Here is a 461,373-nt window from a genome sequence, read left to right on the forward strand (position 1 = left end):
ACCACAGCAGCATGAGAATGACCAGGGCCCGCAGCAGATTCACCGCGGTGGTCTCATGGGCGGCGAGATCGGTGACCATGGTGAAGGCGAAGACGATCACCAGGTCGAAGAACAATTCGAGTTGAGTGACCGAGCCGTCCTCGGCCACGGTGGTCATTCGGGATCGTTGCGCACCGGGCATGGCGGACATATTGCAGGGTCCGGGGCTCGAAAGACAGTGTCAGCGACGCGTGTTCGCGCTCGGCATGATCACAACCGCTGCGACGTCGGCATCAAGGTCACGTGACACGAAGCTCGGTGCCGGCGGTCCGAAGCCCGGAGTCAGGCGGTCCCGAAGCCCGGTTCGAAGCTGCCGCCGTAGTGCAGGGGCGGCGTGTAGGGCGCGGGCTCGTAGCCGGCCTGCTCGGCGTAGGGCTGTTCGTCGGCTTCGGCGAGTCCCTCGATGCCGGTGACCGTTTCGACGAAGGCGATGAAGTTCTCGATGGTGGCCTCGCCCTCGCGGCGCGCGCTGCGCTTGAGCAGCATGCCCGGCGCGGGAATCGGCAGGTAGACCTCGGTGTGGTACCAGATCTCGGTATAGCCGTCCTCGGTCACGGCGAGGTCGAACCAGCCCTGGCCGCCGGCCCCGGCACTGCTCTCGGACACCTTCCAGGCGACCCGGTCCTCGGTGCAGGTGTACTCCACGACCTGCCGGTCGGGCCGTCCCATCAGATTCGCCGAGACGTACACCTTCTTCGGGCGGCCCAGGGTGTCACGGGTGGCGACGCGGACGTCCTGATGTGCGGGGGACCAGTCGGGGAGTTGCTCGACCATGAGCAACGCCTCCATCACTTGATCGGGATCGATATCGATGATGAAGCGGTGATCAGTCTTAGTGCGCATACCTACCCTCCAGCTTGGGCACCGATTGTGACCAGCGTCGCTCGCGGAGTCAACTGTGTCGCATACCGATCGGTCCTGTCCGCTCGGCCGTATTTGCGAATTTCACTGGCGGGCAACGTAATCGGAACGTACTCGTGAGTAAGTTCCGCTTCACCATTTAGTGACGGCTGTCACATGCTGATTCGCTCCTCGGGAATCGCGCGTTCGACCGCCATGCGGCGCTCTGCTCCGCGGTGAAAATGCCGGGCAGTGTGAGCCGTTCGGCGATCGGGCGATCGAGCGCGAGATAGCGGCTTCCGGTCGCGGTTCCAGCTGTGCGAGATAGCCGGTGCGGAAGCTGGTGATGCGCTCGGCCGTGTCACTCATCGGTTCGGCGATGATCTCGCGGGTGCGCTCAGGCGTTTTCCCGCAGGATTGCGGTGACGTGCAGCGACGTCTCGTGCAGCCGGTTGAAGATATCGAGCAGCAGGTGCAGTTGCTCCTCGGTGTAGTCGGCCGTGATCTTGCCGAATTCGCGCGCCAAAACCTCGTAGTGCGGGGCGATTTCGTCGATGCGGTCCTGGATCGCGGTGATGATCACCCGCCGCCGGTCCTGCTCATCGTGTTCCCGGCGCACGTAGCCGGCTTTCAATAGCCGGTCGATCATCCGGGTGATCGCGCCCGTGGTGAGCCCGGTGCGCTGTGCGAGTTCGCCCGCGGTGGCCGCGCCGCCCATTCGCAGCAGATTGAGGCAGCGCAGATCGGTCACGTGCAGGCCGAGGCGATCGGCCATGGCTCCGTGCAGCATGACCGCATCGGTGGCGCTGCGCTGGGCGGCGAGGGTGAGGTCGGCCGCCAACTCCTGGTTTTTCGTCATCGCTTGACAGCATAGTCTTACCCGAGCATTATCTTACTCAATCAACTACTGATTGATTCAGGGGATATGCCATGACTACCACGCAGCGCACCGACGAATCCGCCATCCGGGACCTGTTCGACAGCACCATCAGCGCCTGGGCGGCCGGTGACGCGCAGGCGTACGCCGCCGCCTTCGCGCCCGATGCCGACTATGTGACCTGGTTCGGTCAGCACCTGAAGGGCCGCGAAGCCATCGAGGCCTCGCATGCGCCACTGTTTGCCAAATACATGAAGGGGACGCGCACCGACGGCGAGATCACGTCGCTGCGCTTCGTCACCCCGGAGGTGGCCGTGGTGCACGGCAGGGGCGCGGTCGTGAAGGGCAGGCGCCGCCGCAATCGCTTCAATACCAAGGTCAACGTCTACGTCGTGGTGCGGACCGACGGCGAATGGTCGTTCGCCGCCTTCCACAACACGAAATACAGCTGGTTGTTCAATACCCTTATCGCCGGGCACGATTCGGCCCCGGCGCAGGCCGGGGCGGCTTAGCTGGCGGGCTGCTGGACGCCGCAGCCGGGAGGTGGCCGGAAATCTCGTGGCCCGGGTCGGTAATGTTGTGGGTCGATAGCAGCATTGTCGATCTTGGAGGATTTCCGTAGTGGCTCTCGTCGTACAGAAGTACGGAGGATCCTCGGTCGCCACCGCCGAGCGCATCCGTCGCGTCGCCGAGCGCATTGTCGAGACCAAGAAGCAGGGCCACGACGTGGTCGTGGTCTGCTCGGCCATGGGTGACACCACCGATGAGCTGATGGATCTGGCACAGCAGGTTTCCCCCGCGCCGCCCGCGCGTGAAATGGACATGCTGCTCACCTCGGGTGAGCGCATCTCCAATTCGCTGGTGGCCATGGCCATTCACTCGCTCGGCGCGGAGGCCCGCTCGTTCACCGGTTCGCAGGCCGGCGTGATCACGACCGGCAGGCACGGAAACGCGAAGATCATCGATGTGGCTCCGGGGAGAGTGCAGAATGCGCTCGCCGAGGGCACCATCGTGCTGGTCGCGGGTTTCCAGGGTGTCAGTCAGGACAGTAAGGACGTCACCACGCTGGGCAGGGGCGGCTCCGATACCACCGCCGTCGCACTGGCCGCGGCCCTGAACGCCGATGTCTGCGAGATCTACACCGATGTGGACGGCGTCTTCAGCGCCGATCCGCGCATCGTCGCGGACGCGCAGAAGCTCGACACCATCTGCTACGAGGAAATGCTCGAGCTGGCCGCCTGTGGCGCCAAAGTTCTGATGCTGCGCTGCGTCGAGTACGCGCGCCGCTACAACGTGCCGGTCCATGTGCGCTCGTCGTACACGGACAAAGAGGGCACCATGATTTCCGGATCGATGGAGGACATCCCGTTGGAGCAGGCAATTCTCACGGGCGTCGCGCACGACCGCAGCGAAGCCAAGGTGACCGTCGTCGGCATTCCGGACGAGCCGGGCTACGCCGCCAAGGTCTTCCGAGCCGTTGCCGATGCCGAGATCAATATCGACATGGTGCTGCAGAACGTCTCGAAGGTGGAGACGGGCAAGACCGACATCACCTTCACCCTGCCCAAGCTGGACGGTCCGCGCGCCGTGGAGCTGCTCAGCAAGCAGCAGGGCGATATCGGTTTCTCCCGGGTGGTCTACGACGATCACGTCGGCAAGGTGTCGCTGGTCGGCGCGGGCATGAAGTCGCACCCGGGCGTCACGGCCACCTTCTGTGAGGCCCTGGCCGAGGCGCGCATCAATATCGATCTCATCTCCACCTCGGAGATCCGAATCTCGGTGCTGGTCAAGGACAATGACCTGGACGAGGCCGTGCAGGTGCTGCACCGGGCCTTCGATCTGGGCGGGTCCGAGGTGGCAGTCGTACACGGCGGAACGGGGCGCTAGATCATGGGTGTGCGTGTAGGTGTTGTCGGCGCGACCGGGCAGGTCGGCGCCGTCATGCGAAAGCTGCTGGAAGAGCGCAACTTCCCGGCCGACGAGGTGCGATTCTTCGCGTCCGCGCGTTCGGCCGGTAAGAAGCTGCCGTTCCGCGGCGGCGAGATCGTGGTCGAGGACACCGAGACCGCCGATCCGACCGGGCTGGATATCGCGCTGTTCTCGGCCGGCGCCACCATGTCCCGGGTGCAGGCGCCGCGCTTCGCCGCCGCCGGAGTCACCGTCATCGACAATTCGTCGGCCTGGCGCAAGGACCCCGAGGTGCCGCTGGTGGTCTCCGAGGTGAACCCGGAGGCGACCCGCAACCTGATCAAGGGCATTATCGCCAACCCGAACTGCACCACCATGGCCGCCATGCCGGTGCTCAAGGTGCTGCACGACGAGGCCGGTCTGCGCCGCCTCATCGTCTCCAGCTACCAGGCCGTCTCCGGCAGCGGCCTGGCCGGTGTCGAGGAGCTGGTCTCCCAGCTGCGCGCGGTGATCGGCGATGCCGAGAAGCTGGTGCACGACGGTTCCGCCGTCGAGTTCCCGGCTCCGGTCAAATACGTTGCCCCCATTGCCTTCGACGTGATCCCGCTCGCGGGCGCGCTGGTCGACGACGGCTCCGAGGAGACCGACGAGGATCAGAAGCTGCGCAATGAGTCGCGCAAGATTCTGGGTCTGCCCGATCTGCTGGTGAGCGGCACCTGCGTGCGCGTTCCGGTGCTTACCGGCCACTCGCTCTCCATCAATGCCGAATTCGATCGGCCGATTTCGGTGGAGACCGCCAAGAAGCTGCTGTCGCATGCTCCCGGCGTACAGCTGGTGGATGTCCCGACCCCCCTCGCGGCCGCCGGTATCGACGATTCCCTCGTCGGCCGGATCCGCCAGGATCCGGGCGTTCCGGACGGCCGGGGTCTGGCGCTGTTCATCTCGGGCGACAACCTCCGCAAGGGCGCCGCCCTCAATACGATTCAGATCGCCGAGGTTCTGCTCGCCGATCGCTGAGTAGCCCCACAGCACATCGGGCCGTTCGATCCACTCGGATCGGGCGGCCCGATTTTTTCTGTCATTTTCAGTCTTCCCAGAGTTCGGCACAGGGGAGTGGCCGAAGTTCGCATACTGCGGAACCATCGATCGTGACCGTTGCGCTATCGACAGTCACTTCAATGCCATGCGGGCGCAGATGTGCCGCGAGCCGCTCGGCAATTGCGCTCCCGGCGCGATAGTCGAGCACCATGCCGCCCGGAAAGCGCAGGCGCACATGAACTTCGCGCGTTTCGGGTGCGACGGTCATGGGGCACCTTCTGTCGTCGGATTTGGTGCGACGTCTCACTGATCAACGTTAAACACAGAAAAATTGCGGTGCAATAAGAAAAATACATGTTCCATACTGTGCGCCGTAAGCTCGCCCGGTCTGGAATCCTTGTCCGCAGATCGCATCGGGAAGGAGAAGGGCATGGTAGGCATCGGCGAAACAAGCGGGCGGTGACGACCGGGAAAGCCGATCAGGCAGAAGGAGTTTGACCCGGTGGCCGAAAGTACCCTAGGGGCACGGGTAGCGGAGTTGCGCCGGCGGCGGGGACTATCGCAGAAAGAACTGGGCGCCGCCATCAGGCGTTCGGAAAGTTGGGTGTCACAGGTCGAACGGGATGTACTACCGGTCGAAAGACTATCGGTACTCCAGCGACTTGCGGACGTCCTCGGCGTCGCAGTGCGAGACCTGAGACCCGAGGCGGCCGAACCCATGGCCGCCGACCGCGGTGACGGACATCGTGCCGGATCCGCCGTTTTCGACAAACTGCGATTATTGCTCACCGGGCATCCCGCCTTGGAGCAACTACTCGGTGACGAGGCCGATCGCGAGTCGGCCGATGAGTTACCGGCACTACAGGAACGAGTGGATCTGGCCTGGCAGCTGGCGCACGAGTCACGGCTCGTGGAGGTCGGCAGCAGTCTGCTGGAATTGATTCCGGATCTCGAACACGCGGCGCGGAGCACCTCCGTGAAGCGGCCGGAGGTGCTGACACTGCTGTCACGCGCCTATCAGGTGGCCGCCACCGCATTTACCCGGCAGGAGGAGGTCGACGCGGCCTGGGTCGCGGCGGACAGAGCGCTGACGGCGGCCGAGGAATCCGGTGACGCGCTCAGCGTGGTGGCCGGAACCTACCGCATGGCACAGGCTTTCCTGCGCCTGCAACGGCTTGAACAGGCGCAGCAGGCGGCTCGCGTGTCGGTGACGGCACTCGCGCCACAGGTCCTCGACGACGACCTGGTGCGTCCGGAAGTGTTGTCGCTCTACGGTTCTCTCCAGCTCATGCTGGCGGTGATCGCGGCGACGGACGGTAATCGGACGGCGGCTCGCACCGGTCTGGCCGCGGCGCGCAGAGCCGCGGAGCGACTGGGCGAGGGCCGCAATGATTTCGACACCGAATTCGGTCCGACCAGTGTGGCCGTGCATGCGGTCGCGGTGGCGGTCGAATTGGGTGATGCCGGTGAGGCTCTCGATACCGCGGGCACCGTGGACGCCTCGGTGCTCTCACCGGAAAGACAGGCTCGCTTCCTGGTCGACGTGGCCCGCGCGCACGCGCAGCGCCGCCAGGCATCGGAAGCGCTGCAGGCACTGCTCAACGCCGAGCGACTGGCTCCGGAGCTGGTGCATCACGATCATCGGTCCCGGGAGGTGGTGCGGGATCTACTGCAGTTCGCCGGCCGTCGACCGGCCGATGAACTGCGCGAGCTCGCGGCCCGCGCAGCCGTGACGCCGTGAGCCGGTGTGCTGTTCGACCGAGTGACAACGCCGTCACTCCCTGACGGGCACCGTGGGTTCGGGGACCCACGGCTGCCGGTGCGCGGGAGTGCGTAATCAGCGGATACCCGGAGTCCGGGGATCCGAGCCGAGGCATGCCAGCAGCAGACAGCCCGGCGGCTCATCGCTGAACGGCGGCGCCAGCGGAGTATTCAAGCAGGACAGCACACTACAGCCCGGATAGGCGTCCGGACCGAGGCCGAAGACCGCCAGTGCGATATCGGTGTCGAAGTACTTGGAGGGGTCCAGCCGCAGCGGCGATTCCACGTACGGACCCGGATCCGGTATCGGAGTGTCCTGGAACGCGGCGAAGAGGCGGCGGAAGAATTCGTGCGAGACCTCGCCCGCATACTGCAGGATTCCGGTGAGACCCTGCGTGGTGTGGGTGCCGAAGACGCCGGTCCACACCACCATGAGATCCAGGCTGGGTATGACGAACACGTGCTGCAGACCGAGGCCGGACATGGAATAGGTGTCGGCGGGCAGGAATTCGGGATTCTCCGCACAGCCGGGCCCGAGCCAGAACAGGTACCCGTAGCACTGGTTGGTCGCCGAGGAGGTGGTGGCCTTCTGCAGGTACTCGCGGGAAACGACCTGTCTGCCCTGCCATTCGCCGTGCTCGGCGGTCAGCATGCCGAGTCTGGCGAGATCGACCGGCGGAATCATGAGATGCGCGTAACCGTAGGTGTGGCCGGAGCGGTCCTTGGCCCAGTAGTAGTCGCCGCGCTGAATGCCGAGGGGATCGAAGAGTTCCCGCTGGGCGAACTCCTGCAGGGGTTCGCCGACGGCCAGTTCGATCACGTAGGAGAGCACGTCCACATTGCGCTGGCTGTACTGGAATTCGGTGCCCGGCGGATTGTCGAACGGGACGCCCATCGCCTGCACGGCGCTGAACGGATCGATGGGGACGACCCCGGTGATCCCCTCGGTGACCAGGCCGATGCGCAGCCCCGAGGTTTCGGTGAGCAGATCCTGCACCGTGATCGACCGGTGCTGCGGATCGCCGATTCCGGCGGGGAGATAGCGGTCGATCGGTGCGTCGATATCGAGTTTGCCCTGATCCCAGGCAATTCCGGCGAGTAGCGACACCACACTCTTGGTGACGCTCCAGACATTCCACGGGACGCGATCGGTGTCGTTGTTCGTCGGGCCCGCGCCGATCAGGCAATTGTGCCGGAAAATCTGCACATTCAACCGATTTCGGTCGGCGGCGAACTGCAGTGCGTCCGCCACCCGCGCGCTGTCGAGGCCCGTCTGTTCCGGGGCCGCGCGTTCGAATTCCCGCCCGGCCGGTTCATTGCAACGCAATTGGTCCGGCGTCGCGTGTGCGACACCGGAACTGAAAACCACGCTGCCTATCGCCAATGCCACCGCTACCGCGCTGGCCAACCCCCTGCGCTTGCGAAACATATATTTCAGGCTAGCTCCACAGTCCGGCTACCTGCGTGGAATTCGCGTTCACCGCGTGGCGAATTACCGCGTGCCATAGGCGAACACGCCGGAATGGTTATCGTGGCGCGAATTGGAATTCCCTATGAACAGCGCTGTGTCTCTTGAACAGCAAAACGCCGCCAGGCGGGGGGATGCCTGGCGGCGGTCGCTCGCGGCGCTGCCGCGAAGTGACGTCGACACCCAACAAGCGCCTCTCGGCGGGTGGTCGCTCGAAGCGACGGAGGGTGAGGCCCGGGGCTGTTAACGATGCCGACAGTGGTGATCAACCGACCAGGTTGTGGTTCTATTCCAGCGCAACCACTGTGACGTGCGTAACCTTGGCGGTTTCGGGGCCGCTCATCGGGAAATGAGCGGTGCGCGGTGTCGGCGTGACCGTTTAGCATTCGGCACAAGAGTCCGTACTTTGTCTGGGGGAGCATTGACCGACGATCCGGTGATCACCGAACTCCTGACCGTGCTCACACAGCATCCGGAGTTGCTCCCCCTCCGCACGCGAGTGATCGAACTGCTCGCCGACCGCGGCCGCTACGCCGAGGCCCTGACGCACTGCGCCACCGCGCTCGGGCAGGACCCGGGCAATGCGGCGACCATGGCGCTACTGCAGCGTTGTACCGCGGCGCTGGCCGCCGGAGCGGCAGCGGCGCCGCAGCTCACGCCACCGGCGGAACCGCCCGCCGCGCCGGTCGAACCCGCCGATGCGCCGAAGTCCGCGCGCGGCAACGGTTTCGACTGGGATGCGGCGGAACGCGAGGTCGGCGACATTATCAAACCGGCGTTCGTGGATGACGACAGTGAACCGCTCGTGGTCACCGAGGGCGATGTCGGCATGTTCGAGAAGCCGAAGGTGGCGCTGTCCGATGTGGGCGGGATGGAGGCCGTCAAGAAGCAGCTGGACCTGTCGCTGCTGGGCCCGCTGCGCAATCCGGAGCTGGCGCGCGCGTTCGGCACCAGCGCCCGCGGCGGCCTGCTGCTGTACGGGCCGCCCGGCTGCGGCAAGACCTTCATCGCCGCCGCGGTGGCGGGTGAGCTGGGCGCGAACTTCTATCCGATCGAGATCGCCGAGATCCTCGATATCCATTTGGGTGCGAGTGAACGCAATCTGCACCAGATCTTCGAGGTGGCGCGCCGCAATGCGCCGTGTGTGCTGTTCATCGACGAGATCGACGCGCTCGGCTACAAGCGCAGCCAGATGTCCGGTTCGGCGGGCCTGCGCACCGTGGTGAATCAGCTGCTCACCGAAATGGATTCGGCCACCGGCAATAACGAGGGCGTCTACATCCTCGGCGCCACCAACCATCCGTGGGATATCGATGTGGCGCTGCGCCGCCCCGGCCGCTTCGATCGCATGGTGCTGGTGACCCTGCCCGATCCGGAGGCCCGCGTTTCGATCCTGCGCCATCATCTCAAGGACCGCCCCATCGAGGGCATCGATCTCAAGGCCATCGCCAAACGCACCGAATCCTTCTCGGGCGCGGACCTCGCGCACGTCTGCACCTCCGCCACCCAGCTCGCCATGGCGGACTCGCTGCGCACCGGGACCGTGCGCCCGGTCCGCATGGCCGATATCGATCAGGCGCTCACCCAGATCCGCCCCAGCACCGGCGCCTGGTTCGAATCCGCCCGCAATGTCGTGGAATTCGCCAATAACGACGGTACCTACGATGAACTCGCCGCCTACATGAAGCGCATGAAGGTGCGGTGAGCGCGGAGCTCGACCGGGCCCGAATCCTCATCGACCTCAACCGTTTCGAGGCCGCCCGGGAGGAACTGGCCCGCGCGCTCGCCGCGACTCCGGACGATGCCGATGCGCTGACACTGCTGGCGGTGGCGAGTCTCGGTCTGCGCGATCGTCGCGAGGCGGTCGCGCAGAGTACGGCGGCCCTGCGCGCCGATCCGGAATCCCAGTGGGCCCTGCGGGTATTGGCCCTGTCGAGTTTCGGACTGGCGGAGTCGCTGCGCGCCACGGACCGCGTGCAATGGCGCACCCTGCGCGAACAAGCGCGCGATGCGGCCCGGCAGGCCACGCAGCTGGGTCCGCACGAACCGCAGAACCATCGGGTGCTGGCCATCGTGCTGGAATCCGGGGATCGTGATGCGGCCGTGCGTGCCCTGACCCGCGCCATCGAACTCGCACCGGAGAATGCGGCCCTGCATGTGTTGCACGCGGGCATACTGCGACGCACTCCCGGCGACACCACGAAGCAATCGGAGGCGGCCGCGCGGGAGGCGCTCCGTATCGACCCGGAGAATATCGACGCCCTGGAAGAGTTGGCGCTCAACGATATGATCTCCGGCCGGGTCCGCCCCGCCCGGCGCAATCTGCTCCGCGTCGCCGAATTGGACCCGTCTCGGGGCGACAGCGTTCGTGCCCGGCTGGCCACACTCCGCAGCGGTGTGGTGTTCAGAATCGCGGCAAAGCTGCTCCGCCGCTCCCGGACTTGGCCGGATCGCCCGGTCCGTCCGCCCCGCCCGCTCCCGCGACGCCGCACCCTCTTCGCGGTCACGGTCGGCGGCTACTTCACCATCCGCCTACTGCTGTATGCCGCAGGCTGTTCCCCCGACTCCGCCCCGGAAGCCCCCGTCCCACCCCCGACGTTCATGCCCACATTCGACCCGTGGCCGACGCTCGACAGCCCCCGGTTCACACTGCCGCCCGAGCTGGCTCCGCCGTCGGCGCATTCCTGAATTCAGGTGTACCGACGCACTATTCGTATCGTGAGATTTTTGGGGGATGGACGCCGATAGGTCGCGATGACCATTGTGGTACACGGCTGGACGATCGAGGTTGTGCTCGTGGAAAGGTTTTCGGGGGATGGACGGCAGAATTGCGAAAGCTCGCGTTTTGATGGAGTTGGGGCGGTTCGCGGGGGCGCGGGAACTGCTGGGGGAGGTGCTGGCCGGGGATCCGGAAAACGCTGTGGCACTTGCGGATATGGCCGAGGTGGCGTTCCGGCTGCGGGAGTACGCGCGGGCCCTGGAGTTCAGTGCGGCGGCGCTGCGGCGGACTCCGGAGGACACCTTCGTCTGGCGGGTGCGGGCGCTGGCGGAGCTGGCCTTGGCGCGGGACGCGAGCTCGGGGCCGGTGGTGGTGCGCGAGCATCGGGCCGCCGCAGTGGCGGCGGCGCGGCGGGCAGTGGAGATCGACCCCGAAAATGCCGATAATCTGCGCATTCTCGCTGCGACGCTGCGTGATGAGGATCCGGTGGCGGCCCTGCAGAAGCTGGTCGCGGCACTCGAGGTCGATCCCGACAATGTGGGGGTGTACCTGCTGCGGGGGCTGATTCTGCGGCGAAATCTGCGCGGGCCCGATTCTCTGCGGCTGGCCGAGGAGGCCTTTCGCGCGGTGCTGCGACTGGATCCGGAGAATGCGGAGGCACTGTACGAGCTGGCGCTCATCGATCTGGAACGCGGCAATCGCACTGCGGGAGAAGAACAATTGCGCCGGGTGGCGCGATTGGATCCGGAGTACGGCGACGCCGTTCGCGAGAATCTGGAATGGCTTGCCAGGGAGGATGAGCGCCTCGCGGACGCCGCCCGCACGGCCGCCGAAACCACCCGTCCGGCCGGGCCCCGCAGCTACGGTTCGCCGTCCGCGGTGGTGGCGCGGTCACCCGGTACACCGCGCCGGGCGCGCAGGTACGGCTGGGCGCTCGCGGCCCTGGTATTCCTCGTCGTCCGGCTTGCCGCGGCCGGTGTCTCCCATGATTCGGGGAGCCGGTACACCACCCCGGCCCGGCTCCCGTCGAATTATCTGCAATCCCAGATGCGCATGCCGTCCTTTCCGGCCATCCCGGATCCGCGTGAGGCGCCCTTCCGGAACTGGCCGTCGAACTGGCCCCGGCAGAGCTTCCAGGTGCCGCCGATATCGCAGCCGAAACCGAGTTCCTGACGATTGCCGTATGTTCGCTATGGGGAGTGTAGAAGAACGGAACGTAGTACCCATGGCAGAAAAACCGCTCGACATGGAGATATTCGAATCCGCGATCGCGCTGGCGGTCCGCGCGCCCTCGGTGCACAACACGCAGCCGTGGCGATGGCGTCTCGCCGGCGGCGGCATCGACCTGCATGCCGACCGGACTCGCCAGCTGAATGTGTCCGATCCCACCCAGCGTGAATTGCTTCTGAGTTGCGGCGCAGCGCTGCATCATCTGCGAGTGGCCTTGGCCGTGCACGGTATGACCGCCGATGTCACCCATCTGCCCGACCCGGCAGATCCGGATCACCTCGCGCACATCGCGGTCACCCCGCAGCAGCCCACCGGTGCCGATATCGATCTCGCCGCCGCGGTCCTGCACCGTCAGTCGGATCGGCGGCGCTACGGTTCCCGTCCGGTCCACAGCCGTCACCTGCGTCAGGTCGCCGTCGGCGCCGCGGGCTTCGGCGCGGTGGCCCGCGAGGTGCCGCCCACACTGCGCGCGACCCTGGCCCGCACCACCCGCGTCGCCGCCGATCGGCATGCCGCAGACCTCGACTACCTCGGCGAGCTGTCCGCCTGGAGTGGCCGGACCGGTGCGAATGACGGTGTCCCCGCGCGCAATTCCGCGTACATTCCGCCCTCGGACGAGATTCGGCAGCGGAAATTCGTGCAGCCCATGCTCACCGATCCGGCCCCGGCTCCGGATGCCTCGGAGTGGCTGGTCCTGTGCACCCCCGCCGACGACCGCCGCGCCCAATTGCGCGCCGGTGAGGCGGCCAGCGCGCTGCTGCTGACCGCGACGGAACTCGGCCTGTCCACCTGCCTGCAGACCGAGCCGATCGAAATGCCGGATCTGCGTGCCGCCATCCGCGCCGAGGTCCTGTTCGACTGCGCGTATCCGCAGACCCTGGTGCGTCTGGGCTGGCCCTCGTCCACCGCCGCTCCGCTCCCGCTGGCGCCGCGCCGCGAGCCCGCCGACGTGATCGACGGCTACGCCGCGGCCCGCTGACGAACCCCGACACCCGCGCTCGTCCCTTTTCTTGACTTATTCCAGAAACGGGGGCAGGGTGAAGGCATGCACTCCGGTTATGACGCTCGGGAGCGGCTGCGGGCAGTGGGCCTGCGGGTCACCGCTCCACGGGTCGCGGTACTGGATGCGGTGGCCCTGGCCCCGCATTCCGATACCGACGGGGTGGCTGCGAAGGTGCGGGAGACGCTCGGATCGGTCTCCACCCAGGCCGTGTACGACGTATTGAAGGCCTGTGTGGGCGCCGGACTGCTGCGCCGGATCGAGCCCGCGGGCTCACCGGCGCTGTACGAGGCGCGCACCGGGGACAACCACCACCATCTGGTGTGCAGGAAGTGCGGGACAGTCGTCGATATCGACTGTGTCGCCGGCGCGGCGCCCTGTCTGGAACCCGATCAAGCCCACGGTTTCACCATTGATGAAGCCGAGGTCGTGTTCTGGGGGCTGTGCCCCGAATGTGGCCCACAGTCGTCCTAACACCTCGAGGAGGCTTTCGAATGACCAAGCCGACCACCACCAATACCGGTACCCCGGTCGTGAGCGACAACGAATCGCTCACCGCCGGCACCCAGGGCCCGATCCTGCTGCACGACCACTATCTGATCGAGAAGCTGGCCCAGTTCAACCGGGAACGCGTCCCGGAGCGCATCGTGCATGCCAAGGGCGCGGGCGCCTTCGGCGAACTGGTGGTCACCAATGACGTCAGCCGCTTCACCAAGGCCAAGCTGTTCCAGCCGGGCGCGCGCACCGAATCGCTGGTGCGGTTCTCCACCGTCGCCGGTGAGCAGGGCAGCCCCGACACCTGGCGTGATCCGCGCGGATTCGCGATGAAGTTCTACACCGAGGACGGCAATTACGACCTCGTCGGCAATAACACCCCGGTCTTCTTCATCAAGGATCCGATCAAGTTCCCGGACTTCATCCGGTCCCAGAAACGCCTGCCGGGCAACGGACTTCGCGATCACAATATGCAGTGGGACTTCTGGACCCTGCGCCCGGAGACGGCGCACCAGGTGGCCTGGCTGATGGGTGATCGCGGTGTGCCCAAGTCCTACCGGCATATGAACGGGTACGGCTCGCACACCTATCAGTGGATCAACGCCGCGGGCGAACGCTTCTGGGTGAAGTACCACTTCAAGACCGATCAGGGTGTCGAGAGCCTGACCCAGGCCGAGGCCGATACCCGCGCGGGCACCGATCCCGATTTCCACCGCCAGGATCTGTGGGAGTCCATCGAGCGCGGCGACTTCCCGAGCTGGACGGTGAACGTGCAGGTCATGCCGGTCGCGGACGCCGAGGGCTACCGCTTCAACCCGTTCGATCTGACGAAGGTGTGGTCGCATAAGGACTACCCGCTGATCGAGGTCGGCAAGTGGACGCTCAACCGCAATCCGGGCAATTACTTCGTCGAGATCGAGCAGGCCGCCTTCGAACCGTCGAATGTGGTTCCGGGCATCGGTTTCTCGCCCGACAAGATGCTGCTGGGCCGCGTCTTCGCCTACGCCGACGCGCACCGCTACCGCATCGGCACCAACTACGCGCAGCTGCCGCCGAACCGGGCCAAGGCCGCGGAGGTGAACTCCTACTCCAAGGAGGGCGCCATGCGGTACGAGTACAACGGCGCGGATGTGCCTGTGTACGCACCGAATTCGTACGGCGGCCCGCACGCCGATCCGTCGCTGGCGCCCGACGGCGGCCTGTGGGATTTCGAACCCACCATGGTGCACGCCGGATACATCGAGCACGCCGAGGACGGCGATTTCACGCAGCCGGGCACGCTGGTGCGCGAGGTGCTCAACGATGATCAGCGAGATCGACTGGTGGGCAATGTGGTCGGGCATGTGCTCGGCGGGGTGCAGGAGCCGGTGCTGAGCCGCGTCTTCGAGTACTGGAAGAACATCGATTCCGAGATCGGCAAGCGCATCGAAGAGGGCGTGCGCGCCGGACTCAACGGCAAGTGAGCCGTAGCTAGTCGAAAGTCACGGGCCCGCATGGTGATTCGTCGCCATGCGGGCTTTCCTCTGCGCTAGGCGCCCTTGATGATCGAGTCGGTGAGGCGATCGGCGGTACTGCGGTCGAGCGGGGCGTGACCGAGTACGAAGCGGTACCAGAAGACGCCGTAGAACTGATCAACCATGAGATCGAGGTCGGCCCCTACCGGGAGTTCACCGCGCTGCTGGCCGCGAATGAGGATGTCGTGCACTGCTTTTCGCCGCTGGGCGGTGAACAGGCGCATGAGCTCGGCCAGGTGCGGATCACGCGCGGCCTCGCGGGCCACGGTGCGCAGTGCGGGCCCGGCCGGTTTCCGCTGTGCGCCGGTGAACGTGGCTTCGACGACCGTGCGCAGGTCCTCCCGCATCGATCCGGTATCGGGCGCCGGAACATCGATCGTGGCCCGCTCGAGGAGTGAGTCGAGCAACAGTGCGCCCTTGGACGGCCACCACCGGTAGACGGTCTGCTTCCCGACCCCCGCGGCCTTGGCGATGGCGTCGATGGTGATGGGTGCGCCGTCCGATTCGGCGAGCAGTCGCAGGGCGGCGTCCAGGATGGCCTGGTGCGTGGCCTCATTGCGCCGCCTGCCCGTATGCGGCCGCTCCGGATTGGGCTGTGCCCCGGTTGATTTCACGCTCCACCTCCTGTGATCCAACTCACCACGTTGTCGAGACTAAAAGTCTCGATAGTGCTGTTATCAAGACTGTAGGTCTCGTAAGGATAGAACGGGACAACAGCGAGAGAGGCGTCAGACATGACCACCAATGATTCAGCCACCGTGCAGCGCGTCGTCGTCATGGGCGGCAGCTCCGGTATCGGCGAGGCCACCGCGACCGCTTTCGCCGCCGACCAGGCCGAGGTCGTGATCACCGGCCGCACCCAGGACAAGATCGATGCGGCCCTGGCTCGCATCGGCGGCAAGAGCACCGGCTTCCGGATGGACGCCACCGATCAGGCCGATATCGAGGCCTTCTTCGCGCAGTCCGGCCCGATCGACCACCTGGTCATCGCGGTCAGCGGGGCAGCCGGCAGCGGTCCGTTCGCGGAACTGAACCTCGACGATCTGGCGGCGGGCTTCGACCAGAAGTTCTGGGCCCAGGTCCGCATCCTCAAAGCCGCACTGCCGCACCTGAACTCGACCGGCTCGGTCACCCTGATCACCGCCGGTTCGTCCCGCGCCGCCTTCCCCGGCACGGTCGGCCTGGCCGCGATCAACGGCGCGCTCGACGCCATGGTCCCGCCGCTGGCCGTGGAGCTCGCCCCGGTGCGCGTGAATGCCGTCTCGCCCGGCGTCATCGACACCCCGTGGTGGGATCGCGTCCCCGCGGCCCAGCGCCAGGCCCTCTTCGACGGTATGGTCGCCACCACCCCGGTCGGCCGCGTCGGCCGCCCCGAGGACATCGCCCGCGCCGTCCACATGCTCGCCACCAACGGCTTCATCACCGGCGTAGTCCTGGACGCCAACGGCGGCACCAACCTCCCCACCGGCCGCTGATCGCACACTCCGCCGGCTGCTGACCTGGTCGACTCCCGATCACCGACCAGGTCACCGAGCTGATCAACGACCAGGTCGCACAAGTAGTTTGGTGACATGCTCGACCCCCAGGCGCCGAACCCGGACACGCCATCAGATCCGCCCCGTCATTCCGGCGTGCTTGCGGCCGGAATCCACGAAACCCTGTTGAGGCTCCGCCTGCGTGGATCCCGGCCGCAAGCACGCCGGGATGACGAGGGACGGTCTCGGGATGGCGGGGGGAATGGTTCCGGCACGTTCGGCGATCACAGCGCCATAGCGGATTCCGCTGTAGCGATGGAGGTTACCGTGCCGCGGCGGGCTACGTGGTTCGAGTGTTTCGGGGATCTGGTGTTCGTGGCCGCTATCGGGCAGGTGACGCATCGGGTCGGGGCGCATCCGGACGGGGGGTCGGTGGCCGCGGCGGCGGGGTTGTTCGTGCCGCTGTGGTGGGCGTGGGTTTTGTATGCGGTGCATGCGAATCGGGCCGATCGTGATTCGAATCCGCATCGGCTGCTGACCACCGCCGGATTGGCCGGGGTGGTGGGTATGGCGGTGTTCGCGGGCGGGGTCGGGCAGGGCTCGGATGCCGATGCGGGGTTCGTGCTCGCGTATCTGGTGGCGCGGGCGGGGGTGGCGGCGCTGTACGGGTGGGATTCGCGCCGGGACGCGGCGCTGCGGCCGGTATTCCGTTCCTTCACACTGGGTTCGGCGGCGAGCGCCGTACTGTGGCTCGGCGGATTGGTTTTCGAGTCCGGGGCGCTGCGCTACGGCATCTGGGCGGTCGCCATGGGTTTCGAATTGGCGCTGCCGCTGCTGGCCGGCCGCCGGCTGGCCCGGGTCTCGCAGGAGACCGAACATCTGCAGGAACGCTTCGGGCTCTTCACGATTATCGTGCTCGGCGAATCGGTGCTCGGGTTCACCAATGGCCTGGCGGCGGCCCGCACCGCGAGCTGGGCCGGGGTGACGGCGGTGGCCGCCTTCGCGCTCACCGCCGGGCTGTGGTGGTCGTACTTCAATGGCGGCAAGATGCGGCCGAACGCACACGCCCAGCTGGCCCGGACCGGAAAGCTGCTGCACATCTATGTTTTCGGGCATCTGCCGCTGCTGCTCGGCCTGGCCCTGACCGGTGCGTCGATGGGTATCGCGGTATCCGGCGGCGGTTCCCATCTGAACCGCACCGCCGCCGCCTGCATTGTCGGCGGGGTGGCGGTCTATCTGCTCTCGGTGGCGATGATTCGCTCCGCCTTCACCGGTGTCGGGGAGGGTGTGGTGGTGATCCGGGTGGTCACCGCGGCACTCGCCCTGGCCTCGCTCCCGTTCGCGACCCACGTTCCGGTGGCGGCATTGCTGAGCTCGCTGGCGATACTCCTGGCCCTCTCGGTCATCGTCGAAGCGCCGTTCCATCGCCGCCGAATGGCCTCTGCCGCAGAGTGATTCAGCGCTTCCGTCGCAGCTCCGGATCGAGTCCGTCGAGGATGCAGCCCATCTGGATATCGAACTGCTTTCGCTGCAGTGCATTCATATCCAGATCCGGATCGGCGGTGATCTCTCCGAAGCTGGTGTAGCGCCTGTGCAGGGTGGGGTACGGCCGGGCGGCGACCTCGGCGGCCGGCCAGAGTTTGCGGTACCACTCCACCTCGGTGAGTCCGCTGCGCCGGAAGGTGTTCCGGCTCGCGGCCTCGCTGAGGGCGATGCCGATGACGAACGAGAAGATCACCGTCACCGCGGTATCGGCTTCGACCGGCTCGAATCCGGAGCCTTCGAGCAGGCTGAGGAAGGATTCGTTGAGCCGCAACATATTCGGCGCCAGGTACAGCAGGCCGATCTCCCCGAGCACGGCTGCCAGCCAGGGGTGGCGCAGCATCATGTCGTGCAGCTCGTGGGTGAAGGCCAGGATCGGCGGCCGCCAGCCGTCCGGCCCGGCCACCGGCAGCGTGAGCTCGCCGAAGACGGCATCGGTGACGAGCTCCATGAGCTCGTCCTTATTGGCCACATGCGTATAGAGCGAGGTCGCCCCGGCGCCGAGGCGCGCGCCGAGTTTGCGGAAGCTCAGCGCCTCGATGCCCTCGGAGTCGAGTAGGGCGAGCGCCTCGGACACGATCTGCTCCCGGCTGAGGGCCGGCTGCTCCCGGCGGCGCCGCTGCGGTTCGCGCGTCCACACCGACTGGATCTGCTGTTCTGCGTCGCTCATGACGTCTTCTCCTTTGTCAGCGGCCAGCATAACGCCTGATAGAACGCTGTTCGAAACTCGGCACGCTGTTCGGTATTGCGAACAGTGTACGTAAACCGTACAGTGTTCGATAACGCCGAACACTGTACGGAGAGAACGTTCCGAAGGGGATCGAAATGACTGCCAACACACCGTCCGCCGTAGCGGATTCGCCGGCGGCCCAGCGCAATCCGAAGCGCTGGCTCATCCTGATCGTGCTGTGCCTGAGCTCGCTGGTGCTGGTGATCGACAATATGGTCCTGAATGTGGCGATCCCGGAGATCTCCACCGATCTCGGCGCCACCGGCCAGGACATCCAGTGGGTGATCGACTCCTACATCCTGGTCTTCGCCGGCTTGCTGCTCACCTCGGGCAGCCTCTCGGATCGGTTCGGCCGCAGGCTGGTGATGGTCCTCGGCCTGATCCTCTTCGGCGCGGCCTCACTGCTCGCCGCGTACGCCGCCACCCCGGAAATGCTGATCACCGGCCGCGTGATCATGGGTGTCGGCGGCGCGCTCATCATGCCGAGCACGCTGTCGATTCTGATCACGGTCTTCGATGAGCAGGAGCGTCCCAAGGCGATTGCCTCGTGGAGTGCGGTCGCCATGATCGGCATGGTCGGCGGCCCGGTCATGGGCGGCGTACTGCTCAACCACTTCTGGTGGGGTTCGGTCTTCCTGCTCAATGTCCCGATCGCCGCGGTGGCCATCGTGGCCGCGCTGCTGCTCATGCCGGAGTCGAAGGGCCCGTGGACCACGCCGGATCTGCCGGGTATGGCGCTGTCGATCGTCGGCACCACCGCGCTGGTGTGGACCATTATCGAATTCCCGGGCCGGGGCCTCGCCGCGGTCTGGCCGTCGCTGCTGGTCGCGGTCATCGGCTTCACCGCCTTCGTGATTCGTGAGCTGAAGGCCGAGCATCCGATGGTTCCGCTGCACCTGTTCCGCAATCGCGTCTTCACCGGTTCCAGCTTCTCCCTGGTGCTGGTCACCTTCGCCAATGCCGGTCTGCTGCTGGTGCTCACCCAGTACCTGCAGTTCGTGCTGGACTACTCGCCGATCAAGACCGCGGTCGCCTTCACCCCGATGGCGCTGACCGCGCTGGTATTCAACATGATCGGCGCCGGTCTGGTGGGCAAGCTGGGCGTCCGCAGCGTCACCATCGGCGGCCTGCTGGTACTGGCGGCCGGAACCGGAGTGCTCTGCACGCTGACCGCGGACTCCGGATTCTGGCTGCCCGCAACGGCTATGGCCCTGGTGGGTGCGGGCGCGGGTCTGGCCATGCCGGCCGCGATCGGTGCGCTCATGGGTGCGGTGCCGCCGGAGCAGGCCGGTGTCGGCTCCGCGCTGAACGACACCATCCAGCAGACCGGCGGCGCCCTGGGCGTGGCGATCCTGGGTGCGGTGCTGGCGAGCACCTACACCGATTCGATGCCGGATTCGGCGCCCGCGGCGGCCCGCGGGAATATCGCTCCCGCCGTCATGAGCGGCGACGGCGCGCTGATCGGTGCGGCGCGGGAGGCGTTCACCACCGCCATGTCGCATACCTTCGCCGCCGGTGCGGCGGCCGTACTGACCGCCTGCGCGGTCGCCTTCTTCCTGATGCGCGGCGCGAAAGCGGCTGGTGTGGAAGAGGTTTCGGCCGAGGCCCCGGCGGTCGGCGAAATGGCCGATGCCCGCTGAGTGTGCACCACGGGAAACACTCCGCCCCCGGCGCCAGTAACCGGGGACGGAGGGCAGCCGCTGCTCTCCGCGAGATCGCAGGTCTCGTGGATCAGGGCAGCAACTGCTCGATTCGGGTGGTGCAGAAGCCGGTGATATTCATTTCCGGCGGTAATTGGATCCGATTCGCCATGCGCAGCAGGGGAACCGACAGCAGCACGGCCGCCAGGATCTCGTTGAACACCAGATTGCGGACCGGCATTCCGGTGCGCTTCTCGTAGTACGCGAGGGTTTCCTCGCGGGTCGGCGTGCCGGGTAGCGGCGCATGACCCTCGAATTCGCTACTGGCCCAGTCCAGGAACAGCAGCCAGCCCAGATCGGCCTCGTGATCGCCGAGATACGCGATCTCCCAATCGAGTACACCACTGACCTGGAAATCATTGTCGTACAGAATGTTCGACATGCGGGCATCGCCCCAGCAGAGCGTGGTGTGCTCCGGCACGTAGCTATTGTCCCGAAGGTAGGCGAGCGCCCGCTCGTACGTCTCGGGCAACGCCCCCTCGGTGGCCCAGCGCAGCGCCGCATCCAGATAGTTGACGATCTGCTCGACCGGCCCGCTGCCGTGCTTCGGCATTGCCAGGAAGTCGAGATCCAGTGCGCGCCAATCCAGCCGGTGGATATCGGCGATGGTGTCGACACACCCCCACCACATGCGTTCCCGCTGCTCGGGCGTGGCCTCGAAGTAATTGCCCGCCGAATGGTACGACGGGTAATCGCTGGGCGCCTGCCCCGAGAGCCGGTTCATCACGAAGTACGGGCTGCCCACGGTGTTGCCCTCCCGGTCCAGCCACAGCGGTGTGGCGACCGGAATATCGGTGCCGGCCAGCCGCTTCATGACCAGTACCTGCCGCAGCAGGTCGTAGTCGGGGAACAGCGACATCTCCGGCGGTCGCCGGAAAACCAGTGGCAGTGCGCCGTTCTCGTCCTCGACCTCGAAAAGGAAGGTCTCGGTGGCGAATCCGCGATCGGTGCGGTGGAAATCGCGAACGCGGGCCGTACCGGACACCGGGAAGTTCTGGTGCACTGCGGGTTCCAGTGCCGCTGCCAGCCGCTCTGCAGGCAGTCGCTCGGTGCTCAAGTTCAGTACCCCTTGTATCCGTAGCGCTCGTTGCGGCCCATGAAGACCATTTCGACCAGCCCGTAGCCGACCTTGCCCTCGGTTTCGATCTTGCAGAAGGTCTCGCTGAGCATGCTGGCCTGCTTCAGGTCGGCGGTGTCGGTGAGGTCGGCGACAAAGCTGTCGCTCCAGTCCTCGCCCTTCCACAGGCCCGAGGCGTAACCGCGGTAGAAGTCGTATCCGGCGATGCCGGGCCAGAAGTCGCCGACCGGGGTGATGGTGAACTCCCGGGTCTTGCCGAGGGCGTCGACGATGGTGAACGCGCCGCCGCTGACAATCCGGAAATCGTCGCGGAAGGTCAGATCGTGCCCGGCGTCGCGGACCGGCTGCGGCTCGGTATCGGAGCCGAGGGGTGTGAGCACAGTGCCTTCGAAGTGCCACCGGGCGCCCTCGGGGGTCTCGCGCTGCGCGAAATGCACCAGCTCGTCCTCGAATTGGAAGATGCCCATGTAGTAGAGGACACCGTCCGGGATCTCGTTCGGCTGCAGTGTTCCGGCGCCCTCGTTGATCGCGCCGCCGCCACCACCGTGCCGGGTACCCCAGGAGTGATCGCGGCCGAACCACCAGTCCGCGGGATCGATCTCGATGCGCTCGCCGTCGTACTCCAGCCAGCCGGAGACGCGGCCGTTCTGGTAGTACCGCCGGGCATCCTCGCGGACGCGGCCGCGGGTGCGGAAGAAGGCGGGCTCCTGCTCATAAGCCGGGAACTGCGCATCGAATTCGAGTTGCAGCTTGATGCCGTGCTCATTGTCGGCGAGGGTCGCGCGCACCTTCCGCAGCGGCTCGATGATCTCGTAGGTGAACGGCCCGACCTGCCAGGAGCCGATCCCGTCGTAGCGGGCGTCGATCTGCCGGGACATGCGGATCGTGTGCGCCTTGTCGCCGATGGTGATCATGGCGTAGGCGTCGATCAGGTTCCGGTTGGGGTAGCGCGCCATCCCGGTCATGACGCTCACCCGGCGGGTCTTGTCGAAGCCGTACATGACCACGCGCTCGGTCCAGCGCAGATCGCTCTGCTGGACGTGGTCGAAGGTGGTGGGCAGCTGGTGGCAGAGCAGTTCGTCCTGGGGCGTGAGCATCGGCGGGTGCCTCTCGGTGCATGTGGCCGCGGCCACACAATTAGAATACGAGGTGCAGCGTATTTGAAACCCGTTCTGGATGTAACCTCATCCGCAGATTTTCTTTTCGACCCGACGGGAGAGTTCCGGTGAGCGCACCCCCAGGCACGCGTCTCGGTCCGGGACGCCCACGTGACCCGCAGCTGGACGCGCAGGTGCTCGGCGCGACGCTGGAATTGCTGGTCGGGGAGGGTTATCAGGCCACCACCATCGCGGCGGTGGCACGGCGGGCCGGTGTGGTCACCACCTCGATCTATCGGCGCTGGCCGAGTAAGCGGGCGCTGGTCGAGGACGCCATCTTCGGTCTGGAGGCGTTCGAGCACCCGGTTCCGAGCGGTGATCTGCGCGCGGACCTGCTGGCGTGGACCCGCCTGTTCCTGGCCGCGTCAGCGCATCCGGCCGCGCGTTCGGCCATTCCGGGTCTGCTCTCGGAGTATCACGACGATCACGACAGCTACCGACGCCTGCTGGATCGCGGCGAGCTGCCCACCCGGGAGGTGCTGCGGGAGCTGTTGGCCGGTGCGGTGGCCGACGGCCAGGCCGCTCCCGACTGCGACGGCGACGCCGTCTTCGAACTATTGCGCGGCGCGACGCTGTTCCGGGCGCTCACGCACGGCACCGATGGCGCGGAGGATTTCTGCCGCCAGATCGCCGACGCCCTGCTCGCGGTGGCGGCGACGCCCTCGGCGCGCTCCTGAGCGCGGCCCGGTCAGTGAATGAGGCCGAACCAGTAGATCAGGCAGGCCAATACGAGGACGACCACTGTTTCCATCGTCTGATCCAATCTCCTTGGCGCACTTACTACCTATCATGCCAGTAGCCCGTACACGAAGAACCCGCCGGACCCGACACCCCTCGTGGACGGGTCCGGCGGGATCTTCCTTGTCCTGTCGCCCCCTTCGCGGCAGGACAGCCTTTTCTATGTGAACCAGCTGGTTGGATTGCTGGAGCACGATCCGGCACCCCTCGTGGCCGGATCGTGCCCCGGCGTTTCCCGCCGGTTGTGGTCTGTGTGCCGGAACTGCTCCGGCGTTGGGACAAACGATGCTCGGCCGCGCTTGGCACGGCCTTAAGAAGATCTTGCAGAATGAAAAGCGCTGGTAGAGGCGCTTTTTCGCTACTCCGGTTCGACCAGGATCAGCACCAGGTGGCGCAGCCCGCTGAACCAGGTGAGCGGGCGATCCGGATCGAGCACGGCGATCACCTCCGGAATGGCCGAGGCGACCTGCTCGGCTCGGACCACGCAGATATGGCAGTCCGGAAGCAGCGTCGGCGCCCGGCGGCCCTGGCCCGATCCGCCGTCCAGCACCACGGTGGCCGAATCCGCCACGGCGGCAGCACAACTGGTGACCACGGCATCGATTCGATCCAGCTCGAGCGCGGACAGCTCGGGTTCGTCGGAGACCAGGCGATTGCCGGGCGCCGCCGCCCACTCGGCGAGCCAGGATGCGGGCACGCCGAGTGGGGCGACGACGCTGTGCGCACCGTGCCGATTCAGCGCCCCCGCGACGGTCTCCGGCAGTTCGGCCGCTGTCACCCGATGTATCTCCGCGCCATGGTGTTTCGAGCGTTCGAGGAACAGCGACAGCACGGCGGCCCGATCGTGCGGCTCGATGCCCGGCGCGTGCCGCAGATACTCGCGCGGGACGACCGCCGCGTGCCGGTCGGTCAGCACGGCGGCCCGGACCAGTTCGTCGGCGAGCGCGCGGGTGCGGACATTGTCGACCAGGACGAGATGGAACTCGCGCGGCCCGTCGCCGTCGGTGATTCCGGTCCAGGTGGAGATGCAGCGGGGCATGCGTTCGCCGCCGCCGCCCGGTAGTGCCAGGACTACCTCGAGGTCGCGCCAGGTCGGCACGATCCTGTCGATGCCGATGACCGAGATGAGGGTTCGCGGCAGTGTCAGGCACATACGGCCCGCGCTCTCGGATTCCACGATGATCACCGTGCCGCTCTCGGACACAACAAAATTCGCGCCGGTGACGGCAACCTCGGCACGCAGGAATCTCTCGCGCAGCACCGGATCGGTGACATCGTGAGCAGCGAGATCGATTCCGCACGTGGTGATTCCGGCGGCCGCGAGGGTATCGCCGAGTCCGATCTCCGTGGTGAGCGCGGAATCGGCCCGGATGATCTCGGACGCGCCGGCGCCCCGAACGAGGTCCAGCACGATCCGATTGGCCGCGGCGGCGTCGGATGCCCGGTGTACCACCCCGCCCGCCGCCCGCACCATCGATTCCAATTGCAGCAGATAGGAATCCAGGTGGCGCAGGACCTGATGGTCGATCGCGGCCGCACTGTCGTGCAGCTGTTCGCGGTCGGGTCGTTCGGCGGCGAGGGGGTGGCGTTTCCTGCGGTTGGTGCGGCTGGCGGAGAGTGCAGTGCGCATGCGGCTCCTTCGGAGACGTCAGGTGCGGATCTCGCGGCCCACCTTCAGGGTGTAGGCCAGTGCCGCGGCAGCGGTGAGAGCGAGCAGCAGGTATCCGATCGTGTAGTTGCCCCGGGAGGAGTAGACCAATCCCATGATCAGCGGCGGGAAATAGCCGCCGAGTCCGCCGGCCGCGCCGACCAGGCCGGTCACCGTGCCGACCTTGGCCGGATCGACGAGTTTGGCGATGAGTGCGAAGACGCCACCGGTGCCGAGGCCCAGGAAGAAGGCCATCAGCACCATGCTCACACCGGCCGGAAACTCCTGTGGCGGATCGAAACTCAGCACCACCGCCATGACGGCCGCGCCGCCGAACGAGGTGGTCAGCACATTGACCGGGCCGACCCTGTCGGAGAGGATGCCGCCGAGCGGCCGCGCGAGCACGCCCGCGATGGAGAACCCGGCGGTGCGCAATCCCGCATCGGACTGCGCGAATTCGTACACATTGCGCAGCACGGTCGGCAGATACGTGGAGAAGGCCACGAATCCGCCGAACGCCACCGCGTAGAGCAGCGCGCCCTGCCAGGTGGCCTTGAGCTTCAGTGCATCCCTGATCCGCGGCAGCGCGGGTTCGGTCGCCGGGGTCCACTTCGGTGAGTTGCGGCTGAACATCAGCATGATCACGCCCATGATCGCCAGCGCGACCGCCATGAGCACATGGGTCTGTGCGCGGCCGAGATGATCGACCAGGCGCGGGGTGAGCAGCGCCGACAGTGCGGTGCCGCCCATGCCCGCGCCGAACACGCCGGTGGCGAAGCCGCGCCGGGACGGTTCGTACCAGGCGTTCACGAAGGGCACGCCGACCGCGAACGAGGTGCCCGCGATGCCCAGGAAGAAGCCCCAGAAGATCAGCGCGCCATAGGAATTCGACCAGCCGACGAACAGGGTGGGGATGATCGAGACGAAGCAGATGACGGCGAACATGAGCCGCCCGCCGAACTTGTCGGCGAGCACACCCGCCGGAATTCGGCCGAGCGACCCGACCAGTACGGGGGTGGCCACCAGCATGGAGGTCTGACCGGGCGAGAGGCTCAAATCGTCTGTGTAGCTGCTTGATAGCGGGCCAATGAGGTTCCAGGCCCAGAAAGTCAGCGCGAAAGCCAGTGTAGCGAGCGTCAGATTTCTCGCATTCATACCGTTTGTCTAGCAGAAACGCCGCTTGAAGTGACTAAATTAGGCCAATTCGGCGCGCCTGGTTGGCGCTGGGCGGGGGGCCCGCACTATGGCTGCTGTCAAGTTGCGGAATGCTCAGGAGGCGCATGTGAAATTGTGGCGATCTCGCTGGTGGCGGGCGGCATTGCTGCCCGCTTTAGTGGGTGCGACCGCGGTGTCGGGGCCGGTGGCCCAGGCCGATGCCAATTCCGATTACCCACTGATCATCGATGTCAGTACGCCGGCGGACGGGCAGTGCGCCGGCACGAAGGGAGCCGAACACGCCGGGCTGCACGGCACCACGGCCGTATACATCCCGCCGGGCGTGCCCGCCCACTCCGATGTGGAGTGGCGGATTCTGGGCGGCGGGCAGCCGATTCGCAGCGGCATCGCACCGGTCAACAGCGATGTGGTGACGGTGGGATTCGATATCCCGCAGGACGAGCTACCCGCGGACGGCCGGCTCCGCGTGGATGCCCGCTCCCGGATCGCCGGTGGTGCGGTCGGCGGCTACGGCAAGCCGTGGAATCTGCGCGTGAGCCGGGATTGCCGTCCACTGCACGTGGTTTCGGTCGGTGATTCGGTGACCTGGGGACAGGGCCTGGATCTGGATCGCAAATTCGGTGACCTCACCACCGAGACGCTCGGCACGCAGACCGGCCGCGTCACCCGACTACATGACTATTCGGTGTCCGGGGCGGCGCTGGACGCGCCGAGTCTGCACTCCGACAATGCGCACTGTCCGGCCGCGAATGCCGGCGGCGGTGAGCTACCCGATGTGTTCTGCCAATTGGAGGAAGCGGGCGGCGAGGCCCGGGATCGCGGCTATCAGGTGGACCTGGTCCTGCTGGACGGCTGCATCAACGATCTGGATCCGATCTTCGGTATTCCCGTCGGTCTTACGCCGGGCAGCCAGGATCTGACGGCCGCCGTGCGCCGCGAATGCGGGGGCGCGGGAGCCGAACCGGTCAACCCGGCCGCGAATGTGCCGTACTTCAGCAGCAGCAAGCTGGGGTACGGCGGCCGGGGCATGCAGGACGCCATCGAGAAGGCCCACGCGCTGCCCGGCAGTCCGAAAGTGCTGGTGTCCAACTACTTCTACGGTGATGCCGCGCCGGGCACCCCGCAGGGTGTGCAGCAGCGCTGGTCGGAATTCGTGCGGACATCGGCGGAGGCGTTCCGCACGGCCGCGGATCGCGCCAATACCGCCGCCGGTGAGACCTTCGCGGTGGCCGCCGACGGCCTCTTCGGCCAGGACGGCGGGGCGGTCGGCAATGATCCCAAGCTGTGGATGAATCCGCTGGGCGACGAGGAGATCTCGCTGCGGCTGCTGGCCTGTCCGCCGCACAGTGATCAGGCGCCGCAGTGCGGGAAGGCGGTGGCCGGGCACGCCGATGTCGAAGGCGCGCGGCAGTACGCGAAAACCTTCCTGCTGAATCCGAGAGTCCGCGAATGGTTCGGCGGCGGTGGACCTCTGGGTGACGGCTTCACCGTCTCCCGCACCGCCGGTCCGTCCGGGTCCACGGTGGATTTCGACGCCACCCCGGCGGGCGGTGCGATTCGCCAGTACGAGTGGTACTTCGGCGACGGCGTACACCTGACCACGAACGGTCCGACCGCCTCGCATGCCTACGCCGATACCGGGCCGAACCTGCCGCGCCTGGTGGTCACGGATATGACCGGTCACCGCAGCATGTACGAGCTGAACGAACCGATCGTCATCGGCTGAGGTGAGTTCTGATCGACCGAGGTGAGGACAGCACTGCGCCCCGGGACCGAGGGGCCGGGTCCCGGGGCGCAGTGTGCTCAGCGCTCTACGCGCCGATGAACTCGACGGCCTTCTCGCCGATCATGTAACTCGGGGCATTGGTATTGCCGCCGGTGATGCTGGGCATGATCGAGGCGTCGGCCACGCGCAGGCCCTCGATGCCGTGCACCTTGAGCGTCGGGTCGACGACCGCGCGCTCGTCCACGCCCATGCGGCAGGTGCCGACCGGGTGGTAGATGGAGTGCACACGATTGGGGAGCTCCGCGCGCAGCGCGTTCTCGTCCTGCAGCGCGGGTCCGGGGGCGAGCTCCTCGGTCCAGTCGTCCGCAATGCTCTTGTGCGCCATGATTTCCCGGATCATCCGAATGCCCTCGATGAGGAATTCGGTGTCCCGCGGGTCGCTCAGGTAGCCCGGGTCGATGAGCGGGGAGGCGAACGGGTCGTTCGAAGCCAGCTTCATCTCGCCGCGGCTCTTCGGGTAGATGAGGCTCGGGAAGATGGTGAAGCCGGGACGGCGATCGACCAGGTGCAGCTTGTCCTCGTCCTGGTTGGGGATCGGGTAGCTCCACGGCAGGGTGTGGATCTGCAGGTCCGGGTAGTCGCCCTCGGCGAACTTGGTCTTGACGAAGCCGCACGCCTCGAACACGGTGCGTCCCATCCAGGAGCTGCCCGGGCGGAGCATCTCCTGCATGATGCCGCTGGCGAAGTGGGTCGGAATGCCGCGGTGGATGGCCTTTTTCGAGATGAAGGTCATCGGCACGAAGAGATGATCGTGCAGGTTCTGCCCGACCGGCAGATCGGCCACCACGTCGATGCCGTGTTCGCGCAGGTGCGCGGCCGGGCCGATGCCCGAGAGCATGAGCAGCTGCGGCGAGCCGATGACGCCACCGGAGACGATGACCTCCTTGGCGGCGCGCACGATGCGGCGGGTGCCGTTCTTCTCGGCGATCTCGACGCCGGTGGCGCGGCCGTTCTCGATGACGACCCGCGTCGCGTGCACGTGGGTGAGCACGGTCAGGTTCGAGTTCGGCATATCGGTGATGTAGCCGCGCGAAGAGCTGTAGCGCAGACCGTCTTTGACGCTCTGCTGGAAGATCGAGATGCCTTCCTGCGATTCGCCGTTGTAGTCCTCGATGATCGGCGCGCCGGTGACCTCGGCGGCGGCGACCATGAACTGCTGGGCGATCGGCGTCAGGTTCTGCTGCCGGGTGACCTCGATGGGTCCGCCGGTGCCGCGCAGCTCGGTCGCGCCGTCCTGCCAGTTCTCCAGGCGCTTGTAGGCGGGGACGACGTCCTCGTAGCTCCAGCCGGTATTGCCCTCGGCGGCCCAGGAGTCGTAGTTGGCCTTGTTGCCGCGCACGTAGAGCATGCCGTTGACGGAGCTGGATCCGCCGAGCACCTTGCCGCGCGTCATGGGGATCAGGCGGTCGTTGGCGTGCTTCTGCGGGGTGGAGAACTGCTTCCACGTCACGCGCTTCTTCAGCTGCGGGACGGTGTGCACCATGCTGATCGCGCCGGGCATGGTGACCAAGCGGGTGTTGTCCTTGCGGCCGGCCTCCAACAGGATCACGCTGGCGCCGCGCTCGGCGAGACGTCCTGCCACGATGGCGCCCGCACTACCAGCGCCGACGACTACGTAGTCGGCTGCCGTTGCGGCGTCCGCGGAGCGCGGAGAAGCGGTCATGTTCGTTACCTCATCCTCGAGTGTGCCTGGGGTCACTGTAGAACAGGTTCTAGTCTGCCCGCACGGTGGACATGATGTCCAGTCACAAGATCGACTTCAAGGGGTGGAGGGTCTCGAGTGCGTTGCGAGCGGCCATGTTCTAGAAATGCCCAGCGGTAACTGTATGGGCGGCGGGCGTTCGGGGCGTGATCACGCCATCGAAACCGGGGTTACCGTGCCGGGCGACGTGGTTCAATCGTCGTGAAACACGTTCCAGTTTCGAGATCATAGCGGCTAGCTGCCGTAGGAGGAACAGTGTCTGTTCCGTCGTTACCGGCCGGATTCGATTTCACCGATCCGGCGCTGTGGGCCGATCGCAGTCCCGTCGAGGAGTTCGCCGCACTGCGGCGCACGGCGCCCGTCTGGTGGAATGCGCAGACCCCCGAACAGGCCGCACCGTTCGATGACGGCGGCTTCTGGGCAATTACCCGGCACGAGGACGTCAAGGAGATATCCCGCAGACCGGAGATCTGGTCGTCGCACGAAAAGGGCGCGATCATCCGAATGCCTGCCGATTCGCTACCGGAACAGCTGGAGCTGTCACGAAATGCGTTGCTGATCAATATGGATCCGCCGAAACACACCAAGATTCGGCGGATCATCTCGCAGGGATTCACGCCGCGCGCGGTGGAAGCCCTGCGCAAGACGCTCACCACGCGCGCGGAAGCGATTGTCGCCGAGGCGAAGGCCGCCGGCGGTGGCGACTTTGTGCAGCAGGTGGCTTCCGAACTTCCGCTGCAGGCCATCGCAGAGTTGCTCGGAGTGCCGCAGGACGATCGGCACAAGCTCTTCACCTGGTCCAATCAGCTGCTCAGCTATGACGATCCGGAGTTCGCGGGCGCGAATATGACCGCCAATGCCGAACTGCTCGGATACGCCTACAACCTGGCCGAACAGCGGCGCGCCTGCCCGGCCGCGGATATCGTGACGCAGCTGGTGACCGCCGATGTCGACGGTGAGGCGCTGGGCAGCGATGAATTCGGATTCTTCGTCATCCTGCTGTCGGTGGCGGGCAATGAGACCACCCGCAATGCCATCACGCACGGCATGAAGGCCTTTGTGGACAATCCGCAGCAGTGGCAGCTGTATCGGGAGCGGCGGCCGAGGACCGCACCGGACGAAATCGTGCGCTGGGCGACACCGGTGACGTCCTTCCAGCGAACCGCGCTGTGCGACACCGAAATCGGCGGGCAGAAGATTCGCGAAGGCGATCGGGTGGGGTTGTTCTACAGCTCGGCCAACTTCGATGACGAGGTATTCACCGATCCGTTCGCGTTCGACGTATTGCGCGATCCCAATCCGCATGTCGGGTTCGGCGGTACCGGTACGCACTTCTGTGTCGGCGCGAATCTGGCGCGACTGGAGATCGACCTCATGTTCAATGCGATCGCCGATGCCATGCCCGATCTCGCCGAGGTCGCGCCGCCGGAGCGATTGCGGGCGGGCTGGATCAACGGCATCAAGCACTGGCAGGTCCGGTACGCCTGAACCGGACGTCCGGTATTCGTGCACCCGGGCGTGACGTGGGTGAACGGTGGCGTCCACGAACTCGTTCTATATTCGTGGACGTGACCTCACTTCGCGAAATCCCGCTGCAGACGCTCACCGACAAGCCCACCACGCTGGCCGAACTGGCCGGGGACAAAGTGGTGCTGCTGGTCAATGTCGCCTCCAAATGCGGCCTCACCCCGCAGTACACCGGCCTGGTGGAACTGCAGCAGACTTATGGCGCGCGCGGCTTCAGCGTGGTCGGCGCACCGTGCAACCAGTTCATGGGCCAGGAGCCCGGCACCTCCGAGGAGATCGCCGAATTCTGCTCCACCACGTACGGGGTCGACTTCCCGCTGCTGGAGAAGCTCGAGGTGAACGGCGAGGGCGCGCACCCGCTGTACCGGGAGCTGACCCAGGTGGCCGACGCCGAAGGCGCCGCCGGCGACGTCCAGTGGAACTTCGAGAAGTTCCTCATCGGCCGCGACGGCACGGTGCTCGCCCGCATCCGCCCCCGCACCGAGCCCACCGACGAGTCGGTAACCAGCGCAATCGAAGCCGCGCTCTAGGCATTGCGGGGTGGATCCCGGCCAAAAGCGCGCCGGGATGACGAGACGAAGTGCGCCGGGATGACGAGCCCCGCCATCGCGGACGGCACCCCCGTCATCCCGGCATGTTTTTGGCCGGGATCCACACCTACCGGCTACATGCGCCGTCGCCGGTAGCGGACCGCGCAGGGCTGCTGGAGTTGGACGACCATTTTCGAATGGTCGTTGCGGTACGTGTCCGACGGCTGGGCGAGTTCGAATTCCCAGTCGCGCAAGAGGATCGAGAAGATCGCCTTCAGTTGCATGAGGGCGAAGGCTGCTCCCACACAGCGGTGGCGGCCGGCGCCGAAGGGGATCCAGGTCCAGCGGTTGGCCAGATCGGCCTGGTTCGGGTCCAGGTAGCGGCCGGGATCGAATCGGGCGGGGTCGGGGAAGTCCTCCGGAATGCGGTTGGAGACAGCGGGTGTCGCGGCCACCAGGTCGCCGGGGGCGATGGTGCGGCCGCAGACTTCGAATTCGTCGCGGGCCACGCGCATCAGCACGATGAGCGGCGGGTGCAGGCGGAGTACCTCTTTGAGGACTGCCTCCAGCTGCGGAATCTGGCGTAGCGCATGGAAACTCACGTCCGCGCCGTCGGCGTAGAGCTCGTCGAGTTCGGTGACGACGCGCCGCATCACCTCCGGATTGCGGAGCAGTTCGATGATCGTCCAGGCCGCGGTGCCCGAGGTGGTGTGGTGCCCGGCGAACATCATGGAGATGAAGACGCCGGTGATCTCGCTGGGGGAGAAACGGGGATTGCCCTGCTCGTCCTGGATCGAGACCAGCACATCGAGCATGTCCCGATCGTCTTTGCCGGTAGGGGGATTCGCGAGCCGTCCGGCCATGATGTGCCGCACCAGCTTCACCAGTTGCCAGCGGGCTTCGTCACGGCGGCGGAAGCTTTCGATGGGTGCGTCCGGGTCGACGTAGCAGTAGGCGTCTGTGCCGCGCTCCAGCTCGTGATAGAGGTGCGCGAAGCGGCTGTCGAGCTCCTCGCGGAATTTGACGCCGATGAGGCAGGCCGAGGAGGTGTAGATGGTCAGCTCGGCGAAGAATTCCAGTAGATCGATTTCGCCTGCCGCGCCCCATGATTCGAGCATGCGGTGCACTTCGCGGGCGATCGTGGCGGCGTGACCGCGCATCTGATCACCGCGCAGCGCCTGATTGTGCAGCATCTCCTTACGGCGCTCCGGCGGGGCGTCGAAGACCACGCCCGCACCGAAGATGGGCTTCATGAACGGGTAGGCGGCGGCCTGATCCAGATCCTCATCGCTCGCGCGGAAGAAGAATTCGTTGGCTTGCGCACCGGTCAGCAGGATGACATCGCGCGAAGCCAGCCGGAAGGCGCCGATATCACCGCATTCGGCGCGGACCCGCGTCATGAGGGCGATGGGGTCGGTGCGGAATTCCTCGAGATGGCCGTGCTCGTGTGCGCCGCCCGATACCTGCCGTGGTCTGGTCGGCGTCATCGGAAACCTCCCGCAGTGCAGCAGACAGCTGTCTGGACGGTACTACGGGAGTGTGTGCCCGGCGGTGGGAATTCGCAGATTCCGGAAAGGCTCAGTCGCGCAGCGCGAGCAGCGCGGATTTCTCCAGACGATCGGCGATCTCGGCATACGAGGCGTATCCCATTCCGGCCCGCACCAGTGCGCCCGCGTACAGCAGCTCGAGCGTTTCCACGAGATCCAGATCCGCCTCCGCGCCGAGGGCGTCGATGAGCCGCTGGCGAATCTCGCTGCCGATGCGCAACCGCAGGTGCGCCACATCCGGATCGGTGCCCAGCAACGCGCTCGTCACCGCGCCCGCGAGCGCCGGTTCGTCGGCCACGAGCATGGCGGTCTGCCGCAGTACCGCGAGCACCCGCTCATTGCTGTCGAGGCCCTCGTTGTCGGGTGCGGGCGTGGCGGCCAGCCGCCGCCAGAACAGCTCCGCGACCAAATGCTCCTTCGAGGAGAAATAGGTGTAGGCGGTGGCGGTGCCGACCCCGGCGGAGGCGGCGACCATGCGCACCGTGAGGCCTGCGAAACCCTCCCTGGACAGCACTTCCATCGCCGCCGTGGTGAGCCGATCGACGGTATCGGCCTGCTTCTCGGTGAGCCGGCGGCGGGTGGCCTCCATGCTCACCGTGGGGCGTTCGGAAAGGGAATCAGACACGTGTCCGGATGCTACTATGGGCCCGGTCTCCGGGCAACTCGCCGATGTGCAATGTGCATCAATGCGTGCGCCCCAGAAAGGTTTTCGTATGACGCAGGCCGAGATTTCCGCCGACACCCGCGCTTTGTTCGACCTTGCCGAGCAAACCACCGGATTCATGCCGCCGGAAGAGGGTCGTGCACTATACGAAGCCGCGCTCGCGTACGCGGGCGACGGCACCATTCTGGAGATCGGCACGTACTGCGGCAAGTCCGCCATCTATCTCGGCGCGGCCGCGCGGGAAACCGGAGCGACGGTCTTCACCGTCGATCACCACGGCGGCTCGGAGGAACACCAGCCGGGGTGGGAGTACCACGACACCAGCCTGGTCGACCCCGAGACCGGAGTCTTCGACACGGTAACCACGTTCCGCCGCAGCATAGTTCGCGCGGGCCTGGCCGAAACCGTGATCGCGATCATCGGCTCTTCCGCTGCCGCAGCCCGCATCTGGCGCACACCCCTGCGACTGCTGTTCATCGACGGCGGCCACACCGAGGAAGCCGCACAACGGGACTACGACAACTGGGCCCACTGGGTCGCAGGCGGCGGCCTCCTGGCCATCCACGACGTCTTCCCCGACCCAGCAGACGGCGGCCGAGCCCCGTACAACATCTACCGCCGAGCAATGGACAGCGGAAAATTCCGCGAGCTTTCTGTCACAGGGTCGCTGCGGATTCTGCAACGCAATGCCGCATGCAACTGAACAAGGCAAAAGAGACAAGATAAAGACGCCTGGACAAGAAGAGCAAGACATAAGAACGAGAACAAATGATAAAACCCGAATATTCTGAATAGCCTTATATCACAACGGAATTCGCCTTTCCGGGTCTGTTTTCCAGCGGTAGAATAGAGGCATGGAATCAAGGGAAGAAACCGCAATCACGACCGGTGCAGCCGCACTGGTCGCGGCGGTCGATACCCTCACCACCCTGTCGTTGATTCCGTTGCCCGACACCGACATCGTCGAGTTGATGCAGCAGATCGAAACCAGCACCCGCCGGTTGGCGTCAGTGCAACGAGACCTGATCGTACAAGCCTGTGCCCGGTCGTTGCCCACCAAGAACGGTTCCGGGAGCCCGGCCCTGTATTTGCAAGCGGTGCTGCACATCTCGCACGGGGATGCGATCAACCGGTGGCGCACCGCCGAAGACCTCGCCGTCTGGCACCGCGTCGGTGACGAACCCGACCCGGCCCCGATACTGCCGTGCTCGGCCCAGGCTCTCGATGACGGGGCGATCTCCCTCGATCATGTGCGGGTGATCCGGCAGGTCATGAACCGGCTGCCCAGCAAGGTCCCCGCCGAAGCCCGCGCGTATGCCGAGCAGGAGTTGGCCCGGCAGGCGCGCGCGTTGGATCCGACGCATCTGCCTCGGATCGGGGAGCGGATCCTGGGTTACCTCGACCCGGACGGCACACTCACCGACGATGACGACCGGCAGCGCTTGCGGTCGGCGAGTGCGAGTCCGCAACGCTACGACCTGATGTCCACCCTCACCGTCGAACTCACCCCTGATGCGCGTGGGGCCTTCGATGCGGTGATGGCGAAGCTCGCGCGTCCGGGGATGTGCAACCCTGCGGACAAGGAAAGCCCGTGGGCCGAGGATGAGGACAACCCGATCCCCCGGGACGTACTCGAAGCCTGCGCCGCCCGCGACGAGCGCACCAAGGTCCAACGCCAGCACGATGCGTTGCTGGCGGTGCTGCACCCGGACTTCAACCCCGCCAAGCTCGGCTCCCACCGCGGGCTGCCCGTCTCGACGATCCTCACCATGAGCATCGAAGACGTGGAACGCGTCGCCGGAGTGGCCACCACCGCGACCGGCGGCACGGTGCCGGTTCCCGAGGCGTTGAAGTTGGCCGCCCGCCGGTCCAAGACGTTCGTGCTTGTGAAGAACAAGGACGGCATGCCCCTGCACCTGGGCGAAGCCCGGTTGGCGAACCCGGCGCAGCGGTTGGCGTTGATCGCCACCGAACGCGGCTGCACCCGCCCCGGTTGCTCGGCCCCCGCGAGCATGGCCGCCGTGCATCACGTGACCGAGTTCTGCAAAGGCGGACGCACCGATATCGAAAACCTCACCCTCGCCTGCGATCACTGCCATGCCCTGGTCAAGGGCGGTCCGCGCGGGTGGAAGACGATCAAACTCGGTGCGGATTCGGACTTCCCGGGCCGTACGGCGTGGATCGCGCCTGCGCATGTGGACCCGACGGGTACTCCGCAGGTCAATCATCTGCATCACCCGGGTGAGTTGATGTCGGAGGCTCCGCCGTCGCTGCGGCCTGGTCGGGTGTGTCGTGCCTGGGGGTTGTCCCCGGTGCGGTACCGGTTGCTGCGTCGGGTCGCCACACCGCCACCGCGACAATAGGTTTCCCGCCCTCGTGTCACCGACAGGATCATCCTGTCGGTGCTAGAGGTCGTTGCCGGACAAGGTTTTTCGGGGTTTTGGTTTTCGATCCCTTGTTTCCGGGCGTCTTTGTTCTTTGAATCTTTGGTCTTTTCATCTTGTGTCTGTGAAACCGGACCACAGCCGGTCGACCCCGCCGGTACCGCAGGTACTTCCGTGCTGCGGGAGGTAAATCGGGTACCCCACCCGACGTCACCAGCACGGCCATCTCGGGCCCTGCCCGCACCCAGGGACTCAACACCGCCTCTCGCCGCACGCAACCCAGGTGCACCGGCCTCATCTCGGCCTCGAATCCCCCGAAGCGGGCACCACACAACCCTTCTCTCCGACCGCACAGCAGGTGTACGCACGGCACAGACCCGATAACCGTTGTGCCGCTGAGAGACCCGCTGTTCGATCCCCGGTGGCCGACGGTTTCTATGCCGAAACGGTCGGTGCACCTGGGTTTCTTGCCTCCAGGGCAGGGTTGGTCAGCACGGGGGTGCGGGCAAAGCCCGAGATGGCCGTGCTGGGCACGTGGGGAGACGTACCCGATTTACCTCCCGCAGTTGGGAGAACTACCTGCGGTACCAGCTCGGTCGACCGGCTGTGGTCCGGTTTCAGAGACAAAGACGGAAGAGCGAGGGTCTGAAAGGCGAGAGTGGAGAACGCAATACGTGAAAGGGGAAGGGGCGAAGAGTGAGGGTGGGGGAAAGGGAGGTCCGGGGGTTAGTGGGGGCTGGGTTCGGGGCAGGTGCAGGTGGTGGTGGGGAGTTGGGGGAGGAGGTTGCGGAAGATGTTGTGGGCGGGGGTGGTTCGGGAGACGGCGTCGGCGGCTAGGAGGGTGGCGGCGGCGGTCCAGGTGGTGCGTTCTTCGGGCCAGCGTTTGCCGTCGGTGAAGACTAGGCCGGTCCAGTAGGAGCCGTCGGACTCGCGGAGGTGCTGCATGTCGGTGAAGAGGCGGAGGGCTCGGGGGGTGTCGCCTATGGCATCCAGGGTCAGGACCAGTTCGCAGGTTTCGGCGCCGGTTACCCAGGGGTGGTCGGAGACGCAGCGGATGCCCAGGTCGGGGACTACGAAAGTGGGCCAGTGGGTGTTGATTCGGGCTTGGGCGGCTCGGCCTCGGATCGCACCGGAGAGGACGGGGTAGTACCAGTCCATGGAGTAGCGGGCCTTGTCGAGGAAGGCTTCGGGGTGGTCGCGGAGGGCATGGCCCAGGCGGAGGGCGGCTACCTCCCACTCGGGTTGGGGGTCGCCCAGCTGGTCGGCCAGGGCGAGGGCGCAGCGGAGGCTGTGGAAGATGCTGGAGCAACCGGTGAGGAGGGCTTCGCCCGAGGAGCCTTCGGGGCCTGCGGACCAATGGATTTCGCCGAATCGGCCCTGCTGGAGCGAGAGGACGAAGTTGACGGCGTCCCGCACCACCGGCCACATTTCGCGGGCGAAGACGGAATCGCCGGTGCTGGTGGAGTAGTGCAGCACGCCGGTGGCGATGTAGGCGCAGAAGTTGGTGTCGCTGTGCTCGTTCTCGATGACGCCATTGCGGAACTGGCTGGGCCAGGAACCATCGGCGCGCTGGGTTTTCGCGCTCCACAGGTAGGCGGCGCGGGCTTCGTCCAGCAGTCCGGCCGCCGTCAAAGCCATGGCGTTTTCGATATGGTCCCAGGGGTCGGTGTGCCCGCCGGTGAACCAGGGCAGAGCGCCATCGGATTCCTGTGTGGCAGCGATGGATTCGGCGCTCTGCAGGAACTGGCGGGCGGTCAGGACACCGGGGACGCGGGGTAGGTCAGCGCCGGGCACTGCGAACCGCCGGCTTCGCGAAGTACAGGGCGACGCTCTTGCCGATGAACGGATCGAGCAGTCGTTCGGTGACGCGGGTCAGCTGCGGCGCGGACATCATGTCCCACACCAGCATTCGATGGTAGGTGCTGACCAGCGGGTTCTTCTCGTCCTTGACGCCGACCGCACATTTCAGCCACCAGTACGGGGAGTGCAGCGCATGTGCGTGGGCCCTGTGGATAAATCGCATACCCTGCGCTGCGACCTTCTCGCGGAGTTCGTCGGCGCGGTAGATGCGGACGTGTCCGCCCTCGTTGGCGTGGTATTCGTCCGACAGTGCCCAGCAGATCCGTTCCGGCAGCCACCGCGGCACCGTGATCGCCAGCGCCCCACCGGGTTTGACCACCCGCACCAACTCGGCGATGGCCGCCTCGTCCTGCGGCACGTGCTCGAGGATCTCGGAGGCGATCACCACATCGAATTCCCCGTCGCCGTAGGGCAGATCCAGTGCATCGCCGCGCACCGTCTCGGCCTTGGCGTACCCGGGCGCCTCGCCGACCTCGGCCATGGCCTTGAACATGACGTCCACATCGGCCAGGTCGGAACCGTTCTGGTCGAACGCCACAATGTCCGCACCGCGCCGATACGCCTCGAACGAATGCCGGCCGGCCCCGCACCCCACATCGATGACGCGGGTGCCGGGGCCGATGCCCAGGCGGTCGAAGTCGACGGTCAGCATTGGTGCGCCTCCTGGCGGATCGGGGTGATGGCCGGACGGGAGCCGTGCCGGGTTATAGCTTGTTCGTAGACGGAGACCGTCTGGGCGGCAACGGCTTCCCAGCTGAAGACCTCCAGGGCGCGTCGCCGTCCCGCCGCGCTCAGGTGGCGCAGGCGTTCGGGGGAGTCGAGCAGTTCGCCGAGCACCCGGGTCAGCTCCGCCACATTGCCGGGTTCGACCAGCTCCGCACAGCCGCCGACCACCTCCGGCAGCGCTCCGGCACGGCTGGCGACGAGGGGCGTGCCGCTGGCCATGGCCTCCACGGCGGGCAGGGAGAAGCCTTCGTACAGCGAGGGGATGCAGGCGATCTCGGCGGAGCTGAGCAACTGGGCCAGCTCCTCGTCGCCGAGTCCGCTGACGGCGGTGACGATATCGGCGATGCCGAGTTCGGCGATGAGCTTCTCGGTGGGGCCCTCCGGCTCCAGTTTGGCGACCAGCCGCACGTCCAGGACATGTGTATTGCGCAGCCGGGCAACGGCATTCAGCAGGTGGGCGATGCCCTTCAACGGCTTGTCCGCACTGGCCACGGCGACAATGCGCCCCGGCACCCGCGGCGAAGCGCGCGGCCGGAACAGTTCGGTGTCCACACCCAGCGGCACCGTGCGCAGCCGCTCCGGCAGCACTCCGAAGTCCGCGGCGATATCGTTCGCCGAGGACGATGACACGGTGATCAGCTCCGGAATCTGCCGGGCGACGCGCTGCTGCATGCCGAGAAACCCATACCACCTGCGCAGGAAGGGTTTTCGCCGCCACGTCGCGGCCGCCAGATCCACTTCCCGGTCCCGGGTGATCGGATGGTGGATCGTCGCCACCAGCGGGAGGTGCCGCGCGATATCCAGCAGCCCGTAGCCGAGGCACTGATTGTCGTGCACCACATCGAATTCCGCCGCTCGCGCCCGCAGGATTCTGGCGGCGCGCAGGCTGAAGGTGCGCGGTTCCGGGAATCCGGCAGTCCACATGGTGGCGACCTCGAGCAGATCGATGCCGTCGCGGATCTCACCGGGCCGTGGGGTGCGGAACGGGTCCTCGTCCCGGTACAGATCCAGGCTCGGTACCTCGGTGAGCCGCACCCGGGGGTCGAGGTGTTCGGGATAGGGCTGCCCGGAGAACACCTCGACCTCGTGCCCCAGTTCCGCCAGGCCCGCGCTGAGATAGCGGACGTAGACCCCTTGTCCTCCACAGTGGGTTTTGCTGCGGTAGGACAGCAGGGCAATACGCACGTCACGGCCTTTCGTAGGGCGCAGTGAAATTTACTGGGGGAGTGTGAATTTCAGAAGTCGTGCAGACCGCCCGGCACATCGGCCGGGCGGTTCGGGAATCAGCGGACGAGGCCGAGCGGCTCGAGTTTGCCCGCCAGCCGCTCCAAGTAGGCGAGGACTTCGGCCTCCGGCTTGTCCGGCATGCCGTAGAGCACGTCGGTGACACCGGCCTCGGCCCAGGCGGCCAGCTTCTCCGCATCGGGCTTGAAGTCCAGTGCGACCACGCGCGGTGCGCCCTCGCGGCCGGCTTCCTCCCAGTGCTTCATGAGCAGTGCGGTGGAGGCGAAGACATCCGATTCGGTGGGCGTGGTGATCCACCCGTCGGCCGATGCGGCGATCCACTTGAAGGTCTTGTCGGTGCCGCCCGCCCCGATGAGCAGCGGCACATGCGCCTGCACCGGCTTCGGCCATGCCCAGCTGGGGCCGAAGGAGACGAAGTCACCGGAGTAGCTGGCCTCCTCCTGCGTCCACAGCGCCCGCATGGCCTCGATGTACTCGCGCAGGACGGTGCGCCGCTTGTTGCCGGGCACCCCGTGATCGGTGAGTTCGTCGGTGTTCCAGCCGAATCCGGCGCCGAGCGTGACACGCCCGCCGGACAGATGATCGAGCGTGGCGATCGTCTTCGCGAGGGTGATCGGATCACTCTCGGTGGGCAACGCCACCGCCGTGGACAATTCGATGCGCGAGGTCACCGCGGCGATGGTCCCGAGTGTCACCCAGGGATCGAGCGTGCGGGTGTAGCGGTCGTCGGGCAGTTCGGCGGTGCCGGTGCCCGGATGGAACGCCTCCCGCTTGATCGGGATGTGGGTGTGCTCGGGCACGAAGAACGAGGCGAAGCCCTGCTCCTCGGCGGCCTTGGCGGCGACCGCGGGGGTGATGCCGCGGTCACTGGTGAATTGAACGATGCCGAATCGCATATGCGTCATCCCCTCTCAGTTGGACTTGGCGGCGGCGATGCCCGCGCGCCTGCCGTAGAAACTTCCGTCACCCAGCGAGCAACCGCTGGCATAACCGCCCGCGCAGATGCCTGAGGTGACGCGACCCGCCGCGAACAGTCCGGGGATCGGCTCGCCGGACACGTGCAGCACCCGCGAATCCAGATCGGTGCGCAGGCCGCCGAGGGTGAATCCACCGGTGTAGCCGCGCAGGTCGTACGCGCCCAGCGGAGTGCCGATGGGCTTCACCCACTCCGGCTTCTTGTGCAGGAACGGGTCTTCGCCGTTCTCGGCATGCTTGTTGTAGAGGTCGATGGTCGATTTCAGGGCGTCGGCCGGGAGCCCCATTTCGCTCTCGAGCTCGGCGACGGTCTCCGCGACCCAGGTCGGCGCGATGCGCAGGAAGGACATGGAGGACTTGGTTTCGAACGCCTCCTCCAGGGCCTGCTCGTCGATGACGAGATACGCCTGGTTGTCCTGATCCAGCAGCACCGCCTGGCCCAGTCGGCCGGGGTAGGTGTCCTCGGTGACGAACCGCTGACCGCGGCCGTTCACCAGAATGCCGCGCACCACCACCTGCGGGTCCGCGACCAGAGCGACCTCGGTGGCATCCATATGCGCCAGATCCGCGCCCAGCGCCTGGGCGACCCGGATGCCGATGCCGTCGTGCTCCTCGACGGTCGCGGCGGGCCGCCCGGCGATCTTGGGCGCGAACCGCTCGACCATTTCGTGCTGGTACGCGAAGCTGCCGGTGGCCAGCACCACGCCGCGCTCGGCCCGTACGAACAGCTCCTTGCCGTACCGCTTGGCCGCCACCCCGACCACCCGGCCGGTGTCGTCGACGACGAGCCGCTGCAGCCGCACATCGAATTCCCGTCGGACGCCGAGCTTTTCGGCGGTATGGGCGAGCGGCTCCATCAGCATGTAGCCGCCGCCCTTCTCACCCAGCTTCTTGTCCTTGGTCCAGGCGAGGTGGCCGCGCGGCGCGGGGTCGGCGATGGTGTTGAACGGTGCGGCGTTCTCGCCGCCGGAGAACATCAGGCCCTGGTCGCCCGGCGGCTCGTAGCCGGGCTCGCCCCAGAACTCCTCCTTGAACGGAACACCCTGCGAGACAAGCCAATCGAAGTGTTCGACGCTGCCCTGGCAGTAATCGTGGATCTTGTTCTTGTCCACGCCCGGCCCGAGCGCGGCGGTCAGGAACTTCTCCATGTTCTCGGCGGTGTCCTCGAACCCGAGCGCCCGCTGCAGTGCCGTACCGCCACCGAGATAGATGAAACCGCCGGACAGGGCGGCCGCGCCGCCCCAGCCGCCGGTGCGTTCGAGCACGAGCACATCGGCGCCCGCGCCGGCCGCCTCGATGGCGGCGCACACCCCGGCAATGCCGTATCCGACGACGACCACATCGGCCTCGAAGTCCCAGGAGGTGACCTCGCTGGACCGGAGCGGTCGTACGGTGGCGGTTTCAGCCATGTCTTGTTCGATTCCTAACGGGGAGAGGGGGATTACTTCTTCTTGTGCTGCTTGACGGCCTTGCCGACGACGCCGTCCAGGGTGGTGCCCGCGGGCCAGCCCACGTAGTGGCACAGGAACAGCGCGATCTCCCGCAGTTGCTCCTCGTCCAGTTCCTCATTGCGCAGGGCCGCGCCGACCTGGATCTCGGCAATATCGAACAGGCCCTGTGCGGTGACCGCGCCGAGCAGCAGCAGTCGCCGGTCGCGAATGGAAAGCCCTGGGCGCGACCAGATATCGGCGAAGAGATGATCGGCGGTGACCGCGAAGTGCTCGCCGGGGCCGTCCTGGAATTCCCAGCCGTACACCTCGCTCATCTTCTTCAGTCCGCGTTCTCTGCGCTCGTCGGTCATGAGTGTCCTGCCTTCACTGTCGAGTCGGTTGCGGACCGCGGAAATCGGGACCTCAACGGCTGTTCCCATGCTGTCCGGACACGTGTACGGACTATAAGTTCGCGGCTCGGAAACGCGCAAGAACATGTTTCAGTTTGGGAGACTGTTTCTCAGGTTCGATTCGTCGATCCGTTGCCAGCAGCCCGCCGCGCTAGTACCGTGCAGACACGTGTCCAGTCAGTTGTACTGCTGACCGGACGGCGTCCGCCGGAGCCGGCGAACGTGTTATGGAATACGAGGTGCAGAGACGATGACCGCAGCCTCCCTCGAGCCGCTGCTGTTCGACCCCTACGACTACGGCATCCATGAGGATCCGTACCCCGTCTACCAGCGGCTGCGCACCGAAGCGCCGGTGTATCACAATCCGGGGCTGGACTTCTGGACGCTGTCCAGGCATGCCGATGTGGGCGCCGGATTCCGCGACAATGTGCGGCTCTCCAGCGCCAACGGGGTATCGCTGGACCCGGCCGCCTGGGGGCCGCACGCGCACCACACCATGTCCTTCCTGGCCATGGACGATCCGCGGCATCTGCGCCTGCGCAAACTCGTCTACCAGGGGTTCACCCCTCGCCGAGTGACCGAGATGAGTGATCGCATTCGCGAGATCACGCTGCAGCATCTCGAACCCGCGCTGGCGGCAGGGAGTTTCGACTGGATCGACGATGTCGCGGGCAAGCTGCCCATGGACGTCATCTCCGAACTGCTCGGTGTGCCCGATGCCGACCGTGCCGAATTGCGCAGGCTCGCCGATCTGCTGCTGCATCGCGAGGAGGGGGTGCTCGATGTGCCCGTCCCCGCCATGGAGGCGGCACTGAGCCTGTTCGGCTATTACACCGAGATGGTCGCCGCCCGCCGCAAACGGCCCGCGGACGATCTGACCTCCGCACTCCTGGACGCCGAAGCCGACGGCGATCGGCTCACCGATCAGGAGATCATCGGCTTCATGTTCCTCATGGTGGTCGCGGGGAACGAGACCACCACAAAACTGCTGGGCAATGCCCTGTACTGGGCCGGTGTGAACCCCGAGCAGTACGCCAAGGCGGCCGAGCATCCCGATCTGGTCGGCGACTGGGTGGAGGAGACGCTGCGCTACGACGCGTCCAGCCAGATCCTGGCGCGCACCGCGGCCGAGGATCTGGAGTACTACGGGCAGACCATTCCGCAGGGCTCGAAGGTGCTGCTGCTCATCGGATCCGCCAATCGCGATACCGCCGCCTTCCACGATCCGGACCGCTACGACATCGAACGGGCCGACAAGGGCGGGCTGATCAGCTTCGGCCGCGGTGTGCACTTCTGTCTGGGCGCGCATCTGGCGCGGCTGGAAGCCGGAATCGTGCTGCGGGAGTTCACCGATCGGGTGCGCTCGTACGGATTGGAGCCCGGCAGCGAGCGCGTGCACTCGGTGAATGTGCGCGGCTTCGCGAAACTGCCGGTGACAGTGGAGGTTCGGTAATGCCGCGTTTTGCACCACATCCCGCCCGCAGGCCGGTTCTCATTGCCGGCGCTTCCTCGGGCATCGGGGCCGCCACCGCGATGGCGCTGGCCGAACTGGGATATCCGGTGGCGCTGGGCGCCCGGCGCGTGGAGATCTGCGAGACCCTGGCCGAGAAGATTCGCGCCGACGGGGGCGAGGCCTTCGCGTATCGGCTCGACGTCTCCGATACCGCGTCCGTCGACGAATTCGTGGTGGCCGCCGAAAACGCGCTCGGGCCGATCGAAATCGCGGTCTACGGTGCGGGCGATCTGGAATTCGGGCAGGGCTGGGACGTGGATCCCGAACTGTTCGACTCGCAGGTGCAGGTGCATCTGGTGGGTGCGCAGCGCCTCGCACACCGGGTCGTGCCCGGCATGATCGCCAGGCAGCGTGGGGATTTCGTCGTCATCGGCTCGGACTGCGCCGATCGGCCGCGACCGGGAATGGGCGCGTACAACGCCGCCAAGATGGGTGTCGAGGCCCTCGCCCGGCAGATGCGCATGGAATTGGAGGGCACCGGTGTGCGCTCGTCCATCGTGCGCCCGGGGCAGACCCAGACGGGCATGGGGATGACGGCCACACCCGAGGTGGTCGGGCCGCTGCTCGAGGACTGGGTGAAGTGGGGATTCGCCCGGCACTCCTACTTCCTGCGGGCCTCCGATATCGCCGCCGCGATCGTCGCGGTCGTCTCGACGCCGCGCGGCGCGCACCTGGTGCTCGTCGAGGTGCAACCGGAAGCGCCATTGAAAGACCCCACACCGAAAAAGGATTCGGAAGGAGCGTAGATGCGCCTCGTGGTCGATCTCGACCTCTGCCAAGGGCATGCCGTCTGCCAGGACGAAGCCCCCGCACTCTTCCAGGTACCCAAACACGGGCAGGTCGACATACTGCGCACCGATCCCGGTGACGACCTGGACGCGGCCCGCGCCGCCGTCCGCTACTGCCCGACCCAGGCGCTCTCGCTCCGCGAAGACGATCCCACAGACTGAAGGAACGACCATGGCTTGGTCCCGCGACGAACTCGACGACACTATCGCCAAATGGGTACAGGAGAACCAGCGCTGCGAAGCGCTCGGGGACTGGAAACCCTTGGCGGACTTCTACACCGAAGACGCCACCTACGGCTGGAACTACGGGCCCACCCAGGAATTCATGGCCGTCGGGCGCGATGAGATCCGTGATATCGCACTCGGACAGGAGATGTTCGGCCTCGAGGGCTGGACCTACCCGTACCAGGAATTCGTGGTGGACGAGCGCAGCGGCAGCGTCATCGGATTCTGGAAACAGATCAATGAGAAGAACCGGGCGGACGGGCGGCCGTACAGTCCGGAGGGCATCGGCGGCAGCTGGTTCCGCTACGCCGGCAACGGCCAGTGGTCCTGGCAGCGCGACTTCTTCGACTTCGGCAATGTGACAGCGCTTTTCGTGGAGATGATCCAGAACGGCGTGCTCTCGAACGGCATGCAGAAGCGGATCGAAAGGTCCGTCTCGGGGGAGCCGCTCGCCGGGTGGTATCCGGTCGGAGAGGGTCCGGCGCCACTGTGGTGAACAGCAGATACAGTTCGCTGTCCCGCAGCGAGCTCGCCGTCCTGGCGCCGGAGCTGCTGCTGTGCGGGCACCTCATCGACCGATCCGGAATGGCCCATGCCATAGGCGCTTTCGGGCGCGAAGGCATGACCGAGGTGGCCATCGAGGAGTGGCGGCTGGCCAGCCCGGTGTACACCCGGCGCATGCAGCGGGCGCTGGGCATCACCGGCGACGGCGTGGATGTCATCTTCAAGGGCTTCCAGCTCGATATCGGCGCGCCACCGCAGTTCATGGACTTCCGGTACCGGGTCCAGGACCATGACCACGGGGAATTCCATCTCGACCACTGCGGTGCGCTCGCGGATGTGGAACCCATGGGCGAGGCCTACGTGGTCGGCATGTGCCACGATATCGAGGATCCGACCTTCGATGCGACGGCGCTGGCCACCAATCCGTACGCACAGGTGCGGCCGGTGCATAGGCCGCCGCGGCATCCGGCGGACCGGAAACCGGTGTGCGCGTGGACGGTAACCATCGATAAGTCTCATGAACCGTTCGTGCCGTCCGCGGATGCGCTGGTGCTGAACGAATCTGCCGCGGCGCGTGTGGAGCTGGAGGGTATCGATACGGAAGATGCTGGGCGGGCGGACTATTCGGGACCACTCCTGAACGACATCCGTTTCGACGACTTCTCCCGTTCGGCGCTCATTCGGATCGCGGACGAGGTGTGCCTGCAACACCATCTGCTCACCCTCGGGTTTCGCCGTGCCCTCGCGGCGCGCACCGATGCGGCACGGGCTCTCGATATCGCGCGCAAGCAGTTCACCGGTATCGCCGGGCTGACCTCCGAGCGGCTGCGCAATGCGCTGCGGCTCGGCGACGATCCGGCCGCACTGGCCAAGGTGCTGCGCCTGCACCCCGCCCTGAATCCGGCGGCCTATGTGGCGGCCGAGATCGGCAGCGAAACCTACGGCGGGGAACGGGTGGTCGAGCTGCGACTCGATCGTGACTGCGGCGCGTTCGCCGACGGCGCGTGGCCGGAGCTGCTCGACGCCGATCATCTGGAACCGCTGAACGCGCTGGTACGCGGGGTGAATCCGCGATTCCACGCGGCGGTGAGGTCTGCCGACAGCCGAGCGCTGACCGTCGAGATCGGCCTTGCCGCAACACCTTTCCCGGAAGCCTCCGAGGTCGCCATCACCCGTTTCAGCACCGGCGCGGCCTTCGACTTCACCGACCGGGGCGCGTCGCTTCCGCTCATCGTCCTGTAGCCAGCTGTCCCCAGAAAGCGAACGCCATGGTGTGCAATTTCGCCGACCTGTACGAACACTCCGCCGACGCGGTGCCCGACCGGATAGCCGTCATCGAGGGCGACCGCCGGCGCACCTTCCGGGAACTCGATGAGCGCGCCAATCGACTGGCGCACCATCTGGCCGCCGCCGGGGCCGGGCCGGGAACCCATATCGGCTTCCATATGCACAACAGCATCGAGACTCTCGAAACACTGCTGGGCTGCTTCAAGATTCGTGCCGTGCCCATCAATATCAACTACCGGTACCAGGCCGAGGAGCTGCGCTACGTCTACGACAATGCCGACCTGGAAATGGTTGTGCACCACCGCTGTTACGCGCCGCTGATCGAGGAGGTGCGGCCACAGCTGCCCAAACTGCGGCACAGCCTGGTGGTGGAGGACGATCAGGGTGGTGCGGGCTTGCCGACCGAGTCCGTGCCCTACGAGTCGGCACTCGAAAACGGCTCTCCGGAACGCGATTTCGACACACGTAGCCCCGATGACCTGTTCATCATGTACACCGGCGGCACCACCGGCCTGCCCAAGGGCGTCATGTGGCGGCAGGAGGATATGTGGCGGGTCCTCGGCGGTGGCATCGATTTCTACAGCGGTGAACCCGTGGCCGATGAGTATCAGCAGTCCCGGCTCGGTGCGGAGAATCCGCCCATGCGCTGGTTCGTGCTGCCGCCGCTCATCCACGCCGCGGCCATGATGCCGACCTTCACCGCGCTGTGGTCCGGCAATACGGTGCTGTTCGAACCGCGGTTCGACCCGGCGCGCATCTGGCAGGTGGTGGCGCGGGAGCAGCCGAATATCCTGGTCATCACCGGTGATGCGATCGCCCGGCCGCTGGTGGACGCCTACCGGGCCGCACCGGTCGACGCCTCCTCGCTCTTCTCCATCGGCTCCGGGGCCGCGCAGCTGACGCAGCAGGTGAAGAACGAACTGCTGGAGCTGTTTCCGAGCACGCTGGTCAGCGAATCCATCGGATCCTCCGAAACCGGTTTCGGCGGTATCGGTTTCGCGCAGAAGGACGATGATCCGGGCCGCGGGCCGCGGGTCAATACCGGTCGCGGCGCGGTCGTCGTGGACGAGACCGGCCATCCGATCGCACCGGGCGGCGAGGGCTGGCTGGCCAAGACCGGCAATGTGCCGATCGGCTACTACAGGGATCAGGCCAAGACCGACAAGCTGTTCCACACCGTGGACGGCCGGCGCATGGTGGTCACCGACGATCGCGCCCGCGTCGAGGAGGACGGGTCCATCACCCTCATCGGCCGCGGGAACATGGTGATCAATACCGGCGGTGAGAAGGTCTTCCCCGAGGAGGTCGAATCCGTTGTCAAGGCGCACGAATCGGTGTACGACGCCGTGGTGATCGGTATCGCGCACGAGCGCTGGGGTCAGCAGGTGGGCGCGATCGTCTCGGGCGCCGATGCCGAGGGCATCGACTTCGCGGCGCTGGAGCGGCATGTGCGCGCGCATCTGGCCGCCTACAAGCTGCCGCGCCGCATCTGGGTCGTCGATACGGTGTCCCGCACCCCGAGCGGCAAACCCGACTATCGCTGGGCCAAGGGCCACGCGGCGGCCCGCGAGGCCGATCACGAGGTGCAATAACCGGTTATGGAATCGAATGCCACATCGGACACCGATCAGCGGGATACCTTGGCCGAATCCATGGCGAACATCACAAGAACCTGTTCTAATTTGGACATGGTGGAGGCGCATACGGTACTCGGTGAGCAAGTCCGCATGCCGGTCGAGATCCGCCATGCCGATGCCAGCTCCGCGCTGTTCCTGGTAAATGCCGGCGCGGCGCGCGCACTGCTCGCCCCGGCCGGTCTGGAACCGATCACCGTGCTCGGGCGGGCGGTCCTGTCCCTCGCCTTCGTGCGATACATCGACGGCGATCTGGGGCCGTACCACGAATTCGCCTTCTCGCTCATGGCGAAACAGCCGGGACACAAGGGCAGCACCGGGGCCTACATCCACTGGCTGCCGGTCAATCAGAGCTTCACCTGTGAAGCCGGGCAGTCGATTTGGGGTTTTCCCAAGTTGATGGCGGATATCGATATCAGCCTCGTGCGCGGCGGGCATCGCTGTGAGGTGCGGGTGGACGGACATTTGGTCATCGCGCTGCGGGTCGCCGACGGGCTGCCCATGCCCGGTGGTGCGGGCGGCGCGTCCATCGACGCGTACACCTTCCGCAACGGCATTCTGCGGCGCACACCCTGGCTCATGAATCCGAGCCGGGTGCGCGGGCGGCCCGGTGGTGTCCGCGTCGAACTCGGTGATCACCCCGTCTCCGATCAGCTGCGCGCCCTCGGTCTGCCCAGGGGCGCGCTGTTCGCCAGCCGGATCGGCGCGCTGGCAATGACTTTCGACGATGCCGCGACGGTATTGCAGACCAGGGGGAACCGATGACACAGACCGCACTCGTCACCGGCGCCGCGAGCGGTATGGGCAAGATCGTCGCGCAGCGGCTCGCCGCCGCGGGGTGGAAGGTCGCGGCCGTCGACCTCAATCCCGGCGGGCTGGCCGAGACCGCACAGCGATCACCGAATATGTCCGTCTACACCTGCGATGTCTCCGATCCGGAACAGGTGCGCGCGGTGGTGGACAAGGTGCGCGGTGAACTCGGCACCATCGACCGGCTGGTGCACGCCGCCGGCATGTGCCATGTGCACGCCTCCGCGCTCAATCATGATGTGGCGCAGATCAAGAAGATGATCGACGTCAATTACATCGGCACCGTCAATCTGTGCCAGGCCGTCATCCCGGCCATGAAGCAGGCGGGGACCGGCACCGTCGTACTGTTCGCGTCGGTGGCGGGCTGGCTGCCCTCACCCGGGATGGCCGGTTACTCGGCCTCCAAATTCGCGGTCATCGGATTCATCGACAGCCTCGCCTATGAACTGCAGGGCAGCGGTGTGCGGCTGCTCGGGCTGTGCCCGCCCATGGTGGAAACCGCCTTCCTGGACAAGGTTCGGGAGGAGAACGCCTCGGTGCTCGGCGGTGAGGGCGGAATGAGTCCCGAGGGCGTCATCGACGCACTCGAGAAGGCGCTGGCCAAACCCAAGAATCCGCTGTTCGTCTTCCCCGGGCAGGCCTACCCGACCTACCTCATGCGGCGCTTCCTGCCCGGCGTCATGCGCCGGATAGTCGGCCGCATGGTCAAGCCGACGGATTAAACCGTCGTGCGGATACCGGCTCGTGCTCCGACCGGTATCCGTCCCGGCGCTGGGCAATCGGGGCTCTGCGATTGCCCAGCGCCGACCCCTCCTCCTGCAACTACCTAGCGAATAATCGCTGGCCCGAACTCGTCCCCGCGAGGCACGATAGCTCTTCTGCACTGCTCGAACATCCAATTCGAGAGGGGACGGATGAGCTCGCGCGCGCCCGCGATCAGACTGGTATTGCACTATTACGGCCGGGAAATGGCCCGGCGAAAGCTATTGACCGCCATCGGCATGCTGGGGCCCGCACTGGGCGCCACCTGCCAGAACTATGTCGCACCACTGCTCGTCGCGGTGCTCATCGGACGCGTCGCCGCGACCGGTGACTCCGGTCTCGGCACGGTGGGACCGTACGTACTCGGCTTCGCCGCCGCGATCCTGGTGGCGGAAGTGTTGTGGCGCATAGGAATACACTGCCTCAACCGGCTCGACGCCTACGGCATCGAAAGCCTGTACATCATTGCCATGGACGAATTGCTGGCCAAGGACACGGCGTTCTTCCACAATAATTTCGCCGGATCGCTCACCAAGCGGGCACTGAGTTTCGCCACCCGCTTCGAGCAGTTCGTCGACACCTTCGCCTTCGAGATCTTCGCCGCCGTGGTGCCGCTCGGCTTCGCCTCGGTGGTGCTGTGGCGCTACGACCCGCTGCTGGTCGTGGTGCTCCTCGGCCTGCTGCTGCTGACCGGGCTGGTCATCGCGCCGCTGATCGCGCGGCGGCAGGCGCGGGTGGACGAGCGCGAGGCCGCCATCGCGCTGGTCTCCGGGCATGTGGCCGACAGCCTGGCCAATATGCAGGTCGTGCGCGCCTTCGCGGCCGAACGGCAGGAGGCGGCCGAGCATCGGCGGCGGGTCGCCGAACAGCGGCGGAAGTCGTTGCGCTCCTGGGATTATGCGAATCTGCGGATCGACACCGTGGTGACACCGCTGGTGGTGATCGCCAATGTGGCCGGACTGCTGATCGTGCTCGGGCTGCGCGGCGGGCACGCCTCGGTCTCGGCCATCATGGTGGCCTTCACGTACTACTGGAACGCGACGGCGATCATGTTCCGGTTCAACCAGATCTACCGGCGGCTGGAGAGCACGCTCACCGAATCGGCGCAGTTCACCGAACTGCTGCTGAAACCACCCACGGTGCTGGATCCACAGGAACCGGAAGCCTTGCAGCCCAAGGGTTCCGATGTACGGTTCGATCGGGTGCACTTCACGCACGCGGGCGCCGCACCGCTGTTCACGGGATTGGATCTGCAGGTCCCGAGCGGGCACAAGCTGGGCCTGGTCGGCCGCTCCGGCGGCGGCAAGACCACGATCACCCAGTTGCTGCTGCGCCTGATGGATATCAACGACGGCAGCATTCGCATCGGCGGGCAGGATATTTCACGATTGCGGCAGGCCGATCTGCGCAGTCAGCTCGCATACGTGCCGCAGGATCCGGCCATGTTCCACCGCAGTCTGCGGGAGAACATCCTGTTCGCGCGGCCCGGCGCCACCGATGCGGATATCCGCCGCGCCGCGGACGCCGCGCATGTCACCGAATTCGCCGAGAACCTGCCGCAGGGCATGGAGACGCTACTCGGTGAACGCGGCGTGAAACTGTCGGGCGGGCAGCGGCAGCGGGTCGCGATGGCGCGGGCCATTCTGCGCGACGCACCGATCCTGCTGCTCGACGAGGCCACCAGCGCCCTCGACTCCGAGAGCGAAAAGCTTGTGCAGCAAGCGCTCTGGGAATTGATGGAAGGGCGTACGGCGCTGGTGGTCGCGCACCGATTGAGCACCGTCGCCGGTATGGATCGGCTGGTGGTGCTCGATCGCGGGCGAATCATCGAGGAGGGCACCCACGAGCAACTGCTGCACGCGGAAGGGATGTACGCGCAGCTGTGGCGTCATCAATCGGGTGGTTTCCTCGACGAGGAGATCCTCGCCCGCTGACGACGGTCCGGCGGGTGCAGGGCCGCACCGGACCATCGCAGTGTTGGGGTTACCTGCCCTGGAAGTTGGGCTTACGCTTCTCGGCGAAGGCGCGTGGGCCCTCCTTGGCATCGTCACTGCGGAAGACCGGCAAGCCGACCTTGGCATCGATCTGGAAGGCGTCCAACTCGTGCATACCCTCGGTGTCGCGAATGACCTTGAGGATCGCCTGCACGGCCAGCGGGCCGTTGTTGTTGATCAGCTCGGCGATCTCCAGGGCCTTGTCCAGCGCGGTGCCGTCCGGGACCACATGGCCGATCAGGCCGAAGTTCAGCGCCTCGGTGGCGGTGATGTGGCGGCCGGTCAGCAGCAGCTCCGCGGCGATCGTGTACGGGATCTGGCGGGGCAGGCGCACGGCCGAGCCGCCCATCGGGAACAGGCTCCACTTCGCCTCGGAGATACCGAATTTGGCGCTCTCACCGGCAATGCGGATATCGGTGCCCTGCAGGATCTCGGTGCCGCCGGCAATGGCCGGGCCCTCGACCGCGGCGATCAGCGGCTTGCTGAGGCGGTAGCCCTTGAGCAGACCCGGCATGCGGGTCGGATCGAAGGCGCTGCCCTCGGACATGCCGTCGCTGGGGTTGCGCTTGTTCATGGCCTTGAGGTCCGCGCCCGCGCAGAACGAGCCGCCCGCGCCGGTGAGGATGCAGGAGCGGATCTCCGGATCGCTGTCCACGCGCTCCCACGCCTCGGTCATGATGGCCAGCATTTCGCCGGTCAGCGCATTCCGGGACTTCGGGCGGTTCATGGTGACGATGAGCGTCGCGCCTCGCTTCTCCACGAGAGCATGAGGCTCGGTATTGCTACTTGTTTCAGCAGTGGCTGTCGTCATCGCCGACCTTTCTTTCCGCAGATTCCGGGACGAAACTACCCCGCGCCGTTGTCATGAACAATAACGTGTTCTAGTTTGAGACATGGTGACCGCCGTCACGGGGCGGCAAGTTATGGAGAGAACGCCATGAGCACAACGAGTACGCAGAGCGGCTCCGCTCCTTCGACCAGCGCTAGCGCAAAGCTGCCGCCGCGCGTCACGGAATCCTTGGTCAACCGGCTGACCGCCATGGTGACCGCGGGCAAGGCGGGCGAAGCTCGCCAGCCGTACGAAATGATCGAGGTCTACACCGGCGATGTGGTCGGCCTGCTGCCGCAGTCCTCGCCCGAGGACGTCAAGACCGCTGTCGACATCGCCCGCGCCGCGCAGGTCGAGTGGGCCCGCCGCCCGCTCAAGCAGCGGCTCGAGGTCTTCGAACGCGCGCACGAGCTCATCCTCTCCGAGATCGAGACCATTGCGGACCTGATTCAGATCGGGTGCGGCAAGGCGCGGCGCATGGCCATCGAAGAGGCCTGCGACACCCCCATGGTCATCGCGCATTACCTCAAGACCGCCGAGAAGACGCTGCGGTCCAAGAAGCGCAGCGGGCCCATGCCGATCATCACCACTTCCACCGAGGAGCACCGGCCCAAGGGCGTGGTCGCGGTCATCGCGCCGTGGAACTTCCCCTTCGCCATCTCGATGTCCGACTCCATGCCGGCGCTCATGGCGGGCAACGGCCTGGTTCTCAAGCCGGACAACAAGACCGCGCTGTGCACGCTGTTCGGCATCGAACTGCTGCACAAGGCCGGACTGCCGCGCGGGCTGGTGCAGGTCATCTGCGGCGGTGGCCCCGATGTCGGCCCGACTCTCATCGACAATGTCGACTTCGTCATGTTCACCGGGTCCACCAATACCGGGCGCACCATCGGTGAGCAGGCCGGGCGCAATCTCATCGGCTGCTCGCTCGAGCTCGGCGGCAAGAACCCGATGATCGTGCTCGACGACGTCAATCTCGACGAATGCATCCCCAGCGCCACCTTCGCCGTCTTCGGCAATACCGGCCAGGCCTGTATGCACATCGAGCGAATCTATGTGCAGGAGAAGGTGTACGACGAGTTCGTGCGCCGATTCGTCGCCGCCGCAGAAGAATTGGGCGCCAAGATGGGCGCCACCTACGACTTCGATCCCGAAATGGGTTCGCTCGTCTCCGTCGAGCACATGCAGCGCGTCGCCGCACACGTCGACGAAGCCCGCGACAAGGGTGCCAACGTGCTGACCGGCGGCAAGCCGCGCCCGGATATCGGCCCGGCGTTCTTCGAGCCGACCGTGCTCACCGGCGTCACCAAGGATATGGCGCACGCCACCATGGAGACCTTCGGACCCGTTGTCGCCGTGTACAAGTTCGGCACCGACGACGAGGCCATCCGCCTCGCCAACGACACCGCCTACGGTCTCAATGCCAGCGTCTGGGCCGGGGACTTCGACCGCGCCGGGCGCATTGCCGCCAAGATCGAATCCGGTGCGATCAATATCAACGACGGCTTCGTCACCACCTACGCCGCCAAGGGCACGCCCTCCGGTGGCGTCAAGAGCTCCGGCGTCGGCACCCGGCACGGTGCGGCCGGGATCCTCAAGTACACCGACACCATCAATGTCGGTGTGCAGAAGAAGCAGATTCTCGCCGCTCGTTCGGGCATGCCCTACGAGAAGCAGCTCAAGAGCACGCTCATGACGCTGCGGCTCATGAAGCGCCTGCACCTGGGCTGAAATCGCCTGTAGCGCACAAGAACCCGGCCTGTACGCAGGCCGGGGTCTTTGCGTGTCAGCAGCATTGTGCATGCAGGGATGTTGATATATCAGCGGCGCAGTCTTCGTAGGGCAGCTTCACTCGCCCTGTGCGAAAGCTGTTGCGGGCGTGCTGATCAGGGGCGCTGGGCGGTCAGGGTCAGACGGCCGTAGCCGATGATGTGGCTGTTCATGCTGAAGGACGCCACGGTGGGGGAGGAGGACGCGGGCAGGCCCAGGCTCGGGGTGTCCAGGGCCAGTACGGTGATCTGGTAGTTGTGGGCCTTGTCGCCGCTGGGCGGGCACGGGCCCAGGTAGCCGGTCGCACCCGCGTCATTGGTTCCGGCGACCGCCGGGGCGCCCTCGGTGAAATCGGTTGCGGTGGCGGGGATGTCCCACTCCATCCAGTGCCAGAAACCGGCGCCGCTCGGGGCATCGGGATCGAACATGGTCACCGCGAAGCTCTTCGCCGTCGCCGGAGCTCCGGACCAGTGCAGCTTCGGTGCGTGATTGGCCGCGGTGCAGCCGAATGCGGCGGCGAAGCCTTCGGCCGGGAACGTCCCGCCGGACGGGCCGTCCGGGCTGGTCACGGTGAACTGGGCCGCGGTCGCGGGCACCCCCGAGCGGACCTGGACGTAATCGGCGGGGTGCGCCGGTGCGGCGGCGGTCGTCGCGGGGGTGGACTGCGTGTCGTTCCCGCAGGCCGCGGCCAGCAGCAGACCGGCCGTGGCACCGGTGATGGACAGGGTGCGTGCGGTGCGGTTCATGGCGTCCCTCCTCGAACTGTGTTTCAAGAACTGAGACAATAATCTTGAAATATGGGAATCCGGGGAAGGCTGCGCGCATCCTGGTATCCGGCGTGCCACCCGATCGGCAAGGATAGACATCGTGGACAAAGCGGACTCCGGAGTCGAACTCGGCTCCTTCCTGCGTGCGATGCGCGAACGCCTCACCCCCGAAGCGGCCGGGCTGCCCGGTTCCGGAAAGCGCCGCACGCCCGGGCTGCGCCGCCAGGAGGTCGCGGAGCTCGCCGCGGTGAGCATCGACTGGTACATCCGCCTCGAACAGGGCCGGGTCGGCACCCCCGGCGCCGCGGTTCTGGATGCGATCGCGCTCGCGCTGCAGCTCTCCGACTCCGAGCGCGCCCATCTGCACCTGATCGCCCGAGGCGCACAACCACCCTCACGCAGCGCACCCGCACCGCTGAGCCCCACCATGCAGGCCATCCTCGACGGCATGCCGCTGCTGCCCGCCTACGCCATGGACTTCCGCTACGACGTGCTGGCCCGGAATGCCGCCGCCGCAGCACTATTCGGTGAGGACTTCGGCCCCGGCCTCAATACCGCCCGCCTCATCTTCCTCGACCCCGCCACCCTGGCCGGCCAACTCGACTGGCCCCAGGTGGCCCGGGAAACCGTCGGCAATCTGCGCCGCACCCTCGCCCGCCACCCCGACGACACCCGCCTGCGCACCCTCATCGACGAACTCCGCACCGCCAGCCCCGAATTCGCCGCCTGGTGGAACGACCACGACATCCACGACCGCCAGCACGGCCGCAAACGCATCAGCCACCCCCAGCACGGCGTCCTCACCGTGCACTACGACACCTTCATCTCCCCCGACGGCTCCGACCACTGCCTCTTCGTCCTCACCCCCGCCGACCCCACCACCGAAACCGCCCTAGCCACCCTCATCACAGCCCGCGCCCAGCGCCTCGGCACCCGCAGCCTCCGCCCCACCGCAACCTGACCCGACCAGCAGAAAGGCCCCCGGCCAATGGCCGGGGGCCTTTCATGTGTCTCAACCAACACGTCGGGGTGACAGGATTTGAACCTGCGACCTCTTCGTCCCGAACGAAGCGCGCTACCAAGCTGCGCCACACCCCGTGAGGCGAACCTGGAGTAGCTTAACTTATCGGTGCGGGGGATGCTAAATCTGCTGGTCAGGTGGTCTAAATCGGGCGGAAAAACGGGGGGTGGGCGGGTGGTGGGGGGTTACATCGGGCGGATGCTGGCGAGGATTTTTTTCGCGAAGGTTGCGTCTACGGAGTTGGCTACTCCGGTGTCGGCGGCGATGGTGAAGACGAAGGCGCCGTCGTTGCCGCCGGGGAAGGCGAAGGTGTAGACGGAGTAGGTCGAGGCGCAGCCGGCGGAGGGGGCGGGGGCGGAACCCTTTGTCTCCATGTAGATGCCCTGCAGTTGGCCGTCGGTGCTGGTGAACGATTCGGCGGGGCCGGGGGTCGCGCCGGTGGAGGTGGACCAGCCGATGCGGCCCATGCGGGCGCCGATGTCGGCGGCCGCCTTGGCCGGGTCGGTTTCCGTCGACTGACTCAGAAATACGTTGGTGCGCACATAGTTCGGGCAGTATTCGAGGCCGTCCTGGGCCAGGCCCGCGATGGGGACCGAATCGTTGCCGCTCGAGAAGGTGGTCTGGCCGCTGGTGTCGACCTTCCAGGTTGTCGGAATGTCGTATGCCGCACCGTTATCCGGGATCGCCACGACCTGATAGCCGGGAATGACCGGAGCGGGGGTGGTGCCGCTGCCGGCGGTGGTCTTCGGTGCGGACGACGGTTTGCTGCCCGACGGGGCGGCGGAATTGCTCGGGGTGAGCGCACTGATCAGTGACGGCGTCGTGGCCGACTTCGCCGACGGCTCGCTCGAATTGTGGTTCACCAGAACAACTGTGATGACGGCGCCGACGATCACCACGATCAGCAGGCCGATGCCGGCGATCAGCCAGCCTTTGCGTCCGCCGCCACCGGGTGGGGGAGGCCCGTACCCGGGCTGCGGTCCGTACGGCGGTGGCGGCGACGTCTGATACGGCGTCGGCCCCGACTGATACGGCGACTGCTGATAGGGCTGACTCTGGTACGGCTGATTCTGTTGGGGCTGACCCGGATAGGGCTGTGCCTGACCCGGATAAGGCTGCCCCTGCCCCGGATAGGGCTGTGCCTGATACGGATCGGGCCCGGGCTGCGGGTTGTACGGCCCACCCGTATAGGGCGTCGTGGGCTGCGGATTCGACTGCCACGGCGAATCCGGTTCGGGCGCACCCTGCCACCAGTTCGGATCCGGACCCCGCGTTGTCGGATCCTCGTTCGGTTCGTTACCACTGGTCACGGTTGTCCCCTGACTGACGACTACATACCGCGATGTATATCGCGGCAAGCGCCTAACGCGCGACAGCCTCCGACGCGGTACGCCCGCGACCCGACTTCGTGACCGGCTTCTTCGGCGGCGCACCGACGAGTGTCACCAGCGTCGCCTCCGGGCGGCAGCAGAACCGGTACGGCGCCCACGGCGAGGTGCCCAGGCCGGCCGAAACATGAAGCTGCGTATGCGAACCCCACTGCGACGGACCCTTGACCCGCGACCGGTCGATACCGCAATTGGTCACCAGCGCACCGAAACCCGGCACACACAGCTGACCACCGTGCGTATGACCGGCCATGACCAGGTCGTAGCCGTCCGCGGCGAAACGATCCAGCACCCGCGGCTCCGGCGAGTGCGTCAGCCCGATGCTCAAGTCCGCCAACGGATTCGGCGCACCGGCGACGGTGTCGTAGCGATCGCGCTTCAGATGCGGATCATCCACGCCCGCGGTAGAGATCTTCACACCGGAGACCTCGATATCGCGGCGCACATGCGTCAGATCCAGCCAGCCGCGCTCGGTGAACGCCGCCCGCATGTCCTGCCACGGCAGCGGGTCACCGAAAACGCGTTTGTGATCCTTCTTGAAGTACTTCAGCGGATTCTTCGGCACCGGCGCGAAATAGTCGTTCGAGCCGAAGACGAAGATGCCCGGACGCGCCAGCAGCCCGCCCAGCGCCTGCACCACCGCGGGCACCGACTTCAGATGCGAGAGATTGTCGCCGGTATTGACCACCAGGTCGGGTTCCAGCCGATCCAGCTCCCGCAGCCAGGCCTGTTTCAACTGCTGGCCGGGCATCATGTGCAGGTCGGAGATGTGCAATACCCGTAGCGACGGCTTGCCCGGCTCCAGCACCGGTAGCGTCGCCTCACGCAGCGTGAAGGCATTGCGCTCGATCAGCGTGGCGTATCCGACTCCGGCGACCGCGGCCCCTGCGGCTCCCAGTGCGGTACGGCGAAGGGTGGCGGTCGAGATAACGGGCATTTGCCCAGAATAGGCGACCCACGGAAAATGCGTACAGGCTCGCAGGTGATGAACGGTAGCGTGGCGGCCATGTCGGAACTCAAATCGAAGCTGCGTGCCGATCTCACCACGGCCATGAAGGCCAAGGACACGCTGCGCCTCAACACCGTGCGCAGTCTGCTCGCCGCCGTTCAGACCGCCGAGGTCGCGGGCACGGCGGCGAAGGAACTCACCGACGCCGAAGTGATCGCCGTGCTGTCGAAGGAATCGAAGAAGCGCAACGAATCCGCGGTCATCTACGAGCAGAACGGCCGCGGCGAACTGGCCGCCACCGAACGCGCCGAAGAGGCCATCATCGACGAATACCTGCCGACGCCGCTCACCGACGCCGAGGTCGCCGACATTGCCGACACCGCCATCGCCGATGTGGCCGAACAGCTGGGCGAGCGGCCGCACATGAAGCAGATGGGCCAGGTCATGAAGATCGCCACCGCCCTCGCCGCGGGCCGCGCCGACGGCTCCCGCGTCTCGGCCGCCGTGAAAGCGCGCCTCTGACGCCAGGCCTCGCCCGGCGACTGAACAACACGAGGCCCCTCGCCGTACAGGCGAGGGGCCTCGCGCTTCCACTGAGCAGGCAAGCGTGAGTCGGCGCGGCGGGCTGGCATAGGCCCTATCTGACGACGGCCCCGCACCGAATAGGTGTGGGGCCGTGGTCAGTTGGTGCGGTCGATCGGGATTCGGCTAGCGCGGAATCGGGATCGGGATGGGGATCGGTGGGAGGCGGGGCAATCCGGGTATCTGGGGGAGACCCGGGATGGTCGGCGCCGCGGGGTCGGTGGGCGGCGGCGCGGGCCGCTGACTGCCGTCGCTCACGGAGATGGTGATCACCGAGCCCGGAATCGCCGAACCGTCCGGCGAACAACTCAGCACCGAGCCCTTGTTCGGACCGGGCGCCGAGGACACCGACACCTGGAAGCCCGCCGCGATCAGCGTCGAGGTGGCCTCGGCCTGCTGCTGGCCGATGACATCCGGGATCTGCGAATTATTGGATCCGCGCACGTACTTGTCGTCGATCGGCGGCAGACCCAGCGGGGGGAACTTGCCGAGCACGTTCTTCATCCCGCTCAGCCAGGTACGCGCCGGTTCATTACCGCCGTACAGGTTTCCGCTCCCGCAATTGCGCAGCGGGTACGAGCAGATCTCGCCCGGCGTCGGGCTGTCACCGTAGATGTAGGTCGCACCGGCGAACGAGCCGCTGAAGGCCAGGAAGGCCGACGAGCGGTGCGTCTCTGTCGTTCCGGTCTTGGACGACAGCGGCAGGTTCCAGCCGATCGATCCGGCGGACCCGGCCGCGGTACCGCCGCCGATCACGTCATGGCTCATGGCATTGGCGAGCGTATTCGCCAATCCGGGATCCACCACCTGCTCACAGGCCTGCTGCGTGAGCGGAACCTGCTTGCCACTGCGATCCACCACCTCCTTGATCGGAGTGGGCGGGCACCAGCGGCCGCTGGACGACAGCGTCGCCGCGACATTCGACAGCTCCAGCGCGTTCACGGCGACCGGGCCGAGCGTGAACGAACCGAGGTTCTGCTCCTTGACCATGTCGGCCAGGCTCTGATTGCCGTGCCCGGAGGTGCCCGGCTGCGCATAGGACCGCATGCCCAGGCGCACAGCCATATCCACCGTCGGCGTGACGCCCACCGCCTGAATCAGCTTGACGAAGGCGGTGTTCGGCGAGGTGGCCAGGGCTTCGGTCACCGACATCGGCGACTTGTAGTTACCGGCGTTCTTGACGCAGTAGGTTTCGGCCGGGCAGCCGGGCGTGCCGCTGTTACCCATGCCCTTCGCCTGGAAATTCGCGGGCACATCCAACTGCGCGCTGATACCCAGGCCCTTCTCCATGGCCGCGGCCGTGGTGAAGAGCTTGAAAATCGAGCCCGCACCGTCACCGACCAGTGAATACGGCTGCGGCTGAACGGTTTGGTGCGCGTTTCCGTCCAGCCCGTACGTGCGGCTCGAGGCCATGGCGAGCACCGGATGCGAATCCTGGCCCGGGGCCACGATATTCGTGACCGAGGCGATGTCGTCCAGATTCGGATCGGCATTCTGCGAGGCCGCGGCCTTCACCGCGTTCTGCACATCCGGATCGAGGGTGGTCCGAATCAGGTAGCCGCCCTTGTCGATCTGGTCGCGGCTGATGCCGGCATTGGCCAGATACTGCAGCGCGTAATCGCAGAAGAACCCGCGATCATTGGCCGCGATGCAGCCGCGCGGCAGGCCCTTCGGCTCGGGCAGCACGCCCAGCGGCTGGGTCTTGGCCGCGCGGAATTCGTCGGCGCGGCTCGGGATGTTCCCGATCAGCGTGTCCAGCACGGTGTTCCGGCGCTCCAGCACACCCGTCGGGTTGGTGTACGGGTTCAGCTTGGAGCTGGACTGCACCATGCCCGCCAGCATGGCGGACTGCACGATGGTCAGATCCTTGGCGTCCACACCGAAGTAGGTCTGGGCGGCGTCCTGGATGCCGTAGGAGGAGTTGCCGAACGGCACCAGGTTCAGATAGCGGGTGAGGATCTCGTCCTTGGTGAGCTGCTTGTCCAGCGTCAGCGCCATCCGGATCTCCCGGATCTTGCGGGCGGGAGTGGTCTCGGTGGCGGCGCGGCGTTCGGCGTCGGTCTTGGCCACCACCAGCAGCAGGTAGTTCTTCACATACTGCTGGTCGATGGTGGAGCCGCCCTGCTGCACCTCACCGCCGGAGGTATTGGTCAGGAAGGCACGGAAGGTGCCCTGCCAGTCCACACCTCCGTGTTCGGCGAAACGTTTGTCCTCGACAGAGACCAGCGACAACTTCATATCGTTGGAGATCTTGTCGCTCGGGACTTCGAAGCGCCGCTGCTCGTACAGCCATGCGAACGGCGTACCGCTGGCATCGACCATGGTCGAGACCGCGGGCACCGCGCCCTCGACCAGTTCGGCGGAGACATTGTCGACGGCGTCGGCGGCTCGGTTCGAGATATAGCCGAAGCCGCCGGCGAGTGGGAACAGCAGCCCAGCGAGAAGGACAGCGGCCAGGATGCAGCTGCCGGCCAGTCTCGCGAGCGTTCGTGTGATCGGCACGAGCCCTAGCCTAATTGCCCTTTGCGGCGGCCGGTGCCCGCCCGGCTCTGGTGTCCCTCAGTCGCAATAGTGCCGACTGCCCGGTTTTTGGTGACGAATGCATGGACGGACGTACCAGAAAATCTCGGCACGGTCTTGCGCTTGGCGCACTTGATTACCTAGATTGAGAACCCAGTGTGATAGAGCTAACACTCAAAGTGGAATGTGGTGCAGAACGCAGTGGGGTTGGGTAGCTGCGCTTTGTACACGCGATTCTGGAGCGCCGTGACCCGGTGTTCGGACTGCAAAGGGGCATACCAAATGCACATGACTACCCCGATTGCTCGATTGGACGTGGAGCAGGCCGAAGCGAGAATCGCCTGGGTTTCCCAGGCCCGATGCAAGGAAGTAGATCCCGATCAGCTGTTCGTGCGTGGCGCAGCGCAGCGCAAAGCGGCAACCATCTGCCGGCACTGCCCGGTACTGATGGAGTGCGGGGCCGATGCCCTGGACAACCGTGTCGAGTTCGGTGTGTGGGGCGGCATGACCGAGCGGCAGCGCCGTGCGCTGCTCAAGCAGCATCCCGAGGTGACATCCTGGGCCGACTTCTTCCAGGTCCAGCGGACGCAGAAAGTAGCTATGTAATCCTGATCCCCCATAAGCAGAACGGACCGAGCCCGCAACTGCGGGCTCGATCCGTGTCCGGGGTAATAACGGGCAGAACAGGCAAATCCTCCGGCGCTGATCAGGGGGGTTGCGCGATCACGACGTTCGGCTCAGGCCGAACGCTTATCGCCCGCCTCGGCGAGCTCATTGCCCACGGCCCGCAGCGCCTCCACATCCGCGACCTCGAACGGCAGTGCCGTCACGGCCGCGATCGGCACACTCGGATGCGCGCCGGTGAACCGCTGCAGCAGGTGCTGCTCCCGCTTGGCGGTGGTCGCCCGCTGTGCGTGGATACGCAGGACCGCCGCGGCCAAAGCCGCCGGTGTCTCGGATGCGCCATTCACCGCGGCCTCCGCAGCCAGCCGATCCGCGGCCACCTGGGCCTGCTCGGCCGAGAGCGAGGTCAGCAGCACCGGATGCGTGCGGTTCAGCACCAGACCGGCCAGCGGCATCTTGTCCGTCGAGAGCCGGTCCACGAAGAAGGACGCCTCGCGCAGCGCATCCGGCTCGGCCGCCGCCACCACGATGAAGTGCGTCCCCGGCCGCGAGAGCATGGCGTAGGTGCGGTCCGCGCGATCCTGGAAACCGCCGAACATCGATTCCAGCGACTGCAGGAACACCGACGCGTCCTTGAGCAGCTGACCGCCCACAATGGTCGACACGCCGCGCAGCGCCAGACTCATCGCGCCGGCCACCAGTTTGCCGACCCCGCGGCCCGGGGCCATGATCACGCGGATCATCTTCCCGTTCAGAAAATTGCCGAGACGCTTCGGCGCGTCGAGGAAGTCGAGGGCGTTCCGCGAGGGCGGAGTGTCGACCACGATGAGGTCCCACTCGCGCTTGCTCGCCAGCTGGCCCAGCTTCTCCATGGCCATGTACTCCGACGTGCCGCCGAAGGAGGACGCGACGGTCTGATAGATCGGATTGGCGAAGATCTGTTCCGCCTTCTCCGGGCTGGTGTGCTCGAGCACCATATCGTCGAAGGTGCGGCGCATATTCAGCATCATGGCGAACAGCTCACCCTTGACGCCGTCGCCCAATTCGACCTTCTGCGGGGTGTTTCCGAGGTCGCTGACGCCCAGCGACTGCGCCAGCCGGCGCGCCGGATCGATGGTCAGCACCACGACCTTGCGGCCCGCCTCGGCGGCCCGCAGTGCGATGGCCGCGGCGGTGGTGGTCTTGCCGACGCCGCCGGAACCGCAGCACACCACGATGCGTGCGGACGGGTCGGCGATGAGCTTGGAAATGTTCAGGGGGACGGTGGTGGCCGGAACGATCATGGTCAGCGAACTCCCTGTGCGGTCAAGTGTTCGGCCAGCTCGTAGAGCCCGCCCAGGTCCATGCCGTCTGCCAGGGACGGCAGGTACAGCCGCGAGATATCGACCTTCGCGAGATCGGCGGCGTTCTCGTCCTGGGCGTGCAGGCGGGCGGAATGCTCCACGGTTTCGGCGATCAGGCCCTGGAAGTCGGCCTCCGACAGGGTGATTCCGGCCTCGGCCAGTCCGGCGCGCAGGGCGTCGGTGTCGAGGTCGCCCGCGGCGGCCCGCTCGCGCAGGGGCTTGGGCAGGAAGCCCTCGCTGGCGCGGTTCACGATGACGGTGCCGACATTCAGGTCATTGGCCTTGAGCTCGGCGAGCGCGTCGGCGGTCTCCTGGACCGGCAGCGCCTCCAGCAGTGTGACCAGGTGGATCATGGTCTGCGGCGAGTGCAGCAGCTTCGAGACGCTCTCGGCCTGCGAGGCGATCGGGCCGCCGCCGGCGATTTCGGCCATGGCCTGGGTGACGTCCAGGAAGCTGGCGATGCGGCCGGTCGGCGGGGCGTCGATGACGATCTCGTCGTAGGCCGGTTTGCCGGTGCTCTTGTCGACCCGCACCGCACACTCTTTGATCTTGCCGGTGAGGATGACGTCCCGCAGGCCCGGCGCGATGGTGGTGACGAATTCGATGGCGCCGACCCGGCGCATGGCCCGGCCCGCGAAGCCCAGGTTGTAGAACATATCGAGGTACTCGAGGAAGGCGTGCTCCACATCCAGGGCCAGCGCCAGCACCTCGCCGCCACCGTCGGCGGCGGCGATGCGAGTCTCGGTGGGCGGCAACGGCGGCAGATCGAAGAGCTGGGCGATGGACTGCCTGCCCTCGACCTCGACCAGTAGTACGCGGCGGCCCCCCGCCGCGAGTGCCAGCGCCAATGCGGCCGCGACCGTGGATTTCCCGGTGCCGCCCTTTCCGGATACGTAATGCAGACGGGCTTTGTCTGCCCGCTCCGGCCAACCTGCTTCGACCCCCGGCTCAACCGAAACGGGCACTGCTATCGGTACTCCCACGCTCGCGAGCCTATAACCCGTTCCTGGTTCATGCCCAGAAGAGACACCAACTGTCTGATACACCACTCTGAAATCTTTGCTTTCCCGATATCGGGTGCGCCAGAGCAGGGTCCGGAGTATGGGACGTCGTGGTCCGGGGCTAATCTCACGACATGAGTGATCTGACCGCCTGGGAGTACGCGACCGTGCCGCTGCTGACGCACGCCACCAAGGCAATCCTCGACCAGTGGGGTTCCGATGGCTGGGAACTCGTCTCCGTGCTGCCCGGCCCGACCGGTGAACAGCACGTCGCCTACCTGAAGCGACCGAAGAACTGATGACCGCCGCCACCGCCTGGGCGGAGAACCTCGAAAAGCTCGGGCTCACCGTGCCTGCCGTGGCCGCACCCGTGGCCGCGTACATCCCGGCCGTGCGCACCGGCAATCTCGTCTACACCTCCGGTCAGCTGCCCTTCGTGAACGGGCAGCTGACGGTCACCGGCAAGGTCGGCGCGGAGGTCTCCACCGCGCAGGCCGCCGAGGCCGCGCGACTGTGCGCGCTCAATGCGCTTGCCGCCGTGCATGATCTGGTCGGGCTCGACAATGTGGTGCGGATCGTGAAGGTCGTCGGATTCGTCGCCTCCGCACCGGGTTACAGCGATCAGCCGCTGGTCATCAACGGCGCATCGGAGTTCCTCGGCGAGGTCTTCGGCGATGCGGGCGTGCACGCGCGCTCCGCCGTCGGCGTCTCGGAACTGCCCAAGAACACCCCCGTCGAGGTCGAACTCATCGCGGAAGTTCGCTGACGCCTGCCACTCTCGTGGCCGGCCGGGCCGAGGGAGTGTGGTGCGTTCAACCCTGGACCTGCCACGCTCCCTGAGTTAGGACAGAACGATGACCCTCACTCATCCCGCGTACGAACAACTGCGGCAAGTGACTCCGTCCGCCGCCGTTCTGCTGGCCGACAATCCCAGCGGAATGACGTTGCAGGGCACCAACACCTGGCTGCTGCGGGCGCCGCACAGTGCGGACTACATCGTGGTGGATCCCGGTCCCAAGGATCGCAAGCACACCGAGGCGATCGTGCGCGAGACCGGCGGCAATATCGCGCTCACCCTCATCACGCACCATCACCACGATCACACCGGCGGCATCGGCCGTCTGGTCAAGGCGACCGGAACGCCGGTGCGTGCCGCGGATCCCGAATTCCTGCACGGCTCGGAAGCTGTTCTGACGGACGGTGAGGTCATCGAGGCCGCAGGGCTGCGGATCACCGTGCTGGCAACGCCCGGGCACACCCAGGATTCGGTGAGCTTCCTGCTCGACGGCCCCGATGACGGTGATGCCGCACTGCTCACCGGCGACACCGTGCTCGGCACCGGCACCACGGTGCTCGAATCCCGCGACGGTGCACTGGCCGACTACCTCGAATCCCTCAAGCGGCTCGCCGAAGCGGCCCCCGCGCGAGTTCTACTGCCCGCGCACGGACCCGATCACCCCGACGCGCTCCCTGTCATCGACTTCTACATCAAGCACCGCGACGAGCGCCTGAACCAGGTTCGCGCCGCTCTCGCGGAGCTGGGCCCGAATGCGAAGGCCCTGCAGATCGTCGCCAAGGTCTACGCCGACGTCGACAAGCGCCTCTGGCCGGCCGCCCACAGCTCGGTGAACGCCCAGCTGGCGTATCTGCGCGCCGAGAAGTAGCCCGAACACACACGTAGGGACCGGGTCGTCACTTGCCGTGACGACCCGGTCCCTACGAGTCTCTGTTCCCTGTGACCCCTACCGCGCGCGGCGGGCCAGGCGCTCCGAGTCGGAGATGAGGACGCTCTTGCCCTCGAGTCGCAGCCAGCCGCGGTGCGCGAAGTCGGCCAGGGCCTTGTTCACGGTTTCGCGGGAAGCTCCGACCAGCTGGGCGATCTCCTCCTGGGTCAGGTCGTGGGTCACGCGCAGCGCGCCCGCTTCCTGGGTCCCGAAACGCTGAGCCAGCTGCAGCAGCGCCTTGGCAACACGACCGGGCACATCGGTGAAGATGAGATCGGCCAGGTTGTTGTTGGTGCGGCGCAGACGGCGGGCAAGCACCCGCAGCAACTGCTCGGCGATCTCAGGGCGCTGATCGATCCACGCCTTGAGCGCGTCCCGATCCATGGTGACCGCGCGAACCTCGGTGACGGTGGTGGCCGTCGAGGTACGCGGACCCGGGTCGAAGATCGACAGCTCGCCGAACATGTCCGACGGGCCCATGATCGTCAGCAGATTCTCGCGACCATCAGGGGAACGTCGGCCGATCTTCACCTTGCCGGAGGTAATGATGTAGAGCCGGTCTCCCGGTTCACCCTCGTTGAAGATGACATGACCGCGCGGAAAGTCCACGGGCTGAAGTTGTTTGGCGAGAGCCGCCACCGCGGTGGGCTCGACGCCTTGGAAGATGCCTGCTCTGGCGAGGGCCTCGTCCACGAATGTGCTCCTTATGGGAAATGGCTCTGTTCTGGACCGAAGCATTCGGCCGACAGTGCAGTCTACTTTGCAATACGTCCGGGTAGTGATAGACACCACGCGGCACGCTCATTCTCCGACACGCGGAGTCCGATTACGCGACACGCACGGACGGTCTCGCGACACGCTAGCTGCATTTTCGCGACACGCCAGTATCGGCAACCCACAGGAGATCGAAATCCGTGCTGATCGGTGCGATTTTCCGCACCCGTGTCGAACACGGCGAACGGTAGAGCGAAGCGGCTCAGCTGGCCTGTGCGACGTCCATACCCTTGGCGGCCGTCCGGGCGCGCCGCGGGCGGGCGGCCGCAGCGGGCAAGCCCAGCTTGGTGAGGTCACTGACCTCGGCATTCGTCGCTCGATCCAAGTACTGCTGAACCTCAGGGTCCGGTTCGAGCAGCTTGCGCAGCCTGTTCTCGACCCGTTCCATCACCAGTGCGAACAGCATCAGCGCTATCGGAAACAGCACCACAGCGAGTCCTTGCATAGGGAGGAGTAAACACGGCGAAGGTCTCAGATGGAACACGGCGTCCGCTCAGCCCGGTTGTCGCGGCAGGCTGGTTCCGTAAGGTGGACGGGTGCGTGTCTCCACATCCAGCGCGGCCGCCAATGGGGCCGAATCGGGCAGTACTGCCGTGCCCACCAGCGAGAAGGCAGCGCCGAGTGCAGGCGACAAAGCACCGAAAACCGGCAAAGCGGCACCCGTTTCGGGCGTGGCGGGCCCGGCTCGCGGCGCTGCTGTACCCGCCGGCGGGAAAGCGAAATCACGTTCCAAGGAGACGCATACCGGTCTGGTGCGGCGCGCCCGGCGGATGAATCGCACGCTCGCGGAGGCCTTCCCGGACGCGCACTGCGAACTCGACTTCACCACGCCCCTCGAATTGGCCGTGGCCACAATCCTTTCCGCGCAGTGCACGGACGTGCGGGTCAACCTGACCACGCCGGCGCTGTTCGCCAAGTACCGCAGCGCCCGCGATTACGCCGAGGCCAATCGGGCCGAGCTGGAGGAGTACATCCGGCCCACCGGCTTCTATCGCAACAAGACCAGTTCGCTCATCGGCCTGGGGCAGGGCCTGGTCGAGCGTTACGACGGGGAACTGCCGAACACCCTGAAGCAGCTGGTGGAGCTGCCGGGTATCGGCCGCAAGACCGCCAATGTCATTCTCGGCAATGCCTTCGGTGTGCCCGGAATCACTGTCGACACCCATTTCGGCCGGCTCGTCCGCCGCTGGGGGTGGACCGACGAAGAGGATCCGGTGAAGGTCGAGCACATTGTCGGCGACCTCATCGAGCGCAAAGAGTGGACCATGCTCTCGCACCGGGTGATCTTTCACGGCCGCCGCGTCTGCCATGCCCGCAAACCGGCGTGCGGCGCCTGCATCCTGGCCAAGGACTGCCCGTCCTACGGCACCGGCCCGACCGACCCGGCCACGGCCGCGGCGCTGATCAAGGGCCCCGAGACCGAGCACCTGCTCGAGCTGGTCGGCCTGTGAGACCTGCGCCTGCCAGCGAGCACAGCGTTCCCCAGGGCACGGCCCCGGCTGCGGATGTGCACCGTGGGCACGGCTGGAATGTCCTCGAACGACACGGCGAAGACGGTCTCGACCGGGACGGGTTCGCCGGGCATCGCCGGGACGGGTTCGAGCAGCGTCGGAACAGCCTTGGACTGCAGGGTTCACGTGCGGTCGGTCGGGGTGCTCGCGGCCGGCGGCGAGGCGCCCTGGCCGCGGTGATCGCTGTATTCGCGCTGGCGGCGGCGTCTTGCTCGAGCGCCGGCGACACGTCGACCGGTGGTGCGCCGGTTCCGGCGGGCAATCCCGTCTCCGCGGCGGATCGTGCGCAGGCCGCCCTCGCGGACTGCCCGAATCCGAGCGGAGCGCCGGTGGCCGACGGCCCGCTGCGCGGCCTCACCCTGAACTGTCTGGCCGACGGCCGCCCGGTCGATCTGACCGCCGCGCTGGCCGGGAAACCGGCGCTGCTCAATCTGTGGGCCTACTGGTGTGGGCCATGTGCGGAGGAACTGCCGCTGCTGCAGCAGTTCTCGGATCGGGCCGCCGGTGCGGTCACGGTGCTCACCGTGCACAGCGATCCGGGCACGGCCAAGGGCCTTTCCCGCCTGACCGGCCTGGGTATTCATCTGCCCGGCGTGGAGGATCCGGATACCAAGGTGCGCAATGCGGTCGGTGCGCCCGCGGTGCTGCCTATCTCCGTGCTGCTGCGCCCCGACGGGACCGTCGCCAAGCTGATCGTCCGCCCTTTCAAGAGCGTCGACGATATCTCCGCCACCGTCGCCGCCGAGCTGGGCGTGAAAGCGTGAGGCCCGCAATGCCAGTCGCCTCGCCCGGCTCTATTGCCGCGCCTCGGCGAGTTGCGCGCGCAAGCGACGCCTCGGTGTCGTCGCGAGATGTGGTGCGTGACCTCCTCCGCAGCGGCGCCGGCCGGGGAGCGGTGGCGTGACTCACCCGGTATCGATCGGTGCGTTGCCGGTGCGCCCCGGCCGCGCGGCCGTTACGATCTGCGTCGGTCCAGGGCTGCGCCGGAATTTCGTGTGCTGCTGCATGATTGCCGGTATTGCTATCGCAGGTTCGGGAGTGTGGGCATGAGACTCGAGGTGCCTGCGGGCTCGGTACCGGAGTGGTTGCGCGGTGTCGCGGAACACGACCCGGAGGATCCCACCGGGACGAATCCGGTGCTGAGCCGAACCACCATGCGCCGCTTCGTCTCCGCCGCGGTGCGTTCGCGCGAGGCCTCGGTGCTGGTGCTGTTCAGCGGGTCGGTGCCGTCCGATCCGCAGGCGCGCGGCGGTCTGCCCGCGGATGCGGATGTGCTGCTCACGCAGCGTGCCGCGACTCTGCGGCAGCACAGCGGCCAGGTGGCCTTCCCCGGTGGCGGGGTGGAGCCGCAGGACACCGGGCCGATCAGTACCGCGCTGCGGGAGGCCCAGGAGGAAACCGGGCTGGACCCGCAGAGCGTGGAGCCGATCCGGGTGCTCCCCAAGATTTTCGTACCGCCCTCGCGGTTCGATGTGACGCCGATCGTCGCCTACTGGCGCACGCCCGGCGAGGTGGGTGTGGTGAGTGAGACCGAGGCATCGCGCGTGGTGCGGGTGCCGATCGCGGATCTCATCGATCCCGCCAACCGGTTCGTGGTGCGGCATCCGCTCGGGTACATGGGTCCGGCCTTCGCGGTGGACGGGATGCTGGTGTGGGGATTCACCGCGGGCGTGCTGGCCGGACTACTAGCGGTGTCCGGCTGGGAACATGAATGGGACCATCACGATGTGCGTGATCTGCAGGCCTCCTTGGCCGCGGTAGGGATGACGTTATGAGCTCCTCGGCCTGGCTCGACCTCGGAATCGTGATTCTGGCGCTGCTCGCGGCCACCTCCGGGTGGCGGCAGGGTGCGGTCGCCTCCGCGCTGGCCTTCCTAGGCGTGGTGCTGGGCGCGGTCGCGGGCATTCTGATCGCACCGCACATCCTCATTCATCTGAGTGAGGGTCGTTCGCGGGTGATCGTCGGCGTGCTGCTGATCGTGGTGCTGGTGATCATCGGCGAGGTGGCGGGCATGGTGCTCGGTCGCGCCGCGCGCGGCGGTATGCGTGATCCGTTCACCCGAAGCCTGGACAGCGTGGTGGGTGCGGGCCTGCAGATGGCGGCCGTGCTGGCCACCGCGTGGCTGCTGGCGCTGCCGCTCGCGAACTCGTCGCAGCCGGGAATCGCGGCCGCCGTCAAGAACTCTCAGGTGCTGGTCAATGTGGACCGGGTCGCGCCGGACTGGCTGCGCCGGGTGCCGAACGAGTTCTCCAATCTGCTGAACACCTCCGGGCTGCCGGATGTGATCGGCCCGTTCGGCCGGGTGCCGATCGCCGCGGTGGAGCCGCCCGATCCGAGCGTGCTGCAGCTGCCGGTCGCGCAATCGCTGCAGGGCAGTGTGCTGCGGGTTCGCGGTATCGCGCCGAGTTGCCAACGGCAGCTGGAGGGTTCGGGCTTCGTGGTCGCGCCCGAGCGCATCATGACGAATGCGCACGTGGTCGCCGGCACCGCCAGCGTCAGCGTGGATACCGCGCGCGGTCCGCTCACCGCCACCGTGGTGCTGTTCGATCCGTCCAAGGATGTGGCGATCCTCGCGGTGCCGGGTCTGACCGCACCGGTGATCCCGCTGGCTCCGAAGGCCGCCAATTCCGGTGAGAGCGCCATCGTGCTCGGCTATCCGGGAGGCGGCCGCTACACCGCCAGCGCCGCCCGCGTGCGCGAGACCCTGGATCTGAAGGGCCCGAACATCTACCGCGACAACAATGTGCAGCGCGAGGTGTACACGGTGCGCGGCAAGGTGCAGCCGGGCAACTCCGGCGGTCCACTGGTGGATACCGACGGCAATATCCTCGGCGTGGTCTTCGGTGCCGCCGTGACCGACGACGACACCGGCTATGTGCTGACCCTCGACGAGGTGCGTCCGGAAGTGGAACAGGCGGCAGGGGTTTCGGCCCCGGTCGGGACCAGCAGCTGCGTCCTGAGCTGACGATGGTGTGAACGACTGTGCCCCCGTGACGAGGTCATGGGGGCACAGTCGTGAAAAGGGGCGTCAGCTCAGAAGTTTGGCGAGCTCGGCGGTGACCGCCTCCGGATTCTCCTGGTGCGCATAGTGACCCGCGTCCGGGATGGCCACCACGCGCCGCTCGGGGGAGAGCTCCTGCCCGCGCCGGATGGTGCTCGCCAGGATGTACCGGTCGCGGTCGCCGTACAGCGACAGCACGGGGATGCGCACCGGCTCCCGCATGGTCTGCATGAAACGCGCGCCGTCGGGCCGCCACTGGCTGCGGAAGGCCCAGCGCTGGTACTCCAGAGCACAGTGCGCCACACCCGGAATCCGGATGGCCAGGCGCATGCGCTGGGCGGTATCCGCGAATTCGGGAGTGGCCGACCAGTGTTCACCGGCCCGCTGCCGCAGCAGGCGCTCCACCTCGGCGCCGTCGTCGGCGATGAGCAGGTTCTCCGGTATGCGGGGCAGCTGATACCGCAGGAAGTCCGGCAGCCACTGCTTGCGCTGCTTGCGATCCCGCAGGATGGAACTCTTGAGCGCCGCCGGATGCGGTGAGCTGACCAGTCCGATGGAGGTCACCAGGCGGGGGTGCAGGACCGCGGTGGCCCAGCACACCAGACCGCCTTCGGCATGGCCGACCAGGGTGGCCTCGGTATGCCCGAGAGCGCGGATCAGGCCGGCGATATCCCCGGCGAGCGTCCAGCCGTCGTAGCCGCGCGGCGGTTTATCGCTGTCGCCGTAACCGCGCAGGTCCACGGCGACGGCCCGGTAGCCGCGAGCGGCCAGCCCGGTCAGTTGGTGCCGCCACGACCACCAGAAGTCGCCGAAGCCGTGCAGCAGCACCACCAGCGGCGTATCCGGGTCGCCGTAGGACGCCGACCCGCTCACGGCCGGATCGGCCTCTACGACATGGAAGCGAATGCCGTTGGCATGCACATCCCGATGGGTCCACGGTCCGTCGTAGCGGACGGTGGACGGGTCCGGGGGCGAATTCGACGACACGCCGGGAGCGTAATCGACCGACTAGGCGCGGTGCCTGCCGAGTTCGGTCGTGGCGTCGACCGAATTCTCGGAAGCGGCCCCGAAGCCACTGGGCAGCAGGGTCTTCGCCTCCTTCAGCGATTCGATGGTCTTCTCCGGCGCGCGCAGCTTGCGCACCTTGAGATAGCCGAAGAGGGCGAGCAGACCCGTCGTCACCAGCATCAGCAGGAAGACGATGAGGAAGGCCAGCCAGCGGTAGACCCACACGTCCAGCAGCTCGGCCAGGAAGAAGAAAAAGAAGAACGAGCTGAACAGCAGTACGGTCAGCGCCCCGATGAAGAAGACGCTGCCCTGCAGGCCCTTCTTGACCTCACCGGTCACCTCGGCCTTGGCGAGTGCTACCTCGGCCCGCACCAGTGTCGACATCTGTTCGGTCGCATCGCGGACCAGACTGCCGATGCTCGCCGATTCGTGAGTATCGACATCGGACAGCGGAATCGAGGTGATGGTGCGGGTGCGGTTCCCGTCCCGCCCGTTACCGCCCTGTGTGAAGCTCAATTGCTCGACCCTTCTCCATGTCCCGGAACTGCCCGGCGAAGTCACTCTTGTCCTAGCAGTTCCCGCTCGTCACGGCGCGCCTGATGGGCGCGGCCACGACGCAACAGTAGCGCCGAACCCAGCAGGGAAGCCGCCAATGACGTCAGCAACACCGCTGCTTTCGCCAGTTCGACCTCCGAGCCGTCGCCGACGTCCGTGAGTGCGAGTTCTGCCACCAAGAGGCTAACGGTGAACCCGATCGCACCCAGTACCGACAGGGCGAACATGTCCCGATAACCGAGATCGTCGGGTCGCTGGGCGATGCCGAGACGTACCGCGAGCCAAGAGAACCCGAAGATGCCGACCGTTTTACCCACCAGCAGACCGGCGATGATGGCCAGCGACACGCGGTCGGTGAACAGCTGCGAGAACACCTTCGTATCCAGCGGCACCCCCGAGGCGAAGAGCGCGAACAGCGGTACGCAGACGATGGCGGAGATGGGCTGGAAGAAGTGCTCGAGCTTGGCCGCGGGGACGCAGTGCTCGTCCTCGCCCGCATCGGGGCGGACCCGGGTGAGCAGGCCGAGGGCCACGCCGGCCAGGGTCGGATGGATGCCCGCCTCGTGCAGCGAGTACCAGGCCAGCAGGGCCAGCGGGATGTAGAGGAACGGGGTGCCGATCCGCTTCCACTGGCCCAGCGCCCAGACCGCGCAGCACAGGATGGCGAGCAGCAGCCACAGCATTTTCAGCGTGGTGGTGAACAGGACGGCGATCAGAATGATGGCGATCAGATCGTCCACCACCGCCAGGCTCAGCAGGAATACGCGGGCGCCGGCGGGGATGCGGGAGCCGGTGAGCGCGAGCACGGCCAGCGCGAAGGCGATATCGGTGGCGACGGGCACCGCCCAGCCGCGGTCCATACCGTCCACGCCCCAGCCGATGCCGACCGCGATCAGGGCGGGCACGACCACACCGCCGACCGCCGCGAGAATGGGCAGCGTCGCGCGTTTCGGGTCGGCGAGTTCGCCGACCACGAGTTCGCGTTTGAGTTCGAGACCGGCGACGAAGAAGAAGACGGCGAGCAGGCCATCCTTGGTCCAGTCCGCCAGCGTGAGATTCAGGTGCAAGGCGGGGATGTCGAGATGAGCGTCGATCATCGTCGTATAGCTTGCGCTCCACGGCGAGTTGACCCACAGCACCGCGGTGGCCGCAGCAATGAGAAGCAGTGCGCCACCGAAGGTTTCGGTCCGTAGATAGCGGGCGAGTTCGGAACGCATCTGGGTGTGCCTTTCGGGCAGTACGGTCGACTGAACCAGCGGCGTGCGACTCCACCGGACGTGATCGACGCAAACCGCATGCCGACCAGACTTCCCGGCGCACCTTACGCAATCCTAACGGGTAGAAGCTCGCAGATCCGACAGGGCTGCCGGGTCCGGCGCACCCTGAGCAGTGATAACAGGCTCAGGCGTGAGCGTGCGTCCGCGAATGTCGCGCCCAGCCGAACGCGAATTTCACACCTGCGCAAGGGGGTATGCGCCGGGCGCGCAACGCTCTGGCACCTGCCATACGCGCGGCGCGGCGAATACCCCGGGACAGGGCAGTGGGCAAGGGAGTGCCGGCTATGCGAGCCAGGTCGGCGCACGCCTGCGGGGGTGTTGGGCAATGCGGTAGGAGTTCCCGCGGGACATGCTCGGTCGTCGTGCGGACTCGGTACGAGCTGCCGGCGGTGCGGCAGGGGCCGGAGTGCGGGCGTGCAGCGCGGTCAGGGGCTGGAGGAATGCGTCGGCCCCCGCGATGGCTGGTCGCGGGGGCCGAATGCGTTGTACGAGTGCGCTTTACGAGTGCGCTTTACGTACTGCCTGTTGCGGGTTATGCCTTGCCGGCGCGGATGGCCTCGAAGACGTTGGGATCCACCAGGGTTGAGGTGTCGCCCAGTTCGCGGCCCTCGGCCACATCGCGCAGCAGGCGGCGCATGATCTTGCCCGAGCGGGTTTTCGGCAGTTCCGGGACCACGTGGATCTCGCGGGGGCGGGCGATGGGCGAGATCTCGCGGGAGACCTCGGCCTTGAGTTCGGCCACCAGATCCGCGCCGGTGTCCTTGGCCTCGGCGGTCAGGATGACGAAGGCGACGATGCCCTGGCCGGTGGTCTCGTCCGAGGCGCCGACAACGGCGGCCTCGGCGACGCCGGAGTGGCCCACCAGCGCCGATTCCACCTCGGCGGTGGAGATGCGGTGGCCGGAGACGTTCATGACGTCATCGACGCGGCCCAGGACCCACAGGTCGCCGTCCTTGTCGAGCTTGGCGCCGTCGCCGGCGAAGTACCAGCCCTGGTCGCCGTAGCGCGCCCAGTAGGTCTCCTTGTACCGCTCGTTATCGCCCCAGATGCCGCGCAGCATGGACGGCCACGGCTCGTCGAGGACCAGATAGCCATTGGCCTCGGTTTCGCCGAGCACGACCGGCTTGCCCTCCTCGTCGACCACCTTCGAGGAGATGCCCGGCAGCGGAGTCATGGCGGCACCCGGTTTGGCGGCGGTGACGCCGGGCAGCGGGGAGATCATGATGGAACCGGTCTCGGTCTGCCACCAGGTGTCCACGATGGGAGTCTTGTTGGCGCCCACCACTTCCCGGTACCAGCGCCAGGCCTCCGGGTTGATCGGCTCACCGACGGAGCCGAGCAGTCGCAGGCTCGACAGATCGTGCGATTCGGGGATCTCGCGACCCCACTTCATGAACGTGCGCACCAGTGTGGGTGCGGTGTAATAGATTGTGACGCCGTACTTTTCGATGATCTGCCAGTGCCGGTGCTCATCGGGGAAGTTCGGGGTGCCCTCGTAGACGACCTGGGTGGCGCGGTTCGAGAGCGGCCCGTACACGATGTACGAGTGCCCGGTCACCCAGCCGATATCGGCTGTGCACCAGTACACGTCGTTGCCCGGCTTGTGGTCGAACACGTAGTTGTGGGTGTACGAGGTCTGCGTCAGATAGCCGCCGGTGGTGTGCAGGATGCCCTTGGGCTTCCCGGTGGTGCCGGAGGTGTAGAGGATGAACAGCGGGTGCTCGGCATCGAAGGCCTGCGCCTCGTGCTCGGGAGAGGTGTTCGCGACGGTCTCGTGCCACCACAGATCGCGGCCCTCGACCATCGGGGTGTCGATCCCGGTGCGGTTCACGACCAGCACGTGCTCGACGCTCGAATCGCCTTCTGCGAGAGCCTCGTCCACGGCGTTCTTGAGCGGTGCGGGCTTACCGCGCCGCCACTGCCCGTCGGTGGTGATGATCAGCCGGGCCGCGGCGTCGTCGGCGCGCTGGCGCAGTGCGGTGGGGGAGAAGCCGGCGAAGACCACCGAATGGGTCAGGCCCAGGCGGGCACAGGCCAGCATGGAGACGATGGCCTCGGGGACCATCGGCATGTAGATGGCGACGCGGTCACCGGCCACCAGGCCCAGCGAGGTCAGGTAGTTGGCGGCGCGGGACACCTCGGCCAGCAGATCGGCGTAGGTGAGGTCGCGGGAATCGCCGGGCTCGCCCTCCCAGTGGATGGCGACCTGGTCGCCGTGCCCGTCGAGCACGTGCCGGTCCACGCAGTTGTAGGCGACGTTCAGCTTGCCGTCGACGAACCAGCGGGCGAAGGGCGCGTCGTCCCAGTCCAGGACGCGGGTCCACGGCTGTTCCCAGTGCAGTCGCTGCGCCTGCTCGGCCCAGAAGCCCTCGCGGTCCGCCGCGGCCCGATCGTAGAGAGAGGCATCGGCGTTCGCGGAGGCGGCGAAGTCAGCGCTCGGTGGATACGCATCCGGATGGTCGGCGGTGGTTTCGGTCATCTCTCTCTTCTTCTCTCGCGCGTACAGGTCACGGGGTGACCGCGGCCACGTTCGACCCTAACCGACTGTGACCTGCGCGGGGCCCGGCAGCCACGATCGGTCCCACTCGGCGGATACCGCGATTTCCGTCCTGACGGCGCGCTCTCCCTGCGGAAAGCGGCGCCGGCGGCTAGGGTCTGCACCTAACTTTGCAGGGTTCTCATGACCGAATCATGATCGCGGGATTCGTGGATCGAACGGGGTGCGGGTGGACCTGAAGAACGCGGCGGCCCACCGGGCGACCGCCATTCTGATAGCGGTGTTCGCGCTGCTCGCCGCCCTGCTGTCCGGTTGCACGGTCACCCCGGTGTACGGCGACATGATCGCGGTCAACGGATCCGAACCGCAGAATCCGCTGATCCCGTCCAATACCAATGAGAACGGCGGCGGCCGGATCGTGGACCGGCTGTTCGCGGGGCTGCGCTATATCGATGCCGGCGGCACCCTGCACGACGAGGTGGCGCAGTCCATCGACACCACCGATCAGCAGCACTACCGGATCAGGCTGAAGCCCGGCTGGACCTTCAGCGACGGAACACCGGTCACCGCACACTCTTTCGTGGACGCCTGGAACTTCGGCGCCCTGGTCACCAATGCCCAGCTGCAGAGTTACACCTACGGTCCCATCGTCGGATTCGACGATGTGCAGGCGGATCCGCCACGCGCACAGACCATGTCGGGGCTGAAGGTGATCGACGATCTGACCTTCACCGTCGATCTGATCGCGCCGACCATCGACTTCCGCACCCGGCTCGCCTATGCGCCGTTCTATCCGCTGCCCGCATCCGCCTTCCGCGATATCAAGGCGTTCGGGCAGCATCCGATCGGGAACGGGCCCTACCGGTTCGCCGACGGTGATGCCTGGCAGCACGATGTGCAGTTGAGCGTGGTGCCGAACGAGAGCTACAAGGGTGGCCGGCCGCCCCGCAACAAGGGCCTGACCTTCGTGTTCTACTCCAACTTCGATGCCGCCTACTCGGATCTGCTGGCCGACAATCTGGATGTGCTCGACACCGTGCCCGACAGCGCGATCTCGGTGTACAAGAAGGATCTCGGCGAGCGCGCCATCCAAGCGCCGTCCGCGCAGAACCAGTGGGTCGGCATGCAGGCCAACCTGGCGCACTTCGGCGGCGAGGAGGGCAGGCTGCGCCGCCAGGCCATTTCCATGGCCATCGACCGCGGTCAGATCGGGCAGAAGATCTTCCACGGCACCCGGGTTCCGGCTCGCGATTTCACCTCGCAGGTGCTGCCCGGATTCGATGGGAACCTGCCGGGTGCGCAAGAGCTGCAATACAATCCGGACGAGGCCCGGCGAATCTGGGCGCAGGCCAACAGCATCGCGCCCTGGAGCGGGCAGTTCGAGATCGCCTACAACTCCGACGGCGGCCACCAGGCCTGGATCGACGCGCTGGCCAACAGCATTCGCAATACCCTCGGCATCGACGCCGTCGGCGCGGCCTACCCGACCTTCAAGGTATTGCGCGATCAGGTGGTGCACCGCACCATCGGCAAGGCGTTCCGATACGGCTGGCAGGGCGACTATCCGACCATGCTCCAGTTCCTGGAGCCGTCCTTCCTGTCCACCTCCGCATCCAATGACACCGACTACCACAACCCGCAGTTCGACGCCCTGATCGCGGCGGCCGAGGCGGCGCCCGACGAGCAGGCGTCCTGGAAACTGGTGGGGCAGGCGCAGCAGCTGCTGCTGCATGATCTGCCCGTCATTCCGATCTTCGACTACATCAATGCCTCCGGATACTCCAAGCGCGTCACCCATGTCGTCCCGACCTGGAACGGGCTACCCGACTTCGAGAACATCGAACTGAAATGAGCGGCGCGACAGGGACTTTCGCGTGCTGCGGTAGGGAGGTAAGCGCATGGCCTGGTACATAGCGCGGCGACTGCTGCAGATGATCCCGGTGTTCTTCGGGGCCACGCTGCTCATCTACTTCCTGATCTGGAAGGTCACCGGCGGATCCGTCGCCGCGCTGGCCGGACAGCGCACGCTCACGCCCGCGCTGGAGGCGCAGCTGAAGGCGCAGTACGGGCTCGACCATTCGTTCTGGTGGCAGTACCTGCACTATCTGAAGGGCATCTTCACCCTCGACTTCGGCACGTCCTATTCCGGCCGCCCGGTGCGAGAGGTACTGGCGCACGCCTTCCCGATCACCTTCCGGCTGGCGATCCTGGCGGTGTTGTTCGAGGCCGTCTTCGGCATCGGGTTCGGCGTCGTCGCCGGACTGCGCAAGGGCGGCTGGTTCGACTCCACCATGCTGGTGGTCAGCCTCATCGTCATCGCGGTCCCGATCTTCGTGATCGGCTTCCTCGCCCAATTCCTGTTCGGCGTGACCTGGCATATCGCGCCGGTCACCGTCGGCTCCGATGTGAGCTTCTCGCGGCTGATCATGCCGGCGCTGGTACTGGGTTCGCTGTCCTTCGCGTATGTGCTGCGGCTGACCCGGAACTCGGTGGCCGAGAACAAGGCCGCCGATTTCGTGCGCACCGCCACCGCCAAGGGACTGCCGCGCCGGCGGGTGGTGGTCGTGCACATTCTGCGGAACTCGCTCATCCCGGTGGTGACCTTCCTGGGCGCCGATCTCGGGGCGCTCATGGGCGGCGCGATCGTGACCGAGGGCATCTTCAATATCCCCGGTGTCGGCGGCACCCTCTACCAGGCGGTGGTGCGCGGTGAGGCGCCCACGGTGGTGTCGTTCGTGACCGCGCTCATCGTGATCTTCCTGCTCTCCAATCTGATCGTGGACCTGCTCTACGCCGTCCTCGACCCCCGGATCCGCTATGCCTGAGGAGCGTGAGATGTCCGAAACACCTGCGCCGCAGGCTGATCCGCGACCCGGACAGCAGCGCTGGGTCGCACCGCCCGACGAGGTCGAAGTCGTCGTCACCGACAAGGTGGAGGTCGCCGGAGCGCCCGCCGGATTCTGGGGCTCGGCCTGGCGGGAACTGCGGCGCAAACCGCTGTTCCTGGTGGCCGTGGCCCTGATCGTGCTGGTGCTGCTGGTCGCGGCATTCCCCGGACTGTTCACCGGGCAGGACCCGCGCCACTGCGTGGTCGGCTTCAGCCTCGCGCCGCCCGATCGCGATCACTGGTTCGGCTACGACCTGCAGGGCTGCGATATCTACGCGCGCACCATCTACGGCGCTCGCGCCTCGGTCCTCACCGGCATCGGCGCCACCGTCCTGTTCCTCGGCATCGGCGGAACCGTCGGCGCGCTCGCGGGATTCTATGGGGGAGTGCTGGATTCGGTGATCTCGCGGCTCGCCGAGATCGTGTACGCGCTGCCGCTCATGCTGGCCGCCATCGTCATCATGCAGCTGGCCAAGCATCGGACCATCTGGGTCGTCATCGCGATTCTGGCCGCGTTCACCTGGCCGCAGGTGGCGCGCATCGCCCGCGGCTCGGTGCTGTCGGCAAAGAACAGCGACTACGTGCAGGCGGCAACGGCCTTGGGCGTCACCCGATTCCGGATTCTGCTGCGGCATGTGATCCCCAATGCGCTGGGGCCGGTCATCGTGGTGACCACCATCTCGCTGGGCGTCTTCATCGTCACCGAGGCCACCCTGTCGTTCCTGGGTGTCGGACTGCCGCCGACCGAAGTGTCCTGGGGTGCGGACATCGCCGCCGGACAGCGGCAGCTGCGCGCCGGGTCGCTCATCCTCTTCTACCCGGCGACCGCACTGGCCCTGACCGTTCTGGGCTTCATCATGCTCGGCGACACCCTGCGCGATGCGCTCGACCCGAAGGAACGGCGATGAGTGAGCCGCTGCTCGAAATCCGGGATCTGCACATCGCTTTCGGCTCCGGCGAGCGTCGTGTCGACGCGGTGCGCGGGGTCGATCTGACCGTGTATCCGGGCCAGACCGTGGCGATCGTGGGGGAGTCCGGCTCCGGGAAATCCACCACCGCGCACGCCATCATCGGACTGCTGCCCGGTGCGGGGCGGGTCGAATCGGGCAGCATTCGCTTCGACGGCAAGGATCTGACCCGGGCCTCCGAACGCGAGCTGGTCGCGGTGCGCGGCAACGGCATCGGATTCGTACCGCAGGATCCGATGTCCAATCTGGATCCGGTGTGGAAGGTGGGCTTCCAGATCAGGGAGACGCTGGCAGCCAATGGCATCGCCCGGGGCAGCGCCGCCCGGCAGCGCGCCGTGGAACTGCTTGCCGAGGCCGGGATTCCGGATGCCGAGCGGCGGATCAACCAGTACCCGCACGAGTATTCGGGCGGTATGCGGCAGCGGGCGCTCATTGCCATCGGGTTGTCGGCGCGGCCGAAACTGCTCATCGCCGATGAACCGACCTCCGCGCTCGATGTGACCGTGCAGCGGCAGATCCTCGACCATATCGACGGGCTCACCCGCGAATTGGGGACCGCGGTACTGCTCATCACCCACGATCTGGGGCTGGCCGCCGAACGCGCCGAACATCTTGTCGTCATGTATCGCGGGAAGGTCGTGGAATCCGGTCCGGCACTGGAGATCCTGCGCGATCCGCAGCACGAGTACACGCGCAGGCTGGTGGATGCCGCGCCCTCCCTTGCCTCGCAACGACTCTCGGCGGTGCAGTACCGGGCCCGGATTCGCGAACTCGCCGTGGATGTGGCCGATGCCGAGGCGGAAGGTGAACTGCCCGACGACATCCTGGTCTCGGACGGGCTCACCAAACGTTTCCGAATCCGCGGCTCGGTGCCCTGGAAGCACACCGAACTTGTTGCCGCCGACAATGTTTCGTTCCGGCTGCGGCGCGGGACCACCACCGCGCTGGTCGGCGAATCCGGTTCCGGCAAGACCACCGTCGCTCACATGGTGCTGGGCCTGACCGCGCCGACCGGCGGTTCCGTCACCTTCGACGGTGACGACGTCGTGCACCTCGTCAAGCGCACCCCGCTGGCTTTCCGGCGGCGGGTGCAGCCGATCTTCCAGAACCCCTACGGTTCCCTCGATCCCACCTATTCCATTCACCGCACCATTGCCGAACCCCTGCGCACCCATCACATCGGCAGCCGCGAGGAACGCGACCGCCGCGTCAGCGAACTGCTCGACCTGGTGGCCCTCCCGTCGAGTGTGGCGAGCCGCTATCCGGGCGAACTCTCCGGCGGCCAGCGTCAGCGCGTGGCCATCGCGCGCGCACTCGCCCTGGAACCGGAACTCGTGGTCTGCGACGAAGCCGTCTCCGCCCTCGACGTCCTGGTCCAAGCCCAGATCCTGGAGCTGCTCAACCAGCTCCAAGGTGAGCTCGGCCTCTCCTACCTCTTCATCACCCACGATCTCGCCGTGGTCCGCCAGATCGCCGACAATGTCGTGGTCATGCAGCAGGGCAAGGTCGTCGAAGCCGCCACCACCGGCGAGGTTTTCGACAACCCCCGTTCCGATTACACCCAGCGCCTGCTGGACGCCATCCCGGGCCGCGACCTGCTGGTCGGCTGATCCGGCTCACGGCCGCGAACTGTGGTTTCGCCGCCGGACCAGCTCGTCTGCCTATGCGCGGGGCTCACCGCGCACTGGATTCGGCCGCAAGTAGCCTGGGCAGTCGTGACCGATCCGCTACAGCCACTCGTCGAACTGCCCGGTGTGCGCGACGCCGCCGACAAGGCCCGGGACGCGCTCGCCGGAGTGCATCGCCACCAGGCGAATCGGCGCGGCTGGCCGACCACCGCCGCCGAGGCCGCGGTCCGGGCGGCGCGCTCGTCGGCGGCCATCGAGGGCGGCAGCATCGAGTTGCCCGCGGACGGCAATGTGGAGGACCCGATCCTCGCCGGCGCGCTGCGGGTCGGGCAGGCGTTGGACGGCGACGCGCTGCGGACCTTCGTCGGGGTGTGGGAGCGGGCGCCGCTGCAAGCGCTGGCCCGGCTTCACCTGCTCGCGGCTGCCGATATGGTCGAGGACGAGCAGCAGCTGGGCCGCCCGCGCAATATCCCGGGTGTGGCCGAACGACTCGACCTGCTCGCGCAGACGGTGCTCACCAGCAAGGCCCCGGCCCCCGTCATCGCGGCCATCGTGCACGGCGAACTGCTGTCCCTGCGGCCCTTCGGCACCGGTGACGGGATCGTCGCGCGGGCGGCCTCGCGACTGGTCGCGGCGTCCAGTGGGCTGGACCCGCACAGCCTCGGCGTGCCCGAAGTCTTCTGGTTGCGCAGGCGACAGGCCTATCTGGATGCGGCCGCCGGATTCGGTATGGGCACCGCGGACGGCGTCGGCGGATGGGTGATCTTCACCTGCGGCGCACTCGAAGACGGTGCGCGCGAAGCCCGTTCGATCGCGGACGCGGCGAGCGGATAGCCCCCACACGTCAATGCGGGCGGCGTAGCCGCTGTTGCGACTTCACCGCCCGCATAGCACGGATCGCCTGGTTACCAAGCGTGCTTCTCGGGTTGTGTTCCGGCCTCGGCGAGCTCTCCGGGTTCCGGTGCGGATCATCCCCGCAGATTTGCGAGGCCATTACCGACCGGACCGCAGATAACGCAGGCCCACAACACTCATGCCCTGTCGCGGCGTGCTCCGCGTGGGTGCCGGGTGTCCGTGCTGGGAAGGGTGGGACGGGAGACCGAATCTTCTCTTCCGATTCCGATCTTGGCCTTCCCTACTTCCGTGCGTCCATTGTTACCCTGTGACGGCCCTCACATCAAGTGCTGAGAAAACTTTCCAATACCCGGCGTGTCCGGCCGTTTTGTGCTGTGGCGTGTCTGGATGCGACCTCATCTGCGCCGGCGGAGCAGCCGGTAGCTCACCGCGCCCGCGGCCACCGCGCTGAGGGCGACCACGGCGCTGGCCGCCACGGTGGTCGTCGACGGTTGCGGAATGCGCGCCCACAGCGAGACCGGGTTGGAGAAGGTGAGGATCGGCCAGCCGCGGGCGACCGCCTCCTTGCGCAGACCGCGATCCGGATTGGCCGCGGTGGGATGCCCGACCACGCTCAGCATCGGCAGATCGGTCACCGAGTCCGAGTAGGCATAACACCGCGACAGGTCGTATCCGTATGTGGCGGCGAGCTTTTCGATGGCCTCGACCTTGCCCTCGCCGTAGCAGTAGAACTCGACTTCGCCTGTGTACTTGTTGTTTTCGACCACCATGCGCGTCGCGGCATAGTGGTCGGCGCCCAGCGCGACCGCGATGGGCGCGACCACCTCCGCGCCGGAGGCCGACACGATGACCACATCGTGGCCCCGAATGCGGTGGTCGGCAATGAGATCCGCCGCCTCCGCATAGATGAGCGGGTCCACGATGTCGTGCAGGGTCTCGGCGACGATCGAGCGCACCTGATCCACATCCCAGCCCGCGCACATGCGGGTCAGGTTCTCCCGCATGCGCTCCATCTGATCGTGGTCGGCGCCGGAGAGCAGGAACAGGAAATGCGCGTAGCTGCTCTCCAATACTGCTCGTCGGCTGAGCAGGCCCTGGTCCAGAAACGGCTTGCTGAACACGAAGGCACTCGACCTCGCGATCACCGTCTTGTCGAGATCGAAGAAGGCGGCGACTCGTCCGCGCTCGGCTGTCACAGCGACCAGCTTATGTTTCGGAGGCGGCGGGCGGGTGGCGCGGTGCGCTCGGTGCGGGATTTTGCGGCGTTTGCCGGAGTTAGCCAGTCGGAAGCGGGGCCGTGGCGGCGGGAAAAAGACTCGCTCGGCGGACTTGCAAACGTTCTAGGCCTTGGGTGTAGTATTGGCGGTGCTTGGACTTAGTCCAGGCAGCGTTCAGCCCGACCCCCCGGGGCTGAACCCGACGACCCCAGCCTCCTCCCCCCCCGGCTGGGGTCGTCCTCTATTTACGGACTGTTGTGTCCCACTGGATCACCCGGCTTTTTATCCACAGGCCGCGTGTTATCCACAATCGCTATTGAGGCTCTTTCGGCGCACCCGCGTTTGGGCGACGCTGACCTGCATGAACTCTCATGCCGATGCTTCATTACGAGCCCTCGCCCTGGTCTCGGATCACAGACTGCGAGACGAGGTCCGGCGCATTGCGGCGGCCGCCGACCGTCCGCTGGACGAACGCACTCCGCCGCTGGGCCGGCATGCGTGGACCGCTGCCTCGGTGATCGTGCTCGACTCCGCCGCCGCACGTAGCTGCGCATCCGCCGAGTGCCCCCGTCGCACCGGAATTCTGCTGGTAACCGACGGGGAGCCGGGTTTGCTCGATTGGCGGGCAGCCGCCGAAATCGGTGCCGAACAGGTGCTTCCACTGCCGGCCGAGGCGGATGCCCTGATCGCCGCCTTCGCCGCCCACGACCAGCGCGGCAGCGGCGACGGGGCGGTGGTCGCCATAGCCGGCGCAGTCGGCGGCGCGGGCGCCTCCACCCTGGCAACCGCCGTGGCCCTCGCCGCCGCCGAACGCTTCCGCGATCACACGCTGCTGGTGGATGCCGCTCCGCACGGCGGCGGTCTCGACCTGCTCCTCGGGCTGGAGAAGACCACCGGCCTGCGCTGGCCCGATCTCGTCATCGAGGACGGCCGCGTCTCCGCCGCCGCCCTGCACGATGCCCTCCCCGCCGCCGCGGGTGTGGCCGTTCTCTCCTGTGGAAGAGGTCCCACCGCAACGGAACTCAGCCCGATCGCGCTGCACGCCGTGGTCGAGGCGGGCCGCGCCGCCGGCGATCTGGTGGTCTGCGATCTGTCCACAGAACGCGGACCGCACACCGACCGGCTCCTCGACACCGCCGACCTGATAGTTCTCATCACCCCCGCCCGCCTGCGCGCCACCGCCGCGGCCGAATCGGTGGCAGCCCACCTCATCAGCCGAAATCCCCATGTGCGCTTGATTATCCGCGGCCCCTCCCCAGGCGGTCTCCGCGCCCGAGAAATCTCCGAAACCCTGGCCCTTCCCGTCCTGTCCGCAGTCCCATCCCACCCCGCCCTTTCCCAATCCCTCGAACGCGGCCCCCTCATCCTCCCGCGCCGGGGCCCCCTCCGTACGGCGGCCGAATCCGTCCTCACGGCCCTGGTCTCGAACACTCACCGCGCCAGCGCCCCACCAACTCCCCGTAATCGCCTGCCGTCCAGACGAATCAACACCCCCGCCCTCACCGGGACGTACCGATGACCCGGACCCGCCGCCCCGAGATCGAAGGCCTCGGCGGCGAACCGCGCCTGCGCGGAACGCCTGCCTCAGCAGCCCAGTACTCAGCAGACCACCTCTCCCGTTGCTCTCGACCGCCCACGGCACCGCCCACCAATCTGCTCGTGCGGCAAGCACGTGAATGTGCCGTGGATGCGGTCGCAGGTCGTGCTGTGTTCGGGCGGGCTCCGCAGCCGGAGAAGTGTGTGAATACGCGACGGGCACATCGGTTGCCGGTCGGCCCACGTGCGGGTAAGCCCCGGGTAGATCGCTGGCTGTTCGGGCCATCTGCGGGCGGGCAGCAGGTGTGGCGGTCGCTGGTTGGGGAGCCTGCCGGTAGGTCTCGGGTGCGGCGCTTACCGGTTGGCAGGGGCGCGCGGGTGGCGCGGGCGCGGCGGATGCCTATCAGTGGGTATTCGGGGGTGTCGCGATGAGTGCGCTGGTGACGGCGGATCTGCTGGATCGGGTGCGGGAGCGATTGGCGGAGGGGGCGGTCGAGCCGGATCCGGCGCGGGTGGCCGCGGCTATTCGGGCCGAAGCCGGTGGGGTGCTGGGGGATACGGATCTGCTGCGGGCGCTTCGACTGCTGCAGACGGAGATGACCGGGGCGGGGGTGCTGGAGCCGCTGCTGCACGATCCGGAGGTGGCCGATGTGCTGGTCACCGCGCCGGATGCGGTGTGGGTGGATCGGGGGCACGGGCTGCGGCGGGCGCCGGTGCGATTCCCGGACGAGGCGGCGGTGCGGCGTTTGGCGCAGCGGCTGGCTCTGTCGGCCGGGCGCCGGCTCGACGATGCGCAACCGTGGGTGGACGGCCGCCTCACCGGAACGGAAGCGGCCCTGGGTAATTCGTTCGGGGTCCGATTGCATGCGGTGCTGTCGCCCATCGCACACGGCGGCACCTGCCTCTCGCTGCGGGTACTGCGCCCGGCCTCGCAGGGGCTGGACGCGCTGGCCGCGGCGGGCGCGGTCACCGCCGAGGCGAAAGCCCTGCTGGAGCGCATAATTCGCGCCCGCCTCGCCTTCCTGGTGGTCGGCGGCACCGGCGCGGGCAAGACCACCCTGCTCTCCGGCCTGCTCGCCAAGGTCGATGCCGCCGAGCGCATTGTCTGCGTCGAGGACGCCGCGGAACTGGCCCCGCCCCATCCGCACGTGGTGCGCCTGGTCGCCCGCCCCGCCAATATCGAAGGCGCGGGCGAGGTGACGGTCCGGGACCTGGTCCGCCAGGCCCTCCGCATGCGGCCCGACCGAATAGTCGTGGGCGAGGTGCGCGGCGCCGAAGTCGCAGACCTGCTGACCGCATTGAACACCGGCCACGACGGCGGTGCGGGCACGGTGCACGCGAACTCACCCCGCGAGGTCCCCGCCCGCCTCGAAGCCCTTGCCGCCCTGGGCGGTATGAGCCGCGACGCCCTGCACAGCCAGCTCGCCGCCGCCATCCAGGTGGTCCTGCACGTCCACCGCCGCCCCGACGGCTCCCGCACCCTCCGCGAAATAGGCCTGGTCACCTCCACCGCCGGCCGAGTCCACATCACCCCCGCCTGGTCCGCCGACCCCCGCCCCACCCCCGCGGCCGCCGACCTGACCGACCTCCTCGACGAAAGAACCACCCCATGACCAAGACATCCGCCGCCACCTCGCTCACCAACTTCCTCGGCGAGGGGCAACACAATGCCGTCATGCCTGCCGTCGCCTCGATCGCCGGTCTCCTCCGTGAACGCGCCTAGCGCCGTGACGTCAGCCGCCGCTTCGCTCGTCGGTTCCCCGATGAAGTCGCCCCGATTGCCGCGCCGTCCGCCGTCGCCTCGCTCGTCCCTCTTCTCAACGAACCGGAAGTTTCGCGACTACTGCGTCCGTCGCAGCCTCCCTCCCCGCTGCCATCACGAAAGGAGATCTCATGGTCGCCGCGTCCGACGTTGCCACGGCAGCGGCGAAAGCAGTTGGGCGACCGCCGCATTCCGTCACTGATGATCGCCGCGTCTGTCGCGGCCCGTGCTCACTCTTCGACGAAAGGACACCTTGATGACTGCCGCATTTCCAGCTGACTCCGGTTCGGCGGAGGTGGCTCGGTCTCCGCTCGCTGCCGCGGGGGAGGCGCGAGCTGATGACGGTCTTCCGCCGCTGCCGGTTCGGCCCGGTGGCGGAAGGCTCGATGATTCACTGCCGCTGCATGTTTTCACTCCCTGTCAACGGAGTCGGTCGAGCGCCTCGCCCAGCGGGCTGGTCTGTATCTGTCCGATCGCCGACTCCTGCGGGCGGTCTCTCGGCGAGGGGAGTGGTCGATGACCGCGTCGTCGGGGCCGGAGCCTCGGCCTGCCGCGCCGGAGGTGAGAAGGCCGGGCTGCTGCGCTGAGGATCAGTGTTCCGGGCGGGATCAGCGGTGCGGCAAGTTGTTTCAGTGGCGTCACAGTCAGCCGCCAGGGCTACGTCGTGGGTGGCGCGGTGGTTGTGTCTCGCGGCGGGAGGGTCCGCCGCGAGAGGCCGAGAGCGGTGACCGATGACTTCGATTGCCGGGCACTGGGGTTCGATACTCGGCTGTCTCGCGCTCGCACTGGTGGTGGTTCCGGATCCGGCGGGCCGTCGCAGGTTCGCCCGACTGTTTAGGTGCGCGAGGAAGATTCGACAGCCGGGGGTGGGCCGGGCAGTTCGGCTGGCCGTGGTGGCGGGGCTGCCTGCGGCGCTCGTGGTCGGCGTCGGTCCGCTGTTTGCCGCGATCTTGACGGTGGGGACGCTGGGACTGCGCCGGCGGCGGGCGGGGCGGGAACGTGTGAGAGGGGAGGAGAGTGCGCAGCTGCTGGAGGGGCTGGAGACGGTGATCGGCGAGCTGCGAATCGGTGCGCATCCGAGCGCGGCCGCGGAAGTCGCCGCGTACGAGACCGTCGGTCCGGTGGCGCACGCGTTTGCGGTGAGCGCCGCGCGCAGTCGTCTGGGTGGATCGGGGGCCGATGCGTTTCGTCGCTCGGAGACCGCGATCCCGCAGGAACTGGCCCGCATCGGCGAAGCCTGGCAGGTGGCCGATCGGCACGGGCTGGCGCTCGCGGAGCTGCTCACGGCAACTCGGCTGGACCTAATGGGCCGCAAGCGCTTCCGTGACCGCACCCGCGCGGCACTGGCGGGCGCCCGCGCGACCGCCGCGGTGCTCGCCCTGCTGCCCCTGCTCGGTATCGCACTCGGTCAACTGATGGGGGCTGCTCCGGTGCACGTGCTCTTCCTGTCTCCGGCCGGCGCCTATCTCCTTCCGCTCGGAGCCGCCCTGACCTGCGCCGGTCTGCTCTGGACCGACGCCATCACCGCAAAGGTGCTGCGATGAACGACCTTTCATGGTCGCTACTGCTCGTCGCGTTCGCGCTGGTGCTGCTGCCGGGTCGTATTGCCGCCGCACGGCGGTTGCGCGGTCTGCGAGTGCGGGAGCGAGACCGTGAGGTGCATGCCGAGTCTGTTCGGGCAGCGCCTGATCCGCTGGGTGCGGCGGGAACCCTGGACCTGTTCGCGGCCTGCCTGCGCGCTGGCCTGCCTGCGGCGGCAGCGGCTGCCGCCGTGGCGCCGGGCGCGCCGGAACCCCTCACCTCGGTGCTGCGGCGAGCAGCGGATCTGCTTGCACTGGGCGCGGATCCGGTCACCGCGTGGGAGCAGGCCACCGCCGGGTGCGGTGACGACGGGGTGACGGCACTCGCCCGCATGGCCCGCCGATCGGCACGTTCGGGAGCCGGGTTGGCCTCGGCGGTAACCGAATTGGCCGAACAGCGCAGGGCAGCGGTCGAGGATGTGGCCGCGGCGCGGGCGGAACGGGCCGGCGTTCTGATCGGCGGACCCCTCGGCCTGTGTTTTCTGCCCGCCTTCGTCTGCCTGGGGATCGTGCCGGTGGTGATCGGCCTGGCAGGCCGTGTCCTGGGCGGAGGCCTGCTGTGAACGGCGACTGTGCCGATGCGGATCGGCCGCATCGGCGTGAGGAGAGGAGAGATCGTGCGATCTTCGGTGCGAAGCCTGAGCTGGGGCCTGCGAGAGCGACTGCTCCTCGTCGCGGCCGGCGAGGAGGGGATGAGTACGGCCGAGTACGCCATCGGGACCATCGCGGCCGCGGCGTTCGGCGCCGTGCTGTACGCGGTGGTGACCGGCGACAGCGTCGTCAATGCCCTCACCAAGATCATCGACAGGGCCTTGAAGACCTCGACCGGTTGAGCGCCGGCTCGGCCACCACACCGGCCCGGTCGCCCGTTCGCGGCGGCGACCGGGGCATGGCGACCGTCGAGGCCGCCATCGCACTGGCAGCCGTGGTCGCAGTGCTGGTCCTCTGCATAGGCGCTCTGCTCGCGGTATCGGCACAGGTGCGCTGTGTTGATGCCGCGCGCGAGGCGGCCCGCCTCACGGCCCGTGGCGACGGCGCCGGGGCGATATCCGCCGCCCGGCGCATGGCGCCCCCGCGTGCGGTGATCGCCGTCCGCACAGACGGCGAGCTGGTGGTGGCCTCGGTGAGCGTGCGGTCCCCGCTGCTACCCCTGACCCTGCGCGCGGAGGCGGTATCGGCGCGGGAACCCGGTGAGCCTCGATGAAACGCGGTGGCCGTTCCGGCGGGCCACGCGCCCGGGGTTCGGGCGACGAGTCAGGGGGAGTGACGGTGGTCGCATGTGTGGCGTTGCTCGCTTTGCTGACCCTCACGGTGCTGGTGGCACAGGTCGGGGTGGCGGTGGCGGGCCGTCACCGCGCGCAGTCCGCGGCAGACCTCGCCGCACTGGCCGCGGCCGCCGGGCTGGACCGTGGCACGGCGGCGGGGTGCGCGCGAGCGGAGGAGATCGCGCGCCGAATGGGAGTGCGGATTGTGGGGTGCACGGTGGCCGAGTGGGATGTGACGATCACGGTCGAAGCGCGAATGACACTCGGTCCACTGGGTACGCGATCGGTGCGCGCTATGGCTCGGGCCGGACCTATCGGAGAGGACGTGTAGTACTCGCGGCAGTAGTAGTAGCCGCAATAGCAAGGACTACTTGCCCAATGCAACTATCTCGTACTGAGCGGTTGGTTAGAGAATGGATGGCGCGCACCACACTGCGTGTCGATCAATGTCGATATTGGATGAAAGTGGTAGGCGAATAGTTTCTCCGCCCATGACTTTCCTATTCGTTCCAAAACGTGGAATCGACTAAATGCACTGGTAAATGCATGATCGACATTATCGAACGGGGCAACCGCGCAGTTAACCGGATCACATCCCTCTTTATTCGGCTATCAGGTGCGCTGTGCATGACTCGTTACGAGTCTTGCGCCACGCCGCCTCGTGCCCCTCACGGCCTGGTACCGGCAGGTCGGCGGGATGGCGTTCCGGCCTCGCTCCGGCGACGCCCCGATCACGGTTCGGTGTGGTCCCCGTCACCATCGCCGAGGGCTGACAGCACTGCGGTCAGCAGTCGCGCCGCGCCCGCCTTGTCCAGCGGATTGTTGCCGTTTCCGCACTTCGGAGACTGTACGCAGGACGGGCAGCCGCTCCCGCAGCCACAGGATTCGATGGCCGCCAGCGTCGCCGTCAGCCACTGGCGCAGCTGTGCGAACCCGCGTTCGGCGAAGCCCGCGCCCCCGGGATGCCCGTCGTAGACGAATACCGTGGGCAGCCCGGTATCGGGATGTTCCGCGGTCGATACCCCGCCGATATCCCAGCGATCGCAGGTCGCGACCAGCGGCAGCATGCCGATGGCGGCATGTTCGGCCGCGTGCAGCGCCCCCGCGGCCTGCCTGGGGTCGATTCCGGCGCGCGACAACAGGTCCGGCGTGACGGTATAGAGGACAGCCTGGGTCGGCAGGATCTGCGCGGGCAGCTCCAGCGGCACCATGTCCAGGACTTCGCCGCTGGGCAGCCGTCGCAGGTATCCGATCACCTGCCGGGTCACCAGCACCTGGGCCAAAGCAATGGTGACCTGGCCATATGTCTCGTATTCGGTCATCTCCTCGACCTCTACGGTCGTCACTGCCCGGGCGCTGGTGGTCCAGCCCGGAGTCTCGGCGTGTACCAGCGCGACGCCTTCCTCCAGGTCCAGCTCATCGACCACAAAGCTCTCGCCCTGATGCAGGTGCACGGCCCCTTCGTGCAGGGTGGCCGGCGCCCGCCCGGCATCCGTGGTGCCGAGCATGCGCCCGCTCTCCCCGTCGACCACCGCGATCGCGCTGCCGATGCCGCCGCGCACGTCCACCGCATCGTGCGGATGGGCGTCGGCGGTGACGAACCAGCGCGCGCTCCCATCCCTTCCGACCCCGGCCCGCCGCCGGATCAAACCCTGTCGGGCCAGGTCGGAGAGCAATTCCCAGGCCCGGTACTCGAGTACCTCGGCATCGGTGAGCGGCTGTTCCATGGCCGCGCAGAGCAGGTGCGGGCCGAGTACATAGGGATTGTGCGGATCGGTGATGGTGGCCTCGACGGGCCGCCCGAGCAGGGCCTCCGGATGATGGACCAGGTAGGTGTCCAGCGGGTCGTCACGGGCGATGAGCAGCACCAATGACCCCTGCGTGCGACGTCCGGCCCGCCCGGCCTGCTGCCAGAACGAGGCGACGGTCCCCGGATAACCCGCCACCACCACGGCATCGAGCCCGGCGATGTCCACGCCCAGCTCGAGGGCATTGGTGGTGGCCACACCCAGCAGTGACCCCTCCGACAGCGCTGCTTCGAGCGCCCGCCGATCCTCCGCCAGATAACCGGCCCGGTAGGCCGCTACCCGTTCGGGCAGCGTGACATCGACGTCCGCTAGCAGCCGCCGGGTATCCATGGCAATGGCTTCAGCCCCACGCCGGGACCGCACGAAGGTGAGCGTGCGCGCCCCCTCGGTCACCAGGTCGGCCATGATCTTGGCGGCCTCCGCCCCGGCGGATCTCCGCACGGCCGCACCGTTTTCCCCGGTCACGCCCCCGCCGATGAGCGGCGGCTCCCACAGCGCCACCGTCCGAGACCCCTGCGGCGACCCGTCCTCGGTGACCGCGACGCAGGGTGCGCCGATGAGCCGGGAGGCTGTCGCCGCCGGTTCGGCCGTGGTGGCCGAGCACAGGACGAACACCGGATCGGCCCCGTATCGCGCCGCCAGCCGCCGCAGCCGCCGCAGTACCAGCGCCACGTGCGACCCGAAAACGCCCCGGTAGGTGTGGCATTCGTCGACCACCACGTACTTCAGCTGCCGCAGCAGCCGGGCCCAGCGCTGATGCGATCGCAGCATTCCGACGTGCAGCATGTCCGGATTGGTGAAGACCCAGCGGGAATTAGCCCGCACCCACTGCCTTATTTCGGTGGGCGTATCGCCGTCATAGGGCGCGGGATGAATGCCGCGCAGCGGATCTTGGCTGGTCAGCTCGGTGGCCATCCGCAGTTGATCTGCCCCCAGAGCTTTGGTGGGCGCGAGATAGAGGGCCGTGGCCCGGGGATCCTGCTGCAGCGCGGTAAGTACGGGCAGCTGGTAGGCGAGCGATTTCCCCGAAGCGGTGCCCGTCGAAACGACGACATGACGTCCCCCAGCGGCCAGGTCGGCGGCCTGCGTCTGATGAATCCAGGGTGCTTCCACCCCCACAGCACGCACCGCGGCTATTACTTCGGAAGACGCCCATTCGGGCCAATTCGTGACCTGAGCCGCACGTGGCGGCAGCTCTGCGACGTGGGTGAGTCGGGTGTCGCCCGCTCCCGCCCCGGTAAGGACACGATTCAGCAACGATTGGCCATAGCTGGTGTCGCGGGGGCTTCCCAGAACGCTCGCGGGGTCCGCCGGAATCATGGTCAGGCCGCCTTGCTGGGCGAGTGGGGTGCGAAACGTGTGTATGTCTGGTCCTCTACCTGCCATTTCACTACAGAGTAGCGTCCTGTGTCGCAGGGGGTTTGCCGGATGCTCGCTCTGTTATCCGGAAGCAAACCTACTTCGAGTACGGATTTGGGCATTATGCCCCTCACCTGCGCATTCGCAAGATCAACTTTTTTGCAAATTGTGGGTAACTCAGCTGTTGAATTGCTCGCGGACATGGTTCACTGGTTCCTGGTCGCAAGCTTCTGTGTTCGAGGGAACGGATCTAAAGTCCAAACCATCAAGCAGGATCGATGTTGCGAACGGTGTACTGATGGCTTTCCTGCAGGGGGAACAGAGTACAGCGGTCTCAACGGACCCGGTGGACGAACCTACTTGTCTACCGTTCCGGTATGGAAAGAGAAGGAACAGAATGGCACAGGGAACTGTGAAGTGGTTCAACGCGGAGAAGGGGTTCGGCTTCATCGCGCCCGAGGACGGGTCCGCTGACGTCTTCGTCCACTACTCCGAGATCCAGGGTTCGGGCTTCCGCACCCTCGAAGAGAACCAGAAGGTCGAGTTCGAGGTCGGCCAGGGCACCAAGGGCCCGCAGGCCACCGGTGTTCGCGCGCTCGCCTGAGCGAGCTCACGCATCTAGGTATCCGTCCCCCATCGCCACACGGCGGTGGGGGACGAGCCATATCCGGACCCACTACACTCGATCACAACCCGGGGCCATATCGTCGCTGCGACCGAGGCCGAGCCTCTGAACACGGTATAAACGTTGCTGGCAGCGATAATCAGTAATCGCAGCCACTTTGCCCCAGCCGCGTATCGCGCGCCGTGACATGACAACGACGCAGCGCGGATCGACAGGAAAGGTGTGTTCGCCGGTGGCAACACGAGACCGCGGTGCAGCGCCGAACTCCAAGGCAGCGCCCGACCAGGGTCGGCCCCTGCGTCGTCTCGTCATCGTCGAGTCGCCGACAAAGGCCCGGAAAATTGCGCCCTACCTGGGCCGCGGCTATGTAGTCGAGGCATCGGTCGGGCATATTCGGGATCTGCCGCGCGGTGCGGCGGATGTGCCTGCCAAATACAAGGGTGAGCAGTGGGCCCGGCTCGGCGTCGACGTCGACCATGACTTCGAGGCCATCTATGTGGTCAGCCCGGATAAGAAGGCCAAGGTCGCAGAGCTGAAAAGCCTGCTCGCCGATGCCGACGAGCTCTACCTCGCCACTGACCCCGACCGCGAGGGCGAAGCCATCGCGTGGCATCTGCTGGAAACGCTGAAGCCCAAAGTCCCGGTCAGACGCATGGTGTTCCACGAGATCACCGAGCCGGCCATCCTCGCCGCCGCCGCCGACACGCGCGACCTCGATAAGGATTTGGTCGACGCTCAGGAGACGCGCCGCATCCTGGATCGGCTCTACGGTTACGAAGTTTCGCCGGTGCTGTGGAAGAAGGTCATGCCGCGTTTGTCGGCGGGCCGGGTGCAGTCCGTGGCGACGCGCGTCATTGTGCAGCGGGAGCGGGAGCGCATGGCGTTCCGTTCCGCCGAGTACTGGGATATCGCGGCCAAGCTGGATGCGGGCGATCAGGGCGAGGGTAATCCGCGGGTCTTCGGCGCGCGTCTTGTCACCGTCTCGGGTTCTCGCGTGGCGACCGGTCGTGATTTCGGCGCCGATGGGCAGCTGAAGTCGTCGGGTGTCACCGTCCTGGACGCCGGTTACGCGCAGCGGCTGGCGGAATCGCTGCAGGGCGAGGCGCTGACGGTCAGCTCGGTCGAGTCCAAGCCGTATACCCGCAAGCCGTACGCGCCGTTCATGACCTCGACATTGCAGCAGGAGGCCGCGCGTAAGTTGCGCTTCACCTCCGAGCGCACCATGCGGGTCGCGCAGCGGCTGTATGAAAACGGCTACATCACCTACATGCGTACCGACTCGACCACGCTGTCGGAGTCGGCCATCCAGTCGGCGCGGGCCCAGGCCACGCAGCTGTACGGCGCGGAGTACGTGAGCCCGACGCCGCGGCAGTACACCCGCAAGGTGAAGAACGCGCAGGAGGCACACGAGGCGATTCGTCCCTCCGGTGATGTGTTCATCACCCCGGGGCAGTTGCACGCGCGGGTCGACAATGACGAATTCCGGCTCTACGAGCTGATCTGGCAGCGCACGGTGGCCTCGCAGATGGTCGATGCGCGCGGCACCACGCTGACCGTTCGCATTACCGGTGTCGCGAATACCGGTGAGGAGTGCGTGTTTTCGTCCTCCGGTCGCACGCTCACCTTCGCGGGCTTCCTGAAGGCGTACGTGGAGAGTGTCGACGAGGAGGCGGGCGGTCAGTCCGATGACGCCGAATCCCGGCTGCCGGCGCTGACCGAGGGCCAGGCGGTGACGGCCATCGAGCTGGCGCCGGACGGGCACACCACCAATCCGCCGCCGCGTTTCACGGAAGCGTCGCTGATCAAGACGTTGGAAGAGCTCGGTATCGGGCGTCCTTCCACCTATGCGTCGATCATCAAGACGATTCTCGATCGCGGGTATGTGTACAAGCGCGGTAGTGCGCTGGTGCCGTCGTGGGTGGCGTTCGCGGTGATCGGTCTGCTGGAGTCGCACTTCGGCCGGCTGGTGGACTTCGACTTCACCGCGGCCATGGAGGACGATCTCGACGCCATCGCCGGCGGTCGCGCCCAGCGCGGAAACTGGTTGTCCAGCTTCTACTTCGGCGGTGACGACGGCGCCGACGGTTCGGTGGCGCGCTCCGGCGGCCTGAAGAAGATGGTGAGCGAGCGGCTCGACGGTATCGATGCCCGCGAGGTCAACTCGATCAAGCTTTTCGCCGACGAAGAGGGCCGCGATGTGGTCGTCCGGGTCGGTAAGTTCGGGCCGTATCTGGAGCGCATGGTCATCAATCCTGATGACCCGGAAGGCGATTCGATCTCGCAGCGCGCCAATCTGCCCGATGATCTGCCGCCGGATGAGCTGACGCTCGATGTCGCGGAGAAGCTGTTCTCGACCCCGCAGGAGGGTCGCTCGCTCGGCATCGATCTGGTCAGTGGGCACGAAATCGTCGCCAAGGAAGGACGTTTCGGCCCGTATGTGACCGAGGTGCTGCCGGAACCTGCCGCGGAGCCCGAGGCCAAGAAGGGCGCGAAGAAGGCGGTCGCGCCGAAGCCGCGCACCGGATCGCTGTTCAAATCCATGGATTTGGAAAGCATTACGCTCGATGACGCGCTGAAGTTGTTGTCGCTGCCGCGTGTGGTGGGTGTCGATCCGGCCTCCAATGAGGAGATCACCGCGCAGAACGGCCGCTATGGGCCGTACCTGAAGAAGGGCACCGATTCGCGGTCGCTGACCGGTGAGGATCAGATCTTCACGGTCACGCTGGAGGAGGCGCTCAAGATCTACGCCGAGCCCAAGCGGCGCGGCGGGCAGTCGGCCAGTGCGCCGCCGCTGCGTGAGCTGGGTGTGGATCCGGTTTCGGAGAAGCCGATGGTGATCAAGGACGGTCGTTTCGGGCCGTACGTCACCGATGGTGAGACCAATGCCAGCCTGCGCAAGGACGATGCGGTGGAGTCCATCACCGATGCGCGTGCCTCGGAGCTGCTGGCAGATCGGCGGGCGCGCGGGCCGGTGAAGAAGGTCGCGAAGAAGACCGCTGCCAAGAAGGCGCCCGCGAAGAAGGCCGCGGCCAAGAAGACCGCGGCGAAGGCTACGGCGTCGAAGACCACGGTGGTGAAGAAGGCGGCGGCGAAGAAGGCCGCGGCCAAGACCGCGGACGGGGTCACGACCAAGAAGGCCGCGGCGAAAAAAGCTTCCGCTTCCAAGTAGTCCGCGGGCCAATAGTTCTGACCGGAAATCACCCGCTTCGTGCGGGTGATTTCCGCTGTCAAGGGTTCTCGTCAACCAGCCCGATTGTCGGTGCCCTGCCGTAGCGTGTGTCCCGAATACGCACCAGCGGAGGGACATTCGATGACCGTCGACCACGAGCGTGAACAGCTGATCAGTATCCTGGCGAGTCAGCGGGATATCTTCCGGATCACCCTGCGCGGGATCGAAGAGGACGACGCGCGGGAGCGGAGTACGGTCAGCGAGCTCACGCTCGGCGGTCTGCTACATCACGTGATCAATGTCGAGCGGCACTGGACCACGGTCCTCGTCGAGCGTGATCCGAACTCCGAATTCGATGTCTCCGGAATGGATTCCGAGTACAAGATGGGTTCGGACGAGACGGTCGAGGGGCTGTTCGCCGAGTGGGATGTGCTCGCCGAGCAGACCGCGAAGCTGATTCGTGAGCTGCCCGACCTCGAGGATTCGATCCCCACCCCGACCGCCCCCTGGGCGCCCGAGCGGGAGTGGCTGACCGCGCGCTACATCATCCTGCACATCCTGCGCGAGATCGCCCACCACTCCGGCCACGCCGACATCATTCGCGAATCCTTCGACGGCGCGAGCACCACCCACCAGCGCGCGGTCTGACAGGGGACCGGCTGGGGCGCTATGTCGGTGGTCGACAGTAGTCTGTAGCGCGTGGCAGGAGTCTTCGATCGACTGGTGGGACAGGATACGGTCGAGTCCGCGCTGACGGATGCGGCGGTGGCCGCGCGGGGTGGTGCGCTGGTCTCGTCATCGGCCATGACGCATTCGTGGTTGTTCACCGGGCCGCCGGGGTCGGGGCGTTCGGTGGCGGCCCTGTGTTTCGCGGCCGCGCTGCAGTGCACCGATGAGGGGAGTCCGGGGTGCGGGCGGTGTCATGCGTGCACGACCACCATGGCCGGAACCCATGGTGATGTGCGCCGCGTGGTGCCGGAGGGGTTGAGCATCGGCACCAAGGAGATGCGCGAGATCGTGCAGGTGGCGTCGCGTCGTCCCAGCACCGGCCGCTGGCAGGTGGTGGTGGTCGAAGATGCCGACCGTTTGACCGAAGCGGCCGGAAACGTGCTGCTCAAGGTGGTGGAAGAGCCGCCGGCCCGTACCGTCTTCCTGCTGTGCGCGCCTTCGGTCGATCCGGAGGATATTTCGATCACGCTGCGTTCCCGGTGCAGGCATGTGCATTTGGCGACGCCGTCGGTGGATTCGATCGCGAAGGTGCTGCGCGAGCGGGACGGGCTCGCCACCGATACCGCGGCCTGGGCGGCCTCGGTCAGTGGTGGTCATGTCGGCCGGGCGCGCCGATTGGCCACCGATGATCAGGCCCGAGCCCAGCGCAAACGGGCCCTGGCCCTGGTCGCCGCGACCACACGTCCGGGCATGGCGTACTCCGCCGCCGAAGAATTGGTGAAGTCCGCCGATGACGAGGCCAAGCAGATGAGCGCGGTCCGCGACGACAAGGAGCGCGACGCGCTGGCGATGGCGCTCGGCGCGGGCGGTACCGGTAAGGGTGCGGCGGGCGCGACCCGAGGTTCTGCCGGTGCGCTCAAGGACTTGGAGAAGCGGCAGAAGTCGCGCGCCACCCGGACCGGTCGTGACGCGCTGGACCGCGCGCTCATCGATGTGGCCGGACTGTATCGGGATGCGCTGGCCGTCGGTTTCGGCGCCGCGACCGTGAACTCGTCGGCGCCTGCCTCGAAAAACGGTGTCACGCTCACACATCCCGATATGGCCGACCAGATTCGAGAATTGGCGACCGATGTCCGCCCCGAGGGCCTGCTGCGCTCGATCCAGGCGATACTCGACTGCCGCGAGGCCCTGGAGACGAATGTGAAGCCCCGCTTCGCCGTCGCCGCCATGGTCGCCGGCCTGATCGCGGCCCGCTCCGCGTGACCGTCACCACCGATTTTCGCGATCCGGCACCGAGACGATAGACTCGCACCGCCGGAAGGCACGCCGCCTTAGCTCAGTCGGTAGAGCGCTTCACTCGTAATGAAAAGGTCGCGAGTTCGATTCTCGCAGGCGGCTCCAGGAAAGGCCCTCGATGCAGCAGCATCGGGGGCCTTTTGCTATGCGGTGAGGTCGAGGCTGGCGGGGATGGCGGTGAATCGAGGTCACCGAGTCCGGCCGGGCGGTGGTCGCCCAGGTCCGCGGCGACACCGGCGCCATTGTCGAGCGGGTATGCGGCACGGTCTCGGACGAGGAGCGTGCCGTCGCGGCTCGGGTGCTGATCACCATCACCGCCGGGCCGGCCGGCGAATTGGCCCATGTGTGAGGGGAATTCATCGCGCACCCGGCCGACTTGTGTTCGCGGTGACTCGAAATCTGTTCGTGGCAGCCGGGGTTTGCGAGTCTGACGGAGCCGCGCTCCGGCGGATGGCCCGGAGCCGGTGGCGTCCGGGCATCGAATAACGGTGTGGGAGGTCAAGCAGAACGATCATCCCGAAAACCTTCGACTACGCCGGGAGCTGTGGACCGCCCTCGGCGAGACAGGCAGGGCCGCCGCATGACCACCGTCTCCTCGCACGCCGCGGGTGTGTTCGACTCCCTCGCCGATGCCATCGGCAATACGCCGCTGGTCCGGCTCAACCGCGTCACCGACGAAATCACCGCGACCGTCTATGTGAAGCTCGAGTACTTGAATCCCGGTGGGAGCGTGAAGGACCGCGCTGCGCGCGCCATGCTGCTGGCCGCCGAGGAATCCGGCGAGCTGAGTGCGGGCGGGACCGTGGTGGAGGCCAGTTCGGGCAATACCGGGTTGGGTCTGGCCGCGCTGGCCGCCGCGCGCGGATATCGGACCATCGTGGTGGTGCCGGACCGGGTGAGCCGGGAGAAGGTCGCGCTTTTGCGCGCGCACGGCGCCGAGGTGCATCTGACGCCCGGCCTGCGGCCCGTCGATCATCCGGAGCATTTGCGCAGTGTCGCCCTGCGGCTGACCGCGGATATTCCGGGTGCGTGGTTCGCGGGGCAGTACGACAATCCCGCCAATCCCGCTGCCCACCGCGCCACCACGGGCCCGGAGATCTGGGCGCAAACAGGCGGGCGGATAACGCATTTCGTGGCGGGTATCGGCACCGGCGGCACCATCACCGGCAGCGGTGAGCACCTGAAGGAGGCCTCCGGCGGTGCGGTGCGGGTGATCGGTGCCGATCCGGAGAGCTCGGTGTACGGCGGTGGCGACGGTCGCATCTGGTACGTCGAGGCGGTCGGGCACTTCCTGCATCCGGAGACGGAGACCGATCTGTGGCCGGACTCCTACCATCCGGACGTGGTGGATCGGATCGAGCGGATTCCCGATGTGGAGGCGATTCGGGTACTGCACCGGCTGGCCAAGGAGGAGGGGCTGCTGCTGGGCGGTTCTTCCGGTACGGCGATCGCGGCGGCGCTGCGCGTGGCGCGCGAGCTCGGGCCGGAGGACGTGGTGGTGGTCATCGCACCGGATTCCGGTCGTGCGTATCTGTCCAAGTACTACAGCGATGAGTGGTTGGGGGCCTTGGGATTTCCGCTGACCTCGGCTGTCGAGGGGCGGACGGTCGGTGATCTCGCCGCGCTGGCCGACCCGGCCGATCCTGTGGTGGTGTCTTCCGGCGCGACCGTCGCCGAGGCGTGGCGGCTGCTCGGTTCGGGCTCGGCCCTGCCGGTGGTCCTGCAGCGCAAGGCCTCCGGATCGGCGGTGGTGGCCGAGGTGCTCGGTTCCGTCACCGCTGCGAACCTCGCTGATGCCCGCCGCGACGATCCGGTGAGTGCGCATCTGGCCGCGCCGTTGCCCACGATCGGTACCACCGAAGCGCTGGACGGCGCCGTCGCACGGCTCGCCGAGCACAGTGGGCCGGTGCTGGTGGTGCGGGAGGGCCGGGTCATTGCGCTCGTCGATGCGGCGCAGATCAAGGCCCAATACGAAGAGAACTGAGACACCGTCACCGCGCCCGATCGGGCGCGGTGACGGCATGCTCGTTACGAGACCAGGCCGCGGCCGGTGGTCAGGGGGAGATCGGTGGCGGTGAGCAGTCCGGGGCGCGCCTGGACTACGGCGGGGACGGCGCTGACCAGCCGGGCGGCGGTGCCGACGACGCCCGCCTCGGCGTGGTCGCCATTGCTGTAGAGCTGCAGGTCGAGCAGGTAGTCGGGTTCACCCTTGATTTCGACTCGGTAGCAACCCTTTCCGGCGGGCTGCGGCCATTCGGGGGCGAGATCGGGGTGCAGGCGGGTGACGTGTTCGAGGGTGAGGATTTCGCGGTCCCCGCGCACGCCGTGCACCTGGAAGCGCAGGGCGGCGGCGGTGCCGACGGCAATGGTGCGCTTGCCGACGAGGAGCTCTTGGGTGGCGGGAAGTCGCTCGAAATGCTGTGTGACGGAGTCGAGTTCGATATCGAGGGCGTCGGCGAGCTGGCGGATGACACTGCCCCAGGCGAGGGTGAGAATGCCCGGTTGCAACAGCATGGGCAGTTCGTCCAGCGCGCTGCCGAAGCCCATGATGTCGAAGACGACCTTGGGGTTGTCGTAGGTGGAGTAGTCCATGATCTCCGAGCAGATGACCTTGTCGATGCGCTCGGAGCCACTCGAAAGCAGCAGTGGCAGCCAGTCATTGGCCCAGCCGGGGTCGATGCCGTTCACCCACAGGGAGGCATTGCCCTCGATCGCGGCTTCGATGATCGGGTTGATGGCCTCGTCCGGCAGTGTGCCGTAGGGGAATTGGAGAAAGACGGGACTGCTGGAGACCACATTGATGCCGGCGCGGAGGAAGGTTTTCAGGTCCTCCACCGCTTCCAGGAGCCGGTCGTCGGCCATGGCGGTGTGGATGATGCAGTCCGGCTTCAGGTCGATGAGGGCCTGGGCGTCATTGGTTGCGAGAACACCGGTTTCGCGGTCGAGGCCCGCGAGTTCGCCGGCATCCCTACCGGCCTTGGCGTCGCTCGACACCCAGACGCCGACGAGTTCGAGCTCCGGCCGGGCGATGATGGAACGCAGGGCGCGGTGGCCGACATTGCCTGTGCTCCACTGGACTACGCGATATTTCACAGCTGGCTCCGGTTCACAGGTCGGGGAGGCCGAGTTCGAGGTTGGGCGCTTCGATGCCGCCGTCGACCTCGAGGATCTTGCCGGTGATGTAACCGCCGGCCGGCGAGCAGAGGAAGACGATGGCGGCGGCGATCTCCCACGGTTCGCCGAGACGGCGCAGCGGGGTGGCGCCCTCCATCCGGGCCTTGATTTCCGGTTGCTGCGCAACAACTTCCAGTGCGGAGGTGAGGACCGAGCCGACCGCGATGGCATTGACCCGGATGCGCGGGGACAGATCGGTGGCGGCCATGCGGGTCCAGTGCGCGAGCGCCGCCTTGGCGGTGCCGTAGGCGAGGAAGCCGCGACCGGGGGCCCGGCCCATCATCGAGGAGATGCTGACGACGGAGCCGCCGCCGGTCTTCAGCATGTGCGGGACCGCGGCCTGGGTGAGCGCGTGCGCGGTGGACACATTGAAGCGGAAGGCGTCCTCGAGGAAGTCGGGGGAGGTGGTGGTGAAGGTATTGGGCATGGTGCCGCCGACATTGTTGACGACGATATCGATGCGCCCGAGTTCGGCCGCGGCGGTTTCGGCGAAGGCGGTGACGGTGGACAGGTCCGACAGGTCGCAGGGGACCGTGACGGCGCGGCGGCCCAGGGCGCGAATCTTGCCGGCGACCTCGTCGAGTTGTTCGGGGGTGCGGGCGGCGAGCGCGACATCGGCGCCCGCTTCGGCCAGGGCCAGGGCGGTGGCGGCGCCGATGCCGCGGCCGGCGCCGGTGACGACGGCGACGCGGCCGTCCAGTCGGAAGGTATCCAGGATCATCACTCAGAGCTTTAAGAAATGATGCTTAACTGTCAAGGACGAGTTCTTTACGGGCTGGTGGGCGGCTACTCTGCACCTGTGACGACGCGTGTTTTTGGACCGAGGGAGGGATTCGCGTGGCGGTGACCGAGGCGCGGGAGCGGATCATCCTGGCGGCCGAGCGCCTGATCGCCGAGCGCGGGCAGGCGGTGCCGCTGCGTGATATCGCGGCCGCCGCCGGGCAGCGGAACAATTCGGCCATCCAGTATCACTTCGGATCGCGCGACGGGCTGATCGAAGCCGTGGTCGAACTGCGGATGGCGACCCTCGAGGTGCGGCGGCTGGAATTGCTCGCCGAGCAGGTGGGTTCGGGCGCGGGAGTGCACGCGCTGCTGGAGGCGCTGGTGGTGCCCATGTTCGAACTCAGCGAACGGCACGGCAGCAATCACTACGCGCGATTCCTCGAACAGATTCACACCCATCCGGCCGTCACCGACGCCTCCAACCTGGACAGCGAACAGCGCACCTCGGTCCGGGTGATCATGCAGCGCCTCGACGACGAGATGACCGAACTGCCGCCCCGGCTGCGCGTGCACCGGTTACGCGCGCTGCCCACCATGCTTTTCGCGCTCCTGGCCGATCATGAGCGCGCCGTGGAAGCGGGTCGCGTCGCCGCTGGTGCGGTCAGTGCCTGGGCGGAAACCATCGACATGCTGGTGGGCGCGCTCACCGCTCCAGCCAGCGAGCGTGCGCCGATCCGGTGAAATCGGCTCCGGCATAACAGCATCGGCCCGGCTCTGTCCGAGCCGGGCCGATCGCTGAATTCTCTAGCCCGCTGCTGATAGCGGCCTACTGCTGATAACCGGACGGTGGGTAATTCTGCTGTGGCGGCTGCTGAAAACCCTGCTGCGGCTGGCCGTATTCGTACGGCTCCTGATACCCGCCGGGCTGACCGGGGTACCCCTGCTGCGCGGGCGGCATCGACGGCAACTGGGTGTGCGCCGCCGGTGCCGCGTAATTCGGCTGTGGCGCATAGCCGCCCGGCTGTCCCGAGAATCCCTGCTGGACAGGCTGGGCGGCGTAGCCCGGCTGCGCGGTCGGACCGGGCTGACTCGGAAAGTCCGTTCGAGCGGGCTGACTTCCGTACCCCTGCCGGCCATTCCAAGCGGAATAGCCCTGGAACTCCGTCTGCGCGGGCTGTGCGGACATGCTTGGCCGGCCGGTGAAGTTGGGTTGTGCCGACTGACCGGCGAAGTTCGGCTGGCCGGGACCGCCCGAGAAGTCCTGCGGGGCAGGCGCTACGGCGTAGGCCTGCTGGGCGGAATTGGCTTGCCGGCCGGAGAAGGCGGGTGGGGCGGGCGGAGCTGAGAAGTTGTGGGGGGTAAGTGGGGCGGAGTAGGGCTGCTGGGCGGATAGGCCGGACAGGCTGGATTGTGCGGGCTGGGGCGAGAAATCTTGTGGGGCAGGCTGGGCGGGGTAGCCCTGGGGTGGGAGGTTCGGGTCGAACTGGGTCGGCTCCGGGGTGGCGGGTGGGGTGTCCTTCTTCTTGAAGACGAAGTAGACGCCTACCGAGATGAGGAGTAGGACCAGAACGCCGAGGAGGCCGAACATGTGGCCGATGACGCGGCCGCCGACCTTGGCGAGAATGATGATGGCGAGTGCGCCGGCGGCGGCGGAGGCGCGGGCGATTGTGCTGCTGCCTGGTTGATTCTGGCTCATGAGATGGAATTCCCCCGATCGAAAACTGTTGCGGGGGCAGCATACCCACGGTTCTGGACGAGTGTCCGTGTCCGTTCGGCCAGCTCACCATTTAAATAGGTCATATCGGACAAAGCTGTCCGGCGGTGCGTCGGGGGTGCGAAGTCGGCTGCGATCTGGCAGGTTGCGGTGGCCGCGACTACCGTTGTTCGCGTGCACACCATGCCCCCGACCGAGGTCGAACCCGCCCCCCGCCCCAGATGGCTGGGTATGGGTTTGCCGCTGCTCGCCGGGGGTGCGGTCGCGGGAGGGCTGGCGCTGCTGCATTTCCGGGACCCTCATGTGCAGGGGGCGTACGGGTTCTGCCCGTTCAAGGAGTTGACGGGGTACTGGTGCCCCGGATGCGGCGGGTTGCGTGGGCTGCACAATCTCACCGAAGGGCATGTGGTCGATGCCCTGCACAGCAATCTGCTGATTCTGCCGCTGCTGCTGGGTTTCCTCGGCTGGATGGTTACCGCGCTGGTGTACGGCTGGCAGGGGAAACCGATGCCACGGGTGCCGAAGGTGCTACCGAAGCCTGCGCTCTGGGCGCTGCTGGCGTTGGCTCTCCTATATACGGTGTTCCGCAATACGCCCTGGGGAACGTGGCTGGCCCCGGTGTAATCCGTTCGTCCCGAACTACCGGTGACCAGCCTGCCGGGCGGGCCCGGCGTGCCTGTCCGCGTAATTCCCGCCGAATCAGGGCATGCTCTCGATATGAGTGATTCTCTGAAAGACCGTGTGCGAGCGAAGCTGATCCGCCAGCTCGCGGAGGACGGGCCGGACCAGGAACACGATGACGGGCGCCAGCTTTCGGTCCAGGACGACCTGGATCTGCTGAACGCCGTCACCGACGACGACCCGTTCGTAGAGGAACTCGCCGAGCGCTACCTGGTGCCGTAACCCGCTCCCGGGAGCGCGCCGATCAGATGGCGCAGGGTGCTCCGCCCTCGGCGCTGCTGCCGAAGGGGCGGGTTTCGGGGGTGGGGTTCCAGTGGCCTTCGGTTTTGGCGTAGTTCCAGGCGGAGCCGTTCTCGACGAGGGTCGAGAGGGCGTCGATCAGGCGGTCTACGGCGGCGGCGGTGCTGCCGAGGCCGATGCTGGCGCGCAGGGCCGCGTCGACGCCGAGTCGGGCGAGCAGGGGGTGGGCGCAGAAGCGGCCGTCGCGGACGCCGATGCCGTGTTCGGCGGAGAGGTACGCGGCCACCTGGCCGGGTTCGAAACCGTCGACGGTGAAGGCGACAATGCCGACGGCATCGGTGCTGTCCCGCCAGATGCGCAGGAAGTTCACGCCCGGAACGGTTTTCAGGCCGTAGCGCAGGCGGTGCGTGAGGTACTGCTCGTGCTCGCGGACGGTGGTCTCGTCGAGTTCGGCGAGCGCGTCACACGCGGCGGCCAGCGCGGCCACGCCGAGCACATTGGGAGAGCCGGCCTCGTGCCGCTGCGGGGCGGGGGCCCATTCGACGCCGTCGGCGGTTACCGAGCGGACCGCGCCGCCGCCCGCGAGGTACGGCTCGGCGGCATCGAGCCAGTCCCGCCGGCCGACCAGTACGCCCGCGCCGAACGGCGCGTACGCCTTGTGCCCGGAGAAGGCCAGGTAGTCGATGCCGCTGGTCTGCAGATCGATGCGGCGGTGCGGTGCGAGCTGGGCGGCGTCCACCAGGATCCGGGTGCCGCACTGGTGCGCGATCCAGGCCAGCCGCTCCAGCGGCAGCAGTTCGCCGGTGACATTCGAGGCGCCCGTAATCGCAAGCAGCGCAGCGGGTTTGGAGCACAGTTCGGCTACCACGCGCTGAATGGTCTCCTCGATGGTGTCCGCGACCGGCACCACCCGGCGACCGCCTCGGATCCACGGCAGGAAGTTGGCGTGGTGTTCCACATCGAGCACCACGGTGTCGCCGGGTACGCAGGCGGCGAGCAGATTCAGTGAATCGGTGGTGTTGCGGGTGAAGACCACGACCTGGTCATCGCCGGCATTCAGGAAGCGGGCGACCGAGCCGCGGGCGGCCTCGTAGCAGTCGGTGGAGACGCGGGAGGCGTAGCCGGCGCCGCGGTGCACGCTGGCGTAGAACGGCAGCAGTTGCTGCACCCGGTCGGTGACCTGCGTCAATGCCGGTGCGCTGGCGGCATAGTCGAAGTTGGCGTAGGTGGTGGTCCCACCCTGCACGAGAGGTACCCGCAGATCACAACCGGAGACGGTGGCGAGAGCGGCACAGGACTGGTCGGCAAATGCAGTCATCACGAAATCCCATTCGGGCAAGGGACGCGCGATCAGAAAAAGAATGATCGAGAGTCCGCGCTTGCCGCGCCCGGTCGGGCGGCGGCCCGGTCGTCACCTGGAGCACCCCACCGCGGAGGAGGGTTGCCGACCAGCTAGCCAGGGCTTGACGCTGGTACTCATGACCTGATTTGGAAGGCTGGCAGATGGTCCGGGGTCTTGTCAACCCCTTCGGAAAAATCATCCGAAAGTTGGAGTGGGTGGGCCGCAAAGTTCGAATCGCGCGATCGTTGCTGACGCGTATGGTCAAGGGGAAGTTAGGGTAGCCAAAGGTGGGCGCCCCCGGTTCGAAACGAGGAGCTCGACCATGTTGGATACCGCGCCGTTCTCGACGCTCATTCGTTCCGCGACCGAACAGCAGCACACCGAGGCCGAACACTCCACCTTCATGAGCGATCTGCTGCAGGGCAGGCTCGGCGTCGAGGCCTTCTACCGCTACACCTCGCAGCTGTGGTTCGTCTACGACGCCCTCGAAAAGCATTCCGCCGCACTGGCTTCCGACCCGGTCGCTGGACCGTTCGTCAAGCCGGAGCTGAATCGCCTGGCGGCCCTCGAAATCGATCTCGCCCACCTCGGCGGCGCGAACTGGCGCGAGGAACTGGCAGCCCTGCCGTCCACCGCCGCCTACGCCGCCCGCATCGACGAGTGCGCGCGCACCTGGCCGGCCGGTTACGTGGTGCACCACTACACCCGCTACCTGGGCGATCTTTCGGGCGGACAGGTCATTCGCGGTACCGCCGAGAAGCTGTGGGACCTGCCCAAGAAGGGTGACGGCGTCCGCTTCTACGTCTTCGACGACATCTCCAACCCGGCCGCGTTCAAGCGCGAATACCGGGAGAACCTGGACGGGCTGCCGATCGCCGGTCCGGATGTCGAGCGGGTGCTCGACGAAGCTCGTCTCGCGTTCTCGATGAACACCGCTGTGTTCCGCGAACTGGGCGCGGAATTCAGCGCGCGGAACTGAATCTCTGCTGCTCGGGGGAGCCGCCGGCCATTCCCTCCGGATAAGGTCGGCGGCTTTCTATTTGTCCCCCCGCTGTACCGCGGCGCCGGCCCGGCCTTGCGCCGCAGCACCGGGTGCGCTGCCATAGAGGTGTGAGTTTCCCTCTGCTGCTGAGTTTTATCGGGCTGTGCGTACTGCTGGCCCTCACTCCCGGCCCGGATACCTTTCTGGTGCTGCGCTTCACGATGGCCGGGCGCCGCCCCGGTATCGCCGCGGCGGTCGGATCGTCGTTCGGCGGGCTGGTCTGGGCGGTGGTGGTCGCGGCGGGTGTCGCGGCGCTGCTGGAACAGTCGGCGACGGCGTATCGCAGCTTGAAAGTGATCGGCGGAATCTACCTGCTGTACCTGGGTGTTCGCGCCCTGCTCGAACACCGGCGCGGTCAGGCGGCGAGCGCCCCGGAACTCACCGCGGACGGTGCTCCGGCGCAGCGGGTGTCCGTTCGCTCGGCATTCGCTGCCGGATTGCTGTCCTGCATTTTCAACCCGAAGGTCGGGCTTTTCTATCTCGCGGTACTGCCGCAGTTCCTGTCGCAGGTGACCTTCGCGAATACGCTCGGCCTCGGCGCCATCGAATGCACCATCGCCGCAATCGAAATGGTGCTGCTGGCGGTCGCCGCCTCGCGCGCGGTGGCGCTGCTGCGCAAGCCCAAGGTGCGGGATCGGCTGGAACAGGCGAGCGCGGCCATCCTGGCGGCGCTGGGCCTCGGCACGGTGGCCTCGGCGGCCTGAGCGCGCGGTCGCCTGAGCGCGCGGTGGCTCGGGCGCAAGAGCGCCGGCTCAGTCGGCGATCTCGGCGCGGTGGTAGACGCCGTTGTAATAGACCAGCGGCCCGACGGCGGGTGCGTCCTCGGTGTTGTCGTGCACGCGCGTGACCAATCCGACCACCAGGGTGTGATCGCCGATCGGGATGAGCTGATGCACGGTGGCCCGCACCCAGATCGGAGTGCCGTGCAGTACCGGTTCGCCGCTCGGCAGGGTGGTCCACAGCGACCGGTCGGTGAAGCGCTCTTCGGCGCTGCGGCTGAATCGCTGGGCCAGATGCTTCTGATGTTCGCCGAGGAAGTGCACGACCACCGAATCGGCGTTCGACAGGGCGGTGAGGCTGGAGGAGGTCGCGGCGATATTGAAGGAGATGAGCGGCGGCTCCGCCGAGAGGGAGGCGAAGGAGGTGGCGGTGAAACCGACCGGACCGGCCTCGGAGTGCAGGGTGACGATGGTGACGCCGGCGGGATAGTGCCGCATTGCGGCCCGGTACTGCTGGGCGGTGATGCCGCTCAGGTCGTCGGGCGCTTGGAAGTCGGCGCCGTGCGTGAATAGCTCGGTGCCGGGCGGCGGAGAATCGGTCACATTCCGAACCTACGTCGTCCGGGGGCTGGATATTCCGGGGAGTGTGAAATATCGCGCGGGGGTGGAGTCTTGTGCGGAGTGGGGTGCGAGAAGTTGCGCGGATTTGGGGTCCCCCGAAACGACGGTAGGGGGTGGGGTGGGGATCAGTCCACGTCTATGGCGAGACCTGCGGTGATTCGTACTAATTCTCCAAAAGTCGTGCGGAACATCGTATTCGGATGTCCGCCCGCCGCCCACAGCTCCGAATGCCGGGCCAGTGCGGTGTCGATGAAGGTGGGCAGATTGATCGGATGCCCGACCGGGGCGACGCCGCCGACCGGCTGCCCGGTCACCTGCCGCACCATGGCGGCGGGTGCGCGGGTGAGGGTGCCTTCCAGGCGCTGACCGGTGTGATCGAGGTCGACCTGGTGTGCGCCGGAGACCAGCAGTAGCACCGGATCGTCGTCGAGCAGGAAGACCAGGGATTTGGTGATGGCCCCGATCTCCACGCCGAGGGCGTGGGCGGCATCCGCGGCGGTGTGGGTGGGTTGCGGCTGGGTGAGAATCACCCCGTGATGGCCGCGGGCGATGAGCGTGTCGGAGACTTTGGAAGCGACCGGCGGCAGGGACCTGCGCATGGCACCAGAGTAGAGCGATTGCGGTGGATGTGCGGGGTATCAGTATTCGGGGTAGCCCTCTTCGGGGCCGAGCATCCGTGTGAGGCGGATCCGGGTGATCCGCACGAGCTCGGTGACGGTGCGCTCCGAAATGGTTTCGTGCGCACACGAATCGAAGGCGCTGTCGAGTTCGGCGGGGGAGAGCGCGTGCAGTTCCCCGTCGGCGGCGGTGAGCAGGGCGTCGTGGCCGGGGTAGGGGCGGCCGTCCGCGATCTTGGCTGCCCAGGTGATGCTGCAGCAGCATTCGTACAGGGCGTGCACGGCGCGGTGCCGGGAAAATGTATTGAACCGGTCGAGGCCGATTCCGTGATGCATCAACATCGAATCTCCACACTCGGGAGTGCAGTTGGTGGACCGTTCAATCGTCCCGTTCGGGACCGCCGGTAAACCAGTGCGGCGCAGCAGATTTAGCACAGGGTTTACACCGCCCGCCCGGACCGCCCGAACCCCCGATACGCTGGACCGATGACCGATTGGAAGGCTTTCGAGGTCGAAAGCAAAGACCACATCGCGACCGTGACGCTGACCGGTCCCGGCAAGGGCAATGCCATGGGCCCGGACTTCTGGCGCGAGCTGCCGCTCATCTTCGGCGAGCTCGATGCCGATCCGGAGGTGCGGGCCATTGTTCTCACCGGCGCGGGCAAGCACTTCTCCTACGGGCTGGATCTGCCCGCCATGGCTCCGACGTTCGGCGCGCTGCTGGCCGATCGGGCGCTGGCGGGGCCGCGGACCGGGTTCCTGCGGGAGGTGCGCGTCATGCAGGCCGCGGTCACCGCGGTCGCCGATTCGCACAAGCCGGTCATCGCGGCGGTCGCGGGCTGGTGCATCGGCGGCGGACTGGATCTGATCGCGGCCGCGGATATCCGGTTGGCCAGCGCGGACGCGAAGTTCAGTCTGCGGGAGGCGAAGGTGGCGATCGTCGCCGATATCGGGTCGCTGCACCGGCTGCCGGGGATCATCGGCGAGGGGCACCTGCGTGAACTCGCGTATACGGGCAAGGACATCGACGCCGCGCGCGCCGAGAAGATCGGCCTGATCAACGACGTCTACGCCGATCGGGAGGCGACGCTGGACGCGGCCTACGCGCTGGCGCGGGAGATCGCCGCGAACCCGCCGCTGGTGGTGCAGGGCATCAAGGATGTGCTCGATCAGCCCAAGGTGGGCAAGGTGGCCGACGGGCTGCGCTACGTCTCGGCCTGGAATGCCGCATTCCTGCCCTCGGAGGATCTGACCGAGGCCATTCAGGCGGTCTTCGAGAAGCGCGAGCCGCGCTTCCAGGGGAAATGACAACTCTCGTAACCTCTCAGGGGCTTTGCCCCTGAAACCCCGTCCGAGGTCCGGCGCTGCTCTCCAGGTCCGGCAAACACGTTGCTAACGCTGGTCACCGAGACCGCTTGCGCCGCAAGCGGTCTCGAGTGGTCTCCGAGCCCTGACGCTGGGCCGGAAAAGGACTGCCAACCTCCGGTTCGACGCCTATCGTGGTGCGAGGGATCGGGAGGTTGAGCATGGCGACATCCGAGGTGACCGAATCGACCGGGGAGGGTGGGTTCACCCATCGGCAGATTCTGGTGATTCTGAGCGGGCTGCTGCTCGGCATATTGCTGGCCGCGCTCGACCAGACCATTGTCTCCACGGCGATCCGCACCATCGCCGATGATCTGAACGGGTATTCGCTGCAGGCCTGGGCGACCACCGCGTACCTGATCACGGCCACCCTGGCCACGCCGCTGTACGGCAAACTCTCGGATATGTACGGGCGCAAGCCCTTCTATCTCGCCGCCATCAGCATCTTCCTGATCGGCTCGCTGCTGAGCGCGTTCTCGCAGTCGATGTACGAACTGGCCGCGTTCCGGGCGCTGCAGGGGCTTGGCGCGGGCGGGCTGATGTCGCTGGCGCTCACCATCGTCGGCGATATCGTGAGTCCGCGCGAAAGGGCCAAGTACCAGGGCTATTTCCTGGCGGTGTTCGGCACCTCCAGCGTGGTCGGGCCGGTGCTCGGCGGGCTGTTCGCCGGACAGGACAGCATTCTCGGCATTGCGGGCTGGCGCTGGGTATTCCTGGTGAATGTGCCGATCGGGCTGTTCACCCTGGTGGTGGTGACCCGCGCACTGCATCTGCCGGTGCGGGAGCGGTCACTGGACCGGGTGGACTACTGGGGCGCGGCGGTGCTGGCCATCGCGCTCACGCCACTGCTCATCGTGGCCCAGCAGGGGCGCGAATGGGGTTGGGGCAGTGTGCGATCGGTGCTCTGCTACGCGGTGGGGGCGGTCGGCGTGATCGTCTTCATCTGGGTGGAGCGAATGCTCGGGGACGCCGCGCTGATTCCGCTGCGTATTTTCCGGAACCGCACCTTCGCGCTCGGCGTGGTGATCTCGTTCGTGGTGGGCGCGGGCATGTTCGGCGGAATTCTGCTGCTGCCGCAGTATTTACAGGCGGTGCGCGGAGCCAGTCCGATGATCGGCGGCCTGCAGATGATGCCCATGGTGCTGGGCATGATGATCGGCTCGGTGGTCTCCGGGCAGCTGATCTCGCGGACCGGCCGCTACCGGGCGTACACGCTGATCGGCGCGGGCATGATCACCCTCGGCCTGTTCCTGCTGCACTATCTGCGCGCCGATACCGCGTACTGGATCGTGGCGCTGTTCATGCTGTGCGTGGGATTCGGGCTGGGCAATCTCATGCAGCCGCTCATCATCGCGCTGCAGAATGCCTTGCAGCCCAAGGATATGGGCGTCTCGACGGCCGCGGCCACCTTCTTCCGGCAGATCGGCGGCACACTGGGCGCGGCGGTATTCCTGTCCGTGCTGTTCACCAGGCTGGCGCCGAATATCCGCACCGAACTCGTTGCGGCGGGCCATGATCAGAAGTTCCAGCAGGCGCTGCTCACCGGCAGAACCGACGGCAATCCGGCGGATATGGCGCTATCGCAGGGTTTACTGAATCACGACACCTCGGCCGCGCAGCACGTGCTGGCCGACAGTTCGGTGATTCAGCGGTTGAATCCGGTGCTGGCCGAGCCTTTCCAGGTCGGCTTCGCGGAATCGCTGTCCACGGTGTTCCTGACCACCTCGGCGGTGGCACTGGTGGCGCTGGTGCTGGTCGCGTTCTGGAAAGAGGTGCCGCTGCGCACCACCGTGGGCGATGCCCCGGCCGAACCGGCTGCCGGCATCGGCTGATCATCCGAAAACAGCAGTGGGTGGCGCGTTTCCGCGCCACCCACTTCGTCTAACAGGCGAAATCAGTGCTCGCCCTGGTCCTTCAGCCGCTGGACCGCCTCGACGTACAGGCTCTCGGCCTTGTCGCGGCCTTCCCAGCCTTCGACCTTGACCCACTTGCCGGGCTCGAGGTCCTTGTAGCGCTCGAAGAAGTGCGCGATCTCCTTGCGCTGGAACTCCGGGATGTCCTCGACGTCCTGGATGTGGTCCCAGCGCTTGTCGCCGGCGGGCACCGCCACGACCTTCTCGTCGCCGCCGGCCTCGTCGCTCATGATCAGCACGCCGACCGGGCGGGACTCCACGAGAACACCCGGGAACACGGGCTCGGGGAGCAGCACCATGCAGTCCAGCGGATCACCGTCGGAGCCGAGGGTGTTCTCGATGTAGCCGTAGTCGGCCGGGTACATCATCGGGGTGTAGAGGTAGCGGTCCAGACGAATCCGACCGGTCTTGTGGTCTACCTCGTACTTATTGCGCTGACCCCGGGGGATCTCGATGAGGACGTCGAACTCCACGTCATCTCCTTCTTCGGTGCGTGTATGGCTGCCGACTCGCCAGCTCGTTCGGGGGAACGACTGCGCAACGAGGATAGTGTGGTGCCCGGGTACGTGGGTCCGGCAGGGACGCTCGGGCCTATCCCCATCACAGGTATCAGGGAGACAGCGGCAGGTGGCTCGGAACAAGCAGAACATCGGTGGGCTGGAAGCCAAGCGGCGTCGCAGAACCTGGATCGTAGTGGCATCCGCCCTGGTCGTTGTGGTGGGTGTGGCTGCCGGGGTGATCGTGACGCTGAAACCGTGGACGGAGGAATTCCGGCACGGAGGTTTGACGATCGCCGCGCCGCCCTCGCCGGTCAAGCCCTTGCCGCAGGTCGCTCCGGCGCCCGCGACCGCACCGGCCCCGAGCGCGAAAGGCCTGGCAGCGGCCCTCGCGCCGGTGATCGGCACCCCGGATCTGGGCATCTTCGCCGGATCGGTGTCCGATGCCGACAGCGGGAATGTGCTGTGGACCGCCGATCCGGACAAGCCGATGATTCCGGCCTCCACCGCCAAGGTGCTCACCACCGCAGCGGCCCTGCTCGCGCTGCCGCCCGATCACCGGGTGACCACGCAGGTCGTCGCGGGGACGGCGCCCGGTGAGATCGTGCTCGTCGGCGGCGGCGACCCCACGCTGACCGCGCAGCCGGACGGCAAGGGCTACTACACGAACGGCGCGCGACTGTCGGATCTGGTGACGCAGCTGAAGAATTCCGGTCATCGGGCCGACAGCATCGCGGTCGACACCTCGGTCTTCACCGGATCCCCGATGGCGCAGGGCTGGGATCCGGCCGATATCGCGGGCGGTTCCATCGCGCCCATCGATTCGGTCATGATCGACGGCGGCCGGCAGAGCGCGCTGAAGGATTACTCCCCGCGCAGTGCCACACCGGGTTTGGACGCGGGACGGCAGCTGGCCACCGAACTGGGCATCGATCCCGGCAAGGTGCATCTGGGCACGGCGCCCGCGGGCGCCGCGAAACTCGCCTCCGTGCAGTCCGCGCCGCTGCGGGATCGGTTGCGCGACATGATGGTTGACTCCGACGATGTGCTCGCCGAGGCGATCGGCCGCGAAATCGCCCTGGCCACCGGCTCGGAGGCCTCGTTCAACGGGGCGGTGAACGCCATGGCCACGACCCTGCGCGCGGCCGGATTCGATACCACCGGCCTCACCCTGCACGATGCCAGCGGGCTCTCGGTGGACGACACCATTCCGCCGCGGCTGCTGGACCGCATCGTCACCGTCGCCGCGCTGCCGAACAATGGTGGCGGACAAGCGAATTCATCCGGTGTCAGTGCCGCGGGCGCGGCCGACGATCCGCTGGCGACCCTGCTCGACTATCTGCCCGTCGCCGGCGCCACCGGCACGCTGTCGGACCGCTACACGGGCCAGGACCGGGTGGGCGCGGGCTGGGTCCGGGCCAAGACCGGAACTCTGGACGTGGCAAGCGCGTTGGTGGGGTATGTGCTGGACCACGATGGGCGCGTACTCACCTTCGCGTTGATGTCGAATCAGCGGCTGCCCGAACAGAGCCGCCCGGCATTGGACGCCATCGCGACCACACTGCGCAATTGTGGCTGCTCCTGACGGGTGGATGACTATGACCGGACCCGAACTCCCTGCCGCCCGGCCGGGCGCTGATGATCGTGGAGAGGCGCTGGTGAGCACCGGAATTCGCGAACTGCCCCGCCCCGCCAAATCCGGGCTGGCCGGTTCCGTCGATTGGAGCCTGGCCGCCCGCACCGGCACCCTGCTGGTGCCGTCGGGGCCGAAGACCTCCCGGTATTCCGCCGAACAGGCGGTGGTCGAGCTGGCCGAATCCTCCCGGCGGGCCGAGGGCCCGGTGCGCGAGGTGAGCCGGTTGCTCGACAGCTCCGCGATACCCGAGGCTCGCATCGTTGACCGCCCGGGCTGGATCGCCGCGGCCGCCGAATCCATGGCGCAGCTCACCGGAACCGGCGTCGAATCCGGTGAGAAGGGCAGATTCGCCGGGAAACCGGCGGGTGTGCAGGCCGGGGCCATGCTGGCCTTCCTGTCCACCGCCATTCTCGGCCAGTACGACCCGTTCAGCGGGCCCGACGGCACCCTGCTGCTGGTCGCGCCGAACATCATGGCCGTGGAACGCGCACTCGGGGTGCCGCCCAGCGACTTCCGGCTCTGGGTATGCCTGCACGAGGTCACCCACCGGGTGCAGTTCTCCTCCGCGCCCTGGCTGGCCGACTACATGCAGCGCAATGTCGAACTGCTCGGCGAGGCCGGGGACGAGCCCATGGCCGATGTGCTCGGCCGCCTGGCCGAGGCCGTGCGGGATCGCCGCCGCGGGATCGAGGATCCGGCCGGCGGCATGGTCGGACTGCTGCGCGCCACCCAGGCCGAACCGCAGCGCGAGGCCCTGGACCGGCTGCTCATGCTCGGCACCCTGCTGGAGGGTCACGCCGACCACATCATGGATGCGGTCGGCCCGGCCGTGGTCCCGTCGGTCACCCGCATTCGCTCGGCCTTCGACCAGCGCCGCAAGCGGCCCGGCAATCCGCTGCAGCGACTACTGCGCGCGCTGCTGGGCATGGATGCCAAAGTGGCGCAATACGTTCGGGGCAAGGCCTTCGTCGACGAGGTGGTGGACACCGTCGGCATGGAACGCTTCAACACCATCTGGACCGACGCCGAAACCCTCCCGCGCACCGACGAGATCGGCGAACCGCAGCGCTGGGTCACCCGCGTCCTGGGCTGAGCCACCCGGGGGGACTCCGGCCGTGCCGGTGCCGAGTGGGCTGAACAGGCTATGTGCCGGGTCGATGAGCGGTGCGGGCGTGCGACGATCGGGGCGTGAACTCTCGTCCTCGGCTGCCTGAGACGCGTGCGGCGCTGGAAATGCGTCATGCCGTGCGGGATTGGCTGAGCCGGTATGCCCCGGTGGGGGTGGCGGCGATCGGACTGTCGGGCGGGGCGGACTCGCTGGCATTGACCGCTGCCGCCGTGGCGGAGGCCGAGGCCGTGGATGCCCTTGTCGTGGATCACCGATTGCAGGACGGGTCGGGCGCTGTGGCGGCGGAGGCTGCCGCCACAGCGCTGCGTCTGGGCTGCCGCACGGCACGGGTGCTTGCCGTCGAGGTCGGGAGTGCCGGTGGCATCGAGGCGGCGGCCCGGCGGGCGCGCTATGCGGCGCTGGACGAGGCTCGGGACGGGCTGCCCGTACTGCTCGGGCACACCCTCGACGATCAGGCCGAAACCGTGCTGCTCGGATTGGCGCGCGGGTCCGGCGGCCGCTCGATCCAGGGCATGACGGAGTTCGCCGAACCGTGGGGCCGGCCGCTGCTGGGCGTGCGGCGCGAGGTGACCCGGCAGTTGTGCGCGGAGCTCGGGCTGACGCCCTGGGAGGACCCGCACAACAGCGCGCCGGAGTTCACCCGGGTCCGGCTGCGCACCGAGGTGCTGCCGCTGCTGGAGGAGGTGCTCGGCGGGGGAGTGGCGGCCGCACTCGCGCGCACCGCGGCCCAGCTGCGGGAGGACGGCGCAGCTCTGGATGCGATCGCCGAGAATTTGCTGGAGGCGGCCCGTGATGGCAGTGGGCTGATGCTCGAGACGCTCGCCACTGCCGAGCCCGCGCTGCGGCGGCGCGTCATTCGCGCCTGGCTGCTCGGCGGCGGCGCAAAATCATTGACCGACAGCAATTTACGAGCGGTGGAGGCGCTGGTCACCGACTGGCATGGGCAGGGCGGGGTCGCGGTGTCCGGTTCGGTCACCGGGACCAGGTTGGTTGCCGCGCGTGAACATGGCAGGCTCATACTGGGCTCGGACCACGGCGAATCTGATCGGGGTCGACATCATCACTGAAGGGAAACCAGCGGACGTGTACGGGGATGACATCGCGTCAGTGCTGATCAGCGAAGACCAGATCGCGGAAAAGATCGACGAGCTGGCCGCCTTGGTCGCCAAGCGTTATCCCGCCGATTCCCCCGAGGGTGATCTGCTGCTGGTGGGTGTGCTCAAGGGCGCCATCTTCTTCATGACCGATCTGGCCAAGAAGCTGACCGTGCCCACCCAGATGGAGTTCATGGCGGTCTCGTCCTACGGGTCCTCCACCTCGTCCTCGGGCGTGGTGCGGATCATGAAGGATCTGGACAAGGACATCGCCGGGCGCAATGTGCTGATCGTCGAGGACATCATCGACTCCGGTCTGACGCTGTCCTGGCTGCTGCGCAATCTCTCCAGCCGCAATCCGGCCTCGCTCGAGGTCGTGACGCTGCTGCGCAAGCCGGACGCACTGCGCACCCAGGTGGACGTGATGGCGGTCGGTTTCGATATCCCGAACGAGTTCGTTGTCGGATACGGCCTCGACTATGCCGAGCGGTACCGCGATCTGCCCTATATCGGCACCCTGGACCCGAAGGTCTACGGCGGCTAGAAACTCTCCGCGGCGGCCGCTTCCGGCGCCTGGAATCGATCTTCGCGGCCGAGCCGCCTGCCCATCGGGCGGGCGGCTTTTGCCTTGATGTGAGGAAACTCACTCCGTCTCGGAGGTTAGCGCGCGGACGGTAGCCAGGTGCTGTTGCTGGGTGTCGGCGGTGGAGTCGCGCCGGTCGGCGGGGGTGTGTAGCGTGCTTTGTGTTACTGCTGGTCACATGTCCGTATGGATTCCGGGGTCGCTCACAAGGCGCAATGGCCAGGAGTTCGCGGTGCCGGTTACCGGAATGTTTCGGGCTGGACCTATGCTGTCTGTAACAAACCTGACGGCTGTTTTCCGCTTCTCATTCAAACTTTTGGGTCGGATACCGCTGGTAATTCAAGACCGATTCTGATAGCAAGGGGCTATGGACCCGCATTTGCGCGACCTGCGGTATTTCGTCGCCGTCGCTGAGGAACTGCATTTCACCAACGCCGCCCAGCGGTTGCACATCGCACAGCCGACGCTGTCCCGGCAGATTCGGCAGCTGGAGCGTCAGCTCGACGTGGTCCTGTTCGACCGCAATCAGCGCAGTGTGGCACTGACTGTCGCAGGCAAAGAACTGCTCGAGGGCGCCCGGCGCATCCTCGAGCTCTGGGAGGTCACCAACGTGGCCCTGCAGGAGGCCGGTGAGGTGCTGCGCGTAGGCATCCAGTCCTCCATCGGGCGCGGGCTGATCACGGATCTGGAGAGCGCCAGCGGGCATCGGCTCGCCCTGCACTCCGCGTCCTGGACCGACCCGTCCAGTGGCCTGGCGGGCCGCCAGGCGGATCTGGCGCTCATGTGGCTGCCGGTACCCGATACCGGCCGCTACCGCTGGCAGGTGTTGCGTACCGAGCCACGGTGGGTGCTGCTGCCGGAGAACCACGCACTGGCCAACCAGGAGACCATCGAATTCGCGGATCTCGCCGACGAAGCCTTCGTCGCGATGCCCGCCGAAGCCGGTGCGGCCCGCGACTTCTGGCTCGGCGCCGACGCCCGCGGCGGTCGCCAGGCCAAGATCGGCGCGGAAGCGGCCACCGCCGAGGAGCGCCTCGAGGCGGTCTCCCTCGGACTCGGTGTCTGCCTGCTCGCCGAGAACAATGTGCCGATGTACCGCTGGCCCGGCCTGACCGCACGACCCGTCTCCGGACTGGCGCCGTGCGAACTCGCCGTCGCCTGGCGTGCCGACGATGATCGCCCGACCATCCTCGAGTTCGCGGCCCGCGTACTCGAAGGCGGTTTCGCCGATCGGGAGCCGGTCGCCGCACAGTAGCGACCGAGCCCGAGCGGGCGGCGGCAATGAGTCGGAGGCAATGCCGCCACCGTGAGGGCAACAGCGACAGAGGCAGTCCCGCCTGAGCCGGCGGGACTGCCTCTGTCGTCTGCGGATGCTTATGCGCCGGCGGCCGCCTGCGCGGGCGCGGTGCGCTGCCACGGTTGTGCGGCTTCCAGCTGAGCTGCCAGCTCGAGCAGCGTGCCCTCGCTTCCGGGCGGGCCCGCCAGCTGCGCCGCCAAGGGCGTGCCGGTGCGCGGGTGCACACCCATCGGCACCGAGATGGCGGGCCAGCCGACCAGATTCCACAGCGGTGTGAACGGTGAGAACCGCACGCTGGCAGCAACATTGGCCAGCCACGGCCGGGAATGCCAGCGGCGGGCCCGGGGCGGCGGCCCCGCGAGCGTGGGGGTGATGACCAGGTCGTAGCGCTCGAAGTAATCGAGCAGGCGGGCCTCCACCCGATCCACCTGGGCCGGGCGCAGGAAGCCGGATTTCAGCACCAGCCTGCCCAGCGCCACATGGGTGCGGGTGCGGCGCTGCAGCAGCGCCGGATGCGGGACGACGTCGGCCTCACGCGCGGCATTGGCCAGCCAGCGCAGCGCGAGCGCGAAAGTCGCACCCTGATAGGGGAGTTCGGCCACACCGATGGTGTGCCCGGCGAGCGACGCGGCGGAGGCGGCGCGATCGGCGGCGGCGATCCAGGCGCGATCCACCCGGGACAGCGCGATCGGCGGCGCGGTCGCCAGGCCGATGCGCAGCGTCTTGGGCGAACCCAGTTCGGCGAGCGCGGGACGGTCCGCGAGCACCGACAACATCAGCGCGGCATCCGCGACAGTGGTTGCCAGCACCCCGTTTTCGGTCATGCCGCCCCATGAATCCACGCCGACGTCGGCGGGCACCAGACCGCGGCCGGGCTTCATGCCGACCACACCGCAGCAGGCGGCGGGAATGCGCACCGAACCCAGGCCGTCGTTGCCGTGCGCGACCGCGAGCATGCCGGAGCCGACCGCGGCGCCGGAACCGCCCGACGAACCGCCCGCGCTGAAGCGGGGATTCCAGGGACTGCGGGTAATGCGATCCGGGGTATCGGTCACACCCCAGAGACCGAATTCGGGAACCGTGGTGAGGCCGACGACGACCGCGCCGGCCGACCGTAGTCGGCGCACGATCACATGGTCGGCGGCGGCGGGCGCGTCCGTGCCCGCCCGCGAACCGGCCCGGGTCACCTCGCCCTCCACATCGATATTGTTCTTCACCGCGACCGGCACCCCGGCCAGCGGCAGCACATCCAGATCCGGGCGCTCGGCCAGCGCGCGCGCCTCGGCGCGGGCGGCATCGTCGCGAACCACGCTGAAGGCGTGCAGTTTCCGGTCCTGCGCGTGAATACGGCCCAGGGCCTGTTCGATCATCTGTTCGGCGGTCACCGAACCGTTCTGCACGGCGGCGGCGATGCCGATCGCGGTCGTGGTGTCCAGCGGCGGGAGGGAGTCCAGCGCGGTATCGGCCGCATCCGACTCTGCGGGGTCCGGCGCGCCCGAATCCGGGAGGGCCGGTGCGACCGAGTCATCGGGGGCTGCGTAGACCGAATCCGCGGGGACCGCTGCGGCGAGAGCCGGGGAATCGAGGACTTCGGGGGCCGGGGCGAGGGGGTCGGCGGGGAGGGGGGAGGTCGAGCCGGTGTCGTTCTTATCGGTCTTATCGTTCGCATTCACTGCTGCCTCGCTCACCGCGGTGAGCCCCGCTAGCGCGGTGCCCTCGTCGTACATGCTGGTGTTCCCCCGTCGCCTCGAGTTCGAAATCGGGTGATCCGCTGTTCAGCCGCAAGTTATCATTCCGGCAATTGCTCGGGGATGATGATGTCGGGTGTGGCGGATTATTATCCGTACTCGAGCCAGAGGGATGCGGACATGGCTTCAGGTTCCGAGCAGCGCTCCGGCCGTCACTCGGCCGGAACGGAATTCAGTGTGATCGCGGCCTTCACCGCGGCCTGGGGCGCGGGCGCCGCGCCGCCGGAGATCGCCGATTTCCTGCCCGATGCCAGCGCCCTGCGCCGCGCCGCGCTGCTGGACCTGATCCGGGTGGATATGCGCCACCGCTGGCTGCGCCGGCCGGGCGCGACGCCCGATCGGCAGCCCAAACGGCTCACCGAATACTGTGCGGCCTTCCCCGAACTCACACCGGCGGATCTGCCCGCCGGGCTGGTGTACGAGGAATTCGTCATTCGCCGCCACAGCGGCGCCCGCGTGGACCCGCGCGACTGCCTGCGCGAATATCCGGATCAGGCGTCCGAACTGCGGGAACTGCTCAATGCCGATGACGAGGACCAGAGCACGCGGCGTGCGGCCCTGGAGGAATCCACCCGGGCCGGCCTCGGCGATTCCGCGTCGGAGGAGGAGACGGCGGCGGGCGGGGACGAGTCCACCCGTGCGGGGGCGCCGTCCGAGGAATTCACCCGGGCCGCGCAGGTGCTCGACGAGCTCACCCGCGCCGCCGGGGACGATTTCGGCGAATCCACCTTCATCGGCCGTCCACTCGATGAATCCAGCCGGGGCACAGGGGAATTCGGTGAATCGACACGCGCCGGGAATCCGCTCGACGGGGACAGCACACGGGTTCCGGAACCCGGCGAACTCACCCAGCACACCGATGCCGCGCAGCCGACCCTGCAACCGGAGGACGACACCCGCGCCACCGGCGGCGGTCTCAGCGCACCCGAAACCGGGGAACTGCTCGACCGTATCGAAATCGGCCAGAGCATAGACGATTTCGATCTGCTCACGCAGTTGGGCAGCGGCGCCTTCGCGCGGGTGTTCCTGGCGCGGCAGCGGTCGCTGCAGCGGCTGGTGGCGGTGAAGGTGTCGGCCGATCACGGGACCGAACCGCAGACGCTCGCGCAGCTCGATCACGACTACATCGTGCGGGTGTTCGATCAGCGGATCATCTCCGGTATCCGCACCGAATCCGGGCGGCGGCTGCGGCTGCTGTACATGCAGTTCCTGCCCGGCGGCACCCTGCTCGGGGTGCTGCGCTGGGTGCGCGCCACCCCGAACGCCGAACGCAGCGGGCAATTGCTGCTCGACGCCGTCGACGCCGCCATGGAGGAGAAGGGCGAGATCCGGCCCACCGACTCCAGTGTGCGCGCCGAGCTCGCCGGGCTGGATTGGCCGGAAACCGTTGCCTGGCTGGGCCGTAGGCTCGCCGAAGCGCTCGACTACGCCGACGGGCACGGGGTGCTGCACCGCGATGTGAAGCCCGCCAATGTGCTGCTCTCCGCCGAGGCCGTGCCGAAACTGGCCGATTTCAATATCAGCTTCAGCCGCAATCTCGACGATGCCAGCCCGGTGGCCTACTTCGGCGGATCGCTGTCCTATATGTCGCCGGAACAGCTGGAGGCCTGTCACCCGGGGCGCGCTCGCGCCGCCGCCGACCTGGACACCCGCGCCGACATCTTCTCGCTCGGCGTGGTGCTGTGGGAATTGCTCACCGGCGCAAAACCATTCGACGATTCCACCGCCGGACCCGGCGACCACGGCGACCGCACCACCCTGGAGGCCATGCTGGACCGCAGGCGCGGCGGGGTCGATGCGGCAGCGCTGGAACGGGTGCCCGGCGACTGCTCGGCCGCACTGCGGCGGGTGCTGCTCACCTGCCTCGCGGCCGATCGCGAGGACCGCTGGAGCAGTGGCGCGCTGCTCGCCGCCCAGCTGGAGATGTGCCTGGACGAACGCGCCCGCAATCTGGTCGACCCGCCGCCGCACAGTTGGCGGATGCGGTTGCGGCCGTGGCTGATTCCACTGGTGACCATTGCCGTCGCGATCCCGAACCTGATCGCCACCGTGTACAACATCATGCACAACAACACGCTGATCATCGACCGCCTCCCGGCCGATGCCCAGCACACGTTCACGCTCGTCACCGCGACGGTGAACGCGCTGTTCTATCCGGTCGGCATCGCACTGATCATCTACCTGTGCCGGTACGTGATCTCGGTGCCGCGCGGTCTGCGCAAGGGCCGGGTCTACGATCCGGAGACGCTGCGGCGGGCCCGCGCCGATGTCCTGCTGTGCGGGGAACGCATTTCGTTCGTGGTGTTCTCGGCGTGGGTGCTGGCGGGCATCACCTTTCCGGTCGCCCTGCGCCTGGCCACCGGTGAGATACCGACCCGCGGCATGGTGCACTTCGTGGTGTCGATCGTGGTGTGCGGCGCCATGGCCGTCGCGTATCCGTTCTTCCTGGTGACCTTCTATCTGGTGCGCTGCATCTATCCGATATTCCTGCGGCACGGCGATATCAGCGCCGAGGATGCGGTCTGGCTGCGCCGGCTGGGCCGCCGCTGCACCACGTATCTGGCGGTGGCGGCCTCGGTGCCGCTGCTCGCCGTGGCGGGCGTGACCTTCCTGCCGCCCACCGACATTCCGCTCGTGATCGTCGCGGTGCGGGTGCTCAGTGTCGGCGGGATCGTGGCATTCGTGGGCGTATATGTGCTGTTCCGGGCCCTCGAGGCCGATCTGCAGGCGCTGGAGCGCGTGGTGGCGCCGGGGCATCGGGTGCATCATGCCGGGGAACCGACGGGTACCGGATCGTGAACGAGTCTCCGGGACTGGCGGTCTCGCGTTTCGCCGCCGACTGGGAGTCCACGCTGCGCGGTGACCGCGAGGCGCCGCCGCGACTGGAAGGGTATGTGCCCGAAGGCCGGGCGCTGCGGCTGGACGTCCTCACCACGCTGGTGCGCATCGATATGCGGCAGCGGTGGCGGCGGGCCGGGCTGGAAAAGCGAATCGCGGACTACCACAGCGAATTTCCCGAACTCGGCGACAGCCCGGAGTTCGCCGATCTGGTGTGCGAGGAGTACCAGGTCCGCAGCCGCTACCGGCCCCTGGACATCGACGCCTTCACCGCCGAATACCCGGAGGTCGCAGGTGAGATCCGCCGCCGCTTCGCCGACGGCGACAGTTCGGCCCCGACCCCGGCCCCCACCCTCCCGGAGGGCATCGAAATCGGCCGCAGCCTGGACGATTTCGACCTGCTCACCGATCTGGGCGGCGCCGAGAACAGTCGCATGTTCCTGGCCCGCCAGCGCTCCATGCAGCGCCTGGTCGCCGTCCGCGTCGAACCCGGCGGCGACAGCGACGCCCCCACCGTCGCCCAACTCGACCACCACTACATTGTCCGCGTCTTCGATCAGCGTCTCATCGCCGACGGCAGCACCGGAAAACCCTTGCGCCTGTTGTACATGCAGTACCTCCCCGGCGGCACCGCCGAAGGCGTCTTCACCCTCCTGCGCGCCCAGCGTGCAGCAGCGCACTCCGGTCCAGCGGCGTCTGCGGCTGCGAAGACGCCTGGAGCTGCGGAAGACGCGGGCGCCGATTCGGAGTCCGAAACCCCCGGGGAGGATCGTGTCGAAGCTGCCCAGGCCGCCGGCGGGCGCGGGATCGGCGTGGACGCCGGAGACGGTGCGGGCGAGGCAGATTCGGCGGACGCTCCCATTCGTGCCGACGCGGGTGTCGGTGCGGCGGCGCGGGGGACGGCGTTCGGTGGTGGGCTGCTGCTGCGGGCGGTGGATGCGGCCATGGAGGAGCGGGGGGAGATTCGGCCGGCGGATTCCCGGGTGCGGCGGGATATTTCGGCGCTGAGCTGGCCGGAGACGGTGGCGTGGGTGGGGCGGCGGTTGGCGGAGGCGCTCGATCATGCCGAGCGGCACGGGGTGCTGCATCACGATATTCGGCCCGGCAATGTGCTTTTCACGGCGGAAGGCGTGCCGAAGCTGGCGGATTTCGCGCTCGGGGCGCTGTATTGGAATACCGGGCTGCCCGGGGCCGCGGGCGTGACGGCCGACGATCCGGCCGGGCTGCGCTGGCGGTCGCCGGAGGCGCTCGCGGCCCGGCTCGATCCCACCGCGGCGCTGCCCGATACGCGCAGCGATATCTATTCGCTCGCCGTGCTGCTGTGGGAAATGCTCACCGGCACAGCACCCTTCGATGATCCGGCGCCGGACGGGGCGCCGGGGCACGAGGTGGTGACCGGCATGCTGGCGCGACGGCAGGCGGGCGTCCCGGAGTCCGCGCTCGGCGCACTGCCCGCGGACACCCCGGCCGCGCTCCGGCGCGTACTGCTGGAATGCCTGCACCCCGAACCCGAGCACCGCTGGCAGAACGGCGCGGACCTGGCCGGACAGCTGGATCTGTGCCTGGACTCCCGCGCCCGCGACCTGGTGGACCCGCCGCCGCAGAGCCTGCGCGTGCGGGCCCGGCGCTGGCCGGTGCTCATCGCGGCCGTCTGCGTCGGGCTGCCGAACGCGCTGGCGAGCATGTACAACATCCGGCTCAATCAGAGTCTCATCGTGGACCGGATGCCGGTCGCGGATCAGCACCGCTTCGAGACGGTCGCGCTGGTGAACAATGCCATCGCCTTCCCGCTCGCCGCGCTGCTGCTGTTCTGGCTGGCCCGCCGGCCGCTCACCGTGTCCTACCGGCTGGCGCACGGCCGCCGGTACAGCGCCGCCGAACTGGCGCGGGCCCGCTCCGACACCCTGCTGATCGGGGAGCGAGCGGTGTGGGTGCCGTTCGCGGCCTGGATGATCGCCGGGGTGGTGTGGCCGCTGGCGCTGTCGGCCGCGGGGGCGCATCTGCCGCGGCACACCTTCGCGCATTTCCTCGCGGCCCAACTGGTCTGTGCGGCTATCGCTTTGGCGTATCCGTATTTTCTGATCACGGTGTATTCGGTGCGCTCGCTGTATCCGCAGCTGCTGGCGCGCGGTGCGGTGGGCGCGGCCGACCGGCGGCAACTCACGGCGCTGGCCCGGCGCAGCAGCGTGTATCTGGCCGCGGCGGCCTCGGTGCCCCTGCTCGGCGTGGCCACCGCGACCTTCGTCTCACCGGTGGATCTGGAACTGGTGATCGTGCCCGTGCGGTGGTTGAGCGTGGGCGGCATCCTGGCCTTCGTGCTCTCCTACCGGCTGTTCCGGGTACTCGAAGAGGACCTGCGGGCACTGGTGCGCGCCATACCCCGGGGCGCCCCGTGATTACGTAAGGTTGGCCCCCGTGAACCGCGGCAGTGTCGAAACTTCCCTGGCGGAACTCGCGGCGCGTATCCGGCGGCGGGCGGACGGTTTTCCCGGCCGGTTCGTCCTCGGGATCGCCGGGCCGCCCGGTGCGGGCAAATCCACTCTCGCCCGCGGCATTCGGGATGAACTCAATCTGGCGGCGGGCGAGGCGATCGCCGAAGTCGCGCCCATGGACGGCTTCCACCTCACCAATGCGCAATTGGTCGCGCTCGGGGATATGGGACGCAAGGGTGAACCCGACACCTTCGACGCCGGGGCGTACGTCGACCTGCTGCGGACACTGCGCGGCACGCCCCTCGGCAGGCCGGTGCCCTGGCCCACCTACAGCCGTGAAACCCACGAACCCGTCCCCGGCGGCGTCGTTTTCGACCGGCAGACCATCGCCATCACCGAGGGCAACTATCTGCTGCTCGACGACGACATCAGCCCCGGCTGGTCCGCCGTCCGGCCGCTGCTCGACGAGACCTGGTACCTGGACGTCCCGCGCCCGGTCATCGAACAGCGACTGCTGCGCAGGCATATTCGCGGCGGCCGCACCCCGGAAGCGGCGAAAACAAAAGTCGCGCAGAGTGATCTGGTCAATGCGCGGCTCGTGGAGGGCACCCGGCTGCGCGCCGATCTGGTGCTGCGCAAAGCCGGGCGGGCCTACCGCATCGTCTAGCGGCGCATCCAGGCGCGCGTGCCCGCCGAAGCGCAGGACCGGGCGGCCACCTCCGCCGCATGCCGCAGTGCGAGCGGGAAAGGCTCACCCGCGGTGTGGAAGTGGCAGAACGCGCCGTGCAGGATATCGCCCGCGCCGAGCGTATCCACCGCCTCGGTCGCCGGGACCGCGATCGTGCCGCGTTCGCCCGGCATCGAGTACGTGATCGGTTGTGCGCCATGGGTGATCGCGACCTGCGGTACGCCGGCGCCGTGCAGGTGGTCGAATACCGCATCATCCGAATCCGCCGGCACCCCGGGCGGTGTGAAGGCGGCTGAACAGATGGCGATATCGACCAGCGGTAGTAGATCGCTGTGCACCTCGCGCCAGCGTCCGGCATCCAGCACCACCGGTACGCCTGCCCGGCGCGCCGCCGCCGCGAGCCGCAGTGCGGGCTCGGCATAGTGCCCGTCCACCAGCACCACCGCCGCACTGTGCAGGTGTTCGGCGGCGGTGCTGTCGAACGGAGCGTGCACCCGGGAACCGTCCAGCGACACGATGGTGCGGGTGGCCGCGGCAGTGGCGACAATGATCGAGGACACCGGCGGCTGCTGATCACCATCGGGGGTGAGATCGGTGATCCCCACCCCGTGCAATGCCAGATCACCGCGAATCAGTTCCGCCAGTGGATGTTTGCCGAGCGCGGTCACCAGCGTCGGCACCCGGCCGGACAGGAACGCGTACGCCACCGCCGCATTGGCGGCCGGCCCGCCCGCGCCGAGGAACAGTTCATCGGCCTGCGTCTTGCTGTCCTCGGCCGGATACCGCTGTACGGCATAGGCGAGATCGAGCGTCGACAGTCCGGCGAACACCGCTCCGTTGTTGTTCATTCGCCGACGATACGGGGCTACCGTTAAGGAAACGGGGAGATAAGGCAGACAATGGAATTGACCAAGGGCGCGAACGCGCCGATCGATACCGACGAGGTCGTCGTCGAGGTCACCGCGTCGGCGCCGGTGGATGTGGCGGCGCTGCTGCTCACCGCCGCGGGAAAAGTCCGCTCCGACAACGATTTCATCTTCTACAACCAGCCGAACGGGCCGGGCGTGACCGCACAACCGCCCAATACCATCCGGATCGCCACCGGTCAGGTGCCCGCCGAAATCGACAAGGTGGTGGTCACCGCCAGTCTGGACGGTTCCGGGCCCGCCAACTGGGGCACCGCCGGGCGGCTGAGCGTCGCCCTCATCGACCCGCGGCGGCACACCACCCTGGCCACCTTCGCCCCCGCCGATCTGACCACCGAAACCGCCTTGATCGCGGTGGAACTGTATCGGCGGCAAGGTGTCTGGAAGGTGCGCGCGGTCGGTCAGGGATATGCCGATGGACTCGCGGGCATTGCCACCGATTTCGGGATCACCGTCGACGACGAGCCGCAACCCCTCCCGCAGGCCGCGCCCGCGCCGCCGATGGTTCCGCAGCCGATGCCGCCGACCGCCTCGCCGCCGTATCGACCGGCCGCGCCGTATCAGCAGCCGCCCTATCAGCCGCCGGCGTCGTACGGGCAGTCCCAGACTTATCCACAGTCGATGTCCCCACCACCGGTGTCCTACCCACAACCGCCAAGTTATCCACAGCCTGCGGGTTATCCACAGCCGATATCCCCACCTGCGGCGGCTTACTCACAGCCGCCGAGTTATCCACAGCCACCGTCGTATCAGCCGCCGCCACCGCCCGGTGCGCCGCCCGCCCCCGCACCGCCACCCAGGTTCGGCGAGTCGACGGTGAATCTGGACAAGGGCCGGGTCTCGCTGAGCAAGGGCGAGACCGTCTCGCTCACCAAAAAGGGCGCGCCGTCGCTCACGCGGGTGCGCATGGCGCTCGGATGGGATCCGGCACGGCGCGGCAAATCCATCGATCTGGATGCCTCCGTGGTCGCCTACAACAAACGCGCCAAGGATCTCGGCAAGGTCTGGTTCGTGAAACTCACGGGATTCAAAGGGGCCATTCGGCATTCGGGCGATAATCTCACCGGCGCCGGAAAGGGCGACGACGAGGTGATCTCGGTGGACCTGTCGGCGCTGCCGCCCGATGTGTATGCGCTGGTATTCACCGTGAACTCGTACTCGGGCCAGAAATTCGACGAGATCAAGAGTGCGTTCTGCCGACTGGTGGACGACAATTCCGGCGCCGAACTGGTGCGTTTCGAATTATCGCGCGGCGAGGCGCGCACCGGCCTGTTCATGTGCATGCTCACCCGCAGCGCACAGGGCTGGAATATGACCGCCCTCGGCGAATACGGCGACGGCGCGACGGTCAGCAAAATGGTCGATCCGGGCAAGCGATTCGTGCTGGCCACCGTGCACTGATCCGGCACGCGAAATACGCGGGCCGCGAACGGATTTCCCCGTTCGCGGCCCGATCGTCGTGCGCGAGTCTCAGTTACCGGTCCCGCGCACCCGCGCTTCGTACGCCTTGCGGGCGTCGGAATCGACATCGTCGAGGAATGCGTTCTGCGCACCCAGCGCCCGCCCGATGGCATCGCCGACCGACTGCGGCAGCAGCCCGACCACCTGGGCGATGATCCCGGCCACCGCGGTCACCCGCGCCTTGGCCTTCGGTTCCACGATCAACTTGGCGATCGCGTCCGCGATCTCCTCCGGCTCGGCCGGGCGCAGCAGCTTGGGAGCCGTGACACCCGATCCCAGTTCGGTCTTCGTAAGCGTCGGCAGCACCGAGGAGAACTGCAATCCGGTGCCCCGGTACTCCTCCCGCGCCGTATCGGTGAAGCCCAGCACCGCGTGCTTGCTCGCGTTGTAGGTGGCCAGACCCGGAATATGGGTCTCACCCGCCAGCGACGCGATATTGATGACATGCCCGCGCCCGCGCGGCAGCATGCGCGCCAGCGCCAGCTTGGAACCGAGAATCACGCCGTACACATTGATATCGAGAATGCGCCGGGTGATCTGATCGGATTCGTCCACCACCCGCCCGGTCGGCATGATCCCCGCATTGTTGATGAGCACATCGATCGGCCCGAGCTGCTTCTCGACCTCGTCGAGGAACGCCTCGAAGGACTGCTGATCGGTGACATCGAGGCGGCCGTACACCTCGAAACCCTGTGCCGCACCGGACTCTTTGACACTGACCTCGTCGATATCGCCGATGGCGATCTTCGCGCCCAGCGCCTGCAGCGCCTTACCGGTGGCCAGGCCGATGCCGCGCGCACCGCCGGTGATCACCACGACCTTGCCGGTGATCGAACTGAAGTCGGTCACTACTTGGTCCCCTTCACGGTGTCGAACACTGCCTGCACGCTCAACCGGCGCAGCCCGCGCGCACCCGCGGCCCGCATGGCCGCCAGCGAGAACGCCAGCTTGGTCGGCGAATACGGGAACCACAGCAGCTCTTTGGTCTGCGTGGGCAGGATCGGCTTGGTGATGGCCTGCTGCCGGCAGTACTTGCGCACGCCGTTCGCACCACCCCAGCGCGCACCCACACCCGACAGCCCCCAGCCGCCCATGGGCAGCGCGAAGCTGAACATATTGGAGAACACATCGTTGATATTCACCGCGCCCGCATTCAGCTGGCGCGCAATGCGTTCCGCGCGATCCTTGTCGCCGCTCCACACCGAGGCGGAGAGACCGAAGATCGAATCATTGGCCAGCCGAACGGCTTCCGCCTCATCGGCGACCTTCATGACCGGAATCGTCGGGCCGAAGGTCTCCTCGGTCATACAGGTCATGGAGTGATCCACATCGGCCAGCACGGTCGGCTCGAACAGCGTGCCGACACCGGTGCGCTTACCGCCGGTGAGCAGCCGCGCGCCCTGCTTCACAGCCTCCTCGACATGCCGCTGCACGATATTCGCCTGCGCCTCGTTGGCCAGCGCGCCCATGTCGTACTTGGGTTCCCGGCCGTCGACGCCCTGGCGGACCTCCTTCACGGCGGCGGTCAGCTTCTTCAGGAATTCGTCGTAGACCGGGGCCTCGACGTACACCCGCTCCACCGAAATGCAGACCTGACCGGCATTGAACAGACCGCCGAAGGCGATGCCGTGCGCGGCCCGATCCAGATCCGCATCCGCGAGCACAATGGCCGGATCCTTACCGCCCAGCTCCAGGCTGTACGGAATCATGCGCTCGGTGCAGGCCGCGGCGATCTTGCGGCCGGTCGGCGTGGAGCCGGTGAACTGCACGTAATCGACGGTGGCGACCACGGCCGCACCCGTCTCGCCCGCACCGGTGACCACCTCCAGCACCGGCGGCGCACCGATCTCACGCCAGGCCCGGGCCAGCTCCATCGCCGACAGCGGTGTCACCTCGGAGGGTTTCAGAATGACGGCGGCGCCCGCGGCGAGCGCCGGGATCACATCGATGACCGGCATGGCCAGCGGGAAGTTCCACGGCGTGATGACACCGACGACCGGATACGGCCGGAACACCCGGGTCAGCGACTTCACCCGGGCGAGCGGGCTGTGCGGTGAAGGATGTTCGTCCGCAAGGAATTTCGCGGCCCGGCGGGCGTAATAGCCGGTGAGGTCGATGGAGAACGCCGGGTCGATGAGAGCGTCGATGCGCGCCTTGCCGGTCTCCGACTGCAGCACATCCGCCAGATGATCGGTGTTGTCGACGAACCAGTCCTGCAATTTCAGCAGCCACTCCTTGCGGCCGTCGGCCCCGATGGCCTCCCACTCGGGCTGATGCAGGCGCAATTGCGCGACCTTCGCGGCGACCGTCTCGGCCGAATCGATCGGCACCGTGCCCGCCAGCTCACCGGTCGCGGGATTGCGGACCTCGAACTCGGTCGGCGCGGCAGGCTGCGGGGCGGCCGCGGCGGCCGGTTTCGGTGCGGTTTTGGTTGCCGCGGGCTTCCGCGCCGCGGTCTTGCGGACGGTGCCCGTCTCGGCGGGTTCGGTATTGGTCACGATGTGCTCTCCCACGTGCGCTGCATTGCGAACCGGATCGGCTCTGTGAACTGTGCGACAACTCACTGAACTATGATCGTGACACAATTTCGGCAGCACATTCTTGGCCTCGGGGGTCAAGGATTCCGTGCGGTTTTGTACTTTGGAACCAAATTCTGGAGGTCCACCGTGGTTATGGCCGAGACCAGCCCGGTCGTGCGGCAGTGGATCGCCGACTTCGTCGCGGAAACCCTGCGCACCGAGACCCTGGAACAGGTCATCACCGACCTCGACAATGCCATCATCGTCCGCATTCCGGAACTGCGTGACCGGGATATGCGCCGCGATCTCGCCGCCAGCACCCGCGCCCACGCCTTCGAAGTACTCAGCGGGCTCACCCAGGATCGGTTCGACTACCCGGTCCCGGAGCAGGCGCACGCGTTCGCCCGGACCATCGCCCGCCGCGGTCACGATGTGCGCTTCCTGCTGCGGGTCTACCACGTCGGCCAGGAGGCCCTGCTCGAGTACATGACCGAGGTGGTCGGCCAGGGGCAACTGCCCGGCGGTATCGAAAGAGAGGTGCTGCTAAGGCTTTTCGACCGTTCCACCCGCTGGATCAGCACCTCGGTGGAGACCCTCACCGACACCTACATGCAGGAGCGGGAGAGCGGACTGCGCGCCGCCCTCAACCAGCGTGCGGAAATCGTGCGCGCCCTGCTGGACGGCGGCGACCTCGATATCGAACTCGCGTCGGCCCGGCTCGGATACCGGCTCGCGCAACGGCATCTCGCACTGGTGCTGTGGACCGAGGAGCGCCCCGGCCTGGCCCCGCCCGACGGCGTCGAGGATGCGGCCGGACTGCTGGATCGAGTGGCGACCCGGTGCGCGCTCGCGGTGGGCAACGGCAGCGTCCTGGCCGTCCCCTCCGGCGCCTCCGCGCTCTGGGCCTGGATCGGCCTCGACGACGACCTCCCGGACCCCGTGCTGGCCGACTGGCCGGTGGACGCGCCCGTCCGAGTGGCGGTCGGCATGCCCGCGGCGAACGTGACCGGATTCCGCGGCAGCCACCGCGAGGCGGTCGCCGCCCGGCAGGTCGCCGAACGCGCCCGGCCCGCCCTGCCGCGAGTCCTGCACTATCCGGAGATCGAAGTGGCCTATCTGGCCGGAACCGACGAGCTCGCCATGCGGGCGCTCATCGAACGGGAACTGGGCGCGCTCGCGGCGCCCGACGCGCACTCCGCACGCCTGCGCGAAACCCTGCACGCCTATTTGCGGGCGCGGCGCAGTCCGGATGCTGCCGCGAAACTACTGGGCGTGCACAAGAACACCGTGCGGTACCGAATTCAGCGCATAGAAGAACTACTCGGGCGCCCCCTCGAACAACGCGGCCCGCGCCTGGAAATCGCGCTCGACTGCGTCGCCGTCTACGGCGTCTAGCGGGCTAACTCGCATCCTCGTCGAGGGCGGCGCCCCGGGCGGCGATCCGGCGCAGCGGCGGCTCTGACTGCGGTGGCAGCTGGCGATCGGGCAACTCCGCCAGCAGCTGGGTGGTGGCTGCCGCAATGGCCTCCACCGCCTTGTCGACCGCTGGTTTCGTCGCCGTGGTCAAACCCGAGACGCCACTGACCTTGCGCACGAATTCCTGCGCCGCCGCGTAGATTTCCTGCTCCGTAGCGGCTGGCTCCAGCCCACGCAGGATGGTGATATTTCTACACATGGCCCAGAGAGTAGTCCCGATTCCATTGCATGACAGGGCAAGAATTCAGCGCAGCCAAAGATCGCACCCCGCCCCCCTCCGAGCGCAGCGAAGGCCGAAGCACCCGAACAACATCCACCCCAAGGTCGTGGCCCGCCCGGTTCTGGACTGACCGGAGCAATGCCGCGCAGCGGCGAGCGCAGGGAGGGAAGAACCGGGTAACAGGGCCACGACCCGCCGAAGCGAAGCGTAGGCAATTAGACACAGCACCCGCCGGAGCGAAGCGGAGGCAAATATGGCTGCGCTGAGACACAATCGAGGTATGCCCGCCCGCGACGTGCCCACGCTGACGACCTTCCCCTACCCGGAGCTCGACCAGCGCGAGGACGACCACTGGTCGGGCGCGCAGGTTTCCGACGACGAATTGCGCGCTCTGGCGCTGGGCGGTTTCTACTCCGCCCGCTGGGACGCCTTCCACGACGCCCTGCTGCTCGGCCCCGAACGCGAACATCCCCTCGGCGATCGCCGCGAACTCGCCATCGACACCCTCACCGGCGCCTGGGGCATCACCGACGGCACCGAGGCCATGGCATCCATGGAGCAACTGCTGGAGGGCATGCACTCGCCGCTCTACTCGCTGGTGCATCCGCTCGTCATGGCCGGGATCAACTCCCCTGAACGCGACCGCTTCGGCGAGCGCGCCGACCGGCATCGCGCCTTCCTGCGTCAGGTCGGCTCGTTCCGCGGGATGGAGAATCCCGAAGCCCTGGTCCGCGATTACGACATCTGGTCCCAGGCCATCAAACTCGGCCTCACCGAACATCTGGTCCGCCCGCTGCCCACCGATATCCAAGCCTGGGATCTCGCCCGCGTGGTCGCGGTGAGCCGCATGGCCTATACGGCCGGCTATCTGGAAGCGAACGTCGCCTGGGACTACCTCATGCGCGCCCTGCCGCTCGCACAGCGCAAATACCGCAACTGGCGGCAATTCGGTGATGCCTACCTGGCCGGCTGGACCTACTGGCAGGCCTGCGAGGACCTCGCCGAACTCAAATCCGGCGGCGTCGACCGCCGCATGGAACTCCTGCGCCTCTGGATGCGACCGACCAGCCCCTGGCGCCGCATCGAACTGCAGGCGGAGGAAGTGCCGGAGCCCGAGGACTAGACCGTATCGGGGCCGACCACCGAAGACCCCCCGGGGGCCGAATCCCATTGTCCCCTCAGGGGTTTGGGGCTTGGCCCCCAAACTGTTCTTCGGGGGTCTCGGGGCGAAGCCCCTGAGTTTCTCGCGCCTGAAAGCGCGTACTCAATCCGGAAGGGATCGGAGAATTCCGCGGCCGTAGCGCTGGAATTGCGCATCGTCGACCATGGCGAGGGAATGCCGTTCCACCAGCAGTTCCCACTCCGAATACAGCTTCTGCACACCGGGATCGGCGGGACCGGCCGCCCCGTCCGCGGATTCGCGCTGGATCGCGAAATTCAGCGCACCGGTGACACGTTCGATATCGGCATGATCCGCGGCGGTGAAATGCCAGGTCAGATTGCCGTCATTGACCTCGACGCCGAATTCGCCCGGTATCGCCACCGTGGTGGACGCCTCGTCCGCGGTGCGTGCCCACAGCAGGGCCGCGATGGGTAGCTCGTGCGCGAAACGCTTACTCGCGCCGAGCGAGACGAAAATCATCCGGGTGGTGGTGATGGCAAGCAGCCCGGCGCCTTTCGCCGCGGGCGGCTGCGCGCTGACGATCGCCGATTCCAGCACGAACTCGTCGGGCGTGACGTAGCGGTGCAGGGCGGCGATGGCCGTTTTGGCATCCCGCTTGGGCGTCATGCGCCGCACCGCGCGGTCCACATCGGCGCGGGTGGGGCCGCCGCGACCCCAGGAGGGTGTGGGCGGAGTCAGATCGGGAGCGGCCACATCCAGGCGCTGCGTGCCCAGGATCTGATTGTTGATCCGCTGCACGATGACGGTGGCGGCGGGCACATCGTGCTCGGCGATGAGAACGGGAAGCGGCGTCCGGTCGGCCGGGACGCCGGTGAGAACCGGGGTGGGATAGCGGAGATAGATCTCGATCACGACCGCATCATCCGCGCGGCGATTCAACCGCACCTTGAGAAGCTCGGCGACCGGGACGTCGAGTACTCGCTCGCCGTCCGTTCCGGGGCGCAGCACCGTCAGACGCCCGTTGCCGTGCCGCACAATCGCTGTGGGTGTCCGTAGCTCGACTATGTCCATACCCCCTGCGCTCTGTTGTGTCGTCGCTCACGATTGGACGACCATGCCATCATTGTGACCACTCGGTCCGACACCAGGGGGTGATCGATCCGACGTGTTGCCGCAGTTGGTCGGGGAACCACCTGCGTTCTTTAGCCGTTTACCTGTTGAACTGCACTAGCTGGCGAACTGCGCGATGTATCGACTAGACCGTACGCGGTAACGTGGCATGTCCGCATCCGTTCGTCGGAACGGGCGCGCCACGAACGCATCGCAGGCAAACCGGATACACCCCCCGGAAAGGACTGGCCGTCGGCCGACGCTCTATGAACCGCAAGACTGTGTTCCGCAACCTGGCCATAGTCGCGGGCTTCCTGCTCGTGATCTACCTGGTCAGCTACTTCAGCAACGACACGCGCGGCTGGAAGAGCGTCGACACGTCGGTGGCGCTCTCTCAGCTTCAAGACAAGTCCAACGTCGACTCGGTTCAGATCGACGATAAAGAGCAGCAGCTGCGCATCACGCTGAAGAACGGCAATGATGCCACCGGCGGTGACAAGAAGATCATCGCGAAGTATCCCGGCGGCGGTGAGATCTCTCAACAGGTCTTCCAAGCCGCACAGAATTCGGGTGCGAAGGTCAACACTTCCGTCAAACAGGATTCCTGGCTGAGCCAGATTCTCCTGTTCATGCTGCCCATGGTGATTTTGCTGGGCTTGTTCATCTTCGTGATGTCCCGCATGCAGGGCGGTGGCCGCGGCGGCATGATGGGCTTCGGTAAATCGAAGGCCAAACAGCTGTCGAAAGATATGCCCAAGACCACCTTCGGTGATGTCGCGGGCGCCGACGAGGCCGTCGAAGAGCTCTACGAAATCAAGGACTTCCTGCAGCAGCCGGCCCGCTACCAGGCCCTCGGCGCGAAAATCCCGAAGGGTGTGCTGCTCTACGGCCCGCCCGGCACCGGTAAGACCCTGTTGGCCCGTGCGGTCGCGGGTGAGGCCGGTGTCCCGTTCTTCACCATCTCCGGTTCGGACTTCGTCGAGATGTTCGTCGGTGTCGGCGCCTCCCGGGTGCGCGACCTGTTCGAGCAGGCCAAGCAGAATGCCCCCTGCATTATTTTCGTCGACGAGATCGACGCGGTCGGCCGCCAGCGCGGCGCCGGCCTCGGCGGTGGCCACGACGAACGTGAGCAGACGCTGAATCAGCTGCTGGTCGAGATGGACGGCTTCGGTGAGCGCACCGGTGTCATCATCATCGCCGCGACCAACCGGCCCGACATCCTGGATCCGGCGCTGCTGCGTCCGGGCCGCTTCGATCGTCAGATCCCGGTCAGCAATCCGGATCTCGCAGGTCGCCGCGCGATCCTGCGGGTGCATTCGGCCGGTAAGCCGGTCGCGCCCGATGCCGATCTGGACGGTCTGGCCAAGCGCACGGTCGGCATGTCCGGCGCTGATCTGGCGAACGTGCTCAACGAGGCCGCGCTGTTGACGGCCCGCGAGCACGGGACCGTCATCACCGGCGCGTCGCTCGAGGAGTCGGTGGATCGCGTGATCGGCGGCCCGCGCCGCAAATCCCGCATCATCAGCGAGCACGAGAAGAAGATCACCGCGTACCACGAGGCCGGGCACACCCTGGCCGCCTGGGCGATGCCCGATATCGAGCCGGTCTACAAGGTCACCATCCTGGCCCGCGGTCGCACCGGCGGCCACGCCATGACGGTGCCCGAGGACGACAAGGGCCTGATGACGCGCTCGGAGATGATCGCCCGCCTGGTCATGGCCATGGGTGGTCGCGCGGCCGAGGAACTGGTGTTCCACGAGCCGACCACCGGTGCGTCCTCGGATATCGACCAGGCCACCAAGATCGCGAAGGCGATGGTCACCGAGTACGGCATGAGTGCCCGCCTCGGTGCGGTGCGCTACGGCGAGGAGCAGGGCGACCCGTTCCTGGGCCGGTCCATGGGCACCAACTCGAACTATTCGCACGAGGTGGCCCGCGAGATCGACGAGGAGGTGCGCAACCTCATCGAGGCCGCGCACACCGAGGCGTGGGCGGTGCTCAACGATTACCGCGATGAGCTCGACGCCCTCGCCACCGCACTGCTCGAGCGCGAGACCCTGCACCGCAAGGATCTCGAGGTTGTGCTCGCCACCATCGAAAAGCGGCCGCGCATCACCGCTTTCAACGATTTCGGTGGACGCACCCCCTCGGACCGCCCGCCGGTGAAGACTCCGCGCGAGCTGGCCACCGAACGCGGCGAGCCGTGGCCGGAGGAGCCGGTGCGCCCGGTCGTTCCGGTCGGGCAGCCCGCCAACGGTTATCCGGCGGATCCGAGCTATCCGGCCGCGCAACCGCAGTACGGCGGTTATCCGGCCGCGCCCGCACCGGTGGGCTATCCGCTGCCGCAGCAACCGCGGCACGGTGGCACGCACGGTTCGCGTCCGGATTACGGCGCTCCGGCCGGTTGGTCGGCGCCGGGCTGGCCTCCGCAGGAGGACGACCCGCAGGCGCAGCAGGGTGGCGGCGCACAGCAGCCGCGGCAGGCCTACGGCGGCTGGGCTCCGGCCGGCGGGCAGCGGTATCAGCCCGGGCAGCCGGGGTACTCGCAGCCGGGCTACGGCCAGCCGGAGTACCCGTCCGGGCAGCAGCCTGCTGCCGAGGACGAGAACAGCGAATGGGACGGACCGAACGGGCGTCGCTGATCGCGGCCCCGATACGATCCGAAGGTTCGGGTCAGGCCCGTTTGCGGGCGGAATGTAATCCGCCCGCAAACGGGTTGTACAGCCGCGAACACGCCGCGCTCGCAGGTGCGGCAATTCAATACAGGAGGTGTCGATTGTCGGCCAACAGCCGTGTCGTCTCCGGCCCGATCGCACTCGATACCGGCCGGCCGTTCGATCAGGCGCGGGCAGAGGCTGCCGTTCGCGAACTGCTGATCGCGGTGGGCGAGAATCCGGATCGGCCCGGATTGGCGGAGACCCCCGCGCGCGTCGCGCGGGCCTACAGCGAGATGTTCGCCGGTCTCTACACCGAACCGGACTCGGTGCTCAACACCACGTTCGACGAGGGGCATCAGGAACTGGTGCTGGTGCGCGACATCCCCATGTTCTCCACCTGTGAGCATCATCTGGTGGCCTTCCACGGGGTGGCGCACGTCGGCTACATCCCGGGTGCGCACGGCCGGGTGACCGGACTGTCCAAGCTGGCCCGCCTGGTGGATCTCTACGCCAAGCGCCCGCAGGTGCAGGAGCGGCTCACCAGTCAGGTCGCCGATGCCATCATGCGCAAGCTGGATCCGCGCGGCGCGATCGTCGTGATCGAGGCCGAGCATCTGTGCATGGCGATGCGCGGTATCCGTAAGCCCGGCGCCAGTACCACCACCTCGGCGGTGCGCGGGCTGCTGCAGACCAATGCGTCCTCGCGCTCCGAGGCCCTGGACCTCATTCTGCGGAAGTGAGCGCTCCTACCATGACCGAAAGCGGTTCGCGGGGGGCACAACTGGTGGTTCCCCGTGGCGGCCGCTCCTGCGTCGTGATGGGTGTCGTGAACGTCACCGCGGATTCGTTCTCCGACGGCGGCCGCTACCTGGATGTGGGTGCGGCCGTCGCGCACGGCCGGCGGCTCTACGACATGGGCGCCGACATCATCGATGTCGGCGGTGAATCCACCCGGCCCGGCGCCACCCGCGTGGATCCGGACACCGAGGCGGAGCGGGTGACCCCGGTGATTCGCGAGCTGGTGTCGCTCGGGGTGCCGACCAGCGTGGACACCATGCGCGCCCGGGTGGCCGAGGCCGCCGTCGCGGCCGGGGCGTCCGTGGTGAACGACGTCTCCGGTGGTCGCGCCGATGCCGATATGGCGAAAGTTGTTGCCGCGGCCGGTGTTCCGTGGATTCTCATGCACTGGCGGGCCGGGGCGAACTATCACCACACCGGCGCTGCCGACCATTACGAGAATGTGGTCACCGAGGTGCTCGCGGAATTGCGCGCGCAGGTCGATCTGGCCGTCGCGGCCGGGGTCGATCCGGGCAAGCTGGTGCTGGATCCGGGCCTGGGTTTCGCCAAGAACGCCGGCCACAATTGGGAATTGCTCGGTGCGCTACCGCAATTCGTGGCGACCGGCCTGCCGATCCTGATCGGCGCCTCACGCAAACGCTTCCTGGGATCGCTGCTGGCCGACGCCGATACGCCGCGTCCGCCCGACGGCCGGGAGGTCGCCACCGCCACTATTTCCGCCCTGACCGCCGAGCACGGCGGCTGGGGTGTGCGGGTGCACGATGTGCGCGCCTCGCTCGATGCGATCGCGGTCAACGATGCCTGGCGCAATGCTGCCCGACGGGCGGCGGCGCGCAATCCGGTGGACAGATGGACATGGACGAATCCCCGGTCCGCGTCCGGCGGGCCGGGAAGTGCACAGGGAGAACAACTGTGAGCACCGATCGGATCGAACTGCGCGGACTGCGCGTCTTCGGCCACCACGGCGTCTTCGACTTCGAGAAGCGGGACGGCCAGGAGTTCCTGGTGGACGTGACGCTCTGGACGGATTTCTCGGCCGCCGTGAAATCCGATGACGTCGCCGACACCGTGCACTACGGCGAACTGGCCGATCAGGTGGTGCGAATCGTCTCGGGCGAACCGCGGGATCTGATCGAGACGGTGGTGTCCGAGATCGCCGACGAGGTGATGAACGACCCGCGAATTCAGGCTGTGGAAGTGGTGCTGCACAAGCCTTCCGCACCGATTCCGCATACCTTCGAGGATGTCCGGGTGGTCACGTCCCGTCGCCGGACGGGGCTCGAGCAAAGCGTGGAGGAGTAGCGGTGAGCCGGGTAGTCCTGTCGATCGGATCGAACCTCGGTGATCGGCTCGCGCATCTGCGCAGCGTGATCGAGGCGCTGCGGCCGCGCCTGCTGGCGGTGTCCTCGGTGTACTCGACGCCGCCGTGGGGCGGTGTGCCGCAGCAGGACTACCTGAATGCCGTACTGATCGCCGAGGATCCGAATCTGGAGCCCAGTGATTGGCTGCGGGTGGGCCAGGAGCTGGAGCAGGCCGCCGAGCGGGTGCGTGAGGTTCGCTGGGGCGCACGCACTCTCGATGTGGATATCGTCTGGGCCGCGCAGCACCGCCGCGACGGTGAGGTGCCCTGCCGCAGTGCCGACCCGACCCTGACGCTGCCGCACCCGCAGGCGCAGCATCGCGCCTTCGTCCTGGTGCCGTGGCTGGAGGTGGAGCCCGAGGCCGCGCTGGAGGTGACCGCCGGTGTCCCGCAGCTGCTGCGCGAGCTGCTCGCCGCACTGGATGCCGCCGAGGTCGACGGGGTGCGCCGCACCGAGCACACGCTGGGCTGGCCCGCGTGAAGCCGACTCGCATCCTGGATCTGTGTGCGAATGTGGCGCTGGCGGCCGTGGTCGCCTGGATCGCGACCAATGTGGCGTATTCGAGCTTTCCGCCCATCTCGGTGTTCTCGGGGGCGTCGCTGCTGCCGGTGGCCGTGCTGGAGGTGGTGCTGGCGTTCGTGATTCGGTCCCGGGTGGAGAACCGGGGGATCGGGCCGGGATCGGGGCAGTTGCATCCGATCACGGCGGCACGGGCGGTGGCCCTGGCGAAGGCCTCGGGGCAGGTGGGGTCGCTGGTGGGCGGTATCTGGCTGGGTTTCCTGATCTGGCTGCTGCCGCAGCGCCCGGAAATACGGGCGGCGGCCTCGGACACGCCCGGTGCGGTCGTCGGCCTGATCGCGGGTCTGGTGCTGGTCGCGGCGGCGCTGTGGCTGGAATATTGCTGTCGGGCGCCGATCGATCCGCCCGATGAGGCAGCTACCTCATAGTTAACATATTGCCGAGGATGATCGGCAAGGTTGAAGCCGTACCGACCAGTTCAAGCTATGTTGGTGGACATGGTTTCACCCTCCCGGAGCAGCTCTTCCCGTCGACGACGGGAGGACGCGGGAAAATTCTTCACCGGCGTTCTGCTTCTTCTCGGTCTGGTTGCCAGTGTTTTCCTGGTCTTCAGCGACAACGTCCACATGATCCGTGTGGGCCTGGTTGCGGCGCTCTGGGCGGCCGCCATCGGGGCCCTCGCCGCGACCCGTTATCGCAGGGAGTCGGCTACGGACAAGGCGAAAGTGGGTGACCTCCAGAAGGTCTACCAACTCCAGCTGGAACGTGAGGTTGCTGCGCGCCGCGAATACGAACTCGGCGTCGAAACCCGGGTCCGCCGAGAAGTGGGCGCGGACTCGGAGGAGATGGCCGCGCTGCGCGTCGAATTGACCGTGCTGCGCGAGAGCCTGCAGCGACTCTTCGACGGCGACCTGCCCTACGAGCGGCCCGCCCTGCGTGCGGATGCCGTCCGGGTCCAGGAATTGCCCAGTGCGGACAATAAGATTCCCGGTCCGTCGGCGAACGGTAACTGGGAGAACACCCGCGACTGGGATCCGTGGTCGACGCCCGCCGATCCGGTGGAGCAGGACCCGCGCAGCCGCATCACCCCGGTCTTCGACGCCGATCATCCCGAGCCCCCGGCCTTCGCCAGTCCCTTCGACGATCCGGTGACGGCGGAGACCTCGATCGTCACTCCGGAGGCCCTGGAGCGCATGCGCATCCCGCATCACCCGGCCGACCGCACCCGCGATTACGAACCACCGCACGACTTCGAGCACCTGCGGCCCTTCGAGGACGATCTCTCCGGCTCCGCCGCGAAAGCCGAAGCCGAGCAGGATGATTCGCGGGAGGACACCGATGCCGTCCGCACGGCCGCCGATGCGCTGCGCGCCGGTTCCGGCGTCAACGGGCAGCGTCCGGACCCTGCGAGCGCGGCCACGGACAAGCGCACCGAACCGCTCACCACCCTCGGTCAGGAACAGCCGGCGCAGGTCGCGTGGTTCGAGACCGATCTCGGCGCCGCGGCCAATGCCCCGGTGCCGCCGACGGGACCGCCCGCGAATGCCGCCGCGCAGCCGGCCGCCGACGCGCAGGCCGCGCCCGCCGAGCCCGCGCCCGCGCGATTGGCGCAGCCCACACCGCCCGCGGCGCCCATCGGCACCGCGAGCGCGCGGCGCCGCCGCCGGTCCGACGACGATGCGGGCAGCGATGCCACGCGCCGGCTGTCGGTCGCGGAGATCATGGCCAATCTGCGTTCCGAGGGTGATCGGTAGGGGTGCTGTAAGACATCCCACACCCGGTGGCCCCGGCGTATCGGGGCCGATATTCTCGGGCCGTAACGTCCGGTACCCGCCATGCGGGACTGGAACGACTTCGAGAGGACAAGGGTGACCTCGGACAAGGATGTCTGCGGAACCGATCTTGCGCCTGCACGATTGACGGTGGGAATCGTCTCGGCGGGACGCGTCGGCTCCGTCCTGGGTGCGGCGCTCGAGCGCGCCGGTCATGTGGTTTTCGGCGTTTCCGCTATTTCGGATGCGTCGATTCGCCGGGCCGAGACCCGGCTACCGGACTCCCGGATCCTGCCCGCCGAGGAGGTGGCCGCGCGCAGCGAACTGCTGCTGCTGGCCGTGCCGGACAGTGAATTGGCCGGTCTGGTGGCAGGTTTGGCGGCCGCGCAGGCGGTGCGGCCGGGCACCATCGTGGTGCACACCTCCGGTGCGAACGGCATCGGAATTCTCGCGCCGCTCACCGCACTGGGGACGCTGCCGCTGGCGATTCATCCGGCCATGACGTTCACCGGGCATGACGAGGATGCCGCGCGCCTGGCGAATGCCTGCTTCGGCGTGACCGCCGCGGATGACATCGGTTACGCCATCGCGCAGGCGCTGGTGATCGAAATGGGCGGCGAGCCGGTACGGGTCTCGGAGGAGAACCGCACGCTCTATCACGCGGCGCTGGCGCACGGCAGCAACCATCTGGTGACCCTTGTGGTGGATGCCGTGGAAGCGCTGCGTGCCGCCCTGGCCGGCCCCGGCCTGCTCGGTCAGCAGGTGATCGACGATCAGCCGAACGGGCTTGCCGAAAGAATGCTGGCTCCGCTCGCCTCGGCGGCGCTGGACAATGCGCTGCGACGCGGTCCGGCCGCGCTGACCGGTCCGGTGGCGCGCGGCGATGTGCCCGCGGTGGCGGCGCATCTGACGGCGCTGGAATCGCTGGATCCCCGGCTGGCGGCGGGCTATCGCGCCCTGTCATTGCGTTCGGCGGAACGCGCGCGCAGCAATCCCGCCCTGATCGATCTGCTGGAAGGACGCTGATGGACCCGAAACTGCGTGGCAGCTACAAGCGCGGCGAGCTGACCGTGCTGCACGATCCGGCGGTGGTCACCTCGGTTGCCAAGGCCTTGCGGTCGGTGGGTCGTACGGTCGCCCTCGTCCCGACCATGGGCGCACTGCACGAGGGGCACCTGGAGCTGGTGCGGCGGGCCAAGCGCACCAATCAGGTGGTCATCGTGTCGATCTTCGTGAATCCCCTGCAATTCGGGGCGGGCGAGGATCTGGACAAGTACCCGCGCACGCTCGACGCCGATGTGGCGCTGCTGCGCGCCGAGGGTGTGGAGCTGGTCTTCGCGCCGAGCGCCGCCGAGATGTACCCGGACGGCCCGCGCACCACGGTGCATCCGGGCCCGATCGGTGACGAGCTCGAAGGCGCCGTCCGCCCGGGTCATTTCGCGGGCATGCTGACCGTGGTGGCCAAGCTGCTGCAGATCTGCCGTCCCGCCGAGGCGTTCTTCGGTGAGAAGGACTACCAGCAGCTGGCGCTCATCCGGCAGATGGTGCGGGACCTGAACTTCGATCTGAAGATCGTCGCGGTGCCGACCGTGCGCGAGCGGGACGGCCTGGCGCTGTCCTCGCGCAATCGCTTCCTGGATCCGGTGCAGCGCGAGCTGGCCACCACCCTGTCGGCAGCCCTGGCCGCCGGCCGTCATGCCGCCGGGCTCGGTGCGGAAGCCGTTCTGGCAGCGGCGAATTCGGTGCTCGCCGCCGCACCGGACATCGATCTCGACTATCTGGAGCTGCGCGGCTCCGACCTGGGTGCGGTGCAGGCCAGCGGCAATGCCCGCCTGCTGGTCGCGGCCCGGATCGGCAGCACCCGCCTGATCGACAATCTGCCCGTCACCCTCGGTACGCCGATCGACGGTAATCCGACCACCCCCGAACAGCCCGCTGCGGCAACCCGTTAGGAGGCAACGCCGATGTTGCGCACCATGATGAAGTCCAAGATCCACCGCGCCACGGTGACCCACGCCGACCTGCACTACGTCGGATCGGTGACCGTCGACCAGGATCTGCTCGACGCCGCCGATCTGCTGGAGGGCGAGCAGGTCTGCATTGTCGACATCACCAACGGCGCCCGCCTGGAGACCTACATCATCGCGGGGGAGCGCGGCAGTGGTGTCATCGGAATCAACGGCGCCGCAGCACATCTCGTCAATCCGGGCGATCTGGTGATTCTCATCGCCTACGCCATGATGGACGAGGCCGAGCTGAAGGCGTACGCGCCGCGCGTGGTGTTCGTCGACGACCGCAACCGGCAGGTGGAACTGGGCAGCGATCCGGCGCACGCGCCGGAGGGCTCGGATCTGATCTCGCCGCGCTCGCTGACCTTCGCGAACTGAACGGAGGGGCGGGCACACCCATGCTGCTGACCATCGATGTCCGCAATACCAGTATCGAGCTGGGCCTGTTCTCCGGCAGCGGTGAGCACGCGAAGCTGGTGCGGCACTGGCGGACCCATACCAACCCCCTGCTGACGGCGGACGAGTTCGCACTGCAGGTGCGCGGTCTGATCGGCGCGGACGCCGATCAGGTGGTGGGCGTTTCGGCGCTGTCCACGGTGCCGCCGGTACTGCGCGAGCTACGCGAGATGCTGGGCCGCTACTGGGAGCATGTGCCGCACATTGTGGTGGAACCCGGTGTGCGCACCGGTATTCCGCTGCTGGTGGACAATCCCAAGGAGGTGGGCGCGGATCGCATTGTGAATTGTCTTGCCGCCTATCACCGTTTCCAGCGCCCGGCGATCGTGGTGGATTTCGGCACCGCCATCTGTGTGGATCTGGTGTCGGCCAAGGGGGAGTTCCTCGGCGGCATCATCGCCCCCGGTGTGGAGATTTCCACCGAGGCCCTGGTGGAGCGCAGCGCCCTGCGCCGCGCCGAGCTGGCCCGCCCGCGTTCGGTGGTGGGCAAGAACAGCATGGAGTGCATGCAGTCCGGCGCGGTTTTCGGTTTCGCCGGCATGGTCGACGGTCTCATCGATCGCATTCGCGACGAATTCGATATTTTCTCCGGAAGTGATCACGCGGTAGTCGCGACGGGTGCGACAGCGCCGCTGATCGTCCCGGAGTCGGAGACCATCGACCACCACGAACCGCATCTGACGCTCGAGGGTCTGCGCCTGGTCTACGAGCGCAACCAGCAGCGCCGGCTGCGCTGAGGCCGGGGGCGAACAAATGCAGACCTCATGGTTTGTGACGCAGTCCTCTGCGGCGGGTGCTATTGCTCCGCGGCGATGGCCTGCTAAGCTCGCCCACGTGTATTCCCGTGTGAGCACCCAGGAGTGTTGTCGAGGCTGATTAGCCTCGGCTTTGTCGAGGTTGCGTTTTTAGCCCTCGACCGTAAAACACACTCTTTGGAGTTTCGCCCATGCGATCTTCTTTGCTTTCGATCCCTGTCGCCGATTCGGCGTCCACTCCCGCTCGTACTTCGCGGCTGCTGCCCGAGGTGACCGAGCGGGCCACCGCATCCGCACTCCCCACCCGGCTCCGTCCCGCCGACCTGCTGCGTCTCACCGACGAAGGCGCCGAGGACACCCTGGCCGGCCGCTACGATCACCTGCTGCCCGCCGACGGCCTCTGGCCGGTCGAAAAGCGTTGGGCGGTAAGGCTTCTCTCCGATGACGAGGTCGATCTGTGGCTGATCAGCTGGGTGCCGGACGTGCGCACCGAACTGCACGATCATGCCGGTTCGCTGGGTGCGCTGACCGTGCTCTCCGGCGCGCTGTCGGAATTCCGGTGGAACGGTACGGAACTGCGCCGCCGCACGCTGGCGGCCGGTGACCAGGCCTCTTTCCCGCTGGGCTGGGTGCACGACGTGGTGCGTGCCCCGGAATCGGAGGCGGGAATCTCCGGTCCGCTGGATCCGACATTGAGCGTGCATGCCTATTCGCCGCCGCTGACGGCCATGTCCTATTACGAGGTCACCGGTCACGGCACCCTGCGGCGCACTCGTTCCGTCCTCACCGACCAGCCCGAAGGCGAACTCGAATGACCCACTTGACGATCGACGGCATGCTCGCCGAGGCGCGCGAGCGGCTGCGACGGCTGTATCCGGTGGAAATACCCCAGGCCATTGCCCGCGGCGCGCTGCTGGTGGATATTCGCCCGCAGGCGCAGCGATTGCGGGAGGGCACCCTGCCGGGCGCCCTGGTGATCGAGCGAAATGTCCTGGAATGGCGGCTGGATCCGACCAGTTCGGCGCGTTTGGCGCTGGCCGACGACCACGATCGGGAGTGGATTATCGTCTGCTCCGAGGGTTATACGTCCAGTTTGGCGGCCTCCTCGCTGCAGCAGTTGGGACTGCGCCGCGCCACCGATCTGGTGGGTGGATATCAGGCATTGAAAGCGGCCGGACTGCTCATGGTCGCGGCCACCGCACCGCACTTCGAGCGTGAGGTCGCGACACTCGCCTGGCTCTGATTACAGTTTGCCCGGGTGTGGGAAGAAAAGGGTTTCCGCCGCAAGATAGGCTAGAGCCCCGTGAGCACCCCCACCCCCTCTTCTCCCGCTGGCACCACATCCCCCGCAGGTCAAAACCGTACTACGGTGGCGGCCGTGGAACAGGATGTCCCGGAGCAGATGCGGATTCGCCGCGAGAAGCGGGAGCGGTTGCTGGCCGAGGGACGCGAGCCCTATCCGGTAGTCGTCGGGCGGACGCACAGCCTCGCCGAAATTCGTGCCGCATACCCGGATCTGGCCGCCGATACGCAGACCGGTCAGCAGGTCGGAGTTGCGGGTCGCATTATTTTTCAGCGCAATAGCGGCAAGTTGTGTTTCGCCACTCTGCAGGAGGGTGACGGCACCAAGCTGCAGGCGATGATCAGCCTCAATGGCGTCGGCGCCGAATCGCTGGCGGCCTGGAAGGCCGATGTCGATCTGGGTGATTTCGTATTCGTGCACGGCGAGGTGATCGCTTCGCGCACAGGCGAATTGAGCGTCATGGCGGACGGCTGGGAGATGGCGGCCAAGGCGCTGCGCCCGCTGCCGGTGGCGCACAAGGAGATGAACGAGGAATCGCGCGTCCGGCAGCGCTACGTCGATCTCATCATCCGCCCGGAGGCCCGGGAGATGGCCCGTACGCGGGTCCAGGCGGTCCGTGCGCTGCGGAATGCGTTGGAGCGCAGGGGTTTCCTGGAGGTGGAGACCCCGATGCTGCAGACCATCCACGGCGGCGCCGCCGCGCGCCCGTTCGTCACGCACTCCAATGCGCTGGATCTGGAGCTGTTCCTGCGTATCGCGCCGGAGTTGTTCCTGAAGCGCTGTGTGGTGGGCGGCATCGAGAAGGTCTTCGAGATCAACCGTAACTTCCGGAACGAGGGCGCGGACTCCACCCATTCGCCCGAGTTCGCAATGCTGGAAACCTACGAGGCGTACGGCACCTACGACGATTCCGCGAAGATGATGCGGGAATTGATCCAGGAAGTCGCGCAGGAGGTCTACGGCACGCTGCTGGTGACACTGGCGGACGGAACCGAATACGATCTGTCGGGCGAGTGGACCACCGTCGAGATGTACCCGTCGCTGTCGGAGTCGATCGGTGTGGAGGTCACGCCGGAAACTTCCGTACAGGAATTGCTGGCACTTGCCGATCGCGTCGGTCTGGAAATTCCGCAGGACAAGGGCTACGGTCACGGCAAACTGGTCGAGGAACTCTGGGAGCATGTCTACGGCGACAAGCTGTACGCGCCGACTTTCGTGCGCGACTTCCCCGTGGAGACCTCTCCGTTGACACGTCAGCATCGGAGCAAGCCCGGGGTTACCGAGAAGTGGGACCTGTACGTGCGCGGCTTCGAACTCGCTACCGGATATTCGGAACTGGTCGATCCGGTCATCCAGCGCGAGCGTTTCGAGGATCAAGCGCGTTTGGCTGCCGCGGGTGACGACGAGGCCATGCGCCTGGACGAGGACTTCCTTGCCGCGATGGAGCACGGTATGCCTCCGACGACCGGAACGGGTATGGGAATCGACCGGTTGCTGATGGCCCTGACTGGCTTGGGAATCCGAGAAACGATACTCTTTCCAATTGTGCGTCCGGCAGCTCGTTAGAGTTCGCTGGATTGCATTGTCGGTACCCGTTCTGGGACTATCGAATTTAGCGGTATTCTAGTTTTGGGTAATCGGCCTAACTATGCGGGTCGCACGATTTCGAGAGGACGTTCATCTCATGGCAAAGAAGGTCACCGTTAGCCTGATCGACGATGTCGACGGTGAGTCCATCGCGGACGAGACCATCGAGTTCGCAATCGATGGCGTCTCGTACGAGATCGACCTGTCGACGACTAATGCGTCCAAGCTGCGGGACGGTCTGGAGGTTTGGGTCTCGAACGCGCGTCGCGTGAGCGGCCGGCGCCGCACCAAGACCGCGCTTGCCGGCGCGACCACGAGCCCGAAGAGCCGGGTCTCGATCGACCGCGAACAAAGTGCGGCGATTCGCGAATGGGCGCGCCGGAATGGGCACAAGGTGTCGGCGCGTGGTCGTATCTCCGCGGACATCACGGAGGCTTACAACAAGGCCGCGTCGAAGAACTAGTTGTCTTTGCGACTGCCGCTCGGGTGTTTCGTGCGAGCCCGGGCGGCAGTGGTTTATTTATACGCTTTGCGTATAACTGGTATGAGTGCTGGTTGCCCATATCCGTGGGACGATCTTGCTCGCGCCGACACGGCACGGCACCATTGAACCTGTGCGAACGATGTCACTGGCTGGGCGTAGAGACGAGGTATCGGCGCAGTGACCGCATTTCACGGTTCCTTCCTGCGGGTCAAGGATCATGAGGGCCGTCAGCACGAGCTGATGCTGACCCCTGATCAGCCCCGCATCACCATCGGCCGCTCACCGCAGGCCGATCTCTCCCTGGCCTGGGACGTCGAGGTGTCGCGACTGCACGCGACCGCCGAATATCTGGGCGCACACTGGACCATCGTCGACGACGGCCTCTCCCGCAACGGCACCTTCGTCAATGGTGATCGCCTGGTGGGGCGGCATCGGCTGCAGCCTGGCGATGTCATCCGGATGGGCACCTCGCGGGTCACCTTCCACGATTTCAGCGGCGCCGCAGGCGATGTCACGCAGACCTCCACCGGCGGCCTGCCCACGCTGCGCTCGCTCACCGAAACCCAGCGGACCGTGCTCATCGCGCTGTGCCGCCCCCTGCGCGGCAATGACGGTTTCGCCTCACCCGCCTCCAATCAGCAGATCGCCGCCGAGCTGTTCCTCAGCGTGGACGCCATCAAGACCCATTTGCGCACGCTCTTCGCGAAATTCGGCGTCGAGGATCTTCCGCAGAACCAGAAACGCGTCCGACTCGCGAACCTGGCCATGCAGAGCGGTGTCATCTCCGAACGCGATCTGTAGACGAATGCTGATGTCCGCGAGCTTCTGAACGATGTCGTCTCCCGCCGCCCGGCGGTTGACTGGAAGTCGTTGCTCCCCCGGGGAATCCGGGGCGACGAAGATCCAGTCAGGAGACTCCGATGTTTGCACTTCGCACGATTGCCCTGGTGGCGGCGACGCTGGCGACCGGCCTGGTCGCGGGAGTGTTCTACGCCTACGCGATTTCGGTCATGCCGGCCCTGCACCGCACCGACGACCGCTCGATGATCGACGTGATGCAGAAGATCAATGTGGTCATCGTCAACCCGTGGTTCATGTTCAGCTTCATGGGGGCCGTGGCCTTCACCGTGCTGGCGGCGGCGCTGCATCTGGGCAAGGATTCCCGGACCACGCTGATCTGGATCGCAGTCGCCTTGGCGCTCAATGTGATTGCCTTCCTGATCACCTCCGGCCTGAACGTGCCGCTCAACAATCAGCTGGCCGCGGCGGGCGATCCGGCGCAGATCGGTGATCCGGCCGCGATCCGGTCGCAGTTCGAATCCTCCTGGGTGGCTTGGAATATCGCCCGCGCCGTGCTGCACACCCTGGCGTTCCTGGTGCTGATCGGCGGGTTGTTCGTGGCGGGCATGCAGCACGGCCGGGCGAATGCGGCGGCGCTCCCGACCGGCGGCACGGTGGCGAGCGGGTTCGGCGGCCAGCCGGTGCGCGGCGGCTTCGCAGCCCCCATCGCTCAGGTTCCGGCGCACGGTTTCGCTCCGGCGCAGCCGCAGTTCGCTCCGGCAAAGCCGCAGTCCGCTGTCGCCCAGCCGCAGTTCGCTCCGGCCTGGCAGGCGGCTCCGGGGCAGCGCTAGCCGAGCGGGCTTCCGGCGGGGACCGATTCCGGTCCCCGCCGTTTTGCTATGGCGAAGTGCTATGGGACAGCTGTGTAACAGGTTTCAGAACTTACCCGCCAGTAAGCCCCTCAACGCAAGTGAATTCCGAATAGCTTGTCGGAACACGTTCTAATTTGGGAGGGCTCATGCGTCGTGCGCTGCTGCGCCGGTCGCCGGGATCGTTGTTGATCATGGCAATGCTGGCGGTGCTGTCGGTAGGGGTGAGCGGCACCGCCCATGCCGACTATCCGGTCACCTTCAACTTCTTCGCGGGGATCCCGTACGAGCTCACCAATCCGGGCGGTTCCATGCCCGGTTCGAACGATTGGTCCTGTAAGCCCTCCGCGGTGCATCCGGACCCCGTGGTGCTCGTGCACGGCACCGCCGGTGGCGCACAGACCAACTGGGGGGCCTATATCCCGCTGCTGGCGAACGAGGGCTACTGCGTCTACTCCCTGACCTACGGCAGCCTCGATGTGCCGTGGCCGCTGTCGGCACTGGGCGGCATGAAGTCGATCGAGTCCGAAGCCGCCGAACTGGGCGGCTTCGTGGATCGCGTGCGCACCGCCACCGGCGCTGCCAAGGTCGATCTCATCGCCCATTCGCAGGGCAATATCGTCGGCAACTACTTCATCAAGCGGGCAGGCGGCTCCGGTGAGGTGGATAAATTCGTGGCCATCTCCGCGCCCTGGCTGGGCACCTACGGCGACGGCATGGGCGTGGCCCGGATCTTCGCGCGGGCGCTCGGCGTGAACGATCTGGACGGCGCACTGGGCGGGACCGGCATCTGCCCGGCCTGCTCGGAGATGACCGGCGGCAGCCCCTTCATCGCCGCCCTCAACGCCGACGGCGTGTACGACCCGACCGTGTCGTACACGAATATCGACACCGCCTACGACGAACTGGTCGTGCCGTTCACCAGCGGTCTGGTGCCCGGGCCGAACGCGGTGAACATCCAGGTGCAGAACGGCTGCCCGACCGATTACTCCGATCATCTGGCCATCGCGGGCAGTCAGCGGGCGGCCACCTTCGCGCTCAATGCCCTCGACCCGGCGCATCAGCGTCCGGTGCCGTGCGGCTTCATCCCGCCCTTCACCGGGGCATAGTTCGTATGTTCGCTGTGGGCGTAGCCGAGATGGAAACGTTCCCGGCTACAGGCCCGTTATGAGGGAATGAGTCGTACTGTCGCCGGTTCGCAATAGGGTGGACGGACGACGTGCGTGACCCCCGCCAACTAGAGTGGAGGCGGGGGATGCAACCCCAGGGCTTCATGGCAGGCTGGCGACCAGAAGGGCAGCACAGGGTCTGAAGCGCCGGATGCCGTAGCAAGCGGAGCAGGAAGTGAGGGAGCGATGTTCGAGAGGTTCACCGACCGCGCGCGGCGGGTCGTTGTCCTGGCCCAAGAAGAGGCCCGGATGCTCAACCACAACTACATCGGCACCGAGCACATCCTGCTGGGCCTGATCCACGAGGGTGAGGGCGTCGCGGCGAAGTCGCTGGAATCCCTTGGTATCTCGCTGGAGGGTGTGCGGTCGCAGGTCGAGGAGATCATCGGGCAGGGCCAGCAGGCGCCGTCCGGTCACATCCCCTTCACCCCGCGTGCCAAGAAGGTTCTCGAGCTGTCACTGCGCGAAGCGCTGCAGCTCGGCCACAACTACATCGGCACCGAGCACATTCTGCTCGGCCTGATTCGTGAAGGCGAAGGCGTCGCGGCTCAGGTGCTGGTCAAGCTGGGCGCGGATCTGAATCGGGTGCGCCAGCAGGTTATTCAGCTGCTCTCGGGGTACCAGGGCAAGGAGCCGGTCGAGGGTTCGGGTTCGCGTGGCGAGACGGGTACTCCGTCCACCTCGCTGGTGCTCGACCAGTTCGGCCGCAACCTCACCCAGGCTGCGCTCGAAGGCAAGCTGGACCCGGTCATCGGCCGCTCGAAGGAAATCGAGCGCGTCATGCAGGTGCTGTCTCGCCGCACCAAGAACAACCCGGTGCTGATCGGCGAGCCCGGTGTCGGTAAGACCGCCGTGGTCGAGGGCCTGGCACAGGCCATCGTCAACGGCGAGGTGCCGGAAACGCTGAAGGACAAGCAGCTGTACACCCTCGACCTGGGTTCCCTGGTCGCGGGCAGCCGCTACCGCGGTGATTTCGAGGAGCGCCTGAAGAAGGTGCTCAAGGAGATCAATACCCGCGGCGACATCATCCTGTTCATCGACGAGCTGCACACCCTCGTGGGTGCGGGCGCGGCCGAGGGCGCTATCGACGCGGCCTCGATCCTCAAGCCCAAGCTGGCTCGCGGTGAGCTGCAGACCATCGGCGCCACCACTCTCGACGAGTACCGCAAGTACATCGAGAAGGATGCCGCGCTGGAGCGTCGTTTCCAGCCGGTGCAGGTGGGCGAGCCGACGGTCGAGCACACCATCAATATCCTCAAGGGTCTGCGCGACCGCTACGAGGCGCACCACCGGGTTTCCATCACCGATGGCGCTCTCGTTGCCGCGGCCACGCTGGCCGATCGCTACATCAACGATCGGTTCCTGCCGGACAAGGCGATCGACCTCATCGATGAGGCGGGCGCGCGCATGCGCATCCGCCGGATGACCGCACCGCCGGACCTGCGCGAATTCGACGACAAGATCGCCGATGCCCGTCGCGAGAAGGAAAGCGCTATCGACGCGCAGGACTTCGAGAAGGCAGCCCGCCTGCGCGATAAGGAGAAGCAGCTCGTCGCCAAGCGTGCCGAGCGCGAAAAGCAGTGGCGCTCCGGTGATCTGGACGTCGTGGCCGAGGTCGACGATGAGCAGATCGCGGAGGTGCTGGCCAACTGGACCGGTATCCCCGTCTTCAAGCTCACCGAGGAGGAGACCACTCGTCTGCTCCGCATGGAAGATGAGCTGCACAAGCGGATCATCGGCCAGGAGGATGCGGTCAAGGCCGTCTCCAAGGCGATTCGCCGTACTCGTGCCGGCCTGAAGGATCCCAAGCGCCCGTCGGGCTCGTTCATCTTCGCCGGTCCGTCCGGTGTGGGTAAGACCGAGCTGTCGAAGGCGCTGGCGAACTTCCTGTTCGGCGACGACGATGCGCTCATCCAGATCGATATGGGCGAGTTCCACGACCGCTTCACCGCTTCGCGTCTGTTCGGTGCCCCTCCGGGCTACGTCGGATACGAAGAGGGCGGCCAGCTCACCGAGAAGGTGCGCCGGAAGCCGTTCTCGGTGGTGCTGTTCGACGAGATCGAGAAGGCGCACCAGGAGATCTACAACACTCTGTTGCAGGTCCTCGAGGATGGTCGCCTGACCGATGGTCAGGGTCGTACGGTCGACTTCAAGAACACCGTGCTGATCTTCACCTCGAACCTCGGCACCTCGGATATCTCGAAGGCGGTCGGCCTCGGCTTCGCTCAGAGCAATGCCGAGGGCTCGAACTACGAGCGGATGAAGCTCAAGGTCAACGACGAGCTGAAGAAGCACTTCCGCCCGGAGTTCCTGAACCGCATCGACGACGTGATCGTGTTCCACCAGCTCACCGCACCGCAGATCGTGCAGATGGTGGATCTGATGATCGGCCGCGTCGCCAACCAGCTGCGCAACAAGGATATGGCGATCGAGATGACCGATCAGGCCAAGAGCCTGCTCGCGAAGCGCGGTTTCGACCCCGTGCTCGGCGCCCGTCCGCTGCGTCGCACCATCCAGCGCGAGATCGAGGATCAGCTGTCGGAGAAGATCCTCTTCGGCGAGCTGAGCGCCGGTCAGAGCGTCCTGGTGGATGTCGAAGGCTGGGACGGCGAAGGCCAGGGCGAGAACGCCAAGTTCACCTTCCACGCGAAGGCGAAGCTCACCAAGAAGAGCGACGCTGTGGAAGATGAGCCCGTTGTTGTCGCCGCCGGTGAGGCAGCCGCCGCCTCCGGCGAGTAATCACCACCCCGAAAGCCCCTCTCGTTGTCCGCGAGAGGGGCTTTCGCGTGTCCGGGGTCCGATTACCCCGCGTGGCACCCAAATTGGGTGGCGCTCGGGTGCCCGAATAGTCGATCCTCGGAGCAGTCGAACGAAGGGATCGCATGCTTACCGACGATCAGGTGGAAACTTTCATCACCGACGGCTTCGTGAAAGTCGAGCGGGCTTTCCCGCGCGAGACAGCCACCCGCGCCCGCGAAATCCTCTGGCGCGCCACCGGATGCGATCCGGACGACCCGGCCACCTGGACCCAGGCGGTAATCCGCCTGGCCGACCACGCGGAGGAGCCTTTCGCCCAGGCGGTCAATGCCCCGGCCCTTCTCGAAGCCTTCGACCAGCTGGTCGGTCCCGGCCGCTGGCTCCCGCGAAACAGTCTCGGCGGCTTCCCGATCCGCTTCCCGAGTCCCGAATCACCGGGTGACGACGGCTGGCATATCGATGCGAGCTTCCCCGGCGACGGCCCCGCGGACGACTACATCCAGTGGCGAATCAATGTGCGGTCCAAGGGTCGAGCCCTGCTGATGCTCTTCCTCTTCTCCGATATCGACGCCGAGGATGCCCCCACCCGGATTCGCGTGGGCTCGCATCTGCGTCTTCCGAACGTTCTGGCTCCGTACGGCGAACCGGGCGTCAGCATGTCCGCGCCCGAGCTCATCGAGACCTACAACGCCACAGTCGATCTGCCCCAGGCGCTGGCCACGGGCCGAGCCGGCGACGTCTACCTCTGCCATCCGTTCCTCGTCCACGCCGCCCAGCCCCATCACGGCCGCAACCCCCGCTTCCTCGCCCAGCCGCCACTGCTGCTCCGCGAACCCTGCGTCCTCGATCGCCCGGACAATGCGTATTCGCCTGTGGAACAGGCTATTCGGCGCGGACTGGAGGTCGAGGCCGTCCGCTAGCGGCGCGAAAATCGGAGGCGGGGCAGCGGGTTCGGGCGTACGGTGGGTGAGGTTCGCGAGAGTCGTTCCGGGGGTTCGTATGACAAATTCTGATCTGACGCTTATTGCTGTGCTGCTTGATCGTTCGGGGTCGATGCAGTCGATCAAGACCGATACCGAGGGCGGGTTCGACGCCTATATCGAGCAGCAGCGGGAGGTGCCGAAGCGGATCGAGGTGACTCTCGCTCAGTTCGATACCGAATACGAGCTGGTGTACGCGAATCGTCCGCTGGCGCAGGTGCCGCCGCTGACGTTGCAGCCCCGGGGGATGACGGCGCTGTACGACGCGGTGGGGCGGTTGATCACCGATGTGGGGAGTGAGCTGGCAGCGCGGGCCGAGGCGGATCGGCCGGGGACGGTCATTCTGGTGGTGCTCACCGACGGGCACGAGAACTCCAGCAAAGAGTGGTCGCATGCCGCGGTGAAGTCGCTGATCACCCAGCAGCAGGACACCTACAACTGGAACTTCCTGTTCCTCGGCGCGAATATCGACGCCGTGGCCATCGGCACCGAAATGGGTTTCTCGGCCCGCCGGTCGATCACGTATGCCGCCGCTCCGCAGGGTGTCTCCGGTGTGTTCCGCGCGGCCTCGGCCTATTCGGCCCGGCTGCAGGCGCCGCCGCCCGCCCCCGGTGCACCGGCTCAGCAGGATGCCGGTTTCACCGATGACGAGCGTTCCCAGTCGAATCCGGGTCGCTGAAAAGCTCGAGATTGTTTACCGCCCTTGGCAGGTTGACGCTATTGCCAGCCGGGGCGGACCAGGCCCGATTCGTACGCCAGCACCACCAGCTGCGTCCGGTCGCGGGCGCCGAGTTTGAGCAGGATGCGGCTGACATGGGTGCGCGCGGTGGCGGGGCTCATGAAGAGGCGCTGGGCGATTTCGGCATTGGTGAGGCCCTCGGCTACGAGGGCCATCACCTCGCGTTCGCGGTCGGTGAGTTCGGTGAGGGTGGCGGGGGCGGGTTTGGCGTGCGAGGCGAATTCGGCCACGAGCCGGCGGGTGACGCTGGGGGAGAGCAGGGCATCGCCCCCGGCCACCACGCGAACAGCCTTCACCAGATCGGCGGGTTCGGTGTGCTTCACCAGGAATCCGGTGGCCCCGGCGCGCATGGCCTCGAAGACGTACTCGTCGAGCTCGAAGGTGGTCAGCACCACCACCCGCACCTCGGAAAGTTCGGCGGCAGCGGCGATTTCGCGGGTGGCGGCCAGCCCGTCCAGCACCGGCATGCGAATATCCATGAGCACCACATCCGGGGTGAGTTCCCGTGCCAGCCGCACCGCCTCTTCGCCGTCGGCGGCCTCGCCGACAACCTCGATATCGTCCTGCGCGTCCAGCAGTGCCGCGAATCCGGCGCGCACCAGCGCCTGATCATCGGCGATGACCACCCGAATACTCACGAAACCTCCTGTCGGGCTGCGGCTTCGCAGCATCGGGGCGAGCCTAGGCGGCCGGTTCGGGGCGGGCCAGGTGGATGGGCAGGCGGGCTTCGACCCGGAAGCCGCCGCCGACCTTCGGTTCGGCCAGCAGTCGCCCGCCCAGCGCGTTCGCCCGTTCGGTCATGCCGATAATGCCGTGCCCGCCGCCGGATACCCCGGCGGCCGCGCGCTCCGGCCGGGTGTTCTCGACGCACAGTTGCAGCCGGTCGACCGAATACCGTACCGAGACAAGCACACTCGCACCGGGTGCGTGCCGCACCACATTGGTGAGCGATTCCTGCACGATGCGCGCGGCCGCGACGTCCACCACCGAGGGCAGGCGTTTCACCGGCCCGGTCACAATGGTGCGCACCTGCAGCCCGGCGGCGCGGGCGGGCCGGGTGAGCCCGTCGAGATCGCTGATGCCGATGGTCGGCGTGATGGGTGCGGCCACACTGCTGGTCCCGGACCGGATGGAGCGCAGCAGGGCGTGCACCTCGCCGAGCGCCTCCTTGCTGGCGGTCTTGATGGCGGCCAGCGCGCTCGCGGCCTGTTCGGGCCGCCGGTCGATGAGTTCCAGCGCCACCGAGGACTGCACATTGATGAGCGAGAGGCTGTGTGCGAGCACATCGTGCAGTTCGCGCGCGATGGTGAGCCGTTCCTCGCTGGCGCGCTGTTCGCGTTCGGCCTGTTCCCGCGCGCGTTCGGCGGCCTCGCGCTCGTGCTGTGCGTGTTCGCCGCGCTCGACCTCCGCCTCGCGCTGCTTTCGCGCCAGCACGGCCGCGTGCCGCTGCCGGATGCCCTCGGCAATGGCGGCGAGCACGATCAGCCAGGCGAGCAGTCCGAATTCCTGCCAGGCATTGGTGGTGTAACCGCGCCATTCGGGCACCGGCCACACCATCAGCAGATATCCGAGGGGAACGAAAGAATAGGTGTACCAGCGTGATCCGATAATGCCCGCGGTGAGGAAGGAAATCACCAGCGAGAAGAAGACCGGTCCGTATCCGTAGCCGATGAGCAGGTAGGCGGCGGTGATCGCCAGCGTTCCGTAGAACACCGGATACGGATACCGTCGTCGCAGCGCCAGCAGCAGCGGTCCACCGGCCAGCAGTGCATATCCGAGCAGGTCGAGCTGTCGCAGCTGTGGTTGGTGGGCGTTGGCGAGCGTGCCCGCGCCGAGCTGTATCGCGGCCACCACCAGTGCGAGCAGCACATCCCACCACCGTGCCGCACGAATCTCCATAGCTGAACGGTAGCGCCGTACACGCCTTCGCGGCACTGTCTCGGGGGTAAATACGTCGAGATACGTATGCCGGATCGCGCTGTGCGGCGGATGTTTCCCCGCAGGTGGCGGCGGATTCTCGAAGTATGAACGAAGCGATCGTCGAGACCGACCGGTTGACCAAACGCTACGGCCCGCACACCGCCGTGGATGCCGTGAGCATGACTGTCCGCCGTGGTGAGATCTACGGCTTCCTCGGCCCGAACGGTGCGGGCAAAACCACCACGCTGCGCATGCTGGTGGGCCTCATCCGGCCCTCCGGCGGCACCGCCGCGGTACTCGGCGCGCGCCCCGGCGATCCCGAAACCCTGCGCCGCATAGGCGTTCTCATCGAGGGCCCCGGTTTCTACCCGTACCTGTCCGGTCGCGACAACCTGCGCGTGCTGGCCGAGTACCGCGGCGCCGCTCGCGGCGAGGTCGAGCAGGTGCTGGCCCGGGTCGGCCTGGCCGACCGCGGCAAGGACAGATTCCGCACCTACTCGCTCGGCATGAAGCAGCGACTCGGTGTCGGCGCGGCCCTGCTCGGCCATCCTGACCTGCTGATTCTCGATGAACCCACGAACGGTCTGGATCCCGCCGGCATGGCGGAGATGCGGGAACTCATTATCGGACTCGCCGCCGACGGGCACACCGTCGTGCTGTCCAGTCACCTGCTCAGTGAAGTGCAGGAGATCTGTGATCGTGTCGGCGTGATCTCCGGCGGCCGCCTGCTGGCCGAGTCCACGGTGCGCGAATTACGCGGCGCGGCATCGCTTTTCCTGCGTGCCGAGCCTCTCGAACTGGCCTTCCCCGCGGTGTGCGGGGTGGTCGGCGATCGGTCCGCACTGCTGACCGCCACCGGCATCAGAGTGGATGCCGGTGTGGCAATGGCGCCGGCGGTGGCACGTGCGGTGATCGGCGCGGGCGCGGATCTACTGGAACTGCGCAGCGACGAAAAGTCTTTGGAAGAAGTGTTTTTCGAGATGACGGAGACGGCGAAATGACCGACCTGCTGGCAAGCACCCGGGCCGAAATACTGCGACTGCGCAAGTGGCCCGCCTTCTGGATCGTGCTCGGCACCTGGATCCTGCTGAACCTGACCTTCGCCTACCTGTTCAACTATCTGGCCTACAGCTCCGGCACCAGCACCCGGATGTCGAACGGTCAGCCCCGCGACGTACTGCTGCAGCAGATGCTCCCGGCCGCGGTGCCGGAGGTCTTCACCCAGGGCATGGCCATGTTCGGCGGCGCGCTCATGCTGGTGCTCGGCGCGCTGGCGGTCGGCAGCGGTTACGGCTGGGGCACCTGGAAAACCGTTCTGAGCCAAGGCCCTTCGCGGTCGGCGGCGGTAGGCGGCGTCATGCTGAGCCTGGCGGCGACGGTGCTCACGCTGGTGCTGGTCGCCTTCGTCGTGGATACCGGAGTCGCGGCGCTCATCGCCTCCACGCAGGGGCAGTCCCTGGCACTGCCTTCGGCGGGCCGGATTCTGCTCGGAATCGTCTCGGGCACAGCCATTCTGGGCATGTGGACACTGGCGGGCGCGCTGATCGGCGCGATCGCTCGCGGCCCGGCCCTGGCTGTCGGCCTCGGCCTGGTGTGGGTGCTGGTGGTGGAGAATCTGCTGCGCGGCGTAGCCGGAATCTTCACTCCCATCAGGGCTCTCACCGATCACCTGCCCGGTACGGCCGCCGGATCTCTCGCCGGTTCGCTGCGCACGACCACCGGTCCGGCCACCCCGGGCGTACTGGACATCCTCACCCGAGACCAGTCCCTGCTGATCCTCGCCGCCTATATCGCCCTCTTCGTGGCGGGCACGGTGTGGCTGATCCACCGCCGGGACATGGTCTGAGCGTCGCGCGGTATCGTGCTCCGCCATGGACGTTGCGCCGATCCGGCCTCCCGATCTCTCCACGCGGCCGTTCTTCCTGACTGTCGAACGGATCATGGCGGCCTCGCCGGACGAGCTCTACCGCATGTGCACCCGCCAACTCGGACTGTGGTTCGCCGATCCGGGGTCGGTGCTCATGCGGGAGCCCGCGGTGAACGAGACCTTCTTCTTCACCGCGGGTGGCGGGCACCCGCACTACGGACGTTTTCTCCGGCTGCTGCCCGATCGCCTGATGGAGATCACCTGGGTGACCGGTGCGGGTGGCACCGAGGGCGCGGAAACCGTGCTCACGATTGAATTCTCACCCCACGGTGCGGGCACCGCCGTACTGCTCAGCCACGCCGGATTCCCCGATGCCGAGTCCCGGGACCGCCACGAACAGTCCTGGCCGGCCGTGCTCGCGCAACTCGACCAGCGCGCCGCCGCGGCGGTCTGAGCGGAGTACGTTCGACGCGTCGAGCTTTCGGGGGTTCGGGGGCGAAGCCCCTGAGAGCCCCGAGAGTTGGTCAACCCATTCATCGAAAGGACAGTGATGCCTACACGTACCGCGCGCACCGCTTGGACCGGCGGGCTGCAGGACGGCTCCGGACAGGTCGAGCTGGTGAGCTCCGGCGTCGGCAAGTACGACGTCTCCTTCCCGAAGCGCGCCGCCGACAATGCCGACGGCACCACCAGCCCCGAAGAGCTGATCGCCGCCGCGCACTCCTCCTGCTACGCCATGGCGCTCTCGGGTCAGGTCGGCGCGGCCGGCGGCACGGTGGAGAGCCTGGACGTCACCGCCGACGTCACCCTGAGCCCGGACCCGGCCGGTGGTTTTCGTATCTCCAAGATCAAGCTGACCGTGGTCGGCCGCGCCTCGGGCATCGATGAGGCAGGCTTCCTCGAGGCCGCCGCGGGCGCGAAGGCGGGCTGCCCGATCTCCAAGGCGCTCGCGGGCGTCGACGATATCGAACTGGACGCGACCTTCGAGTCCTGATCTCGGGCACAGTTTTTCGATTCACTGCGACAGGCAGTGCCGGTGACGCATCGGCACTGCCTGTTCCGTACGTTCGTGAAGTAGTGCGACCCGGTTGATCAGGCCTTGCTCTGCACATCGAGGACGACCTCGAACTCGAGCAGCGAGGCGCCGGTCGAGACCGGCTGCCGGTTCTCGCCGCCCGCGTGCGCGGTGCGGGCCGGGCCGTCGCGCCAGGCCTCGAAGGAGTCGTTGGAATCCCAATGGGTGACAACGAAGTAGCGGTTGTCGCCGGAGACCGGGCGGAGCAGCTGGAAGCCGAGGAACCCGGGGGAGTTCTCGACCGCGTGCGCGCGTTGGGCGAAACGCTTCTCCAGTTCGGAGCCCGCGCCCTCGGGAACCTCGATTGCATTGATCTTGACGACTGCCATGCGCCCGAATGTACTACGCGAAACGGACGTATCGTCGAAGCGATGTTTACTGACGAAGGTGGCACAGGCGTACCGATCCTGCTGCTGCACGGGCTGATGGGCAGCGCTCGCACCTGGCGAGGTCAGCTGGAGTGGCTGCGCGAGTTCGGGCATGTCTACACCTTCGACGCGGCCGGGCACGGCCGCCCCGCACCGGCGGAACCGACCACCGAGGCATTTGTCGCGGACCTCGCGGCGGCCACCGCGCGGATCGCCGAACCCATGGTGGTGATCGGGCATTCGATGGGCGGACTGCACGCGTGGATGTTCGCCGCCGCGCATCCGGACCGGGTGCGCGCCCTCGTGGTCGAGGATATGGCCCCGGATTTCCGAGGCCGCACCGCCGAACACTGGGCCGCGGTGATCGGGGCCTGGCCGCAGCCGTTCCCGAATGATGCTGCGGTACTGGAGTTCTTCGGCCCGGTGGCGGGCCGCTACTTCCTCGACTCGTTCACCCGCGGCCCGGACGGCTATCGCCTGCACGGGGAGGTGGCCACCTTCCGCGCTATCTCGGAGGAGTGGGGCACCCGGGATTTCTGGACCCAGTGGACGTCGATCACCGCCCCGGCCCTGCTGATCGAGGGTGAATACACCATCACCCCGCCCGGTCAGATGCGGCAGATGGCCGAGCTGCATCCCGATGCCCGGCATGTCGTGATCGCTCGGGCCGGCCACCTCGTGCACGACGATCAACCTGCCGCCTACCGGGCCGAAGTCGAGGATTTCCTGCGCCGGACCCTTGTTTGATGGCGGGTGCCTTCAGTCTCGGAACCGGCGCATCGTATGCTCGGCACGCACGCAACCCGGAATGAATGGTGACCAACGATGATCGACTTCTCGATTCCCGCCGAACTCGCCGCCGAACGCGATCGGGTACGCCAATTCGTCATCGACAAGATCGTCCCCTACGAGCGTGATCCACGGCTGACCGCGCACGGCCCCACCGACGACCTCCGCCAGGAGCTGGTCGAATTGGCGCGCGCCGAAAAGCTGCTGACCGTGCAGGCCCCCGTCGCCCTGGGCGGCCGCGGACTCAGTCATATCGAGCAGGCCGTGCTCTACGAGGCAGCCGGCTGGTCCACCCTCGGCCCGGTCGCCATGAACTGCGCCGCACCCGACGAGGGCAATATGTTCCTGCTCTCCAAGGTCGCGAACCAGGAGCAGACCGAGCGCTTCCTGCAGCCGGTCATCGACGGCCATCAGCGTTCGGTCTTCGCCATGACCGAACCGGACGGCGCGGGCTCGGACCCGAACCAGCTCACCACCGCCGCCACCTTCGACGGCGAGAACTTCACCATCAACGGCCGCAAATGGCTGATCACCGGCGCCGACGGCGCGAAGACGTGGATCATCATGGCGCGCTTGGCCGATAACCCGCACCTGCCCGCGGGCCCGACCCTGTTCCTCTGCGACGGCGACGCGCCCGGCATCGTCATCGAACGCATCATGAACACCATGGACCGCAATTACGTCGGCGGCCATGCGGTGGTGCGCTTCGAAAACCTTGTGCTGCCCAGGGAATCGGTGCTCGGCGAGACCGGACAGGCGCTGCGGTACGCCCAATTGCGGCTCGCCCCGGCCCGTCTCACGCACTGCATGCGCTGGCTGGGCGCGGCCGAGCGCGCACAGTCCATCGCCATCGACTACGCCAAGACCCGCACCGCCTTCGGCAAGCCGATCGGCGAGCACCAGGGCGTGTCGTTCATGCTGGCGGACAATGAGATCGCACTGCACCAGTGCCGCCTCACCATCTGGCACGCCTGCTGGCTGATGGATCAGGGCGAGAAGGCCCGGCACGAGAGTTCCATCGCCAAATCGTTCGTCTCCGAGGAACTGTTCAAGGTCACCGACCGCTGCGTCCAGGTGCTCGGCGGCATCGGCATCAGCGATGAAACCGTGGTGGAGATGATCTTCCGCGATATGCGCGCGTTCCGTCTCTACGACGGCCCGACCGAGGTACACAAGTACGCCATCGGCCGCCAGATCTTGCGTTAATTTGCCTCCGCTTCGCTCCGGCGGGTTCGCGGCCCTGTTAACCCGGTCTTCCCTCCCTGCGCTCGCCGCTGCGCGGCATTGCTCCGGTCAGTCCAGAACGGGGCGGGCCGCGAACTCGAAGGTGGTGCGGGGGGTGTAATCGGGCGGGGCGGGGTGGCGATTGCGTTTAGGATTCGGTCATGAGTTCGGAACTGCATGTGGACGTGTCCGACGGGGTCGCTGTGCTCACGCTCAATCGCCCCTCTCAGCAGAACGCGCTCACGCCGAAGATGGCGGCGGCACTGGGTGCGGCGCTGCGGCGCTGCGATACCGAGGATGCGATCGGCGCGGTCGTCCTCACCGGCACGCCGCCCGCATTCTGTGCGGGTGCGGATCTGTCGCTCAAGTCCGGCGAGGTGAACGGGCTCATCGATCCGCCGCCCTTCCGCATTCGTAAACCGGTCATCGCCGCGGTGAACGGGCATGCGGTGGGCATCGGCCTGGAGATCGCGCTGCAGTGCGATCTGCGGTACGTGGCGCGCGATGCGGTGTACGGCCTCAATCAGGTTCGCCGCGGCGCCCTGGCCGGCGGCTACGCGCACTGGACGCTGCCCCGGCTGGTCGGCAATGCCAATGCCGCCGATCTGCTGCTCACCGGCCGCACCTTCGACGGTGAAGAGGCGCAGGTGCTCGGTGTGGCCAATTCCTGCCTGCCCGCCAGCGAGGTGCTGCCGACCGCGCTCGCGGTGGCGCACGATATCGCGCACGGTTCCGCGCCGCTTCCGGTGGCGCTGTCCAAGCGACTGCTGTGGGAGGCGCCCGCCATGACGCCGGAAACCGTGGGCCGCCTGGAAACCGAGCTCAACGACTATGTCGCCAAGAGTTCCGACGGCGGCGAGGGCGTGGCCGCGCTCAAGGATCGCAGGCCGCCGAAGTGGACCGGGAGCGTCAGCTCCGAATGGCCGGCCTGGGATGCGGTCACCGGCAGTGCGCCCCGCCCCGGACTGGACTGAGCCTCAAGCCCTTCCGCTGACGACCATCATCAGGAACAGGATTCCGAACAGGACCATGAATATGGTCCCGACGATGCCCAGCACGTAGCCGACCACCACCTGGACCCGTCCACCGTAGGCGCCACCCGACGCCTCGATCTCGTTCAGTGCGCGCCGCCCCATGACCCAGGCCACGGGCCCCAGTGCGCCACAGCAGAACACGCTGAGCGCTCCCATGATCAACACCGCCGTCGCATACTCGTGCTCGGTGGGTGCGCCGATGGGCTGCTGAGGGATGACCACCGCCTGATTTTACGTTCGCGGCGCCGGAATTGCCCTGCGGACTCGCAGTGTTCGGTTGTGCGACACCCCGTTCCGCGTGTCGCGGCGAGTGTGCGAGGCCCGCCCCCGAACGCCGATCGGATTGTGCCGGAGGCGATTCGGGGGCGGCCGGGCTCAGGCGCGGCGCTGGCGCGCGATGTCGGCGAGGACCACGCCCGCCGCCACGGAGGCATTGAGCGATTCCACCGGTCCGGCCATCGGAATGGAGATGATGGCGTCGCAGGTTTCGCGAACCAGGCGGGACAGGCCCTTACCTTCGGAGCCCACCACGATGACAGTCGGTGCGCTGCCGTCGAATTCGTCCAGATGGGTGTCGCCGCCGGCGTCCAGGCCGACGATCTGGTAGCCCTCGTTCGCCCAATCCTTCAGGGTGCGAGTGAGATTCGTGGCGCGCGCGACGGGCAGGCGCGCCGCCGCACCGGCGCTGGTGCGCCATGCGACAGCGGTGACGCTGGCACTGCGCCGCTGCGGGATGACCACGCCGTGACCACCGAACGCGGACACCGAGCGAATGACCGCACCCAGATTGCGCGGGTCGGAAATATTGTCGAGCGCCACCAGCAGGGCCGGCTCGCCGGAGGCTCGCACGCGCGCCACCATGTCGTCCGGATGCGCGTAGCGGTACGGCGGCACCTGCAGGGCGACGCCCTGGTGCATACCGTTGCGGCTCATCTTGTCCAGATCGCTGCGCGGCACCTCGAGGATGGTGATGCCGGTATCCGCGGCGATCTTCACCGATTCGGTGAGCCGGTCGTCGTTCTCGGTGCCGACCGCGACGTACAGCGCGGTCGCCGGAACCTCCGCGCGCAGGCACTCCACCACGGGGTTGCGGCCGAGCACCAGTTCCGGGCCCTCATTGTCCTTGCGCCCGGCGATCGGACGGCTCGCATTGCGGCTGCGCGCGTCCGCGGCGGAGGTCTTCGCCTTCGCCGCCGCCTTGGCCCGCTTGGCCGCGGGATGTTTGGTGCGCTCGACCGCGGGCGGCGTCGCGCCCCGGCCCGCGAGCCCGCGGCTGCGCTTGCCGCCGGAGCCGACGACGGCGCCCTTCTTGGTGCCGTCCTTGCGGGTCGCACCGCGTCGCTGCGAATTGCCTGCCATTACTTCGCCTTCCGTATTACGCGGGAAACCCGCAGTCGGCCGGTCACGGGAGAACCCGCGCTCCGTCGATCATGCGGGAAACCTGCATCCGGTCGGCGCAGCGAACGGCTGCGCCCAAATATCTGTGCCGCCCGAAGACGGCGCTTGGCTGCCCAGGGGCAGTGTGCGACCCGGCGTCAGCCGTGTCATGTCTCGCCTCGAGTATCTCGAGACCCTGTTCCGCCGGGAGACCCGGCCGAACTCAGCGCTCTTCCTTGGTCAGTGACCACTCCGGGCCGCGCGGAGTATCGGTGACCTCGACCCCCGCCGCCTTCAGGCGATCGCGGACCGCATCGGCCGCCGCCCAGTCCTTATCGGCCCGAGCCTGCTGCCGGCGTTCGAGTTCCGCGCCGATCAGCACGTCCAGGGCCGCCACCGCGGTGGACGAATCGGCGGGCGCGGCCCAGTGCGGATCGAACGGGTCCACGCCGAGAATTCCCAGCATGGTCCGGATCTGCCCGGCCAGCACGCGCGCGCCGTCCAGATCGCCCGCCTCCACCGCCTTGTTGCCCTCGTGCACCAGGCGGTGAATTTCGGCGAGCGCCTTGGGAACTCCGAGATCGTCGTTCAGCGCATCGGCGAAAGCCTCGGTCCAGGTTCCCGGAAGAATATCCCCGGTCCGTTCGGCTACCCGCTGCACGAATGCCTCGATGCGCTGGTAGGCGGCAGCGGCCTCGGTGAGCGCCTGGTCGGAGTACTCGAGCATGGAGCGGTAGCTGACGCTGCCCAGGTAGTAGCGCAGCTCGACGGGCCGAACGCCGACCCGCTGCAGCACATTCGGAATGGACAGCACATTGCCCAGTGATTTGGACATCTTCTCGCCGCCCATGGTCACCCAGCCGTTGTGCAGCCAGTAGCGGGCGAACCCGTCCCCGGCCGCACGCGACTGCGCGATCTCGTTCTCATGGTGCGGGAAGATCAAATCCATTCCGCCGCAATGGATATCGAATTCGGCGCCGAGGTAGTACTCGGCCATGGCGGAGCATTCCAGATGCCAGCCCGGGCGACCCGGACCCCACGGCGACGGCCAGCTCGGCTCACCGGGCTTGGCGGCCTTCCACAGCGTGAAATCGCGCGGATCCTTCTTGCCCTGCCCGAGGCTCTCGCCCTGGTGCACATCGTCGAGCCGATGCCCGGACAGCTTGCCGTAATCGGGGAAGCTCACGACGTCGAAATAGACATTGCCCTCGGACGGGTACGCGTGCCCGCGCTCGATGAGCCGCTCCATCATGCACACCATCTGCGTGATGTGGCCGGTTGCCCGCGGTTCCGCGGACGGCGGCAGCACCCCGAGCGTGTCGTACGCGCGATCGAAGGCCCGCTCGTGCGTGGCGGCCCACTCCCACCACGGGCGGCCGTGCTCGGCGGCCTTGTTCAGAATCTTGTCGTCGATATCGGTGACGTTCCGGACGAAGGCCACATCGGAACCATTGGCGCTCAACCAGCGTCGCAGCACGTCGAAGGCGACGCCGCTGCGCACATGTCCGATATGGGGTTCGCCCTGCACGGTGGCGCCGCACAGGTACACCGAAGCGTGGCCGGGGACCAGCGGAATGAAATCACGCAGGGTCCGCGTCTCGGTGTCGAACAGGCGCAGAGTCACGACCAGGCATCCTAGCTGTTGAGATATGGCGGAAGACGGGCGGATACGGCATAGGTCAGCCGCAGCGGGAATTGCGGAGGCGGTTCAGGACCGACAACACAGCAGGGCGGTGGCGACCGACGCCACGCCTTCACCACGGCCGGTGAGTCCCAGACCGTCGGTGGTGGTGCCGGAGACCGACACCGGTGCACCCAGAATCTCGCCCAGTACCTGCTGCGCCTCGGCGCGCCGCGGACCGATCTTGGGCCGATTGCCAATTACTTGTACAGCCGCATTGACAATTGTGAAGCCGGACTCATCCAGCAGCCGCCGCACTTCCTTCAGCATGGCCGCTCCGGACACGCCCTCCCATTCGGGGCGACCGGTGCCGAACACCGCGCCGACATCGCCGAGACCGGCGGCCGACAACAGTGCATCGCAGAGGGCGTGAGCTGCGACATCGCCATCGGAATGGCCCTCGCAACCACTGTCGCCGTCGAACAGCAGACCGGCCATCCAGCAGGCGCGGCCGGGTGCGACGGGGTGTACATCGCTGCCGATTCCGACGCGCATGGCGGTGGGGTCGATCATGTGTTCGCCACCGCCTCCCGGTCCTGGTCACGCTGCTGTACGGGCACGGAAATCCCGCCCTGTGCCACCAGTGTATTAGCGAGTACCAGGTCCAAGGGTGTGGTGATCTTGAAAGCCAGCGCATCACCGGGCACCGTGTGCACGGTGGCGCCTAAAAGTTCCACCAGGCCCGCGTCGTCGGTCGCCTGGATGGTGGTCGCATAGGCCGCGCGCAAAAGCCGCGCATCGAAGCCCTGCGGAGTTTGTATGGCGCGCAAGGTGGATCGATCCGGAGTTCCGGTGACCGCACCCGTGGCATCCACGGACTTGATGGTGTCGGTGACCGGCAGCGCGGGCACCACGGCCTGCGCGCCCGCATGCAGCTGCGCCACCACCCGCGCGATGAGCGCGGGCGGCGTGAGTGCGCGGGCGGCATCGTGAACGAGCACCAGGGTGGCGTCCGGGGCGGCGTCCAGACCTGCCCGGACCGAATCGGTGCGCTCGGCGCCGCCGGGCACCACATGAATCGGAATGTCGGTGGCCGGCAGGAGCGCACGGGTCTGGTCGACGAGCTCGGCGGGCACCATCACCACAACCTCGTCGACGGATCCGGAGGCGATCAGCCCCTGCAGCGCGAGTGTGAGCATGGGACTGCCGCCGACCGGAACGAATGCCTTCGGTGTGGATTCACCGAGACGCACGCCCATGCCAGCGGCAGGAACCAGCGCAACAACACGACTGTCGCCGTGCAATGCGTTCACGTTCAGGAGGCCGCGGCGAGAACCTCGTCGAGCAAAGTGTCGGCCCTCTCGGCGTCAGTACCCTCGGCGAGCGCGAGCTCACCGACGAGAATCTGCCGGGCCTTGGCCAGCATTCGCTTCTCACCAGCGGAGAGACCACGATCCTGCTCACGACGCCAGAGGTCACGAACGACCTCGGCCACCTTGTTCACATCGCCGGAGGCGAGCTTCTCGAGGTTGGCCTTGTAGCGGCGAGACCAGTTGGTGGGCTCTTCGGTGTGCGGTGCACGCAGCACCTGGAAAACCTTGTCGAGGCCTTCCTGGCCGACGACGTCGCGGACGCCGACATACTCTGCGTTCTCAGCGGGAACCCGAACGGTCAGGTCGCCTTGAGCGACCTTCAGGACCAGATACTCCTTTTGTACACCCTTGATGGTGCGAGTTTCGATAGCTTCGATCAACGCCGCTCCGTGGTGGGGGTAAACGACGGTGTCTCCGACCTTAAAAATCATCTGTCCCGTGCCCCTTTCGATGTTCACAGTTTAACATGCGACTCGGTAACGGCGCGATCAACGGCGCAGGTCAGGGCCACAACGAGCCAGCGGTGGGGGTTGACAACCGCGGAATCGTGTGCATCCTGTTGTGGCATAACGGGATACCGCTGCGCGGTATCGGAACGCATATGCCGCGCGGCTCTCCGCATACGCGACTTTCCGTATACGCCGCCCCCTCGAGAGGCGTGGGAAAGCACGCATTACTCTTCATGACTACTACTCTGCATAGTGGAGTGAGCCCGGTCGACATGGAGGACAACCCGTGACTGCCCAGAAAGCCACCACAGCGTCGAAGGCGCGCCGGCGTGCCTTGACAGTTGCTGCACTCGCTGCGGGCGCGGTGCTCGCGCTGACGGGTTGCAGTGCCGGTCAGCTCGCGCAGACCTCGCGCGAGGTCGCGGCGGTCAATGGCAACAGCGCCGATGTCGGCAAGATCGCGCTGCGTGACGTGCGATTCCTGCTGCCGCAGTCGGAGGAGTACAACAACGCCAAGGGCGGTAAGGCCGTACTCGCCTTCAGCGCCGCCAACCTCGCCCAGGCCACGCCGGACGAGCTGGTCAGCGTTACCACCGACTTCGGTACCGCGAAGATCAACGGCAAGGCCGATATCAAGGCCCAGTCCACCCTGGTCGCGGACTTCAGCAAGACCGCCACCACGACGCCCGCCGCGGCGCCGGCCGGTGACAAGCCCGCCGATCCGGATGCGCACCCGCTGCTCATCGAGGTCGACGGCCTGACCAAGGACATCACCCCGGGCCTCACCTACCCGGTCACCTTCATCTTCAAAGAGGGCGGCACCGTCGCGCTGAACGTCCCGGTCGACGCCGGCCCGGACAACCCGCGCCCCGAGCCCGTGTCGGCCGAGACCAAGTCCGGTCACTGAGCTCGACTCGAATTCGCTTCCACCGCACCCGCTTCGGATTTCCGAGGCGGGTGCGGTCGTTTACGCACGGATTGTCCGGTGTGCCGCGCACCGCGCTGCGGGGCCGGTAGCGCACGGCTCTGCCAGCCGGAATACGGGCCGGGCGTGTCGTCGGGGGATGGGCGGCGAATCGGCGGTGATCGCCCGGTGCGGTGCGAGTTGTCTGTCGGAGTCCGTCACTAGGCTGCCCGCGTGGCCAAGGTGAAATCGCTGTACCGCTGTGCTGATTGCGCGAACGAGGTCGCCAAATGGGTGGGTCGGTGCCCGGCGTGCGAGGCGTGGGGCACCCTCGAGGAGGTCGCCGCCTCCTCCGCCGCGGTGGCGGTCGGGCGCCGGGCCATGCTGCCGAGTACGGCGGCCGCGCCCATCTCGAGTATCGATTCCAAGACCACGCAGGCGCGGTCCACCGGGGTTTCCGAATTGGACCGGGTGCTGGGCGGCGGGATCGTGCCCGGTTCGGTGGTGCTGATCTCGGGCGAGCCCGGGGTCGGCAAGTCGACGCTGCTGCTCGAGGTCTCGCACCGGTGGGCGCGGGCGCGCGATGAGATCGCGCTGTACGTGACGGCCGAGGAATCGGCGGGTCAGGTGCGCCTGCGCGCGGACCGGACCGGCGCGGTGCACGAAAAGGTGTACCTCGCGGCCGAATCCGATCTCGCGACGATTCTCGGGCATGTCGAGCAGGTGCGGCCGTCGCTGCTGGTGGTCGACTCGGTACAGACCATGCTGGCCGGTGATGTCGACGGTGTGATCGGCGGCGTCACCCAGGTGCGCTCGGTGACGGCGGCGCTCACCTCGCTGGCCAAGTCCACGGGTATCGCGGTGCTGCTGGTCGGCCATGTGACCAAGGACGGCTCGGTCGCCGGCCCGCGCACGCTGGAGCATCTGGTGGACGTGGTGCTGCAGTTCGAGGGCGACAAGCACTCCACGCTGCGCATGGTGCGCGGCATCAAGAATCGTTTCGGCAGCACCGACGAGGTGGGCTGCTTCGAGATGCGCGAGGCCGGAATCGCCTGTGTGGACGACCCTTCCGGGCTGTTCCTGCACCATCGCGGTGAGGCGGTGTCCGGCACGGCCGTCACCGTGGCCATGGACGGTAAGCGGCCCATGCTCGGTGAGGTGCAGGGCCTCACCGTGGAGACCTCGGTGCCCGCGCCCCGCCGCGCGGTGAGCGGGCTCGACTACAACCGCGTCTCCATGGTGCTGGCGGTGCTGCAGAGCCGCTGCGGCGTCTATGTCGGCAAGCAGGATGTGTACGCCGCCACCGTCGGCGGTATGCGGCTCACCGAACCGGCCGCGGATCTGGCTGTCGCCCTTGCCATTGCGAGCGCCAGCCAGGATCGTGCGCTGCGCAGCGGCATGATCGTGCTCGGCGAGGTCGGTCTCGCCGGCGAGGTGCGCCAGGTGACGGGCCTGACGCGGCGGCTGGCGGAGGCCGAGCGGCTGGGTTTCACCGAGGCGCTGGTCCCGGCCGGGGTCGATCGGGTGGGCCGCACCATGAAGCTGCACGAGGTCGCCGATCTCAGTGCGGCCCTTGCCGTCTGCGGGCTGCGCGGCCCGCGCCGCGCCAAGGCGAAGGCCGATATCGAGGATTAGACGCGATTTGCGCGCGCGGCCGGTGTGGAACCCGCGCCGCGCGTGTTCGGCTGTCACACGGGCATCCAGGGGCCTGATCGGGCCGATCCGGACGGATGACCGGGACGGCGAAGGCCGGGCCCCTGGGGGACCCGGCCTTCATGCTGAAAAGCGCTGGAATCAGGCGATATTGAACGGTTCGGGCGCACTGCGCACCGAACCGAGCTGAGCGACAACGGTGTAGGGACCCGTGGGCACCGGTACGCGCTCACCCGCGCAGCCGGGCTGCGAGGTGGATCCGGACCAGGTGACGGTGAATGCCGCCTGCTGCCCCGGATTCAGGGTGCGCATATCGGGGGTGCCGTCCGGATAGCAGTCGGTGCTGGACCACAGGCGGCGCTGGCCGTCCAGTGATTGCACCGATACCAGCTGCAGCCCCGAACCCATATCGCGTTCGCAGGCGGCGCTGGAGATATTGGTGATGACGATGCCGAAGACCGGTTGTTCGGTGGTCTTGTAGGTCGGCTGCCCGACATTCACCTTCACGGCCAGGGACTGGTCGGGGCACTGTCCGGCGGCGGCTACGGGCGCAGCGCTGCCGCTGACAGGTGCGCTACCGCTGGTGGCGGGCTTGGGCGCACCCGAATCGGGCGCGCTGGAGGAGGCTCCGGCGGCCTTGTTCGTCGACCCGGCGGCGGAGGTGGTGGCTTTGGCGTCGGATTTGTGGTCGTCACCGCCGCCGCGTATCAGCGCGACGGCCACCCAGAGCACCAGCAGGAGGGCGACCGCTATCGCGCCGATCGCTATCGCGCGACGGCGCCAGTAGATTTCCGGCGGCAGTGGTCCATTCGGTTCCAGCACGCTGACAACGGTAAGGGCACCGTCGGGTGCATCCCGCTCAGGGTCTCGGCGTGTCGGAGGTGAAACGACCTACGTGCCAGGTACATTTCGCCGCTTCCGGGCACCGCTCGGCTCAATCCCCATCTGCCGGTTATTGTCTCGGCATCGGGGACCGAATCCTGCTATCTCCGGCAGATTCCCGAAGAATCCGAAGAATCAGACAACTTCGCCGATATTGCCGATCACCCGGTGCAGTTTGATCTGTCCCTCTGCGAGGTTGTAGGTGACGCAGGCGATGGCGCATTCGCCGGTGGCCACCCGCTGGGAAATGGTCATGGAACGCTGCATGAGCAGGCGGGCGGTCTCCTCGACATGCCGGGCCTCCAGCTCGTCGACCGATTCCAGGCCTTCGCGGCGGCCGATGAGGATCGAGGGCATGACCCGCTCGACAACGCTGCGAATGAAGCCGCCGGGCACATTGCCGTGGTCGAGGGCGTCGATGGTGGCGCGCACGGCGCCGCAGGAGTCGTGGCCGAGGACCACGATGAGCGGCACGTTCAGCACCTGCACGCCGTATTCGATGGAACCGAGCACCGAGGAGTCGATGACGTGTCCGGCGGTGCGGACCACGAACATATCGCCGAGGCCCTGGTCGAAGATGATCTCGGCGGCCACGCGGGAGTCGCCGCAGCCGAACAGTACTGCCCCGGGCTGCTGCCCGCCGACGAGCTTCGCCCGGTCGACGGCACCTTGGCTAGGATGCTGCAACGTGCCGTTGACGAAGCGGTCATTGCCTTCACGCAGGGATTTCCAGGCACTGATCGGATTGTTGTGGGGCATGTGTCTCATTTTCCATGGGGGAGCGGTTACTGGCGAGTCCGAGACGTTACGGTCCGGCAACTACCGGCCGGCCATCACACCGCCCGACGAGTGAGCCGGCGGCGAAGAATCGAAGGACGATGGATAGCGACATTCTGATCGACTGGTATCGGGAGACCGCACGTGACCTCCCGTGGCGGCGCTCGGGCGTGACCGCCTGGCAGATCCTGATGAGCGAGATCATGCTGCAGCAGACCCCGGTGGTGCGGGTCGAGCCCATCTGGCGGGAATGGGTGGCGCGCTGGCCGGTGCCCTCGGCCATGGCCGCCGCACCGCAGGGTGACGTGCTGCGCGCGTGGGGCAAGCTCGGCTATCCGCGCCGCGCGCTGCGGCTGCACGAATGCTCCCGGGTGCTCGCGGAGCAGCACGGTGACGAGGTGCCGGCCGATGTCGAGACACTGCTGAGCCTGCCCGGAATCGGGGATTACACCGCCCGCGCGGTGGCCTGCTTCGCCTACGGTCAGCGAGTTCCGGTGGTGGACACCAATGTTCGCCGCGTGGTGGCCCGCGCGGTGCACGGCCGTGCCGAGGCGGGCAATCCCGCCTCTCGCGATCTGGGGGAAACCGAGGCATTGCTCCCGGCGCACGTGGGCCGCGCGGCCGTTTTCTCCGCCGCGCTCATGGAACTCGGCGCGACCATCTGCACCGCCCGTACCCCCGAGTGCTCCCGCTGCCCGCTGCCTGCGTGCGCGTGGGTCGCCGCGGGCCGCCCGGCCTCCGAGGTGGTGCGCCGCACCCAGAAGTACGAGGGCACCGACCGTCAGGCCCGCGGCCGCCTGCTCGACGTACTGCGCGCCGCCACCGGCCCGGTCGAGCAGGTCCGTTTGGACCTGGCCTGGACCCGCGATCCGGGCCAGCGCGCCCGCGCCCTGGACTCACTGCTGGTCGACGGGCTGATCGAGCAGACCGCGGACGGCCTTTTCGCCCTCGCCGGCGAAGGCTGATCGCCGCGCACCTCCCGGGGCGCGAGGGGTATCACCCCGGGAGGGTGCGACGGCACGATCTACCGCCCCTCACGCGGCAGATCGCATCGAGAAAAGCGGTCAGGCGGGGACGAGTTCGCGGCGGCGGTTGCGGGTGCGGGAGCCGACGACGCGGCACACCAGGTAGATCGTGAACGAGATGGCGGTGACGAAGGTCGAGATCGGGACGCCGGGTGCGAGGGACAGCAGAATGCCGCCCACCGCGGAGGTTTCGGCGAAGACGATCGCGAGCACGGTGGCGCGGACCGGGCTGGCGGTGAGTTGCGCCGCCGCGGCGGCCGGGGTGATGAGCAGAGACAGCACCAGCAGGGCGCCCACGATCTGCACGCCGAACGCGGCGGTGATGCCCAGCAGCACCGCGAACACGATGGACAGCGCCCGCACCGGAACTCCGCGCGCCACAGCCACTTCCGGGTCGGAGCTGGCGAACAGCAGCGGGCGGTAGACGGCGGCCAGCACCAGCAGAACTCCGACGGTGCAGATGGACAGCAGTGTGAGGCCGTTGTCGCCGACGCTCACCACCTGCCCGGTGAGCAGCGAGAATTTGGAGCCCGCCCGCTCCGGGCCGAGCCACAGGAACAGCACGGACAGGCCGAGGCCGAACGAGAGCACCACGGCGATGACCGAATCACGTTCGCGGGCACGGGAACCCAGGATGCCGAACAGAACGGCCGCGACCACCGATCCGGCGATCGCGCCGACCCCGACGCCGACCCCGGCGAGCAGCGCCGCCGCCGCACCGGTGAGCGACAGTTCGCTGGTGCCGTGCACGGCGAAGGACATCTGGCGGCTGATGATGAGCGGACCGATGGCTCCGGCGAGCAGGCCGAGCAGGGCCGCCGCCAGGACGGCCTGCTGGACGAAGTCGTAGGACATCAGGTGCGCGGTGGTGGAGAAGTCGAACATTCCGGAGAAGACGCCGGAGAGTTTGTCGATCATGCGCGCACCTCGTCGTTCTCGGCGTGGCAGTGCTGTGCTCCGGCCTCGCCGAGCGCGTCCATGGTGTCGCCGGTGCCGACGACCACCAGTCGCCCGCGCACCCGCAGCACGTCGACCTCGGTGCGGTACAGCTCGGAGAGCACCTCGGAGGTCATCACCTCATCCGGCGTCCCGATCCGGAATTTGCCGTCGACCAGGTACAGCACCCGATCCACCAGCGGCAGAATCGGATTGATCTCGTGCGTCACGAACAGCACCGCGGTGTCGTGCGTGCGTCGCCGCTTGTCGATGAGCTGCGATACCAGTCGCTGATTGGCGAGGTCCAGTGACAGCAGCGGTTCATCACACAGCAGTACCCGCGGATCCCCGGCCAGCGCCTGCGCGACCCGGAGCCGCTGCTGCTCCCCGCCGGAGAGCGCATCCAGCGGCGCGAAGGCGTACTTCTCCGCCCCCACATCCGAAATAGCCTGCGCCACCTTACGTTTCCGCTCCGCGCGGCCCCGCCACCCGAGCCCCCACCGATGCCCGTCCACCCCGAGCCCCACCAGGTCGACCCCGCGCAGCTGTGTCCCGGCATCCAGCGTCTTCTGCTGCGGCACATACCCGATATCCGGATTCCCCACCCGCGCAGGACTTCCCGCGATCTCCGCCGACCCCTTGGACAGCCCGACCTGCCCCAGCAGCATCTTCAACAGCGAAGTCTTCCCGGACCCATTGGGCCCGAGCACCGCAATGAATTCCCCCGCCCCTACTTCGAGATCCAGCCCCTCCCACAGCGTCCGATCCCCATACGACAACCGCGCATCGGTCAGCCGCACAGCGGGAACCGCGCTTCGCGCCCGTGCGCCCGAACTCGTGTCCAGCGCTTGCTCGACCGAATCGTTCGCGTTGCCCACCGAGATGCTTGCGCCGTTCGAAGCGGCGCCAGTGCTGTCGAGCAAGGTATTCACGCCGGCCGTGGATAGGTCGCTCCGAGTTGCTCCGGCGACTGCGCCATTCGGCGGAGCGTCCAGGGCGGAGCGCTCCTGTTCTGTTGCAGGGATACAGGTTTCGGTGGGGTTGTTCATGACGATGCTCCCGGGGGTGGTCGTGGTCCGGGGGGAGGGGGCTGACGTGCCGGTGACCCCGGGCGCGTGGTGTGCGCCCGGGGTGCAGGGGCCGGTCTGTTCGGCCGGCTCGGTCAGTGCCACTCCCGCAGTTGTGGCGGTGGTGGGGGGCATAGGTCGTCGGACCTAGGCGAGTGCGGTCGCGAGGGATTGGGCGTTGCGGGTCATCCACTGGACGTAATCCAGGCCCTGGGGCAGGGTTTCGGTGACCTCGACGACCGGGAGGCCGGCCTTCTGCGCGGTGGCGCGCATATCCTTGGTGGTCTTGTCCTCGGTCTGGATGTTGTAGACGAGGGCGCGAACCTGCTTGGAGCTCAACATGTCTCGCACGGTGGCGACATCGGCGGGGGAGGGGTCGGTGCCCTGTTCGATGGCCTCCTGGAAGGAGTGCGGGGTGCGATCGTCGGCCTTGGCGTCGAGCAGCATGTAGTAGGCGAGCGGCTCGGTCTGCACCACCGGCTGTCCGGGGTGGTCCGCGGCGATCTCGGCGGTGATGGCCTCGATACCGCTCAGCTTCGCGGTGAAGGCGGCGGCGCGATCGGTGTAATCCTGCTTGTGCGCGGGATCGAGGTCGCCCAGCGCGGCGGCGATGTGCTCCGCGATGTGACCGGCGGCGTGCACATCGTAGAAGACGTGCTCATTGGTCCCCGAATGATCATGTGCGGCACCGGCTTCGGCCGGCGCGGCCGATGTACTGCCGTGTGCGCCCTCGCCAGCGACATCCACCGCGTTCACGGTGTGCTTGTTCTTACCGGCGATGGCCTTGTCGATGAAACTGTCGTAGCCGCCGCCGTTGTAGACGATCAGATCCGCATCGCTGAGCTGTGCGCCCTGCACGGCGGTGACCTCGTACGAGTGCGGGTCGGCGGCCGGATCGTTGATCAGGGATTCGACCTTCACATCCGGGCCGGCGACGGTCTTGGCGATATCGCCCCACACATTGGTGGAGGCCACGACGGAGAGCTGTCCGGAATCGTTCTTCGAAGATCCGCAGGCGGTCAGGGTGGCCACTGTGGCGAGCCCCGCGGCGATCACGGCGAATCCTTTTGCAAAGCTTCTGGTCACGCGGGCACTCCTGAAACGCTTATCCGAAACGAAAACGATTGCCATTAAAATGTAGCGCACCTGTCCAGCCCCATCCGCATTACGAGCAGCAAATGTGGTGCTGAACACGTGGCTGTGCGACGCAAAAACCTCTGAACAGCAAAGACCCCCGCGAACAGAGGTTCGCGGGGGTCGATTCCTGTCGTCCGGGTCGCGGACTAGGTCAGTGCGGCTACCGGCTGCGAGAGGAGTTGGGCGCAGCGCAGCAGGCCGAGGTGGCTGTAGGCCTGGGGGTGGTTGCCGAGCGAGCGTTCGGCGACCGGGTCGTACTCCTCGGAGAGCAGGCCGGTCGGGCCCGCCACATCGACGAGTTGGGCGAAGAGCGCCTCGGCGTCCTCGCGCTTTCCGATGAGCAGGTAGGCCTCGACGAGCCAGGCGGCACAGAGGTGGAAGCCGCCCTCCCCGCCGGGCAGGCCGTCGTCGTGGTGGTAGCGGTACACCGTGGAGCCGCTGCGCAGTTCCGCCTCGGTCGCCACGACGGTGGCGGCGAAGCGCGGGTCGGAGGGGTCGATCAGACCGCTCAGCCCGATGTGCAGGGTGGCCGCGTCGAGGTCGGTGCCCTCGTAGGCGGCGGTGTAGGACTGGACCTCGTCGTTCCAGCCCTCGGCCTTCACCTCATCGGCGATGGTGTCGCGCAGCTTCTCCCACTCGGGGTCGGCGGTCCGGCCGAACTGGCGGGCGAGGGTGATCGCCCGGTCGGCGGTGAGCCAGCCCATGACCTTCGAGTACACGTGGTGCCGCGGGTTGCCGCGGATCTCCCAGATGCCGTGGTCGGGTTCGCGCCAGCGCCGCTGCACGGCCGAGACCATGGCGTGCACCAGATCCCAATCCGCGTCCGGCAGCGCCTTTTTCGGGTCGTTGATGCCCTTGCGCTCGCGCGCGTGGGCGAGCTGCGAGATGAGGTCCACGATGGGCCCGAACACATCGAGCTGGACCTGCATATTCGCCGCGTTGCCGACCCGCACCGGCCGCGATCCGGCATAGCCGGGCAGCTGGTCGATGACGGCCTCGGGCGGCAGCGTCTCGCCGTAGAGCGTGTACAGCGGGTGCAGCCGCTCGGGTCCGGGCAGCGTTTCCAGCACCCGGTGCACCCAGTCGAGCAGCTCCTCGGCCTCACCGACCGAGCCCAGCGATACCAGCGCGGCGGCGGTGAGCGAGGCGTCGCGCAGCCAGCAGTAGCGGTAGTCCCAGTTGCGCACGCCGCCGATGTCTTCCGGCAGCGAGGTGGTGGCGGCGGCCAGGATGGAACCCGACGGCTGGTGCACCAGCCCGCGCAGGGTGAGCGCGGACCGCTTCATGAGATCGGGCTTGAGCGGCGGAAGCTCCAGTGTGGCAGCCCAATCCGACCAATACCGCTCGGCTTCCCTGCGGCGATCGATCTCGGAGGTCATGCACGGTGCGAGATCGGAGGTGCCGCAGCGCATTTCCAGTACGACCGGTCCCTGGCGCGGGTCCACGGTGGCGCGGGCGGTGTGGTGATTGCCCTCGTCGATGATCTCCCAGTCCACGCCCGGGGAGCGCAGTACGAGTGGATCATTGGTGCCCTGCACCCGCAGTCCGGCGGGATCGCGCACGATGCGCACCGGCACCTGCCCGAATTCCGGTCGCGGTGCGAAGGTGATGACGGCCTTGGTATCGCCGGTGATGACGCGGGTGAGGTCGGTGCGCTCGGGCACCACGTCATGCGGCAGATAATCGACGACCTGCAAACTGGCCCACCGGGTTTCGACGGTCATGGTGCCGTCTTTGTAGCGCTGGGACAGGGGCAGTCCGGCGCGCTCCGGATGGATGGCGAAGTGGCCCGCGCCCGCCCCGCCGAGCAGGTGCGCGAACACCGCCGCCGAATCCGGTTCCGGGTGGCACAGCCAGGTGATGGTGCCGTCGGGGGTGACCAGGGCCTTGGATCGCGGGCTGGCCAGCATGGTCAGCCGCTCGATGCGGGGCGCCGAGGCGCCCGCCAGCCAGGTGCGGCGTTCCTCCAGGATGAAGGCCAGCGCCTTGGACACGTCCTCGGTGCTGTCCACCCGGAATTTGGCGAGGCTCTCGCCGGGGCCGACCTTGATGCCGACATCGGGCCCGGACAGGCGGGTGAACGCCTTCTCATCGGTGACGTCGTCGCCGATGAAGACCGCGGCGGAGGCGCCCTGCTGATGCCGGACGATATCCAGCGCGGCGCCCTTATCGGTTTCGACGACCGCGAGCTCGATGACTTCCTTGCCCTCGGTGGTCTGCACGCCGACCCAGCTGGCCGGACCCTGACGCACCTGAACCACTGCGCGACGGCCGATTTCGGGGCTGGCATTGCGGACGTGCAGGGCAACGCTGGCCGGTTTGATCTCGACGGTCGCGCCGGGATTGTCCTGCGCGATCTGGGTCAGCGTCGACTGCACTTCCTGCAGTAGCTGTTTGGCGTCATTGTCGATGGCATGCACGAAGCCGACGTCGAATTCGGAACCGTGGCTGCCGATCAGCTGCACCTCGACGGGTAAACGGGACAGTGCCGCGAGATCACGCAGGGCACGCCCGGAGATCACTGCGGCGGTGGTACCGGTGAGTCCGGCGAGTGCGCGCAGCGCATTCACCGACTCCCTATGGGGATAGGCCTTCGCGGGGTCGTCGACGATGGGCGCGATCGTCCCGTCGTAGTCCGAAGCGACCAGCAGCCGTGGCACTCGGGCGACAGCCGCCAACGCACGGCGAAGTTCCAGTGGCAAATCCTGTGCGCTCACGCATCCAACCTAGTGATCGGAGGAGATTTTTCAGGGCGTGCGTGACTCTACTGGGTGTTCATTGCCTGCTCGTTCTGACGGTGATACATAGCGTTTACAAGACACTTGCCTGCGGTTCACATAATGTCCGATTTCCGCTCGCGCAGTGGACGTTTCGGGGGCTTGACCAGTGACGTTCCGGAATCACGAAAAAGGGCCGCCCAGTCCTTTCGGACGGGCGGCCCCGGTGTCATTCGTGCGAATGCCTAGATTGCGTTCGCCTCGGCGCTCAGGACTTCTCGCCACCGATGAGCAGATCGACGGTGAGCTCCAGGCGCTCGGTCACATCGGTCGCGGAGGCGCGGCGGGTGAGCCAGGCCACCAGGTTGGACAGCCACACATCGCTGATGACGCGGGCGATGGCGAGCTGGCGCTCATCGGGCACCTCGTCGGAGAGCGCGCGGGCGAAGAAGCGGTCCATCACCTTGCCGACACGATCGACCTCGGCGGCCGCGGAGGCGTCGGCGAACATGAACGCTCGCGTCATGGCCTCGGTGAGCAGCGGGTCGCGCTGCATGGCCCGGGTGATCTGGGTCAGCATCAGGTGCATGCGCTCGCGGGGATCATTGCCGGGCAATGGTTTGCGACGGCCTTCGAGCTGCTCGAATTCGCGGGCCAGGGCCGAGACCAGCAGGTGCACCTTGGACGGGAAGTACCGGTACAGGGTGCCGACGGCGACGTCGGCGCGCTCGGCGACCGCACGCATCTGCACCGCGTCGTAGCCGCCCTTGGAGGCGAGCGCGAGGGTGGCGTCGAGGATGCGTTTGCGCCGGTCGCGCTGCGCTGCCGAACTCAGGTCCTCCTCGCTGAGGGTGGTGACGGGCGCGGTGGTGCGCGCGCCGGCAACCCCATCGTCGGACTGCGATCGGGAGGGACTGGCCATCGGTTGAAAGTCCTTTCCTGCACGAATCGTTCGGTTCATCTCACCGGCGTCGACCGGCTACGAGTTCGTACCGCGTTCGGGCGGCGCTTGACTTACGCCCGGCTCGAACATTAGAACATGTTCTAGGAGTGGAAGTCACCCCAGAAAGGCGGTATGGAGTGTGACCATAGCCACCACTGACGAGCATAAAGCCGTCCAGGAGTCGATGCGCGGATGGGCAGCGGCAGTACGCCCAATTGCAACAATGCGTACCGGAGGGCCGGATTTCTGGCGCGAATACTGGTCGCGCCTCGCTGATCTCGGAATATTCCGGGTCGCGGTCCCGGAAGAAGCCGGTGGAGCGGGCTGTTCCGTGGGAGATCTGGCCGTCCTGGTGGAGCAGGCGGCGCATGATCTCGTAGGCGGACCCGTGCTCTCGACGGCGCTCGCCGGCCTCGTTGCCGGTGAGATGCTCGACGAGAATACGCCGTGCGGCATTGCGCTCGAGGGCGAAATCGAGATCTCGATCGGCGAATCCGGGGCAATTCTGACCGGTGAGTGGGACTCGGTGCTCGGCGCCGCGCCCGGCGCCGCTGTTCTGGTACCGGTTCGCTCCGGAGAGCGCCTGCTGTGGTGTCTCGTCGACGCCGATGCGGCGGGCCTGCGGGTGGAGCCGCTGGACGCCATCGACAAGACGCTGCCGCTGGCCCGGGTGTCGTGCTCGGAGGTTGCTGTCGCGGCGGATCACGTCTTCGAACCGGCGCTGCCGGTGCTCGATATCGCGGCGACGCTGATTGCCGCCGAAGCCGCGGGCATTGCCGGCTGGTGTTTGGAGACCGCCACCGAATACGCCAAGGTGCGTGAACAATTCGGGCGCAAGATCGGCGAATTCCAAGCCGTGAAACATATTTGCGCGTGGATGCTGTGCCGGGCCGAACAAATTCGCGCCGTGGCCGCCGATGCGGCCGCCGCCGTGGATGCCGAGACCGCCGAACTTCCGCTCTCCGCCGCAGTGGCGCTGGCGATTTCGCTGGATGCCGCGGTGGAGAACGCCAAGGATTGCATTCAGGTGCTCGGTGGAATCGGTTTCACCTGGGAACACGATGCGCATCTGTACCTGCGCCGCGCCACCGCGCTGCGGCAGCTGCTGGGCGGTTCGGCGCGCTGGCGCGCCCGGGTCACCGAGCTGACGCACGCGGGTGTGCGCCGCACGGTGGGCCTGGATCTGGCAGCGGCGTCCGGCGGCGAGGGCGGCGAACCCAATTGGGACGCTGTCGGTTTGGACGCCGCCGAGGCCGCCGTACTGGCCGCCGATCTCACCGCGATCGCGGCGCTTCCGGAGGTGGAGCAGCGTAATGCGCTGGCCGAGTCCGGATTGCTGGCCTCGCACTGGCCCGCGCCGTACGGGCGGGGCGCCGGTCCGATCCAGCGCACCTTCCTCGATGACCAGGTCCGCAAGGCGGGCATTACGCTGCCCGAGCTCGCGATTGCCAACTGGGCGATTCCGACTCTGCTGCAGTGGGGTTCGCCCGAGCAGATCGAGCGCTACGCGCTGCCGACGCTGACCGGTGAGGTGCTCTGGTGCCAGCTGTTCTCGGAGCCGGAGGCCGGTTCCGATCTGGCGTCGCTGCGCACGGTGGCCGAGCGGGTCGAGGGCGGCTGGAAGCTGCGCGGTCAGAAGGTCTGGACCTCGCTGGCGGACAAGGCCACCTGGGGTATCTGCCTGGCGCGGACCGATCCGGCCGCGCCGAAGCACAAGGGCATCAGCTACTTCCTGGTCGATATGAAGAGCGCCGGTATCGATATCCGGCCGCTGGTGGAGATCACCGGTGAGGCGCGCTTCAACGAGGTCTTCCTGGACGATGTCTTCGTCCCGGACGACTGCCTGGTGGGTGCGCTGGAGAACGGGTGGAAGATCGCCCGCTCCACACTCTCGGCGGAGCGGGTCGCCATGGGCGGCAAGGGCATCGGGGACGAGCTGGAGGCCTTGATCGCCGCCGCGCCGACCTCGGGCCCGGGCGCCGAATTGGTGGCGGACCGACTCGGAGGACTTGTCTCCGAATCCATCGCTGGGACGTTGCTGGATGCCCGTGCCGCACAGAAACTGCTGTCCGGTGGAGACCCCGGTCCGCAAAGTAGCGTTCGCAAACTGGTCGGTGTCAGACACCGGCAAGCGGTCGCCGAATTTGCCGTGGAAGTGGCAGGCGCGGCGGGCGCGGTGGAAACCGATGTGGTGAAAGAATTCCTGCTCACACGCTGTTTATCCATTGCAGGCGGTACTGAGCAGATTCTGTTGACCGTCGCCGGTGAACGAATTCTCGGACTACCGCGCGAGTCGCACGGCTAGCCCACACCTCTACCGGGAGTATTGAATTGGACTTCACACGGGACGAGAGCCAGGATGCTGTCGCCGAGGTTGTTGTAAGTTTGCTAGAGCGCGAAAGCGCCCGTGATATCGCACTGTGGCCGATCTTCGCCGGCAGTGGACTGCTTGCTGTACCCCTACCGGAACGCTTCGGCGGTGACGATATGGGTCTGCTCGAGGTTTCGGCCATGCTGACCGAACTCGCCACCGATGCGGTGCAGCTGCCGGCGCTGAGCACGCTCGCCTTCGGCGTACTGCCGCTGCTGGCGATCGGTGTTCCGGAAGCCGTGGCGGAGAAGGTATTTCCCGCCGTGGCCAATGGCGCCGTGCTCACCGCGGCACTGCACGAGACCGGTTCGCCGTTCGTGGTGAAGCCGGAGACCGTGGCCGTCGCAGACGGCGCCACGGTGCGGATCACCGGCCAGAAGGTGGCGGTGCCGTATGCCGACACCGCGCGCTGGATTCTGGTGCCCACCAATGCCGGTATCGCGCTGGTCGACAGTGATGCCCCGGGCATCACCCGTGCCGCGAGCCCGAGTTCCGATGGCGTGCCGGAGTTTTCGCTCCGGCTCGACGAGGTGCAGATCCCGGCCGAGCAGCTGCTGCCCGGCGGTATCGCCGAACTGCACCGGTACGCACTGGCCGGTATCGGCGCGGTCGCCGATGGTCTGCTGAAGGGTGTCATCACCCTGACCGCGGAGCATCTGCGCACGCGTCAGCAGTTCGGCCGGGCGCTGGCCGAATTCCAGGCCGTCGCCCAGCAGATCGCCGATGTCTACGTGGTCTCGCGCACCCTGCACGCGGCCGCCGCCTCCGCCAATTGGGCGCTGGCGCAGGAGACCGACAGCGCTGAGCACCGCGAGCGCACCGACGACGATCTGGACGTGCTGGCCTATACGGTGGCCTCGGAACTACCCGCGGCCATGCAGACGTGTCATCACCTGCACGGCGGCCTGGGTGTCGATATCACCCATCCGCTGCACCGCTACTACTCACAGGCCAAGGACATCGCCCGCTGGCTGGGCGGCGAATCGTTCCGGCTGGACCGTTTGGGAGCCAGATGTTCATCGAACTGACCGCCGAGCAGCGGCAACTGCGGGACGAATTGCGTTCGTACTTCTCCACTCTCGTCACTCCCGCGGAGGAGGCCGAGATGCTGGTGAACCGGCACGGCGACGCCTACCGCACAGTGGTGAAGCGGATGGGCGCCGACGGCAAGCTGGGCGTCGGCTGGCCGAAGGAGTACGGCGGGCAGGGTTTCGGGCCGCTGGAACAGCAGATCTTCTACAACGAGGCGGTGCGCGCCGATGTGCCCGTCCCGCTGGTGACGCTGCTGACCGTCGGACCGGCGCTGCAGTCGTTCGGCTCCGAGGAGCAGAAGCAGAAGTTCCTGCCCGGAATCCTCACCGGCGACGTGCATTTCGCCATCGGCTACTCCGAGCCGGATGCGGGCACCGATCTGGCGGCACTGCGCACCAGTGCGGTGAAGGATGCCAATGGCGACTGGATCGTCAACGGGCAGAAGATCTTCACCACCGGCGCGCACGAGGCCGACTTCATCTGGCTGGCCGTCCGCACCGGGACGGTGGAGTCGCGGCACCGCGGCATCACCATCCTGATCGTGGACACCACCGATCCGGGTTACTCCTGGACGCCGATCATCACCGCCGACGGCGCGCACCACACCAATGCCACCTACTTCGACAATGTGCGCGTACCCGCGAACATGATCGTCGGCGTGGAAAACGGTGGCTGGAAGCTCATTACGACCCAGCTCAACCACGAGCGGGTCGGCCTGGGTCCGTCCGGCAAGATCGAACAGCTCTACGAGCGGACGCGCGAATGGGCGCAGAAGCAGGGTGCGCTGGGCGAATCCGAGGTGCGGCGTTCGCTGGGCCGCCTGCATGCCATGGTGCGGCTCAACGAGCTGCTGAACTGGCAGGTGGCCTCCAATATGGAGCGCCCGGACGCCGATCCGGCCGATGTGATCGCCGATGCCTCGGCCACCAAGGTGTACTCCACCGAGGCGCTGCAGGAGGCCGGCCGCCTGGCCGAGGAGATCGTGGGCCGCTACGGCGATCCCGCGGATCCGGCCACCGCCGAACTGCTGGTCTGGCTGGACCGGCGCACCAAGCAGAACCTGGTGGTCACCTTCGGCGGCGGCGTCAACGAGGTCATGCGCGAGCTCATCGCCCAAATGGGTCTGCGGCTACCCCGCGTCCCGCGCTAGAAGAAGGAATTCGACAGTGACGCAAAGCTTCACGGCCGACGAGATCCGCGCGGCCGCCGAGAAGATCAAGGAAGCGGGGGAGTCGTCCCCGCGCCTGGCCCGTGATCCGGTCAACCAGGCCATGATCAACAACTGGGTCGAGGGGATCGGGGACACCAACCCGATCTACGTCGACGAGGCCGCGGCGCTGGCCGCCGGGCATCCCGGCATCGTCGCACCGCCCGCCATGGCGCAGGTGTGGACCATGCTGGGGCTCACCGGGGCTCGCCCCGACGACGACCCGATGACCGTCACCAATGAGCTGCTGGACGCCGCCGGGTACACCTCGGTGGTGGCCACCAATTGCGATCAGACCTACCACCGGTACCTGGAGGTCGGCGAGCACGTCAATGTGCGCAGTGCGCTGGAATCCATTGCGGGGCCGAAGCGTACGGGCCTGGGCGACGGCTGGTTCATCACCTACCGCACGAATTGGTACGTCGGCGACGAACTCGTCACCGAAATGCTGTTCCGCCTGCTGAAGTTCGTGCCGGGCACCGGTGCGGCTCCCAAGCCGGATCCGGCCGCCGAACTCGCCAAGCGGGTGCGGCCGGTGGTCTCGCACGACACCGAATTCTTCTGGGACGGAACGAAGCTCGGCGAGCTTCGCATCCAGCGGCGGCCCGACGGCACGCTGCAGCATCCGCCGGTTCCGGCGCTGTGGCAGGACAAGGCGAAGCAGACCGACTACGTGGTGGCCTCCGGTCGCGGCACGGTCTTCAGTTTTGTTGTGCACCATGCCCCGAAGGTGCCCGGCCGGGCGCTGCCGTTCGTGGTGGCGCTGGTCGAGCTGGAGGAGGGTGTGCGCATGCTCGGTGAGCTGCGCGGCATCGATCCGGCCGACGTTGTTATCGGCACACCGGTCGAGGTCGGCTTCGAGGCCGTCGACGACGACAACACCGTGCCCTACTGGAAGGCAGTGCTATGACCGACACCCTGGACGTGCAGGTCGGAACTGTCCTGCCGGAGTTGGTGATTCACGCCGACACCACCTTCGTGGTGAGTTCGGCGCTGGCCACCCGCGACTTCCAGGACGTGCACCACGATCCGGCCAAGGCGGTGGAGCGCGGCTCGAGGACCATCTTCGTCAATATCCTCACCGATACCGGTCTGGTGCAGCGTTTCGTCACCGATTGGGCGGGACCGGGCGCGCGGGTGAAGTCGATTTCGCTGCGTCTCGGGGTGCCGCTGTACGCCGGTGACACCCTCACGTTGTCCGGCACGGTGTCCGCCATCGCGGGTCCCGACATCTCCATCGATGTGGTCGGCGCCGACAGTCTCGGCAACCACATCACGGCGAAAGCCGTTCTCTCGCTTCAGGAGGCACGCGCGTGACCGGTTTGAGTGGCCGCGCCGCCATTGTGGGCATCGGCGCCACCGACTTCTCCAAGGATTCCGGCCGCAGTGAGCTGCGCCTGGCCGCCGAGGCGGTCACCGCCGCACTCGCCGACGCCGGACTCACCCCCGCCGATGTGGACGGGCTGACGACCTTCACCATGGATACCAACACCCAGGCCGCGGTGGCCCGGGCCGCCGGTATTCCGAGCCTGAAGTTCTTCAGCAATATCCCGTTCGGCGGTGGCGCCGCGGCTGCCACCGTGCAGCAGGCCGCCATGGCGGTCGCCACCGGTGTCGCGGATGTTGTTGTCGCATACCGCGCTTTCAACGAGCGGTCCGGGCATCGCTTCGGTCAGTTCTCCACACAGCTGGCGGGCAATGCCACGTCCTCCGGTGTGGACAATGCCTTCTCCTACACCCACGGTCTCGGCACCCCCGCGGCTCAGGTGGCCATGGTCGCGCGGCGCTATATGCACGTATACGGCGCTACCAGTGCGGATTTCGGCACCGTGGCGGTCACCGACCGCAAGCATGCCGCCGTGAATCCGAACGCGCACTTCTACGGCAAGCCGATCACGCTGGAGGAGCACCAGGCCTCGCGCTGGATCGCCGAGCCGCTGCACCTGCTGGACTGCTGCCAGGAGACCGACGGCGGCGTGGCCATTGTGGTCACCAGCGCCGAGCGGGCCCGGGATCTGCCGAACAAGCCGGCCGTAATCGTCGGTGCGGCACAGGGTTCCGGTGCGGACCAGTACGTCATGACCAGCTACTACCGCGATGCCATGACGGGTCTGCCGGAGATGGGGCTGGTCGGCGATCAGCTCTGGGCGCAGAGCGGTTTGCGGCCGGAGGATATGCAGGCCGCGATCCTCTACGACCACTTCACCCCGTTCGTGCTCATGCAGCTGGAAGAACTGGGCTTCTGCGGGCGCGGTGAGGCCAAGGACTTCATCAAGGACGGCGCGCTCGAACTCGGCGGCCGCCTGCCGCTGAATACCCACGGCGGGCAGCTCGGCGAGGCCTACATCCACGGGATGAACGGCATTGCCGAGGGTGTGCGCCAGATTCGCGGCACCTCCGTGAATCAGGTCGAGGGCCTGCGCAATATCGTCGTCACCGCCGGCACCGGCGTTCCCACGTCGGGACTGGTCCTGACCGGCAACTGATCATCGCGCCATAACGACAATGCCTGAGCGAACCCTTGTCGCTCAGGCATTCTCGTGTTCATTTGCGATGGAACAGCCGGTACAGATTGAAGTCGTAGCCCCAGCCGTAGGACTTGGGTGTCAGGAACTTCGGCTCATCGGGATTCCACCACCGCGCCTTGACCTTCTCCACCGTCGGCCGCCGCCAATCGTAAGGAACGCCGAGGAACCTGCCCTGTGGTTCGGGCGGCGTCGATTTTTCTTCTGTGTGCTCCGGTCCGGTCATATGCCCAGGCTACGGCGATTCTCGCGGTGAGGGGTTGCGCCGCGCGGAAGAGTGAGTGTACGGTCACTCACATGGCAAAGCGCGGAGTCACCCTCTCCACCTCGGACGTACGGCGGGAAGCGGTTCTCGACGCGGCCATCGTGGAGTTCGCGCGGACCGGATATCACGGGACGCCGATCACGACGGTGGCCACGGCCGCCGGGATTTCGACGGCCTATGTATTCAAGCTGTTTCCGAGCAAGGTGGAGTTGTTCGTCGCCGCGCTCGATCGGTGCTTCGAATTGGTGGAGCAGTCGATGGCCACCGGGGCGGCCCGGGCGGCCGGAAGCGATCCGGAAGCCATTCTGTACGAAATGGGCGGCGCCTATGCCGAACTCATTTCGGACAAGAGCCTGCTCATGCTGCAGGTGCACGCGCAGTCCGCGACCGATATCGCGGAGATCGCCGAGGGCCTCCGGCGCGGGCTGGCCCGGGTGACCGACTTCGCCAAGTCGCGCTCGGGCGCACCGGATGAGGCGGTGCAGCGGTTCATCGCCTACGGGCAGCTGTGCCACCTGATCACCACGCTCGGGCTCGACGGGCACGAGGGTGCGTGGGCTGAGATTCTCAATCTCGGTATTCGGCATCCGGGCTGATGTTCCGAGCCCCTGACCGGGGCTTTTTATTTGACCAGCGGGTGACTGACCAGTCACTCACCGAAGGAAGAGGAAGAACAATGTCGATCACCGCGGTAGAAATCGTGCTTCCAGGGACCGTCGAGCCGGAGGAGTTGCTCACCACACGCCGTGAGCTGCCGCCGCTGCGGGCCGGGCAGGCGCTGGTTCGGGTCGAGGCCAGCGGGGTCTCGTTCGCGGAGCAGCAGATGCGCCGGGGCAAGTACTACGACCAGCCCGCGTACCCGTTCGTGCCGGGCTACGACCTGGTGGGCACGGTCCTCGAGGTCGGCTCGGACGCCGACGCCGCGCTCGTGGGCCGCCGGGTCGCCGCGCTGACCAAGGTCGGCGGCTGGGCCAGCCATGTGGTGCTCGAGACCGCGGATCTGGTCGAGGTGCCCGCCGATCTGGCCGCCGACGAGGCGGAGACCTTCGTGGTCAATGGCATCACCGCCTGGCAGATGCTGCACCGCTACGCGAAAGTCCGTGCGGGACAGACCATTCTGGTGCACGGCGCGAACGGCGGGGTCGGATCGACGCTGGTGCAGCTGGCGCGAGCGGCCGGGGTCCGGGTGATCGGCACGGCCTCGGCGCGCAATGCGGAGGCCGTGACGGCTCTGGGCGCGGAGCCGGTCGATTATCGAGGTGATGTTCCCGCGCAGGTCCGGGCACTCGCCCCGGCCGGAGTGGATGCGGTATTCGATCACGTCGGCGGTCCGGGCATTGTCGATTCCTTCCGCCTGCTGGCCCCCGGCGGCACCCTGGTCGCCTACGGCAGCGCCTCCACCAAGGATGAGGCCGGCAACTCCCGACTGCCGGTGCTGCAGCTCTTCGCCCGCCTGCTGCTGTGGAATGTCCTGCCCAACAGGCGCCACGCCCGCTTCTACAACATCTGGTCCGGCCTCCGCCGCCGCGCCACCTTCCGCGCCCGGCTGGCCGAAGACCTCACCGCCGTCTTCGCTCTCGCCACCCGGGGCGTCCTGCACCCCCAGATCGCCGCCCGCTTCCCGCTCTCCCAAGCCGCCCAGGCCCTGACCCTCGCCGAATCCCGCACCGTCACCGGCAAAGTCGTCCTCGTTCCCGACGCGCAGTAGCTGCGATCTCCGACTGGGTCTCGGAAAGAGATTCGGCGGGGATGTCACACCTGGAGGAGCTACTCCGTCACCTAGGCAGAACGCATTCGAAGCTGCTGAAGGGAAACGGATTCCAATGAACACCGCTTACTACATCGTCGGAATTGTTACTGCGCTGTGGGTCGGATTTTCGGCCTATTCGATCTTCACGGATCAGGCCTTTGTGACGGAACCCCTTGTGGAGTATGGGGTTCCGCGGTCCTGGTGGACTTGGCTGGGGACGGCCAAGGCGGCTGGGGCGGTGGGGTTGCTGGTGGGGTTCTTTGTTCCGGCTATCGGGGTTGCCGCGGCTATCGGGGTGATTCTGTATTTCGCCGGCGCGGTTGCCACCACCATTCGGGCGCACTCGTACAAGACGACCGTGTACCCCGTGATGTACATGGCCCCGGCTATCGCGACTCTCTGGCTGCAACTTGCCCGCTGAGCGTAGGTTGGGGAAAATCGATGGTGGAAGGGGTCTGGCCATGCTGCAGGATCGATTGAAAGAGCTTCCGGTGGTGGACAGTTCGCTGATCTACGGGGAGCCGCACGAGACGGCGGACGGGTCCACCATCATCACGGTGCTGGGGACCGGGGGGTTCTTCCGCCGGGGGCCGCGGCCGATGGGGGTGTTCGTGGTGCACGGCGGCGAGGTGAAGTGGGAGCCGGCGGTCGATGCCGGCCGGGTCGAGGTCCTCGGGGCGCAGGCCGGATTCGTGGCCGCCACGATCGGCGTGCTGACCGGACTCGTGGCCGCCACGCTCGCGACAATGGCGGTGTTCAAGCGCCCGCCGTGGCCGGACCTGCACATTACGCAGCAATTCTGACGCTCGGGCAGTAGCGCGCACTGCCTGTGCAAGTGATCACCTCGGATCAGCTGGAAGCGATCGCCGGGCGGCTGGGCAGGGGATGATTGCGCGACTGCTCGACACCCTGTTGTCGCGCCGGATCACCCTCGTTCTGCCTTCAAACTATCCACCGCAAGAACTATTGCCGAATCCCTTGACGCACTCCATATTCATGCCGCCTCGAACTCGCTGGAGTGTTCCAGCGCTGGACGCTACGCGAGGCGCCGCCGCTGGAAACCGTCGAGCCTGATCTGGTGATGCAGCTGGTGTATCTGGTCGACGTCCTCTGAGACGCGGACCTCCACTCTCCCTCCACACCGCGGTCCCGCCCACTGAGCTGGGCGCGGCAATCGCCCGTGTTCCGGACCTGTATCGAACCCTGAGCCGCCTCGGCGAACTGTCCGTAGAACGGCAGCAAGAAGGGGCGGCGACGTCCGGGTGAACTGGCCGACTTGATCGACGCGAACGATTCACGTGCCGTCAACGCGGAGGGGGGCTGACGTTGCGAGCGCTTTCTTACCGTGCTTTCAGGAGGCAGCACCGAACCGGAGGGGACCGATGCGAATCCGCGAGCAGGCCAGGGGTTCCGCACCCCGGCACCCGAGTATCCCCGGCGGTCGACTGCGCGTGCTGGTGGTCGCCGAATCCTTCCTTCCCCAGGTCAACGGCGTCACCAATTCGGTGCGGCGGGTCCTGGACCACCTGGCGTCCAAGGGCCACGAGGCCGTACTGGTGGCTCCGACCGGACCGGCCAAGTACGCCGGATTCCGGGTGCACGTGGTGCGCGGCGCGCGGCTGCCGTTCTACCGGGACTTCCGAATCGGCCTGGAAACGCGCCGCCGCCTGCGCAAGATCATGCGCGAATTCGAGCCGGACGTCGTGCATATCGCCTCCCCGGCGACGCTCGGCTATCAGGCAGCCAAGGTGGCGGCGGAGCTGGATGTCCCGACCGTGGCCATCTATCAGACCGACCTGATCGGTTTCGCCGAACGCTACGACCTGCCGGGCGGCGTGCGCACCATGGTCGCGCTCACCCGGCGCATTCATCTTCAGGTGGATCGCACCCTGGCGCCGTCGACCGCCAGCCTGCGGCAGCTGGAACTGATGGGCATTCCCGGACTGGCGCGCTGGCCGCGCGGTGTGGATCTGGACCAGTTCGATCCGCACCGTCGCTCGGAAGAACTGCGAAAGCGCTTGGCCCCCAACGGGGAATTGCTGATCGGCTATATCGGCCGGCTCGCCCCGGAGAAGGAACTCGAGCTGCTCGCGCATCTGCGCCCGCTGCCCGGGGTCCGGCTGGTCATCGTCGGCGGCGGCCCGGAGGAGAAGCGGCTCCGGAAACTGCTGCCGGGCGCGGCCTTCCTCGGTGTGCTGCACGGCGCGGAGCTGGCGGCGGCCTATGCCTCGCTGGATGTCTTCGTGCACACCGGTCGTCACGAAACCTATTGCCAGGCAGCGCAGGAGGCGATGGCCTCCGGTGTTCCGGTGGTAGCCCCGAAGTCCGGCGGGCCGATCGATGTGGTCACGCCGGGCGCCGGATTCCTGTATCCCCCGGGCAATGCCGAGGCGCTCGTCGATTACGTGCGCCGCCTGATCGACGATCCGCAACTGCGCGCCCAGACCGCTGAGATTGCCCAGCGCAGTGTGCAGGACCGCTCCTGGACCGCAGTGAACAACCTGCTCGTCCGCCACTACCGCGAAGTGATCGCGGAACGCCGCCGACTGCCGGTCGATGGTGACCTCCGCAGCCCGCTCTCCAAGGAGGCCTCCTGATGCTGCGCATCTCCGTGATCGGTACCGGCTACCTCGGCGCCACACATGCCGCGGGCATGGCCGAGCTCGGCTTCGAAGTGCTCGGTGTGGACAACAATCCCGCCAAGGCGGACGCGCTGTCGGCGGGCCGGGTGCCGTTCCACGAGCCCGGCCTGCCCGAGCTGCTGGCCGGGCATGTCGCGAAGGGCCGCCTGCGGTTCGGCACCTCGCTGGTGGCCGCCGCCCGCTTCGCCGATGTTCATTTCCTCTGTGTGGGAACACCCGCCGGTCCGAACGGTGCGGCCGATCTGTCGCAGCTGTATGCCGCCCTCGACGGACTGGTCCCGCATCTGACCCGCAACTGCCTGATCGTCGGCAAGTCGACGGTGCCGGTCGGTACCGCCGAGGCGCTGATGGCGCGCATCGCCGAACTCGCGCCGCCGGGAATCTCGGTGGATCTGGCGTGGAATCCGGAATTCCTGCGCGAGGGGCACGCGGTGCACGACACGCTGAGCCCGAATCGGCTCGTGTTCGGCGTGACCACCCCGGACGCGGAATGGGCGCTGCGCCAGGTGTATGCCACGCCGATCGCCGCCGGTTCGCCGGTGGTGATCACGAATCTCCCCACCGCGGAATTGATCAAGGTCTCCGCGAATGCCTTTCTGGCGACGAAGATCTCGTTCATCAATGCGATGGCCGAGCTGTGCGAAATCACCGGCGCGGATGTGACGCTGCTGGCCGACGCCCTCGGCCACGACGATCGCATCGGCCGCAAATTCCTCGGCGCCGGACTGGGTTACGGCGGTGGCTGTCTGCCCAAGGACGTCCGCGCGCTCATCGCCCGCGCCACCGAGCTGGGTGCGGGTGAATCCGTCGACTTCCTGCGCGATATCGACACCATCAACCTGCGCCGCCGCGAGCGCGTGGTCCGCGAGACCCTGGAACTGTTGCGCGCCACCGGTTCCCGTCGGGTCGGCATTCTCGGCATCGCCTTCAAGCCGCTGTCCGACGATGTCCGCGACTCCCCGGCCCTGGATGTGGCCATCCGGCTGCAGGCCGCGGGGGTGGAGGTCACCGCCTTCGACCCGGCCGCCACCGCCACCGCCCGCGCCGTAGCTCCCCAGCTCGTCTACGCCGCCACCGCGGCCGCCGCCCTGCACGAGGCGGATGTGGTCCTGCATCTCACCGAATGGCGCGAATTCCGCGATCTGGACCCGAATTTCCTGCGCACCGTCGCCCGCGGCCGCACCCTCATCGATACCCGCAACACCCTGGACCCCGAGCCCTGGCTCGCCGCCGGCTGGGACTTCCGGGCCATGGGCCGGCTCGTCGAACCCCGCACCGCGACCTCCCACCCGGAGCCCCTGCGCCCCGCCGCCCCGATCCGCCAGCCCCGCCGCCTCCCCGAAGCTCCTGCCGCTATGGCGGATTCACCCCTGAACCGCCTGCGCGCCCGAGTCCGCCGCACCGCCTGAGCCCGACCTCGTCCTCCGGCCGGGCCGAATTCGGTCCGTGCCCGGCACGGATTGTCCGTATCTGCCGGAGGCATGGCGGGGGCCGCGTGGGGTGGCTTTCGGGCGAATATATGCCGGAACTGCATGTAATCGGTGTTTGCGATTCCTCCCCAACCGGACCTACTGGCATGTAACTATGTGCCTGATTTGCAGGACTCTGGTTGGGAGCATGTGTGACTGGGGTGGGGACGCTGGCATCACGGGCGATCGGGTTGATCGCTCTGCTGGTGCTGGCCGTGGTCGCCCTGCGCGGGTACATCCCGGGCACCGGCGGACCGTCCTCGCCGGGAGCGCCGTCGGCGGTCACGCTGGCTCTCATGCCGGTGCTGCTGCTGGTGTCGGTGGTGATTCTGGCTGCGGGCGTGGTCAATAGCCAGCATCGGCTGCCGCTGGCCATGCCGGAGCCGGAGCGCGAGACGGATCGGCGCGGCACCGGGCTGAGCAGGCTCGCGCTGCTGGTGCTGGTCGGGCTGGCGGCGGTCGCGCTGCTGCTCACGGCGGTGGCGTCGATATACCTGGTCGGTCCGGGGCACAAGGATGCGCCGGAGCCGACGATGACCACGCAGACCCCGAGTACCGGTGCGGCGCAGCCGGTCGAGAATGTCGCGCCGCCGCAGGACTCGATCTCCACGCCCGCGCTCAGCGGTACCGCGCTGCTGCTGGTCGCGATCGGCGCGGTGGTGCTGGTCCTGGTCGCCATGACGGGGCTGGTGGTGGTCGCGGTCAGCTCCAATCGCGGTCCGGTGGCGAAAGCCGCAGGGCACGTGCCGAGTACGCCGATCGAGGCGGTCTCGCTGGCCAAGGTCGCGGAAATGGGCCTGGCCGCCATGATCGCGCCCGGTCAGGATCCGCGCACCGCCATCATCGCCTGCTATGTCGCCATGGAACGCGGTCTGGCGCAGGCGCGGGAGGTGGCCCCGCTGGCCTCGGACACCCCGTCGGAGGTGCTGGCGCGCGCCTTCGACCGCGGCTTCCTGCACGATGCGTCGGCGCGGGAACTGGTGGCGCTCTTCGAGGAAGCGCGGTTCAGCCCGCACTCCATGCTGGAGTGGCAGCGTATGCGGGCCGAACAGCTGCTGCGTATCGTATTGGCTGATCTGCAGGGACAGGCGGAAGCATCATGAACCGGGGTGCGATCGTGGTGATCGGACTGATCCTGGCGGGTCTGTTCGAACTCATCGCCTTGAACCATGGGCGCGAGACCCTGCTGCCGATTGCCGGTATTCCGGTCGCGGGCGCACTGGGCCTGCTGGTCTGGTCGCTGCTGGAACGCGCTCGCCGCCGCCGTCCCACCGGTCCGGACGATCACGAGATCGACAATGGCCCAGCCGAAATGCTGCAGCGCTGGCAGGCGCGCGCCCAGATGCTCGCCGATCGCGCCGAGGGCACCCGCGCCGACTGGGACCGCCATTTGCGACCCTTGCTGGCCAAGGAGTTCGAGAGCAACAGCGGCCATCGGATGGCCAAGAACCGGCGTGCCCACGAGGCGGCCGGACAGCTACAGTTCGGTCCCGAGCTGTGGCGGTGGGTGGATCCCGCCAATTCGGCGCTGCGCGATCAGACCAATCCGGCGCCCGGCCGACCGGCGCTGGATGAGATCCTGCGCCGCCTCCAGAACATGTGAACAGGTTTGAGATGCGAGTACTGACATGACTTCACCGATGGACGTGACCATCAAACGCACCGACGCCGTACTGCGGGAAATGTCCCGGGTGGTGGTCGGCAAGCGAGACGAGCTGCAGCTGATCATGATTGCGGTGCTCGCGGGCGGCCACATCCTCATCGAGGACCTGCCGGGGCTGGGCAAGACGCTCATCGCCCGATCCTTCGCGGCCGCGTTCGGGCTGAACTTCACCCGCGTGCAGTTCACCCCCGACCTGCTGCCCGCCGATCTCATCGGCGCGACCATCTACGACATGCATTCGGGCCGTTTCAGTTTCCGCCGCGGCCCGGTCTTCACCAATATGCTGCTGGCCGACGAGATCAACCGCACCCCGCCCAAGACGCAGGCCGCGCTGCTGGAGGCGATGGGGGAGGGGCAGGTCTCGATCGACGGTGAAACCTTCCTGCTGCCACAGCCTTTCATCGTCATGGCCACCGACAACCCGATCGAGTACGAGGGCACCTACCCGCTGCCCGAAGCCCAGCTCGACCGTTTCGCCATGCAATTGCGCCTCGGCTACCTCTCCGAGAGCGATGAGATGCAGATGATCCGCCGCCGCCTGGAGCGTGGCACGCAGCCCGCCCAGATCGCGCAGGTGGTGGATGCCGAGGGCCTGCTGGAAATGCGCCAGGCCGTCGAATTCGTCACCGTGCACCCGGATGTGGTCGGCTACGTGGTCTCCCTGGCCTCCGCCACCCGCAGCCACCCGCAGGTGGAGGTCGGCGCCAGCCCGCGCGCGGAACTCGATCTGGTCCAGATGGCCCGGGCCCGTGCCCTGCTCAACGGCCGCGACTATGTGGTCCCCGAGGATGTGAAGGCCCTGGCCCTGCCCGCCATGGCACACCGCATCACGCTCCGCCCCGAAATGTGGGTCCGCCGCATCCGCGGCGAGGACGTCATCGCCGAACTCCTGCGCCGCCTTCCGGTCCCGCGCGCGACCCCGGCGTGAGCACCGCATGAGGCGCACATGACAAACCCAGCGAAACCTACGGCGCAAGCGGAGAATCCGAGCACCCCGCGAGGTAAGTGGCCGGATGTCGACGCGAGTGCGCGTGTGAGCACCCCACGAGGTGGACAGTCGGAGGACACCTCGCGAATCGCGCACACGCTCGGTCAGCGGCACGGGGGTGCCTGTGAAGCACCGTGATCTGAGTACGGCGTCGGAGACCGAATTGCGGTGGCGGCCCGCACCGCTGGTGTTCATGCTGGCGGCGGTGTCAGCGCCGGCGCTGGTGCTGGCGATCGTGCTGGGGCACTGGCAGTTGGCGGTGTTCGCGGCGCCCATGCTCGGCGTGCTGGCGACCGCGCCGCTGCAGCAGTCGCGCACCAGGATTCAGGTCGACGGGGTCGATGTGCTGCGCTGCTTCGAGACCGAAGAGGTGGTGCTGACGGCGGCCGCGTTCGTGGAGAGCGGACATGCCCTGCTGCGCATGCATCAGCAGCAGATCAAGGGTATGGAGGTGCGGGTGGAGGAGGCGTTCGATTCGGGCGCCGCCCCGGCGGGCATGCGATTGGCGCTGTCCGCACCGCGCTGGGGCCGGTATCCGGTGCCGTTGCGGATCACCGCGCTGAGTCCGGCGGGATTGTCGGTGGCCTCGGTGCAATTGCCCGCCGGTGAGGTTTTCGTTTATCCGATCGCCGATCCGCAGCGAATGGAATTGCCGCGCACCGAACTTCCCGAGCGCATCGGCACGCACCTGACCCGTCGCCACGGTCCCGGTGTGGAATTCGCCGATGTGCGCGCGTACGCGCCCGGTGATCAACTGCGCACGGTGAACTGGGCGGTGAGCGCCCGCCGCGGGCGGCTGTTCGTGACCGAGCGCTTCACCAACCGTGCCGCGGATGTGGTTGTGCTGGTGGACACTTCGATGCAGGCGCCGGGCCCGGCCTCGGATTCGCTGGAACTGTCCGTGCGCGGGGCGGCGCAGGTGGCGCAGTCGGCGCTGCAGGCGGGTGACCGTACGGCCGTGGTGTGCCTGGGCCGTTCGCCCCGCTGGCTGCGTCCCGATATCGGCCGCCGGCAGTTCTACCGCATTGTCGACACGGTGCTCGATGTGGGTGATGAGCATATCGAGACCTCCGGAACGCTCGCCCCTCATGCGGCCGTTCCGATCGGTGCGGTGGTGGTCGCCTTCTCCACCCTGCTCGATACCGAATTCGCACTGTCGCTCATCGATCTTCGCAAGCGTGGCCATGTTGTGGTGGTAGTGGACGTGCTGCGCGGACCGCCGTTCGCCGGCGGGCTGGAGTCCACCCTGGCGCGCATGTGGCAGCTGGAGCGCACCTCCATGTACCGCGATATGGGCACCGTCGGCGTCGATATCGTGCCCTGGCCGGAGGATGCCCGGCTGGACCAGATCATGCGCCTGCTGCCCGAACATCGCCGTCGCGCCGTGCGGGTGCGCCGATGACCAGATTCCTCGCCGTACTGTCCGGCCTGCTGCTGACACTGGCCGTGGGCCTGGTGCAGCCCTGGGCCGCGATACCGGTGCTGATCTTCGCGGTGGGGGGCTGGCGGTGGCGGGTCAGTGCGGTGGGCGCGGTACTGGTCGCGCTCGCCGTACTGGCCCTCACCGATACCGGTGCGCTGGCCGCGGGGGCGATCGGGCTGGTCGCCACCACCTACCTGCTGAATACGGCGACCGTATCCGCGCCGGTGGGAGTGGTGCCCACCACCGTCCCCTCGGTGGCGGGCGCCCTCGTATTCACCATTGCCGCAGGGGCCGCGACCCTGCTGCCCGCAGGCCTGTCCTGGATCCCGATCGTGGCGCCGATCGCAGTGATCCTGCTGTACGCCATGATCATTCGGGGAGTCGTGGACGAAAGGTCAAGCGGCTGACCGCTTATCGGGCAGCGGTGGCGGCCGCTATTGGAGGGCGGGCGGCATACGCGTCGGCTTGATGCGCCCGGCATCGATGAGGGCGCGGAATGCCGCTGCCTTGCGGGCACATTCGGTCACCGGGCAGCGGCGATGCTGCTGCATGGCGCGATGCGCCTCCTGCACATCGAGCTGATGGTCGGGTACTCCGTGGGACCACGCGGAGGTGAGCAGGGTGGAATCGGCGGATGCGATGTGCTCGTTGCTGATTCGCTCGCGGATCCGTTCCACCGACAATCTGTCCGGATCTCGATGTGGTTGATGCAGGCTCGCGACCGTGACGGCCATGATCGTGAGCATTGCCAGGGTGGCTGTGAACACCTGCCAGCCGGCCATTGGTTCACCTTCTCCAGTTCATCGTTCGCTATCGGGTGTAGTTCGCTAGATATTCACCATAAGCCCGGAGGCGTTACTTGTTCCAGTACTTCATAGGTCAGAAACAGCCGAATTTCGGCCTATAACAGCAACTTACCGGCCGGTTCCGGTCCGAAGCGGCCGGGAGTTTGCGAAGCTTTTACTGTGACCGACGGCCAGGCGCAGTTGCGTTCCATCACCAGTGCGGCACTCCTGGTTGAGTTCGCCTCCGGGCGGGGCGTTGCCACACCTGCCCTGTTGCGCGGCACGGGTATCCGGGAAGCCGATCTGGCCGATTCGACCGCAGAGATCGCGCTCGGCCAGGAGTTGGCCCTGATGCGCAATGTGGTGGCCGGAGTGGGCGATGAACCGGGCATGGGCCTGATGGCCGGATTGCTGTGTCATCCGCCCAGCCTCGGCGTGCTCGGATTCGCGCTGATGAGTTGCCCGACCGTGCGCGATGCGGTCGGCCTGGCGCTGCGCTATGCCGACCTGTCCTTCACTGTCGCAAGGCATCACCTGGTCATCGACGGACCGGATGTCTCCATCGTGCGCGACGACAGCGGCGTGCCGCGCGATGTGCGCCGCTTCGCGGTGGAGCGGGATGTGGCGGCGATCTGGACGATTCAGCAGGATGTGCTGCCCATGCGCCCGCCCATCACCCGAGTCGCCGTGGCCTTCCCGCCGCATCCGGTCTACGAGATGTTCGGCGCCATGCTCGGAGTCGAGGAGGTCATCTTCAATGCCGCCCGCTCGGTGGTGACCGGCCCCGCCGATATCCAGAGTCTGCAACTGCCACAGGCGAATACGGCCACCGCCCGCTTCTACGAACAGCAGTGCGCCGACCTGGTGCAGCGCCGCCGCAGCCGCGTGGGCATCAGCGGCCGGGTCCGCCAGCTGCTGATCAGCCGCGGCGGTGTCGCCGACCAATCCCGCATCGCCGCCGCCCTGGACCTCAGCGTGCGCACCCTGCGCCGCCGATTGGCCGACGAGGGCACCACTTTTCGCGAACTGACCACCGAAACCATCGGCCTCCTGGCCGAAGAACTTCTCATCACAGGACTCACAGTCGAACAGGCCGCAGTCCGCCTCGGCTACGCCAGCGTCTCCGCCTTCACCGCCGCCTTCCGCGCCTGGAACGGCCAGTCCCCCGGACAATTCGCCCGCGAGAACCGCGGCCGCGTCTCCACCCGCATCTAGTCGCAATCGGGTGATCGCCCGGCTGTATGACCCGAAACAACCTGTATGACCCGAGACAACAGAGCCGCGACCGAATTCGGGCGCGGCTCTGGCGGTTTGGGTGGTTTGGGTGATTTATGTGGTGTGGGTGAGGACTACGTCGGCGAGGACGGGGGCGTCGTCGCGCTCGACGACTGTTGCGGCGATGAGGAGTTCGCTGCCGGTCTGCCAGATGCGGGTGCGGAGGGTCTCGCCGGGGTAGAGAACTCCGGCGAATCGGGCGCGGAATCCGGTGACGCGGGCGGCATCCGAGGCGAGCACCGTATCGGTGGCGGTCTTGAGGACCAGGCCGTAGGTGCACAGGCCGTGCAGGATCGGGTTGGGGAATCCGGCATTACGGGCGAATTCGGGGTCCGAGTGCAGGGGGTTGCGGTCACCGCACATGCGGTAGAGCAGCGCCTGCTGCGGCAGGGTCGGGGTGAGCACATCGAAATCCGGTGCGCGGTCCGGGAGTTCGGTCTTGGCGCTGGGGCCGCGGTCGCCGCCGAAGCCGCCCTCGCCCTTGGCGAAGATGGAAGAGCGCGCGGTCCACAGCAATTCACCGTCCGAGCTGGTGGCGGTGTGCTCCTGCCAGATCACCGCGGCGGAACCCTTGTCCCAGATCTCACTGATGCGACGCTCGAAAACCGCCTTGCCCGAGGCCGGAATCGGCCGGTGCACCAGGATCTCCTGGCTGCCGTGCACCACCTTGGCGAGGTCGATCTCGACGCCGGGGAACTTCACCTGCGGCGGCTCGGTCTCGTGGAAGAACGGTGCGACGGTGGCGAAGGACGGCAGCACCTGCGGATTCCGGTCATCCACATAGCGAAGTTCGGCCGCGTCGGTCCAGCGCCCGCCCGCACCCAGCGCCAGGTTGTACAGCTGCACATCGGACGGCGTCCAGCTGAAATCGACGGACGGAAGTACCGCGCCGAGAGCGATATTCGGATCGATGGGCATGAAGTTCTCTCCTCGTGAGATCAGTGGGCGCTCACCCACGGACGACCGTTGTGCCGCGCTTGTCGTATCGACCGGCCGCCGCTCGCGACGCCGTCGCGAGTTCCTCCGGGGTAACCGCCGGCGCGATCGTCCGCGGACTGCGGACCCACCGGGGTCCGATCCTGCGGCGTACACCGCGCGCTCGGCAAGTAACACGCCCGCTTGCCGGGACAGTCGGCGCGCTGATCGCCCCAGCATCCCGGCCACGCTGTCGGCCGGGACTCCGCGACGAACGCGTCCCGTGCAGGTCATTCCGGCCCAAAGTACGCCGGAATGACCGGGCCGGACGGCGAATATCGTTGGGTAGGGCGCAATTTCGCGACTGTGAAGTTATAGCGCCCGCCTCGACGCCGGGCAGGGTGTCGGCGTCGGTGCGGGCAGAGGTGGGTTGGGCGCGGGCTCGACGTGACCCGGACTCGCGCCCAACCCGGTCCTGAACCGGGTTGGGACGGTTCAGGACGCCTGGTCGGCTGCCACGGGTGCGCCCGACTTCGCCTTGGCGGCGATATTCAGGGCGGCCAGGTAGCCGAAGGTGATCGCGGGTCCGATGGTGGCGCCGGGGCCCGCGTAGGTGTGGCCCATGACCGGGGACGAGGTATTGCCCGCGGCGTAGAGACCCTCGATGACGGTGCCGTCCTCGCGAACCACGCGGCCGTCGTTATCGGTGACCAGACCGCCCTTGGTGCCGAGGTCGCCGGGGACCATGCGCACCGCGTAGAACGGGCCGACCTCGAGCTTGTTCAGGCACGGGTTCGGCTTGATGGTCGGATCGCCGTAGTACCGGTCGTAGGCGCTGTCGCCGCGGCCGAAGTCCTCGTCCTTGCCGCTCGCGACGAAGCCGTTGAAGCGTTCGACGGTCGAGCCGAGGGTTTCGGCGGGCACGTTCATCTTCTCGGCGAGCTCCGCCAAGGTCGGCGCCACGACAATGTTGTCGTTTTCCATCCAGCGGGACGGAAAACGCTGACCGGGCTGCAGACCAGCGAAGATGTAGCGACTCCGGTAGCGCTGATCGAAAACCAGCCATGAGGGCACGTTCTCGCCGGGGCCTTCACCCTGCCCGTATTTGCCGCCGTACATGGTGTGCACAGCCTCGACGTAAGGAGCGGACTCATTACCGAATCGCTTGCCGTCGTTGTTGACGATGATGCATCCGGGCAGATTGCGCTCCGCCAGCGCGAACCACGGCTTGCCCGCACCCTTGAGCGTCGTCGGACCCCACCACGCGTCTTCCATGAAGTCGATGGCCGCGCCCGCGTCGATGCCCGCGCGAATGGCGTCGCCGGTATTGGCGGCCGCACCCGTTGTCCACTCGGTGGTGATGGGTTCACGCTGGTACTTGTGCCGCATATCGGCGTTGTGCTCGAAGCCGCCCGCACCCAGGATCACGCCGTACTTGGCGTTGAAGCGCACGGTCTCGCCGTTCTGCTCGGCCTCGACGCCGGTGACCACACCGTCCTCGATGACCAGCCCGGTGAGCGGAGTGTTCAGCAGCACAGGCACATTCGCGTCGAGCAGGCCCTTGCGCATGCCCGCGATGATCGCCTGGCCCATGCCCACGAGCGCCTTGCCGGTGACCTTGCCCCACGCCCAGCGGGTGCCGACGCGCAGCACGGTGACCATGCCGATCGGGTGGCGGCGCAGCAGGTTGATCTTCTTGTAGTCGGCCTGCAGGATCACGACATTCAGCGGAGCCTTGGAGTAGGGGGGTTCCAGGTTGAAGCGTTCGGCGCCGAGTTTCTTGGTATTGAAGGGCTTGGGTTCGCAGGAGCGGCCGTCGGACTTGCCGCCCGGTGCCTCCGGGTAGTAGTCGGAGTAGCCCGGCACCCACTTCATCTTCAGTGGCGAGTTGTCCAGTACGAAGTCGAAAGCCTCTGCGCCGCGGTCGATGTAGGTGTCGATCTTGTCGGCCGGCACCACGTCGCCGATGATGCTGTGCAGGTAGGTCCGGGCTTCCTCGCGGTCGTCCGGACGGCCCGAGGCCTTGAGCGCCTTGTTGCCGGGGATCCACACGCCACCGCCGGAGCGGGCGGTAGAACCACCGAAATGCGCGGCCTTCTCGATGAGCACCACGCGCAGACCGCGGTGTGCGGCGGTGAGGGCGGCGGTCATACCGGCGGCACCGCTGCCGACCACCACCACGTCGTAATCCCGATCAGTCATGTAGAACACGTTATAGAATCAATCCTGGTTTGGTCTATGTTGGTCTGGCAGATGGGACTGCTGAGGCGATGTTCTTCACAAAAACTCGTTTCAGTTTCTAGTCTCGTAACTGCACGGCCACCGGCTGGCCCCCCGATGGAAGGAACACAGCGTGCTGACCGACGCGCTACGGAGTGAACTGGCAGAAGAGCTCGCCCTGGCAGAGCGGGATCGCATTCCGCTCGACCCACTGGTCGCGCGTTATCCGGACATCGACGTGGTCGACGCCTATGAGATCCAGCTGGCGAATATCCGGCGGCGGACCTCGGCCGGAGCCCGAATCATCGGCCACAAGGTGGGTCTCTCCTCGGCCGCCATGCAGCAGATGATGGGCGTGGACGAACCCGATTACGGCCACCTGCTCGCCGAGATGGAGGTCTTCGAGGACGTCCCCGTCGACACCTCCAAGTTCCTGTACCCGCGGGTCGAGGTGGAGGTCGGATTCGTGCTCGGCGCGGACCTGCCCGGCGAGGATTGCACCGAAGAGGATGTGCTGAACGCCACAGTCGCGTACGCACCCTCCATCGAACTCATCGACACCCGCATCAAGGACTGGAAGATCGGGCTGTGCGACACCATCGCCGACAATGCCTCCTCCGCCGGCTGGGTGCTCGGTAAGGAGCGCGTGGCTCCGAACGAGCTGGATATCAAGAAGATCGACGCCGTCCTCACCCGCAATGGCGAGGTTGTGGCCGAAGGTCGCTCCGATGCCGTGCTCGGTGACCCCACCATCGGCGTCGCGTGGCTGGCCCGCAAGGTCGCCTCGTTCGGGGTCCGCCTGAAGAAGGGCGACATCGTGCTGCCCGGTTCCTGCACCCGCGCCATCGACGCCCGCCCGGGCGACGACTTCACTGCCGAGTTCGCCGGACTCGGTTCTGTACGTCTGCGTTTCAGCTGACACTGAGCTAACCGAGTAGGAGTATGCCGTGACTGCAAGCAAAGTCACCGCCGCGATCGTCGGGTCCGGCAATATCAGCACCGATCTGCTGTACAAGCTGTTGCGTTCGGACAAGATCGAACCGCGCTGGATGATCGGTATCGACCCGGACTCCGAGGGCCTCAAGCGGGCTCGCGGACTGGGTCTGGAGACCTCCGCCGAAGGCGCGGATTGGCTTCTCGCCCTTGATGAGAAGCCGGACATCCTGTTCGAGGCCACCTCGGCGTACGTGCACCGCGCGTACGCGCCGAAGTACGAGGCGGCGGGCATTCGCGCCGTGGACCTCACCCCCGCTGCCGTCGGCCCGGCGGTCATTCCGCCGGTGAACCTCGATTCGCTGCGGGACGCACCGAACGTCAACATGATCACCTGTGGTGGTCAGGCGACGATTCCGATGGTAGCGGCAGTGTCGCGGGTCGTCCCGGTGGCTTATGCCGAGATCGTCGCCTCGGTCTCCTCGGTGTCGGCCGGTCCCGGAACCCGTGCGAACATCGACGAATTCACCAAGACCACCTCCAAAGGTGTCGAGACCATCGGTGGAGCGCAGCGCGGCAAGGCCATCATCATTCTGAACCCCGCCGAGCCGCCGATGATCATGCGCGACACCATCTTCTGCGCCATCCCGGAGGATGCCGATCGCGATGCGATCACCGCCTCCATCCACGAGATGGAGAAGTCCATCCAGGAGTACGTGCCCGGTTACCGTCTGCTCAACGAGCCGCAGTACGACGAGCCGTCACTGGTTTCCGGTGGCCTGGCGAAGGTTTCGATCTTCGTCGAGGTCGAGGGCGCGGGCGACTTCCTGCCGCCGTACGCCGGCAACCTGGACATCATGACGGCTGCCGCCACCCGCGTGGGTGACGTGATTGCCGATCAAATCATTTCGGCTCGGGTGTAAGGAGATTCGATCATGAACAATGTGCTGAAGCCCTTCTCGGGCGAACTCGATGTGCGCGTCACCGACACCTCGCTGCGTGACGGCTCGCATCACAAGCGTCACCAGTTCACCGTCGAGGATGTGCGCAATATCGTCGGCGCCCTCGACGCCTCCGGCGTTCCGGTCATCGAGGTGACCCACGGCGACGGCCTCGCCGGTTCCTCGTTCAACTACGGATTCTCCAAAACGCCTGAGCAGGAACTGATCAAGGCTGCCGCGGAGACCGCCAAGCAGGCCAAGATCGCCTTCCTGATGCTGCCGGGTGTGGGCATCAAGGAGGACATCAAGATCTCGCAGGACAACGGTGCGTCCATCTGCCGCATCGCCACCCACTGCACCGAAGCGGATGTGTCCATCCAGCACTTCGGCTACGCGCGGGATCTGGGCCTGGAGACCGTCGGCTTCCTCATGATGGCGCACAGCACTACGCCGGAACTGCTCGCCAAGCAGGCGCGCATCATGGCCGATGCGGGCTGCCAGTGTGTGTATGTCGTCGATTCCGCCGGCGCCCTTGTGCTGGAACAGGTTTCGGACCGGGTCTCGGCGCTGGTCGCCGAGCTCGGTGACGACGCGCAAGTCGGTTTCCACGGCCACGAGAACCTGGGCCTGGCCGTCGCCAACTCCGTGTACGCGGTGCGGGCCGGCGCCACCCAGATCGACGGCAGCGCGCGCCGCTTCGGCGCGGGCGCGGGCAACCTGCCCGTCGAGGCGTTCATCGGCGTCTGCGACAAGCTCGGCGTCAAGACCGGCGTCGACTTCTTCGCCGTCACCGATGCCGCGGAAGATGTTGTGCGCCCGGTCATGCCGTCTGAATGCCTGCTCGATCGCCAGGCCCTGATGATGGGCTACGCGGGCGTCTACTCCAGCTTCCTGCGCCATGCCGAGCGTCAGGCCGAGCGCTACGGCGTCTCCGCCGCGGAGATGCTGGTGCGCGCTGGCAAGCGCAAGCTGGTCGGCGGCCAGGAGGATCAGCTCATCGATATCGCCCTGGAACTCCAGCGCGAGAAGGCGGCGGTCACCGCCTGATCGACCGCAGGAGATGAACTGGGCCGCAACCGGAAACGGTTGCGGCCCAGTTTGTTTACGTGCGGCTCACGCCGCCGTTTTCAGGCGGCCAGGCGCTGGGGGAGGCGCGACACCAGCTGGTCCAGCTCGGTGCGCCAGCGGCGGTGCACGTTCAGGCGCTCCGGTGCGGCGGTATTGGGCATGCGGTAGTACACCTTCGACCAGATCGAATTGATCTGCATCTCGGTGAACTGCGCATTGCCGAAATGCTCGGCGCACACGAACTTCGACGGGCGCCCCGTCCATTTGCTGGCCTCGACAATGACGACCGACGTCTGCGTCAGCGCCACGAAGTAGTACTTGCGCAGGAACAGCATCACGAACCGCACGAAGGGCAGATCATCCACCCACGGGCTCGGCCCGGTGATCGCCTGAAAAGTGAGCTGCAACTGCTCACCCTGCGGCGCGAACTCGACCAACTTCTTGGCCAGCTGCTTCTGAATTGTCGACTTACGAAAAGCCATGCGGCCCAAACCCCCAAAAAAGATCTCCCACGGCCCCCAATGGCAGCGGGACGGACCGACCTTAGCGGCCCCTACGCCTCCCCGCCACTCAAGACTGGTCAAATGCCGCGGTTCCGCAGATGATGGGGGTATGCGGAAGGATGATGCGATTGCGCCCGGCATTGTCCGGCTGCACCCGAGTAAGGACCTCGGGAGTGATGTGGAGCATTTGCTGCGGCGGGTTCGGACCGAGGCGGTGGTGGCCGTTTCCAGTCCGGTGCGGCAGGAGCGGCATTATTCGCTGGGGCATACGGTGATTCGCGGGCTGCTGGCGGAGGGAAAACAGGTTCGGCTGCTGTACTCGCCGGATTTCCTGGATTCGCGCGATCGCCGTCCGCTGCTGGAGGATTCGTCGCTGAGCCCGAAGATCAGGGTGTCCAGCCATGACTTTCACAACACCTTCATCATCGACCGGCATGCGGCCATTCTGTGGAGCGGGGCGGGCGCCGCGCATCCCTACATGGTGATGGTTCGCGGGCCGGCGCTGGTCGGAGCGATCCACCAATTCGCCACCAGGACATGGGAATCCGCCGATCATCTGTCGAGCCGGCCGGGGTTCGGCAGTCCGGAGTTCGACGACAGGTCGCTGGCGGTTCTCGCGGCGCTCAATCGCGGGCTGAAGGACGAGGTGGCTGCTCGGCAGTTGGATGTTTCGCTGCGGACCTATCGGAGGTATGTGGCCGACCTCATGGCTCGGCTCGATGTCAGCACTCGGTTCCAGGTCGGTGTTCGGGCTGCGCAGCTTGGCTTGCTGCCGCCGGGGTGACTCGGGTTGCTGCCGCCGAGTGATGTGAAGACTCCTGGATAAAAACACGAGATTTACAGCTATTCAACGTCTCATCGGTTCTGTCTACTGTTGCTTCTGTTCGGTTCCCCCGGAACGGCCGGGGCGGAAGCGGTAGAGGGAGAAGACGATGCGCGCGGTGATTCAGAAGTCCTTCGGCGGGCCCGAGGTGCTGGAGGTTGTGGAGATCGACAAGCCGGCGCTGCTCTCGGGCGAGGTGCTGGTGCGGGTGCATGCCAGTTCGGTGAATCCGGTGGATATCGCGGTGCGGTCCGGCGCTTTTCCGCTGTTGGGAGAGCCGCCGTTCGGCGTCGGCTGGGATATTTCCGGTGTGGTCGAGGAGGCCGGGCCCGGTGCGCGCTATGAGATCGGGGAAGAGGTTTATGGGATGCCCTTCTTCCCCCGGGCCGCCACCGCGTACGCGGAGTATGTGGCCGCGCCCTCGCGGCAGTTGGCCCGCAAGCCCGTGAATCTGAGCCATGTCGAAGCCGCGGCGCTGCCGCTGGCCGCACTGACCGCCTGGCAGGGACTGGTGGACAAGGCCGGGATCAAGGAGGGCGATCGGGTGCTGATCCATCGGGCCGCCGGCGGTGTCGGGCACCTGGCCGTGCAGATCGCCAAGGCGCGCGGGGCGTATGTGATCGCGCTCGCCAGCGCGGCCAAGCACGACTATGTGCTCGGTCTCGGGGCGGATGAGGTGATCGACTACCGGACAACGGATTACACCGAGGTAGTCCGCGATATCGACGTGGTCTTCGATTCGGTGGCGGACGGAACGCGGTCTCTTCAGGTCCTGAAGCCGGGCGGAGTGCTGGTCACCATCCTCGAGCACGTCAACCCGGAGCTCGCCGCCACCGTGAAGGCGGCGGGACGGCGCTTCGCCGGAGTCTCGGTGGAGCCGGATTACGCTGCGCTGGAAGCGATTGCGGCGCTGGCGGATGCGGGCCTGGTGCGCCCGACCATTGCCGCGGAGCTGCCGCTGGCGGACGCGCCCAAGGCGCACGAACTGGTCGCCTCGGGACAGACCGTGGGCAAGGTGGTGCTGACCGTCGCATAGGCGGGTACCGCATAGGCGGGTACCGCATAGGCGGGTACCGAATAATGGGGACGGAATCCGGGTTGCACCCGGAGACCGATCGAAGGAGGCCGGGATGGACGTGCTCAGCGAGGCCCTGGCCTCCATGCGCACCGGTGCGCCGCATTCGGTGCGCACCGACGGCCGCGCACCGTGGGCACTGCGACTCCCGGCCACCGCGGGCGCCGGATTTCATGTCGTCCTGCACGGCGACTGCTGGATCTATCCGACCGAGAACGCGACCGAACCCCTCGCGCTCAGCCCGGGCGATGTGGTGTTCGTGCGGGACGGTTCGGGGCACATCCTCGCCGACCATCCCGATACCCCACCGCAGATACCCCGGCCGGAGCAGTACACCCACCGCCCACCCGTGGGCGCACTGCAGGTCGGCGGTGACGGCCCGGCGGTCAGTCTGCTCTGCGGCAACTATCACCTGGACGGGCAGCGGCCGCATCCGCTGCTGCGGCAGCTGCCCGAGGTGATCCACCTGCGGACGGGGGAGGGCCGCCATCCGCACCTGGCCGCCGCCGTCGCGCTGCTGAGCGCCGAACTCGATGCGCCGCGCATCGGCTCGCACGGCATTGTCCCGGCGCTCATCGACTCGCTGCTGCTCTACATACTGCGCGCCTGGATCGAAGACCAGCCGCAGTCGGAATCGGCAGGATGGGCTGCCGCACTGCGTGATCCGGCCGTCGCGCCCGCGCTGGCCGCCATGCACGACGAGCCCGCCGCCCCGTGGACGGTGCAATCGCTCGCCGACCGCTCGGGCCTGTCCCGCGCCGCCTTCGCCCGCAAGTTCAACACCATGGTCGGTGAACCCCCACTGGCGTACCTGACCCGCTGGCGGCTGACCACCGCCGCCCGCCTGCTCCGCGAGGACGATCTACCCATCGGCACGGTAGCGACCCGAGCGGGCTACAGCTCGGAATTCGCGTTCGGCAAGGCCTTCAAACGCGAATACGGTTCGGCCCCGGGGCAATACCGCCGCCAGGCGCGCGCGGCGGCCTGAATCCACAGGCATCCGACCGGAATCCACAGCTGTTCAAAGTTATCCACATGCGAAGTGCCCCTGTGGATAACTCCACAGGGGCACTTTTCTATCGCCAGGGTTCGGGGTGAACCCGCCTCACAACCACGTGTCGAGCGTCGTGTTCGTGAGGAAGTGCTCGAGATCCGCACGCCAGGGCGCGGGCACGGTCTTCTCCGGCTCGATGGCCGTGTACTGCCCGCGGTAGAACAGCAGGGGCCGACCGGAATCGGTGGATTCCGACAGCGCCTGCACGCGGCCGATCACAATGTAGTGATCACCGCCGTCGATGACCTGATCCACCGTGCACTCGATGGTGGCCAGGGCATCGTCCAGCAGCGGCAGCTCCAGATCCGAAGTGCGCCAGGGCACCCCGGCGAACTTGTCGGGCTCCCGGGAGCCGAAGCGCGCGCACACCGGCTGCTGCTCCTCGGCGAGGATGTTCACGCAGAACTTGCCGTTGGCCTCGATCGCCGCCCAGGACTTGGAAGCCTTGGTGGGGCAGAACAGGACCAGCGGCGGTTCGAGGGAGAGGGCGGCGAACGACTGGCAGGCGAAGCCGATCGGGGCGCCGTCACCGTCGAACGTCGTGATGACGGTGATGCCGGTGCAGAACTGCCCCAGCACATTCCGGAATTGACGTGCGTCGATCGCCGGCTGGTCGTCTGTTGTGATCTCGTCGGTCATAGCCGAAGTTCCCGCCCTGTCGCTCACTGCTATCGCATTCCGACGGTGAAGTCGTGGCCCCACAGACTCACTGCGGTGGACTCGCGGGCGATCCACGAGGTGTCCTCGACTTCCAAACCCTCACAACCGAATTCGATATCGAACCCGCCCGGAGTCTTCATGTAGAAGGAAAGCATCTTGTCGTTGATATGCCGCCCGAGGGTAGCCGACATCTTTACCTTCTTGCGCGCCGCGCGATCCAGGCACAGGCCGACATCGTCGGAGTTCTCCACCTCGACCATGAGGTGCACGATGCCGGTCGGATTCGGCAGCGGCAGGAACGCCAGCGCGTGATGGCGCGGGTTGCAGCCGTAGAACCGCAGCCAGGCCGGATCACCGTCGGCGGGACGGCCGACCATCTGCGGCGGCAGCTTCATGGAGTCGCGCAGCCGGAAGCCGAGCACGTCCTGGTAGAACGTCTGTGCCGCAGCATCATCCGTGCAGGTCAGGACCACATGGCCCAGGCCCTGCTCGGCGGTCACGAACTTGTGCCCGTAGGGGCTCATGAAACGCCGGGCCAGGTACTGCGATCCGTGGAACGCCTCCAGCACATTGCCGGACGGATCCTCGAACGAGATCAGCGCCTCGACCCGGCGATCCTCGACCTCGTCCTTGGTGCCCTCGCGGAAGGCGATCCCGGCCTTGGACAGCCGCTCCCGAATGTCCTGCAGCGCAGGAGCGTCGGTGACCTCCCAGCCGGAGATCTGCAGGCGGTCCCGCTCGCCCGGCACGATCACCAGGCGCGCCGGGAAATCATCCATGCGCAGGTAGAGGGCGGTCGGGTCGGGCCCGGTGCCCTCCATCATGCCGAGCACCTTGAGCCCGTATTCGCGCCAGGCCGCCATATCGGTGGCCTCGATGCGCATGTATCCGAGCGCTCGAATACTCATACCTACTTCTCCTTGACGCCGAGCAGGAAGTCCGTTGCGAGGCGGTTGAACTCGTCGAACTTCTCCAATTGCGCCCAGTGCCCACAGCCACCGAACACGTGCAGTTGCACGCGCGGCACCATCTTCAAGGCCACGAGTGCGCCGTCGATCGGGTTCACCCGATCCTCCCGGCCCCAGATCATCAGCACCGGCTGCCGCAGCTTGAACGCGTCGCGCCAGATCATGCCCTTGGCGAAATCGGGTCCGGCGAAGGACCGTCCCATGGCGCGGGTGGCCTCGAGCGACTCCGGCTTGCTCGCCTGTTCGAACCGCTCGTCGATGAGCTCCGGCGTGATCAGCTTCTGATCGAAGACCATGATCCGCAGGAACGCCTCGAGGTTCGCGCGCGTCGGCTCGTAATTGAACTTCGACAGCAGCTTGACGCCCTCGGTGGGGTCCGGCGCGAACAGGTTGGTGGACAACCCGCCCGGGCCCATCAGCACCAGTTTGCCGGCGCGGTCCGGGTAGTCCAGCGCGAAGCGGGCGGCCGCACCGCCGCCGAGCGAATTGCCCAGCAGGTGCACCCGATCGGTGATGCCGAGGGTGTCGAGCAGATCCTTCAGCGCGGACGAGCTGTGCACGAAGTACTGCGGGTGCTCGGTCGGCTTGTCGGACAGGCCGAATCCGGGCTGATCCACTGCCAGCACGTGGAATTCGCGCGCCAGCACCGGAATGTTCTTCGCGAAGTTCGACCACGACGACGCGCCGGGACCGCCACCGTGCAGCAGCACGATGGTGGGGCCGTTGCCGACGCCCGCCTCGTGATAGTGCAGCTTCAGATCCGGTCGGACCTGCGCGAACTTCGAGGTGGACTCGAAGGTGATCTCTTCAACGGTGGTCATAGGGCTACACCATCGTGTCGGTGATCGGGAGCCCGAACGCGTGCGTGCCGTACATGACGTAGGCGCGCTCGGCATCATTGGCGGCGTGCACGCGGCCGGCGTGCGCGTCGCGCCAGAAGCGCTGCAGCGGAGTGCCGTTGGCGAGTGCGGTGGCACCGGAGGCCTCGAACAGCTTGTCGATCGACGCGACGGCCCGGCCGGTGGCGCGGACCTGGTCGCGACGGGCGCGAGCGCGCACGTCGAACGGGACGTCCTCACCCTTGAGCAGGTAGGCGTACTCGTCCGCGACATTGCCGGACAGCTGACGCCACGCGGCGTCGATATCACTGGCGGCCTCGGCAATTCGCACCTTGCCGAACGGATCGTCCTTGGCGTTCTCACCGGCGTAGGCGGCGCGCACACGCTTGCCCTGGTGCTCGACATGCGCGTCGTAGGCGCCGTAGGCCATGCCCACGATCGGGGTCGAGATGGTGGTGGGGTGGATGGTGCCCCACGGCATCTTGTACACCGGATCGGTATTCTGCTCGAGGCCAGGGGATTTCAACTCGCCCATGGCGCGGAAGCTGAGGAAACGGTGCTTGGGTACGAACACGTTCTCGACGACGATGGTGTTGGACCCGGTGCCGCGCAGACCGACGACATTCCAGACATCGTTGATCTTGTACTCGCTGCGCGGGATCAGGAAGCTGCCGAAGTCGACCGGCTTGCCATTCTTGATCACCGGTCCGCCGACGACCACCCAGTCCGCGTGGCCGGAGCCGGAAGACCAAGCCCAGGAACCGTTCACGGTGTAACCGGTGCCGTCCTCGGTGACCACGCCGGCGCCCATGGGCGCATAGGACGAGGAAATGCGGACGTCGGTGTTCTCGCCCCACACCTCTTCCTGCGCACGCTGATCGAACAGCGCCAGGTGCCAGTTGTGCACACCGATGATGCCGGCCACCCAGCCGGTGGAGCCGCAGGCGCTGGCGATCTTACGGACGGTGTCGTAGAAGACGACCGGATCGGCCGCGTAGCCGCCCCACTGCTTGGGCTGCAGCAACTTGAAGAATCCGGCGGCCTGGAGGTCCTTGATGGACTCTTCGGGGATCTGTCGCAGATCCTCGGCCTGCTGGGCCCGCTCGCGGAGAGTGGGCAGCAGTGCCTCGACCCGCTCAACTACTTCTTGCGTCATCGCGCCAGTTGCTCCTGCCTGGTGAATCGGGCGGTTCTCGTTTGTCTCTGAGACTAGAACACGTTCCTATTTCTGTCGAGAACAGAGGTCCGCAGGGGCCGTGTCGTGGACGTGGCGCGCCTCACGAGGACTTTTGTCCATTGTTTGGGCAGACAACTAGCGTGATCGCCCGCGTTTTTGTAACGTGTTCTAGTACTTCCAGAGGAGGATCACAATGTCGACAACCCCACCGGGGCCCCGTGGGAAGGTTCGCGAGATCGACGTGGGCGCGGCGCCCACTCGCTACGCCCGGGGCTGGCATTGCCTGGGTCTCGCCAGCACCTTCCGTGACGGCAAGCCGCACGCCGTCAATGCTTTCGGCACCAAGCTGGTCGTGTTCACCGACAGCAAGGGTGATCTGAAGATCCTCGACGGTTACTGCCGCCACCTGGGCGGAGACCTGTCCATGGGCGAGGTCAAGGGCGATTCCATCGCCTGCCCGTTCCACGATTGGCGCTGGGGCGGCGACGGCAAGTGCACGGGCATCCCGTATGCCCGGCGCGTGCCCCCGCTGGCTCGCACCCGCGCGTGGAGCACCCTCGAGCGCAACGGACAGCTGTTCGTCTGGCACGACCACGAGGGCAGCAAGCCCACCGATGAGGTGACCATTCCCTACATCGAGGCGTACCGGGACGCCGAGGGCAACCCGCTCGAGGAACTGTCGGGCGAGTGGACCGACTGGACCTGGAACTCGCTGCTGATCGAGGGCGCCAACTGCCGCGAGATCATCGACAACGTCGTGGATATGGCGCACTTCTTCTATATCCACTACGCGTTCCCGACCTTCTTCAAGAACGTCCTCGAGGGTCATGTCGCGACCCAGTACCTCGAGACCAAGGCCCGCCCCGATATCGGCAATGCGGCCAAGGCCGGCATCGATGTGCTGCTCAAGTCCGAGGCGTCGTACTTCGGGCCGTCGTACATGATCAACCCGCTGCTGAACATCTACAGCGGCTTCGAGGTCAAGACGGTTCTGATCAACTGCCACTACCCGGTCACGCAGGACTCGTTCATGCTGCAGTGGGGTGTGGCGCTGCAGAAGCCCAAGGGTCTGCCCGAGGCGCAGGCCGCGGGTTTCGCCGCCAAGATGACCGAGGGCGTCAGCGAGGGCTTCCTGCAGGACGTCGAGATCTGGAAGCACAAGTCCAAGATCGACAACCCGCTGCTGACCGAGGAAGACGGCCCGGTCTACCAGCTGCGTCGCTGGTACGACCAGTTCTACGTGGACGTCGCCGATATCGACCCCAAGTCGACGCAGCGCTTCGAATTCGAGGTCGACACCTCCAAGGCCAATGAGGCCTGGGGTCTCGAGGTCGAGGAGAACCTGCGCAAGAAGCGCGAGGCCGACGAGGCCGCAGCCGCTTCCCAGGAGGCGAGCGTCTGATGACCGCCTGGGCGAAAGCACCCGATTTCGCGGACCGTCCGGAGCGGCGGGCGCAGGTGCGCGCCCAGACTGTCCTGGACAAAGAGCACTACATGGAGTCCGGGCTGACACCGATCGCGTGTTCGTCCTGCGGTACCGAGGTGCTGGTGCGCAAGCACAGCAGCAATCAGAAAACCGTGCAGTGGACGGTCAATCCGGCCGACCACTGCCCGGTCTTCCGCAAGATGGCCGAGGCCGGGCCGATCTTCGGCAAGCCGGACTCCTGCCCCAACCTCGAGCGGACCATCGACCACGCGGTGGCCGAGGGCCTGCTCGAAATAGACGACTAGTCCAGACGGAAGTCGGCGAAGTCGAAACCCGGTGCGACGACACAGCTCACCAAGACGTAGTCGTCACCCGCCGGGCGGGCGGATTGGCTCACCCCACCGGGGACCACCGCCTGGGGCCGGTGCCCCTGCTCGACATCGGGTCCGAGGACGATCTCCTCGCCCCCGATGTTCAACAGCAGGGGTCCGCCCCGATGCCAGAACCACATCTCGTCCGAGCGCACCGTATGCGGTGCGGACTCCTCACCGGGCAGCAGCAGGAAATAGATCGCCGTCGCGCTCGAGCGCGGGCCGTCATAGCCCTTGGGCTCGAATTCGACTGCGCTGCGCCAGGTTTCCCGATACCAGCCGCCTTCCGGATGCGGCAGCAGGTCCAATTCCGCGGCCGGCTTCGGCCGCTCGTCGCTCATGAGAAGTGCGTCTTCGGCTTGGTTTCCAGGACGCCGTCCACGTAGATATCCACCTTCTCGTTGTAGAAGCTCGCGAAGCCCGCTATTTTCTGGCTTTCCGGTGTCGGGGTGCGGTAGATCCAGACGAGATCCGGGTGCACGTCCTCGCCGAGCCGCACATTCCAGTACTCGGCATTTCCCTTGTAGGGGCACAGGGTTCGGGTGTCCGAGTGCTGCAGCAGGTCCAGGCGGATATCGGTGAGGGGCAGGTAGTAGCGCGCCGGGAGACCGGTTTCGAAGAGAATGCGCGGATTGCGGGAGTCGGCGACGGTCTGCCCGGCCACCTCGACGCGAATGTGCCGGGAGCTGGAGAGAATGTCGATGCGGTGGTACGGGTCGCGGGGATGGCCGTAGATCGGCTCGTCCTCCTCGAACCATTCGTCCATGGCGGTGGCTTCCAGGCGCACCAGGTCCTGTAGTTCCGGGGTCGGCGAGTCGAGGTAGCGCACGGCCGCGCCGGGGGCGACGGTCCCGTTCGCGATCACATCGAATCCGGTCGGCGTGCCCAGATGATTCTCGGCCCGGGTATCGCCGGTCGGCTCCAATTTCACCCGCAGCTCATCGGGCGGGAAGTAGTAGGTGGGGAAGTAGGCGTGCTCCCACACCAGCTTGGATTTGATGGTGTCGACGGCCAGCTGACCGCCCAGATAGACGCGCACGCGCTTGGCGCATGGTTCGACGCGTACCTGATCCGTCTTCGATTCGGACATGATTCCGACGGTACTCCGAGTGGAAGCGGCAGGCGGATAACACAATTCACCGCACGGTCGCGCTCGGGCGGAGACCGCGTGCCGTGACGATTTTCCTACCCTGACCTGCCCCGATATGGTGTTCGAGCAACATTCGAGCAACAACGTGAGGTGGCAGGCATATGTCGGAATCGAGCAGCACCGGGCCGGACGGGCTGCGGACCGGGCTACGCCGCCGCCATATGACCATGCTCGCCATCGGCGGCGCGATCGGGGCGGGACTGTTCGTCGGCAGTGGTTCGGTGATCGGCACCGCCGGACCGGCCGCCGTCATCTCCTATGCCGCGGCCGGGCTGCTGGTGCTGTGCGTCATGCGGGCCCTCGGGGAAATGGTGGTGGCCCGGCCGGTGGCCGGCTCGCTCGCCGAGTACTCGCGCATGGCCATGGGTCCGTTCGCCGGATTCACCATCGGCTGGATCTACTGGTACCTCTACGTGATTCTGGTCGGTGCGGAGGCCGTCGCCGGTGCGGCCATCCTGTCGAGCTGGATCGATCTGCCGCAGTGGGTGCTCTCGGCCGGACTGCTGATCCTCATGACCTCGGTCAATCTGGTGTCGGTGAAATCGTTCGGCGAGTTCGAATTCTGGTTCGCCTCCATCAAAGTGGTGGCGATCGTGCTGTTCCTGGTGATCGGCGCGGCCTGGGTGTTCGGGCTGTGGCCGGACGCCGACGCGGGTTTCCACAATCTGACCGCGTTCGGCGGCTTCGCACCCAATGGCGTCACCGGGATCTTCTCCGCGATCGTGGTCGTCATGTTCGCGTTCGGCGGCACCGAGATCGTCACCGTCGCCGCCGCCGAATCCAAGGAGCCCGGCAAGGCCGTCGCCAGCGCCACCAACAATGTGCTGTGGCGGGTGGGCCTGTTCTACGTGGCCTCGATCTTCCTGGTCGTGACCATCCTGCCGTGGAACGACGCCCAGGTGCTGAAGAGCCCGTTCGTCACCGCCCTCGACCATATGGGCGTCCCCGCGGCGGGCACCATCATGGAGGTCGTCATTCTGACGGCGGTGCTGTCGGTGCTCAATTCCGCCATCTACGTCTCCTCCCGCATGCTCTACGTCCTCACCCGCGACGGCGACGCCCCCGCGGCCCTGGTCAAGGTCAACAAGCGGGGTGTGCCCGCGCGCGCCGTCCTGCTCGGCACGGTCGCGGCGTGGGGCGCGGTCATCGCCTCCTACATCTCCCCGGACCAGGTCTTCACCTTCCTGGTGAACTCCATCGGCGTGGTCCTGGCCTTCGTCTACATCGCAATCATGTTCTCCCAGATCACACTTCGCGCCCGCCTCCGCCGCGAAGACCCCGCCGCCCTCACCTACCGCATGTGGGGCTACCCCTACATCAGCTGGCTGGTCATCATCGCGATCCTCGGCGTCTTCATCGCCATGGCGTGCAATCCCGCCCAGCGCAACCAACTCCTCGCCTCCACCATCAGCCTCCTGGCCGTAGCCGCCCTCTACCCCCTCCGCAAGCGCTTCGGCAGCAGGACCCCGGTCCGCGAGGTCGAGATCCTGCGGCACTGACGAACTGTGCGGCGCTGCCGAACTATTCGGCGGGCTCCAGGAAGACGGCTGTTCCGTAGGCGGCGACCTCGCTCATGGTGTTGGCGATCTCGTTGCAGTCGAAGCGCATGGCGATGACCGCGTTCGCGCCGAAGGACATGCCGTGCTGGCACATTCGCAGGACGGCCTCGTGGCGGGACTGGTAGAGGAGCTGGGTGTATTCGTGGATCTCGCCGCCGCCGAGCGAGCGCAGGCCCGCGGTGAAATTGGCGCCGATGCCGCGGCTGCGGACGGTGAGTCCGGCGACCTCGCCGAATACCCGGACGATCTTGTGCCCCGGGACATCGTTCATGGTGGAGACCAGGATCGGGAACTGCGGCACCGGCTGCTGCGGAGGCTGCTGCTGCCCGTAGGGCTGCTGCGGTTGCTGGGGCTGCTGCGCGTAGCCGCCCTGCGGAGGCTGTCCCTGCTGGGGCGGCTGCTGCGGGAACGGTTGCTGCGGCGGCATCGGCTGATTCATGGCTGGATCGTACGACGGTGAATGCGCGAAGGCCGCCCGGATATCGGGCGGCCTTCGGGTGCACTCGCAATCGGGGTGCGTGGTTCTTCCGCGGGTGCTCAGTCTTCGCCGAGGGTGATCGCCTGGGCCTCGGCGGGGGTGTGGCTGGCCGGGGCGTGATCGTCCATGTGGGCGAGCAGCTTTCGGCCGGAGAGCAGGACGCCGACCGCGGCGGCGGTGCAGGCCGCGCCCACCCAGAAGGGGAGAGCCATCTGGTGTTCGCCGAGCTTGCCGGCCAGGTAGGGGGCCGCTGCGCCGCCGCCGAAGCGGACGAAGCTGTAGGCGGCGGAGGCGGTGGCGCGCGCTACCGGTGCGGATTCCATGACGGCCTCGGTGATGAGGGTGTTGTTGATGCCGAGGAACAGGCCCGAGACGATGGTGCCGATGACCAGGACGGGCTGGTGATGGGCGTACACGGCCATGATCGCCAGATCGGCGGCGAAGAGGGCGAGGGACAGGGCCATCATGCGGACGGTTCCGAAGGCGCGCTGCAGTTTCGGGGCCAGGAAGACCGAGGAGAGGGCGAGTAGCACGCCCCAGCCGAAGAAGATGAAGCCGATTTGGTAGGTGCCCATGTTCAGGGGGAACGGGGTGTAGGCGAGCAGGGTGAAGAAGCCGTAGTTGTACAGCAGCGCGGTAATGCTCACCAGCAGCAGGCCGGGGTAGGTGAGGGCCTTGAAGGGCGCGGTGATGGACGTGGGCTCGGCGGGCTTCGGGATTTCGGGAAGCAGGACCACCAGGGCGACGATGGCGAGGGCCATCAGGACCGAAACGCCGAAGAACGGTGCGCGCCAGCTGAAGTGGCCGAGGAAGCCGCCCACCAGCGGTCCGCTCGCCATGCCGATGCCGAGTGCCGCCTCGTAGAGGATGATGGCGCGGGCGGTGCCGCCGGACGCCGCACCGACAATGGTGGCGAGGGCGGTGGCGATGAACAGTGCGTTGCCCAGACCCCAGCCCGCACGGAAGCCGACGATCTGGCTGACGGTGCCGGAACCGCCTGCGAGCGCGGCGAATACGACAATGATGGCCAGACCGGCGAGCAGTGTCTTCTTCGCGCCGAAGCGGCTGGAGATGACGCCGGTGATGAGCATGGCAATGCCGGTGACCAGCATGTAGCTCGTGAACAGCAGCGTCACCTGCGACGGCGAGGCGTGCAGTTGTTCGCCGATCGGCTTCAGGATCGGATCGACCAAACCGATTCCCATGAAGGCGATTACGGAGGCGAAGGCGACTGCCCAGACGGATTTCGGTTGCTTGGTACGGGTGCGGGGTCGCTCGGTGCGGGCGGGTCCGTCGAGAACGGGCCGGGTGTCCGACAAGGTGCTCACAATCAGTTCCTCATCTACGAGTTCTGTTGATTCGCAGCTAGTTTCGGGGGAGTTCGGGTGGCGCGGGTTCGGATCCCGGTCGCCTTCAGGGCCTCGATAGCTTTCGCGGGTGATTGCCAGCCGGGCCCTGCCTGCGGAGGTGAATTCGTCCGCGAGGCCGGCCCGGCTTCGGCCAGTCGGCCGATCAGCGCCGTTGCTGCCGGCTGTGAGCATCGCGGTGGATCGTCATCCCCGGTGCTCGACTGTACGGATATATTGTTGCATAAGCTAACTATGTATTTACATAGGCTAACGATATTTTCCGGGGTGAGATGGCACACAAAAGGCCGGGACCAGGGCTTACGCCCCGATCCCGGCCTCTGTTGTGCGGAGTATGCCGCCTAGGCCGGGCGGGCCAGGGGGCGGGCGGGGGTGCCGAAGAGCTGGGCGTCGCCGTGGGCCCGTTTGAAGAACAGGTGCGCGTCGTGCTCCCAGGTGATGGCGATGCCGCCGTGCATCTGGACCGTCTCCGAGACCACCGAGTTCAGGGTGGTGGTGGCGTGCAGCCGGGCCGAGGCCACGTCGACGGGGTCGGCGGTGCCTTCGGCCAGGCCGGAGATGGCGAGGTAGGCGATGGAGCGGGTCGACTCGACCAGGACGTACATATCGGCCATGCGGTGCTTCAGGGCCTGGAAGCTGCCGATGGGGCGGCCGAACTGCACTCGGGACTTGCTGTATTCGACGGTCATGTCGAGGCACTGCTCGGCAGCGCCGAGCTGTTCGGCGGTGACTGCGGCCCAGGCGATTTCGCGCAGTCGGGCGAGGTCGACCGAGCCCAGGGCGCGGGCGGGAGCCGCAGCGAACTCGATCTTCGTGAGGCGGCGGGTCGGGTCCATGGTCGGCAGTACGGTGCGGGTCACGCCCACGCCCGCGCCGTCGACCTCGAACAGGCCGTCGGCGGTCAGCACCAGCAGGGTGTCCGCATGCGAGCCGTCGATGACGTAATGCGCGGCGCCGGAGACGGTTTCACCCTCGGCGCGGACGCCGAAGGAATCCCAGCCCTGCGGCCCGGCCCAGCAGAGGGCGAGTGTGCGCACACCCTCGGCGACCTCCGGCAGCAGCCGCTCATTGGCTTCGGCATTACCGGCCAGCAGCAGCGCCTGCACACCCAGCACGGCCGAGCCGAGCATGGGCGGCGCGATCAGCGTGCGGCCGAGCTCCTCGACCACCAGCAGGGCTTCGACCAGGCCGACCCCGACCCCGCCGAACTCCTCCGGAATGGCAAGGGCCGCAACGCCGACCTGCTCGCACAGCAGCTTCCACAGCTGCTCGTCGTACCCGCGCTCGGCGTCGAGCCCGCGCCGCATGGCCGCACTGTCGCCGTGCTTGGCCAGCACCGCGCGCACGGTGGTCGCGAGTTCCTGCTGCTCGGCCGTAATGCTCATGCCTGCGCTCCGATCATGTCGACCGGGTCGGTCGAGTAGCGGCGCGCACTCGAATTGCCCAGCGCGCCAGCGGTATGGATGGTGTGCGGCACGCACTCGGCGTGCCCGGCGGCGATCACGCTGCCGCTCCGGTGCTTCCGGCGCGCAGGGCGGCGGCGATGCGGGCGCGGTGGAAATCCGGTGTGCCCCAGGCGGAACGGAGGGCGGTGACCTTGGTCAGCCAGAGGGACAGGTCGAATTCGGCGGTGTAGCCGATGGCGCCGTGCACCTGCAGGCCGATGCGGGCGGCCTGGTAGGCGGCCTCGCCGCAGGCGAGCTTGGCGGCGGAGATATCGCGGGCGCGGGTGGTGGCGTCGGCGTCGTCCTGGAGGGTGAGGGCGGCGCGGTAGAGCAGGGGCTGCGCCATCTCCAGGCCGATCATGACATTCGCGAGGTGGTGCTTGATCGCCTGGTACTGGCCGATCGGCTTGCCGAACTGCTGGCGCTGCTTCACGTAGTCGACGCTGGTGTCCAGCAGCGCGCGGCCCGCGCCGAGCAGCTGGGCGGCGGTGGCCAGGGCCGCGGTGTCGAAGGCCAGATCGATTGCGGCGCGGACACCTTCGCCCTCGGCGAGCACGTTACCGGTCTCGAGGGTGAACAGGCGGCGGGCGGCGTCGATGGACTTCGCCTGCTCGCCCGCACCGGCGAACGAGACCCGGTCGCCCTCGGCGACCAGGATCAGGCCGGCGATATCGGCGTCCAGGGCGACGGGTGCGCCCGTCGCGGCGAGCGCGCTGGGCCCGGACGTGGCACCGGCGCGCGGTGCGTTATCCGTACGGGCAGAGGCGGATCCCGCTGCCCCGGCGAGGGCGAGGGTGCCGAGCTCGGCCCCCTCGGCGAGCTGCGGCAGCCACTGCGCGGCTGCCGCCGAATCCGGAAGCGCCTGCAGCAGTGCGGGAATCGCGGCCGCGGTCTCCACCAGCGGTCCGGGCACGGCGGCCCGGCCGATCTCGGTGAAGGCCACGATCAGTTCCACCGGGCCGGCGCCGAAGCCGCCGTTCTCCTCGGAGCTGATCAGGCCGAGCGCGCCCGCCTCGGCGAGCTGGCCGATCAGCGCCAGTCCGGCGGCGGAATCACCGGCGCCCCAGGCCCGTACGGTGCCCGGCGTCTTGGCCGCCTCGCCCATCTTGCGCAGGCTGGTGGCGAAATCGAGTTGTTCTGCGGTCAGTGCGAATCGCATGGTCGTCCTCCGGGTGACTAGCGCGGCAGCCCGAGCAGGCGTTCGGCGATGATATTGCGCTGGATCTCATTGGTGCCCGCGTAGATCGGGCCCGCCAGCGAGAACAGGAAGCCGTCGGTCCAGGCCGACTCCTGTTCGGCGGCGGCGCCGTGCAGATCCAGGGCGGTCTCGTGCATGGAAATGTCCAGATCCGACCAGAACACCTTGTTCACGGACGATTCCGCGCCCAATTGCCCGCCATCGGCGAGCCGGGTGACGGTGGCCCATGTGTTGAGCCGGTACGCCTCGGCGCCGACCCAGGCCTCCACCACTCGATTGCGCAGCGCGGTATCGGTATCGGCCGCGGCGTGCTGCCACAGGTCGATGAGCTTGGTGGCGGTCGCATTGAACCGGCCGGGGGAGCGCAGCGAGAGCCCGCGCTCATTGCTGGAGGTCGCCATCGCGACCTTCCAGCCATTGTTGGCCTCGCCGATCACATCGGCATCGGGCACGAACACATTGTCCAGGAAGATCTCCGCGAAACCGGGCTCCCCGTCCAGCTGCGGAATCGGCCGCACCGTAATGCCTTCGGACGTCAGCGGGAACATGAGGTAGGTGAGCCCCCTGTGCCGCTGCGCCTCCGGATCGCTGCGGAACAGGCCGAAGCCCCAATCCGCGAAGGACGCACGGGAACTCCAGGTCTTCTGGCCGTTGAGCAGCCAGCCGCCCTCGGTGCGCTTGGCCGTGGAGCGGATACCGGCGAGATCGCTACCGGCCTCCGGCTCGGACCAGGCCTGTGCCCAGATGTCTTCGGCGCGAGCCATTCTCGGCATGAACCGGGCCAGCTGCTCCGGCGAACCGTGCTCGAAGAGCGTCGGGGCCAGCAGGAAGATGCCGTTCTGCGAGACGCGGCCGGGCGCTCCGGAGGCGTAGTACTCCTCCTCGAAGACGACCCATTCGGTCAGCGAGGCATCCCGGCCGCCGTACTCGGCAGGCCATGCGACACAGGACAATCGGGCGTCGGCCAGCTTGGCCTCCCATGCCCGGTGCGCCTCGAACCCCTCTTTGGTGTCCATGGACGGCAGGGGAGTGGCGGGCACATTGGCGGCCAGGAACTCGCGCACCTCGCGGCGGAATTCCTCTGTCTTGGCATCGAATTCGAGATCCACTTACTTCGTCCCGTTCTTGTTCGTGGCCTCGGTAGCGGTGGCCTTCATGGATTTGGCGTTCATCCCGCCCAGCGAGTCGGCCCCGACCTCGGCATTGTGCGCATGCGCGAAGTGATGCAGCCCGAAGACCGAATCCATCCCCGAGCGCATGCCCATGAGGTCCTCGCACTGATTGACGGCCTTCTTGGCCAGCGCCAGCCCGAATTGCGGCATGGCGGAGATCTTCTCGGCCAGCGCGAAGGTCTCGGTCTCCAGATCGTCGCGCTCGACGACCCGGTTGACCATGCCCCACTCGTACGCCTGCGCGGCGGTGAAGCGGTCACCGGTGAACAGGATCTCCTTGGCCCGGCGCGGCCCCAGCACCCACGGGTGCGCGAAGTACTCGACGCCCGGAATGCCCATGCGGACAACCGGATCGGAGAAGAACGCGTCCTCGGAGGCGACGATCATGTCGCAGGACCAGGCCAGCATGAGCGCACCGGCGATGCAGGCGCCCTGCACCATGGCGATGGTCGGCTTGGGGATCTCCCGCCAGCGGCGGCACATGTTCAGGTAGACCTCGGTCTCGCGCGCGAACCGCTGGTCACCGCCGGGCCGATCGGTGTGGTCCCACCACAGCGCGGCCTGGTTCTCGTACTTGATGTGATGGTCGCGGCCCGGCGTGCCGATATCGTGCCCGGCGCTGAAATGCTTTCCGGCGCCGGCCAGCACGATCACCTTGACCTCGGCATCCTCCACGGCCCGCACGAAGGCGGCGTCGAGGGCGTAGGTCATGACCGAGTTCTGCGCATTGCGGTAGTCCGGCCGGTTCAGCGTGACGACCGCGATCGCTCCGCGCTTCTCGTAGAGGACGACGTCACCCTCATCGGGAATCGGGCCCAACTGCTGCGCTGAATTTCCACTGTCGTGGGCGCTCACGCCTTCTCCTCACGTAGTTGCCGCTTGAGTACCTTGCCGGCCGCGCTGTACGGCAGTTGGTCACGGAATTCCACGAACTGCGGCACCTTGAACCGGGCCAGCAGCGTCTTGGCATGTGCCAGCACCTCTTCCGCGGTCAGCGCGGATCCGGGCTTGCGCACCACGAACACCTTGCCGACCTCGCCCATGCGCTCGTCCGGTACGCCGATGACCGCGGTCTCGGCGACACCGTCGAGCCGGGCCATGGCCTGCTCCACCTCGGCGGGATACACATTGAAGCCGCCGGAGATGTACATATCCTTGAGCCGGTCGGTGATCTTCACGTAGCCGTGCTCATTGATCACCGCGACATCGCCGGTGTGCAGCCAGCCGTCCCGGTCGATGGTGTCGGCGGTGGCCTGCGGATCGTCCAGATAGCCGAGCATGATCTGCGAACTGCGCAGCAGCAGTTCGCCATTGTCGGCGAGCTTGAGTTCGAAGCCCGCGATGGCGCGGCCGCAGGTATTGGCGATGGTCTCGTTCGAGTCCTCCGGGCGGCACATGGTGCCGAAACCGCCGGATTCGGTCTGCCCGTACGCGGTCAGCACCACATCGAAGCGCAGTTCGTCGCGCATTCTCTCGATGAGCACCACCGGCACGGTGGCGGCGCCGGTGACGGCGACCCGCAGTGTCGACAGATCCGCCTCGGCTCGGGCCGGATGCTCGAGCAGGGATTGGAAGATGGTCGGCGGCCCGGTGACCACGGTGATGCGCTCATCGTGAATGAGCCGCATGGATTCCGGCACATCGAAGACGGCCTGCGGGACGATGGTCGCACCGGTGACCAGGCAGGTGAGAATGCCGGCCTTGTACCCGAAGCTGTGGAAGAACGGCGGCACCACCAGAAAGCGGTCACTGCTGTTCAGGGTCGCGCAGTCGGCCCAGGAGCGGGCGCTGGTCAGGACGCGCCCGTGCGGAATGAGCACGCCTTTACTGCGCCCGGTGGTTCCGGAGGTGAAGAGAATGTCCGAAAGATCTTCCGGCTGCACCGATTCCGCACGCGCGACGGCGTCCTCGACCGTGACCGCCTCGGCCAGCTTCGGCAGTTCGGACCAGGCGATGGCGTCGACGGCCTCCACACCCTCGGCGGGAATGGAGATGACGGTGTCGATCACCAATTCCGGTGCGGTGGCGCGCAGTTCGGCCAGCCGGTCCCGGCCCAGGAAGGAGCCGGTGATGAACAGCGCCTTGGCATCGACCCGGCTCAGCACCTCGGCGACCTCATCGGCCACGTACCGCGTATTCAGGGGAACGATCACCGCGCCGACATAGTGGGTGGCCAGCAGTGCGGTCACCCAGTGGTGCGTATTGGGGGCCCAGATGCCGATCCGGTCGCCCCGCCGCACGCCGCGGGCGATCAGCACGCGGGCGGTCTCACGCACCGAGTCGAGCAGCTGCTCCCAGCTCAGTGTCACGGCACCGTCGCAGACGGCAGGTGCTGAGCCGAAGGCGCTCGCGGCATGGTGCAGCGCGAGCGGAGTGGTCTGCGGTGGGGATGTCACGGGGTCTCCGAGCGTCCGGGAATGGGTCTAACAAAGCAAGTGCTTGGTAGGTTACTCTACGGGGGTGAGCATGATCCAGACCCCCGAACCGGCCAGCGGGACCACGGCGAGCCGTGTATCGGATACAGCGGCGAGCCGTGTATCGGATACAGCGGCGAGCCGTGAGTCTGCTGCTGACAGTGAATTCCGTGCTGAGGTGCGTGACTGGCTGACGGAGAACCTGAACGGGAAGTTCAGTCACCTGCGTGGTCTGGGCGGCCCGGGCCGCGAGCACGAGGCCTTCGAGGAGCGTCTCGAATGGGACCGCGCCCTCGCCGCCGCCGGACTCACCTGCCTCGGCTGGCCCGAGGAGTGGGGCGGCCGCGACGCCACCCTGCGGCAGCAGGTCATCTTCCACGAGGAGTACGCCAAGGCCGATGCGCCCAGCCGCGTCTCGCACCTCGGTGAGGAACTGCTCGGCCCGACCGTGCTGGCCTTCGGCACCGAGGAGCAGAAGCAGCGCTTCCTGCCCGGTATTCGCAATGTGACGGAGCTGTGGTGCCAGGGGTACTCCGAGCCCGGCGCGGGCTCGGATCTGGCCGCAGTCAGCACATCTGCGTACCTGGATGGCGACGAATGGTCGATTTCCGGACAAAAGGTGTGGACTTCGCTCGCGCATCTGTCCGATTGGTGCTTTGTCGTCGCGCGCACCGAGAAGGGCTCGAGCCGTCATCACGGTCTGTCCTATCTGCTGGTGCCGATGAAGCAGCCCGGTGTCGAGGTGCGGCCGATCATCCAGCTCACCGGGACCGCGGAGTTCAACGAGGTCTACTTCGACAATGCCCGCACCGCAGCCGATCTCGTGGTCGGCGCGCCCGGCGACGGGTGGAAGGTCGCGATGGGCACGCTCACCTTCGAGCGCGGCATCTCGACCGTCGGCCAGCAGATTCGGTACGCGCGTGAGCTCGCCGACCTGGAAGCCGTCGCGACGCGGAACGGCGCACTCGAAAACGCCGTCATCGCAGACCGTTTCGACCAGGCATGGGTCGGACTGCGGGTACTGCGCGCCCATGTGCTGCGCACGCTGGAATCCGGCCACGAGGGCGCGTCCGTGGATGCCCGCACGGCGGCCGGTCAGGCGTCGGTCACCAAACTGCTCTGGGCCAATTGGCACCGCGATCTCGGCGAGCTGGCCATGGACGTGCTCGGCGCGCCCGGTCTCATCGCCGATGCCGCCGGTGACGATCTCAATGCCTGGCAGCGCATGTTCCTTTTCACTCGCGCGGACACCATTTACGGCGGCTCGAACGAGATTCAGCGCAATATCATCTCCGAGCGCGTGCTCGGACTTCCCCGGGAGGCTCGTCCATGAGTGAGCGAAGCGAACGTCCGTCGAACGCTGTCGATTTGTCCATCGCCCCTGAAATCACGCCCGGCCACAACCTGCTCGCGGGCAAGGTCGCCGTGGTGACCGCCGCGGCCGGTACCGGCATCGGTTCGGCCACCGCGCGCCGGCTGCTGTCCGAGGGCGCGGATGTTGTCGTCTCCGACTGGCACGAGCGTCGCCTCAAGGAGACCGAAGAGGCGCTGCAGGCCGAATTCCCGGACCGCCGTGTGGCTTCCGTGCCCTGCGATGTGAGCTCCACCGAACAGGTGGATCAGCTCATCGCGCAGGCGGTTTCGGCGCTGGGCCGCATCGACATCATGGTCAACAATGCGGGCCTGGGCGGCGAGACGCCCGTCGTGGATATGACCGATGAGCAGTGGGACAAGGTCATCGACATCACCCTCAACGGCACCTTCCGCGCAACGCGGGCCGCGCTCAAGTACTTCCGCGAGGCCGGGCACGGCGGCGTGATCGTCAATAACGCGAGCGTGCTCGGCTGGCGTGCGCAGCACGGCCAGGCGCACTATGCCGCCGCCAAGGCCGGCGTCATGGCGCTGACCCGCTGCTCCGCCGTCGAGGCCGCCGAATACGGTGTGCGCATCAATGCGGTCGCCCCATCCATCGCGCGGCACGCGTTCCTGGACAAGGTCACCTCCGGCGATCTGCTGGATCGCCTGGCCGCGGGTGAGGCCTTCGGCCGGGCCGCCGAGCCGTGGGAGATCGCCGCGACCATCGCCATGCTGGCCAGCGATTACACCAGCTACCTCACCGGAGAGGTTGTCTCCATTTCGAGCCAGCGCGCCTGATTTGGATAGGCGAACCTGATTTCGGTTCAGCGCAGCCGAATTCGGATTGCCGGGTGATGTGGAAAGCCGTGTCACCCGGTCGCAGTAATTCTCACTGCCGCGTCCCTCAGGGGCCGCGGCAGTGCTATTTTTCCGGCCTCTGACGCCGACGAATTTATTCGGTGCGCACAATGGCTGGCGCGCCGGTGCTCTCCTTGTGTAATCCTGGTTTAGGCCGGTTCCGCATAGTCGAAGGGCGCGACCCATGGGTCCGGATCGCCGACAACAAGCAGCTCCAGAGCAGCCCGATGACGGGCTGGAACTACAGCTGGTGCGCGAGGTCGTTCTTGCGCGCCGAAGACTCGACAATGTCGTGCTCGCGGCGCTGACGCTGGGCGCCGAATTGCTCGACCACGATTCCGAACGCGCCACCGCCATGCGCGCCGCGCAGATTCTGGAACAGCATGCGGTGGACGAGGTGGAGATTTCCCGCGACCCGCGAGCGGCACTGCGCACGGACATGATTCGCGATCGCGATCGCGCCCGCAGAATCGGCCTGGTGCGGGAGTCCTGGCATCCGGTTTCCGAGGATGAGCAGCGGCGGCGGAAACAGGCGGTACTGCTGTGCGAAGTCCGCGCGGATCTGCTGGAGGTGGTGCGCGATTGCGGGCGGGTCAGCTACGACCGCATCGCCTTCGCGGATGGCATAGCGAAGGGATTGTGCGCGGCCACCGACAAATTGGTGGAGGGCGCGGATATGGAGACATATCGGGCATGGCAGCGGGGGATGGTGTTGAAACTCAGCGAAGTCCCCGCACATGACGACAGCCCGGCGCATGTCATGGCGACGGTCGATGCCGGACCCGGTCTCGAACCGTTGACCGTCGAGTGGGACAGTCCGGAAAGGCGGCTCGCACTGGTGGCCCGCATGGCCCGAGCCGGGATCTCGCCCATAGTCATTTGCGATCGCCTGCTGGCCGACCTATCCGTATCGTCGCCCCTGCGCTACTCCGTGAGATAAACCCGCACTCGACCAAGCAAATGCTTGGTTGTATATTGGGGATCGTGACCCCACCATCGGAGCCTTCCAAGTCGGCGCGCCGTAGCGAGCTGCTCGGCCTGGCCGCCAATCTCTTCGCCGAGCGAGGACTGCGCGCCACCACGGTCCGTGACATTGCCGATGCCGCGGGGATTCTATCCGGGAGTCTCTACCACCACTTCGATTCCAAAGAAGCCATGGTGGACGAAATCCTGCGCGGCTTCCTCGACGACCTCTTCGGGCGCTACCGCGAGATCGTCGGTTCGGGGCTCAGCGCCCGCGACACCCTCGAGGCGCTGGTGGTCGCGTCCTACGAATCCTTCGATCAGTGGCACGCCGCGGTCGCCATCTACCAGGCCGAGGCCAAGCGGCTCAGTGGCACACCACGATTCGGCTACATCGACGAATACAACAAAGAGTTCCGCGAGCTGTGGCACCAGGTGCTCGCGAACGGCGTCGAGGAGGGCGGCTTCCGCCCGGAGCTGGATATCGAACTGGCCTACCGATTCCTGCGCGACACCGTGTGGGTGTCGGTGCGCTGGTATCAGCCCGGCGGCCGGATCACCGTCGACAGCCTCGCCAAGCAGTACCTGACCATCGTGCTCGACGGATTGACCAATCCCGAAGCGCGATAAGACTTTTCATCTCAGCCCGCAGTCAGCAGTAGGAGTTCACCATGTCAGCACCCTCTCGCCGTCAGTACGCACCCATGCGGGACGCGTATGTGATCGACTCCGTTCGTACCGCGGTCGGTAAGCGCGGCGGGGCGCTCGCGGCCGTGCACCCGGCCGATCTGGGTGCGGCGGCGCTGCGTGGACTCATGGGCCGCAATGAGATCGACCCCGTGGTCGTCGACGATGTGGTGTTCGGCTGCTGCGACACCATCGGGCCGCAGGCCGGAAATATCGCGCGCACCGCCTGGCTCGCGGCCGGTTACCCGGAGTCGGTGCCCGGTGTGACCGTGGACCGCCAGTGCGGCTCCTCGCAGCAGGCCATCACCTTCGCCGCGCAGGCCATCATGTCCGGCACCTCCGAGGTCATCGTGGCCGGCGGTGTGCAGAACATGAGCGCCATCCCGATCTCGGCGGCCATGCTCGCGGGTCAGCAGTACGGCTTCGAGGGCCCGTTCGTGGGCGCGCAGGGCTGGGACCACCGCTACGGCACCGCCGAAGTGTCGCAGTTCAATTCGGCGAACATGATCGCCGAGAAGTGGGACATCTCCCGCCGCGATATGGAGGAGTGGGCGCTGCGCAGCCACGACCGCGCGCGCAAGGCGATTGCCGAGGGCAAGTTCGACCGGGAGATCGTGCCGGTCGGCGATTTCTGGATCGACCAGGGCCCGCGCGAGACCACGCTGGAGAAGATGGCCGGGCTGCAGCCGCTCGCCGAGGGCAGCCGGATCACCGCCGCGCTCGCCAGCCAGATCTCCGACGGCTCCAGCGCGACCCTGCTCGCCTCGGACTGGGCGGTGCAGGAGTACGGCCTCACCCCGCGTGCCCGCATCCACCATGTGAGCGCGCGCGGCGCCGATCCGATCTACATGCTCACCGCGCCGATTCCGGCCACCAAGTGGGCGCTGGAGAAGACCGGGCTCACCATCGACGATATGGACGTCATCGAGATCAACGAGGCCTTCGCCTCGGTGGTGCTCGCATGGCTCAAGGAGACCGGCGCGAATCCGGACAAGGTCAATGTCAACGGCGGCGCCATCGCACTGGGCCACCCGCTCGGCGCCACCGGCGCCAAGCTCTTCGCCTCGCTGCTGAACGAGCTGGAGCGGGTGAACGGCCGCTACGGCATGCTCACCATCTGTGAGGGCGGCGGCACCGCCAATGTCACCATTATCGAGCGTCTCGGCTGAGTTCGACTGGGCCGAGAGGTCTTTCGGAGGCCGCACACCCATTCCGGGTGGGCGGCCTCCGATATTCGAGATACGTTCGGCAGTGGGGGAATTGACCGCCACGTCGGGGATGCATCGTTATCACCGGGATCTACCGGAAACGCGCAGTGGGGGTTTCGGGCGGCCGGTATCGGGGCCGACTCGGGATGCAAGACGTGATCAATTGGCGCGCATTGCCTTTCGGACCGAGCCCGAGTGGGTTGCCCGCTCCGGTATCGAATTCATGTCGCAGGTAATACATTCCGGCCAGGCCAGTCCGAATGTTCAACAAATTCGGTGTGCGCTGGGCGCCATCGGCGGATGCCTTTGCGCTCGGACCCCAACAGTCGCCTCCGCCTTGGTAATTCGGCTGGAAGGACACCGTCGAATGCCCGGCCGGCACCATTGCCCGCGTCCTGGTGCGCTGGCCGCCGGTGGCGGAGCTGGGCTTCGAAATTTGCGGTTACGTCTGGCGCCGCCACACTCTCGACCATGCCGACCACGACATGAGGCAGCAGATTCGCGTGCTGCCCTGATCGCGGGGATGTGGACCGTCCGCGTGTGACTCGGAGCTGAGGGTTTGCTCGCACTACGATGGCCGGGATTGTTTCCGGATCGGTAGAAAGCGGGCTGTCGATGGATCTGGGTGTCCGCTGGACCGTGCACGGCGACGGGCGCACACCCGCACCGGGCGCGGTGGTCCGGCCTGATGAGCGGCTGTCCTGGCCGCGCACACTGGGTTTGGGCGCCCAGCACGTGGTGGCCATGTTCGGTGCGAGTTTTGTCGCACCTGTACTGATGGGCCTGGACCCCAACCTGGCCATCATGATGTCGGGTGTCGCGACCGTCCTGTTCCTGCTCGCGACTCGTGGCCGGGTGCCCAGTTATCTCGGGTGCTCGCTGTCGTTTGTCGGTGTGGCAGCGATCATCCGCGCACAGGGCGGCAGTAGCGCGACGGTAACCGGCGCCTGCCTCGCCGTGGGAGCGGTGCTGTTTCTGATCGGTCTGGCGGTGCAGCGGTTCGGGGCCCGGATCATTCACGCCGCCATGCCTCCGGTGGTGACCGGTGCTGTAGTCATGCTGATCGGCTTCAACCTCGCGCCGGTGACGGCCTCCACCTACTGGCCGCAGGATCAGTGGACAGCCCTGCTGGTCATGCTCTTCACCGGGCTGGCGGTGGTGGCTTTGCGCGGATTCTGGTCGCGCATCGCGATTTTCCTGGGTCTGGTCTTCGGCTACGCCTTCTCGTGGGTACTGGACCGGGTGTTCGGCAAGATCCACTCGGCCGACGGCAGCGGCGCGGTCACCGACCACTGGCGGCTGGATCTGTCCGGTGTGGGCCGGGCGGAGTGGATCGGACTGCCGCAGTTGCACGCGCCGTCCTTCGAATGGTCGGCGATCCTGGTCGCCCTGCCCATTGTGATCGCGCTGGTCGCCGAGAATGCCGGGCATGTGAAGGCGGTCGGCGAGATGACCGGCGACTCGCTGGACGACAAACTCGGCACCGCCATCGCCGCGGACGGTGTGGCCTCCATGCTCTCGACGGCGGTGGGCGGACCGCCCAACACCACCTATTCGGAGAATATCGGCGTCATGGCCGCCACCCGCGTCTACTCGACCGCCGCCTATTGGGCCGCAGCCGGTTTCGCGCTGCTGTTCGGTCTGTGCCCGAAGTTCGGCGCGGTGGTGGCCGCCATTCCGGGTGGTGTGCTCGGCGGTATCACGGTCATTCTCTACGGCATGATCGGCCTGCTCGGCGCGCAGATCTGGACCACCGCGCGGGTCGATCTGCGCAATCCGCTGAACCTGGTCCCGGCCGCCGCGGGCCTGATCATCGGCATCGGCAATGTGAGCATGAAATTCACCGACACCTTCACGCTGAGCGGTATCGCGCTGGGCACGGTGGTCGTGATCACCGGCTATCACGTACTGCGGCTGCTCGCGCCCGCGCACTACCGGAGGGAAGAGCCGTTGCTCGACGAGGGCACCTCGTCCTACGACGAACCGGCCTAGCTCACTGCGGCTTGGCGAGCCACCGGCGCGAAACATGTTCGGTGCGAGCCTCGGCCAGGGCGACCGGCGGCCGCACCGGGGGCGGCGGTGCGGTGCGCGCATCGTGCGAGATCCGGATGAGCAGCGCGACGATAATGTAGTTGGCCAGCAGCGACGACCCGCCGTACGACATGAACGGCGTGGTCAGACCGGTCAGCGGAATCAGTTTGGTGACACCGCCGACCACCACGAACAACTGCCAGCCGATGGAGAAGGACAGCCCGCCGCCGAGCAGCTTGCCGAACGCGTCGCGGGTATTGAGCGCGGCGGAGAAGCCGCGAATGGTGAGGATAAGGAAGACCACGATGACCGCGGTCAGTCCGACCAGTCCGAGCTCCTCGCCGATGGTGGAGACAATGAAGTCGGTCTTCGCGAACGGCACCTCCTGCGGCCGGCCCGCACCGATGCCCGTGCCCAGCAGGCCGCCCGTGGCCATGCCGAACAGCGCTTGCGAAATCTGGTATCCCGTCGTGTAATACGTCGCGAACGGGTCGTGCCAGACTTCCACGCGCACCCGCACGTGCGGGAACAGCTGATAGGCGAGGGTGGCGCCGATCGCGAACATGGTGAATCCGATGATCAGCCACGACACCCGATCGGTGGCGATATAGATCATGGCCAGCACGGTGCCGAAGATCAGCAGGGAGAAGCCCAGGTTCTTCTCGTACATGAGCACCAGCACCGCGGCGACGGTGACCAGCAGCAGCGGGCCCAGATCTCGCAGCCGGGGGAAGGTCATACCGAGGAAGCGGTGGCCCGCCGAGGTGAACAGCTCCCGATTGGCCACCAGGAACGAGGCGACGAAGATGAGCAGCAGCACCTTGGCGAATTCGCCGGGCTGAATCGAGAAGCCGTGCAGCAGAATCCAGCTCTTACCGCCGTTGACCTCGCTGAATCGCGAGGGCAGCAGCGCCGGGACGAGGAGTGCGCCCAGGCCCGCCAGCCCGCAGGTGTAGCCGAATTTCGCGGGGGTGGTGTGATCGCGCACCACGGCGAGCACCAGCGCGAAGAGCGCGATTCCGATTCCGGTCCAGATCAACTGGTGTGCCGCGTCCGAGGACTGGGTGCTCCCGCTGGAAAGCGGATTCTCATGATCGAGCCGCTCGATGAGCACCAGGCCCAGACCGTTGAGCAGCACCACGCAGGGCAGCAGCACCGGGTCCGCGCTGGGCGCCCACCACCGGACCACCAGATGCGCGGCCAGTGTGAGTACGGCGAACACCCCGAGCGAGCGCAGTGTGGACACGCCGGTGCCCGCGCCGTCGGCGGCTGACAAGATCATCGCCGCGAATGCCGTGACCGCCAGCGCACCCACGCACAACACCAGCTCAGCGCCACGATAGGTACGTCCGGGCGACCCGGCCGCGTGCGAACTGTGCCGAAACCTGTTCACGCCCAACAGTAACGCGGGCGGCGAGGTGCGCGCAGCCGAGGCGTTTTTCCGGTGCCCGCCACGCGGTTATCGGTGCGGACCGGCAGCGGCCCGGGCGCGGTATCGAATGAGCAGCCACAGCAGCAGCGCCTCCGCCAGCGCGGTGAACACGGTCAGGAACTGGCTGAAATAACTGGCCAGCACATTCACCACGGTCAGCGAGATGACACTGGACCAGATACCGAGCCGCACCGCGATCTCTTCGCGCCCGCGCAACCACAGTGCCGCCGCGGCCGCACACCCGATGCCGACCAGCACCTCGGCGGCAGCGGCGATCGCCAGTCCGGCCAGGGATTTCCAGCCGTGATGCTGGCTCACGTCCAGCAGGTGATCGAGCGAGGCATCGGGCATATGCCGCCCCGAAATAATGAACACGGCGAGCACCAGATGCACGACCGTCCACACGGCATGTCCGAGCAGCACCACGATGAGTCCGATGCGCAGCGCGGGCAGGGGCAGCAGTGTGCGTTCGAGCCGTTCCAGCCGGCGCTCGCGCTGCACCAGCAGTGCGGGCCGGGTGTCCGCGTGCACGGTATTCAAATAGCTGGTCAGCGCATCGCAGAGTTCCCGCTCGTCCGGTCCGAAACCACTGCTGTCGAGGGCATTCAGTTCGGCGAGCAGGGTGGCGCGTTCCTCCGGGCGCATGCGGGTGCCGGTGAGCTGCCCGACCGCCACGGTCACCTCGCCCAGGGCCAGCAGCGGCGGGCGGATCCGGCGGCGGTCCGCGAAGAGGGCGACCGCGACAATGCACAGGAAGGCCAGATAGATGATGGGCGCGGCCAGCGGGAAGAAGTAATTGTTGTCCGTCGTGATGAACTTGCCCACCTCGTCGATGAACAGGCCCAAGCCGATTCCGGCGAGCACCGCCGTGACGGTGAGCGCATGCCGTGCCGAGGAGAGCAGTGCCACCAGCGCCGCGATGACCAGCAGCAATCCGCCGAACAGGGCATGCGCGATGTGATAGGTGCTGCCGCCGATCTTCGGATATCCCGACGCCATCAGATACAGGCGGGTAATGACCACCGTCAATCCGAAGCAGACGGCCATGACGGTTACCAGTCGCCCCGCTTCGGGGCGCCATCTCATCTTTGCCACACGCGTGCCGAACATCCGGACAACGATGGCACAGAACGAGGTTCGATGGGTCAGCGTCGGCGGAAGCGCTCGCTCAATTGCGGGTCGTTCTCCCACCACAGCCCGGTGGTCTGCGGCTGCGCGGGTGCGGGCGCGGTCGAATCGTTCTCGGCCGCAGTCGATTTCGCCTGCTCCGCCGTGCTCGCGGCCGCGTCCAATGCGGCATCGACCTGGCGCGCCTTACGCCGCTCGTCATCGGCCCACGAACGCATGACCATGAGCGCGAACGGAATACCGAGCACATCGCCGAGCAGCCACAGAATGCCCGCGCCGGCGGTCTGATCCATCCGCAGGCTCGGACCCCAGGTGCGCCCGACCTCCTGGTAGTAATCGGTGAACAGCACCGGTCCCAGCCACACCACAATGCCCAGCACGCCATCGGCGAGTGACTCCACCACCGTGATCAGCAGCGAGATCGACTGCGGGTAGCGCCGCGGTGTCGGATCGGCCTGCAGCCGTGAGTAGAAGTACACGAAGCCGATGACCACGAACCCCACCCGCGACACCGCATCGACCGTGCCGTTGCGCAGCATCGACTCGTACCAGGGCGAGAAGTACAGCACCCACGGCGTCAACAGCATTGCCGCCGAGGGCACCAGCGGAAACGTCAGCCCGGTGACAATGCGGCTGTTCAGAATTCGATCGAGCCGCTCCTGCCCCTTCGGCCCGAGCGCCGCCCGCAATACGGTGAACGGCATCCCCGCCGCCAGCCCGAACGCCACCAGATACAGCAGCAGCAACGTCTGCAACGCCCGCACCCAGAACAGCGTGTCCGAATAAACCCCGACCACCCCGACCCCGGTATAAAGCCACACCGCCAGCCCCACCAGCCCGAAACACGCAGCCCGCCCCGCCGAAGGAAGCTCCGCCCCCCGCCTCCGCCCCACGAACCAGGCCAGCCCATAACCCAACCCGATGACCAGCGTGATCACAACGGTCGTGATGTCCCACCGCCAAGACGTCAGCAGAGACCCCATGGTCAGCGGAGTGTCGATCCAATTCACGTCAGCCAGTATGCGCTGGCCGACCTCGCCGCGATTTCGGGCCGGGCTCGCGGGGGACACCGGTCACGACAGCAACCTCGTCGGCCCCCGGCATGAGCAACCCCGTCGGCCCCCGGCATGAGCAACCTCGTCATCCCGGCATGGTTTTGGCCGGGATCCACACAAGCCGTGCTTCTGCCCTTTGCAGTGGATCCCGGCCAAAAGCGCGCCGGGATGACGAGGTGACTACGTCGAATGGCGCGGTGACTTCGAGTTCGATCGCCCCGGACTGGATGGTGTGGGGCGTATTCGCGTGGCCGGTCCTATGACTGGGCGGCGGTGTGTGATGGGCCGTGGGAGTCCTCGCAGTGGGACTCTGAATCTCGGCCCAGAGTGAGGATATTCGACTGGGCGTGGTCGACCTGGAGGGTGGCGTGGTCGATGTGGTGGTCGTGGGCGAGGAAGTGGGCCAGGTCCTCGCGGACGGCGTGGCAGTCGTAGCCGGGTTCGACCAGGACGTGTGCGGAGAGGGCGGGGGAGCCGGAGGTGATTTCCCAGATGTGCAGGTCGTGCACCTCGACGACGTGGTCGCGGCCCGCCATGGCGGCGCCGATCACGCTGGGGTCCAGGTTCTCCGGTGCGGCTTCCAGGAAGATGCGGCTGGAGGCGCGGACCAGGCTGATTCCGGCCTTCACCATGAGTGCGACCACGATCAGGGTGGCGATCACGTCGGCCTGCACGAATCCGGTGAACATGATGACCGCGCCGGCGACGGCCGTGGCGATGAAGCCGTACATATCGGTCAGGATGTGCTGATACGCGCCTTCGACATTGAGGCTGGTGCGATTGGCTCGGCTGATCATGAGCGTCGCGATGAGGTTGATCACCACACCGATGAGCGCGGTGATCAGCACCAGTCCGCCGGTGACCTCCGGCGGATCGAACAGTCGGCGCACCGCCTCGAAGGTCAGCCAGGCCGCGAGCACCAGCAGCGTCGCGCCATTGGCCATGGCGGAGAGGATCTCCACGCGCTTCCAGCCGAACGTCATCCGTCCCGCGGCGGGCCGCGCGGCGAGTCGAATCGCCCAGAGCGCGAGCACGATCGAGGCCGCGTCGGTGAGCATATGCGCCGCATCCGAGAGCAGTGCCAGCGATCCGGACAGCACGGCGACCACGACCTCGCCGATCATGTACGCCACGATCAGCGCCAGTGCGCCCGCCAACCAGCGCTTATCGCTGTCGGCCGAAGCTCCGTGCGAATGCCCGTGACCGTGATCATGGCTGTGCGCGTGTCCTGCACCCACGTCGTTCTCCTTTCAATGCCGACCGCAGGCGATCATATGCATACATCGCTATGTGTGCAAGGTTGAGGACATGTCATCCAGGTCGAACCGTGTGTCTCGCAGCGGCTGTTCCCGCTGCAAAGATGCACCGGCGGCGGCAGTGCACGGGCTGCCACCGGCGTCCATTCGGCCAGGTCAGCCCGCCGCGGGTGTGGCGTACGCCGCCGAGGCGTGGGGGAGTTGCAGAACCGTCCAGGATTGTTCGACGGTGTAGGTGGGGTGGTGCGAGGCATCCGGATCGGCGGCCAGACCTTCGACGCGAGTCCAGTGGTCGGGGCCGGACGGGATGCTCTCGGTATAGCGGTAGTGCAGATGGCCGTGGAAGTGCAGGGCAGGCCGCAGCTGCTCGACCACCCGCTGGATGCGGTCCTGGTTCGGGAAGCACTCCGGCTTGTTCTTGCGATTGAACTTCGGCGCCGAGGCGCGTGGTTTGTCGTGGGTGAGCAGAATGTCGACCGGTGAATCCTGTGCGGCGAGCAGGGTTTCCAGCTCGTCATCGGTCATCTCCTCCTCCGGGAACCACAGCATTCCGGCCGTATTCGGATGCCGCCCGGAGCCGTATCGCCGCCGTATCGCCGCCTGCTCCTCCTTGCGCGCCTCACGGGCCAGCCGCCAGCCCTTATCCGTGGACCGGGCCCCGCCGAAGGCCGCGAAGGTGGTGTCCTCCCAGGTCCAGCGGTGTCCGCGCGGCGCGAACCGCAAGTGCTTCCGGCAGACGAGGAACCCCTCCTCATCACGCTTCTCGTCGTAGAGCTCGTGCAGCAGCGAGGATTTGTCGTGATTGCCGTCGAGGAAGTACACCGTCACCCCGGCCCGGCGGGCCGCCTTGTTCACCACGTCGAAGTACCGCCGCCCCGACTGCATGTGCTCCCACGCGCCGAAATCCCCCACCGCGAAGACCTTCGAGCACCCGTTGTCCACCGCGACCTGCACCAGCTTCAGCGCATGCGCGGTGTTCCCGTGCACATCACCGGCGATCAAGACATTCCCCATCGGGACATGCTCGCAGCTGCACGCCTGCCCGGCATCACCTATTTGCCCCGGCGCGTCCGGAACGCCCGACCTAGGCTGGCCGTCATGAACTCTGTGTTGGTAACCGGCGCGGCCCGGGGGATCGGTAAGGCCGTCAGTGTGCGCCTGGCGCAGCAGGGCTGGCAGGTCTACGCCGGTGTCCGCAAACTGTCCGACGGGGACGCGCTCGTCGCACTGGACTCCCGCATCACCCCGGTGCTGCTGGACGTCACGAACAGCGAGCACATCGCCGCCCTCGACGCCGTCCTTCCCGCCGATCTGACCGCCGTGGTCAACAATGCCGGCGTGGTCGCCGACGGCCCCGTCGAACTCCTCGAACTCGATGCCCTGCGCAATGAATTCGAGATCAATGTCTTCGGCACCCTCGCCGTCACCCAGGCCGTCCTCCCGCGCCTGCGCACCACCCGCGGCCGCATCGTCTTCATCTCCTCCCTCAGCGGCCGCATCTCCACCCCCGGCACCGGCGCCTACAACTCCTCCAAATTCGCCCTCGAGGGCCTGGTCGACGCCCTCCGAATCGAATTGCGCCCCTGGCGAATCCACACCTCCCTCATCGAACCCGGCCCCATCGCCACCGATATGTGGGCAGACGCCGTCACCATGGTCGACACCACCACGGCCAAGCTCACCCCCGCCCAACTCGACCTCTACGGCCCCCACCTGGCCGGCATGCGCAAAATGGCCCAGCAGGTCCAGCGCATAGCCGCCCCCACCGACACCGTCGTAGCCGAAGTCGAAAAAGCCCTCACCGCCCGAAACCCCAAGTCCCGCTACGTAGTAGGCCTAGCCGGCAAAGCCCAACTCCTCGCCACCTCCCTCACCCCGACCCCCATCCTCGACGCCGTCCTCGCCATGGCCTCCGGCATCAAAGGCAAGCGTTAGCAGCAATCCGTCACCCCAGGTTCGTGATGCAACAAAGCCGCCACCGGGCGAGAGGTTCCGGTGGCGGCCCTGTGCGCGGAGGGTACGAATACCGGTCCACGACGGATCCGAGGTCGTTCGGATCCGCTGGTGCGCGGCCGATCGTGTCGGGCCGCGCAGCTGGGGGCGGTGCGGGGTGATCCGCAGCGCGGGAGGGGGTGGGTCAGGCGGTGGCGGGGTCGCTTACGCGGTAGGACGCGAGGGCGTCGATGCGGGCGATCGCGTCGGTGATGATGCGGTCGATGAGGGCTTCGACGGTGGGGAGGTCGTCGATGATGCCGGCGACCTGGCCGGAGGCGAGCACACCCGCGTGGGTATTGCCTTCCACCAGACCGGCTTTCAGCAGCATGGGGGTGTTGGCGGCCATGATCACCTGGGACCAGGCGAGGTCCTTGTGCTTGCGCATGGCGATGCCGTCCTTGACCATGGTCGACCACTTCATGCCGGTCATGCCCTTGAACTTGAAGGCATTCGCGGCCGCGGCGGCGAATCCGCGGTAGCGGCCGGAGTTCTCCAGCTTCTGCACCAGTTCGGTATTGAGCACCCGGTGCGGCATGCCGTCGACCTTGGTGGAGACGATGGTGTCCTGCAGACCGCGCTGCAGGTACTCCTGCTTGACCGCCTCCGGCACACTGCTCTCCTGCGTGAGCAGGAAGCGGGTGCCCATGGCGACACCGGCCGCACCGTAGGACAGCGCGGCGGCGAGACCACGGCCGTCGAAGAAACCACCGCCGGCGATGACCGGAATATCCACCGCGTCCAGAACGGACGGCAGCAGCAGCGTGGTGGCGACGGAACCGGTGTGGCCACCGCCCTCACCGCCCTGCACGATCACCGCGTCGGCGCCCCAGGAGGCGACCTTCACCGCATGCTTGGCCGCGCCGATGGACGGAACCACCACCACGCCATTGTCTTTCAGGCGCGCGATGAGTTCCTTCTTGGGCGCGAGCGCGAAGGACGCGACCTTCACCTGCTCGCGGATGAGCAGTTCGATGCGCTCGGGAGCGTCGAAACCGTCGGCCCGGATATTCACGCCGAACGGCTTGTCGGTCTGCGATTTGGTCTTGGCGATGGCCACTTCGAGTTCTTCGAAGGTCATGGTCGCCGAGGCCAGAATGCCGAGGCCGCCCGCATTGGCGGTGGCGGAGACCAGGCTCGGTCCGGCGACCCAGCCCATACCGGTCTGCACGATCGGATGCTCGATGCCGACCAGTTCGGTCAGCGGAGTCTTCAGCCGAGCGGTCATGCCTGTACTTCCTTTTCGCGGAAGCCCTTGGGGTCGAGCACGGTTCGGATGATCCGCAGCTCTTCCTCGGTGGGCAGACGGGTTTCGCCGGCGTCGGCGAGGCCCGCGACCTCGAAGGTGGTGTTCTCGGCGACCTCGTCGGCACTCACGCCCGGGTGCAGCGACAGCGCGCGCAGGGTGTGGTCCGGGCCGTTGAAGTCGAACACGCCCAGATTCGACACCACCCGGTGCAGGTGGTGGAACCGGTAGGCCGGGTTCTCGGGATCGATCTTGTCGTAACCGATTCCGGAGACGATATCGACGGTTTCGACGAACACCCGCTTATTGTGCTTGGGCACGAAGTAGCTGGTGGCGTGGTTGATGGTATTGCCCGGGGCGCCGCGCACACCGAACATCTGCCGCGACGGCTGCTGCAGCGGCCCGAAGGCGGACAGGTTCTGATTGCCGAACTTGTCGATCTGGTTGGCGCCCATGACCACATGGCGACGCCCGGAGGCGACCACGTCGAACACCCTGGAGAACGGAATCCAGCCTTCGACCGGAGCCTTGCCGCCGATGGGCGGGACCTCTGCGAACAGCAGCGCCTCACCGTCGGACAGCAGCAGATCCGGCTCGAAGGTGAGCCGCGCCAGCCGGGCGCCGATGGTGGTGACGGTGGACATCGGGCTGGCCATGATCTCGCCCGCGCCGCGGAAGATCTCCGCCGCCGCGACAACGCAGATCTCAGCCCGGGTGATGGTGGTGGTCTCGGTCATTACTTCTGCTCCTCGGCGAAAGCGCGGACGGCAGCCTGGTATTCGTCCTCGGAGACGTCCAGGAAGCGGGCCTTGAACTCGGCCCAGGACTCGGGGGTCTTGGCGGCCTCGACATAGTGGCGCTGGAACTTCTCGTCGCGGCCGTAGCTGCCGGAGAAGGTGAAGTGCGCGCCGCCGGGGGCCTCGACCACACCGTCGACCATCATGCGATTGAGGATGATCGCCTGCTGCGGAACGGCTTTCACCAGTTCATCGGTATCGACCAGACGATCCACCGACAGGTAGCGCCGCTCGGCGGCCAGGCTGTAGAGGTCGTCGAAGTACGGATCGACGCCGGTGTAGGCGGCATTGCCGTGCTTATCGCCCAGATCCAGGTGCACAAACGAGGCATCCAGGTTCAAAGCGGGCATGGCGATGAGGGTTTCGGTGCGGCCGTCGGCATCCGCGTAAGGGGACTGAACAGTCTTCAGCTCACCCTCCCAGAAGTTGACGACATCCGAACCGAGCCCGGCGCGGATCGGCAGGAACGGCAGTCGCGCGGCAGCGGCCTGCAGACCGCACTTGACCATGCCCTCGTCCATTTCACGCACGGTGATCTCACCGCTGGTGCGCGCCTTGGAGAACCACGGATCGTAGAACGGCGCGGAGTCCAGGGAGACGAAGCCGTAGTACGCCTTCTTGACCTTGCCCGCCGAGCACAGCAGACCCAGATCCGGCCCGCCGTAGGTGACGACGGTCAAATCCTTGATGTCCGAACGCAGAATCGCGCGGACGAAGGCCAGCGGCTTGCGGCGCGAACCCCAGCCGCCGATGCCGATGGTCATGCCGCTGCGCAGCTCGCCCACGACCTCGTCGAGGCTCATCCTCTTGTCACGCATAGTTCTTACGCCCCCTTCTGCTGTGCTGATTTTTTCTGGGCAGCGAGATCATCATCGAACCGCGCGCGAATCTCATCGGCCACCCCGGCGAGGTTGAGCTCCATGGTGAAGCCCTGCTCGAACCGGTAGGACTTGTGCACGTCCTGCACATCGATGCCGTTCAGCGCCTTCTTGGCGGCGCGAATGACGCGGCCGTCCTTATTGGCGATGTTCTTGGCGACTTCCATTGCGGCAGCGTCGAGTTCGGCCCGAGGCACGACCTTGAACACCGAACCGTAGTGGTGCAGCTGCTGCGCGGTGAGCGTGCCCGCGGTGTAGAACATGGTCCGCATCAGGTGCTGGGGGACCAGGCGGGACAGATGGGTGGCCGCACCGAGCGCGCCGCGGTCGACCTCGGGGAGGCCGAAGGTCGCGTCGTCGGAGGCGATGATGACATCGGAGTTGCCGACCAGGCCGATGCCGCCGCCGAGGCAGAATCCGTTCACGGCGGTGACGACCGGTACTTCACAGTCGTAGACGGCGGCGAAGGCGGCGAAGCAGCCGTGGTTCGCGCGAATGAGGGCGGTATGCCCGGTATCCGCGTTCATCTCCTTGATATCCACACCGGCGTTGAAGCCCCGGCCCTCGGCGCGCAGCACGACGACCTTGGTCTCCGGGTTGCGGCCGGCGGCGGTCACGGCATCGGCGAGCGCGAACCATCCGTCGGAGGGCAGAGCGTTGACCGGCGGGTAGTCGACAGTGACGACTTCCACGCCTTCGGTTTCGGTGTGACGGATGATTCCCATCGCGCCTCCTTTGAGTTGGAGCTGCCCATCGTTGGCAAAACAAGCAAGTGCTTGGTAGGTTAGCACGGTGGCAATCGAAGTGAACCTCTCCGGCTCGGTCGTTCTGGTCACCGGCGGCGTCCGCGGAGTCGGGGCCGGTATCAGCCGGGTATTCCTGGACGCCGGCGCGACCGTGGTGGCCTGTGCCAGGCGGCCCGCCGACGTACCCGTCGAGAGCAATGGGCGGGGCATCGACTTCCTGCCCTGCGATGTGCGCGACCCGGATTCGGTGCGCGAACTCGTGGATACGATCGTGGCGAAATACGGGCGACTCGACACCGTGGTCAACAATGCGGGCGGTGCACCGTTCGCATTGGCAGCGGATGCCAGTCCGAACTTCCACTCCAAGATCATCCAGTTGAATCTGCTCGCTCCGCTGCTGGTTTCGCAGGTCGCCAATGACGTCATGCAGCGGCAGGACGGCGGCGGCTCGATCGTGATGATCTCCAGCGTGAGCGGCCACCGCCCCTCGCCCGGCACCGCCGCCTACGGCGCCGCGAAAGCCGGTGTGGACAGCCTGGTTTCGTCGCTCGCGGTGGAATGGGCCCCGAAGGTCCGGATGAACTCGGTCATCGTCGGTTTGGTCAATACCGAATCCTCGCACCTGCACTACGGCGACGACGACGGTATCGCCGCGGTCAGCAGCACGGTGCCGATGCAGCGCATGGCGGTTCCGGAGGACATCGGCCGCACCGCCGCATTCCTGGCCTCCCCCCTGGCCGAATACATCACCGGCAGCTCACTGCTGGTGCACGGCGGCGGCGAGAAGCCGGCCTTCCTGCAGGCCTCCACCGCCGACGTCCCCGCCGTCTCCGGCCACTAGCCGGACCCCTTCCCCCTTTTCACTCACCCAGCGAGGTAATCGATATGACCGACAACAAGATCTGCGACGGCCGCGTCGTCATCGTGACCGGCGCGGGCCAGGGCATCGGCCGCGCGCACGCGCTGGCGTTCGCCGCCGCCGGAGCCAAGGTCGTGGTGAACGACCTGGGCGCCGAGCTCAACGGTGCACCGAGTGCCGACTCCGGCGCCGCCCGCGTCGTCGAGGAGATCCGTGCCGCCGGCGGCGAAGCCGTGGTGAACGGTGACGACGTCTCCGACTGGGAGGGCGCGCGCCGTCTTGTCGCCACCGCGATCGAGACCTTCGGCCGCCTGGATGTGCTGGTCAACAATGCCGGTATCGTCCGCGACCGCATGCTGGTCAACCTCGCCGAGGACGAGTGGGACGCCGTGATCAAGGTGCATCTGAAGGGCCACTTCGCCCCGATGCGCCATGCCGCCGACTACTGGCGCAACGAGTCCAAGGCCGGCCGTCAGCCCGAGGCCCGCATTATCAACACCAGCTCCGGCGCGGGCCTGCTCGGTTCGGTCGGCCAGGGCAACTACTCCGCCGCCAAGTCCGGCATCGCGGGCCTGACCCTCACCGCCTCGGCCGAATTCGCGCGCTACGGCATCACCGTGAACGCCATCGCCCCGGCGGCCCGCACCCGCATGACCGAAACGGTCTTCGCCGATATGATGGCCGCCCCCGAGGACGGCTTCGACGCCATGGCCCCGGAAAACGTCTCGCCCCTGGTGGTCTGGCTGGGCAGCGCCGATTCCGCCGGTGTCACCGGCCGCATGTTCGAGGTCGAGGGCGGCAAGGTGACGGTCGCCGACGGCTGGCGGCACGGCGTCTCCACCGACCGCGGCGCCCGCTGGGAGCCGGCGGAGCTGGGCCCGGTCGTCCGCGACCTGCTCTCCAAGGCCACCACCCCGGAGCCGGTCTACGGCGCGTAGGAACTAACAAGATCGAATACACAGCAACACCCACATCGCCGGCGCTCCCACGGGAGTGCCGGCGATGTTTGTTTGCTCAGTTGTCTGCTACTGCTGTGCGTTCATCGCTGCGTCGCCGGTCGGAGACGGTGGCGAAGAGTGCCGGATAAGTAGCTGTCTGGTTGGTCCTAAATGTCGCTGTTGGGTGGCTGGGGGTGGCTCACCGGGGGCCTGTTCCGGGGGTGAGGCGGGGATTACAGGTTGGCAGAGTCTGCCAATTGTGCTGTCCCACTTGCTGGTATTCGGTACAGCGGCTATATGGCAGGCGTACGGTTTGTTGAATCCCCTAATGGCATACGGAGTTGTGCGGGGTGAGGTGGTGGCCGGTACGATGACCGCGTTCCGCAAAGGTCCGGCAATCGGGGCAGTCGGGGCCGATGTGAATCGCTCCACACCGTTGGGGCACGCAGACTGCGCAGTATCGATGAGGGGATGGCTGTCGCATGATCATTGGTCGTGCATTGCGCTTGGCGGCGGTTGTCGGCGCCGTCACCGGTTCCGCGCTGCTCGGGCCGATCCCCGCCCAGGCGCAGACGGGCATCGATCTCGACCCCGCGCCGGGCACGGGCGCACAGCCCACCGTCGGAGCTCCCGCACCTCTCGCCGTGACCGCACCGGCGAATCCCGTTGCCGGTCCGCCTGATCTGCTGGCCGCGATTCTCGGTCTCGGGACCGGTTCGGCAGGCGTCGGTTCGGCAGGCGTCGGCTCCGCCGCGGCCGGTTCGGCCGGTGCGGGCGCGACCGGCCTCGGTATTTTGCTCGGCACCGGATCGGCCGCGCTGGGCACCGGTTCGGCCGCGGTCGGCTCCGCGGGTGCGGGCACCGGTTCCGCGCTGCTCGGCACCGGTTCCGCCGGACTCGCTACCGGTTCCGCGGCGCTCGGAACAGGTTCCGCGGCAGTCGGTTCGGCAGGCGCGGGCACCGGCTCCGCGCTCGGCCTCGGCTCCGCGGCGGTCGGTTCCGCCGGTGTCGGCGCCGGCGCGACTCTGCTCGCCACCCTCCTCGGAACAGGTTCCGCCGCAGTCGGTTCGGCGGCCGTGGGTTCCGCCGCCGTCGGCTCCGCCGGTCTGGGCGCGCTCTGCACCGGTTCCGCCGCGGTCGGCTCCGCCGGAATCGGTTCGGCCGCACTGGGCTCCACGGTCGGTGGCAGTGCCGGAGCCGGTTCCGCCGGTGCCGGTTCCGCCGCTGCCGGATCGGCGGGCGCCGGTTCCGCCGGAATCGGTTCGGCCGGTGCGGGTTCCGCGGGCGCCGGTTCGGTGGGCGGCGGTTCGGCGGCCTCGGGCTCCGCTGCCGCCGGTTCTGCCGCAGCGGGTTCCGCGGCGGTCGGTTCGGCCGCGGTCGGCTCCGCCGGCGTCTGTGCCTCACCGCTGCTGCTTCTGCTGATTCCGCCGCCGAGCCCGGCCGCCCCCGCGGTGCCGCCGGTTCCGCTGCAGATCCCGTCGGCGCCGGATGTGCCGCTGCCCGCCGTCGCGCCGGTGGTCGCGCCCGCGCCACCCGCACCGGCTCCCGAGGCGCCGCCGGCGCCCGCGCCGCCGCCCCCACCGGCGCCGGCGCCCGTACTGGCACAACCGAATCCGGAGGTGCGGCCGACCTCGGCCAATACCCCGCTGCCGCCGGTGCAGATGCTTTCGGTGATCGGCGGATTGATCGCACTCACGCTGGCGGGTGCGGGCTCCGGCGCGGTGAGCTTCCAGGGCGCTTCGGCGGCACAGGCGCGGGTCGACGCCGCGCGCGCCCTGTTCTTCGGACCGAGGGTATGAGGGGACCGAGATGACGGAGAGCCGGGCACATAGCATCGGGTCCTACCGGCGGGTGGCTGCGGCGGTGGACGCGGTGTGCGCGGTGGCCGCCGATTTCGACGCCACCAGCCTCGACGAGGTGGTACTCGCGATTTCCGCGGAGCGCCGCCGGATGATCGAGATCGCCAGCGCCCAATTGGGTCCCGGCGTCTGCGGTCAGCGCCGCTCCTATCCGGACAAGGATGTGATCGTGCTGGCCGCGGCGCTGCCGAGCCGCGATCACACGCTCGCACACGAGTTGGGGCACATCGTTTTCGACCATCCGGGTGAGGCGGCGACCGAGGTGGTGCTCGAGGCCAGCGACGATCTCATCGCCTACATGCTCAGTCAGCGCGCGCACCAGGCGGTGGATCTCGGCGAGGACGAGCAGTGCGAATGGGAGGCGGAGACCTTCGCCAGCATGCTCATGACCCGACTGCGCGTATTCAACAACCGAGGCGCAGGCGTCTCGGTCCTTCGATTCGATGAGGCGCTGGGATGACCGAGTCAGGGCCCGGAGGCGGCAGCTTGCGTAACCACGTAGGGCCCCTCGGGCATCCGCGAAAGGGCACCGCATGACCTTCTGGCTGACTGCCCTGTTGATTTGGATGGCCGCGGGGGCCCGGGTCGGTCGCGTGCTGGTGAAGCCTGCCACCACTTCTCGCGTCGCGATCGTGATCGCGGTGGCGTCGGTCGCGCTCGCCGCCACCATCTGCATTCCGGAAGTCGCTGTGGCAGTGGATCATCTGCTGCCGAACGGGGTGCACGGCGACTGGTTCTCCGATCGTCTCACCACCGCGTCGTGGATTCTGTTCGGCAATTCCACCTCGGTGGTCGCGGCCGCCGCCTGGCCGGTGGTATCGCGCCGGAATCTGCGCCATGTCGCGTGGGCGATCTATGCGGTCGGCGCGCTCGCCATGGCGCTCACCCTGCTGTGGTCGATCACCTTCGGCTGGATCGCGGTGGCGCTGGAATGCCTGTTCATCGTGATCACCGGTGTGCGGAACCTGGATTGGACCGCACTCGGCCGCGGTATCGCGCTCTACACCGCCGGCACCCTGGTGGTCGGCGTGCTCGCCGCACTGTCGGTCTATCGCGGTTTCCGGCACGAGGCGATGGCGAAGCCGGATGCGGGGGACTGGTTCTGGCCGGTCTGGCAGCTCGCGAGCCTGCTCGTGGCGGTCGGCGCGGTCTGGATCGTGATCGAGCTGTGGGCGCGAGCTCGACTGCTGCTCAAGCAGATTCGCACCCTGCATCGTGTCCTGATCGCCCGTTTCCCCGAGGTGGTCGCGAAGGATCAGACCGGAACAGCCACGCAGCTCAAGGCTTCCGACCAGGTGGCCCAGATCATGGATGCGATGTATCTGCAGTCCGGCGGCGGTATGGAACTGCCCGGCGCCGGAACTCCGCCGGATGCGGTGGCCGAACGCGCGGTCAAGGTGGCCGAGTGGGCCCGAAATCCCTTCGGCGACGTACTGATCGACGGCCGCTGGATCGCACCGCCGCCGGGAGTCGGTCCGCGCGGCTGGGTCCAGGCCATTGCCCGCGCCTTCGATGCCGGCGCCGCGAATGCCGCAGCGCCCGTGGACCGGAGTGCCGCACAGCGGCGGTAGCGGTGCCGTACGGCACCGGCCCGGCTGGATGCCCCGCTAGTCGAAGTTCACACAGTCCGGGTGGGAAGTTCACCCGGTGCTGGCCAGGAGTACCGCAGAGCGTCAGCCGGAGTACACACGGCGCGCTAATCGGAGATACCCGCATTGTGATCGGGCCCCTGCGATCGCCGGGCCTATGGCTTAGTTGAGCCAAGGTCTTATTTGTGCGCATAAGAAGACTTACTTGGGATGCGCTTTACTTTGGCATGCCTTAGTTGGACGCAATGCCATGACGGTTGGCACAATGCCGCGACCGATTTGCGCACTTCTTGTGCACTAGACACAACTGACTTTGTGCACGCGACCCATATTTATTGTGCACACAGCACAATAGGGCACTTGTCGCAGATGGTGCATTGAGGGCGAAACGCTCACATCACACAAAACGACATACTGCACATAACGGCGCGATCAAGGTCCGGGGTGAACCGGCTCGAGTAACACCAGGTTTGTGCATAATGCACCAGCGCAGGGGTCTACGCCACATGGCCTCAGCATGCTGAGACCGGTGCAACACTCTTCATCCGAGCCGCATGGCTCAGCGGTGAGTGGCGCTGCCCTGCAAGCAGCGCCGTTCACCACACCGGGGCCAGGCACCTGCAGTACCTGGTCGGGCAGGGATCAGTCCTGAGACGAACCAGCACGATGCGACCTCCGAGTCGGCCACACCGTGATGCCTCGAATCAGGACCTATTCCGTGCCGTCAGGAGGAATTTCGGGCAGCCCTTCGCTGGCCCGCAACTTCTCCGCCATGGAGGTGAGGAGGTTCTGAGATTCCTCGGAGAGATCGAACGCCCTACTCGACAGACGACGGAGTCCATAGCCCTGCAGCTGGGACAACAGCTCGAGATCATGGTCGATCTTGGCTGCGTAGATGTCGTTGAAGAAGTAGTCCGGTTTGACCTTGAAGAACTTCGCCAGCGCAGCCACCGTCTCATCTGAGGGGTTCGTGCGCTGTCCCGACCGCAACTGCGAGAGATACGGTTTCGAGATCGGATGGCCGGAGGCCGTCAATGCGGCCGCCACCTCTGCGTTGGTGTGCGGCTTTCGCCCCGGGGGATGCACGGTTTCGAACAGCTTGTTCAGCCGCGCCGCGAAATCAGCCATTGTGAGCCGCCCAATTCCCTTCGCTGTACTAACAGTCGTTATCTCGGATACGTATCATTGATATTAGCGGCTCAGTAACTGAAAACCTACGCCTGATCCGCGATTTCCTTGAAGCTTCTAGGCGGTGATCCGGTGAACCGGCCGTGGCTTGGGTGTTTGCGGGCCAGCGCCACCGTTCTTGCGGAGGGCTTAAGAGTCCCGGTTCTGGCCCGTCGCGAAGGTCTTCCACGACGGGCCGTCGGTAACCCTAAGATAGCTGACGTCTCATCTTCTTGTCTGTAGCGGAGTTTGTGTGGCGTACGCCACGTTTCACGACAAGTGGGATGAACGTTCAACCTAGGCCGAAAATGATTGAAGTGACCTAGATCCGCTCGATGATGGTGCCCGTTGCGAGCGCGCCGCCGCAGCACATGAGGATCATGGCGGTCTGCTTGCCGGACCTTTCGAGCTCGTGCAAAGCCGTTGTGATGAGCCGGGTTCCGGTGCTGCCCACCGGATGTCCGATGGCGATCGCGCCGCCGTTGACGTTCACGCGATCCAGATCGGGCTTGTGCACCGACGCCCACGACAGCACCACGGACGCGAAAGCTTCATTGATCTCGAACAAGTCGATATCGCCGATGCTCATCCCGCTGCGCTCCAGCAGTCGCTGGCAGGCCTGCACCGGACCGTCGAGATGGAATTCGGGCTCGCCGCCGACGAGGCACTGCGCCACGATGCGGGCGCGCGGGCGCAAACCCTCACGCAGCGCGGCATTTTCGTCCATGAGCAGCACGGCCGAGGCGCCGTCGGAAATCTGCGAGGAGGTGCCCGCGGTGTGAATTCCGCCCTCCAGCACCGGCTTCAGCTTCAGCAGGCCCTCGCGAGTGGTCGCGCGCAGACCCTGATCGCGGCTGATGTCCGCGACCTCGCCGGTGAGATTGCCCTCCTTGTCGACCTGCGGGGCACCCTTGATGGTCAGCACCTCGCGGTCGAACCGGCCCTGCTCCCACGCCTGCGCGGCCAGCCGCTGCGAGCGCTCGCCCCACTCGTCGACATCGTCGCGAGTAATGCTGCGCCGCTTGGCAATTCGCTCGGCCGCCTCGAACTGGTTGGGCATATCGATATCCCACGACGCCGGACGGCGCGGCCCGGCGTGCGTTCCGACGTTGGCGCCCAACGGAACATGGCTCATGGACTCCAGGCCGCAGGCCAGTCCGGCCTCGATCGCGCCGGTGGAGATGAGGCCGGCGACCAGACCCGCGGCCTGCTGCGCCGAACCGCACTGATTGTCGATGGTGACCGCACCGGACTGCCACGGCAGTCCGGCGTGCAGCCAGGCGGTGCGGGTGACGTTGTTGGACTGCTCGCCGACCTGCATCACGCAGCCGCCGATGACCTGTTCGACCAGAGCTGGATCCAGCGGGGTCCGCGCGAGCAGTCCCTTCTGTGCTTCGCCCAAGAGCTCCGCGGCGTGCAGTCCGGCCAGCCAGCCGTTGCGCTTGCCGATGGGTGTACGTGCGGCCTCGACGATGACGGGGGTACCCACGATGTCATTCCTTCCGGATCAGAACTGGAACAAGTTCTCTACAGGTAATGTAAGACAATTTTGGTTCCTTCCCTAGTCTTACCGCCTGTGCTTGAATATCGGTAGAACGTGTTTCAGTTAGTCAAAGGAGACAGCTGGTGGTTGACACCCAAGCCCGGCCGAACGTGCCGCACGGTTTCGACGTCACGGACCCGGAAATGTGGCAGAAGGGAGTGCCCGACGCGGAACTCGCCGAACTGCGCGCCGCCGCGCCCATCTGGTGGAATGCCAAGTCCCCCGAAACGGGCGGCTTCCAGGACGACGGCTTCTGGGTGATCAACAAGCATGCCGACGTCAAGACCATCTCGCGCCGCGACGACGTGTTCTCCGTCTGGGAGAACACCGCCATCCCGCGGTTCAACGATGACATCACCCGCGAGCAGATCGAGCTCCAGCGGTTCGTGATGCTGAACAAGGACGCCCCCGAGCACACCAAGCTGCGCAAGGTCATCGCCAAGGGTTTCACCCCGCGCGTGATCAACGGCCTGCGCGCCGAACTGACCGCCAGGGCCGAAGCCATCGTGAAGGCGGCCGTGGCCACCGGATCCGGTGATTTCGTCGAGCAGGTGGCCGCCGAGCTGCCGCTGCAGGCGATCGCGGAACTGATCGGTGTGCCGCAGGAAGACCGCATGAAGCTCTTCAAGTGGTCGAACGAGATGACCAGCTACGACGATCCGGACAGTGACGCCGATCCGGTCGTCGCCTCCACCGAGATCCTCGGCTACGCGTACCAGATGGCCGAGGCCCGCCGGGCCTGCCCGGCCGACGATATCGTGACCGAGCTGATCAATGCCGACGTCGACGGCGAATCGCTGCTGCCCGAGGAGTTCGGGTTCTTCGTCATGGTGCTGGCCGTCGCCGGCAACGAGACCACCCGCAATGCCACCACGCACGGCATGGTCGCCTTCCTGGAGAACCCGGACCAGTGGGAGCTCTTCAAGGCGCAGCGGCCGAAGACCATGGCGGACGAGGTCATTCGCTGGGCGACCCCGGTCAGCAGCTTCCAGCGCACCGCGCTCGCGGATGTCGAGGTCGGCGGCGTGCTGATCAAGAAGGGCCAGCGGGTCGTGATGTCCTACCGGTCCGCCAATTTCGACGAGGAGGTGTTCGAGGATCCGCACACCTTCAATATCCTTCGTGATCCGAATCCGCACCTGTCCTTCGGCGGCACCGGCGCGCACTACTGCATCGGCGCGAACCTGGCCCGGCTCGAGGTCGAGATCATCTTCAATGCGATCGCCGACTACATGCCCGACATCACCCGCCTCGGCGACCCGCAGCGGCTGCGCTCCGGCTGGCTGAACGGCGTCAAGTCGTTCCAGGTCGACTACGGCACCAAGCCCGGCGGCGGCTGCCCCGTGCAGCACTGACCCGATTGGAAAGTACTGCCCCGCTGCGACTCTCACAATGCGGGGCAGGAAAAGAGGAGCGGGAGACTGGAATCCAGTCTCCCGCTCCTCTTTCGTCCGGCCCGGTATGTCGTCCGCGGCTACGCGGGTTTCATTGTCCCCATGGCACGTTCGACTTCCCAGAAGGCGCGCAGAGCGAGAATCTTGCCGCTCTCGTCGACCCGGTAGGTGAACACGCCCTCGGCATCGATGATCTGGCCACCCATGGTGGTGCGGATGCGGCCCGGATAGACCACCTCACTGCCACAGGCGAACGAGTCGTCGAAGAGGAATTCGATGGAGTCGGTCTGCGCGATCGCCTTGTCCCAGAACGCCGCAATGGCTTCCGCGCCGCGGTGACCCTTGCCCTCGGGATCGAAGAAGGACGGCCCGACCGGGTCCTCCACAATGCCGTCGGCGGCGAACAGCGCCACCCAGGCGTCCTTGTCCTTGGCGCGCACCGCGGCCTGCGAGGCGCGCCCGGCCACCCGTGCCGGATGCTGTTCGTCGCTCACGGCTGCTCACTCCCGACCACCCACATCGAGAAGTACTGTGAGCCACCGCCGTACGCGTGGCCGAAGGCCTTGCGCGCATTCTCCACCTGGTAGTCGCCGGCCCGGCCCATGACCTGCTTGGCGGCTTCGGCGAAGCGGATCATGCCCGAGGCGCCGATCGGGTTGGAGGACAGCACACCACCGGACGGGTTGACGGGAAGCTTTCCGCCGATGGCGGTTTCGCCCGCGTCGGTGAGCTTCCAGCCCTCGCCCTCCGGCATGAAGCCGAGGTTCTCCAGCCACATGGGCTCGAACCACGAGAAGGGGACGTAGATTTCGGCCGCGTCGATCTCCTCGAGCGGATTGGTGATCCCGGCCTGCTTCCACAGTGCGGCGGCGGCCGCCTGTCCGGCCTTCGGGTTCACCTGATCGCGCCCGGCGTAGGCGAGCGGTTCGGTGCGCATGGCGGTGCCGTGGATCCAGGCCACCTTCTTACCGGTCGCCTCCACGGCCTTGGCCGAGGCCTCGTCACCGATCACGATGGCGCAGGCGCCGTCCGAGGACGGGCAGGTCTCGTCGAAACGAATGGGGTCCCACAGCATTTGGGACGCCATCACCGATTCCATGGTGATATCGGCCTGCTTGAGGTGCGCGTACGGATTGCGCGCGCCATTGCGGCGATCCTTCACCGCGACCATGGCCCCGATGTGCAGGGGCGCGTTGGCGCGGCGGATGTAGGCACGCACGTGCGGGGCGAAGTAACCGCCCGCGCCCGCGCCGACCGGCATGGTGAAGGGCACCGGATTCGACAGCGCCCACATGGCGTTCGACTCCGACTGCTTCTCCCACGAGATGGCGAGCACCTTGCCGTGCACACCGGCCTGCACATGGCTGGCGGCGACCACGGCGGTGGAGCCGCCGACCGAACCGGCCGTATGCACGCGCAGCAGCGGTTTTCCGGTGGCGCCCAGCGCATCCGCGAGGAACAGCTCCGGCATCATGGAGCCCTCGAAGAAGTCCGGCGCCTTGCCGATCACCACGGCGTCGATATCGGCCATGGTCAGACCGGAGTCGATGAGCGCGCGGTCGATGGCCTCGCGGCACATGCCCGCCATCGACACATCGGACCGTTTGGTCACGTGATGAGTCTGACCGGTGCCGAGTACGGCGGCAGGGTTCGTCATGAGCGTGCCTCCAGGGTGGCGACCAGGTTCTGCTGCAGCGCGGGACCGCTACTGGCATGTGCCAGTGCGCGATTCGCGGTGCCGTTGAGGATTTCGGTGGCGGCGAAGCCGATGCGCTCCAGCCCGGCCGCGAACATGGGGTTGCCGGACAGCGGGCCGCCCGACGAGTTGATCCGGGTGGAACCGCTGAGGCCCAGCGCCCGCGCGAGGATGAGCTCCTCGTGGCTGAACTGCGCATGCAGTTCGGCGAGATCGAAATCGCCTGTGTTGCTGCCGATCGCGGCCTTCGCGGCGCGCTCGGCGGACTGCGAGACGGTGAGATCGCGCGCACCCAGAATCGGGGTGTCGATGTAGTGCGCGATGCCGGTGAGCCAGGCCGGGCGATCGACCAGTTCGCGTGCCTTGTCGCCGACGGCCAGCACGATCGCGGCCGCGCCGTCGGTGATGGGCGCGATGTCATGGGCGCGGAACGGATCGGCCACATACTCTGCGGCCAGCAGCTTTTCGATATCCGACTCGGTGCGCGCGGTGGCGCTGCCGCCCCGGGCGGCGGCATTGGCGGCGCTGCGCGCGGCGACCTCGGCCATATCCCGCTCGGTCCAGCGACCGGCGTCCAGACCGGCACGAGCCTGCAGGCCCGCCATGGATACCGAATCCGGTCCCAGCGGCGCGACCAGGTACGGATCGGTCTGCAGGGTCAGCACCTGGCGCAGCACACCGGCCGACGCCTTGCCGAAGCCGTAGACCAGCGCGGTCTCGGCCTGCCCGGAGCGCAGCTTGACCCACGCCTCGTACAGCGCCCAGGCCGCGTCCATCTCCACGTGCGATTCGTTGATCGGCGGCACCGCGCCGATGGCGTCGATGGCCGAGATGAACGAGAAGGCGCGTCCGGCAAGGTAATCGGAGGATCCCGAGCACCAGAAGTCGATATCGGTCTGCTTGATGCCGAGCTTGTCGTACAGCTCGTGGAAGCACGGTGCGAGCATCTCGACACCGTTGGTGGTGCCGAAGGTCTCCGGCACGTGCGGCGCGTGGGCGAAACCCACCACCGCGATATCAGTTGCGTTGTTGTCGCTCAACGTTGTCAGCCTTTACAGGTGGTGCGAGAAGGACTCGTACGTGGCGTCCGGCTCGCCGGTGGGCTCGAAGTGGTCGATATTGGCCAGGCCCAGACCCCACTCCTCACGCGGCTTCCAGACGGCCTTGACCTTCATGCCCATGCGCACCTCGCTGGCATCCACGCCGAGCACCAGGTGCAGGAACGGGATATCGGTACCGTCCAGCAGCACGTACGCGGCGACATACGGGGGCTTGAGACGCTGGCCCAGGAACGGCACGTTCACAATGCAGAAGGTGGTGACGATGCCGGAATCGGCAACCTCGACATAATCCTCGGTCGGCGAACCGTCGCGCGGATCGGCGCCACGCGGCGGGAAGTACACCTTCCCATCGGATTCGGCACGCGCGCCGAGCAGCTTGCCCTCCAGGATCGCCTTCAGGAATTGGGTCTCCTGCGGCGAGGCGGTGTGCTTGAAGGACAGGTCGACGGGCGTCACGATGCCGGTCACCGGCGCGTCCGAATCATCGGATTCGGCAGGCGCATCGGATGTTTCGCCCGGTTCGAAGCAGGCGATGTCATGGATGTCGCCGGTGCGCTCGGCGGCCCAGCGGACGCGCACCCGCAGGCCGGTGGAGATATCGGCCGGCGAGGCCACATCCACGGCGTGCAGGATCGCGGTGTCCGCGCCGTCGAGCTTGATGAGCGCGTAGGCGAACGGGCGGTCGAAGGGCTGCCCGGGCAGCGGTTCGGCCACCCAGCTCCACGACTGCACGGTGCCCACATCGGCCACGTCGACGAATTCGGTCAGCGGTTCCGCGGTGATCGGATCGAATTCCGCGGGCGGCACGATCACGCGCCCATCGGAACCACGCACTCCGACGACCCGCCCGGAACGCAGCCCGGTGAGGAAGCGTCCGATGGTGGGTCCGGTGGAGCGGGTGTAATCGAACTGCATCCGCAGCGGTGCGGCGAGTACTTCGGTGTTCCCCAGAGTCACGAGATCGAGTAGAACAGGTTCTAAAGAAGGGTGCAAGAGCCCACTTGGGAAGGGAACCGAACATGCGCTTTGGGTTGCAACTCGGATACTGGGGCGCGCAGCCGCCCACGAACACCGCAGAGTTGGTTGCCGCCGCCGAAGAGGCCGGATTCGACGCGGTCTTCACCGCCGAATCCTGGGGTTCGGATGCCTACACACCGCTGGCCTGGCTGGGGTCGAGCACCAGCCGGGTCCGGCTCGGCACCTCCGTGGTGCAGATGTCGGCACGCACGCCGACCGCCACCGCGATGGCGGCGCTGACCCTGGATCACCTCAGCGGCGGGCGGCACATTCTGGGCCTCGGCGTGTCCGGGCCGCAGGTGGTGGAGGGCTGGTACGGGCAGTCGTTTGCCAAGCCATTGCAGCGCACCCGCGAATACGTGTCGGTGATCCGGCAGGTCCTCGCTCGGGAGGGCAAGGTGCAGAACGACGGGCCGCACTTCCCGCTGCCCTTCAACGGGCCGGCCGCCACGGGATTCGGCAAGCCGCTCAAGTCGATCACCCATCCGCTGCGGTCCGATCTGCCGATCTGGCTGGGCGCGGAGGGTCCGAAGAATGTGGCGCTGACCGCCGAGATCGCCGACGGCTGGCTGGCCATCTACTACACCCCGCGGCTCGCGGATATGTACAACCAGTGGCTCGACGAGGGTTTCGCGCGGGCCGGCGCCCGGCGTTCGCGGGCGGACTTCGAAATCGCCGCGACCGCGCAGGTGATCTTGACCGACGACACCGCGGCCGAGCTCGACCGGCTGCGGCCCTTCATGGCCCTCTACATCGGCGGTATGGGCGCGGAGGATATGAATTTCCATGCCGAGGTGTACCGCCGCATGGGCTACGGCGAGCAGGTCGACGAGATCACCCGGCTGTTCCGGACCGGCCGCAAGGACGAGGCCGCCGCCGCGGTGCCCGATGAGCTGATCCTGGACACCACGATCATCGGCGACGAGGCGCATGTGCGGGAGCAGCTGGGGGTGTGGGAGAAGGCCGGCGTGACCATGCTGCTCGTCGGCGTGCGGGATGTGCGGCAGTTCGAGCGGCTGAAGCCCCTCATCCAGTCGTAGAACCTGTTTCAGAATTGGACCCGCTCGGCACCGCCGGGCGGGTCCGTTCCGTTCCCGCTCCGCGGGCATTCGCGGCATTTCGGGCGTAGTGTGTGGCGGGGGCCACACCGTATTGTCCGGTGAGCGGGAACTCGCACCTTGCGATAAGCGAGAACACGTTCTATTTTCGACCTGTGAGCTACAACATAGCGGACCTTGTCGAGCACGCCATCGATCTGATGCCGGAGCGCGTAGCTCTGGTGGACGACACCCGTTCCTTCACGTACGCGGAGTTCGAGAAGCGGGCCAACCAGTTGGCCCATTACCTGCAGGAACAGGGCGTGCAGCCCGGTGACAAGGTAGGCATCTACGCGCGCAACACCATCGAGGCCGTCGAGGCCATGGTCGCGATCTTCAAGATTCGCGCGGTGGTGATCAACGTGAACTACCGGTACGTCGAGAACGAGTTGCAGTACATCTTCGAGAACTCGGATCTGGTCGCCATCATCGCCGAGCGCCGCTACAGCGAGCGCATCGCCAATGTGCTGCCCAAGGTGCCGACCATCAAGACCGTGCTGACGATCGAGGACGGCACCGATCTTCCGAAGCCCCCCGGCGCTGTCGAGTACGAGACCGCCCTCGCGGCCAGCTCGGATGTGCGCGACTTCGAAGAGCGTTCCGCCGACGACATCTTCATGCTCTACACCGGCGGCACCACCGGCCTGCCCAAGGGCGTCATGTGGCGGCACGAGGACTGGTGGCGCGTGCTCGGCGGCGGCATCAACTTCGTCACCGGCATCCGCATCGAGGACGAATGGCAGCAGGCCAAGGTCGGCGCAGGCAACGGCCAGCTGGTGCGCTACCCGATCCCGCCGCTGATCCACGGCGGCTCGCAGACCGCGGTGTTCCACAGCCTCTTCGACGGCGGCAAGGCCATCATGCTGCCCGAGTTCAGCGGGCACGGCGTGTGGCAGGCCATCGACAAGCACAACATCAACCTGATCTTCATCACCGGTGACGCCATGGCGCGGCCGATGCTGGACGCGCTCAAGGCGGGCAATCCGGAAACCGGTGAGCCGTACAAGCATGCGCAGCTGTGGGCCATGGCCTCCAGCGCCGCGCTGTTCTCGCCCACGCTCAAGGACGAGTTCATCGAGCTGCTCACCACCACCATGATCACCGACTCCATCGGCTCCTCGGAGACCGGTTTCGGCGGACTTTCGGTGGCCACCAAGGGCGCCACCCACACCGGCGGCCCGCGCGTGAAGATCGACGCCTCCACCAAGGTGATCGATGACGAGGGCAATGAGGTCGAGGCCGGCTCCGGCAAGACCGGCCTGATCGCCCGCACCGGCCACATTCCGCTCGGCTACTACAACGACCCGGTCAAGACCGCGGCAACGTTCAAGGAGTTCAACGGGATTCGCTACTCCATCCCGGGCGACTTCGCCCGCGTGGAGGAGGACGGCAGCGTCACCATGCTCGGCCGCGGCAGTGTCAGCATCAACTCCGGCGGCGAGAAGATCTACCCCGAAGAGGTCGAGGGCGCGCTCAAGGCGCATCCGCAGATCTTCGACGCGCTCGTGGTCGGCGTGCCGGACGAGCGCTGGGGACAGCGTGTGGTCGCCGTGGTGCAGTGCCGCAGCGAGAACCGCCCGACCCTGGACGAGCTGCGCCCGACCCTGGTGCAGGAGATCTCCTCCTACAAGATGCCGCGCAGCATCTGGTACGTGGACGAGATCAAGCGCTCGCCCGCCGGCAAGCCCGACTACAAGTGGGCGCAGGCGCAGACCGAGGCCCGCGAGGCCGACGACCACGCGCACGCCCCGACAACAAAGTGAGGCTTGAACGTCACTGAGACTCCCGTGCTCGCCTGCTGGGGCAGGCGGGCACGTTCGTTGCGGGTGATTGCCAAGGTGACAACTGATTTCCGCATGGTCGGGTAACTCGTCGGGGACGTCCAGAACCCAGCCACCTCGGCAGCGTGAGTCCGCGACAAAATTGGTGGCCCACCCAGTGCTCGGCAAAAGTTCCGGGGAGGCGGAGGAGCCTGTTTCTTGTCGGTGGGCTGTGTAAGAGTGTTTTGCATGAGCGAGACAGGCGGCCGGTCCACCACCATCACCGATGACGTGCTGCGGTCTTTCGAAGGCCACCGTCGCGAGTTGTGCGCGTATGCGTATCGCATGCTCGGGTCCTCGTTCGAGGCCGAGGACGCGGTGCAGGAGACGTTCACGCGGGCGTGGAAGTCGTACGACTCGTTCGAGGGCCGCTCCAGCATTCGGTCGTGGTTGTACAAGATCACCACCAATGTCTGCCTGGATATGCTCGACGGTCCGCAGCGGCGAGCCCGGCCGATGGATCTGTCCGGCCCCTCCACCCCGGATTCGCCGCTGCCCGCGCCGGAGCCGGATTACGTATGGGTGGAACCGATTCCGAACGCGCTCGCCTTCGGCGCCGATCCGGCCGAGGCGGCCAGTGCCAAGGATACGCTGCGGCTGGCCTTCGTCTCCGCGGTGCAGCACCTGCCCGCCACCCAGCGCGCCATTCTGATCATGCGTGAGGTACTGCGCTTCTCGGCCAATGAGACAGCCGAAATGCTCAATGTCTCACCGGCTTCGGTGAACAGCGCGCTGCAGCGCGCCCGCGCCACCATGACCAAGGCGCAGGAGGTGGCCACCGTCTCCGACGCCTATGACGAAACCGACGAGCAGCAGCGCAAACTCATCGACAATTTTGTCGCCGCCTTCGAGTCCTACGATATGGACGCGCTCACCCGGCTGCTGAAAGCCGATGTGGCACTGTCCATGCCGCCGTTCTCGCTGTGGATCTCCGGTCCGGAGAATGTGGCCGCCTTCATGCTCGGCACCGGCCACGAATGCCGCGATTCCCGCATGGTGCCGCTCGCGGGCGCGAACGGGCTGCCCGCCTTCGGTCACTACAAGCCGAGTGGCGAACCGGGCCTGTGGACCCCGTGGTCGATCACCGTGCTCGAGCTCGACGGCGACCGGGTCGCGGGCCTCAATTTCTTTTTGGATACCGACCGCCTGTTCCCGCTTTTCGGACTTCCGCTGGAACTGCGGTAGAACTGGACCCCGTCGTCGCGTAGGTGGCTCTGCGCACCGCAGCAGGTACCCGCCGGGGTGGTCCGGCGCAGCGCGGCGACATGCGTGAACGGCCCGCTGGGATGCTTCCCGGCGGGCCGTTCGCATCCGTGGTTGTGGAGTTCAGTTGGCGCCGGGGTAGGCCATGTGGAAGGGCTCCCACTGGTGGCCGTCGGGATCGATGAAGGTGCGGCCGTGCATGCCGACCTGGGCCTCCTGGGCGCGCTTGTCCGCATTCACCTCCTCGGTGCCGCCGGCCGCGACCGCGGCGTCGACGAGCATGTCCACTTCCGCAGGGCTGGTAAGGGATAGGGCGTAGAGGCTGTTCACGGTGGCTTTGGCGTCGCCGATCACGCGGTCGGTGAAGGAGGTGAAGAAGTCCTTGGTCAGCAGCATCAGGCAGATGTTGTCGTCGACGACGATGCAGGCCGCATTGCCGTCGGTGAATTCCTGATTCACCTTCCAGCCCAGCGCCTCGTAGAAGCTCTTGGAGCGCTCCAGCTCGGCGACGGGAAGGTTGATGAAGATCATCTTGCTGGCCATGGCGTTCGTCCTCTCGTAAGCGGTCATAGGTGAGGACGGGCCCGCCTCCGAAAACTCATCGGTGTGGTCTGTGACACATCATTTAGTCATCGGCAAGTCGCGGGCCCGCCGACCGTGACAGAGTGGCGGGGGAGGAGGTGCCCGATGAAGTACAGCTACCTGGTCGCCCTCACCGGCAGTGGCGGGACCGTGCCGCCGGAGCTGGGGGTGGTGCGCAGGCTCGTCGATCGTGGGCACCGGGTCACCGTGCTCGCCGAGGAGTCCCTGGCCGCGGAGGTGACAGCGACGGGTGCGCGGCTGCGCTCGCGGGCCGGGGCCGGATTCGCCCGCGATACCGTCGCCGAAATCGACGGGGAGCGGCCGGATCTCGTGCTCGCCTCCTATTTCGCCTTCGGGGCGATGGTGGCCGCTCAGGCGCGCGAGTTGCCGTTCATGGTGCTGATTCCGGGTATCTACCCGCTGCCGGTGGAGGGCGGTCCGCCGCCGGGCACCGGATTCGGTCGCGCGGACGGCCCGGTCGGCCGCTGGCGGGACCGGGTGGTCGGTTCTATGGTGCAGCGCCGCTGGGATCAGGAACTGCTGCCGCAACTCAACGCGCTACGCGCGGATTTCGGCCTGGAGCGGCTGGCGCACTATCAGGATCAGGTGCAGCTGGCACACCGGCAGCTCGTATTATCCAGTGCGGCATTCGATTTCCCGGCGCAGCGGCCGGACGGTGTGCGCTGTGTCGGCCCTATCCTGGACGATCCCTTCTGGACCCGGGATGCGGAATGGGCGCTGCCGGAAGGCGGCGATCCGCTGGTGCTGGTGTCGCTGTCCACCACCGCGCAGCGGCAGAGCGAATGTCTGCAGCGGATCGCCGATGCGCTCGGCCGGCTCCCGGTGCGTGCCATCGTGACGACCGGGCCCGCCGTCGATCCCGCCGATATCACCGCACCGGTGAATGTGCAGGTGCTGGCCGCGGCCCCGCATCAGGAGCTCATGCGGCACGCCAGTCTGGTGATCACGCACGGCGGGCACGGCACCCTGGTCAAGGCCTTCGCCGCCGACCTGCCGGTGGTACTGCTGCCGCACGGTCGCGACCACGCCGACAATGCCGCCCGGGTGCGGGCGCACCGTGCCGGAATCACGCTGTCCCGCACCGCATCTCCGCAGCAGATCACCACCGCGGTCCGGCGCGTACTGCGCACGCCCGCGTACTATCGCGCCGCCGCCGAGCTGGGCCGGGTGCTGCGCCGCGATGCCATGAGCGATCTGCTCATGAACGAGTTGGAGCCCTCACCCGATCACCCCGACCCGGTGTTCGAGCGCATCTTCCCGGTCCGCGAGATGGAATCCTGATCTCCCGGGAACACACGCGGGTTCGCGCCCCGGCGTGTGCCCCGGGCCTGTCCGGTTTACCGTGGCAGGCATGGACTACCTGGCTCTGCTCTGCGTGAAGCTGACCGCTTTCGGCGATCTCATCACCGTCGATACCGATCTCGGGGCGCCGGTTCCGTCCTGCGGCGATTGGACCTTCTACGACCTCGCCGACCATGTCGGCAACGGCAATCTGTGGGTGGTGACCGCGGTGAGCGAGCTGCGCGGGGACCGGCAGGTCGAGTCCGCCCCGAAAGAGGCTGCCGCCCTGCGTGAATGGTATGACGAGACCGCCGACGCGATGGTCGCGGTGTTGTCCGGGGAACCGGACCAGGAGGCGTGGACCTTCTCCAGCACCATGCCCCGCACCGTCGCCTTCTGGCGCCGCCGCCGCGCCCACGAGACCCTCATGCACCTGTGGGACGGACAGAACGCCTTCGGCGCCGCGGACCCGTTCGACACGGATCTGGCCGTCGACGGCATCACCGAGGTCTTCGAACTGTTCGCCCCCCGCATGATCAAACGCGGTCTGGCCACCGAGCCGGAGGTGGCACTGCACGTCCGCGCCACCGATATCGCCGAGAGCTGGATCTACGGCCCCGGCGAACCCGTCGCCGAAATCTCCGGCGCCGCATCGGATCTGCTGCTCGCTCTCTGGCAGCGCAAGCCCCCCACCGACCCGGCCCTCACCTGGGGCGGCGACCGCACCGCCGGCGAGCGCGTATTGGCGGGCCCGCTGGTGCCCTGAGCCGCCGGGTTCAGCCACCCATCAAGTCCGGGGTGACCCCCCCGTCATCCCGGCATGCTCTTGGCCGGGATCTGTCGGAATCGGCTGAGTCGCTGTGGATCCCGGCCACAAGCACGCCGGGATGACAGGGTTTTGGCCGGGATGACGGGGTGCTTGTGGCCGGGATGACGGGGTGTGCCCGTCGTAGTTCTTTCCGGAACTCGGAGAAATTCCGCGCGCGGAAGGAAATTCGGACGGCTCTTTCCCGCTGTCGAATGTCCGCGCGCGGAATTCATTTGCAGTGACCACGCTCGACCGACGACGAAGGCGGCGGCACCGAATGGTGCTGCCGCCCTTGGGTATTCGTCGTGCGGTGCGGTCGCCGGTCAGTTGGCGGCGAGCAGGCCGCCGAGGGCGCGCAGGTGGTCGTGGGCGCCGCCGAGGGCGAATTCATTGTGCTTGGCGGCGGTGAAGTACTGGTTGACGATGTGGTCGCGGTCGATGCCGACGCCGCCGTGCACGTGCACGACGGTGTGGGCGACGCGGTGACCGGCATCGGCGGCCCAGAACTTGGCGGTGTGGACTTCCGCGGTGGCGGGCAGGCCCTCCGACAGCAGCCAGGCGGCCTGCTGGACGGCCAGGCGTACGCCCTGCACGTCGATGTAGGCATCGGCGAGGCGCTGGGCCACGGCCTGGAAGCTGCCGATCTTCTTGCTGAACTGCTCGCGCTCGCGGGCGTAGTCCGCGACCAGCTCGAGACCCTTTTCGAGGGTGCCGAGCTGCAGGGCGGCCAGGCCCAGCCAGGCCCGCTCGAGCAGCCAGTTCAGAATTTCGGCGCCCTGCTCCAGGGTGCCGACCAATTCGGCTGGGGTACCGGCGAATTCGATCTCGGCCTCGGGGGTGCGGTCGGTGACGATCTGGTCCGCGATACGGACCGAGGCGTGCGCCGGGTCGACCAGGAAGACGGCGGGGGAGCCGTCGACGCTGGCGGACACCAGGATTCGCGCCGCCTGCCGGGCGAACGGCACGGTGGTCTTGAGCCCGGTGAGCTGCCAGCCGCCATTGTCCGAGGCGGTGGTGACCGGCTTGGCCGGCTCCCAGTTCCGCTCTTCGGTCAGTGCCGCGGTGAGGATGAGGTCAGCGGTGCCGGCCTGTGCGGCCAGGGCCCGCTGGGCCTCGGTGCCGAACTGCGCCAGCGCGCCCGCGCCGAGCACGATCGACCACAGGTACGGCACGGGGGCGACGGACTTGCCGAGTTCCCGCAGGATCGACGTCTGCTCCAGCACGCCGAAACCGCTGCCGTCCGCCGTTTCCGGCAGGGCCGCTGCCAGCACGCCGGTCTCGGCGAGCGAGCTCCACAGCGATTCGTCGAAGCGCAGCGTGGTGTTCCCGGATGCGTCGGTGTTCTTGTCGAGTTCGCGCAGCCGGTCGGCGGTGACGAGCTTGCCGGTGACCTCGGCGGTCAGGCGGGCCAGATCCTGCTGCGCCTCGGTGAGAGTGAAATCCATGATGGTTACCTCGATTTCAGGGTTAGCGCGCAGCGGCCGGCTGCTTGAGGGCGGTCATGGCGATGATGTCGCGCTGCACCTCGTTGGTGCCGCCGCCGAAGGTGAGGATCAGGCAGGCGCGGTGCATGCGCTCCATGCGGCCGCGCAATTGCGCACCGGCGGAATCCTGGCGCAGGTAGCCCTGCGGTCCGAGCACCTCCATCAGGGCGCGGTAAACCTCGGTGGACAGTTCGGTGCCGTACACCTTGCAGGTGGAGGCATTCCACGGGCGCGGCGCGGCGCCCGCGTCGGCGCCGGAGGCGAGCTCCCAGTTCATCAGCTTCAGGTATTCGACCTTGGCGTGCGTGCGGGCCAGCAGAATCTGCACCCACTCCTGGTCGATGACGCGAGAACCGTTGGAGTTCTTGGTGTTCCGCGCCCACTCGGTGACCTGTGCGACCGCGAGCGACAGCGGTGCGGCGGAGGTCAGCGCGACCCGCTCGTGGTTGAGCTGATTGGTGATCAGCGACCAGCCGCCGTTCTCCGGCCCGACCATATCGGAGTGCTTGACCCGCACGTCCTGGTAGTAGGTGGCGCTGGTGTCCGGCCCGGCCATGGTGTGCACCGGCGTCCAGGAGAAGCCCTCCGCCGTGGTCGGCAGGATGAACATCGAAATGCCCTTGTGCTTCTTGGCGGCCGGATCGGTGCGGGCGGCGAGCCAGATGTAGTCGGCGTAGGCGATGAGGGAGGTCCACATCTTCTGGCCGTTGATGATCCACTCGTCACCGTCGCGGACCGCGCCGGTGCGCAGCGAGGCGAGGTCGGTGCCCGCGCCCGGCTCCGAGTAGCCGATGGCGAAGTGCAGCTGACCGGCGGCGATCTTGGGCAGGAAGAACTTCTTCTGCTCTTCGGTGCCGTAGTGCATGATCGTCGGCGCGACGGAGTTGATGGTCAGGAACGGCACCGGGGCGCCGGCGATGGCGGCCTCGTCGGTGAAGATCAGCTGATCCATGGTGGGCCGGTCCTGGCCGCCGTACTCCTTCGGCCAGCCGAGGGCGAGCCAGCCGTCGCGGCCCATCTCCGCGACGACCTCCCGGTAGACATTGCCTTCGCCGTACTCGCCGGTCTGAGCCGACAGCGCCGCTCGACGTTCCGGAGTGATCAGTTTGGCGAAATACTCACGCAGCTCAGCACGAAGCTGTTCCTGTTGCGGCGTGTATGCGATCCGCATAGCGATACCTCTAGCCTTCTCATCTCTTGAAATTAGGCCCAGCGGGGTTCAGCCGATCATTGCACAGCAGGTGAAACATGTTCCAGTATTGGGTGGTTGTAAGGCCGCGCTTGCTATCCCTGTGGGGCTGGTGTTGTTAGGCTCGGCCCACTGTTGTGGCAAAGGAGTTGGCTATGAAGGTCACTGTTGATCTCGACCAGTGCGAGGCGAACGGAATCTGTGTCGGAATCGCTCCCGACGTGTTCGAACTCGATGATGACGACGTCCTGCACATCATCGGCGCCGAGGTGGCCCCCGGTGATGAGGACGATGTGAAGACGGCGGTCGCGCAGTGCCCCAAGGCCGCTTTGAAGCTGGTCTGAACCCGGCCTTGCTCGCTAGGTGTAACACGTTCTAGAGTCGGCCCGGTGAGCGAAACTGATGTGAGTCTTGCCGGCCGAGTGGCCATCGTCACCGGCGCTGGTGCCGGGCTGGGCCGGGCCGAAGCCCTCGAGCTGGCCCGGGCCGGCGCTTCGGTCATTGTGAACGACCTTGCCGAGAACGACGCGGTCAGCGCAACCCTCGCCGACATCCGCGCGCTCGGCGCCAAGGCCGAATTCGTCGCGGGCAGCATTGCCGAGCGGTCCACCGCCGACGCGCTGCTGCAGACCGCCGAGGAAACCTTCGGCGGACTGGACATCATCGTCAACAATGCCGGTATCACCCGGGACAAGATGCTGTTCAACATGTCCGACGAGGATTTCGACGCCGTCATCGCGGTGCATCTGCGCGGGCACTTCCTGCTCACCCGCAATGCGGGCGCGTACTGGCGGGCCAAGTCGAAGGAAGCGGGTGCGCCGGTCTACGGCCGCATCGTCAACACCTCGTCCGAGGCCGGACTGCTCGGCCCGGCGGGCCAGGCCAATTACGGCGCCGCCAAGGCCGGTATCACCGCGCTGACGCTGTCGGCGTCGCGTGCGCTGTCGGCCTTCGGCGTCACCGCCAATGCGATCGCGCCGCGCGCCCGGACCTCGATGACCGAAAAGGTCTTCTCGGCAGCTCCCGAAGAGGGTCCGGATCCGCTCTCCCCTGATCATGTGGCACGGCTGGTGGCCTTCCTGGCCTCACCGGCCGCCGCGGCCGTCAGTGGACAGCTGTTCGTGGTGTACGGCCCCATGGTGGCGCTCATGGCCGCCCCCATCGTGGAGCAGCGTTTCGACGCCGAGGGGGAGTGGACCCGCGAGGGTCTGGCCGCCTCCCTGGGCGGGTATTTCGCCGAACGTCCTTCCGGCGCCACATTTTCGGCGTCGGCGCTGATGGATCTCGGCTAGTTCAACCCCTTCTCCCGGTCGCGGGGGGTTTCGCCCCCGCGTCCAGGTTGATCACGCGATCAATCATTGGTAGGAATGGGGATCATCTATGTGTGGCGCCTCACAAAGGCGGCACAGCTGTGGTAGTCCTCACGGGGTGAACATGTTCTCGAAACTGGACAGCAGTTCAGAAAGATGACCTGTTCAAAACCGTCGAACCCTTCCCGGAGGGCACTGGAACGTGTTCTAATCTTCGGGCGGGACCGAGATCACATTCAGATCTCGGGTGCTATAGCTAGGCAGGGGCAGGAGGAATCGCAGGAATGAATGATGTCCTCGCCGTACCGTTGCGGGCAGTGGGTGGGTTCTTCGAACTCGCCGGCGCTGTTGCTCGCGCCTTGGTACGGCCACCATTCCAGCGACGCGAATTCGTCGATCAATCCTGGTTTGTCGCCAGCGTCTCGATGGTCCCAACTCTGTTGGTGGCCATTCCTTTCACCGTGCTGGTGCAGTTCACACTCAACATCCTGCTGCGGGAAATCGGCGCGGGCGACCTCGCCGGCGCGGGCGCGGCATTCGGCGCCGTCACCCAGGTCGGGCCCATGGTCACGGTGCTCATCGTGGCCGGCGCCGGCGCGACCGCCATCTGCGCGGATCTCGGCGCCCGAACCATTCGCGAAGAGATCGACGCGATGAAGGTGCTCGGCATCGATCCGATTCAGCGCCTGGTGGTTCCGCGCGTGCTGGCCTCCATGTTCGTGGCCATGCTGCTGAACGGGCTGGTGTGCACCATCGGCATCCTCGGCGGCTTCTTCTTCTCGGTGTACCTGCAGGGTGTCAATCCGGGCGCGTTCGTCAACGGCATCACGCTGCTGACCCATCTGCCCGAAATGGTCATCTCGGAGGTGAAGGCCACCCTGTTCGGTCTCGTCGCCGGACTGGTCGCCTGTTATCTGGGGCTGAATGTCAAAGGCGGTCCGAAGAGCGTGGGCGATGCGGTGAACCAGACCGTCGTCTTCTCCTTCATGGCTCTTTTCGTTATCAACGTGGTGGTAACCGCTGTTGGCATCAAGTTCACGGCAAGGTGATCACATGGCATTCGTGATCAACTCTCGTTTCCCGAAGGTCATGCGGCGCATGCGGCGTACGACCGACGGTCTGGATTCCGTTGGCAATCAAGCGGTCTTCTACGCGCGGTCGCTGGCCTCGGTTCCCAAGGCGCTGGTGCACTATCGCACCGAGACCATCCGGCTCATCGCCGAGATTTCGATGGGCACAGGTGCATTGGCCGTCATCGGCGGCACCGTGATCATCGTCGGATTCCTGACCCTCGCCGCCGGTGGCACCATCGCGGTGCAGGGCTACAGCTCACTCGGCAATATCGGTGTCGAGGCGCTCACCGGCTTCTTCGCGGCGTTCATCAATGTTCGCATTGCGGCGCCGGTCATTTCGGGTATCGGCCTGGCCGCCACGCTCGGCGCCGGTACCACCGCGCAGCTCGGCGCCATGCGCGTCTCGGAAGAGATCGACGCGCTGGAGGTCATGGCCATCCGGCCGGTGCCGTTCCTCGTCGGTACCCGCCTGCTGGCGGGCATGCTCGCGATCATCCCGCTGTACTCGCTGGCCGTCATCGCGTCCTTCATCGCCAGTCGCTTTGCGACAGTGGTGATCTACGGACAGTCCGCCGGTGTGTACGACCACTACTTCGATACATTCCTGATCCCCAGCGATATTCTGTGGTCGTTCGCCCAGGCGATCTTCATGGCCATCGCGGTCATGCTGATCCACACCTACTACGGCTTCCACGCCTCCGGCGGTCCCGTCGGTGTGGGTGTCGCGGTGGGTAACGCGGTTCGTTCCTCGCTGGTCGCGGTCGTCATGGTGACGCTGCTGATCTCCCTTGCCATCTATGGCACGTCCGGCAATTTCCACCTCTCCGGGTAGGCAACGACACATGGTGACTCAACATGACGGGGTAGCGAGCCCGATCGGCGCGCCCTTCGTCGAAAAGCCAAGGCCCAAACGGCCTCTCGAACAACCCTGGGTCGTGCGACTGGCGGGGGTCGGCCTGGTGCTGGCGCTGGTCGCGGTCGTGGTGATCTGCATGGTCAGTTTCTCGGGCGGCTTCCTGAACACCGTCAAGGTGACCGTGGCCGCCCCGCGCAGCGGCCTGGTGCTCGATACGGACGCCAAGGTGAAGATCCGCGGCGTCGAGATCGGCCGCGTCACCGGTGTGAAGAACTCCGGTGACGATGCGCGCATCGAACTGGCGGTGGACCCGGACAAATTGAAGATGGTGCCCGCCAATGCGGTCGTGGACATTCGCTCCACCACCGTCTTCGGTGCGAAGTACATCAACTTCATTGCTCCGCAAGATCCTTCGGCCGATTCGCTGCGCCCCGGTGCGACCGTGCAGGCGCAGGCGGTGACCGTCGAATTCAATACGATCTTCCAGCATCTCAACGATGTGCTCTCGAAAGTGGCGCCGGAGAAGCTGAATGCGACGCTGACGGCGCTGGGTTCGGCGCTGCAGGGACGCGGTCAGAAGCTCGGGCAGCTGCTGTCCGACAGTGACGCCTTCCTGCGCGATATCAACCCGAGCCTGCCCACGCTGCAGGACGACTTCCAGAAGACCACCGCGGTGACCGGCCTCTACGCCGACACCGCGCCGGATCTGCTGAACACCACCAGCAATCTGGTGACCACCAGCGGCACCCTCGTGGACTCCGAGGCGAAGATCGATTCGCTGCTGACCAACCTGATCGGGTTGTCCGGCACCGCGACTCCGATCCTGAACGACACCGTTCCGCCGCTGACCGAAGCGCTGCAACTGCTGCGGCCGACCATCGGGACGCTGAACGAATACCAGTCCGCGATCGGCTGTGTCATCAACGGCATCGGGCCGATGATGCCCATCTACGGTCAGCTTTTCGGCGGCCGTTATCCGGCGGTCTCCATGAACGCCAGCTTCATGCCCGCCGGCGAACCCTACAAGTACCCGGAGGACCTGCCGAAGGTGAACGCCACCGGTGGCCCGCACTGTGAGGGCGTGCTCGATCGCAAGCCCGGCGATGATGCCGGCTATCTGCTCACCGATACCTCGGAGGGCCATATCTTCTCGCCGCCCACCGTGCCGCACATCGCCGGCCCGAGCATCTTCCAGCTGCTGTTCGCCGGACTGCCGGGGGTGAAGTAGGTGAAGTTCGCACCGCGCCCCGTCACCATCAAGCTCGGCATATTCACACTCGTCATGGTTCTGGTCATGGGCATGCTCGGCGTGGTCCTGAGCCAGATGCGGTTCTCCCGGGAGAACGGCTACCACGCGATCTTCACCAATTCGTCGGGCATTCTGCCCGGCGCCAAGGTGCGCATCGCGGGTGTCCCGGTCGGCTCGATCAGCAAGGTGACCGTCGGCAAGGACAAGCTCGCCCACGTCGATTTCGACGTGGACCGCAAGTACCGGCTCTACGCCAGCACGACCGCGACCATCCGCTACGAGAACCTCGTCGGCGACCGGTATCTGGAACTGCTCGAAGGCCCCGGCACCGCGCAGCTGATGTCCAAGGGCTCGACCATGGGCACCGATCGGACCAAGCCGGCGCTGGATCTCGATATGCTGCTCGGCGGCTTCAAACCGCTGCTGCGCGGCCTGGATCCGACACAGGTCAACGACCTGACCGAGGCGCTGCTGCAGGTCTTCCAGGGCCAGGGCGGCACGCTGGTCTCGCTGCTCAACAGCGGCGGGTCCTTCGCCAAGACGCTCGCCGATCGAGATGCCTTGATCGGCAGTGTGATCAACAATCTGAAGACGGTGCTCTCCACCATCGACGATCGGGACAAGGCGTTCGGCACCACGCTGGACGAATTGCAGCGTCTGGTCAGCGGTTTGGCCGCCGACAAGGATCCGATCGGTGACGCGATTCCGCGGATCTCCGGCGCCACCGGCGATCTCACCAATCTGCTCACCGAGGCCCGCCCGGATCTGAAGAACGCGATCGCGCAGCTGGGCCACACCGCGGAGAACGTGGACAACCAGTCCGACGAGATCGAGTGGGTCATTCAGAACCTGCCGGACGCCTACAAGAAGCTGGTGCGTATCGGCTCCTACGGCTCCTTCCTGAATATCTACGTCTGTGGTACTGACTTCCTGGTCGACGGTCCCGACGGCAAGCCGTCGCTGCTCAAGTTGCCCGCTGCGCAGACCAGCGGAAGGTGTGCGAAGTGAACGGAAATCGCCTGATCAATGTGGGCATCATCGGCATCGTGCTGGCGGTGACGATCTCCCTGGCGTCACTGCAGTTCGACCGGTTGCCTTTCCTGGCCAACGGCGCCCACTACACCGCGTACTTCGGTGATGCGGGTGGCCTGCTGCCCGGTGACAATGTGCAGGTCGCGGGCGTCAAGGTCGGTCGCGTGGAGGACGTCAAGCTGGACGGCGCCAAGGTCTCCGTGCGGTTCTCGCTCGATTCCGCCATCGGCCTGGGCACCAAGTCGACCGCCGCCATCAAGACCAATACGGTGCTCGGCCGGAAGTCGCTGGAGGTGACCCCGGTCGGACCGGGCACGCTGCGCTCGAACGATCCGATTCCGTTGGAGCGCACCACTTCTCCGTACTCGCTCAATGACGCGCTCGGTGATCTGTCCACGACGGTCAAGGGCCTGGACATGGGCCAGGTGAATACGACGCTGGATGCCCTGTCCGCGACCTTCAAGGACACTCCCGCGCCGCTGCGGTCCGCGCTGGACGGCATCACCGCGCTGTCGCGCAGTATCAATACCCGCGACCAGGCGCTGACCGATCTGCTCAGCAAGGCGCAGGGCGTCACCAAGGTGCTCGCCGATCGGGCGGACAAGATCAACGCTCTGCTCGTCGACGGCAACAGCCTGCTCGGTGAACTGGATGCCCGGCGTACCGCGCTCGGCCAGATGATCACCTACATCAACCAGCTCGCGCAGCAGCTCACCGGCTTCGTCAACGACAACGAGGCGCAGCTCAAACCGACACTGGACAAACTGAATTCGGTGCTCGGCATGCTGCAGAAGAACAAGCAGAGCCTCTCCGACGCGCTCGACGCCCTCGGCCCGTACGCGGGTGCGCTGGGTGAGCAGGTCGGCAGCGGCCCGTACTTCCAGGCCTACATTTCGAACGCGACCAGTAAGGGCCTCCAGCCCCTGATCGACGCGCTGGTGTGGCCCGAGCATCTGCCCAGTGACCTGAAGTCCTACCTGGACAACGGGAATCAGCAGCCTCCGGGCCTCTACCCGGCGCAGACGGAGCCCGGCAAATGAACGCATTCAAGAACGCCGGCAAGCGTGTCGGCACCCTGCCCCGCTGGGCGAAGATCGTCGCACTGCTGGCCGTCGTGGCCATTGTGGCCGGCATCGGATACTCGGCGCTGACCCGCATCGGCAAGACGCAGATCACCGCGTATTTCCCGTCTACCAGCGGGTTGTACGTCGGTGACCAGGTGCGGGTGCTCGGAGTGCATGTGGGCCGGATCGATTCGGTCGACCCGGGCAAGGACAAGGTCACGGTCAAGATGACCATCGACCGCGGCATCGATCTGCCCGCCGATGCCAAGGCCGTGATCGTGTCGCCGTCGCTGGTGTCCGCGCGCTTCGTCCAGATCGCCCCCGCCTACACCGGTGGACCCAAGATGAAGGACGGTGGGAGCATTCCCATCGAGCACACCGCCGTTCCGGTGGAGTGGGACGACATCAAGGCCGAACTGTCCAAGCTGGCAACCACTCTCGGTCCCGTCGGTGAGGACAAGCAGGGTTCGTTCGGACGCTTCGTCGATACCGCCGCGAACAATCTCGACGGCAATGGCCAGGCGTTCCGCGACACCCTCAAGGAACTGTCCGGCGCGCTGAACACCCTGTCGGACGGACGCACCGACCTGTTCGGGACCATTCGCAATCTGCAGCAGTTCGTGGACGTGCTCTCCAAGAGCGATGACCAGATCGTGCAGTTCGGCGGACGGCTCGCCTCGGTGTCCTCGGTACTCGCGGGCGTCTCCGGCGATCTCGGTGCGGGACTGGACAATCTGGACTCCGCGGTCAGCGATGTGCAGCGCTTCATCGATTCGCGCGGCGGCGCGCTGACCGAGAGCGTGCAGCGGCTGTCCGATGTCACCCAGTTGCTCGTGGACAAGCGCCCCGAACTGGAGCGGGTGCTGCACTCCGGTCCCACCGCGCTGGTCAACTTCTATCAGATCTACAAGCCCGCACTCGGTGCGGTGACCGGTTATCCGGTGCTGACCAACTTCGCCGATCCGCTGAGCTTCCTGTGCGGCTCGGTGGAGGCGCTGGGCGAGAACGACTCCGACAAGTCCGCGAACCTGTGCTCGACGATCCTCGGTCCGGTGCTGCAGAGCATGGCTTTCAACTATCCGAATTTCATGCTCAGCACGCCCACCACCGCGACGGCCTATCCGGAGCAGATCAAGGCCAGTACGCCGGATGTGGCCGCACGGGCCGCCAATCAGGTCGTCGTGCCGAACAACCTTGCCGAGCTGGCTCTTCCGGGAGGCAACTGATGAAGTCCATCATCGGACCCAAGCGGGCGGCGGGACTGGCGATCGGTATCGCGATCGCGCTGGGGGCCACCGGATGTGAATGGGACGGCCTGAACTCGCTGCCCATGCCGGGCACCCAGGGCACCGGCGACGGCTCCTGGCAGGTCAAGATCCAGATGCCGAATGTCACCACGCTGACCCGTAATTCGCCGGTCCGCGTCAATGACGTCACCGTCGGCTCGGTCACCGATATCGAGGTGGAGGGCTGGCACGCGCTGGTCACCATCGGCCTCAACAAGGGCGTCAAGGTGCCTGCCAACGCACTGGCCAAGATCGGCCAGACCAGTCTGCTCGGCAGTAATCATCTGGAGCTGGACCCGCCGACAGACGTTGCGCCGCAAGGGGAATTGAAGGCCGGTGACGTCATCCCGCTGGAGCGGGCGGGCGCCTACCCGACCACCGAGCAGGTGCTGTCCTCGCTGTCGGTCGTGCTCAACGGCGGCGGTATCAGCCAGCTGGAGAACATCACCGGCGAACTGAACAAGGCGCTCGACGGCAATACCGACGCCGTGCGCGATCTGCTGCCGCAGCTGAATACGCTCGCGACCACCCTGGACGGCCAGACCAAGGACATCATCGCCACCATGGGCGGACTGGACCGGTTCGCGGGAGTCCTTGCGCAGCAGAAGGATCAGCTGGCGTCGGCCATCGACAATATCCACCCCGCCCTGACCGTGCTCGCGGACCGGCGGCAGAAGATCACCGAGGCGCTCACCTCGCTCGGCGGTCTCAGCGATGTCATCTCGCAGCTGGTCCAGAAGGGCGGCGACAACCTCACCGCCGATCTGCACAACATCGGGCCCGTGCTGCAGACGATCGGCGATACCGGCGAAAACCTCAGCAAGGCACTCGGAATGCTGCTCACCTTCCCGTTCTCCATGCACGATATGGACGGTGCGGTGCGCGGCGACTACCTCAATGTGAAGATCACCTTCGACCTCACCTCGGCGCGACTGACGAAGAACTTCCTCATCGGCACTCCGCTCGGACCGCGGTACACCGGTGTGGAGGGTGCGCTCGGCCAGCAGGGCGGTACCCCCGGTGATCCCGTGGATCCGAAGGTTGCTCCGCTGCAGCCGAAGCCGGAGTCACAGCAGCCGAGTATTCCCGGCCTGCCGCCTATTCCGGGTCTGCCCGCGATTCCGGGGATCACCGTGCCGCAAGGGAGTGGAAAGTGAAACTCACCCGGTTCGTCAAGATCCAGCTGATCATCTTCTCCGTGCTGACCCTCATCGGTCTCTCGGTCATGGGCGGCCAGTACATCAAGATTCCGGCCATGTTCGGCATCGGACGCTATGACGTGACGGTGCTGCTGCAGGCCACCGGCGGGCTCTACGAGAACGCCAATGTGGCCTACCGCGGCACCAATATCGGCAAGGTGCAGGAGGTTCGGCTCACGCCGGACGGTGTCGCCGCCAAACTGTCCATCGACAGCGACTACAAGATCCCGTCCGATGTGGACGCCTGGGTCAAGAGTGTGTCCGCGATCGGTGAGCAGTACGTGGACCTGGTGCCGGTCGATAATCCCCAGGGCGGCAACCTGAAAGACGGTTCGGTCATTCAGGTCGATCGCACCAAGCTGCCGCAGGATGTCGGCACGCTGCTCGACCAGACCGACCGGTTGCTCAGCAGTGTCGCCGATACCAAGCTGCGCCAGGTCATCGACGACGCCTTCACCGCCTTCGACGGCGCCGGCCCGGATCTGCAGAAGTTCATCGACTCCGCATCGCTGCTGGTGCAGGAGGCGAAGAACAATACCGACGCCACCAAGGATCTGATCGACAAGATCGGCCCGCTGCTGGACACCCAGGTGCAGTCCGACTCGTCCATCCGGGAGTGGACCAAGGACCTGTCCACCGTGACAGATCAACTGCGCCAGCATGATCCGGCGTTGCGCAGTGTCCTCACCAAGGCGCCCGGCACCCTCTCGAGCGCCACCAAGCTGTTCCAGGACATGAAGCCGACGCTGCCGCTGCTCGCCCGCAATCTGGCGAGCGTCGGGCAGGTCAGCTACATCTACAACCCGAGCATCGAGCAGCTGCTGGTGGTCTTCCCGCCGCTGATCGCCGGACTGCTCTCCGTCGCGACGAACGGCCCGACCGAGTACGGCGCCATGGTCGACTTCATGGTCAGCGTCAACGACCCGCAGGGCTGTCAGACCGGCTTCCTGCCGGCCGATCAGCGGCGCTCGGCCGCCCTGCGCGATCATCCGGACACCCCGGCCGGGCTGTACTGCAAGGTGGCGCAGAACGCGCCGTTCGACGTCCGCGGTATCCGCAATACGCCGTGTATGGAATTCCCGGGCAAGCGCGCGCCCACGCCGGAACTGTGCCGTGACCCGCAGGGCTACCAGCCCGAGGGTGACAACCCGCAGTCCGGCCCGCCGCACCCGGTCGCGCCGGCGAGCGACACCACCCCGGGAGCACCCAACGGGACCCAACCGGCCTCGGTGGAAGAACGTCCGTACGATCCGAAGAGCGGAACCGTCCTCGATCAGGACGGCCGGTCCTTGCGGATCACCAATGTCGGAGCCGACGGCTCCGGCGTGGTGCCGGCCAGCCTGACATCTATGGTCCAGGAGCAGTTGAAATGAGTGAAACCAGCGGGGTGAACAAGCGGACCCGGCGACGCGCCATACGGTCGGAGGGCCCGCCGCCGGACGAACCGGGAACCACACAGGTGTTCGTAGCCCAGGTTCCCGCGGCGGCCACCCCGCTGGTCGAGGACGCCGCGGCCGAGCCGGCCGCGGCGGAGAGCACGGCCGCGGTGGTGGAGGACGCGCCTCCGGCCGCGCTCGACGCCGATGCCGTCGTCGAGGATGCCGCAGCCGCACCCACCGCGGGCGAGTCCGCCGAATCCGAAGCGCCCGCAGCTGTTTCGGCCCAGGCGACCGGCCGCTGGCAGTGGGCCGTGGCGGCGGCAGCGCTCGTGCTGGCCGTGGCGGTGGGCGCCGCGACCGTGTGGATGGGCATGCAGCGCAACGATCTTGCCGATCAGGCGGCGATGCGCGCGGACTACGTGCAGACCGCCAAGCAGGCCATGATCAATATTACGAATATCAGCGCCGACACCGCTCAGGACGACATCAAGCGGGTGCTGCAGGTGACCTCGGGCGATCTCGCGACCGAATACACCCAGCGCAAGGACGATTACGCGGCGATCGTGCAGAAGGCCGCGGTGCACGCCAAGGGCGAGGTCATCGAGGCCGCCCTGCAGAGCTCCGACGATCAGTCCGCGATCGTGCTGGTCGCGGTCAAGCAGGTGCTGACCAATGCCGGCTCGGATGCCCCGCAGCAGCGCCAGTTCCGCTTCAAGGTGACCCTGGCCCGCAATGACAAGGGGATCACGGCGACCGGAATGGAGATGGTGGTATGAGCCCGAAACTGCGTTTCCGCCCGAAACTCGGTGTGAGTCTGCGCAATGTGAGTCTGCGCAATCTGCTGATCGTGGGCGGCGCGCTCACCCTGCTGGTCGCCAGCCTCGCCGCCGGATCGTGGGTCGGCTACGGCTGGTGGCAGGACCGGAGCGTGGCCTCGGCCCGCGACGACTCCACGATCGTCGCCAAGCGCACGGTCGAGGGCATGTTCGGCTACGACTACCACACCATCGACGACCAGATGAAGAAGGTGACCGGGGATATGACCCCGGACTTCAAGGCGGACTGGATGAAGGTGACCAATTCGGTCCTCGCACCCGGCGCCAAGGACAAGGAACTCGTCGTCCAGGCCACGGTGGTGGAGACCGGCGTGATCAGCTCCAGCGCCGACCACACCGAGATCATGATCTTCCTGAACCAGAAGAGCAGCGGCAAGGACGCGAGCAAGGGCACCTACGACGCCAGTCGTCTCCGGGTCAAGATGGATCACAAGGGCGGCCACTGGCTGGTGGCGGACGTCAACCCGATCTAGCCTGCCGTACAACAGCATTCACTTCAGGGCGCCGCGATCGCGGCGCCCTGAAGCTTTCTGCCGGTGTCTCTAGCGCTGCATGTCCGGATCGACGTCGTCGTCGGACAGCAGGGCGCTGCCGGCGACCCGATCCTGCGCCAGGGCGTCGAGGAAGGCGCGGGCCCAGCGGTCCACGTCGTGGGTGAGAACCTGCCTGCGCAGGGAGCGCATGCGGCGGCGGCGGGTGTCGCGATCATCTTCGATGGCGGAGACGATGGCGTCCTTGACGCTGTCCAGGTCGTGCGGGTTGCACAGGTAGGCCTGGCGCAATTCCGCTGCCGCACCGGTGAATTCGCTCAGCACCAGCGCGCCGCTGAGGCCGCCCTGGCAGGCCACGTACTCCTTGGCCACCAGATTCATGCCGTCGCGCAGCGGGGTCACCAGCATGACGTCGGCGGCCACGAAGAACGAGAGCAGTTCCTCGCGGGGGATCGGGCGGTGCAGGTAGTGCACCACCGGATAGCCCACGCGGGCGTACTCGCCGTTGATGCGGCCGACCTGGCGTTCGATATCGCCGCGCATCTGGATATAGGACTCCACCCGCTCGCGGCTCGGTGTGGCCAGCTGCACCACCACCGTGTCGGCGGGATCTATCCGGCCCTCCTGCAGCAGCTCCTCGAGCGCGGCCAGGCGGATATCGATGCCCTTGGTGTAGTCCAGGCGGTCGACGCCGAGCAGGATGGTCTTCGGATTGCCCAGCTCCGCACGGATTTTCGAGGCCCGCTCGCGCACGCTGCGGCGGCGCGACATCTCGTCCAGTTCAGTGGAGGTGATGGAGATGGGGAACGCGCCCACCCGCACGGTGCGGAAACCCACCTGCACCACACCGAGTTTCGAGCGCACACCCACGCTGCCGCGGGAAGTCGGTTGCCCGGCAAGCCTTCTCGCCAGGTAGAGGAAGTTCTGCGCGCCCCCGGGGAGGTGGAATCCGATCAGGTCGGCGCCCAGCAATCCCTCGACGATCTCTGTGCGCCAAGGCATTTGCATGAACAGCTCGACCGGCGGGAACGGAATGTGCAGGAAGAAGCCGATGGTCAGATCCGGGCGCAGCATGCGCAGCATCTTCGGGACCAGCTGCAGCTGATAGTCCTGTACCCAGACGGTGGCGCCCTCGGCGGCCACCTTCGCGGTGTATTCGGCGAAACGGCGGTTCACCTGCACGTATGCCTGCCACCACTTGCGGTCGTAGACCGGGCGCACGATCACATCGTGATACAGCGGCCACAGGGTGCCATTGGAGAAACCCTCGTAGTAGTCGGCGACCTCATCGGCCGAGAGCGGTACCGGATGCAATTCCAGCCCGTCTTCGACGATCGGGTCCATCTCGACATCGGGGACGCCCGCCCAGCCCACCCAGGCGCCCTTGTTGTTGCGCAGCACCGGTTCCAGAGCGGTCACCAGGCCGCCGGGACTGCGTTTCCAGCGTGTGGTGCCGTCCGGCAGCTTCTCGAGGTCGACCGGTAACCGGTTGGCGACTACGACGAAACCTGAACCGGCGCTATCCGGGTTCACAGGCTCATTCGCCCCGCGTGGCGGGAGCGATGCCGAGCATCGACAGGAGCATGCGGCATTCGTCTGCGTCGGTGGCGTACGCGGCCACTACGCGCTGGGCCTGACGTGCGGTTTCGTCGGCGAGTGGTTCCAGATCGTCGTCCGCGATGTCTTTGGCGCTGCTGTTCGCGGCCATCATCATGTCCTCTCGGGGATGTCTGCTCAGCTTACGAGGAACCCATCCTATCTGGATGCCTCACAGGAACTGGTCCCTCGGTGGACAGCGAGCTCGAAACGCAATACGGGCCGCGGACGATTTCCCTGCGTCCGGTCCCGTCCGAGAGCGGGGCGATACGGTGGGGCGATATCGGAGTAGCTCCACATCGATGAAGGGGTCGCAGCAATGCCGTTGGCCACGGTGCACGGAATCTCGTTGAACTACCAGGTCAAAGGGTCCGGTCCGCTGGTCGTCATGATCATGGGGACGGGGAGCCCGGGACGGGTGTGGGAACTGCACCAGGTGCCCGCGCTGGTGGCGGCCGGATACAAGGTGTGCACGTTCGACAATCGAGGCATCGCACCGTCCTTCGAGGCCGCCCAGGGCATGACCATCGACGATCTGGTGGGCGATACCGCCGGGCTCATCGAATTCCTCGGCGAGGGACCGGCCCTGGTGGTCGGGCAGTCCATGGGCTCGCGGGTGGCGCAGGAATTGGCGCTCGCCCGGCCGGATCTGGTGCGCAAGGCCGTCTTCATGGCCGGGCACGCACGGCTCGACCAGCTGCAGAAGACGCTGTCGCTCGGTGAGCACGAGCTGGACGCCTCCGGTGTGCGGCTGCCCGCCAAGTACGACGCGGCCGTCACCGCGCTCATGAACCTGTCTCCGGCGACCCTGGCGGACCCGCACGCGGGCCGCGACTGGCTGGACCTGTTCGAATTCACCGGCGGCCCGGCGACGCCCGGTGTGCGCGCACAGCGGCGGATGGATCACGACTTCGACCGCACGGCCGCCTACGGCAAGATCACCGTGCCCTGTCTGTCCCTCGGATTCGCCGATGACCGGATGATTCCGCCGTACCTGTCCCGCGAGGTCGCCGACGCCATTCCGGGCGCGCGCTACCAAGAGGTCCCGGATGCCGGGCACTACGGCTACCTGGAACGACCCGAGATCGTGAACAAGATCCTGCTGGAATTCTTCGCGGGCTGAAGGTAACCGCCCAGGCGTAACGTCCGCCTTGCTAGGGTCGAATCAACGTCGGGGGTTCGTCCTTGCGCTGCGGTACCCAAACCCAGCGGTCGGATGGTCCTTCAGCGTTCCTGTACACAGCGCCAGTATCCAGTGAGGTGAAATGAGCACCAATCCTTTCGATGACGAAGACGGCCGGTTCTTCGTCCTGGTCAACGACGAGGAACAGCATTCCCTGTGGCCGGCCTTCGCCGAGGTTCCGGCGGGTTGGCGGGTCGTGTTCGGCGAGGACTCGCGCGCCGCATGCGTCGAGTACGTCGAGAAGAATTGGACGGATATGCGTCCCAAGAGCCTTCGCGATGCCATGGCCGCCGATGACGCGGCACGTCAGGCGGCGCAGTCCTGATATTGGCGGTTGACCCGATACTGCGCAGGAACGGTTCCGGATGCGGCAGGTGGCGCCACAAGCGCCCCTGACGCAGTTCGGCTCGTCTCCTGACGGCTATCGATCGGCCCGGACGTCGGCTTTTCCGCGCAGCCGACCCACCCGGTTATGATCGACACCGCCTTCGCCTCTTTAGCTCAGTGGTAGAGCACTCGCCTTGTAAGCGAAAGGTCGTCAGTTCAATCCTGACAAGGGGCTCTGAACCGCCTTCCCGGGACTTCAACGGTCACTGGGGAGGCGGTTACGTTTTGCGCCGGGTCCGCGTTGATCGCTGGATCAGTTCGTGTCCACGCCTCCCAGGAAACTCCCAGCGGAGGTCCAGGAACTTTGACGCCCGAGGCAGCAGGATGAGGTCATGACAGGTGTGCCCGCGCCCCGTGAGGCCGAAGCCAAAGTGCTGGTGGTCGATGACGAACCGATGATCGTCGAGTTGTTGTCGGTGAGTTTGCGTTATCAGGGGTTCGAGGTGGCTACGGCCAGTAGTGGGACCGAGGGGCTGGATCGGGCGCGGATGTTCCGGCCGGATGCGCTCATCGTGGATGTGATGATGCCGGGGATGGACGGTTTCGGGCTGCTGCGGCGGTTGCGGGCGGACGGGATCGATGCCCCGGTGCTGTTCCTGACCGCGCGTGACGAGGTCGAGGACAAGATCACCGGATTGACCCTCGGCGCCGACGATTACGTGACCAAGCCGTTCAGCCTCGAGGAAGTGGTGGCCCGGCTGCGGGTGATCCTGCGGCGGGCGGGACGTGCCGCGCCGGAGGAGAAGTCGTCGCGGCTGCGGTTCGCCGATATCGAACTCGACGACGATACGCACGAGGTGTGGAAGGCTGGGGAGCCGATTCCGTTGTCGCCCACCGAATTCACGCTGCTGCGCTACTTCATGGTCAATGCCGGCACGGTGCTGAGCAAGCCGCGCATTCTGGATCACGTGTGGCGCTACGACTTCGGCGGTGAGGTCGGCGTGGTCGAGACCTATGTGTCCTACCTGCGGAAGAAGGTGGATACCGGGCCGGATCGGCTCATCCACACTTTGCGCGGGGTCGGTTACGTCATGAGGGAGCCGCATCGCAGGTCGGCTGCGAAGTGAGCCCACGCGCCCGGCTGTCGGATCGGCTCGCGGCCGTTCCGCTGCGAACCACGCTGGCGCTGGCGCTGGTTTCGCTGGCCGGGCTCGGATTGCTGGTCTCCGGTCTGGCCGTGACCTCACTCATGCGCAATGTGCTGCTGGGGCGGCTCGATCAGTCGCTCTACGATGCCGCGCACGGCTGGGCGCAGCCGGGGCTCACGCGCCCGGAGCCGCTGCCCACGCCGCCCGGCAAGCGGGAGCGGCCCGCGCAATTGCTCTATGTGCGCGTGGTGGATTCGTCCGGCAATCTGGTGCTGCACCTCGACGTGGGTTCGACGGAGCCCGATGTGCCCGCCGATCTCGGCCACCACCCCATCACCGTCGGCTCGATCGGTGACGGCGGCGAGCAGTGGCGGATCATGCGCACCACCAACCAATACGGCACCAGCACAGTCGGATTGCGGCTCGATGAGACCAAGGGCATTCTCGACCGGCTGATTCTGCTGCAGGCGGTGATCGGGGCGCTGGTGCTGGCGGCCCTGGCTGTTGTTGCGCGCCTGGTCATCCGGCGAAGTCTGAAGCCCCTGGGCGAAGTCGAGAGAACGGCGGCCGCCATTGCCGGCGGTGATCTGCATCAGCGAGTTCCGGTGCGCGGCAACGACACCGAGGTGGATCATCTGTCGCAATCGCTGAACACCATGCTGACCCAGATTCAGCAGGCGTTCGCGGCGACCGAGGCCTCCGAGGAGGGTGCGCGCCGGTCCGAGGCCAAGATGCGGCGGTTCATCGCCGATGCCAGTCATGAATTGCGCACGCCGCTGACCACCATCAAGGGGTTCTCGGAGCTGTATCGGCAGGGCGCGATCACCGAGCCCGGCATGCTCATGAATCGCATCGAGAGCGAATCCAAGCGGATGAGCCTGCTGGTGGAGGATCTGCTCATGCTGGCCCGGCTGGACGCGCAGCGGCCCGTCGAGCGGCGGCCGGTGGATCTGCTGGCGCTGGCCAGCGATGCGGTGCACAATGCCCGCGCACAGGCGGCGGTGCAGAATCCGGATGCGGAACCGCGCCCGATCGATCTGGAGATCCGTTCCGGCACGGGCACTCTGGAGATCGCGGGTGACGAGGCGCGACTGCGGCAGATCCTCGGCAATCTGGTGAGCAATGCCCTGGTGCACACCCCGCCCGATGCGGCGGTCACAGTGCGGCTCACGCCCTCCGAGCAGGAGGTGCTGATCGAGGTCATCGATACCGGGCCCGGCCTGGAGCCCGAACAGGCCGAGCGGGTCTTCGAACGCTTCTATCGCACCGACAGCTCCCGCAGTCGCGTGAGCGGCGGTACCGGACTGGGACTTTCGATCGTGCAGGCCCTGGTCACCGCGCACGACGGCGCGGTGTCCGTGGCCAGCACACCGGGCGCGGGCACCACGTTCAGCGTGTGCCTGCCCCGGACGGGTCAGTCGGGGACGTTGGCGCCGTAGCCGAGATCGCGCAGCGCCTGCTTGATCTTGGCCTGCGCCTCGTCCATGGATTCCTTGCTCGGCTCCGGATCGGCGCCGGTGATATCGAAGTCACCGAGTTCGAACGCCGGGAACACGTGCAGGTGCAGATGCGGCACCTCCAGCCCGGCGATGAGCAGGCCCGCGCGCGGGGCGTCCCAGGCCGCGCGGACGGCTTTACCGATGCGCTGGGCGACGGTGGTCATCCGGGAGAAGGTTTCGGGGTCGAGGTCCTGCCACTGGTCGATCTCCTTGCGCGGCACGACCAGGGTGTGCCCCTGCGTTACCGGGGCGATGGTCAGGAAAGCGACGAATTCATCGTCCTCCCAGACGAACCGCCCCGGCAGCTGACCTTCGATGATCAATGAGAAAACAGAAGCCATGCTCTATATTCTGCCCTTCGCTTCGCTGCGGGCGGGGTCGTGGCCCTGTTACCCCGTTCTTCCCTCACTGCGCTCGCCGCTGCGCGGCATTGCTCCGCTCAGTCCAGAACGGGGCGGGCCACGACCTTGGAGGGGGCGGAACCGGGGTGGGGCCGTGAACCGGCCGTGAGCACGTGGAGGGGAATGTCGGGGGCGTGCGCGAACCGCCCGGTGGCGAGCTCCGGGCACGCTTTAAGCTGTCTGCCGTGCGCGTACTCGTCATCGGTTCCGGAGCCCGTGAACATGCCCTCGCCCTGGCTCTGCGCCGGGACCCGGCGGTGACCGCGGTGGCGGTCGCGCCCGGTAATGCGGGGATTGCTCAACATGTCGAGGTGCGGGCGGTCGATCCCAGCTCCGGCGACGAGGTGGTCGCGCTGGCGCGGGAGTTGCAGTCCGACCTGGTGGTGATCGGTCCCGAGGTGCCGCTGGTGCTCGGTGTGGCCGATGCGGTGCGGGCCGCGGGCATTGCGGCCTTCGGGCCGTCGGCCGCCGCCGCGCGCATCGAGGGGTCCAAGGCTTTCGCCAAGGACGTCATGAACGCCGCGGGCGTGCGTACCGCGCACAGTGAGATCGTCGATCATCCGGGTGAGCTCGATGCCGCGCTCGATCGCTTCGGACCCACCTGGGTCGTGAAGGACGACGGGCTGGCCGCGGGCAAGGGCGTGGTGGTGACCGCCGATCGCCGGATCGCGCGTGACCACGGCGCGGAGCTGCTGGAGAACGGGCATCCGGTGCTGCTGGAGTCCTTCCTCGACGGTCCCGAGGTGTCGCTGTTCTGTCTTGTCGACGGCGAGAATGTGGTGGCGCTGCTGCCCGCCCAGGACCACAAGCGGGTCGGCGACGGCGATACCGGGCCCAATACCGGCGGCATGGGCGCGTACACGCCGCTGCCGTGGCTGACCGACGAGACGCTGCAGGCCATTGTCGACGATGTGGTGAAACCCGTTGCGGCCGAAATGGTCCGGCGCGGCGTGCCGTTCAGCGGCCTGCTGTACGCGGGGCTGGCCATCGGCCGGTCCGGGCCCGCGGTCATCGAATTCAACTGCCGCTTCGGCGATCCCGAGACCCAGGCCGTGCTGGCCCTGCTGGACAGCCCGCTCGGCGAGCTGCTGCACGCCACCGCCACCGGCACCCTCGATCAGGTCGCGCCGCCGCGCTGGAAGGACGGTTCGGCCGTCACCGTGGTGCTGGCCGCCGAGAACTACCCGGGGCGGCCGCGCAGCGGCGATGTCCTCTCGGGAGCCGAATCCTCCGGCGCCGGAACCGAATCCGAGGTGCTGCACGCCGGTACCGCGCAGCGTGCGGACGGCTCGATCGTCTCCGCGGGCGGGCGTGTGCTGGCCATTGTCGGGCAGGGCGCCGACCTCGCCGAGGCCCGCAAGAACGCCTACGACCGGCTCGCGGGCATCAAACTCCCGGGCGGCCACTACCGCACCGATATCGCCCTGGCCGCCACCGAGGGGCGGATCACCGTCCCCGCACCGGCGGTCTGACACCGAACTCCTTCGGCCCCTTACGGATTCCGTGAGGGGCCGAAGTTCTGTCCAGGTGGCTCAGGGGGTCAGCTGGATGCCGCGCTGGGCCAGCCACGGCTGCGGGTCCACGTGCTGGCCGTTGATGATGATCTCGAAATGCAGGTGCGGGCCGGTGGAGTCGCCGCGATTGCCGATGCGGGCGATCTGCATGCCGGCCGGGACGCGTTCGCCGACCGAGACGAAGAAGTCGTACATGTGGCCGTAGACGGAGATGGTGCCGTCATCGTGCCGGATACGCACCCACAGCCCGAAGCCCTGCGCCGGGCCCGCGTCGATGACCGTGCCCGCCGCGACCGCGTAGATCGGCGAACCGATCGGGGCGGCGATATCCACGCCCGCGTGGAAGGTGCCCCAGCGTGATCCGAATCCCGAGGTGAACGAGCCCTTCGCGGGGAGCGCGAAGCCGCCGATGCCGGGGATCGCGAATCCGGGCGGCAGGGTGGCGTCGGGGGCGGGTGTCGTGACCATCCACGGCTGCGGCTGACCGGACACCGCCGCGGCGGCTTCGGCCTTGGCCCGATCCAGGGTGTCGCGCGCGGCGGCGGAGACCACCGCCGACTCCCGCAGTCGCTCACCGTTGCTGATGGCATCGAGGTAGCGCTTCGTCGATGCGGGCACGGTATGTATCTGCAGCGGATTCGCCACCGGAACCCGCAGTGCCGTACCGGGTTCCACGGCGGCATCGATCGGAATGGCCCCCAGCGCACTGTCCGCCCCCGCGAAGACGAGCACCGCCACCACCCCGCCGATCAGGACCCGATGTCTGATCGCCCATGCCCGGGTCACCGGCCACTGCTGCCGTGCCTCGGCCTTCGTCTGCTCGACCAGCGCCCCGAACTCCGCCCGGGACCGTGGCCGCCGCGCCCACATGTCGACGCCCCGGGCGCGCACTATCGGCAGCTGTCCCCGCGCCCGTGCGGCGCCTCTCATCGATGCGTGCCCCGCCCGCGCCGCGTATTCGCGCAGCCGTGACGGCGGCTCCTCCGGCCCGGACAGGTGCGCTCTGACGCCCGGGGTATATCTGTCCACCCCGGCCCGGAACCCTTGCGCGTGCCGCTCGGAGTCGGCCCCGGTCTCCGATTCCGCGAACTCGGTCTCCGGGAGATTCACGGCATCGTTCCCGGCCGCCGACTCCTCGCGTCCCGGATCCGTGGCGGCGGGTGTCGCCGGTGCGTCGCCGTTCGCGCTGGTCCTGTCGGTGACGGCGGTCGATAGTCGTGCTGCCGAGTCCTCCTCGGCAGCTGCTGGTCCCCCCTGCATGCGAGCCTCCTCAGGCATTCCGGCGGCCATCTGCGGACAGCCGGGGGAGCGGGTGCTCTACCGTCTGTCGAGTGCGTATCGAATCTCGCCGGTCGACCATTCCACCTTTTTACGTGATGGATGTCTGGAAGGCAGCAGCTGAACGGGCGCGTTCCCACGGGGACGTTTTGGTATTGGCCGCGGGGCAGCCGTCCACGCCGGCCCCGCAGGCGGTATTGCGGGCCACCAAGGCGGCCATGGATTCCGAATTGCTCGGGTACACCGAGACTTTCGGGATCCTGCCGCTGCGGGAGGCCATTGCCGAGCATCATCGGAGCACCTACGGGGTCCAGGTGAGCGCCGAGGACGTGGTGGTGACGACCGGATCCTCCGGCGCGTTCACCCTGCTGTTCCTGGCCGCGTTCGATCTCGGGGACACCGTGGTGGTGGCGCGGCCGGGATATCCCGCCTACCGCAATACCCTCACCGCGCTGGGTTGCCGGGTGGTCGAGCTCGATTGCGGCCCGGAGACGCGTTTTCAGCCCACCGTGGCCATGCTCGAGGCGCTGCCGGAGCCGCCCGCGGGCCTGATCGTGGCGAGTCCGGCCAATCCGACCGGGACCATGATCGCCCCGTCGGAGCTGGCCGCGCTGGCGCGCTGGTGCGATGCGCACGGGACGCTGCTCATCTCGGACGAGATCTACCACGGGATCGTCTATGACACGGCGCTGTCCACGAGCACTGAACCGACCTCCTCCGCATGGGAGACCTCCCGTGAATCGGTGGTCATCGGATCGGTGTCCAAATACTTCTCCATGACGGGCTGGCGGCTCGGCTGGATGCTGGTGCCGGAGACCATGCGCCCGGCGCTGCAGCGGCTCGCCTCGAATATGACCGTATGCCCGCCCGCTATTTCGCAGTTCGCGGCCGTGCACGCTTTCGGCGCGGAGGCCAAGGCCGAACTCGACGGGCATGTGGCCCGCTATGCCGCCAATCGGCAGTTGCTGCTGACCGGTCTGCCGAAATTGGGCATCACCGATCTGGCTCCGGCGGACGGCGCCTTCTACGCATACGCGGATATTGCTCACCTGACCGATGATTCGATGCGATGGTGTACCGAGGTGCTCGACCACACGGGGGTGGCGCTTGCCCCGGGCATCGACTTCGACACGGTCAGCGGCACCCATACGGTGCGCTTCTCGTTCGCCGGAGCGAGCGCCGATATCGAAGAAGCACTGGACCGGTTGGAACGCTATCTGGCCTGAATTAGTCGCCGGAACGCCGTTCGAACCGGAATCACCACAGATCGCACAGATTTGGGTCAGATGAACCGATGATGACTGGCACGATTGCATCCGTGACCACTGCGACGACTCCGAAAGGCGAGAAGCGTCGCCAAGCGCTCGTGTGCGCTGCCGCCGAGCTGCTCCTCGAGGGCGGCTTCGAGGCCGTACGACACCGCTCGGTGGCGACGCGCGCGGATCTGCCGCTGGCGTCCACCACCTACTACTTCGAATCGCTGGAGGATCTGATCGCGCGTGCGGTCGAATTCTCCGGCAATGCCGAACTCGATGCCATGCGCCGCCGGGTCGGCGAGGTGACCCACCGCCGGCGCGGCGCCGAGGCGACCGTGGATCTGGTCCTGGATCTGCTCGTCGGCCCGGATATGGCCGACGAGGACGCGCGCGGCCAGCTCATCGCCCGCTACGAGCGCTCGGTGGCCTCCGCCCGCCATCCGGAGCTACGCGAAGTGCAGTTCCGACTACGCGCCCAGCTCGACGAACTGCTCGCCGACGTCCTGCGCCGCTCCGATCGCGTCGTACGCCCGGAACAGACCCGCCGGCTCGTGGCCGTGGTCGACGGCGCGGTGGTGACCGCACTCGGCGAACCCGATCCCCAGCCCCGGCGAATGGCCCGGGGCGCACTGCTGGAAGTGATCGACGTCGTCGCCCCGCCCGCCTAGAAATCGCGTCCTGCGGGGCCGGTAAGCTGGCACAACGTGAGCTCTGTGCCGAACGTCCTCGCTACTCGTTATGCCAGCCCCGCGCTGGTTCGGTTGTGGTCGCCCGAGAACAAGATCGTTCTCGAGCGGCGACTGTGGCTGGAGGTGCTGCGCGCTCAGTCCGAGCTGGGTATCGAGGTTCCGGCCGGGGTGGTCGAGGATTACGAGCGGGTGGTCGATCAGGTCGATCTGAAGTCGATCGCCGAGCGGGAGCGCGTGACCCGGCACGATGTGAAGGCGCGGATCGAGGAGTTCAATGCCCTTGCCGGGCATGAGCATGTGCACAAGGGCATGACCTCGCGCGACCTCACCGAGAATGTCGAGCAGCTGCAGATCCGGCTCTCGCTGGAGCACGTGTACGCGCACGGCGTGGCGATCGCGGCCCGGCTGACCGAGCGGGCCGCCGAGTACCAGTCGCTGGTGATGGCCGGCCGCTCGCACAATGTGGCGGCGCAGGCCACCACCCTCGGTAAGCGTTTCGCCTCCGCGGCCGATGAGCTGCTCATCGCGCTCACCCGCGTGCAGGAGCTGATCGACCGCTATCCGCTGCGCGGTATCAAGGGCCCGATGGGCACCGCGCAGGACATGCTCGATCTGCTGGACGGCGATGCGGCCAAGCTGGCGCAGCTGGAGCAGAAGGTGGCGCACCACCTCGGTTTCAAGAATGTCTTCACCAGTGTCGGCCAGGTGTACCCGCGCTCGCTGGATCACGATGTGCTCTCCGCCCTGGTCCAGATCGGTGCGGGCCCTTCGTCTTTCGCGCACACCATTCGCCTGATGGCCGGCAACGAACTCGTCACCGAGGGCTTCCAGAAGGGGCAGGTCGGTTCCTCGGCCATGCCGCACAAGATGAACTCCCGTTCCGCCGAGCGGGTCAACGGCCTGCAGGTCGTGCTGCGCGGCTACGCCTCCATGGGCGCCGAGCTGGCGGGCGCGCAGTGGAACGAGGGCGATGTGTTCTGCTCGGTGGTGCGCCGGGTCGCGCTGCCGGACGCCTTCTTCGCCGTCGACGGCATGATGGAGACCTTCCTGACCATCCTGGCCGAATTCGGCGCCTATCCGGCCGTCATCGGCCGTGAGCTGGATCGGTACCTGCCGTTCCTGGCCACCACCCGCCTGCTGATGGCGGCGGTCCGGGCCGGTGTGGGCCGGGAGACCGCGCACGAGGTCATCAAGGAGCACGCCGTGGCCGTGGCCCTGGACATGCGTGAGCAGGGCCGGGAGCCCGATCTGCTGGATCGCCTGGCCGCCGACGACCGCATGCCGCTGGATCGTGCCGCCCTGGACGCGGCGCTGGCCGATCGCTCCGCCTTCATCGGCGCGGCCGAGGCGCAGACCGCCGCGGTCATCGCGCAGGTGCAGAAGCTGGTCGACGCCAATCCGGAGGCCGCGCGCTACACCCCGGCCCCGATTCTGTAGGGACCGGCGAACTTTCGCTTCTCGACCCCGGCCGATCGGTCCGGGGTCGAGGTGTTTCTGGCAGGCTGCGGGTATGAATCCGTACACGATCTTCGCCGAAATCGTCGCCGGGCAGGCGCCTGCCAGCAAGGTGTACGAGGACGATGATGTGCTGGCGTTCATGGACATTCGTCCGGTGACGCCGGGGCATCTGCTGGTGATTCCGAAGATTCCGGCGCGCAGTCTGGCCGAACTGGATCCGGCCATGGGCGGCAAGCTCTTTCGGGTCGGGCAGCAGTTGGCGGCGGCGCTGCGCGCGTCCGAGGTGCAGTGCGACGGGGTGAACTTCTTCCTCGCAGACGGTGTCACAGCGGGGCAGGAGGTGTTCCATGTGCACCTGCATGTGATCCCGCGTACTCCGGGCGACGGTTTCGGGCTGCGGGCGCGGCCTACGTCACCGGTCCGTGCGGACCTGGATTACCTGGCCGGATCTATTCGCGGGGTATTAGAGCGCGCCGCTGGCAATTCATAGCCTTTCTGCATTAGCATATGCGAACCAATTGGTTTGCCAGGGACACGCCATCGACCGAATATTCCTCGCACCCCACGCGACTCGAGTTACGTTGGAACGCGATCGTGGTGGGCTGATGGAGGTGGGGCATGCGTAGAAGAGTTGTTTCCGCAGCGGTTTTAGCGGTAGCCGCAGGATTGCTCAGTCCGGCGTTAGCGCCACCCGCCACCGGCCATGCGGCCAGTGTCATCCGGGTCGACGACCTGAATGCCAACCGTTCCGCCATGTTCATCGATTCCCCCGCGATGGGCCGGACCATTCAGGTGCAGGTCCTGCATCCGGCCGGCGGCGGCTCCCGCTCGAGCTTCTATCTGCTCGACGGTCTCGATCCCGGCGCGACCCAGAGCACCTGGACCAATGCGACCGATGCCGAGCCCTTCTTCCGCGACAAGAACGTGAATGTGGTGCTGCCCATGGGCGGGCAGGCCAGCTACTACACCGACTGGATCGCCGATGATCCGCGCTTCGGCCGGTACAAGTGGGAAACCTTTCTGACAGAAGAGCTTCCGCCGCTCATCGACGACTATTTCTCCGGTAACGGGGTGAACGCCATAGGCGGGTTGTCCATGGGCGGCAATGCCGCCTTCACCCTCGCCGTGCGCCATCCGGACCTGTATCGCGCCGTCGCCGGCTACAGCGCCTGCCCGGACACCACCATCGCGCAGGGCGCGACCATGTTCTCCATCGCCAATCGCGGCGGCAATCCGTTCAATATGTGGGGCGGGCCCACCAGTCCGGCCTGGGCCGAACACAATCCGGCGCTGATGGCCGATCGGTTGCGCGGTAAGACCATCTACCTGTCCACCGGCACCGGCCTGCCCGGCCCGCACGAGCTGGAGATCAAACCGCAGCTGCCGGAGAACATCTTCTTCGGCGGTCCCATCGAATTCGGTGTGAACGCCTGCGTCGACACCTTCGCGCAGCGGCTGCGGGATCTGAATATCCCTGCGCGCGTGGACTACAGCCCGGTGGGCACGCACTCCTGGTCGTACTGGCAGGACGGGCTGCACGATTCCTGGCCGACCATCGCCGGGGCGATCGGCGCCTAGCCGCGGGGCGATCGGTGCCCGGCAGTGCGGGCGCCGATCTGTTCCCCGGCGCGAATCAGGCTCCGGGACGGTTGAATTCGCCGTCCTTGGCGCCTGCCACGAACGCCCGCCACTCCCCGGGGGTGAACACCAGCACCGGCCCGTCCGGGTTGCGGGAATCCCGCAGGCCGATATTCCCGCTGGATAGGAAGGCGATTTCGACGCCCTCCGCATTGTCGTCGCCACGGCGCCAGACGGCGTCGGACTCGATCTCGCGATTCTTCGCTGTTTCCAACTCCGGACTCCCTGTGCGATGAGCGGCGAGTACTGGACGGTGATGTGGATCGCACTCATAATGCCAGTGTTTGCGCGACCTCCGGATCGGATATTCCATTCTCTGTGAGCGGAAGGAGGTCAGCGATGCGCACGCCATGGTCCCAGCAGCGAGCCGCCCCCGTCTGCGACAGCTGCGACTCCGTTCCGGAGCGATTCACCGTAGAGCTGGCGGACAGCATCCTGCAGATCCATCGCAGCTGTCCCACCGATCAATGCGCCCGGCGCAAGGCCGCGGTCTTCTACCTCTACGAGCAGTGCCCGCACGTGGCACCGGCCCGGCGCCGCCGCGCCTGACCGGCGAATCTCGCGATGAGGTGGCAGGGTCTGCGACCTGGTGCGCCCGCACACCACTAACCTGGTCGCCATGGCTCTGGACAGCAGTGGTAGCGCGACCTCCAATCCCGGCGCGGTTATTTCGGCGCCGATCGCCAAGCGGGTGCCGACCGAGCGTGTGCACCACGGTGATGTCTTCGTAGACGACTACGAATGGTTGCGGGAGAAGAAGAATCCCGAGGTCATCTCCTATCTGGAGGCGGAGAACGCCTTTACGGATTCGCAGACGGCGGCACTGGCCCCGCTGCGCGAGAAGATCTACGACGAGATCAAGGGGCGCACGCGGGAGACCGATCTGTCGCTGCCCACCCGTATGGGCAAGTACTGGTACTACTCGCGCAGTTTCGAAGGTAAGCAGTACGGCGTGTTCTGCCGCTGCCCGATCGCCGATGCGGACGACTGGACGCCGCCGCTGCTGGAGGTCGGTGTCGATATCCCGGGCGAGCAGGTGCTGCTGGATTCGAACGAATTGGCCGAGGGCCACGAATTCTTCTCACTCGGCGCCTCCTCGCTGAGCCAGGCGGGCGATCTGCTGGCCTACTCGGTGGATACGGTCGGCGATGAGCGCTACACCATGCGCTTCAAGAACGTCGAGACCGGCGAGCTGCTGCCCGACGAGATCCCGGGGACCGCGGGCGGCGCGACCTGGTCGCTGGACGGCACGCATATCTTCTATGTGACCGTGGACGAATCCTGGCGGCCCGACAGCGTCTGGCGCCACCGGCTCGGTACCGGCAAGGACGCCGACGTCAAGGTTTTCCACGAGGCGGACGAGCGCTTCGGTGTCGGTGTCGGCTCCACCCGCTCGGAGAAGTTCCTGGTGATCGGGACCGATTCCAAGCTGACCAGCGAGTTCTTATTCCTGGAGTCCGATAATCCGGAGGGCGATTTCCGGGTGCTGCTGCCGCGCCGTGAGGGCGTGTCGTACTCGTCGGTCGACCATGCGGTCATCGGTGGCGAGGACAAACTGCTGATCATGCACAACGACGTGGTGGACGGGGTGAAGGCGGAGAACTTCGTGCTCGCCGTGGCGCCGCTCGCCGATCCGGCGGATCAGACGATTCTGATTCCGCATCGCGCGGAGGTGCGGCTCGAGGACATCGACTGCTTCTCCGACAAACTGGTGCTCAGTTACCGTCGCGAGGCGCTGCCGCGAGTTGCCGTGTGGCCCTTGACTTCCGAGGGCTTCGGCGAGCTGGAGGAGGTCGATTTCGGGCTGACGCTGTTCTCCGCCGGACTCGGCGGCAATCCGGAGTGGGAAACACCGACCCTGCGGATGGGGCTCACCTCCTTCATCACGCCGACACAGGTTTTCGACTATGTGCCGGAGACGAAGGAGCTGCTGCTGCGCAAGGAGCAGGTGGTTCTCGGCGACTACAACGCGGCTGACTACGAGCAGCGCCGCGATTGGGCGGTGGCCTCGGACGGCACCCGCATCCCCATCTCCATCGTGCAGCGCAAGGATGCCCCGGCGGGTCCGAAACCGTTGCTGCTCTACGGATACGGCTCCTACGAGGCCAGCATCGATCCGGGCTTCTCGATCGCCCGGCTGTCGGTGCTCGATCGCGGCATGGTGTTCGTGGTCGCGCATGTGCGCGGCGGCGGTGAGATGGGCCGGTTCTGGTACGACCAGGGCAAGATGCTCACCAAGAAGAACACCTTCACCGATTTCCTCTCCTGCGCACGGCATCTCGTCGATACCGGCGTCACCACACCGGATCGGATGGTCGCCGACGGCGGCAGTGCGGGCGGGCTGCTCATGGGTGCGGTGGCCAATCTCGCGCCCGAGCTCTTCGCGGGCATTCTCACCAGTGTGCCGTTCGTGGACCCGCTGACCTCCATGCTGCTTCCGGAGCTGCCGCTCACCACCTCCGAATGGGAGGAGTGGGGAAATCCCTTGGACGACAAGGACGTCTACGACTACATGAAGTCCTACTCGCCGTACGAGAACGTCGAGGCCAAGGACTATCCGGCGATCCTCGCCATGACCGGTCTCAATGACACCCGGGTGTACTACGTGGAACCGGCCAAGTGGGTCGCGAAGCTGCGCGCCACCAAGACCGGCGATTCCCAGCTCATCCTCAAGACCGATATGACCTCCGGGCACGGCGGTCCCAGTGGCCGCTACGAGCGGTGGAAGGAAATCGCCTTCGAATACTCCTGGCTGCTCGGCACGGTCGGTCTGGCCGAGGTCGAGCCGGCGGTCTGATCCGGGGCGGGGTTCGGGGGAGTGCCCCCGGACCCCGCTGCTATTTCGGGAGTTCCGTGGAAGGCACTGCCGCGGTGGCACTGTGGGTGAATCCGCCCGCTTCCTTGCGGGTGAGCGAGGTGCTGAGCGGATGGGCATTGAGCTGCTGCAGGCCGCGCACCACATCCGTGAGCAGCAGATCGGCCATATCGCGGGTGAAGCCGTGCCGCAGCACCGCCCGCATGATGGTCTCGTCCTCGCGGTCGGCGGGCAGCGGATATGCCGCGATCAGCCAGCCGCGGGTGCGCAGCCGGTCGGACAGGTCGTAGAGGTTGAAATTGCGTTCGCCGGTCAGCCGCCAGGAGACCGCGGTGATGCCGCGCTCCGGATGGCCGTCGTGGATCATCTCGAACATGCCCAGCTCGACCAGCCCCGCCGCGAGATGCTGGGCGGCCAGGTAGATCGCCGTCTGCACCTTGCGATAGCCGGTGCGGCCCAGGCGGATGAAGTCGTAGTACTGGGTGATGACCTGCCCGCCGGGGCGGGAGAAATTGAGATTGAAGGTGGCCATGCTGCCGCCCAGGTAATCCACGTCGAAGATGAGTTCCTTGGGCAGATCGGCGGCGCTGCGCCACATGGCCCAGCCCGCGCCCAGTGGCGCCAGGCCGGTCTTGTGCCCGGAGGCATTGATCGATTTCACGCGCGGCAGCCGGAAATCCCACACCAGATCGGGTGCGCAGAACGGGGCGAGGAAGCCGCCGCTGGCCGCGTCCACATGCATGGGAATGTCGAGGCCGGTCTTCTGCTGCAGATCGTCGAGGGCCTTGCTGATGCCGGCGACATCCTCGAACAGGCCGGTGAAGGTCTGCCCGAAGGTGGGCACCACCATGATGGTGTTGGCATCGCAGTAGGCGGCCACATCGTCCGGATGCATGGTGAGCCGGTTGCCGCGCAAGGGGATCTGGCGGATCTCCACATCGAAGTAGCGGGCGAATTTCTCCCAGCACACCTGGACCGGTCCGCAGACGAAATTGGGGGTGCCGGTGCCGCCGCGCTTGCGCCAGCGGAATTTCGCGGCCAGCCCGCCGAGCATCGCGGCCTCGCTGGATCCGGTGGTGGAGGTGCCGAGGGTGGTCTCCGGATCGGGCGCATGCCACAGATCGGCGATCATGCGGACGCAGCGCCGCTCGAGTTCGGCGGTCTGCGGGTATTCGTCCTTGTCGACGATGTTCTTGCCGATGGCCTCGTCCATGAGCCGCCGGGCCTGGTCGTCGACCCAGGTGGTGCAGAAGGTGGCCAGATTCATCCGGGAGACGCCGTCCAGCAGCAGTTCGCCGTGCACGATCTCGTAGGCCGCGTCGGGATCCATTTCCACGGCGGGGAAGCCGGCCTTGGGTGCGCCGCGGCTCAGGCCGGGCAGGGAGAATACGTCGTCGTCTGCTTCCGGATTGCCTGTCATGCAGCCTCCAGCGTCGGTACTAGCCAAATGTTTGCTGAATATTTCCGAACGCTTGTCGATTCATGAAAATGGTTGATGTGTAGACCGTTTCATCATCAATCGATAGTTGCTGTGCAGTTACTATCAAGCGCTATGGATTATCAGCATGTCATAGGGCGAGTGCTGTCCGCCACGGTGCCACGCGGGGGGCGGACATGGCAACGGTGACTGCGCCGAAGGCCACCACCAAATACCTGTCCTGGGTGACGCTGGCCCTGATGACCACCAGTTCGGTGGCCAGTCTGCGGGCCTCGCCGACCATGGCGGTGTACGGCCTGGCGTGCGTATTCCTCTATCTGATTCCGGCGCTGCTGTTCCTGCTGCCGACCGCTTTCGTGGCGGCGGAGCTGGCCTCGGGATGGGCCGGCGGGGTGTACAAATGGGTCGGCGAGGGGCTGTCGCAGCCGATGGGATTTCTGGCGGTGTGGTGCCAGTTCGCCATGACCATTTTCTATTACCCGAGCCTGCTGGCCTATGTGGCAAGCACTTTCGCATACATCATCGATCCGTCGCTGGCGGCCAACGGCACCTATGTGGCCGTGGTCATCATCACCATCTACTGGGTGGCGGTATTCGTCTCCTCGCAGGGCACCAAAACCGTTGCGGGACTGTCGAGTATGGGGCTCATCATCGGCACGCTGATTCCGGGCGCGCTGCTGGTGGCGCTGGGCCTGGTCTTCCTGGCGCAGGGCAATCCGTCGGCCGCGCCGATGGACGGGGGTCATCTGCTGCCCGCGTGGACCGGTCTGGCCAGCCTGGTGCTCATCGTGAACAACTTCCTGTCCTACGCGGGCATGGAGATGAACGCGGTGCACGTGTCCTCGCTGAAGAATCCGGGCAGGGAGTATCCGAGGGCCATGGCCTTGGCCGTATGCCTGGTGCTGCTGATCTTCATCGTGCCCGCCGTGGTGATCAGCTGGGTGGTGCCGTCCGAGAATCTGAGCCTCACCGCCGGTGTCATGCAGGCCTTCGACGGCTTCTTCCATCACTTCGGCATCGGTTTCCTGACACCGATACTGGGTGTGATGCTGGTGGCGGCGGCGCTCGGCGGCATGCTCACCTGGCTGGCCGGACCCTCCAAGGGGCTGCTGCTCATCGGCCGCCAGGAGGGCTATCTGCCGCCGATCCTGACACGGCTGAACAAGCATGGCGTGCAACAGAACATGCTCGTCGCACAGGGTGTGGTGACCACGCTGCTGGCGCTGCTGTACGCCTTCATCCCCGATGTCTCCAGCGCCTACTGGATCCTCTCGGTGATCACCACCCAGGTGTACCTGATCATGTACGTGCTCATGTTCGCCGCCGCGATTCGCCTGCGCCGCAACCGGCCCGATCATCCGCGCGGCTATCGGGCGCCGGCGCTGGCCGCGCTGTGCGGGCTGGGCGCGACCTCGTCGGTGGCGGCCTTCCTCATCGGCTTCGTACCGCCCTCGCAGTACGGCAGCGGCAATGCGCTGAGCTATGTCGTGCTCATCGGGCTCGGCATGGGCATTGTCGGGCTGCTGATTCCGTACCTGTTCCTGCGCCTGCGCCGACCCGGCTGGAAGATCGACGCACCCGAGGAGGCCATCGCATGACGACCGTGCATCCCGGCGCCCCCGATGAGACACGACGCCTCGTCTACCTGGCGGTGGCGGCCGTGCTGGTGGTCATCGCGGTCATCGGCGCGATCGCCTTCCACCGCGATCGGGACAGCGATATCGCGCTGCGCCGGGCGCAGGTGCTGCAATCGCGTTTGATCGCAGCCGGTTTCACCTCGCCGGAGCCGGAGGTCATCGCCGATTCGCTCGGTGCGGACGGCGGACTGGTGTGCCAGGATCCGCACTCGCCGCTCATCAGGGCCCAGTATCAGGCGGCGATCACCAATGGCGCCGGCGGCCCCGGCGCGCGTCCGGTCATCGCCGAGCGCGATGTCTTCACCGCCACCTCGATTGCCATCGAAACCTATTGCCCGGACAAGCTCGCCGCGTATCTGGAGGAGACTGGCAACCTGAAGAAGGCACAGTGAAATCGGGATACGGAGCACTGATGGAGGAGACGAGATGACCGATACCGAAGCGCTGCGGTCCGCGGTGCGGGAACTCATGCCGCGGGCGAAAAGCGATCTCACCGAACTTGTTTCGTACAGGTCCGTCTACGACGCGCGGCAGTTCCCGGTGGAGGAATGCCACCGGGCCGCGCAGTGGGTCGCGGATGCCTTTGCGGCCGAGGGCTTTCCCGAGGTCGGGCTGCACGAGACGCCGGACGGCAGCAATGCGGTGGTCGCGCGCTATCCGGCTCCGCCCGGTGCGCCGACGATCATGCTCTACTGCCACTACGACGTGCAGCCGCCGCTCGGTGATGCCGAATGGAAGACTCCCGTCTGGGAGCTCACCGAGAAGGACGGCCGCTGGTACGGCCGCGGCAGCGCCGACTGCAAGGGCAATATCGTCACGCACCTCACCGCCCTGCGCGCGCTGCGGCAGGTGTCCGGCGATGCGTTTCCGGTCGGATTGACGCTGGTGGCAGAGGGTTCCGAGGAGCAGGGCACCGGCGGGCTGGAGGCCTTCGTACCGGAGAACGCGGAGCTGCTGCGCGCGGACACCCTGCTGATCTGCGACTGCGGCAATGTCGCGGTCGGCGTGCCGACCTTCACGCAGACCCTGCGCGGCAATGTGAATGTGGTGGTGACCGTCGAAACCCTGTCCGGCTCCATGCATTCCGGCATGTTCGGCGGTCCCGCCCCCGATGCGCTGGCGGCGCTCATCCAGCTGCTGTCCACCCTGCGCGACGCCGACGGCAATACCACCGTCGACGGTCTCACCGGTGACCAGAAGTGGGACGGCGCGCAGTACCCCGAGGACCAATTCCGTTCCGACGCCGGTGTTCTCGACGGCGTCGATCTGCTCGGCAGCGGCACCGTCTCCGACATGCTGTGGGCGCGACCGGCACTCACCGTGCTCGGCATGGATGTGCCACCGGTGGTGGGCTCCGCGGCCGCCATCCAGCCCAGGGCTCGGGCCCGCCTGAATCTGCGCATCCCGCCCGGCACCGATCCGCAGCAGGCGCTGAAAGCCCTTACCGCGCACCTGCAATCGCATACGCCGTGGCATGCCGAGCTGACCATCGAGACCGAGGCCACCGGCTCCCCGTTCGTCGGCAGCACGCACGGCCCCGCCCGCACCGCCATGGAGGCCGCCTTCGCCGCCGCCTACGGCCGCCCCTCCACCACCTCGGGCCAGGGCGGCTCCATCCCGCTCTGCAATGTCTTCGCCGACACCTACCCCGATGCCGAGATCATGCTCATGGGCGTCGAAGAGCCCACATGCCTGATCCACGCACCCAACGAAAGCGTCGACCCCACCGAGATCGAGCACATGGCCTTGGCCGAGGCGCTCTTCCTCGCCTCCTACACCGGGTAGACGGATACAGAACCGCGTGCCCGCTGCCGTATTGCGGCGGGCACGCGTACGTCTGTGGCGCAGATCAGAACTCGGTGTGGTCCTCGGCCTGGATGACCTGGAATTCGGTATTGGAGGGGGCCATTTCGTTGAGGCGGCCGAAGTAGATGCCCTGGGCGGCCGGTTCGATGATGCCGAAGTGGATGGGGAAGGCGGTGCGCGGATTGACCGCGCGCAGGTAGTCGACCGCCTCGCTGATGCGCATCCACGGTGCGACGGCGGGCAGGGCCAGCACGCCCACGGGGACCGGCGGCACCCAGAGCGAGTCGCCGGGGTGGACCAGCTGGGCGGGGTCGTCGGGGGTGCCGAGCTGGAAGACCGTGTTGTCGATGACCGGGATCTCCGGATGGATGACCGCGTGCCGTCCACCGCCGCCGGTGATCTGCACATCCTTGACCTTCAGGACATTGCCCGCGTGCACGGCCTCCCACGGCTCGCCGCGCTGCTGGGCGGTCTGCGGGTCCGAGAGCAGTCGTGCCTGCGGGTTGGCGTCGATGAGCGCTTCGATGCGATTGGGGCAGATGTGATCGGGATGCTGATGCGTGACGGCAATGGCGTCGAGTCCGGTGATGCCCTCGAACCCGTGCGAGAAATTGCCGGGGTCGAACAGGATCTTGGCGCCGTTCAGCTCCACCAGAATGCATGAGTGTCCGAAATGGGCTATCCGCATGAGAGAAACGGTAGTCCTCGACCCGGCGGCGGGCATCCGGGTCGCGCCAACTACGCTGATCTGCGAAACCCCCGCTCGGCCGCGCTGTTGCAGAACACTGCGCCCGGGCCCGCCCCACCAGCTGAGGAGCAACGCGTGGCACGTGTCGTGGTCGAGGTGATGCCGAAGGCCGAAATCCTGGATCCGCAGGGTCAGGCCATTGTCGGTGCGCTGGGGCGCCTGGGTCACCCCGGCATCTCGGAGGTGCGGCAGGGCAAGCGATTCGAGCTGGATGTGGCCGAGGACGTGAGCGACGCCGAGCTCGAGCAGATCGCCGAATCGCTGCTCGCCAATACCGTCATCGAGGACTGGAAAGTGGTGCGGCTGTGACTGCGCGCATCGGAGTCATCACCTTTCCGGGCACCCTGGACGATGTCGACGCCGCCCGCGCGGTCAAGCTCGCCGGCGCCGAGGCCGTCAGCCTCTGGCACGGTGACGCCGACCTGAAGGGTGTCGACGCGGTCATCGTGCCCGGCGGCTTCTCCTACGGGGATTACCTGCGCACCGGCGCCATCGCCCGGTTCGCGCCGGTCATGGAGAAGGTCATCGAGGCCGCGGGCCAGGGCCTGCCGGTGCTGGGCATCTGCAACGGCTTCCAGATCCTGTGCGAGGCCGGCCTGCTGCCCGGCGTGCTGACCCGCAACGAGGGCCTGCACTTCATCTGCCGCGACCAGTGGCTGACCGTGGACAATGCGGACACCGCATGGACCTCGCGGTACGAGCCCGGCGCGCAGATCCTGGTCCCGCTCAAGTCCGGTGAGGGCCGCTACCAGGCGTCCCAGGCCACGCTCGACGAGCTCGAAGGCGAAGGCCGCGTGGTCTTCCGCTACTCGGGCGACAATCCGAACGGTTCGCAGCGCGGTATCGCGGGCATCACCTCGGCCAACGGCCGCATCGTGGGCCTCATGCCGCATCCGGAGCACGCCACCGAGGCGCTGACCGGTCCGAGCGATGACGGCCTCGGCATGTTCTTCTCGGTCCTGGACGCGCTCGTCTCGGCCTAGCTCGTATCCACGGAGCAGCCCGCAACGCCGATGGTGTTGCGGGCTGCTGCGTTTCAGGCGCAGAGGCGGTCCAGGACCTCGAACCGGACGCCGTCCGCGCGGGCAATGTAACTCGGGAACAGCAGCTGGTTGCCGTCGAAACCGAGGCTGCCCGAAGGTGTTTCGAGCACCGGCCCGTTCGCGACCGCATGGTGCAGGCGGCGGACATCCAGGGTGCCCGCCGCATGCGCCATGGCCCGGAGCGCGTGCAGCGCCTCGTATTCGGTATTGCTGAAGTTGGTGAGGGCGGGCGCGAACTCACCGTGCAGTCGCCGGTAGCGATCGAGCCGTTCCCGGTTCGCCGGACCGTTCACGAAGAAACTCGACGGCACATAGAGATTCCGGTTGGCATTGGCGCCCGCGGCGAGCAGCACATTGTCATCCACGGCCGGACTCACGCGCAGTTGCGAGTGATCACGTCCGATTCGGGCGAATTGTCGGTTAAATCGGGCAACGTCGGCGCCGACCAAGAGCACGATCACCCCATCACAACGGTCCAGTCGCGGATCGGCCAGAAAGTCGCCGAAATCCTCGGCGCCGAATGGCACGAACTTCTCCAGCGGTACGAACCGTTCCAGTGCGCCGCCGTCCTGCGCGCCCAATTCCGCCCGCACCACCTCGGCCGTACGCCGCGGCCACACATAATCATTGCCGATGATCGCCCAGCGCCGCGCCCCCAGCTCCCGCCGCAGCCAGCGCAGCGCGGGCAGCAGCTGGCGGCCCGGATCCGAGCCCACCAGGAACAGTCCGGGCGGCGCCACGGCCAATCCCTCGTGGTCGGTGGCGAAAAGGTAGGGCACCCGCCCCGCGGTCACCCGCGTCACCGCCCGCCGCACCGCGGAGGTGTGCCAGCCGGTAATCGCATGCACCATTCCGGTGGCCAGCAGCGCCGACACCTCGCGCGCCACCTCGGCCGGTTCCCGCCCGCCGTCAATGTGGGTGACACGTAATTCGCGACCGAGAATTCCTGTCCCACTGTTGATTTCTTCGGCCGCCAATGAAATGGCCGCCTCACAGGAAGGGGCGAAGATACCGCCGGGACCCTGTAGCGGAACTATGTTCAGGATCTCGATACAGTTTTCGGGGCTGCCGCGGAACGAGGTCATCGGATACCCTTCCCCTCGTTCGAGCAATTTGATGGGCGGGCTTATGGCGACAATTCTAGGTGGAATATCCACGTTGCACGGAGCGCTGCGGGCGGCGGAGCGCAGTTGGCTTCGTCACCTCGACGCCGCACTGTGTGCCAGGCGGCTGACCGCCGATCAATGGTGCATGCTGACGAACCTCTCCTGCGGTACCGGTATCACCATGAGTGAACTGGCCGTGCGCACGCAACTTCCACCGTCCTCCGCCACCCGGCACGCCGACCACCTGGCCGAGCGCGGTCTCATCTTCCGGGTCGCCGCCGCCGATGACCGCCGCCGCATCCTCATCGGGCTGAGCCGGCGCGGGGCCGAACTGGTGGACGAGGTGCGCATCGAGGAGATGCGCGCCGAGGCCGAGCTGCGCCGCCACTTCGGCGGGGACGACTACGTGGAGCTGTTGCGGCTGCTGGAGCGCGTCTCGGATCTTCCGCTGTCGCATTGATTCCGGGGCCGTACGCGGATTCCGGGGCCACACGCGCGGGCGGGCGGATAGGCCGACCGTCGGCGAAAACTGAACTGTGAATGCTTAGGATCGCAGTCATGCCAGTTGCCGAGACCACCGCGACCGCCGCCGGACTGTGCGAATTCATCGACGCCTCTCCGTCGCCGTTTCATGTATGCCGCACCGTCGCCGCCGAACTCGACGATCACGGCTTCACCCGGCTCTCGGAATCCGCGCCCTGGCCCTCGAGTAGCGCGGGGCGCTACTACGTGGTGCGCAGCGGTTCGCTGGTCGCCTGGTCCGATGGCGGCCCGGGCGCGCCCACCGGATTCCGCACCGGGCAGGCCACCCCGTTCCGCGTGGTCGGCGCGCATACCGACAGCCCGAATCTGCGGGTCAAACAGCATCCGGATACCGCGGTGGCGGGCTGGCAGATGGTCGGCCTCGAACCCTACGGCGGGGCCTGGCTCAATTCCTGGCTGGACCGCGATCTCGGGATCTCCGGGCGATTGTCGATTCGCGACGGAAATGTGGTGCGGGAGCGCCTGATTCGCATCGACGAGCCGATTCTGCGGGTGCCGCAGCTGGCCATCCACCTGTCCGAGGACCGGCGCGGGGTCACCCTGGACCCGCAGCGGCATGTGAACGCGGTGTGGGGGATCGGCGGGGAGCCGCGCTCGTTCCTGGCCTTCATCGCCGAACGCTCCGGCATCGAACCCGGTGCGGTGCTGGGCTGGGAGCTCATGACCCATGATCTGGTGCCGTCCAAGCTCATCGGCCGCGATCTGGATCTGATCAGCGCACCGCGCCTGGACAATCAGGGCACCTGCTACGCGGGATTGCGCGCCTTCCTGGCCGCCGTCGCCGAACCCGGCGCGGCCGTGCCGGTGCTGGCCATGTTCGATCACGAGGAGGTCGGCAGCCAATCCGATCGGGGCGCCCAATCCGGGCTGCTGCCCACGGTTTTGGAGCGCATCGTGCTGACCCGCGGCGGCGGGCGGGCCGAATATCTGGCGGCCATCGCCGGATCCGTCTGCGCCTCCGGTGATATGGCGCATGCGACCCACCCCAACTACCCCGACCGGCACGAGCCCATGCACCGCATCGAGGTCGGCGGCGGTCCGGTGCTGAAGGTCAATCAGAACCTGCGCTATGCCACGGATGCGGCCGGTGCGGGTGCGTTCGCGCTGGCCTGCGCGCAGGCCGGTGTACCGCTGCAGCGCTATGTGCACCGCGCCGATCTGCCCTGCGGTTCCACCATCGGCCCGATGACGGCGGCCGCCACCGGCATGCCGACCGTGGATGTGGGCGCGGCCCAGCTGGCCATGCACTCGGCCCGCGAAATGATGGGCGCCGCAGACGTTCCCGCCTACGCGGCCGCCCTGGCCGCCTTCCTCACGCCCGACGAGGCTCGGTAGCCCCTCGCATCGGGTGGTACATCAGGGCCGCGACGATGAAGGCGCCCAGCGTGAACAGCACATAGCTGCTCCCGATGATCTGCTGCCACCAGGCCCAGGCCAGTTCCCGATCGTGATCGTGCGGCAGCAACCACTGCGGGCCGATGGCGAACATGACGGTCGCCACGCCCACCGCGGTGAGGAACGCCGGATTGCGGCGACCACGGGCAATCGCATCGGCGGCCACCAGCAGCGCCGGTGCGACCCACACCCAGTGGTGCGACCAGGACACCGGCGAAACCAGCAGTACGGCACCGGCATTGACCAGTAGCGCGGCGGCGTTCGCGCCGACGGAGAACAGGCGCTTCATCCAGATCGCGGCGAGTACGACGGCCAGCACCGACAGCACCAGCCAGATGAGCGTCGCCACCGAATCGGAGAAACCCAGCCGGTAGGCGAAACCCTTCAGCGATTGATTGCCCGCGAACCAGGGCGGCCCGATGCGCCCGGTATCGGAGATGGTGTGGAACCAGTACTGCACCGAATCATGCGGGAACAGTGCGAAACCCACGATGACCGCACCGGCGGTGGAGAGCACCAGCGTGGCGGCGCCCTTCCAGTCCTTGCGCAGCAGGAAGTACAGCAGATAGCCGGCGGGCGTCAGCTTCACCGACACCGCGATGCCGATCAGCATGCCGCGCGGCCAGAACGGCTTGCGCACCAGGCAATCCAGGGCGATGGCGGCCATCAGCACCAGATTGATCTGCCCGAACCCGTAGGTCTGGCGAATCGGTTCCAGCAGCTCCAGCAGGCCCACGCCGCCGATCACCACGGCCAGCCGGGTCGCCCGCGGCAGGCTCGGCCGCAGCCGGTCCAGCACCACCCACAGCGTCACGCCCAGTGCGATGACCGAGGTCGCCAGCACCGCCCACTCGGAGATCACGAGCGGCATGATCGCCAGCGGCGCGAAGAACAGCGCGGCCAGCGGGGGATAGGTGAACGGCAGTCCGAGTCCGTAGACCGGTGGCATCGGACCGTAGAGATCCTTGTTGTCGAGCCAGGCCCGCGCACCGTTGCGGTACACCTGCAGATCGATATATCCGTGCCAGAACTTGGCGGCGTAGCTGATCCCCGCCGACACCGCGAACAGCACGACGGCGATAGCGAGCAGCTGTATCTGCTGCCGCGACAGCCTGGCGGCGTTGGGCGCGGGCGCAGGCTTCTCTGCCGGATCCGCCACCCCGGATCGTTCGTTCACCGGGACAGACTAGCTGTATCTTTGGCCTCCGCTCCGCTCCGGCGGGGTCGCGGCCCCTGGTCCCGGTTCTTCCCTCCCTCCGCTCCTCCGCTGCGCTCCCCCGCTCCACTCAGTCCAGAACCGGGACGGCCGCGACCTTGCGGCGGATGTCTTGGGGGTGTACTCCGTTCAGAGAGGACGGCCGCGACCTTCGGGTTGGTGCGGAGGGTGGTTCAGGCGGGGATTTGCCGGCACTTAGACTCTGGGGTATCTCTCGCCGACTTCCAGCTACGGGCTATCGGTACTGCACCTGCCCGGCCGAAAGGACTCTGGTATTCCCGTGACCAGCCACGTCGATACCGTCAGCAACGCCGCGGCCACCTCGGACAGCCCGCAGCCCTATAAGGAACTCGGCCTCAAGGACGACGAGTACGCCCGCATCAAGGAAATCCTGGGCCGCCGCCCCACGGATGCCGAGCTGGCCATGTACTCGGTGATGTGGTCCGAGCACTGCTCGTACAAGTCCTCGAAGGTGCACCTGCGCTACTTCGGTGAGACCACCACCGAGGAGATGCAGAAGTCGATGCTCGCCGGCATCGGTGAGAACGCCGGTGTGGTGGATATCGGCGACGGCTGGGCGGTCACCTTCAAGGTGGAGTCGCACAACCACCCCTCGTACGTGGAGCCCTATCAGGGTGCGGCCACCGGCGTCGGCGGCATCGTCCGCGACATCATGGCCATGGGAGCGCGCCCGATCGCGGTCATGGATCAGCTGCGTTTCGGTGCGGCGGATCACCCGGACACCCGGCGCGTCGTCGACGGCGTGGTGCGCGGTGTCGGCGGTTACGGCAATTCGCTCGGCCTGCCGAATGTGGGCGGCGAGACCGTCTTCGACGCGTCGTACCAGGGCAACCCGCTCGTGAACGCGCTGTGCGCGGGCGTCATGCGGGTCGAGGACCTGAAGCTGGCCTTCGCCTCCGGTGAGGGCAACAAGATCATTCTGTTCGGTGCGCGCACCGGCCTGGACGGCATCGGCGGCGTCTCGGTGCTCGCCTCCGACACCTTCTCCGGCGACGAATCCGGTTCGGGCCGTAAGAAACTCCCGAGCGTGCAGGTCGGCGACCCGTTCACCGAGAAGGTGCTCATCGAGTGCTGTCTCGAGCTGTACCACTCCGGCGTGGTCGTCGGCATCCAGGATCTCGGCGGCGCCGGTCTGTCCTGCGCCACCTCCGAGCTGGCCGCGGCCGGTTCCGGCGGTATGCACATCGACCTGGATCAGGTGCCGCTGCGCGCCGCCAATATGACTCCCGCCGAGATTCTTTCGAGCGAATCGCAGGAGCGCATGTGCGCCGTGGTCGCCCCGGAGAATGTGGATCGCTTCATGGCGATCTGCAAGAAGTGGGAGACCACCGCCACCGTCATCGGTGAGGTCACCGACGGCGAGCACCTCGAAATCACCTGGCACGGCGAGGTTGTGGTGGATGTGCCGCCGCGCACCGTCGCCCACCACGGCCCGGTGTACGAGCGCCCCGTGCAGCGCCCGGCCGACCAGGACGCCCTCAACGCGGATTCGACTGCCGCGCTGAACCGCCCGAAGTCCGGCGACGAACTGCGCGCCACCCTGCTGAAGATGATCGCCAGCCCGCAGCTGTGCTCGCGCAAGTGGATCACCGAGCAGTACGACCGCTACGTGCGCGGCAATACCGTGCTGGCCGAGCATGCCGATGCGGGCGTCATTCGCATCGACGAGGAGTCCGGCCGCGGTATCGCGCTGGCCACCGACGCCTCGGGCCGCTACACCAAGCTGGACCCGTACACCGGCGCGCAGCTGGCGCTGGCCGAGGCGTTCCGCAATGTGGCGACCACCGGCGCGACCCCGAAGGCCGTCACCAACTGCCTCAACTTCGGTTCCCCCGAGGATCCGGGCGTCATGTGGCAGTTCCAGCAGGCCGTGCGCGGTCTCGCGGACGGCTGTGTGGCGCTGGGCATTCCGGTCACCGGCGGCAATGTGTCCTTCTACAACCAGACCGGCCAGACCGCCATTCTGCCGACCCCCGTGGTCGGCGTGCTCGGCGTCATCGACGATGTGCACCGCCGCATCCCGACCGGCCTGGGCCTGGAGCCCGGCGAGACGCTCATCCTGCTCGGCGAGACCCACGACGAGCTGGACGGCTCCATCTGGGCGCAGGTCGAGCACGATCACCTCGGCGGTCTGCCGCCCAAGGTGGATTTCGCTCGTGAGCAGCTGCTTTCGGAGATCCTCACCTCCGGCAGCCGCGACGGCATGATCAGCGCCGCGCACGACCTGTCGGAGGGCGGGCTCATCCAGTCCGTCGTCGAGGCCGCGCTGGCCGGTGAAACCGGTTGCCGCATCATCGTTCCCGAGGGCGAGGACCCGTTCGTCACCCTGTTCTCCGAATCCGCCGGGCGCGTACTGGTCGCCGTCCCGCGCTCGGAGGAGACCCGCTTCACCAAGATGTGCTCCGCGCGCGATCTGCCGTGGGTGCGCATCGGCGTCGTCGACCAGGGCTCGGATTCGGTCGAGGTGCAGGGCCACTTCACCGCGACCCTGGAAGAACTCCGCACCGCCTTCGAAGGCACCCTCCCCGCCCTCTTCGGCCACTTCGAGCACTAGCAGTCGCCGTCCGCCGGGATTTGCCCCGGCGTCCTGCGGGATTCCCCCGTCATCCGGCGTGCATTTGGCCGGGATCTACAGCAACAGCGTGGATCCCGGCCAAAACCATGCCGGGATGACGGGTGGCTTGCCTGGATGACGGGCAGCCCCGTACAGCAACCACCCCGCCAGGCTCGGACCCCTCGTGTTACCGGGCCTCGGCGGGGTGTGTCCTGTGGGGGTTCGGGGGCGCGGCCCCGGCGCAGGGAGGTGGAGCCGCGAGCTCCCGGGAGTTGGGCTAACCGGCGACTTTGAACGGGTCGTGTTCTGCCATCAGCTTTTCCAGGCGGGCTTCGTCGATGCGGCTGTGCACCTTCGAGGATTCGTGTTGGTCGCGGACCACTTTCGCGAGGGTGAAGCAGCTGCTCACCAGGAAAAGGGTGGTCATCAGGAGGAATCCGCGCTGCCAGATGTCCAGGGGCAGATAGACGATGCCGATGGTGTTGGCGGAGAAGCTGATTCCGAACGCAATGGCAGCCTGGGCCAGAAAGGCGTTGGTGCTCTTGGTCTGTGCGCTGGTGGTGCTCATGCTGTGTGAGTCTGCTGACCCCGGCCGCGGCACGACCGCGTACTACTACTCGAGTGCGATGGGTAGTCTCGACACGCCGTGATCATGGTGCCGCTCACACCCGAGCATCCCCGGATTCCGCGCGCCGCCCTCCATACTTGACGGGTGTTCGACCCCGCCCAGGTTCTGACGCGGCTGCGCGCTCGTGGCGCCGCGTTGGCCCGTCGTGGCTGGGGACGCCGGATTGCGGTGGTGGCCAAGCGCGCCGAGGACATCGTCGATCTCAATCACACCGGCCTGGTGGTCGCCACCGTCTTCTTCGCCCTGTCGGTCACGCCGTCGCTGCTGCCTCGCGACTGGCTCTTCCAGGGCCTGATCTCCGGTGTCAACGCGGCGCTCGGCTACGGCGCCGGCTGTGTGCTGCAGTGGTTGTTCCGCACGTGGATTCGGCCCCGGCTGACGATCGGCAGCCCGCCCGAGTGGGTCCGCTACGTCCTGAAGGTCGCGGTGGTGCTGACCTGCGCCCTGGTGGCCGCCTACATGCTGGTGCTGTCCGCGGACTGGCAGCGCGAGATCACCGGCCTGATGGATATGGAGGGCACCACCCGCGCCGCCTACCTGCGCACGGGCGGACTCAGCGTCGCCGTCGGCGCGCTCGTGGTGGCGGTGTTCCGCACTCTGCGAGAACTGGTGCGGTTCATCGCCCGTCAGCTCAGCCGCTGGGTGCGGGTGCCACCCAAGCTGGCGCCGGCCACCGGTGTGCTGCTGCTGACGATCCTCATCGTCACGCTCTTCAACGGTGTCGCCAGCCGCGCCTTCTTCGCGGTCGCCAACTCGGCGTTCAGTGTGCGCAACAATCAGACGACCCAGTTCGCGGTGCAGCCCACCCTGCCGGAACGCTCGGGCAGCCCGCAATCACTGGCCAAATGGGAGACCCTCGGTTTCGAGGGTCGCTGGTTCGTCTCGCACGGACCCGACCCCATGCTGATCAGCGCCGTCACCGGAAAGCCCGCGCGCCAGCCCATTCGGGTGTACGTGGGCCTGCAGTCCGCGCCCCCGGCCCCCACCGAGGAGGATCTGGCCGTCGCCGAACTGCAGCGCACGGGTGCCTTCGACCGCAAGGTGCTGGTCATCACCACGACCACCGGCACCGGCTGGGTGAACTCCATGAGCGCCGCCGCGCTCGAGTACATGTACGGCGGCGACACCGCCATTCTCGCCTCGCAGTACTCGTATCTGCCCAGCGTGCTGTCCTTCCTGGCGGACCGGCAGAAGGTGGCGATCGCGGGCAGGAAGATGTTCGACGCCGTCTACCGGGCGTGGTCGGCGCGCCCGCCGAACGCCCGGCCGAAACTGCTGGTCTACGGCGAGAGCCTGGGTTCGCAGGGTTCCGAGGCGGCCTTCGACGGTCTGGCCGATCTGCGCTCCAAGGTGGATGGCGCGCTGTGGGTGGGCCCGCCCAATTCGAATCGGCTGTGGCAGCAGTTCGTCTCTCGCCGCGATCCCGGCACCCGCGAGGTGGATCCGGTCTACGCGGACGGCCTGGTGGTCCGGTTCGCCGCCACCGCACCCGATCTGGACAAACCCTCACCCGATTGGCGGCGACCCCGCATCGCCTATCTCATGCACCCTTCCGACCCCATTGTCTGGTGGTCGCCGGATCTGCTGTTCTCCCAACCGGATTGGCTCTCCGAGCCGCGCGGCTCCGACGTCTCCCCGCAGATGCGCTGGTCGCCCGTGGTGACCTTCTGGCAGGTCGCCGCCGACCTCACCAACGCGCAGGGCGTCAGCGACGGCCACGGGCACAATTACGGCTCCCTGGTGCTGGACGGCTGGGCCGCCATCGCCGCCCCGCCGGACTGGACGCCGGAACTGCGCGAGAAGATCCGCACCCAGATCGAACTGGCCGAGGAATACGAGCGGGTGATCAAGTAGCCGTGAGCGCCGCCGCCATCTCGAAAGCCGCAGCCGCAGTGGCGCTTCCACTGCTGTGGAGCAATCGCGCGCTGCCCGCGCTGCGCCTGGGCATTCGCGGCCGCACGGTCGCGAACACCGCCTTCGCGACCGGCTATGCCCTGGCGTTCCAGGGCGCTCCGCACTGGACCTCGTCCGGCGGGCGCCGCGTCGGCGCCGCCGCGGCGGGTGTGGTGCTCGCAGGTTACGGTGCGGCACTTGCCGTTCCGGCGCTCCGGCGGCACTTCGCCGAACTCGCCGACCGCGGCCCCGAGGTCTCCACGGCGGAGTGGGCGGGTGTGCACATCCCCGTCGGCACCGTCCTGAGCGAGGAACTCCTCTACCGCGCCACCCTCACTCCGCTGCTCGAAAAAACCTTCGGGAGTCGTGGAACCCTGCTGGGCGCACTGACATTCGGCCTCTCGCATATCCGGCCCGCCCGCATCGCCGGTGACCCCGTTCCCGGAACGGTCGCGGTGACGACGCTGGCGGGGCTGCTGCTGGACCGGCTCTACCGCCGCACCGCGAGCGCTACCGCCCCGGCTCTGCTGCACCTAGCCCTGAATGCCGGCGGAGCCCTGACGCCAGTGGCCGCCCGCCGCGGTGCCACAGCCATACCAGACCCGGCCGGATCAGCACCGCGAGCAGCAGTAGCAGATACGCCCACACGATCACATTGAGCACGGTGCCCACCGGCTCGAATTTGGTGGTCAACCGGCTCGGGTCCCAGGACCGCCGGATGTTCTCGCGGAACGGGTACGGAAATCCGCGCATGGTCCGCCACACCACATCGCAGCAGCGGTGCTGGGTCGCCACCTTCATGCTGGCGGCGCTCGCGCCGATGCCGCCCAGCCCGGCGAGCAGGAACACCGGAATCGGCAGCGGCCGCGTGTAGAGCAGCGCGGCATTGGCGAGGCAGAGCACGAGGGCCGCGCCCAGCATCACGCGCGTGCTGGGCGTCCGCAGATCCGAGGTGACCGTGGGGTAGATCACGAGCGCGATCAGCCATAGCACCATGGAGACCGACCAGCACGCGAGGATCAGTCCGCGATGGCGACGCGGTGCCTCGGAGTCGGTGGCCGCGATCAGCGGAAGCTGCTCCATCACACCATCATTCCCCGCTCGAAGTAGTCAACCGACCATGCTGTTCGTGGCGCCGGCCCGGCGGACCCGATCCGGGGCGGCCGTGCGCACACACGATCGCCAAGGTACCGGGCACCGGCGCGGGCCAGGTGACAGACCTCGGCGGTAGCCTCACCGGCATGGCAGGACGAGGTGCGGTGGATCCGGCGGCAGTGCGCGCGGCGCTGCTCGCGGTGCGGGAGTGGCTGCGCGACGAGACCGCTCCGGCTCCCGCGCGCGCCGAGCTGGCCGCGGCCGTCCGCGGCACCGCCCGATCGCTGGCCGCCGACGCACCGGGCGGGGCCGTCGAGGTGCGGGTGCCGCCCTTCGTCGCGGTGCAGTGCATCGAGGGATTGCGGCATACCCGGGGCACGCCGCCGAATGTCGTCGAAACCGATCCGCGCACCTGGCTGCTGCTCGCGACCGGTCTGCTGGATTTCGACGCCGCGGTCGAATCGGGCGCGCTCACGGCGTCCGGTTCGCGGGCCGCCGATGTGGCGCGCTGGTTGCCCATCGCCCAATTCTGAGGGTCGCCCAATTCTGAGGGTCTATGCGACGGCGCCGGCGGGCTTGCGATCCAAGCCCCTGCGGTCGTAGAAGCGGGTGATCACCAGGCCCAGCACGAGACCGATGGCCAGGCCGAGCGTGGACATCCACAGACCACGCGAGAGTCCGGCCGTGCCGCCGCCGTAGAAATACAGAATCGACCGCGTCCCCAGGAACACCTGGTGCATGGGTTCGAAACTCGCCAGCCAGCCGAAGTACTTCGGCGTCGCCTCGATCGGTACCGTGCCGCCCGAGGAGGGCAGCCCCAGAATGATGAAGATGATCAGATTGATGATCAGGCCGGCGGTGCCCACCGCCGCGAGCACCGAGGTGCAGGTGACCCCGACCGCGGTGATCACGAACGCGCCGTAGAGGAAAAGCAGCAGCGGCCGGTCGATCGGCATGCCCAGCGCGGACCCGATGCCGAGCAGTGCGGCCGAGACCGCGACCGCCATCACCACCACCGCCGACCACTTCAACAGCAGTGTGCGCGTGCGGGAAATCGGTGCGCGCGAATTGTGCACGTACCACGGACCCCATTCCGTCGGAATGAAGCCGAGGGCCGAATCGATGAGCTGATGGATGATCATCGCGCCGACCATGCCGGCCAGCAGCAGGAGCAGGCTGTAGAAGAACGCGGTCAGGCCCTCACCGGAACCGCCTGGCAGCGGCCGGAATTGGTCGACCACGATATTCAGCGGCTGCGCCAGCGTGATCATGGTGGCCGCCGACAGGTCCGGTGCGGGCGGGCCGCCCGGCGGAGGTGTCAGGGTCGTCTTCACCTGATCGGTCAGCTGCTGCCCGACCTGCGTGTTCACCTGCGTGAGCGCTTGCGCGCCGAACTTCTGCACGATGGTGGTGCCGAAGGCGCCGGTGCGCGGATTGGTCTGCAGAGTGATCACCGGGCGCGTGATGTCCCCGGGGACGACACTGCCCACACCGAGAATGCCGAGCCGCTTGGAGAAGTCGCTCGGAATGATGATGGTGCCGTACACCTGTGCCGACTGCATCTGCAGCTGCGCCTCGTTGATGCCGAGCACGCGCAGATCGATCTTGTCCGCGGGCACCGCCTTGCGCAGGCCGTCGGTGACCTGATCACCGAAGTTGACGTGCTTGGCCGGACCGCCCGTGCTCAGGTCGTCGCCGACGTCCTGATTCACCAGTGCGATAGGGAAATCGTGCAGGTTCTTCTCGGGATCGACGATGTAATCGAGATACATCACACCCAGCAGCGAGGCCAGCAGCGTGACCACCACAATCGGGAATGCCCACCTGAAAGGGGTCAGACGCCGAGGGGTCGTACTCGATTCCGAAGTGTCGGTGCTCGCCACGGAGGAACGCTAACAGCAAATCCCCTGCCATCAGGGTTATCCCAGCGGTGGGTTGCGCGCCGGTTACCAGTACTATGGGCCTTGCCCCCCGCCCGTCGAACAGGGAGCAAACACGGTGACCCTGCCCCCCGCTGCCACCACCCCCGATCAGCCCGAAAACGAACCCCGCGAAGAGTGTGGAGTTTTCGGTGTCTGGGCCCCGGGCGAGGATGTGGCCAAGCTCACTTACTACGGACTCTATGCGCTGCAGCATCGCGGCCAGGAGGCAGCCGGTATCGCCGTCTCCGACGGTTCCCAGGTGCTGGTATTCAAGGATCTGGGCCTGGTGAGCCAGGTCTTCGATGAACAAACTCTCGCTGCAATGCCCGGCCACGTCGCGGTCGGGCATTGTCGTTATTCCACCACCGGCTCCACGAGCTGGGAGAACGCCCAGCCCATCTTCCGGACCACCACTGTGGGTACCGGAATTGCGCTGGGCCACAATGGAAATCTCGTCAATACCGCCGAATTGGGTTCGCGTGCACGGGAACTCGGTCTGATCAGCGGCCGGCTCGCCGGTCCGATCGCGGCCACCTCCGATTCGGATGTGATCACCGCGCTGCTCGCGCACGCCGCCGCCGACAAGACCATCGAGCAGGCCGCGATGGAGTTGCTGCCCACGCTGGAGGGCGCCTTCTGCCTCACCTTCATGGACGAGCACACGCTGTACGCCGCGCGTGATCCGCACGGGGTGCGCCCGCTCTGCCTCGGTCGCCTCGATCGTGGCTGGGTGGTCGCCAGTGAAACCGCTGCCCTCGATATCGTCGGCGCCTCCTTCGTCCGGGAGATCGAGCCCGGCGAACTGCTGGCGATCGACGCCGACGGGGTGCGCTCGCTGCGCTTCGCCAACCCGACCCCCAAGGGCTGCGTCTTCGAATTCGTGTACCTGGCCCGCCCGGACAGCACCATCTCCGGTCGCTCGGTGCATGCGACCCGCGTCGATATCGGCCGCCGCCTGGCCATCGAACATCCCGTCGAGGGCGATCTGGTCATTCCGGTCCCCGAATCGGGCACCCCGGCCGCCGTCGGTTACGCCCAGGGTTCGGGTGTGCCGTACGGGCAGGGCCTGATGAAGAACGCCTATGTGGGCCGCACCTTCATCCAGCCCAGCCAGACCATTCGCCAGCTCGGCATCCGGCTCAAGCTGAATCCGCTGCGCGAGGTGATCCGCGGTAAGCGGCTCATCGTGGTGGACGATTCCATCGTGCGCGGCAATACCCAGCGTGCGCTGATCCGGATGCTGCGGGAGGCGGGCGCGCTGGAGATCCACGTCCGCATCGCCTCGCCGCCGGTCAAGTGGCCGTGCTTCTACGGCATCGACTTCGCCTCGCGCGCGGAGTTGGTCGCCAACGGGGCCGGGCCGGACGGCATCGAGGGCACCAGCATCGCCGATATGGTGGAGGGTGTGCGCCGGTCCATCGGCGCCGACACCCTCGGCTACATCTCGCTGGAGAGCATGGTCGCCGCCACCGAACAGCCGCGCTCCCGACTGTGCTGCGCCTGCTTCGACGGCGAGTACCCGATCGCGCTGCCGACCGAGATGGCGCTGGGCAAGAACGTGCTGGAAAGCGTCCTCAGTGGCGCCAAGGAGTCGGACCTGTTGGCCGACAATGCGAATGCGAGCGCGCTCAGCCGCCCGTAGATCCGTCTCGATCCGTGCCCGTCCGCATCCTGCGGGCGGGCACGGGTCGTTTTCGGGGGACTGCGCCCTCCATTTCGGGGCTGTGTCCATCGCCGCAGGTAGACGAGGGTGTACCGAAATCCCTTGGCGCAGTTACGCCATCGGCGTCGTCGTGCATGTGACATAAAAATGATCGGTTTGTCCGGAAACGCAACACAGCGGTTATAACCAGCCGATACTGTGCCCAGCCAAACGAAGTCCACCGCGATGCGGCGGGGCCGCGACCCGGCCCGTGCGTCGCGCGTTTCGAGAGTGGGGCAGTATGCGCGGGAAAAGAGTTGCGGCAGTAGGGGTTGCGGGACTCACGGTGCTGGCCATCGCCGGCTGCGGGTCGGGAAAGACCGGGGACGGCGGTGGCGGGGGAGCGGGCCTCGTGGTCGGCACCACCGATAAGGTCACCTCGCTGGACCCGGCCATGGCCTACGACAACGGGTCACTGCTGGCCGAGACCCAGGTGTACCAGTTCCTGCTGAATTTCCCCGCGGGAGAAGCGGCGCCGAAACCCGACGCGGCCGACAAATGCGAATTCACCACACCGACCGTCTACACCTGCACGCTCAAGCCGGGTCTGAAGTTCGCCAATGGCGATCCGCTCACCGCGAAGAGCGTGAAGTTCTCCTTCGACCGCATGGTGGGCATCAAGAACCCGCAGGGGCCGTCCGCGCTGCTGGTCGGACTGGACCACACCGACGCCCCGGACGACAAGACCGTCGCCTTCACGCTGAAGAACGCCAATGATCAGACCTTCCCGGCGATTCTGCCGACGCAGGCCGCGGCCATCGTCGACGAGAAGGTCTTCCCCGCCGACAAGGTGCTCGCCGACGAGGACATCGTGAAGGCCAAACCCTTCTCCGGTCCGTACACGATTGCCAGCTACGACAAGAACAAACTGGTCTCCTACCAGTCCAATCCGGATTACAACGGGCTGTTCGGCAAACCGAAGACCGATACCGTGACGGTGAAGTACTACGCCGAGGCCGCCAATCTGAAACTCGATGTGCAGCAGGGCAATGTGGATGTGGCCTGGCATACGCTCACGCCCACCGATATCGATTCCCTGCGCAATAGCGACAAGGTGACGGTGCATCAGTCGCCCGGCGGCGACACCCGCTACATCGTGTTCAATCTCAATACCCAGCCCGGCGGCACTCCCGCGCAGAAGCTGGCCGTGCGCAAGGCCGTCGCCACGTCCGTCGACCGCGACGCGCTGTCCGCCGATGTCTTCAAGGGCACCTGGACGCCGCTGTATTCGCCGGTGCCGCAGGGGCTTCCGGGCGCGACCGAGGCATTCAAGGATATCTACGGCGCCAAGCCGAACAAGGACGCCGCCACCAAACTCCTGGCCGATGCCGGAGTGGCCACGCCGGTGACGCTGAACATCCAGTACAACACCGACCATTACGGCTCCACCAGCTCCGAGGAATACGCGGCCATCAAGAGCCAGCTGGAGTCGACCGGGCTGTTCAAGGTGAATCTGCAGTCCACCGAATGGGTTTCGTACCAGAAGGCGCGCTCCACCGACGGATACCCGATCTTCCAGTTCGGCTGGTTCCCGGACTTCCCGGATGCCGACGACTACCTGACCCCGTTCTTCACCGCGGACAACTTCCTGCAGAACCACTTCACCGATCCCAAGATCACCGATGAGCTGAAAGCCGAAGTGACCGAGGCCGATCCGGCCAAGCGGGCGGCGGTGCTCGCGAGCATTCAGCACGATCTGATGGCCGATTTCATGCCCATCGTGCCGCTGCTCACCGGTAATCAGATCGCGGTCGCGGGCAAGAGTGTGCAGGGGGTGGACAAGACGCTCGACCCATCCTCCAAGTTCCGCTTCGGTGTGCTGAGCAAGTGATCTCCGCGCGCCTGCTGCGCTACCTCGGGGTGCGATTGCTGCTGATCGTGCCCACCGCCTGGATTCTGGTGACCGTCGTGTTCTTCCTGATGCGGGTGGTGGGCGATCCGATCACGGCGGCGCTGGGTGGTCGGCTGCCACCCGACCAGCTCGCCCAGCGCAAGCACGATGCGGGCCTGGATCGGCCGATCCTGAGCCAGTACTGGGACTACATCTCGGGCCTGGCACGCGGGGATTTCGGCCGCTCCCAGGACAATCGGGCCGTCAGCGACATCATCACCACCTACGGGGCCGCCACCCTGGAGCTGGTGTTCTGGTCGCTGCTGGTGGCCTTCGCCATCGGCGTGCCGCTGGGCCGGTACGCGGCCACCCGCCGCGACAGCGCCGCCGACGCGGGACTGCGACTGTTCGCCATCCTGGCCTACGCCGCACCGGTGTTCTTCGTGGGATTGCTGCTGAAACTGCTGTTCTCGGTGAAACTGGGCTGGCTGCCGGTGTCCGGACGGGCCAGCACCAATGTGGAACTGGCGCTGCAGCATGTCTCGCCGAAGACGAACATCCTGTTCGTAGACGCAATCCTGTACGGGGACATGGGATATCTCGGCGATGTGCTGAAACACACCGTGCTCCCGGCCTTTTCGCTCGGACTGCTCACGGCGGGCGTCTTTCTGCGGCTGGTGCGGATCAACCTGATCCAGACCCTGCGCAGTGATTATGTGGACGCCGCCCGCGCCCGCGGCCTGTCCGCCCGGGTGGTGACGCGCCGGCACGCCTTCCGCAATGCGCTGATTCCCATTGTCACCGTCATGGGCATGTACATCGCCACCATGCTCGGCGGTGCGGTGCTCACCGAGCGGACCTTCGAATGGAAGGGGCTCGGGTATCAGCTCACCGAACTGCTCACGGCCCGCGATTTCATTGCGGTGCAGGGGATTGTCGCCTTCATCGCACTGGTCGTCGCGGTCATGAGTTTCGTCATGGACGTGATCGTCGCCTTGATCGACCCGAGGGTGAGGTTCTGATGACAGCACCTGAAGTAGTGACCGAACCGGCAGTCGCGCCGCTCGCAGTGAGGGGCAAGCGGCGCGGCCTGCCGGGGGTTCGGCTACTGGCCATGACACACGGATTACAGAGGGTCACACTGCTTTTCGGGCTCTTCCTGATCGCGGTATTCCTGATCTGCGCGGTGTTCGCTCCGCTCATCGCGCCGTACGGATTCGCCCAGAACCATGCCGACGGTGTGGATTTCGTGCGGCAGCAGGCGCCGTCCGCCCAGCACTGGTTCGGCACCTCGGTGCGCGGCGAGGACGTGTTCTCCCGTGTGGTCTACGGGGCCCGCACCGCGCTCTACGTGATCGCGGTATCGCTGCTGCTGTCGCTGCTGACCGGTGTCCCACTGGGTTTGGTGTCCGGCTATGCCGGTCGCTGGCTGGACCGGGTGCTGGTGCTGTTCATGGACGCCATGTACGGATTCCCGACGCTGCTGCTCGCCATCGTGGTGTCGATCGTGGTGGCGGGCGGCAGCTCCAGCAAACTCGGCGGCGTGCTGTCCGCGGCGGTGGCCATCACCGTCATCTTCATACCGCAGTACTTCCGGGTGGTGCGCAATGCGACGGTGGCGGTGAAGAACGAGCCGTATGTGGACGCGGCGCGGGTGAGCGGGGCCTCCACCACGCGAATCCTGTTCCGGCACATTCTCGCCAATGTCACCCAGTCGCTGCCGGTGATCATCACGCTCAATGGCGCGGAGGCCATTCTCACCCTGGCCGGGCTCGGCTTCCTCGGCTTCGGCATCGAGCCGACCCAGGCGGCGGAGTGGGGTTTCGATCTCAACAAGGCGCTTTCCGATGTGCCCGACGGCATCTGGTGGACCGGCGTCTTCCCGGGCGCGGCCATTGTCACCGTGGTGCTGGGCATGACCCTGGTGGGGGAGAGCCTCAACGAAGTATTCAACCCGCTGCTGCGCACCCGGCGCGGCGTGGAGGCCGGCGATATCGCGGCGGACGCCGACACCGATATCGCATCCGACACCGAGGAGGCGACCGATGCCGGGTGAAGCCGAGAACCGCGAAACAGGCGGGCCCGCACTGTCTGTCGATGCCCTGTCGGTCACCTTCGCCACCGATGCCGGACCCGTGTTCGCGGTCAGCGAGGTCTCCTACGAGGTGTTCCCGGGCGAGGTGCTCGCCGTGGTCGGCGAATCCGGCTCCGGCAAATCGGTGAGCTCCCGCACCGCCATGGGCCTGCTGCCCGCCACCGCGCGGGTGCGGGGCCACGTCACCCTGGGCAGCGCCGAGATCACCGCCATGACCGAACGGCAGCTGACCGCGGTGCGCGGCGGTGATATCGCCATGATCTTCCAGGAACCCGGTTCGGCCCTGGACGCCCTCTTCACCGTCGGCTACCAGATCATGGAAGCCCTTCGCGCACACCGGCGCATGACCCGGATCGCCGCTCGCACCCGCGCCACCGATCTGCTGCGCCTGGTCGGCCTGCCCGATCCGGAACGCCGGGTCGACTACTACCCGCATCAACTCTCCGGCGGGCAGAAGCAGCGCGTCATGATCGCCATCGCCATCGCCTGCGAACCCAAGGTGATCATCGCCGATGAGCCGACCACCGCCCTCGATGTGACGGTGCAGGCCGAAATCCTGGAACTGCTGCGGGATCTGCGCGATCGCATCGGCAGCGCCATCGTTCTCATCACGCACAATATGGGCGTCGTCGCCGACCTCGCCGATCGCGTAGTCGTCATGCGCGCCGGGCGTGTTGTCGAAACAGCCACGGTGGACGACCTTTTCGCGCACCCCGCGCACGAGTACACCCGGGCGCTGCTCGCGGCCGTCCCGCACCTCGGGGCATCGACCCGGCCGGACGTGATCGAGCGCGCGACCACCGTCCCCGCGCCGGAAGCCGTTCTCGAGATCAGCGATCTGCGTGTCGAGTTCCCGAGTGGCCTGGGGCGGCCCGCATTTCAGGCGGTGCGCGGTGTGAGCCTCACCCTCGCCCCCGGCGAAACCCTCGGCCTGGTCGGGGAATCCGGGTCCGGCAAATCGACCATCGGCCGCTGCGTCGCCGGATTGCAGCGCGCCTCAGCGGGATCGGTGCGCGTTCTCGGCTCCGAACTGACCGGACTGTCGGAGCGCCGCCTGCGTCCCCTGCGCCGCAGATTGGGATTCGTCTTCCAGGATCCGGCAACCTCCCTGAATCCCCGCCTCACTGTCGGCGACTGCGTGGCCGAACCCCTGATCGTTCACCGCGCCGCCAAGGGCGCCGCCCTGCGCGACCGGGTCCGCCAACTCCTCGACGACGTCCAGCTCCCCGCCGACACCGCCGAGCGCTACCCGCACGAATTGTCCGGCGGCCAGCGTCAGCGCGTCAGCCTCGCCCGGGCCCTGGTCCTCAACCCCGACCTACTCATCGCCGACGAACCCACCAGCGCCCTCGACGTCTCCGTCCAAGCCACCGTCCTGGCCCTCTTCGCCGACCTGCAACGCGAACACGGCTGGGCCTGCCTCTTCATCAGCCACGACCTCGCCGTCGTAGACCAACTGGCCGACCGCATAGCCGTCCTCAACAACGGCGAGATCGTCGAACAGGGCAATCGCGACCACATCCTCCGCCACCCCGCCCACGACTACACCCGCCGTCTGGTCGCCGCGGTCCCCGTCCCGGACCCGGTGGAACAGCGCCGCCGTCGTGAGGAAAGACGACAGCTGATCTCGTAATGGTGGCGGTGCGCCAAGTACCCGGCGAGGCTGGGGAGCGGGTCAGCTAGGCTTAACGTGCATCTATCCACCCCGATTCGGCTTGGAGCTCTCCCCGACAATGACTGAACAGACACCCAGTGGCGCCGGTGCTTCCTACGCGGCGGCCGGAGTGGATATCGAAGCCGGCGACCGCGCAGTAGCACTGTTCGCACCGCTGGCCAAGAAGGCCAGCCGGCCCGAGGTTCAGGGTGGACTCGGCGGTTTCGCCGGACTGTTCGCGCTGAAGGGTGGATACAAGGAGCCGCTGCTGGCTGCCTCCACCGACGGCGTCGGCACCAAGATCGCGATCGCCCAGGCCATGGACAAGCACGACACCGTCGGCCTGGATCTGGTCGCCATGGTCGTCGACGATCTGGTGGTGTGTGGCGCGGAACCGCTGTTCCTGCAGGACTACATCGCCGTCGGCAAGGTCGTCCCGGAGCGCGTCGCCCAGATCGTCTCCGGCATTGCCGAAGGCTGCATCCTGGCCGGCTGCGCCCTGCTCGGTGGTGAGACCGCGGAACACCCGGGCCTGATGGGCGCCGATGATTACGACATCTCCGGCACCGGCGTCGGTGTGGTGGAAGCCGATGCGGTACTCGGCCCCGACCGCGTGCGCCCCGGCGACGTCATTATCGGCATGGGCTCGTCGGGCCTGCACTCCAACGGCTACAGCCTGGCCCGCAAGGTGCTGCTGGATATCGACCGCATGCAGCTGTCGGGGCATGTCGAGGAGTTCGGCCGCACCCTCGGCGAGGAGCTGCTCGAGCCGACCAAGATCTACGCCAAGGACTGCCTGGCCCTGATCGCCGAGACCGATGTGCGGACCTTCTCGCACGTCACCGGCGGCGGCCTGGCCAACAACCTGGCCCGCGTGCTCCCGGCCGGTCTGGTGGCCGAGCTGGACCGCGGCACCTGGAGCCCGGCCCCGGTCTTCAAGCTGATCGCGCAGCGCGGCCGCGTCGAGCGCGACGAGATGGAGAAGACCTTCAATATGGGCGTCGGCATGGTCGCCATCGTGGCGCCCGAGGATGCCGATCGCGCGCTCGCGGTGCTCACCGCCCGCCATATCGACTGCTGGACGCTGGGCACGGTCAAGAAGGCCAAGGACGCCGACGCCCCGCGCGCCGTGCTGCTGGGCGATCACCCGCGCTTCTGAGCCGGCGACAGCCCGAGCTAACCGACAGCGACGGCCCCGGTCACTCCTAGGAGTGACCGGGGCCGAGCTTTATGTCTGGAATGCCCGATGTCATTGCAGCCCCGCCACTTTCGGGACCGCCGAGGCCGGAACGGCGACAGCACGCAATTCCGGTGTGCGAGTACAGAACACACATCGACGTCCCGTCCATGCGGACGGGACGCTTTGATCAGCAATCCTTCAGATATACCGTCGGAGCCTCGGTGACATCGCAGTGCCGAAGAGGGAGACCACTACGGCCTCCCCTTGGTACGTCGATCAATCCGAGTCAGCGGCGCCAGTCGTCGTAGTCGTCTTCGTCCCAGCTCGACTGCGAGTCCTTCGCGTCGTGCTCGTCGGAAAGCACACCGCTTCGCGGCAAGTCGGAGGGACTCCCCGACAGCTCACTCCCCGACAGCTCGCGCTGAAGGTTCTTGAAGTCGGTGGGCGCTGAGCTGTACTTGAGCTCGCGCGCCACCTTGGTCTGCTTTGCCTTAGCCCGGCCACGGCCCATGGCTGACCCCCTCGCGTCACTGCGGGGCGGCCTGGGGTGGTTTGGCGGCCCCGTTCGAATTAATAATCTTCCTGACAGACACTTTAGCGTGTGTCAGGCGGTCTCGCTTCCAGGAGTGGGGCAGAAACCATGGAAGTGCCCCCCGGCGCCGCCGCGAAGGCCGGCCCGGGGCCGCACGGGACCGGGGTGCGAATGGACCGGGCGGGGTTACAGCACCCCCGGAACAGCCCGGATGATGCCGACCCGGGCACCACCGCCGAGCACCGCCGGCGCTGCCAGTTCCGCGTGCTCGCCGGACCATTCGATACCCATACGCTGCAACAGCGCGAGGGTCAGCGGCAGCCGGGCGCGATCCGCGCCGTCATCGATCTTGTAGGCGAAGGCGCTGCCGTCGGGCAGCGCACCCGCGTGCACGCCGTCCGCGCCGATCTTGCAGACCAGTCCGGGCGTTGCCGTCATCACCCGGAAATCCGGTCCGTCCGTGCCGGAAATCACTCGCGGATACGCGCGAATCGCGTCCGCGGTCCGGCGTTCCGGACTACCTTCGGGGGCCGTCGCGAGGGTGGCGTAGGCGCGGGCCAGATTCACCAGGGAGACCGGGACGATCGGCAGACCGCAGCCGTCGATGCCGAGATCGGTCTCCGGCTCACCGGTCACCTCGGTGATCGTCTGCACCACCGCCTGCTGCAGCGGATGCCCGATATCCAGATAGCCGGTGGTCGGCCAATCGTTGATCTTGCAGGTGGCGAGCATGGCGGCATGCTTGCCGGAGCAGTTCATGAAGATCCGCCGGGCCGCCCTGCCGCGATCGGAGCCCGCGAGGACCCGTGCGCGCGCCTGATCCTCGAACGGCAGATCGGGCGGGCACTCCAGCTGATCCTCGGTGAAACCGAAGCGATCCAGCAGCCGCTGCACCAGCTCCACGTGATCGGGCTCGCCGAAATGCGAGGCGGTCGTAATGGCCAGTTCGGCATCGTCGAACGGCTCGAAACCATTGCGCAGCAGGGTGAGCGCCTGCATCGGCTTATTGGTGGAGCGCGGGAAGATCGGCAGGTGCACCTCACCGACCGAGACCAGCGGCTCACCGCCGGGGCGCAGCACAACCGCGGAACCGCGATGCACGCACTCCCGGAAACCGGAGCGCACCACCTCGACCAGATCTGTGCTCATTTTGCCTCCGCTCCGCTCCGGCTGTTCGAGGCCCTGCAAGCTCGGTTCTTCACTCCTACACTCAGTCGCTGCGCTCCCTCGCTTCGTCGCTCCAGAACCGAGCCGGGCCGCGAACTGGGTGTATGCGCTTGAAGCGGACTCTCTTTCATCGGCTTGCTCCTACGTGGCGGCGGCGATGCCGGTCGATCTGCATGCGCACGTCGTCGGAGATGGTCGGCTCGGACTCCAGCAGCAGATCCAGGCGGGCCAGATCGGCGCCGACGAACAACTCGCGCACGGTGACGCCGTGCGCGGGCAGGTGCACCAGCCGCACCTCGTCGCCCGCGCCGATGGTGCCCTCCGTCAGTACCCGGAAATAGGCGCCCGTATTCGCCTGTGCGGTGAACCTTTTCACCCACTGCTGCTCACCGGTCCAGCGCTGGAAGGTGGCGCACGGCACGCGCGGCGCGGACACCTCCAGCACGGTGTCGCCGATGGCCCAGCGACTGCCGAGCACCGCATCGCTCACCGGAATGCCGCTGATGCGCAGGTTTTCGCCGAACCAGCCGACCGCGAGCTCGCGGTCCAGTTCGGCCGCCCAGTGCTGCGCATCCTCTTCGGCATAGGCGTAGACGGCCTGATGGACGCCGCCGTGATGCTCGGTATCGCAGACGTGATCGCCCTCGAGACCCAGCGCCCGCACCGGAACCCGGTGCGGCACCGGACGTTTGTCGATGGCGGTGCGACCCACTCGCCCGGCGTCCTCGAGTTCCTCGTGCACCACACACACGGCGAGCACTCGGCCGGCGAGTGCGTTCATCGGCCGCGCAGCCTTTCGACGGCGAGCCGGCCGGCCTGCGGTTCATCGTGCGCGGGAACGGAATCCGGGTCGATCGACGCCGCGCAGGGGCCCGCCTCGAGCGGGGTGTCCGCGGGGACATTGCGTTTGACCAGCGCCAGCGCGATCGGGCCGAGCTCGTAGTGGTCGATCACGGTGCCCAGCACGCCCACGGCGCGACCGCCGGCCGTCACCGCGTCACCGGGGGCCGGGCGGGAGTCGGCGGAGCCGTCCAGGTGCAGCAGCACCAGATTTCGCGGGGGCTTGCCGAGATTGTGGACGCGGGCCACCGTCTCCTGACCGCGATAGCAGCCCTTGTTCAGGTGCACGGCCCCGTGCTCGTCGATGCCGCCGACCCAGTTCGCCTCGTGCGGAATGGTGCGGTCATCGGTGTCGATGCCGATGCGCGGGCGCAGGGCCGCCACCCGCAGCGCCTCGAAGGTCCAGCTGCCGGCGGCCTCCACCCCGGCCTCCCGCAGCCGCGTCCACCAGCTGAGCAGCTGCGCGCGGGGGACGAGCAGATCGAAGGAATCGGCGGTGGGCCAGGGCATCCGGCGGACGAAACCGCCGCCGGGCAGCGCCACCGCCTGATAGACCTCGGGAAGGCTTGCGATGCCCAATGTTTCAGCGGTGATGCGCGGACCCAGCAGGCTCAGGAGCGCGTGGTCGGGGGCGGCCTCGGGTTTGGCGTCCGCCCAGAAGACCATCTTCTGCAGGAAGCTCAGCAGGTCCGGCCCGCGCTCGGCCTCGGTATCGATCCACACCGTGCCGTCCAGCTCGGTGAGCACGAAGTGGTGCAGCACCCGGCCGTTCAGATCCAGATCCAGATTCTCGGCGGACTGTCCGTCCCGCAGATCGGCCACGGCCTGACTGGAGATGGTGTGCAGCCAGGTCAGGCGCTCTTTACCGGTGATGCTGAGGACGAAACGATGCGATCTGTCCACCACCGCCGCACGCTGAACCGCGGCGCGCTGCTCACCCAGTGGATCCCCGTAATGCCACGCGACCGCCGCATCCGGTGACTCGGGCGGCCCCGCGACAGCCCCTGGAACCTGCAGAATCGGACTGGGTGCTACCTCGAAGGACACCACCCCACCCTAGCGGTGTCTGATTTCCGCCGCCTGCGGCGTCGCGGGTTCGCCGCGCCCCGGGCCGCGGTTCAATTCTCTTCCGAGAGCTGGACGGGCTCGGCATATCCGCGTGAATCACCCGGTCGTGAGGGGTATCGAGGGTGATCTGTATGGCGGGGTTGTCGGGACCGGGTGGCCGGATATCGCTCGATATTGTGGCGTCTGTCCTAGGCTCGCCTGCATGGTGGAACGGGTTTTGGTGACTATCGACGGCGCGATCCGGGATCCGGACGCGCCGCTTCTTTATGCGGACGATATCGGCGCACTGCGTGGTGACGGCATATTCGAGACGGTGCTGGTCCGGGGTGGTACGCCCTGTGCACTGGAGTTGCATCTGGCTCGACTACGCCGCTCGGCGGAGGCCTTGGAACTGCCCGCGCCGGATCTCGAGGCGTGGCGGTTCGCGGTGGAACTGGCGGCCGAGGAGTGGGGCGCCGAGCGCGAGGGACTGCTGCGGATGGTGCTCACCCGCGGGCGTGACAGCGATCACGCGAAAGCTAATAGCAAATCAACAGCTAATGCCGGTGGTGGACTCTCCGGCTCCGAACCCGCCACTACCGGTTACGTTTTGGTCGTCCCGGTGCACGCGCGGGTCGAAACCGCCCGCGCCGAAGGTGTTTCGGTCATCACCCTCTCGCGCGGCATCTCCATCGATCTCGCGCAGGCCGCGCCCTGGCAGTTGCTCGGCGCCAAAACCCTCTCGTACGCAACGAATATGGCGGCGCTGCGCTTCGCCCAGCGGATGAACGCCGATGATGTGATCTTCACCAGCACCGAGAACCGGGTGCTGGAGGGTCCGCGCTCGACAGTGGTTGTGGCACGCGGGAATCAGCTGGTCACCCCGCCTGCCCGCAATGGCGTCCTGCCCGGCACCACGCAGCGCGCGCTGTATGTGCAGGCCGAGAAGGCGGGCTGGGACTGCCGCTACGAGCCGCTGTTCACCGCCGATCTGATTACCGCCGACAGTGTCTGGATGCTGTCGAGCGTGACCCTGGCGGCCCGGGTGAAATCACTGGACGGACTGCGTTTGTCGGCTCCGGAGAATGCCCCCGAGATCGCGGCGCTGGTGGATCGCGGCATCGCGCTGCCGGGCAGTGCCGTCGACTGGTAGTCCGTATTCTTCGCTGATCGAACCCGATCATCGCCACGTCGGAAGGTGGTGATCGGGCGCGCAGGGAGCGCGGTATCACAGTCCAGCTAATTTGTGGCGTACTGTGGCGCGGCACATGTTGATCTGAAGTTCGTAAGGCGTACTGTCTGGTACTACGTCATGTCGTAGATCGGCTGGAGGTCGGATGAGCGTCGTGGATCTAGCGCGCTGGCAGTTCGGAATCACCACCGTCTATCACTTCATCTTCGTGCCGCTCACCATCGGTCTGGCGCCACTGGTAGCGGGCATGCAGACCGCATGGGTGATTACGGGCAAAGAACACTGGTACCGCCTCACCAAATTCTTCGGGAAGCTGTTCCTGATCAATTTCGCGCTGGGCGTCGCCACCGGCATCGTGCAGGAATTCCAGTTCGGCATGAGCTGGAGCGAATACTCCCGCTTCGTCGGCGATGTGTTCGGCGCACCGCTGGCCATGGAGGCGCTGGTCGCGTTCTTCATGGAGTCGACCTTCCTCGGCCTGTGGATCTTCGGCTGGACCCGATTGTCGAAAAAGGTGCACCTGGCCTGCATCTGGCTGGTCGCCATCGGCACCAATGCCTCGGCGTACTTCATCGTCGCGGCCAACTCGTTCATGCAGCACCCGGTCGGCGCGGAGTACAACCCGAAGACCGGACGCGCTGAGCTGCACGACATCTGGGCGGTGCTCGGCAACAACACCACGGTCGCCGCCTTCCCGCACGTGATCGCCGGAGCCTTCCTCACCGCGGGCACCTTCGTGGCCGGTGTCGCGGGCTGGTGGATGGTCCGCAAGGCCCGCCAGGTGGAGACCACCGGCGATCTTGCGCCGACCGAGGAGGCCCGCACCATGTGGCGGCCGGCTGCCCGGCTCGGGCTGTACGTCGTCCTGGTCGCCGCTGTCGCACTGGTTTTCACCGGCGATGTCCAGGGCAAGCTCATGTTCAAACAGCAGCCCATGAAGATGGCGTCGGCGGAATCGCTGTGCCACACCGAAACCGATCCGGACTTCTCGGTGCTCACCATCGGCACGCACAACAACTGCGACAGCGTCACCCACCTCATCGAGGTGCCCTACGCCCTGCCGTGGCTGGCCGAGGGCAAGTTCACCGGTGTGACCCTGGACGGTGTAAAGGACCTGCAGCTGTCGTACAACGAGAAGTACGGCGTCGGCGACTACCGGCCCAACCTGTTCGTCACCTACTGGACCTTCCGGGCCATGATCGGCCTCATGGCAGGCTCGATCCTGTTGGCGCTGGTCGGATTCTGGGTCACCAGGGGCGGCCGGGTGCCGAATCAGCGGTGGTTCTCCTGGTTGTCGCTGATCTGCATTCTGACGCCGTTCTTCGGCAATATCTCCGGCTGGATCTTCACCGAGATGGGCCGGCAGCCCTGGGTGGTCGCACCCAATCCGACCGGTGACCCGCACATTCGATTGACGGTGCAGCAGGGCGTCTCCGGCGTCACCGCGGGCACCATCGTCACCTCGCTGGTCGTCTTCACGCTGCTCTACGGTCTGCTCGCGGTCGCCTGGTTCTACCTCATGCGCCGCTATGTGGTCGAGGGCCCGGAACAGCCGGCCCCGGACACCCCGCGCATGACCGGGGACAACGTCGACAAGCTTTCCTTCGCCTACTAGGAGCCCAGGATGAGTCTCCCCGAATTCTGGTTTCTACTGATCACCGTGCTGTTCACCGGCTACTTCGTGCTGGAGGGCTTCGACTACGGGGTCGGCATGCTCATGCCGATCCTGGGCCGGGGTTCCGAAGTGCGAAAGCGCGTGGTGCTCAACACCATCGGGCCGGTATGGGATGGCAACGAGGTGTGGCTGCTCACCGCGGGCGGTGCGCTGTTCGCGGCCTTCCCGGAGTGGTACGCCAGCCTGTTCTCCGGGTTCTACCTGGCGCTGCTGCTGATCCTGGTCGGCTTGATCGCCCGCGCCTGCGCCATCGAATGGCGCAGCAAGATCGACGACGACCGCTGGCGGCTCGGCTGCGATATCGGCATCGGCCTCGGCTCCTGGATTCCGGCTCTCGCCTGGGGTTTGGCCTTCGCCAATATCGTGCGCGGCGTAAAGCTCAACGAGCACAGGCAGATCGGCGGCAATCTGCTCGATCTGCTGAACCCGTACGCACTGCTCGGCGGGCTCACCACCCTGCTGCTGTTCCTGCTGCACGGTGCGCTGTTCATCGTGCTAAAGACCGGCAACGAGGTGCGTGACGAGGCACAGGCCCTGGTGCGCAAGCTGTTCGTGCCCACCGCGGTGGTGGTGGCGGCCTTCGGTATCTGGACCCAGCTCGCCTACGGTAAGGGCTGGACCTGGATTCCGCTGGTACTGGCCGTGATCGGGCTGTTGGTCGCGGGATTCGCGGCCACCCAGGGTCGCGACGGCTGGGCCTTCGCGGGCACCGCGCTCACGATCATCGGGGCCACGGTGCTGCTGTTCGGATCGCTCTTCCCGAATGTGCTGCCCTCCACCATCGATTCGGCCTTCAGCCTCAGCGTGGACGGTCGCGGCGGCACCATCTCGGCGTCCTCCACGCACTACACGCTGGTGGTCATGAGCTGGGTGGCGGTGGCCATGGTTCCGGTGGTGCTGATCTACCAGGCCTGGTCGTACTGGGTCTTCCGGCAGCGCCTGACCATCGAGCAGATCCCGGCGCCGATCGGACTGCCGATGGGGGCACCGCGCGGCTAGCTCGGCACGCAGTTGTTTCGACTATTTCGACACTGAATCCGACAGTACGGAACCGAAGAGATGGCACGACCGGTAGACCCGCGCCTGTGGCGGTACGCCCGCTCGGCACGCACTTATCTCACGCTGAGCGTCGGCCTGTCGCTGGTGATCACGAGCTGCATCGTGGTCGCGGCCCTGGCCCTGGCGCGGGTCCTCGCCGGAGTCGTCACCGATCCGTCGCGGCGCCATATCGGCTCGTGGACAGTCGAACTGGTGATCTTCGCCGCCGCGGTGCTGTGCCGGGTCACCGCCACCTGGTGGCAGTCCCGGCTCGCGCATCGGGCCGGGGCCGAGGTCGTCGCCGAGCTGGAGACCGCCGTCCTGCGCGCCGGGGCCGGGCTGCCGCCTCGCGAATTGGAGCGGCGCCGTACGGAATTGGCCGTCGTGGTCGGGTCCGGATTGAACGGGCTGCGCGCCTATCTCGCCGGATACCTTCCTGCACTGCTGCTTTCGATGTTGGTGCCGCCGATCGTGCTGGCGGTCATCGCCGTTCACGACTGGGTCTCCGGACTGATCATCGTGATCACCCTGCCGCTCATCCCGGTTTTCATGATCCTCATCGGGCTGCTCACGCAGGGGCGGTCCAAGGACACCCTGGCGGCCACCACCCGGCTCTCGGATCAACTGCTGGATCTGTTCGCGGGCATGCCGACCCTGCGGGCGCTGGGCCGGGAGACCGGTCACTCCGACTCGGAGGCAGGCGAGGATGCCGCCCGCACCACCATGCGGCACCGCGTCCGCGACCTCGGCGACGATCTGCATCGGCGCACCATGGCCGCCTTGCGCATGGCATTCCTGTCCTCGATGGTGCTGGAGGCGCTCGCCACGCTGTCCGTGGCGCTGGTCGCGGTCTCCATCGGCCTGCGCCTGGTGTACGGCGATATGGGTCTGCACGCGGGACTGCTGGCGCTCGTCCTCGCCCCCGAGGTGTACCTGCCGCTGCGCGCGGTGGGGGAGCGCTTCCACGCGGCTCAGGACGGAATGGCCGCCGCCGACAAGGCTTTCGCGGTCCTCGACCCGCAGGCTGAGACGGAAGCCGCCGCGGATCGCCCCGAGGCCGGTGTGCGCACCGATCGGGAATTCCACGGCCGCATCGAGATTCGGAACCTGTCCGTCACGGCCCGTGAGGGCGCCGCGCCCGATGCACTGTCCGCCGTACTGCGTCCCGGCGCGGTCACCGTACTCACCGGCCCGAACGGCAGCGGTAAATCCACCGCGCTGCAGGCGATCCTGGGTCTCATCACCCCCGACGCGGGCGACGTCCTGGCGGACGGCGCCCCCGTCCCCGCCCTCGATCCCGGGCAGTGGTGGTCCCGCCTGGCCTGGCTGCCGCAGCGCCCCGTACTCGTCCCCGGCACGCTCCGCGCCAACCTCGAACTCCTCGGCCCGCCCGCCGACCCCGCTCAACTCGACGAAGCCTGCCGCGCAACCGGATTCGACACCGTCCTGGCGGATATGCCCGACGGCTGGAACACCCTGGTCGGCACCGGAGGCCTCGGCCTCTCACTCGGCCAGCGCCAGCGCCTGGCCCTCACCCGCACCCTGGCCGCCGACCGCTCCGTCCTCCTCCTCGACGAACCCACCGCCCACCTCGACGCCGCCGCCGAAGCGAGCGTCCTACAGGCATTGATCGCCCGAGCCCGAGCCGGCGCCACCGTAGTGATAGTCGGCCACCGCCCCGCCATCCTCGCCATCGCCGACCACCTTGTCCCTGTCCACGCCACCTCCGCCGCAACACAATCGGAGCCTGGTGCCCGCTTGCAGAAGTCGCCTGTCAGCGCCGTCGCGCAGACGAACGACGCAGGCGTACCCGGCGACGAAGCCGGCGGTGAGGGCGGCGCTCCAGAACCTGCTGCGGTGGACACAGCCGCGGGTGTGCACCCCGCAGCTCGCGGGGAATCCGCGACGCCCGGCGAACTGGATGTGCCGGCCGCCGCTGATTGTGTGCTGAGCGTGGCCCACTCGTCTCGCCCGGCGGCAGGGCCACCCGACGCGAGTGGCCTGGGGACGTCTGTGGATAAGTCGGAGGTGGGGGCTCGATGAGCGCCGCACCGGCCGGATGCCGACGGATTCGAGGCGTGATCTACGTCGTCGCGGCAGCGGCGGCCGTCGCGCTGGGGATGGCTGTGGATAACTCTGAAGTAGGTGTGCGATGAGTGGGGTGCTGGCGGATTTCCGGCGGATTCGGGGGCTGCTCGAATTATCGCGCGGGCGAATGGCTTTGTCGGTGGCCTGGGGGGTGGCGGCGCTCGGGAGTGGGCTCGGGCTGGCTGCGCTGGCGGCGTGGTTGATCGCGCGGGCCTGGGAGATGCCGCCGGTGCTCGATCTGAGCATTGCGGTGGTGACCGTGCGGGCGCTGGGGATTTCGCGCGGGCTGTGCCGGTATCTGGAGCGGCTGGCCACGCATGATGTGGCGCTGCGGTCCATGAGTCTGGCGCGCACCAGCATCTACGGCACGCTTGCGGCGGCGGATATCTGGCGGCCTCGGCGGACCGGCGAGCACGTCGAGGCAGTGGCGTCGAATGCCGCATCGCTCGATGGCAGCGGCGGTTCGCAGGCCGGAGGCAGTGCGCCGCAGGGGGATCCGACGCGATTGCGCAAGGGTGAACTGCTGGGGCGGGTCGGGGCGGATATCGATGATCTCGGCGCCGTGGTGGTGCGGGCCTTCGTTCCCATTGTGGTGGCGCTGGTGATTTCGGTGCTCGCGGTCGGGCTGCTGGCGAGCATCTCGGTGCCCGCGGCCGTCATTCTCGCTGCGGCGCTGGCGGTTTCCGGGATCATCGCGCCGTGGATGTCGGCACGCGCCGCGAGCGAGGCCGAGGTGGCCGTGCGCGCCGACCGCACCGAATTCACGGCCGAGGCGTGGACGGTTCTCGACCACGCTCCCGAATTGCGGGTCGCCGGAAGGCTTTCCGAGGCGATCGCGACGGCGGAGCGGGCCGGGCAGCGCGCGGTCGCCGCCGAGGACCGGGCCGCCGCCCGCAGCGCCTGGTCGGCCGCGGTGCTGCCGCTCGCCATCGGCGCGAGCGTGCTGGGGTCACTGCTCATCGGAATCGCGCTGTACGGCAACGGTTCCGGCCTTGCCTTCAAGGGTTTCCAGACGGTCTCGCCCGGCGGCATCACGCCCATGGCCTTCGCGGTCCTGGTGCTGGTCCCGCTCTCGGCCTTCGAAGCGGTCGCGGTGCTCCCGGCCGCCGCACAGGCCCTCACCACCGGCCGCGCCGCCCTGCACCGCCTGGCCCGCCTCGAACAGTCCGAATCCGCCGATCCCGCACTCGATCTCCCCCCGCTCCCGGAGGGCCGCCGTATTGCCGTCACCGGCCCCAGCGGCGCGGGCAAGACCACCCTGCTCATGTCCTGGGCGGGCCTGTTCGACACCCCCCGCCCCGGCATCACCTTCTTCGCCGAGGACGCCCATCTCTTCGGCACCACGGTCCTGGAGAACCTGCGGGTGGCCCGCGGCGACATCACCGCGCCGGAGGCCGACAGCGCCCTGCGCGCAGTCGGAGCCGGTGACTGGCTGGACTCGCTGCCGGACGGCGTCGACACCGATCTGATCGGCGGTGCGGCAGCGGTTTCCGGTGGTCAGCGCCGCCGGCTCCTGCTCGCCCGGGCCCTGCTCTCCCCGGCCCGGGTGCTGCTGCTGGACGAGCCCACCGAACATCTGGAGGCCGAAGCGGGCGCGGACCTGCTGCGCCGCCTCCTCGACGTATCCAGCGGCCTGGTGGACCCCGACCGGACCGTTGTGGTTGTCACGCACCAGCTTCCCCCGGAGCAGCACGCCGACACCCTCGTCCGGGTCGCCGCGAACGGCACCGTCACCATCGACCGTTTTATTCCCGCAAACCAGCATTGACCTGGTATTTCGCGGAGCGGGAAAATACGTTGCCGCATGCCGCGAACACGACTACTTTCGTCTGTACACAGGAAGGAGGTGGTTCGAATAATGAGTAATTCGAGGACGCGTGAGGTGGCTGCCAGCTAGGCGCCATCGCCGCAACGGATTCTCGTAGCGCGAACGCTGAGCGAATCCCAGGCAGTCACCCGGCCCCTGAGTCCCAGATCTTGTCCGATCTGGATCGCGTGAGTTGCATCCGCGATATGACTCAGGGGTCGTTCCTGTTTCAGGGGAACAGTCGAAAGTGACTGTGGATCAATCGAAGTGGCGGAGAATCAGCCAATGTAGCGCTTGAGACGGGCAGAAAGCCGCGGCTCGAGTGCGCCGTCCGGAGCGATGCGCTCCTCGACGTAACCCAGATCGCCGCCCTCGACAATGCCGTAGAGGCGCTTGGCCCCGCCCACGACAATGCCGGACTGGCTGCGAATGACCACGTCCGTGGCGAGTTCCCAGGAGGACTGGGTCAGGGCCTGGCCGTAGAACAGCTCGACGATTCCGGAGGCGTGCGTGAGCAGCAGCTCCAGCACCTCGTCGTCACCGTCGATGCCGACCCGCCAGAAACCGCTCTCGCGCAGATCCGGGCCCGCGTACTCGCCCTCGGTATCGATGACCCAGGAACGCGCTTCCCAGGTGAGATAGTCGCCACCGTCGTGCGACACGATGATCTGCTGACCGAAGCGGTAATCGCCGGTCTCGGGATCGTTGCCCTCACCCTCACCGCGCCACACGCCCACCAGGGGCAGCAGTGCGAGCATGGAGGAGCTCAGGTCCGGACCCTGCCGCAGATTCGCGGTATCGATGGGTAGCGGAAGGTCAGGGAGCGAGGGGATGTTCGCGGCGGCCGTCACCTTGGCGCGCTCGGCGGCCTCGGCCACGGCCTGGTCACCACTGCGGCGAGCGGCGAGCTCATCGCGCGCGACATCGTCACGGCTCGCGGAAGCGTCCCGTGTCGCCGCGTCATCCGTATGTTTGACGTTCTCGCTCGCCGACTCGCTCACGACTCGGTGAACAGCCGGTAGAGAACGTACAGACCGAACCAGGCGATCAGCACGGAGACGAGAACCAGCAGAATCTCGAAGGTAAGCACCACGAATCGGATTCTAATCGCACGCCGTCGGAGACGCGAAAACGGCCCCGCGTCCGGACGCGAAAACGGCCCCGGGAAATGAATCCCGGGGCCGTTCCGATGAATTCGCTTACTTGGCGACGACGACATCCAGGTTGTGGATGCCGTTGCCCTCCGGCGCGAGCTCGGCGGTGCCGTTGCCCGATGCGGACAGCGCGCGAATGGTCCACGAGCCCGGCGCCGCGAAGAAGCGGAAGTCGCCGGTGCCCGACGCCACGACCTCGGCGGTGAAATCGCCGTTGCCGTCCAGCAGGCGGACGAACGCGCCACCGACGGTCTGGCCGTCAGCGGTCAGGACGCGGCCGGTGATGACCGTCTCCTTCTCGACGTCGACGCCGGCCGGAATGGCCTGACCCTGGGTAGGTGCTGCACACATATTTATTACGCTCCCAACTCGATCGGTGCACCGACGAGGGAGCCGTACTCGGTCCAGCTCCCGTCGTAGTTCTTGACGTTCTTGTGGCCCAGCAGCTCCTGCAGCACGAACCAGGTGTGCGAGGAACGCTCGCCGATGCGGCAGTAGGCGATGGTCTCCTTCTCGCCGTCCAGGCCCGCTTCCTTGTACAGGGCAGCCAGGTCCGCATCGGACTTGAAGGTGCCGTCCTCGTTCGCGGCCTTGGACCACGGCACGTTGATGGCGGTCGGGATGTGGCCGGGACGCTGCGACTGCTCCTGCGGCAGGTGAGCCGGGGCCAGGATCTTGCCGGAGAACTCGTCGGGCGAGCGCACGTCGACCAGGTTCTTGGTGCCGATGGCGTTGATGGCCTCGTCGCGGAACGCGCGGATGGTCAGATCCTGCTCGCTCGCCTTGTAGGCGGTGGCCGGGCGGACCACGACATCCTTGACCAGCGGGCGGCCGTCGAGCTCCCACTTCTTGCGGCCACCGTCGAGCAGCTTCACGTCCTGGTGGCCGTACAGCTTGAAGTACCAGTAGGCGTAGGCCGCGAACCAGTTGTTGTTGCCGCCGTACAGCACCACGGTGTCATCGTTGCCGATGCCGCGGGTGGAGAGCAGATCGGAGAACTGCTCGCGATTGACGAAGTCGCGACGGACCTGGTCCTGCAGATCCTTCTTCCAATCGAGCCGGACAGCACCCTCGATATGGCCCAGGTCGTAAGCCGAGGTGTCCTCGTCGACCTCTACGAGGACGACTCCGGGCGTGTTCAGGTTCTCTTCGACCCAGTCTGCGGAGACCAGGACATCGGAGCGAGCCATGTTGTTCCTTTCGAGGTGGTGCCGGGGTCAGGCGTTGGAATTGGCGGAGGTCGGCACGGTCTTGAACCGTGCGACGAGGGGGTAGATCTTGCAGCCCAGGCAGATGCCGAAGGCCGCATTGAGGAAGGCCGCGAACAGGGCGAAACCGGTGAAGATCGCACCGGCGACCGGGCTGCCGGCCGCGAATCCGATCACGCCGAGCACCGCGAACAGCAGGCCGACCAGCTGCGCGAACCGCAGCGGCGCAACAGGTTCCAGCTCAGCGGGCGGACCCACGCGCGGCGCGACCAGGGCGCCGTAGATGCGGCCGTACGGACTGCGCCGCGGACCCCATGCCGCGCCGAGTCCGAACACCACGGCCTGTACGGCCAGCAGCACGGCGGCGGCGGGAACGGAGAAGGTGGCGATGATCAGTACCAGCACCAATACGCCGGTGGTGATCCAGGCGGCGAAACGCGGGCCGCGGACATCGACCTGCCCGGCGGGCGGCCTGGTGGGATTCGGGTTCGACATGCGTAACTCCTGCGCGATGAGGTCTATCGGTCATTTCGCCGGAGGATCGAGACGATCTCTCACACGGCGGACACACCCGGTCGGCGCGAAGAAAAGGGGAACGCGAAAGGCCGACCGGCTAGCGGCACAGGCAGCAACAACCACCGAGCCGGCACAGGTCAACTGTGCGGCGTCGGGTGAGCATCAGCTCGAGGTTGGTTTGCACGAGAGGAAGTTTACCCAATTTTCGGGGGAAATTGGACCCGGGGTCCGTAATACTGGTCACTCGGATTTGCCGGATCCCGCCAATTCGGCCAGTGACCTGCGCAAATCGGGCGCCTTCGGAACGCCGGCGATTCGGAACCTTTCCTGTCCTGCGGCGTCCAGCAGGAAAGTCGTCGGCAGTGACAGCACGTTCAGCGCGCGCGCCAGCGCCGGATTCGCATCGATATCCACCTCGAGGTCCAGCGGGGGAGCCTCGGCCGTGGACAGTTCGGCCACCACATTCGCGACCACCCGGCGCACGGCCGCGCACGGGCCGCACCAATCCGCGGAGAAGTGCAGCACCGTGGGACGACCGGCGAGCACACCGGCGTCGGAAAGCAGTGCGGAGCGGGGGCTTTCGGGCACGACCACCGCGGGTGCGCTGTCTCGGACGCGACCCTCGTTGCGGCGCACCATGATTCCGATACCCGCGGCGGCCACGAGTACGACGGCGAGCACTCCGAGCGCGATCACGGCTGCTGCAATCTGTCCAGATCGACGGTCACATCGCTGCCCTTGCCCTCCACCACGATCTGGCCGCCGCTGGCCTCCACCTTCTGCGGGTGCACGCCGAAGGGCAGGTCGCGGGTATCGATGGTCCGGGTGAACAGCGCCAGCACCCGGGCCTTGTCCGATTCGGGAATCACGGTGACGGGCGAGGCGTCGCTGGTCTGGGTGGCGGCGCCGGGCCCGCGATAGATATCGGTGGCGGTGATGCGGACCTGATCGTCGACCAGCCGCAGATCCGCCAGCACGCTCACGGTCTCACCCTTGGTGCCCGGCACCGCGGGAATGTCGGAGTCCGACAGCGGAATCGTGCCGTTCAGAATGATCGCGCCCGCGGTGGTCATGCCGGAACCGCCGGAACCGCCGGTACCGTCGGACTTGTCGGCGGGCGGGCCGAACACCTGCAGATTGGGAATCTTGAACAGCCGTCCCAGTTCGACCGGTTCGATCCGCATGCGCGCCTCGACCTGATCCACCGGAACGCCGCGCACCTGCCCGTCGACCAGATTGCGCAGCGAGAGATGCACGCCCTTCAGATTCGCCTCGACCATGATCTCGCCCGGAATATCGGGCCGCATGGCACGCGCGCGAATGTCGACGTTCTTGTACTCGTCGTCGAGCGCCTGGGCCGTGAACGGGAATCCGTGGATGGTGACCTCCGGATCCGCGCTGAGATTCGAACCGTCGCGGAGCAACCGTGACACCCGGTACTCGGAATACGCCGCCACCCCGAAGTCGAGCACCACGGCCAGCCCCGCCAGGCAGAGCAGCGTAATGATCAGCCGCCGGAAGGCCATTCCGCGCAGCCCGCCGCGCCGCGACTCCGGCCGGCGCACGGGAGCCGCGGCGGTCTCGTCGAGGACCGGCGGCTGGATGCGGGGCTGGGTTTCGGGCGTGCCCGGTGAGTTACCCATACGGGCACATTATCTTCCGCCGCCCCGGGCGACGACAGATGTGCCCGTCGCCGAGCGCCGAGGCGGCCCTTCTCGAGGGCGCGCTGTGTGATCTCTGAATAGCCAGAGGCCGATACGCTGCCCGGATTGCGTGGCTGTCGGTCCGGACGCGCTAATGTAGCAACCGACTTACCTGTGATAACCAGCATGGAGTCGTGGCATACAGAGCAGTTGCCACACACATGCCAGATGGGATGGAGGGCCCTCCATGGAGCTGCTCCTGCTGACCTCCGACCCCAACCCCGAGGCGGTGCTGCCGTCGCTCGCGTTGCTGCCGCACCATGTGCGGCCTGCGCCGACCGAGGTGGCGTCCCTGCTCGAGGCCGGTTCCGCCGATGTAGCGCTGGTCGATGCCCGCACCGATCTGGCCGCCGCGCGCGGTCTGTGTCGTTTGCTGGGTAGCACCGGATCGTCGGTGCCGGTGGTAGCGGTGCTCACCGAAGGCGGATTGGTTGCGGTGAACGCGGACTGGGGACTGGATGACATCCTGCTGCCCGGGACGGGTCCGGCCGAACTGGACGCCCGCCTGCGACTGCTGGTCGCACGCAACGGTGGCGCCGCCAGTCCGGAGAACACCGGCAAGATCACACTCGGTGAGCTGGTGATCGACGAGGGCACGTACACCGCCCGGCTGCGCGGTCGCCCGCTCGACCTCACCTACAAGGAATTCGAGCTGCTGAAATACCTCGCACAGCATGCCGGCCGGGTCTTCACCCGCGCTCAGCTGCTGCAAGAGGTGTGGGGCTACGACTTCTTCGGTGGCACCCGCACGGTGGACGTCCATGTGCGACGGCTGCGCGCCAAGCTCGGCAGCGAATACGAATCGCTGATCGGCACGGTCCGCAATGTCGGCTACAAGGCGGTGCGCCCGGCGCGTGCGAGCGGTGCGAAGAGCGAGGCGCCCGCGCCCGCCTTTCCCGAGTCCGACGGCACCGATGACTCCGAATTGACCTCGGCGAACGGCATTATCTGATGATTTCCAGCACCGGCCGGCTGTCCCCCGAGACCGCGGCGGAGGTGCGGGGAGTCCTGGAGCGGGCCACGGCCGCGGACGGCGTCGCGCCGGTCTCGGAGCAGGCGGTGCTGTCCCTTGCCACCGACTCTCCGGCGCAGCATCTGGTGGAGCAGTGGGACGGCGCGGTCGCCGGGTACGCGAATGTGACTCCGGCGCACGGGGAACACCCCGCCATGGCGGAGGTCGCGGTCGATCCGCGCAGCCGCCGGCAGGGCCTCGGCGCGGGACTGGTCGCTGCCGCACTGGCCGCCGGCGGCCCGGAGACCCGCGTGTGGGCGCACGGCAATCTGCCGCCCGCGCAGGCGGTCGCGGCCCGGCTCGGACTGCGGGTGGCGCGCGAACTCTGGCAGATGCGACGCGATCTGGCTACTCCTGAGTTACCCGAACTGGTGGTTCCGGCCGGACTCGAATTGCGTACCTACGCGGGGCCTTCCGATGATGCCGAGATCCTGCGCGTCAATGGCGCGGCCTTCTCCTGGCATCCGGAACAGGGCGCCTGGACCGAGCGTGATGTCGAGGCACGGCGCGCGGAATCCTGGTTCGATCCCAAGGGCCTGTTCCTCGCCTTCGATCCGGCCGATCCCGGCCGCATCCTCGGCTTCCACTGGACCAAGGTGCATTTCGACGAGGACCCGCATATCGGTGAGGTCTACGTCGTCGGCGTCGACCCGCAGGCGCAGGGTCGCGGGCTGGGACGCCTGCTCACGCTGGCCGGTCTGCACTACCTCCGGGACCGCGGACTGGGTGCCGTGCTGCTCTATACCGAGGCCGACAATGCGGCCGCGGTGAATACCTATACGAAGCTCGGGTTCGGTCCGGCCCATGTGGACGTGGCCTACGCGGCGGGCTCGTAACCAGTCCCCGTCCCGCTCACCGGCATGCTCTGCAACGATGCGGCAAATGTCACATATCGTGCAGTGCAATCGCGCCGGGTTGTTCATCTCCAGTTCACCTTCCCAGGTCCAGTTGGCTACCAGCCGCCCTTACGTTTCTTTTGGGCAGCATTCAGCTGCCTGGTGCGCTAGTTCGCAGCGAACAGCCGCCACATCACGCCCGTCCGACCGTTGAGGGGTCGAACGTGCAACGTGATTCCCGGAGGAATTGGTGAATCTCAAGCGCAGCAGCGCCCTGCTCGGCGTGTTGGCAGTGGCCAGCACCCTGACCCTGTCCGCCTGTGGCAGCGATAACAACGACTCGTCCACGGGCGCCTCGAAGATCGACGTCGCCTGTGGCGGCAAGTCGGCTCTCAAGGCCAGTGGTTCGACCGCCCAGAAGAACGCGATGGACCGTTTCGTCGCCGCCTACGAGGCCAATTGCAGTAGCGCCAAGCTGGACTACACCGCTTCCGGTTCCGGTGCGGGTGTGAACGAGTTCATCGGCGGCCAGACCGATTTCGCCGGCTCCGACTCGGCGCTGAACCCCAAGGCCGGCGAGCCCGACAAGGCCGCCGCCCGCTGTGGCAGCCCGGCCTGGAACCTGCCGACCGTTTTCGGCCCGATCGCGGTCGCCTACAACGTGCCCGGCATCGACGACCTGGTCCTCGACCCGCCGACCATCGCGAAGATCTTCGACGGTGAGATCAGCACCTGGGACGACGCCCACATCAAGGCGCTGAACACGGCCAAGGCCGACAAGCTGCCGTCGGACAAGATCGGCGTGGTCTTCCGCTCCGACGAGTCCGGCACCACCGACAACTTCCAGAAGTACCTGGAGTCGGCCGGCGGCTGGACCAAGGGCACCGGCAAGGCGTTCCAGGGTGGCATCGGCGAGGGCGCCAAGGGCAGTGACGGCACCTCGGCCGCGATCGCGAACACCAAGTTCACGATCACCTACACCGAGTGGTCCTTCGCCAAGGCGCAGAAGCTCTCCAGCGCTCGCGTGCTGACCGCCGCGACCTCGAACGACCCGAAGCCGGTCGACCTCACCTCGGAGACCGCCGCCAAGGCGATCGACGCGGTCAAGGTTTCCGGCCAGGGCAACGACCTGGTGCTGGACAACAGCTCGATCTACAAGCCCACCACCGGTGGCGCCTACCCGATCATGCTGGCCACCTACGAGATCGTCTGCTCCAAGTACAGCGACGCGGACACCGCGAAGGCTGTCAAGGCGTTCCTGACCTCGGCAGTGGGCAACGGCCAGACCGGTCTGGCGGATGCCGGCTACGTGCCGCTCCCGGACTCGTTCAAGACCAAGCTCACCACCGCGATCAACGCCATTTCCTGATCGACTGATCTGAGAAAAAGACGATGACCGTGCACGACGAAAAGTCCGCGACGGGCCTGTCCGAAACGACCGGCCCGTCGGCGGACCGTGCCCAGACGCCGGGGGATACTGCGATCATGTCGACCGAACCCAGCACCACACCGGCCACTGGGCGCAAGGCCCCCACGAAGTACGGTGCGGAGTTCGCATTCCGCTCGGCGGCCACGGCCGCCGGCGGAGTCATCGTCGCCGCGATCGCATTGATCGCCCTGTTCCTGCTCATCCGGGCCTGGCCCTCGGTGATGGCGAACAAGGCGAACTTCTTCACCACCTCCGAGTTCAATACCTCGGATGCGAACAATCTGAAGTTCGGTATCAAGGACCTGTTCATGGTCACGGTGCTGAGTTCGCTGTTCGCACTGGTCATCGCGGTGCCGATCGGTGTCGGTATCGCGTTGTTCCTGACGCAGTATTCGCCGAAGGTGCTGGCACGTCCGTTCTCCGCGGTGGTCGATCTGCTGGCGGCGGTGCCGTCGATCGTGTTCGGTCTCTGGGGATTTCTGATGCTGGCTCCCAAGCTGGAGCCGGTGCAGACCTTCCTGAACGACAACCTGAGCTGGTTGTTCCTGTTCAAAGACGGTGATGTCAGCATTGCCGGTGGCGGCACCATCTTCACCGCGGGCATTGTGCTGGCGGTGATGATCCTGCCGATCATCACCTCGGTGAGCCGTGAGGTGTTCGGTCTCACACCGCGTTCGCAGATCGAGGCGGCGCAGGCGCTGGGCGCCACCAAGTGGGAGGTCGTGCGGCTGACCGTGCTGCCTTTCGGCCGCTCCGGTGTGATCGCGGGTTCCATGCTCGGCCTCGGCCGTGCGCTCGGCGAGACCATCGCGGTGCTGATCGTGCTGCGCACCTCGGCCCAGGCCGGTAAGTGGTCGCTGTTCGACGGCGGCTACACCTTCGCCTCCAAAATCGCCTCGGCCGCTTCGGAATTCAGCTCGAAGCTGCCGACCGGTGCGTACATCGCCGCCGGCTTCGTGTTGTTCGCGCTGACCTTCGTGGTCAATGCACTGGCCCGGCTGGTGGCCGGCGGGAAGGTGAACGGATGACCGCCACACTGGACAAGCCGGTCAAGGCTCCGACCTTCCGGCATGTCAGCCCCGCCCGCCGCATTCGGAACAACCTGGCCACCGGTGTGGTGTGGTTGTGCTTCCTGCTGGCGCTGGTGCCGCTGCTCTGGGTGCTCTACACCGTCATCGACAACGGCTGGCACGCAATCGCTTCGCTCGACTGGTGGACGAAGTCGCAGAAGGGCGTGCTGCCGGAACAGAGTTCGGGCGGTGTGTACCACGCCATCTACGGCACCATCGCGCAGTCCGCGGTGGCCGCGGTCATCGCGGTGCCGCTGGGCATTATGGCCGCGGTCTACCTGGTCGAATACGGTCGCGGCTGGCTGGCCAAGACCACCACCTTCATGGTGGACATTCTGGCCGGTGTGCCCTCGATCGTGGCGGCGCTGTTCATCTTCGCGCTGTGGATCGGCACCTTCGGGTTCCCGCAGAGCGCCTTCGCGGTGTCGCTGGCCCTGGTGCTGCTGATGCTGCCGGTGGTGGTGCGCAGCACCGAGGAAATGCTCAAGCTGGTGCCGGACGAATTGCGCGAGGCCGCGTACGCGCTCGGAGTTCCGAAGTGGAAAACGATCGTGCGCATCGTCATTCCGACCGCCGCGCCTGGCATGATCAGCGGCATGCTGCTGGCCGTGGCGCGCGTCATGGGCGAGACCGCACCGGTGCTGGTGCTGGTCGGCTATTCCAAATCGATCAATTTCGATCTCACCAACGGCAATATGGCTTCGCTCCCGCTGCTCATGTACCAGGAGCTGGCCAATCCGGAGCCGGCCGGCCGGGCCCGGGTCTGGGGCGCGGCGCTGACGCTGATCCTGATCATCGCGCTGCTGTACCTGGCCGCCGCCGGGGTCAACAAGCTGCTCACGCGGAACCGATAGAGCGAACGGAAAAGACTGATGGCCAAGCGGATCGATCTCAAAGACATCAACATCTACTACGGCAAGTTCCACGCCGTCTCGGATGTGTCGCTGACCGTGCTGCCGCGTTCCGTGACCGCGTTCATCGGTCCGTCGGGCTGCGGTAAGTCCACCGTGTTGCGCTCGCTGAACCGCATGCACGAGGTGACGCCGGAGGCGCGCGTCGAGGGCGCGGTGCTGCTCGACGGCGAGGACATCTACGGCGCGACCGTGGATCCGGTCGGCGTGCGCCGCACCATCGGCATGGTGTTCCAGCGGCCGAACCCGTTCCCCACCATGTCCATTCGCGACAATGTGGTGGCCGGGCTCAAGCTGCAGGGTGTGCGCGGCAAGAAGGAGCTCGACGAGGTCGCCGAGCGCTCGCTGCGCGGCGCCAACCTCTGGAACGAGGTCAAGGACCGGCTGGACAAGCCGGGCGGCGGACTGTCGGGTGGTCAGCAGCAGCGTCTGTGCATCGCGCGTGCCATCGCGGTGTCCCCGGATGTGCTGCTCATGGATGAGCCGTGTTCCGCCCTGGACCCCATCTCCACGCTCGCGATCGAGGATCTGATCTCCGAGCTGAAGAAGGAATACACGATCGTCATCGTCACGCACAATATGCAGCAGGCTGCGCGCGTGAGTGATCAGACCGCCTTCTTCAACCTCGAGGCGCAGGGCAAGCCCGGTCGCCTCATCGAGATCGACGAGACCGAGAAGATCTTCTCCAACCCGTCGACGAAGCAGACCGAGGACTACATCTCCGGCCGTTTCGGCTAGGAGGTTTCCGCCTCCGTACTCATGCGCTGCCCCGGGCTCCACAGCCCGGGGCAGCGCTGTGTCACGGCCTGTGCGGCAAGGGTTTCCGGTGCGGGCTGCTTCAGTCGCGGACGGCGGCGAGCATGCGCTCCTTGCCGGAGAGAATGTGGGCCTCCATGAGGCTGCCGACGGCCGCGGCATCGGCGTGCGCGAGCCGGTCGAGGATTTCGGCGTGCTGGCAGTTCGAGGTGTGCCGCGCGGTTTCGGTTTCCAGGCCGTGGCGGCGGAACAGATGTAGTTCCTTGGAGACGTCGCCGTAGAGCTCGATCAGGCGCGGATTACCGGACAGCGCAACAAGATCCCGATGTAGCTCGACATTGCGGGGGTAGTACTCGTCGACCAGGGGAACGGCGTCGTCGAGCCGGGAAACCTTGCCGCGCAGGGCTTCCAGTGCCTCCGGCGTGGCCCGTTCGGCGGCCAGCCGGCCCGCGAGACCGAAGAGCGTGGCGCGAATGTCGTAGAGCTGGGCGGCTTCGTCCACGGAGATCTCGCGCACGAACATGCCGCGGTTGGTGCGGAATTCGACGAGGCGGCCGTATTCGAGCTGCCGCAGCGCCTCGCGGACCGGGCCGCGACTGGTACCCAGCTGCGTGGCGAGCGCGGACTCGTTGACGCGGTCGCCGCCGCGTAGCTCACCCCGGATGATCATCTGCTCGAGTTCTCCGGCGATCAGCTGGAGCAGCGAGGTGGCCTGGCGCTCGGCCACTCGCTGTTGCAGGGCGTTGATCGCCTCCACGTGCTCGGTCATGGACTCCACTCGCTTGCCGCACCGACAGATCGGAACGAATTTTCGCATAGTCAACTGTCGATTGCAAATCGTTGACAGTTGACAATATCTGCGCGCAAACTCGTTTCACCGTCCGAGCGAAAAGAAGGAGGACGGGATGAGGATCAAAGACATTCGTGCCAGTGTGCACACCACCTCGATCGATGTGCCGCTGCTGACCGAGCAGGTGCGCGGGTACGGCCGGGAGGAACAGAAGGAATTCGTCTTCTGCGAGGTGGAGACCGATGAGGGGGTCACCGGCGTCGCCCTGACGGGCCACTTCCTGGCCAGGGCGGTGGTGGTCGCGCTACACGAGCATTTCCTGCCCGCGGTCATGGACATGGACCCGCTGGAGATCGAGGCCGTCCATCAAAGGGTCTGGCGCACACTGAATCCGCGTGCCATGACGGGTGTGGTGTCCAGTGCGCTGTCACTGCTGGATATTGCGCTGTGGGATATCCAGGGCAAGGTCGCGGGTCGCTCGGTCGCCAGTCTGCTGGGCGGTGCTCGCACACAGGTTCCGGTGTACGTGACCTTCGGATTCCCGCAGTACGACCGGGAGACGTTGGCCGCCGCGGCGAGATTACAACTGGACCAGGGCTTTTCGGCCTTGAAGTCGGTGGTCGCGGTGGACCCCGGCGGCTGGCGGGAGGATGCGGCTCGAATTCGGGCCGTACGCAAGGAGATCGGCGACGAGGTCGATCTGATGATCGACGCCAACTACCTTTTCACGCCCGTCGAAGCCAAACTGCTGTGCCGTGCGGTGGAGGATCAGCACCTCACCTGGTTCGAGGAGCCGCTGCATCAGAACGACGCGCGGGCCCTGGCGGATCTGCGGGCGCACACCACGATTCCGCTGGCGGCCGGCCAGATGGAGGGGCATCGCTGGCGCCTGCGTGAGCTGGTCGAGCAGCGCGCCGTCGATATTCTGCAGCCGAACGTCTGCTACTGCGGCGGCTTCACCGAGGCCCGCAAGGCCGCGCACCTCGCGCAGATCTACAACCTGCCGGTGGCGCACGGCGGCGGCTGGCCGCTGTTCAATCTGCACACCCTGGCGGGTCTCATGAACGGCTGGCTGCTGGAGTGGCATCTCGGCATGGTGCAGGTCGGCAAGCTGCTCTTCCCGGATGCGCCGGAACCGGTCGACGGCGTGCTCACGGTCCCGGATCGGCCCGGACTCGGGCTCACCGTGGATCGGGCGGCGCTGCGCTCCACGCTCGTTCGGCCCGAGTGAATCCGGGCGGTGGGTCGCATGAGCACTACCGCACTCGATACCGCGCCGGACTCCGAGGCCCGGCCGCCGCGCTGGCGCAGAGTCCTCACCAATACCACCTTCCAGGTGCTCGTCGCGGCTGTCGCGGCGGCAATTTTCGGGATGGTCGCGCCGGCTGCGGCGTCGAATATGCAGCCGGTGGCCCAGGCGTTCATCGCTCTGATCCAGATGCTGATCGCGCCGATCGTGTTCCTGGTGACCGTCACCGGGATCGTCGCGACCGGTGGCCTGAAGGCGGTGGGCCGGATCGCGGTGCGCGCCCTGGTGTATTTCGAGATCGTCACCACCCTGGGCATGCTGATCGGCCTGCTGGCGGTCGATCTGCTCCGGCCCGGTGCGGGCGTTGCGCGTCCGGGCCACGCATCCGGTGATATCTCGAACTATGTGAAGGGGGATGCGGCGAACACCTCGTTCGGCGCATTCCTCGCGGATGTGGTGCCGGACAATGCCGTCAATGCCTTTGCGACGGGGCACATCATTCAGGTGCTCATCTTCGCGGTGCTCTTCGCCATCGCGCTGCTGCGACTGCCGATGGGCGTCACCACACCGATTCTGGACGCCTGCACCAAACTGACCGAGGTGTTCTTCCGGATGATCCGGATGATCATGCTGCTCGCACCCGTCGGCACCTTCGGTGCGGTGGCGGCCACGGTCGGCAAGTACGGCCCGGAGACCCTGACGGCTCTGATGCGGCTGGTGGCCGTTTCCGCGCTGGCCCTCGCGTTCTTCGTGATCGTGGTACTGGGTTCGGTCGCGCGGCTGGCGCGGTTCTCCCTGCTGCGCCTGATCGGCACCCTGCGCCGGGAGCTACTGGTGGTGCTCGGCACCTCCTCGTCGGAAGCCGTACTGCCGCAATTGATGCAGCGGCTGGAGGACGCCGGCTGCCGCCGCAGCGTGGTGGGCCTGGTGGTGCCTACCGGGTTCTCCTTCAACCTCGACGGCGTCGCGGTGGTGGTGCCGATCTGTGTGGTGTTCATCGGGCAGGTGTACGGCATTCCGTTGAGTGCCGGTGATCAGCTGGGCCTGTTCCTGGTCTTCCTGGTGCTGTCCAAAGGCACTGCGGGGATCAGCGGTTCGGCCTTCATCACCCTCGCCAATACCGTGGCGGCCACCGCGCTGGTGCCCGTCGCCGGGCTGGCGCTGGTGTTGTCGGTGGACCGATTCCTTTCTCTCATCAGGGCTTTGACCAATGTGCTCGGCAATGCGGTGGCCACCGTGGTCGTCGCGCGCTGGGAGCCGGACGGGCTGGATCCCGTGCGCGCGGCTGACGCCCTCGGATATCGCCCGAAAAACGTTCAAGGAGTATAGAAATGCCTCGTATCGTCGCTATTCACGAAGGCACCGTGGCGATCAGCTCGTCCATGAGCAATGCCTTCATCGATTTCAGCGCCATGGACTGCTCCATCGTCGCGGTGGTCAGTGACGTCCTGCGGGACGGAAAACCGGTGGTGGGCTACGGCTTCAACTCCAACGGCCGCTACAGCGCGGGGGAGATCCTGCGCCGCAGGGTGATTCCGCGACTCCTGCGCGCCGCACCGGAGGAGCTGGAGACCGAGGACGGCGCCTTCATCGATCCCGCGCGCGCCTGGAACCTCATGACGCGCAATGAGAAACCGGGCGGCCACGGCGAACGCTCGGTGGCCGTCGGCGTGATCGATATGGCGCTGTTCGATCTGAATGCCAAGCTGGCCGGGCTGCCGCTGTATCGATGGCTGGTCCGCCACTACGGGCTCGGCGAGCCCGATGCGGATGTATTCGTCTATGCCGCAGGCGGTTACTACGCGCCGGGCAAGGAGCCGGCGCAGCTGCAGGAGGAGATGCGGGGCTTCCTGGAGCAGGGCTACGACGTGGTCAAGATGAAGATCGGCGGTGCGTCGCTGGCCGATGACGTCAAGCGGGTCGAGGCCGTGCTGGAGGTGCTCGGCGGTGACGGCTCCCGGCTGGCCGTGGACGCCAACGGCCGCTTCGACCTCGATACCGCGCTGGCCTACGGGCGGGCGCTCGAGCCCTTCGGCCTGCGCTGGTACGAGGAACCGGGTGATCCGCTCGATTTCGCCCTGCACGCGACCCTGTCCGAGCGGTATCCCGGGCCGCTGGCCACCGGCGAGAACCTCTTCTCGCACCAGGATGCGCGCAATCTGCTCCGATACGCGGGCATGCGCCCGGACCGCGACTACCTGCAGTTCGATCCGGTACTCGGCTACGGGCTGGTGGAGTACCTGCGCATTCAAGACATGCTGCGCGCCCACGGCTGGTCCGCCCGCCGCTGCATTCCACACGGTGGCCATCAGTTCTCGCTGCACATCGCCGCTGCCCTGCGACTAGGGGGCAACGAGTCCTATCCGGGGGAGTTCCAGCCCACCGGCGGCTTCGCCGATCACGCGCTCATCGAGCACAGCCGACTCCGCCTCACCGACAGCCCAGGCATCGGCTTCGAAGACAAATCCGAGCTCTACCGCGTCTTCCGAGCCCTGCACCCCTGATATCGACTGCTGCGCCGCACCCCGGAACGGGGTGTGGCCTGCGTCATATGGGGCGCGGGGGATTGTGTGCAACTCTCGGTCACAGATAGTCTGCTCGGGTAGGTAAACCGATCGGTCTACTAAGGAGGTGCCGAGATGACGGTGTCAATGGCGAGCCGGGAATCCGGCCGGGCGACAACATCGGGGTTGAGTCAGCGGGGGCGGATCGCCGCTCTGGTGGCGATCTGCCTCGCGGAACTACTTGTGGTGCTGGACAACACGCTGGTGAATGTGGCCCTGCCGTCCATGGCGGTGCAGCTGCAGGCCGATATGAGCGGCCTGCAGTGGATTGTGGACGCATTCACGCTGGCCTTCTCGGGACTGCTGCTCGCCATGGGTCACCTCGGCGACCGGTTCGGGCGGCGGCGGTTCATGGTCGTCGGCCTGGCCGGTGTGGCGGTCATGTCGGCGGCGGGCGCGCTCTCCTCCGGGCTCGGGCAGGTCATTGCCGCCCGCGCGGGCATGGGCGTCTTCGCGGCGGTCGTCTTCCCGGCGACCCTGGCCCTGCTGATCAATATCTTCACCGAGCCGCGCCAGCGCGCCGCCGCGGTCGCGGCGTGGACGGCCATGGCCGGTATGGCCGTCGCCATCGGGCCGACCATCGGCGGCTGGCTGCTGGAGTACTTCTCCTGGCATTCGGTGTTCTGGATCAATGTCCCGGTGGCGCTCATCGCCATTGCGGCAGTGCTGCTCACGGTTCCGGAATCACGTGCCGATCATGTGGCGCGGCTGGACCGCATCGGCATCGTGCTGTCGCTGGTGGGTGTGACCGCACTGGTCTGGTCGATCATCGAGGCGCCCAAGCACGGCTGGCTATCGGCGCAAAGCCTTGCGGGATACCTGCTTTCGATCATCACCCTGGCGGTGTTCGTGGGCTGGGAGCTGCGGGTGGCGACGCCGGTGCTGAATATGCGGCTGTTCCGCAACCGCCGGTTCGCGCTGCCCTCGCTGGCGATCACCGTCTCCTACTTCGCCGCCTTCGGCTTCCTGTTCCTGATCACCCAGTACTTCCAGGGCGTGAAGGAGCTGACGCCGCTCGAATTCGGCATCCACTCACTGCCTTTCGCGGTGGCGGTGGGATTCGGCGCGCCGATCGCGACCATGATGGCGCAGCGGTTCGGCACCACGGCCATGGTGGTGAGCGGGTTGCTCATTCTCGCGGTGGCCATGTACATCGCCGGGCGCACCACGGTCGACACCGAGTACGTGGGACCGGTGGTCGTATCCATGATTCTGATGGGCCTGGGCTTCGCGGTGGTGCAGGGTCCGGCGACCGAATCCATCATGGGCTCCGTGCCTTTGGACGAGGCGGGCGCGGGTTCGGCGGTCAACGACACCACGCGTGAGGTGGGTGGCGCGCTGGGCGTCGCCGTGCTGGGTTCGATCATGACGTCGATCTATGCCGCGCACGTGAGCGGCCGGATCGCCGGGATTCCCGCGCAGATCATGAATCCGCAGCAGAAGGAATTGGCGAGCAATACGCCGATCAGCGTGCTGGAGATCGTGAAGACACCGGTGAATCCGCTACTGGCCCCGGCGAAAGCGGATCTCATCCACGCCATGAAGGTCGCCGCGCTGGAAGGCTCGCAGGTCGCCTCCTATGTCGCGGTGGGCACCCTGGTGGTGGCCGCGATCGTGGTGGCGCTGGCACTGCCGTGGCGAGCCGAACGACTCCCGTCGGTACTGCTGGGCTGGCGCGAGAACGATACCGCGGCAGCCGATCCGGCCGACGCGGCGTCCGATCCGGCAGCTGCGGAGTCCGATCCGGCAGCTGCGGAGTCCGATCAGGTTGGCGCAGTGGCGGATTCGATCAGCCGGTCGTGATAGACCTCCGGCGCCCGCACCGTGTCGTGTGCGAGCGCCGGAGGGCGTTCAGATCTCGCAGGGTTTCAGGGGGCTCGCCCCTGAGAGCTACGAGAGTTGTCAGATGCTTTCCTTCTCCGAATCCGGGTCGGGCGGAAGCACACCCGTGACGAGGAAGACGACGCGGCGGCCGATCTCCACCGCGTGGTCGGCGAAGCGCTCGTAGTAGCGGCCCAGCAGCGCGACATCCACGGCCGCGGCGACGCCGAACTGCCAGTCGCGGTCCATGATCAGCGTGAACAGATGCTTGCGCAGATCGTCCATCGCCTCGTCGTCATCGGTGAGCTTGGCCGCGCGATCGGGATCGCGGGTCTCCAGCACCTCTTTGGCGGTGGCGCCCATCTTGACCGCGATGCGGCCCATCTCGGCGAAGTAGCTGTTCACGGCCGCGGGGACGGCGTGATTGGGGAAGCGCCGCCGCGTCATCTTGGCCACGTGCAGCGAGAGCACACCCATGCGATTCACATCGGAGACGATCTGGATCGCGCTGACCACCTGGCGCAAATCGCCGGCAACGGGAGCCTGCAGCGCCAGCAGTGCGAAGGCCTTCTCTTCGGCCAGCTGGATCATCTCGGCGATGCGGTCGTACTCGGTGATCACCTGCTCCGCGAGCTCGAGATCAGCATTGAGCAGCGAATTGGTCGCACGCTCCATAGCCGATCCGGCGAGCCCGGCCATGCCGCCGAGCAGATCGGCGAGCTCGGCCATTTGTTCGTTGTAGATGACACGCATGAAACAAGACATTAGTGGTAGCCGCTGACCAAGTCACCAACGGTGGGTGAATCATCGGTGCCGGTTGGTTGCGGCACAGTCGCTGCACGTCGGCCGGGCGCGGCCGCCCGGCTACTTGCAGGTGTCGTCCGCCGCGTTCACATGCTCCAGGTCCGAGGGCAGTGTGACCGGTGCCGCACTGGCGCCGCCGGCATCGGCCGGCATATCGGGCAGCGGCTGGCCGAAGGCGGTCGGCGCGTGCACGGTGCCCGCGTAATCGGTGCCGAGCACCACCTCGACAATGCTGCCCAGACCGCTCGCCGGTTCCAGGGTGGCGCCCGGGATGGAGCTGGCGACGGTGGCCGCCGCGGCCTCGTGTCCGGTGGAGTAGCGGACGGTGGTCTTGGGTGAGGTGCCGTCGGCGTAATTGCCGGTGCTGTAGATCTGGAAGCCCTGATTCGCGAGTTTGGTTGCGGCGGTGGAGGCGACGCCCGCGACGCCCGAACCGTTGGAGACCTGCAGTGAGACCGTGCTCGGATCGACGGCCATCAGCTTCGGCGCGGCGACCGGCGCCACCGACGTGGTGGTGACCGGATCGGGCTTCTTCTCACCGGGCAGCGGCTGGTCGTCGATGATGGCGGTGAAGATGGCCTTGATATCGGATTCGCGCGGAATCTCATTGCCGTAGGACGTGGTTCCCGCGGTGGGCGCGGTCAGGAAGGTGATGGCTCCGGCATCCACCTTCTTCATGGATTGCCCGAGCATGAGCAGATCCTTGGTGCTCACATGGTCCATGAACGAGTGCTGGGCGAAGGCGTCGATGAAGCCGTTCAGCTTGCCCGGATCGAAGAGCACCTTGCTGGAGAGCGCACTGCGCAGCAGTGAGGACAGGAAGCGCTGCTGCCGGTTGATGCGGTCGTAGTCGCTGCGTTCCTCACCCTGCACGTGCCGGGCGCGCACATAGTCCAGAGCCGTGGAGCCGTTGATGATCTGCTTGCCCGGGGTGGTGAGCACCGTGCCGAGAATGTCGTCGACGAGCGGTTTGGTGGTGCAGACCTCGACGCCGCCGACCACGTCCACCATGGATTCGAAACCCGAGAAGTCGATGCCGACAAAGTGGTTGATCTTGAGCCCGGAGAGTTTGGTGATCACCTTGGTCAGGCATTTCGGCCCGCCGAGCGCATAGGTGGCATTGAGTTTGTCGCCGATGGCGGACGGGAAGTTCTCACCGGTGTAGGCGGCCTTGTCATTGTTCCAGCCTTCGCAGACCGGACGGCTGACATCGAGATCGCGCGGGAACGATACGGCGACCACGCGCGCCCGGTTGGCCGGAATGTTCACCAGCATGACGGTGTCGGACCGGGCGCCCTCGGCATCGTCCTCGGTGCCCGCGCCGAGTTGGGAGTTGGCGCCGGCGCGGGTATCGGTGCCGACGATGAGGAAGTTCTCGTCACCGGTCTGGCCGTCGGCGTCGACCACATCGGGGGAATCGGGTTCGAGCGCGGACACCTGCTGGAAGTTGTTGTCCTTGGCGCGCAGGTAACTCCAGCCGCCGCCGGTGATGAGCATGGCGATGACCGCGAACATGGCGAGCGCGGCGCGACCGGCCAGCCGCAGCCGCCGATGTTTGCGCATGCGCCCGGCGGCCAAGCGGGACAACGGTTTTGCGCCGACCGGGGCCGGTAGTGCGGTGGCCGGCGGCGGTGTGGCCGCTGGGTCGGCGGTCGGCAGCGCGGTGGTCGGATAGTCGGCGGGCGATTCGACCTGTGCGGTGACGCGAATCGGCTTGGGGCGCTTGGCCCGCGGCGGCGTCGCGACCGGGGGTGGGGGTAGCTCCTCGGTGATCGGATCGGCTGTCGGATCGGTGCGCTGGGATCCGTTGGCGTTCAACGACTCCGGCGGCACGGTGCGCTGTGCACCGGCGCCCTCGTTCGAGTGCCGGGAAATGCTGGGGGAGAAGTGATTCGGCGGTGCCGCCCGCTTCGGTCCCGGGCCGGGCGCCTCGGGCGCTGCCGGTCGTCGTGCACCGGCGGCCTCGGGCGGGGCCGGGCGGCGGGTACCGGCGGCGTCGGCGCCGGATTGTGCTGGGCGCCCGCCGGTCTCCGGCGTCTCGTCATCGCGGCGGCGGCGCCGGGTCTTGCGTTCGCTGTCCACGCGTTCGACCAGATCCTGCACCGAGATGGGCGCGGATTCCGGATCGGGATTATCGGTGTGCCGGGATCGGCGGGAGGCAGGCGGTCGATCATCGTCGGCGTCCGCGGGATAGCGCTCCCACGGGGCGCGACCTCCGGGCCGTGGCGTACGCCCGTACCGATCGTCACCCACCAGCGGACCTCACTTTGCTTTTCGATGCCGACCGTCATGATAACGATTTCGCCACGATGGACCACCCGGACCGCACTCGCCCGGGTCTGGCTCGCCCTGTTCCCAGTCCCGCCACGCCGAGGCTCGGAGGCCGATTCTCGGCGAGTCGAGCGGCAGCACGGCAGGCTGTTCCGGAGCAGTCTGCCAGGGCGGTGACCCTCGGTCGGGGAACATGGTCGGCGCGGTCACCGGCGGTGGCGCTGACCTGCGCTTCTCATACCGGTCGGCAGCGGTGGCGGGGTCGGCCGGGGGAGGCGTGAATCCTCAGCCGCCGCTGTGCATTACGTCGGCGGCGCAGGGCACGGTGGGATCCTCGGGATCGTCGAGCCAGCCCTCGGGCAGGGCGACCTTGCCGGGCGAGCCCTGGCGTCCGCGCGGGCCCTCGGCATCCTTCGGGAACGGCACGGTGGGGTCGAGCTGCCCGATCAGTTCGATGAGCCGGTCCATGCTGCTGACGGTGGCGAAACTGCGCCGCAGGTCCCCGCCGATCGGGAAGCCCATCAGGTACCAGGCCATGTGCTTGCGGATATCGCGCATGGCCTTGTCCTCGCCGTCGTGCGCGACGAGCAGTTCGGTATGCCGCCGCAGAATCTCGCCGACCCGGCCCAGATTCGGCGCCTCGGGCAGCGGCTCACCGCGCAGTGCGGCCTGCAGTTCGGCGAAAAGCCAAGGGCGGCCGAGGCATCCGCGTCCGACCACGACGCCGTCGCAGCCGGTCTCGGCCATCATGCGCACCCCGTCGGCGGCGCTGAAGATATCGCCGTTGCCCAGCACCGGAATGCTGGTGATGGTTTCCTTGAGCCGCGCGATGGCGCTCCAGTCGGCCTCGCCGGAGTAGCGCTGGGCGGCGGTGCGGGCGTGCAGGGCGACGGCGGCCGCGCCCTCACCCTCGGCAATGCGCCCGGTGTCGAGGTAGGTGTGGTGCTCGTCGTCGATGCCGATGCGGAATTTGAAGGTGATCGGCACCCCGGCGGGTTCGGCCGCGGAGACCATGGCCTTGACGATGTCGCGGAAGAGCTGCCGCTTGTAGGGCAGGGCCGCGCCGCCGCCGAGCCGGGTCACCTTGGGGACCGGGCAGCCGAGGTTGAGGTCGATGTGGTCGGCCCAGCCCTCGCCGACGATGATGCGCACGGCCTCGCCGACGGTCTTCGGGTCCACGGCGTAGAGCTGCATGGAGCGCGGGCTCTCGTCCGGCCCGAACGACATCATGTGCAGCGTCTTCTCATTGCGCTCCACCACGGCGCGGGCGGTGATCATCTCGCACACGTAGATCGAGGTGGCACTGCCGAATTCGCGGCACAGGGTGCGGAAGGCGACATTGGTGATACCGGCCATCGGAGCCAGCACGACGGGCGGATCGACCGGGTACGGTCCGATCCGCAGCGCGGTCCGGGAGGCTTCGAGCGACGTTGTCACGGCATCCATTGTCTCATCGGTACGAAAGTGCCCCGGACCACATACCCGGTCCGGGGCACTTCGCGCGTATTGCGAGGGTCAGCGGGAGACGCTTGCCAGCGACTTCTCGGCCTTGGCGGCCTCGCGGGCGAGCATGCGGTCGCGCTGCTCTTCGAACTTGGTGGCGTCCCGGCCCAGCTTCTCCAGGAAGAGGCCGAGGCGTTCGCGGGTCTCTTCGCCGCGGGCGGTGAAGTCGTCGCGCTCGAAGATGCGCCACTTCTTCAGCACCGGGTTCACGACTTCCTCCAGGTGCTGGCGGGTGTCGTAGATGCCGTGCTTGGCCATGAGCACGCCGTTGCGCCGGAAGTTGGGCATGCCCGCGCCCGGCATCTGGAAGTTCTCCAGGATGAGGGTGATGGCATCGAGGGTCTGGTCCGGCGACAGGTCGAGGGCCGCGGAGCACATGTTCCGGTAGAAGATCATGTGCAGGTTCTCGTCGGCGGCGATGCGCTGCAGCATGCGGTCGGCGATGGGGTCGTCGCAGACTCGGCCGGTATTGCGGTGCGCGACGCGGGTCGCGAGTTCCTGGAAGGTCACGTAGGCGACCGAGTACAGGAAGCCGGCATCGATCTCGGATACCTCGGCGGGAGAAGCGAATCCGTTGGTCATGTGGATCATGCGCGCCTGCTCGAGCGCGACCGGGTCGACGCCGCGGGTCACCACGAGGTAGTCGCGGATGGCGATGCCGTGCCGGTTCTCCTCGGCGGTCCAGCGGCCGACCCAGGTGCCCCAGGCGCCGTCCTGGGAGAAGTTCTCGGCGATCTCCCGGTGGTATGAGGGGAGGTTGTCCTCGGTGAGCAGGTTGGTGATCATGGCCGCCTTGGCCAGCTCGCTCAGCCGCGACTGCGACGGATCCCAGTCCACGCCACCCATTTCGGCGAAGTTGCGGCCTTCGTCCCACGGCACGTAATCGTGCGGGTGCCATTCCTTGGCCAGGGAGAGGTGGCGGTTGACGTTTTCCGCGGCAACCGGCTCCAACTCCGCCAGTAGCTCGAGTTGAGTCAGATCCTTTGCCATAAATAAGCCCTTCGTATTTCTGCGATCCAGCTGTCGTACCCTCGCCGGCCTGCCGCCGCGGCCCATACCTTACGGCACCGTAGAGTGATGTGAAACTCATCCGTGTGCCATTGCGGGGCTAGTGAGAGATGTCATAAGACGCGGCCCGCGGCGTTGTGTCTATCGCCGCGAGCCGCAGTTCGTTAGCCGCACACCGGCTCTGGGTTCTTTGTCACTTCTTGTTGCCGAGCAAACCGCCCAGAACGTTGCCGAGCACGCTGCCGGCGTTCTGGCCGACGGCCTTCCCGAGGATGTCTCCGAGACCGCCGCCGCCCTTGCCGCCGGTCGCTCCGCCGAGCAGGCTGCCGAGGATATCGCCGATGCCGCCGCCGCCACTGGCCGCGGCCTCACCGCCGGCGGCCGCGCCGCCGCCACCCATTGCCTTCTTACCAAGATAGGCGAGAACGATCGGGGCCAGCATGGGCAGCAGCTTGGCCATCAGGTCCTGGCTGTTGCCGCCACCGACATTACCGAGGGCACTGATCACGGTGTTCTTCTCGGCGCCGAAGGTCTGATCGACGATCTTGTCACCGGAGTCCGTATCCACGTGATCGATATTGACGCCGCCATCGAGGAGGCCGACGGGCTGGTTGGCGACTTCGCCCTCCAGATTCAGGCCTTCCTCGGGGTTGCCGGCCTGTGCCTGGAATCCGCCCAGGAGAACCGGAATTGCCGCATTGATGGCGTTGGTCGCGGTCGCTTCGTCGACGCCGAGCTTGTCGGCGATCTGTGCGACGGGCACATTGGAGAGCAGGTCATCGAAGGAAGTCATGAACTCCGCCTGTGGTGATGGGTCCCGGGAAAAGCCCTACTCGGCTCACGGTAGGCGAAATCCGGACAGATTGCCACGGATTCGCGGATGTGGCGGGGGGCCCGAATATCGGATCCGGGCCTCCCCGCAACTGTGCCCCCACCAGGGCTCGAACCTGGGACCTGCGGATTAAAAGTCCGTAGCTCTACCAACTGAGCTATAGGGGCGCGGTCGGTCAGTTTAGTGGTTCACCCGCCCAAGTGTTAAACGAGTATCCGATTGTGTTCCGGCAGGCCGTGTTTGCGCTGGTCATCCCGTTTTGCGCGGGGCGTGTCGGACTGGTCCGCGGGCGTTGCGCGCGTGTCGCGGCAGTCGGGCGGGTGACGCGCCGTGCCGATCGGCTGACGGGGTGTGCCGATCCCTCACGCTTCGGCGGAATGGGATGGGGTCTCGGGGGGACCATGAGGGGCTGTGAGGGTTCGGACCGGTCGGTGGGGACTGTGACGGCATGGGCTCGCGCGCCGGGGGCGGAGGCGTGGGCCGGACGAGGGGTGCGACCCGCCTCCGTCCGGCGGCGGGCGATGGCCGGGCGCTCGGCTGCGCATGCCGGAACCGCCCGCTGTACTGCTCCGGGGCAATCGCCTTGCCACTCAGATTGTTTCGATTCGCCTGATTGTGAATATCATCCAATGGTGATGTGTGGCAAGCATTTTGGTGCGGGGGGTGGGGACCGGGTAGCACCGGCGCCGAGTTGGCGGCGTCGGGCCGGTGGTGATGCCGCGTGGGCCGGGGTGGGTGCCGCGGATGTGTCCGGTATGCCGAACTTCCGTGGGATATGGGCGAATTCGTCTTTTCGGACCATTCACCCAGCCGATAGCTGGGGAATTGCGGCTTTCGATAGGGGGCGTGCTGGCTAACTGACTCTCCGGTACACCTCACGCAGGGTGCACATTCCGGGTACGGTGACCGACTGGTGAATTCCTGAAGAACCGGGATTGCCCCGGCAGCACGGGATTCGGCTTATCGTTGAAGTGCCCGAACGTGTCGCGAGCGGTTCCGGCCGATCGTGGCTCCAATAGATCAGGCTGCGGGAGGCGGATCCAGACGACGAGAACGCCCGGGTGCGCACCCCCTGCGGCGCACCCGGGCGGGAAAAACTATACCAGTTGGTGTGTTTCAAGTTTTTCGCGCTTTTTCGTACCAAAAGTTTGGTAATTCGGGCGAAGCCCGTTTTGAAGTATTTGAAAGACACGTAACTTTGCGTCGAGGGCGCCCCATGGAACTCCAGGGGTAGCCAGCGGCGGTAGCTAGCTTCGGAGGCGTTTCGAGCATGGCACGGCAGCAAGAGCGGGCCCGCCGGACACGCGCGGCGATCATTCGGTCCGCCGCCGTTGAGTTCGGGAAGAGCGGCTATGCCGCTGCATCGCTCAACCGCATATTGGAAGGTTCACGCGCCACCAAGGGCGCCATGTACTTTCACTTCGACTCCAAGGAGGACCTGGCTCGCGCGGTCTTGGAAGCGGCTGTGGACCGCTACCGCGTATCCACTGAAAGATGGCTCGGCAGAGGGGATCTCGGACCCCTGGACGTGCTGCACGGGATGATCGACGAGATCGCGCTGCGGCTGGAGAACGACATCATCATCCAGGCCGAGTTCCGGCTCATCATCGAGCCGGAGTTCTACCGTGACATCCAGGCCGGTGGCGGTCGCATTCTCGGGCGGTCGATCCGGCTGCTCGCGGTGCGCGCCACCGAGCACAAACAGTTGCGCGGCGACACCGATACCGATCGCTTCACCCGCACGCTGGCGGCGGCCCTGGCCGGCCAGCGCTATATCGCCGATGTGCTGGGTGGTCCGACCGATCTGCGTTCCCGGTTCACCGAGGCGCTCGAGATGATCGTGGAAGCCACCGCGACTCCCGAGTGGACCGAGGAGTTCCGGCGGGTCGGCTGGAAGGTCTCCGCTCGGCTGGAAGATCTCAATTTGGGAGTCTGACCAGCAGATTTGGGATTCGAGCGGATGCTGTCATAAGCTATCTCCGCTCCCAACGGAAGCCGTTGAGTGTAACGGTCCGGAGAAATCCGGCGGGCCCCCTTCGTCTAGCGGCCTAGGACGCCGCCCTTTCAAGGCGGTAGCGCGGGTTCGAATCCCGTAGGGGGTACATCGGTGGAAACATCGTTGTTGTGGAGCAGAGCAAGGCCCTGTAGCGCAGTTGGTTAGCGCGCCGCCCTGTCACGGCGGAGGTCGCGGGTTCGAGTCCCGTCAGGGTCGCAGACCTATATCTTGGCATTCGTTCCGGGTGCTTCGGCCAGGTAGCTCAGTTGGTACGAGCGTCCGCCTGAAAAGCGGAAGGTCGCCGGTTCGATCCCGGCTCTGGCCACCAGTACAGAAAGGCCGCACCTCTCGGGTGCGGCCTTTTTCGTGTCTGCACCCGCGGTCCTGATCTTGATGCAATGCTGGGGGTATGGCTGAGGAAGACAACCAGTGGTACTACTGCATCGAGCATCACAGGGCGGAGCAGGGGAAGCAGTGCTGGGTGGGCGGGCGAATGGGGCCCTATCCCGATAAGGCCACTGCGGAGCGGGCTTTGGAGATCGCTCGCGCGCGGAACAAGGCGGCGGACGCGGATGACGACTGAGGGCGCTCCGACCCGCTAGTCTCTGCTTCTGGTGCGCTCACGGTCCACTCAGGTGGATCGCGTAGGGTGCCGTGAGCAGAAAACGGCGATGTGCCCGTCCGTACCGAGGTGTGTACGGACGAGAATCGAGCGGGAGGGCGAGCCTTGAAGGTGACCGTGGTGGTGCCGACCTACAACGAGCGGGAGAACCTGCCGGTGGCGGTGGAGCGGCTGACCGCGCTACCGGTGGCCGACCTGCATGTGCTGGTTGTGGACGACAATTCGCCGGACGGCACGGGCGAGGTGGCCGACAAGCTGGCCGTCGACCTGCCGAATGTGGTGAGCGTGCTGCATCGCACCGAGAAGGACGGCCTGGGGAGGGCCTACATCGCGGGCATCACCCGGGCGCTCGACGAGGGTGCGGATGTGGTCATCCAGATGGATGCCGATCTCTCGCATCCGGCCGAGGTGATTCCGGCCATGCTGGAGAAGCTGGAGACCACGGACGCGGGCGTGGTGCTCGGATCCCGGTATGTCCCCGGCGGTTCCACGGCCGACGAGTGGAAGTGGCACCGCAAGGCGCTCTCCGCGTGGGCCAACTTCTACGTGAATCTGCTGCTGCGGCTCGGGGTGAAGGATGCCACCGCCGGATTCAAGGCGTGGAAGGCCGATACGCTGCGCGCCATCGATGTGGCCTCCATCAAGAGCAACGGATACTCGTTCCAGGTGGAGATGAACTACCGGACCGTCAAGAAGGGCATCGCGATCGCGGAGGTGCCGATCCGGTTCGAGGAGCGCACCAAGGGCGCGTCCAAGATGAGCCTGAAGGTCCAGCTGGAATCGGCCCTGATGCCCTGGAAGCTGTTGTTCGGCAAGCAGGTCTAGGAGGTCTGGTCTTCGGGCCAGTGCAGCAGGGTGTCCGCGAACAGCTGACGGACCTGTGCCACTTCGTCATCCATGTGGTCCGGGTCCCAGCCGCTGACGTCTATGGGCGGCAGGACGGCCACGTCTACGACGCCCTTGCGGACGACAGGTGAGTTGCGCCAGGAGATTTCGCCGGCATTGCGGATGACCACCGGGATGATCGGGACTCCGGCCTGGATGGCGATGTGGAAGGCGCCCTTCTTGAAGGGGCCGATACGCGGTGTCATCGAGCGGGTGCCCTCGGGGGCGATCACGACGGACAGCCCGCCCCGCAGGGTGTCGACCACCGGTGCCAGGGCGGCCTTGGCGGCGGCGGTATCGCCCCGATCGATGAACGTGACCTCCACGAACCGCATGAGCGGTCCGAAGAGCGGGTTGCCGGCGACCTCGCGTTTGGCGATGCCGGTGAATCCGGCGCCGAGCACCTCGGCGATGACCACGATGTCGAACTGGCTCTGATGGTTGAACAGGAAGACGGCCGGCCGTGGGGCGCGGGCGTTTTCGGCGCCCACCACCCGGACCCGCACACCGGTGCCGCGCAGGGTGGAGTCGGCGGCGACGGTCATCATCGAATCCGCCATCTGCCTGCGCTCTTTGGTGTGCGCCTTGGCGGCGACGCCGAACAGCGCGCCGCCCACCAGCGCCCCGAATCCGGTGAAGGTGCGGGCGTAATCGCTGGCCTTGGGCGCCTGCCGGGGCCGGAAATGCAGGACCGGCCACTCCTTTTCGGCGGCTTCGAGCACCACGCGCGGGTCCGGGTTGACGGCGACCGGATGCCCCGCGACCCCCAGTAGCGGCAGGTCGGCGGCACTGTCGGCGTACACCCAGCTGCCGGTCAGGTCGATCCGGTGGGCCGCGGCGAAGCGCCGGACGGCATCGGCTTTGCCGTTGCGCCACAGCGGCTTCCCGTCGACATGCCCGGTGAGCACCCCGTCCTGCACCACCATGGTCGTGCACAGCACATTCGGGATGCCGAGCTCGGCGGCGACCGGCTGCACCTGATATCGCGTGAGCGAGCTCACGAGTACCAGTGTGTGCCCGGCGGTTTCGTGTTCGCGAATGAGCCGCCACGCCTCCGGATACAGGTGCCCGTGCACGGTCTTCACGAACAGTGCCGCGCCGAGCTGTTCGAGTTCGCTCTCGGGCACTCCGGCCCAGGTCTGCATGGCCTGCTGCAGGAAGCGCTCGTATTCGCCCTCACTGCGGGCTCCGCGAATGCTGCCGAGCATGGTGGCGGTGAGTGCGGTGGAACCGCTGCGCCGCCGCAGGATTCGCCGGACGGCCGCGGGCGGGTTGAAGCCGTGCAGCACGGTGCCGCCGAAGTCGAAGATCGCGGCGATGCCCGGCCCCTGCGGTCCGGAGCGGATGGCGGCGACGGCGGTCTCGAGATCGATGGTGTTGACGGGTTGTTCGATGATGCCGACGCCCGGGCGGGGCGGCGGCGACAGTAGCTCACCTGCGGCGCGGTGTGTCACAGCGCATCCCGCCGATTGGACGGGTCCAGCGTGGCGGCCCGGTTGATGCGCGCCCCGATGCCCCGCAGCTCCTCGGCGAAGCGGGCGCGCCGGGCGACCAGGTCCTCGAGATCGTCGGCAGGTTCGAGCAGCCCGTGATTATCGGCGAGTTTGAGTGCGGTGCCGAACAATTCGGAGGACACCGATTCGGGGCTGTGCAGCCGCTGCTGCAGCAGCATCTGCCTGCCGACCTGCAGACATTCATCGAGGAAGGCCTTCTTGTCGACGGCGAGCGCCGGATCGCGGGCGGCCAGGCGCTCGGCGACCACGAGCTGGGCGTCGAAGAAGGACCGCAGCACGCGGTGCGCCATCATGAATCCGGATTCTGCCAGCCTGGCGAGGATTTCGGAGCCGACGGTCCCGGCCGCGGTGCGCCGGTGCCACTCCGGGTCCACGCGCAGCATCTCGGCGGTGAGCTGGGTGGTGAACTCGGCGCGCTCCGGGAAGAAGAATTCGAATTTCAGCAGGTCCCGCAGCCGGTAGGCGGCTTCCCAGCCGACCCGCAGCTGATCGCCCTCGGGCGCCTCGACGGCGGTGAGGATGGCCAGCTCCAGGATGGCGCGATTGGCGAACCAGTGCACCGCGCTATTGCGATAGAACGCGGCCTCGAGGTGTGCGCCCGCGCCGATCGAGTAGACGGGCTCCAGCCCGCCGCGGTACACGGTGACCACCTTGGCCACGGCCAGCTGTTCGAGCACGACGGCGAGCCCGTGATCGTCACGCAGCGTGAGGAGTTCACCGCAGGGCAGGTCCCGGCTCCCGATGTAGTCCAGCACGGGTTCGATGGCGGTGCGCAGCTCACTGCGGGTGAGGGCGCGTTCGTGCACGCCGAGCAGGACCAGCGTGGTGAGGGCGTTGACGGTGATCGGGGTGACGTCGTTGATGCCGACGGCGACCTCGAAGGCCAGGCGCTGCACCGCCCGGTGTTCCAGCTCCACGATCTCCGGTGCGGCCTCGAAGTCGTGCGGGCGCAGTGGATCTCCGAGTGCGGCGAGCCGGTCGCGCGCCGACAGCGGGTTGCCGAAACGCACGTACACATGCCCCGCCGAATGCTGTTGATTGCGCACATAGCGCGCCAGCCAGGCCAATCCCTCGGCTTGTTTACTGCCGCCGGTCTGTTCGTCGGCAATGGCGCCGATTTCATTGAGCCGCTCATAGGTGATGGAGACCGGAACCAGCATGACATCGTCGATGCGCGATGAACGCAGCGCTGCCGCAAGATAATTCAACAGGCCATAGCGCGGCGGCCGGAGTTTACCCGTGCGGGTGCGCCCGCCTTCGAAATACCATTCGAGATTGAATCGTTTGGCGAGTAGATAGGCGAAGTATTCTTCGACAACAGCTTTGTACACTTCGTCATCGCCGAAACTGCGCCGAATGAATACGGTTCCGGTGCGCCGGGCAATGGGTCCGATCGGCCAGAATTTCAGGTTTGCTCCGCCGACCACATGATTGGGCGGAAAGTCATTGCGCGCCAGAATATCTCCGAGCACGAACGCGTCCACATAGGACCGGTGCGAGGGCAGGAATACCAGTGGATAGCGGCGATTGAGGGCCCGCAGCCGGTCCAGTCCGGCCGGATCGTCGTCGACCTTCCAGGTGGAGGCGTGCACCGGGCGCATGGCCTGGGTGAACAGATCCGACACCAGCCGGCTCTGCGCGGCGACCAGTTCCCGCAGTCCGCGTTCGGCTCGCCGGTACACCTCGCGCGCGGGCGTATCCGTCTGTTCCGCAATGGCATCGAGCCGGCGCAGGAATTCCGGTGAGTCCAGGATCTCCTCGACCACCAGTCGCGGCACCTTGTACCGGTCGCCGATGACGGCGCGCTCGGCGCGCTCCAGGGCGACGATGCCCGCGCGAACTATGGCGCGCGCGAAGGCTTCCGGCGCTCCGGCCGCGCCTGGATTATTGGCGCGCAGCTCGCTCAGGCGGGCGGGTGCGCCGGTGAGGACCAGATGCCGATCGGGCGCGTTGGTGACGAGCCGCCGCTGCATGAGCCGATTCGGCTTGCGTGGATTGGACAGCGTGAGCAGATCGCCGAAGCTGGTGCGCCGCACCCCGTCGCGTTCGGGTGGCAGCCACAGCACCCGCACCGGCACCACCAGTGGATCGTCGTGGCGTCCGACGAGCCGGTCGCCGACGGCGCCGGCGTCCAGATCGAGCTGGGTGACGGGCGCGCTGGTGCCGAACTCCTGCGCGATCCCGCCCTCGGCCAGCCAGTTGCCGATGAGTTCGCGTTCGACCCGCCCGGTGGCATCGACGAGCGCCACCACCGAACCGGGGATGGTGGCGGCTTCCGGGAGCCGACTGTCGTGATCGAGCATCTGTAGTTCCCTCCGCGCGTGAACCGCCGCAACCCATTGAAGCGGAAAGAGGGGCACCGGCACTGCGGGTCGCTCAATTCCTCGATCGTGGTGCGGGATTCGCGGCGTGACGGAGCTCGCTTTCGTAGCCTTTCTATTCGAAGCAAGGTAATGCTAACCTCGCTCGATAAGTTAGGTAAGCATAACCTTGGAGGACCGGTGGCAGCCACGGACGAACGGTTACGGCTCGACGACGAGCGGCGATGGGGCGAACATGTCACCGATCCGGTGGCGGCGGTATCCGCGCTCGCGGCGGCCGATCGCTTCGGTGAATATGTCGTCTACGAGAAGCCGGGCGCCTGGGTGTTCGCGGCCGATCCGCTCGGCGGTGTGGAACTGGACGCGGACGAGCTGCGCTCCACCTGGGACGGGCAGACCACCGCCGGCGCCTGGACGGGCAGTCCGGCGCAGGCCGTGGATCGCGCCCTCGCCGAACTACCGCTCGGGCAGCGAAACGCGTACGGCTGGATCGGTTTCGAGTTCTGCGCCTGGTCGCTCGGCGCGACCGCGCACGTGCACCCCCGGGCCACGCTGGCGCATCTGATGATTCCGCGCATCGAGGTGCGCATCGACGAGACCGGGATCCGGGTCGCCGGAGCCACGCCCGCGGAGACCGCGGATATCCACGAGCTGATCACCGCCTCGCAGGGCAGCGCGCTGCCGGTGGCGCATCCGGTGGATGTCACGATCGACCCGACCGCCTACGCCGACCGCGTCGCGACCGGCGTCGCCGAGATCCACGCCGGCAAATATCAGAAGGTGATCCTGTCGCGGAAGGTGGATCTGCCCTTCGCCGTGAACATTCCGGACACCTACCGGCTGGGCCGCATGCACAACACCCCGGCCCGCTCCTTCCTGCTGCGGCTCGGCGGCCTCGAAGCGGCCGGGTTCAGTCCCGAGCTGGTGGCCGCGGTGGACGCCGATCGCATGGTGACCACCGAACCGCTTGCGGGCACCCGGGCCTTCGGCCGCGGCGCCGCCGTCGATACCGCGGCCCGCGCCGAGCTGATCGGTGATCCCAAAGAGATTGTCGAGCACGCCATTTCCGTGCAGACCTCGTTCTCGGAGATCGCCGCGGTGGCCGAGCCGGAGACCACGGTCGTCTCGGATTTCATGGCGGTGCGGGAGCGCGGCAGCGTGCAGCATCTGGCTTCCACGGTGAAGGGCCTGCTGGCGGCCGATAGGAGCCCGTGGGATGCGCTGGAGACCCTGTTCCCGTCGGTGACGGCCTCCGGGATTCCCAAGGCGGCCGGCGTCGACGCGGTCTTCCGCCTCGACCATGATCCGCGCGGACTGTATTCCGGTGCGGTGGTGACGGTTTCACCGGACGGTGCACTGGAGGCGACGCTGGTGCTGCGCGCCGTCTATCAGACCGGTGCGGGCGCGTGGCTGCGCGCGGGCGCGGGTGTAGTCGGTCAGTCCCGCCCGGAACGCGAATTCGAGGAGACCTGCGAGAAATTGGGCAGCGTCGCACCCTATGTCGTGCGGGCATAACACTTTTCGTCGTGAGTGACTCAGACCGGGAAGTCGACGCCGGTCAGCCGTTCCGCCAGCTCCCAGAGCTGGCGGGCGGTCTTCTCATCGTGTGAGGCGGCGCTGGAACTGACCAGGCCCGGCTTCCCGCGCCAGCCGAACCATTCGGAGGGCCCGTAGTAGCCGCCCGGCTCGGCGTCGCCGACGGCGGCGAAGAGCGTGGGCAGCGCGCCCGCCTCGGCGCTCTGCGCGATCAGTCGATTACCCAGGTCGATGACCTGCTCCAGCAGATTCTGCGCTTTGGAGTTGATCTCGGTGGCCGCATATCCCGGATGCGCGGCCACTGCCAGTTTCGGTGACTCGACCGTGAACAGGCGCCGCTGTAGCTCGTAGGTGAACAGCAGCAGCGCGAGCTTCGACTGGGCGTACGCGCCGAATCGCTGATACGAGCGATGCTCCCAGTTCAGGTCGTCCAGATCGATGCGGCCGATGTAGTGCGTGACGCTGCTGACGTTCACGATGCGCCCCGAGATGCGTTCCAGCAGTAAGCCGCTCAGTGCGAAGTGGCCGAGGAAATTGGTGCCGATCTGCAGTTCGAAGCCGTCGGCGGTGCGGCTGAGCGGAGCCGCCATCACACCGGCATTGTTGATCAGCACATCCGCGTAGTCCACGGTATCGGCGAAGGCGCGCACCGAGCGCAGATCGGCCAGATCGAGCGAGCGCACCTGCACCCGCCCCTTGATGGTCTTGGCGACCGCCTGCCCCTTGATCTCATTGCGGCAGGCCATGATCACGAGCCCGCCGGCCTCGGCCAGCGCCCGTGCGGTGGCCGCGCCCAGCCCGCTCGTCGCCCCGGTGACAATGAAGGTCCGATCGGTCAGATCCGGAATATTCGACGTGTTCCACCCACCCATAGCCGAACTCTATGGTGTGGGTGGCGGCTTGTCTCGCCGAACGCGTTTCAGCTTCCGCGCAAGGCCTTCTTGTCGATCTTGCCCACGGCGGTGATCGGCAGCGTGTCCGCCTGGCGCAGCACATCGGGCAGTTTGTAGGTCGCGAGTCCGCGCTCGGTCAGGAAGGTCTTGATCGCGGCGAGCGAGGGCATCTCACCGTCCACCACCAGAACCGCGCAGACCCTTTCGCCGAGCGTGGCATCGGGCAGGCCGACCGCGGCGGCGTGCCGGACCACCGGATGCGCCAGCAGATGCTCCTCGAGTTCATCGCAGGAGATGTTCTCGCCGCCGCGATTGATCACATCCTTGATACGCCCGGAGACCATGAGATGCCCGCTCGGCAGGCGGCGCACCAGATCGCCGCTGCGGTAGTAGCCGTCGGGGGTGAAGGCGCGCGAATTGTGCTCGGGGGCACGGTAGTAGCCGCGAATCGTGTACGGGCCGCGGGTGAGCAGCTCACCCTCCTCGCCGTCCGGAACGTCATTGCCGTCGGCGTCGACCACCCGCACCTCGTCGGCGGGGGAGAGCGGACGGCCCTGGGTGGTGCGGACGAGTTCGTCGGAATCGTCGAGGCGGGTGTAGTTGAGCAGGCCCTCGGCCATGCCGAACACCTGCTGCAACCGCGCCTTCAGGGCGGGCTCCACCTCGCGCGCATTGACCTCGGCCAGCCGCGCGCCGCCCACCTGGAGCAGGCGCAGCGACGACAGCTCGGCCTCCTCCCATTCCACTGCGGCGCACCACAATTGCGCCAGCGGCGGGACCACGGCGGTGACCGTCACGCCGTGGCGTTCGATGGCGGCGAAGGCGTTCTCCGGGCTCGGATCGGTGATGAACACCATGCCGCCGCCGGTGGCGATGGTGCCGAGAATGCCGGGGCAGGACAGCGGAAAGTTGTGTGCGACGGGCAGTGTCGCGAGGTAGACGTCCTCGGGGCCGAGTTCGCAGATCGCGGCGCTGGACGTCGCGTTGTAGGTGTAGTCGTCGTGGGTGCGGGCGATCAGCTTCGGCAGTCCGGTGGTGCCGCCCGACACCAGCATGAGGGCGATATCGGCAGCATCGATCTCCGGCAGCGAATCACCCTCCGCGGGAACGGAATGCAGATCGGTGAACGGGCCCGGCTCGCCGAGCACGAGCACATGCCGCAGCGTGGGCACGGCGGTGCGCACCTGCTCGGCCAGGGCGCGGTAGTCGAAGTCGCCGAGACGATCGGCGATGATGTACGCGACCGCGCCGGAGAGCCGGGTGAGGTGCTCGATCTCGGCCCGGCGATGCGCGGGCAGGGTCAGCACCGGAATGATTCCGGCGCGCAGCAGCCCGAAAAGCACCGGCACGAACTCCAGCACATTGGGCAGCTGGACGACGACTCGATCGCCGGGGCGCAGACCCAGCGCCAGCATGCCGTGCGCCATCCGGTCGGCCGCGACATCCAGTTGGTCGTAGGTCGCACCCGCGCCCGGTGTGCCGGAATCCGCCAGCAGCGCCGGGCGATCGGGCCACTGCCGCGCGGCCTCGCGCAGCAGTTCGCCGAGCGGGCGTCCGGCCCAGTACCCGGCCTGCCGGTAGCTCGCCGCGAGATCGGCGGGGAAGGGGACGAAGCCGTCACGGTGGTCCCGGACGGCGGACGGATTCGATGTCACAGCGACGACCTCTAGCGAGTAAGGGTTACTTAGAAAGGTTAGGCAACCCTATCTCACTCGGCAGAAGTCAGTGCGTCCCAGGCAGTACGCAGCCGTCCTTCAGTACTCCGATGTCGTGGAAGAACTGATAGCAGGCCGGATCATCGGGCAGCTTGGCGTGGAATCCCTCGAGGAAGAACGTGGCGACGATATTCACCACGATGACCAGCGCGAGGAATCCGATCGCGAGTTTCCCCGCCATCCGGTGCGGCACATCCGGAATCGTGGTGGTGGCGGTCAGGTACGAAAACGACAGCACCACACCGATTGTCGTGATGGCCGCGGCGAACAGAATCCACGCCCATACGTACAGGTGCAGCCCGAACACCGCGCCCATGTACCCGGGATCGCCCGGCAGGATGTGCAGCATGGTCTGCCGCCAGGCCGTGAAGCCGCCGCCGAAGCAGGCCACGATCGCCAGACCCCAGCCGACCGCGTAATCGCGCGGCGCGACGGTCCCGTTCATGCCCTTGCGCACGATGTACGCCCCGCCCAGCGCGGCCAGCATCATGAAATAGCGCTGCAGCATGCACAGCGGGCACGGGTACTCCCCATTGACGAACTGGAATCCGAGCCCGCCGCAGATCACGCCCGCCCAGCCGGCGACGAAGATGACGGCCAGCCAGTACTGCACCTGACCGAGTGCGCCGCTGCGGGTTTCGGCGCCCGCGGTCTCGGTCACCATGTCAGCCCCAGACCGAGACTGCTGGTGATGTGCAACTTCAGCAGTACGGCGCTCAGCAGGGCCACGATCCACCAGGCGGCCAGAATCGAGCGCCGGGAATTCTGTTTGTAGATCAGGATCAAAACCCCCAGCAAACCCAAGAGTATGAGCGTATCCATGGTTGCGGACGCTACCGCAATTTTCGGGCATTCCACCGTTGTCGGCGAGACCCGACGGTCGCGCCCGCCCACCCCTAGACTCGATCAGGTGAGTGGTTGGGACATCGCCGACATCCCGGATCAGACCGGTCGAACGGTCATTGTGACGGGCGCCAACAGCGGGCTGGGCGCGGCGACAACGCGTGCGCTGGCCGGGGCCGGGGCGCAGGTGATCATGGCCTGCCGCAATGAGGTCAAGGCCCGGTCCGTCGCCGGTGAGATCGGCAGGGGCGTGCAGGTGCGCCGCCTGGATCTCGCCGATCTGGCCTCGGTGCGCGAATTCGCCGACTCCATCGATTCGGCCGATGTGCTTATCAACAATGCGGGCGTGATGGCGGTGCCGCTGAAGCGCACCGCCGACGGCTTCGAAATGCAGGTCGGCACAAACTATCTCGGTCATTTCGCACTGACGGCCCTGCTGCTGGACAAGGTGCGCGACCGCATCGTCACGCTGTCCAGCGGAGCGCACGCCATGGGCAAGATCGACCTCGAGGACCTCAACTGGGAGCGCCGCGGTTATCAGCGCTGGGCCGCCTACGGGCAGTCCAAGCTCGCGGATCTGATGTTCGCCTATGAACTGCAACGCCGCCTGACCGCCGCCGGTTCACCGAAGCTGTCACTGGCCGCGCACCCCGGTTATGCGGCCACCGACCTGCAGGCCCATACCGAGTCGGTCTACGACGCGCTGATGGCGGTGGGCAATCGGCTCTTCGCGCAGAGCGCTCGGATGGGTGCGCTGCCAACACTTTTCGCCGCCACCTCCGCTGAGGTGGAGCCCGGCCGGTACTACGGTCCGACCGGCCTGCGCGGGCTGCGCGGTCATCCCGGCCGCAGCGGCTCCAGCGCCGCCTCGCGCGACGAGGTGACCGCCCGCCGCCTGTGGGAGCTGTCGGAACAGCTGACCAAGGTCAGCTTCTCGTTCCCGCGCCGATAGCCGCCGGCAGCCATGAGTGTTCCGTTCGACCGCCGCGATCAGCTGGACAAAATTCAAGCCGGATTGCTGCCGGGTGAGGCGATCATCGCCGTGTACGACGCGATCGGGGTGGGCACCGGATTCCTGGGGCTCACCGATCGGCGCGTGATCATCCAGGACAATTCGTTCGTGGGGAAGAAGATCGCCATCACGAGCATTCCGTACGCGCGGATCAGCAGTGTCAGCATTCTGACCAACAAATCGTTCGCGGGGCAGTGGTTCTCCTCGGGACATCTGGCCATCAGCACCGGGCACCACACCTATGAGGTGGAGTTCCGCGGCGATGACAAGACGCGGCACGCGCACGACGTGATCCTGCACTACATCACGCAGTAGCCGAGGCGAACCGCACCGCCGGCCGGGCCGGACGCGCGGCCGTGATGCCCGAGCGGTGGGACGTGATCCCGGAGTGTGGGATGCGCGGGCGCGGCTGTGGTCACCGCCACAGGCACCCTCGGCGATTTCTGATACTCTGCCTGGCATGCAGCGCACGTATTTCTGGTTTAGCCAGCCGGCCCCGGGTGGGTCGCGCGGCGTGAACCTGCGCTGACCTCTTCCACCCCGAGCCGGACGAACACAGACCGGCGCCAAGGGGTTTCGCAGTAACTCTCCGTGGGTCGGCCTGAGACAAGGAACCCACGATCATGACTCTCGCAGCCGATATCGATCGGCATGCCGATCTTGATGACCAGCGCACCCTCAGCGTGAGCCCGCTCAGCTCACCGCGTGAGGTCCGTACCGCGCACCCGATCGGCGATGTGCTCGCCGACACCGTGCGCGCCGGGCGCAAGGCCACCGTCGAGGTGCTCACCGGTGCGGACGACCGCCTCATGGTGATCGTCGGGCCGTGCTCGGTGCACGACACCGCCGCCGCCATGGAGTACGCGCAGAAGCTGGCCGCCAAATCGGCCGAGCTGGGGGATCGGCTGCACGTGGTCATGCGCGTCTACTTCGAGAAGCCGCGCACCACGCTCGGGTGGAAGGGCCTGATCAACGATCCGCACCTGGACGGCAGCTTCGATATCAATACCGGGCTGAACGTCGGCCGGGAGCTGCTGGTGGACATCACCGCGCTCGGCCTGCCGGTGGCGTGCGAATTCCTCGACCCCATCACCCCGCAGTACATCGCGGACCTGGTGTCCTACGGTGCGATCGGCGCGCGGACCGCCGCCAGCCAGGTGCACCGGCAGCTCTCCAGCGCGCTGTCCATGCCGGTCGGCATCAAGAACGGCACCGACGGTGATGTGCAGGTCGCGGTCGACGGCGTGCGCGCCGCGGCGGCCAGCCACGTCTTCCCCGGCACCGATCTGGACGGGCGTTCGGCGCTCATCCGCACCGCGGGCAACCCGGACTGCCACGTCATCCTGCGCGGCGGCAGCAACGGCACCAATTACGATGCCGCCTCCTGCGCGGAAGCCCTTATCCGACTGGAGAAGTCGTCGCTGCCGCAGCGCCTGGTCGTGGATGCCTCGCACGGCAACAGCAATAAGGACCACAACAAGCAGGTCGACGTCGTCACCGATATCGCCGAGCGCATTGCCGCCGGGGAACAGGGCGTGGTCGGCGTCATGCTGGAGAGCTTCCTCGTGGCCGGTCGCCAGGACCTCACCCTCGGCCACGCCGAAGACCTCACCTACGGCCAGTCCATCACCGACGCCTGCCTCGACTGGGACGTCACCGCCACCCAGCTCGAGCGCCTCGCCGACGCCGTCACCGCCCGCCGCGCCCACCGCGCCTAGCGGGCCGCCGACCCGTCATACCGGCGCGTTCTCGGCCGGGATCCACTGAAACCCGTTGGACTGCTGCGGGTGTGGCTCCCGGCCGAAAGCATGCCGGGATGACGGGTGTGTGCCGGGACGGTGGCGGCCGGGTCGTGGGTGTCAGACGTTGGCGGGCCAGTCGGTGGCTGGTGCGGCGGGGTCGGTGTGCAGGCGGGAGGCGATCCAGCTGTCGCGGCGGGCGCCGCGTTGCAGGCAGCCGCCGCGGAGCAGGCCCTCGTAGTGGAAGCCGGCGCGGCGGGCCACGGCGGCGGAGGCGTGGTTGCCCACGATGGCGCGCCATTCGATGCGGGCCAGGCCCAGGAAATCGCGGTGGAAGCCGGCCTCGCAGGCCAGGTGCACGGCCTGGGTCATGAGGCCGCGGCCGCGCACGGCGCGCGAGAGCCAGAAACCGATCTCGGCGGCGGCGTCCTCGCGGCGGGAATCGATGGGGCCCAGGCCGATCATGCCGATCACCGGCGCGTCCGCGGCCAGGCGCAGGGCCCAGGTCGGGCTGCGTGCGGCCCAGCCGGGAGTGACCATGTCGTAGACGAATTTCTCGGCATCGGCCCGGATGTAGGGGACCGGCATGGTGGTCCACTGTCCGACCGAAGGTTCCTGGCAGCAGGCGGTGATGTCGTCGATATCCCGCACCGTGGGCGGCGACAGCCAGAGTGTTCCGTTCGAGAGCGTCCGCGCATCCATCGAGTCATGCTGTCACGGAACCCGGCCGCGGAGTATCGGGTTTTCCGGGACCGGTGCCCGGCTTGTCGGCATACGACCGTAGGATCGGCTCAATGGTTGCCGCTCTTCTCGCCGACTTGTTCGAAACCCATCGGGCGCACCTGCTCTCGGTGGCCTACCGGTTGACGGGCAGTGTCGCCGATGCCGAGGATGCGGTGCAGGAGAGCTGGTTACGGCTCGCGGTCGCCCGCCAGTACGAGATCGAGGACCTGCGCGCCTGGCTCACCACCGTCGTCTCCCGCATCTGCCTGGACCGCCTGCGCAGCGCCACCGCGCGGCGGGAGCAGTATGTGGGGCAATGGCTTCCGGAGCCCATCGTCACCAGCCCGCTGCCCTCGAGCATGCCCGATCCGCTGGCCGCGGTGGTGCGCAAACAGGATGCGCGCTTCGCCGCCCTGGTCGTGATGGATGCGCTCACCCCGCCGCAGCGGGTGGCCTTCGTCCTGCACGACGGTTTCACGGTGCCCTTCGACGAAATCGGCGAGCTGCTCGGCGTGTCCACCGAGGCTGCCCGGGCCTTGGCGACGCGGGCGCGGAAAGCCTTGGCGCACATGCCGGAACCGGTCACCGACACCGAGCACGACACGGCGGTGCGGCAGCTGCTGGAGGCGCTGTATCGCGGTGATGTGGACGGGGTCGTCGCGGCACTGCATCCGGACGTGCGCACCATCGGCGATGCCGGGGGTACCACCGCGACCGCGATGAATGTGGTTGCGGGAGTGGAGAAGAACGCCAGGCTGTGGCTGGGGCTGCGGACCAGGTACGGGTTCGACGACCAGGAGCAGTCGGCGGGCGCGTTCGAACCGGTGCTCGTCAACGGGCAGCTCGGTCTGCTGGTGCACGAGCGCGCCTCGTGGAACGGTCATCCCGGTACGCCGCAGCGGGTGTACGGGTTCACCGTTTCCGGCGGGAAGATCTGGGGCATTTACGATCTCGTCAATCCGGCCAAGCTCAAGGGCATTCGGCTGCCGCACTGAGATGGCCTGACGCGCACTGAGATGGACTGACGCGCATGAAGGCAGCGCCGGCGCGATCGCGAATATCGCGACCGCGCCGGCGAGTTCACCGTGCGATCGGGCGGCATACCCCCGACTGGCCTGCCGCGCAATGGAAGTCGCTAGTTGTTGGGCGGCACTACCCCGGAGCCGGAGGCGCCGCCGCAGGAGACCCCGCCGGACAGGCTCGCCGCGGATCCGGAGCCCATGCAATTGCCGATACCGGATCCGGTGCCGGAGCCGGTGCCCGAACCCGAGCCCGGCAGGCTGGAGCCGAGATCCAGGTTCGGAGTGGACGAACCACCGGTAATGGTGTCGATCAGCTGAATCGAAGCGTGATGGAAGAGGTTGACGGTAGTCACCGGGTGCAGCAGAAGATCTATGTACGAGGCCATGTTTCGCCCTTTTCGAGAAGCTGCTTATAGGCAGTGTGAGATAAAACACGGGCACCGTAGCTGCCTTTGGGACAATGCACAACGGCCCAGGTAGAAGCTTCGAATTGAAAGTGAAACATAGGCGTTCGCTATTGAATCGCAACCCTTTCCGGGTGTGGACTATCCTCCGAACATGCCCCACATTCCGACTGTCGCTCGGCTGCGCCCCTACGCATCGACGATCTTCGCCGAGATGACCGAACTCGCCGTCCGCCACGGCGCCGTCAATCTCGGACAGGGCTTCCCGGACACCGATGGGCCGGCCGGGATGCTGCAGGTCGCACAGCAGGCGATTGCCGACGGCTTCAACCAATACCCGCCCGGCCGTGGCGTTCCCGCGCTGCGGCAGGCCATCGCCGCCGACCGCGCCCGCCGCTACGGCACCGAGTACGACCCCGATACCCAGGTGCTCGTCACGGTCGGCGCCACCGAGGCCATTGCCGCCACCGTCCTGGGCCTCGTCGAACCGGGTGACGAAGTGGTGCTCATCGAGCCGTACTACGACTCCTACGCGGCGGCCGTCGCGCTGGCCGGGGCCCAGCGGCGCACCGCCCGCCTCGTCCCCGACGGCGACGGTTTCGCCCTCGACCTGGATAGCCTGCGTGCGGCCATCACCCCCAGAACCCGTCTGCTGCTGCTGAATTCGCCGCACAATCCGACCGGCACCGTGCTCTCGCGCGCCGATCTGGCCGCCATTGCCGAGATCGCCATCGAGCACGATCTGCTGGTCATGTCCGATGAGGCCTACGAGCACCTCACCTTCGACGGCCACGAGCACATCAGCATCTCCACGCTGCCCGGCATGTTCGAGCGCACCATTGTGATCTCCAGCGCCGCAAAGACATTCAGCGTCACCGGCTGGAAGATCGGCTGGGCCTGCGCCCCCGCGCCGCTGCTGGACGCCGTGCTCGCCGCCAAACAGTTCCTCACCTTCGTGGGCGGCGGCCCCTTCCAGCCCGCCATCGCCTACGCCCTGAACAATGAGCAGCAGTGGATCTCGGCCCTGCGCGACACCCTCTCGGAGAAGCGCCTGCGCCTGTCCGCCGCCCTCGCCGACGCCGGATTCGGCGTGAAGCGCAGCGACGGCACCTATTTCGTCTGCGCCGACATCACCCCCCTGGGCGCCACCGACGCCTACGACTTCTGCCGCGAACTCCCCGAACGACTCGGCGTAGCCGCGGTCCCCGTCAGCGTCTTCGCCGACGACAAGCCCTCCTGGAACCGCCTGGTGCGCTTCACCTTCTGCAAAAAAGAAGACACCATCGCCGAAGGCATCCGCCGCCTCCGCGCCGGCAAAACCGCCGCCTCGCGCTAGAAGGTCGGCAGAGGCACCGATCGTCATCTGGCGCGAGTAACCCCGTCATCCCGGTGCGCTTCTGGCCGGGATCTACGTCGATGGGTGGATCCCGGCCAAAAGCATGCCGGGGGTGACGGGGCGGATGTGCCGGGGTGACGGGGCGGATGTGCCGGGGGTGACCGGGCGGATGTGCCGGGGTGACGGGGCGGATGTGCCAGGGATGACCGGGCGGATGTGCCGGGGATGACCGGGCGGGAGTGCCGGGGATGACCGGGCGGGAGTGCCGGGGATGACCGGGCGGGAGTGTCGAATGGGGTGGGTCGTTGGTAGCGGGCCAGTGGGTGGTGAGTGGACCGCGACAGGGGCGGGCCGGGTCGCGGAGGATCGGGGGATGATCGGGATGGCGGCGGTGCTCGGGGTTTCGGCGGCGGCGCTGGGGATGGTGCTGACGCCCGGGCCGAACATGATGTATTTGGTGTCGCGGACCGTTTCGCAGGGGCGGCGGGCCGGGTTTGTGTCGCTGACCGGAGTGGCGGCCGGGTTTGCGGTGTATCTGGCGGCGGCCACGGCCGGGATCACCGCCGTATTCGGCATGGTGCCTGCGCTGTATCTGGCGCTGAAGCTGGCGGGTGCGGGCTATCTGGCCTGGCTGGCGTGGAAGACGGTGCGGCCGGGCGGGGTGTCGGCCTTCGCGCCCGAGGCGCTGCCGGTCGATCCGGCGCGGCGGCTGTTCGCCATGGGGTTCGTGACCAATTTGCTCAATCCCAAGATCGCCATCATGTACATGGCGCTCATTCCGCAGTTCGTCGTGCTGGAAGACGGCCGGGTGTGGTTGCAGAGCCTCGGCCTGGGCGCGGTGCAGATCGCCGTCGCGCTGACCGTGAACTCGCTCATTGTGGTGAGCGCGGGCGCGGTGGCCGGTTTCCTTGCGGGACGGCCACTCTGGCTGCGCGCGCAACGCCTCGTCACCGGGACCGTGCTGGGCGCGATGGCGGCCCTGGTCGCCACCGACCGCGCCCGGCCGCTACCTGCTTGAGCGCCCCGCCATCCTGTTTGAGCGCTCGTCACCCGGCGCGGAAGTCAGGGGCGCAATGAGCCGGGGTAGAGGAATTCGTCGGCCGGGCGATCGGTGCGATCGAGCCAGGCGCCGAAGAATCCGTCCAGGTTCACCGGTGTCCGGGACTGTGTGAACTGCCGGAACTCCGGCATGGAGGCATTGCCGTACCGATGCGCTCCGACAAAGTCGTGGACGGCCGGGAAGAACGCCGCATCGCCCATGATGCGGCGCAGGGCGTGCAGGAACAGCGGCCCGCGGTAGTAGACCGAGGTGAATTCGTTTCCGGCGCCGGGGTTCTGCAGCGCGATCTCCCAGAACTTGGGATTGTCATGGTATTCGGTGACGGTCTCGCGGTACTGCGCGTCGACATCCTTGCCGTCCTTGCGCTCCGGCCACAGGTAGTCGGCGGTGTAGCTGGCGAAGCATTCGTTCAGGCAGACATCGGACCAGTGCCGCACCGACATGGAATCGCCCCACCACTGATGGGCGATCTCGTGCACCACGGTCCCCAGATCGGTCCAGGGCGCGTAGATGGGCCGCGATTGCGTCTCCAGCGAGAACTGCAGATCGGTATCGACATAGATGCCGCCCGCCGTATCGAACGGGTACGGCCCGTACAGCTGCTCCTCGAAATCCAGAATCTCCGGCAGTCGCTGCTCGATCCCCTTGGCCTGCAGCGCATCCGGCGCGAAGGCGCTCAGCAGCGGAGTGCCGTCGGCGCCGCGCTGTTCCAGGAATTCGAACCGGTCGATGGCAATGGTGGTCAGATAGCCCGCCACGGGCTGCCGCATTTCCCAATCCACGGTCCGATTCGCGCCCTGCACCACATCGCGGATCTTCACCCCGTTCGACATCACCTCCCATTCGGCGGGCACCGTCGCGTGCAGCGCGAAAGTCGCCTTGTTCAAAGGGGTGTCGTTGAGCGGATACCAGCTGCTCGCCGAATGCGGTTCGCCCGCAACAAAAGCCCCGCCGCTGGGGGAGAAGACCCAGCCCGCGCCGTCGGTTCCGGTGACCGCGCCCGCGTATTGCACCTGGACCGCGAAGGGCAGTCCGGGCAGCAGCGGCAGCATGGGCGTCACCACGAGTTCGTGCTCGTCGGTGCGATCGAATGCGGCGGGCAGGCCGTTGACCGTCACCGCGGTCACCTGCGGCCCGCTGTAATCGAGGTCGAAGGTGTGCATCGCCTGCGTGGCCACCGCGTCCACCCGGGTCGAGCCCGTCAGCTGATGCCCGGCCGGGTCGTACCCGACGGTGACGTCGTAGTGCTCGGCGCGATATCCGCCATTGCCGTCCAGCGGATAGTAGGGATCACCGGCCCCGGGCGCTCCCGCGAACGGATCGCCGGGACCCGCCTGCACCGGCGCCGTATTCGTCACCGTCACCAGCGCCGCACCCAGCACCGTGTACCGCACCCACCTGAGCCTCATACGCTGCGCGACCCCTTTTCGACGTCCACCCCGACCAGCAGAGATGCTAGTCGCCGCCGTCGTCAGCTACTGGTGCCCGACACGGCTACGGTGGCGCCCAGCCCGATGATCATCACCCCGCCCGCCGCGCCGAGGTTCTCCAGCCGCTTGGGGGAGCGGCCGAACCAGTCCCGCGCCAACCCGGCGACGAGCGCCCAGCTGCTGTCGGACACCAGTGCGATGGCGACGAAGATGAGCCCCAGAATCAGGATCTGCAAGGGCACCCGGCCGGCGGCCGGGGATACGAACTGCGGCAGCACCGCGGAGAAGAAGATGATGGCCTTCGGATTGCTGACGCCGACCAGGAAGGCCTGGCGTAGCAGCCGCACGCCCTGCGCCGGTTCGGCCCGCGACTCCCAGGCCTCGCGCAGCGACCGGCGCTCCCGAATCGCCTGTACCCCCAGGTAGATCAGGTAGACCGCGCCCGCCAGCTTCACGACCGTCAGTGCGATGGCCGAGGCCGCCACCACCGCCCCGAGTCCGGCCGCCACCAGCACCAGCATCGCCAGCACGCCCAGTGAATGCCCCAGCACCGAGAGCAATGCCGCCCGGCGACCTGAACTGAGTGCGCGGCCGATGACGAAAAGCACACCGGGCCCGGGGATTACGATGAGAATGGTGCCGGCGACCAAAAACGCCAGCAGATTAGCGCCGGGGATCATCGACTCAGTCTACGCAGCGCCGCAAGGGATTTCGCGGAAAAAGCGGCGAGCAGACCGCCGGCTAACCGCGTAGCTCGTCCGGAAGCTGCTGCGGATCCAGCAGCAGCCGTTTGGCGTCCACATCCCGCACCTTGTCCGCCAGATCCAGATTGTCGGTGAGCAATTCCCACTCGACCTCGCGAATCTCGCTGCGAGCCCGCTCGATGACATTGAGATCGCGAGTTCCCCAGGCGATCGGCATGGCGCTCACCGACTGCCACAGATCGCCGACCGATCCGGGCGCGCGATCGATGCGCACGGTCACCGCGGGGACGCGCTCACCGACACGAATGCGATGCCCGGGCAGCGCGCGCACGGTGCGGGTCACCAGGGCGTAGCGCGGGCCGTCGGCATTCGGCTTGGCCAGATCCACCAGCGCCAGCAGGGTGGCCCCCGGGCCGTCGGTCTTCGACACCACGGCGGGCACGAGTTCGCCTGCCGCGTAAAGCTTGTCGACGCGGGCGCGGTGCGGCGTCCACAGGCCGATGAACAGCGAGGTGGCCGCCCCGAGGACAAAGGCCACCGCCAGCAGATACGACCACGGATGGTTCACCCACACCAAAAATGCGGTGCCCAGGCCCAGCACGAGGGCCGCGCCGATCCCGAGCACGCGCAACCGCCGCAACTGGGCGACGACTTCGTTGACCGCCCGGGCATGCTCACGGTCCACCGCGAATTCGAAGCGTCGCACGTGCGTTCTCTCCCACCTACCGGAGGTTATTCCTCCAGTTATCCTAACGTCGGCCCCAGCAGGTCGTCTGCATCGGTGATGCGATAGGCATACCCCTGCTCCGCCAGGAAACGCTGCCGGTGCGCGGCGTATTCGGCGTCCAGCGTGTCACGCGCGACCACGGAATAGAAGTGAGCCTGGCCGCCATCGTGTTTCGGCCGCAGCAGGCGCCCGAGCCGCTGGGCCTCCTCCTGCCGGGAACCGAAGGTGCCCGAAACCTGGACGGCCACAGACGCTTCCGGTAGGTCGATGGAGAAGTTGGCCACCTTGCTGACCACCAGCACCGGGATCTCCCCCTGCCGGAACGCCTCGAACAGCGCCTCGCGCTCCTTGGTCCGGGTGGAGCCCTGGATGATCGGTGCGTTCAGGTGTTCGCCCAGCTCGTCGAGCTGATCCAGGTACGCGCCGATGACCAGGGTGGGAGACCCCCGGTGCTGCGCCAGAATCGATTCCACCACCGGAATCTTGGTGCGCGCGGTGGAGCACAGCTTGTAGCGCTCCTCCGGTTCGGCGGTGGCGTACGCCATCCGCTCGGCGTCGGTGAGCGTCACCCGGACCTCGACACAGTCGGCCGGAGCGATCCAGCCCTGCGCCTCGATGTCCTTCCACGGGGCGTCGTAGCGCTTGGGACCTATGAGCGAGAACACATCTCCCTCGCGCCCGTCCTCGCGCACCAGGGTGGCCGTGAGGCCGAGCCGGCGGCGCGATTGCAGATCCGCCGTCATGCGGAAGACCGGCGCGGGCAGCAGATGCACCTCGTCGTAGATGACCAGACCCCAGTCGCGGCTGTCGAACAGCTCCAGATGCCGGTATTCACCCTTCGTCTTGCGGGTGACCACCTGATAGGTGGCAATGGTGACCGGCCGGATCTCCTTGCGCTCGCCCGAGTACTCGCCGATCTCGTCCTCGGTGAGCGAGGTGCGGGCCAGCAGCTCGCGCCGCCACTGCCGCCCGGCCACGGTATTGGTGACCAGAATCAGGGTGGTGGCCTTGGCTTTTGCCATGGCCGCCGCACCGACCATGGTCTTGCCCGCACCACACGGCAGCACGACCACGCCGGAGCCGCCCGCCCAGAACGAGTCGACGGCCATCTCCTGATAGTCGCGCAGATGCCAGTGACCGCCCTCGTAATCCAGGTCGATGGCGTGCGCCTCGCCGTCCACATAACCGGCGAGGTCCTCGGCGGGCCAGCCGATCTTCAGCAGCATCTGCTTGATCCGGCCGCGCTCGGACGGATGCACCACCACGGTGTCGTCATCGACGCGCGCGCCCAGCATGGGTGCGATCTTCTTGTGCCGGAGCACCTCCTCGAGCACCGCCCGATCCAGGCTCACCAGGGTCAGGCCGTGCACCGGGCTCTTCACCAGCTGCAGTCGCCCGTACCGGCCCATGGTGTCGACAATGTCCACCAGCAGCGGCTGCGGTACGGCGTACCGGGAGTACTTGACCAGGGCGTCGACCACCTGCTCGGCGTCATGACCGGCCGCGCGGGCGTTCCACAGTGCCAGCGGAGTGATGCGGTAGGTGTGCACATGCTCCGGTGCGCGCTCCAGCTCCGCGAACGGCGCGATGGACTGCCGGGCCGCGTTCGCGGCCTCGTGATCGACCTCGAGCAGCAGTGTCTTGTCGCTTTGAACGATGAGCGGTCCGTCGGTCACGGCACCTCCTGGCTTGTCGGGCCCGATCGGGCCGTTGTCCATTGTCCCTGATGGCACCGACAGCGCTGCGGCCGCCAATTCCGTGAAAACGGTCAAGCCCCGAGTTCCGGTGGCTACGATCACTCGAACTTGGGCAACTGTCCAACTATTTCTTGTTATTCCGAAAGCTGAATCAGAGGTGCCGATGCGCAGGGGAGTACGGGGCAGACGATGGACGGCGAGCCTGGTGGCGGCGGCGCTCGGGGGCGCGCTGCTGGTCACGACGCCGAGCGCGCAGGCCGCGCCGATCGATTCGATACACACCGACGGCGCCGCGTTCGTCGATGATTCCGGGCGCGTCGTGGTGTTGCACGGCGTGAACAATGTGGACAAGGAACCGCCCTATATCGAACCGGGGGACGGGTTCACCCTCACCGCCGACGATGCGGCGCTGCTGGCGGGGCACGGCTTCAATACCGTTCGGCTCGGCGTCTCCTTCGATGGGCTCATGCCCACCAGGGGCGTCGTCGACACCGCGTATCTGGACCGTGTCGCCGGTGTGGTGGATACGTTGGCGCAGTACGGGATTCACACCCTGCTCGACAATCATCAGGACGGTCTCTCGAAGATCTGGGGCGGCAACGGTTTTCCCGAATGGGCGCTGCAATCGCGGCCCGGACCGCTGGAGCCGAACCTCGGCTTCCCGCTCTACTACCTCGAGCCCAGTATGAACAAGGGCTGGGATGAGGTGTGGAACAACAGCAATGGCGTTCTCGACTACCTGGGCCAGGCGCTCGGCGCGCTGGCCGCGCGGGTGGACGGCCACGCGGGCGTGCTCGGCTTCGAGCTGTTGAACGAGCCGTGGCCCGGTTCGGCCTTCCTGTCCTGCTATCCCGACGGCTGCCCGAGCTTCGACGTGAAATATCAAGCGGCAATGCAGAAGTTGACCGATGCGGTGCGGGCGCGCAATACCGGGACCATGGTGTTCTGGGAGCCGAATGTGACCTGGAACGAAACCATGCCGACAAATCTCGGCAGGAATCCGCCGATCACCGCGCCCGATATCGCCTTCGCGCCACACGATTACTGCATTCCCAGTCAGCTCGCCATCTATCTGAACCTGCCGGCGTTCCTGAAGGGTCTGTGCCCGCCGCAGCAGGACAAGACCTGGGGCAATATCGATTCCTTCACCGCGCGTACGCATCTGCCCACCCTGGTCACCGAATTCGGCGACGGCGACCCGACCGTGCTGAGCAATACCGTGACGCGGGCCGATGATCGGTTCATCAGCTGGCAGTACTGGCATTACGCCTCCGGCTTCGGCGCGGGCGGTCCGCGACCGGATCCCTTCCTCGGCTCGATCGGGCAGCAATTGGTCCGCACCTATCCGCAGGCCACCGCGGGGACGCCCGGGCGGATGATCTTCGATCCGGCCACCGGTGACTTCGCCTACCGGTACACCCCGCGCCCCGGGCCGAAGCCGACCGAGATCTATGTCTCCGATGTGCACTACCCGGGCGGCTATCAGGCCCGGGTGGACGGTGGCGTCATTACGTCACCGGCGGGTGCGCGCGTGGTGACCGTGGAGGCGAATTCCGCATTGCCGGTCACCGTCTACATCAATCGGCCCGGTTCGAAGGGCGCCACCGTGCCCACCGGTCCGATCGGCACCGGTTCCGCGGGGTCGGGTTCGTCGGGGCTGTCGTCGGGTTCGGGTTCCGGCTCCGCGGGTTCCGGGTCGGGGACGGGGTCGGGCGGATCGGGATCAGTGGGATGACGGCGCGATTTATCCACCGGAGTGTGTAACGATCCATAGGTGTCTCACGACACATGACGAGGCGCGAGCACCTGGACATGCGCCCAAATCGAGAGGGAATCATGGCGTTTTACGGAATCGGGCTGTTCACCAGCCTCCTCCCCAGCATTCTCAACTACTCGCTGCTGGCCATGCGCGGCCTGCATATGTACTGATACCCGCTTACCTCTTGAAAGCCCGCTGCGCTGATGCGGCCGCCGCGGGCCCAAAGGTATCCTCACCGCGTTCACGGCAGCCGTGAACTGTTCGGTGAGAAAGGTTTTCACAGGTGAAGTTCACAGGGACGAGGCCGCTCCTGCGCCTCGTACTGGCCCTCATGGCCCTGGCCGTGGCCGCACTGGCCGTGACCGGGTGTTCGATGATCAAGGACGCCAGCAAGTCCGATACCGCCAAGTCCAAGGTCGGCGACTGTATCAACGTGATCTCGGGGTCGATGGTCGACTCCAAGACCGAGCCGGTCGACTGCTCCTCCGATAAGGCGGTCTACAAGGTCGCACAGGTCTACGACAAGAAGACCGACTGCAAAGACGAGCAGACCTCCTATGAGGAGACCATGAACGGCGGCACCACCGCCTTCCTGTGCCTGACGCCCAACTTCAAAGAGGGCGCCTGCTACAACGAAAGCTCCACCACCGGATACAAAGCCGTGGACTGCACTGCGCCCGAAGCCTCTTTCAAGGTGACCAAGCGCATCGACGGTCAGGCCGATGAATTCCAGTGCGACGCGAGTACCTCGATCGGATTCCGGACCGTCTCGGACCCGAAGACCACGTTCTGCCTGGGAAATCCCAAGGGTTAAAACAACTCTCGAATCCCGGCAGTTCGCTAGTCGACCAGTGCGACCGACGCGATCCGGTGCAGTGTGAAGTGCCGGATCGCGCCGGTCACCGGATCCAGCGCGTCGAGCTGACCGCCGCCGACCTTCAGGGGTTCGACCACCCGCTGCGAGGCCACCCCGGAGGCGTCCACATAGCCGATGTGCACCGGACGCCTTGTGCGCGCGGCCAATTGGAGCAGATTGATGGTGGCGGTGGTGGTGGTCCGGCTGCCGTCGGAGCGGACCGTCTGACTGGAACGGGTATGCGCGGCACGCTCGCCCGCCCGTAGTTCCGAGACCAGAGCCTGAAGTTGTTCGGGGCTGGGCGGATTCGGCCGCCACGTGGGCTTGTGATTATTGCGCGACGCGATCCGGGCGCCGCGCGGCCGCAGATCCACGATCGCGCCCGAGGAATCCTCGCCCGCCGGACTGAAACCCGCGGCCCGCAGCTTCTCCAGCACCTCGCCCAGCGGGGCCTGGGAGATCGCGACCGTCGGCGCCACCGCCCGCAGGGCCAGCAGCCCGGAGACCGGTGCGGCCAGCACCTCCGCGAGCAAGGCCGGATCCTCGCTGCGCACGAACGATTGCGCCATGCCCGCCCGCAGGCGGCCGTGGCGGCGGGCCACATCGTCGATGAGGTAGGTCAGCGACTGCGGCACCGGCGTACGAGAGTGCGCGGTGAACAGATTGTGCAGCTCCGCGGCCGTCGCACCCGCGTCCAGGGCGCGGCGCACCGAGGTCTCGCTGAGGCGGTACACCGTTGCGGCGCCGGCCGATTCGACATCGGCGACCAGCGATACCCGATCCTGCAGTTCGGGTGTCAGCGGTCCGGGCGCGATGATCGTCAGATCCGCCTGCACCAGTACGTGATCCACCGGTTCCGGCAGTGCCGCGGCCATCTCCGATTCGGCATCCTCCGGGCGGCCGTGCAGCAGCGCCCGGCCCGCGGACGTCACCGCACCGCGCGCCACCAGACCCAGCGTCTCCGCCTCGGCGAGCGTGCGCTCCACCGATTCCAGCCGATAGTGCCGCCGCCAGCGCGGCTGCCGCCAGGCCAGGGCGCGGCCCAGATCCGGGGCGGTCACCGCATTACCGGCCGGATACTCGGCCAGCAGGCCCAGAATCGCGCGCCGGTCGCGGACGGCGTGCACATTGCGCAACTCCGCCGACAGTGCCGCCAGCGGTTTGTCATTGGCATCGCGGAGCCCGATCATCCACGGGAAGCGGTCCAGATCCAGCCAGGCCTGCGCCAGCACCACCCAGCGGCGGGACGGGACCACGGCCAGCCAGGCGTCGGCGGTGGTGGTGGGCGCCCAGAAATCCTCGGTGCCGTCGTCGGCGAGCGGTTCGGGGGAGCCCTTGTCCAGCAGCCGGGCCGCGGCGAGCACCTCCGAGATCAGGCCGATCCGGGCCTCGTCGATACCGGTCTGCTTGACGATCCGGCGGATCTCACGCACGCCCAGCCCACCGGAGCGCAGTGCGGGCGCAGGCGCCTGGCCGAGGACGTCGAGCACGGAAGCGCTGTGCCGCAGCAGTTCTCCGACCTCGCCCGCGGCCGCGGCGTTCACATCGGTGGTGCCCTGCTTGCGCAGTGCGGGCTGCGGAGCGGTCAGGACATGCGGATCGGTGACCGGCTCATCGCGCAGCAGCTGGCCGACGGAGATCGGCAGATCCACCGTCTCCTCGTCGATCCAGTTCAGCAGTCGCAGCGACAGCAGCCGCTGCACCGGGCGATCCTCCGGCGTACCGGGCGCCGCATCGCGGGTGCGGCCGCGCGGGCCGGTGGCGGCCAGCTTGTCCAGCAGGCCCCGCTCCTGCGGCGAGAGCCCGATGAGGGCGGCGGTGATCTCGGGTTCGGTGAGCGCGTCCGGCAGCTCGGTGGCGCTGCCCAGCGGCCACGGCAGCGCCTCCTGAGCGGAGGGCGTCAGATGCAGGCCCGCGTCGGAACCCCAGACGAGGGCGCGGCCGAGTAGTCGGGCCACCGAGGCATCGAGGGCGGCGGCGGGCACCCGATCGCCGAGCAGGGTGCGGAGCTTGGCGCGCGGCAAGGGATTCGGGCTGCGCTGATCGGCGGCGCCCTGCAGTACGAGGGTTTCGATGACCGCGAAATCGAGCGTGTCCAACTCGTCCGTGGCGCGCAGCACCGAGGCGCGCTGTTCGGTCCGGGCCGCCAGCACCGCCATCGAAGCGGGCAGTGGCACAGCCAGATCCGGCCGCAGCTGCAGCAGCGCCACGAGTTCGGCGTCGGTGTGCGCGGCCAGCCATTCGGCGAGCGTCGCAGGGGGAGCGGCCTTCACGGCCCGGCTCTTGCGCGGCTTCGCCGCGGTGCCGGTGCGCGGCTTCGCTGCGGAGTCGGTGCGCAGCTTCGCCGCGGTGTCGTCGGGCGCGGCCTCGGACGCCTTTGCGGCAGCGCCGTTCTCGGCGGGATTGGCGGTATCGGTCACTTCACCCGATCCAGGCGGACGACGGCGGCGCGTGCGCGGCGGGTAAGGCCGCGGGCACGGCGAGAGGGCGGTGTGAGGCGCGGTGGAGCAGCCGCCGCCGCGACCGTGGTCGCATGCGCGGCGGCCGCCGGACAGCGAGCCGCGCCGTTCACCGCATGGTTATCGGTTGCGAGGCGGATCAGCGGTTGATGACCGTGTGCGGGTGCACGTAGGGCAGCTGATCGGCGGGAAGCGGGAACTCGGTCTCGTCGCCGTACGGCGAAAGGCCGCCAGAGCGAGTCGAAGAGAGTTCGGTGACCGCGTGATCGCCATTGGCCGTCTCCGGCCAGCCATTGTCGACGTAGGGCTTCTTCGATTTGTTCACCACGCGCCCATTCTGGCATGAGCCCCCGCAGCACGCCCCGTCCGGCACCCGGATGTTTGCTCGAATCACAGCGCCGCGGCAGCAACAACGACAAACGCCCCGCATCGACACTGATGCGGGGCGTATGTGCGCGAACGGGGGAGTGGCTCAGTTGGGGAGCAGACCCTTGTTCGCCTGGAAGAAGTTCACGATGGACGGATCGAGCTGAGTGTTGTTGGCCTTGCTCACATTCAGGAAGTCGAGCACCGGCTGCGGGACCTGGATGCCCTGCTGCTCGACAACCTGCACGGCGCGATCGACAGCCTGGTAGACCTGCTGGCTGCCGTCTGCGGCCTGCTGTGCGGGCGCCTGGCCCGGATTCCAGCGCGGCGCGTCCTGTGAGGCGACGGCGGGGCGGTCACTGGCCTGGCTGTGGAGGCCGAGGCTCGAGGAGCAGGAGGGCCATGCGCCCCAGCCCTGCGTGGCGAGCACCTTCTCGGCGACGGTGATCTGCTGCTCGCGGGTGGCCTGGTTGGCGCTGGGGGCGTATTCGCCACCGCCGTGCGCGGTCCAGGTGCTCGGCGAGAACTGCAGTCCGCCCTGGAAACCGTTGCCGGTGTTGATGCCCCAGTTACCGCCGGCTTCGCACTGAGCGAGCTTGTCCCAGTCGGAGTCGGGTGCCGCGCTGGCGTTACCGGCCAGGGCCACACCGGCGCCACCGAGGGCGATGCCCGTCAGGGCAACCTTGGCGACCGTGCGACCGGTGTTACTCGGCTTGCGATGGCGTCCACTCATGTTCGGGTTTTCCTCTCGTACGCACTTGCGGGACCGACTACCGGCGACGAACTGAGAGGTCGTCCGTTCCGGCGCGCGTCTGCGCGCTGTCCTCGCCCTCACCCCTGATTCCAGTTGGGGGTCCGTGCCCGCGGGGTGAGGTTTTGTGCGGCGGGCCGGTGGCGCCGGGCTGACCCGACTGGAAGGGAACACTACGACGATCGCCGTGAAAAGTCTCCATTTGGTAACCGCCGTGTCTGTCCGGGTCACTCTCGGGCGCAAGGGGTTCCGCATATCGTCTGTGCAGGTGGTCGCGGCGAGTCTCACTTTGTAGCGGTCCGTTGCACGCCTGTGACCGTTCCGTTATGTGACGAGGATCACACGCATAGTCGGGTAACGAACGGGGCAACCGGTCGTGTCGCGGCATCCCCGGCACGCATTCGTGCGCACCGACGCGAACCTGTGCGGCGGTCAGCGCGCGCGGCGGCCCGACCACAGGGCGAACACGATCGCCAGCAGGAAACCGAGGGGCGCTGCCATGGCGAGCAGATACAGCCACAGCCCCGGTTTGGAATCGGACAGCAGGCCGACGCCGAAGATTGCCACAATTGCCAGCAATCCCACCGCGAACAAACCCATGGCGAAATACAGCAGCCAGCTTCCGGACCTGCGCGGAGCCTGCTTCGAGGAAGAGTCGGACACGTGAAGACCGTAAAACTGAGGTGCCCGGCCTATTCACACCGGGGTAGACTCGAAGACCATCGCGTCCTGCCATAGCTGTGGGGCGCGTTTTTTCGCAGATCCGACAGGTTGCGGACGATTCGGTCCGTCGATCAAGACTGTGCCCGGCGTGCCCGGGCATCGAATAACGAACAGGTGAGCGCAGTGCCGACCGGCAAGGTGAAGTGGTACGACGTCGAAAAGGGCTTCGGCTTCCTTTCCCAGGATGAGGGTGAGGACGTCTATGTTCGATCGTCGGCGCTGCCCGAGGGCGTCGAAGCGCTCAAGCCCGGGCAGCGGGTCGAATTCGGAATGGCGGCAGGTCGTCGCGGTCCGCAGGCGCTGAGCCTCAAACTGCTCGAAACCCCCACTGTCCGTGGGCCGGAGCGTGAGCGCGGCGAACGTCGCGGGCGCGGCGGCGAAGCCCCGATCAACCGCAAGACCACCGACGAGCTGCACGGCCTCATCGAGGACATGATCACGCTCCTCGACACCAAGGTGCAGCCCGATCTGCGGGTGGGCCGGTATCCGGACCGCAAGCTCGCCCAGCGCATCGCCGAGGTGGTGCGCGGCGTCGCGCGGGAGCTCGACCACTAGGTCGAAGACCGCAGACCGCTCGGTCGCAGACCGAAAAGCCAACGGGCCCCGATGAGCTGATGCTCACGGGGCCCGCCGCATGTCAGAAGTGTGTGGGCGGCACCGCTTTTCAGGCGGCGGTGTGGATCGCCCAGCGCGCGGAGGTGACGTAGCCCTCCTGGCCGTTCTCGTCCCGGGCCGGAATGGGCAGCTGCAGTTCGATTCCCGTCAATTGCAGGCGCGGGTCCGTCGGCGTCGGCACGGTGATGGCGCGGGCATCCTGCGGGAAGTCGCGGTGCGTGGCCAGGCGCTGGGCGTCCTGTCCGCCGGGCAGCTGGTACACCAGCACCATCTGCCAGGGCGCGTCCGCGATCTCCTTGGGCAGCGACAACTGCAGCGGATAACCGGCCGGCACAGTCAGTTCCGCGATGTGCTGGCTGTTATCGCAATTGCGCAGATCGAGCTTGTTGTCCTCGATATGGACGTCGCAGTACAGGTACGGCGTCACGCTCACCGATTTGCCGTGCGCATAGGCGGTGATCTGCGGCTGCGGTTTGTCGGCATTGTGCGCCAGCACCACGATGACGGCGATATAGGCCACCCCCACCGCGAGCAGGGTCGCTGCCAGCAGAGCGACGATCGTGCGGGTGCTGGGTTTGCTCACCGTTGGTTTCCTGTCCTCACGGGGTGGGCTCCGCGGTGCCGTGAGCACCGGGAATCTCCTGCTGCGCGTGCTGCGGTCGGTTGCCGCCCAAACCGGGCAGCAGCGAATGACCACGGTAGCTGACCACCGTCTGGACCAGTCCCAGCGCCATGACCGCCGTGACCGCGGCGAAACCGATCCACCAGTCGGTCGGCAGCAGGACGCCCATCGAGCCGCCGATCACCCAGGACAGCTGCAGCACCGTTTCGGAGCGGCCGAAGCCCGAGGCGATGGATTCGGCGGGCAGGTCGTCCTGGATGGAGGCGTCCAGCGACACCTTCGCCAATGCGCTTGCGCCCGAGGCCACCACGGTCGCTATGGCCGCGCCCATGAGGCTGTCCAGGAACGTCGCCATCGCACACGCGGCGACGCAGGCGAGGGTGCAGATCAGGACGAGCTGGGTCGGGCGGCCCAGTTTCATGCGGGCGCCCGTGGCATTGCCCGCGAAGTTGCCGATGGCCGCGCACGCGCCGACCACGCCGAGCATGGCGGCCTGCTGCACCGGCCGATGCTCGGTCGCCTTGGCCACGAAAGCCACGTAGAAGGTGAGGAATCCGGTCAGCACCCGGACCGTGCCATTGCCCCACAGGCCCGTGACCACGGCGCGGCCCAGCGGCTGGCGGCGGCGGCTGGGCTGCACGTGTGCGGCCTTGTTCGGGTCGAGTACCTCGGTATGCGAATCGTCGCCGTGATAGGTGAGGGTTGCCGGAACTTCGCCCTCGGTGACCTCCACCCAGGACGGAATCTTCAGGCTCAGATAGCAACCCGCGCCGGCCAGGATCGCGGCGAAGGTCAGCGCGCCCGCCGAATGCGCCACCGAGGCGATCAGACCGGCGACACCACCCGCGCCCAGCGTTCCACCCACCAGGCCGAACACGGTGAGCCGGGAGTTGGTGCGCACCAGGTCGATTCCCGGCGGCAGCACGCGCGGGGTCACCGCGCTCTTCAGCACCGAGAACGACTTGCTCAGAATCATCATGCACAACGCGAGTGGGTACAGCGCCCAGTTGTTCACGTTGAAGATCAACAGGATGGCCACCAGCACACGCACAGCGAATGAACCCGCCAGTGCGAGCCGGCGTCCCCGCTGCAATCGGTCCAGCGCCGGGCCGATCAGCGGTGCGATCACCGCGAACGGGGCAATCGTGATCAGCAGATAGAGCGCGACCTTGGTCTTGGACTCCGCGGTCGCGCTGGCGAAGAACAGCGTGTTCGCCAGCGCCACCGCGACCGCGGCATCCGTCGCGAAATTGGCCATGGTGGCGTAAACCAGTGCGGTCAGGCCGGATTCCTCCGCGCCGTCGGCCTTGGCCGCGCGCTGGAAGGTCGCGAAACCGCGTTCGGTGAGCTCCCGGCTGCGCCGCACCGCCACCCGGGTGACGGTCAGCTTCTTCGGTGGTTTGTGCAGGCCCGGAGTCGATACGTCCTCCTGCTCCGCACCTAGGTCATGCGAATGTGTCAGCGGGCGAGTCGTTTCCGGATTGCCGGTATGCGATGGTGCGTCGTGCTGCGGATCGGACGGCTCGGGTCGCGGGGCGCCGGAGCGCGCGGGCGGCGGGGTGCCGTGGCGGGCGCGCGGTGCGGCGCCGGACGGTGCGGGCGGCGGTGTGTCGTACCGCGCGGTAGGCGGGGCCGGGCGCGAGCCGGCGGCCTCCGGTGGGGGCGGGCCCCGGAATTCGGTCGTCGGTGCGCTCTGCGGCCCGGAGAGGTGATCCGAGGACACCGCTCGAGTGGGCGGAGCCTCCGGGCGGGCCGGTGGCGGCGCCTCCGGACGGCGTCGCCGGGACCAGCGCGAAGTGCGGCGCGGCTCTTGCCCTTCCGCGGCGTACGGCGGGTCCACAGGATGCGCGGGCTGATGCCCGGCCAAGAAGTCCGGAACCTCCGGCTCGTCCCCCCGTGCCGCGTGCGACGGGGTGTTCGCCGGCGGATACCGGTCGAATCCCGGATGTCGTTCGATGAGCGGAGACTCCTCGTCCCACCACCGACCGGAGTCGGCGCCTGAGTCCCGGGGAGTTGTCACGCCCCAATTCTTGCAGTGTCGGAGAACGCAGGCTTCACTACCGCAGGTGTGCGGCGCCACATTGTGCGCTGCACCTGGGGATGAGGGCCGCCTCACGCGCAGGATTTCCGGCGCGGCAGCTGCTCAGGCCGGGACGAAACGGACCTCGAAGGTGTACGGCCATTTCTTGCCGGTGAGCAGGAAGCGGTCGGTGCCGGGGAGGTGGGTGATGCCGTTGAGGACATCGGTGTCGGGGGTGCGGGAACCCTTGGGGAGGAGGCCGGAAGCATCGATGACGCCCAGTACAGCGCCGGTTTCGGGGTTGATGTGCAGGATGGTGTCGGTCGGCCAGGCATTGGCGTAGACGGAACCGTCGGGGGCGCAATCGAGTTCGTTGAGGCGGGTACCGGTGCGGCTGGTGAGGCTGATCGTCCCGGTGGGGGCGAAGGTCTGCGGGTCGCGGAAGGTGAGGGTGCTCGAACCATTGCTCATGAGAATGCGGTTCTGGCGGGTGCACAGGCCCCAGCCCTCGCCCTCGAAACCGGTGCGGCGCAGCTCGGTCAGGGTTTCCGGATCGCGGGCGATGGCGATGTGGTCCTGATAGGTGATCTGCCAGAGCACGTTTCCGGCGCGGGTGATGCCCTCGCCGAACAGCGGGGCCGGCAGGTCGGCGCGGGCCAGCTCGGCGCCGTCGGAGAGCTTGCTCGCGCGGACGAAGGACTGTCCGGAAAGTCCGGTGCTCTCGTAGAGCGTGTCGCCGTCCGCCTCCAGGCCCTCGGTGAAGGCGGCGGTGTCGTGCGCACGCGTCGCGACGACTTCGACACGCAGTTGCGGCGTGTCGTCCGGGCTGCTGCAGGCGGACATTGCGGCGGCCAGGCACACGACGGTGGACAGTGCAAGGGGGACGGCCGCTACCGGTGCACGGCGTTTGCGCTCCATACGGCAAAATGTAGGGCGTGAGCGCGGTTGGAGTTTCGGAGTCCGTTGTACGGCCGATCCTGGCGGAGGCGGTCGACCTGGCTCGCCGTGCGCTCTTGGAGTTGGAGCCGTTCGGCGTCGGCATGCATCTGGGCGTGACCACCGAGGACGATTCGGCGGCCACCCATCACTTCGAGGCCACCCTGCCGGGCTATCGGGGCTGGCAGTGGGCGGTGGTCGTCGCCGCCCCACCCGAGGCCACCAGGGTCACGGTGAGCGAATCGGCGCTGCTACCCGGTCCGGACGCGCTCGTCGCGCCCGACTTCCTGCCGTGGGATCAGCGCATTCGCCCCGGCGATCTGGGACCCGGCGATCTGCTGGCCCCGCTGCAGGACGATCCGCGCCTGGTGCCCGGTTATCTGATCACCGGCGATCCGGTCGTCGACGAGGTCGCCCTCGAACTCGGTCTCGGCCGCAGCCGGGTGCTGAGCCGCGAAGGCCGCGAGGATGCGGCCGACCGCTGGTTCTCCGAATTCGGGCCCGATACCGATATGGCCCGGGCGGCGCCCGCCGCCTGCGGTGTCTGTGGGTTCTTCGTGCCGCTGGCCGGCGCGCTGCGCGCCGGATTCGGCGTCTGCGCCAATGCCATGGGCGCGGACGGCCATGTGGTGCACCGCGACTACGGTTGCGGTGCGCATTCGGACACCGAACTCCCCACGGGCGCCGGATCCCCGGCCTTCGAAGCCTATGACGATGCCGCCTTCGATATCGTCCCCGAATCGGAATTCCGCACCCGCGAGCAGCTCGCGGCGATCGAAAACGCTTCCCGCGAAACCGAATCCGCAGCCGAGAACAATGAAACGTCCACGGTCGACGCCAATGTCGAGCTCGTGGCTGATGCGGAAGTCGAGCTCGTGACTGATGTGAACGACGAATCCACCCTCGACGCCAATGGTGAGCCGGTGTCCGAGGTGGGCATCGAGCCCGCGACGGCGGTGAGCATTCCGCCCGGGACCGAGGCGGTCGAGGAGTACGCCGCCGAGGTGAGCATCGAACCGGCGGCCGATCCGAGCGATACGCCCGGCGGTGTCGGAACGGCATTGAATGATTGTGACGCTGAGGATGATTCGGCCGGTTACGAGGGCGATGCGGCCGATATCGCCGATGCCGCGGCCGCCGATGTCGTCGCGGACTCCGTCTCCGTCGCCGGTGATGTGAACGCCGACGCGGTACCGGTGGAGTCCGCCGATGCGGCCGATGGTCCCTTCACCCTCTTCGAGGTGGCCGATCCCGATGCGGAGGTCGACGACGCCTGGGGTGTCAGCGCGGTCCGCGTCGACTCCGAATCCGGTGCGGCACAGCCGGGCGACGCCGGAGCGCCGGAGTCCCACTGAGCCTCGCGGCTCGGACGCGGACATCATGATCGGGGAGGGCCGCCCGCCCGGAGGCTGTCGTGCGGCCCTACTGTGTGCTGTTCGCATGCGCTATACGGACGACGGTGCACGTCGTGCCGGTGTTGATGAGTGGAAGGGGTGCGTGGGTTGAACGGCGTTCTGGGAGTGGGGGATCCGTTCGATACCGCGGCGCTGCGGGCGGGGGTGATCGCGGCGTGGCAAGGCTCGCCCACCCGGTTGCGGGAGGATGCGGCCACCGAGGCTGATCTGGTGCGGTCGGGATATCGCGACCGGCTGCTGACGGAACTGGCGCAGAATGCGGCCGATGCCGCCGCCAAGGCCGGGGTGGCCGGGCGGATCGCGGTGTGGCTGGAGGGGCGGGCGCTGCACGTCGCGAATACCGGTGTGGAGCTGGATGTTTCAGGTGTGCACGCGCTGACGGCGCTGCGTGCCTCCGCGAAGGGCAGCGCCGACGCCTCGGTGGGGCGGTTCGGCGTGGGGTTCACGGCGGTGCTGGCGGTGGCGGATGAGATCGAATTCCGTTCCCGCAGTGGATCGGTGCGATTCTCACGGGCCGGGACGCAGGCGCTGCTCCGAACGGAGGGGATCGCGATCCCCGATGTCGAAGGCGGATTCGCGCCCCCGGCGCTGCGGCTCGCATGGCCGATCGAGGAGCGACCGGCCGCCGAATTCGACAGCGAGGTCGTGCTCACGCTGCGCGCGGATATCGACACCGTCGAATTGCTCACGGCCATGCGGGCGGAGGCGGTGGATCTGCTGCTGGAACTGCCCGCGCTGCGGCATATTCGAATCGGCGACCACGAGATCGCCAGTGCGGTAACCGAACTCGAGCACGGTATTCAGGAAGTACGCGTCACCGGCCCCGACGACGAGGATCGCCGCTGGTGGCAGTACCGGACCGCGCAGGCGCGCTGGCTGCTGCCGCTGCGGGACGGCCGCCCGGTCGTGACGACCCCCGACGTGCTGCGCGCACCCACCCGGTCGGACGAGGAGCTGTCGCTGCCGGCGCTGCTCATCGCCGATATCGCCATGCAGCCGGACCGCCGCCGCCTGCTGCCCGGCGCGCGTATCGCCGACTTGGCCGCCGGCTACGCGGATTTCGCCCGCGCCCTGCCGCCGATCGACCGCTTGGTGCTGGTGCCCGCCCCGGCCTTCGCCCGCAGCGAGGCCGACAGCCTGCTGCGCGAGGCCCTGGTCGCCGAACTCCGCGAACACCCCTGGCTCCCGGTCCTGAGCACCTCGGATGACGCCCCGGCCGTCGACCCCGTCCTCGCCGCCGATCTGGCGCTCGCATCGGATCCCGCGCACGAGTCGGACCCGGCGCATGTGCCCGGCGGCGCCGCCGAATCCGCGTTCGATACCGCTCGCCCGAGTGGTTCGGACGATCTGCTCGACGACGACCTGCTGTTCGGTGCGGCGCGCAATGGGACCGGATCGGCGGTGCGGACCGCCTTTTCGATCGAGCGGCCCAGCCGGGCGAGTGTGTTCACCGGCGTCACAACGGAATTGGCGGCACTGCTCACCGAAATCGTGGGACCGCTGGTGATTCCGGAGCTGTCCGGGCGCGCGGGTTCCGATGCCCTGGCGGCGCTGGATGTGCATCGGCTCGGGCTGGCCCGGATAGCGGAGCTGTCGAGCAGTCTGGAACGCGCACCGCAGTGGTGGTATTCGCTGTACGACGCATTGGAGCCGTTTGTCCTGGATCCGCTGTCGGTGGAGGAGCTCGGCGCCCTCGCGGTGCCGCTGGCCGACGGCCGGGTGGTGACCGGTCCGCGCACGGTGGTGCTGGACGATCAGCTGCGCTCGCCGATTCCGGTGCACTGGGCACGGCTGGCGCATCCGGAGGCCGCGCACGAGCTGCTGGGTCGGCTGGGAGCGCGCGCTGCCACGCCGGAGGACCTGCTGAACGATCCTGCGCTGCAGGCACAGCTGGAGGACGATCCGAGCGATCCCGATACCGTCGAGGCGGTGCTGGGGCTGGCCGCGCACGCGGTGTCCGTGCCCGGCGCGCTGCCGTCCTGGCTCGGATCGCTCGAATTGCCGGACAGCACGGGCGAATGGCAGCCCGCCGACGAGCTGTTGCTTCCGGACGCACCGCTGGGCCGGATATTGGACGCGGAATCACCGCTCGGCACCGTCGCCGCGGAGACGCTCGAGCAATACGGCCCGGAAGCCTTGCGCGCCATCGGTGTCGGCTGGAGTTTCACCGTGGTCACCGAATCGGATCCGACGGGCCCGGACCATCATCTCGACGACGAGGAATCCTGGTGGGACCGCCTCGCCGACGATCCGCGCGAGCTACGCGCCGTCCGCGATCTCGACCTGGTCGACGACGACAAGTGGCCGGAAGCCTTGCAGCTCTTGCTGTCCGACGAGAACACCCGCCCGCTGCTCGGCGACCGCGACGGTTACACCGCGTGGTGGTTGCGCCGGCACGCGCATATCGACGGCATCGCGCTCGGCCGGATGCGGCATCCCGACGATACGACCTTCGACGGTCTGCTCCCGGTGATTCCCGGCTTCGGCGCCCACGATCTGCGGGTGCTGCGGGCCGTGCTGGCCGATCCGGAGGTGATGTCCGCCGAGCTGGCCGAAGAACTCATGGACGCACTCGCCGATCCGACGAGAATCCCTGTCCCCGAGGCGATTTCGCAAACGCACCGGCGTCTCGCCGAAGGCCTCGCCGACGGCATCCTGGACGTCTCGGATCTGGACGCACCCGATAGGGTCCGCGCCCTGACCGGTGCGGTCATCGACGCCGCCGACGCCCTGGTCCTGGACCAGGCCTGGTTCGGCCCCGCCCTGCCCGCCGACCGCCTGATAGTCGGCGATATCGACACCGCCCCTTCCCTCGCGGCCCTGCTCGACCTGCCCTTGGCCTCGCAGGCGGTCACCGCCGAGGTGCTCGGCGACGGCCGCCGCACGACCTGGTCCGCCGATCCGCTCGGCGTCCTGCTCCGCCTGCAATTCGGATTCTCGGCGCGTACAGGCGAACTCGTCATCCACGACGAGCTCCGAGTCCGCCTTACGGGCGCGGTCGACGCCACCGTCGCAGTCGCCTGGTGGCAGGACGGCGACGTCACCCACATCCAGGCGCCCCCACACATCGCGGCACCGCACAACTGACCCGTCGTCCCGGCACTGCCACGGGTGGTCTGTGTTGCCGGGATTGCGGGTGGTCTGCCACGCGGGGAGCGCACCGAAATGTGTTCGGCGCGAGCATCCCTCGGGATGCTCGCGCCGAACGTGTTGGTATTGCGGGGAATTGCCGCCGGGTGGATCAGCTGGCGTAGGAGCACACCATGGTGGCGAGAACATCCAATTGCTCACGGACGGCGGCACTGTCGTTGTCGACGAGCCAGCGGAGCACGACGCCGTCGATGGTGGCGAGAATGAAGCGGCTGAGCGTGCCGACGGGGATGGACCACTGCGTCGACGTGGCTTCACGCGCATGCTCGACGATGTCGGCAAGGGTGGAGTCGTTGAACATGTACTGCTCGCGAGCAATCGCGAGTTTTGCCGGAGTTACTTCGCCTTCGCGTAGTGCGTAGGTGGTTGTTTCGTAGGTGAGTAGTTGGCGTTCGGGAGTGGCTTCGACATTGAGCCACATGAGTTCGAGTGCCGCGCGCACCAATCTTTGAAGTGCTTCTTTTCCAGTTCCGACGTCTTGCCATACTGCTTCGTTGGCGTCGACGGAATCTCGCAATTCCATCGAAAGCGCCTTGACCAGCTCTGTCATCAGCTGGTCCTTGTTTTCGAAACAGTAATGCACCACACCGAGCGAAACACCGGCTGCCTGAGCAACATCGCGCGTGGTAACTCCTGCCACGCCCTTTTTTTCGGCAAGGCCGATGGCCGCCTCGATAAGGTGGGCCCGTCGTTCTTCGACGCTCAATCGGGAGGACACTCCAGGGAGTTAAGCGTCCGCAACGCGTGCAGTCAATTCGCACGGTCGGAAATTTTCTGCTGGACGCTCGTCCGGGGGTTAGTCCAGCCCGAGTTGTGCGCCTTTGTCGCCGCGACGGGCGCCGCGGCGCTGGATTGCGAAGAGGGTGTAGCCGAGCAATCCGACACCCAGACCCATCAGACAAACCGGACGGGAGGTAGCCCAGCTGTCGTTCAGCCAGACGGCGATGGTGGCGATCAGGAAGCCGATGCTGCCGATGGCCAGCACCGGACGCGGATCGGTGAAGCGCGGGGGAATTTCCGGCACGGGCTGGGTCACGTCTCCAGAGTAGAAGGTGGCGGGCTCGGACGGGGGACAGGGCGCGCACCGGTGGGTTCGCCCCTGGTGGCGGGGGTCTGAACTGAACCGCCGTCCCCGGCGCGAGGTGTCACGTATCGTTTGCCTCTGTGACAACGCCTTCCGATATTCGAGCGCTCGCCGGTGAACTGTCGCTGGCGGTGGTGCGCTTGACGCGACATCTGCGAGGTAGGCGCGCCGATGCCCAGATTTCGCTGACTCAGCTCTCCGCCCTCGCGACCCTCAATCGCGACGGCGCCATGACCCCCGGCACGCTGGCCGCGAAGGAGCGGGTGCAACCGCCGTCCATGACCCGGGTGATCGCCTCCCTGTCGGAAATGGCTCTGGTGGTGCGCAATCCGCACCCCACCGACGGCCGCCAGATCATCGTCTCGCTCTCGGAGTCCGGTCGCGCCCTCGTCGCCGACGAGAATCACGCGCGCGAAGCCTGGATGACCGAACAGCTGTCGAGCCTGACCCCCGATCAGCTGTCGGTGCTCGGCCAGGCCGTCGCCATCATGAAGCAGATCGTCGACGAATCCGAGTAGCACGGACCGGCTCTCGCGGCCGCATCAGTTCGGCGAGCGGCCGTACAGCGCGTATTCGTCCGCCAGCTCCGCCCGCAGCAGCGGTGTCAGGCGTTGGTACTGCGGCGTTTTCCCCGCACCGAGGTAGATCGGGTCCTCCGCCAGCCAGGACTCGCGGCGCAGTGCGGGCTTGTCGATCTTCCGGGTGGCGGTGACCGGCAGTGCGGCGGTGATCCGCACGAACCGCGGCGCCCACTTGGTGCCGAGATCGCTTTGCCGGGCCAGGAATCGGCCGAACTCGGCCGGATCGAACTCCACCCCCGCATCGAGTTCGAGGGTGGCCATCACCTGGTCACCGGTGCGCGGGTCCGGTACCGGGTAGACCGCCGCCAGTTTCACGCCCGGGAACCGCGCCAGAATCCGCTCCACCGGTGCGGAGGAGAAGTTCTCGCTGTCCACCCGGATGCGATCGCTGGAACGCCCTGCGAAGTAGAAGAATCCGGCCCCGTCCTGATAGCCGAGATCGCCGGTGCGGAAGATCGCGCCGTCGACGCGCTCCGCACCGGCCTGCTCATTGCGGTAGTAACCCTCGAACATGGCCGCGCCCGTGGTGTTCACGATCTCGCCGATCGCCTCCGCGGCATTGACCAGCGCCCCATTATCATCGAAATACGCACGCGGGCACTGCTTTCCGTTCTCGTCGTGAATTTCGATATTCATGAACTCGGGCGCGCGGCCGAGCGAATTCGGCGGTGAGTCCGGCGACAGCCGAATCACCACCCCGCCCTCGCTCGACCCGTAGCTCTCCACCGGCCGCACCCCGAACCGGCGCGCGAACTCGTCCCGATCACGCGGCGCGGCCTCGGTCCCGAAGGCGATGCGCAGCTTGGTGTCTCGCTCCAGCGGCGATTCCGGCGCGGCCAGCAGATACGCCAGTGACCGGCCGACATAGTTGAAATAGGTGGCCCCGAACCGGCGGATATCGGGCAGGAACCCGGAGACCGAGAACCGGCGGCGCATGGTGAATGTGGCGCCGGTGAACACCGACGGCGCCCAGCACGCCATGATCGCGTTGCCGTGGAACAGCGGCATGGCGTTGTAGGTGACATCCTCGCGAGTCAGCGAACAGTGGTTCATGGCGCCGAGCGCCGCCAGCCGCCCGGTCGTGCAGATCACGGCCTTCGGTGCGCCGGTGGAACCGGAGGTGAAGGTCAGCAGCAGCCGGGTCGACCGCTCCCGCGCCTCGGGCGCGACCCGCACAGAATGGGTGGCTGCCGCGGAAAGGCGTTCGAGCCACTCGGGTTCGTCGACGGCCAGGATGCGGTCCGCGTCCACTCCGGTGTCCAGCTCGGCGAGCAGGTCGCGCTGCTGCGCATCGGTGAGGATGAGATCGCAGTCCACACCGCGAATATCCGCGGCCAGCTCGCCGCCGCGCCGGGTCGGATTGATGCCGATCAGCGTCGCACCCGACAGGGCGGCCGCACCGAGCAGGAAGATGTACTCGGGCACATTCTCGAGCAGCACCCCGAGGTGGAACGGGCGGTCCGGGCGGCGCAGCTCTCCGAGCGCCTCGGCCCGGGTGGCGCATTCCCGCACCACCTCGCCCCAGGTCCAGACGGAATCCTCGAACCGCAGCCCCGGATGCTCGTCGTGCTCGCGAAGCAGCAGCAGATCGGCGAAGGTCAGACCGCGTTCGGCGACCTCGGCGGGTGTGAGCCGCGGGATCTCGGGGCCGGACGCCCACAGCGGATTGTCGTGCCTGGGCAGCGGAGTGTCGTGCCTGGGCGAATTGTCGTGCATGACAACACTCTGCCCCGGACTCTGCCGCGCCGGAGCGGGTTCAGGCGCCGAAAGCCCGGTCACTGGGAACGATCTCGCGGCCGAGCGGCATCAGCGAGATCGGGATGAGCTTGAGGTTGGCCCAGGCGAACGGGATTCCGATAATGGTGATGGCCAGGGCAATGCTGGTGAACAGATGCCCGAGCGCCAGCCACCAGCCGGCGACGATGATCCAGATGACATTGCCGAGCATCGACGCCACCCCCGCACCCGGCTTCTCGACCGCCTCCCGCCCGAACGGGAAGAGTACGAACGAGGCGATGCGGAACGAGGCGATGCCCCACGGAATGGTCACGATCAGCACGCAGCAGATGAGCCCCGCGATCACATAACCCACGGCCATCCAGAATCCGACCAGCACGAGCCACAGGACGTTCAGAATCAACTGGATCGGTTTCACCCTTCCAGCATGCCAGCGCCGCGGGGGTGTCCACCACGGGGAGAACCCTGACTTATGGGTGGGGGTACCGCTCAGGGTGTGCGGGATTCGCAGCGCGGGGCCCGAGTCCTCCGCTACCTGAATTCATTATTGCTAATATTCCGCTAATGATCTCGAGTGCCTCACGGTGGCTCGAGATCGCCTATTAATCGCTCTCGGAGTTGAAGATTCAAGTCTTGATAGCAATCTGAGGCCTGTGCATCGAACGCCCACCTGGGCAATAGCACACCATTAGCAAACTATTGTGCCGGTAGGCGGCACCCATGGTGCCGCCCAGCCGGGTCGTGCGCGTTACTCGGTGCTCAGAAGAACCAGCCGAGTTCCGGATCGCGTTCGGCGGTGAAGGCTGTGTCGAATGCCCGCAGCACGCCCGCGTCCTTGGCCTGGATTCGGTTGGCGGCGGCGAAGACTCGGGCCCGGTGCGCGCCGAAGTACAGGCTGCCGAGTACGTCGATGCCGAGTTCCAGTTCGGCCGGACGGCTGGTGGGCGTGCACTCGGCGACCCCGTCGCGCACCCGCAGGGCGAAGGTGCCGCCGGCATTGCGGAACGGATCCTGCACTGTCAGTACGGTATCGAGGTCCTGCTGGTAGGTGCGGGCGGACAGCGCCGCCGGTACATCCATGACCCGGGCCCACAGTCCGTCGTAGCGGGCCGTGGTGCGGACCAGCCGCGGATTGGTCACCAGCAGGGGGAGTGGGTCGTCGTCGGTGAGTGACGCCTCCACCTTCTTCAACAGGTCCAGGCTCAGCAGGACCCGCCACAGTGCGGCATGCGCCTCGGGCGTGACCGCGCGGAACTCCGCGACGGTCGCGACGGATTCGTCATTGCGCCACTGACGGCGGTACAGCACATAGCCGTCCGGATGAGTGAGCACGAACAGTGAGGACGCGCCCTCGCGATGGCGCTCCGGATCGGCGAACCAGATATTCCAATTGGCGTCCGGGCGGGCCTGGCCACCGGGGACCACGCGCCGCCAGCGGTCGTAGACCTCACGGATATGGTCCTGCGCCGCTGCCAGTGTGGAGGTCCGCACGCCACCGGGATCCGGTGCGGTGGGCCGGAATTCGGCCTGCGCCCGATCGATGCTGACGGCATTCTCCACCGTGGCCGGGCCGTATCCGAAGCGCCCGTAGATGGTGCCCTCGCTGGCGGTGAAGATGGTGAGCGGTATGCCCTCGGCCTCGGTGCGCTCGTGCTGCGCGGTGTAGAGCGCGCGCAGAATGCCGCGCCGCCGATGGGTGGGGGCGACCGTCACCGCGGAAACACCGGCCGCCTGCACCGTGGCCGCACCGGGCACGGTGATCGTCATGGTCCGGTCCACGGTATGCCCGACGATCCGCCCCTCGTCGACCGCGACGATCGCCCGGTCGATGGGGAACAGACCCGGAATATTCTCGATTTCGGGCTGGTCGTAGCGCATGCCGAAGCACACTTCGGCCAGCTCCAGAATTGCCGGCCAGTCGCTCTCGGTGGCCGAACGCAGGGTAATGCCATTCGTCGATGCCATGGTTCGACCATCCCATGAATCCGGCATCCCGCGCATTCGGTTTTCCCTCCGTGTGGCGCCACCCGCCCCCGATCACCCTCGGATGGCGCCACACGACCCCCTGGTCCCCCCCGGTGGAACGCCGGCCCCCCCGACCTGGCGCGTCCCCCGACCAGCGCCGCCCCCCCCGGCAACGCTGCCCACGTCCCCCCGGGCCGGCGCTCGCCCCCGGACCAGCCTCCGGCTGGCGCCCCCAAGCCCCCCGGCTCGGTGTGCCCCAGCCCCCCGAGTTGTGTTGCTACCCCGTCCCCCGAACCGGCCTGCCCCTCCGAACGAGCCTGTCCCCCCGGACCGACTCGCCCCCCCAGGCCAGTTGTTCCCCTGATCAGCGTTCGTCCCCCGACAAGCGCTGACAGATTGTTGCCCCCCCGGCATCCCCTTGATGTGAACCCCGACCCCCGAGTTGTCTCGCTACCCCGTCCCCCCGGACGATGTCCCGGCGATCGGCGGATCGATCAGTGCGGAGCGAGTGCCATGATGATGTTGATGAGATTGCCGATTGCGGCGGTGGCGTTCGCGGCGATGGAAGAGCCGGCATCGAGCAGGTACAGCATGATGATTCCCTCTCAGCTGTATGTGCCTGTGGCACATACTCTTTCGTTTCCCGTTGAGATCGTTTCGATCTCGTGAGAACAACAATGCCGGGGGTCGCTGTCGATCTTCTTAAGAAGACCTTGCAGTCCACGTTAACGCCGGGAGCGGCTGTGCGATAAGGGCTTCCGATACGACGAAACCCGCCTCCGTTGTGCCGGAGGCGGGTTCGATGTCAGGTACTGCGGGGCGGGGCTCAGCGCTCGGAGATGCCCTTGTAGTCACGCTCGGCGTAACCGGTGTAGATCTGGCGCGGACGGCCGATCTTCAGCGGCTCGCGGTGCATTTCCCGCCAGTGCGCGATCCAGCCCGGGAGCCGGCCCATGGCGAACAGCACGGTGAACATGCGGGTCGGGAAGCCCATGGCGCGGTAGACGACACCGGTGTAGAAGTCGACGTTCGGGTACAGGCGGCGCTCGATGAAGTACTCATCGGTGAGCGCGGCCTCCTCGAGGGCCTTGGCGATATCGAAGAGCTGATCATCGCCGCCGAGCTTGGACAGGATGGCGTCGGCATGCTGCTTGGCGATGGTCGCGCGCGGGTCGTAATTGCGGTAGACGCGGTGCCCGAAGCCCATGAGCTTCACGCCGTCTTCCTTGTTCTTGACCTTGCGGATGAACTCCTTGACGTCGCCGCCGTTCGCCTTGATGTCGTCCAGCATCTCCAGCACGGCCTGGTTCGCGCCGCCGTGCAGCGGGCCCCAGAGTGCGTTGATGCCGCCGGAGACAGAGGTGAACAGGTTGGCGTCCGACGAACCCACCAGGCGCACGGTCGAGGTCGAGCAGTTCTGCTCGTGATCGGCGTGCAGCACCAGCAGCATGTCCAGCGCCGCGGCGACCTCGGGATCGACCTCGTACGGCTCGGCCGGGAAGCCGAAGGTCATGCGCAGGAAGTTCTCGACCAGGCTCAGCGAGTTGTCCGGGTACAGGAACGGCTGGCCGACCGACTTCTTGTAGGCGTAGGCCGCGATGGTCGGCAGCTTGGCCAGCAGTCGGATGGTGGACAGCTCGACCTGCTCGGGATCGCGCGGGTCCAGCGAATCCTGGTAGTACGCCGACAGCGCGTTCACCGCGGACGAGAGCACCGGCATCGGATGCGCATTGCGCGGGAAGCCGTCGAAGAACCGCTTCAGATCCTCGTGCAGCAGGGTGTGCCGGCGGATCCGGTCGGTGAAATCGTCCAGCTGGGCCTGCGTCGGAAGCTCACCGTAGATGAGCAGGTAGCTGACCTCGATGAAACTGGCCTTACCGGCCAGCTGCTCGATCGGGTAACCGCGGTACCGCAGAATGCCGGCTTCGCCATCGATGTAGGTGATGGACGATTTGGTCGACGCGGTATTCATGAAACCCGGGTCGTAGGTGACGTACCCGGTGCTGGCCAGCAGCTTGCCCAGGTCTATCCCGTCATTTCCCTCGACCGCCTTGGCGACCGTCATGGGGTACTCGCCGCCGGGGTAAGTCAGCACCGGCTTGGCGTCGTCGTCGACGTTGATGATGTTCTCAGCGGGCACGGAAGGATCCCTCTCAGGCTTGAAACCATAGGCATCGGCGGGTGGCGACGACGCGCTTGCGTCAACGCTAGCCGCTGTCCAGTACGCCCGACTAACGAGGGTCACCAATAACTACCTCACAGTCACTTCGCTGCCAGGTGAGATTAGAGGCTCTCATGTGCTATTGGCATGAAACGCGCTCAGGTGGTCTGCAACTGCGAATGCGCACGTACCACCCGATAACGCACAAAAGCGGGGAAGACCAGCGCCGCGACGACCATGCCCAGTACCACCAGGACACCGCCGCCCGCCGCTGCTGCAGCAGTACCCACCGCGGCCGCCGCGAAACCGTGCGCAACATCACCGATTCGAGGTCCGCCCGCCACCACCACGATGAAGACGCCCTGCAGGCGGCCGCGCATCTCGTCGGTGGCCACCGACTGCAGCATGGTGGTGCGCAATGCCGCGGAGAACATATCGACCGCACCGCCGAAGGCCAAGCAGGCGAAGGCGATCCACAGCGCGACCGTGGTGCTCAGCGCATGCCCGGCCGCGCCGACGGCCAGGCCGAAGCCGACCATGCCGAGGCCCCACAGCACGATGCAGACCACAACGGCCAAGCCCTGCCTGCGAATTCGGGTCAGCCAGCCCGAGAAGACGCCGCCGAGCACCGCGCCGACCGACATGGCGGCGAAGAGCAGGCCCAGTGCGGTGCCGCCGGAATTGCTGCCGGGGAACGTATCCAGCGAGATCTGCGGGAACAGCGCGCGCGGCATGCCGAAGACCATGGCCACCACATCGACGGCGAAGGACGCCAACAGGATTCGCTGCGTGGCGAGGTAGACGAAACCGTCCAGCACCTCGCGCAATCCGGCCCGGCGGGCCGTGCCGGTGGGCGGGATCGGGGGCAGCTTCCAGATCGCCCACAGTGTGGCGAGCAGGAAGACCGAGTCGATCAGATACAGCGTGGCCAGACCGCTGAACGGAATCAGCATGCCCGCCGTCACCGGTCCGGCGATCGCGCCGAACTGCATGACCGTCATGCTCAGCGAATTGGCCGCGGGCAATTGCTCCTGCGGCAGCAGGCGCGGGTAGATGGCCGCGCGGGCAGGCTGATTCATCGCGAAGAAGGCCTGCTGCACCGAGAACAGCACCAGCACCACCCACGGATTGTTCAGGCCCGCGGCCGCCTGCCCCCAGAAGGCGACCGAGGTCAGGCCGGTGCCGGTGCTGGTGATCAGCAGCATCTTCCGGCGATCCATGACATCGGCGAGCGCACCGCCCCAGAGCCCGAACACGATGAGCGGAATCAGGCCGAACAGTCCGGCCAGCCCGACATAGGAGGAGCTGTGCGTCATGTCGTACAGCTGCTTGGGTACCGCGACCACCGAGAGCTGCGCGCCGATCACCGTGACGATGCCGGTGGTCCAGAGCCTCCGGTAGTCGGGATTGCGTAAGGGGGTTATATCGGCGAGCAGCTTCACCGCGGTGACATTAGCCAGCCTAAACACAGCTTGGCTAGGCAATTTGGGAGAAACATCCCACCATTTGAGAGTGTTTTATCCCACGAGTTTTAACGTTGCCCTGACATGCGCGGATCCGCACTGCCGCGCGGAATTGTTCAGGGCTGTAGACGTTCGACCTTCATCGCCGAAACCTCGGTGGTGCCCGGCTCCAAGGTCATCTTGAGCCGATTGTGCATCCGGCTGCGCCGCCCCTGCCAGAACTCCACCGTCTCCGGCTGAATCTGGAATCCGCCCCAGAACGGCGGCACCGGAACGACATCCAGCTCGGCGAACCGCTCGGTGGTGGCCTCCCACTGCTCGTCCAGCCCGGCCCGCGAACCGATGGTGCGCGACTGCTGTGACGCCCACGCGCCCAGCTGCGAACCCCGCGGCCGCGAGCGCCAGTAGACCTCGGTGACCTCGGCCGCGACCCGGCGCACCGGACCGCGCACCGTCACCTGCCTGCCCAGCGCCGGCCAGACGAAAGTCGCCGACGCATAGGGCGTCGCGGTGAGCTGGCGGCCCTTGAACGATTCGTAATTCGTGTAAAAAGTCACACCTTCGGGCGAGAGGCCCTTGCACAGCACGGTCCGCGAGGACGGTTGCGGACCCGAGTCGGTGATTTCCACGGTGGCCAGCACCATCGCATTCGAATCGGTGATCCCGGCACTGGTCGCGTGCTCGATCCAGTTGCGCAGCAACGGTTCCCAGCCGTCCGCCAGCCAGCTCTCGTCGAGGTCGGTATCCAGGCCCGGATGATTGTCTCCGGCGTCCACTCCGTACTCCACGCGCATGGCGGCGATATCGAGGTCGGGAGTGGCGTAATTCTCCTGGTCGGGCATGGGCCAGACGTTACTCCGGAGTAATGCGCGCGTTAAGGTCTAAATGAACGGCGTGGCTGCCCAAAGATCGGGCGGCCCGACTTTGCAAGGAGAGTCACAACATGACTGCCAGCGCTGCGACCAGCCCTGTCATCCCAGCTGACTTCGTCAGCGGTCTCGAAGGCGTGGTGGCATTCACCACCGATATCGCCGAACCGGACAAGGACGGTGGTGCGCTCCGGTATCGCGGCGTCGATATCGAGGACCTGGTCGCGAACCGGGTCACCTTCGGCGACGTCTGGTCCCTCCTGGTGGACGGCGAATTCGGACACGGGCTGCCGCCCGCCGAGCCGTTCCCGCTGCCGATCCACACCGGCGACGTGCGGGTCGACGTGCAGGCCGGCCTGGCCATGCTCGCCCCGATCTGGGGCTACCAGCCGCTGCTGGACATCGACGACGACACCGCCCGCGACAATCTGGCCCGCGCCTCGGTCATGGCGCTGTCCTATGTCGCCCAGTCGGCGCGCGGCATCTACCAGCCCGCCGTGCCGCAGAAGAAGATCGACGAGTGCACCACCATTACCGAGCGGTTCATGACCCGCTGGAAGGGTGACCCGGACCCCAAGCACACCGAGGCCATCGACGCCTACTGGGTGTCCGCCGCCGAGCACGGCATGAACGCCTCCACCTTCACCGCCCGCGTCATCGCCTCCACCGGCGCCGATGTGGCCGCCTCGCTGTCCGGCGCCATCGGTGCCATGTCCGGCCCGCTGCACGGCGGCGCCCCCGCCCGCGTGCTTCCCATGATCGAAGCGGTCGAGCAGTCCGGTGATGCGCGTGCCCTGGTCAAGGGCATTCTGGACCGCAAGGAAAAGCTCATGGGCTTCGGCCACCGGGTGTACCGGGCCGAGGATCCCCGCGCCCGCGTGCTGCGTGCCACGGCCCAGCGCCTGGACGCCCCGCGCTACGAGGTCGCCGCCGCACTCGAGCAGGCCGCCCTCGCCGAACTGCGCGAGCGCCGCCCCGACCGCGCCATCGAGACCAATGTCGAGTTCTGGGCCGCCGTCATCCTCGACTTCGCCGAGGTTCCGGCGCACATGATGCCCGCCATGTTCACCTGCGGCCGCACCGCCGGCTGGTGTGCGCACATCCTCGAGCAGAAGAAGCTCGGCAAGCTGGTCCGCCCAGCCGCCATCTACACCGGCCCGGCCCCGCGCCTGCCCGAGGCAGTGACCGGCTGGGAAACGGTCGTCCGCAAGTAAGCGGTATCCCGATGAGGGCTGTGTCTCTATAAGGGAAGCGCTCCAATACAGTTCGCGGCTCGCAACGGAATTCCGTTGCGAGCCGCGCTGTTTCGAGCCCGAGGCTGTTACACCTTGACCACGACGGTGTGGACGATCTTGTCGGCGAGCGTCTGCCGCTTCTCGTCCCACAGCGGCCAGAGCCAGCCCAGATAGCAGGCCATGCTGTCGACGACGTGGAGGAGTTTGCGTCCCAGCGCCAGGCCGAAACCCAGTGGCTGTCCATTGGATTCGCGCACCACACGGATCTTGAGCGCCTTCTTGCCCGGCGTCTGGCCGCTCGAGCCCTCCAGGTAGACCAGGAATATTCCGGCGGCGATGAACAGCGCCAGCGCCAGGAAAATGCAGATCAAACCCACGGTGTTCAGACTGCCGCCGGTGCAGCCCGAACTGTATTCATAACTCGAGCTGGTGTTCGAGCTATAGGTGGAGCAGTCGAGAGAATCGGTACCGACGGTCATCCCGATGATCTCCAGGATGAAGCCGGGCAGGAAGAAGATCAGCGCGTCGAGAAGGTACGCGCCCACGCGTGCGCCCCAATGGGCGAACGGCAATGGGGGCTGGCCGTAAGAGTTGCCGTAGGGGGAGTAGCCGCCGGGCGCGTATCCCTGCTGCGGGTAGGTGTATCCGGGCTGCGCGGGCTGCTGCTGCGGATAGCCGTATCCCGGTGGCGGAGCGCCGTATCCGGGGGGTGTGGCGTTGTAGCCCGGTGGCGGGGCGTCCTGCTGGGGATATCCGTACGCCGGCTGCGGCGGGAAGCCCTCCCCGGGCTGCTGCGGCGGGTACGGATTGTTCGGGTAGGTCATGTACTTCCTTGTGCGAGTCGAAACAGTCAGCGCCGCGATGGCGCCGTGCCCCCCGATTGCCGCCGATTGTCTGTCGGAGGCAAGGTGACTGGGCCGCTACAGTCTGGGGCAACCCGGTGGCAGCGGCACGCCGGGAGGGTCGGTCGCAGGTGAGACAGAGGTGTGATGTGGCGCTGGAGATGAGAATTCGCTGTGAACGCTGCGAGGTTGCGGAGCTGCCGGCAGATGGTCCGGCACTGATCTGCGCGTACGAGTGCACATTCTGTGAGTCGTGTGGTCGAACAATGAATTACATCTGTCCGAATTGTGGTGGCGAATTGGTAACCAGGCCAAGAATGTCCAAATCGCGCTGATTCAAGTCCTGGCAATAGAGTTTCGATTGACATAGCCTGCGACTGTGCTCGATGCAGGACTGTCCCGGAGACGTCTACTCACCGCCGGCGCGGCGCTCGCCGCAGGCTTCGTTACTGCTGGTTGCGGCTCTGCCACCGGTAATGCGGACGATCGTCTTGCCGAAACCTCGCCAACCCGGACAGCAGGGCTGGCGGCGACGAAATTGCCGTTGAACCAGACCGGTATGGCCCCCGATGCGGTGGCCGCCAAATACGCGGGGAAGAAGCCGCAGCAGTGGGGTACGGATATCCCCGGAATCATCACCAATTTCAATGCCACGGGTAAACAGTTCGCCGTTACCTTCGATGCGTGCGGTGGTCCGGGCAACAACGATATCGACGAGAATTTGCTGAGTTTGCTGATCGCACAGCAGATTCCGGCCACCCTCTTCGTGAACAGCCGCTGGATCGAGGCCAATCAGGCCCGCGCCGCGCAGCTGGCGGCCAACCCGCTGTTCGAACTCGGCAATCACGGCACCGCGCACCGGCCCCTCTCGGTGAACGGCCGGGCCGTCTACGGGATCAACGGGACACAGTCTCCGCAGGAGGCGGTCGACGAGGTGTGGGGCAATCACGAACGACTGGTGGCGCTCACCGGCCGCGCTCCCCGCTTCTTCCGCACCGGCACCGCGCACTACGACGAACTCGCGGTCTCGATCGTCCAGGATCTGGGCGAAACGCCGGTCGGCTTCTCCATCAATGCCGACCTCGGCGCGACCGCCACGGCCGCCCAGGTGCAGGCCAATATGATGAAAGCCCAGTCCGGCGGCATTTCCCTCGCGCATATGCACCGCCCGAAATCCGGTACCGGGCCCGGTATGTACAACTCGATTCCGGCCTTGCGTTCCAGCGGATTCGCCTTCGTCAGACTGCCCTAGCCGTATTGCCCTAGCCCGTACTGCCCCGGTCGCGGATCAGCGCTCGCGGGAGGCCTTCCAGTCAACGGCGACCGATTCGCCCCGGTCGACCGTGAAGAAGGCGACCTCCAGACGCCGCCCGAGGTCCACCAGTTCCAGTGCGGACAGCGGAACCGGGTGCACGATCCGGACTCGCCACGGGGCGGGCTCGTCCCAGGCATGCAATTCGAGGTCCAATCGCAGCACCGGATCATCCCGCCCGGTGTAGTCGGCGGCCACCGGGGTGGTGGCCAGCACGGTGGCCTGGGCGCGGCGGCCGTCGCTGAGGATCTTGGCGATATTGGTGCGGGCCGTCTCGTTGACCGCGGGGACGTAGAGGACCACGCGGTCGTGATCACCCGGATCCACCCGGCAGGCGATGATGTCGCCGGGTTGCATCCACTCCTGATCAGGGGGGCTGACACGCTGGCGGACCCGGGTCTCGTAGGCGTGCTTGCCTTCCAGCTGGATGCGGACCCAGTATTCGTGGCCGGAATCGGGGCCGTCGTCCTCCTCGGAACTGCGTGCGCCGCGCACACTCAGAATCGTGGCCGTGCCCTCGGTGCCGTGGATGAGCAGTTCGCGGCGAGCGGCATCGTCCAGGCCCGGGCCGCGGCCCGGCGCCGCGAGATGCAGTCGTAAGCCGTGCGAACCGAATTGGGAGGACAGCCGCCGCCCCGACCATCGCCGGAACAATCCCGGGCGGGGTCCCTCAGCTGGGCTGTCGCGTTGTGTACCTGCCGAATTCGGCGGGCCGTCGGATCGATCGGCGGTGGGACTCGGTCGCTCGTGCGCGGCCATGCTCATGATGGTGAACGGTAATGCTCACCCACTCGTTTCGGCGGTAATACACAGCAACTACCCTGGTCGCCATGACCTCTGCGTTCCCGGCCATCCCCGACGATCTCAAGCCCGCCGACGGACGGTTCGGCTGCGGACCCTCCAAGGTGCGTCCCGAACAGCTGCAGTCCCTGGTGGATACCGGCGCCTCCGTCTTCGGCACCTCGCACCGGCAGAAGCCGGTCAAGGACGTGGTGGCGCGGGTGCGCACCGGTCTACGCGAATTGTTCACCCTGCCCGACGGTTACGAGGTCGTGCTGGGCAACGGCGGCACCACCGCGTTCTGGGATGCGGCCGCCTTCGGCCTGATCCGGGAGAAGTCGCTGCACCTGAGCAATGGCGAGTTCTCCTCCAAGTTCGCCTCCGTGGCCAAGGGCAACCCGTTCATCGGCGACCCGATCGTGGTGAAGTCCGAGCCGGGCAGCGCGCCCGAGCCGACCTCCGATCCGTCGGTCGACCTCATCGGCTGGGCGCACAACGAGACCTCCACCGGTGTCGCCATCCCGGTCTCGCGTCCCGCGGGCTCGGAGAATGCGCTCATCGCCATCGACGCCACCTCGGGCGCGGGCGGTCTGCCGGTGAACATCGCCGATTCGGATGTGTACTACTTCGCACCGCAGAAGTGCTTCGCCTCCGACGGCGGCCTGTGGATCGCGCTGATGAGCCCGGCCGCGCTGGCGCGTGTCGAGGAGATCAAGAACTCGGGTCGCTGGACCCCCGAATTCCTGTCGCTGCCTATCGCGGTCGACAACAGCACCAAAGATCAGACTTACAACACTCCGGCGCTCGCCACGCTGTTGCTGTTTGCGAATCAGATCGAATGGATGAATGGAAACGGCGGCCTGGATTGGGCCGTCAAGCGCACCGCCGATTCCTCCTCGCGCCTGTACTCGTGGGCCGAGACCAGCGAATATGCGACCCCGTTCGTGGCGGACCCGGCGCACCGCTCGCAGGTGGTCGGCACCATCGACTTCGCGGACTCGGTGGATGCCGCACAGGTTGCGAAGGTGCTGCGCGCCAACGGAATCGTCGATACCGAGCCGTACCGTAAGCTGGGTCGTAACCAGCTGCGCGTAGGCATGTTCCCGGCCATCGATCCGGAGGATGTGTCGCAGCTGACCCGCTGCATCGATTGGGTCGTGGAAAAGATCGGCTGATACCGAAACTTAGACACAGTATGCGGCGCGGAGCTCTGGTGACAGATTTCCGCGCCGCGTGTCTTGCCCCACGAACCCCAGAAGTGCACTACTGTTCCATTATCGTGGGCGGTGTCTCGAGCCTGGCAGCTGTGATTGGAGGTAACGGTGCGTGAACTTCGAGTAATCGGATTGACGCCCGATTCCACACACATCGTGTGCATCGATACCGAAAGTGGTCAGAAGTACCGGCTCGCCGCCGATGACAAACTGCGTGCCGCTGCCCGCGGAGATCTTGCCAGGTTCGGCCAAATCGAGATCGAAACGGAAGCCACGATGCGCCCTCGCGATATCCAGGCCCGTGTTCGTGCCGGCGCCTCGGTGGAACAGGTGACCGAAGAGTCCGGCATGCCGGCCAGCCGGGTCGAGCGCTTCGCGTATCCCGTACTGCTGGAACGTGCCCGGGCCGCCGAGCTCGCACAGAAGGCGCACCCGGTGCGCAATGACGGCCCCGCCGTCGAAACCCTCATCGAGATCATCTCCGCGGCCTTCGCCGAGCGCGGCCACAATATCGACGTCGCCGAGTGGGATGCCTGGAAGGACGAGAAGGGCTACTGGGTCGCCCAATTGCAGTGGCAGGCGGGTCGTTCCGTCATTGCCGCGCACTGGCGCTACCAGCCCGACGCGCACGGCGGTTCGGTAGTGCCGCTGGATGATCCGGCCTCCGATCTGATCGATCCCGACTTCGGCCGGGCCCTGCGCGGGCTCGCCACCATCCTGCCCGCCCAGAACGAGCCGGTTGCCGTCGAGGCGCCCGCGCTGCGTACTCCGGCGCCCGCCCCGCGGGAAGAGCGGGCCGAATACGAGACCTCGCCCGCCCGGGTCGCCAGCCCGGCGAGCATGGACGGCTACTTCGAGCAGCGCGCCGCCGTCGGTGACGGCACGGTGCCCGCTGCCACGGTCGCCGCTCCGGCTCCGGCGCCGGTCGCACCCTCGGCTCCGGCTACGCCGAATCCGCCTGCGGCTCCGGCACAGTCGGCGCCCGCGCCCGCTGCCCCGGCTCCCGTCGCGCCGTCGGCTCCGGCGCAGACAGCGCCCGCTGCCCCGACTCCGGTTCCGGCCGCACCCGTTCCCGCGGCTCCGGTTCCGGCTGCCCCGGTTCCCGTTCCGGCAGCAGAGGTTCCCGCCGCGGAACCGTCCGCCCCGGCTGCGGCCGCACCTGCCGCTCCGGCCGCCGCCAAACCGGCTGCGCCGAAGCCGAATCGGGCCAAGCGTGGCGGCAAGGCCCCGATGCCGTCCTGGGAAGACGTACTCCTAGGCGTACGCAGCTCCGGGCATTAACCGCCTCTCCGAATCTTTAGCGCACGGCCTGGGAGCCGTTGGCTGTTGGGTACGCGTGGTGCGGTCAGGAGCTGCACCTATTTCGAGGGTGCCCGGGGAGTTACCCGGACCTTACGAGATCAGTCGTCCGGTTCCTTTTTGCAAACGTGCGGGGCGTTGCTGCTCTATGGATATCTGAAAGTTTGCTGCAACTCTGAAATTGTTGCGCGCTGGTTGCGGGTTTCATTGATCGACGATGTTGTCGAGATCCTTTCGCGAGGCTATGAGTTCGCCGCGCCGGGGGAGAGGTTGCGCAACAGCGACTTTTCCGGCTCTAGTGAGAGTAGATTTTGTAGTGGTGGCGGTGATTGCCGGGGCTGTCCACGCCGACGCCGCGTCACGGCCACCGAATGTTGCTCAGGAGTTGCTGTCCTTGGGTCGCGAGGAATTCGGGAGGTGCCGGAAGTGCCGTCCACAGTCTCGTCTCTCTGGTACATCGATGCCCCCGATCCGGTCGCGGTGCTCCGCGATCACCCGGGCCCGGATCCCGAGGCCGCCTGGGCGCTGGCCCGGCAGCTGAATCCGGAGCGCGATGTGGTGCCTGCCGCCTCCGGCACCCTGAAGGTCTGGGCCGGACCCGATCCCGAATCCATCTACATCGGTTGCTATCCCGGTGTGACGGTCGTCTGCTCCACGCAGGCCGCACTGCCGAAACCCACGACACTGCCGGAGTTGCTGGTCCGCCCGCTCGCCTCGGAGCACACCTATCTGATCGCCTACGACCTCTCGCTGGGCTGGGGCGCGTTCGCGCAGTGGGAGCGCGGCGAATTCCGGCGGTCCTTCAGTTCCACCCGCGTCAATATCCTCGAGGATCAGGGCCTGCCGCGGGTGTGGGAGCGACCGCACTGGGCGGGGGAGTACCCCATCGAATTGGAGCCGGGCGAGATGGCCGATCCGCAGATGCTGCCGTTCGATCCGCCGGACTTCGCGGACGCCGCCAATCAGGAATGGCTCGGATTCCGGTATCGCGGCAAGTTTTCCGAGGATGCGCTGACACCGGATCAGATCGCGGTGTGCGGATTCTCGCTGTTCCCGAAGGGTCAGGCGCCCGCGCTGGATGCGGCGCCGGCGCCGGCTCTGGCCGAGCGCAATGGCAAGCGCGGACTGCTGGGCTGGTTGCGCGGCCGCGACCGGGTGTCCTGAGATTCAAGGTCGCCTGAGATTCAGGGTCGCCTGAGATTTCCGGGTTCCTCCCGGTTACGAGAGGAGCAGTGCGATCCAGGCCACCAGCACGCCCGCGCCGAGTCCGCCGATCACCCAGCGGGTCACCGGCTGGAACCGCCAGCGCCATGCGGTCGGCGTCGCGCCGCCCACCGCAATGAGATTCACGGCAGCGGACAGCAGCGGATGCACCTGTGCCAGTGCGGAACCGAAGGCGTAGACGCCGGTGGCGGTCAGCAGCCCGACGCAGACGATGACGGCGATTCCGGTCGCCCACGGGGTCGGTTCGGAGTACCCGTAGCCGTAGGGTCCGTCCGGCGGATAACTCACTGGGCACGCACTCTTTCGTAGAAGGCCATGGCGGCCGCGGTCGCCACATTAAGCGAATCGGTGCCCGGTGTCATGGGGATGCGGGCGCGAGTGTCGCTGGCCCGCATGGTTTCCTCCGTCAGGCCGGGGCCCTCCGCGCCCAGCAGCAGCGCCACCCGCTCGCCGGTCATGGCGGTGGCGAGCGTATCCGCCTTCGGGTCCGGTGTCAGCGCGATTATCTGTAAACCCTTGTCGCGCAACATATCCAGACTCCCCGGCAGCGGCGGCAGTTGTGCGAACGGGATTCTCAGCACATGCCCCATGGACACCCGCACCGAGCGCCGGTACAGCGGATCCGAGCAGCGATCGCCGAAGAGCACCGCGTCCGCGCCCAGCCCCGCCGCATTGCGGAAGATCGACCCGATGTTCTCGTGATCGTTCACGCCCTCCAGCACGGCCACCGTGCGCGCCCCGGCCAGCACCTGCTCGGCGGTGAGTTCGGGCGGCCGCCGCGCCGCCGCCAGCACCCCGCGATTGAGATGGAAGCCGACGATCTCCGCCATCACCTCGGCGGTCGCGCGGTAGTAGGGCACCGGTACCCCCGCCAGCTGCTCGGCCAGCAGTTCGTACCGCCGCGCCACCCCGAGCACCGCGAAGGGCGCGAAACGCGAGGCCAGCATGCGTTCCACCACCACGGTGCCCTCGGCGATCACCAGCCCTTTGCCGCCGGGCAGATCCGGTCTCCGGTCCGCATTGCTGAGGTCGCGGAAATCGGCCACCCGCGGATCGGCAGGGTCGTCGATATCGATCACTTCGGCCACCGAGACATTCTCGCGTGACGTCGTTCGGGGTCCGTTCCCGGCACGGCCTAGAGTGATCACGATCCCGATCCCCTATCGAAGAGGACCACCCATGAGCAAGCCCGAAATCGAATTCCAGGACGGGCCCGCGCCCGCCACGCTGGTGATCAAGGACCTCGTCGTGGGCGAGGGCACGGAAGCCAAGCCCGGCGACACCGTCGATGTGCACTACGTGGGCGTCGAGTTCGACAGCGGCGAAGAGTTCGATTCCTCCTGGAACCGCGGCGAATCCATCACCTTCCCGCTGCGCGGCCTGATTCAGGGCTGGCAGGAAGGCATTCCGGGCATGAAGGTCGGCGGCCGCCGGCAGCTCACCATCCCGCCGGAGCTGGCCTACGGCCCCGCCGGCGCCGGTCACCACCTGTCGGGCAAGACCCTGGTCTTCGTCATCGACCTGCAGGATGTGCTGAACTAAGCACCAGCGGCCCCAGAAACCGCCCGCGCCCGCCTCGCAATGCGAGGCGGGCGCAGCTGTATGGAGTTCGGGACCGCTGCTCTGATGGAGCTGCGATGCGCCTGCCGGGCGGAGCCGAGGCGATGCGGCTGCCGGGTGGAGCTGCGGTGCGGCTGCCGGGTGGAGCTGCGATGCGGCTGCCGGGTGGAGCTGCGGTGCGGCTGCCGGGTGGAGCTGCGATGCGGCTGCCGGGTGGAGCTGCGGCGCGCCTGCTCCGGTGGAGCTGAGCTTCGGGGCGGGGCCGGGTCTGCGCTCGAGTGGGGTTTCGGGGGCTTGCCCCCGAATCGCTACCGCCCAGGACCTTCCGGGGTCTCGGGGGCTGGGCCCCCGAGCTACCCCTGCCGGCTCTAGGAGCCTACGACCGTATTCATGATGGTTCCGGCGCTGGTGGCGGTGGCTCCGCCGATCATGGCGTTGGCGACCATCTTCGGGGATCCGGATCCGCCGCCCCACTTCTCCCAGGCGAATTTGCCGCCACCGTAGGTGATGGCCGCGATTCCGGACATCTGGGTGAACCAGGTGAAGTAGCGGAACATCTTCATCATCTTGTCGGCCATGGGTGGCGTCTCGGATGTGGGATTGCCCATCTGGGCGAGGACTGTGCCGTACATGTCGTGCGCGGACAACAGCATGCTCAAGATCGTTTCCTCTCCGGTACCTGGTGCGCGGGGGTTCGAGCCTTGGCGCGGGTAGAGCGGTAGTGCAAACGGGTCGATTAGAGCAATTCGGGCATGATTCTATCCGGAAGAACCGCTGATTGTTGCTGATTGTTTGCGAACGTTTATTTGCGAACGATATCCACCGGGTCCGCGAGCGCGGTCGCGATCACCGACTGCTGCGGCACCCCACGCTGCGGCAATGCGGTCAGCGCCTTGTCTGCCTGCGCGCCCAAAGTGGTCGTCACAGCCTGCAATTGGCTCACCCCGGAGGTGAGCGCCGACAGCGCGGCGAGCAGCTGCGTCTTACCCTCATCGGCCAGCTGCGGAATGCTCGCGGCCAGCTGCCCGCCCTGATTCAATTGCGCACTCGCCTCACCCAGGCGCGTCGCGCCATCCCGCAGCAGCTGCCCGATCCGGGTATTCGGCGTGACCGCGGTCCCGACCAGCGTGCCCACCCCGTCGAGCTGCGTCCCCGCCTGGTTCGCGACGGTCTGCAGCCCCTGCAATTGCGTGATGATGCTCGCCAGCTGCGGATCGTTCGCGAACGGCAGTGCCTGCAAGAGCGGCACGATCGAATTGATGCCCCCGCTGAGCTGGCTCGCGGCCTGCGAGACCTGCCCCACCGTGACCCCGGTCGAATCGAGCGCGGTGGCAAACTGATTCGCCTGCGTGGTGGCCGCCGCGACCGTGGTGTTCAGGCTGTTGATGGCCGAGGTGATCTGCCCGGCCCCGACTTTCGCCTGATCCAGGAAGGCGAGCATCTGATCCGCCCCGGACCCGAACTGCTGCGCCCCGTCGGCGGCGGCCTTCACGCCCGCGTTCAGCAGCATGGTGGTGAACTGCATCTGCGATACCTGCCCGCGCGCGGAGTTCATGGACGCGAAGACGGTGTCGAGTCCCGATGCGCTGATCTTGCGGGTCACCTCGGTCACCGCGTTGTTCACGGTATTCGCGTCGGCATGCTGGGCCGTATCCACGGAAACCTGTGTGCGCTGTGGTTTATCGGTGGCCAGCGTGGCGACCGAGGTGGACAGGTCCGCGGGCAGCGTGATGACGGCCGCGTAATCCTTGGTGGAGGCGGAATCCACCACATCCCAGTGACTGGTTCCGGTGTCCTGCAGCGCCCGCGCGATCTTCGCCCCCATCGGACCGGTGTCCTTATTGATGAGTGCCACCCCCGTCGGCGCGGCGGACAGCCGGGTATAGCCGATCACACCCGCCGTGACCGCGGCGGCGAGAATCAGAACGAGCAGGGCCCAGCGACTGCGTTTAGCGAACACCATGAGAACCGTAGAGGTCCGAAATGGCGCTAGCTCTGACGTTTGTCTGAGAGTTCGGTAAAGACTGGATTGTCCGGTATCTCCAGGACCAGTCGTACGCCGCCGAGCAGCCCGTCGTCGAAATACGCCCGGCCGCCGTGCAATTGCGCCTGCTGCGCCACCAGCGCCAGCCCCAGCCCGGACCCGCCCTTGGTGGCCCGGCTGCCGCGGAAGAACCGCTCGAAGACCGCGGTCCGCTCGTCCACCGGAATACCGTGACCATTGTCGTCGACCGATATGACTATGTGCCCGTGGGCATCTCGATGCGCGGACACCAGCGCCTCGGTCGCCCCGCCGTGCCGCGCGGAATTGGTGAGCGCATTGTCGATGGCCAGCCGCATCCCGGTCGGCAGGCCGCGCGTGACCAGCTCGGCATCGGTATCGACGCGCACCTTCAGCGTCGGGAAGTGCCGGCTCGCATCGTGCACGGCGGCATCGATGAGTTCAGCCACATCGGTGGCCACATGGTCGCGCACATTGGTGAGATCACCGGCGGCCAGGCGTTCCAGCGCGGCCAGGGTGGACTCCACCCGATTCTGCCCGCGATGCAGATCGGCCAGGATTTCCGCGCGCTGCGTCTCGTCCAGATCGAGCGTGCGCAGCACCTCGAGGTCGGTGCGCATGGCGGTCAGCGGCGTGCGCAGTTCGTGCGCGGACACGGCGGCGAAATCTCGGGCGGTCTCCAGCGCCGCCGCGGTCTCGGCCTGCGCCCGGTCGATGCGCAGCAGCATGGTGTTGACCGCGTCGGCGAGCTGTTCGGCCTCCCGCACCCCGGAGCCGTCGACCGGTTGCGGCACACCGGGTTTGCCGTGCCCGTCCAGCCGCTGGGTCAGATTCTCGATGGGCCGCACCGCACGCCCGCCGAACAGCCAGCCGAGTCCGGCCGCCGCGGCGACCGCCAGCAGCGCGGCCCACAGCACCCAGCGGCGCTGCGCGGCGGTGGCGCGTTCGTTCTCGGTGGTCGGAAGGCCGAGGGAGACAATGCGACCCGCGGGCTGATTCTGGGTCGTGGTCATCACCCGATAGGTATTGCCGTCCACCGTGACGGTTTGATTGCCCACCGGCAGCGGGGGCAGCTGAACCCCGGTACTCGCCAGGGATCCATCGGCATTGCGCACGGTCAGCGCCAGATCATTGGTGGGCCCGAGCACCCCGAGCACGGTCACCGCGAGCACCGGTTCGATCAGTACCACCCGCGAGGTGACGGCCAGCTGCTGATCGGCCTGCGCCAGATTATTGCGCTCGATGGCGTACATGGTGAACCAACTCAGCACTGCCACAATGATTGTCGCGCCGAGCGCGGCCGCCGCGGCGACCCGGGCCCGCAGCGAATACGAGCGACGGCGAGTGCGGCGGCGGAAGCGGGGCAGGCGAAGGGCGTTCATTTCGGTGCGCGCAACACGAATCCGACGCCGCGAATGGTGTGCAGCAGCCGCGGCGTGCCGTCGATCTCCAGCTTGCGGCGCAGATAGCCGACAAAAACGTCCACCACATTGGTGTCGGCCGCGAAGTCGTAGCCCCACACCAATTCCAGCAGTCGTTCCCGGCTGAGCACCACGCCGGCGCTGCGGGCCAGCGTGGAGAGAAGTTCGAATTCCCTTTTGGTGAGCTCGATTTCGTCACCGTGCAGCAGAGCACGGTAGCCCGCGACATCCACTTCGAGCGGGCCCACGGTGATCGCGCCGGGAATGGTGGAGGCGGGCACATCGCTGCGGCGGCGCAGCAGCGCCTTGATCCGCGCCACCAGTTCGGCCAGGACGAAGGGTTTCACCAGATAGTCGTCGGCGCCGGATTCGAGTCCGGAAATACGATCGTCGACGGAGCTGCGCGCGGACAGCACGCAGATCGGCACCTCATTCCCCATGGCGCGCAATGCGGTTACCACGCCCGCGCCGTCGAGGATGGGCATATTCATATCGAGCACGATCGCATCGGGCGCCGCCTCGGTCACGGCGCGCAGCGCGGCCGCACCGTCCCGGGCGATGACCACCCGGAAACCCGAGAGCCGGAGCCCGCGTTCGACCGAGACGAGCACGTCCTCATCGTCATCGACGACCAGGACAGTCGGTACCTCGCCGCGTTCGCCCACGGGCTCCATACTGTCAGGCTCTACGTCAGTAGTTGTGGCAGGAGTCGGCGACCTGCTGGATCGAGGCGCCGATGCCGGAGGCGCGCGGGTCGTCGGTGTTGGCGGCGTCCGGGTGCTCGCTCATGTAGGCGTCGAATTCGGCCTGACGCTGGGCGATCGGCTGGTCGAACTTGGCCTGCAGTTCGGCCTTGGCCGAGGGGTTCTGATCGAGGTAGGTGGCCAGCGACGGGGCCTTGTCGTGCAGCGCGGCATCCACCTGCGTGAAGGTGCAGGTCGAATTCAGCAGCGGCCCGGCCAGATCCGCCGGGCTGGCGGAGGCGGTGGCCGGGACGAGCGAGATGGCGAGGGTAGCGAGCGCACCGGCTCCGAAGACTGCGGCGATCCGGCGATTACGGACGAAACTCATGCATCGACCTTTCTCGGCTAGCACGCGGAACCACGGTGATCCGCGCCAGGAATGTGCGCGGATCCCTCGATCCGTGCCCGCCCGACGCTAGGCCATCGGCATGGGGGGCGCTTGAGCCCTGTCTGAGAAAACCGTGAGGGTATGTGGCGCCGGACACAGGTCAGGCGGTCGGCGCGGGATCTCCGGTCGGCGCGGCGGCGGGGCCCTCGGTGGCATTGGGATCGATGCGGCGGAACGGCATGGTGGCGGCGGTCGCGGCATCGGCCGCCGCAATGCGCTCCTTGTCCTCCATGAGCGTCACCGCATCCCGGATCTGCTTCTCCAGGGTGGTCAGCATGCCCGCGTCCTCGATGGTCGGCGGCACCTCGTACGCATCACCCGCCGCGATCTGACGCATGGTGCGGCGCAGGATCTTTCCGGAGCGGGTCTTGGGCAGGGCGGTCACCGCGACCACGTCGTAGAGGGTGGCGATCGCGCCCACCCGCTGGCGCACCCGGTCGATGATCTCGGCGCGCAGGCGTTCGGGCTCGATATCGACACCGGCCTTGAGGACCACGTATCCGATGGGCCGCTGCCCCTTCAGCTCGTCCGGCACCCCGACCACCGCGGTCTCGGCGACCAGCGGATGCCCGGCGATGGCGGCCTCGATGCCACCGGCCGAGAGCCGGTGCCCGGCCATATTGATCACGTCATCGCTGCGGCCGAGGACGAAGAGGTACCCGTCCTCGTCGAAGTAGCCGGAGTCGCCACTCAGATAGTGGCCGGGATAGGCGGAGAGATAGGAGCGCTCGAAGCGCGCGTCGTCCCGCCACAGCGTGGTCAGCGTGCCGGGAGGCAGCGGCAGCCCGATGACGATATTGCCCTCGGTATTGGGCGGCACCGCATTGCCCTCGGAGTCCAGCACGCGCAGCCGGTACCCGGGCACCGGCACCGAGGCGGAACCGGCCTTGATCGGAAGTTGTTGCAGCCCGAGCGGATTGGCGCAGATGGGCCAGCCGGTCTCGGTCTGCCACCAGTGATCCACGACCGGGCAGTCGGGCCGGTCCGCGAGCAGAGTCTCGACGGACCACTCGTAGGTGGTCGGGTCCAGGCGCTCGCCCGCGCAGAACAAGGCGCGCAGCGAGGAGAGATCGTGGCGGCGGGCGGTCGCGGCCTCCGGATCGGCGCGGCGGATGGCGCGCAGCGCGGTCGGCGCGGTGAACATCACCTCGACCTTGTACTCGTCGACCATGCGCCAGAAGGCGCCCGCATCCGGCGTGCCGATCGGCTTGCCCTCGTAGAGCACCGTGGTCGCGCCGACGAGCAGCGGCGCGTAGACGATGTAGGAGTGCCCGACGACCCAGCCGATATCGGAGGTCGTCAGCATGACCTGGCCGCCGTCGATGTCGTAGATATTGCGCATGGACCAGGCCAGCGCGACCGCGTGGCCGCCGTTGTCGCGCACCACGCCCTTCGGCTTCCCGGTGGTCCCGGAGGTGTAGAGGATGTACAGCGGATCGGTCGCGGCCAGCGAGACGGGGTCGGCGGGTTCGGCGTCGCGGGTGGCGTCGTCCCAGTCCAGCCAGCGGGCGGCCACGGTCTCGGAGGAGGCGGGCAGGCTCTCGGTGGCGGCCTGATCGGCCGGAAAACGCATGGTGTCGAAGCCGTCGCGGTGCTTGACGATGACATTGCGGGCCGCGGTGGTCTGCGCGAGGTCGAGGGCCTGCAGCACGATCGGCGGGTATTCGATGCGACGTCCCGGCTCGAGGCCGCCGGAGGCTGTGATGATCAGCACAGGCTCGGCATCATCGATGCGGGCGGCCAATTCGTGGGCCGCGAAACCGCCGAAAACCACCGAGTGCACCGCGCCGATCCGGGCGCAGGCGAGCATCGCGATGACCGACTCCGGAATCATCGGCATATATATGACGACTCGATCGCCGGTTTTGACGCCGAGGCGCAGCATGGATCCGGCAAATCGGGCGACTTCGTCCAGTAGCTCCCGATATGTGTAAACCAGCCTGGCGCCGGTCATAGCGGAGTCGTATATTAGGGCGGGCTGATCGGCGCGACCCCCCTCCTGACCCGGGGAACCCTCCTCGGATGGTGTGATCTCGCGCACATGTCGATCGAGCGCATTGTAGGAGGTGTTGAGGCGAGCGTCCGGAAACCAGCGGGCCGTGGGGCGCGCAGTCGAGTCGACAATGTGGGTGGGCGGCACATCCCAGCTGATGGACTCGGCCGCGGTGCGCCAGAACTCCGAGGGATCGACCAGGCTCAATTGATACGCCGGTCGGTACTCCTGCTTCACGTTCAACCCCGTGACTCCCTAGCTCCGCAGCACGCATGTGAAGGGCATGGATGCCCGCCTCGATAGATCAGCCTGATTGTGGCAGACTTCACGCGACGTCCGGGCGGACGCCGCGACCTTTGATTTTGCCTGCAAACGGCAGGTCAGCGGCCGGTGGTTGCCAGAAGGTCACACAAGAAGTTATTGATCCGTTAGAATCGCATGTCACATATTTCGGCCGTCATGGACGCAATTTCTCGGCCAGCCGCAGTTCTCGGTCAGCTCTGCTTGTCGAGCCCAGCGTGCGATCGCGGAGGCTCGCTGATAGCGCGTGGCAGGGGCCAGTTTGGAAAGTGAGTGGGAGATGCGTGACGCCGCTAGGTCCGGCAGCAATAAGCGCTGGGCGCTGAGCAACTGGGACCTGCGATGGAAGGTGACGGCGGTGCTCGCCGTCCCGCTTTTGGTCGCCGTCGTGCTGGGTGCGTCCAGGATCTCGGCCGAATTCGCCGACTCGAGCCGTCTTGCCACGGCTGTCGATCATGTCGGGGTCATCCCGGCGATCACCGGTCTCAGTGCTGCCGCCGGCCAGGTTTCCTCGGGCCAGGCCATCATGATTTCGCCGACTCAATCCATGACCTCGGACCCTGAGCTCGCCGCCTTGGACACCGCCATCCAGTTCGCCGAGAAGGCGGCGCCGCGGGTGAGCGATATCCCCAGCGCGCGCTCCGCACTCGACGAGATGATCGTGAGCGCCAAGGCCGTCCGGGCCGAGGGCCTGGTGCCGACCAAGACGGTCGCCGACGCCACCGCCGCGACCGAGAAGATCCGCGGGGACAGCGTCAAGACGGTCGAGACGATCGTGGCCTCCGTCGCCGATAAGAATGTCGATCAATCCAAGCTGCGCCTGGTCGATTCGCTGAACACCCGCGCCATCATGGTCGGGGAGATCGCGGGCATCGCCGAGGCGCTACGCGGTAATTCCAAGGACGGCCTGCGCGACTTCACCATCAGCGCGAACACCGAACGCCAGATGCTCGGCGTGCTCGGGCACCGCTTCGCCGACGGTGACGCCTCCATCTCGGATCTGAACCGGCTCGTGGACACCCGCCTGCAGCTCACCACCGGTGCGCAGGCCACCTCGGGTCAGCTGCCGGTCGCCGATATCAAGGACTCGCTCGAGCAGAGCCTGAACATCTATCAAACGATCGTGAACAACTCCACCAAGGACATTGTGTCCCGGGTGGATTCGCTGGCGAGCACCGCGCGCACCGATGCCATCCGCTACTCGGTGATCGTCATCGCCACCATCCTCGGCGCGCTCGCGCTGGCCGTATTGATTGCGCGCGCGATGATCGTGCCGCTGCGCCGTCTGCGCCTGGCCGCGCTCCGTGTCGCCGAATACGACCTCGGCCAAGAGGCCACGCAGCTGCGTGACGGCGCCGATCCGGAAGATGTGCCGCTGGAACCGATGCCGGTGCACACCGATGAGGAAATCGGCCAGCTGGCCCGCGCCATCGACGATATCCACGGGCAGGCGCTGCGCCTGGCCGCCGACCAGGCCACCATGCGTACCCAGGTCAACGACATGTTCGAGACCCTGGCCCGGCGCTCCAAGTCGCTTGTCGATCACCAGCTCTCGCTCATCGAGGCGATGGAGTACGACGAGAAGGACCCGCGCCTGCTCGAAAACCTCTTCCGCCTGGACCATCTCGCCGCGCGTATGCGCCGCAACGGTGACAACCTGCTGATTCTGGCCGGTACCACCAAGCAGCGCCGCGGCAAGTCGGCCCCGGTCGAGATCGCGGACGTGCTGCGCGCCGCCATCTCCGAGGTCGAGGACTACGAACGCGTGAAGCTGGGCGCCACCCCGCGCGGCGCCCTGACCGAACCGGCCGCCTCCGATATGGCGCACCTGTTCGCCGAGCTGCTCGACAACGCACTGCGTGCCTCGCCGCCGGAGACGGACGTGAAGTTCACCTTCGCGCAGGCACACGATCAGGGTCTGCTCATCGAGGTCGCGGACCGCGGCATCGGTATGCCGCCGGCCGAGATGGCCGAGATCAACCGTCGTCTGGAAACCACCGCCGAGGTCGGCCCGGACACCGCGCGCCACATGGGCCTGTTCGTGGTCGGCCGGCTGGCCGAGCGCCACGGCCTGGTCGTGCGACTGCGCCCGACCTTCGATACCGCACGCGATCCCGGCGTGACCGTGACCGTGCACGTGCCCAAGCCCCTGATCGTCGGCACCAGCGGGCCCATTGCGGTTCCGCCGCAGTCCAATCAGCAGCAGCCGGCTCCGGCCGCGCCGCAGGGCGCCGGCAATCAGGCCGGTGCGCCGTCCTCCATGCAGATGCGTGCGGTCACCCGTACCGCGACCGGCAATGTCATGGTCACGGTGGATCCCGGTGTGAGCGGGCCGATTCCGGCCGGTGCGCCCGCTCCGGCGGCGGCCGGTGCGTCCACGGGTCTTCCGACCCGGCAGCCCGGTGTCGCGATTCCGGGTGGTCTGCCCGGCAGTGGCGGCGGCCTGCCGCAACGTCAGCCGGGCGTCAACGGCCCGACCGTCAAGCACACCGTGGCTGCCCCGGCGGTGGATAGACCGGGTGGCCTACCCCAGCGTGCTCCCGGCGCCAATGGTCCGGCCGCGCCGGCCGCACAGCCGGGCGCCAACCTCCCGCAGCGTCAGCCGGGCGATGGCCCGGCCCGCCCGGGCGGCGGTCTCGCCGCCAATATGCTTCGCCGCCAAGGTGGTCCGGGTGCTCCCGGCGGTCCGGGTGCCCCCGGTGGGCAGCCGCCGCGTCCGGGTGGACTGGGTGCTCCCGGTGGTCCGGGCGAGTCCGGCCTCCAGCAGCGCGGCCCCGTGCCGCCGCAGCGCGATCCGTCCGGTGGCCTGGCCCCCCGCGATCTGTCCGGCGGCCTGCCGCAGCGTGATCCGTCCGGCGGCCTGCCGCAGCGTGGTGATGCTTCGGGTGGCCTGCCCCAGCGTGATGCGTCCGGTGGTCTCCCGCAGCGTGATGCTTCGGGTGGTCTGCCGCCGCGTGACCCGTCCAGCGGTCTGCCGCAGCGTGGTGATGCTTCCGGTGGTCTGCCGCAGCGTCAGCCGGGCGTGAATGGCGCACCGGGCCGGGAGCCGAGCGTCGGCCTGCCGCCGCAGCGTTCCACGCAGGGTGGTCTGCCGACTCGCGATCCGGGCAAGAACGGCGCCCCGCAGAATGGTCAGCCACTGGGTGGTGCGGCGCCGCAGCGGGAAACCGGTCTGCCCCAGCGTGATTCCGCCCCGATCAATCGCCCGCAGCGTGATCCGGCAGCCGGTGGCCTCCCGCAGCGTGACCCGGCCGCAGGCGGACTGCCGCAGCGCGGCGATGCCTCGGGTGGTCTGCCGCAGCGTGATCCGTCCAACGGTCTCCCGCAGCGTGGTGATGCCTCCGGTGGTCTCCCGCAGCGTGATGCTTCGGGTGGTCTGCCCCAGCGTGATGCGTCCGGCAGTCTGCCGCAGCGCGATCCGGCCGCAGGCGGTCTCCCACAGCGCGACGCACTGGGCGCCCTGCCGCAGCGTGGCGATGCACCTGGTGGTCTTCCGCAGCGTGATCCGTCCAACGGTCTGCCGCAGCGTGATCCGGCGTCCGGTGGTCTGCCGCAGCGTGATGCCTCGGGCGGCTTGCCGCAGCGTGGTGATGCGTCCGGTGGCTTGCCGCAGCGTGAGGCCACGGGTGGTCTCCCGCAGCGTGATGCGTCCGGTGGTCTCCCGCAGCGTGACGCCACAGGTGGTCTGCCGCAGCGCGATGCCACCGGTGCGACCGGTCTGCCGCAGCGGGATACCGGCCGCCACGGCCTGCCGCCGCGCGATGCCGGTCTGCCGCAGCGTGATCCGGCCTCCGGCGGTCTGCCCCAGCGCGATGTGGGCCAGACGAACCTGCCCGGCCGTGACGCCAGTGGCAATCGCCTGTCGCCGCGTGATCCTGCCGCCAATGGCTTGCCGCAGCGTGACTCCGGATCGACCGGTCTCCCGCAGCGCGGCGACGCCTCCGGTGGTCTCCCACAGCGTGGTGATGCCTCCGGTGGTCTCCCGCAGCGTGATCCGGCCGCCGGCGGCGGCCTGCCGCGCCGCGCGCCGGGTGGCAATGGCGCGCCGCAGCAGGATGCCCCGTTCGGTGGTCTCCCGCAGCGTGCCCCGACCGGTGGTCTCCCGCAGCGTGATCCGGCCAGCGGTGCTCTGCCGCAGCGCGAGAGCGGCTTGCCGCAGCGCGACGGTGGTCTGCCGCAGCGTGGTGCGACCGGTCTCCCGCAGCGTGATCCGGGTGCGGGCCTCCCGCAGCGCCCGGCCCCGCTGCCCGGAATCGGTCTCCCGCAGAACGATTCCCTCGACCCGAAGGATCGCGGGCGGCACAGCTTCCGCTCGAATCCGCAGAAGGCGGCCTCGTTCTTCCAGACCCGTTTGCAGCCTGCGGGTGAGGCCGAAGCGTCCATGGGTACGCCGATTTTCGCCGAAATGATGTCGGCGTGGTTGACGGATCCCAGTGCGGACCGCTCCCAGGTGGCAAACTCCTTCGAATCACCGGGTGATGAGGGTTGGCAGGCCGCGCAGCGCGCCATCGAAGCCGAGCCGCAGCGGCGTACCCCTTCGGGTCTGCCGCAACGTGACCCGGGTAATCGTCTCGTGCCGGGCGGTGTGAACGGAAACGCTGACAAGCAGGCCCATCGCGACCCAGAATCCATCAGGTCGAGTCTGAGTCGGCATCAGCAGGGTGTCCGGGATGGCCGCGCAATGAAAGAAATGAACCTAACCGGAGATAAAGGAGACCGATGAACCCCGATCTAGGTGGTACGAAGCGTCAGCTGGATTGGCTGGTTTCGAATTTCGCCAATGAGGTTCCCGGCGTTGCGCATGCGGTTCTAGTTTCGGCGGACGGCCTGCTGATGGCCGCGAGCGCGCAGCTGCCCGTGGATCGCGCCGAGCAGCTGTCCGCCGTGACCGCGGGCCTCGCGAGCCTGTCGGTGGGTGTGTCCAATCTGTTCGAGGGCGGCACCGTGCTGCAGTCGGTCGTCGAGATGGAGCACGGATACCTGCTCCTGATGGCCGTCGGCGATGGCTCCTACCTCGCGGTGCTCACGAATACCTCGTGCGACATCGGACAGGTGGGATACGAAATGGCGTTGTTGGTCGAGCGAGTGGGCCAGACAGTCCAGGCCACACCTCGCGTCACGATGGGTTCCTGATGGCGGGATGGACATAGACAACGAACGCGTCGGTAGCGCCGAGCCGAGCCTCGTCCGCCCGTATTCCCTGACCGCCGGCCGTACGCGGCCGAAGGTGGAATTGGCGTTGGAGGCGCTCGTCGCATCGCATCCGGTCGCCCTCGAGCGGCAGTTCGAACTCACCAACATCGAGACGTCAATCGTGGAGTTGTGTAGAGAATCGCCGTCTGTCGCCGAGGTCGCCGCGCGCCTGGGTATCCCGATAGGGGTGGCCCGGGTGCTGGTCGCCGACCTCATCGATGCCGGCCATGTGCGGGTTTCGGCGACATTGAAAGACGATTCCAGCGACGATGAACGTCGCGAGCTGATCGAAAGGGTTCTCAGTGGACTCCGGCGTATTTGATTCGACGACACAGGTCGATACGCGCACAAGCAAGCCCACGTCGGCCAAGATCGTGGTCGCCGGTGGTTTCGGTGTGGGTAAGACGACCCTGGTAGGTGCCGTCTCGGAGATTGTTCCGCTGCGCACCGAGGCTTTGGTGACCAATGCCAGTGTCGGCGTGGACAGCCTCACGGGTGTCCCGTCGAAGGCCACCACCACGGTGGCCATGGACTTCGGCAGGATCAGTCTTGCCGACGATCTGGTGCTGTATCTGTTCGGCACGCCCGGCCAGTACCGCTTCTGGTTCATGTGGGACGACCTGATCCGCGGCGCCATCGGCGCGGTGGTGCTGGTCGATACTCGCCGCCTGGAAGACAGTTTCGCCGCCGTCGATTATTTCGAGGCGCGGAACCTACCCTTCCTGGTGGCGATCAATGAATTCGATGATGCGCCAAGGTATCCGGTGGAGGACATCCGTCAGGCACTCGCCGTGCCCGCGGATGTGCCGATCCTGTCGATGGATGCCCGTCGACGGGAACCGGTGAAGCAGGCGCTCGTCGCTGTCACCGAGTACGCATTGCGCAAGGTTGTGCAGGGCTACTAGTTTGCGGCCCCTTTCCGGGGCCGCAAACTGTCGCGCCGTCTGCGGCGCGGCAGACACGGTCTCGACGTTGACCGCAGCGACGTCGGGGTCCGGATAGGCTCGCGCCCGTGAAGATTTCGGCGCGCGAATTGCTCGGCGAATTGCTCGATCCCGGTTCCTTCGAGAGCTGGGATCGACCGCCGATCGAAGTCCCCGCTTCCCCGGCGTACCGGGCGGAGTTGGAGGCGGCCGCGTTGTCGGCGGGCACCGACGAGTCGGTGCTCACCGGTGCCGGGTTGCTGCGTGGGCGGCGTATTGCCGTAATCGCCTGTGAATTCAGTTTTCTCGCCGGATCTGTCGGTGTGGCAGCGGCCGAGCGCATTGTGTCCGCGGTGGAGCGGGCGACGGAGCTCGGCCTGCCGCTGCTGGCGTCGCCGACCTCCGGTGGCACTCGAATGCAAGAGGGCACAATCGCTTTCGTGCAGATGGTGAAGATCGCCGGCGCCGTCGCGACGCACCGGTCCGCGGGGCATCCGTATCTGGTGTATCTGCGGAATCCGACCATGGGTGGCGTATTCGCCTCGTGGGGATCGTTGGGGCACATGACTTTTGCCGAACCCGGGGCATTGATCGGCTTCCTGGGTCCACGCGTGTACAAGGCACTGTACGGCCGCAACTTCCCTGAGGGTGTGCAGACCGCGGAAAATCTCTACCACAGCGGCGTCATCGACGGCGTGGTGCCGGTCTCGGTGTTTCGCCGCATCGCGCACCGCACCCTGAATGTGCTCTGCGACGGACCGCAGCCGCTCACCGAAATGGAAAGCAACACTCGCGAATTCGACAATGGCGTGGGGATCCTGCAGGCCGGGCACGAACTGCGCGGTCCGGCGCTGCAGGTCGGTGACAATGTGCCGGCCTGGCAGTCGGTGCTCATCTCCCGCCGCGGCGATCGCCCGGGTATTCGGGACCTGCTCCGCCACGCGACCGATCGAGTTCCCCTGTCCGGCACTGGCCAAGGCGAATCCGACCGCACGGTGGTGCACGCCCTCGCCCGGCTGCGCGGCCAGCCGTGTGTACTCTTCGGCCACGATCGCGCCGGTCAGTCGCCCGAGCAGACGATGGGCCCGGCGGCGTTGCGGGAGGCCCGCCGCGCCATGCATCTGGCCGCCGAACTGCGGGTACCGCTGGTACTGGTCATCGACACCATCGGCGCCTCACTCTCCCGTGAGGCGGAGGAGCGCGGACTGGCTCCCGAAATCGCCCGCTGCATAGCCGATCTGGTGACCCTCGATACCCCGACGGTCTCGGTCCTGCTCGGTCAGGGCAGCGGCGGCGGCGCGCTCGCCCTGCTTCCCGCCGACCGAGTCTTGGCCGCCGCCAATGGCTGGCTCGCCCCCCTCCCGCCCGAGGGCGCCAGCGCCATCGTCTACCGCGATACCCTGCACGCCCCGATAATGGCTGCGACGCAGGGCATTCGCGCTACCGAGCTGCGTGCGGACGGCATAGTCGACACCATCGTCCCCGAATATCCCGATGCCGCCGACGAACCCGTGGATTTCGCCCTGCGCATGGTCTCGGCGATCGCCGTCGAACTCGCCGAACTGACCTCGAAGCCGATGGACGAGCTCCGTTCCGTCCGCCACAATCGCTATCGCCGTCTGGGGCTTCCCGGCTGATCGCTGCGGCCGATCTTGGTGGCACCGTTTTTGGGGGCTCACCGAAGTGCATGCATTTCACTAACGTGACGAAGCGACATAGATGGAAATGCTTGCGGCGTAAGGCAACTGCTTCGCGAGTACTGATCGCGGAGGCTTCTCATGTACAGAACCGTTCGTCTCATAGTGACCGGTGCGGTTGCGGCCGCGGCTCTGACCGCCGGTGCGGCCACCGCTTCCGCGGATACGGGTTCTGCCGGCTCGGGTTCGGCTTCCGGCTCGTCGAGCATGGTTGTCTCGATCGTGCGGGCGCTGGAGTACAGCCTGGGCGCGACGACCGGCAGTTCGGCAGCACTTCAGACCCTGATGATCGGTTCCGGATCGTTCTCGCATTGCGACTTCAGCGTCGGCGACAACCCGTCGTGCTATCCCTTCTAACCGATGCGGAATGCTGATAGTTAGCTCGTTCACATCTGGATATCCGGGGCTGACACGCGCGGGCGCGTGGTTGACGCCCCGGTAAACCGCTTCTACGGTCGGAATGGTGACTTACCGGAGCGAGACCAGCGCAGTTCCTTCCATCGTCCTGAACGACGGGCAGGTCATGCCGAAGCTCGGCTACGGCGTGTTCAAGGTCGCCGCCGAGGAGGCCGTCGATGCGGTGGCGGCCGCACTGCAGGTCGGCTATCGGAGTATCGATACCGCGGCCATCTACGGCAATGAGTCCGAAGTGGGCAGCGCACTGCGGGAATCGGGCCTGCCGCGTGACGAACTGTTCGTCACCACCAAGCTGTGGAACAGCAATCAGGGCTATGACTCCACGTTGCGCGCGTTCGACGAGAGCATGAAGCGTCTCGAGCTGGACCGTTTGGACCTCTACCTGATTCACTGGCCGATTGCTGAGGCCGGGCTGTACGTGGATTCGTTCCGCGCGCTGCAGGCTCTCAAGGCGCAGGGCCGGGTCACCTCCATCGGCGTCTCCAACTTCACCCGCGCGAATCTGGAGCGGGTGATCGCCGAGACGGGTGAGGCCCCGACGGTGAATCAGATCGAGCTGCACCCCTACCTGCCCCAGACCGAACTGCGCGCCTTCCACTCCGAGCACGGCATCATCACCGAGGCCTGGAGCCCCCTGGGCCGCGGCGCCGAGCTGGAGGATCCGGTCATCGCCGCCATCGCGGGCGAGACCGGCCGCACCGCCGCCCAGGTGATCCTGCGCTGGCATATGCAACTCGGCAATGTGGCCATCCCCAAGTCGGTCACCCCATCCCGTATCGCCGAGAACTTCGAGGTCTTCGACTTCGAACTGACCGATGAGCAACTGTCGCGAATCAACAGCCTGGACAACGGCACTCGCATCGGCCCCGACCCGGACGCCTTCCAAATCGACGCCCCCGCCTGATCCCTCGCGGCCCGCGCCCGCCTCACCGCTGTGGCCACCTGCTGTCGATGAGGTCGGCGAACATCCGGGTGACGCGGTCGGCGAGCGCGGCCGCGGTGGTGCCCATATGCGCGGACCGCGCCTCGAGTTTGCCGTCGAGGGTGAGCGAGGCCAGTCCGTGCGCGAGACTCCACCAGGCCAGGGCCAGGGTTTCCGCGTCCTCGGCCGGTAGCTCGCCCGCCCGGGTGGCGTCGGCGAGCGTGTCCTCGAGGATCGCGAAGGCGGCGTCGCCCGCATCCTCGGTATCCGGATGGTTGTGCGGCTGGGAGAGTTCCGGGCGGAACATCAGCCGGAAGTAGGTGGGGTGTTCGCGCGCGAATCCGACGTATCCCTCGGCCATCTCGATGAGCGCCTCGCGTGCCGAGGTGGTGGTGTCACGGATGGAAACCAGTGCCGCGCCGAGCAATTCGAAGCCGCGGGTGGAGAGCGCGGCCAGCAGCGCCGCCCGATCGGTGAAGTGGTGGTAGGGCGCGCCCGGACTCACCCCGGCCTCGCGGGCGACCCGCCGCAGGCTCACCGCAGCCAGTCCCTCGGTGTCGATCAGCCGCAGCGAGGCGCGCAGGAGTTCTTCGCGGAGGTCTCCGTGGTGATAGCGGTCCTTGGTCGGCGACATGGAATGAGCGTAAGGGGTTGACTTCCCCGCGCCCCGGCATCTATACAGTGTTTAGATTCTGAACACTGCTTAGATTGGAACCCGCTCATGTCCGATCTCGTTCTTGTCACCGGCGCCTCCGGCTATGTCGCCGGGCATGTCATCAGTGAACTGCTCAGCAATGGCTACCGGGTGCGGGGAACCGTCCGCTCGCCGGGCCGCGCGAACCTGTCCCATCTCGACGGCGTGGAGCTCGTCGCGGCCGACCTCGGCTCGGATGCCGGCTGGGCCGATGCGGTCGAGGGCTGCCGCTACGTCGTGCACACCGCCTCACCCTTCCCGTCCGCCGAGCCGGAACACGAAGACGACCTGATCCGCCCCGCGGTGGACGGCACCCTCCGCGTGCTGCGCGCCGCCGCCGCGGGCGGTGTCGAGCGCGTGGTGCTCACCTCCTCGGTGGCCGCCGTCCGCTGCGGCAACCCCGGCCGCGACCTCACCGAAGCCGATTGGTCGGATCCCGCCGCCTGCAACGCGTATGAGAAGAGCAAAACCCTCGCCGAGCGCGCCGCCTGGGATTTCGTTGCCGAAAACCCGAAACTTGAACTGTCCGTGATCAATCCGGGCATGATTCTCGGCCCGGTGCAGCGCGCAGTAGCCGGCACCTCCGTCGACGCGGTCCGCCTGCTGCTGTCCCGCGAAATGCCCGGCGTCCCGAATTTCGGTTTCGCCACCGTGGACGTCCGTGATCTGGCCATCGCACACCGCCTCGCCATGACCGCACCCCAGGCGGCAGGCAGCCGCTACATCTGTGCGGGAGAACAGGTTTCACTCCCCACCATGGCCCGCGCCCTGGCCACCACCTACCGCGTTCCCACCCGAGTCCTCCCCGACTGGCTGATCCGCCTCACCGCCCGCTTCAACCCGGCAGCCCGCACCGCAGCCCGCTACCTCGGCCAGCAGGAGCGAGTCAGCGCGGCCAAGGCCCGCACCGAACTCGCCTGGACCATGCGCCCCATCGAACAAACCCTCCTCGACACCGCCGCCAGCCTCATCCGGTTCGGCCTGGTCACCGATCCGGGCGCACCCCGCGGCAAGAGTGCGCCCGCTGCCTCTCGGCCTGCCGTGGTGTAGTCCCTGGTCAGGGGCGGCGGCGAACCGCTACGCCGGCTGCGCCGAGGGCGAGGACGGCGAGGGTGAGGCCGATGCCGCCGAGCCAGCGTGCGGTGTTGTCGGAGGCTGCCGGGGTGTCGTGGCCGCTCGTTTTGGGGGCGAGGTCGAGGGTGGGGATGGGGCGTTCGGGTTCGGAGCCGTCGGGGTTGTCGGACTGGTCCCAGGTGACGACTTCGCCGTCGGAGTAGGTCTGGACCGCCGGGAAGGTGATGCGGTCCTGGTCCGGCAGGTCGTCGGCGAGGACCTGGAATTGATCGAATTGTCCTGGGCCGATGCCGTTTCCGGCATCGGCGGTCCAGGTGATCGCGGTGACGTGCCCGTCGCCGTCCTTGGTGACGGCCGATTTCCAGCCGGGCTTGGGCTGGGTATCGGCGGCGAGTAGCGCTGGGAATCGGACGGTCAGCGCGACGGTCGCGCTGTTGGTGGAGGATTCGTTCGGGACGCGGAAGGTCAGTACGGCGTCGCCGGAGCGGGTGGCGCCGGGCGCGGATACGGCGACGTGTGCGGAGGCGACACCGGTGGCGGCGAATAGCGGCACGGTGGTCAGCGCGGTGATCAGCACCGTCCGCGAGATGGGTGACAAGGACATGGCAGGCCCTCCGAGCGGCGGCCGGAGCCGCCGATTGCTGGATTCAACAGTGCGGGTGCATATTTCGGGCAGACGATTCGCCTCACGAGCATGCGCGAGGCGGACATCGCCGGCGCCGGTTCGGGGGTATCCCGCCGACCGTGGCGAGATACCCCCGACTCCTCGGGCGGGTGCTCAGCCCTGGGCGGCGTTGAGGGTGTTGATCACCTGGATCACGCTCACCACCGTGACCGGAATGCCCACCGCGAGGGTGCCGATCGCGGTGCCGAGACCGGCGCCCACGCCCGCACCGGCAATGCAGCCGCCGGGCGCGCCGACCAGGAACGCCGGCGGCATCAGCGTGGTGCCGACCACCGCTCCGGCGACGCAACCGCCGGCCAATCCGATTGCGGCGCCGACCATTCCGCCGATCGCGGTGGCCAGTCCGATCTGCGTGCCGGCCACGCTGAGCGCGTCATTGAAGTCGTCCTGCGAGAAGATCGGCTTCGCTTCGGTCACCGCGGCGGCAGCGGCGGGATCGGTGCTGGGAGTGAGCGTCACGGTCCGGCCGTCGGCGTCGATCTGCGCCGCGATCGGCCAGTCCTTCTGGTCCAGCCGGTACGTCAGCGGCATACCCAGGGCGAGATTGCCCTGGGCGTCCAGCACCTCGAGCTGGGCGCCGCGCACAGTCAGCCGTCCGGCATCGGTGCGCAGCACGACCGAGTGGTCGACAACATTGGCGGTGTAGTGGATCCCGGGCAGCACATCGGTGCTGACGGTGGCGCCCGGCCGATCCGCCGCGACGGAGACGTCGGCGGCCGCGGTGCCGCTGGCGACGGCCACGGCGGCAATGGTGAGGGCGGCGGTCGCGGCGAACTTCTTCATGCTCTTCATCAGGTGTCCTTCGGTACGAACCGGGGTTCGCGAGTTGCCAAGTGTGAGTGGGGGAGCCGGCCTACTGCGCGGGAGTGCCGCTACCGGCGGTGGTGAGGGTGAAGGCGCGCTGCCCCTCGATGTGATGGCCGTCCTTGGAGGTGACGGCGAAATGCGTGGTGTAGACACCGGCCGGGCCCAGCGGAACCAGATCGATGCTGAGGCTGCGCCCGTCGATGTGCAGGTCCCCGTGTGACCAGGTATTGCCGTCCGGTCCGGTCACGGTCAGTGCCGGATCGTCGACCTTCTCGTTGAAGGTGACGCTCACCTGCGGCGGCCCCGCATCCAGTACCGCGCCGTCGGCGGGTTCGCTGTGGGTGACTCGCGAATGCGCGCTCGCCACACCGGTATCCAGTGCGGTGGTCACCAGCACGGAGGCGGACAGCACGGTCAATGCGGCCAGTATCGGGCGCAGCATTTTATTGCTCGGCACAACAGATTCCTTTTCCGCCCATGAATGTGTTCAGGGCAGTGAAATTCGGCAATTGGGCATGACAAAGCCCCGAATGGTCGAATGGTGATTCGTCATCGCATTTCCGGGTCGATACGGCGCACAGATCTACCGCATCGAATCTCGGCGATTCCCGCAGCGGTCACAGAGCCGGTGCGGGCGAAGGGAAGTCACGTCGAAGGCGCGTGCCGACCGATGCGGTCAGAACGCCGTGGTGACAGCTCTCGGCAGTGGTGGCCCGCGCCTGGATATGGCGTCACGCAGCAGCCCGGCGCCCTGCGGATGTCCGGCATGCGGTGCGCGCAGCACCGGTTCATCGATCGGCGGATAGGGATCGAACCTGGTCAGCAGGGTCCGAACCACCTGGGACACAGTCCCGTACAGCCGTTCGGCCGCGGTGATGAGCAGGGCGCAGAGCAGTGTCGCAATGGCGTGCCCGGCCAGCATTTCCCAGCCCGTACGGCTGGCGTTCTCCATCATCGCGGAATTGGCGTCGGTGGGACCGGTGGCCATATCCATCACGTGGTGGGAGAGGAACTGACCCACCGCGAGCAGCGCGAACAGCCGCATCCGCCCGCGACCAGCGGATGAGCCGACTCCGGCGCCGATCAGACTGCTCACCAGCAGTACCAGCGCCAGCGCCGAGGAATCCGGCAGTCGCCCTTCGAATCCGTGCGCGGTAATGGCGAGAACTCCGCAGGTGCCGCCGGCCAGGGCTCCCCGTGCGCGATCGGTCGAATTCACGAGATGATCACCGCGCGAGCACGCATCATCATCGGAGACAACCTTTTCTGGCAAGGGCCCGGAAGGGCGAGGATCGCGATTACTATAACGGGACGATCCGGAATTTCGGAAATGGCTGCCGGGCCGCGAATCCCGCTATTCGCACGGCCGTGTTTATCGGTGCGGCAGGCCCAGATAAGTGGTGAGTTCCACGGCGGCCGCGCGACCGGCCCGATTGGCGCCGATGGTGCTGGCGGACGGTCCGTATCCGATCAGATGAATGCGCGGATCGGCTGCCACCTGGGTGGCCAGCTGCCCGGTCATGGTGATGCCGCCGCCGGGCCCGCGCAGGCGCAGCGGGGCCAGGTGATCGAGCGAGCTGCGGAATCCGGTGGCCCAGAGGATGACGTCGATATGCTGGAAAGTGCCGTCGGCCCAACGGATTCCGTCGGTTTCGAGATGGTCGAACATGGGCTTCCGGTCGAGTACCCCGCGTGCCCGGGCGGCGCGCACGCGGTCGTCCTCGGGGAGCCCGGTCACCGATACGACCGACCCGGGCGGCAGTCCGCGCCGCACCCGGTCCTCGACCATGGCGACCGCCGCGCGACCGTCCTCGGGCCCGAAGCTCTTGTCGCGGAACACCGGTTCGCGCCGGGTGACCCACGTGGTCTTCGTCACCTGTGAGATTTCGTCGAGCAGCTGGATGGCGGTGATGCCGCCGCCGATCACGAGCACCTGCTTACCCGCGAATTCCGCCGCGGTGCGGTAGTCGTGCGCGTGCAGCTGCCTGCCCCGGAAGCGGTCGGCGCCGCGGTAGTAGGGGATGAAGGGCTTGTCCCAGGTGCCCGTGGCATTGATGAGCCCGCGGGTGCGAATGCTGCTGTCCACCACCGGTGTAGAGACCGTTCGGTCTTCATAGGCACCGCCGCCCGGCCGGGTCTCCGCATGCAGCAGACCGTCGACCTCTTCATTCGGGCAGGTCACAGCGCTGGACCGATCGCACACCACCCGCACCGACACCGGCCGGTGCACCCGCAGATCGAAGCGCTTCTCGTACAACTCGAAGTACTGCGGCACGGCCGTGGCCGCCTGCGCATGCTCCGAACCCGCCGGCAGCGTCTCCTCGAAGGACATCCCGGGCAGATCGTGCACCCGATTCACCGTGCTCAAAGTCAGTGACGGCCACCGGAACTGCCACGCCCCGCCCGCCGCGGGGGAGTGGTCCACTATGAGGAAATCCTGTTCGGGTCGCAGCCCGAGCCGCCGCAGGTGGTAGCCCACCGACAGACCGGCCTGGCCCGCACCGATCACCAGGATCTCGACATCGGGTGTTGCGGTCACGAACCAGACGGTACGCCCGCTTACAGTTGAGATGACCATGGGTACGCAGCACAGTGGGGAAGGACAAATGCTCGGAGTCAGCCGCGATGGCGAAGTTGTCACCATCGAACTGCAGCGTCCGCAACGACGGAACGCACTCAACGAAGAGCTGGTCGGGCTGTTGCGCGACGCGATCGAGCAGGCCGCCGAATCGGCGCGCGTCATCGTGCTCACCGGCCAGGGACCGATCTTCAGCGCCGGCGCTGATCTGGACGGGGTTTACTCCGACACCTTCCTGGAGGGGCTACTAGGTATGTTGGCCACCATCCAGACGGTGCCGGTACCGGTGATCTCCGCCATCAACGGCGGAGCGCTCGGCGCCGGAGTACAGCTGGCCATCGCCTCGGACCTGCGCGTGATGAGCCCGGATTCGTTCATTGCCGTGCCTGCGGCGAAACTCGGTATCTCCGTGGACCGTTGGACCGTGCGGCGCCTCTCGGCGCTGATCGGCCCGGGCCCGGCGCGCACCATTCTGCTGGGCGCGGATCGGATCACGGCGCAGGACGCCTACAACTTCGGCTTCGCCAATAAGCTGGGCACGCTGGCCGACGCACAGCAGTGGGCCAAGCAGATCGCCGAGCTCGCGCCGCTGTCACTGCGGCATATGAAGCTGGTTTTCAACGATGACGGCAGTCGGACCACCGATACCGCCGAGCAGAGCGCGGCCCTGGCGGCGGCCTGGGCCAGCGATGATGCCAAGGAAGCGCGCGCAGCACGGCTGGAGAAGCGCCCGGCGAAGTTCACCGGCAGATGAACGGAGAGCGTATGGCTGCGAATGCACGCAAACTGGTGGGTATGGCTGCGGGTGCGTTCGGAATTTCCTGGTTGGTGCGGGCGGCGTGGGGTATCCCGTCCGCCATCGGCGCCTCGACGTCGGCCATCGCGCCGACGGCGACCGGTGCCACCACCTATCGCAAGGGGCAGTTCCACAACACCGAGCCGAGCTCCCAGCTCACCGGCTCCGGCCTGGATCTGCTGTATCAGCTTGTGACACAGCGGGATACGGGTCGCCCGCCGGGGCAGATCCCGGTGGAGACCCCGGTGGTGCCCGAGCAGGCGGCGGATCTGGCGGTCACCTGGTACGGCCACGCCTCCTGCCTGGTCGAGGTCGACGGCTATCGCGTACTGGCCGATCCGGTGTGGAGTGAGCGCGTCTCGCCGTCGCCGCTGGTCGGCCCGGCTCGGCTGCATCCGGTGCCGACACCGCTGGAGGCGCTGCCGCCCCTGGACGCGGTGCTCATCTCACACGATCACTACGACCATCTGGACCGCGACACCATCGATACGCTGGTGCGCACCCAGCGGGCGGTGTTCATCGTCCCGATCGGCATCGGCGCGCATCTGCGGCAGTGGTCGGTGCCGCCGCAGCGCATTGTCGAATTGGATTGGGGCTCTTCGGTTTCCCTCTCCGAACTGGAGCGCGAGCACGACGACGGCACCGATCTGGTCATCACCTGCTCCGAGGCCAGGCACTTCTCCGGGCGCGGGCTGGTGCGAAACACCACGCTGTGGGCGTCCTGGTCCATCGCCGGTCCGACCCGCCGGGTGTATTTCGGCGGCGATACCGGCTACACCAAGGCGTTCGCCGAGGCGGGTGCGCGGCTGGGCCCGTTCGATCTGACCCTGCTGCCCATCGGTGCGTACGACCGGCACTGGCCGGACGTGCACATGAATCCGGAGGAGGCGGTGCGCGCACACGCCGATCTGTGTGTCGGCGACCCGGGCTACGGCCTGCTGGTGCCGATTCACTGGGCAACCTTCAATCTGGCCTTTCACGGCTGGTCGGAGCCGGTACGCCGGCTGGTCGCGGCAGCGCAGGAGGCGGGCACCGCGGTCGCCGTGCCGAAGCCGGGACAGCGGATCGACCCGATTGGCCTCCCACCACGGGATACCTGGTGGGAGGATGTCCGCGAATGACCTAGGACCGAGAGTGAAGGAGCAGGGGCTGTGAGTCTGATAGACACGCTCAAGGGATTGGTCGGTAAGGGCAAGGAAGTGGCGGCCCAGAACGCCGACAAGATCGAGCAAGCGGTCGACAAGGGCAAGGACGTCCTGAACGAGAAGACCGGGGGGAAGTACTCGTCGCAGATCGACAAGGGCGCCGACGCGGTCAAGAACGCCATCCCGGCCGATGCCGCGGCAGAGGCGGCTCCGGCCGCTCCCGCCGAGCCCGCACCGGCCGAGGCGGCGGCTGCGCCCGCCCCGGAGCCGGCGCCCGAGCCGGCCCCGGAACCCGCTCCGGGGGACCAGCCTCCGGCGTAGTTCCACCCAGGTCGTTGCGGGCCGTTCGGTGTCCGGCTGAGAACGCGCCGGTGTCCTGAACGGCCCGTTGGCTTTTCATGCGCTCTAGACTGCAGGGATGGGGTCCCGGCGGGATTTCGGGGGCATCGAGGTTGGTCTGACCAACCTCGACAAGGTGCTGTATCCGGCCACCGGCACCACCAAGGGCGAGGTCATCGACTATTTCGCCGCGATCGCCCCGGCCCTGCTGCCGCATATCGCGGGCCGGCCGGTGACCCGCAAACGCTGGCCGAACGGGGTCGAGGCGGCCTCCTTCTTCGAAAAGAATCTGCCCGAGCACGCGCCGGCATGGTTGTCGCGCCGCACCGTCGAACATTCCGACCGCCCGGTGGTGTACCCGCTCATCGAATCGGTGGCGGCCATGGCCTGGCTCGGTCAGCAGGCGGCGCTGGAACTGCATGTGCCGCAATGGATTTTCGACGGTCTCGACCGCGGTCCGATCACCCGGCTGGTCTTCGATCTGGACCCCGGGCCGGGCGCCGGACTGGCGCAGTGCGCCGAGGTCGCGCTCATTCTGCGGGATGTGGTGCGTGAGGTGGGCCTGGACGCCTATCCGGTGACCAGCGGCTCCAAGGGAATTCACGTCTATGTGCCCCTGGACCGGCAGGTGGGCCCGAACGGCGCGTCCACCGTCGCCAAGCAGGTGGCCACCAATCTGCAGCAGCTGCGCCCGCACTTGGTGACGGCGAATATGGCCAAATCGGCGCGTGAGGGCAAGGTGCTGCTGGATTGGAGCCAGAACAATACGGCCAAGACCACCATCGCCCCGTACTCGCTGCGCGGCCGCACCGAGCCGTGGGTGGCCGCACCCCGCGGCTGGGACGAGATCGAGAAGCCGAAGCGGTTGCGGCACTTGCACTTCGACGAAGTGCTGCGGCGGTGGCAGGAGAGCGGTGATCTGCTGGCGGGGCTGGACGACCCGCTGTCCGAGCGCACCGGTGATCGCCTCGACACCTACCGCTCCATGCGGGACGCGCGGCAGACGCCGGAGCCGGTGCCGGTTGCCGCGCCGGTGCCGAGCGCCGGGAATCGCTATGTGATCCAACAGCATCGAGCGCGGCGGCTGCACTGGGATCTGCGCCTGGAGCGGGACGGCGTACTGGTCTCCTGGGCCGTGCCCAAGGGTCCGCCGATCGATACCCACGAGAACCGGCTCGCCGTCCACACCGAGGATCATCCGCTGGAATATCTGGACTTCCACGGCGCAATTCCCCAGGGCCAGTACGGGGCCGGGGAAATGGAGATTTGGGATTCGGGCGTCTACGAGACCGAGAAATGGCGCGCGGACGAGGTCATCGTGCGCCTGCGCGGGCAGCGGCTGGACGGCCGGTACGCGCTCATCCAGACCAACGGCAATCAGTGGCTCATGCACCTCATGAAGGATCAGGTAGCGCCGGAGGCCGCTGAAGACAGTGGTGCACAACAGGCTTCGAAGCCGAAGGAACCGGTGCCGCTGCCGCACGGCCTGACTCCCATGCTCGCGACGCCGGGCGATGTCGGCACGCTCGACGCCGACCGATGGGCGTTCGAGACCAAATGGGACGGCTTCCGCCTGATCGCCGAGATCGACGACGGCTCGGTCTCACTGCGCAGTCGCACCGGGCATGTGGTCACCGGCCGCTATCCCGGCCTGGCCGCACTGGGCAGCGAATTATCCGGCCACCGTGTGCTTTTGGACGGTGAGGCGGTGGTCTTCGACGATCACGGCGTCGCGAACCTGGGCCTGCTGCGCGCCGATTCCCATCGCGCGGTCTTCGTGGCCTTCGACGTCCTGCACCTGGACGGCACCTCCCTGCTGCGCAAACGCTACGACGATCGCCGGCTCGTTCTGGAAGCCCTGGCGAAACAGGCTCCGTCCCTTATGGTTCCGGCTCGCCTGGCGGGTTCGGGGGCGGAGGCCCTGCGGTACAGCCAGGACAGCGGCACGGAAGGCGTGGTGGCCAAACGCCGCGATTCCGTCTACCTGCCGGGTCGCCGCGGTAGTTCCTGGATCAAGACCCGCAATTGGCGCACGCTGCCGGTGGTGATCGGCGGCTATCGCAGTTCGGCGAACCGCCAATTCGCCTCGCTGCTGGTGGGGATTCCGCATGCGGGCGGCCTCTACTACCTGGGCCGGGTCGGTACCGGCTTCACCGACCGGGAGCTGACCGACCTGGCTGCCCAGCTCCGCCGCCTGGAACGCAAGACCGGCCCGTTCGACAATGAGCTCACCGCCGAGGAAGCCAAGGACGCCGTCTGGGTGAGCCCGAAACTCACCGGCACGGTCCGCTTCATGAACTGGACCGAGGCCGGACGCCTGTGGCATCCGGCCTGGATTCCCGCCTCGGACTGAGCCTCAGCGCGCCGGCGGCCAGCCCGTCTTCTCCAACAGCGGTGCGAGGGTGTCGGTATCGGTGACGACGGCATTGCCCTGGAAGGCGAATTCGTCCCAGGCGCGCGCCAATCCGGCCTCGTCACGACCACCGACGGCATCGCGCACCACCACCGGAACGAATCCGAGATCGGTGGAGTGCGCGACGGTCGGCGCAATGCCGATCTCCAGCGCCACGCCGGTAATGGCATACGCGCCGATGCCCAGATCGCGCAGTGTCGAGGCCAGCGGGGTGCCCTCGAAGGCCGACATGGTGGTCTTGTCGAAGACGACCTCGTCCGGCTGCGGCCGCAATTCCGGCACGAGCTGGAACCCGGGCGAATCGGGCTGCAGAATCGGATTCACCTCGTCCACCGAATCCACGCCCTGCCAGTTCATGGCCATCCGCAGCGCAAACGCGCCCATGAGCCGCTTGGGCAGGAACATGTGCCGCAGGAAGATCACCGGATACCCGCCGCGCCGGGCGGCCTCGACCACCCGCACGACCCGCTCCACCACCTGCTGCCCGTCCGGCAGCTGCCCGACCACCCCGACCTGCATGTCGTAGACGATCACCGCCAGCCGATCCGGCGCACACAGATCCTCGAGCGTCTCCGGAATCCGCACTCCATTACCGTGTCGCATCGCTCTCCGTTATCGGTAGCTCCCACAACAGCTTTCGAAAATCCACAGTACTAGGGAGTTGCCACCGGGAGGGGAGTCGCAGTCGTGCCGTGGTCGGCCTCGTCCCCGTGCGCTTGCTGGAAGCCGGGCAGGAACCGATCGGCGACGGGGATGAGCAGATGGATGAGGGGCCCGATCCCGAAGGCGTAGACCAGGGTTCCGATGCCGACGCTGCCGCCCAGTACCCAGCCGATCGCCAGTACGGTGACTTCGAGACAGGTCCGAACAATCCAGACCGGCCGACCGGTCCGCCGAACCAGTCCAGTCATCAGTCCATCACGCGGTCCCGGCCCCATCCCCGCGCCGATATAGAGCACGGTGGCTATCGCATTCAATACCACCGCCGCACCCATGGCCACGACCCGCAACCAGAGCCCGTCCAGGTGCGGAAGCGCCCGCAGCCCGACATCGACGGACACCCCGATCACCACGACATTGCTGATGGTCCCCAACCCCGGCATCTGCCGTAAAGGTATCCAGGCCAGCAACACCACGGCCCCGGTAATGGCAACGATGGTCCCGAAACTCAGCGACACATGCCCCGCCACCCCCTGATGAAAAACATCCCAGGGATCCAACCCCAGCGCCGCCCGCAGCATGACCGCCATAGACAAGCCGTACAACCACAACCCGACATAGAGGGCAACCAGCCGACGCAACAACATGCGCCAATCATCCCGACAGCTGGCCTTTTAAAACAGATCCACTTCCCAGTTACTGGCCTGTATCCGAATCGACTTCGCACGCCCAGCACCGCCCACCCTGGCACGAGGCGACGCGAATGCGCGCTCTGGCCGCTGCCCTATCAGCACGCCGTGGAGCGAGTGCTCGAGACCGAGCCGGAGAGGGGTGCTGCCCTATCGGTCCACAGGTCGCGACAGATTCGTCGGCTGCTCGAGGTGTGGCGTGCGAACCTGTCTGCCGTGATCGACACCCGCCGTCATTGTCGGCGCGGCTTGTGCCCCCGCCGCGCAGCTTTGGGGGTGCCGCGCAGCGTTGCGGGTGCCGCGCAGCCTTGCCGGTGGCTCTGCGGAGAGGGTGCTGGTGAGGGCGGCGAGGCAGCGCTGGCGTTGTGCTGGTACAGATGTTGCTGGTGGGGTGTTGTTGCGGCGTGGCTTCTTTCGGGCGCGCGGGAAGCCGCTGACCTGGGGGTATGGTCGCAGTAATTGTGGTTCTCCGATGCGCTGGAGCTGTCGGTCGGCGCGGTGCGAGTCCGTCGGGACTGGGGCGTCGGGGTATTCGACGCTGGAGGCGGGTATGCGGGGGAATGGCTCGGCGGGGTTCGGACGATTCGTGAGCGGGAGCGGTGGTGCGGGGTGGGGCCGGTCGGCGGTGACGGGGTTCGGGCGATTCGTGCGGCGGGGCGCGGTGCGCTGGCGGGCAGTGGTCGTCGGGATTGTTGTGGTGCTGGCCGGGGTTGTGGTTGCGCCGGTGGCCTCGGGGGATGTGCCGTTTCCGGAGGATGATCCGTTTTATGCCGCGCCGGCGTCGGTGGGATCCTTTCCCGATGGGGCGGTGCTGAATTCGCGGCCGATCTCGGCGTGGGGATTGCCGCTGCCTGTCGCGGGGTGGCAATTGCAGTTCCGGAGTACGGATTCGGCGGGGGCGGCCATTGCGGACGTGGCCACGGTGCTCACGCCGATGATGCCGTGGCTCGGGTCGGGTGGGCGGCCGCTGCTGTCGTATCAGGTGGCGGAGGACAGTCTCGGGACCCGGTGCGCGCCGTCGTTCGCGCTCGGGGGCGGGCGGGATCAGTCGATCATCAATACGGCGCTGGACATTCCGTTCCTCACCGCCATGCTGCTGCGGGGCTGGGCTGTTGTGGTCACCGATTACGAGGGGCCGCAGTCACGGTTCTTCGACGGGGTGAACTCCGGCCGAGGCGTGCTGGACGGTGTGCGCGCCGCCAAATCGTTTGCACCGGCCGGGATTACCGAGAGCAGCCCGATCGGCGCCTGGGGATACTCGGGTGGGGCCTTCGCCACGCTGTGGGCCATGCAGCAGCGGGCGGCCTATGCGCCGGAGCTGTCGTTCGCGGGCGTGGCCTCCGGTGGTGTGCCCGCCGGTATCGCGGATATCGCCCGCCGGGTCGACGGTCAGACGCAGGCCGGTCTGGCTGTCCTCATGCTGGTTGCGTTCGCGCGCAACGATATCGGATCGGGATTGCTATCGGATCTGAATGATCGCGGCCGCGATCTCGTCGCGCAGGAGTCCACGGCCTGTGGTGCGGATCTGGTGCTGCGGCACGTGAATCAGCAGCTGGATGAATACTCCGATACGCCGAACCTGCTGTGGCATCCGCGGTTCGTGGCCGCCACGCAGCGCCAGGAGCTCGGCGCGAGCGCGCCCGATGTACCGCTGTACATGTATCACAGCACCGCCGACGACGTGATTCCCGTCGCGGGCTTCTCCGCACTGGTGGATCGCTATTGCGCACTGGGAGCGGACATTACGGCCGTGCACTCCGCCATCCCGGGCCACAATCCCGCCGCCGCGGTGGAGTCCCTCGGTGCGATGAACTTCCTCGCCGACCGCTTCGCCGGACAGCCGGTGACCCCGGGCTGCACGGTGCGCTGAACCGGTCGGGGCGCACACCGGAAGGTGCGCGCCCCAACAGAATTCGGTACCTACGACTAGTTGACGGTGCTGTCGTTGTACTTGGTGGTGCCGGGAGCTGCCACGAGCGTGTTGACGAGGTCGATTCCGGCGATGAGCAGCGCGGGGCCGCCGACCACCAGGGTGCCGATAATGCCGCCGACCGCGGCGCCGGCGATAACGCTGGCGATGACGGTCGGCCCGGCGACAATTCCGGACAGGCCGACCAGTGCGCCGAGCGCGGTGCCGATGAGGCCGCCGATGGCGGTGGCAATGCCGAACTGGCTACTGAAAGTCTGCATGGCCAGCAGGTTTTCGGAAGGAGACGCCACCGGCTTGACCGCCACCGGGTACGCCGCGGCGACATCCTTGACCGCAGTGAGCGACAGCGTGTGGGAATCGTCGGCGAGCGAGCTCGTCAGCGGATACGCGGTCCCGTTGTCCTCGAAGGACAGCGGCAGGCTCACCAAAGTGTTACCCGCGGTGTCCTTGATGTTCACCGCGGAGCCGGTCACTTCGAACCGGCCATTCGTTAGAGTGGTCACCACGGTGTTGCCGACCAGGTTCGCCTGGTATCCGATATCGGGAACAGCGGAATCGGCATGTGCGACACCGGCTCCCGCGATGGCGACCGCAACTGCGATAGGCGCGGCAACTGCGGTGATCTTGCGCAGCATCATTTGGCTTTCCAACTTTCATCAGGTCCTACGGGGCAAACCCGTGCTCAACACGATCAATTCCCTTCCATCCGGAAATGTGTTGAGCCCCCACGCGTTTGCAACTACCCCTTTGCTAGGGATTACGTTAGCGCGCCCCGCCGACAGGTCGAACCATTTTTGCCACCTGTGTCAGATCAGAGCAGTATTTCGACCACGATTCCGGCCGCGCAGAGCAGTACCAGCAACAGCAGTGCTACCGCATCCGAGCGCCCCGGTGAGCTGGGCCGGGCAGTCAGTTCGCCGGTGCCGCCGCGGGTGGTGATGGCCTCGCCGAGCTCGCCCGCGCGCCGGCTGGAGACGGCCATACTCGCGGTCAGAATATCCACGAACGGGTTCTCCGACGCCCGGTGCACCAGCGAATCCTTGGGCCGCAGCTTGCGGGCCGCGCGCAGAATCCGCAGCTCCTCGAGCAGCAGCGGCAGCCCGCGCAGGGTCAGCGCGACCACCACGGCCCACTCGTCCACGGGCAGGCGGTGTGTGACGCCCCGGCGGGTCCAGCCCAGCCGCCGCAGCGGTGCGCCGAGCTTGGCCAGCGCGGGCGCGATCTCGCCCATGGGCGTGGTCCAGGCGACCAGGAACGACGCGCCCAGCAGCAGGAATCCGAAGAGGATGATCTGTGCGTAGCGCAGCACCGCGTCCAGGCCGACCGGTGCGTTGATGCCCGCCCCGATCAGAATGCCGACCCAGATCCACCACGGGAACCGCGGCAGTGTGCCGAGCGGTAACCGGGCCAGGAACCACACCGCGATCAGAAAGACCGCACTGACCGCCAGCAGCCCCCACGACGGCGTGAACATGAGCAGCACGCTGAAGACGAAGACGCCGACGATCTTGGTGCCGGCCCAGAGCCGGTGCACCGGACTGTCGACGGGAACCTCGCGGAGAATGACGCTCATCGGAGGCCTCCGGTGAAATCGTGCGCCGGGGCGGCGGCGGAATGGGTTGCGGCGGCCTCGTTGTCGACCAGATGTCCGTCGCGCAGGTGCACGATGCGGTCGCAGACCACCGCCATATCGGCGACATCGTGTGAGATGACGATCAGGGTCAGCCCGGAATCCCGCAGTCGCGCAAGCAGTTCCACCACTCCCGCCCGGCCCTCCGGATCGAGTCCGGCCAGCGGTTCGTCGAGCACCACCACCGCCGGGCGGCTCGCGACAATGGCGGCCAGCACCACCCGCTTGGCCTGCCCGCCACTGAGCGATTCGATGGAACGCGAGGCCAGCGCCCGATCCAGGCCCACCGCGTCGAGGGCGCGGGCCACGGCGGCGGTGCCGCGACCACCCCAGTCCTCGATTTCGCCGCCCACGGTCTGGCGCTGCAATTGCAGCCGGGAATGCTGAAATGCCAACTGCACGGCCCCGATTCGCTTGTGCGAGGCCCGGGTGCCGGTGAATTCGCGCAGCTCGCAACTGCCGCCGCTGGGAACGGTCAGCCCGGCCATGATCCACGCCAGCGTGGATTTGCCGGATCCGTTGCCGCCCACGACGAGCAGTGCCTCACCGCGCCGCACCGACAGGTCGATGCCGTGCAGGGCGGGCGCCTCCCAGGGCGTGCCGTGGTTGTAGGTGTGCCGCACATCGCGCAGTTCGAGGACGGTATCGCCCATGGGACGCTGCCGCCGATCGCGCACCGGCCGGGGCCACGCGGGCAGATGGTCGACCGAGCGCCCGCGCTCCAGATGCACCACCCGATCCGCGGCCGCCGCATCGGCCTCGTGATGGGTGACCAGCACGACCGCCATGGGGTGCCGGCGCGGCAGTTCGGCGAGCAGTGCGACCAGATCGCGCCGCCCCTCCGGATCGATCATGGAGGTGGCCTCGTCGGCCAGCAGCAGGGTGGGTTTGCGAGCGAGCGCGGCGGCGACGGCGAGCCGCTGCTGCTGTCCGCCGGAGAGCGTGGCGGTTTCGCGCCTGCCCATACCCGTCAGTCCGACTTCGCCGAGCAGCCCGTCGATATCGACCTGCGCGGCCAGTTCGGTGGGCAGCCCCCACACCACGTCGTCCTCGACGAGCACGCCGAGCGTCTGACTTTCCGGGCGCTGCAACACCATTGCGGTGCCGCCGGTGACGCCGAGTCCGGCCGATCCGGGCCGGGTGACGGTACCGCCGGTCGGCGGCCGCCCCGCGAGAATCCTGGTGAGCGTGGACTTTCCGGACCCGTTGTGCCCGACGATCGCCACGAATTCGCCCACCTGCACGGTCAGATCGATGCCGGACAGCGCATCGGTATGCGCGTCGGGATAACGAAAGGCGACCTGCCGCAAGGTGATCGGCAAGGGCGCGACGGGCCGGTCGTCGGCGGGCGCATCGAGCAGATCATCACGACCGGGCAGCCACGCCAGCCGATCGAGCACCGATCCGAGGACGAACCAGGACACGATGCCGGTGACGACCATGCCCGCGACGATGCCGCCGCCGATCCAGGCCCACCACCAGTGCAGGAACGCTTCGGTGTATCCGGCGATATGCCGCCCGAGCGGTTCGAGCAGCGCCTGCCGTGCCGCGAGGTTCTGCAGACCCTTGGCGCTGTTGCGAATATTGTCGAACAGCAGATGCCGTGTTCCCGCGAGCACCAGCAGCAGTCCGACGGAGAACGCGGCGAACGCCAGCCCGGCCAGCGCGGACAATCCGAGCACCGCGGGCAGTCCGCCGCGGCGGCGCTTGACGATCCCGATAATGCCGCCGATCACCGCCACGCCGATCAGATTGGTGGCAGGCGCGAATCCCGCCGCCACGAACGTCACCAGCGTTCCGGCCACGGTCGCCGTGAACACCGCGCGCAGTCGATGCCGGTGTGCGAGCAGTCCGATGGGCACCGCGGCCACCAATTGCAGCGCCGCCGCGAAGGGCACCAGCGACCCGACGGTCACCAGCCCGACGGTCGCCCCGCCGAGCACCGCCCCGGTCGCGAGTTCGATGGGCCGAAGTGGGCCGTGCGCAAGAACGGACCCGCGCTGCCGGTCCGGCATGGCATTACGAGTCTGGGACGAATCGGTCACGCTAACCAGTCTGCCGTGTCCCAGCGTGTCCCCAGGTAGACCTCACTACATTCACACAAGTTCGACAGGTTCTACATACATGCGCAACTATGCATGTATTGGATTGCGGCAGTTCGCCGCAATGTGCGCGGCCGGTCCTACTGCGCCGGATCCTTCGATACGACCTTGACCAGGTGCCAGGTGAAAGACGGGGCGTCGGCGGGCGGGTTGGGCCAGGGGCGCTGTTCGATGCGCAGCCGGTAGTGGAAGCCGGGCTGGTAATCGAAGCCCGAGATCCCGGTGTAGTGGAGTTCCCAGGGGCCGTTGGGGGTGCGGCTGACCTGGAGGCAGGTTTGAGGGGCGATGCCGCTGCACGGGACGGGCTGATCGGCCACGTAGAGGTCGAATTGTTCGGTGCCGGGGTCCGTGGTGGTCGCGGCCGAGGAGGTCGCGGGCCGGTCGGGATTATCGGAGCCGCAGGCGGTGAGGGGCAGGACTGCCAGTAGTGCGAGCAGCGCTGAGAGCGGTAGGCGAGTGCGCATGGCGTGAATATGCCACAGGTTTGCTGTGGGCCGGGTTCATGCCGAGGTGAGTCGGTAGTCAGCGCGCCGGACCTTGCGGGTGCGGCGGCGGTAGCTGCGGGTGGTGCCGGGCCAATTATTGGTGATGCGACCGGATTTCGTGCGATACCAGCTGGTGCAGAAGTTCCACGGGGTGCGGGCGAGTCGCTGCTGCAGGGCGGTGTTGTACTCGCGCTCGGTCTCTGGCAGTACTTCCAGGCAGTGTCCGGGCTGTTCGGCCAGCAACTGCACGGCATGCCGGATATAGCGCGCCTGCGACTCGATCATGTAGATGATCGAGCCCACACCGAGATTGGTATTCGGGCCGTAGACCATGAACATATTCGGGAAGTCCGGCACCGTGATGCCGAGATAGGCATGCGCGCCGTCCTCCCACACATCCGCCAGAGTGCGCCCGCCGCGACCGCGAATCTTCATGGGCCACAGGAACTCCGTCCCCTTGAACCCGGTGCCGTAGATGATCACATCGGCCGCGTGCAGCGCCCCGTCGGCCGTCCGCACCCCCTCCGGCACGATCTCGCTGATCGCCGTCGTCTCCACCGCGACATTCGGCTGCGCCAATGCCGGGTAGTAGTCATTGGAGAACAATGCGCGCTTACACCCGATCGGATAGTCCGGCGTCAGCTCGGCCAGCAATTCCGGATCGGTGACCTGCTCCGCGAGATGCTTGCCGGCCATTCGCGCCACCGCCCGCGTGATCGCCGGATACTCCACCAGCCCCAGCGCCACGAACTCGGCGATCGCCCACCACGAGAAGCGTTCCGCCACCGGCAATCCCGGCACATGCAACAGCACCCGCTGATGAATCGGCTTGTAATCGGTATCGAATTTGGGCAGCACCCAGGCCGCCGTCCGCTGGAATACCGTCAGCTGCGCTACCTGCGGCTGGATCTCGGGAACGTACTGAATGGCACTGGCCCCGGTCCCGATGCACGCCACCCGCTTACCGGCCAGCTCCACCCCGTGATCCCACCGCGCCGAGTGAAACGCCTCCCCGGCAAAGCTTTCGACCCCGGTGATGGCGGGCAGCGCGGGCCGCGACAATTGCCCGACCGCGGAGATCAGCACATCCGCCGTGCGCGCATCGCCATCGGCGGTCTGCACCGTCCACTGCCCGCTGACCTCATCGAATTCCGCCTCGGTCACCTCCGCGCCGAAGACGATCTGCTCGAACAGCCCGTGCCGCTCGGCCACCCCGCGGATATACGCGACAATGTCCTCCCGCCTCGAATACCGCTGCCGCCACTTGGGTTTCGGCTCATAGGAGAACGAGTACAGCGGCGAAGGCACATCACACGCCGCCCCCGGATACGTATTCTCCCGCCACACCCCGCCCAGATCGGCCGCCCGCTCCAGAATGGTCACCTCCCGAAACCCATTCCGTTGCAGCTCGATAGCCATCCCGAGTCCGCCGAACCCCGCACCGATGACAATGACCGAAGGCATATGGCCCACCTCACATCGAAGACCTCTCAACTGTAAGAGCGCGCCGTCAGGTTCGTGGGCGACCGGATCGAGAATTTCGGCCATAATCTGGCTATGAGTCAGGTGCAGGAGGCGGGGATTCGGGACTGGGACTTTCCGCGCGGGGTGGCGAGTGTTGCCCTGATGGTGGGGTTTGCGCGGGAGCAGGGGGTGGCGGCGGGGCGAATATTGCAGGGGAGCGGGCTGGGGGAGAAGGCGCTGGGGGATCCGGATGCGCAGATCGATGCGCATACCGAGCTCGCGGTGATCCGGAATCTGGTGCGGGAGCTGGGGGCGCGGCCGAACCTCGGGCTGGAGCTGGGGCGGCGGTATCGGATCACCACGTTCGGGATCTTCGGGTTCGCGTGTGTGAGCAGTCCGACGCTGGGGGAGGCGATCGCCTTCGCACTGCGGTATCTGGAGTTGAGCTTCACGTTCTGCATTCCGGTGGCGCGGTGGCAGCCGGGCGAGTTCGTGGCCCGCATCCATGATGAGCGCATCCCCGCCGATGTGCGCCGGTTCCTGGTGGAGCGGGATGTGACCGCCATGTTCCAGATGCTCTGCGATCTGCTGGGCCATCGGGTGGATCTGCTGCGGGCCGAATTCGATTTCGCGACACCGGAGAATATCGACCTGTATCGCGAGATTTTCGGAGTGCTGCCGCTGTTCGAGCAGCCGCACAATCTGTTCTCGCTGGATCCGGCGATCCTGGAGCAGCCGCTGCCGCAGGCCAATGAGCACACGCTCGCCATGTGCCTGGCGCAGTGCCGGGAGCTGGTCTCACGCCGCCGGGCCCGCACCGGCATCGCGGCGGACGTGCGCGAGCTGCTGGTCCCGCGCGGCGGCGCCGACGGTTTCGCCGCACCACCCGGAATCGACGCGGTGGCAAGGGATCTCAATATGAGCACCCGCACCCTGCGCCGCCATCTGGATACCGCGGGCACCAGCTATCGGCAGCTGCTGGACGAGGTGCGCCGGGCGCTGGCGGAGGAAATGCTCACCGCCACGCCGCTTTCGGTGAGCGATGTGGCGATCCGGCTCGGTTATGCGGAGGCCTCGACCTTCATCCACGCCTTCAAAAGATGGACGGGGACAACGCCTTCGGCCTATCGGCGCGGCGCGGTCAGTCCTGTGGTTCGCTGAGCCACCCGCCCATGGCGACGGGCCGGAACATGGACAGCAGCCGGCCGTCCTGAATGGAGTGCATGACCAGCGAGGGGTCCGGCGCGAAGTCGATCGGCACATGTCCCGATCGGGCCGTCTCCCATTCGCCGCCGATGGTGGAGGAGACGCTCGGCGCGACGATGAGCGGTTTGCCCGCGAAGGACGTGACCAGGCCCGAATGCACATGTCCGGTGAGCACACCGAGAATGCGATCGTCGCCGGACACGATGTTCTCCAGCCGCTCCGGATTCGTCAGCCGAATGGGATCGACCACCGTGCTGAGTACCGGAACCGGCGGATGGTGCATGGCGATCAGCACCAGCTCGTCCGGCGGCGCGGCGGACAGCAGATCGATGAGCCAGGAATAGGTCTCGTCCTCGAGCAGCCCCTCGGGCTTGCCCGGAATGCTGGAGTCGAGCAGGGCCAGCGTGACACCGTCGACGCTGTGCGCCTGATTGATCGGCGCATAACTCGCGGTGCCGTCCAGCAGCACCTTGCGCATATTGCCGCGATCATCGTGATTGCCGGGCATGATCACCACCGGCACGTCGGCGACCAGGGCATTGCGGGCCTGCTGGTACTCCTCGATATCGCCTTCGTCGGCGATATCCCCGGTCACGATGATGACGTCGGGGCGCTGCGGCAGCTCGGCCAGATAGGCCATCACCCGCTCGGCGCGTTCATTGTTCCTGGCGCCCATATTGAAGTGGGTGTCACTGAGCTGTGCCAGCAGAACCATCGGCATTCGCTTTCTGTGAAGGGCCGCATCATTGCGCCCGATCGTGCCGCGCCAACGCGTCACGTCACCAGGCTAGATGCCCTGCCCGCATGGATCTCAGTGAGACTCGCCACCGAATATAGCGATGCCACATTAACGGTCGCCCGGAGTGACCGGGGTCATCAGCTCGCGCGCGATACTCAACAGTTGCACGGGATCCGCGGATTCCGCACCGGCAGCCCAGAATTCCGGGCCCGGCTCGGCTTCCAGATCCAGCACCGGGGGAGTGCGCCAATCCGCGTCCAGCAGCAGCCGCCACGAATGCAGATAGGTGCGGGCATGGGCACCGGACCTGTCGAAGAGCGGATCGCCGACGATGGGATGCCCGATCCAGGCCAGATGCACCCGAATCTGATGCCGCCGCCCGGTGATCGGCCGCAGCGCCAGCACGGTATGCGTTTCGGTGCGGGCGAGGGTCGCGAATTCGGTGACCGACGGATAGTTCTTGCCCGCCAGCACATCCCGCTCGTCCACCCGCCAGCGCTCGCCCTCGCGCTGAATGCTCTCGCGCGGCGCGGCAATGCGGATCCGGTTCTTGCGCCCGACACTCAGCGGCAGGTCGATGACGCCGCGGTCCGGCAGATCCGCCGGACCGGTGGTGACCGCCAGATACGCCTTCTGCGCCGTGCGCTTGTTGAACTGCCGGGTCAATTGCCCGTGTGCCGGCAGTTCTTTGGCGAGCAGCACCAGTCCGGAGGTCACCTTGTCGATGCGATGCACCGGGTACAGCGTCTCCCCGTGCGCGGCGGCGAGCTCCACGATGTCGGTGTCGTGGCGCTCGCCGGTCACCGAGATCCCGGCCGGTTTATTGAGCGCGAGGACATTGTCGTCCTCAGTGATCAGGCACTGTTTCCGCAGTTCGGGCCAACGCGTATCCACAGTGCCCACCCTAGAGAGCGTCCGCGCTCAGGCGATGGCCCGCTCCAGTTCGGCCAGCCCGTCCTCCATATGCGCGGGCAGCCGATCCAGATCCGGCACGGTGCGGCGGCAGCCGACGAACCCGAAATCGAGGTTCTCCCCATTGGTGGTGAGCGTGATGTTCATGGCCTGCGATTCGAACGGAATCGACAGCGGATAGTTGCTGTCCAGTCGAGCGCCCTGCATGTAGACCGGTTTACGCGGTCCGGGCACATTGGAGATGACCAGATTGAACGGCATGCGCGGCAGCGCCTCGAACCCCGGCAGCAGTGAGACGCCCAGCGGCGACATGAGCAGCGCCGAGAGCGCCATGGCCTCCAGCTTCGGCAGCTGGGTGAAGACCTGCTTGGCCTCGCGCATGGAGGTGCTGATCGCGGTCAGCCGCGCCATCGGATCATCCAGGTGGGTGGCCAGATTCGCCAGGCAGGCCGCGACCATATTGCCCTCGGAGGCGTCGGCCTCGGCGGCGGTGCGAATATTCACCGGCACCATGGCGATGAGCGGTTCGGCCGGCAGTCCGTCGTGCTCGATGAGATAGGTGCGCAGCGCGGCGGCGCTCATGGCCAGCACCACATCGTTGACGGTCGCGCCGGTGGCCTGGCGCACCCGGTTGATGCGCTCGAGCGGCCAGGAGCGCACGGCAATGCGCCGCGCTCCGCCGATCGACACATTGAACATGGTGCGCGGCGCGGTCATGGGCATGGTGAGCCTTCCGTCGATCGCTCCGCGCAATGGCGCGGCAATCGATGCGGTGCTACGGACCATGCGCGGCAAGGCTTTTCGCAACTGCTGCCATGAGCTGGTGCGTTCGACGGCCGCGAGCTCGACGCTTTCGCGAATCGGCGCGGTGCCCCACGGCACCCGCACCTGCGTATCCAGCGGATCGTCGGTGAGGGTGCGCTGCAGCAATCGCATGGCGGAGACGCCGTCGATGAGCGCGTGGTGCATTTTCATATAGAGCGCGAAGCGCCCGTCGTCGAGGCCCTCGATGAGCCGGGCCTCCCACAGCGGCCGGTGCCGGTCGAGCAGGATGCCGTGTAGTCGTTCGGTGAGATCCAGCAGATCCTCCATGCCGCCGGGCCCCGGCAGCGCGCTGCGCCGCAGGTGATAGCCCAGATCGACCTGCGCGGCATGGGACCAGGACACGCTGGAGAAGCCGCCGAAGGTGCGGCTGGGATGCCTGCGGAAGCGCGTGCGCACCTCGGTGGAGGCGGACATGGCCGTAAAGAGGTCGTGCACGAACTCGGGCCCCGCGTCGGCGGGCGGTTCGAACAGCTGCAGACCACCCACGTGCATCGGATGTTCGCGGGATTCGATGGCAAGGAAAATAGCGTCGAGAGGATTCAGAAGGTCCATCGGTTTCGCCTAACCGGTGGGGCAGCGCTGTTCGACATTCGGCACGCACAACTGCCCAGGGAGATACGGTCGAGCGACGCTGCCCCCCGCTGCGTTGACGGTGAATTAGATTATCACTGTGCTTGTTTCGTTATAACCGGAACTTCGGAAAGCAAACCTTCAGCTGGTGTGCCATAAGTTTGCTCTCTGCCCAGATCGTCGATCGACGCGAAGGACATGCCGACAATGGTACGGCGGCCGTGCGCGAATGGGTGGACCCGATGCAGCGTCGTGTCGGAGCGCATCAGATAGAGGTCGAGAGGCTGCAGCTCCCACGACTGAATGGGATTGCGGGTAAGGGTTCGGTACACGTCGGAGTGATCCCAGTCCCGCCGGGTGTGCGCCACCGTCTGCACGAAACCGCCCTCCTCCAGGGGTGGGCACTCCACCACCAGGATCAGTGCGAAAGCATAGTCATCCCAATGCCATTGGCTGTCCGCGTCATCGTGCTGCCGTCGCCGCACCGCATACCGCTCCGGACCCGGGCACGGCAGCACCGGCTCCGTCGCCACCGTAGTGAGACTGTGCCGCAACAGTTCACAGTCGTAGAGCTGCGGAATGCATTGGCCGCGCGCGTCGACCTCCCGCGGGCCGAGGTCGATCGCATGCCGCTCGGGCGCCTCGGCGCCGGGTGCGATCCAGGACTGATGATGATCGAGCATGGTCAGCGCCTCGGCAGCCAGCGCCCGCTTGACCCGGTAGGGCAGCAGGAAACCCAGGCGGGCGATTCCGGTCTCGGCCAGCCGGTCTCGCGCATGACGCAGGGCTGCGGGATCCACCGCCGTCAGATGTTTGCGGGCGGCGTCCACGGAACTGTGGGGCTGCACCTGGTCGATTGTAATCCGTTGCCTGCCAACGAATATGGAATCAGGTTCCCGATTGATCACGATCGGGTGGCGAGCGCGCCTCGGGCGGCGGGCACCGACTCGCCCGAAGGACGGCGGTGTGCCGGAGCCGCAGGCCGGTTCGGCGTAGCTTGAGATTTGCTATGGCTGACTACGGGCATGAGCTGAGGTTCGGGATCTTCGTTCCGCCCGAGGCGGCGCGGGGGCGGTCGCTGCTGCGGCTCATTCAGCGCGCCGATGCCACCGCCGGGCTGGAAGTGCTGGCGGTTCAAGATCATCCGTATCAGCCCGCCTTCCTGGACACCTGGACGCTGCTGTCCTACGTCGCCGCCATGACCCGCACCCTCACCCTCATGCCCGCGGTGGCCAATCTGCCGCTGCGCCCGCCCGCCGTGCTCGCGCGCAGCGCGGCCAGCCTGGATCTGCTCAGCGGCGGCCGCGTGGAGCTGGGAGTGGGCGCGGGCGCGTTCTGGGACGCCATCGAAGCCATGGGCGGGCAGCGGCGCACGCCGGGGCAGGCGCTGACGGCACTGCGTGAGGCGATGGGCGTCATGCGTGCGCTGTGGGGTGAGGGACGCCCGAACCTCGAAGGCGAGTACTACTCCCTGCGCGGCGCCAAGGCCGGACCGGCTCCCGCGCATCGGATAGGCATCTGGCTGGGCGTCTACGGTCCCCGCGCGCTGCGCATGACCGGCGAACTGGCCGACGGCTGGCTCGGCGGATTCTCCTATGCCCCACCGGATCTGCTCGCCGGGCTGATGTCCGCCATCGATACCGGCGCCCGCGAGGCGGGCCGCGTGCCCGCGCTCATCCGACGCGCCTACATCATCGATGCGTCCATGCCGGTCGCGCAGCTCACGGAGGTGGCGCTGGCACACGGCATCAGCGAATTCCTGCTGCCGGTCGATCCGGACGGGGAGGGGGCGACCATGCGGTTCGCCGTCGAGACAGCCCCGGCGGTACGTGCCGCGGTCGCCGCGGCGCGTGTCGCCTGAGGAGCGTTCCGGACGTCAGTGCAGTTCGAAGAACGTGCTGTTGATGATCTGCCGCAGCGGTGACAGCGCACCGTCGTAGCTGACCCGATCCGAACGCACGGTGTGCAGTGAGCTGTCACCGCGCAGGGGATCCTCGCAGATGACGCGAATCCGCTTGGTATCGGTACGAATCGAGCCGAGTGTCAGGTCCACCGCGCCCGCGGTGTTCACCGATCCCCAGGGTCCGGCGATGTCCTTGCCCGCGATCTGACAGCGGGCGCCGGCCTTCTCGCCGGTGACGTGCGCGGTGACGGTGCTGCGGCCCTGGATGACGGCCTTGGGCTCGCTGTTGGCGGTGGCCGCGCCGGCGGCGAGCAGGGTGCCGAGTGTCCCGATCACGACGGCGGTGGTGATGCGGGTGCGGAGCGATCGACTCATGGTTCCGATAGTGAAGCGCTTCATATGAGATTCTCGTGAGGTCGGGGGGTGAATTGGCGATGAACTTCGCGCCAAGACCTGTTCAGGCGAAGCAGTGACCGGGCTGTCTGCGGGACTTCCACCACGCCGACATTATCGAACATCGATCCGCTTGCCATCGGCACCGGCTCGAGATGATTCCAAATCCACAGGAGCCGAATCCGGCGGAGTGACCGCCCGGCCGGAGTGTTCTCTGCCAGAATCGAATAGCTGTGAGTACGCTGACCCCGTTCATCGTGGGTTCCGGAGCCGATAGGACCAGCTGCGGACCGACCTCGAGGAGGATGTGGTGACTGCCGTAGCTCCCAAGCCGGACCCGGGACTGGAGGCCGCTCGGCCCTACCCGGCGCGGCTGGGCCCCAAGGGTTCGTTCATCTACAAGGCGGTGACGACGACCGATCCCAAGGTGCTTGGCGTCATGTACATCACCACCGCGATTTCGTTCTTCCTCATCGGCGGTCTATTGGCGCTGCTCATGCGTGCGGAGCTGGCGCGCCCGGGCATGCAGTTCCTGTCGACGGAGCAGTTCAATCAGCTGTTCACCATGCACGGCACGATCATGCTGCTGTTCTATGC

The 461,373-nt window shown here is 67.1% G+C and carries 428 protein-coding genes, 7 tRNA genes, 3 pseudogenes and 1 riboswitch (2 of these 439 running past the window's edge); of the genes and pseudogenes, 252 read left to right on the forward strand and 186 right to left on the reverse strand.

Going from position 1 to position 461,373, the window contains the following annotated elements:
* The 3 genes from OG326_RS03765 to OG326_RS03775 all read right to left on the reverse strand — a co-directional run.
* Positions 1–181: the beginning of a low temperature requirement protein A gene (locus OG326_RS03765; RefSeq protein ID WP_327146358.1), read on the reverse strand. It extends 1,025 nt beyond the left edge of the window; only the first 181 of its 1,206 coding nucleotides appear in the window; its start codon is at positions 179–181; its stop codon lies off the left edge, out of view.
* A gap of 140 nt (positions 182–321) precedes the next feature.
* Positions 322–882: an SRPBCC family protein gene (locus tag OG326_RS03770; protein ID WP_327143230.1), complete on the reverse strand. Its 561-nt coding sequence runs from the start codon at positions 880–882 to the stop codon at positions 322–324.
* Positions 883–1,276: 394 nt separating this feature from the next.
* Entirely contained in the window at positions 1,277–1,738 is a 462-nt protein-coding gene (locus OG326_RS03775) for a MarR family winged helix-turn-helix transcriptional regulator (RefSeq protein ID WP_327143231.1), read from the reverse strand.
* A 71-nt stretch (positions 1,739–1,809) separates the two neighbouring features.
* Between OG326_RS03775 and OG326_RS03780 the strand changes: the two genes are divergently transcribed.
* The 3 genes from OG326_RS03780 to OG326_RS03790 all read left to right on the forward strand — a co-directional run bounded on the left by OG326_RS03780 (position 1,810) and on the right by OG326_RS03790 (position 4,681).
* The gene (locus OG326_RS03780) at positions 1,810–2,268 is read left to right on the forward strand and encodes an SgcJ/EcaC family oxidoreductase (RefSeq protein WP_327143232.1); all 459 of its coding nucleotides are present in this window, start codon (positions 1,810–1,812) and stop codon (positions 2,266–2,268) included.
* A 109-nt stretch (positions 2,269–2,377) separates the two neighbouring features.
* Positions 2,378–3,643 (forward strand): aspartate kinase, encoded by a 1,266-nt coding sequence (locus OG326_RS03785; RefSeq protein ID WP_327143233.1) that lies wholly within the window; start codon positions 2,378–2,380, stop codon positions 3,641–3,643.
* 3 nt (positions 3,644–3,646) lie between these two features.
* Positions 3,647–4,681 (forward strand): aspartate-semialdehyde dehydrogenase, encoded by a 1,035-nt coding sequence (locus OG326_RS03790; protein ID WP_297620926.1) that lies wholly within the window; start codon positions 3,647–3,649, stop codon positions 4,679–4,681.
* A gap of 67 nt (positions 4,682–4,748) precedes the next feature.
* Here the strand turns inward: OG326_RS03790 and OG326_RS03795 are convergent, their stop codons facing one another.
* A complete protein-coding gene (locus OG326_RS03795; RefSeq protein WP_327143234.1) occupies positions 4,749–4,970 on the reverse strand; it encodes a hypothetical protein in 222 nt (73 codons plus the stop codon).
* Between the two features lie 234 nt (positions 4,971–5,204).
* Between OG326_RS03795 and OG326_RS03800 the strand changes: the two genes are divergently transcribed.
* Positions 5,205–6,443, forward strand: coding sequence for a helix-turn-helix domain-containing protein (locus OG326_RS03800; RefSeq protein ID WP_327143235.1), 1,239 nt, complete (start codon positions 5,205–5,207; stop codon positions 6,441–6,443).
* A 96-nt stretch (positions 6,444–6,539) separates the two neighbouring features.
* Here the strand turns inward: OG326_RS03800 and OG326_RS03805 are convergent, their stop codons facing one another.
* A complete protein-coding gene (locus OG326_RS03805) occupies positions 6,540–7,892 on the reverse strand; it encodes a serine hydrolase domain-containing protein (protein ID WP_327143236.1) in 1,353 nt (450 codons plus the stop codon).
* 460 nt (positions 7,893–8,352) lie between these two features.
* Here OG326_RS03805 and OG326_RS03810 point away from each other — a divergent pair, with 460 nt between their 5' ends.
* The 6 genes from OG326_RS03810 (at position 8,353) to OG326_RS03835 (ending at position 14,838) form a co-directional block, all read left to right on the forward strand.
* Entirely contained in the window at positions 8,353–9,636 is a 1,284-nt protein-coding gene (locus tag OG326_RS03810; RefSeq protein ID WP_327143237.1) for an ATP-binding protein, read from the forward strand.
* The gene (locus OG326_RS03815) at positions 9,633–10,619 is read left to right on the forward strand and encodes a tetratricopeptide repeat protein (RefSeq protein WP_327143238.1); all 987 of its coding nucleotides are present in this window, start codon (positions 9,633–9,635) and stop codon (positions 10,617–10,619) included. The genes OG326_RS03810 and OG326_RS03815 overlap by 4 nt, the downstream gene beginning before the upstream one ends.
* Before the next feature lie 127 nt (positions 10,620–10,746).
* Positions 10,747–11,823, forward strand: a complete 1,077-nt coding sequence (locus tag OG326_RS03820; RefSeq protein ID WP_327143239.1) for a tetratricopeptide repeat protein — start codon at positions 10,747–10,749, stop codon at positions 11,821–11,823.
* 52 nt (positions 11,824–11,875) lie between these two features.
* The gene (locus OG326_RS03825) at positions 11,876–12,859 is read left to right on the forward strand and encodes an Acg family FMN-binding oxidoreductase (protein WP_327143240.1); all 984 of its coding nucleotides are present in this window, start codon (positions 11,876–11,878) and stop codon (positions 12,857–12,859) included.
* 66 nt (positions 12,860–12,925) lie between these two features.
* Complete coding sequence (locus tag OG326_RS03830; RefSeq protein WP_327143241.1) at positions 12,926–13,354, forward strand: Fur family transcriptional regulator; 429 nt, start codon at positions 12,926–12,928, stop codon at positions 13,352–13,354.
* 20 nt (positions 13,355–13,374) lie between these two features.
* Entirely contained in the window at positions 13,375–14,838 is a 1,464-nt protein-coding gene (locus OG326_RS03835) for a catalase (RefSeq protein WP_327143242.1), read from the forward strand.
* Between the two features lie 65 nt (positions 14,839–14,903).
* Here OG326_RS03835 and OG326_RS03840 read toward each other — a convergent pair whose 3' ends face one another.
* Positions 14,904–15,503 (reverse strand): TetR/AcrR family transcriptional regulator, encoded by a 600-nt coding sequence (locus OG326_RS03840; RefSeq protein WP_327143243.1) that lies wholly within the window; start codon positions 15,501–15,503, stop codon positions 14,904–14,906.
* A gap of 120 nt (positions 15,504–15,623) precedes the next feature.
* Here OG326_RS03840 and OG326_RS03845 point away from each other — a divergent pair, with 120 nt between their 5' ends.
* Together OG326_RS03845 and OG326_RS03850 are read left to right on the forward strand one after the other, a co-directional pair.
* Positions 15,624–16,364, forward strand: coding sequence for an SDR family oxidoreductase (locus OG326_RS03845; protein ID WP_327143244.1), 741 nt, complete (start codon positions 15,624–15,626; stop codon positions 16,362–16,364).
* A gap of 327 nt (positions 16,365–16,691) precedes the next feature.
* Positions 16,692–17,819 (forward strand): low temperature requirement protein A, encoded by a 1,128-nt coding sequence (locus OG326_RS03850; RefSeq protein WP_327143245.1) that lies wholly within the window; start codon positions 16,692–16,694, stop codon positions 17,817–17,819.
* A gap of 1 nt (position 17,820) precedes the next feature.
* Here the strand turns inward: OG326_RS03850 and OG326_RS03855 are convergent, their stop codons facing one another.
* Entirely contained in the window at positions 17,821–18,576 is a 756-nt protein-coding gene (locus OG326_RS03855; RefSeq protein WP_327143246.1) for a TetR/AcrR family transcriptional regulator, read from the reverse strand.
* A gap of 155 nt (positions 18,577–18,731) precedes the next feature.
* On the opposite strand from OG326_RS03855, the gene OG326_RS03860 reads away from it, so the two are divergent.
* Positions 18,732–20,276, forward strand: coding sequence for an MFS transporter (locus tag OG326_RS03860; RefSeq protein WP_327143247.1), 1,545 nt, complete (start codon positions 18,732–18,734; stop codon positions 20,274–20,276).
* 91 nt (positions 20,277–20,367) lie between these two features.
* Here the strand turns inward: OG326_RS03860 and OG326_RS03865 are convergent, their stop codons facing one another.
* Both OG326_RS03865 and OG326_RS03870 read right to left on the reverse strand, forming a co-directional pair.
* Complete coding sequence (locus OG326_RS03865) at positions 20,368–21,393, reverse strand: phosphotransferase family protein (protein WP_327143248.1); 1,026 nt, start codon at positions 21,391–21,393, stop codon at positions 20,368–20,370.
* A 2-nt stretch (positions 21,394–21,395) separates the two neighbouring features.
* Positions 21,396–22,511 carry a hypothetical protein gene (locus OG326_RS03870; RefSeq protein WP_327143249.1) on the reverse strand — a complete coding sequence of 372 codons (1,116 nt, stop codon included), beginning with the start codon at positions 22,509–22,511 and terminating at the stop codon, positions 21,396–21,398.
* Positions 22,512–22,639: 128 nt separating this feature from the next.
* On the opposite strand from OG326_RS03870, the gene OG326_RS03875 reads away from it, so the two are divergent.
* Entirely contained in the window at positions 22,640–23,248 is a 609-nt protein-coding gene (locus tag OG326_RS03875) for a TetR/AcrR family transcriptional regulator (protein WP_327143250.1), read from the forward strand.
* A 419-nt stretch (positions 23,249–23,667) separates the two neighbouring features.
* Here OG326_RS03875 and OG326_RS03880 read toward each other — a convergent pair whose 3' ends face one another.
* Complete coding sequence (locus OG326_RS03880) at positions 23,668–24,939, reverse strand: LUD domain-containing protein (RefSeq protein WP_327143251.1); 1,272 nt, start codon at positions 24,937–24,939, stop codon at positions 23,668–23,670.
* Between the two features lie 18 nt (positions 24,940–24,957).
* Positions 24,958–26,112 carry an MFS transporter gene (locus OG326_RS03885; protein ID WP_327143252.1) on the reverse strand — a complete coding sequence of 385 codons (1,155 nt, stop codon included), beginning with the start codon at positions 26,110–26,112 and terminating at the stop codon, positions 24,958–24,960.
* Between the two features lie 127 nt (positions 26,113–26,239).
* Between OG326_RS03885 and OG326_RS03890 the strand changes: the two genes are divergently transcribed.
* Positions 26,240–27,859 (forward strand): PKD domain-containing protein, encoded by a 1,620-nt coding sequence (locus OG326_RS03890; RefSeq protein WP_327143253.1) that lies wholly within the window; start codon positions 26,240–26,242, stop codon positions 27,857–27,859.
* An 85-nt stretch (positions 27,860–27,944) separates the two neighbouring features.
* Here the strand turns inward: OG326_RS03890 and OG326_RS03895 are convergent, their stop codons facing one another.
* Positions 27,945–29,582, reverse strand: a complete 1,638-nt coding sequence (locus tag OG326_RS03895) for a GMC family oxidoreductase (RefSeq protein ID WP_327143254.1) — start codon at positions 29,580–29,582, stop codon at positions 27,945–27,947.
* A 294-nt stretch (positions 29,583–29,876) separates the two neighbouring features.
* Between OG326_RS03895 and OG326_RS03900 the strand changes: the two genes are divergently transcribed.
* Together OG326_RS03900 and OG326_RS03905 are read left to right on the forward strand one after the other, a co-directional pair.
* Positions 29,877–31,109: a cytochrome P450 gene (locus OG326_RS03900; protein ID WP_327143255.1), complete on the forward strand. Its 1,233-nt coding sequence runs from the start codon at positions 29,877–29,879 to the stop codon at positions 31,107–31,109.
* Positions 31,110–31,213: 104 nt separating this feature from the next.
* Positions 31,214–31,678 (forward strand): glutathione peroxidase, encoded by a 465-nt coding sequence (locus OG326_RS03905; protein ID WP_405140002.1) that lies wholly within the window; start codon positions 31,214–31,216, stop codon positions 31,676–31,678.
* A gap of 134 nt (positions 31,679–31,812) precedes the next feature.
* On the opposite strand, the gene OG326_RS03910 is transcribed toward OG326_RS03905, so the two are convergent.
* Together OG326_RS03910 and OG326_RS03915 are read right to left on the reverse strand one after the other, a co-directional pair.
* Positions 31,813–33,165 carry a cytochrome P450 gene (locus OG326_RS03910; RefSeq protein ID WP_327143257.1) on the reverse strand — a complete coding sequence of 451 codons (1,353 nt, stop codon included), beginning with the start codon at positions 33,163–33,165 and terminating at the stop codon, positions 31,813–31,815.
* Positions 33,166–33,256: 91 nt separating this feature from the next.
* Positions 33,257–33,820: a TetR/AcrR family transcriptional regulator gene (locus tag OG326_RS03915; protein WP_327146359.1), complete on the reverse strand. Its 564-nt coding sequence runs from the start codon at positions 33,818–33,820 to the stop codon at positions 33,257–33,259.
* A gap of 118 nt (positions 33,821–33,938) precedes the next feature.
* Here OG326_RS03915 and OG326_RS03920 point away from each other — a divergent pair, with 118 nt between their 5' ends.
* The gene (locus tag OG326_RS03920; RefSeq protein WP_327143258.1) at positions 33,939–34,592 is read left to right on the forward strand and encodes a class I SAM-dependent methyltransferase; all 654 of its coding nucleotides are present in this window, start codon (positions 33,939–33,941) and stop codon (positions 34,590–34,592) included.
* 151 nt (positions 34,593–34,743) lie between these two features.
* On the forward strand, positions 34,744–36,252 hold the full coding sequence (locus tag OG326_RS03925) for an HNH endonuclease signature motif containing protein (RefSeq protein WP_327143259.1): 1,509 nt from the start codon (positions 34,744–34,746) through the stop codon (positions 36,250–36,252).
* A 747-nt stretch (positions 36,253–36,999) separates the two neighbouring features.
* Here OG326_RS03925 and OG326_RS03930 read toward each other — a convergent pair.
* The 6 genes from OG326_RS03930 to OG326_RS03955 form a co-directional block, all read right to left on the reverse strand.
* Positions 37,000–38,067 carry a prenyltransferase gene (locus OG326_RS03930; protein ID WP_327143260.1) on the reverse strand — a complete coding sequence of 356 codons (1,068 nt, stop codon included), beginning with the start codon at positions 38,065–38,067 and terminating at the stop codon, positions 37,000–37,002.
* Positions 38,054–38,785 (reverse strand): class I SAM-dependent methyltransferase, encoded by a 732-nt coding sequence (locus tag OG326_RS03935; protein WP_327143261.1) that lies wholly within the window; start codon positions 38,783–38,785, stop codon positions 38,054–38,056. Before OG326_RS03935 ends, OG326_RS03930 begins: the two co-directional genes overlap by 14 nt.
* Complete coding sequence (locus tag OG326_RS03940) at positions 38,779–40,044, reverse strand: glycosyltransferase family 4 protein (RefSeq protein ID WP_327143262.1); 1,266 nt, start codon at positions 40,042–40,044, stop codon at positions 38,779–38,781. The genes OG326_RS03935 and OG326_RS03940 overlap by 7 nt, the downstream gene beginning before the upstream one ends.
* A 98-nt stretch (positions 40,045–40,142) precedes the next feature.
* Positions 40,143–41,000, reverse strand: coding sequence for an LLM class F420-dependent oxidoreductase (locus tag OG326_RS03945; RefSeq protein ID WP_327146360.1), 858 nt, complete (start codon positions 40,998–41,000; stop codon positions 40,143–40,145).
* Between the two features lie 15 nt (positions 41,001–41,015).
* Positions 41,016–42,488, reverse strand: coding sequence for an FAD-dependent oxidoreductase (locus OG326_RS03950; RefSeq protein ID WP_327143263.1), 1,473 nt, complete (start codon positions 42,486–42,488; stop codon positions 41,016–41,018).
* 32 nt (positions 42,489–42,520) lie between these two features.
* Entirely contained in the window at positions 42,521–42,880 is a 360-nt protein-coding gene (locus tag OG326_RS03955) for a carboxymuconolactone decarboxylase family protein (protein ID WP_327143264.1), read from the reverse strand.
* 289 nt (positions 42,881–43,169) lie between these two features.
* On the opposite strand from OG326_RS03955, the gene OG326_RS03960 reads away from it, so the two are divergent.
* From OG326_RS03960 to OG326_RS04000, 9 genes are all read left to right on the forward strand, one after another.
* Positions 43,170–44,372 carry a cytochrome P450 gene (locus tag OG326_RS03960; RefSeq protein ID WP_327143265.1) on the forward strand — a complete coding sequence of 401 codons (1,203 nt, stop codon included), beginning with the start codon at positions 43,170–43,172 and terminating at the stop codon, positions 44,370–44,372.
* The gene (locus OG326_RS03965) at positions 44,372–45,178 is read left to right on the forward strand and encodes an SDR family oxidoreductase (protein ID WP_327143266.1); all 807 of its coding nucleotides are present in this window, start codon (positions 44,372–44,374) and stop codon (positions 45,176–45,178) included. The genes OG326_RS03960 and OG326_RS03965 overlap by 1 nt, the downstream gene beginning before the upstream one ends.
* Entirely contained in the window at positions 45,179–45,382 is a 204-nt protein-coding gene (locus OG326_RS03970; RefSeq protein ID WP_327143267.1) for a ferredoxin, read from the forward strand. It abuts the gene before it with no gap.
* A gap of 10 nt (positions 45,383–45,392) precedes the next feature.
* Positions 45,393–45,941 (forward strand): nuclear transport factor 2 family protein, encoded by a 549-nt coding sequence (locus tag OG326_RS03975; protein WP_327143269.1) that lies wholly within the window; start codon positions 45,393–45,395, stop codon positions 45,939–45,941.
* On the forward strand, positions 45,935–47,191 hold the full coding sequence (locus OG326_RS03980; RefSeq protein ID WP_327143270.1) for a hypothetical protein: 1,257 nt from the start codon (positions 45,935–45,937) through the stop codon (positions 47,189–47,191). The genes OG326_RS03975 and OG326_RS03980 overlap by 7 nt, the downstream gene beginning before the upstream one ends.
* 26 nt (positions 47,192–47,217) lie before the next feature.
* On the forward strand, positions 47,218–48,828 hold the full coding sequence (locus OG326_RS03985) for an acyl-CoA synthetase (protein WP_327143271.1): 1,611 nt from the start codon (positions 47,218–47,220) through the stop codon (positions 48,826–48,828).
* Between the two features lie 96 nt (positions 48,829–48,924).
* Positions 48,925–49,635 carry an acetoacetate decarboxylase family protein gene (locus tag OG326_RS03990; protein WP_327143272.1) on the forward strand — a complete coding sequence of 237 codons (711 nt, stop codon included), beginning with the start codon at positions 48,925–48,927 and terminating at the stop codon, positions 49,633–49,635.
* Complete coding sequence (locus tag OG326_RS03995) at positions 49,632–50,402, forward strand: SDR family NAD(P)-dependent oxidoreductase (protein ID WP_327143273.1); 771 nt, start codon at positions 49,632–49,634, stop codon at positions 50,400–50,402. The genes OG326_RS03990 and OG326_RS03995 overlap by 4 nt, the downstream gene beginning before the upstream one ends.
* Positions 50,403–50,594: 192 nt before the next feature.
* Entirely contained in the window at positions 50,595–52,376 is a 1,782-nt protein-coding gene (locus tag OG326_RS04000; protein WP_327143274.1) for an ABC transporter ATP-binding protein, read from the forward strand.
* A gap of 49 nt (positions 52,377–52,425) precedes the next feature.
* On the opposite strand, the gene OG326_RS04005 is transcribed toward OG326_RS04000, so the two are convergent.
* Complete coding sequence (locus OG326_RS04005) at positions 52,426–53,247, reverse strand: crotonase/enoyl-CoA hydratase family protein (protein WP_327143275.1); 822 nt, start codon at positions 53,245–53,247, stop codon at positions 52,426–52,428.
* Positions 53,248–53,373: 126 nt separating this feature from the next.
* On the opposite strand from OG326_RS04005, the gene OG326_RS04010 reads away from it, so the two are divergent.
* Positions 53,374–54,996 (forward strand): succinic semialdehyde dehydrogenase, encoded by a 1,623-nt coding sequence (locus OG326_RS04010; RefSeq protein ID WP_327143276.1) that lies wholly within the window; start codon positions 53,374–53,376, stop codon positions 54,994–54,996.
* 155 nt (positions 54,997–55,151) lie between these two features.
* Here the strand turns inward: OG326_RS04010 and OG326_RS04015 are convergent, their stop codons facing one another.
* Complete coding sequence (locus tag OG326_RS04015) at positions 55,152–55,781, reverse strand: YbhB/YbcL family Raf kinase inhibitor-like protein (RefSeq protein WP_327143277.1); 630 nt, start codon at positions 55,779–55,781, stop codon at positions 55,152–55,154.
* A gap of 121 nt (positions 55,782–55,902) precedes the next feature.
* Here OG326_RS04015 and OG326_RS04020 point away from each other — a divergent pair, with 121 nt between their 5' ends.
* Positions 55,903–56,763 (forward strand): helix-turn-helix transcriptional regulator, encoded by an 861-nt coding sequence (locus tag OG326_RS04020; RefSeq protein WP_327143278.1) that lies wholly within the window; start codon positions 55,903–55,905, stop codon positions 56,761–56,763.
* A 63-nt stretch (positions 56,764–56,826) separates the two neighbouring features.
* Here OG326_RS04020 and OG326_RS04025 read toward each other — a convergent pair.
* The 3 genes from OG326_RS04025 to OG326_RS04035 form a co-directional block, all read right to left on the reverse strand.
* Positions 56,827–56,900: transfer RNA gene (locus tag OG326_RS04025), tRNA-Pro, on the reverse strand.
* Between the two features lie 108 nt (positions 56,901–57,008).
* The gene (locus OG326_RS04030; protein ID WP_327143279.1) at positions 57,009–58,133 is read right to left on the reverse strand and encodes a hypothetical protein; all 1,125 of its coding nucleotides are present in this window, start codon (positions 58,131–58,133) and stop codon (positions 57,009–57,011) included.
* A 52-nt stretch (positions 58,134–58,185) separates the two neighbouring features.
* Positions 58,186–59,148 (reverse strand): metallophosphoesterase, encoded by a 963-nt coding sequence (locus OG326_RS04035; RefSeq protein ID WP_327143280.1) that lies wholly within the window; start codon positions 59,146–59,148, stop codon positions 58,186–58,188.
* Positions 59,149–59,217: 69 nt separating this feature from the next.
* Here OG326_RS04035 and OG326_RS04040 point away from each other — a divergent pair, with 69 nt between their 5' ends.
* The gene (locus tag OG326_RS04040) at positions 59,218–59,682 is read left to right on the forward strand and encodes a GatB/YqeY domain-containing protein (protein WP_327143281.1); all 465 of its coding nucleotides are present in this window, start codon (positions 59,218–59,220) and stop codon (positions 59,680–59,682) included.
* 186 nt (positions 59,683–59,868) lie between these two features.
* Here the strand turns inward: OG326_RS04040 and OG326_RS04045 are convergent, their stop codons facing one another.
* Positions 59,869–62,244: a penicillin-binding protein gene (locus OG326_RS04045; protein WP_327143282.1), complete on the reverse strand. Its 2,376-nt coding sequence runs from the start codon at positions 62,242–62,244 to the stop codon at positions 59,869–59,871.
* Between the two features lie 300 nt (positions 62,245–62,544).
* On the opposite strand from OG326_RS04045, the gene OG326_RS04050 reads away from it, so the two are divergent.
* Positions 62,545–62,868, forward strand: a complete 324-nt coding sequence (locus OG326_RS04050; protein ID WP_297628127.1) for a WhiB family transcriptional regulator — start codon at positions 62,545–62,547, stop codon at positions 62,866–62,868.
* Between the two features lie 131 nt (positions 62,869–62,999).
* On the opposite strand, the gene OG326_RS04055 is transcribed toward OG326_RS04050, so the two are convergent.
* Positions 63,000–64,169 carry an ArsA family ATPase gene (locus tag OG326_RS04055; RefSeq protein ID WP_327143283.1) on the reverse strand — a complete coding sequence of 390 codons (1,170 nt, stop codon included), beginning with the start codon at positions 64,167–64,169 and terminating at the stop codon, positions 63,000–63,002.
* A 2-nt stretch (positions 64,170–64,171) separates the two neighbouring features.
* Positions 64,172–65,194 (reverse strand): ArsA-related P-loop ATPase, encoded by a 1,023-nt coding sequence (locus OG326_RS04060; RefSeq protein ID WP_327143284.1) that lies wholly within the window; start codon positions 65,192–65,194, stop codon positions 64,172–64,174.
* Positions 65,195–65,364: 170 nt separating this feature from the next.
* Here OG326_RS04060 and OG326_RS04065 point away from each other — a divergent pair, with 170 nt between their 5' ends.
* The 3 genes from OG326_RS04065 (at position 65,365) to OG326_RS04075 (ending at position 66,894) form a co-directional block, all read left to right on the forward strand.
* Positions 65,365–65,529, forward strand: a complete 165-nt coding sequence (locus OG326_RS04065) for a DUF4177 domain-containing protein (RefSeq protein ID WP_297628122.1) — start codon at positions 65,365–65,367, stop codon at positions 65,527–65,529.
* Positions 65,529–65,996, forward strand: coding sequence for a RidA family protein (locus tag OG326_RS04070; protein ID WP_327143285.1), 468 nt, complete (start codon positions 65,529–65,531; stop codon positions 65,994–65,996). Before OG326_RS04065 ends, OG326_RS04070 begins: the two co-directional genes overlap by 1 nt.
* 88 nt (positions 65,997–66,084) lie before the next feature.
* Entirely contained in the window at positions 66,085–66,894 is an 810-nt protein-coding gene (locus OG326_RS04075) for an MBL fold metallo-hydrolase (RefSeq protein WP_327143287.1), read from the forward strand.
* 78 nt (positions 66,895–66,972) lie between these two features.
* Here the strand turns inward: OG326_RS04075 and OG326_RS04080 are convergent, their stop codons facing one another.
* On the reverse strand, positions 66,973–67,647 hold the full coding sequence (locus OG326_RS04080; protein WP_019044571.1) for a Crp/Fnr family transcriptional regulator: 675 nt from the start codon (positions 67,645–67,647) through the stop codon (positions 66,973–66,975).
* A 283-nt stretch (positions 67,648–67,930) separates the two neighbouring features.
* Positions 67,931–68,173, reverse strand: coding sequence for a hypothetical protein (locus OG326_RS04085; RefSeq protein ID WP_327143288.1), 243 nt, complete (start codon positions 68,171–68,173; stop codon positions 67,931–67,933).
* Between the two features lie 226 nt (positions 68,174–68,399).
* Here OG326_RS04085 and nth point away from each other — a divergent pair, with 226 nt between their 5' ends.
* The 4 genes from nth to OG326_RS04105 all read left to right on the forward strand — a co-directional run bounded on the left by nth (position 68,400) and on the right by OG326_RS04105 (position 72,204).
* Complete coding sequence (gene nth, locus OG326_RS04090) at positions 68,400–69,179, forward strand: endonuclease III (protein WP_327146361.1); 780 nt, start codon at positions 68,400–68,402, stop codon at positions 69,177–69,179.
* A gap of 227 nt (positions 69,180–69,406) precedes the next feature.
* Entirely contained in the window at positions 69,407–70,003 is a 597-nt protein-coding gene (locus tag OG326_RS04095) for a TlpA family protein disulfide reductase (protein ID WP_442791001.1), read from the forward strand.
* A 282-nt stretch (positions 70,004–70,285) separates the two neighbouring features.
* Positions 70,286–71,014: an NUDIX hydrolase gene (locus OG326_RS04100; RefSeq protein WP_327143290.1), complete on the forward strand. Its 729-nt coding sequence runs from the start codon at positions 70,286–70,288 to the stop codon at positions 71,012–71,014.
* Positions 71,011–72,204, forward strand: a complete 1,194-nt coding sequence (locus OG326_RS04105; RefSeq protein ID WP_327143291.1) for a MarP family serine protease — start codon at positions 71,011–71,013, stop codon at positions 72,202–72,204. Before OG326_RS04100 ends, OG326_RS04105 begins: the two co-directional genes overlap by 4 nt.
* Positions 72,205–72,267: 63 nt before the next feature.
* Here the strand turns inward: OG326_RS04105 and OG326_RS04110 are convergent, their stop codons facing one another.
* From OG326_RS04110 to acs, 4 genes are all read right to left on the reverse strand, one after another.
* Positions 72,268–73,227: an alpha/beta fold hydrolase gene (locus tag OG326_RS04110; RefSeq protein ID WP_327143292.1), complete on the reverse strand. Its 960-nt coding sequence runs from the start codon at positions 73,225–73,227 to the stop codon at positions 72,268–72,270.
* Between the two features lie 21 nt (positions 73,228–73,248).
* Positions 73,249–73,764, reverse strand: a complete 516-nt coding sequence (locus OG326_RS04115; RefSeq protein ID WP_327143293.1) for a phage holin family protein — start codon at positions 73,762–73,764, stop codon at positions 73,249–73,251.
* A 41-nt stretch (positions 73,765–73,805) separates the two neighbouring features.
* Positions 73,806–75,020, reverse strand: coding sequence for a Na+/H+ antiporter NhaA (gene nhaA, locus OG326_RS04120; RefSeq protein WP_327143294.1), 1,215 nt, complete (start codon positions 75,018–75,020; stop codon positions 73,806–73,808).
* Positions 75,021–75,612: 592 nt separating this feature from the next.
* Positions 75,613–77,559, reverse strand: coding sequence for an acetate--CoA ligase (acs, locus tag OG326_RS04125; protein WP_327143295.1), 1,947 nt, complete (start codon positions 77,557–77,559; stop codon positions 75,613–75,615).
* 358 nt (positions 77,560–77,917) lie between these two features.
* Here acs and OG326_RS04130 point away from each other — a divergent pair, with 358 nt between their 5' ends.
* The 5 genes from OG326_RS04130 to OG326_RS04150 all read left to right on the forward strand — a co-directional run bounded on the left by OG326_RS04130 (position 77,918) and on the right by OG326_RS04150 (position 83,894).
* Complete coding sequence (locus OG326_RS04130) at positions 77,918–79,429, forward strand: peptide ABC transporter substrate-binding protein (protein WP_327146362.1); 1,512 nt, start codon at positions 77,918–77,920, stop codon at positions 79,427–79,429.
* 46 nt (positions 79,430–79,475) lie between these two features.
* Positions 79,476–80,402, forward strand: a complete 927-nt coding sequence (locus tag OG326_RS04135) for an ABC transporter permease (RefSeq protein WP_327143296.1) — start codon at positions 79,476–79,478, stop codon at positions 80,400–80,402.
* A 10-nt stretch (positions 80,403–80,412) separates the two neighbouring features.
* The gene (locus tag OG326_RS04140; protein WP_327143297.1) at positions 80,413–81,372 is read left to right on the forward strand and encodes an ABC transporter permease; all 960 of its coding nucleotides are present in this window, start codon (positions 80,413–80,415) and stop codon (positions 81,370–81,372) included.
* The gene (locus OG326_RS04145) at positions 81,369–83,042 is read left to right on the forward strand and encodes an ABC transporter ATP-binding protein (protein WP_327143298.1); all 1,674 of its coding nucleotides are present in this window, start codon (positions 81,369–81,371) and stop codon (positions 83,040–83,042) included. The genes OG326_RS04140 and OG326_RS04145 overlap by 4 nt, the downstream gene beginning before the upstream one ends.
* A gap of 105 nt (positions 83,043–83,147) precedes the next feature.
* Positions 83,148–83,894: an oxidoreductase gene (locus OG326_RS04150; protein ID WP_327143299.1), complete on the forward strand. Its 747-nt coding sequence runs from the start codon at positions 83,148–83,150 to the stop codon at positions 83,892–83,894.
* 416 nt (positions 83,895–84,310) lie between these two features.
* On the opposite strand, the gene OG326_RS04155 is transcribed toward OG326_RS04150, so the two are convergent.
* On the reverse strand, positions 84,311–85,120 hold the full coding sequence (locus OG326_RS04155; protein ID WP_327146363.1) for an HAD family hydrolase: 810 nt from the start codon (positions 85,118–85,120) through the stop codon (positions 84,311–84,313).
* Between the two features lie 373 nt (positions 85,121–85,493).
* Here OG326_RS04155 and ssd point away from each other — a divergent pair, with 373 nt between their 5' ends.
* The 7 genes from ssd (at position 85,494) to OG326_RS04190 (ending at position 91,606) form a co-directional block, all read left to right on the forward strand.
* Positions 85,494–86,651 carry a septum site-determining protein Ssd gene (ssd, locus tag OG326_RS04160; protein ID WP_327143300.1) on the forward strand — a complete coding sequence of 386 codons (1,158 nt, stop codon included), beginning with the start codon at positions 85,494–85,496 and terminating at the stop codon, positions 86,649–86,651.
* A gap of 445 nt (positions 86,652–87,096) precedes the next feature.
* Entirely contained in the window at positions 87,097–88,281 is a 1,185-nt protein-coding gene (locus tag OG326_RS04165) for a TadA family conjugal transfer-associated ATPase (protein ID WP_327143301.1), read from the forward strand.
* A 1,015-nt stretch (positions 88,282–89,296) separates the two neighbouring features.
* On the forward strand, positions 89,297–89,974 hold the full coding sequence (locus OG326_RS04170) for a type II secretion system F family protein (protein ID WP_327143302.1): 678 nt from the start codon (positions 89,297–89,299) through the stop codon (positions 89,972–89,974).
* Positions 89,971–90,573 carry a type II secretion system F family protein gene (locus OG326_RS04175; protein ID WP_327143303.1) on the forward strand — a complete coding sequence of 201 codons (603 nt, stop codon included), beginning with the start codon at positions 89,971–89,973 and terminating at the stop codon, positions 90,571–90,573. Before OG326_RS04170 ends, OG326_RS04175 begins: the two co-directional genes overlap by 4 nt.
* 54 nt (positions 90,574–90,627) lie before the next feature.
* Positions 90,628–90,843, forward strand: a complete 216-nt coding sequence (locus OG326_RS04180) for a DUF4244 domain-containing protein (RefSeq protein ID WP_442790911.1) — start codon at positions 90,628–90,630, stop codon at positions 90,841–90,843.
* Positions 90,844–90,899: 56 nt separating this feature from the next.
* Entirely contained in the window at positions 90,900–91,214 is a 315-nt protein-coding gene (locus OG326_RS04185) for a TadE family type IV pilus minor pilin (RefSeq protein WP_327143305.1), read from the forward strand.
* Positions 91,211–91,606 (forward strand): Rv3654c family TadE-like protein, encoded by a 396-nt coding sequence (locus OG326_RS04190; protein ID WP_327143306.1) that lies wholly within the window; start codon positions 91,211–91,213, stop codon positions 91,604–91,606. The genes OG326_RS04185 and OG326_RS04190 overlap by 4 nt, the downstream gene beginning before the upstream one ends.
* Before the next feature lie 400 nt (positions 91,607–92,006).
* Here OG326_RS04190 and OG326_RS04195 read toward each other — a convergent pair whose 3' ends face one another.
* Positions 92,007–94,403, reverse strand: a complete 2,397-nt coding sequence (locus OG326_RS04195; protein ID WP_327143307.1) for a DEAD/DEAH box helicase — start codon at positions 94,401–94,403, stop codon at positions 92,007–92,009.
* A gap of 436 nt (positions 94,404–94,839) precedes the next feature.
* Here OG326_RS04195 and OG326_RS04200 point away from each other — a divergent pair, with 436 nt between their 5' ends.
* The 7 genes from OG326_RS04200 (at position 94,840) to OG326_RS04230 (ending at position 102,185) form a co-directional block, all read left to right on the forward strand.
* Positions 94,840–95,046, forward strand: coding sequence for a cold-shock protein (locus OG326_RS04200; protein WP_297626431.1), 207 nt, complete (start codon positions 94,840–94,842; stop codon positions 95,044–95,046).
* A 253-nt stretch (positions 95,047–95,299) separates the two neighbouring features.
* Positions 95,300–98,236, forward strand: coding sequence for a type I DNA topoisomerase (topA, locus tag OG326_RS04205; RefSeq protein ID WP_442790912.1), 2,937 nt, complete (start codon positions 95,300–95,302; stop codon positions 98,234–98,236).
* Between the two features lie 141 nt (positions 98,237–98,377).
* Positions 98,378–98,884, forward strand: a complete 507-nt coding sequence (locus OG326_RS04210) for a DinB family protein (protein WP_327143309.1) — start codon at positions 98,378–98,380, stop codon at positions 98,882–98,884.
* A 51-nt stretch (positions 98,885–98,935) separates the two neighbouring features.
* Positions 98,936–100,168 carry a DNA polymerase III subunit delta' gene (locus tag OG326_RS04215; protein WP_327143310.1) on the forward strand — a complete coding sequence of 411 codons (1,233 nt, stop codon included), beginning with the start codon at positions 98,936–98,938 and terminating at the stop codon, positions 100,166–100,168.
* A gap of 62 nt (positions 100,169–100,230) precedes the next feature.
* A tRNA-Thr gene (locus OG326_RS04220) sits at positions 100,231–100,306 on the forward strand.
* Positions 100,307–100,409: 103 nt separating this feature from the next.
* Positions 100,410–100,550 carry a hypothetical protein gene (locus OG326_RS04225; protein WP_327143311.1) on the forward strand — a complete coding sequence of 47 codons (141 nt, stop codon included), beginning with the start codon at positions 100,410–100,412 and terminating at the stop codon, positions 100,548–100,550.
* Between the two features lie 231 nt (positions 100,551–100,781).
* Entirely contained in the window at positions 100,782–102,185 is a 1,404-nt protein-coding gene (locus OG326_RS04230) for a pyridoxal-phosphate dependent enzyme (RefSeq protein ID WP_327143312.1), read from the forward strand.
* A gap of 44 nt (positions 102,186–102,229) precedes the next feature.
* On the opposite strand, the gene OG326_RS04235 is transcribed toward OG326_RS04230, so the two are convergent.
* Both OG326_RS04235 and OG326_RS04240 read right to left on the reverse strand, forming a co-directional pair.
* Entirely contained in the window at positions 102,230–103,294 is a 1,065-nt protein-coding gene (locus OG326_RS04235; protein ID WP_327143313.1) for an NAD(P)H-dependent amine dehydrogenase family protein, read from the reverse strand.
* Between the two features lie 13 nt (positions 103,295–103,307).
* Positions 103,308–104,096 (reverse strand): SDR family oxidoreductase, encoded by a 789-nt coding sequence (locus OG326_RS04240; RefSeq protein WP_327143314.1) that lies wholly within the window; start codon positions 104,094–104,096, stop codon positions 103,308–103,310.
* 116 nt (positions 104,097–104,212) lie between these two features.
* On the opposite strand from OG326_RS04240, the gene OG326_RS04245 reads away from it, so the two are divergent.
* Entirely contained in the window at positions 104,213–104,839 is a 627-nt protein-coding gene (locus OG326_RS04245) for a TetR family transcriptional regulator (protein ID WP_327143315.1), read from the forward strand.
* Between the two features lie 85 nt (positions 104,840–104,924).
* On the opposite strand, the gene OG326_RS04250 is transcribed toward OG326_RS04245, so the two are convergent.
* Positions 104,925–105,794: a hypothetical protein gene (locus OG326_RS04250; protein WP_327143316.1), complete on the reverse strand. Its 870-nt coding sequence runs from the start codon at positions 105,792–105,794 to the stop codon at positions 104,925–104,927.
* A gap of 201 nt (positions 105,795–105,995) precedes the next feature.
* Here OG326_RS04250 and OG326_RS04255 point away from each other — a divergent pair, with 201 nt between their 5' ends.
* On the forward strand, positions 105,996–106,436 hold the full coding sequence (locus tag OG326_RS04255; RefSeq protein ID WP_327146364.1) for a DUF2752 domain-containing protein: 441 nt from the start codon (positions 105,996–105,998) through the stop codon (positions 106,434–106,436).
* 93 nt (positions 106,437–106,529) lie between these two features.
* Positions 106,530–106,715 (forward strand): hypothetical protein, encoded by a 186-nt coding sequence (locus tag OG326_RS04260; RefSeq protein ID WP_327143317.1) that lies wholly within the window; start codon positions 106,530–106,532, stop codon positions 106,713–106,715.
* A gap of 22 nt (positions 106,716–106,737) precedes the next feature.
* Here OG326_RS04260 and OG326_RS04265 read toward each other — a convergent pair whose 3' ends face one another.
* A complete protein-coding gene (locus OG326_RS04265; protein WP_327143318.1) occupies positions 106,738–108,051 on the reverse strand; it encodes an aminotransferase class V-fold PLP-dependent enzyme in 1,314 nt (437 codons plus the stop codon).
* A gap of 52 nt (positions 108,052–108,103) precedes the next feature.
* Positions 108,104–108,217, reverse strand: a riboswitch (SAM riboswitch).
* Between the two features lie 180 nt (positions 108,218–108,397).
* Here OG326_RS04265 and OG326_RS04270 point away from each other — a divergent pair.
* Positions 108,398–109,054, forward strand: coding sequence for a biliverdin-producing heme oxygenase (locus OG326_RS04270; RefSeq protein WP_327143319.1), 657 nt, complete (start codon positions 108,398–108,400; stop codon positions 109,052–109,054).
* Positions 109,055–109,185: 131 nt separating this feature from the next.
* Positions 109,186–109,821 carry a LysE family translocator gene (locus OG326_RS04275; protein WP_327143320.1) on the forward strand — a complete coding sequence of 212 codons (636 nt, stop codon included), beginning with the start codon at positions 109,186–109,188 and terminating at the stop codon, positions 109,819–109,821.
* Between the two features lie 48 nt (positions 109,822–109,869).
* On the opposite strand, the gene OG326_RS04280 is transcribed toward OG326_RS04275, so the two are convergent.
* The 3 genes from OG326_RS04280 to OG326_RS04290 form a co-directional block, all read right to left on the reverse strand.
* Complete coding sequence (locus OG326_RS04280; protein ID WP_327146365.1) at positions 109,870–110,334, reverse strand: flavin reductase family protein; 465 nt, start codon at positions 110,332–110,334, stop codon at positions 109,870–109,872.
* 248 nt (positions 110,335–110,582) lie between these two features.
* On the reverse strand, positions 110,583–111,056 hold the full coding sequence (locus OG326_RS04285) for a YbaK/EbsC family protein (RefSeq protein WP_327143321.1): 474 nt from the start codon (positions 111,054–111,056) through the stop codon (positions 110,583–110,585).
* A 39-nt stretch (positions 111,057–111,095) separates the two neighbouring features.
* Positions 111,096–111,416 (reverse strand): 2-oxo-4-hydroxy-4-carboxy-5-ureidoimidazoline decarboxylase, encoded by a 321-nt coding sequence (locus OG326_RS04290; protein ID WP_327143322.1) that lies wholly within the window; start codon positions 111,414–111,416, stop codon positions 111,096–111,098.
* Positions 111,417–111,560: 144 nt separating this feature from the next.
* On the opposite strand from OG326_RS04290, the gene OG326_RS04295 reads away from it, so the two are divergent.
* Both OG326_RS04295 and OG326_RS04300 read left to right on the forward strand, forming a co-directional pair.
* Positions 111,561–112,382, forward strand: coding sequence for a crotonase/enoyl-CoA hydratase family protein (locus tag OG326_RS04295; protein WP_327143323.1), 822 nt, complete (start codon positions 111,561–111,563; stop codon positions 112,380–112,382).
* Between the two features lie 218 nt (positions 112,383–112,600).
* Positions 112,601–114,271, forward strand: coding sequence for an MDR family MFS transporter (locus OG326_RS04300; protein ID WP_327143324.1), 1,671 nt, complete (start codon positions 112,601–112,603; stop codon positions 114,269–114,271).
* A gap of 62 nt (positions 114,272–114,333) precedes the next feature.
* Here the strand turns inward: OG326_RS04300 and ppa are convergent, their stop codons facing one another.
* A complete protein-coding gene (gene ppa / locus OG326_RS04305) occupies positions 114,334–114,825 on the reverse strand; it encodes an inorganic diphosphatase (protein ID WP_327143325.1) in 492 nt (163 codons plus the stop codon).
* Positions 114,826–115,000: 175 nt separating this feature from the next.
* Between ppa and dacB the strand changes: the two genes are divergently transcribed.
* The 5 genes from dacB (at position 115,001) to OG326_RS04330 (ending at position 120,546) form a co-directional block, all read left to right on the forward strand.
* A complete protein-coding gene (dacB, locus tag OG326_RS04310) occupies positions 115,001–116,434 on the forward strand; it encodes a D-alanyl-D-alanine carboxypeptidase/D-alanyl-D-alanine endopeptidase (protein ID WP_442791002.1) in 1,434 nt (477 codons plus the stop codon).
* Positions 116,435–116,447: 13 nt separating this feature from the next.
* A complete protein-coding gene (locus OG326_RS04315; protein ID WP_327143327.1) occupies positions 116,448–117,578 on the forward strand; it encodes a zinc-dependent metalloprotease in 1,131 nt (376 codons plus the stop codon).
* 140 nt (positions 117,579–117,718) lie between these two features.
* On the forward strand, positions 117,719–118,681 hold the full coding sequence (gene tilS / locus OG326_RS04320) for a tRNA lysidine(34) synthetase TilS (protein ID WP_327146366.1): 963 nt from the start codon (positions 117,719–117,721) through the stop codon (positions 118,679–118,681).
* A gap of 16 nt (positions 118,682–118,697) precedes the next feature.
* The gene (hpt, locus tag OG326_RS04325) at positions 118,698–119,252 is read left to right on the forward strand and encodes a hypoxanthine phosphoribosyltransferase (protein ID WP_327143328.1); all 555 of its coding nucleotides are present in this window, start codon (positions 118,698–118,700) and stop codon (positions 119,250–119,252) included.
* A 406-nt stretch (positions 119,253–119,658) separates the two neighbouring features.
* The gene (locus OG326_RS04330) at positions 119,659–120,546 is read left to right on the forward strand and encodes a LysR family transcriptional regulator (protein ID WP_327143329.1); all 888 of its coding nucleotides are present in this window, start codon (positions 119,659–119,661) and stop codon (positions 120,544–120,546) included.
* 119 nt (positions 120,547–120,665) lie between these two features.
* Here OG326_RS04330 and OG326_RS04335 read toward each other — a convergent pair whose 3' ends face one another.
* Positions 120,666–121,958: an amidase gene (locus OG326_RS04335; protein ID WP_442791003.1), complete on the reverse strand. Its 1,293-nt coding sequence runs from the start codon at positions 121,956–121,958 to the stop codon at positions 120,666–120,668.
* A gap of 498 nt (positions 121,959–122,456) precedes the next feature.
* On the opposite strand from OG326_RS04335, the gene OG326_RS04340 reads away from it, so the two are divergent.
* The 3 genes from OG326_RS04340 to OG326_RS04350 all read left to right on the forward strand — a co-directional run bounded on the left by OG326_RS04340 (position 122,457) and on the right by OG326_RS04350 (position 128,273).
* Positions 122,457–125,135, forward strand: coding sequence for a serine/threonine-protein kinase (locus tag OG326_RS04340; RefSeq protein ID WP_327143331.1), 2,679 nt, complete (start codon positions 122,457–122,459; stop codon positions 125,133–125,135).
* Between the two features lie 473 nt (positions 125,136–125,608).
* Positions 125,609–127,570 (forward strand): serine/threonine protein kinase, encoded by a 1,962-nt coding sequence (locus OG326_RS04345; RefSeq protein ID WP_442791004.1) that lies wholly within the window; start codon positions 125,609–125,611, stop codon positions 127,568–127,570.
* Between the two features lie 19 nt (positions 127,571–127,589).
* Positions 127,590–128,273, forward strand: coding sequence for a nucleoside/nucleotide kinase family protein (locus tag OG326_RS04350; RefSeq protein WP_327143333.1), 684 nt, complete (start codon positions 127,590–127,592; stop codon positions 128,271–128,273).
* Here the strand turns inward: OG326_RS04350 and OG326_RS04355 are convergent.
* Entirely contained in the window at positions 128,270–129,142 is an 873-nt protein-coding gene (locus tag OG326_RS04355; protein ID WP_327143334.1) for a PfkB family carbohydrate kinase, read from the reverse strand. The two genes, OG326_RS04350 and OG326_RS04355, sit on opposite strands and share 4 nt — an antisense overlap.
* A gap of 51 nt (positions 129,143–129,193) precedes the next feature.
* Here OG326_RS04355 and OG326_RS04360 point away from each other — a divergent pair, with 51 nt between their 5' ends.
* On the forward strand, positions 129,194–130,621 hold the full coding sequence (locus OG326_RS04360) for a TerD family protein (protein WP_327143335.1): 1,428 nt from the start codon (positions 129,194–129,196) through the stop codon (positions 130,619–130,621).
* Positions 130,622–130,690: 69 nt separating this feature from the next.
* Here OG326_RS04360 and OG326_RS04365 read toward each other — a convergent pair whose 3' ends face one another.
* Positions 130,691–131,530 (reverse strand): SDR family oxidoreductase, encoded by an 840-nt coding sequence (locus tag OG326_RS04365; RefSeq protein WP_327143336.1) that lies wholly within the window; start codon positions 131,528–131,530, stop codon positions 130,691–130,693.
* On the reverse strand, positions 131,530–133,179 hold the full coding sequence (locus tag OG326_RS04370) for an aldehyde dehydrogenase family protein (RefSeq protein ID WP_327143337.1): 1,650 nt from the start codon (positions 133,177–133,179) through the stop codon (positions 131,530–131,532). Before OG326_RS04370 ends, OG326_RS04365 begins: the two co-directional genes overlap by 1 nt.
* Positions 133,180–133,353: 174 nt before the next feature.
* On the opposite strand from OG326_RS04370, the gene OG326_RS04375 reads away from it, so the two are divergent.
* Positions 133,354–134,595, forward strand: a complete 1,242-nt coding sequence (locus OG326_RS04375; RefSeq protein WP_327143338.1) for a PucR family transcriptional regulator — start codon at positions 133,354–133,356, stop codon at positions 134,593–134,595.
* Positions 134,596–134,599: 4 nt separating this feature from the next.
* On the opposite strand, the gene OG326_RS04380 is transcribed toward OG326_RS04375, so the two are convergent.
* Positions 134,600–134,875 (reverse strand): DUF2277 domain-containing protein, encoded by a 276-nt coding sequence (locus OG326_RS04380; RefSeq protein ID WP_327143339.1) that lies wholly within the window; start codon positions 134,873–134,875, stop codon positions 134,600–134,602.
* A gap of 301 nt (positions 134,876–135,176) precedes the next feature.
* Between OG326_RS04380 and OG326_RS04385 the strand changes: the two genes are divergently transcribed.
* Positions 135,177–136,019 (forward strand): DUF1266 domain-containing protein, encoded by an 843-nt coding sequence (locus tag OG326_RS04385; RefSeq protein ID WP_327143340.1) that lies wholly within the window; start codon positions 135,177–135,179, stop codon positions 136,017–136,019.
* Positions 136,020–136,160: 141 nt separating this feature from the next.
* Here the strand turns inward: OG326_RS04385 and OG326_RS04390 are convergent, their stop codons facing one another.
* Positions 136,161–137,090, reverse strand: a complete 930-nt coding sequence (locus OG326_RS04390) for a hypothetical protein (RefSeq protein WP_327143341.1) — start codon at positions 137,088–137,090, stop codon at positions 136,161–136,163.
* A gap of 305 nt (positions 137,091–137,395) precedes the next feature.
* Between OG326_RS04390 and ftsH the strand changes: the two genes are divergently transcribed.
* From ftsH to OG326_RS04495, 21 genes are all read left to right on the forward strand, one after another.
* The gene (ftsH, locus tag OG326_RS04395) at positions 137,396–139,771 is read left to right on the forward strand and encodes an ATP-dependent zinc metalloprotease FtsH (RefSeq protein WP_327143342.1); all 2,376 of its coding nucleotides are present in this window, start codon (positions 137,396–137,398) and stop codon (positions 139,769–139,771) included.
* A gap of 134 nt (positions 139,772–139,905) precedes the next feature.
* Positions 139,906–140,526 carry a GTP cyclohydrolase I FolE gene (folE, locus tag OG326_RS04400; protein ID WP_327143343.1) on the forward strand — a complete coding sequence of 207 codons (621 nt, stop codon included), beginning with the start codon at positions 139,906–139,908 and terminating at the stop codon, positions 140,524–140,526.
* Between the two features lie 11 nt (positions 140,527–140,537).
* The gene (gene folP, locus OG326_RS04405; RefSeq protein ID WP_442791005.1) at positions 140,538–141,500 is read left to right on the forward strand and encodes a dihydropteroate synthase; all 963 of its coding nucleotides are present in this window, start codon (positions 140,538–140,540) and stop codon (positions 141,498–141,500) included.
* Positions 141,497–141,886 carry a dihydroneopterin aldolase gene (folB, locus tag OG326_RS04410; RefSeq protein WP_327143344.1) on the forward strand — a complete coding sequence of 130 codons (390 nt, stop codon included), beginning with the start codon at positions 141,497–141,499 and terminating at the stop codon, positions 141,884–141,886. The genes folP and folB overlap by 4 nt, the downstream gene beginning before the upstream one ends.
* 2 nt (positions 141,887–141,888) lie before the next feature.
* Entirely contained in the window at positions 141,889–142,425 is a 537-nt protein-coding gene (gene folK, locus OG326_RS04415) for a 2-amino-4-hydroxy-6-hydroxymethyldihydropteridine diphosphokinase (protein WP_327143345.1), read from the forward strand.
* Entirely contained in the window at positions 142,422–142,892 is a 471-nt protein-coding gene (locus OG326_RS04420) for a DUF3180 domain-containing protein (protein WP_327143346.1), read from the forward strand. The genes folK and OG326_RS04420 overlap by 4 nt, the downstream gene beginning before the upstream one ends.
* A 198-nt stretch (positions 142,893–143,090) precedes the next feature.
* Entirely contained in the window at positions 143,091–144,218 is a 1,128-nt protein-coding gene (locus OG326_RS04425; protein ID WP_327143347.1) for a DUF6779 domain-containing protein, read from the forward strand.
* A gap of 114 nt (positions 144,219–144,332) precedes the next feature.
* Positions 144,333–145,262 (forward strand): Rossmann-like and DUF2520 domain-containing protein, encoded by a 930-nt coding sequence (locus tag OG326_RS04430; RefSeq protein ID WP_327143348.1) that lies wholly within the window; start codon positions 144,333–144,335, stop codon positions 145,260–145,262.
* Complete coding sequence (gene panC, locus OG326_RS04435) at positions 145,262–146,188, forward strand: pantoate--beta-alanine ligase (protein WP_327143349.1); 927 nt, start codon at positions 145,262–145,264, stop codon at positions 146,186–146,188. Before OG326_RS04430 ends, panC begins: the two co-directional genes overlap by 1 nt.
* Before the next feature lie 12 nt (positions 146,189–146,200).
* Positions 146,201–146,623 (forward strand): aspartate 1-decarboxylase, encoded by a 423-nt coding sequence (gene panD, locus OG326_RS04440; RefSeq protein ID WP_327143350.1) that lies wholly within the window; start codon positions 146,201–146,203, stop codon positions 146,621–146,623.
* Positions 146,624–146,643: 20 nt separating this feature from the next.
* The gene (locus OG326_RS04445; RefSeq protein WP_327143351.1) at positions 146,644–147,438 is read left to right on the forward strand and encodes a type III pantothenate kinase; all 795 of its coding nucleotides are present in this window, start codon (positions 146,644–146,646) and stop codon (positions 147,436–147,438) included.
* 209 nt (positions 147,439–147,647) lie between these two features.
* On the forward strand, positions 147,648–148,271 hold the full coding sequence (locus OG326_RS04450) for a cysteine dioxygenase (protein WP_327143352.1): 624 nt from the start codon (positions 147,648–147,650) through the stop codon (positions 148,269–148,271).
* A complete protein-coding gene (locus tag OG326_RS04455) occupies positions 148,268–148,699 on the forward strand; it encodes a rhodanese-like domain-containing protein (protein ID WP_441342915.1) in 432 nt (143 codons plus the stop codon). The genes OG326_RS04450 and OG326_RS04455 overlap by 4 nt, the downstream gene beginning before the upstream one ends.
* 159 nt (positions 148,700–148,858) lie before the next feature.
* A complete protein-coding gene (lysS, locus tag OG326_RS04460) occupies positions 148,859–150,325 on the forward strand; it encodes a lysine--tRNA ligase (RefSeq protein ID WP_327146368.1) in 1,467 nt (488 codons plus the stop codon).
* 118 nt (positions 150,326–150,443) lie between these two features.
* Positions 150,444–150,809, forward strand: coding sequence for a histone-like nucleoid-structuring protein Lsr2 (locus OG326_RS04465; protein WP_327143353.1), 366 nt, complete (start codon positions 150,444–150,446; stop codon positions 150,807–150,809).
* 198 nt (positions 150,810–151,007) lie between these two features.
* On the forward strand, positions 151,008–151,631 hold the full coding sequence (locus tag OG326_RS04470; RefSeq protein WP_327143354.1) for an FHA domain-containing protein: 624 nt from the start codon (positions 151,008–151,010) through the stop codon (positions 151,629–151,631).
* Between the two features lie 119 nt (positions 151,632–151,750).
* On the forward strand, positions 151,751–152,461 hold the full coding sequence (locus OG326_RS04475; RefSeq protein WP_327143355.1) for an anthrone oxygenase family protein: 711 nt from the start codon (positions 151,751–151,753) through the stop codon (positions 152,459–152,461).
* A gap of 167 nt (positions 152,462–152,628) precedes the next feature.
* On the forward strand, positions 152,629–153,588 hold the full coding sequence (locus tag OG326_RS04480) for an esterase/lipase family protein (protein WP_442790913.1): 960 nt from the start codon (positions 152,629–152,631) through the stop codon (positions 153,586–153,588).
* Between the two features lie 246 nt (positions 153,589–153,834).
* Positions 153,835–156,387, forward strand: coding sequence for an ATP-dependent Clp protease ATP-binding subunit (locus OG326_RS04485; protein ID WP_327143356.1), 2,553 nt, complete (start codon positions 153,835–153,837; stop codon positions 156,385–156,387).
* A gap of 143 nt (positions 156,388–156,530) precedes the next feature.
* A complete protein-coding gene (locus tag OG326_RS04490) occupies positions 156,531–157,325 on the forward strand; it encodes a phytanoyl-CoA dioxygenase family protein (RefSeq protein WP_327143357.1) in 795 nt (264 codons plus the stop codon).
* Between the two features lie 133 nt (positions 157,326–157,458).
* Positions 157,459–158,064, forward strand: coding sequence for a VWA domain-containing protein (locus OG326_RS04495; RefSeq protein ID WP_327143358.1), 606 nt, complete (start codon positions 157,459–157,461; stop codon positions 158,062–158,064).
* Between the two features lie 38 nt (positions 158,065–158,102).
* Here the strand turns inward: OG326_RS04495 and OG326_RS04500 are convergent, their stop codons facing one another.
* On the reverse strand, positions 158,103–158,762 hold the full coding sequence (locus OG326_RS04500) for a response regulator transcription factor (RefSeq protein WP_327143359.1): 660 nt from the start codon (positions 158,760–158,762) through the stop codon (positions 158,103–158,105).
* A gap of 43 nt (positions 158,763–158,805) precedes the next feature.
* Entirely contained in the window at positions 158,806–160,023 is a 1,218-nt protein-coding gene (locus OG326_RS04505; RefSeq protein WP_327143360.1) for a sensor histidine kinase, read from the reverse strand.
* 125 nt (positions 160,024–160,148) lie between these two features.
* Between OG326_RS04505 and OG326_RS04510 the strand changes: the two genes are divergently transcribed.
* From OG326_RS04510 to OG326_RS04525, 4 genes are all read left to right on the forward strand, one after another.
* The gene (locus OG326_RS04510) at positions 160,149–161,045 is read left to right on the forward strand and encodes an ABC transporter ATP-binding protein (protein ID WP_327143361.1); all 897 of its coding nucleotides are present in this window, start codon (positions 160,149–160,151) and stop codon (positions 161,043–161,045) included.
* Complete coding sequence (locus OG326_RS04515) at positions 161,042–161,890, forward strand: ABC transporter permease subunit (RefSeq protein WP_327143362.1); 849 nt, start codon at positions 161,042–161,044, stop codon at positions 161,888–161,890. Before OG326_RS04510 ends, OG326_RS04515 begins: the two co-directional genes overlap by 4 nt.
* Before the next feature lie 25 nt (positions 161,891–161,915).
* Positions 161,916–162,365 (forward strand): SRPBCC family protein, encoded by a 450-nt coding sequence (locus OG326_RS04520; protein ID WP_327143363.1) that lies wholly within the window; start codon positions 161,916–161,918, stop codon positions 162,363–162,365.
* A gap of 96 nt (positions 162,366–162,461) precedes the next feature.
* Positions 162,462–162,905, forward strand: a complete 444-nt coding sequence (locus OG326_RS04525) for an OsmC family peroxiredoxin (protein WP_327143364.1) — start codon at positions 162,462–162,464, stop codon at positions 162,903–162,905.
* A gap of 98 nt (positions 162,906–163,003) precedes the next feature.
* Here the strand turns inward: OG326_RS04525 and OG326_RS04530 are convergent, their stop codons facing one another.
* Positions 163,004–163,315 carry an antibiotic biosynthesis monooxygenase family protein gene (locus OG326_RS04530; RefSeq protein WP_327143365.1) on the reverse strand — a complete coding sequence of 104 codons (312 nt, stop codon included), beginning with the start codon at positions 163,313–163,315 and terminating at the stop codon, positions 163,004–163,006.
* A 42-nt stretch (positions 163,316–163,357) separates the two neighbouring features.
* Here OG326_RS04530 and OG326_RS04535 point away from each other — a divergent pair, with 42 nt between their 5' ends.
* The 3 genes from OG326_RS04535 to OG326_RS04545 all read left to right on the forward strand — a co-directional run bounded on the left by OG326_RS04535 (position 163,358) and on the right by OG326_RS04545 (position 166,341).
* On the forward strand, positions 163,358–164,101 hold the full coding sequence (locus OG326_RS04535; protein WP_327143366.1) for an alpha/beta fold hydrolase: 744 nt from the start codon (positions 163,358–163,360) through the stop codon (positions 164,099–164,101).
* Between the two features lie 78 nt (positions 164,102–164,179).
* Complete coding sequence (locus OG326_RS04540; RefSeq protein WP_327143367.1) at positions 164,180–165,349, forward strand: acyl-CoA dehydrogenase family protein; 1,170 nt, start codon at positions 164,180–164,182, stop codon at positions 165,347–165,349.
* 179 nt (positions 165,350–165,528) lie between these two features.
* Entirely contained in the window at positions 165,529–166,341 is an 813-nt protein-coding gene (locus OG326_RS04545; protein ID WP_327143368.1) for an enoyl-CoA hydratase/isomerase family protein, read from the forward strand.
* 3 nt (positions 166,342–166,344) lie between these two features.
* On the opposite strand, the gene OG326_RS04550 is transcribed toward OG326_RS04545, so the two are convergent.
* The 6 genes from OG326_RS04550 to OG326_RS04575 all read right to left on the reverse strand — a co-directional run bounded on the left by OG326_RS04550 (position 166,345) and on the right by OG326_RS04575 (position 171,203).
* A complete protein-coding gene (locus OG326_RS04550; protein WP_297607759.1) occupies positions 166,345–166,623 on the reverse strand; it encodes a DUF4190 domain-containing protein in 279 nt (92 codons plus the stop codon).
* A gap of 153 nt (positions 166,624–166,776) precedes the next feature.
* On the reverse strand, positions 166,777–167,760 hold the full coding sequence (rlmB, locus tag OG326_RS04555; protein ID WP_327143369.1) for a 23S rRNA (guanosine(2251)-2'-O)-methyltransferase RlmB: 984 nt from the start codon (positions 167,758–167,760) through the stop codon (positions 166,777–166,779).
* Positions 167,761–168,001: 241 nt separating this feature from the next.
* A complete protein-coding gene (cysS, locus tag OG326_RS04560; RefSeq protein ID WP_327143370.1) occupies positions 168,002–169,402 on the reverse strand; it encodes a cysteine--tRNA ligase in 1,401 nt (466 codons plus the stop codon).
* A gap of 84 nt (positions 169,403–169,486) precedes the next feature.
* On the reverse strand, positions 169,487–169,954 hold the full coding sequence (ispF, locus tag OG326_RS04565) for a 2-C-methyl-D-erythritol 2,4-cyclodiphosphate synthase (RefSeq protein WP_297607896.1): 468 nt from the start codon (positions 169,952–169,954) through the stop codon (positions 169,487–169,489).
* A 14-nt stretch (positions 169,955–169,968) separates the two neighbouring features.
* Positions 169,969–170,703: a 2-C-methyl-D-erythritol 4-phosphate cytidylyltransferase gene (gene ispD, locus OG326_RS04570; protein ID WP_327146370.1), complete on the reverse strand. Its 735-nt coding sequence runs from the start codon at positions 170,701–170,703 to the stop codon at positions 169,969–169,971.
* An 11-nt stretch (positions 170,704–170,714) separates the two neighbouring features.
* Complete coding sequence (locus OG326_RS04575; protein WP_297607767.1) at positions 170,715–171,203, reverse strand: CarD family transcriptional regulator; 489 nt, start codon at positions 171,201–171,203, stop codon at positions 170,715–170,717.
* Positions 171,204–171,507: 304 nt separating this feature from the next.
* Here OG326_RS04575 and OG326_RS04580 point away from each other — a divergent pair, with 304 nt between their 5' ends.
* Both OG326_RS04580 and radA read left to right on the forward strand, forming a co-directional pair.
* Positions 171,508–172,128 carry a hypothetical protein gene (locus OG326_RS04580; RefSeq protein ID WP_327143371.1) on the forward strand — a complete coding sequence of 207 codons (621 nt, stop codon included), beginning with the start codon at positions 171,508–171,510 and terminating at the stop codon, positions 172,126–172,128.
* Positions 172,129–172,359: 231 nt separating this feature from the next.
* Positions 172,360–173,760, forward strand: coding sequence for a DNA repair protein RadA (gene radA, locus OG326_RS04585; protein ID WP_327143372.1), 1,401 nt, complete (start codon positions 172,360–172,362; stop codon positions 173,758–173,760).
* A gap of 159 nt (positions 173,761–173,919) precedes the next feature.
* Here the strand turns inward: radA and OG326_RS04590 are convergent, their stop codons facing one another.
* Positions 173,920–174,600, reverse strand: coding sequence for a hypothetical protein (locus OG326_RS04590; protein WP_327143373.1), 681 nt, complete (start codon positions 174,598–174,600; stop codon positions 173,920–173,922).
* A 195-nt stretch (positions 174,601–174,795) separates the two neighbouring features.
* The gene (locus tag OG326_RS04595) at positions 174,796–175,419 is read right to left on the reverse strand and encodes a carbonic anhydrase (RefSeq protein WP_327143374.1); all 624 of its coding nucleotides are present in this window, start codon (positions 175,417–175,419) and stop codon (positions 174,796–174,798) included.
* A 119-nt stretch (positions 175,420–175,538) separates the two neighbouring features.
* On the opposite strand from OG326_RS04595, the gene OG326_RS04600 reads away from it, so the two are divergent.
* Positions 175,539–176,402, forward strand: a complete 864-nt coding sequence (locus tag OG326_RS04600; RefSeq protein ID WP_327143375.1) for an A/G-specific adenine glycosylase — start codon at positions 175,539–175,541, stop codon at positions 176,400–176,402.
* Positions 176,403–176,501: 99 nt separating this feature from the next.
* Here the strand turns inward: OG326_RS04600 and OG326_RS04605 are convergent, their stop codons facing one another.
* From OG326_RS04605 to kstR, 5 genes are all read right to left on the reverse strand, one after another.
* The gene (locus OG326_RS04605; RefSeq protein WP_327143376.1) at positions 176,502–177,380 is read right to left on the reverse strand and encodes a metal ABC transporter permease; all 879 of its coding nucleotides are present in this window, start codon (positions 177,378–177,380) and stop codon (positions 176,502–176,504) included.
* Positions 177,377–178,243: a metal ABC transporter ATP-binding protein gene (locus OG326_RS04610; protein WP_327146371.1), complete on the reverse strand. Its 867-nt coding sequence runs from the start codon at positions 178,241–178,243 to the stop codon at positions 177,377–177,379. The genes OG326_RS04605 and OG326_RS04610 overlap by 4 nt, the downstream gene beginning before the upstream one ends.
* Before the next feature lie 369 nt (positions 178,244–178,612).
* Positions 178,613–179,596: a metal ABC transporter solute-binding protein, Zn/Mn family gene (locus OG326_RS04615; protein WP_442790914.1), complete on the reverse strand. Its 984-nt coding sequence runs from the start codon at positions 179,594–179,596 to the stop codon at positions 178,613–178,615.
* Positions 179,597–179,748: 152 nt separating this feature from the next.
* Positions 179,749–182,319 carry a trehalose-phosphatase gene (gene otsB, locus OG326_RS04620; protein ID WP_327143378.1) on the reverse strand — a complete coding sequence of 857 codons (2,571 nt, stop codon included), beginning with the start codon at positions 182,317–182,319 and terminating at the stop codon, positions 179,749–179,751.
* A gap of 268 nt (positions 182,320–182,587) precedes the next feature.
* Entirely contained in the window at positions 182,588–183,241 is a 654-nt protein-coding gene (kstR, locus tag OG326_RS04625) for a cholesterol catabolism transcriptional regulator KstR (RefSeq protein ID WP_297607791.1), read from the reverse strand.
* Positions 183,242–183,401: 160 nt separating this feature from the next.
* On the opposite strand from kstR, the gene OG326_RS04630 reads away from it, so the two are divergent.
* From OG326_RS04630 to OG326_RS04655, 6 genes are read left to right on the forward strand one after another with little or no spacing between them, the layout of a single operon-like run.
* Positions 183,402–185,567 carry an acyl-CoA dehydrogenase gene (locus OG326_RS04630; RefSeq protein ID WP_327143379.1) on the forward strand — a complete coding sequence of 722 codons (2,166 nt, stop codon included), beginning with the start codon at positions 183,402–183,404 and terminating at the stop codon, positions 185,565–185,567.
* Positions 185,568–185,593: 26 nt separating this feature from the next.
* On the forward strand, positions 185,594–186,661 hold the full coding sequence (locus OG326_RS04635; protein ID WP_327143380.1) for an acyl-CoA dehydrogenase family protein: 1,068 nt from the start codon (positions 185,594–185,596) through the stop codon (positions 186,659–186,661).
* Entirely contained in the window at positions 186,646–187,815 is a 1,170-nt protein-coding gene (locus tag OG326_RS04640) for an acyl-CoA dehydrogenase family protein (protein WP_327143381.1), read from the forward strand. The genes OG326_RS04635 and OG326_RS04640 overlap by 16 nt, the downstream gene beginning before the upstream one ends.
* 16 nt (positions 187,816–187,831) lie before the next feature.
* On the forward strand, positions 187,832–188,782 hold the full coding sequence (locus tag OG326_RS04645) for a bifunctional MaoC family dehydratase N-terminal/OB-fold nucleic acid binding domain-containing protein (RefSeq protein ID WP_327143382.1): 951 nt from the start codon (positions 187,832–187,834) through the stop codon (positions 188,780–188,782).
* Complete coding sequence (locus OG326_RS04650) at positions 188,779–189,189, forward strand: MaoC family dehydratase (protein ID WP_327143383.1); 411 nt, start codon at positions 188,779–188,781, stop codon at positions 189,187–189,189. The genes OG326_RS04645 and OG326_RS04650 overlap by 4 nt, the downstream gene beginning before the upstream one ends.
* The gene (locus OG326_RS04655; protein WP_327143384.1) at positions 189,186–190,358 is read left to right on the forward strand and encodes a lipid-transfer protein; all 1,173 of its coding nucleotides are present in this window, start codon (positions 189,186–189,188) and stop codon (positions 190,356–190,358) included. Before OG326_RS04650 ends, OG326_RS04655 begins: the two co-directional genes overlap by 4 nt.
* 58 nt (positions 190,359–190,416) lie before the next feature.
* Here the strand turns inward: OG326_RS04655 and OG326_RS04660 are convergent, their stop codons facing one another.
* Complete coding sequence (locus OG326_RS04660) at positions 190,417–190,623, reverse strand: hypothetical protein (protein WP_327143385.1); 207 nt, start codon at positions 190,621–190,623, stop codon at positions 190,417–190,419.
* 71 nt (positions 190,624–190,694) lie between these two features.
* Between OG326_RS04660 and OG326_RS04665 the strand changes: the two genes are divergently transcribed.
* The 12 genes and pseudogenes from OG326_RS04665 (at position 190,695) to OG326_RS04720 (ending at position 201,004) form a co-directional block, all read left to right on the forward strand.
* A complete protein-coding gene (locus tag OG326_RS04665; protein ID WP_327143386.1) occupies positions 190,695–191,258 on the forward strand; it encodes a TetR/AcrR family transcriptional regulator in 564 nt (187 codons plus the stop codon).
* 80 nt (positions 191,259–191,338) lie between these two features.
* Positions 191,339–192,370 carry a medium chain dehydrogenase/reductase family protein gene (locus tag OG326_RS04670; protein ID WP_327143387.1) on the forward strand — a complete coding sequence of 344 codons (1,032 nt, stop codon included), beginning with the start codon at positions 191,339–191,341 and terminating at the stop codon, positions 192,368–192,370.
* Positions 192,371–192,485: 115 nt separating this feature from the next.
* The gene (locus OG326_RS04675; RefSeq protein ID WP_327143388.1) at positions 192,486–192,833 is read left to right on the forward strand and encodes a DoxX family protein; all 348 of its coding nucleotides are present in this window, start codon (positions 192,486–192,488) and stop codon (positions 192,831–192,833) included.
* A gap of 40 nt (positions 192,834–192,873) precedes the next feature.
* On the forward strand, positions 192,874–193,215 hold the full coding sequence (locus OG326_RS04680; protein WP_327143389.1) for a hypothetical protein: 342 nt from the start codon (positions 192,874–192,876) through the stop codon (positions 193,213–193,215).
* Between the two features lie 82 nt (positions 193,216–193,297).
* Positions 193,298–193,402 (forward strand): annotated as a pseudogene (zapE, locus tag OG326_RS04685) (AFG1/ZapE family ATPase); the annotation flags it as partial.
* A gap of 392 nt (positions 193,403–193,794) precedes the next feature.
* Complete coding sequence (locus tag OG326_RS04690; protein WP_327143390.1) at positions 193,795–195,009, forward strand: glycosyltransferase family 4 protein; 1,215 nt, start codon at positions 193,795–193,797, stop codon at positions 195,007–195,009.
* 2 nt (positions 195,010–195,011) lie between these two features.
* A complete protein-coding gene (locus OG326_RS04695; protein ID WP_327146372.1) occupies positions 195,012–196,463 on the forward strand; it encodes a UDP-glucose dehydrogenase family protein in 1,452 nt (483 codons plus the stop codon).
* A gap of 212 nt (positions 196,464–196,675) precedes the next feature.
* Complete coding sequence (locus OG326_RS04700; protein WP_327143391.1) at positions 196,676–197,626, forward strand: DUF4129 domain-containing protein; 951 nt, start codon at positions 196,676–196,678, stop codon at positions 197,624–197,626.
* Positions 197,623–198,126, forward strand: a complete 504-nt coding sequence (locus OG326_RS04705) for a hypothetical protein (protein ID WP_327143392.1) — start codon at positions 197,623–197,625, stop codon at positions 198,124–198,126. The genes OG326_RS04700 and OG326_RS04705 overlap by 4 nt, the downstream gene beginning before the upstream one ends.
* Positions 198,127–198,151: 25 nt before the next feature.
* Positions 198,152–199,114 carry an AAA family ATPase gene (locus OG326_RS04710; protein ID WP_327143393.1) on the forward strand — a complete coding sequence of 321 codons (963 nt, stop codon included), beginning with the start codon at positions 198,152–198,154 and terminating at the stop codon, positions 199,112–199,114.
* A gap of 184 nt (positions 199,115–199,298) precedes the next feature.
* Entirely contained in the window at positions 199,299–200,576 is a 1,278-nt protein-coding gene (locus OG326_RS04715) for a DUF58 domain-containing protein (protein WP_327143394.1), read from the forward strand.
* Positions 200,573–201,004, forward strand: a complete 432-nt coding sequence (locus OG326_RS04720; protein ID WP_327143395.1) for a hypothetical protein — start codon at positions 200,573–200,575, stop codon at positions 201,002–201,004. The genes OG326_RS04715 and OG326_RS04720 overlap by 4 nt, the downstream gene beginning before the upstream one ends.
* A 27-nt stretch (positions 201,005–201,031) precedes the next feature.
* Here the strand turns inward: OG326_RS04720 and OG326_RS04725 are convergent, their stop codons facing one another.
* Complete coding sequence (locus tag OG326_RS04725; protein ID WP_327143396.1) at positions 201,032–201,379, reverse strand: hypothetical protein; 348 nt, start codon at positions 201,377–201,379, stop codon at positions 201,032–201,034.
* 183 nt (positions 201,380–201,562) lie between these two features.
* Here OG326_RS04725 and OG326_RS04730 point away from each other — a divergent pair, with 183 nt between their 5' ends.
* Positions 201,563–202,597 carry an AraC family transcriptional regulator gene (locus tag OG326_RS04730; protein WP_327143397.1) on the forward strand — a complete coding sequence of 345 codons (1,035 nt, stop codon included), beginning with the start codon at positions 201,563–201,565 and terminating at the stop codon, positions 202,595–202,597.
* A 114-nt stretch (positions 202,598–202,711) separates the two neighbouring features.
* Here the strand turns inward: OG326_RS04730 and OG326_RS04735 are convergent, their stop codons facing one another.
* Together OG326_RS04735 and kstD are read right to left on the reverse strand one after the other, a co-directional pair.
* Complete coding sequence (locus OG326_RS04735) at positions 202,712–203,575, reverse strand: MaoC/PaaZ C-terminal domain-containing protein (protein WP_327143398.1); 864 nt, start codon at positions 203,573–203,575, stop codon at positions 202,712–202,714.
* A gap of 492 nt (positions 203,576–204,067) precedes the next feature.
* Positions 204,068–205,783, reverse strand: a complete 1,716-nt coding sequence (gene kstD, locus OG326_RS04740) for a 3-oxosteroid 1-dehydrogenase (protein ID WP_327143399.1) — start codon at positions 205,781–205,783, stop codon at positions 204,068–204,070.
* Positions 205,784–205,925: 142 nt separating this feature from the next.
* Between kstD and OG326_RS04745 the strand changes: the two genes are divergently transcribed.
* Genes OG326_RS04745 through dmpG form a run of 3 tightly spaced genes read left to right on the forward strand, consistent with a single transcriptional unit; the run spans position 205,926 to position 208,713 of the window.
* The gene (locus OG326_RS04745) at positions 205,926–206,711 is read left to right on the forward strand and encodes a 2-keto-4-pentenoate hydratase (protein WP_327143400.1); all 786 of its coding nucleotides are present in this window, start codon (positions 205,926–205,928) and stop codon (positions 206,709–206,711) included.
* A 28-nt stretch (positions 206,712–206,739) separates the two neighbouring features.
* Entirely contained in the window at positions 206,740–207,648 is a 909-nt protein-coding gene (locus OG326_RS04750; RefSeq protein WP_327143401.1) for an acetaldehyde dehydrogenase (acetylating), read from the forward strand.
* Between the two features lie 12 nt (positions 207,649–207,660).
* A complete protein-coding gene (gene dmpG, locus OG326_RS04755) occupies positions 207,661–208,713 on the forward strand; it encodes a 4-hydroxy-2-oxovalerate aldolase (RefSeq protein WP_327143402.1) in 1,053 nt (350 codons plus the stop codon).
* 80 nt (positions 208,714–208,793) lie between these two features.
* Here dmpG and OG326_RS04760 read toward each other — a convergent pair whose 3' ends face one another.
* A complete protein-coding gene (locus OG326_RS04760) occupies positions 208,794–209,216 on the reverse strand; it encodes a hypothetical protein (RefSeq protein ID WP_327143403.1) in 423 nt (140 codons plus the stop codon).
* Between the two features lie 130 nt (positions 209,217–209,346).
* On the opposite strand from OG326_RS04760, the gene OG326_RS04765 reads away from it, so the two are divergent.
* The 3 genes from OG326_RS04765 to OG326_RS04775 all read left to right on the forward strand — a co-directional run bounded on the left by OG326_RS04765 (position 209,347) and on the right by OG326_RS04775 (position 212,123).
* The gene (locus OG326_RS04765; protein WP_327143404.1) at positions 209,347–210,021 is read left to right on the forward strand and encodes a hypothetical protein; all 675 of its coding nucleotides are present in this window, start codon (positions 209,347–209,349) and stop codon (positions 210,019–210,021) included.
* A 148-nt stretch (positions 210,022–210,169) separates the two neighbouring features.
* Positions 210,170–211,096 (forward strand): NADP-dependent oxidoreductase, encoded by a 927-nt coding sequence (locus OG326_RS04770; protein WP_327143405.1) that lies wholly within the window; start codon positions 210,170–210,172, stop codon positions 211,094–211,096.
* Between the two features lie 94 nt (positions 211,097–211,190).
* Positions 211,191–212,123 carry an AraC family transcriptional regulator gene (locus tag OG326_RS04775; RefSeq protein WP_327143406.1) on the forward strand — a complete coding sequence of 311 codons (933 nt, stop codon included), beginning with the start codon at positions 211,191–211,193 and terminating at the stop codon, positions 212,121–212,123.
* Between the two features lie 117 nt (positions 212,124–212,240).
* Here the strand turns inward: OG326_RS04775 and hsaB are convergent, their stop codons facing one another.
* The 4 genes from hsaB to hsaA are packed head-to-tail and all read right to left on the reverse strand — an operon-like array spanning position 212,241 to position 215,812.
* Positions 212,241–212,828: a 3-hydroxy-9,10-secoandrosta-1,3,5(10)-triene-9,17-dione monooxygenase reductase subunit gene (gene hsaB, locus OG326_RS04780; protein WP_327143407.1), complete on the reverse strand. Its 588-nt coding sequence runs from the start codon at positions 212,826–212,828 to the stop codon at positions 212,241–212,243.
* Positions 212,829–212,857: 29 nt separating this feature from the next.
* Positions 212,858–213,757 (reverse strand): iron-dependent extradiol dioxygenase HsaC, encoded by a 900-nt coding sequence (hsaC, locus tag OG326_RS04785; RefSeq protein WP_327143408.1) that lies wholly within the window; start codon positions 213,755–213,757, stop codon positions 212,858–212,860.
* 2 nt (positions 213,758–213,759) lie between these two features.
* Positions 213,760–214,638: a 4,5:9,10-diseco-3-hydroxy-5,9,17-trioxoandrosta-1(10),2-diene-4-oate hydrolase gene (gene hsaD, locus OG326_RS04790; protein WP_327143409.1), complete on the reverse strand. Its 879-nt coding sequence runs from the start codon at positions 214,636–214,638 to the stop codon at positions 213,760–213,762.
* Positions 214,639–214,642: 4 nt separating this feature from the next.
* A complete protein-coding gene (hsaA, locus tag OG326_RS04795; protein WP_327143410.1) occupies positions 214,643–215,812 on the reverse strand; it encodes a 3-hydroxy-9,10-secoandrosta-1,3,5(10)-triene-9,17-dione monooxygenase oxygenase subunit in 1,170 nt (389 codons plus the stop codon).
* A gap of 214 nt (positions 215,813–216,026) precedes the next feature.
* On the opposite strand from hsaA, the gene OG326_RS04800 reads away from it, so the two are divergent.
* Together OG326_RS04800 and OG326_RS04805 are read left to right on the forward strand one after the other, a co-directional pair.
* A complete protein-coding gene (locus OG326_RS04800; RefSeq protein WP_327143411.1) occupies positions 216,027–217,235 on the forward strand; it encodes a Rieske 2Fe-2S domain-containing protein in 1,209 nt (402 codons plus the stop codon).
* Entirely contained in the window at positions 217,235–217,564 is a 330-nt protein-coding gene (locus OG326_RS04805; protein WP_327143412.1) for a hypothetical protein, read from the forward strand. Before OG326_RS04800 ends, OG326_RS04805 begins: the two co-directional genes overlap by 1 nt.
* Here the strand turns inward: OG326_RS04805 and OG326_RS04810 are convergent.
* A complete protein-coding gene (locus OG326_RS04810; protein WP_327143413.1) occupies positions 217,561–217,971 on the reverse strand; it encodes a cupin domain-containing protein in 411 nt (136 codons plus the stop codon). The two genes, OG326_RS04805 and OG326_RS04810, sit on opposite strands and share 4 nt — an antisense overlap.
* Positions 217,968–218,720 carry a DUF427 domain-containing protein gene (locus OG326_RS04815; protein WP_327143414.1) on the reverse strand — a complete coding sequence of 251 codons (753 nt, stop codon included), beginning with the start codon at positions 218,718–218,720 and terminating at the stop codon, positions 217,968–217,970. Before OG326_RS04815 ends, OG326_RS04810 begins: the two co-directional genes overlap by 4 nt.
* Positions 218,721–218,881: 161 nt before the next feature.
* Between OG326_RS04815 and OG326_RS04820 the strand changes: the two genes are divergently transcribed.
* On the forward strand, positions 218,882–220,279 hold the full coding sequence (locus OG326_RS04820; protein WP_327143415.1) for an amino acid permease: 1,398 nt from the start codon (positions 218,882–218,884) through the stop codon (positions 220,277–220,279).
* Positions 220,280–220,301: 22 nt separating this feature from the next.
* On the opposite strand, the gene OG326_RS04825 is transcribed toward OG326_RS04820, so the two are convergent.
* The 8 genes from OG326_RS04825 to OG326_RS04860 all read right to left on the reverse strand — a co-directional run bounded on the left by OG326_RS04825 (position 220,302) and on the right by OG326_RS04860 (position 228,395).
* Entirely contained in the window at positions 220,302–220,625 is a 324-nt protein-coding gene (locus OG326_RS04825) for a YbjQ family protein (RefSeq protein WP_327146373.1), read from the reverse strand.
* Positions 220,626–220,876: 251 nt separating this feature from the next.
* Positions 220,877–222,136, reverse strand: coding sequence for an MFS transporter (locus OG326_RS04830; RefSeq protein WP_327146374.1), 1,260 nt, complete (start codon positions 222,134–222,136; stop codon positions 220,877–220,879).
* A 389-nt stretch (positions 222,137–222,525) separates the two neighbouring features.
* Complete coding sequence (locus tag OG326_RS04835) at positions 222,526–223,569, reverse strand: acyl-CoA dehydrogenase family protein (RefSeq protein WP_327143416.1); 1,044 nt, start codon at positions 223,567–223,569, stop codon at positions 222,526–222,528.
* Positions 223,566–223,688, reverse strand: coding sequence for a hypothetical protein (locus OG326_RS04840; RefSeq protein ID WP_327143417.1), 123 nt, complete (start codon positions 223,686–223,688; stop codon positions 223,566–223,568). The genes OG326_RS04835 and OG326_RS04840 overlap by 4 nt, the downstream gene beginning before the upstream one ends.
* Complete coding sequence (locus OG326_RS04845) at positions 223,685–224,788, reverse strand: acyl-CoA dehydrogenase family protein (RefSeq protein ID WP_327143418.1); 1,104 nt, start codon at positions 224,786–224,788, stop codon at positions 223,685–223,687. The genes OG326_RS04840 and OG326_RS04845 overlap by 4 nt, the downstream gene beginning before the upstream one ends.
* 17 nt (positions 224,789–224,805) lie before the next feature.
* Entirely contained in the window at positions 224,806–225,936 is a 1,131-nt protein-coding gene (locus OG326_RS04850) for an acyl-CoA dehydrogenase family protein (RefSeq protein ID WP_327143419.1), read from the reverse strand.
* Positions 225,937–226,854 (reverse strand): enoyl-CoA hydratase, encoded by a 918-nt coding sequence (locus tag OG326_RS04855; RefSeq protein WP_442790915.1) that lies wholly within the window; start codon positions 226,852–226,854, stop codon positions 225,937–225,939.
* Positions 226,851–228,395: a FadD3 family acyl-CoA ligase gene (locus OG326_RS04860; RefSeq protein WP_327143420.1), complete on the reverse strand. Its 1,545-nt coding sequence runs from the start codon at positions 228,393–228,395 to the stop codon at positions 226,851–226,853. Before OG326_RS04860 ends, OG326_RS04855 begins: the two co-directional genes overlap by 4 nt.
* A 70-nt stretch (positions 228,396–228,465) precedes the next feature.
* Here OG326_RS04860 and OG326_RS04865 point away from each other — a divergent pair, with 70 nt between their 5' ends.
* The 6 genes from OG326_RS04865 to OG326_RS04890 all read left to right on the forward strand — a co-directional run bounded on the left by OG326_RS04865 (position 228,466) and on the right by OG326_RS04890 (position 235,477).
* Entirely contained in the window at positions 228,466–229,746 is a 1,281-nt protein-coding gene (locus OG326_RS04865; protein WP_327146376.1) for an acyl-CoA dehydrogenase family protein, read from the forward strand.
* Positions 229,743–230,567: an SDR family oxidoreductase gene (locus OG326_RS04870; protein ID WP_327143421.1), complete on the forward strand. Its 825-nt coding sequence runs from the start codon at positions 229,743–229,745 to the stop codon at positions 230,565–230,567. Before OG326_RS04865 ends, OG326_RS04870 begins: the two co-directional genes overlap by 4 nt.
* Before the next feature lie 244 nt (positions 230,568–230,811).
* Positions 230,812–231,567, forward strand: a complete 756-nt coding sequence (locus tag OG326_RS04875; protein WP_327143422.1) for a hypothetical protein — start codon at positions 230,812–230,814, stop codon at positions 231,565–231,567.
* Between the two features lie 44 nt (positions 231,568–231,611).
* Entirely contained in the window at positions 231,612–232,220 is a 609-nt protein-coding gene (locus tag OG326_RS04880; protein WP_405133730.1) for a TetR/AcrR family transcriptional regulator, read from the forward strand.
* Between the two features lie 74 nt (positions 232,221–232,294).
* Positions 232,295–233,446, forward strand: a complete 1,152-nt coding sequence (locus OG326_RS04885; RefSeq protein ID WP_327146377.1) for an acetyl-CoA C-acetyltransferase — start codon at positions 232,295–232,297, stop codon at positions 233,444–233,446.
* Positions 233,447–234,100: 654 nt separating this feature from the next.
* Positions 234,101–235,477 carry a uracil-xanthine permease family protein gene (locus tag OG326_RS04890; RefSeq protein ID WP_327143423.1) on the forward strand — a complete coding sequence of 459 codons (1,377 nt, stop codon included), beginning with the start codon at positions 234,101–234,103 and terminating at the stop codon, positions 235,475–235,477.
* Between the two features lies 1 nt (position 235,478).
* Here OG326_RS04890 and OG326_RS04895 read toward each other — a convergent pair whose 3' ends face one another.
* The 5 genes from OG326_RS04895 to OG326_RS04915 form a co-directional block, all read right to left on the reverse strand.
* Positions 235,479–236,831, reverse strand: a complete 1,353-nt coding sequence (locus OG326_RS04895; RefSeq protein ID WP_442790916.1) for an FtsW/RodA/SpoVE family cell cycle protein — start codon at positions 236,829–236,831, stop codon at positions 235,479–235,481.
* Between the two features lie 144 nt (positions 236,832–236,975).
* Positions 236,976–238,034: a hypothetical protein gene (locus OG326_RS04900; protein ID WP_327143424.1), complete on the reverse strand. Its 1,059-nt coding sequence runs from the start codon at positions 238,032–238,034 to the stop codon at positions 236,976–236,978.
* Positions 238,035–238,093: 59 nt separating this feature from the next.
* Positions 238,094–239,059, reverse strand: coding sequence for a cytochrome c oxidase assembly protein (locus tag OG326_RS04905; RefSeq protein WP_442791006.1), 966 nt, complete (start codon positions 239,057–239,059; stop codon positions 238,094–238,096).
* A gap of 329 nt (positions 239,060–239,388) precedes the next feature.
* Positions 239,389–240,369, reverse strand: coding sequence for a cation diffusion facilitator family transporter (locus tag OG326_RS04910; protein ID WP_327143426.1), 981 nt, complete (start codon positions 240,367–240,369; stop codon positions 239,389–239,391).
* A 174-nt stretch (positions 240,370–240,543) separates the two neighbouring features.
* Positions 240,544–241,401 carry a metallophosphoesterase family protein gene (locus OG326_RS04915; protein ID WP_327143427.1) on the reverse strand — a complete coding sequence of 286 codons (858 nt, stop codon included), beginning with the start codon at positions 241,399–241,401 and terminating at the stop codon, positions 240,544–240,546.
* Between the two features lie 84 nt (positions 241,402–241,485).
* Between OG326_RS04915 and OG326_RS04920 the strand changes: the two genes are divergently transcribed.
* Complete coding sequence (locus OG326_RS04920; protein WP_327143428.1) at positions 241,486–242,322, forward strand: SDR family oxidoreductase; 837 nt, start codon at positions 241,486–241,488, stop codon at positions 242,320–242,322.
* A 202-nt stretch (positions 242,323–242,524) separates the two neighbouring features.
* Here the strand turns inward: OG326_RS04920 and OG326_RS04925 are convergent, their stop codons facing one another.
* The 4 genes from OG326_RS04925 to OG326_RS04940 are packed head-to-tail and all read right to left on the reverse strand — an operon-like array spanning position 242,525 to position 246,025.
* The gene (locus tag OG326_RS04925) at positions 242,525–243,607 is read right to left on the reverse strand and encodes an NAD(P)H-dependent flavin oxidoreductase (protein ID WP_327143429.1); all 1,083 of its coding nucleotides are present in this window, start codon (positions 243,605–243,607) and stop codon (positions 242,525–242,527) included.
* The gene (locus OG326_RS04930; protein ID WP_327143430.1) at positions 243,604–244,362 is read right to left on the reverse strand and encodes a CoA-transferase subunit beta; all 759 of its coding nucleotides are present in this window, start codon (positions 244,360–244,362) and stop codon (positions 243,604–243,606) included. Before OG326_RS04930 ends, OG326_RS04925 begins: the two co-directional genes overlap by 4 nt.
* Entirely contained in the window at positions 244,362–245,240 is an 879-nt protein-coding gene (locus tag OG326_RS04935) for a CoA transferase subunit A (protein WP_327143431.1), read from the reverse strand. The genes OG326_RS04930 and OG326_RS04935 overlap by 1 nt, the downstream gene beginning before the upstream one ends.
* Positions 245,241–245,245: 5 nt before the next feature.
* Entirely contained in the window at positions 245,246–246,025 is a 780-nt protein-coding gene (locus OG326_RS04940) for an enoyl-CoA hydratase family protein (RefSeq protein ID WP_327143432.1), read from the reverse strand.
* A gap of 73 nt (positions 246,026–246,098) precedes the next feature.
* Here OG326_RS04940 and OG326_RS04945 point away from each other — a divergent pair, with 73 nt between their 5' ends.
* The 5 genes from OG326_RS04945 (at position 246,099) to OG326_RS04965 (ending at position 251,273) form a co-directional block, all read left to right on the forward strand.
* The gene (locus tag OG326_RS04945) at positions 246,099–246,887 is read left to right on the forward strand and encodes an SDR family oxidoreductase (RefSeq protein WP_327146379.1); all 789 of its coding nucleotides are present in this window, start codon (positions 246,099–246,101) and stop codon (positions 246,885–246,887) included.
* A gap of 44 nt (positions 246,888–246,931) precedes the next feature.
* A complete protein-coding gene (locus tag OG326_RS04950) occupies positions 246,932–247,843 on the forward strand; it encodes an SDR family oxidoreductase (RefSeq protein WP_297627296.1) in 912 nt (303 codons plus the stop codon).
* Between the two features lie 482 nt (positions 247,844–248,325).
* Positions 248,326–249,642: a hypothetical protein gene (locus OG326_RS04955; RefSeq protein WP_327143433.1), complete on the forward strand. Its 1,317-nt coding sequence runs from the start codon at positions 248,326–248,328 to the stop codon at positions 249,640–249,642.
* A gap of 10 nt (positions 249,643–249,652) precedes the next feature.
* On the forward strand, positions 249,653–250,162 hold the full coding sequence (locus OG326_RS04960) for an ImmA/IrrE family metallo-endopeptidase (protein WP_327143434.1): 510 nt from the start codon (positions 249,653–249,655) through the stop codon (positions 250,160–250,162).
* Positions 250,163–250,235: 73 nt separating this feature from the next.
* Complete coding sequence (locus tag OG326_RS04965) at positions 250,236–251,273, forward strand: hypothetical protein (protein ID WP_327143435.1); 1,038 nt, start codon at positions 250,236–250,238, stop codon at positions 251,271–251,273.
* 729 nt (positions 251,274–252,002) lie between these two features.
* Here the strand turns inward: OG326_RS04965 and OG326_RS04970 are convergent.
* Together OG326_RS04970 and OG326_RS04975 are read right to left on the reverse strand one after the other, a co-directional pair.
* The gene (locus OG326_RS04970; RefSeq protein WP_011207048.1) at positions 252,003–252,419 is read right to left on the reverse strand and encodes a helix-turn-helix domain-containing protein; all 417 of its coding nucleotides are present in this window, start codon (positions 252,417–252,419) and stop codon (positions 252,003–252,005) included.
* A 361-nt stretch (positions 252,420–252,780) separates the two neighbouring features.
* Positions 252,781–253,947, reverse strand: coding sequence for a steroid 3-ketoacyl-CoA thiolase (locus OG326_RS04975; protein WP_327143436.1), 1,167 nt, complete (start codon positions 253,945–253,947; stop codon positions 252,781–252,783).
* A gap of 197 nt (positions 253,948–254,144) precedes the next feature.
* On the opposite strand from OG326_RS04975, the gene OG326_RS04980 reads away from it, so the two are divergent.
* Positions 254,145–255,356 carry a cytochrome P450 gene (locus OG326_RS04980; RefSeq protein WP_327146380.1) on the forward strand — a complete coding sequence of 404 codons (1,212 nt, stop codon included), beginning with the start codon at positions 254,145–254,147 and terminating at the stop codon, positions 255,354–255,356.
* A gap of 119 nt (positions 255,357–255,475) precedes the next feature.
* On the opposite strand, the gene OG326_RS04985 is transcribed toward OG326_RS04980, so the two are convergent.
* From OG326_RS04985 to OG326_RS05000, 4 genes are read right to left on the reverse strand one after another with little or no spacing between them, the layout of a single operon-like run.
* Complete coding sequence (locus OG326_RS04985) at positions 255,476–255,889, reverse strand: nuclear transport factor 2 family protein (protein ID WP_327143437.1); 414 nt, start codon at positions 255,887–255,889, stop codon at positions 255,476–255,478.
* Positions 255,886–257,052, reverse strand: coding sequence for a thiolase domain-containing protein (locus tag OG326_RS04990; protein ID WP_297627257.1), 1,167 nt, complete (start codon positions 257,050–257,052; stop codon positions 255,886–255,888). Before OG326_RS04990 ends, OG326_RS04985 begins: the two co-directional genes overlap by 4 nt.
* Positions 257,049–258,131, reverse strand: coding sequence for a thiolase domain-containing protein (locus tag OG326_RS04995; protein ID WP_327143438.1), 1,083 nt, complete (start codon positions 258,129–258,131; stop codon positions 257,049–257,051). The genes OG326_RS04990 and OG326_RS04995 overlap by 4 nt, the downstream gene beginning before the upstream one ends.
* 12 nt (positions 258,132–258,143) lie before the next feature.
* Entirely contained in the window at positions 258,144–259,067 is a 924-nt protein-coding gene (locus tag OG326_RS05000) for a Zn-ribbon domain-containing OB-fold protein (protein WP_442791007.1), read from the reverse strand.
* A 104-nt stretch (positions 259,068–259,171) separates the two neighbouring features.
* Between OG326_RS05000 and OG326_RS05005 the strand changes: the two genes are divergently transcribed.
* The 3 genes from OG326_RS05005 to OG326_RS05015 all read left to right on the forward strand — a co-directional run bounded on the left by OG326_RS05005 (position 259,172) and on the right by OG326_RS05015 (position 263,271).
* Positions 259,172–260,209: an LLM class F420-dependent oxidoreductase gene (locus OG326_RS05005; protein WP_327143440.1), complete on the forward strand. Its 1,038-nt coding sequence runs from the start codon at positions 259,172–259,174 to the stop codon at positions 260,207–260,209.
* Positions 260,210–260,382: 173 nt separating this feature from the next.
* Complete coding sequence (locus tag OG326_RS05010; RefSeq protein WP_327143441.1) at positions 260,383–262,029, forward strand: acyl-CoA synthetase; 1,647 nt, start codon at positions 260,383–260,385, stop codon at positions 262,027–262,029.
* A 246-nt stretch (positions 262,030–262,275) separates the two neighbouring features.
* On the forward strand, positions 262,276–263,271 hold the full coding sequence (locus OG326_RS05015; protein WP_327143442.1) for a sigma-70 family RNA polymerase sigma factor: 996 nt from the start codon (positions 262,276–262,278) through the stop codon (positions 263,269–263,271).
* A 141-nt stretch (positions 263,272–263,412) separates the two neighbouring features.
* On the opposite strand, the gene OG326_RS05020 is transcribed toward OG326_RS05015, so the two are convergent.
* The gene (locus OG326_RS05020) at positions 263,413–263,832 is read right to left on the reverse strand and encodes a VOC family protein (RefSeq protein ID WP_327143443.1); all 420 of its coding nucleotides are present in this window, start codon (positions 263,830–263,832) and stop codon (positions 263,413–263,415) included.
* A 144-nt stretch (positions 263,833–263,976) separates the two neighbouring features.
* Here OG326_RS05020 and OG326_RS05025 point away from each other — a divergent pair, with 144 nt between their 5' ends.
* Together OG326_RS05025 and OG326_RS05030 are read left to right on the forward strand one after the other, a co-directional pair.
* A complete protein-coding gene (locus OG326_RS05025) occupies positions 263,977–265,173 on the forward strand; it encodes a glycosyltransferase (protein WP_327143444.1) in 1,197 nt (398 codons plus the stop codon).
* 70 nt (positions 265,174–265,243) lie between these two features.
* Complete coding sequence (locus tag OG326_RS05030) at positions 265,244–265,939, forward strand: maleylpyruvate isomerase family mycothiol-dependent enzyme (RefSeq protein ID WP_327143445.1); 696 nt, start codon at positions 265,244–265,246, stop codon at positions 265,937–265,939.
* 365 nt (positions 265,940–266,304) lie between these two features.
* On the opposite strand, the gene OG326_RS05035 is transcribed toward OG326_RS05030, so the two are convergent.
* Both OG326_RS05035 and OG326_RS05040 read right to left on the reverse strand, forming a co-directional pair.
* Positions 266,305–267,426, reverse strand: coding sequence for an acyl-CoA dehydrogenase family protein (locus tag OG326_RS05035; protein WP_327143446.1), 1,122 nt, complete (start codon positions 267,424–267,426; stop codon positions 266,305–266,307).
* Between the two features lie 22 nt (positions 267,427–267,448).
* Entirely contained in the window at positions 267,449–268,636 is a 1,188-nt protein-coding gene (locus OG326_RS05040; protein ID WP_327143447.1) for an acyl-CoA dehydrogenase family protein, read from the reverse strand.
* Between the two features lie 173 nt (positions 268,637–268,809).
* On the opposite strand from OG326_RS05040, the gene OG326_RS05045 reads away from it, so the two are divergent.
* The 12 genes from OG326_RS05045 to OG326_RS05100 all read left to right on the forward strand — a co-directional run bounded on the left by OG326_RS05045 (position 268,810) and on the right by OG326_RS05100 (position 280,411).
* Entirely contained in the window at positions 268,810–268,998 is a 189-nt protein-coding gene (locus OG326_RS05045) for a ferredoxin (protein WP_327143448.1), read from the forward strand.
* Positions 268,999–269,043: 45 nt separating this feature from the next.
* Positions 269,044–269,946 (forward strand): 3-oxoacyl-ACP reductase, encoded by a 903-nt coding sequence (locus OG326_RS05050; RefSeq protein ID WP_327143449.1) that lies wholly within the window; start codon positions 269,044–269,046, stop codon positions 269,944–269,946.
* Positions 269,947–270,248: 302 nt separating this feature from the next.
* Positions 270,249–271,013, forward strand: a complete 765-nt coding sequence (locus OG326_RS05055; protein ID WP_327143450.1) for an MlaE family ABC transporter permease — start codon at positions 270,249–270,251, stop codon at positions 271,011–271,013.
* Positions 271,014–271,017: 4 nt separating this feature from the next.
* Positions 271,018–271,869: an MlaE family ABC transporter permease gene (locus OG326_RS05060; RefSeq protein WP_405133705.1), complete on the forward strand. Its 852-nt coding sequence runs from the start codon at positions 271,018–271,020 to the stop codon at positions 271,867–271,869.
* 10 nt (positions 271,870–271,879) lie between these two features.
* Positions 271,880–273,121 (forward strand): MCE family protein, encoded by a 1,242-nt coding sequence (locus OG326_RS05065; protein ID WP_327143451.1) that lies wholly within the window; start codon positions 271,880–271,882, stop codon positions 273,119–273,121.
* Complete coding sequence (locus OG326_RS05070; RefSeq protein WP_327143452.1) at positions 273,122–274,150, forward strand: virulence factor Mce family protein; 1,029 nt, start codon at positions 273,122–273,124, stop codon at positions 274,148–274,150.
* Entirely contained in the window at positions 274,147–275,214 is a 1,068-nt protein-coding gene (locus OG326_RS05075; RefSeq protein WP_327143453.1) for an MCE family protein, read from the forward strand. Before OG326_RS05070 ends, OG326_RS05075 begins: the two co-directional genes overlap by 4 nt.
* Complete coding sequence (locus tag OG326_RS05080) at positions 275,211–276,464, forward strand: MCE family protein (RefSeq protein ID WP_327143454.1); 1,254 nt, start codon at positions 275,211–275,213, stop codon at positions 276,462–276,464. Before OG326_RS05075 ends, OG326_RS05080 begins: the two co-directional genes overlap by 4 nt.
* Complete coding sequence (locus tag OG326_RS05085; protein ID WP_327143455.1) at positions 276,464–277,681, forward strand: MCE family protein; 1,218 nt, start codon at positions 276,464–276,466, stop codon at positions 277,679–277,681. Before OG326_RS05080 ends, OG326_RS05085 begins: the two co-directional genes overlap by 1 nt.
* Positions 277,678–279,096, forward strand: coding sequence for an MlaD family protein (locus tag OG326_RS05090; protein WP_327143456.1), 1,419 nt, complete (start codon positions 277,678–277,680; stop codon positions 279,094–279,096). Before OG326_RS05085 ends, OG326_RS05090 begins: the two co-directional genes overlap by 4 nt.
* The gene (locus OG326_RS05095; protein WP_327143457.1) at positions 279,093–279,878 is read left to right on the forward strand and encodes a hypothetical protein; all 786 of its coding nucleotides are present in this window, start codon (positions 279,093–279,095) and stop codon (positions 279,876–279,878) included. Before OG326_RS05090 ends, OG326_RS05095 begins: the two co-directional genes overlap by 4 nt.
* Positions 279,875–280,411 (forward strand): hypothetical protein, encoded by a 537-nt coding sequence (locus OG326_RS05100; RefSeq protein WP_327143458.1) that lies wholly within the window; start codon positions 279,875–279,877, stop codon positions 280,409–280,411. Before OG326_RS05095 ends, OG326_RS05100 begins: the two co-directional genes overlap by 4 nt.
* A 69-nt stretch (positions 280,412–280,480) precedes the next feature.
* Here the strand turns inward: OG326_RS05100 and OG326_RS05105 are convergent, their stop codons facing one another.
* Both OG326_RS05105 and OG326_RS05110 read right to left on the reverse strand, forming a co-directional pair.
* On the reverse strand, positions 280,481–281,962 hold the full coding sequence (locus OG326_RS05105) for an alpha,alpha-trehalose-phosphate synthase (UDP-forming) (protein ID WP_327143459.1): 1,482 nt from the start codon (positions 281,960–281,962) through the stop codon (positions 280,481–280,483).
* Between the two features lie 4 nt (positions 281,963–281,966).
* Positions 281,967–282,137, reverse strand: coding sequence for a hypothetical protein (locus OG326_RS05110; protein ID WP_297627155.1), 171 nt, complete (start codon positions 282,135–282,137; stop codon positions 281,967–281,969).
* A gap of 207 nt (positions 282,138–282,344) precedes the next feature.
* On the opposite strand from OG326_RS05110, the gene OG326_RS05115 reads away from it, so the two are divergent.
* From OG326_RS05115 to OG326_RS05135, 5 genes are all read left to right on the forward strand, one after another.
* Positions 282,345–283,148 (forward strand): alpha/beta fold hydrolase, encoded by an 804-nt coding sequence (locus tag OG326_RS05115; RefSeq protein WP_327143460.1) that lies wholly within the window; start codon positions 282,345–282,347, stop codon positions 283,146–283,148.
* Positions 283,149–283,290: 142 nt separating this feature from the next.
* On the forward strand, positions 283,291–283,533 hold the full coding sequence (locus tag OG326_RS05120; protein ID WP_019931522.1) for an MbtH family protein: 243 nt from the start codon (positions 283,291–283,293) through the stop codon (positions 283,531–283,533).
* 165 nt (positions 283,534–283,698) lie between these two features.
* Positions 283,699–283,770 (forward strand) — tRNA-Thr (locus OG326_RS05125).
* A gap of 157 nt (positions 283,771–283,927) precedes the next feature.
* Positions 283,928–284,662, forward strand: coding sequence for a response regulator transcription factor (locus tag OG326_RS05130; protein WP_297623373.1), 735 nt, complete (start codon positions 283,928–283,930; stop codon positions 284,660–284,662).
* Positions 284,659–286,122, forward strand: coding sequence for a sensor histidine kinase (locus tag OG326_RS05135; RefSeq protein WP_327143461.1), 1,464 nt, complete (start codon positions 284,659–284,661; stop codon positions 286,120–286,122). Before OG326_RS05130 ends, OG326_RS05135 begins: the two co-directional genes overlap by 4 nt.
* Here OG326_RS05135 and OG326_RS05140 read toward each other — a convergent pair.
* Positions 286,098–286,523, reverse strand: a complete 426-nt coding sequence (locus OG326_RS05140; RefSeq protein ID WP_297623368.1) for an HIT family protein — start codon at positions 286,521–286,523, stop codon at positions 286,098–286,100. The genes OG326_RS05135 and OG326_RS05140 overlap by 25 nt on opposite strands.
* Positions 286,524–286,768: 245 nt before the next feature.
* Here OG326_RS05140 and purD point away from each other — a divergent pair, with 245 nt between their 5' ends.
* Entirely contained in the window at positions 286,769–288,055 is a 1,287-nt protein-coding gene (purD, locus tag OG326_RS05145) for a phosphoribosylamine--glycine ligase (protein WP_327143462.1), read from the forward strand.
* Between the two features lie 60 nt (positions 288,056–288,115).
* Here the strand turns inward: purD and OG326_RS05150 are convergent, their stop codons facing one another.
* Positions 288,116–289,027 (reverse strand): M23 family metallopeptidase, encoded by a 912-nt coding sequence (locus OG326_RS05150; protein ID WP_442791008.1) that lies wholly within the window; start codon positions 289,025–289,027, stop codon positions 288,116–288,118.
* Positions 289,028–289,428: 401 nt separating this feature from the next.
* On the opposite strand from OG326_RS05150, the gene OG326_RS05155 reads away from it, so the two are divergent.
* The 5 genes from OG326_RS05155 to OG326_RS05175 all read left to right on the forward strand — a co-directional run bounded on the left by OG326_RS05155 (position 289,429) and on the right by OG326_RS05175 (position 294,356).
* The gene (locus tag OG326_RS05155; RefSeq protein WP_327143463.1) at positions 289,429–290,601 is read left to right on the forward strand and encodes a pyridoxal phosphate-dependent aminotransferase; all 1,173 of its coding nucleotides are present in this window, start codon (positions 289,429–289,431) and stop codon (positions 290,599–290,601) included.
* Between the two features lie 92 nt (positions 290,602–290,693).
* The gene (locus OG326_RS05160; protein WP_327143464.1) at positions 290,694–291,299 is read left to right on the forward strand and encodes a TetR/AcrR family transcriptional regulator; all 606 of its coding nucleotides are present in this window, start codon (positions 290,694–290,696) and stop codon (positions 291,297–291,299) included.
* A 36-nt stretch (positions 291,300–291,335) separates the two neighbouring features.
* Positions 291,336–292,757 (forward strand): adenylosuccinate lyase, encoded by a 1,422-nt coding sequence (gene purB, locus OG326_RS05165; RefSeq protein WP_327143465.1) that lies wholly within the window; start codon positions 291,336–291,338, stop codon positions 292,755–292,757.
* 73 nt (positions 292,758–292,830) lie between these two features.
* Complete coding sequence (locus OG326_RS05170; protein ID WP_327143466.1) at positions 292,831–293,268, forward strand: HIT family protein; 438 nt, start codon at positions 292,831–292,833, stop codon at positions 293,266–293,268.
* A gap of 128 nt (positions 293,269–293,396) precedes the next feature.
* On the forward strand, positions 293,397–294,356 hold the full coding sequence (locus OG326_RS05175; protein ID WP_327143467.1) for an alpha/beta hydrolase: 960 nt from the start codon (positions 293,397–293,399) through the stop codon (positions 294,354–294,356).
* A 55-nt stretch (positions 294,357–294,411) separates the two neighbouring features.
* Here the strand turns inward: OG326_RS05175 and OG326_RS05180 are convergent, their stop codons facing one another.
* On the reverse strand, positions 294,412–294,630 hold the full coding sequence (locus OG326_RS05180) for a DUF397 domain-containing protein (protein WP_442790917.1): 219 nt from the start codon (positions 294,628–294,630) through the stop codon (positions 294,412–294,414).
* 125 nt (positions 294,631–294,755) lie between these two features.
* Between OG326_RS05180 and OG326_RS05185 the strand changes: the two genes are divergently transcribed.
* Together OG326_RS05185 and OG326_RS05190 are read left to right on the forward strand one after the other, a co-directional pair.
* The gene (locus OG326_RS05185; RefSeq protein WP_327143468.1) at positions 294,756–294,965 is read left to right on the forward strand and encodes a hypothetical protein; all 210 of its coding nucleotides are present in this window, start codon (positions 294,756–294,758) and stop codon (positions 294,963–294,965) included.
* A gap of 70 nt (positions 294,966–295,035) precedes the next feature.
* Positions 295,036–297,213 carry a S9 family peptidase gene (locus OG326_RS05190; RefSeq protein WP_327143469.1) on the forward strand — a complete coding sequence of 726 codons (2,178 nt, stop codon included), beginning with the start codon at positions 295,036–295,038 and terminating at the stop codon, positions 297,211–297,213.
* 40 nt (positions 297,214–297,253) lie between these two features.
* Here OG326_RS05190 and OG326_RS05195 read toward each other — a convergent pair whose 3' ends face one another.
* On the reverse strand, positions 297,254–298,651 hold the full coding sequence (locus OG326_RS05195) for a glutamate decarboxylase (RefSeq protein WP_327143470.1): 1,398 nt from the start codon (positions 298,649–298,651) through the stop codon (positions 297,254–297,256).
* A 194-nt stretch (positions 298,652–298,845) separates the two neighbouring features.
* On the opposite strand from OG326_RS05195, the gene OG326_RS05200 reads away from it, so the two are divergent.
* From OG326_RS05200 to OG326_RS05210, 3 genes are read left to right on the forward strand one after another with little or no spacing between them, the layout of a single operon-like run.
* Entirely contained in the window at positions 298,846–300,267 is a 1,422-nt protein-coding gene (locus tag OG326_RS05200) for an APC family permease (protein WP_327143471.1), read from the forward strand.
* The gene (locus OG326_RS05205; RefSeq protein WP_327143472.1) at positions 300,264–300,698 is read left to right on the forward strand and encodes a hypothetical protein; all 435 of its coding nucleotides are present in this window, start codon (positions 300,264–300,266) and stop codon (positions 300,696–300,698) included. Before OG326_RS05200 ends, OG326_RS05205 begins: the two co-directional genes overlap by 4 nt.
* 34 nt (positions 300,699–300,732) lie before the next feature.
* Entirely contained in the window at positions 300,733–302,091 is a 1,359-nt protein-coding gene (locus OG326_RS05210; protein WP_327143473.1) for a dipeptidase, read from the forward strand.
* A gap of 64 nt (positions 302,092–302,155) precedes the next feature.
* Here the strand turns inward: OG326_RS05210 and OG326_RS05215 are convergent, their stop codons facing one another.
* Positions 302,156–302,800, reverse strand: a complete 645-nt coding sequence (locus OG326_RS05215) for an MBL fold metallo-hydrolase (protein ID WP_327143474.1) — start codon at positions 302,798–302,800, stop codon at positions 302,156–302,158.
* A gap of 135 nt (positions 302,801–302,935) precedes the next feature.
* Between OG326_RS05215 and purS the strand changes: the two genes are divergently transcribed.
* Together purS and purQ are read left to right on the forward strand one after the other, a co-directional pair.
* Positions 302,936–303,169: a phosphoribosylformylglycinamidine synthase subunit PurS gene (purS, locus tag OG326_RS05220; protein WP_327143475.1), complete on the forward strand. Its 234-nt coding sequence runs from the start codon at positions 302,936–302,938 to the stop codon at positions 303,167–303,169.
* Complete coding sequence (purQ, locus tag OG326_RS05225) at positions 303,166–303,843, forward strand: phosphoribosylformylglycinamidine synthase subunit PurQ (RefSeq protein ID WP_327143476.1); 678 nt, start codon at positions 303,166–303,168, stop codon at positions 303,841–303,843. Before purS ends, purQ begins: the two co-directional genes overlap by 4 nt.
* A gap of 53 nt (positions 303,844–303,896) precedes the next feature.
* Here the strand turns inward: purQ and OG326_RS05230 are convergent, their stop codons facing one another.
* A complete protein-coding gene (locus OG326_RS05230) occupies positions 303,897–304,988 on the reverse strand; it encodes a substrate-binding domain-containing protein (RefSeq protein WP_327143477.1) in 1,092 nt (363 codons plus the stop codon).
* Between the two features lie 43 nt (positions 304,989–305,031).
* On the opposite strand from OG326_RS05230, the gene OG326_RS05235 reads away from it, so the two are divergent.
* Entirely contained in the window at positions 305,032–305,469 is a 438-nt protein-coding gene (locus OG326_RS05235; RefSeq protein WP_327143478.1) for a MarR family winged helix-turn-helix transcriptional regulator, read from the forward strand.
* 98 nt (positions 305,470–305,567) lie between these two features.
* Positions 305,568–306,887 carry a M18 family aminopeptidase gene (locus OG326_RS05240; RefSeq protein ID WP_327143479.1) on the forward strand — a complete coding sequence of 440 codons (1,320 nt, stop codon included), beginning with the start codon at positions 305,568–305,570 and terminating at the stop codon, positions 306,885–306,887.
* Here OG326_RS05240 and OG326_RS05245 read toward each other — a convergent pair.
* On the reverse strand, positions 306,865–308,124 hold the full coding sequence (locus OG326_RS05245) for a glycosyltransferase 87 family protein (RefSeq protein WP_327143480.1): 1,260 nt from the start codon (positions 308,122–308,124) through the stop codon (positions 306,865–306,867). The genes OG326_RS05240 and OG326_RS05245 overlap by 23 nt on opposite strands.
* A 319-nt stretch (positions 308,125–308,443) precedes the next feature.
* On the opposite strand from OG326_RS05245, the gene purL reads away from it, so the two are divergent.
* Positions 308,444–310,738 (forward strand): phosphoribosylformylglycinamidine synthase subunit PurL, encoded by a 2,295-nt coding sequence (purL, locus tag OG326_RS05250; protein ID WP_327143481.1) that lies wholly within the window; start codon positions 308,444–308,446, stop codon positions 310,736–310,738.
* Between the two features lie 277 nt (positions 310,739–311,015).
* Here the strand turns inward: purL and OG326_RS05255 are convergent, their stop codons facing one another.
* A complete protein-coding gene (locus tag OG326_RS05255) occupies positions 311,016–311,306 on the reverse strand; it encodes a YiaA/YiaB family inner membrane protein (protein ID WP_297623328.1) in 291 nt (96 codons plus the stop codon).
* 144 nt (positions 311,307–311,450) lie between these two features.
* On the opposite strand from OG326_RS05255, the gene OG326_RS05260 reads away from it, so the two are divergent.
* The 3 genes from OG326_RS05260 (at position 311,451) to OG326_RS05270 (ending at position 314,887) form a co-directional block, all read left to right on the forward strand.
* A complete protein-coding gene (locus OG326_RS05260) occupies positions 311,451–313,220 on the forward strand; it encodes an alpha/beta hydrolase (RefSeq protein WP_327143482.1) in 1,770 nt (589 codons plus the stop codon).
* A 2-nt stretch (positions 313,221–313,222) separates the two neighbouring features.
* Positions 313,223–313,918 (forward strand): CPBP family intramembrane glutamic endopeptidase, encoded by a 696-nt coding sequence (locus tag OG326_RS05265; protein ID WP_327143483.1) that lies wholly within the window; start codon positions 313,223–313,225, stop codon positions 313,916–313,918.
* A gap of 582 nt (positions 313,919–314,500) precedes the next feature.
* Entirely contained in the window at positions 314,501–314,887 is a 387-nt protein-coding gene (locus tag OG326_RS05270) for a sterol carrier family protein (protein ID WP_327143484.1), read from the forward strand.
* A 21-nt stretch (positions 314,888–314,908) separates the two neighbouring features.
* Here the strand turns inward: OG326_RS05270 and OG326_RS05275 are convergent, their stop codons facing one another.
* Positions 314,909–316,237, reverse strand: a complete 1,329-nt coding sequence (locus OG326_RS05275) for a YhgE/Pip domain-containing protein (RefSeq protein ID WP_327143485.1) — start codon at positions 316,235–316,237, stop codon at positions 314,909–314,911.
* A 115-nt stretch (positions 316,238–316,352) separates the two neighbouring features.
* Here OG326_RS05275 and purF point away from each other — a divergent pair, with 115 nt between their 5' ends.
* The 6 genes from purF to purM all read left to right on the forward strand — a co-directional run bounded on the left by purF (position 316,353) and on the right by purM (position 324,717).
* Positions 316,353–317,918: an amidophosphoribosyltransferase gene (gene purF, locus OG326_RS05280; protein WP_327143486.1), complete on the forward strand. Its 1,566-nt coding sequence runs from the start codon at positions 316,353–316,355 to the stop codon at positions 317,916–317,918.
* Between the two features lie 301 nt (positions 317,919–318,219).
* Positions 318,220–319,809 (forward strand): ABC transporter substrate-binding protein, encoded by a 1,590-nt coding sequence (locus OG326_RS05285; RefSeq protein ID WP_327143487.1) that lies wholly within the window; start codon positions 318,220–318,222, stop codon positions 319,807–319,809.
* A complete protein-coding gene (locus OG326_RS05290) occupies positions 319,809–320,831 on the forward strand; it encodes an ABC transporter permease (RefSeq protein WP_327146384.1) in 1,023 nt (340 codons plus the stop codon). The genes OG326_RS05285 and OG326_RS05290 overlap by 1 nt, the downstream gene beginning before the upstream one ends.
* Before the next feature lie 92 nt (positions 320,832–320,923).
* The gene (locus OG326_RS05295) at positions 320,924–321,865 is read left to right on the forward strand and encodes an ABC transporter permease (RefSeq protein ID WP_442791009.1); all 942 of its coding nucleotides are present in this window, start codon (positions 320,924–320,926) and stop codon (positions 321,863–321,865) included.
* Complete coding sequence (locus OG326_RS05300) at positions 321,855–323,537, forward strand: ABC transporter ATP-binding protein (protein ID WP_327143489.1); 1,683 nt, start codon at positions 321,855–321,857, stop codon at positions 323,535–323,537. Before OG326_RS05295 ends, OG326_RS05300 begins: the two co-directional genes overlap by 11 nt.
* A 100-nt stretch (positions 323,538–323,637) precedes the next feature.
* A complete protein-coding gene (gene purM / locus OG326_RS05305) occupies positions 323,638–324,717 on the forward strand; it encodes a phosphoribosylformylglycinamidine cyclo-ligase (RefSeq protein WP_327143490.1) in 1,080 nt (359 codons plus the stop codon).
* A 307-nt stretch (positions 324,718–325,024) separates the two neighbouring features.
* On the opposite strand, the gene OG326_RS05310 is transcribed toward purM, so the two are convergent.
* From OG326_RS05310 to ygfZ, 4 genes are all read right to left on the reverse strand, one after another.
* The gene (locus tag OG326_RS05310; RefSeq protein WP_327143491.1) at positions 325,025–325,249 is read right to left on the reverse strand and encodes a DUF3073 domain-containing protein; all 225 of its coding nucleotides are present in this window, start codon (positions 325,247–325,249) and stop codon (positions 325,025–325,027) included.
* A gap of 207 nt (positions 325,250–325,456) precedes the next feature.
* On the reverse strand, positions 325,457–326,419 hold the full coding sequence (locus tag OG326_RS05315) for an asparaginase (protein ID WP_327143492.1): 963 nt from the start codon (positions 326,417–326,419) through the stop codon (positions 325,457–325,459).
* Positions 326,420–326,564: 145 nt separating this feature from the next.
* Complete coding sequence (locus OG326_RS05320) at positions 326,565–327,218, reverse strand: MOSC domain-containing protein (protein ID WP_327143493.1); 654 nt, start codon at positions 327,216–327,218, stop codon at positions 326,565–326,567.
* Complete coding sequence (gene ygfZ, locus OG326_RS05325) at positions 327,215–328,324, reverse strand: CAF17-like 4Fe-4S cluster assembly/insertion protein YgfZ (protein ID WP_442790918.1); 1,110 nt, start codon at positions 328,322–328,324, stop codon at positions 327,215–327,217. Before ygfZ ends, OG326_RS05320 begins: the two co-directional genes overlap by 4 nt.
* 223 nt (positions 328,325–328,547) lie before the next feature.
* On the opposite strand from ygfZ, the gene OG326_RS05330 reads away from it, so the two are divergent.
* The 5 genes and pseudogenes from OG326_RS05330 (at position 328,548) to OG326_RS05350 (ending at position 336,085) form a co-directional block, all read left to right on the forward strand.
* A complete protein-coding gene (locus tag OG326_RS05330; protein WP_327143495.1) occupies positions 328,548–329,477 on the forward strand; it encodes an aminodeoxychorismate lyase in 930 nt (309 codons plus the stop codon).
* A gap of 184 nt (positions 329,478–329,661) precedes the next feature.
* Positions 329,662–331,131, forward strand: a complete 1,470-nt coding sequence (locus OG326_RS05335; RefSeq protein WP_327143496.1) for a cytochrome ubiquinol oxidase subunit I — start codon at positions 329,662–329,664, stop codon at positions 331,129–331,131.
* Between the two features lie 9 nt (positions 331,132–331,140).
* On the forward strand, positions 331,141–332,190 hold the full coding sequence (gene cydB, locus OG326_RS05340) for a cytochrome d ubiquinol oxidase subunit II (protein WP_327143497.1): 1,050 nt from the start codon (positions 331,141–331,143) through the stop codon (positions 332,188–332,190).
* A gap of 60 nt (positions 332,191–332,250) precedes the next feature.
* A pseudogene (gene cydD / locus OG326_RS05345) lies at positions 332,251–333,960 on the forward strand (thiol reductant ABC exporter subunit CydD); the annotation flags it as partial.
* Between the two features lie 421 nt (positions 333,961–334,381).
* Complete coding sequence (locus OG326_RS05350; protein WP_327143498.1) at positions 334,382–336,085, forward strand: ATP-binding cassette domain-containing protein; 1,704 nt, start codon at positions 334,382–334,384, stop codon at positions 336,083–336,085.
* 317 nt (positions 336,086–336,402) lie between these two features.
* On the opposite strand, the gene OG326_RS05355 is transcribed toward OG326_RS05350, so the two are convergent.
* The 6 genes from OG326_RS05355 to OG326_RS05380 form a co-directional block, all read right to left on the reverse strand.
* The gene (locus OG326_RS05355) at positions 336,403–337,002 is read right to left on the reverse strand and encodes an FABP family protein (protein ID WP_327146385.1); all 600 of its coding nucleotides are present in this window, start codon (positions 337,000–337,002) and stop codon (positions 336,403–336,405) included.
* A gap of 321 nt (positions 337,003–337,323) precedes the next feature.
* Positions 337,324–337,629 (reverse strand): DUF1416 domain-containing protein, encoded by a 306-nt coding sequence (locus tag OG326_RS05360; protein WP_297623296.1) that lies wholly within the window; start codon positions 337,627–337,629, stop codon positions 337,324–337,326.
* A gap of 5 nt (positions 337,630–337,634) precedes the next feature.
* Positions 337,635–338,468, reverse strand: coding sequence for a sulfurtransferase (locus OG326_RS05365; RefSeq protein ID WP_327143499.1), 834 nt, complete (start codon positions 338,466–338,468; stop codon positions 337,635–337,637).
* Between the two features lie 27 nt (positions 338,469–338,495).
* A complete protein-coding gene (locus OG326_RS05370; protein ID WP_327143500.1) occupies positions 338,496–338,981 on the reverse strand; it encodes a DUF4395 domain-containing protein in 486 nt (161 codons plus the stop codon).
* A gap of 261 nt (positions 338,982–339,242) precedes the next feature.
* A complete protein-coding gene (locus OG326_RS05375; protein ID WP_327143501.1) occupies positions 339,243–339,698 on the reverse strand; it encodes a TlpA family protein disulfide reductase in 456 nt (151 codons plus the stop codon).
* Positions 339,695–340,528, reverse strand: a complete 834-nt coding sequence (locus OG326_RS05380) for an LmeA family phospholipid-binding protein (protein ID WP_327146386.1) — start codon at positions 340,526–340,528, stop codon at positions 339,695–339,697. The genes OG326_RS05375 and OG326_RS05380 overlap by 4 nt, the downstream gene beginning before the upstream one ends.
* A 364-nt stretch (positions 340,529–340,892) precedes the next feature.
* On the opposite strand from OG326_RS05380, the gene OG326_RS05385 reads away from it, so the two are divergent.
* The 6 genes from OG326_RS05385 to pstB all read left to right on the forward strand — a co-directional run bounded on the left by OG326_RS05385 (position 340,893) and on the right by pstB (position 346,701).
* Entirely contained in the window at positions 340,893–341,657 is a 765-nt protein-coding gene (locus OG326_RS05385) for a winged helix-turn-helix transcriptional regulator (RefSeq protein ID WP_327143502.1), read from the forward strand.
* Positions 341,657–342,553, forward strand: a complete 897-nt coding sequence (mshD, locus tag OG326_RS05390) for a mycothiol synthase (RefSeq protein WP_327143503.1) — start codon at positions 341,657–341,659, stop codon at positions 342,551–342,553. The genes OG326_RS05385 and mshD overlap by 1 nt, the downstream gene beginning before the upstream one ends.
* A 250-nt stretch (positions 342,554–342,803) precedes the next feature.
* On the forward strand, positions 342,804–343,922 hold the full coding sequence (pstS, locus tag OG326_RS05395; protein WP_327143504.1) for a phosphate ABC transporter substrate-binding protein PstS: 1,119 nt from the start codon (positions 342,804–342,806) through the stop codon (positions 343,920–343,922).
* Positions 343,923–344,038: 116 nt separating this feature from the next.
* A complete protein-coding gene (gene pstC, locus OG326_RS05400) occupies positions 344,039–345,010 on the forward strand; it encodes a phosphate ABC transporter permease subunit PstC (protein WP_327143505.1) in 972 nt (323 codons plus the stop codon).
* Positions 345,007–345,906 (forward strand): phosphate ABC transporter permease PstA, encoded by a 900-nt coding sequence (gene pstA, locus OG326_RS05405; protein ID WP_327143506.1) that lies wholly within the window; start codon positions 345,007–345,009, stop codon positions 345,904–345,906. Before pstC ends, pstA begins: the two co-directional genes overlap by 4 nt.
* An 18-nt stretch (positions 345,907–345,924) precedes the next feature.
* Positions 345,925–346,701 carry a phosphate ABC transporter ATP-binding protein PstB gene (gene pstB, locus OG326_RS05410; RefSeq protein ID WP_327143507.1) on the forward strand — a complete coding sequence of 259 codons (777 nt, stop codon included), beginning with the start codon at positions 345,925–345,927 and terminating at the stop codon, positions 346,699–346,701.
* A 100-nt stretch (positions 346,702–346,801) separates the two neighbouring features.
* Here pstB and OG326_RS05415 read toward each other — a convergent pair whose 3' ends face one another.
* Complete coding sequence (locus OG326_RS05415) at positions 346,802–347,488, reverse strand: FCD domain-containing protein (protein ID WP_327143508.1); 687 nt, start codon at positions 347,486–347,488, stop codon at positions 346,802–346,804.
* Positions 347,489–347,624: 136 nt separating this feature from the next.
* Between OG326_RS05415 and OG326_RS05420 the strand changes: the two genes are divergently transcribed.
* From OG326_RS05420 to OG326_RS05435, 4 genes are all read left to right on the forward strand, one after another.
* Positions 347,625–348,740: a mandelate racemase/muconate lactonizing enzyme family protein gene (locus OG326_RS05420; protein WP_327143509.1), complete on the forward strand. Its 1,116-nt coding sequence runs from the start codon at positions 347,625–347,627 to the stop codon at positions 348,738–348,740.
* Between the two features lie 18 nt (positions 348,741–348,758).
* Positions 348,759–350,087, forward strand: a complete 1,329-nt coding sequence (locus tag OG326_RS05425) for a cation:dicarboxylate symporter family transporter (RefSeq protein ID WP_327143510.1) — start codon at positions 348,759–348,761, stop codon at positions 350,085–350,087.
* A 2-nt stretch (positions 350,088–350,089) separates the two neighbouring features.
* Positions 350,090–351,262, forward strand: coding sequence for a mandelate racemase/muconate lactonizing enzyme family protein (locus OG326_RS05430; protein ID WP_327143511.1), 1,173 nt, complete (start codon positions 350,090–350,092; stop codon positions 351,260–351,262).
* A 135-nt stretch (positions 351,263–351,397) separates the two neighbouring features.
* Complete coding sequence (locus tag OG326_RS05435) at positions 351,398–353,125, forward strand: MFS transporter (protein WP_327143512.1); 1,728 nt, start codon at positions 351,398–351,400, stop codon at positions 353,123–353,125.
* Between the two features lie 99 nt (positions 353,126–353,224).
* Here OG326_RS05435 and phoU read toward each other — a convergent pair whose 3' ends face one another.
* The 6 genes from phoU to OG326_RS05465 all read right to left on the reverse strand — a co-directional run bounded on the left by phoU (position 353,225) and on the right by OG326_RS05465 (position 359,728).
* Positions 353,225–353,896, reverse strand: a complete 672-nt coding sequence (gene phoU / locus OG326_RS05440) for a phosphate signaling complex protein PhoU (RefSeq protein WP_297623266.1) — start codon at positions 353,894–353,896, stop codon at positions 353,225–353,227.
* Positions 353,897–354,007: 111 nt separating this feature from the next.
* Entirely contained in the window at positions 354,008–356,200 is a 2,193-nt protein-coding gene (locus tag OG326_RS05445; RefSeq protein WP_327143513.1) for an LCP family protein, read from the reverse strand.
* Between the two features lie 303 nt (positions 356,201–356,503).
* Positions 356,504–357,664, reverse strand: a complete 1,161-nt coding sequence (dusB, locus tag OG326_RS05450; protein ID WP_442790919.1) for a tRNA dihydrouridine synthase DusB — start codon at positions 357,662–357,664, stop codon at positions 356,504–356,506.
* Positions 357,665–357,733: 69 nt separating this feature from the next.
* Positions 357,734–358,711: an acyl-ACP desaturase gene (locus OG326_RS05455; RefSeq protein WP_327143515.1), complete on the reverse strand. Its 978-nt coding sequence runs from the start codon at positions 358,709–358,711 to the stop codon at positions 357,734–357,736.
* A gap of 211 nt (positions 358,712–358,922) precedes the next feature.
* Positions 358,923–359,522, reverse strand: a complete 600-nt coding sequence (locus OG326_RS05460; RefSeq protein ID WP_327143516.1) for a DUF937 domain-containing protein — start codon at positions 359,520–359,522, stop codon at positions 358,923–358,925.
* A 133-nt stretch (positions 359,523–359,655) separates the two neighbouring features.
* Positions 359,656–359,728, reverse strand: a tRNA-Lys gene (locus tag OG326_RS05465).
* A gap of 1,103 nt (positions 359,729–360,831) precedes the next feature.
* On the opposite strand from OG326_RS05465, the gene OG326_RS05470 reads away from it, so the two are divergent.
* From OG326_RS05470 to OG326_RS05495, 6 genes are all read left to right on the forward strand, one after another.
* A complete protein-coding gene (locus OG326_RS05470) occupies positions 360,832–361,497 on the forward strand; it encodes a TetR/AcrR family transcriptional regulator (protein ID WP_297623217.1) in 666 nt (221 codons plus the stop codon).
* Between the two features lie 93 nt (positions 361,498–361,590).
* Positions 361,591–361,663, forward strand: a tRNA-Glu gene (locus OG326_RS05475).
* 36 nt (positions 361,664–361,699) lie between these two features.
* A tRNA-Asp gene (locus OG326_RS05480) sits at positions 361,700–361,773 on the forward strand.
* Between the two features lie 35 nt (positions 361,774–361,808).
* Positions 361,809–361,885: transfer RNA gene (locus OG326_RS05485), tRNA-Phe, on the forward strand.
* An 81-nt stretch (positions 361,886–361,966) separates the two neighbouring features.
* Positions 361,967–362,140: a hypothetical protein gene (locus tag OG326_RS05490; RefSeq protein ID WP_327143517.1), complete on the forward strand. Its 174-nt coding sequence runs from the start codon at positions 361,967–361,969 to the stop codon at positions 362,138–362,140.
* 162 nt (positions 362,141–362,302) lie between these two features.
* Positions 362,303–363,004, forward strand: coding sequence for a polyprenol monophosphomannose synthase (locus OG326_RS05495; RefSeq protein ID WP_327146387.1), 702 nt, complete (start codon positions 362,303–362,305; stop codon positions 363,002–363,004).
* Here OG326_RS05495 and OG326_RS05500 read toward each other — a convergent pair.
* Positions 363,001–364,518 (reverse strand): HAD-IB family hydrolase, encoded by a 1,518-nt coding sequence (locus tag OG326_RS05500; RefSeq protein WP_327143518.1) that lies wholly within the window; start codon positions 364,516–364,518, stop codon positions 363,001–363,003. The genes OG326_RS05495 and OG326_RS05500 overlap by 4 nt on opposite strands.
* The gene (locus OG326_RS05505) at positions 364,515–366,881 is read right to left on the reverse strand and encodes a glycerol-3-phosphate 1-O-acyltransferase (RefSeq protein ID WP_327143519.1); all 2,367 of its coding nucleotides are present in this window, start codon (positions 366,879–366,881) and stop codon (positions 364,515–364,517) included. Before OG326_RS05505 ends, OG326_RS05500 begins: the two co-directional genes overlap by 4 nt.
* A 198-nt stretch (positions 366,882–367,079) precedes the next feature.
* Here OG326_RS05505 and OG326_RS05510 point away from each other — a divergent pair, with 198 nt between their 5' ends.
* Positions 367,080–368,414 carry a salicylate synthase gene (locus tag OG326_RS05510; protein ID WP_327143520.1) on the forward strand — a complete coding sequence of 445 codons (1,335 nt, stop codon included), beginning with the start codon at positions 367,080–367,082 and terminating at the stop codon, positions 368,412–368,414.
* Between the two features lie 20 nt (positions 368,415–368,434).
* On the opposite strand, the gene OG326_RS05515 is transcribed toward OG326_RS05510, so the two are convergent.
* From OG326_RS05515 to OG326_RS05530, 4 genes are all read right to left on the reverse strand, one after another.
* Positions 368,435–369,307, reverse strand: coding sequence for an oxidoreductase (locus tag OG326_RS05515; protein WP_327143521.1), 873 nt, complete (start codon positions 369,305–369,307; stop codon positions 368,435–368,437).
* Positions 369,308–369,354: 47 nt separating this feature from the next.
* A complete protein-coding gene (locus OG326_RS05520) occupies positions 369,355–370,983 on the reverse strand; it encodes a (2,3-dihydroxybenzoyl)adenylate synthase (protein ID WP_327143522.1) in 1,629 nt (542 codons plus the stop codon).
* Between the two features lie 67 nt (positions 370,984–371,050).
* Positions 371,051–371,707 (reverse strand): disulfide bond formation protein B, encoded by a 657-nt coding sequence (locus OG326_RS05525; RefSeq protein WP_327143523.1) that lies wholly within the window; start codon positions 371,705–371,707, stop codon positions 371,051–371,053.
* Positions 371,701–371,865, reverse strand: a complete 165-nt coding sequence (locus OG326_RS05530) for a DUF5993 family protein (protein ID WP_327143524.1) — start codon at positions 371,863–371,865, stop codon at positions 371,701–371,703. The genes OG326_RS05525 and OG326_RS05530 overlap by 7 nt, the downstream gene beginning before the upstream one ends.
* 88 nt (positions 371,866–371,953) lie before the next feature.
* Here OG326_RS05530 and OG326_RS05535 point away from each other — a divergent pair, with 88 nt between their 5' ends.
* The 3 genes from OG326_RS05535 (at position 371,954) to OG326_RS05545 (ending at position 374,616) form a co-directional block, all read left to right on the forward strand.
* Positions 371,954–372,838: an oxidoreductase gene (locus OG326_RS05535; protein WP_327143525.1), complete on the forward strand. Its 885-nt coding sequence runs from the start codon at positions 371,954–371,956 to the stop codon at positions 372,836–372,838.
* Between the two features lie 12 nt (positions 372,839–372,850).
* On the forward strand, positions 372,851–373,213 hold the full coding sequence (locus tag OG326_RS05540; protein WP_327143526.1) for a PH domain-containing protein: 363 nt from the start codon (positions 372,851–372,853) through the stop codon (positions 373,211–373,213).
* A 308-nt stretch (positions 373,214–373,521) separates the two neighbouring features.
* On the forward strand, positions 373,522–374,616 hold the full coding sequence (locus OG326_RS05545) for a 3-deoxy-7-phosphoheptulonate synthase (protein WP_327143527.1): 1,095 nt from the start codon (positions 373,522–373,524) through the stop codon (positions 374,614–374,616).
* A 141-nt stretch (positions 374,617–374,757) separates the two neighbouring features.
* Here the strand turns inward: OG326_RS05545 and OG326_RS05550 are convergent, their stop codons facing one another.
* Positions 374,758–375,339 (reverse strand): GNAT family N-acetyltransferase, encoded by a 582-nt coding sequence (locus OG326_RS05550; protein ID WP_327143528.1) that lies wholly within the window; start codon positions 375,337–375,339, stop codon positions 374,758–374,760.
* 92 nt (positions 375,340–375,431) lie between these two features.
* Between OG326_RS05550 and sigJ the strand changes: the two genes are divergently transcribed.
* Positions 375,432–376,355, forward strand: a complete 924-nt coding sequence (gene sigJ, locus OG326_RS05555; protein ID WP_327143529.1) for an RNA polymerase sigma factor SigJ — start codon at positions 375,432–375,434, stop codon at positions 376,353–376,355.
* Positions 376,356–376,495: 140 nt separating this feature from the next.
* On the opposite strand, the gene OG326_RS05560 is transcribed toward sigJ, so the two are convergent.
* Positions 376,496–376,735, reverse strand: coding sequence for a hypothetical protein (locus tag OG326_RS05560; protein WP_327143530.1), 240 nt, complete (start codon positions 376,733–376,735; stop codon positions 376,496–376,498).
* A gap of 205 nt (positions 376,736–376,940) precedes the next feature.
* On the opposite strand from OG326_RS05560, the gene OG326_RS05565 reads away from it, so the two are divergent.
* Complete coding sequence (locus tag OG326_RS05565; protein WP_327143531.1) at positions 376,941–378,122, forward strand: pyridoxal phosphate-dependent aminotransferase; 1,182 nt, start codon at positions 376,941–376,943, stop codon at positions 378,120–378,122.
* A 373-nt stretch (positions 378,123–378,495) separates the two neighbouring features.
* The gene (locus tag OG326_RS05570) at positions 378,496–379,140 is read left to right on the forward strand and encodes a LysE family translocator (protein ID WP_327143532.1); all 645 of its coding nucleotides are present in this window, start codon (positions 378,496–378,498) and stop codon (positions 379,138–379,140) included.
* Between the two features lie 44 nt (positions 379,141–379,184).
* On the opposite strand, the gene OG326_RS05575 is transcribed toward OG326_RS05570, so the two are convergent.
* The 4 genes from OG326_RS05575 to OG326_RS05590 all read right to left on the reverse strand — a co-directional run bounded on the left by OG326_RS05575 (position 379,185) and on the right by OG326_RS05590 (position 383,719).
* A complete protein-coding gene (locus OG326_RS05575; RefSeq protein ID WP_327143533.1) occupies positions 379,185–380,591 on the reverse strand; it encodes a M1 family metallopeptidase in 1,407 nt (468 codons plus the stop codon).
* Positions 380,592–380,653: 62 nt separating this feature from the next.
* The gene (locus OG326_RS05580) at positions 380,654–381,292 is read right to left on the reverse strand and encodes a LysE family translocator (protein WP_327143534.1); all 639 of its coding nucleotides are present in this window, start codon (positions 381,290–381,292) and stop codon (positions 380,654–380,656) included.
* Between the two features lie 61 nt (positions 381,293–381,353).
* Entirely contained in the window at positions 381,354–382,022 is a 669-nt protein-coding gene (locus OG326_RS05585; protein WP_327143535.1) for a DUF3239 domain-containing protein, read from the reverse strand.
* Between the two features lie 38 nt (positions 382,023–382,060).
* On the reverse strand, positions 382,061–383,719 hold the full coding sequence (locus tag OG326_RS05590) for a DNA repair helicase XPB (protein WP_327143536.1): 1,659 nt from the start codon (positions 383,717–383,719) through the stop codon (positions 382,061–382,063).
* A 184-nt stretch (positions 383,720–383,903) separates the two neighbouring features.
* Between OG326_RS05590 and OG326_RS05595 the strand changes: the two genes are divergently transcribed.
* Together OG326_RS05595 and OG326_RS05600 are read left to right on the forward strand one after the other, a co-directional pair.
* The gene (locus tag OG326_RS05595; RefSeq protein WP_327143537.1) at positions 383,904–385,475 is read left to right on the forward strand and encodes an endoglycoceramidase I; all 1,572 of its coding nucleotides are present in this window, start codon (positions 383,904–383,906) and stop codon (positions 385,473–385,475) included.
* A 307-nt stretch (positions 385,476–385,782) separates the two neighbouring features.
* Complete coding sequence (locus OG326_RS05600; RefSeq protein ID WP_327143538.1) at positions 385,783–386,313, forward strand: LppU/SCO3897 family protein; 531 nt, start codon at positions 385,783–385,785, stop codon at positions 386,311–386,313.
* 26 nt (positions 386,314–386,339) lie between these two features.
* Here the strand turns inward: OG326_RS05600 and OG326_RS05605 are convergent, their stop codons facing one another.
* The 4 genes from OG326_RS05605 to OG326_RS05620 all read right to left on the reverse strand — a co-directional run bounded on the left by OG326_RS05605 (position 386,340) and on the right by OG326_RS05620 (position 390,594).
* On the reverse strand, positions 386,340–388,628 hold the full coding sequence (locus OG326_RS05605) for a helicase-associated domain-containing protein (protein ID WP_327146388.1): 2,289 nt from the start codon (positions 388,626–388,628) through the stop codon (positions 386,340–386,342).
* Between the two features lie 325 nt (positions 388,629–388,953).
* Positions 388,954–389,142 carry a hypothetical protein gene (locus tag OG326_RS05610; RefSeq protein WP_327143539.1) on the reverse strand — a complete coding sequence of 63 codons (189 nt, stop codon included), beginning with the start codon at positions 389,140–389,142 and terminating at the stop codon, positions 388,954–388,956.
* Between the two features lie 144 nt (positions 389,143–389,286).
* Positions 389,287–389,913, reverse strand: a complete 627-nt coding sequence (locus OG326_RS05615; RefSeq protein ID WP_327143540.1) for a resuscitation-promoting factor Rpf1 domain-containing protein — start codon at positions 389,911–389,913, stop codon at positions 389,287–389,289.
* A gap of 450 nt (positions 389,914–390,363) precedes the next feature.
* Positions 390,364–390,594, reverse strand: a complete 231-nt coding sequence (locus tag OG326_RS05620) for a hypothetical protein (protein WP_327146775.1) — start codon at positions 390,592–390,594, stop codon at positions 390,364–390,366.
* A 183-nt stretch (positions 390,595–390,777) separates the two neighbouring features.
* On the opposite strand from OG326_RS05620, the gene OG326_RS05625 reads away from it, so the two are divergent.
* Complete coding sequence (locus OG326_RS05625; RefSeq protein ID WP_327146389.1) at positions 390,778–391,209, forward strand: cold-shock protein; 432 nt, start codon at positions 390,778–390,780, stop codon at positions 391,207–391,209.
* A gap of 109 nt (positions 391,210–391,318) precedes the next feature.
* Here OG326_RS05625 and OG326_RS05630 read toward each other — a convergent pair whose 3' ends face one another.
* From OG326_RS05630 to OG326_RS05640, 3 genes are all read right to left on the reverse strand, one after another.
* Positions 391,319–391,852 carry a DUF2771 domain-containing protein gene (locus OG326_RS05630; protein WP_327143541.1) on the reverse strand — a complete coding sequence of 178 codons (534 nt, stop codon included), beginning with the start codon at positions 391,850–391,852 and terminating at the stop codon, positions 391,319–391,321.
* A 16-nt stretch (positions 391,853–391,868) separates the two neighbouring features.
* Positions 391,869–393,614, reverse strand: a complete 1,746-nt coding sequence (locus tag OG326_RS05635) for an MFS transporter (RefSeq protein ID WP_442791010.1) — start codon at positions 393,612–393,614, stop codon at positions 391,869–391,871.
* A 420-nt stretch (positions 393,615–394,034) separates the two neighbouring features.
* Positions 394,035–394,829 (reverse strand): glutaminyl-peptide cyclotransferase, encoded by a 795-nt coding sequence (locus OG326_RS05640; protein ID WP_327143543.1) that lies wholly within the window; start codon positions 394,827–394,829, stop codon positions 394,035–394,037.
* 17 nt (positions 394,830–394,846) lie between these two features.
* On the opposite strand from OG326_RS05640, the gene OG326_RS42980 reads away from it, so the two are divergent.
* Complete coding sequence (locus OG326_RS42980) at positions 394,847–396,202, forward strand: DUF3027 domain-containing protein (RefSeq protein WP_442790920.1); 1,356 nt, start codon at positions 394,847–394,849, stop codon at positions 396,200–396,202.
* Positions 396,203–396,367: 165 nt separating this feature from the next.
* Positions 396,368–399,349 carry a sacsin N-terminal ATP-binding-like domain-containing protein gene (locus OG326_RS05650; RefSeq protein WP_442791011.1) on the forward strand — a complete coding sequence of 994 codons (2,982 nt, stop codon included), beginning with the start codon at positions 396,368–396,370 and terminating at the stop codon, positions 399,347–399,349.
* A gap of 154 nt (positions 399,350–399,503) precedes the next feature.
* Here the strand turns inward: OG326_RS05650 and OG326_RS05655 are convergent, their stop codons facing one another.
* A complete protein-coding gene (locus OG326_RS05655) occupies positions 399,504–400,118 on the reverse strand; it encodes a TetR/AcrR family transcriptional regulator (RefSeq protein WP_327143545.1) in 615 nt (204 codons plus the stop codon).
* Between the two features lie 90 nt (positions 400,119–400,208).
* Positions 400,209–400,448, reverse strand: coding sequence for a DUF2530 domain-containing protein (locus OG326_RS05660; protein ID WP_327143546.1), 240 nt, complete (start codon positions 400,446–400,448; stop codon positions 400,209–400,211).
* 128 nt (positions 400,449–400,576) lie between these two features.
* Between OG326_RS05660 and OG326_RS05665 the strand changes: the two genes are divergently transcribed.
* Positions 400,577–401,014: a MarR family winged helix-turn-helix transcriptional regulator gene (locus OG326_RS05665; protein WP_327143547.1), complete on the forward strand. Its 438-nt coding sequence runs from the start codon at positions 400,577–400,579 to the stop codon at positions 401,012–401,014.
* Positions 401,015–401,038: 24 nt separating this feature from the next.
* Here the strand turns inward: OG326_RS05665 and OG326_RS05670 are convergent, their stop codons facing one another.
* The 6 genes from OG326_RS05670 to pdxH form a co-directional block, all read right to left on the reverse strand.
* A complete protein-coding gene (locus OG326_RS05670; protein ID WP_327143548.1) occupies positions 401,039–402,793 on the reverse strand; it encodes an AMP-binding protein in 1,755 nt (584 codons plus the stop codon).
* A 40-nt stretch (positions 402,794–402,833) separates the two neighbouring features.
* Positions 402,834–403,223, reverse strand: coding sequence for a YccF domain-containing protein (locus OG326_RS05675; RefSeq protein WP_327146390.1), 390 nt, complete (start codon positions 403,221–403,223; stop codon positions 402,834–402,836).
* Positions 403,224–403,573: 350 nt separating this feature from the next.
* A complete protein-coding gene (locus OG326_RS05680; protein ID WP_327143549.1) occupies positions 403,574–404,779 on the reverse strand; it encodes a GNAT family N-acetyltransferase in 1,206 nt (401 codons plus the stop codon).
* An 826-nt stretch (positions 404,780–405,605) separates the two neighbouring features.
* The gene (locus OG326_RS05685) at positions 405,606–406,919 is read right to left on the reverse strand and encodes a citrate synthase (protein WP_327143550.1); all 1,314 of its coding nucleotides are present in this window, start codon (positions 406,917–406,919) and stop codon (positions 405,606–405,608) included.
* A 179-nt stretch (positions 406,920–407,098) separates the two neighbouring features.
* Positions 407,099–408,382 carry an MFS transporter gene (locus tag OG326_RS05690; RefSeq protein ID WP_327143551.1) on the reverse strand — a complete coding sequence of 428 codons (1,284 nt, stop codon included), beginning with the start codon at positions 408,380–408,382 and terminating at the stop codon, positions 407,099–407,101.
* A gap of 137 nt (positions 408,383–408,519) precedes the next feature.
* A complete protein-coding gene (gene pdxH / locus OG326_RS05695; RefSeq protein ID WP_442790921.1) occupies positions 408,520–409,245 on the reverse strand; it encodes a pyridoxamine 5'-phosphate oxidase in 726 nt (241 codons plus the stop codon).
* A 101-nt stretch (positions 409,246–409,346) separates the two neighbouring features.
* Here pdxH and OG326_RS05700 point away from each other — a divergent pair, with 101 nt between their 5' ends.
* Positions 409,347–410,486, forward strand: a complete 1,140-nt coding sequence (locus OG326_RS05700; RefSeq protein ID WP_327143552.1) for a citrate synthase 2 — start codon at positions 409,347–409,349, stop codon at positions 410,484–410,486.
* A 107-nt stretch (positions 410,487–410,593) separates the two neighbouring features.
* Here OG326_RS05700 and OG326_RS05705 read toward each other — a convergent pair whose 3' ends face one another.
* A complete protein-coding gene (locus OG326_RS05705) occupies positions 410,594–411,331 on the reverse strand; it encodes an RDD family protein (RefSeq protein ID WP_327143553.1) in 738 nt (245 codons plus the stop codon).
* 179 nt (positions 411,332–411,510) lie between these two features.
* Here OG326_RS05705 and OG326_RS05710 point away from each other — a divergent pair, with 179 nt between their 5' ends.
* Both OG326_RS05710 and OG326_RS05715 read left to right on the forward strand, forming a co-directional pair.
* Positions 411,511–411,684 (forward strand): DUF1272 domain-containing protein, encoded by a 174-nt coding sequence (locus OG326_RS05710; protein WP_327146392.1) that lies wholly within the window; start codon positions 411,511–411,513, stop codon positions 411,682–411,684.
* A gap of 44 nt (positions 411,685–411,728) precedes the next feature.
* A complete protein-coding gene (locus tag OG326_RS05715) occupies positions 411,729–412,601 on the forward strand; it encodes a polysaccharide deacetylase family protein (RefSeq protein WP_327143554.1) in 873 nt (290 codons plus the stop codon).
* Between the two features lie 36 nt (positions 412,602–412,637).
* On the opposite strand, the gene OG326_RS05720 is transcribed toward OG326_RS05715, so the two are convergent.
* Positions 412,638–413,426 carry a hypothetical protein gene (locus OG326_RS05720; RefSeq protein WP_327143555.1) on the reverse strand — a complete coding sequence of 263 codons (789 nt, stop codon included), beginning with the start codon at positions 413,424–413,426 and terminating at the stop codon, positions 412,638–412,640.
* A 65-nt stretch (positions 413,427–413,491) separates the two neighbouring features.
* Between OG326_RS05720 and serC the strand changes: the two genes are divergently transcribed.
* The 3 genes from serC to OG326_RS05735 all read left to right on the forward strand — a co-directional run bounded on the left by serC (position 413,492) and on the right by OG326_RS05735 (position 417,118).
* Positions 413,492–414,616, forward strand: coding sequence for a phosphoserine transaminase (serC, locus tag OG326_RS05725; protein WP_327143556.1), 1,125 nt, complete (start codon positions 413,492–413,494; stop codon positions 414,614–414,616).
* Positions 414,617–414,763: 147 nt separating this feature from the next.
* Entirely contained in the window at positions 414,764–415,936 is a 1,173-nt protein-coding gene (sepH, locus tag OG326_RS05730; protein WP_327143557.1) for a septation protein SepH, read from the forward strand.
* A 444-nt stretch (positions 415,937–416,380) separates the two neighbouring features.
* A complete protein-coding gene (locus OG326_RS05735) occupies positions 416,381–417,118 on the forward strand; it encodes a DUF6928 family protein (protein WP_327143558.1) in 738 nt (245 codons plus the stop codon).
* Positions 417,119–417,172: 54 nt separating this feature from the next.
* Here the strand turns inward: OG326_RS05735 and OG326_RS05740 are convergent, their stop codons facing one another.
* On the reverse strand, positions 417,173–417,466 hold the full coding sequence (locus OG326_RS05740) for a DUF2537 domain-containing protein (RefSeq protein ID WP_327143559.1): 294 nt from the start codon (positions 417,464–417,466) through the stop codon (positions 417,173–417,175).
* The gene (locus tag OG326_RS05745; RefSeq protein ID WP_327143560.1) at positions 417,463–418,266 is read right to left on the reverse strand and encodes a TrmH family RNA methyltransferase; all 804 of its coding nucleotides are present in this window, start codon (positions 418,264–418,266) and stop codon (positions 417,463–417,465) included. Before OG326_RS05745 ends, OG326_RS05740 begins: the two co-directional genes overlap by 4 nt.
* A 91-nt stretch (positions 418,267–418,357) precedes the next feature.
* On the opposite strand from OG326_RS05745, the gene OG326_RS05750 reads away from it, so the two are divergent.
* Positions 418,358–418,720: an FKBP-type peptidyl-prolyl cis-trans isomerase gene (locus tag OG326_RS05750; RefSeq protein WP_297623128.1), complete on the forward strand. Its 363-nt coding sequence runs from the start codon at positions 418,358–418,360 to the stop codon at positions 418,718–418,720.
* 386 nt (positions 418,721–419,106) lie between these two features.
* Here OG326_RS05750 and OG326_RS05755 read toward each other — a convergent pair whose 3' ends face one another.
* The 6 genes from OG326_RS05755 to OG326_RS05780 all read right to left on the reverse strand — a co-directional run bounded on the left by OG326_RS05755 (position 419,107) and on the right by OG326_RS05780 (position 425,528).
* Entirely contained in the window at positions 419,107–419,391 is a 285-nt protein-coding gene (locus OG326_RS05755) for a hypothetical protein (protein ID WP_297623395.1), read from the reverse strand.
* Positions 419,392–419,540: 149 nt separating this feature from the next.
* Positions 419,541–420,698, reverse strand: a complete 1,158-nt coding sequence (locus OG326_RS05760) for a hypothetical protein (protein WP_327143561.1) — start codon at positions 420,696–420,698, stop codon at positions 419,541–419,543.
* Between the two features lie 29 nt (positions 420,699–420,727).
* On the reverse strand, positions 420,728–422,122 hold the full coding sequence (locus tag OG326_RS05765; RefSeq protein WP_327143562.1) for a sensor histidine kinase: 1,395 nt from the start codon (positions 422,120–422,122) through the stop codon (positions 420,728–420,730).
* Positions 422,119–422,835, reverse strand: coding sequence for a response regulator transcription factor (locus tag OG326_RS05770; protein WP_297623122.1), 717 nt, complete (start codon positions 422,833–422,835; stop codon positions 422,119–422,121). The genes OG326_RS05765 and OG326_RS05770 overlap by 4 nt, the downstream gene beginning before the upstream one ends.
* Positions 422,836–422,851: 16 nt before the next feature.
* Positions 422,852–423,232 carry a hemophore-related protein gene (locus tag OG326_RS05775; RefSeq protein WP_327143563.1) on the reverse strand — a complete coding sequence of 127 codons (381 nt, stop codon included), beginning with the start codon at positions 423,230–423,232 and terminating at the stop codon, positions 422,852–422,854.
* A gap of 160 nt (positions 423,233–423,392) precedes the next feature.
* Positions 423,393–425,528, reverse strand: a complete 2,136-nt coding sequence (locus OG326_RS05780) for an AMP-binding protein (RefSeq protein WP_327143564.1) — start codon at positions 425,526–425,528, stop codon at positions 423,393–423,395.
* Positions 425,529–426,888: 1,360 nt separating this feature from the next.
* Between OG326_RS05780 and OG326_RS05785 the strand changes: the two are divergent.
* The 7 genes and pseudogenes from OG326_RS05785 to OG326_RS05815 all read left to right on the forward strand — a co-directional run.
* Positions 426,889–430,308: pseudogene (locus OG326_RS05785) on the forward strand (ATP-binding protein); the annotation flags it as partial.
* A complete protein-coding gene (locus OG326_RS05790) occupies positions 430,305–430,718 on the forward strand; it encodes a roadblock/LC7 domain-containing protein (RefSeq protein ID WP_029930951.1) in 414 nt (137 codons plus the stop codon). The pseudogene OG326_RS05785 and the gene OG326_RS05790, both read left to right, overlap by 4 nt.
* Positions 430,719–430,725: 7 nt before the next feature.
* Positions 430,726–431,100 (forward strand): DUF742 domain-containing protein, encoded by a 375-nt coding sequence (locus OG326_RS05795; protein WP_297623103.1) that lies wholly within the window; start codon positions 430,726–430,728, stop codon positions 431,098–431,100.
* Positions 431,081–431,683 carry a GTP-binding protein gene (locus OG326_RS05800; protein WP_174562575.1) on the forward strand — a complete coding sequence of 201 codons (603 nt, stop codon included), beginning with the start codon at positions 431,081–431,083 and terminating at the stop codon, positions 431,681–431,683. The genes OG326_RS05795 and OG326_RS05800 overlap by 20 nt, the downstream gene beginning before the upstream one ends.
* Before the next feature lie 107 nt (positions 431,684–431,790).
* A complete protein-coding gene (locus OG326_RS05805) occupies positions 431,791–433,338 on the forward strand; it encodes a carboxyl transferase domain-containing protein (RefSeq protein WP_327143566.1) in 1,548 nt (515 codons plus the stop codon).
* 141 nt (positions 433,339–433,479) lie between these two features.
* Entirely contained in the window at positions 433,480–433,755 is a 276-nt protein-coding gene (locus tag OG326_RS05810) for a hypothetical protein (RefSeq protein WP_327143567.1), read from the forward strand.
* Positions 433,756–433,861: 106 nt separating this feature from the next.
* Positions 433,862–434,719, forward strand: coding sequence for an aldo/keto reductase (locus OG326_RS05815; protein WP_327143568.1), 858 nt, complete (start codon positions 433,862–433,864; stop codon positions 434,717–434,719).
* Positions 434,720–434,741: 22 nt separating this feature from the next.
* Here OG326_RS05815 and OG326_RS05820 read toward each other — a convergent pair whose 3' ends face one another.
* Entirely contained in the window at positions 434,742–435,371 is a 630-nt protein-coding gene (locus OG326_RS05820; RefSeq protein WP_327143569.1) for a TetR/AcrR family transcriptional regulator, read from the reverse strand.
* An 87-nt stretch (positions 435,372–435,458) separates the two neighbouring features.
* On the opposite strand from OG326_RS05820, the gene OG326_RS05825 reads away from it, so the two are divergent.
* Positions 435,459–436,481, forward strand: coding sequence for an SDR family oxidoreductase (locus OG326_RS05825; RefSeq protein ID WP_327143570.1), 1,023 nt, complete (start codon positions 435,459–435,461; stop codon positions 436,479–436,481).
* A gap of 7 nt (positions 436,482–436,488) precedes the next feature.
* Here the strand turns inward: OG326_RS05825 and OG326_RS05830 are convergent, their stop codons facing one another.
* From OG326_RS05830 to OG326_RS05850, 5 genes are all read right to left on the reverse strand, one after another.
* Positions 436,489–437,109 (reverse strand): YcnI family copper-binding membrane protein, encoded by a 621-nt coding sequence (locus tag OG326_RS05830; protein WP_327143571.1) that lies wholly within the window; start codon positions 437,107–437,109, stop codon positions 436,489–436,491.
* Positions 437,110–437,283: 174 nt separating this feature from the next.
* Complete coding sequence (locus OG326_RS05835) at positions 437,284–437,982, reverse strand: hypothetical protein (RefSeq protein WP_327143572.1); 699 nt, start codon at positions 437,980–437,982, stop codon at positions 437,284–437,286.
* A 61-nt stretch (positions 437,983–438,043) separates the two neighbouring features.
* A complete protein-coding gene (locus OG326_RS05840; protein WP_327143573.1) occupies positions 438,044–438,454 on the reverse strand; it encodes a copper resistance CopC family protein in 411 nt (136 codons plus the stop codon).
* 219 nt (positions 438,455–438,673) lie between these two features.
* A complete protein-coding gene (locus tag OG326_RS05845; RefSeq protein ID WP_327143574.1) occupies positions 438,674–439,216 on the reverse strand; it encodes a hypothetical protein in 543 nt (180 codons plus the stop codon).
* Positions 439,217–439,369: 153 nt separating this feature from the next.
* A complete protein-coding gene (locus tag OG326_RS05850; RefSeq protein ID WP_327143575.1) occupies positions 439,370–440,536 on the reverse strand; it encodes an NAD(P)-binding domain-containing protein in 1,167 nt (388 codons plus the stop codon).
* A gap of 67 nt (positions 440,537–440,603) precedes the next feature.
* Between OG326_RS05850 and OG326_RS05855 the strand changes: the two genes are divergently transcribed.
* From OG326_RS05855 to OG326_RS05870, 4 genes are all read left to right on the forward strand, one after another.
* Positions 440,604–441,329 carry an enoyl-CoA hydratase gene (locus OG326_RS05855; protein ID WP_327143576.1) on the forward strand — a complete coding sequence of 242 codons (726 nt, stop codon included), beginning with the start codon at positions 440,604–440,606 and terminating at the stop codon, positions 441,327–441,329.
* Positions 441,330–441,340: 11 nt separating this feature from the next.
* Positions 441,341–442,492: an MBL fold metallo-hydrolase gene (locus OG326_RS05860; protein ID WP_327143577.1), complete on the forward strand. Its 1,152-nt coding sequence runs from the start codon at positions 441,341–441,343 to the stop codon at positions 442,490–442,492.
* A gap of 30 nt (positions 442,493–442,522) precedes the next feature.
* Positions 442,523–442,837 carry an antitoxin gene (locus OG326_RS42985; RefSeq protein ID WP_442790922.1) on the forward strand — a complete coding sequence of 105 codons (315 nt, stop codon included), beginning with the start codon at positions 442,523–442,525 and terminating at the stop codon, positions 442,835–442,837.
* A gap of 97 nt (positions 442,838–442,934) precedes the next feature.
* Complete coding sequence (locus tag OG326_RS05870) at positions 442,935–445,208, forward strand: ATP-dependent DNA ligase (protein WP_327143578.1); 2,274 nt, start codon at positions 442,935–442,937, stop codon at positions 445,206–445,208.
* A gap of 3 nt (positions 445,209–445,211) precedes the next feature.
* Here OG326_RS05870 and OG326_RS05875 read toward each other — a convergent pair whose 3' ends face one another.
* Both OG326_RS05875 and yczE read right to left on the reverse strand, forming a co-directional pair.
* Complete coding sequence (locus OG326_RS05875) at positions 445,212–445,871, reverse strand: cysteine hydrolase family protein (protein ID WP_327143579.1); 660 nt, start codon at positions 445,869–445,871, stop codon at positions 445,212–445,214.
* Between the two features lie 50 nt (positions 445,872–445,921).
* Entirely contained in the window at positions 445,922–446,575 is a 654-nt protein-coding gene (gene yczE, locus OG326_RS05880) for a membrane protein YczE (protein WP_327143580.1), read from the reverse strand.
* Between the two features lie 628 nt (positions 446,576–447,203).
* On the opposite strand from yczE, the gene OG326_RS05885 reads away from it, so the two are divergent.
* Positions 447,204–448,487 carry a lipase family protein gene (locus tag OG326_RS05885; protein WP_327143581.1) on the forward strand — a complete coding sequence of 428 codons (1,284 nt, stop codon included), beginning with the start codon at positions 447,204–447,206 and terminating at the stop codon, positions 448,485–448,487.
* Between the two features lie 56 nt (positions 448,488–448,543).
* On the opposite strand, the gene OG326_RS05890 is transcribed toward OG326_RS05885, so the two are convergent.
* The 5 genes from OG326_RS05890 to OG326_RS05910 form a co-directional block, all read right to left on the reverse strand.
* Positions 448,544–449,185 carry an ammonium transporter gene (locus OG326_RS05890; protein WP_327143582.1) on the reverse strand — a complete coding sequence of 214 codons (642 nt, stop codon included), beginning with the start codon at positions 449,183–449,185 and terminating at the stop codon, positions 448,544–448,546.
* A 173-nt stretch (positions 449,186–449,358) separates the two neighbouring features.
* A complete protein-coding gene (locus tag OG326_RS05895; protein WP_327143583.1) occupies positions 449,359–450,120 on the reverse strand; it encodes an energy-coupling factor transporter transmembrane component T family protein in 762 nt (253 codons plus the stop codon).
* Positions 450,117–452,192 carry an ABC transporter ATP-binding protein gene (locus tag OG326_RS05900; protein WP_327146393.1) on the reverse strand — a complete coding sequence of 692 codons (2,076 nt, stop codon included), beginning with the start codon at positions 452,190–452,192 and terminating at the stop codon, positions 450,117–450,119. The genes OG326_RS05895 and OG326_RS05900 overlap by 4 nt, the downstream gene beginning before the upstream one ends.
* 167 nt (positions 452,193–452,359) lie before the next feature.
* Positions 452,360–452,743: a DUF4377 domain-containing protein gene (locus OG326_RS05905; protein WP_327143584.1), complete on the reverse strand. Its 384-nt coding sequence runs from the start codon at positions 452,741–452,743 to the stop codon at positions 452,360–452,362.
* Between the two features lie 36 nt (positions 452,744–452,779).
* Positions 452,780–454,228, reverse strand: coding sequence for a flavin-containing monooxygenase (locus tag OG326_RS05910; protein WP_327143585.1), 1,449 nt, complete (start codon positions 454,226–454,228; stop codon positions 452,780–452,782).
* 93 nt (positions 454,229–454,321) lie between these two features.
* On the opposite strand from OG326_RS05910, the gene OG326_RS05915 reads away from it, so the two are divergent.
* Positions 454,322–455,389: an AraC family transcriptional regulator gene (locus OG326_RS05915; RefSeq protein WP_327143586.1), complete on the forward strand. Its 1,068-nt coding sequence runs from the start codon at positions 454,322–454,324 to the stop codon at positions 455,387–455,389.
* On the opposite strand, the gene OG326_RS05920 is transcribed toward OG326_RS05915, so the two are convergent.
* From OG326_RS05920 to OG326_RS05935, 4 genes are all read right to left on the reverse strand, one after another.
* The gene (locus tag OG326_RS05920; RefSeq protein ID WP_327143587.1) at positions 455,370–456,155 is read right to left on the reverse strand and encodes a metallophosphoesterase; all 786 of its coding nucleotides are present in this window, start codon (positions 456,153–456,155) and stop codon (positions 455,370–455,372) included. The two genes, OG326_RS05915 and OG326_RS05920, sit on opposite strands and share 20 nt — an antisense overlap.
* A 126-nt stretch (positions 456,156–456,281) precedes the next feature.
* On the reverse strand, positions 456,282–457,067 hold the full coding sequence (locus tag OG326_RS05925; RefSeq protein ID WP_327143588.1) for an RluA family pseudouridine synthase: 786 nt from the start codon (positions 457,065–457,067) through the stop codon (positions 456,282–456,284).
* A gap of 27 nt (positions 457,068–457,094) precedes the next feature.
* Positions 457,095–458,462 (reverse strand): WS/DGAT/MGAT family O-acyltransferase, encoded by a 1,368-nt coding sequence (locus tag OG326_RS05930; RefSeq protein WP_327143590.1) that lies wholly within the window; start codon positions 458,460–458,462, stop codon positions 457,095–457,097.
* Positions 458,463–458,575: 113 nt separating this feature from the next.
* Positions 458,576–459,328, reverse strand: a complete 753-nt coding sequence (locus tag OG326_RS05935; protein ID WP_327143591.1) for a HalD/BesD family halogenase — start codon at positions 459,326–459,328, stop codon at positions 458,576–458,578.
* A gap of 161 nt (positions 459,329–459,489) precedes the next feature.
* Between OG326_RS05935 and OG326_RS05940 the strand changes: the two genes are divergently transcribed.
* Positions 459,490–460,341, forward strand: coding sequence for an LLM class flavin-dependent oxidoreductase (locus OG326_RS05940; RefSeq protein ID WP_327143592.1), 852 nt, complete (start codon positions 459,490–459,492; stop codon positions 460,339–460,341).
* 15 nt (positions 460,342–460,356) lie between these two features.
* Here OG326_RS05940 and OG326_RS05945 read toward each other — a convergent pair whose 3' ends face one another.
* Entirely contained in the window at positions 460,357–460,758 is a 402-nt protein-coding gene (locus tag OG326_RS05945; protein ID WP_327143593.1) for a hypothetical protein, read from the reverse strand.
* A gap of 328 nt (positions 460,759–461,086) precedes the next feature.
* Between OG326_RS05945 and ctaD the strand changes: the two genes are divergently transcribed.
* Positions 461,087–461,373 carry the start of an aa3-type cytochrome oxidase subunit I gene (gene ctaD, locus OG326_RS05950; protein ID WP_327143594.1) on the forward strand. Its footprint extends 1,450 nt past the window's final position, so the window shows 287 of its 1,737 coding nt (coding positions 1–287); its start codon is at positions 461,087–461,089; the stop codon falls past the right edge of the window.

This window comes from Nocardia sp. NBC_01327 (assembly GCF_035958815.1).
Taxonomy (GTDB): Bacteria; Actinomycetota; Actinomycetes; order Mycobacteriales; family Mycobacteriaceae; genus Nocardia.

Coding starts and splice junctions, on each gene's coding strand:
- OG326_RS03770 (WP_327143230.1), bottom strand. CDS start 882: ATGCGCACTAAGACTGATCACCGCTTCATCATCGATATCGATCCCGAT.
- OG326_RS03775 (WP_327143231.1), bottom strand. CDS start 1,738: ATGACGAAAAACCAGGAGTTGGCGGCCGACCTCACCCTCGCCGCCCAG.
- OG326_RS03780 (WP_327143232.1), top strand. CDS start 1,810: ATGACTACCACGCAGCGCACCGACGAATCCGCCATCCGGGACCTGTTC.
- OG326_RS03790 (WP_297620926.1), top strand. CDS start 3,647: ATGGGTGTGCGTGTAGGTGTTGTCGGCGCGACCGGGCAGGTCGGCGCC.
- OG326_RS03795 (WP_327143234.1), bottom strand. CDS start 4,970: ATGACCGTCGCACCCGAAACGCGCGAAGTTCATGTGCGCCTGCGCTTT.
- OG326_RS03805 (WP_327143236.1), bottom strand. CDS start 7,892: ATGTTTCGCAAGCGCAGGGGGTTGGCCAGCGCGGTAGCGGTGGCATTG.
- OG326_RS03820 (WP_327143239.1), top strand. CDS start 10,747: ATGGACGGCAGAATTGCGAAAGCTCGCGTTTTGATGGAGTTGGGGCGG.
- OG326_RS03825 (WP_327143240.1), top strand. CDS start 11,876: ATGGCAGAAAAACCGCTCGACATGGAGATATTCGAATCCGCGATCGCG.
- OG326_RS03830 (WP_327143241.1), top strand. CDS start 12,926: ATGCACTCCGGTTATGACGCTCGGGAGCGGCTGCGGGCAGTGGGCCTG.
- OG326_RS03835 (WP_327143242.1), top strand. CDS start 13,375: ATGACCAAGCCGACCACCACCAATACCGGTACCCCGGTCGTGAGCGAC.
- OG326_RS03845 (WP_327143244.1), top strand. CDS start 15,624: ATGACCACCAATGATTCAGCCACCGTGCAGCGCGTCGTCGTCATGGGC.
- OG326_RS03855 (WP_327143246.1), bottom strand. CDS start 18,576: ATGAGCGACGCAGAACAGCAGATCCAGTCGGTGTGGACGCGCGAACCG.
- OG326_RS03860 (WP_327143247.1), top strand. CDS start 18,732: ATGACTGCCAACACACCGTCCGCCGTAGCGGATTCGCCGGCGGCCCAG.
- OG326_RS03870 (WP_327143249.1), bottom strand. CDS start 22,511: ATGCTCACGCCCCAGGACGAACTGCTCTGCCACCAGCTGCCCACCACC.
- OG326_RS03880 (WP_327143251.1), bottom strand. CDS start 24,939: ATGCGCACTGCACTCTCCGCCAGCCGCACCAACCGCAGGAAACGCCAC.
- OG326_RS03885 (WP_327143252.1), bottom strand. CDS start 26,112: ATGAATGCGAGAAATCTGACGCTCGCTACACTGGCTTTCGCGCTGACT.
- OG326_RS03895 (WP_327143254.1), bottom strand. CDS start 29,582: ATGACCGCTTCTCCGCGCTCCGCGGACGCCGCAACGGCAGCCGACTAC.
- OG326_RS03910 (WP_327143257.1), bottom strand. CDS start 33,165: ATGACGCCGACCAGACCACGGCAGGTATCGGGCGGCGCACACGAGCAC.
- OG326_RS03920 (WP_327143258.1), top strand. CDS start 33,939: ATGACGCAGGCCGAGATTTCCGCCGACACCCGCGCTTTGTTCGACCTT.
- OG326_RS03925 (WP_327143259.1), top strand. CDS start 34,744: ATGGAATCAAGGGAAGAAACCGCAATCACGACCGGTGCAGCCGCACTG.
- OG326_RS03935 (WP_327143261.1), bottom strand. CDS start 38,785: ATGCTGACCGTCGACTTCGACCGCCTGGGCATCGGCCCCGGCACCCGC.
- OG326_RS03945 (WP_327146360.1), bottom strand. CDS start 41,000: ATGCGATTCGGCATCGTTCAATTCACCAGTGACCGCGGCATCACCCCC.
- OG326_RS03950 (WP_327143263.1), bottom strand. CDS start 42,488: ATGGCTGAAACCGCCACCGTACGACCGCTCCGGTCCAGCGAGGTCACC.
- OG326_RS03955 (WP_327143264.1), bottom strand. CDS start 42,880: ATGACCGACGAGCGCAGAGAACGCGGACTGAAGAAGATGAGCGAGGTG.
- OG326_RS03960 (WP_327143265.1), top strand. CDS start 43,170: ATGACCGCAGCCTCCCTCGAGCCGCTGCTGTTCGACCCCTACGACTAC.
- OG326_RS03965 (WP_327143266.1), top strand. CDS start 44,372: ATGCCGCGTTTTGCACCACATCCCGCCCGCAGGCCGGTTCTCATTGCC.
- OG326_RS03970 (WP_327143267.1), top strand. CDS start 45,179: ATGCGCCTCGTGGTCGATCTCGACCTCTGCCAAGGGCATGCCGTCTGC.
- OG326_RS03975 (WP_327143269.1), top strand. CDS start 45,393: ATGGCTTGGTCCCGCGACGAACTCGACGACACTATCGCCAAATGGGTA.
- OG326_RS03985 (WP_327143271.1), top strand. CDS start 47,218: ATGGTGTGCAATTTCGCCGACCTGTACGAACACTCCGCCGACGCGGTG.
- OG326_RS03990 (WP_327143272.1), top strand. CDS start 48,925: ATGGTGGAGGCGCATACGGTACTCGGTGAGCAAGTCCGCATGCCGGTC.
- OG326_RS03995 (WP_327143273.1), top strand. CDS start 49,632: ATGACACAGACCGCACTCGTCACCGGCGCCGCGAGCGGTATGGGCAAG.
- OG326_RS04000 (WP_327143274.1), top strand. CDS start 50,595: ATGAGCTCGCGCGCGCCCGCGATCAGACTGGTATTGCACTATTACGGC.
- OG326_RS04005 (WP_327143275.1), bottom strand. CDS start 53,247: ATGACGACAGCCACTGCTGAAACAAGTAGCAATACCGAGCCTCATGCT.
- OG326_RS04010 (WP_327143276.1), top strand. CDS start 53,374: ATGAGCACAACGAGTACGCAGAGCGGCTCCGCTCCTTCGACCAGCGCT.
- OG326_RS04015 (WP_327143277.1), bottom strand. CDS start 55,781: ATGAACCGCACCGCACGCACCCTGTCCATCACCGGTGCCACGGCCGGT.
- OG326_RS04035 (WP_327143280.1), bottom strand. CDS start 59,148: ATGCCCGTTATCTCGACCGCCACCCTTCGCCGTACCGCACTGGGAGCC.
- OG326_RS04040 (WP_327143281.1), top strand. CDS start 59,218: ATGTCGGAACTCAAATCGAAGCTGCGTGCCGATCTCACCACGGCCATG.
- OG326_RS04050 (WP_297628127.1), top strand. CDS start 62,545: ATGCACATGACTACCCCGATTGCTCGATTGGACGTGGAGCAGGCCGAA.
- OG326_RS04055 (WP_327143283.1), bottom strand. CDS start 64,169: ATGATCGTTCCGGCCACCACCGTCCCCCTGAACATTTCCAAGCTCATC.
- OG326_RS04065 (WP_297628122.1), top strand. CDS start 65,365: ATGAGTGATCTGACCGCCTGGGAGTACGCGACCGTGCCGCTGCTGACG.
- OG326_RS04070 (WP_327143285.1), top strand. CDS start 65,529: ATGACCGCCGCCACCGCCTGGGCGGAGAACCTCGAAAAGCTCGGGCTC.
- OG326_RS04075 (WP_327143287.1), top strand. CDS start 66,085: ATGACCCTCACTCATCCCGCGTACGAACAACTGCGGCAAGTGACTCCG.
- OG326_RS04085 (WP_327143288.1), bottom strand. CDS start 68,173: ATGCAAGGACTCGCTGTGGTGCTGTTTCCGATAGCGCTGATGCTGTTC.
- OG326_RS04100 (WP_327143290.1), top strand. CDS start 70,286: ATGAGACTCGAGGTGCCTGCGGGCTCGGTACCGGAGTGGTTGCGCGGT.
- OG326_RS04105 (WP_327143291.1), top strand. CDS start 71,011: ATGAGCTCCTCGGCCTGGCTCGACCTCGGAATCGTGATTCTGGCGCTG.
- nhaA (WP_327143294.1), bottom strand. CDS start 75,020: ATGCGTTCCGAACTCGCCCGCTATCTACGGACCGAAACCTTCGGTGGC.
- acs (WP_327143295.1), bottom strand. CDS start 77,559: ATGACCGAAACCACCGCCGACCATCCGGATGCGTATCCACCGAGCGCT.
- OG326_RS04130 (WP_327146362.1), top strand. CDS start 77,918: ATGATCGCGGTCAACGGATCCGAACCGCAGAATCCGCTGATCCCGTCC.
- OG326_RS04135 (WP_327143296.1), top strand. CDS start 79,476: ATGGCCTGGTACATAGCGCGGCGACTGCTGCAGATGATCCCGGTGTTC.
- OG326_RS04140 (WP_327143297.1), top strand. CDS start 80,413: ATGTCCGAAACACCTGCGCCGCAGGCTGATCCGCGACCCGGACAGCAG.
- OG326_RS04145 (WP_327143298.1), top strand. CDS start 81,369: ATGAGTGAGCCGCTGCTCGAAATCCGGGATCTGCACATCGCTTTCGGC.
- ssd (WP_327143300.1), top strand. CDS start 85,494: ATGAACTCTCATGCCGATGCTTCATTACGAGCCCTCGCCCTGGTCTCG.
- OG326_RS04165 (WP_327143301.1), top strand. CDS start 87,097: ATGAGTGCGCTGGTGACGGCGGATCTGCTGGATCGGGTGCGGGAGCGA.
- OG326_RS04175 (WP_327143303.1), top strand. CDS start 89,971: ATGAACGACCTTTCATGGTCGCTACTGCTCGTCGCGTTCGCGCTGGTG.
- OG326_RS04185 (WP_327143305.1), top strand. CDS start 90,900: ATGGCGACCGTCGAGGCCGCCATCGCACTGGCAGCCGTGGTCGCAGTG.
- OG326_RS04190 (WP_327143306.1), top strand. CDS start 91,211: ATGAAACGCGGTGGCCGTTCCGGCGGGCCACGCGCCCGGGGTTCGGGC.
- OG326_RS04195 (WP_327143307.1), bottom strand. CDS start 94,403: ATGATTCCGGCGGACCCCGCGAGCGTTCTGGGAAGCCCCCGCGACACC.
- OG326_RS04200 (WP_297626431.1), top strand. CDS start 94,840: ATGGCACAGGGAACTGTGAAGTGGTTCAACGCGGAGAAGGGGTTCGGC.
- OG326_RS04210 (WP_327143309.1), top strand. CDS start 98,378: ATGACCGTCGACCACGAGCGTGAACAGCTGATCAGTATCCTGGCGAGT.
- OG326_RS04230 (WP_327143312.1), top strand. CDS start 100,782: ATGACCACCGTCTCCTCGCACGCCGCGGGTGTGTTCGACTCCCTCGCC.
- OG326_RS04240 (WP_327143314.1), bottom strand. CDS start 104,096: ATGATCCTGGATACCTTCCGACTGGACGGCCGCGTCGCCGTCGTCACC.
- OG326_RS04250 (WP_327143316.1), bottom strand. CDS start 105,794: ATGAGCCAGAATCAACCAGGCAGCAGCACAATCGCCCGCGCCTCCGCC.
- OG326_RS04255 (WP_327146364.1), top strand. CDS start 105,996: ATGCCCCCGACCGAGGTCGAACCCGCCCCCCGCCCCAGATGGCTGGGT.
- OG326_RS04260 (WP_327143317.1), top strand. CDS start 106,530: ATGAGTGATTCTCTGAAAGACCGTGTGCGAGCGAAGCTGATCCGCCAG.
- OG326_RS04265 (WP_327143318.1), bottom strand. CDS start 108,051: ATGACTGCATTTGCCGACCAGTCCTGTGCCGCTCTCGCCACCGTCTCC.
- OG326_RS04270 (WP_327143319.1), top strand. CDS start 108,398: ATGTTGGATACCGCGCCGTTCTCGACGCTCATTCGTTCCGCGACCGAA.
- OG326_RS04280 (WP_327146365.1), bottom strand. CDS start 110,334: ATGCGGCACTATCCCGCCGGCGTCACCATCGTCACCCTGCACTCCGAG.
- OG326_RS04285 (WP_327143321.1), bottom strand. CDS start 111,056: ATGCGCAGGTCCCTGCCGCCGGTCGCTTCCAAAGTCTCCGACACGCTC.
- OG326_RS04290 (WP_327143322.1), bottom strand. CDS start 111,416: ATGTTGATGCATCACGGAATCGGCCTCGACCGGTTCAATACATTTTCC.
- OG326_RS04295 (WP_327143323.1), top strand. CDS start 111,561: ATGACCGATTGGAAGGCTTTCGAGGTCGAAAGCAAAGACCACATCGCG.
- OG326_RS04300 (WP_327143324.1), top strand. CDS start 112,601: ATGGCGACATCCGAGGTGACCGAATCGACCGGGGAGGGTGGGTTCACC.
- OG326_RS04315 (WP_327143327.1), top strand. CDS start 116,448: ATGACCGGACCCGAACTCCCTGCCGCCCGGCCGGGCGCTGATGATCGT.
- tilS (WP_327146366.1), top strand. CDS start 117,719: ATGCGTCATGCCGTGCGGGATTGGCTGAGCCGGTATGCCCCGGTGGGG.
- OG326_RS04330 (WP_327143329.1), top strand. CDS start 119,659: ATGGACCCGCATTTGCGCGACCTGCGGTATTTCGTCGCCGTCGCTGAG.
- OG326_RS04335 (WP_442791003.1), bottom strand. CDS start 121,958: ATGATCGAACAGGCCCTGGGCCGTATTCACGCGCAGGACCGGAAACTG.
- OG326_RS04340 (WP_327143331.1), top strand. CDS start 122,457: ATGGCTTCAGGTTCCGAGCAGCGCTCCGGCCGTCACTCGGCCGGAACG.
- OG326_RS04345 (WP_442791004.1), top strand. CDS start 125,609: ATGTTCCTGGCCCGCCAGCGCTCCATGCAGCGCCTGGTCGCCGTCCGC.
- OG326_RS04355 (WP_327143334.1), bottom strand. CDS start 129,142: ATGAACAACAACGGAGCGGTGTTCGCCGGACTGTCGACGCTCGATCTC.
- OG326_RS04360 (WP_327143335.1), top strand. CDS start 129,194: ATGGAATTGACCAAGGGCGCGAACGCGCCGATCGATACCGACGAGGTC.
- OG326_RS04375 (WP_327143338.1), top strand. CDS start 133,354: ATGGCCGAGACCAGCCCGGTCGTGCGGCAGTGGATCGCCGACTTCGTC.
- OG326_RS04380 (WP_327143339.1), bottom strand. CDS start 134,875: ATGTGTAGAAATATCACCATCCTGCGTGGGCTGGAGCCAGCCGCTACG.
- OG326_RS04385 (WP_327143340.1), top strand. CDS start 135,177: ATGCCCGCCCGCGACGTGCCCACGCTGACGACCTTCCCCTACCCGGAG.
- OG326_RS04390 (WP_327143341.1), bottom strand. CDS start 137,090: ATGGACATAGTCGAGCTACGGACACCCACAGCGATTGTGCGGCACGGC.
- ftsH (WP_327143342.1), top strand. CDS start 137,396: ATGAACCGCAAGACTGTGTTCCGCAACCTGGCCATAGTCGCGGGCTTC.
- folP (WP_442791005.1), top strand. CDS start 140,538: ATGACCGAAAGCGGTTCGCGGGGGGCACAACTGGTGGTTCCCCGTGGC.
- OG326_RS04425 (WP_327143347.1), top strand. CDS start 143,091: ATGATCCGTGTGGGCCTGGTTGCGGCGCTCTGGGCGGCCGCCATCGGG.
- panC (WP_327143349.1), top strand. CDS start 145,262: ATGGACCCGAAACTGCGTGGCAGCTACAAGCGCGGCGAGCTGACCGTG.
- panD (WP_327143350.1), top strand. CDS start 146,201: ATGTTGCGCACCATGATGAAGTCCAAGATCCACCGCGCCACGGTGACC.
- OG326_RS04445 (WP_327143351.1), top strand. CDS start 146,644: ATGCTGCTGACCATCGATGTCCGCAATACCAGTATCGAGCTGGGCCTG.
- OG326_RS04450 (WP_327143352.1), top strand. CDS start 147,648: ATGCGATCTTCTTTGCTTTCGATCCCTGTCGCCGATTCGGCGTCCACT.
- OG326_RS04455 (WP_441342915.1), top strand. CDS start 148,268: ATGACCCACTTGACGATCGACGGCATGCTCGCCGAGGCGCGCGAGCGG.
- lysS (WP_327146368.1), top strand. CDS start 148,859: ATGCGGATTCGCCGCGAGAAGCGGGAGCGGTTGCTGGCCGAGGGACGC.
- OG326_RS04465 (WP_327143353.1), top strand. CDS start 150,444: ATGGCAAAGAAGGTCACCGTTAGCCTGATCGACGATGTCGACGGTGAG.
- OG326_RS04475 (WP_327143355.1), top strand. CDS start 151,751: ATGTTTGCACTTCGCACGATTGCCCTGGTGGCGGCGACGCTGGCGACC.
- OG326_RS04480 (WP_442790913.1), top strand. CDS start 152,629: ATGCGTCGTGCGCTGCTGCGCCGGTCGCCGGGATCGTTGTTGATCATG.
- OG326_RS04485 (WP_327143356.1), top strand. CDS start 153,835: ATGTTCGAGAGGTTCACCGACCGCGCGCGGCGGGTCGTTGTCCTGGCC.
- OG326_RS04490 (WP_327143357.1), top strand. CDS start 156,531: ATGCTTACCGACGATCAGGTGGAAACTTTCATCACCGACGGCTTCGTG.
- OG326_RS04495 (WP_327143358.1), top strand. CDS start 157,459: ATGCAGTCGATCAAGACCGATACCGAGGGCGGGTTCGACGCCTATATC.
- OG326_RS04505 (WP_327143360.1), bottom strand. CDS start 160,023: ATGGAGATTCGTGCGGCACGGTGGTGGGATGTGCTGCTCGCACTGGTG.
- OG326_RS04510 (WP_327143361.1), top strand. CDS start 160,149: ATGAACGAAGCGATCGTCGAGACCGACCGGTTGACCAAACGCTACGGC.
- OG326_RS04515 (WP_327143362.1), top strand. CDS start 161,042: ATGACCGACCTGCTGGCAAGCACCCGGGCCGAAATACTGCGACTGCGC.
- OG326_RS04520 (WP_327143363.1), top strand. CDS start 161,916: ATGGACGTTGCGCCGATCCGGCCTCCCGATCTCTCCACGCGGCCGTTC.
- OG326_RS04525 (WP_327143364.1), top strand. CDS start 162,462: ATGCCTACACGTACCGCGCGCACCGCTTGGACCGGCGGGCTGCAGGAC.
- OG326_RS04530 (WP_327143365.1), bottom strand. CDS start 163,315: ATGGCAGTCGTCAAGATCAATGCAATCGAGGTTCCCGAGGGCGCGGGC.
- OG326_RS04535 (WP_327143366.1), top strand. CDS start 163,358: ATGTTTACTGACGAAGGTGGCACAGGCGTACCGATCCTGCTGCTGCAC.
- OG326_RS04540 (WP_327143367.1), top strand. CDS start 164,180: ATGATCGACTTCTCGATTCCCGCCGAACTCGCCGCCGAACGCGATCGG.
- OG326_RS04545 (WP_327143368.1), top strand. CDS start 165,529: ATGAGTTCGGAACTGCATGTGGACGTGTCCGACGGGGTCGCTGTGCTC.
- rlmB (WP_327143369.1), bottom strand. CDS start 167,760: ATGGCAGGCAATTCGCAGCGACGCGGTGCGACCCGCAAGGACGGCACC.
- ispF (WP_297607896.1), bottom strand. CDS start 169,954: ATGCGCGTCGGAATCGGCAGCGATGTACACCCCGTCGCACCCGGCCGC.
- OG326_RS04575 (WP_297607767.1), bottom strand. CDS start 171,203: ATGATTTTTAAGGTCGGAGACACCGTCGTTTACCCCCACCACGGAGCG.
- OG326_RS04595 (WP_327143374.1), bottom strand. CDS start 175,419: ATGCCCCACAACAATCCGATCAGTGCCTGGAAATCCCTGCGTGAAGGC.
- OG326_RS04600 (WP_327143375.1), top strand. CDS start 175,539: ATGGATAGCGACATTCTGATCGACTGGTATCGGGAGACCGCACGTGAC.
- OG326_RS04605 (WP_327143376.1), bottom strand. CDS start 177,380: ATGATCGACAAACTCTCCGGCGTCTTCTCCGGAATGTTCGACTTCTCC.
- OG326_RS04615 (WP_442790914.1), bottom strand. CDS start 179,596: ATGGCAATCGTTTTCGTTTCGGATAAGCGTTTCAGGAGTGCCCGCGTG.
- kstR (WP_297607791.1), bottom strand. CDS start 183,241: ATGGCCAGTCCCTCCCGATCGCAGTCCGACGATGGGGTTGCCGGCGCG.
- OG326_RS04640 (WP_327143381.1), top strand. CDS start 186,646: ATGTTCATCGAACTGACCGCCGAGCAGCGGCAACTGCGGGACGAATTG.
- OG326_RS04650 (WP_327143383.1), top strand. CDS start 188,779: ATGACCGACACCCTGGACGTGCAGGTCGGAACTGTCCTGCCGGAGTTG.
- OG326_RS04660 (WP_327143385.1), bottom strand. CDS start 190,623: ATGACCGGACCGGAGCACACAGAAGAAAAATCGACGCCGCCCGAACCA.
- OG326_RS04665 (WP_327143386.1), top strand. CDS start 190,695: ATGGCAAAGCGCGGAGTCACCCTCTCCACCTCGGACGTACGGCGGGAA.
- OG326_RS04670 (WP_327143387.1), top strand. CDS start 191,339: ATGTCGATCACCGCGGTAGAAATCGTGCTTCCAGGGACCGTCGAGCCG.
- OG326_RS04675 (WP_327143388.1), top strand. CDS start 192,486: ATGAACACCGCTTACTACATCGTCGGAATTGTTACTGCGCTGTGGGTC.
- OG326_RS04680 (WP_327143389.1), top strand. CDS start 192,874: ATGCTGCAGGATCGATTGAAAGAGCTTCCGGTGGTGGACAGTTCGCTG.
- OG326_RS04690 (WP_327143390.1), top strand. CDS start 193,795: ATGCGAATCCGCGAGCAGGCCAGGGGTTCCGCACCCCGGCACCCGAGT.
- OG326_RS04705 (WP_327143392.1), top strand. CDS start 197,623: ATGAACCGGGGTGCGATCGTGGTGATCGGACTGATCCTGGCGGGTCTG.
- OG326_RS04710 (WP_327143393.1), top strand. CDS start 198,152: ATGACTTCACCGATGGACGTGACCATCAAACGCACCGACGCCGTACTG.
- OG326_RS04720 (WP_327143395.1), top strand. CDS start 200,573: ATGACCAGATTCCTCGCCGTACTGTCCGGCCTGCTGCTGACACTGGCC.
- OG326_RS04725 (WP_327143396.1), bottom strand. CDS start 201,379: ATGGCCGGCTGGCAGGTGTTCACAGCCACCCTGGCAATGCTCACGATC.
- OG326_RS04735 (WP_327143398.1), bottom strand. CDS start 203,575: ATGCCCATCGATCCGAATATCGCTCTCGGCGCGGTACTTCCGTCCGTC.
- dmpG (WP_327143402.1), top strand. CDS start 207,661: ATGAACAATGTGCTGAAGCCCTTCTCGGGCGAACTCGATGTGCGCGTC.
- OG326_RS04760 (WP_327143403.1), bottom strand. CDS start 209,216: ATGGCTTTTCGTAAGTCGACAATTCAGAAGCAGCTGGCCAAGAAGTTG.
- OG326_RS04765 (WP_327143404.1), top strand. CDS start 209,347: ATGCGGAAGGATGATGCGATTGCGCCCGGCATTGTCCGGCTGCACCCG.
- OG326_RS04770 (WP_327143405.1), top strand. CDS start 210,170: ATGCGCGCGGTGATTCAGAAGTCCTTCGGCGGGCCCGAGGTGCTGGAG.
- OG326_RS04775 (WP_327143406.1), top strand. CDS start 211,191: ATGGACGTGCTCAGCGAGGCCCTGGCCTCCATGCGCACCGGTGCGCCG.
- hsaB (WP_327143407.1), bottom strand. CDS start 212,828: ATGACCGACGAGATCACAACAGACGACCAGCCGGCGATCGACGCACGT.
- hsaC (WP_327143408.1), bottom strand. CDS start 213,757: ATGAGTATTCGAGCGCTCGGATACATGCGCATCGAGGCCACCGATATG.
- hsaD (WP_327143409.1), bottom strand. CDS start 214,638: ATGACCACCGTTGAAGAGATCACCTTCGAGTCCACCTCGAAGTTCGCG.
- hsaA (WP_327143410.1), bottom strand. CDS start 215,812: ATGACGCAAGAAGTAGTTGAGCGGGTCGAGGCACTGCTGCCCACTCTC.
- OG326_RS04800 (WP_327143411.1), top strand. CDS start 216,027: ATGTCGACAACCCCACCGGGGCCCCGTGGGAAGGTTCGCGAGATCGAC.
- OG326_RS04805 (WP_327143412.1), top strand. CDS start 217,235: ATGACCGCCTGGGCGAAAGCACCCGATTTCGCGGACCGTCCGGAGCGG.
- OG326_RS04810 (WP_327143413.1), bottom strand. CDS start 217,971: ATGAGCGACGAGCGGCCGAAGCCGGCCGCGGAATTGGACCTGCTGCCG.
- OG326_RS04815 (WP_327143414.1), bottom strand. CDS start 218,720: ATGTCCGAATCGAAGACGGATCAGGTACGCGTCGAACCATGCGCCAAG.
- OG326_RS04820 (WP_327143415.1), top strand. CDS start 218,882: ATGTCGGAATCGAGCAGCACCGGGCCGGACGGGCTGCGGACCGGGCTA.
- OG326_RS04835 (WP_327143416.1), bottom strand. CDS start 223,569: ATGAGCATTACGGCCGAGCAGCAGGAACTCGCGACCACCGTGCGCGCG.
- OG326_RS04845 (WP_327143418.1), bottom strand. CDS start 224,788: ATGCGATTCGCACTGACCGCAGAACAACTCGATTTCGCCACCAGCCTG.
- OG326_RS04865 (WP_327146376.1), top strand. CDS start 228,466: ATGATCCAGACCCCCGAACCGGCCAGCGGGACCACGGCGAGCCGTGTA.
- OG326_RS04870 (WP_327143421.1), top strand. CDS start 229,743: ATGAGTGAGCGAAGCGAACGTCCGTCGAACGCTGTCGATTTGTCCATC.
- OG326_RS04875 (WP_327143422.1), top strand. CDS start 230,812: ATGGGTCCGGATCGCCGACAACAAGCAGCTCCAGAGCAGCCCGATGAC.
- OG326_RS04885 (WP_327146377.1), top strand. CDS start 232,295: ATGCGGGACGCGTATGTGATCGACTCCGTTCGTACCGCGGTCGGTAAG.
- OG326_RS04890 (WP_327143423.1), top strand. CDS start 234,101: ATGGATCTGGGTGTCCGCTGGACCGTGCACGGCGACGGGCGCACACCC.
- OG326_RS04900 (WP_327143424.1), bottom strand. CDS start 238,034: ATGAGATGGCGCCCCGAAGCGGGGCGACTGGTAACCGTCATGGCCGTC.
- OG326_RS04905 (WP_442791006.1), bottom strand. CDS start 239,059: ATGGGGTCTCTGCTGACGTCTTGGCGGTGGGACATCACGACCGTTGTG.
- OG326_RS04915 (WP_327143427.1), bottom strand. CDS start 241,401: ATGGGGAATGTCTTGATCGCCGGTGATGTGCACGGGAACACCGCGCAT.
- OG326_RS04920 (WP_327143428.1), top strand. CDS start 241,486: ATGAACTCTGTGTTGGTAACCGGCGCGGCCCGGGGGATCGGTAAGGCC.
- OG326_RS04925 (WP_327143429.1), bottom strand. CDS start 243,607: ATGACCGCTCGGCTGAAGACTCCGCTGACCGAACTGGTCGGCATCGAG.
- OG326_RS04930 (WP_327143430.1), bottom strand. CDS start 244,362: ATGACCGAGACCACCACCATCACCCGGGCTGAGATCTGCGTTGTCGCG.
- OG326_RS04935 (WP_327143431.1), bottom strand. CDS start 245,240: ATGCGTGACAAGAGGATGAGCCTCGACGAGGTCGTGGGCGAGCTGCGC.
- OG326_RS04940 (WP_327143432.1), bottom strand. CDS start 246,025: ATGGGAATCATCCGTCACACCGAAACCGAAGGCGTGGAAGTCGTCACT.
- OG326_RS04950 (WP_297627296.1), top strand. CDS start 246,932: ATGACCGACAACAAGATCTGCGACGGCCGCGTCGTCATCGTGACCGGC.
- OG326_RS04955 (WP_327143433.1), top strand. CDS start 248,326: ATGATCATTGGTCGTGCATTGCGCTTGGCGGCGGTTGTCGGCGCCGTC.
- OG326_RS04960 (WP_327143434.1), top strand. CDS start 249,653: ATGACGGAGAGCCGGGCACATAGCATCGGGTCCTACCGGCGGGTGGCT.
- OG326_RS04965 (WP_327143435.1), top strand. CDS start 250,236: ATGACCTTCTGGCTGACTGCCCTGTTGATTTGGATGGCCGCGGGGGCC.
- OG326_RS04970 (WP_011207048.1), bottom strand. CDS start 252,419: ATGGCTGATTTCGCGGCGCGGCTGAACAAGCTGTTCGAAACCGTGCAT.
- OG326_RS04980 (WP_327146380.1), top strand. CDS start 254,145: ATGTGGCAGAAGGGAGTGCCCGACGCGGAACTCGCCGAACTGCGCGCC.
- OG326_RS04990 (WP_297627257.1), bottom strand. CDS start 257,052: ATGACGAACCCTGCCGCCGTACTCGGCACCGGTCAGACTCATCACGTG.
- OG326_RS05000 (WP_442791007.1), bottom strand. CDS start 259,067: ATGCAGTTCGATTACACCCGCTCCACCGGACCCACCATCGGACGCTTC.
- OG326_RS05005 (WP_327143440.1), top strand. CDS start 259,172: ATGCGCTTTGGGTTGCAACTCGGATACTGGGGCGCGCAGCCGCCCACG.
- OG326_RS05015 (WP_327143442.1), top strand. CDS start 262,276: ATGAGCGAGACAGGCGGCCGGTCCACCACCATCACCGATGACGTGCTG.
- OG326_RS05020 (WP_327143443.1), bottom strand. CDS start 263,832: ATGGCCAGCAAGATGATCTTCATCAACCTTCCCGTCGCCGAGCTGGAG.
- OG326_RS05025 (WP_327143444.1), top strand. CDS start 263,977: ATGAAGTACAGCTACCTGGTCGCCCTCACCGGCAGTGGCGGGACCGTG.
- OG326_RS05030 (WP_327143445.1), top strand. CDS start 265,244: ATGGACTACCTGGCTCTGCTCTGCGTGAAGCTGACCGCTTTCGGCGAT.
- OG326_RS05035 (WP_327143446.1), bottom strand. CDS start 267,426: ATGGATTTCACTCTCACCGAGGCGCAGCAGGATCTGGCCCGCCTGACC.
- OG326_RS05040 (WP_327143447.1), bottom strand. CDS start 268,636: ATGCGGATCGCATACACGCCGCAACAGGAACAGCTTCGTGCTGAGCTG.
- OG326_RS05045 (WP_327143448.1), top strand. CDS start 268,810: ATGAAGGTCACTGTTGATCTCGACCAGTGCGAGGCGAACGGAATCTGT.
- OG326_RS05055 (WP_327143450.1), top strand. CDS start 270,249: ATGAATGATGTCCTCGCCGTACCGTTGCGGGCAGTGGGTGGGTTCTTC.
- OG326_RS05060 (WP_405133705.1), top strand. CDS start 271,018: ATGGCATTCGTGATCAACTCTCGTTTCCCGAAGGTCATGCGGCGCATG.
- OG326_RS05065 (WP_327143451.1), top strand. CDS start 271,880: ATGGTGACTCAACATGACGGGGTAGCGAGCCCGATCGGCGCGCCCTTC.
- OG326_RS05080 (WP_327143454.1), top strand. CDS start 275,211: ATGAACGCATTCAAGAACGCCGGCAAGCGTGTCGGCACCCTGCCCCGC.
- OG326_RS05085 (WP_327143455.1), top strand. CDS start 276,464: ATGAAGTCCATCATCGGACCCAAGCGGGCGGCGGGACTGGCGATCGGT.
- OG326_RS05095 (WP_327143457.1), top strand. CDS start 279,093: ATGAGTGAAACCAGCGGGGTGAACAAGCGGACCCGGCGACGCGCCATA.
- OG326_RS05100 (WP_327143458.1), top strand. CDS start 279,875: ATGAGCCCGAAACTGCGTTTCCGCCCGAAACTCGGTGTGAGTCTGCGC.
- OG326_RS05110 (WP_297627155.1), bottom strand. CDS start 282,137: ATGGCCGCGAACAGCAGCGCCAAAGACATCGCGGACGACGATCTGGAA.
- OG326_RS05115 (WP_327143460.1), top strand. CDS start 282,345: ATGCCGTTGGCCACGGTGCACGGAATCTCGTTGAACTACCAGGTCAAA.
- OG326_RS05120 (WP_019931522.1), top strand. CDS start 283,291: ATGAGCACCAATCCTTTCGATGACGAAGACGGCCGGTTCTTCGTCCTG.
- OG326_RS05130 (WP_297623373.1), top strand. CDS start 283,928: ATGACAGGTGTGCCCGCGCCCCGTGAGGCCGAAGCCAAAGTGCTGGTG.
- OG326_RS05140 (WP_297623368.1), bottom strand. CDS start 286,523: ATGGCTTCTGTTTTCTCATTGATCATCGAAGGTCAGCTGCCGGGGCGG.
- OG326_RS05150 (WP_442791008.1), bottom strand. CDS start 289,027: ATGAGAGGCGCCGCACGGGCGCGGGGACAGCTGCCGATAGTGCGCGCC.
- OG326_RS05170 (WP_327143466.1), top strand. CDS start 292,831: ATGAATCCGTACACGATCTTCGCCGAAATCGTCGCCGGGCAGGCGCCT.
- OG326_RS05175 (WP_327143467.1), top strand. CDS start 293,397: ATGCGTAGAAGAGTTGTTTCCGCAGCGGTTTTAGCGGTAGCCGCAGGA.
- OG326_RS05185 (WP_327143468.1), top strand. CDS start 294,756: ATGCGCACGCCATGGTCCCAGCAGCGAGCCGCCCCCGTCTGCGACAGC.
- OG326_RS05190 (WP_327143469.1), top strand. CDS start 295,036: ATGGCTCTGGACAGCAGTGGTAGCGCGACCTCCAATCCCGGCGCGGTT.
- OG326_RS05195 (WP_327143470.1), bottom strand. CDS start 298,651: ATGACAGGCAATCCGGAAGCAGACGACGACGTATTCTCCCTGCCCGGC.
- OG326_RS05200 (WP_327143471.1), top strand. CDS start 298,846: ATGGCAACGGTGACTGCGCCGAAGGCCACCACCAAATACCTGTCCTGG.
- OG326_RS05205 (WP_327143472.1), top strand. CDS start 300,264: ATGACGACCGTGCATCCCGGCGCCCCCGATGAGACACGACGCCTCGTC.
- OG326_RS05210 (WP_327143473.1), top strand. CDS start 300,733: ATGACCGATACCGAAGCGCTGCGGTCCGCGGTGCGGGAACTCATGCCG.
- OG326_RS05215 (WP_327143474.1), bottom strand. CDS start 302,800: ATGCGGATAGCCCATTTCGGACACTCATGCATTCTGGTGGAGCTGAAC.
- OG326_RS05230 (WP_327143477.1), bottom strand. CDS start 304,988: ATGACCTCGTTCCGCGGCAGCCCCGAAAACTGTATCGAGATCCTGAAC.
- OG326_RS05235 (WP_327143478.1), top strand. CDS start 305,032: ATGGCGACAATTCTAGGTGGAATATCCACGTTGCACGGAGCGCTGCGG.
- OG326_RS05240 (WP_327143479.1), top strand. CDS start 305,568: ATGCCAGTTGCCGAGACCACCGCGACCGCCGCCGGACTGTGCGAATTC.
- OG326_RS05255 (WP_297623328.1), bottom strand. CDS start 311,306: ATGAGCACCACCAGCGCACAGACCAAGAGCACCAACGCCTTTCTGGCC.
- OG326_RS05270 (WP_327143484.1), top strand. CDS start 314,501: ATGGCAGGACGAGGTGCGGTGGATCCGGCGGCAGTGCGCGCGGCGCTG.
- OG326_RS05285 (WP_327143487.1), top strand. CDS start 318,220: ATGCGCGGGAAAAGAGTTGCGGCAGTAGGGGTTGCGGGACTCACGGTG.
- OG326_RS05295 (WP_442791009.1), top strand. CDS start 320,924: ATGACACACGGATTACAGAGGGTCACACTGCTTTTCGGGCTCTTCCTG.
- OG326_RS05300 (WP_327143489.1), top strand. CDS start 321,855: ATGCCGGGTGAAGCCGAGAACCGCGAAACAGGCGGGCCCGCACTGTCT.
- purM (WP_327143490.1), top strand. CDS start 323,638: ATGACTGAACAGACACCCAGTGGCGCCGGTGCTTCCTACGCGGCGGCC.
- OG326_RS05310 (WP_327143491.1), bottom strand. CDS start 325,249: ATGGGCCGTGGCCGGGCTAAGGCAAAGCAGACCAAGGTGGCGCGCGAG.
- OG326_RS05315 (WP_327143492.1), bottom strand. CDS start 326,419: ATGAGCACAGATCTGGTCGAGGTGGTGCGCTCCGGTTTCCGGGAGTGC.
- OG326_RS05320 (WP_327143493.1), bottom strand. CDS start 327,218: ATGAACGCACTCGCCGGCCGAGTGCTCGCCGTGTGTGTGGTGCACGAG.
- OG326_RS05330 (WP_327143495.1), top strand. CDS start 328,548: ATGGTGGAACGGGTTTTGGTGACTATCGACGGCGCGATCCGGGATCCG.
- OG326_RS05335 (WP_327143496.1), top strand. CDS start 329,662: ATGAGCGTCGTGGATCTAGCGCGCTGGCAGTTCGGAATCACCACCGTC.
- cydB (WP_327143497.1), top strand. CDS start 331,141: ATGAGTCTCCCCGAATTCTGGTTTCTACTGATCACCGTGCTGTTCACC.
- OG326_RS05350 (WP_327143498.1), top strand. CDS start 334,382: ATGAGTGGGGTGCTGGCGGATTTCCGGCGGATTCGGGGGCTGCTCGAA.
- OG326_RS05360 (WP_297623296.1), bottom strand. CDS start 337,629: ATGTGTGCAGCACCTACCCAGGGTCAGGCCATTCCGGCCGGCGTCGAC.
- OG326_RS05365 (WP_327143499.1), bottom strand. CDS start 338,468: ATGGCTCGCTCCGATGTCCTGGTCTCCGCAGACTGGGTCGAAGAGAAC.
- OG326_RS05370 (WP_327143500.1), bottom strand. CDS start 338,981: ATGTCGAACCCGAATCCCACCAGGCCGCCCGCCGGGCAGGTCGATGTC.
- OG326_RS05380 (WP_327146386.1), bottom strand. CDS start 340,528: ATGGCCTTCCGGCGGCTGATCATTACGCTGCTCTGCCTGGCGGGGCTG.
- OG326_RS05385 (WP_327143502.1), top strand. CDS start 340,893: ATGGAGCTGCTCCTGCTGACCTCCGACCCCAACCCCGAGGCGGTGCTG.
- mshD (WP_327143503.1), top strand. CDS start 341,657: ATGATTTCCAGCACCGGCCGGCTGTCCCCCGAGACCGCGGCGGAGGTG.
- pstC (WP_327143505.1), top strand. CDS start 344,039: ATGTCGACCGAACCCAGCACCACACCGGCCACTGGGCGCAAGGCCCCC.
- pstA (WP_327143506.1), top strand. CDS start 345,007: ATGACCGCCACACTGGACAAGCCGGTCAAGGCTCCGACCTTCCGGCAT.
- pstB (WP_327143507.1), top strand. CDS start 345,925: ATGGCCAAGCGGATCGATCTCAAAGACATCAACATCTACTACGGCAAG.
- OG326_RS05415 (WP_327143508.1), bottom strand. CDS start 347,488: ATGACCGAGCACGTGGAGGCGATCAACGCCCTGCAACAGCGAGTGGCC.
- OG326_RS05420 (WP_327143509.1), top strand. CDS start 347,625: ATGAGGATCAAAGACATTCGTGCCAGTGTGCACACCACCTCGATCGAT.
- OG326_RS05425 (WP_327143510.1), top strand. CDS start 348,759: ATGAGCACTACCGCACTCGATACCGCGCCGGACTCCGAGGCCCGGCCG.
- OG326_RS05430 (WP_327143511.1), top strand. CDS start 350,090: ATGCCTCGTATCGTCGCTATTCACGAAGGCACCGTGGCGATCAGCTCG.
- OG326_RS05435 (WP_327143512.1), top strand. CDS start 351,398: ATGACGGTGTCAATGGCGAGCCGGGAATCCGGCCGGGCGACAACATCG.
- phoU (WP_297623266.1), bottom strand. CDS start 353,896: ATGCGTGTCATCTACAACGAACAAATGGCCGAGCTCGCCGATCTGCTC.
- dusB (WP_442790919.1), bottom strand. CDS start 357,664: ATGGATGCCGTGACAACGTCGCTCGAAGCCTCCCGGACCGCGCTGCGG.
- OG326_RS05455 (WP_327143515.1), bottom strand. CDS start 358,711: ATGGCAAAGGATCTGACTCAACTCGAGCTACTGGCGGAGTTGGAGCCG.
- OG326_RS05460 (WP_327143516.1), bottom strand. CDS start 359,522: ATGACTTCCTTCGATGACCTGCTCTCCAATGTGCCCGTCGCACAGATC.
- OG326_RS05470 (WP_297623217.1), top strand. CDS start 360,832: ATGGCACGGCAGCAAGAGCGGGCCCGCCGGACACGCGCGGCGATCATT.
- OG326_RS05490 (WP_327143517.1), top strand. CDS start 361,967: ATGGCTGAGGAAGACAACCAGTGGTACTACTGCATCGAGCATCACAGG.
- OG326_RS05505 (WP_327143519.1), bottom strand. CDS start 366,881: ATGCTCGATCACGACAGTCGGCTCCCGGAAGCCGCCACCATCCCCGGT.
- OG326_RS05515 (WP_327143521.1), bottom strand. CDS start 369,307: ATGGGTGGGTGGAACACGTCGAATATTCCGGATCTGACCGATCGGACC.
- OG326_RS05525 (WP_327143523.1), bottom strand. CDS start 371,707: ATGGTGACCGAGACCGCGGGCGCCGAAACCCGCAGCGGCGCACTCGGT.
- OG326_RS05530 (WP_327143524.1), bottom strand. CDS start 371,865: ATGGATACGCTCATACTCTTGGGTTTGCTGGGGGTTTTGATCCTGATC.
- OG326_RS05540 (WP_327143526.1), top strand. CDS start 372,851: ATGAGTGTTCCGTTCGACCGCCGCGATCAGCTGGACAAAATTCAAGCC.
- OG326_RS05545 (WP_327143527.1), top strand. CDS start 373,522: ATGACTCTCGCAGCCGATATCGATCGGCATGCCGATCTTGATGACCAG.
- OG326_RS05550 (WP_327143528.1), bottom strand. CDS start 375,339: ATGGATGCGCGGACGCTCTCGAACGGAACACTCTGGCTGTCGCCGCCC.
- sigJ (WP_327143529.1), top strand. CDS start 375,432: ATGGTTGCCGCTCTTCTCGCCGACTTGTTCGAAACCCATCGGGCGCAC.
- OG326_RS05565 (WP_327143531.1), top strand. CDS start 376,941: ATGCCCCACATTCCGACTGTCGCTCGGCTGCGCCCCTACGCATCGACG.
- OG326_RS05570 (WP_327143532.1), top strand. CDS start 378,496: ATGATCGGGATGGCGGCGGTGCTCGGGGTTTCGGCGGCGGCGCTGGGG.
- OG326_RS05575 (WP_327143533.1), bottom strand. CDS start 380,591: ATGAGGCTCAGGTGGGTGCGGTACACGGTGCTGGGTGCGGCGCTGGTG.
- OG326_RS05580 (WP_327143534.1), bottom strand. CDS start 381,292: ATGATCCCCGGCGCTAATCTGCTGGCGTTTTTGGTCGCCGGCACCATT.
- OG326_RS05595 (WP_327143537.1), top strand. CDS start 383,904: ATGCGCAGGGGAGTACGGGGCAGACGATGGACGGCGAGCCTGGTGGCG.
- OG326_RS05615 (WP_327143540.1), bottom strand. CDS start 389,913: ATGAGTGGACGCCATCGCAAGCCGAGTAACACCGGTCGCACGGTCGCC.
- OG326_RS05640 (WP_327143543.1), bottom strand. CDS start 394,829: ATGGAGCGCAAACGCCGTGCACCGGTAGCGGCCGTCCCCCTTGCACTG.
- OG326_RS05670 (WP_327143548.1), bottom strand. CDS start 402,793: ATGCACGACAATTCGCCCAGGCACGACACTCCGCTGCCCAGGCACGAC.
- OG326_RS05680 (WP_327143549.1), bottom strand. CDS start 404,779: ATGGCATCGACGAATGGCATTACCCTGCGTTCGGCCACCGAGAGCGAC.
- pdxH (WP_442790921.1), bottom strand. CDS start 409,245: ATGCCCGACCAGGAGAATTACGCCACTCCCGACCTCGATATCGCCGCC.
- OG326_RS05700 (WP_327143552.1), top strand. CDS start 409,347: ATGACTGCCAGCGCTGCGACCAGCCCTGTCATCCCAGCTGACTTCGTC.
- OG326_RS05705 (WP_327143553.1), bottom strand. CDS start 411,331: ATGACCTACCCGAACAATCCGTACCCGCCGCAGCAGCCCGGGGAGGGC.
- OG326_RS05710 (WP_327146392.1), top strand. CDS start 411,511: ATGAGAATTCGCTGTGAACGCTGCGAGGTTGCGGAGCTGCCGGCAGAT.
- OG326_RS05720 (WP_327143555.1), bottom strand. CDS start 413,426: ATGAGCATGGCCGCGCACGAGCGACCGAGTCCCACCGCCGATCGATCC.
- serC (WP_327143556.1), top strand. CDS start 413,492: ATGACCTCTGCGTTCCCGGCCATCCCCGACGATCTCAAGCCCGCCGAC.
- OG326_RS05750 (WP_297623128.1), top strand. CDS start 418,358: ATGAGCAAGCCCGAAATCGAATTCCAGGACGGGCCCGCGCCCGCCACG.
- OG326_RS05755 (WP_297623395.1), bottom strand. CDS start 419,391: ATGCTGTTGTCCGCGCACGACATGTACGGCACAGTCCTCGCCCAGATG.
- OG326_RS05765 (WP_327143562.1), bottom strand. CDS start 422,122: ATGAACGCCCTTCGCCTGCCCCGCTTCCGCCGCCGCACTCGCCGTCGC.
- OG326_RS05770 (WP_297623122.1), bottom strand. CDS start 422,835: ATGGAGCCCGTGGGCGAACGCGGCGAGGTACCGACTGTCCTGGTCGTC.
- OG326_RS05775 (WP_327143563.1), bottom strand. CDS start 423,232: ATGAGTTTCGTCCGTAATCGCCGGATCGCCGCAGTCTTCGGAGCCGGT.
- OG326_RS05790 (WP_029930951.1), top strand. CDS start 430,305: ATGAACCCCGATCTAGGTGGTACGAAGCGTCAGCTGGATTGGCTGGTT.
- OG326_RS05795 (WP_297623103.1), top strand. CDS start 430,726: ATGGACATAGACAACGAACGCGTCGGTAGCGCCGAGCCGAGCCTCGTC.
- OG326_RS05810 (WP_327143567.1), top strand. CDS start 433,480: ATGTACAGAACCGTTCGTCTCATAGTGACCGGTGCGGTTGCGGCCGCG.
- OG326_RS05820 (WP_327143569.1), bottom strand. CDS start 435,371: ATGTCGCCGACCAAGGACCGCTATCACCACGGAGACCTCCGCGAAGAA.
- OG326_RS05825 (WP_327143570.1), top strand. CDS start 435,459: ATGTCCGATCTCGTTCTTGTCACCGGCGCCTCCGGCTATGTCGCCGGG.
- OG326_RS05830 (WP_327143571.1), bottom strand. CDS start 437,109: ATGTCCTTGTCACCCATCTCGCGGACGGTGCTGATCACCGCGCTGACC.
- OG326_RS05835 (WP_327143572.1), bottom strand. CDS start 437,982: ATGAAGAGCATGAAGAAGTTCGCCGCGACCGCCGCCCTCACCATTGCC.
- OG326_RS05855 (WP_327143576.1), top strand. CDS start 440,604: ATGCTCGGAGTCAGCCGCGATGGCGAAGTTGTCACCATCGAACTGCAG.
- OG326_RS05860 (WP_327143577.1), top strand. CDS start 441,341: ATGGCTGCGAATGCACGCAAACTGGTGGGTATGGCTGCGGGTGCGTTC.
- OG326_RS05870 (WP_327143578.1), top strand. CDS start 442,935: ATGGGGTCCCGGCGGGATTTCGGGGGCATCGAGGTTGGTCTGACCAAC.
- OG326_RS05875 (WP_327143579.1), bottom strand. CDS start 445,871: ATGCGACACGGTAATGGAGTGCGGATTCCGGAGACGCTCGAGGATCTG.
- yczE (WP_327143580.1), bottom strand. CDS start 446,575: ATGTTGTTGCGTCGGCTGGTTGCCCTCTATGTCGGGTTGTGGTTGTAC.
- OG326_RS05890 (WP_327143582.1), bottom strand. CDS start 449,185: ATGATGCTGCGCAAGATCACCGCAGTTGCCGCGCCTATCGCAGTTGCG.
- OG326_RS05895 (WP_327143583.1), bottom strand. CDS start 450,120: ATGAGCGTCATTCTCCGCGAGGTTCCCGTCGACAGTCCGGTGCACCGG.
- OG326_RS05900 (WP_327146393.1), bottom strand. CDS start 452,192: ATGCCGGACCGGCAGCGCGGGTCCGTTCTTGCGCACGGCCCACTTCGG.
- OG326_RS05905 (WP_327143584.1), bottom strand. CDS start 452,743: ATGCGCACTCGCCTACCGCTCTCAGCGCTGCTCGCACTACTGGCAGTC.
- OG326_RS05910 (WP_327143585.1), bottom strand. CDS start 454,228: ATGCCTTCGGTCATTGTCATCGGTGCGGGGTTCGGCGGACTCGGGATG.
- OG326_RS05915 (WP_327143586.1), top strand. CDS start 454,322: ATGAGTCAGGTGCAGGAGGCGGGGATTCGGGACTGGGACTTTCCGCGC.
- OG326_RS05920 (WP_327143587.1), bottom strand. CDS start 456,155: ATGCCGATGGTTCTGCTGGCACAGCTCAGTGACACCCACTTCAATATG.
- OG326_RS05930 (WP_327143590.1), bottom strand. CDS start 458,462: ATGGACCTTCTGAATCCTCTCGACGCTATTTTCCTTGCCATCGAATCC.
- OG326_RS05940 (WP_327143592.1), top strand. CDS start 459,490: ATGGCTGACTACGGGCATGAGCTGAGGTTCGGGATCTTCGTTCCGCCC.
- OG326_RS05945 (WP_327143593.1), bottom strand. CDS start 460,758: ATGAGTCGATCGCTCCGCACCCGCATCACCACCGCCGTCGTGATCGGG.